Source organism: Roseovarius sp. THAF27 (assembly GCF_009363655.1).
In the GTDB taxonomy this organism is placed as follows: Bacteria; Pseudomonadota; Alphaproteobacteria; order Rhodobacterales; family Rhodobacteraceae; genus Roseovarius.
Genome location: NZ_CP045393.1, coordinates 2,972,654 through 3,423,370, shown reverse-complemented (window position 1 = coordinate 3,423,370; position 450,717 = coordinate 2,972,654). Strand labels below are relative to the sequence as shown.

At 62.8% G+C, this 450,717-nt stretch carries 429 protein-coding genes, 3 tRNA genes and 1 riboswitch (1 of these 433 running past the window's edge); of the genes, 277 read left to right on the top strand and 155 right to left on the bottom strand.

Features of this window, described 5'->3' with window-relative positions; all coding sequences use genetic code 11:
- Positions 1–126: 126 nt before the first annotated feature.
- The 3 genes from FIU89_RS16980 to FIU89_RS16970 all read right to left on the bottom strand — a co-directional run bounded on the left by FIU89_RS16980 (position 127) and on the right by FIU89_RS16970 (position 3,573).
- Positions 127–1,401 (bottom strand): O-antigen ligase, encoded by a 1,275-nt coding sequence (locus tag FIU89_RS16980; protein WP_152494569.1) that lies wholly within the window; start codon positions 1,399–1,401, stop codon positions 127–129.
- The gene (locus tag FIU89_RS16975) at positions 1,401–2,843 is read right to left on the bottom strand and encodes a hypothetical protein (RefSeq protein WP_152493681.1); all 1,443 of its coding nucleotides are present in this window, start codon (positions 2,841–2,843) and stop codon (positions 1,401–1,403) included. The genes FIU89_RS16980 and FIU89_RS16975 overlap by 1 nt, the downstream gene beginning before the upstream one ends.
- A gap of 115 nt (positions 2,844–2,958) precedes the next feature.
- Positions 2,959–3,573 (bottom strand): response regulator transcription factor, encoded by a 615-nt coding sequence (locus tag FIU89_RS16970; RefSeq protein WP_152493680.1) that lies wholly within the window; start codon positions 3,571–3,573, stop codon positions 2,959–2,961.
- Between the two features lie 285 nt (positions 3,574–3,858).
- Here FIU89_RS16970 and FIU89_RS16965 point away from each other — a divergent pair, with 285 nt between their 5' ends.
- From FIU89_RS16965 to FIU89_RS16955, 3 genes are all read left to right on the top strand, one after another.
- Positions 3,859–5,244, top strand: coding sequence for a WecB/TagA/CpsF family glycosyltransferase (locus FIU89_RS16965; protein ID WP_152493679.1), 1,386 nt, complete (start codon positions 3,859–3,861; stop codon positions 5,242–5,244).
- A 115-nt stretch (positions 5,245–5,359) separates the two neighbouring features.
- The gene (locus FIU89_RS16960; protein WP_152493678.1) at positions 5,360–5,872 is read left to right on the top strand and encodes a molybdopterin-dependent oxidoreductase; all 513 of its coding nucleotides are present in this window, start codon (positions 5,360–5,362) and stop codon (positions 5,870–5,872) included.
- Positions 5,869–8,367: a PAS domain-containing hybrid sensor histidine kinase/response regulator gene (locus FIU89_RS16955; protein ID WP_254701717.1), complete on the top strand. Its 2,499-nt coding sequence runs from the start codon at positions 5,869–5,871 to the stop codon at positions 8,365–8,367. The genes FIU89_RS16960 and FIU89_RS16955 overlap by 4 nt, the downstream gene beginning before the upstream one ends.
- Positions 8,368–8,370: 3 nt before the next feature.
- Here the strand turns inward: FIU89_RS16955 and FIU89_RS16950 are convergent, their stop codons facing one another.
- The gene (locus FIU89_RS16950) at positions 8,371–9,585 is read right to left on the bottom strand and encodes a polysaccharide biosynthesis/export family protein (RefSeq protein WP_152494567.1); all 1,215 of its coding nucleotides are present in this window, start codon (positions 9,583–9,585) and stop codon (positions 8,371–8,373) included.
- 209 nt (positions 9,586–9,794) lie between these two features.
- Here FIU89_RS16950 and FIU89_RS16945 point away from each other — a divergent pair, with 209 nt between their 5' ends.
- From FIU89_RS16945 to FIU89_RS16930, 4 genes are read left to right on the top strand one after another with little or no spacing between them, the layout of a single operon-like run.
- A complete protein-coding gene (locus FIU89_RS16945) occupies positions 9,795–11,009 on the top strand; it encodes an oligosaccharide flippase family protein (protein ID WP_152494566.1) in 1,215 nt (404 codons plus the stop codon).
- Complete coding sequence (locus FIU89_RS16940; RefSeq protein WP_152493677.1) at positions 11,006–11,929, top strand: glycosyltransferase family 2 protein; 924 nt, start codon at positions 11,006–11,008, stop codon at positions 11,927–11,929. Before FIU89_RS16945 ends, FIU89_RS16940 begins: the two co-directional genes overlap by 4 nt.
- An 11-nt stretch (positions 11,930–11,940) precedes the next feature.
- Positions 11,941–12,927: a glycosyltransferase family A protein gene (locus FIU89_RS16935; protein ID WP_152493676.1), complete on the top strand. Its 987-nt coding sequence runs from the start codon at positions 11,941–11,943 to the stop codon at positions 12,925–12,927.
- Positions 12,928–12,956: 29 nt separating this feature from the next.
- Positions 12,957–14,006: a glycosyltransferase gene (locus FIU89_RS16930; protein WP_152493675.1), complete on the top strand. Its 1,050-nt coding sequence runs from the start codon at positions 12,957–12,959 to the stop codon at positions 14,004–14,006.
- A 317-nt stretch (positions 14,007–14,323) separates the two neighbouring features.
- On the opposite strand, the gene FIU89_RS16925 is transcribed toward FIU89_RS16930, so the two are convergent.
- Positions 14,324–15,343: an IS110 family transposase gene (locus FIU89_RS16925; protein WP_152493674.1), complete on the bottom strand. Its 1,020-nt coding sequence runs from the start codon at positions 15,341–15,343 to the stop codon at positions 14,324–14,326.
- Between the two features lie 318 nt (positions 15,344–15,661).
- Between FIU89_RS16925 and FIU89_RS16920 the strand changes: the two genes are divergently transcribed.
- The 18 genes from FIU89_RS16920 to FIU89_RS16835 all read left to right on the top strand — a co-directional run bounded on the left by FIU89_RS16920 (position 15,662) and on the right by FIU89_RS16835 (position 35,015).
- Positions 15,662–16,738 (top strand): integrase family protein, encoded by a 1,077-nt coding sequence (locus tag FIU89_RS16920; protein ID WP_152493673.1) that lies wholly within the window; start codon positions 15,662–15,664, stop codon positions 16,736–16,738.
- The gene (locus FIU89_RS16915) at positions 16,735–17,268 is read left to right on the top strand and encodes a hypothetical protein (protein WP_152493672.1); all 534 of its coding nucleotides are present in this window, start codon (positions 16,735–16,737) and stop codon (positions 17,266–17,268) included. Before FIU89_RS16920 ends, FIU89_RS16915 begins: the two co-directional genes overlap by 4 nt.
- Before the next feature lie 23 nt (positions 17,269–17,291).
- Positions 17,292–17,705: a hypothetical protein gene (locus FIU89_RS16910; protein ID WP_152493671.1), complete on the top strand. Its 414-nt coding sequence runs from the start codon at positions 17,292–17,294 to the stop codon at positions 17,703–17,705.
- A gap of 97 nt (positions 17,706–17,802) precedes the next feature.
- On the top strand, positions 17,803–18,021 hold the full coding sequence (locus tag FIU89_RS16905) for an AlpA family transcriptional regulator (RefSeq protein WP_152493670.1): 219 nt from the start codon (positions 17,803–17,805) through the stop codon (positions 18,019–18,021).
- Positions 18,018–18,659, top strand: a complete 642-nt coding sequence (locus FIU89_RS16900) for a helix-turn-helix domain-containing protein (RefSeq protein ID WP_152493669.1) — start codon at positions 18,018–18,020, stop codon at positions 18,657–18,659. The genes FIU89_RS16905 and FIU89_RS16900 overlap by 4 nt, the downstream gene beginning before the upstream one ends.
- 426 nt (positions 18,660–19,085) lie before the next feature.
- Positions 19,086–19,475, top strand: a complete 390-nt coding sequence (locus FIU89_RS16895; RefSeq protein WP_172978150.1) for an ester cyclase — start codon at positions 19,086–19,088, stop codon at positions 19,473–19,475.
- Positions 19,476–20,308: 833 nt separating this feature from the next.
- Positions 20,309–21,079, top strand: a complete 771-nt coding sequence (locus FIU89_RS16890) for a DeoR/GlpR family DNA-binding transcription regulator (protein WP_152493667.1) — start codon at positions 20,309–20,311, stop codon at positions 21,077–21,079.
- Positions 21,076–22,170: an ABC transporter ATP-binding protein gene (locus tag FIU89_RS16885; protein ID WP_152493666.1), complete on the top strand. Its 1,095-nt coding sequence runs from the start codon at positions 21,076–21,078 to the stop codon at positions 22,168–22,170. Before FIU89_RS16890 ends, FIU89_RS16885 begins: the two co-directional genes overlap by 4 nt.
- A 13-nt stretch (positions 22,171–22,183) precedes the next feature.
- Entirely contained in the window at positions 22,184–23,446 is a 1,263-nt protein-coding gene (locus FIU89_RS16880; protein WP_152493665.1) for an ABC transporter substrate-binding protein, read from the top strand.
- A 69-nt stretch (positions 23,447–23,515) separates the two neighbouring features.
- Positions 23,516–24,430 carry a carbohydrate ABC transporter permease gene (locus FIU89_RS16875; RefSeq protein ID WP_172978149.1) on the top strand — a complete coding sequence of 305 codons (915 nt, stop codon included), beginning with the start codon at positions 23,516–23,518 and terminating at the stop codon, positions 24,428–24,430.
- On the top strand, positions 24,427–25,233 hold the full coding sequence (locus FIU89_RS16870) for a carbohydrate ABC transporter permease (protein ID WP_152493664.1): 807 nt from the start codon (positions 24,427–24,429) through the stop codon (positions 25,231–25,233). The genes FIU89_RS16875 and FIU89_RS16870 overlap by 4 nt, the downstream gene beginning before the upstream one ends.
- Positions 25,234–25,407: 174 nt before the next feature.
- Complete coding sequence (locus tag FIU89_RS16865; RefSeq protein WP_152493663.1) at positions 25,408–26,526, top strand: extracellular solute-binding protein; 1,119 nt, start codon at positions 25,408–25,410, stop codon at positions 26,524–26,526.
- Between the two features lie 106 nt (positions 26,527–26,632).
- Complete coding sequence (locus tag FIU89_RS16860; protein ID WP_152493662.1) at positions 26,633–30,430, top strand: choice-of-anchor I family protein; 3,798 nt, start codon at positions 26,633–26,635, stop codon at positions 30,428–30,430.
- A 135-nt stretch (positions 30,431–30,565) separates the two neighbouring features.
- Positions 30,566–31,669: an ABC transporter ATP-binding protein gene (locus FIU89_RS22960; RefSeq protein ID WP_152493661.1), complete on the top strand. Its 1,104-nt coding sequence runs from the start codon at positions 30,566–30,568 to the stop codon at positions 31,667–31,669.
- Positions 31,666–33,093 (top strand): ABC transporter permease, encoded by a 1,428-nt coding sequence (locus FIU89_RS16850; protein ID WP_152493660.1) that lies wholly within the window; start codon positions 31,666–31,668, stop codon positions 33,091–33,093. The genes FIU89_RS22960 and FIU89_RS16850 overlap by 4 nt, the downstream gene beginning before the upstream one ends.
- Entirely contained in the window at positions 33,090–33,977 is an 888-nt protein-coding gene (locus FIU89_RS16845; protein WP_152493659.1) for an ABC transporter permease, read from the top strand. The genes FIU89_RS16850 and FIU89_RS16845 overlap by 4 nt, the downstream gene beginning before the upstream one ends.
- 10 nt (positions 33,978–33,987) lie before the next feature.
- Positions 33,988–34,674, top strand: a complete 687-nt coding sequence (locus tag FIU89_RS16840) for a hypothetical protein (RefSeq protein ID WP_152493658.1) — start codon at positions 33,988–33,990, stop codon at positions 34,672–34,674.
- 71 nt (positions 34,675–34,745) lie between these two features.
- A complete protein-coding gene (locus FIU89_RS16835) occupies positions 34,746–35,015 on the top strand; it encodes a hypothetical protein (RefSeq protein WP_172978148.1) in 270 nt (89 codons plus the stop codon).
- Here the strand turns inward: FIU89_RS16835 and FIU89_RS16830 are convergent.
- Entirely contained in the window at positions 35,000–35,560 is a 561-nt protein-coding gene (locus FIU89_RS16830; RefSeq protein WP_152493656.1) for a tetratricopeptide repeat protein, read from the bottom strand. The two genes, FIU89_RS16835 and FIU89_RS16830, sit on opposite strands and share 16 nt — an antisense overlap.
- A gap of 79 nt (positions 35,561–35,639) precedes the next feature.
- Here FIU89_RS16830 and FIU89_RS16825 point away from each other — a divergent pair, with 79 nt between their 5' ends.
- Complete coding sequence (locus FIU89_RS16825) at positions 35,640–36,560, top strand: PHP domain-containing protein (protein ID WP_152493655.1); 921 nt, start codon at positions 35,640–35,642, stop codon at positions 36,558–36,560.
- A 69-nt stretch (positions 36,561–36,629) separates the two neighbouring features.
- Here the strand turns inward: FIU89_RS16825 and FIU89_RS16820 are convergent, their stop codons facing one another.
- Complete coding sequence (locus FIU89_RS16820; RefSeq protein ID WP_152493654.1) at positions 36,630–37,133, bottom strand: hypothetical protein; 504 nt, start codon at positions 37,131–37,133, stop codon at positions 36,630–36,632.
- A 247-nt stretch (positions 37,134–37,380) separates the two neighbouring features.
- On the opposite strand from FIU89_RS16820, the gene FIU89_RS16815 reads away from it, so the two are divergent.
- Positions 37,381–42,378, top strand: a complete 4,998-nt coding sequence (locus FIU89_RS16815; protein WP_172978147.1) for an ExeM/NucH family extracellular endonuclease — start codon at positions 37,381–37,383, stop codon at positions 42,376–42,378.
- Positions 42,379–42,905: 527 nt separating this feature from the next.
- Here the strand turns inward: FIU89_RS16815 and FIU89_RS16810 are convergent.
- From FIU89_RS16810 to FIU89_RS16790, 5 genes are all read right to left on the bottom strand, one after another.
- Positions 42,906–43,118 carry a hypothetical protein gene (locus FIU89_RS16810; RefSeq protein ID WP_254701716.1) on the bottom strand — a complete coding sequence of 71 codons (213 nt, stop codon included), beginning with the start codon at positions 43,116–43,118 and terminating at the stop codon, positions 42,906–42,908.
- 96 nt (positions 43,119–43,214) lie between these two features.
- Complete coding sequence (locus tag FIU89_RS16805) at positions 43,215–43,847, bottom strand: NADPH-dependent F420 reductase (RefSeq protein WP_152493652.1); 633 nt, start codon at positions 43,845–43,847, stop codon at positions 43,215–43,217.
- Between the two features lie 24 nt (positions 43,848–43,871).
- Positions 43,872–44,633, bottom strand: coding sequence for a carboxymuconolactone decarboxylase family protein (locus tag FIU89_RS16800; RefSeq protein WP_152493651.1), 762 nt, complete (start codon positions 44,631–44,633; stop codon positions 43,872–43,874).
- A 109-nt stretch (positions 44,634–44,742) separates the two neighbouring features.
- Positions 44,743–45,672, bottom strand: a complete 930-nt coding sequence (locus FIU89_RS16795; RefSeq protein WP_254701715.1) for a LysR family transcriptional regulator — start codon at positions 45,670–45,672, stop codon at positions 44,743–44,745.
- Between the two features lie 90 nt (positions 45,673–45,762).
- Entirely contained in the window at positions 45,763–46,227 is a 465-nt protein-coding gene (locus tag FIU89_RS16790; RefSeq protein ID WP_152493649.1) for a cupin domain-containing protein, read from the bottom strand.
- A 263-nt stretch (positions 46,228–46,490) separates the two neighbouring features.
- Here FIU89_RS16790 and FIU89_RS16785 point away from each other — a divergent pair, with 263 nt between their 5' ends.
- Both FIU89_RS16785 and FIU89_RS16780 read left to right on the top strand, forming a co-directional pair.
- Positions 46,491–46,946 (top strand): cyclophilin-like fold protein, encoded by a 456-nt coding sequence (locus FIU89_RS16785; RefSeq protein WP_254701714.1) that lies wholly within the window; start codon positions 46,491–46,493, stop codon positions 46,944–46,946.
- A gap of 89 nt (positions 46,947–47,035) precedes the next feature.
- Complete coding sequence (locus FIU89_RS16780) at positions 47,036–47,782, top strand: SDR family oxidoreductase (protein WP_152493648.1); 747 nt, start codon at positions 47,036–47,038, stop codon at positions 47,780–47,782.
- A 335-nt stretch (positions 47,783–48,117) separates the two neighbouring features.
- On the opposite strand, the gene FIU89_RS16775 is transcribed toward FIU89_RS16780, so the two are convergent.
- Positions 48,118–49,788, bottom strand: a complete 1,671-nt coding sequence (locus FIU89_RS16775) for a triacylglycerol lipase (protein WP_152493647.1) — start codon at positions 49,786–49,788, stop codon at positions 48,118–48,120.
- 407 nt (positions 49,789–50,195) lie between these two features.
- Here FIU89_RS16775 and FIU89_RS16770 point away from each other — a divergent pair.
- The 5 genes from FIU89_RS16770 to FIU89_RS16750 all read left to right on the top strand — a co-directional run bounded on the left by FIU89_RS16770 (position 50,196) and on the right by FIU89_RS16750 (position 54,652).
- Positions 50,196–50,269, top strand: a tRNA-Gly gene (locus FIU89_RS16770).
- Positions 50,270–50,374: 105 nt separating this feature from the next.
- Complete coding sequence (locus tag FIU89_RS16765; RefSeq protein WP_152493646.1) at positions 50,375–52,171, top strand: ABC transporter transmembrane domain-containing protein; 1,797 nt, start codon at positions 50,375–50,377, stop codon at positions 52,169–52,171.
- A gap of 120 nt (positions 52,172–52,291) precedes the next feature.
- Positions 52,292–53,278, top strand: a complete 987-nt coding sequence (locus tag FIU89_RS16760) for an NAD(P)H-binding protein (protein ID WP_254701713.1) — start codon at positions 52,292–52,294, stop codon at positions 53,276–53,278.
- A gap of 59 nt (positions 53,279–53,337) precedes the next feature.
- Positions 53,338–54,246, top strand: a complete 909-nt coding sequence (gene era, locus FIU89_RS16755) for a GTPase Era (protein ID WP_152493645.1) — start codon at positions 53,338–53,340, stop codon at positions 54,244–54,246.
- Positions 54,247–54,319: 73 nt separating this feature from the next.
- Complete coding sequence (locus FIU89_RS16750; protein WP_152493644.1) at positions 54,320–54,652, top strand: DUF1491 family protein; 333 nt, start codon at positions 54,320–54,322, stop codon at positions 54,650–54,652.
- Positions 54,653–54,900: 248 nt separating this feature from the next.
- Here the strand turns inward: FIU89_RS16750 and FIU89_RS16745 are convergent, their stop codons facing one another.
- Together FIU89_RS16745 and FIU89_RS16740 are read right to left on the bottom strand one after the other, a co-directional pair.
- A complete protein-coding gene (locus tag FIU89_RS16745) occupies positions 54,901–55,275 on the bottom strand; it encodes a glyoxalase/bleomycin resistance/extradiol dioxygenase family protein (protein WP_152493643.1) in 375 nt (124 codons plus the stop codon).
- A gap of 5 nt (positions 55,276–55,280) precedes the next feature.
- On the bottom strand, positions 55,281–58,340 hold the full coding sequence (locus FIU89_RS16740; protein WP_152493642.1) for a VWA domain-containing protein: 3,060 nt from the start codon (positions 58,338–58,340) through the stop codon (positions 55,281–55,283).
- 154 nt (positions 58,341–58,494) lie between these two features.
- Between FIU89_RS16740 and recO the strand changes: the two genes are divergently transcribed.
- A complete protein-coding gene (gene recO / locus FIU89_RS16735; RefSeq protein WP_152493641.1) occupies positions 58,495–59,229 on the top strand; it encodes a DNA repair protein RecO in 735 nt (244 codons plus the stop codon).
- 425 nt (positions 59,230–59,654) lie between these two features.
- On the opposite strand, the gene FIU89_RS16730 is transcribed toward recO, so the two are convergent.
- Positions 59,655–60,653, bottom strand: a complete 999-nt coding sequence (locus tag FIU89_RS16730; RefSeq protein WP_152493640.1) for an LLM class flavin-dependent oxidoreductase — start codon at positions 60,651–60,653, stop codon at positions 59,655–59,657.
- 132 nt (positions 60,654–60,785) lie between these two features.
- Between FIU89_RS16730 and FIU89_RS16725 the strand changes: the two genes are divergently transcribed.
- Positions 60,786–61,079, top strand: coding sequence for a DUF1330 domain-containing protein (locus FIU89_RS16725; RefSeq protein ID WP_172978146.1), 294 nt, complete (start codon positions 60,786–60,788; stop codon positions 61,077–61,079).
- 150 nt (positions 61,080–61,229) lie between these two features.
- Here the strand turns inward: FIU89_RS16725 and FIU89_RS16720 are convergent, their stop codons facing one another.
- Positions 61,230–61,622, bottom strand: coding sequence for an META domain-containing protein (locus FIU89_RS16720; RefSeq protein ID WP_152493638.1), 393 nt, complete (start codon positions 61,620–61,622; stop codon positions 61,230–61,232).
- Positions 61,622–62,158: a TetR/AcrR family transcriptional regulator gene (locus tag FIU89_RS16715; RefSeq protein ID WP_152493637.1), complete on the bottom strand. Its 537-nt coding sequence runs from the start codon at positions 62,156–62,158 to the stop codon at positions 61,622–61,624. The genes FIU89_RS16720 and FIU89_RS16715 overlap by 1 nt, the downstream gene beginning before the upstream one ends.
- Positions 62,159–62,326: 168 nt before the next feature.
- Here FIU89_RS16715 and phnC point away from each other — a divergent pair, with 168 nt between their 5' ends.
- From phnC to FIU89_RS16690, 5 genes are all read left to right on the top strand, one after another.
- Positions 62,327–63,121: a phosphonate ABC transporter ATP-binding protein gene (gene phnC / locus FIU89_RS16710; protein ID WP_152494562.1), complete on the top strand. Its 795-nt coding sequence runs from the start codon at positions 62,327–62,329 to the stop codon at positions 63,119–63,121.
- 72 nt (positions 63,122–63,193) lie between these two features.
- Positions 63,194–64,099, top strand: coding sequence for a phosphonate ABC transporter substrate-binding protein (gene phnD / locus FIU89_RS16705; RefSeq protein ID WP_152493636.1), 906 nt, complete (start codon positions 63,194–63,196; stop codon positions 64,097–64,099).
- Between the two features lie 68 nt (positions 64,100–64,167).
- Entirely contained in the window at positions 64,168–65,055 is an 888-nt protein-coding gene (gene phnE / locus FIU89_RS16700) for a phosphonate ABC transporter, permease protein PhnE (RefSeq protein WP_152493635.1), read from the top strand.
- A gap of 23 nt (positions 65,056–65,078) precedes the next feature.
- On the top strand, positions 65,079–66,386 hold the full coding sequence (phnE, locus tag FIU89_RS16695) for a phosphonate ABC transporter, permease protein PhnE (protein ID WP_254701712.1): 1,308 nt from the start codon (positions 65,079–65,081) through the stop codon (positions 66,384–66,386).
- A 6-nt stretch (positions 66,387–66,392) separates the two neighbouring features.
- Complete coding sequence (locus tag FIU89_RS16690) at positions 66,393–67,010, top strand: chloramphenicol acetyltransferase (RefSeq protein ID WP_152493634.1); 618 nt, start codon at positions 66,393–66,395, stop codon at positions 67,008–67,010.
- A gap of 238 nt (positions 67,011–67,248) precedes the next feature.
- On the opposite strand, the gene FIU89_RS16685 is transcribed toward FIU89_RS16690, so the two are convergent.
- The gene (locus FIU89_RS16685; protein ID WP_152493633.1) at positions 67,249–68,430 is read right to left on the bottom strand and encodes an alpha-D-ribose 1-methylphosphonate 5-triphosphate diphosphatase; all 1,182 of its coding nucleotides are present in this window, start codon (positions 68,428–68,430) and stop codon (positions 67,249–67,251) included.
- Positions 68,431–68,494: 64 nt separating this feature from the next.
- On the bottom strand, positions 68,495–69,268 hold the full coding sequence (phnF, locus tag FIU89_RS16680) for a phosphonate metabolism transcriptional regulator PhnF (protein WP_152493632.1): 774 nt from the start codon (positions 69,266–69,268) through the stop codon (positions 68,495–68,497).
- Positions 69,269–69,370: 102 nt separating this feature from the next.
- On the opposite strand from phnF, the gene phnG reads away from it, so the two are divergent.
- The 9 genes from phnG to phnN all read left to right on the top strand — a co-directional run bounded on the left by phnG (position 69,371) and on the right by phnN (position 75,481).
- A complete protein-coding gene (phnG, locus tag FIU89_RS16675; RefSeq protein ID WP_152493631.1) occupies positions 69,371–69,814 on the top strand; it encodes a phosphonate C-P lyase system protein PhnG in 444 nt (147 codons plus the stop codon).
- Complete coding sequence (phnH, locus tag FIU89_RS16670; RefSeq protein WP_152493630.1) at positions 69,814–70,380, top strand: phosphonate C-P lyase system protein PhnH; 567 nt, start codon at positions 69,814–69,816, stop codon at positions 70,378–70,380. Before phnG ends, phnH begins: the two co-directional genes overlap by 1 nt.
- Before the next feature lie 3 nt (positions 70,381–70,383).
- A complete protein-coding gene (locus tag FIU89_RS16665; protein ID WP_152493629.1) occupies positions 70,384–71,472 on the top strand; it encodes a carbon-phosphorus lyase complex subunit PhnI in 1,089 nt (362 codons plus the stop codon).
- The gene (fosX, locus tag FIU89_RS16660; RefSeq protein WP_152493628.1) at positions 71,469–71,888 is read left to right on the top strand and encodes a FosX/FosE/FosI family fosfomycin resistance hydrolase; all 420 of its coding nucleotides are present in this window, start codon (positions 71,469–71,471) and stop codon (positions 71,886–71,888) included. Before FIU89_RS16665 ends, fosX begins: the two co-directional genes overlap by 4 nt.
- Positions 71,885–72,475, top strand: coding sequence for an HAD family phosphatase (locus FIU89_RS16655; RefSeq protein ID WP_152493627.1), 591 nt, complete (start codon positions 71,885–71,887; stop codon positions 72,473–72,475). The genes fosX and FIU89_RS16655 overlap by 4 nt, the downstream gene beginning before the upstream one ends.
- On the top strand, positions 72,472–73,341 hold the full coding sequence (locus FIU89_RS16650) for an alpha-D-ribose 1-methylphosphonate 5-phosphate C-P-lyase PhnJ (RefSeq protein ID WP_152493626.1): 870 nt from the start codon (positions 72,472–72,474) through the stop codon (positions 73,339–73,341). Before FIU89_RS16655 ends, FIU89_RS16650 begins: the two co-directional genes overlap by 4 nt.
- A gap of 79 nt (positions 73,342–73,420) precedes the next feature.
- Complete coding sequence (gene phnK, locus FIU89_RS16645) at positions 73,421–74,191, top strand: phosphonate C-P lyase system protein PhnK (RefSeq protein ID WP_152493625.1); 771 nt, start codon at positions 73,421–73,423, stop codon at positions 74,189–74,191.
- Positions 74,192–74,234: 43 nt separating this feature from the next.
- On the top strand, positions 74,235–74,915 hold the full coding sequence (gene phnL / locus FIU89_RS16640; protein WP_152493624.1) for a phosphonate C-P lyase system protein PhnL: 681 nt from the start codon (positions 74,235–74,237) through the stop codon (positions 74,913–74,915).
- The gene (gene phnN, locus FIU89_RS16635) at positions 74,915–75,481 is read left to right on the top strand and encodes a phosphonate metabolism protein/1,5-bisphosphokinase (PRPP-forming) PhnN (RefSeq protein ID WP_152493623.1); all 567 of its coding nucleotides are present in this window, start codon (positions 74,915–74,917) and stop codon (positions 75,479–75,481) included. The genes phnL and phnN overlap by 1 nt, the downstream gene beginning before the upstream one ends.
- On the opposite strand, the gene FIU89_RS16630 is transcribed toward phnN, so the two are convergent.
- Positions 75,457–76,140 (bottom strand): DUF1045 domain-containing protein, encoded by a 684-nt coding sequence (locus FIU89_RS16630; RefSeq protein WP_152493622.1) that lies wholly within the window; start codon positions 76,138–76,140, stop codon positions 75,457–75,459. The genes phnN and FIU89_RS16630 overlap by 25 nt on opposite strands.
- Before the next feature lie 47 nt (positions 76,141–76,187).
- Between FIU89_RS16630 and FIU89_RS16625 the strand changes: the two genes are divergently transcribed.
- Entirely contained in the window at positions 76,188–77,330 is a 1,143-nt protein-coding gene (locus FIU89_RS16625; protein ID WP_152493621.1) for an alpha-D-ribose 1-methylphosphonate 5-triphosphate diphosphatase, read from the top strand.
- Between the two features lie 785 nt (positions 77,331–78,115).
- Here FIU89_RS16625 and FIU89_RS16620 read toward each other — a convergent pair.
- On the bottom strand, positions 78,116–79,804 hold the full coding sequence (locus FIU89_RS16620) for an acyl-CoA dehydrogenase family protein (RefSeq protein WP_152493620.1): 1,689 nt from the start codon (positions 79,802–79,804) through the stop codon (positions 78,116–78,118).
- A gap of 198 nt (positions 79,805–80,002) precedes the next feature.
- Between FIU89_RS16620 and FIU89_RS16615 the strand changes: the two genes are divergently transcribed.
- From FIU89_RS16615 to FIU89_RS16605, 3 genes are all read left to right on the top strand, one after another.
- Positions 80,003–80,776 (top strand): sulfite exporter TauE/SafE family protein, encoded by a 774-nt coding sequence (locus tag FIU89_RS16615; protein WP_152493619.1) that lies wholly within the window; start codon positions 80,003–80,005, stop codon positions 80,774–80,776.
- Between the two features lie 319 nt (positions 80,777–81,095).
- The gene (gene pheT, locus FIU89_RS16610) at positions 81,096–83,495 is read left to right on the top strand and encodes a phenylalanine--tRNA ligase subunit beta (protein ID WP_152493618.1); all 2,400 of its coding nucleotides are present in this window, start codon (positions 81,096–81,098) and stop codon (positions 83,493–83,495) included.
- A gap of 138 nt (positions 83,496–83,633) precedes the next feature.
- Positions 83,634–84,080, top strand: coding sequence for a YtoQ family protein (locus tag FIU89_RS16605; RefSeq protein WP_152493617.1), 447 nt, complete (start codon positions 83,634–83,636; stop codon positions 84,078–84,080).
- Between the two features lie 34 nt (positions 84,081–84,114).
- Here FIU89_RS16605 and FIU89_RS16600 read toward each other — a convergent pair whose 3' ends face one another.
- A complete protein-coding gene (locus FIU89_RS16600; protein ID WP_152493616.1) occupies positions 84,115–84,294 on the bottom strand; it encodes a hypothetical protein in 180 nt (59 codons plus the stop codon).
- Positions 84,295–84,502: 208 nt separating this feature from the next.
- Here FIU89_RS16600 and FIU89_RS16595 point away from each other — a divergent pair, with 208 nt between their 5' ends.
- Positions 84,503–85,171, top strand: a complete 669-nt coding sequence (locus FIU89_RS16595) for a MarC family protein (RefSeq protein ID WP_152493615.1) — start codon at positions 84,503–84,505, stop codon at positions 85,169–85,171.
- A 266-nt stretch (positions 85,172–85,437) separates the two neighbouring features.
- On the opposite strand, the gene FIU89_RS16590 is transcribed toward FIU89_RS16595, so the two are convergent.
- A complete protein-coding gene (locus FIU89_RS16590) occupies positions 85,438–87,036 on the bottom strand; it encodes a phosphoenolpyruvate carboxykinase (RefSeq protein ID WP_152493614.1) in 1,599 nt (532 codons plus the stop codon).
- Positions 87,037–87,434: 398 nt separating this feature from the next.
- On the opposite strand from FIU89_RS16590, the gene FIU89_RS16585 reads away from it, so the two are divergent.
- Genes FIU89_RS16585 through FIU89_RS16555 form a run of 7 tightly spaced genes read left to right on the top strand, consistent with a single transcriptional unit; the run spans position 87,435 to position 92,890 of the window.
- Positions 87,435–88,136, top strand: coding sequence for a response regulator transcription factor (locus tag FIU89_RS16585; protein ID WP_152493613.1), 702 nt, complete (start codon positions 87,435–87,437; stop codon positions 88,134–88,136).
- Between the two features lie 11 nt (positions 88,137–88,147).
- On the top strand, positions 88,148–89,866 hold the full coding sequence (locus FIU89_RS16580) for a sensor histidine kinase (RefSeq protein WP_152493612.1): 1,719 nt from the start codon (positions 88,148–88,150) through the stop codon (positions 89,864–89,866).
- 27 nt (positions 89,867–89,893) lie between these two features.
- Entirely contained in the window at positions 89,894–90,334 is a 441-nt protein-coding gene (locus FIU89_RS16575; protein WP_152493611.1) for an HPr kinase/phosphorylase, read from the top strand.
- Between the two features lie 13 nt (positions 90,335–90,347).
- Positions 90,348–91,283 (top strand): RNase adapter RapZ, encoded by a 936-nt coding sequence (gene rapZ / locus FIU89_RS16570; protein ID WP_152493610.1) that lies wholly within the window; start codon positions 90,348–90,350, stop codon positions 91,281–91,283.
- Positions 91,280–91,663, top strand: a complete 384-nt coding sequence (locus tag FIU89_RS16565; RefSeq protein ID WP_057794244.1) for a PTS sugar transporter subunit IIA — start codon at positions 91,280–91,282, stop codon at positions 91,661–91,663. The genes rapZ and FIU89_RS16565 overlap by 4 nt, the downstream gene beginning before the upstream one ends.
- 32 nt (positions 91,664–91,695) lie before the next feature.
- On the top strand, positions 91,696–91,974 hold the full coding sequence (locus FIU89_RS16560) for an HPr family phosphocarrier protein (RefSeq protein WP_103762485.1): 279 nt from the start codon (positions 91,696–91,698) through the stop codon (positions 91,972–91,974).
- A 7-nt stretch (positions 91,975–91,981) separates the two neighbouring features.
- A complete protein-coding gene (locus tag FIU89_RS16555) occupies positions 91,982–92,890 on the top strand; it encodes a lysophospholipid acyltransferase family protein (protein WP_152493609.1) in 909 nt (302 codons plus the stop codon).
- Between the two features lie 134 nt (positions 92,891–93,024).
- Here FIU89_RS16555 and FIU89_RS16550 read toward each other — a convergent pair whose 3' ends face one another.
- Complete coding sequence (locus tag FIU89_RS16550) at positions 93,025–93,900, bottom strand: 3-hydroxybutyryl-CoA dehydrogenase (protein WP_152493608.1); 876 nt, start codon at positions 93,898–93,900, stop codon at positions 93,025–93,027.
- Positions 93,901–94,030: 130 nt separating this feature from the next.
- On the opposite strand from FIU89_RS16550, the gene FIU89_RS16545 reads away from it, so the two are divergent.
- On the top strand, positions 94,031–94,894 hold the full coding sequence (locus FIU89_RS16545; protein ID WP_254701711.1) for a DUF6473 family protein: 864 nt from the start codon (positions 94,031–94,033) through the stop codon (positions 94,892–94,894).
- Between the two features lie 103 nt (positions 94,895–94,997).
- On the opposite strand, the gene FIU89_RS16540 is transcribed toward FIU89_RS16545, so the two are convergent.
- The 7 genes from FIU89_RS16540 to FIU89_RS16510 form a co-directional block, all read right to left on the bottom strand.
- Positions 94,998–95,927 carry an electron transfer flavoprotein subunit alpha/FixB family protein gene (locus tag FIU89_RS16540; RefSeq protein WP_152493607.1) on the bottom strand — a complete coding sequence of 310 codons (930 nt, stop codon included), beginning with the start codon at positions 95,925–95,927 and terminating at the stop codon, positions 94,998–95,000.
- Positions 95,927–96,685, bottom strand: coding sequence for an electron transfer flavoprotein subunit beta/FixA family protein (locus FIU89_RS16535; RefSeq protein ID WP_057794230.1), 759 nt, complete (start codon positions 96,683–96,685; stop codon positions 95,927–95,929). The genes FIU89_RS16540 and FIU89_RS16535 overlap by 1 nt, the downstream gene beginning before the upstream one ends.
- A 176-nt stretch (positions 96,686–96,861) precedes the next feature.
- Entirely contained in the window at positions 96,862–97,665 is an 804-nt protein-coding gene (locus FIU89_RS16530; protein ID WP_152493606.1) for a hypothetical protein, read from the bottom strand.
- Positions 97,666–97,765: 100 nt separating this feature from the next.
- Positions 97,766–98,338, bottom strand: a complete 573-nt coding sequence (locus FIU89_RS16525; RefSeq protein ID WP_152494559.1) for a cob(I)yrinic acid a,c-diamide adenosyltransferase — start codon at positions 98,336–98,338, stop codon at positions 97,766–97,768.
- A gap of 2 nt (positions 98,339–98,340) precedes the next feature.
- Positions 98,341–98,553 (bottom strand): twin transmembrane helix small protein, encoded by a 213-nt coding sequence (locus tag FIU89_RS16520; RefSeq protein ID WP_152493605.1) that lies wholly within the window; start codon positions 98,551–98,553, stop codon positions 98,341–98,343.
- Between the two features lie 109 nt (positions 98,554–98,662).
- Entirely contained in the window at positions 98,663–99,493 is an 831-nt protein-coding gene (locus FIU89_RS16515) for an SDR family NAD(P)-dependent oxidoreductase (protein WP_152493604.1), read from the bottom strand.
- A gap of 51 nt (positions 99,494–99,544) precedes the next feature.
- A complete protein-coding gene (locus tag FIU89_RS16510; protein ID WP_152493603.1) occupies positions 99,545–100,240 on the bottom strand; it encodes an SH3 domain-containing protein in 696 nt (231 codons plus the stop codon).
- A 145-nt stretch (positions 100,241–100,385) separates the two neighbouring features.
- On the opposite strand from FIU89_RS16510, the gene parC reads away from it, so the two are divergent.
- From parC to FIU89_RS16495, 3 genes are all read left to right on the top strand, one after another.
- Complete coding sequence (gene parC / locus FIU89_RS16505; RefSeq protein ID WP_152493602.1) at positions 100,386–102,704, top strand: DNA topoisomerase IV subunit A; 2,319 nt, start codon at positions 100,386–100,388, stop codon at positions 102,702–102,704.
- Between the two features lie 82 nt (positions 102,705–102,786).
- Positions 102,787–103,224, top strand: a complete 438-nt coding sequence (locus FIU89_RS16500) for a YHS domain-containing (seleno)protein (protein ID WP_152493601.1) — start codon at positions 102,787–102,789, stop codon at positions 103,222–103,224.
- Positions 103,225–103,328: 104 nt separating this feature from the next.
- Positions 103,329–103,787, top strand: a complete 459-nt coding sequence (locus FIU89_RS16495) for a YHS domain-containing (seleno)protein (RefSeq protein WP_152493600.1) — start codon at positions 103,329–103,331, stop codon at positions 103,785–103,787.
- Positions 103,788–103,864: 77 nt separating this feature from the next.
- Here the strand turns inward: FIU89_RS16495 and FIU89_RS16490 are convergent, their stop codons facing one another.
- Positions 103,865–105,247 carry a cytochrome P450 gene (locus FIU89_RS16490; protein ID WP_152493599.1) on the bottom strand — a complete coding sequence of 461 codons (1,383 nt, stop codon included), beginning with the start codon at positions 105,245–105,247 and terminating at the stop codon, positions 103,865–103,867.
- Positions 105,248–105,400: 153 nt separating this feature from the next.
- On the opposite strand from FIU89_RS16490, the gene FIU89_RS16485 reads away from it, so the two are divergent.
- The 13 genes from FIU89_RS16485 (at position 105,401) to rplA (ending at position 116,953) form a co-directional block, all read left to right on the top strand.
- A complete protein-coding gene (locus FIU89_RS16485; RefSeq protein ID WP_152493598.1) occupies positions 105,401–106,069 on the top strand; it encodes a hypothetical protein in 669 nt (222 codons plus the stop codon).
- Positions 106,070–106,228: 159 nt separating this feature from the next.
- Entirely contained in the window at positions 106,229–107,404 is a 1,176-nt protein-coding gene (gene tuf / locus FIU89_RS16480; RefSeq protein ID WP_152493560.1) for an elongation factor Tu, read from the top strand.
- 131 nt (positions 107,405–107,535) lie between these two features.
- Positions 107,536–108,192, top strand: coding sequence for a CatB-related O-acetyltransferase (locus FIU89_RS16475; RefSeq protein ID WP_152493597.1), 657 nt, complete (start codon positions 107,536–107,538; stop codon positions 108,190–108,192).
- Between the two features lie 244 nt (positions 108,193–108,436).
- Positions 108,437–109,291, top strand: coding sequence for a MaoC family dehydratase N-terminal domain-containing protein (locus FIU89_RS16470; RefSeq protein ID WP_254701884.1), 855 nt, complete (start codon positions 108,437–108,439; stop codon positions 109,289–109,291).
- Positions 109,288–110,526 (top strand): CoA transferase, encoded by a 1,239-nt coding sequence (locus tag FIU89_RS16465; protein ID WP_152493596.1) that lies wholly within the window; start codon positions 109,288–109,290, stop codon positions 110,524–110,526. The genes FIU89_RS16470 and FIU89_RS16465 overlap by 4 nt, the downstream gene beginning before the upstream one ends.
- A 91-nt stretch (positions 110,527–110,617) precedes the next feature.
- Positions 110,618–110,693 (top strand) — tRNA-Trp (locus tag FIU89_RS16460).
- 178 nt (positions 110,694–110,871) lie between these two features.
- On the top strand, positions 110,872–111,873 hold the full coding sequence (locus tag FIU89_RS16455; RefSeq protein WP_172978145.1) for a PleD family two-component system response regulator: 1,002 nt from the start codon (positions 110,872–110,874) through the stop codon (positions 111,871–111,873).
- Positions 111,874–112,160: 287 nt separating this feature from the next.
- Complete coding sequence (locus FIU89_RS16450) at positions 112,161–113,009, top strand: hypothetical protein (RefSeq protein WP_152493594.1); 849 nt, start codon at positions 112,161–112,163, stop codon at positions 113,007–113,009.
- Between the two features lie 129 nt (positions 113,010–113,138).
- On the top strand, positions 113,139–113,336 hold the full coding sequence (secE, locus tag FIU89_RS16445; protein ID WP_152493593.1) for a preprotein translocase subunit SecE: 198 nt from the start codon (positions 113,139–113,141) through the stop codon (positions 113,334–113,336).
- Between the two features lie 191 nt (positions 113,337–113,527).
- Complete coding sequence (gene nusG, locus FIU89_RS16440) at positions 113,528–114,061, top strand: transcription termination/antitermination protein NusG (protein ID WP_152473758.1); 534 nt, start codon at positions 113,528–113,530, stop codon at positions 114,059–114,061.
- Between the two features lie 103 nt (positions 114,062–114,164).
- Positions 114,165–115,640 carry a tetratricopeptide repeat protein gene (locus FIU89_RS16435; protein WP_152493592.1) on the top strand — a complete coding sequence of 492 codons (1,476 nt, stop codon included), beginning with the start codon at positions 114,165–114,167 and terminating at the stop codon, positions 115,638–115,640.
- A gap of 187 nt (positions 115,641–115,827) precedes the next feature.
- Positions 115,828–116,253 carry a 50S ribosomal protein L11 gene (rplK, locus tag FIU89_RS16430; RefSeq protein WP_152493591.1) on the top strand — a complete coding sequence of 142 codons (426 nt, stop codon included), beginning with the start codon at positions 115,828–115,830 and terminating at the stop codon, positions 116,251–116,253.
- Between the two features lies 1 nt (position 116,254).
- A complete protein-coding gene (gene rplA / locus FIU89_RS16425; RefSeq protein WP_152493590.1) occupies positions 116,255–116,953 on the top strand; it encodes a 50S ribosomal protein L1 in 699 nt (232 codons plus the stop codon).
- 78 nt (positions 116,954–117,031) lie between these two features.
- Here rplA and FIU89_RS16420 read toward each other — a convergent pair whose 3' ends face one another.
- Complete coding sequence (locus FIU89_RS16420; RefSeq protein ID WP_152493589.1) at positions 117,032–117,760, bottom strand: NAD(P)H-dependent oxidoreductase; 729 nt, start codon at positions 117,758–117,760, stop codon at positions 117,032–117,034.
- A gap of 439 nt (positions 117,761–118,199) precedes the next feature.
- Between FIU89_RS16420 and rplJ the strand changes: the two genes are divergently transcribed.
- From rplJ to FIU89_RS16390, 6 genes are all read left to right on the top strand, one after another.
- Positions 118,200–118,718: a 50S ribosomal protein L10 gene (rplJ, locus tag FIU89_RS16415; RefSeq protein WP_152473763.1), complete on the top strand. Its 519-nt coding sequence runs from the start codon at positions 118,200–118,202 to the stop codon at positions 118,716–118,718.
- A gap of 73 nt (positions 118,719–118,791) precedes the next feature.
- Positions 118,792–119,172, top strand: coding sequence for a 50S ribosomal protein L7/L12 (rplL, locus tag FIU89_RS16410; protein ID WP_057796840.1), 381 nt, complete (start codon positions 118,792–118,794; stop codon positions 119,170–119,172).
- Positions 119,173–119,498: 326 nt separating this feature from the next.
- Positions 119,499–123,665 (top strand): DNA-directed RNA polymerase subunit beta, encoded by a 4,167-nt coding sequence (gene rpoB / locus FIU89_RS16405; RefSeq protein ID WP_152493588.1) that lies wholly within the window; start codon positions 119,499–119,501, stop codon positions 123,663–123,665.
- Between the two features lie 92 nt (positions 123,666–123,757).
- Positions 123,758–127,999 (top strand): DNA-directed RNA polymerase subunit beta', encoded by a 4,242-nt coding sequence (gene rpoC, locus FIU89_RS16400; protein ID WP_152493587.1) that lies wholly within the window; start codon positions 123,758–123,760, stop codon positions 127,997–127,999.
- A 127-nt stretch (positions 128,000–128,126) separates the two neighbouring features.
- Complete coding sequence (locus FIU89_RS16395) at positions 128,127–129,560, top strand: amidase (protein ID WP_172978144.1); 1,434 nt, start codon at positions 128,127–128,129, stop codon at positions 129,558–129,560.
- A complete protein-coding gene (locus FIU89_RS16390; protein WP_152493585.1) occupies positions 129,557–130,054 on the top strand; it encodes a L,D-transpeptidase in 498 nt (165 codons plus the stop codon). The genes FIU89_RS16395 and FIU89_RS16390 overlap by 4 nt, the downstream gene beginning before the upstream one ends.
- A 124-nt stretch (positions 130,055–130,178) precedes the next feature.
- Here FIU89_RS16390 and FIU89_RS16385 read toward each other — a convergent pair whose 3' ends face one another.
- Both FIU89_RS16385 and FIU89_RS16380 read right to left on the bottom strand, forming a co-directional pair.
- The gene (locus tag FIU89_RS16385; protein WP_152493584.1) at positions 130,179–130,568 is read right to left on the bottom strand and encodes a phospholipid-binding protein; all 390 of its coding nucleotides are present in this window, start codon (positions 130,566–130,568) and stop codon (positions 130,179–130,181) included.
- Between the two features lie 68 nt (positions 130,569–130,636).
- Positions 130,637–131,290: a YggS family pyridoxal phosphate-dependent enzyme gene (locus tag FIU89_RS16380; RefSeq protein ID WP_152493583.1), complete on the bottom strand. Its 654-nt coding sequence runs from the start codon at positions 131,288–131,290 to the stop codon at positions 130,637–130,639.
- A 173-nt stretch (positions 131,291–131,463) separates the two neighbouring features.
- On the opposite strand from FIU89_RS16380, the gene FIU89_RS16375 reads away from it, so the two are divergent.
- Positions 131,464–131,952 carry a DUF3576 domain-containing protein gene (locus FIU89_RS16375; protein WP_152493582.1) on the top strand — a complete coding sequence of 163 codons (489 nt, stop codon included), beginning with the start codon at positions 131,464–131,466 and terminating at the stop codon, positions 131,950–131,952.
- Between the two features lie 23 nt (positions 131,953–131,975).
- On the opposite strand, the gene FIU89_RS16370 is transcribed toward FIU89_RS16375, so the two are convergent.
- Positions 131,976–133,223, bottom strand: a complete 1,248-nt coding sequence (locus tag FIU89_RS16370) for a glycosyltransferase (RefSeq protein ID WP_152493581.1) — start codon at positions 133,221–133,223, stop codon at positions 131,976–131,978.
- Between FIU89_RS16370 and FIU89_RS22345 the strand changes: the two genes are divergently transcribed.
- The 4 genes from FIU89_RS22345 (at position 133,176) to holA (ending at position 137,476) form a co-directional block, all read left to right on the top strand.
- Positions 133,176–133,340, top strand: coding sequence for a hypothetical protein (locus FIU89_RS22345; RefSeq protein WP_172977969.1), 165 nt, complete (start codon positions 133,176–133,178; stop codon positions 133,338–133,340). The two genes, FIU89_RS16370 and FIU89_RS22345, sit on opposite strands and share 48 nt — an antisense overlap.
- An 83-nt stretch (positions 133,341–133,423) precedes the next feature.
- Complete coding sequence (leuS, locus tag FIU89_RS16365; protein ID WP_152493580.1) at positions 133,424–135,976, top strand: leucine--tRNA ligase; 2,553 nt, start codon at positions 133,424–133,426, stop codon at positions 135,974–135,976.
- Entirely contained in the window at positions 135,963–136,454 is a 492-nt protein-coding gene (gene lptE / locus FIU89_RS16360; protein ID WP_152493579.1) for an LPS assembly lipoprotein LptE, read from the top strand. Before leuS ends, lptE begins: the two co-directional genes overlap by 14 nt.
- Complete coding sequence (gene holA, locus FIU89_RS16355) at positions 136,451–137,476, top strand: DNA polymerase III subunit delta (RefSeq protein ID WP_152493578.1); 1,026 nt, start codon at positions 136,451–136,453, stop codon at positions 137,474–137,476. The genes lptE and holA overlap by 4 nt, the downstream gene beginning before the upstream one ends.
- A gap of 6 nt (positions 137,477–137,482) precedes the next feature.
- Here the strand turns inward: holA and FIU89_RS16350 are convergent, their stop codons facing one another.
- Positions 137,483–137,911, bottom strand: a complete 429-nt coding sequence (locus FIU89_RS16350) for a GFA family protein (RefSeq protein WP_254701710.1) — start codon at positions 137,909–137,911, stop codon at positions 137,483–137,485.
- A 134-nt stretch (positions 137,912–138,045) separates the two neighbouring features.
- Here FIU89_RS16350 and FIU89_RS16345 point away from each other — a divergent pair, with 134 nt between their 5' ends.
- The gene (locus FIU89_RS16345) at positions 138,046–138,633 is read left to right on the top strand and encodes a glutathione S-transferase family protein (RefSeq protein WP_152493577.1); all 588 of its coding nucleotides are present in this window, start codon (positions 138,046–138,048) and stop codon (positions 138,631–138,633) included.
- A gap of 149 nt (positions 138,634–138,782) precedes the next feature.
- Positions 138,783–139,706, top strand: a complete 924-nt coding sequence (locus tag FIU89_RS16340) for a sulfite exporter TauE/SafE family protein (RefSeq protein WP_152493576.1) — start codon at positions 138,783–138,785, stop codon at positions 139,704–139,706.
- Positions 139,707–139,728: 22 nt separating this feature from the next.
- Here FIU89_RS16340 and FIU89_RS16335 read toward each other — a convergent pair whose 3' ends face one another.
- Together FIU89_RS16335 and FIU89_RS16330 are read right to left on the bottom strand one after the other, a co-directional pair.
- Complete coding sequence (locus FIU89_RS16335) at positions 139,729–140,901, bottom strand: TIGR03862 family flavoprotein (RefSeq protein WP_152493575.1); 1,173 nt, start codon at positions 140,899–140,901, stop codon at positions 139,729–139,731.
- A complete protein-coding gene (locus tag FIU89_RS16330; protein ID WP_152493574.1) occupies positions 140,898–141,314 on the bottom strand; it encodes a hypothetical protein in 417 nt (138 codons plus the stop codon). Before FIU89_RS16330 ends, FIU89_RS16335 begins: the two co-directional genes overlap by 4 nt.
- Before the next feature lie 73 nt (positions 141,315–141,387).
- Here FIU89_RS16330 and FIU89_RS16325 point away from each other — a divergent pair, with 73 nt between their 5' ends.
- From FIU89_RS16325 to FIU89_RS16315, 3 genes are read left to right on the top strand one after another with little or no spacing between them, the layout of a single operon-like run.
- Positions 141,388–141,681, top strand: a complete 294-nt coding sequence (locus FIU89_RS16325) for an HNH endonuclease (protein ID WP_152493573.1) — start codon at positions 141,388–141,390, stop codon at positions 141,679–141,681.
- A gap of 58 nt (positions 141,682–141,739) precedes the next feature.
- Positions 141,740–142,102, top strand: coding sequence for an STAS/SEC14 domain-containing protein (locus FIU89_RS16320; protein ID WP_172978143.1), 363 nt, complete (start codon positions 141,740–141,742; stop codon positions 142,100–142,102).
- A 36-nt stretch (positions 142,103–142,138) separates the two neighbouring features.
- Positions 142,139–143,542, top strand: coding sequence for a multicopper oxidase family protein (locus tag FIU89_RS16315; protein WP_254701709.1), 1,404 nt, complete (start codon positions 142,139–142,141; stop codon positions 143,540–143,542).
- Positions 143,543–143,618: 76 nt separating this feature from the next.
- Here the strand turns inward: FIU89_RS16315 and FIU89_RS16310 are convergent, their stop codons facing one another.
- On the bottom strand, positions 143,619–144,233 hold the full coding sequence (locus FIU89_RS16310) for an enoyl-CoA hydratase/isomerase family protein (protein WP_152493571.1): 615 nt from the start codon (positions 144,231–144,233) through the stop codon (positions 143,619–143,621).
- Positions 144,230–144,973 carry an SDR family oxidoreductase gene (locus tag FIU89_RS16305; RefSeq protein WP_152493570.1) on the bottom strand — a complete coding sequence of 248 codons (744 nt, stop codon included), beginning with the start codon at positions 144,971–144,973 and terminating at the stop codon, positions 144,230–144,232. Before FIU89_RS16305 ends, FIU89_RS16310 begins: the two co-directional genes overlap by 4 nt.
- Positions 144,974–145,135: 162 nt before the next feature.
- Between FIU89_RS16305 and FIU89_RS16300 the strand changes: the two genes are divergently transcribed.
- The 7 genes from FIU89_RS16300 (at position 145,136) to FIU89_RS16270 (ending at position 153,412) form a co-directional block, all read left to right on the top strand.
- Positions 145,136–146,677 (top strand): DUF2125 domain-containing protein, encoded by a 1,542-nt coding sequence (locus tag FIU89_RS16300; protein WP_254701708.1) that lies wholly within the window; start codon positions 145,136–145,138, stop codon positions 146,675–146,677.
- An 87-nt stretch (positions 146,678–146,764) separates the two neighbouring features.
- On the top strand, positions 146,765–148,288 hold the full coding sequence (locus tag FIU89_RS16295) for a DUF2125 domain-containing protein (protein ID WP_172978142.1): 1,524 nt from the start codon (positions 146,765–146,767) through the stop codon (positions 148,286–148,288).
- A 4-nt stretch (positions 148,289–148,292) separates the two neighbouring features.
- Positions 148,293–149,816, top strand: coding sequence for a hypothetical protein (locus FIU89_RS16290; protein WP_152493568.1), 1,524 nt, complete (start codon positions 148,293–148,295; stop codon positions 149,814–149,816).
- A gap of 98 nt (positions 149,817–149,914) precedes the next feature.
- Entirely contained in the window at positions 149,915–151,258 is a 1,344-nt protein-coding gene (locus FIU89_RS16285) for a TldD/PmbA family protein (RefSeq protein WP_152493567.1), read from the top strand.
- Complete coding sequence (locus FIU89_RS16280) at positions 151,245–152,036, top strand: 3'(2'),5'-bisphosphate nucleotidase CysQ (RefSeq protein ID WP_152493566.1); 792 nt, start codon at positions 151,245–151,247, stop codon at positions 152,034–152,036. Before FIU89_RS16285 ends, FIU89_RS16280 begins: the two co-directional genes overlap by 14 nt.
- Positions 152,037–152,192: 156 nt before the next feature.
- Complete coding sequence (locus tag FIU89_RS16275; RefSeq protein WP_152493565.1) at positions 152,193–152,462, top strand: hypothetical protein; 270 nt, start codon at positions 152,193–152,195, stop codon at positions 152,460–152,462.
- A 47-nt stretch (positions 152,463–152,509) separates the two neighbouring features.
- On the top strand, positions 152,510–153,412 hold the full coding sequence (locus FIU89_RS16270; protein ID WP_152493564.1) for a DMT family transporter: 903 nt from the start codon (positions 152,510–152,512) through the stop codon (positions 153,410–153,412).
- On the opposite strand, the gene FIU89_RS16265 is transcribed toward FIU89_RS16270, so the two are convergent.
- On the bottom strand, positions 153,345–154,172 hold the full coding sequence (locus FIU89_RS16265; RefSeq protein WP_152493563.1) for a glycosyltransferase: 828 nt from the start codon (positions 154,170–154,172) through the stop codon (positions 153,345–153,347). The two genes, FIU89_RS16270 and FIU89_RS16265, sit on opposite strands and share 68 nt — an antisense overlap.
- Before the next feature lie 83 nt (positions 154,173–154,255).
- Here FIU89_RS16265 and FIU89_RS16260 point away from each other — a divergent pair, with 83 nt between their 5' ends.
- The 9 genes from FIU89_RS16260 to FIU89_RS16220 all read left to right on the top strand — a co-directional run bounded on the left by FIU89_RS16260 (position 154,256) and on the right by FIU89_RS16220 (position 161,532).
- A complete protein-coding gene (locus FIU89_RS16260) occupies positions 154,256–154,705 on the top strand; it encodes a hypothetical protein (RefSeq protein ID WP_152493562.1) in 450 nt (149 codons plus the stop codon).
- Between the two features lie 307 nt (positions 154,706–155,012).
- Positions 155,013–155,384, top strand: a complete 372-nt coding sequence (gene rpsL, locus FIU89_RS16255; protein WP_103762132.1) for a 30S ribosomal protein S12 — start codon at positions 155,013–155,015, stop codon at positions 155,382–155,384.
- A gap of 12 nt (positions 155,385–155,396) precedes the next feature.
- Complete coding sequence (gene rpsG, locus FIU89_RS16250; RefSeq protein ID WP_057796812.1) at positions 155,397–155,867, top strand: 30S ribosomal protein S7; 471 nt, start codon at positions 155,397–155,399, stop codon at positions 155,865–155,867.
- A gap of 20 nt (positions 155,868–155,887) precedes the next feature.
- On the top strand, positions 155,888–158,011 hold the full coding sequence (fusA, locus tag FIU89_RS16245; RefSeq protein WP_152493561.1) for an elongation factor G: 2,124 nt from the start codon (positions 155,888–155,890) through the stop codon (positions 158,009–158,011).
- 89 nt (positions 158,012–158,100) lie between these two features.
- The gene (gene tuf, locus FIU89_RS16240; protein ID WP_152493560.1) at positions 158,101–159,276 is read left to right on the top strand and encodes an elongation factor Tu; all 1,176 of its coding nucleotides are present in this window, start codon (positions 158,101–158,103) and stop codon (positions 159,274–159,276) included.
- Positions 159,277–159,431: 155 nt separating this feature from the next.
- Positions 159,432–159,746, top strand: a complete 315-nt coding sequence (gene rpsJ, locus FIU89_RS16235) for a 30S ribosomal protein S10 (protein ID WP_103762134.1) — start codon at positions 159,432–159,434, stop codon at positions 159,744–159,746.
- A 12-nt stretch (positions 159,747–159,758) separates the two neighbouring features.
- The gene (gene rplC / locus FIU89_RS16230; protein WP_152493559.1) at positions 159,759–160,625 is read left to right on the top strand and encodes a 50S ribosomal protein L3; all 867 of its coding nucleotides are present in this window, start codon (positions 159,759–159,761) and stop codon (positions 160,623–160,625) included.
- Complete coding sequence (rplD, locus tag FIU89_RS16225) at positions 160,622–161,239, top strand: 50S ribosomal protein L4 (protein WP_103762136.1); 618 nt, start codon at positions 160,622–160,624, stop codon at positions 161,237–161,239. Before rplC ends, rplD begins: the two co-directional genes overlap by 4 nt.
- Positions 161,236–161,532 carry a 50S ribosomal protein L23 gene (locus tag FIU89_RS16220; protein ID WP_103762137.1) on the top strand — a complete coding sequence of 99 codons (297 nt, stop codon included), beginning with the start codon at positions 161,236–161,238 and terminating at the stop codon, positions 161,530–161,532. The genes rplD and FIU89_RS16220 overlap by 4 nt, the downstream gene beginning before the upstream one ends.
- 65 nt (positions 161,533–161,597) lie before the next feature.
- On the opposite strand, the gene FIU89_RS16215 is transcribed toward FIU89_RS16220, so the two are convergent.
- Positions 161,598–162,713 carry a hypothetical protein gene (locus FIU89_RS16215; protein ID WP_152493558.1) on the bottom strand — a complete coding sequence of 372 codons (1,116 nt, stop codon included), beginning with the start codon at positions 162,711–162,713 and terminating at the stop codon, positions 161,598–161,600.
- Between the two features lie 209 nt (positions 162,714–162,922).
- On the opposite strand from FIU89_RS16215, the gene FIU89_RS16210 reads away from it, so the two are divergent.
- The 6 genes from FIU89_RS16210 to rplP all read left to right on the top strand — a co-directional run bounded on the left by FIU89_RS16210 (position 162,923) and on the right by rplP (position 166,105).
- Positions 162,923–163,129 carry a cold-shock protein gene (locus FIU89_RS16210; protein ID WP_057794967.1) on the top strand — a complete coding sequence of 69 codons (207 nt, stop codon included), beginning with the start codon at positions 162,923–162,925 and terminating at the stop codon, positions 163,127–163,129.
- 330 nt (positions 163,130–163,459) lie between these two features.
- Complete coding sequence (gene rplB / locus FIU89_RS16205) at positions 163,460–164,302, top strand: 50S ribosomal protein L2 (protein WP_152493557.1); 843 nt, start codon at positions 163,460–163,462, stop codon at positions 164,300–164,302.
- A gap of 3 nt (positions 164,303–164,305) precedes the next feature.
- Positions 164,306–164,584 (top strand): 30S ribosomal protein S19, encoded by a 279-nt coding sequence (rpsS, locus tag FIU89_RS16200; protein ID WP_057794973.1) that lies wholly within the window; start codon positions 164,306–164,308, stop codon positions 164,582–164,584.
- A 3-nt stretch (positions 164,585–164,587) separates the two neighbouring features.
- Complete coding sequence (gene rplV, locus FIU89_RS16195) at positions 164,588–164,968, top strand: 50S ribosomal protein L22 (protein ID WP_152493556.1); 381 nt, start codon at positions 164,588–164,590, stop codon at positions 164,966–164,968.
- A complete protein-coding gene (rpsC, locus tag FIU89_RS16190; protein WP_103762140.1) occupies positions 164,968–165,678 on the top strand; it encodes a 30S ribosomal protein S3 in 711 nt (236 codons plus the stop codon). The genes rplV and rpsC overlap by 1 nt, the downstream gene beginning before the upstream one ends.
- A 13-nt stretch (positions 165,679–165,691) precedes the next feature.
- Positions 165,692–166,105, top strand: coding sequence for a 50S ribosomal protein L16 (gene rplP / locus FIU89_RS16185; RefSeq protein ID WP_103762141.1), 414 nt, complete (start codon positions 165,692–165,694; stop codon positions 166,103–166,105).
- Positions 166,106–166,255: 150 nt separating this feature from the next.
- Here the strand turns inward: rplP and FIU89_RS16180 are convergent, their stop codons facing one another.
- Complete coding sequence (locus FIU89_RS16180; RefSeq protein WP_152493555.1) at positions 166,256–166,963, bottom strand: hypothetical protein; 708 nt, start codon at positions 166,961–166,963, stop codon at positions 166,256–166,258.
- 88 nt (positions 166,964–167,051) lie between these two features.
- Between FIU89_RS16180 and FIU89_RS16175 the strand changes: the two genes are divergently transcribed.
- Positions 167,052–167,672, top strand: a complete 621-nt coding sequence (locus tag FIU89_RS16175) for a 2OG-Fe(II) oxygenase family protein (protein WP_152493554.1) — start codon at positions 167,052–167,054, stop codon at positions 167,670–167,672.
- Positions 167,673–167,676: 4 nt separating this feature from the next.
- Here the strand turns inward: FIU89_RS16175 and FIU89_RS16170 are convergent, their stop codons facing one another.
- Together FIU89_RS16170 and FIU89_RS16165 are read right to left on the bottom strand one after the other, a co-directional pair.
- On the bottom strand, positions 167,677–168,657 hold the full coding sequence (locus FIU89_RS16170) for a calcium-binding protein (protein ID WP_152493553.1): 981 nt from the start codon (positions 168,655–168,657) through the stop codon (positions 167,677–167,679).
- Positions 168,658–168,797: 140 nt separating this feature from the next.
- Positions 168,798–169,238, bottom strand: coding sequence for a GFA family protein (locus FIU89_RS16165; RefSeq protein ID WP_152493552.1), 441 nt, complete (start codon positions 169,236–169,238; stop codon positions 168,798–168,800).
- 233 nt (positions 169,239–169,471) lie between these two features.
- On the opposite strand from FIU89_RS16165, the gene FIU89_RS16160 reads away from it, so the two are divergent.
- From FIU89_RS16160 to rpmD, 12 genes are all read left to right on the top strand, one after another.
- Positions 169,472–170,179, top strand: a complete 708-nt coding sequence (locus tag FIU89_RS16160; protein WP_152493551.1) for a hypothetical protein — start codon at positions 169,472–169,474, stop codon at positions 170,177–170,179.
- Positions 170,180–170,365: 186 nt separating this feature from the next.
- A complete protein-coding gene (gene rpmC, locus FIU89_RS16155; RefSeq protein ID WP_152493550.1) occupies positions 170,366–170,566 on the top strand; it encodes a 50S ribosomal protein L29 in 201 nt (66 codons plus the stop codon).
- 12 nt (positions 170,567–170,578) lie between these two features.
- On the top strand, positions 170,579–170,809 hold the full coding sequence (rpsQ, locus tag FIU89_RS16150) for a 30S ribosomal protein S17 (RefSeq protein ID WP_152493549.1): 231 nt from the start codon (positions 170,579–170,581) through the stop codon (positions 170,807–170,809).
- Positions 170,810–170,889: 80 nt separating this feature from the next.
- Positions 170,890–171,258, top strand: a complete 369-nt coding sequence (gene rplN / locus FIU89_RS16145) for a 50S ribosomal protein L14 (RefSeq protein ID WP_103762146.1) — start codon at positions 170,890–170,892, stop codon at positions 171,256–171,258.
- Between the two features lies 1 nt (position 171,259).
- Complete coding sequence (gene rplX, locus FIU89_RS16140) at positions 171,260–171,571, top strand: 50S ribosomal protein L24 (protein WP_057794992.1); 312 nt, start codon at positions 171,260–171,262, stop codon at positions 171,569–171,571.
- Positions 171,564–172,127, top strand: a complete 564-nt coding sequence (gene rplE / locus FIU89_RS16135; RefSeq protein ID WP_152493548.1) for a 50S ribosomal protein L5 — start codon at positions 171,564–171,566, stop codon at positions 172,125–172,127. Before rplX ends, rplE begins: the two co-directional genes overlap by 8 nt.
- An 18-nt stretch (positions 172,128–172,145) precedes the next feature.
- Positions 172,146–172,451 (top strand): 30S ribosomal protein S14, encoded by a 306-nt coding sequence (rpsN, locus tag FIU89_RS16130; protein ID WP_152493547.1) that lies wholly within the window; start codon positions 172,146–172,148, stop codon positions 172,449–172,451.
- Between the two features lie 13 nt (positions 172,452–172,464).
- Entirely contained in the window at positions 172,465–172,857 is a 393-nt protein-coding gene (gene rpsH / locus FIU89_RS16125) for a 30S ribosomal protein S8 (protein WP_152493546.1), read from the top strand.
- A gap of 13 nt (positions 172,858–172,870) precedes the next feature.
- Positions 172,871–173,404 (top strand): 50S ribosomal protein L6, encoded by a 534-nt coding sequence (rplF, locus tag FIU89_RS16120; RefSeq protein ID WP_152493545.1) that lies wholly within the window; start codon positions 172,871–172,873, stop codon positions 173,402–173,404.
- 12 nt (positions 173,405–173,416) lie between these two features.
- Complete coding sequence (rplR, locus tag FIU89_RS16115; protein WP_057795005.1) at positions 173,417–173,776, top strand: 50S ribosomal protein L18; 360 nt, start codon at positions 173,417–173,419, stop codon at positions 173,774–173,776.
- Positions 173,777–173,933: 157 nt separating this feature from the next.
- Positions 173,934–174,509 (top strand): 30S ribosomal protein S5, encoded by a 576-nt coding sequence (rpsE, locus tag FIU89_RS16110; protein ID WP_057795007.1) that lies wholly within the window; start codon positions 173,934–173,936, stop codon positions 174,507–174,509.
- A 3-nt stretch (positions 174,510–174,512) separates the two neighbouring features.
- Positions 174,513–174,701, top strand: a complete 189-nt coding sequence (rpmD, locus tag FIU89_RS16105; protein WP_152493544.1) for a 50S ribosomal protein L30 — start codon at positions 174,513–174,515, stop codon at positions 174,699–174,701.
- A 304-nt stretch (positions 174,702–175,005) separates the two neighbouring features.
- Here rpmD and FIU89_RS16100 read toward each other — a convergent pair whose 3' ends face one another.
- Entirely contained in the window at positions 175,006–175,704 is a 699-nt protein-coding gene (locus FIU89_RS16100; protein ID WP_254701707.1) for a VWA domain-containing protein, read from the bottom strand.
- Between the two features lie 61 nt (positions 175,705–175,765).
- Here FIU89_RS16100 and FIU89_RS16095 point away from each other — a divergent pair, with 61 nt between their 5' ends.
- Positions 175,766–176,149, top strand: coding sequence for an ectoine synthase (locus tag FIU89_RS16095; RefSeq protein WP_152493543.1), 384 nt, complete (start codon positions 175,766–175,768; stop codon positions 176,147–176,149).
- Between the two features lie 9 nt (positions 176,150–176,158).
- Here FIU89_RS16095 and FIU89_RS16090 read toward each other — a convergent pair whose 3' ends face one another.
- The 8 genes from FIU89_RS16090 to FIU89_RS16055 form a co-directional block, all read right to left on the bottom strand.
- The gene (locus tag FIU89_RS16090) at positions 176,159–176,752 is read right to left on the bottom strand and encodes a hypothetical protein (protein ID WP_152493542.1); all 594 of its coding nucleotides are present in this window, start codon (positions 176,750–176,752) and stop codon (positions 176,159–176,161) included.
- A gap of 272 nt (positions 176,753–177,024) precedes the next feature.
- Positions 177,025–178,416, bottom strand: coding sequence for a M20 family metallopeptidase (locus FIU89_RS16085; RefSeq protein ID WP_152493541.1), 1,392 nt, complete (start codon positions 178,414–178,416; stop codon positions 177,025–177,027).
- Complete coding sequence (locus FIU89_RS16080; protein ID WP_152493540.1) at positions 178,413–179,978, bottom strand: gamma-glutamyltransferase; 1,566 nt, start codon at positions 179,976–179,978, stop codon at positions 178,413–178,415. Before FIU89_RS16080 ends, FIU89_RS16085 begins: the two co-directional genes overlap by 4 nt.
- A complete protein-coding gene (locus tag FIU89_RS16075) occupies positions 179,975–180,958 on the bottom strand; it encodes an ABC transporter ATP-binding protein (protein WP_152493539.1) in 984 nt (327 codons plus the stop codon). The genes FIU89_RS16080 and FIU89_RS16075 overlap by 4 nt, the downstream gene beginning before the upstream one ends.
- Positions 180,955–181,950, bottom strand: coding sequence for an ABC transporter ATP-binding protein (locus FIU89_RS16070; RefSeq protein WP_152493538.1), 996 nt, complete (start codon positions 181,948–181,950; stop codon positions 180,955–180,957). The genes FIU89_RS16075 and FIU89_RS16070 overlap by 4 nt, the downstream gene beginning before the upstream one ends.
- A 4-nt stretch (positions 181,951–181,954) precedes the next feature.
- Positions 181,955–182,851, bottom strand: coding sequence for an ABC transporter permease (locus tag FIU89_RS16065; RefSeq protein ID WP_152493537.1), 897 nt, complete (start codon positions 182,849–182,851; stop codon positions 181,955–181,957).
- A 1-nt stretch (position 182,852) separates the two neighbouring features.
- Positions 182,853–183,770 (bottom strand): ABC transporter permease, encoded by a 918-nt coding sequence (locus tag FIU89_RS16060; RefSeq protein ID WP_152493536.1) that lies wholly within the window; start codon positions 183,768–183,770, stop codon positions 182,853–182,855.
- Between the two features lie 109 nt (positions 183,771–183,879).
- Positions 183,880–185,394: an ABC transporter substrate-binding protein gene (locus FIU89_RS16055; RefSeq protein WP_152493535.1), complete on the bottom strand. Its 1,515-nt coding sequence runs from the start codon at positions 185,392–185,394 to the stop codon at positions 183,880–183,882.
- 143 nt (positions 185,395–185,537) lie between these two features.
- Here FIU89_RS16055 and FIU89_RS16050 point away from each other — a divergent pair, with 143 nt between their 5' ends.
- Together FIU89_RS16050 and FIU89_RS16045 are read left to right on the top strand one after the other, a co-directional pair.
- On the top strand, positions 185,538–186,299 hold the full coding sequence (locus tag FIU89_RS16050) for an IclR family transcriptional regulator (protein ID WP_152493534.1): 762 nt from the start codon (positions 185,538–185,540) through the stop codon (positions 186,297–186,299).
- A gap of 178 nt (positions 186,300–186,477) precedes the next feature.
- Positions 186,478–187,521 carry a Hint domain-containing protein gene (locus FIU89_RS16045; protein ID WP_152493533.1) on the top strand — a complete coding sequence of 348 codons (1,044 nt, stop codon included), beginning with the start codon at positions 186,478–186,480 and terminating at the stop codon, positions 187,519–187,521.
- Positions 187,522–187,638: 117 nt separating this feature from the next.
- On the opposite strand, the gene FIU89_RS16040 is transcribed toward FIU89_RS16045, so the two are convergent.
- Positions 187,639–187,830 (bottom strand): hypothetical protein, encoded by a 192-nt coding sequence (locus tag FIU89_RS16040; RefSeq protein ID WP_254701706.1) that lies wholly within the window; start codon positions 187,828–187,830, stop codon positions 187,639–187,641.
- 289 nt (positions 187,831–188,119) lie between these two features.
- Between FIU89_RS16040 and FIU89_RS16035 the strand changes: the two genes are divergently transcribed.
- From FIU89_RS16035 to rplQ, 8 genes are all read left to right on the top strand, one after another.
- A complete protein-coding gene (locus FIU89_RS16035) occupies positions 188,120–188,542 on the top strand; it encodes a response regulator (protein WP_172978141.1) in 423 nt (140 codons plus the stop codon).
- A 159-nt stretch (positions 188,543–188,701) separates the two neighbouring features.
- Complete coding sequence (gene rplO / locus FIU89_RS16030) at positions 188,702–189,175, top strand: 50S ribosomal protein L15 (RefSeq protein ID WP_152493530.1); 474 nt, start codon at positions 188,702–188,704, stop codon at positions 189,173–189,175.
- A 109-nt stretch (positions 189,176–189,284) separates the two neighbouring features.
- Complete coding sequence (gene secY / locus FIU89_RS16025) at positions 189,285–190,649, top strand: preprotein translocase subunit SecY (protein ID WP_152493529.1); 1,365 nt, start codon at positions 189,285–189,287, stop codon at positions 190,647–190,649.
- On the top strand, positions 190,646–191,290 hold the full coding sequence (locus FIU89_RS16020; RefSeq protein WP_152493528.1) for an adenylate kinase: 645 nt from the start codon (positions 190,646–190,648) through the stop codon (positions 191,288–191,290). The genes secY and FIU89_RS16020 overlap by 4 nt, the downstream gene beginning before the upstream one ends.
- A gap of 261 nt (positions 191,291–191,551) precedes the next feature.
- A complete protein-coding gene (rpsM, locus tag FIU89_RS16015) occupies positions 191,552–191,920 on the top strand; it encodes a 30S ribosomal protein S13 (RefSeq protein WP_057795022.1) in 369 nt (122 codons plus the stop codon).
- Positions 191,921–191,935: 15 nt separating this feature from the next.
- Entirely contained in the window at positions 191,936–192,325 is a 390-nt protein-coding gene (rpsK, locus tag FIU89_RS16010) for a 30S ribosomal protein S11 (protein ID WP_007817184.1), read from the top strand.
- A gap of 117 nt (positions 192,326–192,442) precedes the next feature.
- A complete protein-coding gene (locus FIU89_RS16005; protein ID WP_152493527.1) occupies positions 192,443–193,459 on the top strand; it encodes a DNA-directed RNA polymerase subunit alpha in 1,017 nt (338 codons plus the stop codon).
- 168 nt (positions 193,460–193,627) lie between these two features.
- Positions 193,628–194,056, top strand: coding sequence for a 50S ribosomal protein L17 (gene rplQ / locus FIU89_RS16000; protein WP_152493526.1), 429 nt, complete (start codon positions 193,628–193,630; stop codon positions 194,054–194,056).
- Between the two features lie 78 nt (positions 194,057–194,134).
- Here the strand turns inward: rplQ and FIU89_RS15995 are convergent, their stop codons facing one another.
- Positions 194,135–194,590: a host attachment family protein gene (locus tag FIU89_RS15995; protein WP_152493525.1), complete on the bottom strand. Its 456-nt coding sequence runs from the start codon at positions 194,588–194,590 to the stop codon at positions 194,135–194,137.
- Positions 194,583–194,828 (bottom strand): hypothetical protein, encoded by a 246-nt coding sequence (locus FIU89_RS15990; protein ID WP_152493524.1) that lies wholly within the window; start codon positions 194,826–194,828, stop codon positions 194,583–194,585. Before FIU89_RS15990 ends, FIU89_RS15995 begins: the two co-directional genes overlap by 8 nt.
- Positions 194,829–195,016: 188 nt before the next feature.
- Here FIU89_RS15990 and FIU89_RS15985 point away from each other — a divergent pair, with 188 nt between their 5' ends.
- The 6 genes from FIU89_RS15985 (at position 195,017) to FIU89_RS15960 (ending at position 203,767) form a co-directional block, all read left to right on the top strand.
- Positions 195,017–196,402, top strand: coding sequence for a trypsin-like peptidase domain-containing protein (locus tag FIU89_RS15985; protein ID WP_152493523.1), 1,386 nt, complete (start codon positions 195,017–195,019; stop codon positions 196,400–196,402).
- A 2-nt stretch (positions 196,403–196,404) separates the two neighbouring features.
- Positions 196,405–197,748, top strand: a complete 1,344-nt coding sequence (locus FIU89_RS15980; protein WP_152493522.1) for a replication-associated recombination protein A — start codon at positions 196,405–196,407, stop codon at positions 197,746–197,748.
- A gap of 300 nt (positions 197,749–198,048) precedes the next feature.
- Positions 198,049–199,662 (top strand): ABC transporter substrate-binding protein, encoded by a 1,614-nt coding sequence (locus tag FIU89_RS15975; RefSeq protein WP_152493521.1) that lies wholly within the window; start codon positions 198,049–198,051, stop codon positions 199,660–199,662.
- Between the two features lie 197 nt (positions 199,663–199,859).
- The gene (locus tag FIU89_RS15970; RefSeq protein WP_152493520.1) at positions 199,860–200,816 is read left to right on the top strand and encodes an ABC transporter permease; all 957 of its coding nucleotides are present in this window, start codon (positions 199,860–199,862) and stop codon (positions 200,814–200,816) included.
- A 9-nt stretch (positions 200,817–200,825) separates the two neighbouring features.
- A complete protein-coding gene (locus FIU89_RS15965) occupies positions 200,826–202,061 on the top strand; it encodes an ABC transporter permease (RefSeq protein ID WP_152493519.1) in 1,236 nt (411 codons plus the stop codon).
- A gap of 5 nt (positions 202,062–202,066) precedes the next feature.
- Positions 202,067–203,767 (top strand): ABC transporter ATP-binding protein, encoded by a 1,701-nt coding sequence (locus tag FIU89_RS15960; protein ID WP_057795038.1) that lies wholly within the window; start codon positions 202,067–202,069, stop codon positions 203,765–203,767.
- Positions 203,768–203,840: 73 nt separating this feature from the next.
- Here FIU89_RS15960 and FIU89_RS22860 read toward each other — a convergent pair whose 3' ends face one another.
- From FIU89_RS22860 to carB, 3 genes are all read right to left on the bottom strand, one after another.
- The gene (locus tag FIU89_RS22860; protein ID WP_268873930.1) at positions 203,841–203,963 is read right to left on the bottom strand and encodes a hypothetical protein; all 123 of its coding nucleotides are present in this window, start codon (positions 203,961–203,963) and stop codon (positions 203,841–203,843) included.
- A 112-nt stretch (positions 203,964–204,075) separates the two neighbouring features.
- Positions 204,076–204,198, bottom strand: coding sequence for a hypothetical protein (locus FIU89_RS22855; RefSeq protein ID WP_302848996.1), 123 nt, complete (start codon positions 204,196–204,198; stop codon positions 204,076–204,078).
- A 220-nt stretch (positions 204,199–204,418) separates the two neighbouring features.
- Positions 204,419–207,715 (bottom strand): carbamoyl-phosphate synthase large subunit, encoded by a 3,297-nt coding sequence (gene carB / locus FIU89_RS15955; protein WP_152493518.1) that lies wholly within the window; start codon positions 207,713–207,715, stop codon positions 204,419–204,421.
- A 152-nt stretch (positions 207,716–207,867) separates the two neighbouring features.
- Here carB and FIU89_RS15950 point away from each other — a divergent pair, with 152 nt between their 5' ends.
- Entirely contained in the window at positions 207,868–208,992 is a 1,125-nt protein-coding gene (locus tag FIU89_RS15950) for an aminodeoxychorismate synthase component I (RefSeq protein ID WP_152493517.1), read from the top strand.
- A complete protein-coding gene (locus FIU89_RS15945; RefSeq protein ID WP_152493516.1) occupies positions 208,947–209,585 on the top strand; it encodes an aminotransferase class IV family protein in 639 nt (212 codons plus the stop codon). The genes FIU89_RS15950 and FIU89_RS15945 overlap by 46 nt, the downstream gene beginning before the upstream one ends.
- 3 nt (positions 209,586–209,588) lie before the next feature.
- Here the strand turns inward: FIU89_RS15945 and FIU89_RS15940 are convergent, their stop codons facing one another.
- Positions 209,589–210,821, bottom strand: a complete 1,233-nt coding sequence (locus FIU89_RS15940; RefSeq protein WP_152493515.1) for a cyclopropane-fatty-acyl-phospholipid synthase family protein — start codon at positions 210,819–210,821, stop codon at positions 209,589–209,591.
- Between the two features lie 266 nt (positions 210,822–211,087).
- Between FIU89_RS15940 and aspS the strand changes: the two genes are divergently transcribed.
- Positions 211,088–212,866, top strand: a complete 1,779-nt coding sequence (aspS, locus tag FIU89_RS15935) for an aspartate--tRNA ligase (RefSeq protein ID WP_152493514.1) — start codon at positions 211,088–211,090, stop codon at positions 212,864–212,866.
- A 96-nt stretch (positions 212,867–212,962) separates the two neighbouring features.
- Here the strand turns inward: aspS and FIU89_RS15930 are convergent, their stop codons facing one another.
- Positions 212,963–213,400: a VOC family protein gene (locus tag FIU89_RS15930; protein ID WP_152493513.1), complete on the bottom strand. Its 438-nt coding sequence runs from the start codon at positions 213,398–213,400 to the stop codon at positions 212,963–212,965.
- Between the two features lie 11 nt (positions 213,401–213,411).
- Positions 213,412–213,888: a hemerythrin domain-containing protein gene (locus tag FIU89_RS15925; RefSeq protein WP_152493512.1), complete on the bottom strand. Its 477-nt coding sequence runs from the start codon at positions 213,886–213,888 to the stop codon at positions 213,412–213,414.
- A 177-nt stretch (positions 213,889–214,065) separates the two neighbouring features.
- On the opposite strand from FIU89_RS15925, the gene FIU89_RS15920 reads away from it, so the two are divergent.
- The 3 genes from FIU89_RS15920 to FIU89_RS15910 all read left to right on the top strand — a co-directional run bounded on the left by FIU89_RS15920 (position 214,066) and on the right by FIU89_RS15910 (position 217,465).
- Entirely contained in the window at positions 214,066–215,448 is a 1,383-nt protein-coding gene (locus tag FIU89_RS15920; protein ID WP_152493511.1) for a DUF1800 family protein, read from the top strand.
- Between the two features lie 12 nt (positions 215,449–215,460).
- The gene (locus FIU89_RS15915; protein WP_152493510.1) at positions 215,461–216,684 is read left to right on the top strand and encodes a DUF1501 domain-containing protein; all 1,224 of its coding nucleotides are present in this window, start codon (positions 215,461–215,463) and stop codon (positions 216,682–216,684) included.
- Positions 216,685–216,745: 61 nt separating this feature from the next.
- Positions 216,746–217,465, top strand: coding sequence for a GNAT family N-acetyltransferase (locus tag FIU89_RS15910; RefSeq protein ID WP_152493509.1), 720 nt, complete (start codon positions 216,746–216,748; stop codon positions 217,463–217,465).
- 56 nt (positions 217,466–217,521) lie between these two features.
- Here the strand turns inward: FIU89_RS15910 and FIU89_RS15905 are convergent, their stop codons facing one another.
- Entirely contained in the window at positions 217,522–218,238 is a 717-nt protein-coding gene (locus FIU89_RS15905; RefSeq protein WP_152493508.1) for a response regulator, read from the bottom strand.
- A gap of 209 nt (positions 218,239–218,447) precedes the next feature.
- Here FIU89_RS15905 and mce point away from each other — a divergent pair, with 209 nt between their 5' ends.
- Positions 218,448–218,852, top strand: a complete 405-nt coding sequence (gene mce, locus FIU89_RS15900; RefSeq protein WP_152493507.1) for a methylmalonyl-CoA epimerase — start codon at positions 218,448–218,450, stop codon at positions 218,850–218,852.
- Positions 218,852–219,130: a DUF1467 family protein gene (locus FIU89_RS15895; protein ID WP_152493506.1), complete on the top strand. Its 279-nt coding sequence runs from the start codon at positions 218,852–218,854 to the stop codon at positions 219,128–219,130. The genes mce and FIU89_RS15895 overlap by 1 nt, the downstream gene beginning before the upstream one ends.
- A gap of 30 nt (positions 219,131–219,160) precedes the next feature.
- Here the strand turns inward: FIU89_RS15895 and FIU89_RS15890 are convergent, their stop codons facing one another.
- The gene (locus tag FIU89_RS15890; protein WP_152493505.1) at positions 219,161–219,619 is read right to left on the bottom strand and encodes an Lrp/AsnC family transcriptional regulator; all 459 of its coding nucleotides are present in this window, start codon (positions 219,617–219,619) and stop codon (positions 219,161–219,163) included.
- Positions 219,620–219,733: 114 nt separating this feature from the next.
- Here FIU89_RS15890 and FIU89_RS15885 point away from each other — a divergent pair, with 114 nt between their 5' ends.
- Entirely contained in the window at positions 219,734–219,940 is a 207-nt protein-coding gene (locus tag FIU89_RS15885) for a DUF6356 family protein (RefSeq protein WP_152493504.1), read from the top strand.
- A 109-nt stretch (positions 219,941–220,049) separates the two neighbouring features.
- Here FIU89_RS15885 and FIU89_RS15880 read toward each other — a convergent pair whose 3' ends face one another.
- The 6 genes from FIU89_RS15880 to FIU89_RS15855 all read right to left on the bottom strand — a co-directional run bounded on the left by FIU89_RS15880 (position 220,050) and on the right by FIU89_RS15855 (position 227,121).
- Entirely contained in the window at positions 220,050–220,664 is a 615-nt protein-coding gene (locus FIU89_RS15880) for a YitT family protein (RefSeq protein WP_152494554.1), read from the bottom strand.
- A 175-nt stretch (positions 220,665–220,839) separates the two neighbouring features.
- Positions 220,840–223,047 (bottom strand): NADP-dependent isocitrate dehydrogenase, encoded by a 2,208-nt coding sequence (locus FIU89_RS15875; RefSeq protein WP_152493503.1) that lies wholly within the window; start codon positions 223,045–223,047, stop codon positions 220,840–220,842.
- Positions 223,048–223,160: 113 nt separating this feature from the next.
- Entirely contained in the window at positions 223,161–224,399 is a 1,239-nt protein-coding gene (locus FIU89_RS15870; RefSeq protein WP_152493502.1) for a multidrug effflux MFS transporter, read from the bottom strand.
- A 79-nt stretch (positions 224,400–224,478) separates the two neighbouring features.
- Positions 224,479–224,847 (bottom strand): potassium channel family protein, encoded by a 369-nt coding sequence (locus FIU89_RS15865; RefSeq protein WP_152493501.1) that lies wholly within the window; start codon positions 224,845–224,847, stop codon positions 224,479–224,481.
- A gap of 104 nt (positions 224,848–224,951) precedes the next feature.
- The gene (locus FIU89_RS15860) at positions 224,952–225,608 is read right to left on the bottom strand and encodes a DsbA family oxidoreductase (protein ID WP_152493500.1); all 657 of its coding nucleotides are present in this window, start codon (positions 225,606–225,608) and stop codon (positions 224,952–224,954) included.
- Complete coding sequence (locus tag FIU89_RS15855; protein WP_152494553.1) at positions 225,595–227,121, bottom strand: class I adenylate-forming enzyme family protein; 1,527 nt, start codon at positions 227,119–227,121, stop codon at positions 225,595–225,597. The genes FIU89_RS15860 and FIU89_RS15855 overlap by 14 nt, the downstream gene beginning before the upstream one ends.
- 67 nt (positions 227,122–227,188) lie before the next feature.
- On the opposite strand from FIU89_RS15855, the gene FIU89_RS15850 reads away from it, so the two are divergent.
- From FIU89_RS15850 to FIU89_RS15840, 3 genes are all read left to right on the top strand, one after another.
- On the top strand, positions 227,189–227,812 hold the full coding sequence (locus tag FIU89_RS15850; protein ID WP_152493499.1) for a helix-turn-helix domain-containing protein: 624 nt from the start codon (positions 227,189–227,191) through the stop codon (positions 227,810–227,812).
- Between the two features lie 244 nt (positions 227,813–228,056).
- The gene (locus tag FIU89_RS15845) at positions 228,057–229,154 is read left to right on the top strand and encodes an efflux RND transporter periplasmic adaptor subunit (protein WP_152493498.1); all 1,098 of its coding nucleotides are present in this window, start codon (positions 228,057–228,059) and stop codon (positions 229,152–229,154) included.
- Positions 229,151–232,261, top strand: a complete 3,111-nt coding sequence (locus FIU89_RS15840) for an efflux RND transporter permease subunit (protein WP_152493497.1) — start codon at positions 229,151–229,153, stop codon at positions 232,259–232,261. Before FIU89_RS15845 ends, FIU89_RS15840 begins: the two co-directional genes overlap by 4 nt.
- On the opposite strand, the gene FIU89_RS15835 is transcribed toward FIU89_RS15840, so the two are convergent.
- The 3 genes from FIU89_RS15835 to FIU89_RS15825 all read right to left on the bottom strand — a co-directional run bounded on the left by FIU89_RS15835 (position 232,234) and on the right by FIU89_RS15825 (position 234,066).
- Positions 232,234–232,929, bottom strand: a complete 696-nt coding sequence (locus FIU89_RS15835) for an EI24 domain-containing protein (RefSeq protein ID WP_152493496.1) — start codon at positions 232,927–232,929, stop codon at positions 232,234–232,236. The two genes, FIU89_RS15840 and FIU89_RS15835, sit on opposite strands and share 28 nt — an antisense overlap.
- Positions 232,926–233,504, bottom strand: a complete 579-nt coding sequence (locus FIU89_RS15830; protein WP_152493495.1) for a nitroreductase family protein — start codon at positions 233,502–233,504, stop codon at positions 232,926–232,928. Before FIU89_RS15830 ends, FIU89_RS15835 begins: the two co-directional genes overlap by 4 nt.
- A 322-nt stretch (positions 233,505–233,826) precedes the next feature.
- Complete coding sequence (locus tag FIU89_RS15825; RefSeq protein ID WP_152493494.1) at positions 233,827–234,066, bottom strand: hypothetical protein; 240 nt, start codon at positions 234,064–234,066, stop codon at positions 233,827–233,829.
- A gap of 128 nt (positions 234,067–234,194) precedes the next feature.
- Here FIU89_RS15825 and FIU89_RS15820 point away from each other — a divergent pair, with 128 nt between their 5' ends.
- The 3 genes from FIU89_RS15820 (at position 234,195) to FIU89_RS15810 (ending at position 235,653) form a co-directional block, all read left to right on the top strand.
- Positions 234,195–234,905 (top strand): M48 family metalloprotease, encoded by a 711-nt coding sequence (locus FIU89_RS15820; RefSeq protein WP_152493493.1) that lies wholly within the window; start codon positions 234,195–234,197, stop codon positions 234,903–234,905.
- A gap of 9 nt (positions 234,906–234,914) precedes the next feature.
- A complete protein-coding gene (locus FIU89_RS15815; protein ID WP_152493492.1) occupies positions 234,915–235,274 on the top strand; it encodes a YigZ family protein in 360 nt (119 codons plus the stop codon).
- Between the two features lie 112 nt (positions 235,275–235,386).
- A complete protein-coding gene (locus FIU89_RS15810; protein ID WP_152493491.1) occupies positions 235,387–235,653 on the top strand; it encodes a DUF6455 family protein in 267 nt (88 codons plus the stop codon).
- 23 nt (positions 235,654–235,676) lie between these two features.
- Here the strand turns inward: FIU89_RS15810 and FIU89_RS15805 are convergent, their stop codons facing one another.
- The 4 genes from FIU89_RS15805 to rimO all read right to left on the bottom strand — a co-directional run bounded on the left by FIU89_RS15805 (position 235,677) and on the right by rimO (position 239,921).
- The gene (locus FIU89_RS15805; RefSeq protein WP_152493490.1) at positions 235,677–236,375 is read right to left on the bottom strand and encodes a hemolysin III family protein; all 699 of its coding nucleotides are present in this window, start codon (positions 236,373–236,375) and stop codon (positions 235,677–235,679) included.
- Positions 236,376–236,499: 124 nt separating this feature from the next.
- On the bottom strand, positions 236,500–237,006 hold the full coding sequence (locus FIU89_RS15800; protein WP_152493489.1) for a hypothetical protein: 507 nt from the start codon (positions 237,004–237,006) through the stop codon (positions 236,500–236,502).
- Positions 237,007–237,177: 171 nt separating this feature from the next.
- Positions 237,178–238,536 carry a biosynthetic peptidoglycan transglycosylase gene (locus FIU89_RS15795; protein ID WP_152493488.1) on the bottom strand — a complete coding sequence of 453 codons (1,359 nt, stop codon included), beginning with the start codon at positions 238,534–238,536 and terminating at the stop codon, positions 237,178–237,180.
- Positions 238,533–239,921, bottom strand: a complete 1,389-nt coding sequence (gene rimO, locus FIU89_RS15790) for a 30S ribosomal protein S12 methylthiotransferase RimO (protein ID WP_152493487.1) — start codon at positions 239,919–239,921, stop codon at positions 238,533–238,535. Before rimO ends, FIU89_RS15795 begins: the two co-directional genes overlap by 4 nt.
- Before the next feature lie 101 nt (positions 239,922–240,022).
- On the opposite strand from rimO, the gene FIU89_RS15785 reads away from it, so the two are divergent.
- Together FIU89_RS15785 and FIU89_RS15780 are read left to right on the top strand one after the other, a co-directional pair.
- Positions 240,023–242,005: an AsmA family protein gene (locus tag FIU89_RS15785; protein ID WP_152493486.1), complete on the top strand. Its 1,983-nt coding sequence runs from the start codon at positions 240,023–240,025 to the stop codon at positions 242,003–242,005.
- A 31-nt stretch (positions 242,006–242,036) separates the two neighbouring features.
- The gene (locus tag FIU89_RS15780) at positions 242,037–243,467 is read left to right on the top strand and encodes an FAD-binding oxidoreductase (RefSeq protein ID WP_152493485.1); all 1,431 of its coding nucleotides are present in this window, start codon (positions 242,037–242,039) and stop codon (positions 243,465–243,467) included.
- A 102-nt stretch (positions 243,468–243,569) separates the two neighbouring features.
- On the opposite strand, the gene FIU89_RS15775 is transcribed toward FIU89_RS15780, so the two are convergent.
- Genes FIU89_RS15775 through FIU89_RS15760 form a run of 4 tightly spaced genes read right to left on the bottom strand, consistent with a single transcriptional unit; the run spans position 243,570 to position 246,014 of the window.
- Positions 243,570–244,049: a DUF6505 family protein gene (locus FIU89_RS15775; RefSeq protein WP_152493484.1), complete on the bottom strand. Its 480-nt coding sequence runs from the start codon at positions 244,047–244,049 to the stop codon at positions 243,570–243,572.
- On the bottom strand, positions 244,046–244,756 hold the full coding sequence (locus FIU89_RS15770) for a biotin/lipoate--protein ligase family protein (protein WP_152493483.1): 711 nt from the start codon (positions 244,754–244,756) through the stop codon (positions 244,046–244,048). The genes FIU89_RS15775 and FIU89_RS15770 overlap by 4 nt, the downstream gene beginning before the upstream one ends.
- Positions 244,753–245,820 (bottom strand): iron-sulfur cluster carrier protein ApbC, encoded by a 1,068-nt coding sequence (apbC, locus tag FIU89_RS15765; RefSeq protein WP_152493482.1) that lies wholly within the window; start codon positions 245,818–245,820, stop codon positions 244,753–244,755. The genes FIU89_RS15770 and apbC overlap by 4 nt, the downstream gene beginning before the upstream one ends.
- Before the next feature lie 2 nt (positions 245,821–245,822).
- Positions 245,823–246,014 (bottom strand): DUF6494 family protein, encoded by a 192-nt coding sequence (locus tag FIU89_RS15760; RefSeq protein WP_152493481.1) that lies wholly within the window; start codon positions 246,012–246,014, stop codon positions 245,823–245,825.
- Positions 246,015–246,128: 114 nt separating this feature from the next.
- On the opposite strand from FIU89_RS15760, the gene FIU89_RS15755 reads away from it, so the two are divergent.
- Positions 246,129–246,839, top strand: coding sequence for a hypothetical protein (locus FIU89_RS15755; protein ID WP_152493480.1), 711 nt, complete (start codon positions 246,129–246,131; stop codon positions 246,837–246,839).
- Here the strand turns inward: FIU89_RS15755 and FIU89_RS15750 are convergent.
- Positions 246,833–248,791, bottom strand: a complete 1,959-nt coding sequence (locus tag FIU89_RS15750) for a 4Fe-4S binding protein (protein WP_152493479.1) — start codon at positions 248,789–248,791, stop codon at positions 246,833–246,835. The two genes, FIU89_RS15755 and FIU89_RS15750, sit on opposite strands and share 7 nt — an antisense overlap.
- Positions 248,792–249,148: 357 nt before the next feature.
- On the opposite strand from FIU89_RS15750, the gene FIU89_RS15745 reads away from it, so the two are divergent.
- The 10 genes from FIU89_RS15745 to FIU89_RS15705 all read left to right on the top strand — a co-directional run bounded on the left by FIU89_RS15745 (position 249,149) and on the right by FIU89_RS15705 (position 259,316).
- Positions 249,149–249,715, top strand: coding sequence for a DUF3305 domain-containing protein (locus FIU89_RS15745; RefSeq protein ID WP_254701705.1), 567 nt, complete (start codon positions 249,149–249,151; stop codon positions 249,713–249,715).
- Positions 249,712–250,338, top strand: coding sequence for a DUF3306 domain-containing protein (locus FIU89_RS15740; protein WP_152493478.1), 627 nt, complete (start codon positions 249,712–249,714; stop codon positions 250,336–250,338). The genes FIU89_RS15745 and FIU89_RS15740 overlap by 4 nt, the downstream gene beginning before the upstream one ends.
- 20 nt (positions 250,339–250,358) lie before the next feature.
- Positions 250,359–250,973 carry a molecular chaperone gene (locus tag FIU89_RS15735; RefSeq protein WP_254701704.1) on the top strand — a complete coding sequence of 205 codons (615 nt, stop codon included), beginning with the start codon at positions 250,359–250,361 and terminating at the stop codon, positions 250,971–250,973.
- A 41-nt stretch (positions 250,974–251,014) separates the two neighbouring features.
- Positions 251,015–251,203, top strand: coding sequence for a ubiquinol-cytochrome c reductase iron-sulfur subunit N-terminal domain-containing protein (locus FIU89_RS15730; RefSeq protein WP_152493476.1), 189 nt, complete (start codon positions 251,015–251,017; stop codon positions 251,201–251,203).
- A 116-nt stretch (positions 251,204–251,319) separates the two neighbouring features.
- Positions 251,320–254,424 (top strand): formate dehydrogenase subunit alpha, encoded by a 3,105-nt coding sequence (locus tag FIU89_RS15725; RefSeq protein ID WP_152493475.1) that lies wholly within the window; start codon positions 251,320–251,322, stop codon positions 254,422–254,424.
- 12 nt (positions 254,425–254,436) lie between these two features.
- On the top strand, positions 254,437–255,030 hold the full coding sequence (fdh3B, locus tag FIU89_RS15720; protein WP_103762212.1) for a formate dehydrogenase FDH3 subunit beta: 594 nt from the start codon (positions 254,437–254,439) through the stop codon (positions 255,028–255,030).
- 211 nt (positions 255,031–255,241) lie between these two features.
- Positions 255,242–256,471 (top strand): formate dehydrogenase subunit gamma, encoded by a 1,230-nt coding sequence (locus FIU89_RS15715; RefSeq protein ID WP_152493474.1) that lies wholly within the window; start codon positions 255,242–255,244, stop codon positions 256,469–256,471.
- Entirely contained in the window at positions 256,472–257,770 is a 1,299-nt protein-coding gene (locus FIU89_RS15710; RefSeq protein WP_152493473.1) for a c-type cytochrome, read from the top strand.
- Between the two features lie 28 nt (positions 257,771–257,798).
- Positions 257,799–257,930, top strand: coding sequence for a hypothetical protein (locus FIU89_RS22850; RefSeq protein WP_261391623.1), 132 nt, complete (start codon positions 257,799–257,801; stop codon positions 257,928–257,930).
- A 3-nt stretch (positions 257,931–257,933) separates the two neighbouring features.
- Positions 257,934–259,316 (top strand): sigma-54 dependent transcriptional regulator, encoded by a 1,383-nt coding sequence (locus tag FIU89_RS15705; protein WP_152493472.1) that lies wholly within the window; start codon positions 257,934–257,936, stop codon positions 259,314–259,316.
- Between the two features lie 18 nt (positions 259,317–259,334).
- On the opposite strand, the gene FIU89_RS15700 is transcribed toward FIU89_RS15705, so the two are convergent.
- Positions 259,335–261,308: a cache domain-containing protein gene (locus FIU89_RS15700; protein ID WP_152493471.1), complete on the bottom strand. Its 1,974-nt coding sequence runs from the start codon at positions 261,306–261,308 to the stop codon at positions 259,335–259,337.
- A 178-nt stretch (positions 261,309–261,486) separates the two neighbouring features.
- Here FIU89_RS15700 and FIU89_RS15695 point away from each other — a divergent pair, with 178 nt between their 5' ends.
- Genes FIU89_RS15695 through FIU89_RS15655 form a run of 9 tightly spaced genes read left to right on the top strand, consistent with a single transcriptional unit; the run spans position 261,487 to position 268,865 of the window.
- The gene (locus FIU89_RS15695) at positions 261,487–261,702 is read left to right on the top strand and encodes a hypothetical protein (RefSeq protein WP_152493470.1); all 216 of its coding nucleotides are present in this window, start codon (positions 261,487–261,489) and stop codon (positions 261,700–261,702) included.
- A gap of 5 nt (positions 261,703–261,707) precedes the next feature.
- The gene (locus FIU89_RS15690) at positions 261,708–262,625 is read left to right on the top strand and encodes a 5-bromo-4-chloroindolyl phosphate hydrolysis family protein (RefSeq protein ID WP_152493469.1); all 918 of its coding nucleotides are present in this window, start codon (positions 261,708–261,710) and stop codon (positions 262,623–262,625) included.
- A gap of 2 nt (positions 262,626–262,627) precedes the next feature.
- Entirely contained in the window at positions 262,628–263,824 is a 1,197-nt protein-coding gene (locus FIU89_RS15685; protein ID WP_152493468.1) for a toxic anion resistance protein, read from the top strand.
- Positions 263,825–263,836: 12 nt separating this feature from the next.
- Positions 263,837–264,787, top strand: a complete 951-nt coding sequence (locus FIU89_RS15680; RefSeq protein ID WP_254701703.1) for a DUF2927 domain-containing protein — start codon at positions 263,837–263,839, stop codon at positions 264,785–264,787.
- A 22-nt stretch (positions 264,788–264,809) separates the two neighbouring features.
- Positions 264,810–265,490 carry a hypothetical protein gene (locus FIU89_RS15675; protein ID WP_152493467.1) on the top strand — a complete coding sequence of 227 codons (681 nt, stop codon included), beginning with the start codon at positions 264,810–264,812 and terminating at the stop codon, positions 265,488–265,490.
- Between the two features lie 25 nt (positions 265,491–265,515).
- Positions 265,516–266,646, top strand: a complete 1,131-nt coding sequence (locus FIU89_RS15670) for an SPFH domain-containing protein (protein ID WP_152493466.1) — start codon at positions 265,516–265,518, stop codon at positions 266,644–266,646.
- Entirely contained in the window at positions 266,643–267,086 is a 444-nt protein-coding gene (locus FIU89_RS15665; protein ID WP_152493465.1) for a hypothetical protein, read from the top strand. The genes FIU89_RS15670 and FIU89_RS15665 overlap by 4 nt, the downstream gene beginning before the upstream one ends.
- 4 nt (positions 267,087–267,090) lie before the next feature.
- Positions 267,091–268,194, top strand: coding sequence for a TFIIB-type zinc finger domain-containing protein (locus FIU89_RS15660; RefSeq protein WP_152493464.1), 1,104 nt, complete (start codon positions 267,091–267,093; stop codon positions 268,192–268,194).
- Entirely contained in the window at positions 268,191–268,865 is a 675-nt protein-coding gene (locus FIU89_RS15655) for a nitroreductase (RefSeq protein WP_152493463.1), read from the top strand. The genes FIU89_RS15660 and FIU89_RS15655 overlap by 4 nt, the downstream gene beginning before the upstream one ends.
- 10 nt (positions 268,866–268,875) lie before the next feature.
- Here the strand turns inward: FIU89_RS15655 and FIU89_RS15650 are convergent, their stop codons facing one another.
- Positions 268,876–270,768, bottom strand: coding sequence for an acyl-CoA synthetase (locus FIU89_RS15650; protein ID WP_152493462.1), 1,893 nt, complete (start codon positions 270,766–270,768; stop codon positions 268,876–268,878).
- A 195-nt stretch (positions 270,769–270,963) separates the two neighbouring features.
- Between FIU89_RS15650 and FIU89_RS15645 the strand changes: the two genes are divergently transcribed.
- Entirely contained in the window at positions 270,964–271,986 is a 1,023-nt protein-coding gene (locus FIU89_RS15645; protein ID WP_152493461.1) for a Fe(3+) ABC transporter substrate-binding protein, read from the top strand.
- 176 nt (positions 271,987–272,162) lie between these two features.
- On the top strand, positions 272,163–272,924 hold the full coding sequence (locus FIU89_RS15640; RefSeq protein WP_152493460.1) for an SDR family oxidoreductase: 762 nt from the start codon (positions 272,163–272,165) through the stop codon (positions 272,922–272,924).
- Positions 272,925–272,989: 65 nt separating this feature from the next.
- On the opposite strand, the gene FIU89_RS15635 is transcribed toward FIU89_RS15640, so the two are convergent.
- Positions 272,990–274,555 carry a 2-isopropylmalate synthase gene (locus FIU89_RS15635; protein ID WP_152493459.1) on the bottom strand — a complete coding sequence of 522 codons (1,566 nt, stop codon included), beginning with the start codon at positions 274,553–274,555 and terminating at the stop codon, positions 272,990–272,992.
- A 263-nt stretch (positions 274,556–274,818) separates the two neighbouring features.
- Between FIU89_RS15635 and FIU89_RS15630 the strand changes: the two genes are divergently transcribed.
- Positions 274,819–275,484, top strand: a complete 666-nt coding sequence (locus tag FIU89_RS15630; protein WP_152493458.1) for an SDR family NAD(P)-dependent oxidoreductase — start codon at positions 274,819–274,821, stop codon at positions 275,482–275,484.
- Positions 275,478–277,007, top strand: coding sequence for a cryptochrome/photolyase family protein (locus FIU89_RS15625; RefSeq protein ID WP_152493457.1), 1,530 nt, complete (start codon positions 275,478–275,480; stop codon positions 277,005–277,007). Before FIU89_RS15630 ends, FIU89_RS15625 begins: the two co-directional genes overlap by 7 nt.
- Positions 277,008–277,220: 213 nt before the next feature.
- On the opposite strand, the gene FIU89_RS15620 is transcribed toward FIU89_RS15625, so the two are convergent.
- Complete coding sequence (locus FIU89_RS15620) at positions 277,221–278,855, bottom strand: MORN repeat-containing protein (RefSeq protein ID WP_152493456.1); 1,635 nt, start codon at positions 278,853–278,855, stop codon at positions 277,221–277,223.
- A 163-nt stretch (positions 278,856–279,018) separates the two neighbouring features.
- Here FIU89_RS15620 and FIU89_RS15615 point away from each other — a divergent pair, with 163 nt between their 5' ends.
- Positions 279,019–280,677: an NAD+ synthase gene (locus FIU89_RS15615; protein WP_152493455.1), complete on the top strand. Its 1,659-nt coding sequence runs from the start codon at positions 279,019–279,021 to the stop codon at positions 280,675–280,677.
- 232 nt (positions 280,678–280,909) lie between these two features.
- Entirely contained in the window at positions 280,910–282,181 is a 1,272-nt protein-coding gene (locus FIU89_RS15610; RefSeq protein ID WP_216647032.1) for a sorbosone dehydrogenase family protein, read from the top strand.
- 891 nt (positions 282,182–283,072) lie between these two features.
- On the opposite strand, the gene FIU89_RS15605 is transcribed toward FIU89_RS15610, so the two are convergent.
- From FIU89_RS15605 to FIU89_RS15575, 7 genes are all read right to left on the bottom strand, one after another.
- On the bottom strand, positions 283,073–284,098 hold the full coding sequence (locus tag FIU89_RS15605) for an extracellular solute-binding protein (RefSeq protein ID WP_152493453.1): 1,026 nt from the start codon (positions 284,096–284,098) through the stop codon (positions 283,073–283,075).
- A gap of 32 nt (positions 284,099–284,130) precedes the next feature.
- On the bottom strand, positions 284,131–284,937 hold the full coding sequence (locus tag FIU89_RS15600) for an ABC transporter permease (RefSeq protein ID WP_152493452.1): 807 nt from the start codon (positions 284,935–284,937) through the stop codon (positions 284,131–284,133).
- The gene (locus tag FIU89_RS15595; protein WP_152493451.1) at positions 284,930–285,826 is read right to left on the bottom strand and encodes an ABC transporter permease; all 897 of its coding nucleotides are present in this window, start codon (positions 285,824–285,826) and stop codon (positions 284,930–284,932) included. Before FIU89_RS15595 ends, FIU89_RS15600 begins: the two co-directional genes overlap by 8 nt.
- A gap of 1 nt (position 285,827) precedes the next feature.
- Entirely contained in the window at positions 285,828–286,889 is a 1,062-nt protein-coding gene (locus FIU89_RS15590) for an ABC transporter ATP-binding protein (RefSeq protein ID WP_152493450.1), read from the bottom strand.
- 62 nt (positions 286,890–286,951) lie between these two features.
- Complete coding sequence (locus FIU89_RS15585) at positions 286,952–288,397, bottom strand: amidase (RefSeq protein WP_152493449.1); 1,446 nt, start codon at positions 288,395–288,397, stop codon at positions 286,952–286,954.
- A gap of 293 nt (positions 288,398–288,690) precedes the next feature.
- The gene (locus FIU89_RS15580; protein WP_152493448.1) at positions 288,691–289,086 is read right to left on the bottom strand and encodes a metallopeptidase family protein; all 396 of its coding nucleotides are present in this window, start codon (positions 289,084–289,086) and stop codon (positions 288,691–288,693) included.
- Between the two features lie 39 nt (positions 289,087–289,125).
- On the bottom strand, positions 289,126–290,037 hold the full coding sequence (locus tag FIU89_RS15575; RefSeq protein WP_152493447.1) for an MBL fold metallo-hydrolase: 912 nt from the start codon (positions 290,035–290,037) through the stop codon (positions 289,126–289,128).
- A 179-nt stretch (positions 290,038–290,216) separates the two neighbouring features.
- On the opposite strand from FIU89_RS15575, the gene gltX reads away from it, so the two are divergent.
- The gene (gene gltX / locus FIU89_RS15570; RefSeq protein WP_152493446.1) at positions 290,217–291,542 is read left to right on the top strand and encodes a glutamate--tRNA ligase; all 1,326 of its coding nucleotides are present in this window, start codon (positions 290,217–290,219) and stop codon (positions 291,540–291,542) included.
- A gap of 81 nt (positions 291,543–291,623) precedes the next feature.
- On the opposite strand, the gene FIU89_RS15565 is transcribed toward gltX, so the two are convergent.
- Together FIU89_RS15565 and FIU89_RS15560 are read right to left on the bottom strand one after the other, a co-directional pair.
- Complete coding sequence (locus tag FIU89_RS15565; protein ID WP_172978140.1) at positions 291,624–293,729, bottom strand: methyl-accepting chemotaxis protein; 2,106 nt, start codon at positions 293,727–293,729, stop codon at positions 291,624–291,626.
- A gap of 460 nt (positions 293,730–294,189) precedes the next feature.
- Positions 294,190–294,780 carry a gamma-glutamylcyclotransferase family protein gene (locus FIU89_RS15560; RefSeq protein WP_152493444.1) on the bottom strand — a complete coding sequence of 197 codons (591 nt, stop codon included), beginning with the start codon at positions 294,778–294,780 and terminating at the stop codon, positions 294,190–294,192.
- A gap of 211 nt (positions 294,781–294,991) precedes the next feature.
- Positions 294,992–295,074, top strand: a riboswitch (glycine riboswitch).
- A gap of 79 nt (positions 295,075–295,153) precedes the next feature.
- On the opposite strand from FIU89_RS15560, the gene gcvT reads away from it, so the two are divergent.
- The 3 genes from gcvT (at position 295,154) to gcvP (ending at position 299,661) form a co-directional block, all read left to right on the top strand.
- Positions 295,154–296,278: a glycine cleavage system aminomethyltransferase GcvT gene (gene gcvT, locus FIU89_RS15555; RefSeq protein WP_152493443.1), complete on the top strand. Its 1,125-nt coding sequence runs from the start codon at positions 295,154–295,156 to the stop codon at positions 296,276–296,278.
- 16 nt (positions 296,279–296,294) lie between these two features.
- The gene (gene gcvH / locus FIU89_RS15550; RefSeq protein WP_152493442.1) at positions 296,295–296,654 is read left to right on the top strand and encodes a glycine cleavage system protein GcvH; all 360 of its coding nucleotides are present in this window, start codon (positions 296,295–296,297) and stop codon (positions 296,652–296,654) included.
- 154 nt (positions 296,655–296,808) lie between these two features.
- Positions 296,809–299,661 (top strand): aminomethyl-transferring glycine dehydrogenase, encoded by a 2,853-nt coding sequence (gene gcvP / locus FIU89_RS15545; RefSeq protein WP_152493441.1) that lies wholly within the window; start codon positions 296,809–296,811, stop codon positions 299,659–299,661.
- A 354-nt stretch (positions 299,662–300,015) separates the two neighbouring features.
- Here the strand turns inward: gcvP and FIU89_RS15540 are convergent, their stop codons facing one another.
- The 3 genes from FIU89_RS15540 to FIU89_RS15530 form a co-directional block, all read right to left on the bottom strand.
- A complete protein-coding gene (locus tag FIU89_RS15540) occupies positions 300,016–300,927 on the bottom strand; it encodes an inositol monophosphatase (protein WP_152493440.1) in 912 nt (303 codons plus the stop codon).
- A gap of 94 nt (positions 300,928–301,021) precedes the next feature.
- Positions 301,022–303,523: an ABC transporter permease gene (locus FIU89_RS15535; protein ID WP_152493439.1), complete on the bottom strand. Its 2,502-nt coding sequence runs from the start codon at positions 303,521–303,523 to the stop codon at positions 301,022–301,024.
- Positions 303,520–304,218, bottom strand: a complete 699-nt coding sequence (locus tag FIU89_RS15530) for an ABC transporter ATP-binding protein (protein WP_152493438.1) — start codon at positions 304,216–304,218, stop codon at positions 303,520–303,522. Before FIU89_RS15530 ends, FIU89_RS15535 begins: the two co-directional genes overlap by 4 nt.
- 49 nt (positions 304,219–304,267) lie before the next feature.
- On the opposite strand from FIU89_RS15530, the gene FIU89_RS15525 reads away from it, so the two are divergent.
- On the top strand, positions 304,268–304,894 hold the full coding sequence (locus FIU89_RS15525; protein WP_254701702.1) for an arylesterase: 627 nt from the start codon (positions 304,268–304,270) through the stop codon (positions 304,892–304,894).
- 47 nt (positions 304,895–304,941) lie between these two features.
- Here FIU89_RS15525 and FIU89_RS15520 read toward each other — a convergent pair whose 3' ends face one another.
- Together FIU89_RS15520 and FIU89_RS15515 are read right to left on the bottom strand one after the other, a co-directional pair.
- A complete protein-coding gene (locus tag FIU89_RS15520; RefSeq protein WP_152493436.1) occupies positions 304,942–305,505 on the bottom strand; it encodes a L,D-transpeptidase in 564 nt (187 codons plus the stop codon).
- 118 nt (positions 305,506–305,623) lie between these two features.
- A complete protein-coding gene (locus tag FIU89_RS15515) occupies positions 305,624–306,790 on the bottom strand; it encodes a geranylgeranyl reductase family protein (protein ID WP_152493435.1) in 1,167 nt (388 codons plus the stop codon).
- A gap of 149 nt (positions 306,791–306,939) precedes the next feature.
- Between FIU89_RS15515 and FIU89_RS15510 the strand changes: the two genes are divergently transcribed.
- Entirely contained in the window at positions 306,940–307,269 is a 330-nt protein-coding gene (locus FIU89_RS15510; protein WP_152493434.1) for a BrnA antitoxin family protein, read from the top strand.
- A 43-nt stretch (positions 307,270–307,312) separates the two neighbouring features.
- Positions 307,313–307,867 (top strand): transposase, encoded by a 555-nt coding sequence (locus FIU89_RS15505; RefSeq protein WP_152493433.1) that lies wholly within the window; start codon positions 307,313–307,315, stop codon positions 307,865–307,867.
- A 175-nt stretch (positions 307,868–308,042) separates the two neighbouring features.
- Here FIU89_RS15505 and ettA read toward each other — a convergent pair whose 3' ends face one another.
- Together ettA and FIU89_RS15495 are read right to left on the bottom strand one after the other, a co-directional pair.
- Positions 308,043–309,698, bottom strand: coding sequence for an energy-dependent translational throttle protein EttA (ettA, locus tag FIU89_RS15500; protein ID WP_152493432.1), 1,656 nt, complete (start codon positions 309,696–309,698; stop codon positions 308,043–308,045).
- An 82-nt stretch (positions 309,699–309,780) separates the two neighbouring features.
- A complete protein-coding gene (locus FIU89_RS15495; protein ID WP_172978139.1) occupies positions 309,781–311,634 on the bottom strand; it encodes a bifunctional diguanylate cyclase/phosphodiesterase in 1,854 nt (617 codons plus the stop codon).
- Between the two features lie 181 nt (positions 311,635–311,815).
- On the opposite strand from FIU89_RS15495, the gene FIU89_RS15490 reads away from it, so the two are divergent.
- From FIU89_RS15490 to FIU89_RS15480, 3 genes are all read left to right on the top strand, one after another.
- On the top strand, positions 311,816–312,430 hold the full coding sequence (locus tag FIU89_RS15490) for a nicotinate-nucleotide adenylyltransferase (RefSeq protein WP_152494550.1): 615 nt from the start codon (positions 311,816–311,818) through the stop codon (positions 312,428–312,430).
- Between the two features lie 77 nt (positions 312,431–312,507).
- A complete protein-coding gene (gene dacB, locus FIU89_RS15485; RefSeq protein WP_152493430.1) occupies positions 312,508–314,010 on the top strand; it encodes a D-alanyl-D-alanine carboxypeptidase/D-alanyl-D-alanine-endopeptidase in 1,503 nt (500 codons plus the stop codon).
- Between the two features lie 181 nt (positions 314,011–314,191).
- Complete coding sequence (locus FIU89_RS15480) at positions 314,192–314,752, top strand: helix-turn-helix transcriptional regulator (RefSeq protein ID WP_152493429.1); 561 nt, start codon at positions 314,192–314,194, stop codon at positions 314,750–314,752.
- A 14-nt stretch (positions 314,753–314,766) separates the two neighbouring features.
- Here FIU89_RS15480 and FIU89_RS15475 read toward each other — a convergent pair whose 3' ends face one another.
- The 8 genes from FIU89_RS15475 to FIU89_RS15440 all read right to left on the bottom strand — a co-directional run bounded on the left by FIU89_RS15475 (position 314,767) and on the right by FIU89_RS15440 (position 322,939).
- Entirely contained in the window at positions 314,767–316,545 is a 1,779-nt protein-coding gene (locus tag FIU89_RS15475) for a TadG family pilus assembly protein (RefSeq protein WP_172978138.1), read from the bottom strand.
- Positions 316,532–316,978, bottom strand: coding sequence for a TadE/TadG family type IV pilus assembly protein (locus FIU89_RS15470; RefSeq protein WP_152493427.1), 447 nt, complete (start codon positions 316,976–316,978; stop codon positions 316,532–316,534). Before FIU89_RS15470 ends, FIU89_RS15475 begins: the two co-directional genes overlap by 14 nt.
- A 4-nt stretch (positions 316,979–316,982) precedes the next feature.
- Positions 316,983–317,954, bottom strand: a complete 972-nt coding sequence (locus FIU89_RS15465; RefSeq protein ID WP_152493426.1) for a type II secretion system F family protein — start codon at positions 317,952–317,954, stop codon at positions 316,983–316,985.
- Complete coding sequence (locus tag FIU89_RS15460) at positions 317,947–318,888, bottom strand: type II secretion system F family protein (protein ID WP_152493425.1); 942 nt, start codon at positions 318,886–318,888, stop codon at positions 317,947–317,949. The genes FIU89_RS15465 and FIU89_RS15460 overlap by 8 nt, the downstream gene beginning before the upstream one ends.
- Before the next feature lie 3 nt (positions 318,889–318,891).
- On the bottom strand, positions 318,892–320,589 hold the full coding sequence (locus tag FIU89_RS15455; RefSeq protein WP_152493424.1) for a CpaF family protein: 1,698 nt from the start codon (positions 320,587–320,589) through the stop codon (positions 318,892–318,894).
- Positions 320,586–321,800, bottom strand: coding sequence for a hypothetical protein (locus FIU89_RS15450; RefSeq protein WP_152493423.1), 1,215 nt, complete (start codon positions 321,798–321,800; stop codon positions 320,586–320,588). Before FIU89_RS15450 ends, FIU89_RS15455 begins: the two co-directional genes overlap by 4 nt.
- Positions 321,801–321,897: 97 nt before the next feature.
- The gene (locus FIU89_RS15445) at positions 321,898–322,107 is read right to left on the bottom strand and encodes a Flp family type IVb pilin (RefSeq protein WP_152493422.1); all 210 of its coding nucleotides are present in this window, start codon (positions 322,105–322,107) and stop codon (positions 321,898–321,900) included.
- A gap of 397 nt (positions 322,108–322,504) precedes the next feature.
- Complete coding sequence (locus FIU89_RS15440; protein ID WP_152493421.1) at positions 322,505–322,939, bottom strand: Lrp/AsnC family transcriptional regulator; 435 nt, start codon at positions 322,937–322,939, stop codon at positions 322,505–322,507.
- Between the two features lie 109 nt (positions 322,940–323,048).
- Here FIU89_RS15440 and FIU89_RS15435 point away from each other — a divergent pair, with 109 nt between their 5' ends.
- Together FIU89_RS15435 and FIU89_RS15430 are read left to right on the top strand one after the other, a co-directional pair.
- Positions 323,049–324,179, top strand: a complete 1,131-nt coding sequence (locus FIU89_RS15435; RefSeq protein WP_152493420.1) for a type III PLP-dependent enzyme — start codon at positions 323,049–323,051, stop codon at positions 324,177–324,179.
- Positions 324,180–324,490: 311 nt separating this feature from the next.
- Entirely contained in the window at positions 324,491–325,567 is a 1,077-nt protein-coding gene (locus tag FIU89_RS15430) for a DUF2235 domain-containing protein (RefSeq protein ID WP_152493419.1), read from the top strand.
- Positions 325,568–325,632: 65 nt separating this feature from the next.
- On the opposite strand, the gene FIU89_RS15425 is transcribed toward FIU89_RS15430, so the two are convergent.
- Positions 325,633–326,130 carry a PaaI family thioesterase gene (locus FIU89_RS15425; protein WP_152493418.1) on the bottom strand — a complete coding sequence of 166 codons (498 nt, stop codon included), beginning with the start codon at positions 326,128–326,130 and terminating at the stop codon, positions 325,633–325,635.
- Between the two features lie 765 nt (positions 326,131–326,895).
- Positions 326,896–327,762, bottom strand: a complete 867-nt coding sequence (metF, locus tag FIU89_RS15420) for a methylenetetrahydrofolate reductase [NAD(P)H] (protein WP_152493417.1) — start codon at positions 327,760–327,762, stop codon at positions 326,896–326,898.
- A gap of 101 nt (positions 327,763–327,863) precedes the next feature.
- Between metF and FIU89_RS15415 the strand changes: the two genes are divergently transcribed.
- The 7 genes from FIU89_RS15415 (at position 327,864) to FIU89_RS15385 (ending at position 332,081) form a co-directional block, all read left to right on the top strand.
- The gene (locus tag FIU89_RS15415; protein WP_152493416.1) at positions 327,864–328,787 is read left to right on the top strand and encodes a LysR family transcriptional regulator; all 924 of its coding nucleotides are present in this window, start codon (positions 327,864–327,866) and stop codon (positions 328,785–328,787) included.
- A gap of 62 nt (positions 328,788–328,849) precedes the next feature.
- The gene (locus FIU89_RS15410; RefSeq protein WP_152493415.1) at positions 328,850–329,734 is read left to right on the top strand and encodes a carbon-nitrogen hydrolase family protein; all 885 of its coding nucleotides are present in this window, start codon (positions 328,850–328,852) and stop codon (positions 329,732–329,734) included.
- A gap of 81 nt (positions 329,735–329,815) precedes the next feature.
- The gene (infA, locus tag FIU89_RS15405; protein WP_005978431.1) at positions 329,816–330,034 is read left to right on the top strand and encodes a translation initiation factor IF-1; all 219 of its coding nucleotides are present in this window, start codon (positions 329,816–329,818) and stop codon (positions 330,032–330,034) included.
- 85 nt (positions 330,035–330,119) lie between these two features.
- Positions 330,120–330,716, top strand: coding sequence for a nucleoside triphosphate pyrophosphatase (locus tag FIU89_RS15400; protein WP_152493414.1), 597 nt, complete (start codon positions 330,120–330,122; stop codon positions 330,714–330,716).
- Positions 330,713–331,735 (top strand): ribonuclease E/G, encoded by a 1,023-nt coding sequence (locus FIU89_RS15395; protein WP_152493413.1) that lies wholly within the window; start codon positions 330,713–330,715, stop codon positions 331,733–331,735. The genes FIU89_RS15400 and FIU89_RS15395 overlap by 4 nt, the downstream gene beginning before the upstream one ends.
- Positions 331,732–331,926 carry a DNA gyrase inhibitor YacG gene (locus tag FIU89_RS15390; protein WP_152493412.1) on the top strand — a complete coding sequence of 65 codons (195 nt, stop codon included), beginning with the start codon at positions 331,732–331,734 and terminating at the stop codon, positions 331,924–331,926. The genes FIU89_RS15395 and FIU89_RS15390 overlap by 4 nt, the downstream gene beginning before the upstream one ends.
- A gap of 80 nt (positions 331,927–332,006) precedes the next feature.
- Positions 332,007–332,081 (top strand) — tRNA-Phe (locus tag FIU89_RS15385).
- A 451-nt stretch (positions 332,082–332,532) separates the two neighbouring features.
- Here FIU89_RS15385 and FIU89_RS15380 read toward each other — a convergent pair.
- Positions 332,533–332,880 carry a ParD-like family protein gene (locus FIU89_RS15380; protein ID WP_254701701.1) on the bottom strand — a complete coding sequence of 116 codons (348 nt, stop codon included), beginning with the start codon at positions 332,878–332,880 and terminating at the stop codon, positions 332,533–332,535.
- Between the two features lie 218 nt (positions 332,881–333,098).
- Between FIU89_RS15380 and FIU89_RS15375 the strand changes: the two genes are divergently transcribed.
- Positions 333,099–333,323, top strand: coding sequence for a hypothetical protein (locus FIU89_RS15375; RefSeq protein ID WP_152493410.1), 225 nt, complete (start codon positions 333,099–333,101; stop codon positions 333,321–333,323).
- 3 nt (positions 333,324–333,326) lie between these two features.
- On the opposite strand, the gene FIU89_RS22955 is transcribed toward FIU89_RS15375, so the two are convergent.
- Positions 333,327–333,491: an RES domain-containing protein gene (locus FIU89_RS22955; RefSeq protein WP_368373267.1), complete on the bottom strand. Its 165-nt coding sequence runs from the start codon at positions 333,489–333,491 to the stop codon at positions 333,327–333,329.
- A 424-nt stretch (positions 333,492–333,915) separates the two neighbouring features.
- On the opposite strand from FIU89_RS22955, the gene FIU89_RS15370 reads away from it, so the two are divergent.
- Positions 333,916–336,144 (top strand): hypothetical protein, encoded by a 2,229-nt coding sequence (locus FIU89_RS15370; RefSeq protein WP_152493409.1) that lies wholly within the window; start codon positions 333,916–333,918, stop codon positions 336,142–336,144.
- A gap of 106 nt (positions 336,145–336,250) precedes the next feature.
- Here FIU89_RS15370 and FIU89_RS15365 read toward each other — a convergent pair whose 3' ends face one another.
- Positions 336,251–337,168: a hypothetical protein gene (locus FIU89_RS15365; RefSeq protein ID WP_152493408.1), complete on the bottom strand. Its 918-nt coding sequence runs from the start codon at positions 337,166–337,168 to the stop codon at positions 336,251–336,253.
- Positions 337,169–337,684: 516 nt separating this feature from the next.
- Entirely contained in the window at positions 337,685–339,700 is a 2,016-nt protein-coding gene (locus tag FIU89_RS15360) for an ATP-binding protein (protein ID WP_152493407.1), read from the bottom strand.
- Between the two features lie 474 nt (positions 339,701–340,174).
- Here FIU89_RS15360 and FIU89_RS15355 point away from each other — a divergent pair, with 474 nt between their 5' ends.
- From FIU89_RS15355 to FIU89_RS15340, 4 genes are all read left to right on the top strand, one after another.
- Positions 340,175–341,812, top strand: coding sequence for a carbamoyltransferase C-terminal domain-containing protein (locus FIU89_RS15355; protein ID WP_152493406.1), 1,638 nt, complete (start codon positions 340,175–340,177; stop codon positions 341,810–341,812).
- 75 nt (positions 341,813–341,887) lie between these two features.
- Positions 341,888–342,721 (top strand): glycosyltransferase family 32 protein, encoded by an 834-nt coding sequence (locus FIU89_RS15350; RefSeq protein WP_152493405.1) that lies wholly within the window; start codon positions 341,888–341,890, stop codon positions 342,719–342,721.
- Between the two features lie 187 nt (positions 342,722–342,908).
- Positions 342,909–344,852, top strand: coding sequence for a family 16 glycosylhydrolase (locus FIU89_RS15345; protein ID WP_216647031.1), 1,944 nt, complete (start codon positions 342,909–342,911; stop codon positions 344,850–344,852).
- 187 nt (positions 344,853–345,039) lie between these two features.
- Positions 345,040–345,333, top strand: coding sequence for a hypothetical protein (locus tag FIU89_RS15340; RefSeq protein WP_172978137.1), 294 nt, complete (start codon positions 345,040–345,042; stop codon positions 345,331–345,333).
- Between the two features lie 298 nt (positions 345,334–345,631).
- Here the strand turns inward: FIU89_RS15340 and FIU89_RS15335 are convergent, their stop codons facing one another.
- From FIU89_RS15335 to FIU89_RS15325, 3 genes are all read right to left on the bottom strand, one after another.
- The gene (locus tag FIU89_RS15335; protein WP_152493402.1) at positions 345,632–347,146 is read right to left on the bottom strand and encodes a hypothetical protein; all 1,515 of its coding nucleotides are present in this window, start codon (positions 347,144–347,146) and stop codon (positions 345,632–345,634) included.
- A gap of 21 nt (positions 347,147–347,167) precedes the next feature.
- Positions 347,168–349,069, bottom strand: coding sequence for a hypothetical protein (locus FIU89_RS15330; protein ID WP_152493401.1), 1,902 nt, complete (start codon positions 349,067–349,069; stop codon positions 347,168–347,170).
- 108 nt (positions 349,070–349,177) lie between these two features.
- Positions 349,178–349,756, bottom strand: a complete 579-nt coding sequence (locus tag FIU89_RS15325) for a hypothetical protein (protein WP_152493400.1) — start codon at positions 349,754–349,756, stop codon at positions 349,178–349,180.
- A 976-nt stretch (positions 349,757–350,732) separates the two neighbouring features.
- Between FIU89_RS15325 and FIU89_RS22340 the strand changes: the two genes are divergently transcribed.
- Positions 350,733–350,996, top strand: a complete 264-nt coding sequence (locus tag FIU89_RS22340; RefSeq protein ID WP_172978136.1) for a hypothetical protein — start codon at positions 350,733–350,735, stop codon at positions 350,994–350,996.
- On the opposite strand, the gene FIU89_RS15320 is transcribed toward FIU89_RS22340, so the two are convergent.
- From FIU89_RS15320 to FIU89_RS15280, 9 genes are all read right to left on the bottom strand, one after another.
- Positions 350,990–352,285 (bottom strand): type II toxin-antitoxin system HipA family toxin, encoded by a 1,296-nt coding sequence (locus FIU89_RS15320; protein ID WP_152493399.1) that lies wholly within the window; start codon positions 352,283–352,285, stop codon positions 350,990–350,992. The genes FIU89_RS22340 and FIU89_RS15320 overlap by 7 nt on opposite strands.
- Positions 352,275–352,613: a helix-turn-helix transcriptional regulator gene (locus FIU89_RS15315; RefSeq protein ID WP_152493398.1), complete on the bottom strand. Its 339-nt coding sequence runs from the start codon at positions 352,611–352,613 to the stop codon at positions 352,275–352,277. Before FIU89_RS15315 ends, FIU89_RS15320 begins: the two co-directional genes overlap by 11 nt.
- A 272-nt stretch (positions 352,614–352,885) precedes the next feature.
- A complete protein-coding gene (locus FIU89_RS15310) occupies positions 352,886–353,098 on the bottom strand; it encodes a type II toxin-antitoxin system CcdA family antitoxin (protein WP_254701700.1) in 213 nt (70 codons plus the stop codon).
- Positions 353,099–353,564: 466 nt separating this feature from the next.
- Positions 353,565–354,254 carry an ATP-binding cassette domain-containing protein gene (locus tag FIU89_RS15305; RefSeq protein WP_152493396.1) on the bottom strand — a complete coding sequence of 230 codons (690 nt, stop codon included), beginning with the start codon at positions 354,252–354,254 and terminating at the stop codon, positions 353,565–353,567.
- Complete coding sequence (locus tag FIU89_RS15300; RefSeq protein WP_152493395.1) at positions 354,254–355,429, bottom strand: FtsX-like permease family protein; 1,176 nt, start codon at positions 355,427–355,429, stop codon at positions 354,254–354,256. The genes FIU89_RS15305 and FIU89_RS15300 overlap by 1 nt, the downstream gene beginning before the upstream one ends.
- Positions 355,426–356,508 (bottom strand): HlyD family efflux transporter periplasmic adaptor subunit, encoded by a 1,083-nt coding sequence (locus FIU89_RS15295; protein ID WP_172978135.1) that lies wholly within the window; start codon positions 356,506–356,508, stop codon positions 355,426–355,428. The genes FIU89_RS15300 and FIU89_RS15295 overlap by 4 nt, the downstream gene beginning before the upstream one ends.
- A 190-nt stretch (positions 356,509–356,698) precedes the next feature.
- Positions 356,699–357,352 carry a CPBP family intramembrane glutamic endopeptidase gene (locus FIU89_RS15290; RefSeq protein WP_152493393.1) on the bottom strand — a complete coding sequence of 218 codons (654 nt, stop codon included), beginning with the start codon at positions 357,350–357,352 and terminating at the stop codon, positions 356,699–356,701.
- Positions 357,345–358,634 (bottom strand): ATP-binding protein, encoded by a 1,290-nt coding sequence (locus tag FIU89_RS15285; RefSeq protein ID WP_152493392.1) that lies wholly within the window; start codon positions 358,632–358,634, stop codon positions 357,345–357,347. The genes FIU89_RS15290 and FIU89_RS15285 overlap by 8 nt, the downstream gene beginning before the upstream one ends.
- A 1-nt stretch (position 358,635) precedes the next feature.
- Positions 358,636–359,313, bottom strand: coding sequence for a response regulator transcription factor (locus FIU89_RS15280; RefSeq protein ID WP_254701883.1), 678 nt, complete (start codon positions 359,311–359,313; stop codon positions 358,636–358,638).
- 164 nt (positions 359,314–359,477) lie between these two features.
- Between FIU89_RS15280 and FIU89_RS15275 the strand changes: the two genes are divergently transcribed.
- Together FIU89_RS15275 and FIU89_RS15270 are read left to right on the top strand one after the other, a co-directional pair.
- Positions 359,478–360,257 (top strand): MipA/OmpV family protein, encoded by a 780-nt coding sequence (locus FIU89_RS15275; protein ID WP_152493390.1) that lies wholly within the window; start codon positions 359,478–359,480, stop codon positions 360,255–360,257.
- A 197-nt stretch (positions 360,258–360,454) separates the two neighbouring features.
- Positions 360,455–361,051: a ferric reductase-like transmembrane domain-containing protein gene (locus FIU89_RS15270; RefSeq protein ID WP_216647030.1), complete on the top strand. Its 597-nt coding sequence runs from the start codon at positions 360,455–360,457 to the stop codon at positions 361,049–361,051.
- A 106-nt stretch (positions 361,052–361,157) separates the two neighbouring features.
- Here the strand turns inward: FIU89_RS15270 and FIU89_RS22335 are convergent, their stop codons facing one another.
- On the bottom strand, positions 361,158–361,406 hold the full coding sequence (locus FIU89_RS22335) for a hypothetical protein (protein ID WP_172978134.1): 249 nt from the start codon (positions 361,404–361,406) through the stop codon (positions 361,158–361,160).
- Between the two features lie 57 nt (positions 361,407–361,463).
- Between FIU89_RS22335 and FIU89_RS22330 the strand changes: the two genes are divergently transcribed.
- From FIU89_RS22330 to FIU89_RS22950, 5 genes are all read left to right on the top strand, one after another.
- Positions 361,464–362,096: a TetR/AcrR family transcriptional regulator gene (locus tag FIU89_RS22330; RefSeq protein ID WP_172978133.1), complete on the top strand. Its 633-nt coding sequence runs from the start codon at positions 361,464–361,466 to the stop codon at positions 362,094–362,096.
- The gene (locus tag FIU89_RS15260; RefSeq protein WP_216647029.1) at positions 362,093–363,061 is read left to right on the top strand and encodes an SDR family NAD(P)-dependent oxidoreductase; all 969 of its coding nucleotides are present in this window, start codon (positions 362,093–362,095) and stop codon (positions 363,059–363,061) included. Before FIU89_RS22330 ends, FIU89_RS15260 begins: the two co-directional genes overlap by 4 nt.
- A gap of 17 nt (positions 363,062–363,078) precedes the next feature.
- The gene (locus tag FIU89_RS15255; protein ID WP_172978132.1) at positions 363,079–364,230 is read left to right on the top strand and encodes an efflux RND transporter periplasmic adaptor subunit; all 1,152 of its coding nucleotides are present in this window, start codon (positions 363,079–363,081) and stop codon (positions 364,228–364,230) included.
- Positions 364,230–367,370, top strand: coding sequence for an efflux RND transporter permease subunit (locus tag FIU89_RS15250; RefSeq protein WP_152493386.1), 3,141 nt, complete (start codon positions 364,230–364,232; stop codon positions 367,368–367,370). Before FIU89_RS15255 ends, FIU89_RS15250 begins: the two co-directional genes overlap by 1 nt.
- A gap of 86 nt (positions 367,371–367,456) precedes the next feature.
- A complete protein-coding gene (locus tag FIU89_RS22950; protein ID WP_152493385.1) occupies positions 367,457–367,636 on the top strand; it encodes a metallophosphoesterase in 180 nt (59 codons plus the stop codon).
- 260 nt (positions 367,637–367,896) lie between these two features.
- Here FIU89_RS22950 and FIU89_RS15240 read toward each other — a convergent pair whose 3' ends face one another.
- Positions 367,897–368,622, bottom strand: a complete 726-nt coding sequence (locus FIU89_RS15240) for a transporter substrate-binding domain-containing protein (RefSeq protein ID WP_152493384.1) — start codon at positions 368,620–368,622, stop codon at positions 367,897–367,899.
- Positions 368,623–368,848: 226 nt separating this feature from the next.
- Here FIU89_RS15240 and FIU89_RS15235 point away from each other — a divergent pair, with 226 nt between their 5' ends.
- The 5 genes from FIU89_RS15235 to acnA all read left to right on the top strand — a co-directional run bounded on the left by FIU89_RS15235 (position 368,849) and on the right by acnA (position 375,680).
- On the top strand, positions 368,849–369,838 hold the full coding sequence (locus FIU89_RS15235) for a tripartite tricarboxylate transporter substrate binding protein (RefSeq protein WP_152493383.1): 990 nt from the start codon (positions 368,849–368,851) through the stop codon (positions 369,836–369,838).
- Between the two features lie 66 nt (positions 369,839–369,904).
- Positions 369,905–370,336 carry a tripartite tricarboxylate transporter TctB family protein gene (locus FIU89_RS15230; RefSeq protein WP_152493382.1) on the top strand — a complete coding sequence of 144 codons (432 nt, stop codon included), beginning with the start codon at positions 369,905–369,907 and terminating at the stop codon, positions 370,334–370,336.
- Positions 370,337–370,346: 10 nt separating this feature from the next.
- The gene (locus tag FIU89_RS15225; RefSeq protein WP_152493381.1) at positions 370,347–371,891 is read left to right on the top strand and encodes a tripartite tricarboxylate transporter permease; all 1,545 of its coding nucleotides are present in this window, start codon (positions 370,347–370,349) and stop codon (positions 371,889–371,891) included.
- Between the two features lie 169 nt (positions 371,892–372,060).
- The gene (locus FIU89_RS15220) at positions 372,061–373,104 is read left to right on the top strand and encodes an AbrB family transcriptional regulator (RefSeq protein ID WP_152493380.1); all 1,044 of its coding nucleotides are present in this window, start codon (positions 372,061–372,063) and stop codon (positions 373,102–373,104) included.
- Positions 373,101–375,680: an aconitate hydratase AcnA gene (gene acnA, locus FIU89_RS15215; protein WP_152493379.1), complete on the top strand. Its 2,580-nt coding sequence runs from the start codon at positions 373,101–373,103 to the stop codon at positions 375,678–375,680. Before FIU89_RS15220 ends, acnA begins: the two co-directional genes overlap by 4 nt.
- Before the next feature lie 30 nt (positions 375,681–375,710).
- Here acnA and FIU89_RS15210 read toward each other — a convergent pair whose 3' ends face one another.
- Positions 375,711–376,622, bottom strand: coding sequence for a GntR family transcriptional regulator (locus FIU89_RS15210; RefSeq protein WP_152493378.1), 912 nt, complete (start codon positions 376,620–376,622; stop codon positions 375,711–375,713).
- A 267-nt stretch (positions 376,623–376,889) separates the two neighbouring features.
- On the opposite strand from FIU89_RS15210, the gene FIU89_RS22945 reads away from it, so the two are divergent.
- Positions 376,890–377,177 carry a hypothetical protein gene (locus FIU89_RS22945; protein ID WP_216647028.1) on the top strand — a complete coding sequence of 96 codons (288 nt, stop codon included), beginning with the start codon at positions 376,890–376,892 and terminating at the stop codon, positions 377,175–377,177.
- Between the two features lie 94 nt (positions 377,178–377,271).
- Here FIU89_RS22945 and metG read toward each other — a convergent pair whose 3' ends face one another.
- The 3 genes from metG to FIU89_RS15200 all read right to left on the bottom strand — a co-directional run bounded on the left by metG (position 377,272) and on the right by FIU89_RS15200 (position 379,437).
- A complete protein-coding gene (metG, locus tag FIU89_RS15205; protein ID WP_368373307.1) occupies positions 377,272–378,948 on the bottom strand; it encodes a methionine--tRNA ligase in 1,677 nt (558 codons plus the stop codon).
- Positions 378,833–379,108 (bottom strand): DUF6527 family protein, encoded by a 276-nt coding sequence (locus FIU89_RS22940; RefSeq protein ID WP_368373266.1) that lies wholly within the window; start codon positions 379,106–379,108, stop codon positions 378,833–378,835. The genes metG and FIU89_RS22940 overlap by 116 nt, the downstream gene beginning before the upstream one ends.
- A 65-nt stretch (positions 379,109–379,173) precedes the next feature.
- Positions 379,174–379,437 (bottom strand): hypothetical protein, encoded by a 264-nt coding sequence (locus tag FIU89_RS15200; RefSeq protein WP_254701699.1) that lies wholly within the window; start codon positions 379,435–379,437, stop codon positions 379,174–379,176.
- A 342-nt stretch (positions 379,438–379,779) separates the two neighbouring features.
- On the opposite strand from FIU89_RS15200, the gene FIU89_RS22485 reads away from it, so the two are divergent.
- Positions 379,780–379,929 (top strand): hypothetical protein, encoded by a 150-nt coding sequence (locus FIU89_RS22485; protein WP_216647027.1) that lies wholly within the window; start codon positions 379,780–379,782, stop codon positions 379,927–379,929.
- A gap of 184 nt (positions 379,930–380,113) precedes the next feature.
- Here the strand turns inward: FIU89_RS22485 and FIU89_RS15190 are convergent, their stop codons facing one another.
- Positions 380,114–381,091, bottom strand: coding sequence for a DMT family transporter (locus tag FIU89_RS15190; protein WP_368373265.1), 978 nt, complete (start codon positions 381,089–381,091; stop codon positions 380,114–380,116).
- A 380-nt stretch (positions 381,092–381,471) separates the two neighbouring features.
- On the opposite strand from FIU89_RS15190, the gene FIU89_RS15185 reads away from it, so the two are divergent.
- From FIU89_RS15185 to FIU89_RS15175, 3 genes are all read left to right on the top strand, one after another.
- On the top strand, positions 381,472–382,056 hold the full coding sequence (locus FIU89_RS15185; RefSeq protein ID WP_254701698.1) for an SAVED domain-containing protein: 585 nt from the start codon (positions 381,472–381,474) through the stop codon (positions 382,054–382,056).
- A gap of 163 nt (positions 382,057–382,219) precedes the next feature.
- Positions 382,220–382,867 carry a hypothetical protein gene (locus FIU89_RS15180; protein WP_152493376.1) on the top strand — a complete coding sequence of 216 codons (648 nt, stop codon included), beginning with the start codon at positions 382,220–382,222 and terminating at the stop codon, positions 382,865–382,867.
- Between the two features lie 17 nt (positions 382,868–382,884).
- The gene (locus tag FIU89_RS15175; RefSeq protein ID WP_152493375.1) at positions 382,885–383,544 is read left to right on the top strand and encodes an RES domain-containing protein; all 660 of its coding nucleotides are present in this window, start codon (positions 382,885–382,887) and stop codon (positions 383,542–383,544) included.
- 309 nt (positions 383,545–383,853) lie between these two features.
- Here the strand turns inward: FIU89_RS15175 and FIU89_RS15170 are convergent, their stop codons facing one another.
- Entirely contained in the window at positions 383,854–384,747 is an 894-nt protein-coding gene (locus FIU89_RS15170; protein ID WP_152493374.1) for a LysR substrate-binding domain-containing protein, read from the bottom strand.
- Positions 384,748–384,817: 70 nt separating this feature from the next.
- On the opposite strand from FIU89_RS15170, the gene FIU89_RS15165 reads away from it, so the two are divergent.
- The 7 genes from FIU89_RS15165 to FIU89_RS15135 all read left to right on the top strand — a co-directional run bounded on the left by FIU89_RS15165 (position 384,818) and on the right by FIU89_RS15135 (position 393,329).
- Complete coding sequence (locus tag FIU89_RS15165; RefSeq protein ID WP_152493373.1) at positions 384,818–386,137, top strand: FAD-binding oxidoreductase; 1,320 nt, start codon at positions 384,818–384,820, stop codon at positions 386,135–386,137.
- A gap of 12 nt (positions 386,138–386,149) precedes the next feature.
- On the top strand, positions 386,150–387,031 hold the full coding sequence (locus FIU89_RS15160) for a dihydrodipicolinate synthase family protein (protein ID WP_152493372.1): 882 nt from the start codon (positions 386,150–386,152) through the stop codon (positions 387,029–387,031).
- Entirely contained in the window at positions 387,028–388,503 is a 1,476-nt protein-coding gene (locus tag FIU89_RS15155; RefSeq protein WP_152493371.1) for an aldehyde dehydrogenase, read from the top strand. The genes FIU89_RS15160 and FIU89_RS15155 overlap by 4 nt, the downstream gene beginning before the upstream one ends.
- A gap of 13 nt (positions 388,504–388,516) precedes the next feature.
- Entirely contained in the window at positions 388,517–389,548 is a 1,032-nt protein-coding gene (locus FIU89_RS15150) for a hypothetical protein (RefSeq protein ID WP_172978130.1), read from the top strand.
- Between the two features lie 94 nt (positions 389,549–389,642).
- Positions 389,643–391,244: an ABC transporter substrate-binding protein gene (locus FIU89_RS15145; RefSeq protein WP_152493369.1), complete on the top strand. Its 1,602-nt coding sequence runs from the start codon at positions 389,643–389,645 to the stop codon at positions 391,242–391,244.
- A gap of 118 nt (positions 391,245–391,362) precedes the next feature.
- Positions 391,363–392,178: an SDR family NAD(P)-dependent oxidoreductase gene (locus tag FIU89_RS15140; protein WP_216647026.1), complete on the top strand. Its 816-nt coding sequence runs from the start codon at positions 391,363–391,365 to the stop codon at positions 392,176–392,178.
- Positions 392,179–392,210: 32 nt separating this feature from the next.
- The gene (locus tag FIU89_RS15135; protein WP_172978129.1) at positions 392,211–393,329 is read left to right on the top strand and encodes a proline racemase family protein; all 1,119 of its coding nucleotides are present in this window, start codon (positions 392,211–392,213) and stop codon (positions 393,327–393,329) included.
- A gap of 7 nt (positions 393,330–393,336) precedes the next feature.
- Here FIU89_RS15135 and FIU89_RS15130 read toward each other — a convergent pair whose 3' ends face one another.
- Positions 393,337–393,654 (bottom strand): hypothetical protein, encoded by a 318-nt coding sequence (locus FIU89_RS15130; RefSeq protein WP_152493366.1) that lies wholly within the window; start codon positions 393,652–393,654, stop codon positions 393,337–393,339.
- Positions 393,655–393,672: 18 nt separating this feature from the next.
- Between FIU89_RS15130 and FIU89_RS15125 the strand changes: the two genes are divergently transcribed.
- The 4 genes from FIU89_RS15125 (at position 393,673) to FIU89_RS15110 (ending at position 400,210) form a co-directional block, all read left to right on the top strand.
- A complete protein-coding gene (locus FIU89_RS15125; RefSeq protein ID WP_152493365.1) occupies positions 393,673–395,070 on the top strand; it encodes a 2Fe-2S iron-sulfur cluster-binding protein in 1,398 nt (465 codons plus the stop codon).
- A 103-nt stretch (positions 395,071–395,173) separates the two neighbouring features.
- Positions 395,174–396,175: a GlxA family transcriptional regulator gene (locus tag FIU89_RS15120; protein WP_152493364.1), complete on the top strand. Its 1,002-nt coding sequence runs from the start codon at positions 395,174–395,176 to the stop codon at positions 396,173–396,175.
- Between the two features lie 67 nt (positions 396,176–396,242).
- Positions 396,243–398,693 carry an FAD-dependent oxidoreductase gene (locus FIU89_RS15115; protein ID WP_152493363.1) on the top strand — a complete coding sequence of 817 codons (2,451 nt, stop codon included), beginning with the start codon at positions 396,243–396,245 and terminating at the stop codon, positions 398,691–398,693.
- Between the two features lie 443 nt (positions 398,694–399,136).
- Complete coding sequence (locus tag FIU89_RS15110; RefSeq protein WP_172978128.1) at positions 399,137–400,210, top strand: DMT family transporter; 1,074 nt, start codon at positions 399,137–399,139, stop codon at positions 400,208–400,210.
- An 18-nt stretch (positions 400,211–400,228) separates the two neighbouring features.
- Here FIU89_RS15110 and FIU89_RS15105 read toward each other — a convergent pair whose 3' ends face one another.
- A complete protein-coding gene (locus FIU89_RS15105; protein WP_152493362.1) occupies positions 400,229–401,122 on the bottom strand; it encodes a LysR family transcriptional regulator in 894 nt (297 codons plus the stop codon).
- A gap of 93 nt (positions 401,123–401,215) precedes the next feature.
- Between FIU89_RS15105 and FIU89_RS15100 the strand changes: the two genes are divergently transcribed.
- Complete coding sequence (locus FIU89_RS15100; RefSeq protein WP_152493361.1) at positions 401,216–402,553, top strand: DHA2 family efflux MFS transporter permease subunit; 1,338 nt, start codon at positions 401,216–401,218, stop codon at positions 402,551–402,553.
- 592 nt (positions 402,554–403,145) lie between these two features.
- Here FIU89_RS15100 and FIU89_RS15095 read toward each other — a convergent pair.
- Complete coding sequence (locus FIU89_RS15095; RefSeq protein WP_152493360.1) at positions 403,146–404,963, bottom strand: hypothetical protein; 1,818 nt, start codon at positions 404,961–404,963, stop codon at positions 403,146–403,148.
- A gap of 38 nt (positions 404,964–405,001) precedes the next feature.
- The gene (locus FIU89_RS15090; RefSeq protein ID WP_152493359.1) at positions 405,002–405,343 is read right to left on the bottom strand and encodes a hypothetical protein; all 342 of its coding nucleotides are present in this window, start codon (positions 405,341–405,343) and stop codon (positions 405,002–405,004) included.
- A gap of 9 nt (positions 405,344–405,352) precedes the next feature.
- On the opposite strand from FIU89_RS15090, the gene FIU89_RS15085 reads away from it, so the two are divergent.
- Both FIU89_RS15085 and FIU89_RS15080 read left to right on the top strand, forming a co-directional pair.
- Positions 405,353–405,685, top strand: coding sequence for a hypothetical protein (locus tag FIU89_RS15085; RefSeq protein ID WP_152493358.1), 333 nt, complete (start codon positions 405,353–405,355; stop codon positions 405,683–405,685).
- A gap of 689 nt (positions 405,686–406,374) precedes the next feature.
- Positions 406,375–407,310, top strand: a complete 936-nt coding sequence (locus tag FIU89_RS15080) for a hypothetical protein (RefSeq protein ID WP_152493357.1) — start codon at positions 406,375–406,377, stop codon at positions 407,308–407,310.
- A 687-nt stretch (positions 407,311–407,997) separates the two neighbouring features.
- Here the strand turns inward: FIU89_RS15080 and FIU89_RS15075 are convergent.
- Entirely contained in the window at positions 407,998–408,393 is a 396-nt protein-coding gene (locus FIU89_RS15075) for a hypothetical protein (protein WP_172978127.1), read from the bottom strand.
- 398 nt (positions 408,394–408,791) lie between these two features.
- On the opposite strand from FIU89_RS15075, the gene FIU89_RS15070 reads away from it, so the two are divergent.
- Positions 408,792–409,193 (top strand): helix-turn-helix transcriptional regulator, encoded by a 402-nt coding sequence (locus FIU89_RS15070; protein ID WP_172978126.1) that lies wholly within the window; start codon positions 408,792–408,794, stop codon positions 409,191–409,193.
- On the opposite strand, the gene FIU89_RS15065 is transcribed toward FIU89_RS15070, so the two are convergent.
- Positions 409,165–409,743, bottom strand: a complete 579-nt coding sequence (locus FIU89_RS15065) for a TetR/AcrR family transcriptional regulator (RefSeq protein WP_152493354.1) — start codon at positions 409,741–409,743, stop codon at positions 409,165–409,167. The two genes, FIU89_RS15070 and FIU89_RS15065, sit on opposite strands and share 29 nt — an antisense overlap.
- A gap of 123 nt (positions 409,744–409,866) precedes the next feature.
- On the opposite strand from FIU89_RS15065, the gene FIU89_RS15060 reads away from it, so the two are divergent.
- From FIU89_RS15060 to FIU89_RS15050, 3 genes are all read left to right on the top strand, one after another.
- The gene (locus FIU89_RS15060) at positions 409,867–410,871 is read left to right on the top strand and encodes an NADP-dependent oxidoreductase (RefSeq protein ID WP_152493353.1); all 1,005 of its coding nucleotides are present in this window, start codon (positions 409,867–409,869) and stop codon (positions 410,869–410,871) included.
- 168 nt (positions 410,872–411,039) lie between these two features.
- Positions 411,040–412,053, top strand: coding sequence for an alpha/beta fold hydrolase (locus FIU89_RS15055; protein WP_254701697.1), 1,014 nt, complete (start codon positions 411,040–411,042; stop codon positions 412,051–412,053).
- Positions 412,054–412,143: 90 nt separating this feature from the next.
- On the top strand, positions 412,144–413,145 hold the full coding sequence (locus FIU89_RS15050; RefSeq protein WP_152493352.1) for an NAD(P)-dependent oxidoreductase: 1,002 nt from the start codon (positions 412,144–412,146) through the stop codon (positions 413,143–413,145).
- Positions 413,146–413,296: 151 nt separating this feature from the next.
- Here the strand turns inward: FIU89_RS15050 and FIU89_RS15045 are convergent, their stop codons facing one another.
- Positions 413,297–413,932: a TetR-like C-terminal domain-containing protein gene (locus FIU89_RS15045; RefSeq protein ID WP_152493351.1), complete on the bottom strand. Its 636-nt coding sequence runs from the start codon at positions 413,930–413,932 to the stop codon at positions 413,297–413,299.
- 56 nt (positions 413,933–413,988) lie between these two features.
- On the opposite strand from FIU89_RS15045, the gene FIU89_RS15040 reads away from it, so the two are divergent.
- The 8 genes from FIU89_RS15040 to FIU89_RS15005 all read left to right on the top strand — a co-directional run bounded on the left by FIU89_RS15040 (position 413,989) and on the right by FIU89_RS15005 (position 420,743).
- Positions 413,989–414,435 carry a nuclear transport factor 2 family protein gene (locus FIU89_RS15040; RefSeq protein WP_152493350.1) on the top strand — a complete coding sequence of 149 codons (447 nt, stop codon included), beginning with the start codon at positions 413,989–413,991 and terminating at the stop codon, positions 414,433–414,435.
- On the top strand, positions 414,428–415,261 hold the full coding sequence (locus tag FIU89_RS15035; protein ID WP_152493349.1) for an ergot alkaloid biosynthesis protein: 834 nt from the start codon (positions 414,428–414,430) through the stop codon (positions 415,259–415,261). Before FIU89_RS15040 ends, FIU89_RS15035 begins: the two co-directional genes overlap by 8 nt.
- A 647-nt stretch (positions 415,262–415,908) precedes the next feature.
- A complete protein-coding gene (locus FIU89_RS15030) occupies positions 415,909–416,487 on the top strand; it encodes a thermostable hemolysin (protein ID WP_152493348.1) in 579 nt (192 codons plus the stop codon).
- Positions 416,487–417,920 (top strand): AMP-binding protein, encoded by a 1,434-nt coding sequence (locus FIU89_RS15025; RefSeq protein ID WP_152493347.1) that lies wholly within the window; start codon positions 416,487–416,489, stop codon positions 417,918–417,920. Before FIU89_RS15030 ends, FIU89_RS15025 begins: the two co-directional genes overlap by 1 nt.
- Positions 417,917–418,717, top strand: coding sequence for an SDR family oxidoreductase (locus FIU89_RS15020; RefSeq protein WP_152493346.1), 801 nt, complete (start codon positions 417,917–417,919; stop codon positions 418,715–418,717). Before FIU89_RS15025 ends, FIU89_RS15020 begins: the two co-directional genes overlap by 4 nt.
- A gap of 3 nt (positions 418,718–418,720) precedes the next feature.
- Complete coding sequence (locus FIU89_RS15015; protein ID WP_152493345.1) at positions 418,721–419,581, top strand: TauD/TfdA family dioxygenase; 861 nt, start codon at positions 418,721–418,723, stop codon at positions 419,579–419,581.
- A gap of 45 nt (positions 419,582–419,626) precedes the next feature.
- Entirely contained in the window at positions 419,627–420,022 is a 396-nt protein-coding gene (locus tag FIU89_RS15010; RefSeq protein ID WP_152493344.1) for a DUF2147 domain-containing protein, read from the top strand.
- 226 nt (positions 420,023–420,248) lie between these two features.
- Positions 420,249–420,743, top strand: coding sequence for a LuxR C-terminal-related transcriptional regulator (locus FIU89_RS15005; protein WP_172978125.1), 495 nt, complete (start codon positions 420,249–420,251; stop codon positions 420,741–420,743).
- Between the two features lie 376 nt (positions 420,744–421,119).
- Here FIU89_RS15005 and FIU89_RS15000 read toward each other — a convergent pair whose 3' ends face one another.
- The 3 genes from FIU89_RS15000 to FIU89_RS14990 form a co-directional block, all read right to left on the bottom strand.
- The gene (locus FIU89_RS15000; RefSeq protein ID WP_254701696.1) at positions 421,120–422,466 is read right to left on the bottom strand and encodes a HipA domain-containing protein; all 1,347 of its coding nucleotides are present in this window, start codon (positions 422,464–422,466) and stop codon (positions 421,120–421,122) included.
- On the bottom strand, positions 422,463–422,684 hold the full coding sequence (locus FIU89_RS14995; RefSeq protein WP_152493342.1) for a helix-turn-helix domain-containing protein: 222 nt from the start codon (positions 422,682–422,684) through the stop codon (positions 422,463–422,465). The genes FIU89_RS15000 and FIU89_RS14995 overlap by 4 nt, the downstream gene beginning before the upstream one ends.
- A gap of 451 nt (positions 422,685–423,135) precedes the next feature.
- Positions 423,136–423,597, bottom strand: a complete 462-nt coding sequence (locus FIU89_RS14990) for an ImmA/IrrE family metallo-endopeptidase (protein ID WP_152493341.1) — start codon at positions 423,595–423,597, stop codon at positions 423,136–423,138.
- A 321-nt stretch (positions 423,598–423,918) separates the two neighbouring features.
- Here FIU89_RS14990 and FIU89_RS14985 point away from each other — a divergent pair, with 321 nt between their 5' ends.
- Positions 423,919–424,275 carry an isocitrate/isopropylmalate family dehydrogenase gene (locus FIU89_RS14985; protein WP_254701695.1) on the top strand — a complete coding sequence of 119 codons (357 nt, stop codon included), beginning with the start codon at positions 423,919–423,921 and terminating at the stop codon, positions 424,273–424,275.
- 347 nt (positions 424,276–424,622) lie between these two features.
- Complete coding sequence (locus tag FIU89_RS14980; protein ID WP_152494543.1) at positions 424,623–426,008, top strand: IS1182 family transposase; 1,386 nt, start codon at positions 424,623–424,625, stop codon at positions 426,006–426,008.
- A 198-nt stretch (positions 426,009–426,206) separates the two neighbouring features.
- On the opposite strand, the gene FIU89_RS14975 is transcribed toward FIU89_RS14980, so the two are convergent.
- On the bottom strand, positions 426,207–426,881 hold the full coding sequence (locus FIU89_RS14975; protein ID WP_172978124.1) for a GntR family transcriptional regulator: 675 nt from the start codon (positions 426,879–426,881) through the stop codon (positions 426,207–426,209).
- A 204-nt stretch (positions 426,882–427,085) separates the two neighbouring features.
- Here FIU89_RS14975 and torT point away from each other — a divergent pair, with 204 nt between their 5' ends.
- From torT to lhgO, 9 genes are all read left to right on the top strand, one after another.
- Positions 427,086–428,144 carry a TMAO reductase system periplasmic protein TorT gene (torT, locus tag FIU89_RS14970; protein ID WP_172978123.1) on the top strand — a complete coding sequence of 353 codons (1,059 nt, stop codon included), beginning with the start codon at positions 427,086–427,088 and terminating at the stop codon, positions 428,142–428,144.
- A gap of 123 nt (positions 428,145–428,267) precedes the next feature.
- Positions 428,268–429,782, top strand: a complete 1,515-nt coding sequence (locus tag FIU89_RS14965; protein WP_216647025.1) for a sugar ABC transporter ATP-binding protein — start codon at positions 428,268–428,270, stop codon at positions 429,780–429,782.
- On the top strand, positions 429,779–430,774 hold the full coding sequence (locus FIU89_RS14960) for an ABC transporter permease (RefSeq protein ID WP_152493337.1): 996 nt from the start codon (positions 429,779–429,781) through the stop codon (positions 430,772–430,774). Before FIU89_RS14965 ends, FIU89_RS14960 begins: the two co-directional genes overlap by 4 nt.
- Positions 430,767–431,741 carry an ABC transporter permease gene (locus FIU89_RS14955; RefSeq protein WP_216647024.1) on the top strand — a complete coding sequence of 325 codons (975 nt, stop codon included), beginning with the start codon at positions 430,767–430,769 and terminating at the stop codon, positions 431,739–431,741. The genes FIU89_RS14960 and FIU89_RS14955 overlap by 8 nt, the downstream gene beginning before the upstream one ends.
- Before the next feature lie 23 nt (positions 431,742–431,764).
- A complete protein-coding gene (locus FIU89_RS14950; RefSeq protein ID WP_152493336.1) occupies positions 431,765–433,837 on the top strand; it encodes a hydantoinase/oxoprolinase family protein in 2,073 nt (690 codons plus the stop codon).
- A gap of 3 nt (positions 433,838–433,840) precedes the next feature.
- Entirely contained in the window at positions 433,841–435,619 is a 1,779-nt protein-coding gene (locus tag FIU89_RS14945; protein ID WP_152493335.1) for a hydantoinase B/oxoprolinase family protein, read from the top strand.
- Positions 435,620–435,634: 15 nt separating this feature from the next.
- Positions 435,635–436,999: an aspartate aminotransferase family protein gene (locus tag FIU89_RS14940; RefSeq protein ID WP_172978122.1), complete on the top strand. Its 1,365-nt coding sequence runs from the start codon at positions 435,635–435,637 to the stop codon at positions 436,997–436,999.
- A 17-nt stretch (positions 437,000–437,016) separates the two neighbouring features.
- On the top strand, positions 437,017–438,453 hold the full coding sequence (locus FIU89_RS14935) for an aldehyde dehydrogenase family protein (RefSeq protein ID WP_152493334.1): 1,437 nt from the start codon (positions 437,017–437,019) through the stop codon (positions 438,451–438,453).
- 96 nt (positions 438,454–438,549) lie between these two features.
- Entirely contained in the window at positions 438,550–439,743 is a 1,194-nt protein-coding gene (gene lhgO / locus FIU89_RS14930) for an L-2-hydroxyglutarate oxidase (RefSeq protein WP_152493333.1), read from the top strand.
- A 20-nt stretch (positions 439,744–439,763) separates the two neighbouring features.
- Here lhgO and FIU89_RS14925 read toward each other — a convergent pair whose 3' ends face one another.
- On the bottom strand, positions 439,764–442,598 hold the full coding sequence (locus FIU89_RS14925) for an FAD-binding and (Fe-S)-binding domain-containing protein (RefSeq protein WP_152493332.1): 2,835 nt from the start codon (positions 442,596–442,598) through the stop codon (positions 439,764–439,766).
- Positions 442,599–442,660: 62 nt separating this feature from the next.
- On the opposite strand from FIU89_RS14925, the gene FIU89_RS14920 reads away from it, so the two are divergent.
- A complete protein-coding gene (locus FIU89_RS14920) occupies positions 442,661–443,560 on the top strand; it encodes a LysR family transcriptional regulator (RefSeq protein WP_152493331.1) in 900 nt (299 codons plus the stop codon).
- Here the strand turns inward: FIU89_RS14920 and FIU89_RS14915 are convergent.
- The gene (locus tag FIU89_RS14915) at positions 443,519–444,007 is read right to left on the bottom strand and encodes a TonB-dependent receptor plug domain-containing protein (RefSeq protein ID WP_254701694.1); all 489 of its coding nucleotides are present in this window, start codon (positions 444,005–444,007) and stop codon (positions 443,519–443,521) included. The two genes, FIU89_RS14920 and FIU89_RS14915, sit on opposite strands and share 42 nt — an antisense overlap.
- Positions 444,008–444,039: 32 nt before the next feature.
- Here FIU89_RS14915 and FIU89_RS22845 point away from each other — a divergent pair, with 32 nt between their 5' ends.
- Entirely contained in the window at positions 444,040–444,171 is a 132-nt protein-coding gene (locus FIU89_RS22845) for a hypothetical protein (protein WP_302848995.1), read from the top strand.
- A gap of 1,625 nt (positions 444,172–445,796) precedes the next feature.
- On the opposite strand, the gene FIU89_RS14910 is transcribed toward FIU89_RS22845, so the two are convergent.
- On the bottom strand, positions 445,797–447,236 hold the full coding sequence (locus FIU89_RS14910) for a hypothetical protein (protein WP_152493329.1): 1,440 nt from the start codon (positions 447,234–447,236) through the stop codon (positions 445,797–445,799).
- A 257-nt stretch (positions 447,237–447,493) separates the two neighbouring features.
- On the opposite strand from FIU89_RS14910, the gene FIU89_RS22840 reads away from it, so the two are divergent.
- On the top strand, positions 447,494–447,628 hold the full coding sequence (locus FIU89_RS22840; RefSeq protein ID WP_302848994.1) for a hypothetical protein: 135 nt from the start codon (positions 447,494–447,496) through the stop codon (positions 447,626–447,628).
- Positions 447,629–447,831: 203 nt separating this feature from the next.
- Here FIU89_RS22840 and FIU89_RS14900 read toward each other — a convergent pair whose 3' ends face one another.
- Positions 447,832–448,515, bottom strand: a complete 684-nt coding sequence (locus tag FIU89_RS14900; protein WP_152493328.1) for a fumarylacetoacetate hydrolase family protein — start codon at positions 448,513–448,515, stop codon at positions 447,832–447,834.
- A 176-nt stretch (positions 448,516–448,691) separates the two neighbouring features.
- Here FIU89_RS14900 and FIU89_RS14895 point away from each other — a divergent pair, with 176 nt between their 5' ends.
- The 4 genes from FIU89_RS14895 to FIU89_RS14880 all read left to right on the top strand — a co-directional run bounded on the left by FIU89_RS14895 (position 448,692) and on the right by FIU89_RS14880 (position 450,315).
- Positions 448,692–449,390, top strand: a complete 699-nt coding sequence (locus FIU89_RS14895) for a FadR/GntR family transcriptional regulator (protein WP_254701693.1) — start codon at positions 448,692–448,694, stop codon at positions 449,388–449,390.
- Between the two features lie 112 nt (positions 449,391–449,502).
- Positions 449,503–449,724 (top strand): hypothetical protein, encoded by a 222-nt coding sequence (locus FIU89_RS14890; RefSeq protein WP_152493327.1) that lies wholly within the window; start codon positions 449,503–449,505, stop codon positions 449,722–449,724.
- 50 nt (positions 449,725–449,774) lie between these two features.
- On the top strand, positions 449,775–450,161 hold the full coding sequence (locus FIU89_RS14885; protein WP_254701692.1) for a hypothetical protein: 387 nt from the start codon (positions 449,775–449,777) through the stop codon (positions 450,159–450,161).
- Complete coding sequence (locus FIU89_RS14880; RefSeq protein ID WP_152493326.1) at positions 450,049–450,315, top strand: helix-turn-helix transcriptional regulator; 267 nt, start codon at positions 450,049–450,051, stop codon at positions 450,313–450,315. The genes FIU89_RS14885 and FIU89_RS14880 overlap by 113 nt, the downstream gene beginning before the upstream one ends.
- Positions 450,316–450,445: 130 nt before the next feature.
- On the opposite strand, the gene FIU89_RS14875 is transcribed toward FIU89_RS14880, so the two are convergent.
- On the bottom strand, positions 450,446–450,717 hold the final stretch of the coding sequence (locus FIU89_RS14875; RefSeq protein ID WP_152493325.1) for a TRAP transporter large permease subunit. 1,084 nt of this gene lie beyond the right edge of the window; only the last 272 of its 1,356 coding nucleotides appear in the window; its start codon lies beyond the right edge, outside the window; it ends in the stop codon at positions 450,446–450,448.

The window sequence follows — 450,717 nt, the reverse complement described above, 5'->3', positions numbered from 1 at the left end:
GCTGAATTACAGAAGTCCAAGGCCTGTGCTTCTTAAACGCATCGTCCGTAATTCATTCTGCGGCAGAACGCAGACAATAGGTTATAGTTATGCTCAGTAGGCGATCCAAACTGCCACCAGACGCAATTACGGCACTCCTTGAACAAACGAATGACTGCATTCACGGGCATGTATTCCAAGGCACAACAGTGCTGGCCAAAGCAAGTATGCCTCGATTTCTATGTTCTCGCCGAAGGAGAGCAAGACGACGACCATACATAACCCGAGCGGTAAGCGCCCGCGCGGACTGAGGGCCGCGTCTTTGAATGCGAGCGAAGTTTGCCAGATCAAGGGACACGCCAAGGCTATAAACCCTACCAATCCCTTGACGAACAGGAGGCCAAACCAAGTATGATGCGTGCCGATCGGCATGTATTCCACCAAGTGTGGACCCGGTTGAACGGTGCCGTGTCCGAACCACGGTGCGTCCTCCTGCCAGCGCTCTTGTGCGATACGTTGAAGTGTCGCTCGAACACGTGTGCTATCGGCGCGGGCAGACTTGAAGCCATCGACGCCTGCGCCGATCTTTTCCAATAGCCAGGGTCCTGTGACGGCAAGGGATGCAGTGAAGACCGCAAGTCCAGCCCACGCCCAGCTACGAAGCACCAGAGGCACCAGCCGAGGGCCTACCGTACAAGCCAAAAGCCCTACGAGCCCCATACGGGATTTCGACGCGAGAATTATCAAGGTGCCCGCCGCGATGCCGGCCGCGCGCCAGCGCCCTTCCTTTTCCTCAAGGGCAAACAGCACCATGACCACGCCGAGAAGCGCGGCGAACGGCGACCATGGTGCATAGAACTGCCATCTGGGCGTCCATGACGCGGGATCGAACGTAAACAGGAAGACCGTAAAGTATTCAGGCCCCGGACCGCCAACAGCCTTCAGGGGCGAGGTCCAGATGCGCTCAGGCAAACCTACATAGGGGGCGACAAGCAGCACCGGCGCGATGCAGAGCGTCCAGAAGCCGAGGCGGCAATGCGCACGGATCAGCAATTCTCTTCGTATCGGGAGAACGGCGCCCGCCAGCGGGAACAACGCAAGAAGCGCCCATCCTTTTGCCCAGCCGATCGAGGATTTAGTGGTCTGTTTTAGCCCAAGATCCCAATTGAGGTGCCCGGCCCACAAGGCAACGAGCATCACCAGCATCCCGATGATCCATGCCCAGACAACAGGCGGGATCGGGCCCGTGGCACGCATGTCAGACCGTATCGCCTGCCCAAGGTAGAGTGACAATACGGCCAACCCCGCGATGAGCCACGCCAGCACCGGCCCGACCACATAGAGCGCCCCAAGTGCATAGAAGGGCCAGGTCCAGAGGATCGTCTTCCAAACCATGGCCTCGGCCGGGTTCTCGGGTCGCATCATGCCATGCGACCCTTCTCGGAGATCAGCTTTTCGATCAGGGTGCGTCGGATCCAGGCGAGCGACAGAGCGAAGATCAGAAGGATGCTGGCTGCGGCACCGGCGGCGATGGCCAGTTTCTTGCGCGGGGAAGACGGGGCTTCGGGCAGGGTCGGATCTTCGAGCACTTGGACAAGCGGATACGAGGCGAACACGTCGGCTTTGCTGGACTGGGTGCGGGCGATCGCCGATGCGAACACGGCTTCGGCCACGTTGAAATCGCGCTGCAGATCCTCCAGACGAGCGGCTTTCGGTGCCAACGCCCCGATTCGACCGGCCTGGGTCGACACGAGTTCGCGCAGCTCGTTTAACTCGGCCAGCAAACCGGCGCGAGAAGCGTCCTGTCTGACGAGTTCGGTCAGTAGTGCGTCCCGGGCACCATCGAGGGACCGCTCAAGCGCGCTTGCGTCACCGGTTAGGGACACGGCACGCGCAGTGGCCTCGGACCGGGCAGTCTCCATCGCCGCGAGGGCTTTGAGCACTTCGGGATGGCGTTTGCCGTATCGTGATTTGGCCCGCGCCAATTCTGTCTCGGCCTCTGCCATTGCATCGATGAGTGCAGTATAGGCGCCATCGCCATTCAGCCGCAGGATGCGTGCGGCCGTTTCCGCATCTGTTCCCAGCTGGGCTTCCAGCCCGGTAACAGCCGCCGCGCTACGCTCGTATTCCGCCGTGGCAGTGTCGATTTTTGCGCGCAACAGATCGAGTTCGTCGACCTGGCGATTGTATTGCTCGGCCGAATGAAGACCGGTCTCGGCGCGCAACTTCTCAATTTCCACGCGCGTCGCGGCCACTGAGTCCTTATACTCGGTTATCGCATCAAGGCCGCCGGTCTGGCGGCTGTTCGTTTCGTCACTGCGCAGGCGGTCAATCTCGTCGAAAAAGGCGCTGAGCAGTGCGGAATTGCGCGCCTGCGCCGTTTCGGGGGCCGGCCCGGTGATCTTGACGTGGATGAATGCCGTCTGATCGACCAGCTTGACCTGGGGCTTTCCAAATTCTCTGGCCTTGATGCCAAGACGACCGGCGGCATCCCTGATCACGCGGTCCGCGGCGAGAAGCCGCTTGTAGGTTTCCGTCGGGCTGATCGAGTTACTGGAGAAGGCGGAATTTGCATGGCTGGAGGCCTGCCCGATTTCGGCAAGGTTGACCGACGAAGCCGACCCCGAGCCAGGCAGGATAAGTGACATGTGGCTGGCGAAGCTGGGCGCGGCGGTTTTCAGATACCCCGTGATCGGCGCCCAGATCGCGGCAAGACCAAGCGCGCAGATCCATACGTAGCGCGGGATCCGCCCGCTGTCGGTCGGCGCCCCGCCGATGAGCGCACGGCGCACCAGCTTGCGCATGGCGCCCGGGGCGCGGCGCGGTTTCGGTATATCTGTCGAGGCAATGTTCCGTGTGGTCATCGGCGATCTCCTTCGCCGAAATCCCTATCCCGGATCTTGTTGCAATTCGCCTGCGCGACTGGTGGGTCACGTGGGGCTTTTGCCCTGCCTTATATCCTTCCGGACAGGAGCCCTGTCAGAAAAGGCCTGCATCGCGGGCCACGATGGCCGCTTGCGTACGGTTATTGACCTCCAGCTTGCGGAAGAGGGTCTTCATGTGAAGCTTGATCGTCGGCTCGGTCAGATCGAGGTCACGCGCGATGGCCTTGTTCGACTTGCCTTCGGTCAGTCCTTTCAGGACTTCCTGCTCGCGCTTGGTCAGCTGCTCTGCCATGGCGTGCGGTTCGTCCTCTTCCTGAGCTTTCATGAAATCGATAGGGGCGTATTGCTCACCCATGGCCATGAACTTGACCGCATTCACGAGAGACTTGGCCGGCAAGGTCTTGGGCACGAAACCGGCGGCTCCCAGGCCGAGTGCTTCTCCCGCGATTTCGCGGGTGGCCTGTCCGGAGATCAGCGCGACCCGTTGACCGCCTTCCAGTCCTATCGCCTCCGACAGGCTTTCAAGCCCTTTCATGCCCGGCATCTTGTAGTCGAGCAGAACAAGATCGTAATGCGCATCCTCGCGAATACGCCGTTTCGCCTCTTCGAAGTTCGACGCGCTTCCCAGTTCCATATCATTGTCCGCGCTGAGAAACGCGATGAGCGTATCACGCAGCAGATCATGGTCGTCGGCAATCAGAACTCTCATTTCGAACTGGTCCTCGGTGAATCGGTTAATGCAATCTAAACGCGACTTAAGACAAGATTACGGCATTGAGTAGATTAATTAACGGGGAAACCGGCTACCTGATGTATCCATCCGGGTAGCATCGGCCCCGCATGCAGCGCGTCGCACAGCCTTTCGAGCGTTAGATACGCGTCCGGATGCGCGATGTATCGAATGCGTTCCCCGGTTATACGGCCGGGAAATTGCGGTGCGACAGGTGGCGAGGGCATGAACCGGGAAAGCTCAATTTCATCCCGGAGACCCGACATGACCCGACACCACCCTTTCGCAACGTTCGAAACCGCTGCAACGCCTGTTTCGCCGTCGCTCGCCCGCAGAACCATCCTTGGCTTGCCGCTCGTCGATGCGACGACTGAACAGACCGTGGAGCACGTTCTTTCAGGTTCTGTGCGGAGCGTATTCTTTCTGAACGCGCATTGCGCGAATGTCCGAGCAGGCGACCGCGGCTATGCCGCCGCGCTTGGCCGGGCCGACCTGATCCTACCGGACGGCATTGGGGTCGAGCTGGCCGCCCGCATGAGCGGTGCGGGTTTGACCCAGAACCTTAACGGTACGGATTTCACGCCGGCGCTTCTGGCCGAGGCAGCACGGAGGGGGCTATCCGTGTTCCTGTTCGGAGCGACCCCCGGCACGGCAGACAAAGCGGCAAAGAAACTTGTGACGACCATTCCCGGTTTACGCGTCGCCGGTACGCTCGATGGCTATGATGGCGCCGCCGACGAAGACGCCGCCGTGGCTCGGATCAATGCCTCCGGCGCCGATATACTTCTTGTCGCAATGGGCGTACCTCGGCAGGAAATCTGGATAGACAGGCATCTGCCGGGCCTGTCTCCGCGCGTGGTCCTTGGCGTAGGGGCCTTGTTCGACTTTCTGGCCGGGAATGTCACCCGGGCCCCAAGACTGGTCCGGGCTGCACGGATGGAATGGATCTGGCGTCTCGCGCAAGAACCGCGGCGCCTGGCCAAGCGATATCTGCTCGGCAACGCCGCATTTCTGGGTCGCGCTGCCGTCCATGCGGTGCGGATGGCCGGCCCGGAAGCGATTGGCAAGCGATGCTTCGACATGGTCACGAGTGGTTTGGCTCTACTGGCTCTTTCGCCCGTACTGCTCTGTGTCGCGGCTCTTATCAGGCTCGAAAGCAAGGGGCCCGCCCTTTTCAAGCAGATGCGCGTCGGTCGCGACGGGGCTCCTTTCACGATCTACAAGTTCCGCACAATGCATACGGATGCCGAGGAACGACTGGCCGCAATACGGTCGCAGTCCGATCGCGAGGGTATCTGCTTCAAGTCGCGCCACGATCCGCGTGTGACCCGAGTTGGTCGATTCCTGCGTCGCTATTCGGTCGATGAACTGCCGCAGATCCTGAATGTCTTTCTGGGTCACATGTCAGTTGTCGGGCCACGCCCTGCACTTCCGCGCGAGGTTGCAGCTTACCCGGCTGCGGCGCTGGAGCGGCTGAAGGTCCGGCCCGGCATCACCGGCCTGTGGCAAGTCTCTGGTCGCGCCGATATCGGGTTCGACAAGATGATCGACATGGATGTTGCCTACGTCCGATCGAATAGCATGATCCTCGACCTGATGCTGCTTTCCCTGACGGTGCGGGCGGTCCTGTCCGGGCGGGGCGCTTATTAAACTATCCGGTCGGACGGCGAACTATCCGAACGGATACAAGGCTGATCCTTATGACCAGCATACAACATCACGCAGAAATGCGAGAAACTGATTAACCAAGATACAGGAGCATCAAATGAACTTCTTGCGCGTCGTCCCGGCCGTTGTCGTTGCAGTCAGCCTGTGGGCGCTGCCGGCACAAGCCGAAAGCCTGCCATTGCCCGAGGGTCGCGTCCTGCTGACTGTTTCCGGCGATATCGAAATGACCAATGATGGCGAAGCCGCGACTTTAGACTTGGAAATGCTGCGCGCACTCGGCGAGAGCGAAATCAAAACCGATACCATCTGGACCCCCGGAGACCATGTTTTTACAGGCGTACGGCTCAAGACTCTGCTCGATCACCTCGGCGCCGACGGCAGCACGATCGAGGCGACCGCGATCAACGATTACAGCGTGTCGATCCCGGTGTCCGACGCGACCGAGGGCGGCCCGATCGTTGCCTATGCGATGGACGGCAAGGAATTGTCGCGCCGTGACAAGGGACCGCTCTGGGTGATCTATCCCTTCTCGTCTTCCAGTGACTACCGGACCGAAGTCATCTACTCTCGCAGTATTTGGCAACTCGATCGGATCACCATAAAGGAATGATTGAAGCCATATCGCAACAGCGATCACGCGACACTGCGCTATGGCGCCGGGGCCAGCTTTTGCTGGTCCTGGTTGGTTTGTTGTGCGTGCTGTCCATCACGTTCCTGATTTCCGAGATCATCCGCGATCTGCGCTTTCTGAACTCCGCTCGGTCCGACAACGTCCACTGGGTGCTGTCACAGGCGGAGGTTGAGTTCCTTGATTTTCGAAACGCTGTACAGACCGCGCAGTCAAGCACAGATCCAGACGCATTGGAGGAGTTGATTGTCGAGTTTGACGTATTCTACAGCCGAATAGATACTCTGCACTCCGGTGCGCTCTATACGGAGTTGCGACAGATTGAGGCTTTTGGGCAATCGATCGCGACGATCCGAAACAGGCTTGATGCCGTGATCCCGATCATCGACGGACCTCGCGATGAATTGCGCGCCGCGCTCCCCGCCTTGAGCGAGGCCGCCGATGAAATGAGGTCGCTGTTGCGCGCGGCCGCAACCACGGGGCTTCAGTTTTTTGTGGAACGGTCGGACCAAAGCCGTGAAAACTTCGCCTCCACCCTGTTGCGCCTGGCCCTTATTGCTGCGGCGCTCGTACTGGCGTTGATCGTATTGCTGGGTCATACCCGGCGGGTGGGCAAGCAAACGGAAACCCGGGGCCATGAACTGGCCGATGCCTACTCCCGACTCAATACCATCCTCGAAACCTCCTTGGATGCGGTCATTGTCGCGGATCTGGACGGGCGGATTCTGAATTTCAACAAGGCCGCGGAACGCACTTTTCAGTATCCAACAGATGAAGTTCTCGGAAAGAACATCGCGGATATTGTCGTGCCGGACCACCACCGTGCAGCCCATGACGCCGGAATGCACCGCATGCGCGTCTCGGGTGAGCAGCGCGTGGTTGGCCAAGGCCGGGTTCGGCTTGAAGCCAAACGGCGCAATGGTGAGATATTCCCTGTCGAGCTGGCATTGGAAATGGCGGAGTCGGGCGAGGACGAGATGATTGTCGCATTTCTGCGTGATATTTCTCACCGTGTTGCGGCTGAAACCGAACTGGTCGAGGCCCGCGACAAGGCGCTTGCAGGAGAGAAGGCCAAAGCCGACTTCCTGGCCATGATGACACATGAAATCAGAACGCCGCTGAATGGGCTTCTTGGCAACCTCGCTCTTCTCGAGAAGACACCGCTCTCGGTGACACAGGACCGATACGTGCGCAACATGGACATATCGGGGGGCGTGTTGATGCATCATGTCGATGCCGTCCTCGATGTCGCGCGTTTCGAAGCCGGCGCCGCCGAGCCGCGCGAGGAGGTCGTGCATATCGGGCGTCTCATACAGGATATCGTGGACTCGCAGGCCAGTGCGGCCGAGGCAAACGGCAACCATATTCAATGGGGTTGGATCGGAGATCCGGCGACATGGGTGCGCATTGACGCTTCGCGTCTGCAACAGGTGCTGCTGAATCTCGTCGGCAACGCCATCAAGTTCACGCGCGACGGACGTATCGTAGTCGAAGCGGAATGCAGCGAAAGCGGATTGGATTTGCGTGTGATCGACACGGGTGTTGGTATTCCTGAAGCTGACCAAGAGCGGATATTCGGCGACTTTCAGACAATCGACAACACCGGCGAAGGCGCGTCCGCAGGGACCGGCCTGGGCCTTGGCATTGCCCGCCGGTTTGTCGAGGCGATGGACGGAGAGATCGGGGTCGAAAGCACAGAAGACGAGGGCAGTGTATTCTGGCTGCGCTTGCCATTGACCTGCGTCGATGGTCCCGAAGAAGAAGATGATCCGCAACCCTCGGATCCCGAAGCTCAAGGTCACAATATACTGTTGGTCGAGGATAACGAGATAAACCTCGAACTGGCAGGGGAAACGCTGTTTGGCCTCGGTCACCGGGTGACCGAGGCACGCAACGGCCAGGAGGCCGTAGAAGCCGCTGAAAAGGGGCGTTTCGATCTCATCTTGATGGACATACGGATGCCCGTGCTTGACGGGCTGGGTGCAACACGCGCCATCCGCGCTGGCAACGGTCCTAACCAAGATGTGCCGATCGTGGCGTTCTCGGCCAACGTTTTGCCAGAGGCCAAGGACCGTTTTATCGCGGCTGGTATGTCTGGCTTTCTTCCAAAGCCGCTTGTCGAGGAAGAACTCGTGCGCGTTATTAACCAATTCACGTCCGGCGAGCAATCGGCAGTCGAAGCATCGGTCGCTCCGCAAGAGGAACAGAATACCTTGGATCGCCTGACCGCCCGCTATGTGTCACAGACGAACGCGCTGTTCGACTGGCTTGAAACCCGACCGGACGACATGTCCGAGATTGCCGCAGAAGCGCACAAGGTGGCCGGCAGCGCCGCTGCATTCGGTCAACCGGACCTGCGAGACGCGCTTGTCGCTGTTGAAATGGCGGCAGAAAGCGGGGATCGCGACCGTATGGAGCGGGCAATCGAAACAGCCAGGCAGACACGAGCGCACCTGCCCGACCCTTCGCTTTCCTGACCATCAGTCGACGATTGCGCCTGTGGCCACAACCGCACCGACGATCTTTGCAACCTCGGTAAAATTCGTGACACTGCTGTCGTAGCAGGCGATCGCGTCACCCGGCAGCAGGTAGGGGTCGTAATCGTCCCGATCCGCGCGGCGCAGCATGTCCTCGATCTTGCGCTCGATCACCGTCGAGACGCCCGTGATTGGGTCGCGCGTGAACAGGACGGCCGAACGCTTGGCGCTGGTTGCCCGCGCGCCACCGACACAGTTGGTATTGACCACTGCCTGCATGAACCGCGTCCCGTAGGGAACTTCGCGCACCTCTCGGCCCACGGCCGATGGCGCATTGCCGGTCGCCGGCTGGGTCAGGTTCGACAGGAACAGGGATATGCCGGGCGGGCTGATCGGGCTGGGACGCATCAGGTCGTCCTGGAAACACTGGCGCGAAGGCACCCTGATCTCGTCGCCGGTCAGCAGCATAACATCGACTGCGTTGCGGCCTTCGAAGACGCCGCGCATGTCGAGGACATGCCGGGTTCCGTTACGGCGCAGTTCCACGGCGGACAGGTCGGCATCCGGGCGAACGCCGCCAACCGCGCGCAGCGCTGCCGAAAGATTTCGCGCCTCGGTGGACGCGCCGAGTGCTGCCTGCCGCGCCCGGTCGATGTCGTCGGCGACACGATTGCCGATCTCTACCGCGTGCGGCTCAAAAACCGCTCCGGAAACCGCCACGTTGACGCTTGCGAAATCGGAGACACGCGCAGAGATGCGCGGTGCCTCGTCGTAGAAACCCTCCCGTACGAGAAGGCGTGCGATCTGCGCTTCAATGTCTACGGTGGTACGCCCTTGCGCGCGTACCGGTGGGAGGAAGGGGAGTTTCAGGTCACCGTCGCGCGACACCACGTAATCACCGTTGAAGGTCTCATCGTCGGAAATTCTGATATCGACCAGGTCATTCCGCGACAGGCGTTCACCGCGCAATCCGGCGGTGGCGACGCTGCCGCCCTTGCCCCCTGCGCCCTGACCAGGTCTGCATTTGCGGGCGTTCATCTGCTCTGACCGCAGAATGGGCTGGTCCTCGGACCTGCGAAGTGGCTCGCGGTACTGCGCCTGATACGCGCCTCCGCTCTTGACGGGCGCGAGGTTCTCGGGCGCGGGGGCATCGCCGCAAGCGGCGGTGAGGGCGAAGCTCAGGCAAGAGCCGAGCAGGCGTTTGCGAACAGCAGTCATGATTCTTCCTAAGTACAACTTAGCGTTTTCTAATGCAGGGTTTTGTTCGCTCCACGCGTTCAATCGGGTGGAAGTGTGACCCGAAAGGATAGGTGACCACTCGATAGCGGCGTCTTGCTCTCCCGCCGCGCCCGCGACGGGCGTGTCATTGGCGGGTAGGAATAGCCAACCTTAATGAAAGCCAAGCGACCGTGCCCAGACCTTCCTCCATGTTCAGCCACCTGATTGCCTACGGTGCCTCCGAGATCGCGACCAAGCTGTCGCGCCTCGGTGTCGTCATTGCCGTGGCCCGCACGCTCGACGTGGCAGAGATAGGCGTAGCCGCCGCCGCGCTGGCGATCGGGGACCTGTTGAAGTCGCTGACCCAGAACGGCATCGGGCAGCGCATCATCGCCGCCCCGGCATCCGAGCTTGTACCAACCTGCAACCGGGCGCGTGACCTCTTTTGGGTCTGGTGCCTTGGTCTTTTCGCAATCCAATGCGTCATCGCCGGTGGCGTATGGGCGCTGACCGGCAACATTGCAATGGCCACACTGATCCTTGTCCTGGCTGGCGAGTACCTGTTCATGCCCGGCGGGCTGGTCCAGGCGGGGCTGGCCATGAGGGCAGGCAAGCTCAAGCAGACTGCCGCCATCGCCGGTGGGCAGACCGTGCTGGCGAACCTGATCTCGGTGGCTCTCGCAATGGTGTGGCCGTCGGCCTTGGCGCTTGTCTTGCCACGGTTTCTGACCGCGCCCTTCTGGCTCGTGGCGATGCGCCGCCTGCACCCGTGGCACAGTACTCCAGAGCAAGGCAAGGCTGCGACCCGCCCGTTCATTCGGTTCGGCTGGCCGATCCTGAGCACCGAGATGATCATGACCGCACGGTTGCATGCCGACAAGCTGATCGTCGGCGCGCTGCTCGGCCCGGAAATTCTCGGCCTCTATTTCATGGCCTTCAACGCCGGCCTCAGCCTTGCCTCCTCCTTTTCAGCCGCTTTCGCCGCGGTGCTTTTCCCGCATCTCTGCACGCACTCCGACCGTTCCGCGGCCATGCGCCAGGGGTTCGCCCTGTCCATCGGCATCGTGGCACCCGCAGTCATCCTGCAGGCCCTGCTCGCCGAGTGGTATGTGCCGCTGTTGCTTGGCGAGGGCTGGGACGCCTTGGCGAAACCGGTATCCATCCTTTGCCTTGTCGCCATCCCCACAATGCTCTGGACGGCGACCGCCGGCTGGCACCGGGCCGAGAACCGCCCGATGCTGGAACTCAAAGGTACTGTGCTGCTGACGGCGGCGGTCATGCTGAACGTCGTGATCGCTGCTCCCTTCGGCCTCGACGCCATCGCCTGGGGCTACTTGGTGACGGCCAGCATCATCATGCTGCTGCTCTCCCGTCCGGCCCTGAAATTCGCCTTTACTCCGATCCCCGAGAGCGCCCTGTCATGACCCGCATTTCCATTGTCATTCCTGTTTTCAACGCCGCCCACACGCTGCCAGCCACCATCGCAGCATTGCAGGACCAAAGCTTCATCGATTGGGAGGCGATACTTGTGGAGGATGGATCGGCCGACAGCAGCTGGAGCGTCGCCAAATCCTTGGTGCAAGCCGACCCTCGCCTGAAGTTGGTGCGCAATCCGCGCAAAGGCCCCAGTGCCGCTCGCAACCATGGTGCGATCGTGCAATCCACCGGCGATATCATAGCCTTTTGCGACGCCGATGACATCTGGAAGCGTCACAAGCTGCGTGATGTTGCGCAACATCTCGGCAGGGGTCAGGTTCAGGCCGTTTTCGGGCGGGTTGGTTTTTTCAACGAAGACCCCGGTCACGTTCGCACCCGCTCGCACGTGCCGGCAGGCGACGTGACCGTCCCATCGTTGCTCGGCGAGAACCCGGTCTGCACGCTGTCCAACCTGTCTTTGCGCCGCGACACGTTCGAAATCCTCGGCGGTTTCCGCGAAGACCTCGTTCACAACGAAGATCTCGAGTTCCTGGTCCATCTCGTGGGATCCGGCCACCGCCTTTTGGGACTCGATTCGGATCATGTGCTCTACCGGCTCAGCCCGCGTGGCCTGTCTGCGGATATCGACAGAATGCGTGCCGGACGGTGTGCTGCGCTCGAAACCGCGGCCCGGTTCGGCTTTCGCGCCGATCCGCGGGCGGAGGCCGTGCACCTGCGCTACCTCGCGCGCCGGGCCCTTCGCGTCGGTGCTCCCGCCGCCACCGTGCAGCGTCTTGTCCTCGAAGGATGCTACCAGCATGCCTCCGCCTTTCTTCTACCGGCCCACCGCGGTGGGCTGATCGCGCTCGCCGCGCTGCTGCTGCCGTGTCTGCCCGAACCCACCCGCCAATATCTTTTTGCCAATTGAGGATCTATCCCATGCCCTACGCTACGATCGTCGTTCCCGCCTACAACGCCTCCGCCACACTCCCTGCGACGCTTGCCTCGCTCAGCGCACAGACATTCCGTGATTTCGAGGTCGTCATCATCGATGACGGTTCGATCGACGATACAGCTCTGATCGCCAGTATTCACGCCGCCTCGGACAGCCGGTTTCGGGTTCTCCATCAGTTCAACCGTGGCCTTGCTGGCGCACGCAACAGCGGCATTGGAGAGGCGCGGGGGGAAGTAATCGGGTTTTGCGACGCCGATGACCTTTGGATGCCAGAAAAGCTTGCCACTCATGTAGATCACCTGCTTGGAAAGCCTGACGTGGGTATCAGCTATTCTGGCTCGGCGATGATCGATGACGCAGGCCAACGCATCGGTCATGCGCAGCGCCCCCGCCTCCACGGCGTGACGCCAGCGCATGTCTTCAAACGCAACCCCATCGGAAACGGATCCGCCCCGGTCATTCGTCGCGAGGCGCTTGCAGAGATTGCCTGGCGACCCGCTTCGGAGATGAAACGCGACTGGATCTTCGACGAAACATTTCGTCAGTCCGAGGATATCGAATGCTGGATGCGTCTGTGCCTTTGTACCGATTGGATCATGGCAGGCGTTCCCGGCCTGCTGACTGAATACCGTGTCAATTCCACCGGGCTCTCGGCCAATGTGGACGCCCAACTCGCATCCTGGGAGCGCATGGTGAGCAAGCTGCGCCCAACCGCACCAGAGTTTTTCGCCAGATACGAGGCTGCGGCCCGCGCCTATCAACTGCGCTATCTTGCCCGTCGCGCGGTTAGCAGCGGGGACGGAGAAACCGCCTGTGCTCTGCTCGCCCGCGCATACCATGAGTCCGCTCGCCCGCTCATCGAAGAGCCGCTGCGCAGCGTGTCGACCCTGCTGGCAGCCCACGCCACGGCGCAGTTCGGCGACCTGCCGATGACGCTTGCCCGTTCTGTTTTGAGCGCCGCCCGCGCGTGACCTCGTAAGAAAAAGAAAGAGAGAGATCCATGACCGACCTTCCCCACGTCCTGCACCTTGTCGATGATGCCACGCCGGGCGGCGTGAACCGTGTTCTTCAGCATATCCGGACCTGTCCCATGATGGCCCGATCTGCCCGCCACAGCCTGCGCGTCGTATCGCGCAAGGGCGCTTTGCCGATTTGCGACGCGGATATGATCGTCTCGCACCTCAGCCTCAGCTGGCGCAGACTTCCGGCACTTATCGCGTTCCGCGCCCGTCATGCCAGCAAACCGCTCGTACATGTGGAACACAGCTACACAGAGGCCTTCGCCGCTTTGAACGTTCCCTCCAAACTGAGGTTCTTCACGATGTTGCGGACGTCGCTGGCTCTGTTCGACAGTGTCGTCGCTGTCAGTCAAGCGCAGGCAGAATGGATGAAGCGCCGCCGCCTTGTTTCACCTGACGCGCTTCGCATCATCGCACCGGTGGTCGATCTGCAAGACTTTCGCTCGATCGAAGCTGCAACACGCAAGCCGCAAGTGATCGGCGCAATCGGTCGGCTGCATCGCCAAAAGGGATTCGACATTCTGATCCGTGCCTTCCAAAGATTGCCGAACAAGGATGTTTCGCTGCACATTCACGGCACCGGCCCGGAAAAAACGGAACTGCGCGCACTGGCTGCCGGTGACCCGCGCATCCGGTTCTTCGGCCACTCTGATAGTCCGGACCGCGTAATGCAGTCGGTCGATTTCGTCGCCATCCCGTCGCGCTGGGAAGCCTTCGGATTGGTGGCATTGGAAGCACGCGCTGCCGGACGTCCTATCATCTGCTCGGATATCGATGGCCTGAAAACGAGCGCAGGTGCCGAAGCCACATTCGTCGCTGGTCACAGTGAAATCGCTTGGGAGAAGGCGCTTGCTGCAGCGTTTGAGGTCAATCCGGCAACCCGGAGCGCCGAGCGGGCCTGCGATTGCGAAAGCGCTTTCGCGTCAGCTTGGTCACGACTGATCGACCACCATATCGGTTTCCATGCAACAAAATCATCGGCCGAAGGCCTCACCCGAGGAGCGAGTGTGCAGTTGGATAATGCGATTTAGCATGACAGAAGATTCCGATAAGCGCTCGCTGCGGTGCGGAATTCTTGATCCGTTGAATGTCGTCTGTGGATGGCTCCTGCATTGCAAGAGTTTTCTTGTGGCTTTTGCGGTCTTGTTCGTCAGTACTGTCGTCTGTCCGGCCTGTTTGCGTGGCGGCGTTGTCGCCACTGGCCCTGATGAATTCCGCGAGCGAGGTTCCAATCGGCTTATCGACCTCAAAATATGGCCGCTGACATTCCCGGAGTGTCCTTGCTCTTGGTTGACTTAAGTCCGCATCATCACTTCAACGTCTTGCATCGCGTAAGCAGTCGCCGCGCTCAGAACGCGGGCTGCCGATATTCCTGTTTCTTCGTGAGCATCGCCCAGATGATCCTGGCTGCCTTGTTCGCCATCGCGGTTGTGGCCAGCCGGAACGGCTTGTCCGCGATAGTCTTGGCGGTCCATAGGTCGACTTTCTCGGGTGAGCGCTTCGCCATGACGGCGCGCGATGTCATGCTGACGACCAGCAGCTTTCGAATGTAGCGATCGCCTTTCTTAGTGATCTTGCCGAGACGCTCCTTACCCCCACTCGATTTGTTGAGCGGGGTTAAGCCCAACCACGCCGCCAGGTCACGTCCTGTTCGGAACTGATGCGCGTCACCGATCGTGGCGACAATCGCCGAGGCGGTGATCGGCCCGATCCCAGGCATGCGCATCAACCTACGCGCATCCGCATTGAGTAGCGCGTGTTGTTCGATCATCTTGGAATAGCCGTCAATGCGCTCGTTCAGGCCGATGAACTGATAACACTGGATGCCGAGCATGCTGTTGGCGATCTCCGGCATGTCCGGGTGATCACCGTTAAGGTGGCGCTTTGCAAAGGCCGTTACCGCTTCGATCCCGATGGGCAAGATATGCCCAAACTCGCGCAGAAGGCTACGGATCATATTGGCCATCTGGGTGCGTTGCCGAACAGCCAGGTCTCGCGTTCGATGAATAGAGAGAATGGCTTGCTGTTCCTCCGTTTTGATCTCGACAAAGCGCATGGTCGGGCGCCGAACTGCTTCGCAGATCGCTTCCGCATCAACAGCGTCGTTCTTCCCGCGCTTCACATACGGTTTGACGTAGCCAGCGGGCATGAGCTTCACATCATGGCCAAGCTTACGCAGCTGCCGGCCCCAGTGATGCGAAGAACCACACGCTTCCATGCCGACCGTGCAAGCCGCCAGCGTCTCGGAGAACGACAACAGCTTGGCGCGCTTGATTGCCTTGTTGAAGATAACCCGGCCATTCTCTGAAATGCCGTGCACTTGAAATACGTCCTTGGCCAAATCGAGGCCCACAGTCTTTACTGTCATTGGGTGGCTCCTTTGCTCGCAGTCTATGACAACTGCACTTTGGCACGTTCGATGCCGGTGGAGCAGGAGCCATCCACCTCATCCGCTAAGGGCCGTGTACGGACGTTCTACTTGACCCCGCCGAGTGCATGAAATACTCCTCTGAACTGTTGAGCGGGCGTTGTGTAATGGTAAGACCTCAGCCTTCCAAGCAAGTGATCTGAGTATCACGGAGTTTCTTGGGGTTGCTATATATTTCATTTTGTTTGATTAATTGTCGCGTGGTGCTTCATGCTGTTGCGCTGACTTTCACGCCGTTACCGACAAAATACAGACAAAATGCCAAAGCTTACTGAAACCTTCGCGAAGAAGATCACACCTGCAAAAAGCGGCACCGAAAAGTATTGGGATGCCGAGCTAAAGGGTTTGGTGCTCTTTGTCGGCAAGAAGTCGAAGACTTGGTATTTCCAGAAGGACGTCGGTGGCCAAACACAGCGTCGATTGATCGGACGCTATCCACTGGTCTCGGCGCAAGCGGCCCGGCAGACGGCTCTGGGCTTTGCTCTGGAAATGGGGCGTGGGGCAGGGCGGCATGTACAGATCGGAGTGCCAACGTTGGAGGAGGCAATGGAAGCTTACCTCTCGAGACCTAGGCTTCGGTCGGCAACGCACAAGATCGGCATCAGGCAGCAGTTTGACCTTCACTTGCGGGACTGGATGCGACTGCCGTTGGACGAGATTTCAAAGTCCATGGTTGTTCAGCGTCACGCCTCGCTTGCGCGAACGCCGTCTGCAGCAAACCACCTGTTGAAATACTTTCGAACCGTTTGGAACCATGCCAGACGTACCAGTGATCTGGCTGAAAGTCCGACCGCTGCTATCGAGTGGTTCGAGGAGCGACCTGACGGCGACATCATCGAAGATCTGATGGCGTGGCGTCGTGTCATCGACGATCTCCAGAACCCGATCCACGCGGTATTCTTCGAACTGCTCTTGTTTACAGGTTTGCGCAAATCCGAGGCCTTCACACTGGAATGGAAAAACGTTCACGAAGACCGCATCCATCTCCCGATGACGAAGAACGGGAGAAGTTTCGACCTGCCGATTCTGCAGGTGCACCACGAAATACTCGCGCCGCTCCGCGGACTGCATCGGCGTTGGGTGTTTCCCTCGCCCAAAGGGCCGGAAGGGCGCCTCGCAGCTCCCAAGCGTCTGCAATGGAGCCCGCATGCACATCGCAGGACATTTGGCACGGTCGCCGTTGAAGCCGGACTTCTCGAGGAGATCGTGGGGCGTCTTCTGAACCACACGCCGCTGTCAGTCACTGGTCAGAGATACGCGAAGCCATCACTGGATGCGCTGAGACCTGCAATGCAAACGGTCTGCGCCGAACTATCTCGTCGCACGTCGTCATGATTTCAGTGCTTCCTTTTGACGAGCGTGGAGCAGCAACAGGGCGACCGCGCGAACTGCCTGAATTGGAAGCGCTCCAAACCATCATGGCTGGAAAAGCAACACTTCATCCGCGCCAACATGAACCGCCATGGCTGATACTGAATGAGGCGAAAAAGGCTCTTGCCTCACTGGACCGAGTTGGTCCGCCAATGACTTCTGAAGCACTGGAACGTTTTTCTCCCGAGCTGCTGCCATCGGGTGTTCGGCAGACGATTCTTGAAGGTGAGCATATCTCGTGGACGCGCAGCTCCTCCAAGGGTGAGGTCGCTTTCAGGAAGGCGCTCTTGGGTCCGGAGGGACCTGTTCCAGGCCTTTCTCGACAGATCAGCGATGCGTTGGGCGACCGTCTAGCTCGGAAGAAGCTGGTTAGCTTGGATCATGAGCCTTCCGCAGAGGAAGTGGAAACTCTTGGCCTGATCGAGTTGCCCGATCGAGAAGACGCACAATGGCTTGGCCATTGGCAATGTTATGAAATCGGGCCCGGTGGTTAGCGTTTCGGCAGGCTTGCCTTGCCTTGTCGGCAGAGCTCGACCGCGCGCTCCTGCTTGCTTTGCGCGAGGGACGCATGCTTATCGTTGAAGAGCTTTTCCCCGGTGCGCGGCTTTTGCATCCTGATCGCTGGAAGGAGGAAGAATACGATCCAGTCAATTACATAAACGATTGGGTTGTGCTGACCCGTGACCTGCCTACCGAATGGTTCCGGTCAAGACCGAGAAAGCTTGGACGCCCAGCAGGACGTGGCGGATACACGGCAAAAGATAAACCCTTTGTGGACCAGATACTCGAAGAGTTGGACCGGAATAGCGATGCGACTGTTCATGGTGCTGTCGTGGATATCTTGGACCGGTTTGGCGATGAAATTCCCGGTGCATCTTACGATGCGAAAAAGCGCCGATTGATGAGTAGAATCCAAGAAGCTCGTGAGTAGCGCGCATTTCGCTCAATAAATCTCAAATACAATCAAATGCGGACAGCATGTGAGCCTGTGTATCTCGGGGTAACAGCAAGTTACCCGGAGGTATGGGATGTCACAAAAAGAGCAGTCTGACCTGAAACTGCTGACCCGCTCAGAGGTCGAGCAGGAATACGGCATCGGAAAACGGTATCTCGAGGTTGCGGCGACACGGCGGGAAGGCCCGGCATTTATCAAGATTGGGCGATCGATCCGCTACAGGCGGGAAGACCTGGAAAGCTGGATCCTCGAGCAGCGGGTCGAGACTGCTGCAGATCGTTCCGTGCAATGAATAAGAAATCTTCATATCAAAAGCTCCTGAAAATCAACGAGGCAGCCCGCGACGAACGTCTGACTGCGCACGACAACCTCGTGTTCGGGCGACTTGTCTGGCGCGTCAATCTAACGACAGGCAAGTGCTTTCCGTCCATTGGATTGATCGCCGAAGAGCTTTCGATGACCGATCGCGGCGTGAGCAAGTGCATCGCCCGCCTTGAGAAGAATGGCCACTTAAAAAGGATTATTCATCGAGGGCGTGAGAAAGCCAATGACTATCTGATCCCGGGTCTAAATACGGAACGTGTGTTCCATAAAACCGGAACGGAGGTTCCGAAAAACAGGAACAAGGGTTCCGCCCAAATAGAAAAAGAAACAGAAAAAGAAATAGAGGCCAGCGAGGAGCAGGTGCCGATTGAGGGTGTTGCTCGAACGTCCGCATGCTGTGAGAGAAAAAGCGTGGAAGAAGGGCAGTTCCAGAACAAACTTGCCGACGCGTTCCGAGGGGGCGAGCAGGGCTGGGTCGCGGTGATGCAATTGCCTAGGGATACGTTGGAAGACTTGGAGGCCCGGTGCCTGAACGGAAAGATGAGTGTCGAAGAAGCGGTTGCCGTCGCGAGCAGCGAACTCGGTGTGGAAGTCGCGAAGCTCTGAACCAATCGATGCCATATTTTCTTCGCGTGATCGGGGGGAGGGGGAAAGACGAATTCGTTTTGCCCGGGGACCGGAGAGGGAGCCTTTCTTTGCAACAAACGGAAATTGAATAGAGAAATCCAATTTCTGGCTACGGCCTCGACGATAATGGTCGCATCTGCTGCATTGCAGACCTGCGAGTAAAGCGCGGCTAACGGCAGGATTGAGCCCAATCAAACGATTGCTGCACCGGGAACGAACGGCGGCAATTTGAAATATAGCAGACGTCCAGCAACCTTGCATCATTCATATCTCTGACCCATTGTGGTTATCTGAATTTAGCATCTGATCATTGAACGCTATCGTCTTGCTGGTCGCATACAGACAGGATGAAGAAGATTGATGAGCGCCTGTCATGCAAAGAATGACAAGAACAAGGCTTTGGTCATGCGCTATGTCAAAGAGGTGCAGGAGCAACACTCGTTGGCGACGATTGGGGAAATCTTTGCAGAGGATTTTGTCGATCATTCTCGGGTAGCTGGTGGAGTATTTGACGGTGGATTGGTGCAACTTACCGAAGGGCTGGCTTCAATCTTGTGCGCGTTCCCCGACTTGGAGGTCGCAATCAACCATCTATTGGCGGAGGGCGACAAGGTAGTCGCACATAAGTCTTTCACGGCGACTCACCTCGGGCCATGGATGGGTGTCGCGGCGACGGGTAAACGAGTGGAGTGGGAACTTGTCAGCATCTACGGGATTCGAGACGACAAGATCTCGGAGTATTGGGGAGTTTTGGATGATCGACGCCTCAATGAATCCCTTGGATTGCCCCGATAGTTCTCTGCTTTTGGCCAACGACCGAAGTCTAACACCATCAGCACCGATGTCTGAACTTTTGCACATCCGAGAAATAGTCCCCAGGTCAGCAATCGGTCTCAAACCGGACCTCCGGAGTTTTGATCGAGTGGCAGCTCCGTCCCGCACATAAGACATCGAACGCTCTTGCAGCGAAAGGCCGCCATCTGAAAAATTGCCATAGAAGGTTTTGCGATCAGCTATTGTTTGGGTCCGCTCACGGTGAACAAAAAAAGAGGCCTTGAACGACACCCGGGAGGGGTGGGTTCGATCGCTGAAACCACTGATTGCGCCGACCCGCGTGTTCTCTAATTCGCAGATTTTTTTCCCGGATTGAGCGGAATTTTCCAAGCGCGACAGTCAAACGAAATGAATAATCGATGACCACCAAACCTCCCCGAAGAAGGAAGGCGAATGTATTTTAATTAAATTAATTCAAATGCTTAGATGATTCGGATCAATAATCGTTTTGCACGGCTGTGGCATTTTCCGGTTTCGTGTGTGCCGAAGCGATTTCTGAAGTTTTTTTCCCTATCGGTTTGCAGCCGTTTTCAACTTAGCGTCGGATAGCGTCTGCAGTTTGGCGGATAATTGTCGGGTTGCTGCTTGGGTCCTTCCCGCCCCCTGTTTGCACGCGGGTAATTCGCACCCCGGTGCTAGTCTTTGTGTCGTCTTTTCAAACTGTTGAGATTTGGGTTGTTGTTGTTCTTGCCAAAGAGCTCGTTGCATTCCGAGGCAGGTCCGCGCTTGGCCACCATGTGTGTTCATAGCCTTGTCACAGACAACTGCTCATATGAGCAAGAGGGGGCGCGCGAATGGACAGACGATCTGCGATTCTTGAGATTGCACAACAACAAGGGCGGGTCATGGTTGATGCGCTGTCGCGCGAATTGGGCGTGTCCAGTCACACCGTGCGTCGGGATCTCAATGCACTTTGCGAAGAAAGCAAATTGCGGCGTCTGCACGGTGGCGCGGAATTCGTGGATGGCAGCGCCAACGTACCCTATGCCTCTCGTTCTGTCCTGAACTTTGACTCCAAGCAACGCATTGCCGCAGCAGTTGCCGACCTGGTGCCAGACGGCGCCGCGGTCTTCATATCGATCGGGACAACTCCGGCGCTCGTGGCGCAGGCCTTAGTCGAAAAAGATGCGCTGACCGTGGTGACCAACAATCTCAACGCCGCAATGGCGCTTTCGGAAAACTCCGCCAATCGGATCATCCTGCCGGGCGGCGAGATGCGCCTTCCGGACCGGGATTTTCTGGGCGAGGCATCCATCGAGCTTTTCGCAAACTACCGGGCCGACTTCGGCATATTTGGGGTGGGAGGGATTGACACCGATGGCTGCCTTCTGGACTTCCATGAGCCCGAGGTCCGGGCGCGAGAACAAATTCGCGAGAACAGCCGGGTGTCTATCCTTGTGGCCGACTGCAGCAAATTCGGACGCCGCGCGGCGGCTGTCGGTGGGCATCTGTCGGACATGGAAAGGATCGTGCTGGATCGCCGCCCAGACCCATCCTTCGACAACGTGCTCGACACTGTGAAAGACCGGATCCTGCTGGCGCAGGCCGCAGGAGCGGCGCAATGACCGGTTTCGTGTGTCTCGATGCCGTGACTCGCCAATGGGATGGTCGCGGTGGCGTCGAGAGCGTAACGCTGAATGTGCCAGAGGGTGACTTTGTGGCTGTGCTGGGCCCGTCGGGATGTGGCAAGTCTACGCTCTTGCGGCTGATCTCGGGGCTTGAACAGCCGCAGAGTGGGACCGTGAGCATTGCGGGGCGTGATGTCACGAACCTGCCGGCATCGCAGCGCGCGCTGTCGATGGTGTTCCAGTCCTACGCCCTATTTCCGCATCTGAGCGTCAGGGAAAACATCTCGTTCGGGATGAAGGTCCGCAAGGTTTCCAAGCCGGAGCGGGCCAAGAAATTCAGCCAAGCCGTCGAGATGCTCGGCCTCCAAGGCTTGGAGTCGCGAAAGCCCGCCGAACTGTCTGGCGGGCAACGCCAGCGCGTGGCACTGGCGCGTGCCGTCGTCTCGGGGCATCCGCTGTGTCTGATGGATGAACCGCTGTCGAATCTGGATGCAAAGCTGCGCCATTCGGTACGCCGGGAAATCAAGGTCTTGCAGCGCAAGCTGGGCCTCACGGTGATTTACGTCACCCATGACCAGACCGAGGCGATGTCGCTGTCCGATACGGTGGTTCTGATGCGGGATGGTCGGGTCGAGCAGGCCGACAGTCCCGCCACGCTCTACGCGCATCCGGCCAGCACCTTCGCCGCGGAGTTCATTGGTGATCCGCCGATGGCGATGATTCAAGGCGATGTGATGGGACGTACGGGCGCGACCATTGGCATTCGCCCCGAACACATAACGGCCCTTCGGCCCGAGGCGGGCGACCTGACAGCTCGCGTAAGCGATGTCGAATTTCTGGGCGCGCAGACGCATGTGGTAGTGGATCACCCGGCGGCGCGTGGCCTGATCGTATCCCTGCCAGGACATGCTGACTGGCGCCCGGGCGACGAGATCGGGCTGTGCATACCCGATGAACACAGGGTTCTCTTTGACGCCGACACTGGCCGGGCCAAAGAGAACCCGCAGCAGAATTACGGGGCGAACCATCGCCAAACGGCGCCCCGTGATAGCCGCAAGGCACCCCAACCCCAACCCGTATCAGACTGAAGAGGAAGGCCAAATGCTTCGCTACTCTACTGCTGCCGTCATGCTCACCGCGAGCACGGCCCTTGTCAATCCGGCCGCTGCCGAGACCGAATTGACCATGTACTATCCCATTGCCGTGGGTGGCCCGCTTACCGAGGTGGTGGACGGGATCGTCGCCGATTTCGAGGAGCAAAACCCCGATATCACCGTCAACGCGATCTATGCCGGCAACTACGACGACACCCGCATCAAAGCGCTGTCGGCGCTGAATTCCGGAGACCCGGCGCAACTGGCGGTCATGTTCTCGATCGACGCGTATGACCTGATCGAACAGGACCTGATCGTGCCCTTCGAGGACGTGGTCGAGACCGAAGAAGAAAAGCAGTGGCTGGACAGTTTCTATCCGGCGCTGATGGCAAATTCCAAAATTGAGGGCAAGAAATGGGGCGTGCCGTTCCAGCGCTCGACCATCGTGGCCTATTATAACAAGGACATGTTCCGCGATGCCGGTCTTGACCCGGAAAACCCGCCCGAAACGTGGGACGAACTGGTGTCGATGGGCAAGGAACTGACCACCGACGGCCGCTATGGCCTGATGATCCCGTCGACGGGCTATCCCTACTGGATGTTCCAGGCGCTGGCGATCCAGAACGGCAAGGAAGTGATGTCGGACGACGGGCTGACCACCAATTTCGATGACGAGAAGGTGGTGGAAACGCTGGAATTCTGGAAATCGCTGTCGACCGATCACGGCATCATGCCCGAGGGCACCGTCGAGTGGGGCACGCTGCGCCAGGCCTTCCTGGAAGGTCAGGCCGCGATGATGTGGCATTCCACCGGCAACCTGACCGCCGTGAAGAACGACGCCAGCTTCGATTTCGGTGTTGCGATGCTCCCGGGTAACGAACGGTTGGGTTCGCCCACTGGCGGCGGCAATTTCTATATCTTCAAGGATGCCACCGACGAAGAGCGTCAGGCCGCGCTTGAACTGATCAAGTTCATGACCGCCCCTGAACAGGCTGCCGAATGGTCGATCCAGACCGGGTATATGGGTGTCTCGCCCGCCGCCTATGAGACCGAAAAATTGAAAGCCTATACGGAGGAGTTTCCCCCGGCCCTGGTCGCTCGCAACCAGCTTGAACATGCAGTGGCCGAATTCTCGACCTTCGAGACGGCGCGGGTGCGTGAGGGGCTGAACAACGCCATCCAGTCGGCGCTGACCGGCGCGAAGGAACCGGCGGAAGCGCTGTCGGAGGCGCAGGCGAAAGCGGAAAACCTGCTGTCGGCCTATAAGTAAGACCAACCGATCGGGGCGGCGTCGACGTGTGTGGCGGCGCCCCGTTTCTTTGACCGAATGGAACACGGGATGCCCACGGACGTGACGGCAGAGATCGGGCAAGCGGCGTTCATGCGCCGCCGCAGGGCCGTGCATGGCTGGCTTTTTCTGACGCCTGCGCTTGTCATGCTGTCGACCTTTGCCTTCTATCCTTCGCTGGCAACACTTTGGACTTCCGTCTTTTCGCGTGGGACCCGCCGCAATCCGTCCGAGTTCGTCGGGTTCGAGAACTACCAGCGGCTGTTCGACGATCCGACCTTTTGGACAGTGGTGCAAAACAACATTTTCTATGCCGCCGTGACGATCCCGGTCTCGATCGTTATCGCGCTCACCATGGCGCTGTGGGCCAACGCGAAGATCCCGGCGCGCAGTTTCGTGCGCACGGCCTATTTCACGCCGACGGTTTTGCCAATGATCGCTGCCGGAAACCTGTGGCTGTTCTTCTACACGCCGGGGTTTGGCGTGTTGGACCAGATCGGCGCCCTTTTCGGGGTGTCGTCGGTCAACTGGCTGGGGCAACCCGAAACGGCACTCTGGGCGGTTTGCATCGTGACGATCTGGAAAGAGGCCGGTTTCTTCATGATCTTCTACCTCGCCGCCTTACAGACCATTCCGCCGGACCTCAAGGAAGCTGCCGAGATTGAGGGGGCAAGCCGCTGGACCTATCTGCGGCGGATCGTGCTGCCGCTTTTGATGCCGACAACGCTGTTCATCCTCGTGAACGCGCTGATCAATTCGGTGAAGCTGATCGACCACATTTTCATTCTGACCAAGGGCGGTCCCTCGGACGCTTCAATGCTGATCCTTTATTATATCTGGGAAAACGCGTTTGCCTTCTTCGATGCCCCGGCGGCGGCGGCGATGACGGTCATGGTGCTTGCCGTCCTAGGGGGCGTCGCGGCGATCCAATTCTTCGTGATCGACCGCCGGACGCATTACAGATGAGCGTGTCGCGCCGGATAGAAACCGCGGGGGCGCTGGTGCTTGCAGTGTTGTGGATTTCGCCGCTGGCCTTTGCAGTCTGGGCGGCCTTTCACACCACGAGCGATGCGGTCAACTTCAACCTGACCGCGCCGCTGACGCTGGAGAACTTCCGTACCGCTTGGGAGGGCGCGCCCTGGCTGCGGTACTTCCTGAACACGTTTCTACTGGTGACGACCGTTCTTATCGGGCAGTTCATCTTGTGCACGCTGGCTGGGTTTGCCTTTACCCAGGTCGAGTTTCGCGGCAAGGAAACGCTGTTCGTGCTGGTCCTGATGCAGCTGTTCATCCTGCCCGAAGTGTTGATCGTAGAGAATTACCTGGTGGCCGCCAACCTGGGCCTGCTGGACAGTATCCTGGGGATTGGGGCGCCTTACATGGCATCCGCCTTCGGGATTTTCCTGATGCGGCAAGCATTCAAGACAGTCCCGAAGGAACTTGATGAAATGGCCCGGGTCGAGGGGTGCAGTCTGCTTGGGGTGCTGTGGCATGTGTATATACCGGCTGCGCGCTCGACGTATATTGCCTATGCTCTGGTATCAGTTGCGACCCATTGGAATAATTTCCTATGGCCTCTGGTGGTGACTAACTCAGATACCACGCGCCCGCTGACGGTGGGGCTATCGATCTTCGGAGCACCGGAAAACGGCGTCGATATCTCGGTCATCTCGGCGGCGACGCTGATGGTGATACTGCCGCTTCTCGCGGTTTTCCTGATCTTTCAGAGGCAGTTCGTTCAGGCGTTCCTGCGGGCTGGCATCAAGTGATGGCCGCACGGTCGCGCAGTCCCTCTGAACGCAATAACAATGGTTAAGCGCACCTGAGCCAAGGGCGCTGTCACAAATCTTTTAAGGTAACGTCACGCAGTGGATTCGAAGCGCGATTAAATCCGCGGGGCGCTCTATTCCGAGCGTCAATCAAGAATCCAAGGGGGATATCCTATGAAAGTTTCGCGTCGTTCCGCGCTGCAAATGACTGCGGCGGCCGTTGCCGCACCTGCAATCCTCAAAGCGTCTGACGCGCTGGCCTCGTCCGGCACCGTCAAGGTTTTTGCTTGGCAGGACTATATTCAGCCCAATATCGCAGAGGCCTTTGAGGCCGAAACCGGGATTACGCTGGACCTGACAACGTACGGTTCGAACGACGAAGCGGAATCGACAGTGCGCGCGTCGGGCGGCAAGGGTTTCGACGTTGTCTTTCCGTCGATCACCAACGCGGCAGGCTATGTCGACGACAATGGTGACAGCTTCTTAATGGCGGTTCCCGCGGACGTCAACACCGACAACGTGATCCCGTCTTTCATGCGTGACAGCGCTTCGCTGGGCGGCGTGCACAAGGGCGAGCAGATCCTCCTGCCGTTCGACTGGGGCACCGAAGGTGTGACATATAACTCTTCCGAGATGCCGATCGACGGGCAGGTGTCCTATGGCGACTTGTGGGTCGATGCCGCGAAGGGCAAAGCAGCGTTCCGCCAGAAATCGGTTATTATGGGAACGGGTCTTTATCTTGACGCCACGGGCGAAGTCCCGTCGAACCGGATGTTGGACGTCTACAAATCCGAAGACGACGCGCGCCGCGTCTGGGGCGATATCACCAAGTGGATGTTGGAGCGGAAAGAAAATTTCGGCGCGTTCTGGAACAATGCAACCGAAGCGACCGCCGCGTTCAAGGATGCGGGCAGCATCATCGGCCAGACCTGGGACACGACCGGCTTGCTGCTGAACCGTGAGAACGGCGATTTCCTGTACCGCGCGCCCAAAGAGGGCATCATAACTTGGCTCGACAGTTTCGGCATCCTGAAGGGCGCCGAGAACAAAGACCAGGCGGTGGCCTTCATGAATTTCATGCTGAAGCCAGAAACCGGTGGCATGTTCGCCAACAATACCGGATACAACTCGGCTGTTCAGGGCGCCGCTGACTACGCCTCGGACGAGTTCAAGGCGCAGTTCAACGAGGTCTACACCGCCGACGTTCTGGGCAACATGTGGTGGTGGCAGGCGGACACGCCGTTCTTTGCGCCGGTCCGCAACGAGTTCGTGGAAATTATTACCAACGCGTAACGCCAAATAGGCGCAAAATTCAGGCGCCCCTCTCCGTTTTGCGGGGAGGGGCCATTCAGCAAAATCAGAATCTTACAATTTAGCCAATCCGAAAAAGGATAAGCCAATGAAACCGTTCACGTTTCCCGCAGAATTTTTGACCAAGGAAAAGCCCGCAGTCACGATCACCCCGAATGATGACCTGGGAGTAGAGCAAGCCACATCCTATGACAGCGGCGTCGGTGAAGGTGGGTCGGAAGTCGTTTCGCATTTTGACGGCAAGCTTTACATCACCAATGGCGAAGAGGATCGGATCGACGTCGTTGACGCCGAAACCGGCGTTCTGCTGCAGTCGATCGATCTGACCGTAATCCCGGGCTATGATGGCGTTAATTCGGTCAGTGTGTCGGAGCATGGTATTGCCGTCGCCATCGAAAGCGAGCCTGGCGAAGTTACCTCGCCGCCGATGCTGGAAGGCGAGGAGGGCTGGACCACGGAGCCGCTTTTCACTGTGGGCGGCGTTCTGGACAATGGCTACACCCCGCCGGGCATAATGGACGGCATCGGCGCGATGAAACTGGATGACCAGACCGTGCGGATCTACGTCAACCATGAGCTTGGTTCGGGCGACGGCTACGAATACGAAGTGAATGGCATCACCCTGACGGGCGCGCGTATCAGCTACTTCGACATCGACATCGCAACCCGTTCGATCGTGGACGGCGGCCAGGCCATTCAACAGATCGTTGATGCCAACGGCGACATCGCGACCGACACCTCTTTCACCTTCGAAAACAAACCGGGGTTTGAGCGCTTTTGCTCCAGCGTGCTGGTCGAGGCTGAGCAGTTCGGCGATGGGAAGGGTCTTGTCGATACGATTTATTTCACCGGCGAAGAAACGGGCGGTGATTTCTCGGGCGTCGGCGGTGCGGAATGGGCGCTCGATGTCGCCACGGGCACGATCTATGCGTTGCCCGGATTTGGCCGCGGCGCTTGGGAGAATGTCACCGAAGTTGATACCGGAACCGAGACCCACGTGGCTTTTGTTCTGGCAGACGACACGGCGCCCTTCGATGCGGATGGCGACGGGGTCGATGAAGCCGCTCCGCTTTTCATGTATGTAGGTGAAAAGAGCACTGATCCGGATGCCGATTTCCTGGCTCGGAACGGCCTGGACGGCGGCAAGCTATATGTCTGGGTGCCGTACAATCCCAACATTACCAGCCCCGAAGACCTGAACGGCGGGGCAAACAACATCCCTCAGACCGGCGCATGGGTCGAGGTGGACAACTCGCAGAACCTCGCCCTCGCTGACGAGAACGGCGCGAACGGCTATGACGAGTTCGGCTATCCGACGCAAAGCAACCTTTGGCAACAAGCCGAAGCACAGGGTGCATTCGAGTTTTCGCGCCCAGAGGACGTCGCCACCAACCCCAATGACGGCAGCGAACTGGTGCTTGCATCGACCGGACGCGACGCGCCCGACTTCAACGGGGCGGACACGGTCGGAACGATTTACAGCGTGAGGACGGACTTCACCGATATCAACGCACCGACCGCGGCGCTGGAAATTCTCTATGACGGCGACGCCGACCCAAACCAGACCCTGCGTAGCCCGGACAACCTGGATTGGGCCGATGACGGCATGATCTATATACAGGAAGACCGCGCGGCGAGCGGCCTGTTTGGCGACGGCGCTGCCAACCCGGCGGACGCGGGCGTGGTGCGCCTCGATCCGTTGACCGGCGAGGTGACTCGGATTGCAGAGATCAACCAGGATAACGTCTCGCCCGGCGCCGTGGATGAAAACGTATTCTTCACTGGTCAGCAGGACATCGGTGACTGGGAAAGCTCGGGTATCCTGGATGTTTCGACCCTCTTCGGCGAAGCGCCGGGGACACTTTTCCTGGCAGATGTTCAGGCCCACGCGCTTGACGACCAGGATCGGTTCGACGTGCCCTTCCCGGCCTCGGAACTGACCGACGACAACCTGAAGGAAGGTGGTCAGCTTTTGTTCCTCGCCGCCCCCGGTGTCGAGATCGGCGTGCAGGATCCGGTTGACCCGATCGGGAACGCGAACGGCACAGTGGCGCTATTCGATCTCGATGGCAACTTGCAGCAGACCTTCGAGGCCGGAAACCTGCCGGACATGGTGACCTTCTCGAAGGACGGCACGAAAATCTTCGTGGCCAACGAGGGTGAGCCGACCGAGTTCGGCGATCCGGCCGGATCGATTTCGGTCATCGACGTGACGACGGGCGTGACTCAAACCTTTGGGTTCGAGGAATTCGATGACCAGGTCGACGCGCTGCGCGATGCCGGCGTGCGGATTTTCCCTGGCAGCCTGCCGTCGACGGAATTCGAACCCGAATACATCGCAGAGTCCGACGGCAAGCTGATCGTGACGCTTCAGGAAGCCAACGCCGTGGCGATCTTCGACCTGGACAGCATGAGCTTTGACGGGATCGTGCCCCTTGGGACAATCGACCATTCGGTCAGCCCACTCGATGCCTCGGACCGGGATGATGCGATCAATATCCAGACCTACGACAACCTTGTCGGACTGCGGATGCCGGACGCGGTTGCGGCCACCGAAATCGACGGTGAGACCTATTTTCTGACGGCGAACGAAGGCGACGACCGCGGCGACGCCTTCGTCTATGACGATGGCGAGTACGACGGCAACGACCGTGGCGATGCCGCACGCGTGGGTGACATTCTGGACGGAATGGAGTCGGGCAATTTCGTGCAGTTCCGTGACGGCGACACTGTCATCGACATCACGCTTGACGAGGACCTGGTCACGTACCTGAACGGCCTTGAAGGAACTGGGCTAGACCGTTTGACGGTCTCGGTCATTGACGGGGACACCGATGGCGACGGCGATATCGACGTCCTGCACGCCTACGGCTCGCGGTCTTTTACGATCTTCGATCTGGCCGGCAACGTGGTCTTCGACTCGGGCGATGATTTCGAGCAGATCATCGCGGAAAACCGTGTACCCAATGCGTTCAACAACGATGATTTCCCCTCCGATGATCCTGACGTGATCGACGAGAACCGCTCGGACAACAAGGGCCCCGAGCCCGAGGCGATTGAGATCGGCGAGGTTGGCGGACGCACACTGGCTTTTGTCGGGCTGGAACGTGACAGCGGCATCATGATCTACGATATCTCCGACCCGGCGAATGCCGAGTTCGTGGATTACATCGAGAGCACTGAATTCGGCAATGTCAGCCCCGAGGTCATCGACTTTATCCCGGCGGAGGAGAGTGCGACCGGTCTAGCGCAGATCGCGGTCTCTTACGAGGTATCTGGCACGACAGCGGTCTATGACCTTGAATTCGGCGCCGAGTTCAAAGGCACCCGCCGGGCCGACAACATCGACGGCACGATTGCGGATGACGAAATCGATGGCGCATCGGGCCGTGACACGATTGAGGGGAACGGCGGCGACGACGATATCGACGCAGGCGCAGGCCGCGACAACGTGAATGGCGGCGCCGGAAACGATACCGTCGATGGCGGGCGTGGCCGCGACGACATTTCCGGCGGCAGCGGTGATGACCTGATCCTTGGCGGTCGGGGTCGTGATGACCTGAGTGGTGACACAGGTAATGACACGGTCTTCGGTGGACGCGGCCACGATACGATTGACGGCGGCGAAGGCGACGACCTTCTTGGAGGCGGCTTTGGCCGGGATGTTTTCGTCTTCGACCTGGGTGATGGTACGGATGAGATTATTGATTTCGGTAACCGTGACATGATCGACATGACCTCTACCGGCCTTACCTTTGGTGACCTGACGCTGACGGAGCTGAATCCGCGCCAGTTCGTTGTGGAATACGGCGACATGGGTGACGAAATCGAGATCACACTGGCAGGCCGCAGCTTTGATCTGACCGAGGATCACTTCTCGTTCTGACCGTTTGAGAATCACGTGGCGGCGCGCGGCACCAGTGCGCCGCCGGCTTAGCGTCCTTCGTAGCTGGGAACGGAATTATGAAAATGTTGCGCCGCGTCGACTCTCTTTGCCGCGGCGTTTCATGGAGGACATCGTATGCGCGGTAAGGATGTATTGCTGGAAAAGGTGGAGATCACATATCCCAACGGTTTCACGGCAGTTCACGAAACCGACCTGACCGTCAGGGCAGGTGAGTTCTTCTCGATCCTGGGGCCGTCGGGCTGTGGCAAGACAACGATCCTGCGGGCCGTTTCGGGTTTCGTCGAGCCGTCGGGTGGCGCGGTGCGTATCGGTGGCCAGGATCAGCGCGGGCTTGCGCCCAACGCGCGGCCCACGGCGTTGATTTTTCAGAACCTGGCACTTTTCCCGATGATGCCTGTGTGGGAGAACGTGGCCTTCGGGCTGGAAGCGCGCGGCGTGTCGAAACGGGAACGGCAGGCGCGGGCGACAGAGTTGTTGAACCTTGTGGCACTCGGCGATCAGGCCGACAAGAAGCCTGGCGAGTTGTCCGGTGGTCAGCGACAGCGCGTGGCCATTGCGCGCGCCTTGGCGGTCGATCCGGCGGTATTGCTGCTGGACGAACCGTTGTCGGCCCTGGACCTAAAGCTGCGTCAGCATATGCGCGCCGAGCTGCGGTCGATCCAGCAGAAAACCGGAGTGACTTTCATTTACATCACCCACGATCAGGGCGAGGCATTGACCATGTCGGACCGCATTGCGGTGATGAATGCCGGTCGGATCGAGCAGGTCGGTACCGGCGACGAAATCTATGCCCGTCCGAGCACCGCCTTTGCGGCGTCGTTCGTAGGGGAAACCAACCAGTTTCCTGGGCGTGTCAGCGCGCGAGAGGGGCAGATGGCTTGGATCGAGACGGCGCATGGGCGTTTTTTGGGCCGCAACACCGCGGAGTTGAACGAGGGCGACGCAGCGATTTTGTTCGTGCGCCCCGAGGTGATGCGGGTGGCCGACGGACGCAACCGCTTAAATGCACGGCTGGAGCGTCGTGACCTGGAGGGTGCGTTTGTAAATCTTTTCCTGCGCAGCCAGACGGGCGCTGAGCTGGCGATGTCTATGCCCAATACGGGCATGGTCGGGTTCGACACCAGTGACGTCGATGTCGGGTTCAGCGCTGAACAGGCGTTGGTGCTGCCTGAGGGGCCCTTGGCGAAGACCGGGCGGGAAGAGTTGGCGGCGGAATGAGAGAGCTTCTGCGAGGCTACGGCAAAGGCTTGGTCGCGGTCTTCTTCGGAGCCGTGGCGATTTGGGCTTTGGTGCTGATCGTGCTGCCGCAGCTGGCGATGCTGGAGCGGGCCTTGACCAAGCCCAAGCGGCAACTGGACAGTTCGATCGCCGCGCAGCTTGAACGAGACGCTTTTACCTGCATCAACGTTTTGCAGCAACACCAGGCGCCTTCCGAGACGGTGGGGGCGAATGGCGGTATGGCCGTGCCATCGGCCTCGGGCATGGCGGTTCCGTCCGCTTCGGGAATGTCCGTGCCATCGGCATCCGGCATGGCGGTTCCGTCCGCATCCGACATGGATGCAAGCGCGAGCGAGGCGGCTACCCGGCCTTACATCCTGCAATGTGACCGCGCCACGACCCGCAAGAAGATGGTGCGCGACGCCGGTGAAAAGGCCTGGCTGAACGAGCTTTATGACCTGCCCCTGCTGGAAGTGACGGACAGTCCGCCCATCGAAGACCAGATCGCGACGGCTGAAGAGATCACGCGCGTCGCCGGTGCGCTGTACCAGGACCTTTTGGTGATGGAAGCCAACGCGTCGCGCTTTGGGTTTGGCAATTTTGCGGCCCTGACCCAGCCGGTGCTTATCCCGCTGGCGCCGGAGACCAAGGCCGAAGAGGATGCCGCGCTATCAAACGTTCTTCTAGGCGTATTGGGCCTACGGTTCGAGCGGGACGGGCAGGTTTACGAGCGGATCGGCATGGTGACGCTCACCCGCACGCTGATCTTTGCGATACTGGCCACTACACTGGCGCTGGTGGTGTGCTATCCGATTGCCTACAAAGTTGCTTTAGCAACCCCGCCGGAACGGGCAATGTGGCTGTTTCTTGGGCTGGTCATACCATATGCCATCGTCGAGTTGATGCGTATCTATGCCTGGACCGCGATCATCGACAATGAAGGGTTGCTGAACCAGGCGCTGATGTGGGCGGGCGCGATTTCCGAGCCGATCCAGTTCAAACGGTCGGCGCTGACCGTCTTTGTGGTGATCGTGTATACCTATGTCCTTTTCATGGTCTTCCCGATCTTCAACGTGATGTCCACGCTCGACCGCAACCAGATCGAAGCGGCGCGCGACCTTGGCGCATCGACGGCGCGATTGCATTGGCGAGTGATAATGCCACACGCCAAGCCGGGTATCGCGGTGGGCTGTATCGCGACATTCATGCTGGCCGCCGGAGCGTTTTCTGTTCCACGCATCATTAGCCGGGGCCTGCAGGCAGAATGGTTCAGCCAGACCATCTATAATAAGTTCTTCGAGTCGGAGAATTCCAATGTCGGTGCGGCCTATTCCTTTGCCTACACGCTAGTCTGCTTTCTATTGGTGGCGCTGTTCATGTGGACGATGCGCACGCGCCTGAAAGACTTCGCGAGGGTGCAATGACCGAAGCGACCACCGGCATGATCGTTCGCCCCAATGCCGCAAAAGGCCACGCATGGATAACAGCGAACGCGGTATTGACCGTTTACACCTGGGCCTTCCTGGCCTTCATGTTCGCGCCGCTTCTGATGATGATCGTCTCGAGCGTCAACGACACCTCGCCGCCTTCGGTCACGGAGTGGGGCGGGCTGACGGGCAAGTGGTACGCTTTTTTCTGGATGCCTGAGGAGGAGATCCGCGCCGACCCGGTGCTGCGCGCGCTGGACCGGGACAGATTCATGGCGTGCTTTGGCAATTCGCTGATCATCTCGGCGGTCGTCGTGCCGCTGGCTTTGTTGCTGGGACTGGCAGGTGCAGTGTTGCTGACACGCTGGCGCAGCCGGATGAACGGAGTGCTCTGGTGGGTACTGCTGTCACCGATGCTGGCGCCTGGTGTTATTCTGGGGCTGTCGGCGCTGGTCTTTTGGGGCAGGCTTGGTGTTGGCGCGGGTCTTTTCACGATCATGATGGCACAAGTGACATTTATTGCCGCCTACCCGCTGCTGATCCTGATGGCGCGTCTGCAACGCCAGCCCGTTGAACTGGAGGAGGCGGCGCTGGATCTTGGCGCGTCGCCGTTCCATGTGTTCCGCCGGATCACACTGCCGTTTCTGTTGCCGGCGCTGGCCTCGGCAGCGGTGATCGCGTTCCTGAGCTCGATGGAAAATTACAACACGACGATGTTCGCCAAAGGCGGGGCCTGCAATTTCGCCACCGAAATTGGGGCGATGGGCCGCAACCCGAACGGCCACCCGCCGGTAATCAACGCGGTGGGTACGGTGATCATTTTTCTGACTGTCACGGCCGCGGTGACTCACGCTCTTCTGACCCGGCACGAAAGTCGGTAAACTTCGGTCTATGAAAATCACCGCACGCTGTCACCCGGCGCTGGAGCCGTTGCTACCGCGGCCTGTTCTGGCGGGGCGGATGCTGCCCGACTGGCTGTCGAGTATGCCGTCCGAGGTTGCGGCCGAAAGCTTGGGCAACGAGAGCATCCGGACGCTGAAACATTGCCCGCCGTTCATCGACGCAATGCGGCTTGGCGTTTTGATCCTGAACCCCGTCGACCTATTGGTGAAGGATGGGGAACTGCATTGGGAGTGGGACCCGCCGATCCTGGACGATGCCCTGATCAGCCGCGCGCCGGTGGGCGTGCATGTTCCGGAACAGGCCGACGGCACGCCGCTTGCCACGGACCGGCTGATTCTGAAATTCATCAACTACTGGACGCTTTCGACTGAGCCGGGCTGGTCGCTTCTGTTTCATCACCCGGCGGGATATCTGGACCTGCCGTTCCAGACTTTGTCAGGCGTTGTGGATAGCGACCTTTACACCGATGGCTATGTTCACTTCCCAGCGCTGCTCGATCCCGGTTTCGACGGCATCATCCCGCGTGGCGCGCCAGTGGCGCAGGTGGTGCCAGTGCGCAAGGACAGCACGCTGGAGGTCATAACCATGACCGAGAGCGAAATTGCCGATAATCGCGCCATGCAGGACGGTCTGGCGCGCGAACCCGGTCTGTATCGCAAACGATATCGACGTTAGGGATTTACGGATCAAGGTGGAAGTGTAACACTTTCATGACAAATGAGTAGGTCATGAGAGCAGTTATCGTAATGTCGGCGCTTATCGCCGTCGCAAGCCCCGCCGCAGCGCAGACGCTGGAGGACCGGCGCGCGCAATGCATGGGATGGATGATGCAGGGCTATCCGTCAGGCATCGAGGAAACAGCCTGTACCGCGCAATTCTCGTTGCCGTCCCCGTTCCTGTTCAAATGCGCACGGGCGCAGAGGGTGGGTTATGACAGCGTCCGGCAGCGCGCGGCGTGCAAGCTCTTTTTCGAGGAGGCGTCGCTCGCCGCCGATGAAGGCTACATCCGGAACTGACACAGGTTAAGCGGGATCGCACCTTTGGCGGTGCGGGTCAGCGCCTTGAGCGCCTGTGGCCGCAAGGACTGATCCAGCAGTAACGCATGGCGATCGGCTCTTGTGCTGCGCCCGGTTTCGGCTGCAATGCGATATCGCGCCAATCGGGCCTCGGCGTCTTCCGCATTGCCAAATGCCGTTTCTGCCTTGTCCCACTGTCCAAGTCGCAGGCAGAGCCGCGCGAACATGCGGCGAGCGTCGCTATCGCCGGGATCCAGCTTGTGCGCCTTGTCGAACGCCCGGTGCGCAGCCCTGAGATCAAGCGCTTCAAGCTCGGCCCGGCCCAGTTCGAACCAGGCCTTGGCGTAATCTGACCGCCGCAGCACCGCGCGCCTAAGCCACTGGACACGCTGGCCACTCTTGCCCGACTCTTCCAGAACCTTGGCAAGGTTGTAAAAGACCTCGGCCGGGGCGGATTTCGCGTTGGCGGCGCGCCGCAAAACGCGCTCGGCCGCGGCCCAGTCTTCTGCCTGCAAGAGCGCCGGAAGGCGCGAAAGATCAGCCATGTCGCACCCTTTCGGACCCGTCGTCACACCGGTTTCACATTCTTTCGCGACAAGTCTGTGACACTGCCTGGGGGACCTGATGAGCAGTATGGCTTTCGACCGACCGGGCCGCTTTTGGCGCGGCAATCTTCATACACATTCGAACCTGTCTGATGGGTGTCTGGAACCCGAGGAGGTCTGCCGCCGCTATCGTGACGAAGGATATGATTTTATCTCGCTCACCGATCACTTCATCGGGCAGTATGGCTATCCGATTGCGGACACGACACCGTTCAGAACGCGTGATTTCACTACGATCCTTGGGGCCGAGCTGCATTCGGGCGCAATGGAGAATGATGAGCTTTGGCATATTCTAGCCGTTGGCCTGCCCACTGATTTCGAGCCGCCGAACGCGCCGGGCTTTTTCCCGGTCGAGGACCAGGAAAGTGGTCCCGACCTAGCGCAGCGAGCACGCATGGCGGGGGCTTTCGTTGCGGTGGCGCATCCGGAATGGTCGGGCCTGACCACCGAAGATGCCCGCAGCTTGTCCGCGGCGCACGCAGTCGAGGTTTACAACCATGGTTGTGCCGTGGGCTGCGACCGGCCGCATGGCTTTTACACGCTTGACCAATTGCTGACCGAGGGGCGGCAAATGACGCTTTGCGCCACGGACGACGCCCATTTCACAGAACCGGACCATTTTGGTGGCTGGGTGATGGTCAAGGCCGAAGAAAACGATCCTGATGCGCTTCTGGCGGCATTGAAGGACGGCGCGTTCTATTCGAGTACCGGACCGGAAATTCGTGGCCTTCACTGGGAAGATGACGTGGTTACGGTTGAATGCAGCGCGTCGGCTTCAGTCATCGTTCAGGGGCAGGGCTCGGCGGCGGTGGCGCAGCATGGGGCATCAATGACGCGCGCCTCCGTTCCGTTGGGCCGGTTCGACAGTTCGGCCTGGATGCGGGTGACCGTGGTCGATGCCGCGGGCAGGCGCGCATGGAGCAACCCGGTCTATCGCTAGAACGCGCGCTGCTGTTTAATCGACGGACTGACCGTCCGAGGAACAATGGTCGGGCAGGATCAACTGCGATCAGTTCGGCGCAGACCCTATGCGGGAGGACAATTCATCAGACTTTGAGCATGCGGTAAGCCAGGATTGGATATCGGACGGTCGCGCGCCGCAGAAATTAGCTTTGATTTTGTGATCGAAGATGTGCTTTTGGGGATCGAAGACCCTTGGGCTTTTCTTGTCCGGAGGAATGATCCAGACGCAGCTGATACGACCATTCTCGTCAGTTTCAGCAATGAACGTATTCACAGCCATAGCGACACCCCCATGTAACGATATTGTAAAATTACTGAATTTGACCAGGATTTGGCAAGTCTTAAGGCGGGAAGGCGACGTCGTTGGGAATTTTTCTAAAGAGGTATTAAGTTCGATCGGTGTCGGCTTTTCCTGATCGAGGTTGGAGAATATCGCGGCTATTTCATTGTAGCGGTCGGTTTTTCTTAACCGTGCGGCGCGGCGTGAAGAAGCAGGCTTTTCCCATCGCGTCCAACAAAAAGAGTACGCCGGAAACGGTTGTGGAAGCACGGGAAAATCGAACGTGACCAGACGGTGAAAGCTGTTAGCAACGAGCGGGTCGATTTGTATCCGAGAAAGTTTATCAAGCCTGAATAGCGGAGTGATGCAAAGGCATCTCGCATGTGCGTCAAAGACTGTGGTTTGTCCAACGCCTGAGTTCGAGCGCAGGATATATGCGAGCCGGTCGACACAATACTGATACGTCGCCCTGCAACGTTCGCGTCAACCAAATCTGGATTTACCTGGGAGATTCGGCATGACCGCTTGGTGGCGCAATTTTGAGTTCGGCAATTCCAAATCCAACATCCTGACCGGCTCGGTCTATTCCGACTATATCTTTGGGTTCGGCGGGGACGACGAGATTTCCGCGGGGGACGGTAACGACACTATCTTTGGCGGCTGGGGCGATGACATCCTGGAAGGCGGCGCGGGCAATGACCTGATCGTTGGCGGTCTCGGTTTTGACACTGCGGTCTACGAGGGTGGGCTGGACGATTACGACATCATAGTGCGTGGTGGATGGTTGGGGCGCAACGTGACGGTTTCCAACACCTCGTCTGCGGCAGTCGGCGACGCTGGCACGGATCGGCTGAAAAGTGTTGAGGCGCTTCATTTTGCGGCCGATGACCTGACGATCTTTGTGAACGGCCGGAATAATGCGGTCATCGCCGGCGATGACAGTGTGAACGCGGCCGAAGATGGTGCGACCGAGATCGCCGTGGCCGATCTTTTGGTTAACGATCGCGATTTTGATGGTGACGCCATCATGATCACGGCGGTCTCGGCCACATCCGCGTCCGGCGCGTCGGTTAGCCTTGTGGGCAACCAGGTGGTCTATGAGCCCGGCACGGTTTTCGACGGGCTGGACGACGGCGAGACGGCTACGGATACCTTTACCTACACGGTCGATGATGGACGCGGTGGTTTGAGCGAAGCCGTAGTTACCGTGACCGTTGAAGGTGCGAATGATCGACCGATCCTTTCGGCACTTGCGGAGGTCACCATCGACGAGAACACGACCGCCGTTCCGGCCCAGATTGTGGGCAGCGACGTGGATGGTGACACGCTGGAATATTCGATCACCGGCGGCGCCGATGCAGCGTTCTTCCAGATCGATGCGCAAACGGGCGAGCTCAGCTTTGTATCCGCGCCGGATTTCGAGGCCCCTGCCGATGCCGGTGGCGACAATGTCTATGAGGTACAGGTCGGTGTCAGCGATGGCGATGTGACCGAGACGGGCGACATTGCCGTGACCGTCGCCGATGTCGCGGAAGTCGACGCGCGTATCAACGAGTTTCACTATGACAATGCCGGCACGGATGCCGGTGAGTTTGTCGAGATCCGGGTGGGCGCAGGTCAGGATGTTTCGGGTCTGCTGATCGAGTTCTACCGCGACAGCGGCACCGTTTATGACACCGAGACACTGGAGGCGTCGCCGGACAGCACGCAAGGCGGGTTCGATTATTACCTTGTCGAATTGCCGACCAACGGTATTCAAAACGGACCGGCGGACGGGATCGCCCTGTCGAACAACGGCGAGCTGATCGAGTTGATCAGCTACGAAGGAACGCTGACCGCAACCGAAGGCACCGCGGCGGGCGTCACCTCGACCGATATCGGCGTGACCGAAGGCAGTGGCACACCCATCGGTGCATCGCTTGAACGTGCCGAGGATGGTGACGGCTGGATGGTGGCCGATCAGGACACGCGCGGATTGAACAACGATTTCGTCCCGCTCGCGCAAATAGTGATTTCGGAGATCATGCAGAATCCGGCAGCGGTTTCGGATGCGGACGGTGAGTATTTCGAGGTCTACAATTCGGGCGAGCAGGCTGTCGATCTGAATGGATTCACGATTACCGACAATGACTCCGACGCGCATGTCATTGAAAATGGTGGCCCGCTGCTGATCCAGCCTGGCCAATACCTTGTTCTGGGACGCAACGCCGATACGCTCAGCAACGGGGGGGTAACGGTCGACTATCAATACAGCGGCGTGGCCCTCGCGAACGGGGCCGACGAAATTGTCCTGACCGACACTCAGGGCCGCGAAGTGGACCGCGTTGAATATGACGGTGGGCCGGATTTCCCCGATCCGAACGGCGCATCGATGGAACTGACCGACCTTTCCACAGACAACAACATCGGCAGCAACTGGGTAACCGCAACGCAGGCATTCGGAGACGGCGATCTGGGCACCCCGGGTGCCGAAAACGGCGGGGCGCCGGAGCCTTTTGCCGGACGGATCAACGAGTTCCATTACGACAATGACGGTGCGGACGCGGGTGAGTTCGTCGAAATCCGTGTCGCAGCAGGGACCAATGTGGTCAACACGACGCTTGCGCTTTACAATGGCAGCAACGGCAGCCTGTATGAAACCTACAGCTTGCCCACGACGCCGGCGTCCAGCGACGGCACCTTTGACTATTACGTCGTTGACACTCCCGGTCTTCAGAATGGCAGCCCGGATGCGATCGCGCTGGTGAATGACGGCTCGGTGGTCGAATTCCTCAGCTACGAGGGCGAATTTACCGCCCTTGGCGGTCCGGCGGCGGGCCTGGCCTCAACCGATATCGGCGCGTCGGAATCCGGCAACACGCCCGAGGGGTTTTCGCTGCAGCGCAATGAAGATGGGACATGGCGCGTACCCGAGGCCGAAACACGCGGGGCCGCCAATGACGGCATCACTCCGCCGCAGGGGATTGTGATCAACGAATTCCGCATCTCAAGCGGGGGATCGAGCGACGATACCTCGAACTTTGTCGAGCTTCTTGGCACACCTGGCCAGGGCTTTGACGGTCTGACGCTACTTGCCGTCTCGGGCGAATTCGAACCAGGGCAGGTGGACTATGCCATCTCGCTCGACGGCGCGGTTGCCGACGAGAACGGATTTCTTCTGATAGCGGAAGACAGCAACCCGGCGCTGGAGGCTGGTGATGTCGGCGTGGCAGGGCTTGATTTCTTCGGCTCGCCTCAGACTTTCTTGCTGGTCCACGGGTTTACCGGCAGTGCCGGCGACGACCTGGACACGGACAATGACGGAACCTTCGACATGGGCGTGGGCAACGTGATTACCTCTTTGTCCCTGACCAATGGTGGCGGCGCGCCTGATGTAAGCTATAGCAACGATATCTTTGGCCCCGACGGAACCTTCACACCGGCGGGCGGGGCGCGCGACCCCGATGGCAGCGGCGCGTTCACGCAGCTGGCGTTCGGCGAGACCTCGCAGGACACCCCGGGCGAGAGCAACGCCACAGGCCCGGCCACGCCCGCGCTGATCTCGGAGGTGCAGGGGGCCGGCCCGGTTGCCGCCCGCTTTGGCGAAGTGGTCACCGTGACGGCGATCGTGACGTATCTGGTGGACGATGGGTTCTTCCTGCAGGAAGAAGACACCGACAGCGATGGTGATGCCGCCACTTCGGAAGGCATTTTCATCTTCACCGGTGAGGGCGCGAGCCTGCCGAGCCTGGGTGACCAGGTCTCGGTCACGGGCACCGTGACGGAGTTCTTCGACGAAACCCAGATCGGCGACGTGACCGACATCAGCGTGGTTTCGTCCGGCAACGCGATGCCGACCATGGCCGAAATCATGCTTTCCGACACTGCATCGAATTTCGAGGCGATCGAGGGGATGCGCTTTCGCCTGTCGAGCGGCATAGCCGGTGAAGAAATTACCGTGATCGAGAATTTCAACTTCGACCGCTTCGGTGAGATCACTGTCAGCGCCGGCACCCAGACCCAGGCGACCCAACTGTTCGACGCTCAGACCGAGGCCACGGAGGTGGCCGCGGTGATCGAGGGCAATCTCAACAACCGGCTGATCATCGACGACGGGGTGTCGGGGCAGAACCCGGGCGCCTTCGAGTACGTGCCGAACCTGACCGCGGGTGACGATGGCAATGGTATCCTGAATGCGGCCGACACTTTCACCGCAGAGGGCGCCACTCTGCGGTTGGGGTCCGAGATAACGGGTGTAACCGGGGATCCGGAACAAGATGATATCACCGGGGTGATGCGGTTCGGTTTCGGCGAATACCGGATGCTGGTCGACGGCCAGTTGGTGATTGACCCGGCGACCAACGAAGATGCCCGCCCGGATACGCCAGAGGATGTCGGAGGCAATATCCAAGTGGCGTCTTTCAACGTGCTGAATTACTTTACTTCTTTCAGTGACGGCACCGCGACCAACCCGGCGGGGCAGGCGCGTGGTGCAACGTCCGCATCTGATCTTGACCGGCAGACGGCCAAGCTGGTCGAGGCGTTCTTTGGAACGGGGGCAGAAGTCTTTGCCATTCAGGAGATCGAGAATAACGGGTTCGGTCCTGGCTCGGCGATTGCCACCCTTGTCGATGCGCTGAATGCCGAGGCGGCGCTGCGCGGCTCTTCGTCGGTCTACGCCTTCGTTGATCCGACAACGGATGCCGGACCCATCGGCACCGACGCGATAACCACAGGGCTGATTTATAACACCACGGCGGTGAACCTCGTCAGTTCCGATTTCATCGTGTTCGACGAGCCGTCGGCCGCGACTACCTTCGGATTGGCTGATGTGCTGAACGCCGTAGTCGCGTCCGGAGAACAGTTGGATGATTTTCAGCGCAACCGTCCCAGCGTCGCGGCGGAGTTCGAGGATGTTGTCACGGGCGAGACGTTCACCGTGTCGTCCAGCCATTTCAAATCCAAGGGCGACAGCGGGCTTGTCGACCTGGTGGTAGCTGCGCAAACCTATCTGGACGGTGGTGGTACCGGCATCACGCAGGCCGACATCGACGCGCTGCGCGCCGACCCGAACTATGACCAGGGCGATGGTCAGGGCTTCTGGAACGCGGTGCGGACCGATGCGGCGGGTGAACTGGCGAACTGGCTGGAGAATGACTACGCCGGAACCGGCACGGAGAGCTACCTGATGCTTGGGGACTTCAACGCCTATGCCGAGGAGGACCCGGTTCAGACGATCGCAGACGACGCCGATTACACCGATCTGATCGACAGTTTCATCGGCCAGCAAAATGCCTTCAGCTTCGTTTTCGACGGACAGCAGGGAACGCTTGACCAGGCTCTGGCATCAAACGATGTCGTAAGCATGGTCACCGGCGTGACCGAGTGGCATATCAACGCGCAAGAACCCGACCTGTTGAACTACAGCAGCCGATTCAATGATCCGGGCTTCTATAGTGACGATGTCTTTGCTTCTTCCGATCACGATCCGCTGATACTCGGGCTCGACACGCAGCCTGACGATCTTGTGGTCTGACCAGAGAGCCTTGGGGCTGATGGGGTTCGGTGAGTGGCCGAACCCCAATAAGACCTAGGCTCGCGAAACGCTTGATTGTTGGGAAATAGAAGTATGGGTTTCGTGCAGATGACCGGGGGTCAGCTCGTTCCAGCGCCGCAATCTTGTCTCATGTAAACTCTTTCACGCAGACCTATGTGGAAGTTTTAGAACAGCGTAGACACTTAAAGAATTGGGCGGGGAGCGGACCTTCGCTGCATCAATGTTCAACGTCCGCTTTGGCGAAATCTTCAATCCAGTGTGTCGGTTGGAGCATTGATATTGCCGGACGTTCGTCTGATAGGGGAACCATGATAGCCGAGTAGGCAGGGTGTGAAACGCGAAACATTTTCAGACATGCCGCAACGGCTGATCTAGGTCACAGTCGGCGAGTTAATTCCAACCTCAAAGCCCAAGCGTCTTGACCACATGCGCGGGGCCCACGGGCCGGATGCGCGTCGGGTTCAGTGCCTTGATATAATAGTAGCCGCGCGTGATATGGTCCATGTTCACGGTCTCGCGCACGCCTGGGATATCCAGCATCCGCTGCAGAAGAGCCGACAGGCGTGGGTAGTCCGCGAACTGGCGAAGCCGGATTTGTAGACGCCGTTGTTCAGCTTGTCGTAGATCACGGCGTTCAGCGTGTCGATCTCTGCGGCCAGGTCCTGCGGGTAGAAGCGCAGATCGGACGGTATCATTTCGCCGAAGGCGGTGTCGAACATTCGCAGGTCCGGGACGGTGTAGTTCTCAATGGATCGTAGCGAATGTCATCCGGGCTGGATGTCCATGCGTTCCGGCCAAAGCCCGTGCCGTCGATCTCAGAGCTTGGTGAAGCGATAGGTCAACGCCGGGCCGCCCGCTTGGGCGTAAGCCAGTTCCGCCGTCACCATGGCAAAAGGCTCAGCGAACCTCGCAGTTCGCAAAGAGCCCGCCTCAAGCGGCTCAAATCCCGCGTCGCGGATCAGCTTTTGGGCGATCTTCTTGGCCGAGGCATCGTCACCATAGGTCAGGACCTGAGGTGCCGGACTTTGCCCTTTGCCGGAAAGAACCGGCCTGAAGGCCTCGGACGGCACCGTGTTGAAACACGACACCCACCGCGCAGCGGGCCGCAGGCGCGCCAGTTCCTCCGCGCCCGAGGTCGTCGTGCCAAGAACCAATTCGGAATTCGCCTCGTTCAACGGCACGCAGCAGTTCAGCACGACCTTTCCCTCCAACGCCCCCGCCTGCTCCAGGACGTCCGGGATGCGCGACCAGTGCACGGCAAGCAGGAGGACATCGGCATAGCGCACCGCCTCGTCCACCCGCCCGGCCAGCGCGCCGTATTGGCGCGCCAGCATATTCAGTTTGGACGTGTTTCGGGCATAGGAAAAAATCACGTCATGCCCGCACGCGGCCCAGACACGGCCCAGTTGCGATCCCATCAGGCCAGAGCCGAGGATACCGATTTTCATGGGTCTTTTCTCCGCTGACGGGCCTTACTCGGACCGGTTCTCGAACACGTCCTTGGCCACCGGCATGGCGGAAAAGACCTTGGGCCAGCCGGAGTAGTAGGCCAGATGCGACAGCATCGCGCCCGCCTCGTCCTGGGTCAGGCCGTTATCCATGGCGCGGTTGAGGTGAAACGTCATCTGTTCCGCCTGACCCGCTGCGATCAGCGCGGCAACGGTCACAAGGCTGCGGTCGCGCGGCTCCAGCGCAGGACGGCGCCAGAGGTCGAGGAACAGCAGCTGCTCGGTATCGTCAACGACACCTTGGCTCACGCTGCCATAGGTGCCTTGCACGAACTCCTGGCGGCTCGCCTCAGCTTCCTCGTCATAGCCCAGCAACTCGGGGTCCACTGCCGGAAGGTCCTCGGCGGTGATGCCGCGCGCCTCGAAAACCGGCGCGGCAGCCGTTGCGGCAGCGGTCGCATCGCCCCAGCCGGTGTAAAAGGCCAGATGCGTGATCGTCTCGGAAATCTCGGCCGCGGTGACGCCCGCGTCCAGCGCCAGCGCCACGTGATCGGACAAGGCGCCCGTGTCTTGCCGTGTCATCAGCGCGGCAAATGTGACAAGCGCGCGGTCGCGGTGCGACATTGCCTCGTCCGTCCAGACTTCGCTGAAAAGCGAATTGTTAGAATAAGCCTCAAGCGCCGGGGCGACCTTGCCCACGGCATCGGGCAGGGTCTGCGTGGCGTCCTGGGCCACGGCGGCGCTGGTCATGAGGCCGAGCGCGGAAACTGTCAGGAAGGTCTTCATCGGGGGATCTCCTTGGTTCGCTGTGATCTCCGCCCTCATATGGTGCGATTGACCTAGGCCTTAATGGCCGGGATGCTCAAACCATTCATGATCCCTTCTCATCAATCGCTCAGCCCTTTTCGCGGAGTGCATCCAGCACGACACCAAACGCCGAAGAGGGCCGCTGGCGGCTGGGGTAATAGAGGTGGAACCCGGGGAAATAAGGGCAATAACCCTCCAGACACAGGCGCAGTGCCCCGCTGTCCAGATGGGCCTGCGCCAGCCGCTCGGGTACAAGGGCCAGCCCATGCCCGTCCTTCGCCGCCCGCAGCACCGGGTTGATCGTGTTGAAAATCGCCTGCCCCTGCACCTTGACCCGGATTTCGGTGCCGTCCTCGTCTTCGAACTCCCACGCGTAAAGCGCACCATGATTGGTGAGACGCAGGTTTATGCACTGGTGTCCGGTCAGGTCTTGCGGCACGTCGGGCGTGCCCGCCACATGGAAATACCCCGGCGCGCCGACGCACACCATCCGTTCCTCCGGGCCGATGCGCATCGCGATCATGCCATCGCTCACTTGGTCGCCATATCGCACGCCCGCATCGCACTGGCTTTCGGCCAGATCGGTATAGCCATAGTCCATCACGAACTCGACCTTCACGTCTGGGTATTCCTTCAACACCGGAGACAGCTTGGGCCAAAGCAGGGACTCGATGGCATACTCCACCCCTACGATACGCACCGTCCCAGACGGCGCGCCCTGAGAGTCGTTTAGCGCATGAAGACGCGCCTCGATCTTTTCCAGACAAGGGTTCAGAGTGGCGAGCAGGTCCTCACCCTCCAGCGTCGGCGCGACAGAGCGCGTCGTGCGCGTCAGAAGCCGCAGACCAAGGCGCTGCTCCAGCCCCTTGATCGTATGGCTGAGCGCAGATTGCGACACGTTGAGCCGTGCTGCGGCCCGGGTAAAGCTGCGCTCTTCGGCCACGGCGGCCAGCGCGATAAGGTCCTGGATATTCTCTCGAAGCATGAGGGCGCCTTGGATCTGCGGATCGATGATCACGTCGGTTGCCCCTCAGAATATATGTCGAATTTTCATGTGTCGAAGAATTATGCCGCCCCGCCGAATGAATGGGCGGAGCGGCAAGAGTCGCTACTCGGCCCCGTATTCGGCGTCGGTCACATGCTCGCCCCAGACGACGTTCTCACCGTCGGCGAACTGCTGCACCGCGATATGCGTGACAGCCGTGCTGTCCGTCGCGCCATGCCAATGCTCGACTTCCGGCGGACACCAGACCACGTCGCCGGCCTGCATGACGTGGCGCTCCTGACCGCGTTCCTGTACCCAGCCGGTGCCCTCGGTCACGATGAGCATCTGGCCCGCCGGATGCGTGTGCCAGGCCGACCGTGCGCCGGGCAAGAAGGTCACTTTGCCCGCGTTCACGGCAAAGGGCTCGTTGGCGGGGAAAACCGGCTCGATATAGGCGGTGCCGGTGAAGAGATCGGTATCGCCGATAAAGCCCTCTTGATCGCTCGCGCGAGTGATTTCCATGGATTGCGCGAAGGCGCCGGGCGCGGCCAGCCCCAGAGCAAGTGTGGGTCCCAGAATTCGTGTCATGTCGAAAAATCTCCTTTTGGCTGCGTTTATGGGTCGGTCACCGCGACCGTCCCGACATGAACGGCTACCTAAAGCGCGTGATGGCCCGTATCATGGGCGGCATTCGGCAAGCGGACATGAGGAGGGTTCATGAATGATTGCCCTCATCACTCGGCGAACAATGTCACCCATTCATGAGGCGCCTTCATGAGAGGTAGAGATTCAGCGGGGATTATCCCGCGCCGCCATCGGCGTATATCCCCCTCAAAACCAAGGGGACGACCATGATCGGATCAACCACGAACATTGCCCGGCTGGCCATCGCGGCCCTGACGATCAGCCTTGCCCCCGCCGCAGAGGCAACCGACCAAGGAAAGGAGGCCGCCATGACCGAAATCAGAGTGATCGTCGGGGAAAAGACCCTGACAGCCACGCTCGACACGACGCCGGTGACACAGGATTTTGCGGCGCTTCTGCCTCTCGACCTGACGCTGAGCGATTACCACGGGATTGAGAAAGTCGCCGATCTGCCGCGCAAGCTGGACACCAGCGGTGTTCCGGACAGCTATGAGCCCAAGGCCGGTGACATCACGCTTTATGCGCCTTGGGGCAATCTGGCGATCTTCTACAAGCCATTCCAGCGCTCGCGTGGCCTTGTGCGGCTTGGCGCCTTTGACGGGCCGATCGACGTGCTTGTCCGCGACGGAGATTTCCCTGTCCGCATCGAGCTGGCGGACTAGGCCCCCCTGAACCTCAACCCACCCACATCTGGCAGGGCTTTCACAGCCTGTCCGCCCCAAACCTGCATCCAAAACGAAAAGGACACATCATGACCGACAACATCACAGGCAAAGTCATCGTCATCACCGGCGCCTCCTCGGGCATGGGCGAGGTCACGGCCCGCGACCTGGCCGCCAAAGGCGCGAAACTTGCCCTTGGCGCGCGCCGCAAGGACCGGCTCGACAGCATCGTCAAAGACATCACCGACGCGGGCGGCGAGGCCGTCGCGATGGAAACCGACGTGACCAAGCTCGACGACGTGCGGGCGCTCGTCACCAAGGCCAAGGACACTTTCGGCCGCGTCGACGTCATCTTCAACAACGCGGGTCTCATGCCGCTCTCGCCCCTCGAAAGCCTGCGGATCGACGAGTGGGACCAGATGATCGACGTGAACATGAAGGGCACACTTTACGGCATTGCCGCCGTGCTGCCGATCTTCAAAGAGCAGAAATCTGGCCAGGTCATCAACGTGTCCTCGGTCTATGGCCATATCACCGTGGCGTCCGGCGCGGTCTATTGCGCCACGAAGCACGCCGTGCGCTCGCTTTCCGAAGGGTTGCGGCAGGAGGTCAAGGATTACAACGTGCGCGTCACCGTGATCTCGCCGGGCGCAGTGGATACAGAGCTTACACAGCATATCACCGAGCCTGAACTTGGCGACAACGTGCGCGACTTCGTCAAGGAGATCGCCGTGCCCGCCAGCACGATGGCTGACATGGTGTCTTTTGCCGTGTCCCAACCGGAAAACGTCGACGTGAACGAGATCCTGTTCCGTCCGACCGTGCAGCCTGTGTAATTTCGAGTACTGCCGGCGCCGCTGAAATGGCGGCGCTGAAACCTCGCCCCCTATGCCGAGGCATCAATGCCAATGTCCAAGTGGTATCCGATATTCTAGAAGACTTCTTGTCGTGTATGTCGCAGATCCGAATTAGGAACACGATAGCCAACTTGTAAAAAGCACAGCACAGGCAAGGTTGCTGCCTGTCCCAACATGCCATAATTTTAGACTTCGCCGCGTCATGGACTCACTCCAGTCGTTCGCCGGGCTGACCGTTAAGGTCCGCTTCGGGCCGCGAGTTTCAGCTTTACACCCCGTAGATTGCCTAAGGATCGTGAAAGCAAGCCACTTCGTTAGTTCACGGGGAGGTCAATGCCTCCAATCCGAACAATAGTGTCATCACCACTCTCAATGAACTCGATGTCCGGTGCGGATCCTCCAGTACAGATGTTGATTTCGTCTTCAAGACCAAAAGCTCTCATAACCTCTCTCGCTGTGTTCTTCATACCGTCTAACTGCGAAAAGTACTCAAAATGTTCGCAGTCAAACTTGCGGACAGTTGGGTTGGGCGCAGCCTCCGCAGAGGAACGTGGCACGACGATGTCGTTCGGAGATCCAACTATCTGGTCTATTCCGATCCTAACAGCTTTGGTAATCAGACTACGTATTCCCCACCCGGAAATCTGTGGCGCAGCTCCGGATACAGCCCAGGTGCTAAGCGAACCATATTTGTTCTCACGGTCTTCAAGATCTTCGAGAAAAGTCGACACCAGATTTCCAACAGGCTGAAGATCGTCTATGCCTTCAATGCGCCTGACGTGTTTCAGGTAGCAGAACAGCATGTCGAGAGCGATCAACTGGTCAGACTGACCTTTGAGCAGTAAGTAGGATCCCTCATATCTCCCTGGCAACTGCGCCAGTTTCGCTCCAGTGTGTGGAGTGCCAAATGTAGCAAAAATCTTAATCCTGTCGTTCCATCCATTTCCACGGAAAAGCAGATGTTGAATGGCCCGGCGCGTTACAAGCCCACCGCGCGAATGGGCGATAAGAGCGAGTTTGGTGTCCGATGCTTCAAAGCGATCATGTAGGGCGTCGGCCAGCGCTTGTCCGCTTTTATCTATTCCGCAGAACGTATCATGCGGAAAACCGATGTGACCAACCTTGTCAAACACTGATTCCACACATCTTCGGTCTAGTGCCCCGTCGGTATAAAGATTGATACGCAACGACGACCAAGCGTCGCGGAATCCATCGAAACTCCCGGCATCTGTCGAGAAGAGTCCGTGAACATAGACTAAAGCCATGGAGTGCTTGTCTGGGTTAAATGTCTGGACTGCGTTCGGATGGTCGAGGCGATCTAGCGGCATGGCTCCATGTCCATGTTTGAAAGCGCGACTTCGCAGTTCATTTACGTACCAGTTCGCTGCTTCGTTTGCGGAGGTGAAATTTGGCCGGACCCAGCCGTAACCTGCGAGCATCCATTTGCTAGCGGTATAAAGACCTTTCAATTTCAGGAGCGCGATGGAAAGCGACCCGTGGTCTAAAATGAGCATTGGCAGTTCATCATGCGCAGCAACGCGGCACGGGCGATCATCATTCTCTGGTTGCCAGGCAAACACAATTCCAACGCTGGTGTCGCTGAAGGTTGGATATTCCATCAAAGAGGCGAGCCCCTCGCAACCGGAAACAAGGGTTTCGAGCGGTGTAAGATCGCGCTGTGGCTCGAGTGTGTCCTTCAGAAAAATCTCTATCTGATCTTGATTGATTGGCGGCGGCGGCTCGGAGGGAAACCTGCTAATGATCTCCAGGAACACTGCCTCTTGTTCCTCTATGGAAGATGATGACAATTGCGCAGTCATCGCCGCGTGTGATAACCACTTCACGTCCTGTCGAGTTTCCAGCAACAGCAACTTCGACCCACCAACCCAGATTACTGGGCCCGAGGGATCAACTTCTATCAGACCTTCAGAAGCGAACTCCATGCTTTCAGTTTGAAGCAGTTGTCCATCTTCCAGTGGCCGCATGGATTTCCCCTTCAGCTTTCAAATCGTTTTGTGGTGCGACTTTGAGAGTTTACCATTAGAAAGTTTTCTAAGTGATGCTTAGCAGTGATACGCTAGCATACCAACTTCCAGACTTTCGATTCATGAAACCCGGGCGTGGTTCCATGACAGTGAGTTCGATCAGGTAAGGTTCGTTACTCTTTTGTATTGTGCAGGGCACTTTGAGCGGCAAGCGGAAGAAGTTCGAGTGATCGCTTTGTCGGCAAGCCGGGCGTGCCAGCAACCTTGTGTTTTGCATCGGCAGCAAATGGCGGCTTTGGCGGGCCGCACAGCAGCATGAGCTGCCCACCGGCAACGGCAGGTATGGGCCGTTCTCGACGTGGCACTTGACCCTGCCGTGCGCATGAAATATCCGTCTGAATTGACGAGCGGGCGTTGTGTAATGGTAAGACCCTTGCCTTCCAAGCAAGAGATACGGGTTCGATTCCCGTCGCCCGCTCCAGCTTCTTCCTTCCAGTTCTAGGGGCGATGAAAGACTGCAACGCCCTTGACCCCGGCGTCCCGCGCGGCCATGAGGAGGTCCGGGAAAAATCGCGTTTGGGGATACATGGTACGCAAGGCCGAAAACGGCGCAGACATGATTGAGCGGGCGAAGTCGAAGCGTATGGGCGCCTTGTCGGAGCTCTGGCCGTTCCTGCGTCCGTACCGGCGGCTTTTGACGCTTGCGATACTTGCGCTGGTGATGACGGCCTGTGTTTCGCTGGTGCTGCCCTTGGCGGTCCGGCGCGTGGTCGACAATTTCGGAGCCGAGGACGGCGCGATCCTGGACCAGTATTTCCTTGCGGCTGTCGGTATCGCCGGGCTCTTGGCGATCGGTACGGGCCTGAGATACGCGTTGGTGACGCGGCTGGGCGAACGGGTCGTGGCGGACATGCGCAAGGCGGTGTTCGACAAGGTGATCGGGCTGAGCCCGGCCTTCTATGAACGCACGATGACGGGTGAAATCCTGAGCCGCGTGACGACCGATACCACGCTCATTCTGTCGGTCATCGGGTCGTCCATCTCCATCGCGTTGCGAAACCTGTTGATCTTTGTCGGCGGGCTGGTCCTGATGCTGTTCACCTCGGCCAAGCTGACCGGAATGGTGTTGCTTCTGGTGCCGCTGATCATCGTGCCTATCCTGACCCTGGGGCGAAAACTGCGCAAGCTGAGCCGCGAAAACCAGGACTGGATCGCCGCCAGTTCCGGCAATGCGTCAGAGGCGTTGTTGAACGTGCAGACGGTTCAGGCCTTTACCCATGAGACGGCCAGTCGTGCCGCGTTTTCGGACGTCACGGAGCGCAGTTTCGACGTGGCCCGGCGGCGCATCTGGGTGCGCGCCCTGATGACGGTTATCGTTATTTTCCTCGTTTTTACCGGGATCGTCTGCGTGCTGTGGATCGGTGCCCGGGATGTGCGGGCAGACCAGATGACCGGCGGCACGCTGGTGCAGTTCGTGATCTATTCGGTCATGGTGGCCGGCTCGGTGGCCGCCCTGTCGGAAATCTGGGGAGAACTTCAGCGCGCCGCTGGCGCGACGGAACGCTTGGTCGAATTGCTCCAGGCCGAGGACGAGGTCCAGGACCCGGCGCACCCCGAGGTCTTGCCGCGCCCCGTCAAAGGCCGCATTGCCTTCGAGAATGTCAGCTTCACCTATCCGACGCGCCCCGATGCGCCGGCGCTGCATGAATTGAACCTGGTGATCGAACCGGGCGAGACGGTGGCGCTGGTGGGGCCGTCCGGCGCGGGCAAGACCACGATCATCCAGATGATTCAGCGTTTCTATGATCCGCAAACCGGACGGGTGATGCTGGACGGCGTGGCGCTCGATCAGTTGGCGCGGCCCGACTTTCGGGCGGAGCTGTCACTGGTGCCGCAGGAGCCGGTCATCTTCGCCGCGTCGGCGCGGGACAATATCCGCTTTGGCCGGATTGATGCAGCGGATTCCGAAGTCGAGGCCGCGGCACGAGCGGCGGCGGCGCATGAGTTCATCATGGCGCTGCCGGACGGGTATGACACCTATCTGGGCGAGCGCGGCGTGATGCTGTCCGGTGGCCAGAAACAGCGGGTGGCCATCGCCCGCGCGATCCTGCGGGACGCGCCCGTGTTGCTGCTGGACGAGGCGACCTCGGCGCTGGATGCCGAGAGCGAGCGGGCGGTGCAGCAGGCAGTCGACGGGCTGGCCAAGGACCGCACCACGGTGATCGTGGCGCACCGGCTGGCGACGGTGAAGAAGGCCGACCGGATCATCGTGATGGAACAGGGGCGCATCGTGGCGGAAGGCACCCATGACAGCCTCGTGGCCGAGGGCGGGCTTTATGCCCGGCTGGCGCGGTTGCAGTTCACCGACGGGGCGGCGGCCTAGGGCGCGGCCAAAAGCTTTGAGAAAGCTTTTGGAAAATCCTTTCTCAAAGGATTTGCGGCGGTGCGTTGGTTTCGGATGGGACCTTGTGTAGTCTTTTCAAAACACCAGCGGGTGCCGTTGATGCGCGAGGAGTCAGCCTATCTTTTGCAGCCGTCCGGCGCGACGATGCGTGTTGTCCTGTTGGGGGCAAGCGGCACGATCGGGCGGGCGGTCTTGGAGGTGCTGCTGGCGGATGGTCATGACGTCGTGTGCCCGTTGCGCCGCACCGACCCGGCAGTGCCTGAGCGGGTGCAGTGTGTCATCGGTGACCTGTCGGCGCCCGACCTGCTGGAGGACGCGATGCGCGGGGCCGACGCCGTGGTCAGCTGCCTGGCGTCGCGATCGGGCGCGCCCGGGGATGCCTGGGCTGTCGACCATGGGCTGAACGCGGCGGCCCTGCGGGCGGCAGAGGCGCAGGGCGTCGGGCGGTTCGTCCTGCTGTCGGCGATCTGCGTGCAGAGGCCGGTGCTGGCGTTCCAGAAAGCCAAGCTGGCCTTCGAGGCGGAATTGCAGGCCTCAGACCTGTGCCACGTGATCGTGCGGCCGACGGCGTTTTTCAAATCGCTGTCCGGGCAGATGGACAGGATGCGGGCGGGCAAGCCTTACCTGGCCTTCGGCGACGGCCGCCTGACCGCCTGCAAGCCGATCAGCGACGGCGATCTGGCGCGGTTCATCGCGAACACGCTGACCAACCCGGCCTGCGACAACCGCGTCCTGCCGGTGGGCGGGCCCGGTCCGGCACTGACCCCGGAAGAGCAAGGCCGGTTGCTGGCCGAGTCGCTGGGCGTTCCGTTCCGGATGAAACGGGTGCCGGTGGGTTTGCTCGACGCCATCATTGCCACATTGAGTGTTACCGGGAGGTTAAACAGGCGTGCCCGCGCCAAGGCGGAGCTGGCGCGGATCGGGCGGTACTACGCGACCGAGTCGATGCTGGTCTGGGACGAGGCCCGGCAATGCTATGATGCGGATGCCACGCCGGAATTCGGGCAGGACCGGCTGGAGGCGTTCTATGCAAGGCTTGCGGCGGGTAAAGTCACGGTGGAGCGGGGCGATCATGCGGTGTTCTGAACTGGTCAAGCGCGGATGGATCGGGTAGGGAAAGCCCTTATGACAAAAGGCTTTGCATCATGACCCAACGCGCCGGTTTCATCGCCCTGATCGGGGAGCCCAATGCGGGCAAGTCCACGCTGCTGAACCGAATGGTGGGCGCGAAGGTCAGCATCGTGACGCACAAGGTGCAGACCACGCGGGCGCGCATTCGTGGCGTGGCCATCGAGGGTGACGCGCAGCTTGTTTTCGTGGACACGCCTGGGCTGTTCGCGCCGCGCCGCAGGCTGGACCGGGCGATGGTAGCCGCAGCCTGGAGCGGGGCGGCGGATGCGGACGTGATCGTGCTGCTGATCGAGGCGCATCGGGGCGTGACCGAAGGCGTCGAGAAGATCCTGGACGGGCTGGACGCCTTGCCCAAGGGGCGGCGCGTGGCGCTGGCGATCAACAAGATCGACCGGGTGCCATCCGAGGTTCTGCTGGGGCTGACCAAGAACCTGAACGAACGCTATGAATTTGTTGAGACTTTCATGATTTCCGCCGAGAAGGGGCATGGTGTCGAGGACCTGCGTACATGGCTGGCGGGCGAGGTGCCCGAGGGGCCGTGGCTCTATCCCGAGGACCAGATCGCGGACCTGCCGATGCGGATGATCGCGGCCGAGATGACGCGCGAAAAGCTGACCCTGCGGCTGCACCAGGAACTGCCTTACCAGTTGACCGTCGAGACCGAGAACTGGGAAGAGCGTGAGGACGGATCGGCGCGGATCGACCAGGTGATCTATGTCATGCGGGACGGTCACAAGGGGATCGTCTTGGGCAAAAAAGGCGAGACGATCAAGGCGGTTAGCCAGGCGGCGCGGGCGGAGCTGGAAGAGTTCCTGGGGCGGCGCGTGCATCTTTTCACGCAGGTGAAGGTGCGGCCCAACTGGCTGGAGGAAGCCGAGCGGTATTCCGAGATGGGCCTTGATTTCAAGGACGGGAACGGGTGACGGACCTTGGCAGAGAGGCCCCGGATCGGGGTCCGGGACAGGCCCCAAATCGAAGTCCAGGGCGGCAGGCGCGATGAGCCGGTTGACGGCGGAGTTCTGGGTGCAGGCCTACCTGGCGCGGCTGCGGCTGATGGAAATCCCGGCCTTCGTGGTGGCGCATGGCGATGACACCGGCGGCGCGGTGCTGGTCAAGCTGAACACGCTGGATGGGCAAGCGTCTGTTTTCCAACGGTCTTTCGACCTGTTGAGCGGCGCGCGGACATGGGTCACGCTGGCCGAGGGGGACGAGCGGGACGTCGATCAGGCCGTGGCGAAACAGCGGTCATTCGATCCCGATCTGTGGGTGATCGAGGTGGAGGACCGGCAGGGGCGGCATTTGCTGGACGAGCCTGGCTTGCGGGATTGAGGGCAGGTGGGTTGGCACCCACCCTAGGGGGTCGGACAAAGGTTAACGGGCTCGGATTCGGTGAAAACGGGATGTCGGTATCGCGTCGGTATCCGGGTGGTATTGCGACGGTGCGGTTTCAAAGGGTCCGGCGGGTTAACGGGGCGTGCGCGGTAAAGGGGCGGTTAATGCCCTGGGCGTTGGTCCGGGTGGCCGGCAGGTCCCGGATCAGGTCCGGGAGGGGGACGGCGATGTGACAGCCGGGGGTGCTACGCCTCTTCCTGGCGGGCGATCCACCAGGTCGTGCCGCTGGCATCGCGGACGCCGCCGCGCAGGTCGCCGTCGCCCTTGGATTGCATCGGCTGGATCACCTCGGCCCCCGCCGCCACGGCACGGTCGAAGGCGGCCTCGGCATCGGCGAGGTAGAGGTGCAGGTTTGCAGGCGGACCGTCCGGCATTTCGCCCATCATCACGACGCTGTCGCCGATCCGGCATTCGGCGTGCATGATGCCGCCGCCGCCCTCGCGTTCGATGACGCGGAGGCGGTCGGCGTGGAAGGCGGCGGCGCAGAAGTCGAGCACCGCCGACGCGTCCGGGACGATCAGGTAGGCGGAGACGTCGGGGTAGCCTTGGGGCTTGTGCATGGGTCTTACTCCACGGTGATGACCTTGCGCGCGAGCACTTCCTGACCCGCGACGTCGAGGAAACGCAGTTCGTAGACGCCGGGTTCATTCGGCAGGTCGATCTGCACGCCGGTGGCGCCGTCGGTGATCTTGACGGCCTGAAGCCAGGTGAAGATCGCCTGGTTGCCGCGCGCCAGCGTGATGCGCTGATCGGCGCTGGTGCTGTCCACCTGCCAGGAGACGTCGATGGTGCTGCCCGGCGCGGCGCTGTCGGGGGCGGTGAGGGCGGCGCCGGTGTTGAGGGCGGCGTCTGCGGCCAGCACCTCGACCGTGTGGCGGGCCAGCACGCGGGTGCCTTCGCGCAGGAGGTAGCGCACCTCGTAAAGGCCGGGGTCGGAGGGGGCTTCGAGGGTGGCGGAAGTGGCCTCGCGCACCGAGAGGTAGGTGCCGAACGTGTCATCCGCCGCGCCCATGGGGACGAGGTTGATGTAGTCGTTGGTGGCGACCGTGCCGGACCATTCGACGGCGATATCGTCGCCTGCGCGGATCTGTTCGGGCCCGGTGACCGTGACCTCGGGCGGGGTCAGTTCGATCATCGCGGTGGCCAGAACCTTGGGGCCTTCGCGCATCAGGTAGCGCAGCTCGTACATGCCGGGATCGGCGGGCATGGTCAGCGCCACCTGCGACGCGTCACGCACTACCTGGTAGTTGCCGAACTCGTTTTCGGCCGCGCCGGCGGGGACGACGACGACGTAGTCCTGGGTGTTGACGGTGCCGGTCCACTCGACCGTCACGGAAGAGCCGGTCGCGGCGCTGTCGGGGCCGGAGATCGTGACCTGCGGTTCGGTGACCTCGATCATGGCGGTGGCCATGACCTTGGGGCCTTCGCGCAGGAGGTAGCGCAATTCGTACATGCCGGGATCGGAAGGCGCGGTCAGGTTGACCTCGGACTTGTCGCGGACCTGCTGGTAGCTGCCGAAGGTCGCGGGCTCGGCCCCCACCGGGACGATGGTGACATAGTCCTGGGCGTTCACGGTTCCGGTCCAGGCGACGCTGAACTGCGCGCCGGTCAAGACGGTTTCGGGGCCGGAGACGGTGACCTGAGGCTCAGTGACCTCGATCATCGCGGTGGCCATCACCTTGGGGCCTTCGCGCAGGAGGTAACGCAATTCGTACATGCCGGGATCGGAGGGGGCGACAAGGCGCGTCTCGGTGGCGTCGCGCACGGGCTGGTAGCTGCCGTAGGTGTTGGGCTCGGCGCCCACGGGCACGATGGTCACGTAGTCCTTGGGGTTGACCGTGCCGGTCCAGGAGACGGTGAACTGTGCGCCGGTGGCGACGGTGTCGGGGCCGGAGACGGTGACCTCGGGGTTGGCGACCTCGATGGGAGCGGTGGCCAGCACGCGCGGGCCTTCGCGCAGGACGTAGCGCAACTCGTACATGCCGGGGTCGGAGGGCATGGTGAGCGTCACGGTGTCATCGTCGCGTGTGGGCTGGTAGCTGCCATAGGTGCCGGCATCGGCGCCCGCGGGGGCGATTGTGATGTAGTCCTTGGAATTGACCGTGCCGGTCCAGCTGACTGGGACCTGCGCGCCGGTGACGGCGGTGGCCGGGCCGCTGATCGTGACCTCGGGCGTCAGAAGCTCGATAGTGGCGCGGGCCAGCGTCTTGTTGCCTTCGCGCTGGATGTAGCGGATCTCGAACATCCCCGGATCGGCGGTGGCCAGAAGGAGGCCGGAGCTGTCGTCGCGCACGGGGAAGTAGTTGGTGTAAGTGCCTTCCTCGGCGCCCATGGGGACGATGGTGATGTAGTCCTTGGCGTTGACCGTGCCCGCCCAGCTGACCGGGATTTCGGCGCCGGTGAGGGCTGTTTCAGGGGTTTGGAGTGTGACCTGCGGGTCGGCCACTTCGAGCGGGCGGCTGGCGACGGTGCGGCTGTCGACGTTCAGAATGTAGCGGATCTCGTACATGCCGGGATCGGCGGGGGCGGTGAGGTCGAAGCTGTCGTGTTTGTTGATCGCGCGGTAATTGGCGAGCGTGCCGGCGTCGGCCCCGGCGGGCACGATGGCGATATAGTCGCGCGGGTTTATGGTGGGCGACCAACTGACGGTGACGGGGGCGCCGGTCTGGACGGTGTCGGCGGCTTGCAGGGTGACCTGGGCTGGGGTGATCTCGATGGGGTCGGCGCCGAGGACGGTTTTGGTCTCGGTACTGTAATAGCGGGCCTCGTAGGCGCCGGGCTCGCCGGGCATGGCGAAGGTGACGTCGGTGTTCTGGCCGATGCGGGTGTATTGGCCGAGTTCGGTTTCGGCGGCGCCGGCGGGGGCGACGGCGATATAGTCGGCCTCGGATTGGGTCGGGTTCCAGGTGATGGTGGTGGGGCTGCCGGCGACGGCCGTATCCGGCGCGTCGACGGTGACTTCGGGGGCCTGCGGTTCGGGCTCGGGTTCCGGTGCCGCGACGGCGGTGGCGACGGCGGAAAGGGCCGCGCCCAGTTCGACGGCGTTGGAGGCCTGGATGTACTGCCCGCCGGTTTCCTCGGCGATGCAGGCGAGCGACGCGGTGTCCTCGTCGGCACCCAGGCCGAAGCCCACCACGTGGGCGGTAAAGCCGACGCCGCCTTTTTCCAGCGCGCGGGCCAGTTCGCACGGGTCCCGCTCGCAGCTTTCCAGCCCGTCGGAGATAAGGACCACGGTGGCGGGGCGGTCGGTGTACGAAAGCTGTGTCGCGGCCTGTTCCACGGCGTCGGTCAGGGGGGTCTTGCCGGTGGGGGTGATGGACTTGATGCGGTCCAGGATTTCGCTGCGCTGCGCCGCGCCGGGTTCGACGATGACCTCGATATCGGTGCAATCGCCGCGGGCGCGGTGGCCATACGCCATCAGACCGACGCTGCGGTCGTCGGCCCAGTCGCCCAGCAGGTTGTCGATGACATTGCGGGCGATCTCGATCTTGGCGGTGCCGTCGATCTGGCCCCACATGGAGTTGGAGCCGTCGAAGACGACCATCACGTTGTCATTGGCCAGCGCCGCCGGGGCGGCGAGAAGCGTGGCGGTCAGCGCCACGGCGCGGGCGGTGGAAAATGTCATCGGGTCCCCCTATGCGAAAAATCTATACGGGGGGCAGATAAGCATATCCCGCGCCCCCGGTCATGTCCGGATTTCCAGACCGTGTGTCGGGGCGGGCCTTGGCAGGGTTCAGTATTTGATGTCCTATGGCCGTTCGAAGAGGCGGAGCAGTGTCATGGAATGGCGCGACCAAGGTATTGTACTGGCCAGCCGCCCGCACGGCGAGGCGGCGGCGATCCTGGAGGTGTTCACTCCTTTGAAGGGGCGGCACGCGGGCGTGGTGCGCGGCGGGGCGTCGCGCAAGATGGCGCCGGTGTTGCAGCCCGGCGGACAGGTGGATGTGACGTGGAAGGCGCGGCTGGAGGATCACCTGGGCGCGTTCACGGTGGAGCCGGTGCGCTCGCGCGTCGCCGCGTCGTTGGGGGACCGGGTGGCGCTGGCGGGGCTGAACGCGGTGACGTCCTTGTTGATCTTTTGCCTGCCGGAGCGGGAGGCGCACCGGCGGCTCTATGGCCAGACCGAGGCTTTGTTGGACCTGCTGGGACAGGGGGATGTGTGGCCGCTGGCCTATCTCAAGTGGGAGATGGCGCTGCTCGATGAGATGGGGTTCGGGCTGGACCTGGGCGAATGCGCGGTGAAGGGGCGCGAGGCGAACGACCTGAGCTTCATATCGCCGCGCACGGGGCGGGCGGTGTCGCGGGCGGGCGCGGGGGAATGGGCGGACAAGCTGCTGCCGCTGCCTGCGCCGCTCTTGGGCGAGGGGGAGTGCAGCGATGGCGAGATCCTGGAGGGGCTGGGGGTGACGGGATATTTCTTGATGCACCACTTGGCGCCGGAGATGGGGCACAAGCCGCTGCCCGAGGCGCGGGCGCGGCTGATCCGGCGGCTGGAGCAGGCGGCGGAGGGGTGAGGGGCGGTTGTTCGCGATCGGGTCGCTCATGATCGACAAGAGCGCGTTGGTCTGGTTTTAGCCCAAGTTGACGTCAATCGTAGGGTGGGGTTTCACCCCACACTCCCCGTCGTGGTGGGGTAAAACCCCACCCTACAAGGACTGTGACACGGCAGCTTTGTCCGCGCAGCCGACATTCGTGCCGCCGGCAGCGAATGTACGGTTCGAGTCCGTGAGAGACACTGGCATCGAACCCCCGGCCGGTTAACAGCCGCGCAGCGGCCCGGCCATCGTCAGCCCCTCCCTCGGGCTGGCGATTTGGGGGAGGCTGGGCGCAACGATCCTTCCGAGGATGTGTTTGGCAGGCATGAAGTGCTTCAGAATTGCCGTGGGATCGCCACCCCAGGGGCTGACGGTTGCCTCCGTTGGGAGAGGTGGCTGGGGCATCAGGCGGCGTCGGCGGTGGTCATGTCCTGCAAGATCTCGGCGGCGATGCGGAAGGATTTGACCCGTGCTGCGTGGTCGTGGATCTGGCCGGTCAGGATGATCTCGTCGGGTTGGTAGCGGTCCTTGAGGATGCCAAGCTGGGCGCGGACTGTCGTAGGCGATCCGGTGGCGGAGACGCTCAGGGCGCGGTTGACCGACTCCGTCATCTGCGGGCCGATGGCGGCCTCGATATCCTCGACCGGCTCGGGCAGCTTGCCGGGCTGGCCCGTGCGCAGGCGGGCGAAGGCCTGTTGCATGGAGGTGCGCAGGTAGGCGCCCTCGGCGTCGGTGTCGGCGGCGAAGACGTTTGCCGCCAGCATAAAATACGGACGGTCTAGCTGCGCCGAAGGCTGGAACCGCGTGCGGTAGATTTCCAGCGCCTGGTCGAGCGCGTCGGGTGCGAAATGCGAGGCGAAGGCGTAAGGCAGGCCCAGATGCGCGGCCAGTTGCGCGCCGTAAAGGCTGGAGCCGAGGATCCAGACCGGCACATGGGTGCCCTGGCCGGGATGGGCCGAGACGGGGGCGGCGGGATCGGCATCGGCGAAATAGCCCATGAGTTCGACCACGTCGTCGGGGAATCGGTCGGCCTCGAGCCCGCGCCGCAGGGCGCGCGCCACGGCCATGTCGCCGCCCGGGGCGCGCCCGAGGCCAAGGTCGATGCGGCCGGGATGGATGGTGGCGAGCGTGCCGAACTGCTCGGCGATGGAAAGCGGCGCGTGATTGGGCAGCATGACGCCGCCCGCGCCGATGCGCATGGTCGTCGTCGCCTCGGCGATGTGGCCGATCAGGACAGACGTTGCGGCGCTGGCGATGCCGGGCATGTTGTGATGCTCGGCCAGCCAGTAGCGGTGATAGCCCATCCGCTCGGCCGCGATGGCCAGATCGCGGCTGTTGGCGATGGCGGTCGCGGTGTCGTGGCCTTCGGGCACGGGGGCGAGATCGAGAACGGAACAGCGCATGGTGGGACCTTTCATCTGTTGGAAGTCATCTGGGGGCTGAGGGGCCCGAGAACAACCGTGCGGCGGGCCGGTGGCATTGCGCCGGTCGCGGTCTGCGGCCTAGGATCGGCGGATCGGATGGAGGGCAGGGCCATGGCGGCATACGTGATCGGGCAGATGGAGATCCACAGCCGGGACTGGATGGAGGCGTATTTCGCGAAGATCCCGGAGGTTGTTACCGCGCATGAAGGCCGGTTCCTGGTGCGCGGCGGCAACCCGGAGCGGATGGAGGGTGAGGGTGCGATGCCCGACGCGGCCTTCGTCCTGGAGTTTTCCGACCGGGACCATGCGCGGGCGTTCTGGCACTCGGAAGCGTTCCAGGAGTTGGCAGTGCTGCGGCGGACGGGGTCGGAGCTGAATGCGATCCTGGTCGATGGGCTGGGGTAACCCGCGCGCCCAGATGGCCGACCCTCGCGAGGGAGGGTAGCGGCGGATGCCTCCGGCGGGGATATTTGAAGCCAGAGGAAGAGGGGGATGGCGCGCGGGGGGCGGAACTGCGTGCTTTTTCCGCTATGTGTCCCCCAGCCGCGGCGCGCCTTACTCGGCGGCGCGGAAGATCATCTCGCGGCCTTCGGGGGTGCTGAGGATCAGGGTGGTTTCGGTGACCTCGGCCAGACTCATGGCGGCCAGCGCGTCGAGGAACGCGGTTTCCTGCGCCAGGTCGGGACAGGCGCGGCGGGTGGTGCCGATCTCGGCGGCCTCGAACCACGGGTAAGGTTGCAGCTGCGCGGCGAAGTAGCGGTTGCAGGGCGCTTCGCCGACGATCTTGCCTTCCTGGGGAAAGGTGATGGTGGCGGTCGCGTCGAAGGCGGCGCCGTCGAGTTCCGCGAGTTGCCATGTCCTGTCCGCCGCGCCGTGGCCCGAGAGGGTTTCATCGCCGCTGCAATTCAGCAGCGACACCACCAGGGGCATCGTCAGGAGGCCGCGCATCACCGCAGGGCCAGCACCAGGTCGACCAGTGAGCCGATGGCGCTGATATGGTCCGCGGGGCTGGCATTGCCGAGCGATGTCATGCCGATGGCCGAGGCATAGAGGATGCGCGCCATTTCCGGGTTGTCTATGCCGATGTCGGACAGAAGCGATTGCAGGGCGGCCAGGCGGGCGTCGTCGACGTCGTTGACCGCGGCGCGGGCGAGGTCGTCGGAATTGGCCCAGGCGCGCAGGGCGGGTTCGGTCGCATCCGGCGCGGCAAACGCCTGGGCGAGATTGCGCAGGCGGGCCACCTCGGTGCTGCCGTCGTTCATCAGGTCGGGCAGGCGGGCGATGCTGTCGTCGCGCCACGCGGCCAGCAGGGCCTGGTGATAGGCCGGCACGTCGCGAAAGTGCCAGTAGAACGAGCCCTTGGACACACCCAGCCGTACCGCCAGCGGTTCGGCCTTGAGCGCGGTGGGGCCCAGTTCGGACAGCGCATCGAGCCCGGCGGTAAGCCAGTCGCTGGATTTCAGACGTGTGGATGCGCGTGTCATGGTTTCGGGATACGCCCGCGCAGGGCGCAATGCAAGCGTTCCGCCGCAATGCAGCATGGGCGCGCGAAGTGTCGCGGGCCGGCCTGCGTTACAAAAGTTTTACCGCAGCGTCACAGAAGCTTCTGAAACCCTGCGTAGGTGTGCGCCGAACGACCGGGGGACATGAGCGTGCTTGAGATTACCAAGCTGACGAAGGTTTTTGGCCAGCACAAGGCCGTGGACAACATCACGTTCAGCGTGGAGAAACCCGCCATGATCGGCATTATCGGCCGGTCGGGGGCAGGCAAGTCGACCTTGCTGCGGATGCTGAACCGGCTGACCGATGCCAGCAATGGCAGCATCGTGTTTGAAGGGCGCGACGTAACCGCGCTGAAAGGTGCCCAGAAGCGCGCGTGGCAGTCGGACTGCGCGATGATTTTCCAGCAGTTCAACCTGGTGCCGCGCATGGACGTGGTTTCGAACGTGCTGCACGGCACGCTCAATCGTCGGTCGACTTTTGCCACCATGTTCAACCTCTACCCGCAGGCCGATATCTATCGCGCCATCGCCATCCTGGACCGGTTGGGTATTGCCGAGCACGCGCCGAAGCGGGCCGAGGCGCTGTCGGGCGGCCAGCAGCAGCGCGTCGCCATCGCGCGGGCGCTGATGCAGGAGCCCAAGATCGTGCTGGCCGACGAGCCGATTGCCAGCCTCGACCCGATGAACGCGCAGCTGGTGATGGACGACCTGCGCCGCATCCACGAAGAGGACGGCCGCACTGTGGTGGCCAACCTGCACACGCTGGATACGGCCCGCAAATACTGTGACCGGGTGATCGGGATGCGGGACGGGCGGATGGTGTTCGATGGCACGCCCGAGCAGCTGACCACCGGCGTGGCGCGCGACATCTACGGCGCCGACGCAGGCTTTTCCGAGGCTGCGACCTCGACCGCGATCGAGACGCCGGAGCGCGAGATCGCCTGACCCTACGACCTGAAATTCATCTGCACGCCGGTCACGGGGGCCGGTGGCAACAAACCTGACTGGAGGACCAAGATGAAGAAACTGATCGCTGCCCTTGCGGCCACCACTGCCATGACCGCACCTGTCATGGCCCAGGAAATCGAAGAGTTCCGCATCGGTATCCTGGGGGGCGAGAACGCCCAGGACCGTCTGAGCTCGCACGAGTGCCTGAAGAACTACACCGAAGAAGCGCTGGGCGTGGAAACCAAGCTGTTCGCGCCCGCCGACTATGCCGGTGTGATCCAGGGTCTGGTTGGCGGCACGCTGGACATGGCGTGGCTGGGCGCGTCGGGCTATGCCGCGACGTACCTGCAAGACCCCGAGGCGGTCGAGCCGGTGCTGGTCAAGATCAACCTCGACGGGTCGTACGGCTATCACTCGATCGGGTTTGCCCGCAAGGACAGCGGCATCACGTCGCTCGACGATATGGAAGGCAAGGTCTTCGGCTTTGGTGATCCGAACTCGACCAGTGGCTACCTGATCCCGTCGATCGAGATCCCGCAGGCGGGGGAAGAGATCACCATGGAGTCGGGTGATTACTTTGGCGAGGTGAAGTTCACCGGCGGCCACGAGCAGACCATCGTGGCGGTCAACAATGGCGACATCGACGCCGGCGTGACCTGGGCCGACGGCCAGGGCAACTGGGAAGACGGCTATAACTCGGGCGCGCTGCGCAAGGCCGTGGATGCGGGCCTGGTCGACATGAACGACCTGGTGGAAATCTGGAAGTCGAACCCGATCCCGGAAGGCCCGATCGTGCTGCGCAAGTCGCTGCCCGCGGACGTGAAAGAGACGATGGTGGCGCTGGTCGACGGCATGTACGAGACCGACAAGGACTGCACCTACTCGATCTCGGCCGGCGAAAGCCTGGGCTTCGATCCGATCACGCACGACGCGTATCTGTCGATCATCGAGGCGCGCAAGTCCGCGTCGCAATAAGCGCGTGACAGCATAGGTGGCGGGCCCCATGACCGGGCCCGCCATTTGCATATTTCCCGAGAGGCTTCATGGCAGATGTGACCCAATCCGGCGGCGCGCCGCGGCTGAGCGACATGCAGGCGACCTACATGGCGCAGGTGTCGAAGCGGCGGCTTTATTCGGGGATCACGCTGCTGGTCTTCATCCTGCTGATGGTGTCGGGATTCCGGCTGGCGGAGGAACGCAATGGCGGCTCCTTCATTGGTGGGCTGGACAATTTCTTTGACTATCCCGGCGAGGTGGTGGCCGAAGCGGTGGAGAAGGCGGGCGAGTTGCCTGCACATTTCGTGACATTCTTTCCCGCGCTTCTGGAGACGGTGAACATCGCGGCGGTCAGCACGCTGGTGGGTGCGCTGGCGGCGGTCGTGCTGTCGCTGTTGTCAACGCGGGGGCTGGCGCGGTTTCCCCGGCTGGTGCCGGTGTTCCGGCGGATCATGGACATCACTCGCGCGGTGCCCGAGATCGTGATCGCGCTCATTCTGATTTTCGTACTGGGAGGCGGGCCGGTGCCGGCGATGATCGCCATTGCGTTTCACACGTCGGGGGCGCTGGGCAAGCTGTTCTCGGAAGTGAACGAGAACGCGTCGCTGAAGCCTTTGGAGGGGTTGGAATCTGTGGGCGCCACGTGGAGCCAGCGGATGATGCTGGGGGTGGTGCCGCAGGTGGCGCCGAACTGGCTGAGCTATGCGCTGATGCGGTTCGAGATCAATATCCGCGCGTCGGCGATCCTGGGCTTTGTCGGCGCGGGCGGCCTTGGGTACGAGCTGAAGAACGCGATCAGCTGGGGGCAGGGGCGCTATGACGAGGCGGCGGCGATGTTCCTGATGCTGTTCGCCACGATCATTCTGTTCGACCAGCTGTCGAGCCACTTCCGGGACCGGCTGGTGCACGGACGCAAGGTGGAGTTGCACCGATGAGCGCGACGTCGATGAATACCAAGATGACCGATACTGACGCGCTGATGGCGCAGACGGCCACGCTGTTTCAGCGCAAGCGGATGGTGGCGTTTGGCGTGCCGGCGCTCATCCTGGCCTATTTCGTCTATGTCTTTTTCGCCTTCGACGTGCCGGGTCTGATGCAGAGGGCGAGTGCCGAGAATGCCCGGGCGCTAGTGGCGGATACCTATAGCTATAAGGTGCACGTGACGCGCGATAACAGCGACGCCAGCGTGGGCGTGGCCATCGAGGGCGAGCGCAAGGGCGAGTATCCCGAGGGCGAGGCGCCTGAGTGGGTTGAGCTGGGGCGCGACACGGTGATCGACCTTGGGGATGGGCACGTGGTGGTCTTTGGCCCTGAGACGGTCACCTATGACGTGCCGGGCTATGGCGTGATCCGGGCGACGCCGAGCCGCAGCCAGGGCGTGGTGCAGGAGTTCCCGACGGGTGATCTGCCGGAGTGGATCAACAGTTCCAAGAACCGGCTGGCGATCACGACCGAGGCGGGTCGCCTGTCGGTCACGCGCAACCGGTCTGAGGTGTTTCGCTATTTCACCGGCTGGGAGCTGTTTTTCTTCACGCTGGACAGTCCCTATCACGGGATGAGCGTGGGGCAGGTGTTGGGCCGGGCGCTGGATGGCGAGGCGGGCGAGATCTGGGAGGATTTCTGGCACAACGAGATGTGGCGGCATTCGGACGTGATGTGGGCCATTTTCGAGACGATCCTGATGGCGTTCCTGGGAACCATGGGCGCGGCCATCGTGGCGCTGCCCATCGCGTTCATGGCGGCCAAGAACTTTGCCCCGCTGAAGACGGTGCGGTTCGGGTTCCGGCGCTTGTTCGACTTCCTGCGCGGGGTCGATGCGCTGATCTGGACGATCGTTCTGACGCGGGCCTTCGGGTTGGGGCCGTTGACGGGCGCGCTGGCGATCTTGCTGACGGACACGGGGTCTTTCGGGAAGCTGTTTTCCGAGGCGCTGGAGAACGTGGACGACAAGCAGATCGAAGGCGTGCAGTCGACGGGGGCGAAGCCGGTGCAGCGGTATCGGTTCGGTGTCATTCCGCAGGTGACGCCGGTGCTGCTGAGCCAAGTGCTGTATTACCTTGAAAGCAACACCCGGTCTGCCACGATCATCGGGGCGATCACCGGGGGCGGCATCGGGCTGCTGTTGACCCAGGCGATCATCACGCAAAAGGACTGGGAAGAGGTGACCTATTACATCGTTCTGGTCGTGCTGATGGTGATCTTCATGGATTGGGTGTCGGGAATGTTGCGGCGGCGGCTGATCCAGTCGGACGATGCGGGGCATTAGGGCATAATGCCGAAGCTGAGTGCCGATGCGCCGCTGATCCATCCCGAGTGCGAGATTTCCGGGAGTTCCTTTGGCGCCTATTGCGAGGTGGGGCGGGGGAGCCGCGTGGCTCAGTCGGTGTTCGGGGATTATTCCTATTGCGACCGGATGTGCGACATCGCCAATGCCGACGTGGGCAGGTTTTCCAACATCGCGAGTTTCGTGCGGGTGGGGGCCTCGGATCATCCGCTGGACCGAACGAGTCTGCATCATTTCATGTATCGCTCGGCCAGTTACTGGGACGATGCGGAGGATGATGCCGACTGGTTCGGCAAGCGCCGGGCGCGGCGGGCGGTGATCGGGCATGACACGTGGCTGGGGCACAATGCGCAGGTGAAGCCGGAGGTTACCGTGGGCCACGGGGCCGTGGTGGCCTCGGGCGCGGTTGTGACGCGGGACGTGGCCCCCTACACCATCGTGGCGGGCGTGCCGGCAAAGCCCGTGCGCGCGCGGCTGGCGCCCGAGGTTGCGGAGCGGGTGATGGCGCTGGGCTGGTGGGATTGGGACCATGATCGGCTGCGGGCGGCGCTGGAGGATTTCCGGGGCCTGCCGGCGGAGGGATTCCTGGAGAAATACGAGGGTTGAGCGGCGTGGAGGGTTGGAACCCCACCCTACGGAGCGTGGCGCGTGTGATGCTCGGGTCGCGCCCGAGGATGACGTTCACGGGACGGCGCGGGGTGTCCCGACCCAAATTGGGCGGCCCGAAGGCCGCCCGGATTGGTCATGAAAATAAGCTTGGCATGTTCAGGGACAAGTGAACGCCGCCTGTATGGCCGAGTCGTGCAACAGGGATGTGTCGGCAGGATAAAATCTGGGTAACAGCCTATTCGGCGGCCATTGCAAGCTCGGTGCCCGCGCCGAAGAAGCGGGTGGCGGCCTCGCCCGTCAGGTGGGTGATGCGGCCGGCGCAGATCGTGGCCTCGATCTGGCGGGTGGCTTCGTTGACCACCACGAGGTCGGCGCGGCGGCCATAGTCGATCACGCCGCGGTCGGGCAGGCGCATGATGCGCGCGGGGGTGCTGCTGATCAGCGCCCAGGCGGAGGGCAGGGTGCGCAGGCCCTTGTCCACGAGCGCAAAGGCCGCGCGGGCCAGAGATGGGTAGTGGTAGTCGGAGACGAGCGCGTCGCAATGGCCGGCCTCGATCAGGTCCTCGGCGGCGGCATTGCCGGCCTGCGAGCCGCCGCGCACCACGTTGGGCGCGCCCATCAGCACCGGGTCGCCTACGGCGGTGGCCAGCCGCGCGGCGGCGCGGGTGACGGGGAATTCGCAGATCTTGGCGCCGATCATGGAATAGGTCTCGCGGGTTTCGGCGTCGGGGTCGTCATGGCTGCCGTAGAGCACACCGCGGCGGTCGAAGCCTTCGGCCAGGCGGCAGAGGAAGCGGGGCACGAAGGTGGCGTTCTTCTTGGCGGCACGCAGGGCGGCAAGGTGTTCTTGCGGCGTGCGGTGGGCCTCTTCGGCCCAGCGGGCAAGCGTGACGGGCCGGGCCCGGGCGGCGTCGAGCGCGTCGTCGAGGTGGTTGTTGAAGACGACGTAGTCGATGTCATGCGCATCGACCAGGGCCAGCAGGCGGTCGGCGGAATCGGTGAGATGCGTCTCGCAGCGGATCTGGAGGCGCAGGTCGGTCAGCAGCCGGGGGCGGGCGGTGGCGAGCGCCGTGGCCAGTGCCTCGGCCTGGTCGGGGGCGCGGCGGCCGCCTTCCCAGGACCAGCTTTGGGCCAGCCACGCGGTGGTGATGCCGTTGGAGGCGGCGTCGCGGTCGGTGGCGGCGAGGGCGTCGGCCAGCGGGAAGGGCGCGGAGGGGCGGGGCGCGATGTGGCGCTCGAACGCATCGCCGTGCAGGTCGATGATGCCGGGCAGGACGAGATAGCCGGTAAGGTCGACTGCGGGCAGGGGGCCCTTGCCGATCACGCCCTGCCGGACGACGACCGAGCGGCGTTGCAGCTCGCCGTCGCGCAGGACGCGCGCGCCCGTCAGGCGCATGTCACAGGGTTTCGGGGCCATCGTACTGCTCTCGCTCGTTTCTCGCTAAGGTAGCGTGGGTTTGTATCGTCGGAGTGACAAAGCGTTAATTCTGCGTGTCTTTTTCCGGTTCATTTTCGGGCAGCACGTCGCCCAAGGTCAGCGTGACCTGGTCGCCCGAGAACCAGGTGCGGCCGTATTCCAGCGGCTGGCCCTCCGGGTCGACGTTGAGCGAGACGGTGCGCAGGACCGGCGCGCCTTCGCGGATGTGCAGGTGGCCGGCCTGGGTGGGGCTGGCCAGACGGGCGGCCACGCGGGTCCAGGCGCGGGTGTAGTCCGGGATGCCGATGGCGCGCAGGCTGTCGGTGATGGAATTGTGCCGGCGCAGGGCGTCGGGCAGGCCGGGCAGGCGGGCGGCCGGAAAGACCGAGCGGAAGAGCGCCAGCGGCTGGTCGTCGGCCAGCGACAGCCCGTCGTAGGAGTGCACGAGGTCGCCGGGGGCGAGGGCCAGTGCCTCGGCCTCGGTCGCGTCGGCTGCGCGGGTCTCGATCAGGTGGGCGCGGCGGGATGGCAGCCGCCCGGCGGCGCGGAGGTTGGTCTGGAACCGCACGCGCGTCCCCAGGGGATAGTCGGTGGGTTTCTGCGCCACGAAGACACCCGCGCCGCGGCGGGGAAAGACGGTTCCGGCCTCGGCCATGTCCGCCAGCGCGCGACGCACGGTGTGGCGGTTGACGCCGAAGCGGCGGGCCAGTTCCGCCTCGGTCGGCAGCTTGTCGCCGGGGGCGTAGCGGCCCGCCGCGATGTCGTCGGTGAGCGTGTCACGGATGGATTTCCAGACCGGGGTGCGTGTGGCGGTACGTGGCGCGGTTCTGGGCGGCATGTCATGAAACCTTCACGGGGCGGGGGCTTGGCGACTCGGATGCGATGCGCTATAGATTTGTCTAGTTGTATAGTAACATAGACAACTTCGCAAGGTGTCTAGATGACCGAAACTATCGAGAGACAGGCGTGGATGAGCACGCTGGCCAAGGCCCCCGCCGCCGATCTGGCGCGGCTGTGGGGCGGGCTGGGGCTGGCCCCCGCGCACGAGATGCTGCGCGCGCCGGAGGTGGGCGCGGTGATGGTGCGGGGGCGCACCGGGGCCACGGGCGCGCCGTTCAACCTCGGTGAAATGACGGTGACGCGCTGTTCGTTGCGGCTGGGCTGTGGGGCCGTTGGGCATGGATACGTGCAGGGGCGCGACAAGACCCATGCCAAGACCGCCGCGCTGATCGATGCGCTGATGCAGACCGATGAGGCCGACCGGGTGCGCGCGGGCGTCGTGACGCCTTTGACCGAGGCGCTGGCGGCGGCGAAGGCGAAGCGGCGGGCCAAGGCGGCGGCAACGAGGGTGGAGTTCTTCACGATGCAGCGGGGAGAGGATTGATGCACACTGAGGCACTGACAGGCGGGTTCGGGGATGCGCCGGTGGACGCGGCGAGGGCCTTTCGCGGGGCGATGAACGCGATGGCGCGGCCCGGGCGGATCGAGGACCTGGCCGGGGCGGTGCCGCCTGCGCCGCTGTCGGTGGCGGCGGGGGTGCTGGTGTTGACGCTGTGCGATGCGGAGACGCCTGTGTACCTGGCAGGCGATCACGATGCGCCGGCCGTGCGGGAGTGGATCACGTTCCACACCGGCGCGCCGTTTGCCGGGCCGGAAGCGGCGATGTTCGCGCTTGGGTCGTGGGAGGCATTGCGGCCGCTGGAGGCCTATCCGGTGGGCACGCCGGAGTACCCGGACCGGTCGACGACTCTGATCGTCGAGGTGCCGGAACTGGTGGCCGACGGGGCGGTGTTGAGTGGGCCGGGCATCAGGGAGACGGCGCGGTTGAGCCTGCCGGAGGTGGCGGCGTTCCAGCGCAATGCGTCGGCATTTCCGCTGGGGCTGGATTTCTTTTTCACCTGTGGCGACCGCGTGGCGGCATTGCCGCGCACCACGCAAGTGGAGGGCTGAGCCATGTATGTTGCGGTGAAGGGCGGCGAGCGGGCGATTGAAAATGCCCATGCGTGGCTTGCCGAGGAGCGGCGCGGCGACACGTCCGTGGCGGAGCTGTCGGTGGCGCAGATCCGTGAGCAGTTGAGCCTGGCCGTGAACCGGGTCATGGCGGAAGGCTCGCTCTACGATCCGGACCTCGCCGCGCTGGCGATCAAGCAGGCGCGGGGGGACCTGATCGAGGCGATTTTCCTCATTCGGGCCTATCGCACGACGCTGCCACGGTTCGGCGCGTCCGCGCCGGTGGAAACGGGCGAGATGATGTGTGACCGCCGGATCTCGGCCACGTTCAAGGATGCACCGGGGGGGCAGGTTCTGGGCCCGACCTTCGATTACACGCACCGCCTGCTGGATTTCAAACTGGCCGCCGAGGGCGCGGTGCCGGAGGCGCCGGAGGGCGAGGCCGAGGACGGGCCGGTGCCGCATATCACCGGGTTTCTGAACCGCGAGGGGCTGATCCAGACCGAGGATGAGAGTCACGCCACGCCGCCCGACCTGACACGCGAGCCGATGGAGTTGCCGGCGGGCCGGGCGCTGCGGCTGCAATCGCTGACGCGCGGCGACGAGGGGTTCGTGCTGGGCATGGCCTATTCGACGCAGCGGGGATACGCGCGCAACCACGCCTTCGTGGGCGAGCTGCGCATCGGCACGGTGGAAGTCGAGATGGACATCCCCGAGCTGGGCTTTGCCATTGATATCGGCGAGATCACCCTGACGGAATGCGAGACGGTGAACCAGTTCAAGGGATCCAAGACCGAGCCGCCGCAGTTCACGCGGGGCTATGGGCTGGTCTTTGGGCAGACCGAGCGCAAGGCGATTTCCATGGCGCTGGTGGACCGGGCGCTGCGCTGGAAGGAGCTGGGCGAGGACGACCAGGGCGCGCCGGCACAGGACGAGGAATTCGTGCTGATGCATGCCGATAACATCCAGGCGACCGGGTTCCTGGAGCATATCAAGCTGCCGCATTACGTGGATTTCCAGAGCGAGCTGGAACTGGTGCGGAAACTGCGGCGCGCGGCGGACGGCCAGCCGGCGCGCGAGGCGGCGGAATGAGCGCCGGGCTGTCGCATATCACCTTCGTCTGCGCCGACCTGGACCGGATGCAGCGCGTTCTGGAAGAGGTGCTGGAGGCGCGCTGTGTCTATGCCAGCGGGTCCGAGCAGTTTTCACTATCCGAGGAGCGGTTTTTCATGGTGGGCGACGTTTGGGTGGCGATCATGAAAGGCGCGGCGCTGGCGGAGCGGACCTATAATCACGTCGCGTTCAAGGTGGACGAGGCCGGTTTCGAGGCGCGCGTGGCGCGGATCGAGGCGCTGGGGCTGGAGATGCGCCCACCCCGGTCCCGGGTCGAGGGAGAGGGGCGGTCGGTGTATTTTCATTCGCCGGATGGGCATTTGCTGGAGTTGCACACCGGCACGCTGGAGGAACGGCTGGGGCGGTATGCGCGCGGACGCGAGGGCGTGGCGTGAATATCGTCTTCGATATCGGCAACGTGTTGATCGCGTGGGATCCGCATGCGGCGTTTCGGCATGCGTTTGACAGCGATGCGGAAATCGACGCGTTCCTGATGGATGCGGATTTCTATGCCTGGAACCTGGAGCAGGATCGCGGGCGCAGCCGCAAAGAGGCCGTGGCGGCGGTGCCGGAGGCCCATGTGGCGTTGATGGACGGGTATTTCGAGCGGTTCCACCTGACCATTCAGGACAAGATCTGTGAGACGTGGTCGCTGATGGAGCGGCTGCGCAGCAAGGGGCACGGGATCTATGGCCTGACGAATTTTGCCGCCGATACCTGGCCCGTGGCCCTGAGGGTGCATCCGCAGTTGGGCGAGGCGTTTGAGGACGTGGTCGTGTCGGGGCGTGAAGGCACGGTCAAGCCGGAGCGCGAGATCTATGACCTCTTGTGCCGGCGCAACAAGCTGAGCCCGAGCGACTGCCTGTTGGTCGACGACAGTGACGCGAATGCGGACGGTGCGGGCAAGGCGGGCTGGCAGGCGCATCATTTCACCTCTCCCGACGCGCTGCGCCGGGACCTGACGGAGCGGGGGCTGCTGTGAACGAGTACAATTTCGCCTATCTGGACGAGCAGACCAAGCGGATGATCCGGCGGGCCATCCTGAAAGGGCTTGCCATTCCCGGCTACCAGGTGCCGTTCGCGTCGCGCGAGATGCCGATGCCCTATGGCTGGGGCACGGGCGGCGTGCAGGTGAGTGCGGCCACGCTGGTGCCCGAGGACCGGATGAAGGTGATCGACCAGGGCGCAGACGACACCACGAACGCGGTGTCGATCCGCAAGTTTTTCGAGCGCACGGCGGGTGTGGAGACGACCGAGGAGACCGGCCGCGCGACGCTGATCCAGACCCGGCACCGGATACCGGAAGAGCCGCTGACCGAGGACCAGATCCTGGTCTACCAGGTGCCGATCCCCGAGCCGCTTCGGTTTCTGGAGCCGCGCGAGACCGAGACGCGCAAGATGCACGCCCTGGAAGAATACGGGCTGATGCATGTGAAGCTTTATGAGGACATCAGCCAGCACGGGGCGATCGCCACCTCCTATGCCTATCCGGTGAAGGTGGAGGGGCGCTACGTGATGGACCCGTCACCGATTCCGAAGTTCGACAACCCGAAGATGGAGATGGCGGCCATTCAGTTGTTCGGTGCGGGGCGGGAACAGCGGATCTATGCGCTGCCGCCCTGGTGCGAGGTGGTGAGCCTCGATTTCGAGGATCATCCGTTCGAGCCAAGCAAGGCGGAGCATGAATGTGACCTGTGTGGGGCCGTCGAGAGTTACCTCGACGAGGTGATCGTGGACGATGCGGGCGGGCGAATGTTCGTCTGTTCGGACACGGATTACTGCCGGGGGCGCCGGGCCGCGGGGCATGTGGGGGCGCAGGGCGTGCCCTATGAGGAGGGTGCGGCGTGAGACACGAGGCGCGCAAAATTTTATGGAAAAATTTTGGAGCGGATTTTTCGAAAAATCCGCGTGCGGGAGGGCTGGTGTGATGACTCCATTGTTGCAGGTGCGCGATGTGGCGAAGTTCTATGGCCCCCGGGTGGGGTGCCGGGACGTGTCCTTCGATCTTTTTCCGGGCGAAGTGATGGGGATCGTCGGGGAGAGTGGATCGGGTAAATCCACGCTTCTTGGCTGCCTCGCCGGTCATCTGGCTCCTGATGCCGGCGAGGTGATTTTCGACACGGCCGTGGACGGGCCGCGCGATACGCTGAAAATGTCGGAGCCGGAGCGGCGGATGCTGGGGCGCACCGATTGGGCGTTCGTGCATCAGCACGCGCGGGACGGGTTGCGCATGGGGGTGAGTGCGGGCGGCAATGTGGGCGAGCGGCTGATGGCCGTGGGCGCGCGCCATTACGGGGAGATCCGCAGCAGCGCGGTGGATTGGCTGGGCCGGGTGGAGATTGCCGAGGACCGGGTGGATGACCGGCCCACGGCCTTTTCAGGCGGGATGCAGCAGCGCTTGCAGATCGCGCGGAACCTGGTGACCGGGCCGCGGCTGGTGTTCATGGACGAGCCCACGGGGGGCTTGGATGTCAGCGTGCAGGCGCGGCTGTTGGATCTTTTGCGCGGGCTGGTGCGGGAGATGGGGTTGAGTGCGATCATCGTGACGCATGACCTGGCGGTGGTGCGTCTGCTGGCGGATCGGCTGATGGTGATGAAGGACGGGCATGTCGTCGAGACCGGGCTGACCGACCAGGTGCTGGACGATCCGCAGCATGGCTATACGCAGTTGCTGGTTTCCAGCGTGTTGCAGGTTTGAGGCGGCGGGATTTGAGTATTTTTGGCAGGAAAAAGGCCGGGTCATGATCGAGATCGAGAACGTGTCGAAGAACTTCGTGCTGCACAACCAAGGCGGCGCGGTGATTCCGGTGATGGCGGCGGCGTCGCTGTCCGTCGGGGCGGGGGAATGCGTGGCGCTGACCGGGGCCTCGGGCGCGGGCAAGTCGACGCTGATGCGGATGATCTACGGCAATTACCTGGCCGCCTCGGGGCGGATCGTGGTGGCGGGCGTGGATGTGGCCCGCGCCGCCCCGCGAGAGATCCTGGCGCTCAGGCGCGAGACGCTGGGCTATGTCAGCCAGTTCTTGCGGGTGGTGCCGCGCGTGCCGACGCGCGAGGTGGTGGCCGAGCCGCTGCTTGCCGTGGGCGTGGAGAAGGGTGTTGCCGTGGCGCGGGCCGAGGAGCTGTTGCGGCGGCTGAACATCCCCGAGGGGTTGTGGGGGTTGAGCCCGACGACCTTTTCGGGGGGCGAGCAGCAGCGGGTGAATATCGCGCGGGGGTTCGCGCATGGCTATCCGGCGATGTTGCTGGACGAGCCGACGGCGAGTCTGGATGCGGATAACCGCGAGACGGTCTTGCGCCTGATCGAGGAGGCCAAGGGGCGGGGCGCGGCCATCGTGGGGATTTTCCATGACGAGGCGGCGCGGGCAAGGGTCTGCGACCGGGAAATCGACGTGTCGGTCTTTACCCCGAAGGCGGCGTAATGTGCGCGCTGGTCCATGGCGGGCGGCTCATTGGCGTTGTCGGGCCGTCGGGCGTGGGCAAGGACAGCGTGATGCAGGTGCTGGCGGAGCGGCACGCGTGCGTGCGGCTGGTGCGGCGGGTGATCACGCGCGACGCGGATGCGGGCGGTGAGGATTTCGAGGCGGTCGGCGAGGACGTGTTCGCGGCGCGGGTGCGGTCCGGGGCGTTCGCCTTGCACTGGCGGGCGCACGGGTTGAGATACGGCGTGCCGGTGGCAGTGAATGAGGACCTGGCGGCGGGGCACCTGTGCCTGGTGAACCTGTCGCGGTCGGTGTTGCGCGAGGCGCAGGCGATGTATCCCGGCTTTGCCGTGGTGCACCTGACGGCGCCGGTGCCGGTGCTGGCGGACCGGCTGGCGGCACGCGGGCGCGAAAGTGCCGAGGTGATCGCGGCGCGGCTGTCGCGGGCGGGGTTTGCCTTGCCGGAGGGGATGGGCCAAGTGATCCGGGTGGAGAATACCGGCACCTTGGAGGAGGCGGCAGAGGCGGTCTGGGCGCAGCTTCAGCCCGAAAGGGTGGCGCGATGAACGAGATGGAAACGGCCCTCGGCATCCTCGCCGCAGAGGCTGAGCGTGTCGAGAGTGAAAGGCTGTGGGACAAGCGGGGTGACCACGGGATCGAGAGCCGCGCGAAGTTGGCCTGCCTGCGCCTTGGGCAGTTTGCCCGAGAGGGTGTAGTGGCAGCGGAACTGGTCCATCACGTAAGGATAACCCCATTGCAGCAGGAGCGCGTCCTGTTCGGGCGTGAGGCCGGACGCGCGGCGGCGGGCGAGGTCGGCGTCGGTGAGGGGGGCGCGGAACGCATCGAGGTCGCGGACGGTGTCGGCGGCGAGGGCGTTCAGGGCGTGGGTGTCGCCAGTCGGCACGAGGGCCAGGAAGCGGCCGAGCTGCGCCAGTTCCAGCCCGTCGAGCGTAATCGGTGCGGCAAGATCGCAATGGGTGGTGAACGCGGTCAAAAGGTCGATTTCAGTCCAGCCGTCGGCCAGCCGGAAGGGCGGCTTGACGGTGGCGTGAAAGCCGTATTTGCGGGGGGTGCCGGTGATGTCGTCCCACGGGGCCGGAAGGCCGTCGATGTCGGGCGGGGTGGTCGGTTGGCCACTTTCCAAGTCCCAGCCGAGCCAATCGGCGCCGAACCGGCCCAGGGCGCCCTGCGGTGTGTGGTAGACAGCGTAGCGTTGGAATGCCATGTGCCCGGGTCTGCCCCTGTTTCAACTTCAAGACAAGTGATGGTTCCATGACAGAGACGTTTTGCCTTGCCAATGCGCAAGTGATCCTGCGCGACCGGGTGATGACCGGGGCCGTGCATGTGGAGGAGGGTGCGATCGCCGGGATCGAGGAGGGCGACGCGGTGCCCGCCGGGGCGGTGGACTGCGGGGCCGGTTTCGTGGCGCCGGGGCTGATCGAGCTGCATACCGACAACCTGGAGCGGCATATCCAGCCGCGGCCCAAGGTGGACTGGCCGCACAATGCCGCCATCCTGGCGCATGACGCGGAACTGGCGAGCACCGGGATCACCACGGTGTTCGACGCGATGCGGGTGGGGTCGATCCCCACGGGGCGGGGGCGGTACAAGGCTTATGCGCGGGGACTGGCGCGCGAGCTTTGGGCGCTGCGCGAGGAGGATGCGTTGAAGATCAGTCACTTCCTGCACTTGCGGGCGGAGGTGTGTTCGGAAACTCTGGAGGAGGAGATGGCGGAGTTCGGCCCGGAAGACCGTGTCGGCATCGTCAGCCTGATGGACCACACGCCGGGGCAGAGGCAGTTCCGGGATATCACCAAGCTGGCGGATTACATGAAGGGCAAGCACGCGCTGTCGGATGCGGAATTCGAAGAGCATGTCGCGCAATTGAAGGCGCTGCGCGATGCCAATGGCGACCGGCACGAGGCGGCGGCGGTGCGGGAGGCGGCGCGCTATGGCGCGGTGCTGGCGAGCCATGACGATACGACGGCGGAGCAGGTCGAAGTGTCGAAAGGGTATGGCGTGGCGATGGCGGAGTTTCCGACCACGGTGGAGGCGGCGGAGGCCAGCCACGCGCGGGATATCGCGGTGATCATGGGGGCGCCGAACCTCATCCGGGGCGGGTCGCACTCGGGCAACGTGGCGGCGGGCGAGTTGGCCCGCGCGGGGCTTCTCGATATCCTGTCGTCGGATTACGTGCCCTCGGCCCTGCTGCTGGCGGCGGTCAAGCTGGGACAGGACTGGGATGACATGGCGCGGGGGCTGGCGACGGTGACGGCGGCGCCGGCGACGGCCGTGGGGTTGCAGGACCGGGGCGAGATCGCGGTCGGCAAGCGGGCGGACCTGATCCGGTTCGACCTGCGCGGCGGCGTGCCGGCCTTGCGGGCAGTGTGGAGCCGGGGAAACCGGGTGGCGTGATCCGGGCCGTTGGCCGCGTGCCGGGTTTCGGCCATCAAAGGTGGGTTTTGTTAAGCAAAGGTGGGTCTCACCCACTCTACGCGAGCGGGCAATGCGCATGTGGCGGCAGCGTTGCCACCGTGAGATGATGTCCGCGGTGGCCCTGCGACATGGGCAAGGATTGCGGGACTGCTGCGATCCCGGGGCCTCTGACGCGGGCCGATGCCTTTGGCGGGATCGGCGATCTGGCCGGATCATGACGGGGCAAGGGGGCCGGGCGGAAGGCTGGCCGACAGGGTGTGGGGCGCGCCCCGGATCATCGCGCGATTGTCGCGGTTCTACCATCTGTAGGTGGGGGACCTGAATGTGCCCGGCACGCCTGCGGATGTGGAGCCGGGGAGGCCGGGCTTTCGTCTGCGCGGCGGGGGCGCGGGGTTGCAACAGGTGCAGGTGGCTTGCGCGGGCTGACGACGCCGCGATTTTCCGGACCGGCGGCTGGAGAAAATTCGTACGAATTTTCTTGGGGGATTTTCTTCGTACGAAGAAAATGGGGTTGAACTGGAGACGGACGATTTGATCCCGTGAGGGGCGTGAGTTGGGGGACCGGCCTGAGCGTTGCGTCGGCGGGTGTGCCAGGCATGGCAAGGGCGTTTGGGTGAAACGGGTGGGGGGCGGCGCGGCGTGGGTTTTCACCCACCCTACGCAGGCTTGCGCGGGTGTCGGTCGAGGAGCCGTCTTGCAATCACCTGTGCCTGGATCTCGCGTGCCGGCGAGGCAGACCGTCCACCGGACGGTCTGCGAAAACATCAGCCGAGCAATCTTCGTGCAATCACCTGTGCTTGAATCTCGCCGGCACCCTCGAAGATGTTGAGGATGCGGGCGTCGCAGAGCACGCGGCTGACGGGGTACTCCAGCGCGAAGCCGTTGCCGCCGTGGATCTGAAGCGCGTTGTCGGCGGCGGCCCAGGCGACGCGGGCGCCCAAGAGCTTGGCCATGCCGGCCTCGACATCGCAGCGGTGGCCCTCGTCCTTCTCAAAGGCCGAATAGTACGTCAGCTGGCGGGCGACCATGATTTCCACGGCCATCATCGCCAGCTTGTTGGCGACGCGGGGAAATTCGATCAGCTCCTTGCCGAACTGCTTGCGGTCCTGGGCGTATTGCATCCCGAGGTCGAGCGCGTTCTGCGCCACGCCGATGGCGCGCGCGGCGGTCTGGATGCGGGCGCTCTCGAAGGTCTCCATCAGTTGCTTGAAGCCCTTGCCCTCTTCGCCGCCCAGAAGGTTTTCGCCCTTCACCTTGAAGTCGTCGAAATTGACCGTGTATTCCTTCATGCCGCGATAGCCCAGCACCTCGATCTCGCCGCCCGAGATGCCGGAGTCCTTGAACGGCTCTTCATCCGTGCCGGGGGTCTTTTCGGCCAGGAACATCGACAGGCCCTTGTAATCGTCGGTGCCCTGTACGCTGCGGGCCAGTACGGTCATCACGTGGGTCCGGGCGGCGTGGGTGATCCAGGTCTTGTTGCCGTTGAGGATCCAGTCGCCGTTGTCGTCCTGTTTCGCGCGGGTCTTGAGCGATCCGAGGTCCGAGCCGGTGTTGGGTTCGGTGAAGACGGCCGTGGGCAGGATCTCGCCCGAGGCGAGGCCGGGGAGCCACTTTTCCTTCTGCTCGGGCGTGCCGCCGGCGATGATCAGTTCGGCGGCGATTTCCGAGCGGGTGCCCAGCGAGCCGACGCCGATATAGCCGCGGCTGAGTTCCTCGGAGACGACGCACATCGACGCTTTCGACAGGCCAAGGCCGCCGAAGTCCTCGGGGATGGTCAGGCCGAAGACGCCCATTTCCGCGAGTTCCTCGATGATCTCCATCGGGATCAGTTCGTCCTTGAGGTGCCATTCATGCGCCTCGGGCAGGATCTTGTCGACGGCGTAGCGGCGGAACTGCTCCCGGATCATCTCGAGCTCTTCGTCGAGGCCGGTGGCGCCGACGGTGATCTCGGCGGCGCGTTCCCGCATCAGTTCGACAAGGCGGATGCGGGCGGCCTGGGTGTTGCCGGACTGCGTGAGCGTCTGGACCTCGGGGGTCATCAGCACGCGCATGTCATCCTGGGAAAGGCCGATGTCCTGAAGGCGCAGAAATTCGCCCTGGTTCATCGGGATGCCGCCGTAGATCTGCCAAAGGTACTCGCCGAAGGCGATCTGGTGAATGAGTTGCTCGACCTCGCCAAATTTTCCCTCGTCCTGCAGGCGGGTCGCCCAGCCCTGCATCTGGCGCAGGGATTCGACGTAGGTGGCGAGCCAGGCGAGGCCGTGGCTGGCGGTCTGGTGTTGTTCCACGGCGCGGGAAGACACGCGGCCCTCGACCGTGACGAGGTCGCGCAGGGCGTCCCTGGCGTTGTCGAGGATCTGTTCGGCCGGGGCCACGGCCTTGCCGGTCAGCTCCAGCAGGTCCTTCAGGAGGATCTCGGTCGAAAGGTCAACGTCCTGTCCGTCATGCGCCATGGGGTAGCTCCTTCGGTTTTCGCCGCACCGGCATAGCCATTTCGCAGGTGCAGCGCAACTATTATGCTCATGCGGCGTGCAATTTGGTCGAATATTGCGCTGTCGTGTCGCGGGGTGCGGTGGGTCCGCATGGATTTCCGGCAGTCATGGCGGTGATTTAGGCCGTGCGCGCCCTGGGAAAAGTGGTACGAGAGGCGCATGGATGCGTTGCTCGGCCCTGACTGGTTGATGGTGATGGCGTTCGCCTGGGGCGTGGCCGTGCTGGGCGGACTGGTCAAGGGCGTGGTGGGATTCGCCATGCCGATGGTGGTGATCTCGGGGCTGAGCACGGTGATGCCGCCCGAGGTGGCGCTGGCGGGGCTGATCCTGCCGACATTGGCCTCGAACGGCTGGCAGGCGCTGCGGCAGGGAGTCCGTGCGGCCTGGGGGTCCCTGACGCGGTTCCGGGTGTTCCTGCTGGCCGGGATGACGGTAATGCTGATTTCGGCACAGCTTGTGAGGGCGATCCCGGAGGCGGTGATGCTGCTGCTGATCGGGGTGCCGATCATCATCTACGCGGGCTTTGCGCTGGCCGGGCGGCCCTTGCGGCTGCCGCCCAACCCCGGCCGCCGCGTGGAAGCGGGGATCGGTGCGGTGGCCGGGTTCTTCGGCGGGATCTCGGGCGTGTGGGGGCCGCCGACCGTGGCGATGCTGACCGCGCTGGACACCGAGAAGACCGAGCAGATGCGCGTACAGGGCGTGATCTACGGCATGGGGGCGGTGTTGCTGACCGGAGCGCATACCGTCTCGGGCGTGCTGAACCGCGCCACGCTGCCGCTGTCGCTGTCGCTGATCGTGCCGGCGCTGATTGGCCTCGGGATCGGCTTCATGCTGCAGGACCGGATCGACCAGCGCCTGTTCCGGCGGCTGACGCTGGCGGTGCTGGTCATCGCGGGCCTGAACCTTGTGCGGCGCGGGATCATGAGCTTCTAGAAAGGTGGTGCGGCTGCGCCGCGCCGGATGTCTCGTCGCCCGCCCTCCGGGCGGCTCCTCGGGCGCGGGAGCCCCGGTGCGACGGGCTGACCCGGCGATGCACCTCCTGGCAGGTGGGGGCCTCCGGCGAAGATATCTTGCGGCCAGGGGAAGGTGTGTGCAACACTCTTCTTCCTCTGGCCGGAAATATCCCGGGGGGGCGTCGAAACCGGGGTTTCGACGTGGGGGGCTGGCCCCCCGCTGCGGTGCCCTCTTTCAAGCGCGGGACATATCCGGTAAAGCGCCCGGGACAAGTTTGAACCCGCATGGATGAGAGACGATGAAATTCACCCTGTCCTGGCTGAAAGACCATCTTGAGACCACTGCCGGCGTGGCGGAGATCGCCGAGGCGCTGACCGATCTTGGTCTCGAGGTGGAAGAGATTTCCAACCCGGCGGAGACGCTTGCGGACTTTACCATCGGCAAGGTGGTGAGCGCCGAAAAGCATCCCGATGCGGACCGTCTGCGGGTGTGCCAGGTGGACACCGACGAGGGCGTGAAACAGATCATCTGCGGGGCGCCGAATGCGCGCGAAGGCATCACCGTCGTGGTGGCCAAGCCCGGCGTCTACGTGCCCGGGATCGACACCACGATAGGGGTGGGCAAGATCCGCGGGATCGAGAGCTTCGGCATGATGGCGTCGGAGCGCGAGATGGAGCTGTCGGACGAGCATGACGGGATCATCGAGCTGCCTTCGGGCGAGGTCGGTGAGCGGTTCGTCGACTGGCTGGCCGAGAACGACCCGGCCAAGGTGGACCCGGTGATCGAGATCGCGATCACGCCCAACCGGCCCGACGCGCTGGGTGTGCGGGGGATCGCGCTGGATCTAGCGGCGCGGGGGCTGGGGACCATGAAGGAGGCGCCGCGCGCGCATGTGGAGGGGCAGTTTCCGTGCCCGATCACTGTCAGCATCGACGAGGATACCAGGACGGACGGTTGTTTCGTCTTTGCCGGGCGGCTGATCCGGGGTGTGACCAACGGGCCGAGCCCGAAGTGGTTGCAGGACCGGCTGCGGGCCATCGGGCTGCGGCCGATTTCGGCGCTGGTGGATATCACCAATTTCTTCACCTATGACCGCAATCGGCCGCTGCACGTGTTCGACGCCGACAAGGTGGCGGGAAACCTGCGGGTGCATCGCGCCAGTGGGGGCGAGACGCTGGTGGGGCTGGACGAGAAGGAATACACCTTCTCGAAAGGGCAGGTGGTGATCTCGGACGAGAACGGCATCGAGAGCGTTGGCGGCATCATGGGCGGGCTGGCGACGGGCTGTACGGCCGAGACGACGAACGTGTTCCTCGAAGCGGCTGTCTGGGACCATATCCAGATCGCGCATACGGGCCGGGGGCTGAAGATCAACTCGGACGCGCGGTATCGCAACGAGCGGGGGATCGACCCGGCGTTCAACATGGAAGCGCACGACCTGGCGACGCAGATGATCCTGGACCTGTGCGGCGGCGAGGCGTCGAACCTGGTGGTGGCGGGCGAGGTGCCCGACGTGGCGCGGGCGTACCGCCTGGATGCCGCGCGGGTGCAGTCGCTGGTGGGCATGGAGATCCCGGAATCCGAGCAGCGCCAGACGCTGACGCGGCTGGGCTTTCGCATGGAGGGCAACACCGCCCACGTGCCAAGCTGGCGGCCCGATATCATGGGCGAGGCGGATCTGGTGGAGGAAGTGGCGCGGGTGGCCTCGCTGACAAAGCTGGAAGGTCGCCCGATGCCGCGGATGCAGGCGGGCGTGCCCGAGCCGATCCTGAGCACCGCGCAGCAGCGCGAGCGGGCGGCGCGGCGGATGGCGGCATCGCTGGGCTATAACGAGTGCGTCACCTACAGTTTCATCGACAAGGCGAGTGCGGAGCTGTTCGGCGGGGGCGGCGACGCGACGATGCTGGCCAACCCGATCAGCAGCGAGATGAGCCATATGCGGCCGGACCTGCTGCCCGGGTTGTTGCGGGCCGCGGCACGCAACCAGGCGCGGGGGGCGATGGACCTGGCGCTCTTTGAGCTGGGCCACGCGTTTCACGGTGGCGAACCGGGAGAGCAGCACGTGCAGGTGAGCGGTATCCTGGTGGGCCGAACCGGGCCGAAGGACGTGCACAAGGCGAGCCGTCCGGTGGATCTGTACGATGCCAAGGCGGATGCCGAGGCGGTCCTGGGGGCGCTGGACGCGCCGGCGAAAGTTCAGATTCTGCGCGGGGCGTCCGAATGGTGGCACCCGGGGCGGCACGGGATGATCTGCCTGGGGCCGAAGAAGGTGCTGGGCGTCTTTGGCGAGTTGCATCCGAAGATCCTGCGCGAGATGGATGTGAAGGGGCCGGTCGTGGGGTTCACCCTCTACCCGCAGGAAATTCCGCAGCCGCGGAACACCGACGCAAACCGGGGCGCGATGAAGATCAGCGACCTGCAGGTGGTGGAACGCGATTTCGCCTTCGTGGTGGATGCCGATGTGGAGGCGCTGACGCTGGTCAATGCCGCCGCCGGGGCCGACAAGGCGCTGATCGAGGATGTGCGGGTCTTCGACGAGTTCATCGGCGGCAGCCTGGGCGAGGGCAAGAAGAGCCTGGCGCTGACGGTGCGGCTGCAACCGACCGAGAAGACGCTGAAGGACGCGGATATCGAGGCGGTGTCGGCGAGGATCGTCGAGAAGGTGACTAAGGCCACGGGCGGCATGCTGCGCGGGTGAGACTGGATCGCGGTACGGCGCACGCGGAAGCGCGTGGGTTGTCACCCACCCTACGAGTGGATGTTGTGCCGCGTTCGCCTTGTCATCCGCGGCGCGGCATGCAGATTGTGCGGCGACACTGAACAAGGAGGACATCAGATGCTGAGCGTATATCTTTCAGGCGAGATCCATACCGACTGGCGCGAGCAGATCATCGAAGGGGCCAGGGGCCTCGACGTGGAGTTTTCCGCGCCGGTGACGGATCACGGCGCCAGCGACGATTGCGGCGTGACGATCCTGGGAGCGGAAGAGAACAAGTACTGGCACGACCACAAGGGCGCCATGGTGAACGCGATCCGGACCCGCAAGGGGATCGAGGAAGCCGACATCGTGGTCGTGCGGTTCGGCGACAAGTACAAGCAGTGGAACGCGGCCTTTGACGCAGGCTATGCCAGCGCGATGGGCAAGTCGCTGATCATTCTGCAGCCGCCGGAGCATGACCACGCCTTGAAGGAGGTGGACGCCGCGGCGCTGGCCGTGACGCGCGAGCCGGGGCAGGTGGTGGAGATCCTGCGCTATGTCCTGGAAGGGACGTTGCCGAAGTAGCGGCGGCGCGGGGTGGCGTGGGTTTTCACCCACCCTATGGTGCCTGCCCGAGGCGACGCATGTCCGGGACCACGCTGTCGAGGGAGCCGGGCAGCTCGGCTTGCAGGGCGATGACGTCGTCGGTTGCGGCGACGACCTTGCCCGGGGCCGTGTCCAGTCTGCCGATGATGGTCGGGATCCGGTCGAGAAGGAGGTTGAGGTCGCGGGCCAGCACGCCGACCCCGTTGGGGGTGAGTTGGCACGCCGTGCGCCAAAAGGGAGATCAAGAAAGCGTCAGCGAGGGGCCCGGAAGGCGCTTTGGCGGTGCTCCGGGCGTCCTGCGAGGTTCAATCCCGCTTCGGCATGGGATAAGTGTGAGACGCGGAGCGATGGTCCGCCGCGCTGCGTTCGCGCGTCACATTCAACCGGAAAGATCCGACACGATGGACTGGGCTGCCCTTGCAAGAGAACTGGTGACGCTGATCGTGGTCATCGACCCCGTGGGGTCGATCCCGGTGTTCCTGTTTGCGGTTCAGGGCGTGCCGCGGGCGCTGCACCGGCGCTTTGCGCTGCGGGCGGTGGCGATTGCGGCGCTGGTGCTGCTGGCGTTCCTGGTGGGCGGGCAGTTCCTGCTGGAATCGCTGGGGCTGCGGCTGGGATCGTTCCAGATCGCGGGCGGGATCATCCTGTTTTTGTTCGCGATGACGATGATCTTCGGCGAGTCGAAGCCCGCGCGTGAGATCGAGGAGGCCGAGCGCGACCATCTGGCGGGCGCGGTGTTTCCGCTGGCGATGCCGTCGATCGCGTCGCCGGGTGCGATGCTGGCCATCGTGATCCTGACGGACAACCACACAGAGTCCCTGGCCAACCAGGCGATCACGGCGGGGCTGCTTCTCTTGGTGCTGCTCATGACGCTGGGGCTGCTTTTGGCGGCGACATACGTGCACCGCGTGATCGGCAGCACGGGGGCCAGCGTGATCAGCCGGGTGATGGGGATCGTGCTGGCGACGATTGCCGTGGATGCGGTGCTGGGCGGGTTCGACGCGCTGGGCGTGATGGACGTGGCGCCGCCGCCGGTGGAGAGCCCGTTGAACAAGGCGGCGCCGAAGTAGCGTGGCGCCCGGGTGGGTCTTCACCCACCCTACGGGGGCGGGGCGCGTGGGTTCTTGCATTCCAGCCGGGGAGACGCGTGGGTTTTCACCCACCCTACGCTGGAGGATTGTGGGAGGAGGTCCCGAATTGGGTCCGGGACGGCGGGCCAGCCGTTCAGTATGAAGATCAGCCGCGACAGCGCCGGGCAGCCACGAACGCCCGGTTTGAAAAAGCCCCCGCGCCGGAGGCACGGGGGCAATGTCGGCCCGGGCGGGGCGTGTGAGCCTCAGCCGATGGCGGCGGCTTTCACGTCCTCGTCGATATAGGGCACGTACTGCTCGAAATTGTCGGCGAACATCTTGACCAGCTTGTCGGCCTGCGCGTCGTAGGCCGCGCCCTCGTCCCAGGTGCGGCGCGGGTCCAGGAGGACCTCGGGCACGCCGGGCACGCTGACCGGAACCTCGAAGCCGAAATTGGGGTCCTTGCGGAACTCGACCTCGTTCAGCGAACCGTCAAGCGCGGCTGTCAGCAGCGCACGGGTGGCCTTGATCGGCATCCGCTCGCCGGTGCCGTAGGCGCCGCCGGTCCAGCCGGTGTTGACCAGCCAGCAGGTCGCGCCGTGCTTGGCGATCTTTTCGCGCAGGAGGTTGCCGTAGACCTCGGGGCGGCGGGGCATGAAGGGTGCGCCGAAGCAGGTCGAGAAGGTAGGCTCGGCCTCGGTCAGGCCGCGCTCGGTTCCGGCGACCTTGGCGGTGAAGCCCGACAGGAAGTGGTACATCGCCTGCGCCGGCGACAGACGCGCGATGGGAGGCAGCACGCCGAACGCGTCGCAGGTCAGCATGATGATGTTCTTGGGGTGCCCGCCAAGCGCTGTTTCCGAGGCGTTGGAGATGTAGCTCATCGGGTAGGCGCAGCGCATGTTCGCGGTGAGGCTGTCATCGGCGAAGTCGAGTTCCAGCGTTTCCTCGTCGTAGACCATGTTCTCGATCACGGTGCCGAATTTCTCGGTCGTGGCGTAGATTTCCGGCTCTGCCTCGGGATCGAGATTGATCGTCTTGGCATAACAGCCGCCCTCGAAGTTGAAGGTGCCGCGATCCGACCAGCCGTGTTCGTCATCCCCGATGAGCGTGCGGTTGGGATCGGCGGAAAGGGTGGTCTTGCCGGTGCCGCTGAGGCCGAAGAAGATGGCGGTGTCCACGGGGTTGCCGTTGGCGTGGTTGGCCGAGCAGTGCATCGGCATGATGCCTTTTTCCGGCAGCAGGTAGTTCAGCACCGAGAAGACCGATTTCTTGTTCTCGCCGGCGTATTCGGTGTTGCCGATCAGGATCAGCTTGCGGTCGAAGTTGATGGCGATCACGGTTTCCGACACGCAGCCGTGCCGGGCCGGGTCGGCCTTGAAGGTCGGGCAGTTGATGACGGTGAAGTCGGCGGTGAAACTGTCCAGCGCCTCGCGCTCGGGGCGGCGCAGCATGTGGCGGATGAAGAGGCCGTGCCAGGCCAGTTCGGTGACCATGCGCATGTTGATCGAATGCGCCGGATCGGCGCCGCCGACGAGGTCCTGCACGAAATAGTCGCGGCCCTGCATGTGGGCGATCATGTCGGTGTAGAGCTGGTCGAACGCCTCGGGCGTCATCGGGGCGTTGTTTTCCCACCAGATGCTGTCGGCGACGCTGTCGGTCTTGACGACGTGCTTGTCCTTGGGGGACCGGCCGGTGAACTGGCCGGTCGAGACGAGGAAGGTGCCGCCCTTGCCGAGGCGCCCCTCGCCCTTGCGGAGTGCCTCTTCGATCAGGGCGGGTTCGATCAGGTTGTAATGCACTTGGCCGAGGCCCGTGATCCCCTGGTGCTCGAGGGTAAAGTTGGGATTGACCCGTCCTGCTGACATGCGTGCGCTCCTTGAGTTCCGGCCGTCCGCCATCGTGGCGGTTCTGGCCATGCAGGTCCGCCGAAATTGGCGGCGAGACTCCGGCCCGTGCCGGATGTGTCGCGGGCCTCTTAACATGACGGTTTTATGATTGAACAGGACGCAAATGCACAGTTAGCGCAATCAAATCAGGCGTTAGCGCCACCATGCCAATCGTTAGCGCCACCATCGGCGAGCCGCCGCAACGGGCCTGCAACCGCCGGCCGATAAAGTGAGTCAATTTAGCCATTCCTAAGACATTTTCGCGTCAGATGGCTGCGAAAGCGTGTCTGATTCGCAGTTTGGGATTGATTAAAAAGGCGAAAACGGATCATAGTATTGGAAAAAAGCAGGCAATCGAGCAGTACAAGGAAATCATTATGTCAAAAATCGCCCTTGTGGACGATGACAGGAATATTCTGACATCGGTGTCCATGACTCTCGAGGCGGAAGGCTTCGAGGTCGAAACATACAATGACGGTCAGCAAGCCTATGAGGCGTTCAGCAAGAAGCTGCCCGACATGGCGGTGCTGGACATCAAGATGCCGAGGATGGACGGGATGGACCTGCTGCAACGGCTGCGGCAGAAATCGGCGATGCCGGTCATTTTCCTGACCTCCAAGGATGACGAGATCGACGAGGTTCTGGGCCTGCGCATGGGCGCGGACGACTACGTCAAGAAACCGTTCAGCCAGCGCCTGCTGGTCGAGCGCATCCGCGCGCTGTTGCGCCGGCAGGACGCGGTCGACGGCAACGTGGTGGCCGACACCGAGGAAACCAAGGTGATCGAGCGTGGCGAGTTGCGCATGGACCCGCTGCGTCACGCGGTGTCGTGGAAAGGCCAGGACGTTTCGCTGACGGTGACGGAATTCCTGCTGTTGCAGGCGCTGGCGCAGCGCCCGGGTTTCGTGAAGAGCCGCGATCAGCTGATGGACGTGGCCTATGACGACCAAGTTTACGTGGACGACCGGACCATCGACAGCCATATCAAGCGTCTGCGCAAGAAACTGCGGATGGTGGACCCGGAATTTTCGGCCATCGAAACGCTTTACGGTATCGGGTATCGTTACAACGAGGAATGATGGCCTGAAACATGGCATTGGCGGAGGGCTTCCAGGTGCGCGATCACTCGCTGAATGACGATGACGGCGTCGTTCTTGGCGATGATTTCGTGGCGCCGGAGAACGTCGTCGAGGAAGAGGTCCGCAGGCGCCGCGCGCGCCGGGGCTACTTCGGCAGCGGCGGCGGGTCGCTCACGCGGAAGATCATCACGTTCAACCTGATTGCCCTGAACGTGCTGGTCGCGGGCATCCTGTACCTGAACTCGTCGCGCGACGGGCTGGCGCAGCAGCATGCCGACGGGTTGCAAAGCGACGTGGAACTGATCGCGGACGTGTTCGAGGCGCAATTGCCCGAGGGTGCGCCCGTCAGCCTTGTGGCGATGGACGGGCTGGACGTGGCGGGCACGCTGGACGGCCTGGATGTCCAGCAGGGCATCGACGTGCTGGTCTACGACCGCGCGGGTCAGTTGGTCGGACGGACCGAAGGCCGCCTGCCACGGCCGAACGCGGGCGTGCCGGAAAAGCCCACGGTGATCACCGACGCGTTGAACCACGTCTGGAACTGGGTGTCGGCGCCGTTCTCGGCGATCCTGAGCACCGAGACGGAAGTCAGCGTGGAGGCCCTGGCGCAAGGCATGGTCGATGACGCGCTGAACGAGGGCACGCAGGTGGGCCGGGGCGAAAGCGATGGCGCGACGGTGTTTACCGTCGCGACGCCGATCCTGCAGGGCGACCGGCCGGTGGGCGTGGTCGCGCTGGCCAGCGCATCGGGCGAGATCGACAAGCTGAGCCGGATGGAGCGCGAACGCGTGCTGCAGATGTTCCTGGTGGCGACGCTGGTCTCCGTCGGCCTGTCGCTGATCCTGGCCTCGACCATCGCAAATCCGCTGTCAGAGCTGGCTGCCGCCGCCGAAGTGGGGGGCGCGCGCAACCGCAACGGAAACAACAATGGCGGCGGACGCGTCCGCATTCCCGATCTGACCGCGCGTCCCGACGAGATCGGACGGCTTTCGGGCGCGTTGCGGGGCATGGTGACCGCCCTTTACCACCGGATCGACGGCAACGAGCAGTTTGCGGCGGATGTCGCGCACGAGATCAAGAACCCGCTGGCCAGCTTGCGCAGCGCGGTGGGCACGATGCGCGTGGCCAAGCGCGAGGACCAGCGCGAGAAGCTCTTGAACGTGATCGAGCATGACGTGCGCCGCCTTGACCGGCTGGTGAGCGACATCTCGAACGCGTCGCGGCTGGACAGCGAACTGGTGCGCGAGGAGCAGGAGGCCTTCGACCTGATCCAGATGCTGGAGAACCTGGCGCATTACCTGGGCGAACAGGCGCGGCAGAAGGGCGTGGAATTCATCACCGATTTTCCCGAGGACCCGATTGTCATCATGGGGCTGGAAGCGCGGCTGGCCCAGGTTTTCGTGAACCTGATCACCAACGCCACCTCGTTCTGCGAGGAAGGCGACGCGATCCGTCTCTGGGCGCGCAAGCGGGAAAACCGCGTGGTGGTCGTGGTCGAGGATACCGGCCCCGGCATTCCCGAACAGGCGCTGACCAAGATCTTCAACCGCTTCTACTCGCAGCGGGACGCGAACGATTTCGGCAACAATTCGGGCCTGGGCCTGTCGATCTCCAAGCAGATCGTCGAGGCGCATGAAGGCGTGATCTGGGCCGAGAACATCCGGCCCACCGATGCCGACGTCACCTCTGACCCGCTTGGCGCACGTTTCGTCGTGGGTCTGCCGGTCTGAGCCGGTGGGCGCGTTACCTGCACTGACATGTCCCGAGCCGCCGGAGTGACGGATACGCAGACACTCCACGCAACCGCCGTCGCCATCGACAGCCGTGCGGTTCTGATCCGCGGCGCGTCTGGCAGTGGCAAGTCGGGCCTTGCGCTGCAGCTTCTGGCGATGGGCGCAGGGCTGGTGGCGGACGACCGCACGGTGGTCTGGGCCGAGGGCGGCACGCTCTGGGCCGACGCTCCGGACACCATCCGCGGCCAAATCGAGGCGCGGGGCGTGGGCATCCTGCGCCCCGGCGCCGTGGGACCCGTGCCCGTTGCGTTGATCGTCGACATGGACACGGTCGAAACCGCGCGTCTTCCCGAAGACCGCGCGGTGGTGATGATGGGCGTTTCGCTGCCGGTTCTTAACAAATCCGAGAGCGCCCATTTTTCTGCTGCGGTTGCAGTATATCTAAGGCAGACATGCCGGGAATGAGGAGTGGCCCGCGATGCCGGCAGGTCCGGTGACGAAAAGACTGGTTCTGGTGACCGGCCCCTCGGGAGCCGGGCGGACGACTGCGATCCGCGCGCTGGAGGATATGGGGTTCGAGGCGATCGACAACCTGCCGCTGTCGCTGTTGCCGCGGCTGATCGAGGGCGAGGGCCCGGACAAGCCGCTGGTGCTGGGCGTGGACACGCGCAACCGGGATTTTTCCACCAATGCGCTGATCGAGGTGATCGACCGGCTGAGCACCGATGCGACAGTGCATCTGCAGGTGCTGTATCTGGACAGCAGTGCCGAGGTGCTGACGCGTCGCTTTTCGGAAACGCGGCGTCGCCATCCCCTTGCCCCGGCCGAGACCCCCGATATCGGCATCGCCCGCGAGTTCGACCTGCTGGGCCCGATCCGGGCGCGGGCCGATATCCTGATCGACACGTCCGAATTGTCGCCGCACGACCTGCGGGCGGATCTGTCGCGCTGGTTCGCACCGGGCGAAGGCGGGCACATGTCGGTGTCCGTGCAGTCGTTTTCCTACAAGCGGGGCCTGCCAAGGGGCCTGGACATGGTGCTGGACTGCCGGTTCCTGCGGAACCCCTATTGGGAGGCCGGGCTGCGCGGGCTGACCGGGCAGGACGCGCGGGTGCGGGCCTATGTGGGCGACGACCCGATGTTTAAGGGCTTCGCGGACCGCGTGGGCGATCTGGTGCGGCAGCTCTTGCCGGCCTACAAGGCGGAAGGCAAGGCCTATCTGGCGATCGGGTTCGGCTGTACCGGCGGGCAGCATCGCAGCGTCACGATGGCAGAAACCTTGTCCGAAACCCTTGCAGAGGCGGGCTGGCAGGTGTCTATAAGGCATCGCGAACTGGAACGGCGCGGCTTGCTCGTGCCGTCCGGCCCCGGCGCAGCGGCCGAGGCAGCGAAGGAAAGGGATATCGGGGCGTGATCGGGATCGTGATCGTGGCACATGGCGGCCTGGCACAGGGCTATCTGAAGGCGATCGAGCACGTCGTCGGCAGCCAGTCCGGTATCCGCGCCATTCCGATCGAGGGCGATTTCGACCGCGGCGAGAAACAGGACGAGATCTGCCGGGTGGCCGACGAGGTGGACACCGGCGATGGCGTGCTGATCGTGGTGGATATCTTCGGCGCGTCGCCGGCCAACCTGTCGCTCAAGGCGTGCCAGCCGGAGAACCGGCGTATCCTTTACGGGGCGAACCTGCCGATGCTGCTGAAGCTGGCCAAGAGCCGCGACCTGCCGGTGCCCGAGGCCGCGCGCGCCGCGCTGGATGCGGGGCGCAAGTATATCGACAGCCACACCCCGTGATGCGGGGCAGACCCGGAAAGACCAAGACCGACATGACAGACACCGTCACCCGCGAGATCGAGATCGTCAACGAGAAGGGCCTGCACGCGCGTGCCGCGGCCAAGTTGGTGGAGGTGGTCGAGGGATTCGACGCGCAGGCCGAGGTCAGCCATGATGGCCAGACCACCGGCGCGGACAGCATCATGGGCCTTTTGATGTTGGCAGCGTCGCGTGGAACGACTATTGACGTGCGAGCCTGGGGGCCCGACGCCGAGGCGCTGGCGGATGCCGTGAGCGCGTTGGTGGCCGACCGGTTCGGCGAGGACATGTAGGCGCGCGATGCGCGGCGGGACGGGAACAGACCACGTGGCGGACAAGGCGCAGGATCAGAGCGGTGAGGCGCAGCCCGGATCGGTCAATTTCACCAAGTATGACCGGCGCAGCCTGACCTATGCCAATTCATTCGACAGTCCGGCCACGGCCTTTACCATCCGCGCGATCGAGTGGGTCACCGGCAAGCTGACGATCATCAAGATGATCAAGGCGTTCGAGAAACGCGGCGCGCCCACGGGCCAGCCGTTCTGGCGCGCGGCGCTCGATACGATGGGCATCCCGCTGCTGACGCCGCAGGACCAGATCGACAATATCCCCGAGACCGGGCCGGTCGTGATCGTGGCAAACCATCCGCACGGGCTGGTGGACGGGATGATCCTGGCCGACCTGATCGGGCGGCGGCGCACCGATTACAAGATCCTGACCCGCGCCCTGTTGACCGGGATCGACGAGGTGGCGGCGTCCTACATGATCTCGGTGCCGTTTCCGCATGAACCCGACGCGCAGCGCAAGTCGGTGGAGATGCGCGCCAAGGCGATGGCGCACCTGAAGGAAGGCGGCGCGATCAGCGTGTTCCCGTCGGGCGTGGTGGCATCGTCGGACAGCCTGTTCGGGCCGGTCAAGGAGCGCGAATGGAATGTCTTTACCGCGCAGATGATCCGGCGGTCGGGGGCCACGGTGGTGCCGATCTACTTTCCCGGCGCCAATTCACGCGCCTACCAGATGGCCAACTGCATCTCGGCCACGCTGCGCCAGAGCTTGTTGCTGCACGAGGTGGTGCGGGGGTGCAACAATCCGCAGAAGCCGGTCGTGGGCGCGCCAATCACGCCGGAGCAGATGGAATTGTTGGACAAGGACCCGCGCGGGTTTATGGCGTGGTTGCGTGAGCATACGTTGAGCCTGGGCGATACGTGAGGGCCGCGGTGGGTTTTCACCCACCCTACGCAAGGTGTCGCGCACGGGTTTTCACCCAACCCACAGACGTGACGCGCGTGGGTTTTGACCCACCCTACGATATGGTGCCGAAGTCGCTTGGGTTTTCAGCCATGTCAGCGGGTCGGGACCGGTTCCTCGCCGCGATAGTCGTAGAAGCCGCGGCCGGTCTTGCGGCCCAGCCAGCCGGCCTCGACATATTTCGTCAGCAGCGGGCAGGGGCGGTATTTCGTATCCGCCAGCCCGTCATGCAGCACGTTCATGATGGCAAGGCAGGTGTCCAGCCCGATGAAATCCGCCAGTTCCAGCGGGCCCATCGGGTGATTGGTGCCGAGCTTCATCGAGGTGTCTATGGAGGTGACGGACCCCACGCCCTCGTAGAGCGTGTAGACCGCCTCGTTGATCATGGGCATCAGGATGCGGTTGACGATGAAGGCGGGGAAATCCTCGGAACTGGCGGCGGTCTTGCCGAGCTTTTCCACGACGGCGAGGCAGGCGTCGTAGGTGGGTTTGTCGGTGGCGATGCCGCGGATCAGTTCGACCAGTTGCATGACCGGCACCGGGTTCATGAAGTGAAAGCCCATGAATTTCTCGGGGCGGTCGGTGCGGCTGGCAAGGCGTGTGATCGAGATCGAAGAGGTGTTCGACGTGAGGATCGTGTCGGGGCCGAGATGCGGCACGAGATCCTCGAAGATGGCCTGCTTGACGGTCTCGCGCTCGGTGGCGGATTCCACGACGAGGTCGGTCTTGCCCAGTTCGGGCAGGTCGAGCGTGGTGGTGATGCGCGACAAGGCGGCATCGCGGTCCTCGGCCTTCATCTTGTCGCGGCTGACCATGCGGTCCATGTTCGACTTGATCACGCCGAGGCCCTTGTCCAGCGCCTCCTGGTTGATGTCGTTGAGCAGGACGTCATAGCCCGCGACGGCCATCACATGCGCGATTCCGTTGCCCATCTGTCCGGCGCCGACGACGCCCACCTTGCGGATGTCCATGCAGGTCCCTTTCGCTTTTGCGACACCATATGCCCCGTGCCGAGGGCGCTGCAAGGGAAAGCGGACGTTAAAATTCTGGACGAATTGCGCCTTTAACGGAATCGCAAGGCCTGCGGCCCAAAGCTGGCGATTGGGTGAGTATAATGAGGTGGGCGAGATGTCCTTTCATGGCAAGGGCCGCTGGAAAGCGGCGCCGGAGGCGTGCCGGTACGGGGTGTCGAAGCTGGCGGTTCGGGGGCCGAAGCGAAGCCTGACGAATGAGTATGTGGCGTTCCTGGGTGGGACCGAGACCTATGGCAAGTTCGTCGCCCGCCCCTTTGCGCAAGGGATCGAGGCGGCGACGGGCGTGGCCTGCGTGAACCTCGGCCAGCCCAATGCGGGGATCGACGTGATGCTGGGCGACACAGGGCTGACGCGCATCGCGTCCGGGGCGGCGGCGGCGGTGGTGCAGGTGCCGTGCGCGGCGAACCTGTCGAACCCGTTCTACAAGGTGCATTCGCGGCGCAACGATCGCTTTCTGCGGGCCGAGCCGCCGTTGCGGGCGCTGTTCCCGGAAGTGGATTTCAGCGAGTTCAGTTTTACGCGGCACATGCTGATGCATCTGAAGGCGGTTTCGCCGGAACGGTTCGGGCAGTTGCGGCTGGAACTGGCGCGCGCCTGGGAGACGGGCATGCGGATGCTGATCGCGGGAATCCGGGCGCCGGTGATCCTGTTGTGGTTTTCCGAGCGCGCGCCGGATCGGGATGAGGACGCGGTCGAGGCCCGATGCGAGCCGGTGCTGGTGGGACGCGAGATGGTCGCGGGGTTGCAGCGGCACGCGGTGGCGTTCGTGGAGGCCGGCAAGGTGGCGCAGGTCGGGGCGCGCGTGGCGAGTCCGCCATCCGACGCGGCGGGGGATGAGGCGGGCGTGCCGCGGGATCTGCCGGGGCAGGCGGCACATGACGCGGTGGCGGAGGCGTTGATCCCTGTATTGGCGGGGGTGTTGGATCCGTGAGCACTTGCAGGCGGCGGAGCGTGGGTTTTCACCCACCCTACGGGCCCAAAACGAAGAGACCCGCCACGGGGGCGGGTCAATTCAGTGCCATGTGCGGGACGGATTAGCCGAGTTTCTCGGTCAGTTCCGGCACGGCGGTGAAGAGGTCGGCCACGAGGCCGTAATCGGCGACCTGGAAGATCGGCGCCTCTTCATCCTTGTTGATGGCGACGATGACCTTGCTGTCCTTCATGCCCGCAAGGTGCTGGATCGCGCCCGAGATGCCCACGGCGATGTAGAGATCCGGTGCCACGACCTTGCCGGTCTGGCCGACCTGCCAGTCGTTGGGGGCATAGCCGGAGTCGACAGCCGCACGGGACGCGCCCACGGCGGCGCCCAGCTTGTCGGCGAGGTTCTCGATCAGCTTGAAGTTCTCTTCCGAGCCGATGCCACGGCCGCCGGAGACGACGACGCCCGCCGAGGTCAGCTCGGGGCGGTCGGATTCGGCAACCTTGTCCTCGACCCATTCCGACAGGCCGGGGTTGTCGGCGGCGGAAATGGTCTCGACCGAGGCCGAGCCGCCGTCACCGGCGGCGTCGAAGGTGGCGGTGCGGAAGGTGACGACCTTCTTGGCATCCGAGGACTTCACCGTCTGGATCGCGTTGCCGGCGTAGATCGGACGCTCGAACGTGTTGGCGTCGACCACGCCGGAGGCGTCGGAAATGACCATGACGTCCAGAAGGGCGGCCACGCGGGGCATGACGTTCTTGGCGTCGGTGGTGGCCGGGGCGACGATGTGTTCGTAGTCGCCGGCGAGCGACACGATCAGGGCAGCGGTGGATTCCGCCAGGCGGTGGCCCAGCGAGGCGTCCTCGGCCACGAGGACCTTGGAGACACCGTCGATCTTGGCGGCGGCCTCGCCCGCGGCGGCGGCGGAGCCCCCGGCGCAGAGCACGGTCACGTCGCCCAGCTTGGACGCGGCGGTGACCGCCTTGGCGGTGGCGTCGAACGCCAGTTCGCCATCGTTGACTTCGGCAAGAAGAAGTACAGACATTACACGGCCCCCGCTTCTTTGAGTTTGGCGACAAGTTCATCGACCGATCCGACCATTTCGCCGGCCTTGCGGGCCTCGGGCTCTTCGGTCTTGACGATTTCGAGGCGCGGCGCGACGTCGACGCCGTAATCGGCGGCGGTTTTCTCGTCGAGCGGCTTTTTCTTGGCCTTCATGATGTTGGGCAGCGAGGCATAGCGCGGCTCGTTCAGGCGCAGGTCCACGGTGACGATCGTGGGCATCTTGACCTTGATCGTCTGCAGACCGCCATCGACCTCGCGGGTGATGACGGCATTGTCGCCGTCGATGTCCAGCTTGGAGGCGAAGGTGCCTTGCGACCAGCCCAGCAGGGCCGACAGCATCTGGCCGGTGGCGTTCATGTCGTTGTCGATGGCCTGTTTGCCGGCGATCACGAGGCCGGGCTCTTCTTCCTTGACGACGGCGGCGAGGATCTTGGCGACGGCCAGCGGCTCGATGTCGGTGTGCACGTCGTCGGCGGCCTCGACCAGGATGGCGCGGTCGGCGCCCATGGCGAGCGCGGTGCGCAGGGTTTCCTGCGCCTGCTTGACGCCGATGGACACGGCGACGACCTCGTCGGCCTTGCCGGCCTCTTTCAGGCGGATGGCCTCTTCGACGGCGATTTCGTCGAACGGGTTCATCGACATTTTGACATTGGCAAGATCGACGCCCGATCCGTCCGCCTTGACGCGGACCTTCACGTTGTAGTCGATCACGCGTTTGACAGGCACGAGCACCTTCATCGGCATGGTCTCCCTAAAAAATTGCGCAGAGCCGCCGTGATGCGACTCCGCCCCTTGCTGTGGGGCGTTTGATACAGAACTGTTAGCCGGGGAAACAGGGTAAAATCGTCACGTTTCCGACTTGCGACGTCGCGTTTCCGGTACGGTGCGGGGAATCTGTGCGCAAAGCGCCGGTGTCAGGGGGCGACGCCGTGTTTCTGCGCCAGTTCATGCAGCACCGAATCCTCGGGCGGGGTGCCGTTGAAACGGTTCCACAGCCGTTCGCGCACGCGCCGGCCGTAGAAATGGATCGAGACGGTATCTTCCTGCACCTGTTTCCAGACCTTCCACGCCTCTCGGAAATAGATGCGCCGGTCCTCGAACAGGACGGGGTACAGAACGTGCGGATCGAGCGCGTGCTTGAACTCGTCGTTCTGATGCAGGAAATGCGACAGCGCCTTGGGCCCCCACGCGCCCCAGGGCATTTCGGACACATGCATCGGATCGCCCGCCTCGGCACGGGCGCGCATTTCCTCCTTGTGGCGGGGCATCATCCAGGGCGGGATGGCATACTCGTCCTCGCAGAACTCGATCAGGCTTTGCAGCGAGGGCGACGCGGCCGGAAGGGCCATCACGCCATTGGCCACGACCTTGTCGCTTTCGCGGCCGAAGAAGAAGCCGTCCTTGGGAAGGAAAGGCTTGAGGCAGTAGGCATCGGTGTCGGACCAGATGATACCGTCGTTCTTGGCCAGCAGGTGATAGCGGAACTTGTCGGCGTGGATCGCGGGGCTGCCGGTGCGTTCGTGGCGCACGATGGTATCGGGGTCGGGCAGGATATCGGAGGCGGGGGCCTGTTCGACGCCTTTCGGGCAATCCTCGACCCCGTGGTAGGAAAACATCACCACGGGATGGCCGGCATCGACGAAGGACGTGACGCACAGCCGTTCGATGAAGCCCAGCGGCGGGCCGTCCCAGAACATGGCGATGGTGGGCAGGGTCATGGACCTCTCCTGGCTGCTCGGACCGGGCGTTGGATCGCCCGGCATTTGGCGCTCAGAATGTCACTTTTGCCAGCCCCGCGCCAGAGATTTCAGCGCAGGTTCAGCGGTTTGCGCCCGGTGTCCAGAGCACGTCGTCGCGGCCTGAATCGTTGGCCATGCGGGCGGCGACGAAGAACCAGTCGCTGAGGCGGTTGAGGTATTTCACCGCCGCCGGGTTCACGTGTTCCATCGTGGCGAGTTCCACCGCCAGGCGTTCGGCCCGCCGCGACACGGTGCGGCAGAGATGCAGGTGCGCCGACAGGGCCGAACCGCCGGGCAGGATGAAGCTGCGCAGGGGTTCCAGGACCTTGTTCATGGTGTCGATCTCGGTTTCCAGGCGCGAGACCTGGCTGTCGACCATGCGCAGGGGCGCGAATTCCGCCTTGTCGTCGTTTTCCATGTCGGGGCGGCAGAGATCGGCGCCGAGATCGAAGAGATCGTTCTGGATGCGCGACAGGGCGGCATCGGTTTCGCCGTCGGCATGTAGGCGGGCGAGGCCGACTGTGGCGTTCACCTCGTCCACGGTGCCGTAAGCGGTGACGCGCATCGAGTGCTTGGCCACGCGAGACCCGTTGCCGAGCGCGGTTTCGCCGTGATCGCCGGTCTTGGTGTAGATTTTGTTGAGAACGACCATATTCATTCACCTCCCATTTGGCGGCGGATATAGACGAAAAGCAGGATGAGGACCACTGCAATGAACTGGGCGATGATGCGCCAGCGCATGAACTTGTTCGAGCGCTTGGCGTTGTCGATGCCTTCCTTGCCGAAGTTCGAAATGCCCAGGATGAGAATGACGCCGACGACCGCGCAGGCAAGCGCGGCGATGATGAAGAGGGGGTCGTTGAGCATGTGAGACTCTTGGTTTTTCCAGTCAATGCCGGAGGTAGCCCGTCTGTGTCAAAAGGCGAATGGGGTAAGGTGACGCGGGGCCGCTTGCCTGCCCTTTCGGGCCGTCCGGTTACAGTTTCGCCTGGATCCAGTCGAGAGCGCTGGTTGGCAGGATGCGCCGCAGCGCGTCCAGCAGATAGGTCGGCGTGGTGACGAAATAGCGGGCGCGGGGGCGTGGGGATTCCAATGCATGGATCAGCTTTTTCGTGACGGAGGGGGCAGGCAGTTCGAACGTGTCCGGCCCGCTGCTGTGGTAAAGGCGCGGGATGAGGCGTTTTTCGTAGAGCGGCCGGGCGGGGGCATTTTTCCAGTCGATCCAGCGTTCGAAATGGGGGATCGAGTTGACGCGGATCTTGGACGTCACCGGCCCGGGTTCGATCAGGACGATGTGAATGGGCGTGTCGCGCATCTCGATCCGCATGGTGCTGGTCAGACCTTCGAGCGCATGCTTGGTGGCGTTGTAGGCGCCGCGCATCCGCAGCGTGGCAAAGCCCAGAACGGAGGAGTTTTGCACGATCCGCCCGTGCCCCTGGGCCCGCATAACCGGGATGACCTGGCGCGTCAGCTCGTGCCAGCCGAAGAAGTTGGCCTCGAAGATGGCGCGCAGGGCGTCTGTGGGCAGATCCTCGACCATGCCGGGGCAGCCGAAGGCGCCGTTGTTGAAAAGCGCATCCAGCGTGCCGCCGGTGGCGTCGAGAACTTCGGCAAGGCCGGAGGTTATGGTGTCGGGCTGTTGATAGTCGATGAGGGGGCTGTCGAAGCCTTCGGCCCGCATCCGGGCACAGTCCTTTTCCTGCCGGCAGGAGGCGAACACGCGCCAGCCGCGCGCCCGTAGACCGTGCGCCGCGTCATAGCCGATGCCGGAGGAACAGCCGGTAATAAGGAGGGATTTCCGCGTCATGGCCGGACCTTGGCGCGGGCCGGCGTCATATGCAATCGCTTTGAGTGCGAATTACCGCGCCGGGTCGCTGACGAGCCAGTCGGCCATCCAGCCGGTTTCGCCGGTCGTGACGACCTCGAGTTCCAGCCAGCCGTTGTCGGCACGTCCGAGCACGGCCACCTCGGCCCCTTCGCCAAGGCTGCCGACGCGGGCAAAGTCGGTGCCCGGTCCGCCACGCATGTTGGCAGAGCTGGCGGTGATGTAGCGAATGTCGGAATAGGCCATGTCGGCGCGTGCCGACCGCGCGGCCGCTTCGGCCTGTTCGCGCAGCTCGGCCTGCGAGGCTTGCTGCTCGAACAGCTCGATCGCGCCAGGCCAGTGACGCTTGACCTGGTCCGCGGCTGCACCGCCCTCTTCCAGGGCGGCCAGGACGGCATTGTCTTCGTTGGTTTTCGGGCGGGTCAGGAACCGGGCCTTGTCCTCGACACGCTCTGTCCGGGCGGTCTGCTGGGCGGCGCCGGCCTCTGCCATCTCGCCGACGGAGGCCAGCGTGATCTGGAAGCGTTCGGGCTTGGTGGTCTCGGGCAGTTCTATGCGTTCCGGGGCGGGCGGTTCGACGGGCTGCGATTCGGCCACGGTCACCTCTGGCGCGGGGTCGTTTGCCCGGGCCTGGATCGAGTTTTCACTGGGCGCGTAATCGGCGCCGCCGCTGAGTTCCCAGAAGGCGAAACCAAGAAAAGCGAACGTTACCAAAATAAAGCGCCACATTGCGCGGATCCCCCGGGGCAGCGAAGTCAATTTCCTACAATAGAACACAACTTACACGATTCGGTTCCCGCCGGCATGGGAAAAGGCACAGAATCTTCCCAACCTGTGCTTTACCTGCGCAAATGCGGGGGGTATCACACCATCTATGACTGATTTGGTCGACGACCCCAACATAGGCCCCGAGAATGGAGGCAATTCCGTGGCGGAGCCGCTGCGCCGGGCGATCGGCGAGCGCTACCTGACCTATGCGTTGTCGACCATCATGCACCGGGCGCTGCCGGATGCGCGCGACGGGCTGAAGCCGGTGCACCGGCGGATCCTGTTCGCCATGCGCGAGCTGCGGCTGAGCGCCAGCGGCGGGTTCCGCAAGTCTGCCAAGATCAGCGGCGACGTGATGGGCAACTATCACCCGCATGGCGATGCCGCAATCTATGACGCGATGGCGCGGCTGGCGCAGGATTTCAACGTGCGCTATCCGCTCGTGGACGGGCAGGGAAACTTCGGCAATATCGACGGCGACAACCCCGCCGCCAGCCGCTACACCGAAGCGCGGCTGACCATCGTGGCCGAGGCCCTGCTGGAGGGGCTGAACGAGAATGCGGTCGATTACCGGGACAATTACGACGGCACGCTGACCGAGCCTGTCGTGCTGCCGGCGCAGTTTCCGAACCTGTTGGCCAACGGGTCGAGCGGGATCGCGGTAGGGATGGCGACCAACATTCCGCCGCACAACATCGCGGAACTGGTGGATGCCTGCCTGCATCTGATCAAGACGCCGGAAGCGCGGGACGACACGCTGCTGAACTACGTGCCCGGCCCGGATTTCCCCACGGGGGGCATCATCGTGGAGCCGCCCGAGGCAATCGCGCAGGCGTATCGCACGGGCAAGGGCGGGTTCCGGCTGCGGTGCCGCTACGAGGTTGAGGACCTGGGGCGCGGACAGTGGCAGATCGTGGTCACGGAAATCCCGTACCAGGTGCAGAAATCCAAGCTGATCGAGAAGCTGGCGGAGGTCATCCAGACCAAGAAGGTGCCGATCCTGGCCGATGTGCGGGACGAGAGCGCCGACGACATCCGCGTGATCCTGGAGCCACGCTCGAAGAACGTGGAGCCCGAGGTGCTGATGCAGTCGCTGTATCGCAACTCGGACCTGGAAGTGCGGTTCAGCCTGAACATGAACGTGCTGGTGGACGGGGTGACCCCCAAGGTCTGCAGCCTGAAGGAAGTGCTGCGCGCATTCCTCGATTTCCGGCGCGAGGTTTTGATCCGGCGCAGCGAGCACCGGATGGAAAAGATCGACCACCGGCTGGAGGTGCTGGAAGGGCTGATCGTGGCTTTCCTGAACCTCGACCGGGTGATCGACATCATTCGCTATGACGACGACCCCAAGGCGGCGCTGATGCGCGAGGATTGGGGGCGGGAGTTCGTTCGCGCGAAGGATGAGGCCGATTACGTCCCACCTGAGGCGGGCGGCGAGGACGGGCTGACTGAGGTGCAGGCCGAGGCGATCCTGAACATGCGGCTGCGCAGCTTGCGGCGGCTGGAAGAGATCGAGCTGGTCAAGGAGCGCGACGCGCTGATGGAAGAGCGCGCGGGGCTCGAGGACCTTCTGGACAGCGAAAACCTGCAGTGGGAGGCGATCTCGGACCAGCTGAAGGACGTGAAGAAGAAATTCGGCAAGGAGTATGAGGGCGGCGCGCGCCGGACGACTTTTGCCGAGGCGGGCGAGGTCGAGGAAGTGCCGCTGGAGGCGATGATCGACCGCGAGCCGATCACCGTCGTTTGTTCCAAAATGGGCTGGATCCGGGCGATGTCGGGGCATATCGACCTGGACCGCGAGCTGAAATTCAAGGATGGCGACGCAGGGCGGTTCATCTTCCATGCGGAGACGACCGACAGGCTGTTGGTCTTTGGCACGAACGGGCGGTTCTACACGCTGAGTGCGGCCAACCTGCCCGGTGGGCGGGGGATGGGCGAGCCATTGCGCCTGATGGTGGACCTGCCGAACGAGTCCGACATCGTGGCGATTTTCATCCACAAACCGGGGCGGAAATTGCTGGTGGCGTCCTCGGCGGGTGACGGGTTCATCGTGCCCGAGGACGAGGTCGTGGCGCAGACACGCTCGGGCAAGCAGGTGCTGAACGTGCGTGACGGCGTGCGGGCGCAGGTGTGCCGGGCGGTCACGGGCGATCACGTGGCCTGCGTGGGCGAGAACCGCAAGGTGCTGATCTTCCCGCTGGACGAGTTGCCCGAGATGGGCCGCGGCAAGGGCGTGCGGTTGCAGAAATACAAGGATGGCGGGTTGTCGGATGCCACGACCTTCACCTTGGCCGAGGGGCTAAGCTGGCTTGATCCCGCCGGACGGACACGCACCGAGACGGCGCTGGAGGAATGGACCGCGCGGCGTGCGGGTGCCGGACGCATGGCGCCAAGGGGCTTTCCGCGTAACAACCGCTTCACTTGACCGAGAGATAGTCTTCTTGTTTGCTTCATGAATATTTTTGGAAGCGGAGAATATTCAGGTGAAGATTACAAAACGACTTTTCATGACAGCTCTCGGAGCATTCATCGGATCGCCAGCATGGGCCGCAAGAAAGCCCTACTGGTCGACGCGCAAAACGGGGCTGGCGGCAGATGGTGCGGATGTGGTCGCGTATCACGGACTGGGCAAGAATGACCGGGCTATCGAAGGTCGCAACCAGATTGCTGTCTCGTACAAAGGCGGGACCTTTCGGTTTGCGAATGCCGATACCATGGCCGCTTTCAAGGCGAACCCGGAACGATTTGTTCCGCAGTTCGGTGGGTACTGCGCGTTGTCAGTTGCGAATAACGGCAGTTCGACGGGCGACAAAGACGCCTGGCACATTCACCAAGGACGCCTTTACCTGAACGGGTCGAAGCAGGCTCGAAGCCGGTGGCGCCGTGCCATCAACAAGAACATCAGGGCCGCGGAACGGAACTGGCCGGGTGTGCTGGGCTCCTGAGCGCAAAGGACCTTTCCGCGTAACAACCGTTTCACCTGAGATTGATTTGTCGTGTGCGGGGGGACCGCTTAGCTTTCTTGCAGATGGATGCAAGGAGGATCGAGATGCTTTTGACACGACGGGTATTGATCGCAAGCGGTGCGGCGGCGCTGCTGGCACGGCCGGGGATGGCCGGCGAGCCGCGCTGGTACCAGAACCGGGCCTATGCGGCGGATGGCGCGGACGTGGTGGCGTATTTCGGGCTGGAACCGGGGGCCAACGGGGTGGCCGGCTCGGACAAGTTCGTGACCGAATGGAACGGCGCGAAGTGGCGCTTTTCGTCGGCCGAGAACCAGGCGGCGTTCGAGGCGAACCCGCAGAAATATGCGCCGGCCTTTGGTGGGTATTGCGCCTGGGCAGTCTCGCAGGGCTACACCGCGCATGGCGACAAGGATGCGTGGACGGTGCATCAGGGCAGGCTTTACCTCAATTACAACAAATCGGTGCGCCAGCGTTGGTTGGGGGATGTCCCCGGCAACGTGTCAAAGGGCGATGCGAACTGGCCGACGGTCTTGGGTGGTTAGCGTCGGTGTGCGTGGGTTTTTACCCACCAAAGGTGGGTTTTCACCCACCCTACGCCACGTCAGCGCGCGCGGATTGGTCAGGCGACGGAGGCCGGTTGGGGCGTCGAGACCGGTTCAGCCTCAAGCCAGACCCCGCCTTCGGGGCGCAGTGTGAGGATCATCACCGGATTGGGGTCGCGGCCTGCGACCGGGGTGAAACGGAAGCGGTTGAGCAGCGTGCCGAGGATGATCACCGCCTCTTGCAGGGCGAAGCTGGCGCCGATGCAGATGCGGGGGCCGTCGCCGAAGGGCAGGTAGGCGTAGCGTTCCACAGATTTGCGGTCGGCAAAGCGGTCGGGGCGGAAGGCGTCGGGGTCCTCCCATAACATGTGATGGCGGTGCAGCGCATAGATCGGCAGGATCACCGTGTCGCCCTTGCGGATCTCGCGCCCGCAAAGCGTGTCGTTGGCCATGGCGGTGCGCGACACCATCCCGGCGGGCGGGTAGAGGCGCAGGGCCTCGTCGATGATCTGGCGCAGGTAGGGCAGCTTTTCGACATGCTCACCCGTCACCGGGCCGTCGCCGCAGACCGCGCGCAGCTCGGCGCGGGCGCGGTCCTGCACGTCCTGGTCGAAGGCGCAGAGGTAGAGCGACCAGCCCAGCGTGAGCGCCGTGGTCTCGTGGCCCGCGACGATGAAGGTCAGCAGGTTGTCGCGCAGCTCGGCAGTGTTCATCTGGCGCTTGGTCTTGGGGTCTTCGCCGTCCATCAGCAGGTCGAGCAGGTCGGGCACGCCGTCGGGGCCGCGCTGGCGGCGGGCTTCGATCGCCTCGTCGGCGATGCGGCGCATGTCGCCCACGGCGTTGCGCGAAAATATCAGGCGGCCGGGGCGTGGCACCCAGTCGGGCGCGCCCAGCACGTCCAGAAGGGAAATCTTGCCAGCCTCGGAGATATAGGCGTCGATGCCGCGATGCACCGCGTCGGCGTCGAACATGCCGTCGCCGGAAAAGGTGACGTCCGCGATCACGTCGAAGGTGGTGCGGACCATGTCGGCGGCCATGTCGATGGCGCGGGGGCCGGCCTCGGCCACGCGGTCGGCGCTGCGCTGGGCGGCGGCGGTCATGATCGGTGCGAGGTTCATCACGTTGCGGTGCGAGAACACCGGCGCCGCGGTGCGCCTTTGCCAGCGCCAGTGCGCGCCTTCGGCGATGAAGAGCGATTCACCGATGGCGGGTTTGAGCAGGTTCTTGGTGACCAGAGACTTGGGGTAGGTATCGACCCGCTCGAGCAGCATTTCGCGGATGGCGCCGGGATCCATCACCATGTGCCAGCGCTTGCCGGTGCGTCCCGACACCATGGGCTGCCGGGTGGCCAGCTCGGGGATGATGCTGAGCACGTTGCGCCGTGCCGCGCCGAGGCTGCCGAGGATGCCCATCGGCTCGGTGACGAGGGCGACTTTGACGGGGGTGTCGGCGTGGGACATGGGGCCTCCGGTGCTGGCTCTCTCTAACATAGGCACGCGTCGGGCAGGCGGCAAATCGGCGGCGGACATCTGCGGCAATATGGGCAGGGCGGGAATTGCCAGCGCCGGGCGGCCTTGGTATCGCTGAAACGGGACAGTTGCGGGGGTACGGAAATGCTGAGACTTCTGGCTTGGGGGCTGGTGGTCGCCTGGGTGTCGGCCTGCACGCAGGTGGACGACCTTGACGAGGCGCCGGTCTATCTCGGCAATTTCCATCTTGGGCATAACGTCGTCGCAGCGCCCAACCTGCAGAAGGGTCCGCTGTCGCGCGAGGCCAGCAAGGCCGACTGGATCGCGGCGATGACACAGGCGGTGAACGAACGGTTCTCGCGGCAGGAGGGCACGCGGCTCTATCACCTGGGCATCACGCTGGAAGCCTACGTTCTGGCGAAGGCGGGCATCCCGGTGGTGGCCGCGCCGAAATCGGCACTGGTGCTGAAGGTCACGGCCTGGGACGACGCAAAAAAGGCGCGGCTGAACGAGACGCCGGAGCTGATCACCGTGATCGAGGGCCTGTCGGGGGACACCGTCGTGGGGTCCGGTCTGACGCGGACGGCTGAAGAGCAGATGCAAGTGTTGACCCGGAAGGGGGCCAAGCTCATCGAGAACTGGCTGGTGCGGCAGAACAACGCCGAAGGCTGGTTCGAGGATGACGGCCGGCCCGCACGTACCAAGGCCAGGGCCCGCGCGGCAGAGGCGCGCGCGGCGGCATCGGAGGAAGAGCGGATGCAGGCCGCCGCGAAGGAAGCGCTGGAAAAGGCGCAGACGCAGACCGCGGAATAGCGCCACCGCCGCCCAACGCCGCCGGTGCGTCGCGGTTCGCGCAACCTTGCCACCACGCGGGCATGAAGCGCTTGATTTTCCCGGTTGAACCCAATAAATGCCCGGCCAGTAGCAATTCGGGCCGCGACAGGCCCCCAATAGGATAAGGCGCCCCACGAGATGGCAAAGGAAAAGTTTGACCGTTCGAAACCGCACGTGAACATCGGGACCGTTGGTCACGTTGACCACGGCAAGACGACGCTGACGGCGGCGATCACGAAGTATTTCGGTGACTTCCGCGCGTATGACCAGATCGACGGCGCACCGGAAGAGAAAGCGCGCGGGATCACGATCTCGACCGCGCACGTGGAATACGAGACCGAGAACCGTCACTACGCCCACGTCGACTGCCCCGGCCACGCCGACTACGTGAAGAACATGATCACGGGTGCGGCGCAGATGGACGGCGCGATCCTGGTGGTGAACGCGGCCGACGGCCCGATGCCGCAGACCCGCGAGCACATCCTGCTGGCGCGCCAGGTGGGCGTGCCCGCGCTGGTGGTGTTCCTCAACAAGGTCGATCAGGTCGACGACGAGGAACTGCTGGAACTGGTGGAGATGGAAGTGCGCGAGCTGCTGAGCTCGTACGAGTTCCCCGGCGACGACATTCCGATCGTCGCGGGCTCGGCGCTGGCGGCGATGGAAGGGCGTGACCCGGAGATCGGCGAGAACAAGATCCGCGAGCTGATGGCGGCGGTGGACGACTACATCCCGACGCCGGAGCGCGCTGTGGACCAGCCGTTCCTGATGCCGGTCGAGGACGTGTTCTCGATCTCGGGCCGCGGCACGGTTGCCACCGGCCGGATCGAGCGTGGCCAGATCAAGGTCGGCGAAGAGATGGAGATCGTGGGCCTGAACAAGAACAAGAAGACGACCTGCACGGGCGTCGAGATGTTCCGCAAGCTTCTGGATCAGGGCGAGGCCGGCGACAACGTGGGTCTGCTGCTGCGCGGGATCGAGCGTGACGGTGTGGAGCGCGGCCAGGTGCTGTGCAAGCCGGGGTCTGTGAACCCGCACACCAAGTTCGAGGCCGAGGCGTATATCCTGACCAAGGAAGAGGGTGGCCGTCACACGCCGTTCTTCGCCAACTACCGTCCGCAGTTCTACTTCCGCACGACGGACGTGACGGGCACGGTGACGCTTCCCTCGGGCACCGAGATGGTGATGCCGGGCGACAACCTGAAGTTCGAGGTCGAGCTGATCGCGCCGATCGCGATGGAAGACGGCCTGCGCTTTGCCATCCGCGAAGGCGGCCGCACCGTCGGCGCCGGCGTTGTGTCCAAAATCCTCGAGTGATCTGACGCGGCGCGTCATCCCGGACTTGATCCGGGATCTCCGTGAATATTGGAAAGGGCGTCCGCCACGGGCGCCCTTTCCATTTTCGTGCGCGGCCTTCCCATTTTCCGCGCGGGGTGAGATGAAGATATATGGCACATCCCTTTCCCGCCCCTGACACGCGCAATCCGCTGATCCTGCCCGATGGAACCGCCCATGCCGGCACCGTCTTTTTGAAAGCGGTGATCGACCATCCACGGTTCATCGTGGGCGATTACAGCTATGCCAGTGCGACCTATCCGCCCGAGGACTGGGCGACGCACCTGGCGCCGTATCTGTTTCCCGTGTCGGACGAAAAGCTGGTGATCGGCAAGTTCTGCCAGATCGCCGACGGGGTAGTGTTCATCACCGCCTCGGCCAATCACCGGCGCGACGGGTTCTCCACCTTTCCGTTTGCCGTCTTCGATCACGCCACGGCGGCGGGCCGGCCCAGCCTGCCGGAGTGGTCCGGGCCGGACACGGTGCTGGGGCATGACGTGTGGCTGGGCAAGGACGTGCGGGTGCTGCCGGGGGCGCGGCTGGGCAATGGCGTGATCGTCAGTGCCGGGGCCGTGGTGCGGGGCGGGATCCCCGATTACGCGGTGGTCGCGGGCAACCCGGCGCGGGTGGTCGGGATGCGGTTCGACCCCGAGACCATCGCGCGTTTGAACGACATCGCCTGGTGGGATTGGCCCATCGAGCGCATCCTGCAACACGAGGCGGCGATCTGCGGCGCGGACATGGAGGCGCTGGAGCGGGCCGCGCCCTAGGGCGGGCTGAGGCAATCTGCCGCAAACCGGGACACGCGCTGCCAGGGCCGGTCCTGGCCGGGTCGCAGGGGCGAAGCCGGGTCGGTGCGGGGCGGAAAGCGTCGTGAAATCAACAGCCAGCGCGTGTTTCTGCAGCTGCAGCATGGGCATGGCATACCGTTGTATCCCGTTAAATTATTGAAATATTGACATTTTTTGCCCTCCGTTCACATTTGTAACCGTGGAGGAGCGTGCCTTGGATCAAGTGAACCTGTCAGCATGGGAAGGCCGGACGGACATGCGCGAGGGCGTGATTGCCCCGGCGCAGGCGGCGCAGATTCATGCCACCATCGGCGACCCGGCGCAGGACGCGCCGGAGATGGGCGCCGACATGCCACCGCTCTGGCACTGGTGCGCCTTTCCGCCCGTCTGCCCGCTGGAGGAACTGGCAAGCGACGGACATCCCAAGCTGGGCGGCTTCCTGCCTCCGGTGCCCTTGGGACGGCGGATGTGGGCCGGAGGCACGCTGCGCTTCGGGGCGCCGCTGCGCGTGGGAGTGCCATTTACGAGCCGCTCTGTCATCGCGCGCGTGACCGAGAAATCGGGCAGGACCGGACGCATGGTTTTCGTTTCGGTGGATCACGAACTCAGAGCCGAAGGGGCAGTGGTGATCACGGAACGGCAGGATATCGTCTATCTGGACCTGCCGACCGAGTTTCGCCCGCCGGCGAAACAGCCGATGCCGGAGGAGGCACTGGCGACCTGGACGCAGACGGTCAACGAAGCGCTGTTGTTCCGGTTCTCGGCCATCACTTTCAATGCGCATCGCATTCATTACGACCTGCCTTATGCCAGCGAGGTCGAGCATTATCCGGGCCTCGTGGTGCATGGGCCGATGCAGGCCGCATGGCTGATGCGCCGAGCAACCGAATTGCGGGGGCGCAGGCCCGACAGCTTTGCGTTCCGGGGCGTGCATCCGATGCTGCTGATCCCCGGGGACCGCAACGAGATGACGATCGCGGCCTGTGCGCAGGAGGAGGCGCAGGGGCTGACACTTCATACCGGACAGGCCGGGCATCAATGCATGCAGGCCACCGCCACATGGGAGGAAAGCACATGAACAAGATCCTGAAAGGCATGAGGGTGGTCGAAGGGTCGGCCTTTGTCGCCGTGCCGCTGGCGGGGATGACGCTGGCGCAGATGGGGGCCGAGGTGATCCGGTTCGACAGGTTGGAGGGCGGTCTGGATTACGGGCGCTGGCCGCTGGCGCCGGACGGGCAGAGCTTGTTCTGGGCGGGGCTGAACAAGGGCAAGAAATCGGTCGCGGTGAACATGCGGTCGCGCGAGGGGCGCGAGTTGATCAGCCGGATCATCACCGCGCCGGGGCGCGATGCGGGGCTGTTCCTGACGAACCTGCGGGTGCGCGGATGGATGGATTATCCGACGCTGAGCAAGATGCGCCGCGACCTGGTGATGGTCAGCCTGCTGGGCGACCGCGAGGGGCGGCCGCAGGTGGATTACACGGTGAACCCGGCCATCGGCGTGCCGCACATGACCGGACCCGAGGGCCACGAGGACCCGGTGGCGAGCGCGCTGCCCGCGTGGGACCTGATTGCCGGAAACCTGGCCGTATCGAGTCTGCTGGCTGCCGAGCGGCATCGGTTGCGCTATCGCGAGGGGCAGGAGGTCGTCCTGACCCTGAAGGACGTCGCGGCGGCGACAATGGCCCATCTGGGGCTTGTTGGTGACGTGCATGTGAACGGTCACGAGCGGGAGAAGTCGGGCAACGCGCTGTACGGGGCTTACGGACAGGATTTCGTCTGCGCCTGCGGAGGGCGCGTGATGGTGATCGGACTGACCCAGCGACAGTGGGAAGGACTGGTCAAGGCGACGGGTACGGCCGACCAGATGAAACTGCTGGCCAGGCGCCACAAGGTGGACCTGGGCGACGAAGGCGCGCGCTGGCGGTTGCGGCATGAGATCACCGTCATCCTGGCGCCGTGGTTCGCCGAGCGTCGGATCGAGAACTTCGCGAATGACTTCAACGCGATGGGCCTGACGTGGTCGGTGTTTCGCAGCACGCAAGAGGCGGTGCGCGAGGATCCGGATTTTGGCGAGGCGAATCCGATGTTCTCGATGACCGAGCAGCCCGGCATGGGCCGGTTCCCGGTGCCCGGGCATCCGGCGGAATTCGGCAGTCATGGCCGCGTGCGCCCCGCGCCTGCGCCCGCATTGGGGGCGCATACGGAGGAAGTGCTGGGCGATGTCGCGCGGCTGAGCGACACGGAGATTTCCAGGCTTTTCGACGACGGGATCGTTGCGAGCCCCGAGTATCGCAAGAAATCGGCGGCCTGAACGCAGGAGAAAAATGTCGAAAAATCCGCGCGCGCGGAGGCAAGGGGACTTGATTCCGCCCCACATGTGCCGTACCTGAGGCGTCGGCCTTAGGGGTATAGCTCAGCTGGTAGAGCGACGGTCTCCAAAACCGTAGGTCGCGGGTTCGAGCCCTGCTGCCCCTGCCAAAACCTCCTGATTTCAAACGCATTTGCCGCGGCGCACCACCGTCCCGGCGCGCCTGCGGTTCGATGTGGCGGATTTTTGCCTTTCACGAAATTAACCTTGGGCCGTCGCAATGTTACCGCATTCTCCCTCTAATTGTATTCTGACAGGCGAACGAATGCGAATGAAGGGATGTTACCCATGAGAATCATGGTCGTGGACGATGAAGAAATCATCGTGGCGCTGCTTCTTGAACACCTCGGCGAAATGGGGTTCAACGACGTCACGACGGCGACGTCTGGAGAAGAGGCGATGGAGATCATCGCGGCACAGGCTCACCCGTTCGATTGTTTCCTTCTGGACATCAAGATGGAAGGCATGGACGGGATCCAGCTGTGCTCGAAGATCCGCGAAATGCCGCAATACCGGATCGCGCCGATCATCATGATCACGTCGGCGGCGGCCAAGCTGCACATGAACGAGGCGTTCGAGGCGGGTGCCACCGACTATATGCCCAAGCCGATCGAGCAAATCGACCTGCGCGTGCGTATCCAGGTCGCGATGCTGCTGGTCGAGACCGTCAAGAGCGACGCGGAAAGCCGGCTTGCGCTGAAGACGCTGCTGACAAGCGCCCCGGAAACACGAGGGTTCGATCCTTCGATGCGGATCACCTATTCCGACGTGCCCAACATGCGCGACTATTTCCAGCTGGAGAACCGGCTGCTGCGCCTCAACGAAGGCACCTATGCCCTGACCCTGCTGTCGGTGGAGATCGAAGGTGTCGACGCTCTGGATGGACGCCTGGATCAGGGGGAATTCCTGGAAGTCATCGAGGCTGTGGCGCACATCATCGGAAAGACCTTGCCGGCGAGCGGCGCGACGATGTCCTATGTCGGCTATGGCAAGTTCATCTGCCTGGTGGTTGTACGGAACCATATCGTGCCGAACCTGCTGCAGGCGCGCGTGCGCGACGCTTTCCGCGCGTATCTGGCCGGGCACCGGATTCTGGCGCCGGGGGACCTTGAACTGAAGGTTTCGGCCCTGTCGCAGAAGCGGATGCTGTCGTCGGACATCGCGATCAGCCTGATCCGGCGGTTCGTCGGAAACCTGGGAGGAAATACCGACACGCTCCTGCCGCCGATCGCATCGGTACAGGACAGGATTTTCAGGAACAGCAGGCCGTCCAAGGCGAAATCGGAGTGAAGCCCCGGCAAGGATGAAGGTCGTCGCAGGTGCGCGCGCTGCGCGCCGGGACGGCCGAGTATTGGCTGGCGGGCTGCGCGCCCTGGTCGGGGCACGCTCGGCGCGCGCAAGCCAGTCCGCTGCCCGGTATCGAGATCGGCAAGGGCAGGGACATGCCCTTGCCCGAGCACTGCCATGATTTGGCCACATTCCAGCCTTAGCATCACCATGAATCGCGCTTGGCGCCCTGCAAGGGGACGCCAGGCCGATCACCGCGTGGGGGCGTGGAACCGTGAATGAGTGCTGCCATGACCATGACAGATATGCGCCGTCCGGCGCTTCGGAACGATCTCTACATCCGTAGCGAAGAACTGACGGGGACGCCTGCCGACCAGATGACCGAAGGCCAGACCGTCGAAAGCGATGCCGACGAGCTTGTCCGGCAACTTCTGCTGGAGGAAAAGCGCCGGACCATCCCAGAGCGCCTGCCGCAGATCGCGCCGCAGGAAGAGGTGCTGACCTACGACCCGGTATCGCCGGAGGACCGCAAGCAGAGTGCCCAGCAATCCATTGCACAGATCCTGAAGGCGGAACGGGCGCCGACGGCCCGGCCGACCGGGGCCGGTCGGGCGAGGCCGCGCCTTCCCGCGCTGAGCCTGCCGCGGCTGCGGATGCCGCAGATGTGTCGCATGACGGCGCGATCCGCCAAGAACGCGGGCGGTGCCCCCACGGCTTCGGGTCCCATACACCGAAGGCTGCGCTTGCCCCGGTGGCTGCGTTCGTATCGCCCGACGCGCAAGCATGTCGCCTGGGCCGTCGTGGCGGGTCTGGTGCTCTATCGTCCTCTGATGGTGCCGCTGGTGGCGTTGCTGCTGGTCTGGCTGGTGCTGATTGCCTATCTGACGTTGGGGCCCGATCGGTGGGGTGAGATCCTGGGCGGGGCATGGCAGCGCCTGCACGCCCGCAAGCCGGAACTGGCCGAGAGGATCCGCCAACGCGCCGATCGGTTCGCCGAACGGTTTGATCGGGTGTTGGACCGCTTGCCGGAGGCGTGGGCCGACCGGCTGGCGTTGCCGGATTTTTCGGCCAGCGCGACCGCCGACGCGGAAAAGCCCGATCCGTTCGACCGGCTGGCCGCCGAGGCGCGCGAGACCTGACGCGCCGCTTGAGGAACCCGCGCCACATGAGGCCGACCGAAATCGCCCGTGGCTGCCTCGGCCCTTGAATTCCTTTATTTCGCGGCGTATGTGCCGCGGACAGGTTCAAACCACGAGAGTGTCGCACCCATGGCTGTTACAAACCCGCTTCAGTTCATTCAGCAGGTCCGCGCGGAAATTGCCAAGGTTGTCTGGCCGACCCGGCGCGAGGTTCTGCTGACCACGGTCATGGTGTTCATCATGGCGGCACTGACGGCGGTTTTCTTTGCGCTGGTCGACCTTGCGATCCGCAGCGGCCTGGAAGGCTTGCTTGGCCTCTTCGGCTAAGGGTTGCAAATTTTGCCCCTTGAGCCTTGAAATCAAGGGCAAAGGGCGGTAGGTGACCCGACACTTCCAGCAGCGCGCGGCGATTCGAGCCCGCGCGCTGATTTGTTTCTGGAAGGTGTTTTGGGCTGCAAAAGCCCTGCGGAACATGAATTTCACGGGCAGGGCCCGGGCAAAGAGGGATGGTGCTCAGCATGGCGAAACGGTGGTATTCGGTCAGCGTTCTTTCCAATTTCGAGAAGAAGATCGCAGAGCAGATCCGGCAATCCGTGGCCGAACAGGGCCTTGAGGAAGATATCGACGAGGTTCTGGTGCCGACCGAAGAGGTCATCGAGGTGCGCCGGGGCAAGAAGGTCACCGCCGAGCGGCGCTTCATGCCCGGTTACGTGCTGGTGCACATGGAAATGTCGGACCAGGGCTATCACCTGATCAACTCGATCAACCGCGTCACCGGGTTCCTGGGGCCGCAGGGGCGTCCGATGCCGATGCGCGATGCCGAGGTGAACCAGATCCTGAACCGCGTGCAGGAGGGCGAGGATGCGCCGAAACTGCTGGTCAGCTTCGAGGTCGGCGAAAAGGTCAAGGTCAACGACGGCCCGTTCGAGGATTTCGATGGCATGGTCGAGGAAGTGGACGACGACAACCAGCGCCTGAAGGTGACGGTGTCGATCTTCGGCCGCGAGACGCCGGTGGAGCTGGAATTCACCCAGGTGACCAAGCAGGGCTGATGCGGGCCCTGACCGGACAGACGATTTTGCGGCCGTGCATATTGCGCGGCCGTTTTCGTTGGGGGAGACTGGACGCGGTTCTGACCTGCCCGGAGACACCTGCATGACTTCGCTTCGACTGTTGTCGATACCCTTCGCGGCCCTGCTTTGGAGCCCGGACGCGGCAGAGGCGCGGATGAGCGCGACGGAGCGGCAACTGGCGGTCTTCGACTGCCAGTCGGGCGACGAGGCGGCCTGTGCCGCGCTGGTGGCCAGCTATCCGCATTACAATGATGCCGGCATGGTGTCCGGGACATACGAGCGCCACTACGCCGCCGCGCTGGCGGAGGCCTCCGCGGGATGCGACGCGGGCGGGCAGGAGGCGTGCACCGACTATGCGTCGCTGGTGCATGTGCGGGAGGGCACGGATGCGCCCGAAGTTTACGCGCTGTGGGCGGAAGGATGCGACGCGGGCGACGGGTTTGCCTGCGCCTTGCTGTCGGACCTGAACTTTTCCCTGATTGGGTTTGCCGGGACGTCCTACGAGGCGTTTTACGCCGAGCAGGCGGAGGCGTGCGCGACAGGCAACGTGACGGCCTGCATATCGCAGTCGCGCTTGAATGTGCTGGTGCCGCAGGCGGTGCCGGACCGGGCGATCTGGTTCGACCAGCTGCGCCGGCTGTGCGATGAGGAAGACGCGGCGCGGGCCTGTGCGCTGATGTCCTACATCCAGAGCCACGCCGGCGCCGAGGAGTATGCCGTGTTCGACCCCGGCTTTCCGGACGAGGTGGAAAACAAGCAGCGCTATGCGCTTTGGGATGCCGAGAAAGCCTGTGGGCTTGGCAATCCGGTGGGGTGTTACAATGCCGGGTTGGCCCATGACGAGGGACAGGCCGTCAATGAGAACTGGAAGCGCGCCCAAGAGTATTACGTGCGGGCCTGTCGCGGCGGGTTCCGCTACGGGTGCGACGAGATCAACCGCGAGACCTACTGGCGGCCAACGGATAACCTGCTGGCCATGAAGAAGGCCTGCGAGGCGGGGGATTTCAGCGCGTGTCATTATTACGCCGTACACGCGTTTGCGCCGATCACGACCGCACCGCGCACCGAAGAGGACAAGGCGCGGATGGCGGCCTTTGCGCAAGACCTCGAACGCATCTGCAAGGACGGATGGGTGCGGGCCTGCGCCGACCTTGGAACGCTGTCACGGGCGATGGGTGATCTGGTGAAAGCCGAGCGCTTTGCCACCGCCGCCTGCGCCCTGTCGGAAGGGATGGGATGCCTCGTGGTGGGCAACCTGCTCAAGCTTGATCGCGGCACGGAGGCGGCGCTGAAGCAGGCGGTCGGCTATCATCGGATGGGGTGCGAGTTACGGGTCTGGACGGCCTGCAACAATCTTGGGGACTCGTACCAGCATGGGCGCGGTGTTGCTGCGGATCCGGGGCAGGCGGCGCGGTACTTCGTGATCGCGTGCAACAACGAGGTCGCGCTTGGCTGCCGCAACATGGCGCAGTTGAAGAAGGCCACGGCGCCGGAAGAGGCGGCCGACTATCGTGAACAGTCTTGCGCTCTGGACGCGCAGTATTGCCGCCAAGAATAGGCCCGCAGGCCAGGCGGGGGCTTGCCAAACGCCAATGGAGGGTGTACGCGGCGCCCTCGTACCTTTGCCCGGACCGGGCCGGGGTGCGTTCCATGTGGGAGGCGCGGCGGTCGCGACCGCTCAGACCTGACCACATCAACATAGGCCGAGGGACGCGTCCCGAGGCTGTTTGAAAAGGAGAAGGCCAATGGCCAAGAAACTTGCCGGCACCATGAAGCTTCAGGTGCCCGCCGGACAAGCGAACCCGTCCCCGCCGGTTGGTCCGGCCCTGGGTCAGCGCGGCATCAACATCATGGAATTCTGCAAGGCGTTCAACGCCAAGACGCAGGAGATGGAGCCCGGTGCACCGTGCCCGACCGTGATCACCTACTATCAGGACAAGTCCTTTGAAATGGACATCAAGACGCCGCCGGCGTCCTATTACCTGAAAAAGGCTGCCAAGCTGAAATCGGGTTCCAAGACCCCGGGCCGCGAAAGCGTCGCCACGGTGAGCCCCAAGCAGCTGCGCGAGATCGCGGAAGCCAAGTGGAAAGACCTGAACGCAACCGACGTCGAAGCCGCGATGAAGATCATCGCCGGTTCCGCGCGGTCCATGGGCATCGAGGTGAAATAAGATGGCGAAACTTGGAAAACGTACCCGCGCCGCCCGCGAAGCATTCGCCGACAAGCACAACGTGACCGTCGAAGAGGCTGTCGCAATGGTCAAGAACCACGCCAGCGCGAAATTCGACGAGACCGTCGAGATTGCCGTGAACCTGGGCGTGAACCCGCGTCACGCCGACCAGATGGTCCGTGGCGTCGTCGGCCTGCCCAACGGCACCGGCAAGGACGTGCGCGTTGCCGTCTTCGCCCGTGGCGCGAAGGCGGACGAGGCACAGGAAGCCGGGGCCGATATCGTTGGTGCCGAAGACCTGATGGAAACCATCCAGGGCGGCGAGATCAATTTCGACCGCTGCATCGCGACCCCGGACATGATGCCCATCGTGGGCCGTCTGGGCAAGGTGCTGGGCCCGCGCAACCTGATGCCGAACCCCAAGGTCGGCACGGTGACGATGGACGTGGCCGACGCCGTCAAGGCCGCCAAGGGCGGTGAAGTGCAGTTCAAGGTCGAAAAGGCCGGCGTGGTGCACGCAGGCATCGGCAAGGCGTCCTTCGACGAGGGCAAGCTGGTAGAGAACGTCCGCGCCTTCATCGACGCCGTTCAAAAGGCGAAGCCCGCCGGGGCGAAAGGCACTTACATGAAGAAGGTGGCGCTGAGCTCGACCATGGGTCCGGGCGTCAGCATCGCGATCGAAAGCGCCGTGACCGAGTAAGCCGGTTCCGCATCAAGATTGGAAAGGCCCCCGGCATGAGCGGGGGCCTTTTTCGTTGTGCCGGTTGCGTTGCGCGTGTCACGCGCGGGCTGCGGCACCGCCCTCGTCCCAGTCGTCCCAGCCGGGAAAGTGCAGCGGTGTGTCGCTGTCGAGGTTCGACAGGCGCTTGCCCCAGGCGTCGAGATTGTCCCGGAGCCGTGCTTCCAGGCTGTCGCGACCCTCGTAGCTGTAGCCATGCCCTTGCACCCCGTAGGAAATGAAGGGCGGCAGAACGGTAAAGCCCATGTAGTGCAGCGAGTATTGCACCGGCCACAGCATCACGTCGAAATCGCCGCCCCGGCTGTCGGGGCCGAAAGCCTTTTCGGGCGCGCCGGTGGTGACCGAGACCATCGCGCGCTTGTCCCGGAAATAGCCGGCGTCGTAGCGCATCCGGCTGGTGTAAAGTCCGCCGCTCATGAAGACGCGGTCCATCCAGCCTTTCAGGACGGCCGGGGGACCATGCCACCACAGCGGAAATTGAAGGATGAGAAGGTCGGCGCTTTCGAGCCGCTTGATTTCGGTGGCGACGTCGCCGGGCACGGTGCCGGTTTTCCAGGCGTTGCGCTGCTCGTTGAGCGCGGCAAAGGCGTCGGCATCCGCGCGGTCGGTGTAATGCGCCGCGCGCTCGACCGGGTCGAAGCCTTCCGCACAGAGGTCACTGATCGACACGGTGCCGCCCGAACGCGTCAGTGCCTGCTGCGCCGTGTCGGTCAGCGCACCGTTATAGGAGGTCGGCTCGGGGTGGGCATGGACGATATGGGTGTGCATCGGAAGGTCTCCTGTTCGGGGAATGCTCCTGGGTCAGAGCTAGGCACGGGGCGCGCGCAGGTCCAGACTTGCGGAAAGACCGGCGTCGTGGCAGACTGCGCAGTATCACGCGTCGGGCCGGTCGTCGGCCCGCGCGTAATCGCTTGTTGTGGCAGGCGATGAAATTCCCCCTTGGCATTTGCCGTCATGCGGCATACACCCGGCGTTGCGCGTATGGCTCGATTCGTCGGGCCATTTGTGTTTCGTCCGAGACGGTGGGTGGCCGGGATATGCCGGTCATAAATCCTGCCCGAGACGGGAAAGACCAGAATTCTCGAGGTTCTCCTTGGTATCAAGGCGTGCCCCGACTGGCTCAGCCCCGTTAGCGGACCCTTTGCCGGGTCGTTCAGTGGCCCGGTGGTACTGAGCCGGGGGACACCCCCAAATTTGGAGTGAAACTGTGGATAGAGCCCAGAAAGAGAAAGTGGTCGACGAACTCGGCCAGATCTTCGAAAGCTCTGGCGTCGTTGTGGTTGCCCACTACGAAGGCCTTACAGTTGCGGAGATGCAAGACCTGCGCGCCCGTGCGCGCGAGGCCGAAGCATCTGTTCGCGTTGCCAAGAACAGGCTCGCAAAGATCGCCCTTGAGGGCAAGCCATGCGCAAGCATTGCGGATTACCTCTCGGGCATGACCGTGCTCACCTTTTCCGAAGACCCCGTGGCAGCAGCCAAGGTCGCGGAAGGTTTCGCCAAGGACAACAAGAAGTTTGAAATCCTTGGTGGTGCAATGGGTGAGACGGCCCTGGACCGGGCCGGTGTCGAAGCCACGTCGAAACTGCCGTCGCGCGAGGAGCTTATCTCCACCATCGCCGGCATGATTGGCGCACCCGCTTCGAACATCGCCGGTGCGATCGGCGCACCTGCAAGCAACATCGCGAGCATCCTTTCGACCATCGAAGAGAAGGCGGAAGCAGCGTAAGCAACTGCAAGTCCTGCGTATCGGGTTGCAAAACCGACGTTGGAACACATCTTAGAACGGAAAGAGCTGAAAAATGGCTGATCTGAAAAAACTTGCTGAAGAGATCGTTGGTCTGACGCTTCTCGAAGCACAAGAACTGAAAACCATCCTGAAAGACGAGTACGGCATCGAGCCCGCAGCCGGCGGCGCGGTCATGATGGCGGGCCCTGCTGGCGGCGACGCTGGCGAGGCGGCTGAAGAGCAAACCGAATTCGACGTCATCCTGAAGTCGGCCGGTGCCTCCAAGATCAACGTGATCAAGGAAGTCCGCGCGATCACCGGCCTGGGCCTGAAAGAAGCCAAGGACCTGGTCGAAGCCGGTGGCAAAGCCGTCAAGGAGCAGGTCTCCAAGGACGAAGCCGACGAGATCAAGGGCAAGCTGGAAGCAGCTGGCGCCGAAGTCGAACTCAAGTGATCCCGGCGTCGGCGGGATCATCCCGGACGTGATCCGGGATCTCTCGCCGATGTGACGATGTCCCGGATCGAATCCGGGGCGGGATCGTATGAAAACAGGCTGGACCGGGCAAAATCCCGGTCCAGCCGAACCTGTCTCAGAGAGGGCCTTGCGCCGCGTGGCGGTTTTTGCGGGCCGAGACCCTCTCTCAGGCGAGGTTCAACGATCGGGTGGTCCCTTGTGGGATTGGGACCAAGAATGGATCGTTCCCCGCCTCTCTCGGGTGGCTCTGCCGCTGTGGCCCGACAGCGTGCAGGACCGGTGAGAAATGAAAGGTGACTTGTCACATGGCGCAAAGCTTTCTTGGCCAGAAACGTCTTCGTAAATATTACGGCAAAATCCGCGAAGTCCTGGAGATGCCGAACCTGATCGAGGTGCAGAAATCCTCGTATGATCTTTTCCTGAAATCCGGCGACCAGCCCGAGCCCATGGACGGCGAGGGCATCAAAGGTGTCTTCCAGTCGGTGTTCCCGATCAAGGATTTCAACGAGACCGCCGTTCTCGAATTCGTCGATTACGAGCTGGAGAAGCCGAAATACGACGTCGAGGAATGTATGCAGCGCGACATGACGTACAGCGCACCGCTGAAGGTGACGCTGCGGCTGATCGTGTTCGACGTGGACGAAGACACCGGCGCCAAGTCCGTGAAGGACATCAAGGAGCAGGACGTATTCATGGGCGACATGCCCCTGATGACGCCCAACGGCACCTTCGTGGTGAACGGCACCGAGCGCGTGATCGTGTCCCAGATGCACCGGTCGCCCGGCGTGTTCTTCGACCATGACAAGGGCAAGACGCACTCGTCCGGCAAACTGCTGTTCGCCTGCCGCATCATTCCCTATCGCGGCAGCTGGCTGGACTTCGAGTTCGACGCCAAGGACATCGTTTTCGCCCGGATCGACCGCCGCCGCAAACTGCCTGTGACCACGCTCCTCTATGCGCTGGGTCTGGACCAGGAAGACATCATGACGGCCTATTACGATACGGTCGACTACAAGCTGAAGAAGAAAAAGGGCTGGGCCACCAAGTTCTTCCCCGAGCGCGTGCGCGGCACGCGCCCGACCTATGACCTTGTCGACGCCAAGTCCGGCGAGGTGATTGCCGAGGCGGGCAAGAAGGTCACGCCGCGCGCGGTCAAGAAGCTGATCGACGAGGGCGAAGTCACCGAACTGCTGCTGCCCTACGAGCAGATCGCGGGCAAGTTCGTGGCACGCGACATCATCAACGAGGAAACCGGCGCGATCTATGTCGAGGCCGGCGACGAGCTGACAATCGAGCGCGACAAGGATGGCGAGATCATCGGCGGCACCGTGCAGGAGCTGATCGAGGCCGGGATCACCGATATCCCGGTGCTGGACATCGACAACATCAATGTCGGTCCGTACATGCGCAACACCATGGCGAACGACAAGAACATGAACCGCGAAACCGCGCTCATGGATATCTACCGCGTCATGCGCCCGGGCGAGCCGCCCACCGAGGAGGCCGCAAGTGCGCTCTTCGACACGTTGTTCTTCGATTCCGAGCGCTACGACCTGAGCGCCGTGGGCCGGGTGAAGATGAACATGCGTCTGAACCTGGACAAGCCGGACACGCAGCGCACGCTGGACCGCGAGGATATCGTGGCCTGCGTCAAGGCGCTGGTGGAACTGCGCGACGGCAAGGGCGATATCGACGATATCGACCACCTGGGCAACCGCCGGGTGCGCTCGGTCGGTGAGCTGATGGAAAACCAGTACCGCGTCGGCCTGCTGCGGATGGAACGCGCAATCAAGGAGCGGATGTCGTCGGTCGAGATCGACACGGTGATGCCGCAGGACCTGATCAACGCGAAACCGGCCGCGGCCGCCGTGCGCGAGTTCTTCGGCTCGTCGCAGCTGAGCCAGTTCATGGACCAGACCAACCCGCTGTCGGAAGTGACGCACAAACGCCGCCTGTCGGCGCTTGGACCGGGCGGTTTGACGCGCGAGCGCGCGGGCTTCGAGGTGCGCGACGTTCACCCCACGCACTATGGCCGGATGTGCCCGATCGAGACGCCGGAAGGCCCGAACATCGGTCTGATCAACAGCCTTGCCACGTTTGCGCGCGTCAACAAGTACGGCTTTATCGAAACGCCTTACCGCAAGGTGACGGGCGGGCAGGTGACCGACGACGTGACCTACATGTCGGCGACCGAGGAAATGCGGCACACCGTGGCGCAGGCCAACGCGACGCTGGACGAGAGCGGCAAGTTCGTCAACGAGATGGTCAACACCCGGCAATCGGGTGAATACATGCTGGCCCCGGTCGAGCATGTGGACCTGATCGACGTCAGCCCGAAACAGCTGGTGTCGGTTGCGGCCTCGCTGATCCCGTTCCTGGAAAACGACGACGCCAACCGCGCGCTGATGGGCTCGAACATGCAGCGTCAGGCGGTTCCGACGCTGCGCTCCGAGGCGCCGCTGGTCGGCACCGGGATCGAGGGCGTCGTGGCCCGCGACTCGGGCGCGTCGGTTCTGGCGCGCCGGGCCGGTGTGATCGACCAGGTGGACGCAAGCCGGATCGTGATCCGGGCGACCGAAGATCTGGAGATCGGCGACCCGGGCGTGGACATCTACCGGATGCGCAAGTTCCAGCGCTCGAACCAGAACACCTGTATCAACCAGCAGCCGCTGGTGAAGGTGGGCGACACGGTGCAGAAAGGCGAAGTGATCGCCGATGGCCCGTCGACCGACCTGGGTGAACTGGCGCTGGGCAAGAACGTGCTGGTCGCGTTCATGCCCTGGAACGGCTACAACTTCGAGGACTCCATCCTGATCTCCGAGCGGATCGCACGCGACGATGTCTTCACCTCAATCCACATCGAGGAATTCGAGGTGGCCGCCCGCGACACCAAGCTGGGACCGGAAGAGATCACCCGCGATATCCCGAACGTCGGCGAGGAAGCCCTGCGCAACCTCGACGAGGCGGGCATCGTCTATATCGGCGCTGACGTGGAGCCGGGCGATATCCTGGTGGGTAAGATCACGCCGAAGGGTGAAAGCCCGATGACGCCGGAGGAAAAACTGCTTCGCGCCATCTTTGGCGAAAAAGCGTCGGACGTGCGCGATACCTCGCTGCGCGTGAAGCCGGGCGACTACGGCACGGTCGTGGAAGTGCGGGTCTTCAACCGTCACGGCGTCGAGAAGGACGAGCGTGCGCTGCAGATCGAGCGGGAAGAGGTCGAGCGCCTGGCGCGCGACCGCGACGACGAGTTGGCGATCCTGGATCGCAACATCTACGCCCGTCTGAAATCGCTGATCCTCGGCAAGACCGCCGTGAAAGGCCCCAAAGGCGTCAAGGCGAACTCGGAAATCACCGAGGAATTGCTGGACACGCTGAGCCGTGGTCAATGGTGGCAGCTGGCCCTAAAGGACGAGAAGGACGCGCAGATCGTCGAGGCCCTGAACGAGCAGTACGAGGCGCAGAAACGCACTCTCGATGCCCGCTTCGAGGACAAGGTCGAGAAGGTGCGCCGTGGCGACGACCTGCCGCCGGGCGTGATGAAGATGGTCAAAGTCTTTATTGCCGTGAAGCGCAAGCTTCAGCCGGGCGATAAGATGGCCGGGCGTCACGGCAACAAAGGTGTGATTTCCAAGGTTGTGCCGATGGAAGACATGCCGTTCCTGTCGGACGGCACGCCGGTCGACTTCTGCCTCAACCCGCTGGGCGTGCCCAGCCGGATGAACGTCGGTCAGATCCTTGAAACCCACATGGGCTGGGCCGCGCGCGGCCTTGGCATCAAGATCGACGAGGCGCTTCAGGATTATCGCCGCACCGGCGACCTGACCCCTGTGCGCGAGGCGATGCACCACGCCTATGGCGACGATGTCTACGACGAGGGCATCGCGGGCATGGACGAGGCGGCGCTGATCGAGGCGGCGGGCAACGTGACGCGCGGTGTTCCGATCGCGACGCCGGTCTTCGACGGCGCGAAGGAGCCTGACGTCAACGACGCGCTGATGCGGGCCGGGTTCGACGAAAGCGGCCAGTCGGTCCTGTTCGACGGGCGTACGGGCGAGCAGTTTGCGCGTCCTGTAACGGTGGGCGTCAAGTACCTGCTGAAGCTGCACCACCTGGTGGACGACAAGATCCACGCGCGCTCGACCGGGCCTTACTCGCTCGTGACCCAGCAACCGCTGGGCGGCAAGGCGCAGTTCGGTGGCCAGCGTTTCGGGGAAATGGAGGTCTGGGCGCTGGAAGCCTATGGCGCCGCCTACACCCTGCAGGAGATGCTGACCGTCAAGTCGGACGACGTTGCAGGCCGGACCAAGGTCTACGAGTCGATCGTCAAGGGCGAGGACAACTTCGAGGCCGGTGTGCCGGAGAGCTTCAACGTTCTCGTGAAGGAAGTCCGTGGCCTGGGCCTGAATATGGAGCTGTTGGACGCGGAGGATGACGAGGAAGACCCGTCTTCCGACATCGCGGCGGAATAACGTGGGTTGTCACCCATCCTACGGGCAATTCGTAGGGTGGGTGTACCCCACGCGTCGCCCCCTCCTACGCTCCTCTTTTTTAGGAATTCGAAATGAACCAAGAACTGACAAACAACCCGTTCAACCCCGCCGCACCGGCGAAGGTGTTCGACGAAATCAAGGTGTCGCTGGCCAGCCCGGAACGCATCCTGTCTTGGTCGTATGGCGAGATCAAGAAGCCGGAAACCATCAACTACCGCACGTTCAAGCCCGAGCGTGACGGCCTGTTCTGCGCGCGTATCTTCGGCCCGATCAAGGACTACGAGTGCCTGTGCGGCAAGTACAAGCGCATGAAGTATCGCGGCGTCGTCTGCGAGAAATGCGGCGTGGAAGTCACCCTGCAAAAGGTCCGCCGCGAGCGGATGGGCCATATCGAACTGGCCGCTCCCTGCGCGCATATCTGGTTCCTGAAGTCGCTGCCCAGCCGCATCGGCCTGATGCTGGACATGACGCTGCGCGATCTGGAACGCGTGCTCTACTTCGAGAACTACGTGGTGATCGAGCCGGGCCTGACGGACCTGACCTATGGCCAGATGCTGACGGAAGAGGAATTCATGGATGCGCAGGACGCGTATGGCATGGATGCCTTTACCGCCAATATCGGCGCCGAGGCGATCCGCGACATGCTGGCGAATATCGACCTTGAATCCGAGGCCGAGAACCTGCGCGCCGACCTGGCCGAGGCCACCGGCGAGCTGAAGCCGAAGAAGATCATCAAGCGTCTGAAAGTGGTCGAGTCCTTTATCGAATCCGGCAACCGCCCGGAATGGATGGTGATGACGGTCATTCCGGTCATTCCTCCGGAACTGCGTCCGCTGGTGCCGCTGGACGGTGGCCGGTTCGCGACGTCGGACCTCAACGACCTTTACCGTCGCGTGATCAACCGGAACAACCGTCTGAAACGCCTGATCGAGCTGCGTGCGCCGGACATCATCGTCCGCAACGAAAAGCGGATGTTGCAGGAGTCTGTTGACGCTCTGTTCGACAACGGTCGTCGTGGCCGCGTCATCACCGGCGCCAACAAGCGTCCGCTGAAATCGCTCTCCGACATGCTGAAAGGCAAACAGGGTCGTTTCCGTCAGAACCTTTTGGGCAAGCGCGTCGACTTCTCGGGCCGGTCGGTCATCGTGACCGGACCGGAGCTGAAGCTGCACCAGTGCGGTCTGCCCAAGAAGATGGCGCTGGAGCTTTTCAAGCCGTTCATCTATTCACGGCTGGAGGCCAAGGGGCTGTCCAGCACCGTGAAGCAGGCCAAGAAGCTGGTCGAGAAAGAGCGCCCCGAAGTCTGGGATATCCTGGACGAGGTGATCCGCGAGCACCCGGTCATGCTGAACCGTGCGCCGACGCTGCACCGTCTGGGCATCCAGGCATTCGAGCCCACGCTGATCGAAGGCAAGGCGATCCAGCTTCACCCGCTGGTCTGTTCGGCCTTCAACGCCGACTTCGACGGTGACCAGATGGCCGTGCACGTGCCGCTGAGCCTTGAGGCACAGCTGGAAGCGCGGGTTCTGATGATGTCGACGAACAACGTTCTGTCGCCCGCCAACGGCGCACCGATCATCGTGCCGTCGCAGGACATGGTCCTGGGTCTCTACTATACCTCGATCATGCGCGAAGGCATGAAGGGCGAAGGCATGAGCTTTGCCTCGGTCGACGAGGTGCAGCACGCGCTGGATTCCGGCGAGGTGCACCTGCACGCCAAGATCACCGCACGCCTGCCGCAGATCGACGAGACCGGGCAGGAGGTGATCCAACGCTTCGAAACCACGCCGGGCCGGGTGCGTATCGGGGGCTTGCTGCCGATGAACGCCAAGGCGCCGTTCGAACTGGTCAACAAACTGCTGCGCAAGAAGGAAGTGCAGCAGGTCATCGACACCGTCTATCGCTATTGCGGTCAGAAAGAGTCGGTCATCTTCTGTGACCAGATCATGAGCATGGGCTTCAAGGAAGCGTTCCGCGCCGGCATCTCGTTCGGCAAGGATGACATGGTGATCCCTGACAGCAAGTGGGGCATCGTCGAAGAAACCCGTGAGCAGGTCAAAGGTTTCGAGCAGCAGTACATGGACGGCCTGATCACCCAGGGCGAGAAGTACAACAAGGTGGTCGACGCCTGGTCGAAATGCAACGACCAGGTCACGGAGGCGATGATGGGCTCCATCTCGGCCGAGGTGAAGGACGAGAACGGAGCGGTCGCGGAACCCAACAGCGTCTACATGATGGCGCACTCGGGTGCGCGTGGCTCGGTCACGCAGATGAAACAGCTGGGCGGGATGCGCGGCCTGATGGCCAAGCCGAACGGCGACATCATCGAGACGCCGATCATCTCGAACTTCAAGGAAGGCCTGACCGTTCTTGAATACTTCAACTCGACCCACGGCGCCCGGAAGGGTCTGTCGGACACCGCGTTGAAGACGGCGAACTCGGGTTACCTGACCCGCCGTCTGGTGGACGTGGCGCAGGACTGCATCGTGCGCGAGCATGATTGCGGCACCGACCGTGCGATCACTGCGGAACCGGCCGTCAATGACGGCGAGGTCGTGGCGTCGCTGGCCGAGCGTGTGCTGGGCCGTGTCGCCGCCGAGGACATCGTGAACCCGGTGACGGGCGAGGTCATCGTGGCCGAAGGCCAGCTGATCGACGAACGCACCTCGGACGCGATCGATCAGGCCGCGGTGCAGACCGCACGCATCCGCAGCCCGCTGACCTGCGAAGCCGAGGACGGCGTTTGCGCGATGTGCTATGGTCGTGACCTTGCACGCGGCACGATGGTGAACACCGGCGAGGCCGTGGGCATCATCGCGGCGCAGTCGATCGGTGAGCCGGGCACGCAGCTGACGATGCGGACCTTCCACATCGGCGGCGTGGCACAGGGTGGCCAGCAGTCCTTCCTGGAGGCCAGCCAAGGCGGCAAGATCGAGTTCGAGAACGCCCAGACGCTGGAGAACTCCAGCGGCGAGACGCTTGTCATGGGCCGCAACATGAAAGTGTTGATCAAGGGCGAGAAGGATGTCGAGCTGGCCAGCCACAAGGTGGGCTACGGGACCAAGCTGTTCGTCAAGGAAGGCGACAGCGTGGCGCGCGGCGACAAGCTGTTCGAGTGGGATCCGTACACCCTGCCGATCCTGGCCGAGAAGAGCGGTACGGCGAAATTCGTCGATCTGACCGTGGGCGTGTCGGTGCGTGACGTGACCGACGATGCCACCGGCATGACGCAGAAGATCGTGTCCGACTGGCGCGCGGCCCCCAAGGGCAACGAGCTGAAGCCGGAGATCCTGATCGCCGACAAGGATGGCGAGCCGGTCCGCAATGACGCGGGCAACCCGGTGACCTATCCGATGTCCGTGGACGCGATCCTGTCCATCGAGGAAGGGCAGGATGTGCATGCGGGTGACGTGGTTGCGCGTATTCCGCGTGAAGGCGCCAAGACCAAGGACATCACCGGGGGTCTTCCGCGTGTGGCCGAACTCTTCGAGGCGCGTCGTCCGAAGGATCACGCCATCATCGCCGAGATCGACGGGTATGTTCGTTACGGTCGCGACTACAAGAACAAGCGTCGCATCAGCATCGAGCCCGCCGACGAGTCGATGGAGCCGGTCGAGTACATGGTGCCCAAGGGCAAGCACATTCCGGTTCAGGAAGGTGACTATGTCCAGAAGGGCGACTACATCATGGACGGCAACCCGGCGCCGCATGACATCCTGTCGATCATGGGTGTCGAGGCGCTTGCCGATTACATGATCGACGAGGTCCAGGACGTCTATCGCCTGCAGGGCGTGAAGATCAACGACAAGCACATCGAGGTTGTCGTGCGCCAGATGCTGCAGAAGTGGGAGATCCAGGATTCCGGTGAAACCACGCTTCTGAAGGGCGAGCATGTCGACAAGGCAGAGTTCGACGCGGCCAACGAGAAGGCGATTGCCCGTGGCAAGCGCCCGGCGCAGGGCGAGCCGATCCTTCTGGGGATCACCAAGGCGTCGCTGCAGACCCGCAGCTTCATCTCGGCGGCCTCGTTCCAGGAGACGACGCGGGTCCTGACCGAAGCCTCGGTTCAGGGCAAGCGCGACAAGCTGGTCGGCCTGAAGGAGAACGTCATCGTGGGTCGTCTGATCCCGGCCGGCACCGGCGGTGCCACGCTGAACATGCGCCAGATCGCGCAGCAGCGTGACAACGTGGTGATCGAGGCCCGCCGCGAGGAGGCCGAAGCGGCTGCCGCGCTGGCTGCTCCGGTCGACGACGTGATCGGCGGCGACGAGTTCGACACGCTGGTCGAGACGCCGGAGAGCCGCGAGGACTGATCCCGCGCAAAGGACTTAAGAAAGGCCCCGTCACCGGCGGGGCCTTTTTCATTTGGAGGATGTCTATTGCTTGGTCGGGCTTTCAACCCTCATCGGTTTTCGACATGTTGACCGCATGAGAGTCACCATGTCCGATAATGATCTTTGCTATCTTTCCGCGAGCGATGTCCTGGCCCGGTTCAAGGCGGGTGACCTGTCGCCGGTGGCGTATCTGGAGGCACTGATTGCCCGGACCGAGGCGGTGAACCCGGGCCTGAACGCCTATACGGAAGCCTTTTTCGACGACGCGCTGGACGCGGCGCGCGGAGCCGAAGCCGCTTATGAAAACGGCACGGCCCGGGTGCTTGAGGGTCTGCCGGTGGCGGTGAAGGACGCGCAGCGGGTCGCGGGGCAACGCACCACGCAAGGGTCCTGGTCGATGGGGTACGAGGTCGAAACGCGGTCCGACCCGATGGTCGAGCGTCTGCTGGCGGCCGGCGCAATCATACCGGCGCGCACCACCACGCCGGAGTTCTGCCTTTCCGGCGTCTGCCGGTCGGAGCGGTTCGGGGTGACGCGCAATCCGTTCAATCGCGATTACAGCCCAGGCGGTTCGTCGGGCGGGTCGGCGGCGGCGCTGGCGGCGGGGATGGTGCCGCTGGCCACGGGCACCGATATCGGCGGGTCGATCCGTATTCCGGCCAGTGCCTGCGGGCTGGTGGGCTACAAGCCGCCGCACGGGCGCAACCCGGACGGGCCGCCGGCGAATTTCGACCGCTACAATCATTGCGGTTTCCTGAGCCGGAGCGTGGCGGATTGCGCGCTGGGACAGAACATCGTGTCGGGGCCGCATCAGCGCGACCACGACAGTCTGCGCGAGCGTGTCGTGTTGCCGATGGGTGGCACGGGACGGCCACTGAAGATCGCGTTCTCGATGGACCTTGGATATGTGCCGATCGACGAGGATGTGCAGCGTAACACGTTGGCAGCGCTGGATGTTTTTCGAGGCGCGGGGTGCGAGGTCCTGCCGGTGGACGTCGGATGGGATGTGCGCGTGGACGAGGCGGCGATGCGCTGGTATCTGGCGATGCATTTCGGACGGGCCCCGCTGTGGGCGCTGGAAAAGTACCGCGAGCGGATGACGGACTATGCCATCGCCACGGCGGAGGCGGCGGCAAGGCTGGGCCCGGACGATGTGGCACAAAGCTGGGAGGTGCAGCACGAGATGTATCAGCGGCTGGGCGCGATCCTGGAGGAAGTGGACGTTTTCATATGCCCGACCCTGTCGGTGGGCAGCGTGCGGGCGGATCACGACCCGGTCGGGCCGGGATTCACCGTGGCGGGGCGCGAGGTGGACCCTGAATATGGCTGGGTTCTGACACACCAGTTCAACATGCTGCACAATTGTCCCGTGATGTCCGTACCCACGGGGCGCGACCGGCACGGGGTGCCCACGGGGATGCAGATCGTAGGGCCGACATTCGCGGATGAAAGGGTATTCGAGGCGGCTTTTCTCTATGAAAATCAAGCGCCTGAGATGTTCCTTCCCAATGCGGCCATGCCGGAGGGACTTGCGGGATGAGGCCTGGGGATTTGTTGCTGACGCCGATGGGGGTGCGGTTTCGGGGGCGGCGCTTTCCGTGCACGGTCGGGCGCTGCGGGCTGTCGCGCGACAAGCACGAGGGCGATGGCGCGACGCCGGTGGGCATGCATGAAATCGTCGGAATGCTGTACCGGCCTGACCGCATGGCACGGCCCGCGGACTGGGCGGTGCCGATCCGGCCGGGCGACCTGTGGTCGGACGACCCGGGCCACGAGGATTATAACCTCATGGTTTCAAAGCCCTACCCGCATTCGCACGAGGTCCTGCGGCGGGCCGATCCGCTCTATGACCTGGTGATCATTACCGACTGGAACTGGCCGAGGGCAGAGCGCGGCAAGGGGTCTTGCATCTTTCTGCACCGCTGGCGTCGTCCGGGCTATCCCACGGCGGGATGCGTGGCGTTCCGGCCGGATCACCTGCGCTGGATCGCTGGGAGGATCACCATGGGGACGCGGCTGATCGTGCCGGGGTGAACGCGTCCAAACGCATATCGGTATCGCGTCGGTATCCGGGTGGCAGCGCGTCGGTGCCGCTGGCGCGGGAATTTCCTTTGAAAGGAAATTGCCAAAAGTCTTTGAAATACTTTTGGTCCCGGCGTCATTCCGGGTATTTGCGGCGGGCCTTGGCGGTGGCCAGTGTGCTGTTGCCCGACCTGGCCGTCGCGGTCCATTCGTAGGTATGGGTGCCGCCGGGCGGGCAGGGGCTTTTGTATTTGAAGACGCCGAATGGCAGTTTGCCGTCGCGTCCCACCTTTACCGTGCCGCCGCCGTGATTGTAGCTTGGCACGTTCAGGTCCTTCAGCCGGAACTGGATCGTGGTCGTGCCCGCCGGAACCCCGCGCAGGACGAAGGCCGGGCTGCCGACCGTGTTGGGGCGTCCGGAGGTGCAGCGGGGAATGTCGCCCCAGTCGAAGCCGAGGGTGAACTCGGCCGCGGCAACGCCGGCGGACAAGACGAGCGCGACAAGCGCGGTGGATATGAGACGCATTCCGATTCTCCCGGTGCTGTGCTGCAGTCACGGCAAGGTTAGGTCAGCGCCAAGGTTTCACCTAGCGTTTAATCGTGTTCGCGCTCGCCGAAGATGGCGCTGCCGACGCGGACATGGGTGGCGCCAAGCGCGATGGCGCGTTCGAAATCGCCGCTCATGCCCATCGACAGGCCGGACAGGCCGTTGCGCTCTGCGATCTTGGCCAGGAGAGAGAAATGCAGGCTGGCTTCCTCGTCCACCGGCGGGATGCACATGAGCCCCTCGATCGTGAGGTCGAGATCACGGCAGTCGGCGACGAAGGCGTCCGCCTCGGAGGGCAGGATGCCGGCTTTCTGGTCTTCCTCGCCGGTGTTGACCTGGATGAAGAGGCCCGGGCAGTGACCTTCTTCCTGCGCGATGCGGGCGATGGTCCTGGCCAGCTTGGGACGGTCGACCGAATGGATCGTATCGAAGAGCTCGAACGCCTGGCGTGTCTTGTTGGTCTGAAGCGGGCCGATGAGATGCAACTCGACGCCGTCATAGCTCTCGCGGAAGCCGGGCCATTTGCCGGCGGCTTCCTGTACGCGGTTCTCGCCGAAGACGCGGTGGCCCTCGTCCAGGACCGCAGTCACGCGCGCGTCCGGCTGAACCTTGGACACGGCAATGAGGCTGACCGATCCGGCGGGACGGCCCGCGTCCTGTTCGGCGGCCGCGATGCGGGTTTTGATGTCGTGCAAACTCATCGTGTCGATCCGATCCTTGATGCCTGCAAAGGTAGTGCCACAGGCGCGGCGGGTGCGCAAATCCCGACGCGGTGCGACCACAGTTCGCCCGCATTCCGGCACGGGCGGGGGAAACAACCTTGCCGAGGTTCTTTTCGTTGGATAATGAGGGGAAAACTGGAACGGGTGGTGGAATGTTCAAATCCCCTTTGAAAAGCGCGGTGGTGCTGTTGGCGAGCATAGGTTTGCTGGCGTCTTGCAGCACGTTCAGAAACGGCAAGCTGAACCCTGATGCGTATAAGGTGGAAGGCGGTCGGAACCAGACACCGACGGCCGCGACCGGGGGCACGAGCCTGTTCGACGCGTTCAAGAACGACGGCTCGGCGGGGATCCGGGTGAACCGCTTTCTCTGGACCGCTTCGCTGGAGGTGCTTGATTTTCTTCCGGTGCAAAGCGCGGACCCGTTCACCGGCGTGATTTCGACCGGCTACGGCAGGCCGCCGGGCGGCGGGCGCGCCTATCGCGCGACCGTCCTGATCAGCGATCCGGCGCTGGATGCGCGGGCGCTGAACGTGGCGCTGCAATCGCAAAGCGGCCCGGTTGCGGCGGGCACGCAACGCGCCATCGAGGACGCGATCCTGAGCCGCGCGCGTCAGCTGCGCACGCAGGCGGAACGGTTCTGACCGGGCCTGCCGCCTGACCGGCGTCAGACCTTCGCACCGTCCATCACGCTGGAAATCCAGTCGAGTTGCCGTGGCAGGCAGATCGTTTGAAGATCGTAATTCTCGCGCATGAGGTCGCGCGCCGCGGCGCCGAGCCTGCGCCGGGCAGGCTCGTCTTCCAAGAGGGCGCAAACTTCGTCGACCAATGCTTCGCCGTCGAAGAAATCGACCAGCCGGCCGGTTTCGTCGTGGCGAATCACCTCGCGCACGGGCGTGGTGTCGCTGGCGACGATCGCCGCGCCGCAGGACATCGATTCCATCAACGACCAGCTGAGCACGAAGGGGTAGGTCAGGTAGACATGCACGCGGCTGACCTGCAAGAGACGCAGGAACTGGTCGTAGGGGATGCGGCCCAGGAAATGTACCCGGGCCATATCGGCATCCGGGATCTGGTCGCGCACCTCGTCGAGGAAAATCTGTTTCCAGGTCTGCCCCTTGGGCGGGGCGGCGCCATAGCTGACCTCGTCGCCGCCGACGATCAGGATGCGGGCGTTGGGCCGCTCGCGCAGAAGGCGCGGCAGGGCGCGCATGAAGATGTGGTAGCCGCGATAGGGTTCGAGGTTCCGGTTGACGAACGTGATGACCTCGTCGTCCCGGGTGACGTCGACCTGGCCTTTGATCGTCAGCCGGACATCGGGCTTGGGACAGGCGGTGAGCGTGTCGATGCCGTCATGCGAGACGGTGATCTTGTCGCGGAAGTCGGCAGGGAAGGTATCGGCCTGGAACCGCGTGGGGCTTATCCCGGCGTCGGCAAAGGGAAAATGCAGGTGATTGTTGATGTTCTTCATCCGGATGCGCAGCGCCTGAAGTCCACGGTCCGACTTGGCGAATTCGGGGTCGAAGTCGAGGTGCTGGTCATCGGCAAGGTGGTAGAGTTCGCAGTAGATGGCAAGCCGCGCATCGGGCCAGACATCGCGCAGGAACATCGATTCGCCCCAGCCGTGATGCGCCAGGATGAGGTCGGGCGCGTAGCCGTTTTCCTTCATCGTGCGGGCGGCGCGGTAGCAGGCGTCGCCGCGGGTGACCTTGGTGTCGAGATCGACGAGCCACGGGTGCAGGTTCTGGGCCGCGCGTTTGGGCAGAGTGTAGGGGACAACCTGCACGCCGTTCCAGTTGATCGGCTTGTCGACCTTGATCGTCAGGGCCACGCAGTGGTGTCCGCGCGAGGCCAGCAAGGGTGCCAGATGTTTGTATTGGCCGGGAAAATTCTGATGTATGAAGAGGATTTTCATGCAATTGCCTGTGCGTTTTTTCCGGCTTATAGCGGCGGGGCGGAATTTTGCAAAATTCCGCGTCGGAAAATTCGGATTTTCCGGCCCGATTTCTTGCAAGAAATCGGTTACGCCTGATTTTTGCCCGCTGCGCACTGGACCCTGCGGGCGCGGGGCCCTATCACCCTTTGGAGTTTGAGAAACAAGGGACCGATCGGGTCATGTCGCGTTATTCTGCCGCCGATATCGAAGCGAAATGGCAAAGCGCCTGGGACGAGGCCGGGATCTTCCGGGCCGAACGGTCGCGGGACAAGCCGAAATACTATGTGCTGGAGATGTTTCCCTATCCGTCGGGGCGCATCCACATGGGGCATGTGCGCAACTACACGATGGGCGACGTGATCGCGCGATACCGCCTGGCCACCGGCCACAGCGTGCTGCATCCGATGGGCTGGGACGCGTTCGGGATGCCCGCGGAAAATGCCGCGATGGCGTCGGGGGGGCATCCCAAGGACTGGACCTATGGCAACATCGCCGACATGCGGGGACAGATGAAGCCCTTGGGCCTGTCGATCGACTGGAGCCGGGAATTCGCCACCTGTGATCCCGAGTACTATGGCCAGCAGCAAGCGCTGTTTCTGGATTTCCTGGAAAAGGGGCTGGTTTACCGCAAGAATGCGGTGGTGAACTGGGACCCGGTGGACATGACCGTGCTGGCCAACGAGCAGGTGATCGACGGCAAGGGCTGGCGGTCCGGCGCCGAGGTGGAAAAGCGCGAGCTGACGCAGTGGTTCTTCAAGATTTCCGATTTCTCGGAAGAGCTGTTGGAGGCGCTGGACGGGCTGGAGGACTGGCCCGCCAAGGTGCGGCTGATGCAGGAGAACTGGATCGGCAAGTCGCGCGGCATCGAGATTCCGTTCGAGCGGACGGATGCGGGTGCGCCCATCGTCTGTTACTCGACCCGCCCCGACACGATGCGCGGGGCAAGTTTCATCGCGATCTCGCCGGAGCATCCGGTGAGCCGTGAACTGGCAAAGGACAATCCCGAACTGGAGGCGTTCATCGCGGAGACGCGCAAGATGGACACCACCGAGGCCGCGATGGAGAAGGCCGAGAAGAAGGGGATCGACACCGGGATCACGGTGCGTCACCCGGTCTGGCCGGAGCGGGAGCTGCCGGTCTGGGTCGGTAACTTCGTGTTGATGGATTACGGCACGGGTGCTGTCTTCGGTTGTCCGGCGCATGACCAGCGGGACCTGGACTTTGCGCGGAAATACGGCCTCGAGGTGCGAAACGCCTTCTACCTGCCCGGTCAGGAAAAAGAGGTGGAGACCGAGGCGCTGGTGCCTGCCAAGACCGAGACGGTGATATATATCGACCACTTCGCCGGCATCGGCGAGGCGACGAGCCAGGAAGGCATCGACGCCACGATCGACTGGTTCGAGGAGAAGGGGCTTGGCACCGGGCAGGTGAAGTATCGCCTGCGCGACTGGGGGTTGTCGCGGCAACGCTACTGGGGCTGTCCGATCCCGGTGGTGCATTGCGACACCTGCGGCGTGGTGCCCGAGAAAAAGGAAAACCTGCCGGTCGAACTGCCCTATGACGAGGGTGGCACGCCGATTGATTTCAGCATTCCCGGCAACCCGCTGGACCGGCATCCGACCTGGCGCGACTGCAAATGCCCGAGCTGCGGCGCGGATGCACGGCGCGAGACCGACACGATGGACACCTTCGTGGACAGCTCCTGGTATTTCGCACGGTTCACGGCCCCGGATGCGGAGACTCCGACGCGGATGGAGGACGCCCAGTACTGGATGAACGTCGACCAGTATATCGGCGGCATCGAGCACGCGATCCTGCACCTGCTCTACAGTCGGTTCTTTGCCCGGGCGATGCATATCTGCGGGCACCTGCCGGAAAAGGCGATCGAGCCGTTCGACGCGCTGTTCACCCAAGGGATGGTGACGCACGAGATCTACCAGACGCGCGACGACAAGGACCGGCCGGTCTATCACCTGCCCGAGGACGTGACCGACGGCAAGTTGGCCGATGGCACGCCCGTGCAGATCATCGCCTCGGCCAAGATGTCGAAATCAAAGAAGAACGTGGTGGACCCGGTGAATATCATCGACGCCTTCGGCGCCGACACCGCGCGCTGGTTCGTGCTGTCGGACAGCCCGCCGGAGCGGGACGTGGAATGGACCGCCGCGGGCGCCGAGGCGACCCACAAGCACCTTGCGCGGGTGCACCGCATCGTGTCGGAGATTGCCGGGGACGAGACACCGGCCAATGCCGCCGAGGATGAGGCGCTCGCGAAGGACATGCACCGGGCGATCAGGGACGTGACGGGCGGCGTGGAAAGTTTTGGATTCAACGCGGCGATTGCCAAGCTTTACGGGTTCACCAATGGGTTGGCCAAATCGGGCGCCGGAGCGGAAGCGAAAAAGGCAGCGGCGCAGGTTCTGGCTCAGTTGATGTCGCCCATGACGCCGCATCTGTCCGAAGAGCTTTGGTCGATGCTGGGCGGTGAGGGCCTTGTGGCGCAGGCGCCCTGGCCGGTGGCCGACGAGGCGATGCTGACCGACGACAGCGTGACCCTGCCGATCCAGGTCAACGGCAAGCGCCGGGCCGAAATCAGCGTGCCCAAGGACATGGACAAGGCAGAGGTTGAAAAACGCGCGCTGGCGCACGAAGCTGTGGCAAGGTCGCTGGATGGGGCCCAGCCCAAGAAGGTCATCGTCGTCCCCGGGCGGATCGTGAATGTCGTCGTTTAACCGTCGTTTCGTATTGCTGGGCCTGCCCGCGGGGCTGGCCGCCTGTGGATTCGCGCCGGCCTATGCGCCGGGCGGCGCGGCCCACAATTTGCAGGGCGCGGTGCTGGTAGAGGCGCCGAACAGCCGGCCGGGTTACCTGCTGACCCGCCATATCGAAGAGCGGCTGGGCCGCGGCGAGCGGCAGGTCTACGGGCTGGGCTATTCGATCATTCTGACGGAAGAGGCGGTCGCGATCTCGCGCGCCAACGTGAACACGCGCTACAACCTTCTGGGCAAGGTGACATACGCGCTGCGCGATCTGCGCAGCAACGCGGTCGTGCTGAGCGGACAGGCGGACAGCTTTACCTCCTACTCGGCCTCGGGCACCACCGTGGCGACGCAGGCGGCGCAGCGCGACGCCGAGGCGCGGCTGATGGTGATCCTGGGGGACCAGATCCTGAACCGGCTGACCGCCGAGGCCGGCAAGCTGCCGGCATGAAGCTGTCGCCCCGCGATGCGCCGGCCTATTTCGCGCGGCCCGATCCCGACAAGACCGGCCTGTTGATCTATGGCACCGACGCGATGCGCGTGGCGCTGAAGCGGCAGGAGGTGATTGCCGCGCTGATCGGCCCGCAGGGCGAGGAGGAGATGCGGCTGACGCGGATCCCCGCGTCGGAGTTGCGCAAGGACCCCGCGATGCTGCTGGACGCGGTCAAGGCGCAGGGCTTCTTTCCGGGGCCGCGCGTGGCGTTTGTCGAGGATGCGAACGAGACCGTGGCGCCGGTGGTGACGGCGGCGCTGGAGGATTGGCAGCCGGGCGATGCGCAGGTGGTGGTGACCGCCGGCAGCCTGAAGGCGACGTCGAAGCTGCGCAAGCTCTTCGAGGGGCACAGGAATGCCTATGCCGCGGCGATCTATGACGAGCCGCCGGGCCGGGCCGAGATCGAGGCGGTCCTGTCCAAGGCGGGGCTGCGCGATGTGCCGCGCGACGCGATGACGGACCTGAACGCGCTGGCGCGCGCGCTCGATCCGGGCGATTTCCGCCAGACGATGGACAAGCTGGCGCTGTACAAGCGGGGCGACGACACGCCCCTGAGCGCCGAGGATATCGCCGCCTGTGCGCCGGTGTCGGTGGAGGCGGACCTGGACGACGTGCTGCACCTGGTGGCCGAGGCCAAGCCGGGCGAGATCGGCCCGGTGATGAAGCGGCTGCGGGCGCAGGGGGTGCAGCCCGTGGGCCTGTGCATGGCCGCGAACCGGCATTTCCGCACGCTTTACGCGGCGGCCAGCGATCCGGGCGGGCCGGGGCAGGGCATCGCCCGCGTGCGCCCGCCGGTCTTTGGCCCCCGGCGGGACCGGATGCAGCGGCAGGCGGCGCAGTGGGGCGCGGCCAAGCTGGAAGAGGCGCTGGGCGTGCTGACCGACACCGACCTGCGCCTGCGCTCGGCGGGCCAGACCGCGCCGGACATGGCGCTGGTGGAACGCGCGCTGATCCGGCTGGCCACCCTGGCGCAGCGGTAGGGCGGCTCAGGAGATGTCGGCGAACATGGCAAGGGTCTCGGCCTCGGTCATGCGCTTGTGGTCGCCTGCCAGCGCGTAGGCGTCGGGCTTGCGGTCGACGAAGATTTCCTCGGTCAGGGTGATGCCGGAGGGATCGTCCAGCAGGCCAAGGCCTACATGCATGTCGCCCTGCATCGGACCCGGCGCGGTGACCCGGTAGAAAAGGTTGGTGCCGCAGGTGGCGCAGAAGCAGCGCTCGGCCCAGTCGGACGAGGTGTAGGCGGTGATGTTGTCCGCGCCGGTGATCGTGGCATCGCCGGCCCTGACGTGCAGTCCCAGGTAGACGCCGCCGGACCATTTGCGACACATCCCGCAATGGCAGGCCCCGGTGCTGTCGGGGGCGTTGGCGATGTCGACGGTCACGGCGCCGCACAGGCAGGTTCCGGATTTGTGCATGATGGATCTCCGCTCCAGTTCGATCAGCAGGATAGGCGACGGGTATGACAGCAAATGTCAGTATGGAAGTGGAAAATCGTTGCGCTGTCGCCCCGGGCGGGCAAGCGTGAGGCGACATATCTGGGAGTTGTGCGATGTACGAAGTGATCGGATCGAAGGCCAGCCGGGCGTTCCGGGTGTTGTGGCTGCTGGAGGAGCTGGGCGTGGATTACGACCACACCCCCGCAGGGCCGCGCAGCGCCGAGGCGGTGGCGGCGAACCCGTCGGGCAAGATACCGGCGTTGCGGGTGGACGGGGCCGTGGTGACCGAGTCGGTGGCGATCATGAGCTTCCTGGCCGACCGGCACGGCGCGCTGACCCACAAGGCAGGCACGCTGGAGCGCGCGCGGCAGGATGCGCTGGCGCACCAGATCCTAGATGACGTGGATTGTGCCCTGTGGATGGCCGCGCGGCATACCTTCGTGCTGCCCGAGGACAAGCGGGTGCCCGAGGTCAAGGAGACGCTGAAATGGGAATACGAGGCCAATATCGCCCGGCTGTCGGAGGCGCTGGAAGGCCCGTTCCTGATGGGCGAGAAGATGACGGTGCCCGATATGCTGCTGGTGCACTGCCTGCGCTGGGCGGAGATCGCGAAGTTCCCCGAGCCTGGCAAGGTGCTGGCGGAGTACCGGGCGCGGCTGGAAGCACGCGAGGCGTTCCGCAAGGTCGCGGAGATGGGGTGAGACAGCCGCCGTTCGGGAGCGGTGGGTTTCACCCACCCTACGGGGGCCAGGGCCAGGGCGTGGCGGGTGCGAGACCCTGAACCGCCGCCTTGCAGCCCGGGGGGGATGGGCGTAAGTGCGGGACATGCCCGGTCAGGGAAACCCGCGCCATGCAACTTTATCTGCCCATCGCCGAGGTCTCGGTCAACGGCCCGCTGCTGCTGTCGGTCGGCCTTGTCGTCGGGTTGCTGTCGGGCATTTTCGGCGTCGGCGGCGGGTTTCTGATCACGCCGCTCCTGTTCTTCATCGGGATTCCGCCTGCCGTCGCCGTCGCGACATCGGCCAACCAGATCGTCGCCTCGTCGTTCTCGGGGATCTTCGCGCATCTGCGACGCCGCACCGTCGATTTCCGCATGGGCAGCGCCTTGATGGCCGGGGGCCTCGCGGGGTCGACCGTGGGGGTCTATGTTTTCAGCCTGCTGCGGCAGCTGGGGCAGGTCGATCTGCTGGTCAACCTGTTCTACGTGGTCTTTCTCGGGCTGATCGGGACGCTGATGTTCGTCGAAAGCCTGAAAGCCATTCGTCGTGCCAAGATGCAGGGACCGAAGCCACGCGCCCGCCGCACGCGGCGCGACTGGGTGCATTCGATGCCGCTGCGCGTGAGGTTCCGAACGTCGGGGCTGTACATCTCGGTCTTTCCGCCGCTGATCGTGGGGTTCTTCGTCGGCGTGCTGTCGGCGATCATGGGGGTCGGGGGTGGTTTCGTGGTGGTGCCGGCGATGATCTATATCCTTGGGATGCCGACGAAGGTGGTGATCGGCACGTCGCTGTTCCAGATCATCTTCGTGTCCGCCTACACGACGATGATGCACGCCTATACGACGCATACGGTGGATACGGTCCTGGCCGCGCTGCTGATTGTCGGCGGCGTGGTCGGCGCGCAATTCGGCAGCATGATCGGGCAGGTCCTGAAAGCGGAACAGTTGCGCATCCTGCTGGCCCTGCTGGTGCTGGCCGTCGGTCTGAAGCTGGGTCTGGACCTGGTGCTGGAGCCGTCGAACGTGTTCTCGGTCGCCGGGGTGCGCGAGGGCTGAGCAATGTGCAGGCGCGGCTGGCCTAGGGGCCGGCGGCCACCGTCGCGAAGCGGGCGGCGGCACGACCGGCCCAGAGGCCGGAGGCCAGGCAGGCGGTCAACAGGTAACCGCCGGTTGGCGCCTCCCAGTCCAGCATTTCACCGGCGGCGAAGGTTCCGGGGCGGGATTTCAGCATCAGGTCGCCGGTGAGGGCATCGAAGCGCAGGCCGCCGGCGGTCGAGATCGCCTCGTCCATGGGGCGCGGCCCGGCGAGGGGGATCGGCAGCGCCTTGATGACCGGGGCGAGGTCGTTGGGCAGGGGCCGGGCGCATTCGTTCAGCAGGGCTTGTTCCACGGGTGCGAGGCGCAGGGTCTTGCGCAGGTGGTTCGACAGGCTGGCCTTGCCGCGCGGACGCCCCAGGCGCTTTCGGATCGCATCGAGCGACAGGTCCGGGCGAAGGTCGAGCGTGAGCGCCGCGCCTTCGCGCAGGGGGCGGGAGAGGGCGTAGATCCCCCCGCCTTCGATGCCCCTCGCGGACAGGACGATCTCGCCGCGTGAGATATGCGCACCGGCATGAAGCGCGATATTCTTCAGCGGCCGGCCGAAATGGCGCTGCATGTGGTCGGACCAATCGACGGTGAAGCCCATGTTGGCGGGCTGGAACGGGGCGGTCTGGCCGGGCAGATGGGCCGCCCAGCTGCCGTCGGAGCCGAGACGCGCCCAGCTGGCGCCGCCACAGGCCAGCACGGTGACTGCGGGAGTCAGCTGGCGCGAGCCACCCGGCGTGTCGAACCCCGCGGCATCGCCGTCCCAGCCGGTCCAGCGCCAGCGGCGGTGCAGCGTCACCCCCAGCCCTTCGAGGCGGGAGAGCCAGGCGCGCAGGAGCGGCGAGGCTTTCATGGCGGTGGGAAAGACGCGTCCGGTGGAGCCGGTGAAGGTGGGCTGCCCCAGCCCCTCGGCCCAGCGGATGACATCGTCCGGCCCGAAGGCGGCAAGCATCGGGCGCAGGTGCGGCGCGGTCTCGGCATAGGCGGCGAGGCAGGTTTCGAGGTCTTCGGACTTGGTGAGGTTGAGGCCGGACTTGCCCGCCATGAGGAACTTGCGGGCCGGGGACGGCTTGGCCTCGGCCACGGTGACGGGCACGCCCGCCGAGGCCAGCGCGTCGGCGGCCATGAGGCCCGCCGGCCCTGCACCGATGACCAGCGCGCCCGTCATGGGGCGGGCGATGCCGCCGCGCCCGGGCTGCTGGGACGCATGACCTGCTGCGGGACGCGAATTTCGATCTCATGCGCCTTGAGCGCGTTCCGGGTGGCAAGGAGCGCTTGCGGAGTGTCGCGGGTCCTGGCGTCGCTGGTGGCGTGGCCCCGGTATTCGACGGCGATTTCGGCGGCCATTCGGCGCGTGGCCGGGCGCAGCACGTCCTGCGACCGAATATGAGTGGCGGATCGCTGGGCCGGGGCCGGGCGCGGGCGCCGCGTGGCAAGCCCCGCCAGCGCGAACGCTGCCACGTGGATCGCGTGTTGCGACCAGGCTGCCGGGCTGAGCGCCCATGTCTGCGCGATATCCGGGCCCTGGTGCGCTTGGCCCATGCCTTGCGCGACGATCTCGGGCGGGTTGTCCCAATCCATGGCAGCCCCCTTGCCATTCTTCGTGGTGCGTCCATCCTCTTGCCTGTCGTGGACGAAAGATCAAGGGAAAGCCATGGACGACCCGGTGTGTCCGCTGTGCGGGCGGCCCATTCCGCCCGAGGCCAGGCAGAGCCTGCATCACCTTGTGCCCAAGCTGAAAGGCGGCAAGGGCGGGCCGGTCGTGCTGTTGCATCAGATCTGTCACAACGAGATCCACGCCACGCTGACCGAGGCCGAGCTGGCGCGAAGCTATGCCACGGTCGAGGCGCTGCGGGCGCATCCGCGGCTGGAGAAGTTCATCCGCTGGGTGGCCAGGCGTCCGCCGGGATTTCATTCGAAAACGCCCGGACGGCGTCGGTTGCGTTGATCCTGCGCAATGCGAGGCGTGCCGGAATACGGTATGCTTGGCGCAGGAGGATCGCATCATGACCGTTGAGTATGAAGAAGACGCGGAAACGAAAACTGTCGAGCTGACCGTGGCGGGAAAGGTCACGCGGGAGGATTACGACAGGATCGTGGACCGGATGCAGGGCTTTATCGACACCCAGGGCACGGTGAAGCTGATCGAGGTGATCGAGAGCCTCGACGGGTTCGCGCCATCGGTGATCTGGCCGGGGATCAAGTTCGATTTCAAAAACCTGCGCCATATCAGCCATGTGGCGGTGGTGTCGGATATCGGCTGGATCGGGCCGGTGGCCAAGGCGGCGGGCGCGCTGGTGTCGACCAAGCTGCGGACGTATGACCTGGACGACCTGGATGCGGCGCGGGAGTGGATCGCGTCAGAGTGACTTGACCATGTGCCGGGATGGGCCACTCTTGCGGGCGTGGCAAGATGCGAGGGCAAGATGGATCCGACGCGGCGGGACGTGATGGCGCTGGCCGGCGGGCTGGCCGGGGCGCAGGTGGTACCGGGGTTGGCATGGGCCGGTGCGCCGGGGCACCGCCTGACCGCCGCGCCCGCCGAGGTGCAGCTGGCGCCCGGGGAATACCCGAAGACGCGGGTCTGGGCCTATGACGGGCGGGTGCCGGGTTCGATGCTGCGCTGGCGGCAGGGCGAGATGTTCGAGGCGCGGCTGGTCAACGGGCTGGACCAGCCGACGACGGTGCATTGGCACGGCCTGCGCCTGCCCAACGCCATGGACGGCGTGCCGGGCATGACGCAGGCGGCGGTGCGCCCCGGCGAGAGTTTCGACTATCGCTTTGTGCTGCGCGATGCGGGCACGTTCTGGTATCACCCGCATGCCAATTCGCTGGAGCAGATCTCGCGCGGGCTGGCGGGGGTGCTGGTGGTGGACGAGGCCGAGCCGCCCGAGGTGGATGCCGAGGAGATCCTGGTGCTGGACGACTGGCGGTTGACCGAGGACGCGCAGCTGCATCCCGAGTTCGGCAACCGGCACGACATGTCCCATGCCGGGCGGCTGGGCAATTACATCACGGTCAATGGCGCGGGCGAGCTGCGGCGAAGCTATCCGCGGGGTACGCGGCTGCGGGTGCGGCTGGTGAACGCGGCGACGGCGCGTATCTTCCGGCTGGTGTTCCGGGGGATGGATGCGTGGGTGGTGGCGCTGGACGCGATGCCACTTGAGGCGCCGGAGCGGATCGAGCAGGTCGAGATCGGACCGGCGCAGCGCGTCGATCTGATCGTAAACGTCAGCGCCGGGACCGGCGAGGAGGCGATCATCGGATCGGTGGAGCGGGACGGCACCTATGCGACGGTGTCCGTGTCGGTCGCGGGCCAGGAACAGGCGATGCGGGCCGCGCCGCACGCCCTGCCGCCCAACGACCTGCCGGTGCTGGCGCTGAAGGATGCGCGACAGGTGCCGCTGGTCATGGAAGGCGGCGCGATGCGGGGCCTGTCGGAGCGCGTCCGGTGGCAGGGCAGCAAGCGCGAGGCGCGGGCGCTCTACGAGGCGGGGCAGTTCTGGGCCTTCAACGGGCAGGCGGGGATGGACGGGGCGCCGCTGATCGAGGCCGTATTGGGTGAAACTGTGCGCGTGACGATGGAGAACCGAACAGCGTTTTCCCACTCGATGCACCTGCATGGACAGCATTTCCGTGAAGTGTTCCCTGATGGCAAGCTGGGGCCGTGGCGAGACACGCTGGTGATCCATCCCGACGAGACGCGCGAGATCGCCTTTTTCGCCGAGAACCCGGGCGACTGGATGTTCCATTGCCACATGGCTGCGCACCAGATGTCAGGCATGATGAACTGGATACGGATCACGTAGGCGCCGTTTTCCGCGCGGAAAACGGGATAGAAAATGCGTATTTTCTATCCCGGAATTTACGTAAATTCCGGCGCGCTCAGGGGCGGCAGAGGTGCTTGATGCCTGCTGCGTGGTCGGGCGCAGCTCCGAGCGCGTCGGTGGCCAGCGTGCGCGCGGTGTCGAGCAGGGCATCGGGCTCGATCACCTGGTCAATCAGGCTCCAGTGATGCGTGGTTTCGGTGTCGATTTTCTGGCCCGCCATCAGGATCATCTTCGCCCGTGACGGGCCGATCAGCCGCGTCAGCCGCCCCGGATCAGACGGTTGCGGCAGGAAGCCCAGTTTCATCACAGGATAGAACATCTTGGTGCCGGGCACGGCGATGCGCAGGTCGCAGGCCAGCACCATGCCCATGGCCCCGCCCGCGACGGTGCCATTGAGCGCCGCGATTGTGAGGCAGGGCAGAACCGAAAGCGCGCCCGACAAGCGCTCCCACACCGGGTCGGTCGGCAGGCCGGACCTGGCGGCCTCGAGGTCCATGCCCGCCGAGAACGCCTTGCCGCGGCCGGTCAGAACCAGCGCGCGGGCCTCGGTGGCGGCCTCGGCGATGTCGGCCAGCTCGGTCAGCATCGCGTGCGTGAGGGAATTGGCCTTGTCGGGCCGGTTGAGGGTGACGGTCCAGAGGCCGTCATCGGATTTGTCCAGCTCGATCATTCGAGGCCCACCGCGAGGCGGATGTCCTCGTTGCGCAGGCTGATGTCCTGACCGAGCCAGCCATCGGCGTCCGCCGTGCACATCCACGCCAGCGCCCGCGCGGGCCAGTCCGGCGGGATATGGTCGGACCAGTCGAGCTTGGCCACGGGGTTCATGCCGCTGGCCTTGATCTGGTGCTGCATGTCGGTGGCCACGGTGCCGGGCGAGAGGCCCAGAACGCGGATGCCGTGATCGCGGTTTTCCTTGTCGGCGGCGCGGGTCAGCATCAGCGCGGCGGCCTTGGAGGCGCAATAGTGGCTCCAGCCTTCGAGCGCGCTGGTGGCGGCGCCGGAACTGATGGTGATGATGGTGCCGGAGCCGGCCTGTTTCATCACCGGCAAGGCCGCGCGCATTCCGTGAAAGACGCCCTTGAGGTTGATGTCGATGACCTTGTCCCATTCGTCCGGGTCGACGTCGGAGAGATGCGCGATGGGCTCGATCACGCCGGCGTTGCCGATCAGAACGTCCAGCCCGCCGAAGCGTTCCGTGGCGGCGGTGACGGCGGTCTTGACGTCATCGTAGCGGCTGACGTCGCAGGACACCGCGAGGGCGCGGTCGCCGATATCCGATGCGATCTCCTCGATTGCGTCGGTACTGCGGGCGGCGAGCACCACGTTGGCGCCGAGCGCGGCGAAATGACGGGCGGTGGCCGCACCGATGCCGCGACTGGCGCCGGTGATGAGAACGGTCGTGTCTTTCATGGATTGAACCTTTCGCGCCGATATGGGTACAGATGCTCAAACGAGAGCTATCGCGCGGTGCGACCGAGGTCCAGCGCAAGACGGGAATAACCCCCCTTGACCACGCATTCGCGAGGGCGGAAGCTGCGTGGGATCAAGGATTTCAACACGAAAGGATTCTTCATGAAACTGCTCGATATGACGGACCGGGCCAGGTTCGGAATGACGACGGCGATCGGCCTTGTCTTATCGGCGGGCGCGGCACAGGCGGATGTGACCGCGGCGGATGTCTGGGCGGACTGGAAAGGGTATCTTTCGTCGTCCGGCTACGAGGTGGCGGGCGACGAGAGCCAGTCGGGCGACACGCTGACCGTATCCGACGTGACGATGACGATGGCGATCCCCGAAGAGGACACGACCGTGTCGGTCAACCTGGGTGAGATGACCTTTACCGAGAACGGCGACGGCACGGTGTCGGTGGGCATGCCGGCGGAAATGCCGATGCAGGTGCAGGTTGAGTCGCCTGACGCCGAGGAGGTCTCGGTCGGCCTGCAATACAACACGTCCGATTTCGAGATGACCGCGTCGGGCGAGCCGAACGACCTGCTTTACAACTACAGCGCCAGCGAGATCGCGGTGATCGTAGATGACGTGACCGTCGAAGGCAAAAGCGTCGACCTGGGGACCGTGGAATTCCGCATCGCGGACGTCACCGGGACGACCACGATGCAAGTGGGCGAGTTGCGGAAATCGGACCAGAAGATGAGCACCGGCCCGGTGAACTACACGATCGACGTGGCCGACCCCGAGGGCGGCACCGGCCAGTTCATGATGAAGGGCCAGTTCGCCGGCATGACGGTCGCGGCCGAGGGCGCCATGCCGCTGGAGATGGACCCCGCCGATTTCGCGGCGTCGATCAATGACGGTTTTTCCGCGGATCTGACGATGACCTATTCCGAGGGCTCGTCGGAGTTCAAGGTCGTCGATCCGCCGCAGACCACGGAAGGCACGACCAAATCGGACGGGGGCGAGTTCACCGTCGCGATGGGCGCCGAGGGCCTGACCTATGACGTGTCGTCGAAGAACATGCAGCTCAACATGGCCGGCGGTGATATCCCGCTGCCGATCGAAGTGGCATTCGGCACGGCCGCGTTCAACCTGACCACCCCCATCGCCAAGAGCGAGGAGGCGCAGGATTTCGCCATGGGCGTGACGCTGGGCGATTTCACGATGTCGGACATCATCTGGGGCATTTTCGACCCGGCGGGCGAACTGCCGCATGATCCTGCGACGATCGACGTGGACCTGACGGGGACGGCCAAGCTGTTCTTCGATCTTTTCGACCCCGAACAGATGGAAGCGGCGGAAACCGGCGAGCTTGGTGTGCCGGGCGAGTTGAACACGCTGGACATCAACACCCTGACGGTCAGTGCCGCCGGAGCCGAGCTGACCGGAGACGGCGCGTTCACCTTCGACAATACCGATCTGGAAACCTTCAACGGGATGCCCGCGCCGGACGGTTCGGTCGACCTCAAGCTGACGGGCGCCAACGGTCTGCTGGATGCGCTGATCGCGATGGGGCTGGTGCCCGAAGAACAGGCCATGGGCGTGCGCATGATGATGGGCATGTTCGCGGTTCCCGGCGAGGGCGAGGATGCGCTGACCTCGAAGATCGAGGTCAAGAGCGACGGCCAGGTCCTGGCCAACGGACAGCGTCTGCGCTGATCCGGGCGACGCCTGAATACCATGCGGGGGGCCGGGCGATCCGGCCCTTTCGCGTTCGATCCTTACCGTTTGATGAAAGGTGATGCGATGCATGCCATCCGTATAGTTCCCGTTTTCCTTGGTGCCGCCGCGTGGCTGCCCGCCGCGGCGCAGGCCGATGTGACCGCCGACGACGTGGTGACCAACATGCTGGCCCCGGCCCGTGCATTCGGTTTCGAGGTGACCGCAGAGCCGGTGCGCGACGGCGACACGGTGCGCATCGACAGCATGGTGATGACCTATGCCCTGCCGCTGGATCTTGGCGAGGCACGGTTGACGACCAACGGCATGACCCTGACCGAGCAGGGCGACGGCAGCGTGGCGTTGCGGTATGCCGACGCGATGGAGATGCAGGTCGCGTTCTCGACGCCCGAAGAGGGCGAGGTGTTTTCCGCAACCGTGGTCTACGAGGGGTTCGACACGCCGACCATCGCCACGGGCACGCCGGGGCAGGTGGTCTACGAGGGCGCTTTTGACGGGGCGCGGTTCTCTTTGAGCGATTTTTCGGTAGAGGACGAAGACGAGGAATTCGACATCGCGGTCAGCGGCAGTGTCAGCGGGACGAGCCGCTACGAGATCACCGAGGGCGATATCGTGACAGTGGCGCTGTCGACCACCTCGGACAGCATGCAGTTCGACACATCGTTTTCGGATGCCACCGGAGCGGGATCCGAAGGGCGGCAGACGATGACGGGCGGCACTTCGGAACTGGAGCTGGCCATTCCGGCGGGCCAGGTGGACCTTCTGAACCTCGACGATGCGCTGCGGGCGGGTTTGAAGATGGTGGCGAAGACCGGTGGCATGCAGGTCGAGGGCACGACGGTCACGACCGCCGAGGAGGTCGAGATGCGCCAGACCACCAGCTACATGATGGAAAGCAACGACCTGACGCTCGGGGCTGACGGCGTGTCCCTGGCCGGTGCCTACACCGATTTTGCGTTCGAGTTGCAGATGCCGTCCGAGCTGCCGTTTCCCATCTCCGGCCAGATCGCGCGCAGCGAGGGTCACTTGAATTTTCCGCTCACCGAAACGGACGGCGCGGTGCCGGTCGCGCTGCGGATGACGCTCGAGGACCTGACGATGGCCGAGGAGATCTGGGCGCTCTTCGATCCGGAGACACAACTGCCGCGGGATCCGATGACGCTGGTGGTGGACATGTCGGGCGATGCGGCGCTGACGCGCGAGCCGCTGGATATCATGCGGATGATGGAGGTCGGCCCGGACGAGGAGACCTTGGGTCGCTTCGAGAGCGTGACGCTGAATGACTTCCAGCTGAACGCCGTGGGCGCGCAGGTCACGGGCGAGGGCGCGTTCGAGATCGACAACGAGGATCGCGAGACTTTCCCGGGCATGCCGGCCCCGTCGGGCAGCATCGACCTGCAGGTGACCGGCGCCAACGGATTGCTGGACACGCTGGTGGCGATGGGCCTTTTGCCCGAGGAACAGGCGATGGGAACCCGGATGATGATGGGCATGTTCGGCACGCCGGGCGAGGGTGAGGACGTGATCAACTCGACCATCGAGGTGACCGAGGACGGGCAGGTGCTGGCCAACGGCCAGCGGATCCGCTGAGCGGATGGCCCTGCGCCCGATACTGCTGGCTGCGGCGCTTTCGGCGCCGCAGGTTGCGCTGGCGGACCTGACCGTCGAGGCCGCCTGGGATGTCTGGACCACGCAGTTCGAGGCGCTGGGCCTTGAGTGGCAGGCCGAGACGAAGCGGGACGGCGCGGCGCTGGCGGTCGGGCCGATCTTCCTGACGCTGCGGTTTCCGGGCACGGCGCTGGATGTGAACCTGCAACTGCCCGGCCCGCGTTTCGTGCCGGACGGTCCGGAGATCGACGTTCGGTTACCCGTGTCCGAGGCGATGCCGTTCAGCATGTCCACCGTCGAGGACGGCGCGCCAGGGTTCACCTCCTCCGGCGCGTTCGCGTGGCGGATGGAGGATGTCACCGTGCGGATGCGCGAGACGGAGGCCGGCATCGAAACGCGCTGGCGGGGACAAAGCTTCGAGATCGCCCTGACCGAGTTCGGTCTGTTCGGAACGCCCTATCCCGCCGCGTACCGCTATCTGCAATCGGGATTCGACATCACGCAGACGAGCGATGTCGGCGATGGTTGGCTGGACTTCACGCGCCGGGGCGAGGCCGAGCAGGTTCTGGTCGAATACGGCTATGGAGACGAGACCACCGCCGAGGGCCTGGAGGGCGTGCTGGACCGGCACGCGGTGGAGACCGTGACCGAACTGCGCCTGCCGCCGGAAGGTCCGGTGTTGCAGAGCCTGTCCGAGCAGGCGGCGGACGGCATGGCGTTTCGGCATACCATGGCTGCCGAGCGCGGGATCGACCGCGACAAGGATTGGCTGAACGGCGCGCTGATTGCCACCAGCCAGACCGACTGGAGCGAGATCAAGGGCGACTTCGCGCTGGACCGGGAGGGGCTGCGCATCGTCTCCGGTGCGCAGCAGACGGCGATGCAGCTGACCGACGAAATGCTTGGTGTGCATTTCGATGTCGAGGCGTCGCGGGTTCTGCTGGACCTGGCCCTGCCGGTATTGCGGGATGTCGCTCCGCAGGACTTCGCGCTGCGGTTCGAACTGGACGGGTTGACCATGTCCGAAGAGAGCTGGGCGCAGTTCTTCATGGCCGAGGATTTTCCGCGCCAGGCCGCGGATGTGGAGCTCGACCTGGGCGGTGAGGTGATCCTGGTGGAAACCCTGTTCGACCTGGACGCGATGAGTGCCACGTTCGGCGGCGCCCTGCCGTTTTTTGTCGAAACGCTCGATCTTCGGTCGCTGGGGCTGCGCTTGCCGGAGGCCGAGGTGACGGGCAGCGGCGCGGTCCGGTTCGATCACATGGATTACGAGACGCTGGTCGGGTTTCCGGCGACAGAGGGCCGTGCCGTTTTCGACGTGACCGGGGCGCAGGCGCTGCTTGACAGGCTGGTGTCGGCAAAGGTTCTGACGACCGAGGATGCGATGTCGGCGCGGATGATGCTGGGAATGTTCACGCGCCCCGTCGAAGGGCAGGATGAAACCGCCCGTTCGGAGGTCGAGATCACCGCCGAAGGCCAGGTTCTGGTGAACGGGCAGCGGATGCGCTGAGCGGGGGCTTGCCTTGCGCCTTTTCCGGCGTCGCAGTACATCGAACCCGAGCCGATCCCCCGACGCCGCGCCTTGCGATGCCTGACCAGGAGAACTTCATGCCTCTCGACCCCCAGACCCTGACCGAAGCGCTGCTTTCTGCCGCCCGCAAGGCCGGGGCCGAGGCGGCGGATGCCGTGGCGGTGGAAACGCGCGCCCAGAGCATCAATGTCCGGGCGGGCACGCTGGAACAGGCGGAGCGGTCTGAAAGTGTCGAGGTTGGGCTGCGGGTTTTCATCGGCCAGCGGCAGGCCTGTGTGGGCGCGTCGGACACGCGCGAGGAGACGCTGGCGATGCTGGCGGAACGCGCGGTGGCGATGGCCCGGGAAGCGCCCGAAGACGCCTATGCCGGGCTTGCCGCGCCCGAGCAACTGGCGCGGGACTGGGATGTGGCGGCGCTGGAGCTGCACGATCCCGGGCCCGAACCCGCGGCGCCCGACATGCAGGAGGCGGCGCTTGCGCTGGAGGCGGCGGCGATGGGCGTCAATGGTGTGAGCCAAGTGCAGGCGGCGGCCGATCACGAGGTCGAGCGGATGCACATGGCGGCCACCAACGGGTTTTCCGGCGGGTTCACCAGCAGCGCCCGAAGCCTGAGCGCCGTGGCGATTGCCGGGCAGGGCACGGGGATGCAGCGCGATTACGATGCGGATACGCGTGTCTTTGCCGCCGATCTGCGCACGCCCGAGGAGATCGGGACGCGGGCGGGGGAACGCGCCGCGTCGATGCTGGACGCGAAGAAGCCCTATACCGGCTCCTATCCGGTGCTGTTCGACGAGCGCGTGGCGTCGACGCTGATCGGGCACCTTCTGTCTGCGATCAACGGCGGGTCGGTGTCGCGGGGGGCGTCGTGGCTGATGAACCGGATGGGCGAGCCCGTGCTGCCCGAGTCGCTGTCGCTGATCGACGATCCGCTGCGCCCCCGCGCGCTGGGGTCCCAGCCTTTCGATGCCGAGGGCCTGCCGGTGGCAAAGCGTGCCCTGGTCGAGAACGGCGTGTTGAAATCGTGGATCCTGGACCTTTCCACGGGGCGCAAGCTGGGCCTGCCGTCCACGGGTCATGCGCGGCGGGCGCCGTCCTCGGTGCCGTCGCCTTTGTCGACGAACGTGGCGCTGACGCAGGGCGACAAGAGCCGCGAGGACCTGATGGCCGAGATGGGCACGGGCCTCTTGGTGACCTCGATGATCGGCTCGACGATCAACCCCAACACCGGCGACTATTCGCGGGGCGCGTCGGGGTTCTGGATCGAGAAGGGCGAGATTGCCTTTCCGGTGAACGAATGCACCATCGCGGGCAGCCTGCCGGAGATGCTGCGGGGGATCGTCCCGGCCAATGACGCGCGTCCCTGGAAGTCGCGCGTCGTGCCGTCGCTGCTGGTGGTGGGGCTGACCCTTGCCGGCAACTGAGCTGGATCTTCTGATCGCGGCGGCGCGGGCGGCGGGCGAGGTGGCCTGCCGCTATACCGGGCCCGAGGCGCGGGTCTGGGACAAGCCCGGCGGCGCCGGGCCGGTGACCGAGGCCGACCTGGCGGTGAACGAGGTTCTGTTCGAGCATCTGCGCGGCGCGCGGCCCGACTATGGCTGGCTGTCGGAGGAAAGTGCCGACACGCCCGAGCGGCTGTCGCGCGAGCGGGTGTTCATTGTCGACCCCATCGACGGCACGCGCAGTTTCATCGACGGCACGCGGACCTGGGCGCACGCGCTGGCGGTGGTCGAGCGGGGCGAGGTGGTGGCGGGCGTGGTCTACCTGCCGATGCGCGACATGATGTATGCCGCCGCCGCCGGGCAGGGGGCGACGCTGAACGGCGACCGCCTGGGTGTAAGCGATGCGGCGGTACTGGACGGCAGCAGCATGTTGGCGGCGAAACCGAATTTCGACGCGCGGCACTGGCGGGCCGGGCGGCCGCCCGCGATGGACCGGGGGTTTCGCCCGTCGCTGGCCTATCGGCTGGCGCTGGTGGCCGAGGGGCGGTTCGACGCGATGATGACCCTGCGCGGCGCGTGGGAGTGGGACATCGCGGCGGGGGATTTGATCCTGCGGGAGGCCGGCGCGGTGACGTCGGACCGCGAAGGGCGGCCGCTGCGGTTCAACAACCCGATGCCGAAGCTGGACGGTGTTCTGGCCGCGAATCCGGCAGTGCATAGCGCGCTTCTGGAGGCGCTGGCGCCCGGGGCTGCGATCTGATCCGGTTGTGCGGCTGCGCCGCGCAGGTTTGGTTTGTTCGAGTATTTACCGAACGATGAAACTCGGGTTCGAGCGACAGATTGGCGCGTCTTGTCCGGGGCGGTAGAAGCGCGCGCAGCACCGCCTAGATAACCGTTTCCAGAAGGGAGACGGGATATGGACGGACAGACGATAGAACAGGATGCGCGCAGTGCGGAATACCTGCGTCAGAGGGAGATCTTCGAGCGCAGCATGGCAGAGTTGCAGACGGAGCGGCGCAGGCGGGAGGCCAGCGGATACGCGGTGATGGCAATGGCCTACAGCCTTGAAGGGGCCACGCGGAAAGAGACCCGGTTGGGCAAGGTCGTGACCTTCGCGACATACGCGCTTGTCACCTTTGTGGCGGTTCTGCCGAACCTGGCGATGATACTGATGCTGGCGGGCTGACGCGCTTGCCGCTTGTACCGGCTGCGGCGCCGGTCTAGAGCCGGGGCATGACCCGTTCTGACAACCTGACCGGCGCCCTGCTGATGATGGCGTCGATGGCGTGCTTCACGTTCAACGACACCGCGATGAAGGCGATGGCGGGGGACGTGCCGCTGTTCCAGTTGCTGCTGTTGCGGGGGTTGATCACAACCGTTCTAGTGGCCTGTATCGCGTGGCGCATGGGCGCGTTGCGCGCGCGCCTGCCGCGGCGGGATTGGGGGCTGATGACGCTGCGCACGGCAGCCGAGGTGGGCGCGGCCTATTTCTTTCTGACGGCGCTCTTCAACATGCCGTTGGCCAACGTGACGGCGATCTTGCAAGCCTTGCCGCTGACCATCACGCTGGCCGCAGCGCTGTTCCTGCGCGAGCCGGTGGGCTGGCGGCGGATGGTGGCGATCCTTGTGGGCTTTGCCGGCGTGCTGCTGATCGTGCGGCCCGGGACGGATGACTTCAACTTCTACGCGGTCTATGCGCTGTTGGCGGTGGGCTGCGTCACGGTGCGGGACCTGTCGACGCGGCGGTTGTCGAAGGACACGCCGTCGATGTTCGTCACGCTGCTGACATCCATCGCGACGATGACGATTTTCGGGCTCCTGAGCCTCGGCGTGGACTGGGCGCCGATGGGCGTACGAGAGGCCGGACTGGTGGGGACCGCCTCGCTGCTCATCATCGGCGGGTATCTGTTTTCCATCATGGTGATGCGGGTGGGCGAGATCAGTTTCATCGCGCCGTTCCGCTATACCGGCCTGCTGTGGGCGATGCTGCTGGGCTTCGTGGTGTTTGGCGAGTGGCCCGCGACGCTGACATTGCTGGGCGCTGCGATCGTGGTCGGCAGCGGTCTGTTCACGCTTTACCGGGAGTCGCAATTGGGGCGGAAAAGGCCGCTTGCACAGCCGCCTCGTCGACATTGAAACGCTCCTTGAAAAAGGCGCGCTGATCGTCGGTCAGGGGGGCGAGGCCCTTGGTGCTGGTGCGCGCGTGGCTGTCGTTGTCGTCGTGCAGGGCGCGCAGGTACATGTGGGTCTCGGGCTCGATCAGGGTCGGCATGGAATGGTGCAGCTTGTGATGGCCGTAGTTCATCACCGTCCTGGGGTCGCCGGGGCGGAAGAGCACGGCAAGGCCGCAGGCCAGGAACTGTCCTTGGATTTCCCGCGCCAGGATGCCGTCGGGCATCAGCTTGACGGAGTAGCCACGGGAATATTCGATCACCATGTTGCGCCATCCGGCGCTGAGTTTGCCGGCCAGCCGCGCGGTGCGGCGGATGCCGCGGATGAAGTTGATGCCCACGGCGTCGTCATCGTCGAGCCGGAACTGGAGGGACATATCGTCGTCGCCCTGGGCAAGCTCGTGCTGGATGGCCAGTTGCATCGCCGTGCGGTGTTTCATCGGTTCGGCGGTGACGATCTTGATGGCCTCGACGGGGGCGCAGATGTCGTTGAGCCGGTCCCAGAAAGGCCTGGGCATCCGCTCTCCGGTGAGGACGATGAAGGTGAAACGCTTGTCCTTCTGTGCGGCGATGGAGGGCAGGGTGAGCGTTTCGAAATGCCGGAAGCGCAATTCCATGCGCTCGCGGGCATAGAGATAGGCCTCGCGTTCCTCGACCGTGTCGTGCATTCGCTTGAAGCCGCCAAGCGCGGGGTAGGAAAAGCGGCATATACCGATTGCGCGCATGGGGCGGGTACCTTTGGACCAAAATCAGCGCGAGAATTACAAATGAGCATGGCGCGAACAAGGCCAAAGAAAGAGAGGTGCTGATGGGACCGGACGCGAGAGGAAACATGGTGCGCTATCATTTCGTAGACCCGACCGCGCCTGTCGCGCTGCCCCGGATTGCGCCGCCCTACAAATGCGTGGTGCTGATCGAGCGGCAGGTTTCTGCGGAGGCGCGGTGGCAGGTCAGCAAGGACCTGGTGGCGACGGGGTGTCAGTACATGCTTGCCTGGGGGCTGGATTGCAGCCTTTGGGACGACAGCGTGGACATGGCCAGCCTGGAGCAATTCGGGTACGACGACGTCCTTCCCGAGCATTTCGTGATGACGACATGGCACAGCGACGAGACATTGCGCGAGGTGTTGCACTTTGCCAGGTGGCATGCCACGCAGTCCTACGACGATGTCGCACTGGACCGCTGCCTGATCCTCGATTTCTGCGCCGCCCCGCGCGAGCCGGAAATTCGCGCTCTCTATGCCGCGGACGAGCCCTGAGGAAACCCGGCGCTTGGCGGTGCTCAACGTATATCCGCGGGGCTGTTGACAGCCGTCCCGACTCCCCCTATACGCCGCTCATCTCGACGTCGGGGGTCGCCCCGTGTGTCGAACTCAAAATTCTAGTGGACAAGATCCGGGCCGTTTGAGTGCCCCGATCCTCTGGGAACCCGCCGCGTCGTTTACCTCGGAATGGAAACGATTGCGGTATTTGCGCATTGCGGACGCGTGATGTGCGGAAAGAACTGAAACCGCGCGGGGGTGACCCGGTGCAAACACATGTGTTGAAAGACGGGAAAGAGACCCTATGCCAACGATCCAACAGCTGATCCGCAAGCCGCGGCAGCCGAAAACAAGAAGCCAGAAGTCGATGCACCTGCAAGGGTGCCCGCAGAAGCGCGGCGTTTGCACGCGCGTCTACACCACCACGCCCAAGAAGCCGAACTCGGCCATGCGGAAGGTTGCCAAGGTGCGCCTGACCAATGGCTTCGAGGTCATCAGCTATATCCCCGGCGAAAGCCACAACCTGCAGGAACACTCGGTGGTCCTGATCCGTGGCGGCCGTGTGAAAGACCTTCCCGGTGTGCGTTACCACATCCTGCGCGGTGTCCTGGATACCCAAGGCGTCAAGGACCGCAAGCAGCGTCGTTCGAAATACGGCGCCAAGCGTCCCAAGTAAGAGGAATTTCAGATGTCTCGTCGTCACGCCGCTGAAAAACGTGAAATCCTGCCCGACGCCAAGTATGGCGACCGGGTTCTGACCAAGTTCATGAACAACCTGATGATCGACGGCAAGAAGTCGGTCGCGGAGAAAATCGTCTACAACGCGCTGGATCGCGTCGAAGACAAGGTCAAGCGCGCCCCCGTGGAGATCTTCCACGAAGCGCTGGACAACATCAAACCGTCGGTCGAGGTCCGCTCGCGCCGTGTCGGTGGTGCCACTTACCAGGTTCCGGTCGAGGTTCGCCCCGAGCGCCGCGAGGCGCTGGCGATCCGCTGGCTGATCACCGCCTGCCGTGGCCGCAACGAGAACACCATGGAAGAGCGCTTGGCCGGCGAGCTTCTGGACGCCGTGAACTCGCGCGGGACCGCCGTCAAGAAACGTGAAGACACCCACAAGATGGCCGAGGCGAACAAAGCCTTCAGCCATTACCGTTGGTAAACCTCTAGAGGCATTACATCATGGCACGCGATTATCCGCTCGAACGCTACCGCAACTTCGGCATCATGGCCCATATCGACGCAGGCAAGACCACCTGCTCGGAACGGATCCTGTTTTACACCGGCAAGTCCCACAACATCGGCGAGGTGCACGATGGTGCGGCCACGATGGACTGGATGGAGCAGGAGCAGGAACGCGGCATCACCATCACGTCGGCGGCCACCACCACCTTCTGGCAGTGGCAGGAAGACCCGACGAAAGAGGGCACCGACGACACCAAGTTCCGCATGAACATCATCGACACGCCCGGCCACGTCGACTTCACGATCGAAGTCGAGCGCTCACTGGCCGTGCTTGACGGTGCCATCTGCGTGCTGGATGCAAACGCCGGCGTCGAACCTCAGACCGAGACCGTCTGGCGCCAGGCCGACCGCTACAAGGTGCCGCGCATCGTGTTCGTCAACAAGATGGACAAGATCGGTGCCGACTTCTTCAACTGTGTCGAGATGATCGAGGCCCGGACCGGCGCGAAGGCCGTTCCGATCGCCATGCCGATCGGTGCCGAGAACGAGCTGGAAGGCATCATCGACCTGGTCACCATGGAAGAGTGGACCTGGAAAGGTGAAGACCTGGGCGCGTCCTGGACCCGTCAGCCCATTCGCGACGATCTCAAGCAACTGGCCGACGACTGGCGCGCCAAGCTGATCGAGAACGCCGTCGAAATGGACGACGACGCGATGATGGAATACCTGGAAGGCAATGAGCCCGACATCCCGACCCTGCGGAGCCTGATCCGCAAGGGCACGCTGTCGCTGAGCTTTGTGCCGGTTCTGGGCGGTTCCGCGTTCAAGAACAAGGGTGTGCAGCCGCTGCTGAACGCGGTGGTCGACTATCTGCCGAGCCCGCTCGACGTGGTGGACTACATGGGCTTTGCCCCCGATGACGAGACCGAGACCCGGAACATCGCCCGCCGCGCGGACGATTCCATGCCGTTCTCGGGCCTGGCGTTCAAGATCATGAACGACCCGTTCGTCGGCTCGCTCACGTTCACGCGCATCTACTCGGGCGTGCTGAACAAGGGCGACACCGTCCAGAACTCGACCAAGGGAAAGAAAGAGCGCATCGGCCGCATGATGATGATGCACTCGAACAACCGCGAAGAGATCGAAGAGGCATTCGCCGGCGACATCATCGCGCTGGCCGGTCTGAAGGACACCACCACGGGCGACACGCTGTGCGACCCGAAAGAGCAGGTGGTTCTGGAAACCATGACCTTCCCCGATCCGGTGATCGAGATCGCGGTCGAGCCGAAGACCAAGAACGACCAGGAGAAGATGAGCCAGGGTCTGGCCCGTCTGGCCGCCGAAGATCCGTCCTTCCGCGTCGAGACCGACATGGAGAGCGGTCAGACCATCATGAAGGGCATGGGCGAGTTGCACCTCGACATCCTGGTTGATCGTCTGAAGCGCGAGTTCAAGGTCGAAGCCAACATCGGTGCGCCGCAGGTGGCCTATCGCGAGACCATCAGCCACGAGATCGAACACACCTACACCCACAAGAAACAATCGGGTGGTTCGGGTCAGTTCGCCGAAGTGAAGCTGATCATCTCGCCGACCGAGCCGGGCGAAGGCTATTCGTTTGAGTCCCGCATCGTCGGTGGTGCCGTGCCGAAGGAATACATCCCCGGCGTCGAGAAGGGCATCGAGAGCGTGATGGACAGCGGCCCGCTGGCCGGCTTCCCGGTGATCGACTTCAAGGTCGCGCTGATCGACGGCAAGTTCCACGACGTGGACTCGTCCGTGATGGCGTTTGAAATCGCGGCACGGATGGGCATGCGCGAAGGTCTGCGCAAGGCCGGCGCGAAACTGCTGGAGCCGGTCATGAAGGTCGAAGTGATCTCGCCGGAGGAATACACCGGCAACGTGATCGGCGACCTGACCTCGCGTCGTGGGCAGGTGTCGGGCCAGGAGCCGCGCGGCAACGCCATCGCGATCGCCGCGAACGTGCCGCTGGCCAACATGTTCGGCTACATCAACACGCTGCGTTCGATGTCGTCGGGCCGCGCCCAGTTCACGATGCAGTTCTCGCATTACGAGCCCGTCCCGTCGAACATCTCGGAAGAGATCCAGGCGAAATACGCATAACCCGGGTGGCGGGGTGAACCCCGCCCTACCCACCACCGTAGGGTGGGGTTTCACCCCACCATCCGACAAGAAAAAGAGGAGCCAAACCCATGGCAAAGGAAAAGTTTGACCGTTCGAAACCGCACGTGAACATCGGGACCGTTGGTCACGTTGACCACGGCAAGACGACGCTGACGGCGGCGATCACGAAGTATTTCGGTGACTTCCGCGCGTATGACCAGATCGACGGCGCACCGGAAGAGAAAGCGCGCGGGATCACGATCTCGACCGCGCACGTGGAATACGAGACCGAGAACCGTCACTACGCCCACGTCGACTGCCCCGGCCACGCCGACTACGTGAAGAACATGATCACGGGTGCGGCGCAGATGGACGGCGCGATCCTGGTGGTGAACGCGGCCGACGGCCCGATGCCGCAGACCCGCGAGCACATCCTGCTGGCGCGCCAGGTGGGCGTGCCCGCGCTGGTGGTGTTCCTCAACAAGGTCGATCAGGTCGACGACGAGGAACTGCTGGAACTGGTGGAGATGGAAGTGCGCGAGCTGCTGAGCTCGTACGAGTTCCCCGGCGACGACATTCCGATCGTCGCGGGCTCGGCGCTGGCGGCGATGGAAGGGCGTGACCCGGAGATCGGCGAGAACAAGATCCGCGAGCTGATGGCGGCGGTGGACGACTACATCCCGACGCCGGAGCGCGCTGTGGACCAGCCGTTCCTGATGCCGGTCGAGGACGTGTTCTCGATCTCGGGCCGCGGCACGGTTGCCACCGGCCGGATCGAGCGTGGCCAGATCAAGGTCGGCGAAGAGATGGAGATCGTGGGCCTGAACAAGAACAAGAAGACGACCTGCACGGGCGTCGAGATGTTCCGCAAGCTTCTGGATCAGGGCGAGGCCGGCGACAACGTGGGTCTGCTGCTGCGCGGGATCGAGCGTGACGGTGTGGAGCGCGGCCAGGTGCTGTGCAAGCCGGGGTCTGTGAACCCGCACACCAAGTTCGAGGCCGAGGCGTATATCCTGACCAAGGAAGAGGGTGGCCGTCACACGCCGTTCTTCGCCAACTACCGTCCGCAGTTCTACTTCCGCACGACGGACGTGACGGGCACGGTGACGCTTCCCTCGGGCACCGAGATGGTGATGCCGGGCGACAACCTGAAGTTCGAGGTCGAGCTGATCGCGCCGATCGCGATGGAAGACGGCCTGCGCTTTGCCATCCGCGAAGGCGGCCGCACCGTCGGCGCCGGCGTTGTGTCCAAAATCCTCGAGTGATCTGACGCGGCGCGTCATCCCGGGCCGCGGTCCGGGGTGATCCAGAATTTCCGGGTGCTGACTGCGGTCGGCACCCGGCCCCACTTTGGGCGCGATGAAGGGCGGCAATTCCGCTTCTCTTCCTCTCCGCTGGAACCCTGTTAGGGATAATAAAAATGGCCGTAGCTAGCCAAAACATCCGTATCCGCCTGAAGGCGTTCGACTACCGCGTGCTGGACGCCAGCACGCAGGAGATCGTGAACACCGCCAAGCGGACCGGCGCAGACGTGCGCGGGCCCATCCCGCTGCCGAACAAGATCGAGAAGTTCACCGTTCTGCGTGGCCCCCACGTGAACAAGAAATCGCGCGATCAGTTCGAGATCCGGACGCACAAGCGTCTCTTGGACATCGTTGATCCCACGCCCCAGACCGTCGACGCGCTGATGAAGCTCGACCTGGCTGCCGGCGTGGACGTGCAGATCTCGGTTTAAGGAGGGCAGGATATGTTGCGCTCTGGTGTAATCGCAAAGAAAGTCGGCATGACCCGGCTTTTCATGGAAGACGGCAAGCAGATCCCTGTGACCGTTCTTCAACTGGACAAACTGCAGGTCGTCGCCCAACGCACGCCCGAAGAGCACGGCTATGCCGCTGTTCAGCTGGGCGCAGGGACCGCCAAGGCGAAACGCACGTCGAAAGCCATGCGTGGCCATTTCGCCGTCGCCAAGGTGGAACCCAAGCGCAAGGTCGCGGAATTCCGCGTGGCGCCCGAGAACATGATCGACGTGGGCGAGGAAATCACCGCGAACCACTATTTCGAAGGTCAGTTCGTGGACGTTTCCGGCACCTCGATCGGTAAGGGCTTTGCCGGTGCGATGAAGCGGCACAACTTCGGCGGTCTGCGAGCCAGCCACGGTGTGTCGATCAGCCACCGCTCGCACGGCTCCACCGGCCAGTGTCAGGACCCCGGCAAGGTGTTCAAGGGCAAGAAGATGGCCGGTCACATGGGCGCCGCCCGCGTGACGACGCAGAACCTGCAAGTGGTGAAGACCGACGCCGACCGTGGCCTGATCATGGTCAAGGGCGCGGTTCCCGGCTCCAAGGGTGGCTGGGTGACGATCAAGGACGCGGTGAAGAAACCGTTCCCCGAGAGCGCCATCCTGCCCGCCGCTCTGAAGTCGGCCGCCGCCGAAGCGGAGAAAGCCGCGGAAGAAGCCGCAGCCGCCGCAGCCGCCGAGGCCGAGGCCGAGGCACAGCGTCTGGCCGAAGAGCAGGCCGCCCAGGAAGCCGCCGCGCTGAAAGAGGCCGAAGCCGATATCGAGGCTGACAAGTCCGATGATGCCGGCGAAGAGAAGAAGGACGGTGAGGAATGAAACTCGACGTGATCAAACTCGACGGCGGCAAGGCCGGTTCGGTCGAGCTCTCGGGCGAGATCTTCGATCTCGATCCGCGTGCCGACATCCTGCACCGTGTCGTCCGCTGGCAGCGCAACAAGGCGCAGCAGGGCACCCACAAGGTCAAGACCCGGTCCGAGACCAGCTACTCGACCAAGAAGATCTATCGCCAGAAGGGCACCGGCGGCGCACGCCACGGTGACCGCAACGCGCCGATCTTCCGCAAGGGTGGTATCTACAAGGGTCCGGTTCCGCGCAGCCACGCGCATGACCTGCCCAAGAAGGTGCGCCAGCTGGGCCTGAAGCACGCGCTGTCGGCCAAGGCCAAGGCGGGTGAGCTGGTGGTCATCGAGGCCGCGGAAGGTGCCGCCAAGACCAAGGAACTGGCCAAGCAGGTCAAGGACCTGGGCTGGAAGCGCGCGCTGATCATCGACGGCGCCGAGGTGAACGAGGGCTTTGCCCGCGCCGCGGCCAACATCGACGGTCTGGACGTGCTGCCCAGCATGGGCGCGAACGTATACGACATCCTCAAGCGCGACACGCTCGTGCTGACCAAGGCGGGTGTCGAAGCACTGGAGGCTCGGTTGAAATGAGCGCGAAAGCAGAACATTACGATGTGATCCGCAAGCCGGTGATCACCGAGAAGGCCACGATGGCGTCAGAAGCGAACGCCGTTGTCTTCGAGGTGGCCATGGACGCCGCGAAACCCCAGATCAAGGAGGCCGTCGAGGCGCTCTTTGGTGTGAAGGTGAAAGCGGTCAACACGTCCATCACCAAGGGCAAGCAAAAGCGGTTCCGTGGCATCATGGGCCGCCGCAAGGACGTCAAGAAAGCCTACGTGACGCTCGAAGAGGGCAACACGATTGACGTGACGACCGGCCTTTGAGCCATGGTGGGGTGAAACCCCACCCTACGAGATGAACGCCCCCGTCGAGAGATCGGCGGGGGCTTTTACCTAGGCCAAAAGCTACTTGGTCCCGCACCATGCAGTTTTCGACCATTTTTCGCATACAGCGCAGCGATGTCGCTTAAAGAGCCGACATCTAGAAAAAATGCCTCACCATTTCCCAAGACTTCTCGCCCGCTTGGGTCGACTGTTAGCCTCCACTCTCGCTGATAGGCGAAGCGCATTTCTTTAGTTGCTCGGACCGACAGATTTTTTTGCTCCGAGTATGTTGGATAATATGGATCCTGGTATTCAATTTGTTCCAGCGATTTATCACTAAGCGGAGCAATTTCGTTCAATTTTGGAACGCATCTGCGAACGAACTCGAGAACGTCAAAAATAACTAAAAATCCATCGTCGCCATGTGGACTTGGAAAATCACTCAACAGCCTAGGGTCAAGATCTGTGCTGAAAGACAGCAGCCAGTAATCAAAATCAAGATTTGTTTGAAGACATCTTCTGGTACGAGATTTAATGAAATCACCCAGTACATCAATCTTCTTTCCATTCTCCGCAGTTATCGAAACATATTCGCCCGGCACTTTTGAGCTGCGGCGCATTTCGTCGTCAGTTCTAGAAAGATCGTTTTGTATCAGTTGATACGAAGATGCCGGCGCAAGTCGTAGTCTTCCAAAATCGAGTGTGTCCTTTAGCCAAGGTAGCCGACTGATCCTTACCAGCCTTTTTTCACCACCTCTCAAAATACCATCGAATGCTTGGTCTGTGTCACAAACCTCGGGGAAATGATATGCTTCAGGCAGTTCTAAACTACGATGTCGAAATTCAGATATCGTCCAGTGTCTCAACCTGCACCAGTACGATGGGCTAAGCCAACCACGATCTGGATTGAGCATTAGTCTAGACTGTGGGGTGGGCTCCAAAAAGCAAATGTTTTTGTCTATGTCGCGGAGACGTTGACGAAGCTCGGAGTCTGTTAGGTTAACGAGCCGTCTGTATTGTACTTCTTCGACAAAGTCCCATAGTTCAATATCAAAATTTTTATGCTGGCTTAACCTATCGATGACCTGTTCGGCCTGCATTTGAAAGTCCGCTAAACGGAAAGTGCTACCAGCAAAAATGTTATTGATCAGATAGCTAACCTTTTGACTGATAGTTTTCAACTCTTGGCGATCTTATCGCCCGGATTGAGTGGCCGGGTGAGCGTGGAATGTGATTTTCATTGACGTGAATCACCTGAGCGCCCATATGGACGGTGCTACGTTACTACCTATCGACCCTTTCTCCTTTACGGCGACTGGCTTTCGATCTTGTCATGACGCCGCCAAGCTGCCGCATACTGCGGGCAGCAACATCTAAAGGAGACACGGAAATGGCCAACGGCACCGTGAAATGGTTCAACACCACCAAAGGCTACGGCTTTATCGCACCGGAATCGGGCGGCAAGGACGTCTTCGTTCACATCTCGGCCGTCGAGCGTTCGGGCCTGACTGGCCTGGCCGACGATCAGAAGGTCACCTATGACCTGGAATCTGGCCGTGACGGACGCGAAAGCGCCGTCAACATCGCGCTGGCATAAGGCGCTTGGCGGCAGCACCGCCGCCCTTTGAAAACCGTGAACCCCGGGCGCAGGCGTGGCCGGGGTTTTTCTTTGGGAGAAAGGCTTGACCCCAAGGGTGGTCTTTCGTAAACGACCCCATCCGCAAGGCCCCGGATTCGTCCGGGGCTTTGCCGTTGCGGCGCGGGCGCCGTCCCGGACCTGATCCGGGATCTCGTGGAAACGAGGCCCAGACCGTACCTGAACCGGGCACCCAAGGGGGCCTATAACCATGGTGGGTTCGAAACCCACCCTACATAGGTGGAGCTGGACATTCCGGTTTCGCCGTTTGCTAAACGGAAGACAGAAAGCATGGCACTCAAGTCGTACAAGCCGACGACGCCGGGCCAGCGCGGGCTGGTGCTGATCGACCGTTCGGAGCTGTGGAAAGGACGTCCCGTCAAAGCCCTCACCGAGGGTCTGACGAAATCGGGCGGCCGGAACAACACCGGGCGGATTACCTCGCGTCGTCGCGGGGGTGGCGCCAAACGCCTTTACCGGATCGTTGATTTCAAACGCAACAAGGTCGACGTGGCCGCAACCGTCGAGCGGATCGAATACGACCCGAACCGGACGGCCTTTATCGCGCTGATCAAATACGAAGATGGCGAGCAAGCCTACATCCTGGCGCCGCAGCGCCTGGCCGTGGGCGACAGCGTCATCGCCTCGCCCAAGGCCGACATCAAGCCCGGCAACGCGATGCCGTTCCAGGGCATGCCGATCGGCACGATCGTTCACAACATCGAGCTGAAGCCCGGCAAGGGCGGCCAGATCGCACGTGCCGCCGGCACCTATGCCCAGTTCGTGGGCCGCGATGGTGGCTATGCCCAGATCCGCCTGTCCTCGGGCGAGCTGCGCATGGTGCGTCAGGAGTGCATGGCGACCGTCGGTGCCGTCAGCAACCCCGACAACAGCAACCAGAACTACGGCAAGGCCGGCCGGATGCGTCACAAGGGCATTCGCCCGTCCGTCCGCGGCGTGGTCATGAACCCGATCGACCACCCCCACGGTGGTGGTGAAGGCCGGACCTCGGGTGGTCGTCACCCGGTGACGCCCTGGGGCAAGCCGACGAAGGGTGCGCGCACCCGTAACAAGAACAAGGCGTCGCAGAAGCTGATCATCCGCTCGCGTCACGCTAGGAAGAAGGGCCGTTAACACATGAGCCGCTCTGTATGGAAAGGCCCCTTCGTCGATGCCTACGTGCTGAAAAAAGCCGAAGCATCGCGCGAGTCGGGGCGCAACGAAGTCATCAAGATCTGGTCGCGCCGTTCGACGATCCTGCCCCAGTTCGTGGGCCTGACGTTTGGCGTGTACAATGGTCACAAGCATATCCCCGTCAACGTGTCGGAAGATATGATCGGTCAGAAATTCGGTGAATACGCGCCGACCCGTACCTATTACGGGCACGCCGCCGACAAAAAAGCGAAGCGGAAGTAAGTCATGGGCAAGGAAAAGAACCCCCGCCGCGTGGCTGACAACGAAGCGATGGCAAAACTGCGCATGCTTCGCACCAGCCCGCAGAAACTCAACCTGGTGGCCGCGTTGATCCGTGGCAAGAAGGTGGACAAGGCGCTGAACGATCTGACCTTCTCGAAGAAGCGGATCGCGCAGGACGTGAAGAAATGCCTTCAGTCCGCCGTGGCCAACGCCGAGAACAACCACAACCTCGATGTCGACGACCTGATCGTGGCCGAGGCCTATGTGGGCAAGAACCTCGTGATGAAACGCGGCCGTCCGCGCGCCCGTGGCCGGTTTGGCCGGATCATGAAGCCGTTCTCAGAAATCACCATCAAGGTGCGTGAAGTCGAGGAGCAAGCCTAATGGGTAACAAAGTCAATCCGATCGGCATGCGCCTGCAGGTGAACCGCACCTGGGACAGCCGCTGGTACGCCGACACCAAGGATTACGGTGATCTTCTGCTGGAAGACATCGCGATCCGTGATTTCATCAAGAAAGAGTGCAAGCAGGCCGGCATCAGCCGCGTGATCATCGAACGTCCGCACAAGAAGTGCCGCGTCACGGTGCACACCGCGCGCCCCGGCGTGATCATCGGCAAGAAAGGCGCCGATATCGAGACCCTGCGCAAGAAGCTGGCGGCGATGACCGACAGCGAACTGCACCTCAACATCGTCGAGGTCCGCAAGCCGGAACTGGACGCGGCCCTGGTGGGGGAAAGCATCGCCCAGCAGCTGGAGCGTCGTGTGTCGTTCCGCCGCGCGATGAAACGTGCCGTGCAGAACGCCATGCGCATGGGGGCCCTGGGTATCCGGGTCAACGTCGCGGGCCGCCTGGGCGGTGCCGAGATCGCACGGACCGAATGGTACCGCGAGGGCCGGGTTCCGCTGCACACGCTGCGTGCCGACATCGATTACGCCAATATCGAGGCCAGCACGCCCTACGGGATCATCGGCATCAAGGTCTGGATCTTCAAGGGCGAGATCATGGAACATGATCCGGCAGCCCGGGATCGCAAGGCGCAGGAACTTCAGGACGGCCCGGCACCTCGTGGTGCTGGTGGCGGCCGCCGCTGAGGAGGGATGAGAAATGCTTCAACCAAAGCGCACTAAATTCCGCAAGATGTTCAAAGGCCGGATCAAGGGCGAGGCCAAGGGCGGCTCTGATCTGAACTTTGGCACTTACGGCCTGAAAGCGACCACGCCCGAGCGCGTGACCGCCCGTCAGATCGAAGCGGCACGTCGTGCCATGACGCGTCACATGAAGCGTCAGGGCCGCGTCTGGATCCGGATTTTCCCGGACACGCCCGTAACCTCTAAGCCCGTCGAAGTTCGGATGGGTAAAGGTAAGGGCTCGGTCGATTTCTGGGCCTGCAAGGTCAAGCCCGGCCGCGTGATGTTCGAGATCGACGGCGTCGGCGAGGCGGTTGCCATGGAGGCCCTGCGCCTCGCGGCGATGAAACTGCCGGTCAAGACCCGCGTCGTCGTACGTGAGGATTGGTAACGTCATTCGCTCGCGAATGACGCCGGTGAAGAAAAAAGAACCCCCGTCGAGAATTCGGCGGGGGTTTTTCTTTGCTCCGGTGCGCGTGGGTTTTCACACACCCTACGGGAGGTCCCGGGGCAAGCCCGGGACGGGTGGAGCGATGCGATGTCAGCCGCCCAGGATGCCCCGCACCTGCCGCGCGTAGGCCTCATACGTCATCGTTGCCTTGTTGCCGGCGACCCCGTGGTAATAGCTGCGGCCCGAGGGGATCGGCAGGCCGGCCCAGATCCTGGCGAGGTTCAGCATGAATGTGTCCACGCTCATTTCGCCCGCCTTGACCTTCATCAGGCCTGCGTCGCCCAGCAACAGGTCGGCAAGTCGGTCCTGCACCGCGGGGCTGAACCGGGTGTTGGCGGGCAGGTCGAGGCGCGCGGCGGAGTGGCGCAGCGTGGGCGGGATGAACTGGTAGCGCCCGATGGCGTGGGGCTGGCCGGGGGTGGCCTCGATCCAATCGTAGATGTCCTGAAGGGTCATATCGGTGGGGCGGCGGGGTGGTTTCACCCGCGCGCCATGCTGGACGGCGTCATAGCCCGCGCGTCCGGCCTCGGCCCGGGCGATCAGGTCGCGCAGTCGGGCGGCCTTGGTGCCGCCGTGGCGCAGGGGCGCATCGAGGCGGCCGGGCAGGGCGGCGAATAGTCCGCCCTCGGCCCTGCCCACGAAGAGGCTGGCGGAGGATACGGCGTCACGGGGTCTCGACTGCATCGAGAAAAGCGGCTGACGCGCGGCGAAGAGGCTGCCGGTGGCCGGGTCCGCCGTAACGGGGCCGGCAAGGGCCAGGCCGACGCAGAGGCCGGACGCCGCGATGGTTCGGATCATGCTTGCCCCCTTCTGGTGCAGGGGCGTTATGCGGCACAGGCATGAAGAAATCCTTGCCTTCGGCCCATCGCGCGGTAAGACGCGGGGCATGGCTGATATCAAATCCCTCTTCGTGACCCGCCTTTACCGTGCTGCCCTGTCGGAGCATGGCCCCAAGATCGACTCTGACGAGATGGAGGCGTCCTGTTACGCCATCGCCGAGGATGACGAGGCGGGGCAGGAGTGGTGCGAGGAAAACGGGTATCCGGGCTATACCTCCTATGCCTCGCTGACCGACCTGCCGTGGCGGTTTCCGATATTCGCGGACCTCGTCAAATCGCTGGATGCGCATGTGGCGGCTTTTGCCGAAGACCTGGAGTTCGACCTGGACGGGCGGGAGCTGAAGCTGGAGGATATCTGGATCAACATCCTGCCCGAAGGCGGCACGCATTCATCGCATCTGCATCCGCATTCGGTGATTTCCGGCACGACCTACGTGGCGATGCCGGATGGCGCCAGCGCGCTGAAGCTGGAGGACCCGCGCTCGGCCCGGATGATGGCGGCGCCGGGGCGCAAGAAGGACGCGCGGGAAGAATTGCGGACCTTCATCTATGCCACGCCCGCGGTGGGCGACGTGCTGCTGTGGGAAAGCTGGCTGCGGCACGAGGTGCCGATGAACATGTCCGAGGACGAACGGATCAGCGTAAGCTTCAACTACGCCTGGGGCTGAGCGGTCAGACCACCGGTTCGGGGGGCAGCAGCACCGTTACGTATGACAAAACGTCGGTGCCGACGGCGGCGGGTCCGAGGGCGATGCTGCGCTCGAAATCCTCTCCGTCCTTGTTCAGCAGGATCTTGAGTTGCGTTTCGCTGCTGTCGGGGGCGTCTTCGGTCTCGACGCCGCGGATGACCGTGCCGGGGTCGATATCCGTCAGGTCCAGGACCAGTTCGTCCTCGGCGGGATCGAAGTCGTCCATGCGGACGACTTCGTCCGTATCCTCGAAGGGAGCGCCGCCGAAGCCCGGCGACTCGCCGGTCGGCCCGTTGAAGTCGAGCGTGAAGGAATCCGCGCCGTCGCCGCCTCTCAGGAACGCGCCGCCGCCTTCGCTGTAATACTCGATGTCGCTGATGTGGGTGATCGTATCGTTGCCATCTCCGCCCTCAACGATACTGGTATTGTCCACCGGGCTGCGCTGCACCGTGATGTCGTCATCGCCAGCGCCACCGATGAGGTTATAGCTGTTCACGCCGCTCAACACGTCGTCACCGGCGCCGCCCAGAATGTAGCCGTATTCGCCTTCGTGGTTGATGGTGTCGTTACCGTCCTCGCCCTGGATCAGCAGGCCATCCTGATCCAGCTGGGCAAGGTCGTCGCCGTCACCGGCCATAACCTGCAGCACGCCCGTGCCGGTTTCCGCGGCCGCATCGACATGCACATCTTTGATCGTGTCGTCGCCTTCGGTGCCGATCAGGTTTATGAAGGGCCGCAAGTCACCGCGTGGTTCTTCCTCGACGGTGAAGCCGGCTTCGGTCAGGATATCCTCGGGCTGGTCGCCCGGATCCGGCGTGCCCGGGTCTTCTTCTTCCGGGTCGGCGATGTCGGGCGTGTCCTCTTCGGTCGCTGTGCCGGAGTCACTGTCGTCGTCGACGAATTCATCGATCAGGAAGGCGGTCGCGCCAATACCCAGGAGTGAAAGAAGTGCTATGGTCAACATTGAAGCGCGCCCCCCGGCAACTCAACTATACGCCTATTGGATAGCAGGTTCTTCCCTGCGGGCAAAAGAAATGCGGGAAATTGACTGTTTCATCATGACCCATGCTGTGCCCCGCCGGTTTTTCCGACGGGGCCAGAGTGTCAGGCGGCAGGCTGGGGCCAGCTGAAGTCGGGGCGCAGGCCCTCATACACCGGGCGACCGTCATCGGGCTTGGCGTAACCTTTGCTTTCGTCCCAGAACGCGTGATACGTCGCATCGGGGAACGCGGCGTCGTCATAGCCCATGACGTTGGGCACGGCCACGCGGATACGTTTCTGCTTGTCGTCCAGCATCAGCGCGGCGCCGCAATCGGCGCAGGTGCAGAGCTCGAGCGGGCCGTCGGGATTGTCGGCATTGAAGGGCTGGCGGTTCATCGATCCGCCCTCGGCCTTGAGGTCGTCATGGTTGAAGAAGGCCACGTGGGTCGTGTGCTGGCCGGTGACGTTCTTGCAGACGTTGCAGTGGCACTCGTGATTGTCGATGGGTTCGGCGCTGGCGGTCACCTTGACGTGATCGCAGCCTCCGGAATACGGGCTGGACATGGGGTTCTCCTCCTCTTTCGTCGGGTGCTGATTGAGCGCACCCGATGCTTATCTGACGCGGGCGGAGCGGGGTCTGGCAAGATAGACCTTGGTGTTGCGGTGCCTTGTGTAGGGGGTGTTATGGTGTCACTTTCATGCCGGTCGGAAACGCTTGGTAAAGGGACACGTGCAATGCTGGATGATCATTACGTCGGCCCGGCGCGGGCGGGGTCGACCGCGCGGTGGCGGCGCCCATGAGCTGGGAAGAAAACAAGGACGTTCTTGCCGCGCAAAACGACTGGATCAATGCACAACTGAAGGCATGGCAGGTCGCATGGCATGACGCTTTCGATCGGGACGCCGCGCTGCTGGCGACCAGGGAGTTCGACCGGGACGATGTGTTGCCCGAAGACCTGTGTGCGGACGTTCGCCTGACCTTCGGTTTCTCGCAAGCGTCGGTCGAAACGCGAGCGCGCTGTTTTGCCCTGCTGCCCGAGGGGGCCGAGATGCACCGCCGGTTCGAGCATTACATGAGCGGCGCGCGTGAAACATTGGACGAGCCGGCCGCGCGGGACCTTCTGGTCGAGCTTGGCCGTGCCGCCGAGGCCTGCGAGCCGAACGAGGTGGTGAACTGGGGCGAGGTCGTGGTTATGGATCTCTCGGAGTTTCAGGCGAGCGATACATGGCGCAAGACGTCCAATATTGGGTGGCTCTTTGAGCGGTCGCTGTTCGATCCGCTTTCCGATGAGATGCTGCCGCGCGTGGCCGCGGAACTGTTCCTGGGCGAGCCGCTTTACGCTAGCTGTGGGAACCAGTTCGAGCTGCGTGACTGGGTGACCGGCGCGATGTTCCGGCCCGAACTGGACCGGGTGCGGACATTGTGCTTTCGCCTGTGGGACGGCGGCTGGCAGCCGCTTTTGTTCGGGGACGGCGTCATGTTGGTGCGCGATGACAGGCGTTGAGATCGGCTAACGCAATTTCCCCAAACTTTCCCTTGCCCTGAACCCGCACCTCCCTTATACGGCCCCAATCCAAGGGGTCCCCGCGTTTCGCGGGGATTCGTTTTTGAAATTCATCCACCGGGGAAACCGTGTGACCCTGAGCCATCGAGCAGGGGCCGGCCGGTGTTTTGAGAAGGGACGATGGCCATGAACGCCACCGAATTGCGTGACAAGACGCCGGACCAGCTTCGCGAGGAGCTGTCCAACCTGAAGAAAGAGCAGTTCAACCTGCGCTTTCAGGCAGCGACCGGGTCGCTGGAAAACCCTGCGCGGATCCGTTCGGTCCGTCGCGATGTGGCGCGGATCAAGACCGTGCTGAACGAAAAAGCCGCCTCGGCTGCTGAATAAGGAGAGCCTCGAATGCCCAAGCGTATCCTGCAAGGCGTCGTGACCTCCGACGCAAACGCCCAGACCGTCACCGTTTCGGTCGAGCGTCGCTTCAAGCACCCGGTGCTGCAGAAGACCATTCGTAAGTCCAAGAAGTACCGGGCTCACGATGAAAAGAACGCTTTCAAGGTCGGCGACCAAGTTCGCATCATCGAATGCGCGCCGAAATCGAAAACGAAACGCTGGGAGGTTCTTGAGGCCTAGGCCAAAGAACCTTTCGGTTTGATCGAAACCATGGGGCCAACACGCCGGAAAGGCTGACCCCTTAGGTCGGGAGAAACCTAATGATCCAGATGCAGACCAATCTGGATGTTGCTGACAACTCCGGCGCACGCCGGGTGCAGTGCATCAAGGTCCTGGGTGGTTCCAAGCGCAAATATGCGTCCGTGGGCGACATCATCGTCGTCTCGGTCAAGGAAGCCATCCCGCGCGGCCGCGTGAAGAAAGGTGACGTCCGCAAGGCCGTCGTCGTGCGCACCGCCAAAGAGATCCGCCGTGAAGACGGCACCGCCATCCGCTTTGACCGCAACGCTGCCGTGATCCTGAACAACGCAGGTGAGCCGGTGGGCACGCGTATCTTCGGGCCGGTGGTTCGTGAACTTCGCGCGAAGAACTTCATGAAGATCATCTCGCTCGCCCCGGAGGTGCTGTGACATGGCTGCCAAACTGAAAAAAGGCGACAAGGTCGTCGTCCTGTCCGGCAAGGACAAGGGCAAGGAAGGCACGATCACGTCTGTCGATCCCAAGGCCGGCAAGGCCGTGGTCGACGGTGTGAACATGGCCATCCGCCACACCCGCCAAAGCCAGCAAAGCCAGGGCGGACGTCTGCCCAAGGCGCTGCCGATCGACATCAGCAACCTGGCCTTTGTCGACGCCAACGGCAAACCCACCCGCGTCGGCTTCAAGATGGAAGGCGACAAGAAGGTGCGTTACGCCAAGACCACGGGGGACGTGATCGATGCTTGATACTGAAAATTACACCCCGCGTCTGCGCCAACAGTTCCGCGACACGATCAAGGCGGCGCTGAAGGAAGAGTTCGGCTATACCAACGACATGCAGATCCCGCGCCTGGACAAGATCGTACTGAACATCGGCTGCGGTGCCGAGGCGGTGAAGGATTCCAAGAAGGCCAAGTCGGCCCAGGAAGACCTGTCCACCATCGCCGGCCAGCATGCCGTGATCACGTCGGCCAAGAACTCGATCGCCGGCTTCCGTGTTCGTGAAGGCATGCCGCTGGGCGCCAAGGTGACCCTGCGTGGCAACCGCATGTACGAATTCCTCGACCGTCTGATCACCGTGGCCATGCCGCGGATCCGCGACTTCCGCGGTGTGTCGGGCAAGTCGTTCGATGGCCGCGGCAACTATGCCATGGGCATCAAGGAGCACATCGTTTTCCCAGAAATCAACTTCGACAAGGTCGACGAAGTCTGGGGGATCGACGTCATCATCGCAACCACGGCGCCGACCGACGCTGAAGCCAAGGCGCTGTTGAAGCATTTCAACATGCCTTTCACCAGCTAATCGCGAGGAATTTGAAACATGGCTAAGAAAGCAATGATCGAACGCGAGAAGAAGCGTCAGCGCCTGGTGAAGCAATACGCTGCCAAGCGGGCGTCTTTGAAAGCGATCATCAACGACCAGGAAAAGCCGATGGAAGAACGCTTCCGGGCCTCCCTGAAACTGGCGCAACTGCCGCGCAACAGCTCGGCCACCCGCCTTCATAACCGCTGCCAGCTGACCGGCCGGCCGCATGCCTATTACCGCAAGCTGAAGATCAGCCGGATCGCCCTGCGCGACCTTGGTTCGAGCGGTCAGCTGCCCGGTATGGTCAAGTCGAGCTGGTAAGGAGGGATATGAGATGAACGATCCTATCGGCGATATGCTCACCCGCCTGCGCAACGCGGGCATGCGTGGCAAGTCCACCGTCATGGTCCCCGCCTCCAAGATGCGCGTGCGCGTTCTGGAAGTGCTGGCCGACGAAGGCTACATCCGCGGGTTTGAGGACACCAAGGACGAGCGTGGCCATCCGGCCATCGAAGTGAGCCTGAAGTATTTCGAAGGCGCCCCCGTGATCCGCGAGATGAAGCGGGTCTCCAAGCCCGGCCGCCGGGTTTACATGGGCGTCGATGACATCCCCAGCGTCCGTCAGGGCTTGGGCGTGTCGATTGTCTCCACCTCCAAGGGTGTGATGTCGGACGCGAACGCGCGCAGCCAGAACGTTGGCGGCGAAGTGCTTTGCACGGTATTCTAAGGAGGCCCCTGTAATGTCTCGTATCGGTAAACAACCCGTGGCCCTGCCCGATGGCGTCACCGCCAGCGTGTCGGGCCAGACCATCGAGGTCAAAGGCCCCAAGGCGACCAAGAGCTTCACCGCGACCGACGATGTGTCGATCGAAGTGGGCGACGGCGCCATCACCGTGACGCCGCGCGGCAAGTCCAAGCGCGCGCGTCAGCAGTGGGGCATGACCCGCACCATCGTCGCGAACCTCGTGCACGGCTCGCGCGAGCCCTTCAAGCAAGAGCTCGAGATCCGCGGCGTGGGCTATCGTGCCCAGGTGCAGGGCAACATCCTGAAGCTGAACCTGGGCCTGAGCCACGACGTGGATTTTCAGGTTCCGGAAGGTGTGACTGTCACGGCGCCCAAGCCCACGGAACTGATCGTGGAAGGCCATGACAAGCAGCTCGTCGGACAGGTCGCGGCCAATATCCGCGACTGGCGGCGCCCTGAGCCCTACAAGGGCAAGGGCATCCGTTACAAGGACGAGTACATCTTCCAGAAGGAAGGCAAGAAGAAGTAAGGACGCGAGAAAATGGCAAACAGCAAGAGACAACTGTTCCAGAAACGCCGTATGCGCGTCCGGAGCAAACTTCGCAAGGTCAATGCCGGCCGTCCCCGTCTTTCGGTGCACCGTTCGTCCAAGAACATGAGCGTGCAGCTGATCGACGACGTGAACGGCACGACACTGGCCTCGGCCTCGACCCTGGAAAAGGATCTGGGCTTTGTCGGCAAGAACACGTTGGAAGCGGCGGCCAAGATCGGCGCGACCATCGCGGAACGCGCCAAGAAGGCAGGCGTGACCGAGGCGCAGTTCGACCGTGGTGGCTTCCTCTACCACGGCCGGATCAAGGCGCTGGCCGATGCCGCCCGCGAGGGTGGCCTGAAGATCTAGGTGGGATGAAATCCCACCCTGCGCGTCCTGCGTAGGGTGGGGCTTCGACCCACCCTGACGTTGCAGGCGGGTGATCCGCCTCGATGATCCGGACGCCGGTTGGCGGACTTGGATTGGGAAAATCAAAGGGCAGATGCCCGCAGAAAGGACGCCGCGTATGGCAAGAGATGACAACCGCCGTGGGGGTCGCGACCGCGACGAAACCCCGGAATTCGCCGATCGCCTGGTTGCGATCAACCGTGTTTCGAAAACCGTGAAGGGTGGTAAGCGCTTCGGCTTTGCCGCGCTGGTCGTCGTGGGCGACCAGAAGGGCCGTGTCGGGTTCGGCAAGGGCAAGGCCAAGGAGGTCCCCGAGGCCATCCGCAAGGCCACTGAGCAGGCCAAGCGCCAGATGATCCGCGTGCCGCTGCGCGAAGGCCGCACGCTGCACCACGACATGGAAGGCCGCTGGGGCGCCGGCAAGGTCGTCATGCGTACCGCGCCCACCGGTACCGGTATCATCGCCGGTGGTCCGATGCGGGCCGTGTTCGAGATGCTGGGCGTGCAGGACGTTGTTGCGAAGTCCACGGGCTCGCAGAACCCCTACAACATGATCCGCGCCACCCTGAACGGCCTGCAAAAGGAAAGCAGCCCGCGCATGGTCGCGCAGCGTCGCGGCAAGAAGGTCGCCGACATCCTGCCCAAGCGTGACGAGGCCCCGGCCGAGTCGTCCCACGTCGCAGAGGAGGCGTAAACCATGGCAAAGACCATCGTCGTCAAGCAGGTGGGAAGCCCCATCCGCCGCCCAGAGATCCAGCGCAAGACGCTGATCGGGCTGGGCCTGAACAAGATGCACAAGACCCGCGAGCTGGAAGACACGCCGTCGGTCCGTGGCATGATCAACAAGATCCCGCACCTCGTGGAGATCGTTGAAGAGAAGGGGTGAGGCCCTGGGTGGGTTTTCACCCACCCTACGAGCCCGGTGGGGTGAAACCCCACCCTACGGAATTGGCACCCCGGTCAGAGATGGCCGGGGTGTTTTCGTTTTGGCGCTGTTAACCTTTGTTGAGCAAAGGTTAACGGGTGTCGTTTTTTGCGCCTTGCTGCGCGGAACCGTTTTCTTGAAAAGAAAACGGAGCGGAAACTTTTGAAGTTTCCGAAAGCGCGGTCAGGGGGGCGGACCCGACTACGCTTTTCCGGGAGATGGAAACACCAGCGGGTTTGCGGAACTGTTAACGCTGCGGTCCGTGCTAGCCGATCAGCGCACAGCCCAGCGTCTGGCGCAGCGCCTCGGTCAACTCGTCCACCGTGTCGGTCGCCACGTACATGCCGCCTGTCTGGTCCGAGATGCAACGGGCGATGGAGGAGCCGTCGGTATAGATCCCGGCCTCGGGGCTGTCCCAAGCGAAAGGGTCGGCCACCACGCGGAAGCCGATCACATGGACCGTGAGATTGGCGGAGGTGGCGGCGAGGTCGGCCCCCAAAGCACAGGGACGGCCGCCGCAGGTCTCGTTGCCGTCGGTGACCAGCACGATGATGCCCGGTGTGGTGGTGTGGTTCAGCACGCGGGCGGCCTCGGCCACGGCCTCTGTCAGGGGGGTGAGGCCGATCGGGTCCATCAGGTCGATGGCTTCGATGATGGGTTGGGCGGCGTCCGCGACGGGGGGAAACTTGAGGTTGATGCCGTCGCAGGAGCCTTCGGGGCCGGGGCCGTAGGTCAAGAGGCCCACGCGACGCACCGGCGCGATATCCGGCAGGGCGCGGCGCAGGGCGGTGCGGGCGTCCTCGATCCGGGTGGGGGCGGTCTGGTCGAAGCCGAGCTCGGCCATGGAGGCCGAGCCGTCGAAAACCAGCATCGCGTCGCGGCTGCACTCCTGCGCCACGGCACGCGGCGCCACCGGCAGCGCAGAGGCCAGTACGGTTAACGTTGTCAGCAGGGCGCGTTTCATATTCAGATGAGATATCGCGGCGGGTTCGAAATCAAGCCTGACCCTTTTGAGGAGACAAAGGATGTTCGTTAAAACGTTGGAAGACGTGATTGGTACAGAGGACCACGCCAAGGGCGAGACCTTTGAAAGCAGGCGGCTTTTGCTGGCCCGCGACGACCTGGGTTATTCGTTTCACGACACGATCGTGAAGGCCGGGACGGTGCAACTCCTGGAATACAAGGAGCACATCGAGGTCAATTACTGCATCGAGGGCAAAGGCGAGGTGGAGAACGAGACCACGGGCGAGATCTGGCCGCTGGAGCCTGGCGTGATGTACGTGCTGGACCAGAACGATCCGCATATCGTGCGGGCGGAGACGAATCTGCGGTTCATCTGCATCTTCACGCCTGCGCTGACGGGGCGCGAGGATCAGAACAAGGCCGAGACGGCGCCCGACCCGGAGTGACCGATGACGTCAGTCACAGAGGCGCGTATAGCTTTCGCGGGCGTAGTCGTAGCGCGGAGCGATGTCGTAGGGCGAGGTGTAACCGTCTGATTTGTCACGCGGTTCGCAGGTGTCGTCGCCCAGGGGGCAATTCGGTGTGATCTCGGTGCGGGACACCTGGCAGTAGACCTGTTCGCGCACCTGTGGCGCAAGGGCGGTGTCCTGGCCCAGGTTCATGTCCGTCAGGTCGACGAGGTGCCCCGCCTTACGCCCGATACCACGGGTCTCGAAGGTGAGCGGCTTCGTCAGGCGCAAGCTCCGCTGGTCGGCGAACCGCTCTTCTTCGCTGTCCCAGGCGGTGCCGTAATCGAAGCGGAGCCGGAAGGTACCGGGGGGCACGAGCACGCGAAAGAACGTGCCGCCGCGGATGTAGGCGGCAAGGGCCGGTTCATCGGTCTCCGTGTTTGTGAGGGTGACGACAAAATCCGCGCCGGACGCGGTTTTCACTTGCAGGGGAAAGACCAGGGGCAGGCCCGTGCGGTTCCACATCAGGCCCGGGTCGGGACGGTCGGAGGCCAGTGCGGCCAGGGGCAACAGGGCCAGAAGGGCGAGAACGAGACGCATGGGGGTAATGTAGTCCCGGCCGGCGCGCAGGGCAAAGGCAAGCCGCGCGCCAAGGGTTAAAGAGGCCGCGACTCGCCAAAACGGCACGTCGGTCTCGCGTCGGTATCCGGGCGGTATCGCGACGGTGCGACTTTCGCGGAATGCGGGCGTTAAGGCATCGTGCGCCGGCGCGCCCGAGGGGTGAACGCGGCGTTAGGGCATCGTGCGCTGGTCCGCCGGAGGGGTGAACGCGGCGTTGACGCATCGTGCGCGCAACACCGCCCGCGCCCGCGTCACCGGCCCGGTGTCTGCTTTTCGCCGATGTCCCAGAACACGCCCGCCATCACCCGCAGCGCATCCTGGCAGACGGATTTCAGGACGTGTTCGTTGGGCGCGTGTTGCGAGCAGCCGCGATAGGAGTGCGGGACCCAGATCGTGGGCACCTCGAGGATATCGGTGAAGCTGTCGTTGGGCAGGGAACCGGCGAGGTTGGGCAGGACGTGCAGCTCGCCCGACGTCTCGCGGATCGACTGGCCGACGAATTGCGCCCAGGGGTGCGTGGGGTCCAGCCGGGTGGCGGCGAAAAAGCCACGGTCGTGAGGGCGGATCTGGACGCGGTCGAAGCCGTGCGCGTCGAGGTGGCGGCGCAGGGCGGGGACCACATCCTGAGGATCGGTGCCGACGACGAAACGCAGCTGGCAGGTGGCCCGCGCCCAGCCGGAGATCGCGTTGACCGGCGCGTCGGGCACGCCCGAGACCATGGCGAGGACGGCAAAGCTGTTCCAGCCGAAGACACGCTCGGCGGGGGTCAGGCTTTCCTCGCCCCAGTCGGGATCGACGTTGGGACCTTCGCCGCCTTGCACGGGCAGGTCGCGCAGGGCGTCTCGGACAGTATCTGTCAGGCTGTCAGGGCGCCATTCGGGCACCTTGATCTGGCCGCGCGCGTCGGTGATGCAGGCCAGCGCGTGGGCGAGGATCATTGCCGGGTCCGCCAGCAGGCCGCCCCAGTTGCCGGAATGGTGCGCGCCCTCGTGGGTTTCGACCACGAGGTCGAAGGTGGTGCCGCCGCGCGAGCCCATGAACATGGTGGGCACCTCGGGTTGCAGGCGCGGGCCGTCCGAAGCGATCAGAACGTCCGCCGTCAGCCGGTCCTTGTAGGTGCGGAAGATCTCGGGCAGGCCGACCGAGCCGACCTCCTCGCTCATCTCGATGACGATGCGGGTGTTGAAACCGAGGCGGCCGCGCGCCGCGAGGACGGATTCAAGCGCGGCGATGTTGATCAGGTGCTGGCTCTTGTTGTCGGCGGTGCCGCGCCCGTAAAGGCGGTCGCCTTTTTCGGTGATCTCCCAGGGCTGTAGGCCTTCGCGCCACATGCCCTCCTGGCCCAGCACGGTGTCGCCGTGGCCATAGGTCAGGACCGTGGGCAGGTCGTCACCCTCGACCCGTTCGCCCAGCAAAAGAGGCCCACCCTTGGGGTTGGGGTTGTCGACGATCTCGCAGTCAAAGCCCATCGCCTCCAGCCGGGGCAGCATCGCCTCGACAAGGTAGCGCTGCGCCTCGGCGCGGGCCTCGGGGGCGGGGTTCTGGCTTTCGCTGCGGAAGGCCACGAGGGTCGCCAGGTCGGACTGGAACGTGCCGGCGTCGAAATACTCGGTGGCGTTGGTGATGGCGGTGTCGCGGGTCATTCAGTGTCTTCCAGTACTGCGTCACCCCAGGGTGACATGATTTCGGTACATCCCGTGTTCACGGCATCATGGCGCATGACGCCGGCGGGACAGGCAAAGGCATAGGGCAGAACGGTGCGCCGGGTGGTCTGCACCGGCATCACCTGTTCGATGGCCGACAGAACCGAGGCGGGCAGCGTGTCGTCGGCGATGGCGGTGCCGCCGCCCGAGACGTCGATGCGGGGGGCGTGAAATGCGCCCTCGATATCCATGCCGCGGTCGGCGATGAACGAGGCCATCTGAGAAACCGCCGAGACGATCTTGCGCCCGCCCGAGGCGCCGAGCGCGAAATGGCGCGGGCCCTGGTGGCCGAGGATCGGGCAGACATTCATCAGGCAGGCCTTGTCCGGGGCCAGCGAGTTGGGTTTGCCCTGTTCGGGGTCGAACCACATGATGCCGTTGTTCATCAGAAGGCCGGTCGAGGGCGAGACCACGCGGCTGCCGAAGATCGACAGCAGGGTCTGGGTGTTGGCGACCATGTTGCCGGCGCGGTCGACGACCGAGAAATGCGTGGTGCAGCCGGGCGCCTCGGGCACTTCGCCGGTGTCGCCCATCTTGCCCAGACGCTCGGCATAGGCGCGGTCAAGGGCGCTTGCATAGGCCGGGAAGGCGCGCTCGGGGGTCGAAAGGTCCTGATCCGTGAGTTGCTCCATCACGCGGGCGAAAGTGGGACCGGCCGTTAGGCCGGGCATGACGTAAAAGAGCGCGTCGCGGTAGGGCACGCGTTGCGCCTCCCCCATCCAGGCGCGGTAGCCCGCAAGGTCGCCCGTGGCGAGGCTGCCGCCCTTGGCCTGAACGTCGCCCGCAAGGGCCCGGGCGATATCGCCGTCGTAGAAGCTGCGCGGGCCGCCGCGGGCCAGCGCCTCCAGCATGTCGGCCATGGCGGTCTGGTCGAGCCGGTTGTCGGGGATCGCGGTCCAGCCCGAGCCCTTGGGCCAGGTGCCGTCATCGAGAAAGAGCGCGGCGGCGTCGGGGTCGGCGGCGAGGTTGCGCGCGACGGACGCAATCACGAGCGCGGCGTACCAGTCGACCAGCATCCCCTCGCGGGCGTGGGCGATGGCGGGGGCCAGGAGATCGGCCCAGGGCAAGCGGCCCCATCTTTCATGGGCCTGGCCGATGCCGTCCACGACGCCGGGCACGGCGATGGCTTTGGGGCCTTCGACATTGCGGTCCTCGACGACCCGTTCCCAGGGGAAAAGGTCGCCGGCCTTGCCTTCGCCGGACAGGGGATAGTCGGCCACATCGAGCGCCTTTGGAGAGCGCATCCCGAAATTGATCGCCACGGCCTCGCCGGTGTCGGCGCGCCAGTGGAGCGCCGCGCCGCCGCCGGCGGGGCCGCTCATCCACGGTTCCAGTACGCCGATGGCGAACGAAGTGGCCACGGCGGCATCGACCGCATCGCCGCCCGCGCGCAGGGCTTCGGCGCCCGCCTCGGCGGCAAGGCGGTGCTGGGCGGCGACCACGCCGCCGGGGGTTTCGATGACGTGCTTGGCGACCGTTTGCGTTCGGGACAATGCGCTCATGCGGCGCCCTTTTCATACATCGGGCTTTCGGGGTCGTGCAGGTGGCATTCGACCAGCCCCGACTCGGTTTGCAGGGGCCGGGGTGCCTGCGCCGCGCAATGCGGCGTGGCGTGCGGGCAGCGCGGGTGGAAGGCGCAGCCCGAGGGCGGATCGATGGGGTTGGGATAGGCGGTGCCGAGCGAGGTTTCGGGCACGCCCTGCGTCGGGTCGGGCGTCAGGACCGAGCTGAGCAGCGCCTGGGTGTAGGGGTGGCGGGGGCGCTCGAAGAGGTCGGCCACCGGAGCCTCTTCGACGATGCGGCCGAGATACATCACCGCAACGCGGGTGGCGAGGTGTTCGACCACCGCGAGATCATGCGAGATGAAGAGATAGGTCAGCCCGAAGTCACGGCGCAGATCGGCCAGCAGGTTGAGGATCTGGCTTTGCACCGACACGTCCAGCGCCGAAGTGGGCTCGTCACAGATGACGATCTCGGGCTTCATCACCAGCGCGCGGGCGATGGCCACGCGCTGACGCTGGCCGCCCGACATCTGGCTGGGATAGGTGTTGATGACGCGGGCGGGCAGGCCCACGATGTCGAGGATCTCCTCGACCGCCTTGCGCTGGCTGGCGGCGTCGCCGATGCGGTGCACCCGCAAGGGCAGCGAGATCAGGTCGTAGATCGACTTGCGCGGGTTGAGCGAGGAATAGGGATCCTGGAAGATCGGCTGAAGCCGTCCGGCCAACGCGCGCCGGTCAAGATCCTGCATGTTCTCGCCTTCGACCAGTACCTCGCCATCGGTCGGTTTTTCGAGACCGAGCAGCAGCTTGGCGAGGGTGGACTTGCCGCAGCCGGATTCGCCGACAAGGCCCAGCACCTCGCCCTTGCGGATCGAAAGCGTGACGTCGTTGACCGCCGAGAGCGGCTTGCGCTTGCCGAAAAGGCCCTGCTTGACGCTGTAGGTCTTCTTGACGTGATCGAGGGTGAGGATGTCGCTCATGCGGCGTCTCCTTCCTTGGAGAGAGCGCCATCGGCGTGGACGCAGCGAAAGTCGTGGTTGTCGGTGCCGCGCAGGGGGATGGCCTCGCGGCAGGCGGGCACGGCATGGGGACAGCGGGTGCGGAAGGCGCAGCCGGTGACGTCGCCCACCAGCGAGGGCACGATGCCGGGAATTGTGCCGAGCGCCGCGCCGCGTTCGGTCTTGCCCGGTTGCGGGATGCAGCGCAGCAGGCCGCGGGTATAGGGGTGGCTGGGCGTGGCGAAGACGGCCTCGGCCGGGCCGGTTTCGACCAGTTCGCCGGCATACATCACCGCCACCTTGTCGGCCACGCGCGCCACGACGCCAAGATCGTGGGTGATCAGGATCATCGCCATGTTCATCTCGCGCGTGAGATCCACCAGAAGGCGCAGTATCTGGGCCTGGATGGTCACGTCGAGCGCGGTGGTGGGTTCGTCCGCGATCAGCAGGTCGGGCTCGCACATCAGGGCCATCGCGATCATCACGCGTTGCCGCAACCCGCCCGACAACTGGTGCGGATATTGCGACAGGCGGCTTTCGGCGGCGGTGATGCCGACCTTTTCCAAAAGCTCCACGGCACGGGCGCGGGCCTTGGCCTTGCTGACATCGCGGTGCAGCAGCAGGGTTTCCATAAGCTGGTCACCGATGGTGTAGGCCGGGTTGAGCGAGGTCATCGGCTCCTGGAAGATCATGGCGATGCGGTTTCCGCGCAGGTCGCGCATGACCCGATTGCCGGCCTTCAGGAGGTCGATGTCGTCATAGCGGATCTCGTCCGCCGAGCGTTTGATCGACTTGCCCAGAAGGCCCATCACCGCGAGCGAGGTCAGCGACTTGCCCGAGCCGCTTTCGCCGACGATCGACAGCGTCTCGCCGCGCTTCATCTCGAAGTCGATGCCGCGCACCGCGTGCAGCGTGCCGCTGCCGGTGGGGATGTCGAGCGTGAGGTTCTTTACGGAAAGGAGTGTGTCGGTCATGTCGTCAGCTCCGTCCTTCGGGGGCGGTGACGTCGCGCAGGCCGTCGCCCATCAGGTTGATCGCCAGCACGAGCGCAAAGAGCACGGCGCCGGGGATCAGCACCAGCCACGGCTCGAACAGCATCATGTTCTTGCCCTCGGACACCATCAGGCCCCAGGACGGGATCGGCGGCTGGACGCCCAGGCCGAGGAAGCTGAGCGCGGCTTCCAGCAGGATGGCGTGGGCCATTTCCAGCGTCACGATGACGATAAGGTTGTTGAACACGTTGGGCATGATCTCGGTCAGGACGATGCGCGGGGTCGAGGCGCCGATCACCTGTGCGGCGGCCACGTAATCGCGCCGGCTGATCTGCAGCGTCGAGGCGCGCATGACCACCGCGAAACGGTCCCACAGCAGGAGGCCCAGCACGCAGATCACCACGGTGAGCGAGCCGCCCAGGATGGCCACCACCGCCAGCGCCACCAGCACGACCGGCATGGCGAGGCGCACGTTGATGAGGAAGGTCACGACGGTGTCGACCTTGCCGCCGAAATAGCCGGCGGCGACGCCCATCGCGGTGCCGATGAAGCCCGAGATAAGCGCCGCGACCGCGCCGATCAGCAGCGACACGCGGGCGCCGTAGATCAGCCGCGACAGGTAGTCCCGGCCCAGGTGGTCGGTGCCCAGGGGATGTTCCCACGTGCCGCCCATGAAGACCGGGGGGACCATGCGTTTCATCAGGCTTTGGGCGTAGGGATCGTGCGGGGCCAGCAGCGGCGCGAAGATCGCCACCAGTACCAGCAGGCCCACGACGACCATGCCGAAGATCAGCCCCCGGTGGGACAGGGCGCGGGCCTTGAGCATCTGGCGGGGGGAGGGCCCCTGGATTTCGCGCGAGAGTGGATCGGTCGTATCGGTCACGTCAGGCACTCCGCATTCTGGGGTCCAGCCAGGCGTTCAGGACGTCGGCGAGGAAGGTGAAGACGATGTAGAACATCGAGAAGACGAGGATCAGCGCCTGCACGGTGGGCAGGTCGTTTCGGGCGATGCTTTCCCACGCGAGATAGCCCGCGCCGTGCAGCGCGAAGACGCTTTCGACCACGATGGAGCCGCCCAGCATGAAGCCCATCTGCACGGCGGCGAGGCTGACCACGGGGATGATGGCGTTGCGCAGCGCGTGCTTGAAGAGCACGCGGGATTCGCCCGCGCCCTTGGCCCGCGCGGTGCGGATATAGTCGGAGTTCAGCACGTCGAGCATCCCGGCGCGCGTCAGGCGCATGATGGCGGGCATGGCGTAATAGCCCAGCACGATGGTGGGCATGATGAAGTGCCGCCAGCTGTCGGCGCCCGAGGGCGGCAGCATACCCAGCTGGATCGCGAAGATCACGATCAGGATCAGGCCGAACCAGAAGGACGGCATCGCCTGGCCCGCGACCGACAGGAAGAGCGCCACGCGGTCGATGATCGAGTTGGGGCGGATCGCCGCGACCACGCCCAGCGGCACGGCGGTGATTAGGGCAAAGAGGATGCCGCAGACGCCCAGGGTCATGGTGACCTGGAGGCGCTCGGCAATCAGGCTGGCGACGGGCAGCTTGAAGTAATAGCTTTCGCCGAAATCCCCCTGAAGCGCCGAGAACAGCCAGTCGCCGTATTGCACCAGCATCGGGCGGTCGAAGCCGTAGAGGCGGCGCAGCGCCTCGACGTCCTCGCCGCTGGCGGTTTCCCCGGCCAGCGCCGCGGCGGGATCGCCGGACAGAAACAGCAGCGAGAAGCTGATGAAGCTGACCGTGACAGCGACCAGCACCGCCAGTCCGAGACGTTTCAGTATGAATGTGAGCATGGCGGACCTTTTGCGTGACGCGCCGGATGCGCGTTGCGGGGAAAGGGAAAGCTTGGCTTGAAGGTCGGGCGGGCGAGGGGCCGGGGCCGGCCCCTCGCCTTGGGCTGTATCAGTTCCAGCTCATGTCGACGAAGCGCAGCACCTCGTCGGGCGTGGGCGTGTAGGCGACTTCATTTTTAAACACGTAGTTGGTGTTGTAGGTGAACATCGGCGCCCAGTAGGCCTCTTCGGTGATGCGCTGCAGGGCCTTCGTGTAGTACTCCACCCGCTCGTCCGGGTCGGTCGAGCTGTCGGCGATGTCCAGCCATTCGAGTACCTGGTCGTCGCGCGTGCTGTCGAGCGAGCCGTGCTTGAAGAACTGGCTGACCATGGCCGAGGCGTCGTTGATCGAGTAGCTGCCCCAGGTCTGGAACGAGATCGGCACCTCGCCCTTCATGTTGAGTTCGCGCAGGGCGGAATATTGCAGCATGTTGAAGTTGGTCTGGATGCCAACGGCGTTCAGGTACGAGGTGATCGCCTCGGCGTACTGACGGTCGCGATAGGCGTAGAAATCGACGGTGAAGCCATCGGGATATCCCGCCTCTGCCAGCAGTTCCTCGGCCTTTTCGGGGTCGTACTCGTACTCGGTCACGTCTTGGTTGCAGCCGAACTGGCTGGGGAAGCAGGGGGTGTAGACCACCTTGGACGCGCCTTGCAGCAACGCATCGACCAGTTCCTGGCGGTTGATGGCGTAGTTGACGGCCTCGCGCACCAGCTTGTTGGTGAACGGGTTTTCGCCCGAGCGGCCGGCGGCATCCATCTGCAGGTAGCCCACGCGCATGGTGGATTCATTGGCGACGGTGAACTGGTCCATCGTGGCCAGCTTGTTGGCCTGGTCGGCGGGCACCTGCCAGATCAGGTCGAGCGAACCGGAGAAAAGCTCGGCCATCTGGGTGTTCACGTCCGGAATGGTGCGGATGTCGATCTTTTCGATCTCGGGCTGACCCTTGGGGCTGTCGTGGTAGTTCTCGTTGGCCTCGAGCACGAAATGCTGGCCAGGCGTGACCTCGACCGCCTTGTAGGGGCCGGTGCCGACGGGCTTGAGCCCCATGCCGGAGGGGCCGGCCTCGGCGTAATATTCATCGGGGTACATCGAGACCGGGCCGGACAGAAACTCGATCGCCGCCGGGAACTTGTCCTTGAGGTTGATGCGGACGGTGTACTCGTCGATCTTCTCGGCCGATTCCATCCAGTTGACGTTGCGCTGGGTCTTCACGCCGCTTTCTTCCTTGGCGACGAAGTTGACCGTGTAGACCACGTCATCGGCGTTGAACGCCTCGCCGTTGTGGAAGGTGACGCCCTCGCGCAGCTTGAATTCCAGCGTGGTGTCGTCGATCCACTCCCAGTCGGTGGCGAGGTTGCCGACATATTCGTTGGTTTCGGGGTCGCGGTAGATCAGCCCGTCCCAGATGGCGCGTTGCAGCACGACACCCTCGCGCGACGAGTTGAAGTAGCTGTCGACGTTCTCCAGCTCCTTGGTGAAGGCGACGTTGAGCGTGCCCGAGGCCTTGTCGGCGAGGGCAGGCATGGCCACGCCGGCCGCCAGGACCGAGGCGAGGAGGGTGGTTGTGGTTTTTCCGAGCATGGGGACTCCCTGTTGCGTTATGGCAGTTATCATTATTTGATATTGCCGATTGTTATTTGATGAGTATAGCAATGGTGTGCGGGTTGACGTCAAGAGCCGGGTGTATCCGGCCAGGCAGGTACAGCCGCAGCGGGAGGAAAAGCATGGAAAAGAAGCGGGATAGCCTTTACGCCAGCACGCTGGCACGGGGGCTGCAGATCCTGCGGGCGTTCGACGAATCACACGTCGCGCTGTCGCTCACGGACCTGGTGGTGCGCACCGGCCTGGAGAAGAGCGCGGTGCAGCGGATGGCGCACACGCTGCACGTGGAGGGGATGCTGGAGCGCGACCCGAAATCGCGCCTGTACCGCCCGAGCCACGCGTGGCTGGAGCTGGCCTATGCCTATTACTGGTCCGACCCGGTGATCGCCCGTGCCCTGCCCAAGCTGATCGAGTTCAGCCGCGCGAGGGGCGAGACGGTGAACCTGGCGCAGATCTCGGGGGATCACATCATCTATTCGCTGCGGCTGCCCAACCAGCGGACGCATTTCGCCGCCAGTATCGTGGGGCGGCGGCTGCCGGCGCTGAACACCGCCTCGGGGCGGGTGATGCTGGCCACGAGGAGCGACGCCGAGATCGAGGCGGCCTGTGCCACCTGGCCGCTGGCGCAGGGCACGGAAAAGACCGTAATGGACCGTGCCGAGATCGCCCGCAGCATCAAGGCGGCGCGGACGGACGGGTACTGCATCACGCGCGACCAGATGCTGTTGAACGAAATCAGCCTGGCCGCCCCGGTGCGGGGCAACGAGGGCCATGCCCATGCGGCGGTGCAGGTGTCGATCTCTGGCATCACGTTCGACGAAAGGCAGGTGCTGGAGCAGTTCCTGCCGCATGTCCTGGACACGGCGGCGGGCATACTGGGCTGAGCCTGGCGCGGACGCGCCCGGCGCCCTGCGCCCGCCGCTCTTCGCCCTGTGCGGCCGGACCGGGCCGGATTAAGCCTTCCTTCACCGCAGCACGTTAAGACGTGGACGGTGCAGCACCGGGCCGGCCAGCGATGCGCCGCTTGCCCGCGCGCGTTGCGAACGCGGAGAAATTCGGGCGATGGCGACGATCCATGACCTGATCGAGGTCACCAGTATCAGTGCGAACACGACCTATTCGACCGCGGATGGGACGCTTCTTGGCGTGGTGGACGGCGCCAGCGGGACGGACCTGAACGACGGGGAGTTCGATGAGGGCGACCTGATCGCCATCGGTGGGACGACCTATACCATCGACTTGATCCAGGAGCCGTCGTCCTCGGGCAGTTTCCTGTGCGGCGACGGCAGCACGAGCGCCTTCGGCCCGCAGCACGAAGACAACCTCGACGTGATGTTCCTGACCGTGTCGAGCGGGGGCATGACGCGGTATTTCCTCCTGCCCAACGACAGTTATGGCGATCTGAATGTCCAGTCGGTGACGACCGGCGGGATCACCGATGTGGGCGGCAGCGACGCGGCGGTGATCGGCACCACAAACGACGCCGTGAACGTCGTCTGCTTTGCAGCGGGCACGCGGATCGCGGCGGTGTCGCCGGAGGCGGAGATTGCCGTGGAGGCGCTGGCGGCGGGAGACCTGGTGCTGACCGCCGACCACGGACCGCAGCCGGTGCGGGCCATCGAGCGTCACGCGCTGAGCGCCGCGACGCTGGCGCGCAACCCGCATGTGCGCCCGATCCGCATCGCGACGGGGGCGCTGGGGCCGGGGCTGCCGGTGGAGGACCTGCTGGTGTCGCCGCAGCATCGCATCCTCGTCCGCTCGAAAATCGCGCACCGCATGTTCGGCCAGACCGAGGTGCTGTTGCCGGCCAAGCTCCTGCTGGGCGTCGCGGGGGTCACCGTGGACATGCGCGAGGGAGGAGTCGAGTATTACCATGTGGTGATGGACCGGCACGAGGTGCTGCGGGCCAACGGGATCGGCGCCGAGAGCCTGTATCGCGGGCAGGAAGCGATGAAGGCGCTGAAGACTGCGCAAAGCGCCGGTCTGGCCATGCCCGGTGCCGGTCCGATCGCCGGGCAGGACGTTCCGGCGCGGCTGTTCGTGAAGGGCGGGCGCGGGCGGCGGCTGGTGGATCGGCATGTGAAGAACCACCGCGCGTTCGGCTGAAGGAGGCGGTGGCGTGCTTGTCACCCGGCGCACGGTGGGGTTTCACCCGACGGGCGGTGGGGCTTAACGCGACGGGCGGTGGGTTTTCACCCGACGGGCGGTGGGTTTTCACCCACCCTACGGGGACTTGTCGGGTTTCGAGGCAATGACGCCAAAATCGCGCGACGAGGAGCCGTCGCCGGCGATGGAAAAGTAGCCTTCGGCCGCAAGTCCGCGCTTCAGCAGTTCGCGCACGGTGGCGGCGCGGCTGGGCATGTGGGACTTGAAACGCCAGTCGTCCAGCGCCTTTAGCTCCTCTTCGGAGATCATGACTTGCAGTCTTTCCAGTCGTTTAGAGCCGGAATCGGGCATGAGGTGCTCCACCACGGGATGTCAGGCCGAAGACCATTCGGAAGATGCACTGATACCAGATTGCGCACCTTGGATTCAACAGCTTACTCATAATGAGTGTGTTGAGTGGCGTGAGCATTATAGGGCAGTGAAATCGTTATGATATATTGAGCTGGTCCTTATATGATGACGTATGACAACGCGATCCTACACACAGACCTTTCGACCTGATCCCGACCTTTCGAACGCGGCCGGCGAGTTGGGGGGTATGACCGACCCCGCACCGGCCAGCGCGCGCGACCTCGCGAAAGCGCCCGGATCGGCGTGGCGCGTCCTGGTGGTCGAGGACGACGTTCTGATCCGCACCGATATCGAGGGGACGCTCGATGATGGCGGCTTTGCCGTGGTGGGCGCGCCCACCGATCTGAAATCGGCCATGACCTTTGTCGAGACGCGGTCGCGGCTGATCGACTGCGCGTTGATCGACGTCGATCTGGGCGGGCACAGCTGTCGCCCGCTGGTGGCGGCGATGGAGAAGCTGCGCATTCCCTACCTGCTGGTGACCGCGCATAGCGAGGATACGGTGCGCGACATGGGCTATACCGGGCCGGTCGTGGAAAAACCGTTCACCGCGCGCGAGCTTTCGGCCTGCCTGTCGAACCTCGTGTCGCGCAAGCCGCAAGAGGCCTGACAGGCGCGGGGCGGGCAGGACGACCAAGCCCCCTTGATCGACCGGCGCAACGGGTCTATACGCCCCCGGTGGTCAGACATGACCCGATTCACATGAACCAAGACATGCCGTGGTTGGCCCCATCGCTTCGGGGGTCACATCCGGCTTAGGAGAAGCGATATGAAACTGCATGAACTGCGCGACAACGAAGGCGCGACCAAACGCAAGAAACGCGTGGGCCGTGGCCCCGGTTCCGGCATGGGCAAGACCGCCGGCCGTGGTATCAAGGGTCAGAAATCCCGTTCGGGCGTGGCGATCAACGGCTATGAAGGCGGCCAGATGCCGCTGTATCAACGGCTGCCCAAGCGCGGCTTCAACAAGCCCAACCGCAAGAAATTCGCCGTCGTGAACCTGGGGATGATCCAGAAGTTCATCGACGCCAAGAAGATCGACGCCGGCCAGACCATCACCGAGGACACGCTGGTGGAAAGCGGGCTGGTGCGCCGCAAGCTGGATGGCATCCGCGTTCTGGCCAAGGGCGAAGTCACCGCGAAGCTGACGCTGGACGTCACCGGTGCCTCGAAATCGGCGGTCGACGCGGTCGAGAAAGCCGGTGGTTCGCTGACCGTGGCGAGCGCAAAGGCGGCTGAATAAGAGGTTGTGAGCGGGCGTCCCGCCCCTTACATACACCCCTAGTTTTCCTTATAAACGCCGCCTGGCCGGAAAACGGCTTGGGCGGCGTTTGCATAAAAAAGAGATCCGCATGGTATCTGCAGCAGAACAAATGGCGGCGAACACGAGCTGGTCCGCCCTGGGCAAGGCCACCGAGCTTCGCAAGCGCATCTTCTTCACCATCGGCCTGCTTATCGTCTACCGGATCGGGACGTATATCCCGGTGCCGGGCATCGACGGGGCAGAGCTGCGCAACTTCATGGAAGGCGCGGCGTCGTCGATCGGCGGGATGCTGTCGATGTTCACCGGCGGGGCGCTGGGTCGGATGGGTGTCTTCGCGCTGGGGATCATGCCCTATATCTCGGCCTCGATCATCGTGCAGCTGATGACGGCGATGGTGCCGGCGCTGGAACAGCTGAAGAAAGAGGGCGAGCAGGGCCGCAAGAAGATCAACCAGTACACGCGCTATGGCACGGTGTTCCTGGCCACGCTGCAATCCTATGGCCTGGCCGCGTCGTTGCAGGCCGGCGACCTGGCGTCGAACCCCGGGTTCTTCTTTATCGCAAGCTGCATGATCACGCTGGTCGGGGGCACGATGTTCCTGATGTGGCTGGGCGAGCAGATCACCGCGCGGGGCGTGGGCAACGGTATTTCGCTGATCATCTTCGTGGGCATCATCGCCGAAGTGCCCGCCGCGCTGGCGCAGTTCTTTGCCAGCGGGCGGTCGGGCGCGATCAGCCCGGCGGTGATCATCGGGGTGATCGTGATGGTCGTGGCGACGATCGCCTTCGTGGTGTTCATGGAGCGCAGCCTGCGCAAGATCCACATCCAGTATCCGCGCCGCCAGGTGGGGATGAAGGTCTATGACGGTGGCTCCAGCCACCTGCCCGTGAAGGTGAACCCGGCGGGCGTGATCCCGGCGATCTTTGCCTCGTCGCTGCTGCTGTTGCCGGCCACGGTCAGCACGTTCTCGGGCAGCGACACGGGGCCGTTCATGTCGACCCTGCTGGCCTATTTCGGACCCGGGCAGCCGCTGTACCTGGTGTTCTTCACGGCGATGATCGTGTTCTTCGCCTATTTCTACACATACAACGTGGCGTTCAAGCCCGATGACGTGGCCGACAACCTGAAGAACCAGAACGGGTTCGTGCCCGGCATCCGGCCCGGCAAGAAGACGGCGGAATACCTGGAATACGTGGTGACGCGAGTCCTGGTGCTGGGGTCGGCTTACCTTGCGGCAGTTTGTCTCCTTCCGGAGATCCTGCGTGGACAGTTCGCCATACCTTTCTATTTTGGCGGCACTTCGGTCCTGATCGTGGTATCGGTGACCATGGACACGATCCAGCAGGTCCAGTCGCATCTTCTGGCGCACCAGTACGAGGGCCTGATCGAGAAGTCGCAGCTAAGCGGCAAGGGCCGTAAACGGTCACGCAGAAAAGGGACAGGACGTCGATGAATATCATACTTCTCGGACCGCCGGGGGCCGGTAAAGGCACGCAAGCACATATCCTGGTCGAAGAGCGGGGCATGACCCAGCTCAGCACCGGCGACATGCTGCGCGAGGCCAAGGACAGCGGCACCGAGATGGGCAAGGTCGTGGCCGACGTGATGGCCCGTGGCGACCTTGTGACGGACGAGATCGTGATCGGCCTGATCCGCGAGAAGATCAACGGCGAGAATGGCGGCGGCTTCATCTTCGACGGCTTTCCGCGCACGCTGGCCCAGGCTGATGCGCTGGCAGAACTGCTGTCGGAGACTGGCCAGACTCTGGACGCGGTGGTCGAGATGCGGGTGGATGACGAGGCGCTGGTGCAGCGTATCACCGCGCGGTCGACCTGCGGCAATTGCGGCGCGGTCTATAACGACATCACGAAGCCCTGGCCCGCGGATGGCAAGTGCGCCAATTGCGGCTCGACCGAGGTCAAGCGGCGGTCGGACGACAACGAGGACAGCCTCAAACAGCGGCTGATGGAATACTACAAGAAAACCTCGCCGCTGATCGGGTATTACTACGCCAAGGGCGACCTGGAGACGATCGACGGGCTGGGCGAAATCGACGAGGTCAAGGCCCGCATCGCGGGGGCGCTCAAGGGCTGAACGCCATCTGCGCGGCCCTGCTGAAGAGCCTTTATTCCTTGGGTTTTCGCCGACAGGCACAATTCTCTTGACAGAGGGTTGACGCCTCGGGCGTTTGCTTCTAGACGACACCATCTCTGACGAGAACATGATTCCCGCGCGGGTCGCGCCCGCCCGAGAATCGATCACCTGAATTCAGCTGCGGCCCGAAGCAATCGCCTCGGGCCTACGTTGTGAAAAAAGGGTCTGGCGTTACGGACCCGCAACGAAAGGACATGACACGTGGCACGTATCGCCGGCGTTAACATCCCGACCCACAAACGGGTCCCGATCGCCCTGACCTACATCACCGGAATCGGCCAATCCTCGGCCAAGGCCATCTGCGAGGCCGTCAATATCGACCTGACCCGCCGGGTCAACGAGCTGAGCGACACCGAAGTGGTCGCCATGCGCGAGCATATCGACGCCAACTACATGGTCGAAGGCGACCTGCGCCGCGAAGTGCAGATGAACATCAAGCGCCTGATGGACCTTGGCTGCTACCGCGGCCTGCGCCATCGCCGCAACCTTCCCGTCCGCGGTCAGCGCACGCATACCAATGCGCGCACCCGCAAAGGCCCGGCGAAACCCATCGCCGGCAAGAAGAAGTAAGGGAGGGCAGAACCAATGGCACGAGATACCCGCCGGACCAAGAAAAAGGTCTCGAAGAACATCGCCACGGGCGTGGCGCATGTGAACAGCTCGTTCAACAACACCAAGATCCTGATCTCGGACGTGCAGGGCAACGCGATTGCGTGGTCCTCGGCCGGCACGATGGGCTTCAAGGGGTCGCGCAAGTCGACGCCCTATGCCGCCCAGATGGCCGCCGAAGATGCCGGCCGCAAGGCGCAGGAACATGGCATGAAGACGCTGGAAGTCGAAGTGCAGGGGCCCGGTTCGGGCCGCGAGAGCGCCCTGCGCGCCCTGGCTGCCGTCGGCTTCAACATCACGTCCATTCGCGACGTGACGCCGATTGCCCACAATGGTTGCCGCCCGCCGAAGCGTCGCCGGGTCTAAGACCGATTTTTTGGGTGGGGCCGCGTGAATTTTCACGGCCCCATTCCGTTATTTTGAAACCTCGAGCGTCTCGGAGGCCTGTGGACATGGGGCCGGGGACAAGGATGGAGGGACCGCATGATCCATAAGAACTGGGCAGAATTGATCAAGCCGACGCAGCTTGAGGTGAAGCCGGGCAACGACCCGCTGCGCCAGGCGACCGTCGTGGCGGAACCGCTGGAGCGCGGCTTTGGCCTGACCATGGGCAACGCGCTGCGCCGCGTGCTGTTGTCGAGCCTTCAGGGCGCGGCGATTACATCCGTGCAGATCGACAACGTGCTGCACGAGTTTTCCAGCATCGCCGGTGTCCGTGAAGACGTGACAGATGTCGTGCTGAACCTCAAGGGTGTCGCGATCCGCATGGATGTCGAGGGGCCCAAGCGCCTGTCGATCTCGGCCAAGGGGCCGGGCGTGGTGACCGCCGGCGATATCGCCGACAGCGCGGGCATCGAGATCCTGAACAAGGAACACGTGATCTGCCACCTCGATGAAGGCGCGGACCTGTTCATGGAACTGACCGTGAACCAGGGCAAGGGTTATGTCGCCGCCGACAAGAACAAGCCGGAAGACGCGCCCATCGGCCTGATTGCCATCGACGCGATCTATTCGCCGGTCGTGAAGGTCAGCTATGACGTGCAGCCCACCCGCGAGGGCCAGGTGCTGGATTATGACAAGCTGACCATGAAGCTGACCACGGACGGGTCGATCACGCCCGAGGACGCCGTGGCCTTTGCCGCGCGCATCCTGCAGGACCAGCTGTCGATCTTCGTGAACTTCGAAGAGCCGGAGAGCGCGCAGCGCCAGGACGACGACGACGGGCTGGAGTTCAACCCGCTTCTGCTGAAGAAGGTGGACGAGCTGGAACTGTCGGTGCGGTCGGCCAACTGCCTGAAGAACGACAACATCGTCTATATCGGCGATCTGATCCAGAAGACCGAAGCCGAGATGCTGCGCACGCCGAACTTCGGCCGCAAGTCGTTGAACGAGATCAAGGAAGTGCTGTCGGGCATGGGCCTGCACCTTGGCATGGATGTCGAGGACTGGCCGCCGGACAACATCGAGGATCTGGCGAAGAAGTTCGAGGATCAATTTTAAGAAGGTGGGGTGAAACCCCACCCTACGGATTGCCCGCCCCGGGGCGGGTAATTTTCGGGTGACGCGCCGCTTTTCAAGCGGTGCTTGCCCCAAGGAGAGCCGGTGACACGCATCGCCGGTCGGACAAAGCAAAACCGCCCGTAGAGGGCACCAATTGGAGTAAGACACATGCGTCACGCACGAGGCTATCGCCGCCTGAACCGCACCCACGAGCACCGCAAGGCGCTGTGGGCGAACATGGCCGGCTCGCTGATTGAACACGAACAGATCAAGACCACCCTGCCGAAAGCCAAGGAGCTGAAGCGCGTGGTGGAAAAGCTGGTCACGCTGGGCAAGCGCGGGGACGTTCACGCCCGCCGCCAGGCCGCCGCGCAACTGAAGCAGGACATGCATGTCGCCAAGCTGTTTGACGTGCTGGGCCCGCGCTACAAGGAGCGCCAGGGCGGGTATGTCCGCGTGCTGAAGGCCGGCTTCCGCTATGGTGACATGGCGCCGATGGCGATCATCGAATTCGTCGAGCGCGACCGCGACGCCAAGGGTGCGGCCGACAAGGCCCGCGTCGCCGCCGAGGACATGGACGGGGACGACGAGGCATAAGCCCCGTTTCCCTTGACTGAAACAGAAACGCCGCCGGGAATGCCCGGCGGCGTTTTTTCGTTCCCGAAGGGGCCCCGGTCAGGCGCTTTCGAGCTCTTTCTTGACCAGCTTCTCGATCTCGTCGACGGGATGGCCCGCGAGGTTCTTGGGGATCTCACTGACCACCTTGGACGTGACCTCCTTGTGCATGTCGTCGCGCAGGTGGCCCAGCACCTTGGGCGCGGCGACGAGGATCAGGCGGTCGAATTCCCCCTTGTGCGCCGCGGCGTAGAGGATGTCCGACAGGTCCGACGCGAAGCGCTCCTTCTGCAGTTCGTGCCAGTCGGTGTCGTCCAGGGCCGACATCTGCTGCACCCCGGTGTCCTGCATCCGGCCGGGGCGGTTGGCCGATTGCTCGATATCCGAGGGGTTTTCCTGTTCCTCGGTGTCCATGACCTCGAAGTTGGGGTCCTGGTGGTCGGTGAGGTTACGCAGGAAGAGCGCTTTTTCGCTGTCGGTCACCACGACCCAGGTGCCTCGCTTGAGTTCAGTCATCGCGTTTCTCCTTGCCGGTGCCGTGATGGCCGCCGAGATTGCCTTCGCCCTTTTCGTCTTCCTTGGTGACGCGGGTCGCGCCGGCATCCTCGCTTTTTGTCCGCTTCAGCGAGTCGCGGGTGCCGACCTTGCGTTCCAGGTTGCCCTGGGCGCGGCCTTGCTGGTCGGGGGTGGGGACGTCGTCGACGAATTCTTCGGTTTCGCTTTTGCCGTCCTTCGATCTGTATCTCTCTGCCATGGTGGTACCTCCTGTCAGGAAAACGCCGGGTGGGGCGGGGGGTTCCATCGGGTGGTGCGGGCTGTGAGGACGGCAGCGAGGGGCCAGCCCCTCGCGCTCCCCGGGATATTTCTGGCCAGAGGAAAAGCAGGGGGGCGCCTGTCTTGTCGTGCTTGCATCAAGGGCGCGGCGGGCGCATATCGTGGAGCATGGTGAGATGGATCTTTGGCCTTATCCTCTGCGCGACGCTGGCGGTGCCGGCGGGGGCGGAAGTGCGCGTGCCCGAGAGCCGGGGCGAGATCAGCATGGGCTTCGTGCCTGTTGTCAAGACGGCCGCCCCCGCGGTGGTGAACATCTATGCGCGGCGGGTGGTGAACACGCGGGCGAGCCCGTTCCGGGGCGATCCGTTCTTCGACGAGTTCTTTCGCGATTTCGGCGGGCCGAGGCAGCGGGTGGAGAACTCGCTGGGGTCGGGTGTGATCCTGAGCGCGGACGGGATCGTGGTGTCGAACTACCACGTGGTGGGGATGGCCACGGACATCCGCGTGGTTCTGAACGACCGGCGGGAATTCGAGGCGCGGGTGCTATTGGCCGACGAGGAGAGCGACCTTGCGGTGCTGAAGCTGGACGGCGCGGAAGGGATGCCGGCGCTGGAGCTGCGCGACAGCGATACGGTCGAGGTGGGCGAGCTGGTGCTGGCGATCGGCAACCCCTTTGGCGTGGGCCAGACGGTGACCAGCGGGATCGTGTCGGGGCTGGCGCGGTCGGGCGCGGCCACGGGCAACGCGCGGGGCTATTTCATCCAGACCGACGCGCCGATCAACCCGGGCAATTCGGGCGGGGCGCTGGTGGACATAGAGGGCCGGCTGGTGGGGATCAACACGCGGATCCTGAGCCGGTCGGGCGGGTCGAACGGGATCGGCTTTGCGATTCCAGCGGCGCTGGTGGCGCAGTTCGTGGCGCAGGCAGAGGCCGGCAACACCGCGTTCGAACGGCCCTGGGCGGGGATCAGCGGCCAGCCGGTGACGGCGGACATGGCCGAAGGGATGGGCCTGAACGTGCCCGGCGGGATCATCATTTCGCAGCTGCATCCCGCGAGCCCCTTTGCCGAGGCCGGATTCGAGGCGGGCGACGTGATCACGGCGGTGGACGGGCAGGCGGTGAATGCCGCGCCGGAGATGATTTACCGGATGTCGGTGGCCGGGATTGGCGGCGAGACGCGGGTGACGCGGGTGCGCGACGGGGAAGCCGAGGACGTGGTCCTGCGGCTGGGACGCGCGCCGGAGGTGCCGCCGCGGGAGGTGACCGAGACGGGCGCGCGGAGCGTCATCCCCGGGATGACGGTCGGCAACATCAACCCGGCCGTCATTGCCGAACTGGGCCTGCCGCTGATGGCGGAGGGCGTCGTGGTGCTGACGCCGGGGCGCGCGGGGCTGCGGGCCGGGTTGCGGCAGGGGGACATATTGCGCGGGATCAACGGCGTGACCGTCGAGGAGCCCGGCATGGTGGAGCCTCTTCTGGAGGCGAGCGGGCGCTGGCTGAGCCTGGACGTGCAGCGGGGCACGCAGCGCAGCACGCTGCGGTTCAGGCTGTAGCCATGGGCGATCTGTTCGATACCGGCCCCGAAGCCAAACCGGACGCAAGGGACGACAAGACGCATGACAGCGCGCCGCGCCCGCTGGCGGACCGGCTGCGGCCCCGCGCGCTGTCCGAGGTGATCGGGCAGGACAAGGTGATCGGACCGGATGGGCCGCTGGGCGTGATGCTGGCCTCGGGGAGCTTGACGTCGCTGGTGTTCTGGGGGCCGCCGGGGGTGGGCAAGACCACCATCGCGCGGCTGCTGGCCGACGAGACGGACCTGCATTTCGTGCAGATCAGCGCGATCTTTTCCGGTGTGCCGGAACTGCGCAAGGTGTTCGAGGCGGCCAAGCACCGGCGGGCCAACGGGCAGGGGACGCTGCTGTTCGTCGACGAGATCCACCGCTTCAACAAGGCGCAGCAGGACGGGTTCCTGCCGCATATGGAGGACGGGACGATTCTGCTGGTGGGGGCCACTACGGAGAACCCGAGTTTCGAGTTGAACGCCGCGCTTCTGAGCCGGTCGCAGGTCCTGGTGCTGGAGCGGCTGACCCTGGCGGAGCTGGAGCGGCTGGCGCAACGGGCGGAGAAGGAACTGGACCGGGCGCTGCCGCTGGACGGCGCGGCGCGCGAGGGGTTGCTGGAGATGGCGGACGGGGACGGGCGGGCGCTGCTTAACCTGATCGAGCAGGTGGCGGCGTGGAAGACCGACAAGAAGCTGGACACGAACGCGCTGACCGCGCGGCTGATGAAGCGGGCGGCGCAGTACGACAAGTCGGGGGACGCGCATTACAACCTGATATCGGCGCTGCACAAGTCGGTGCGCGGGTCGGACCCGGATGCGGCCCTCTACTGGCTGGCGCGGATGCTGGACGGGGGCGAGGACCCGCGGTACCTGGCGCGGCGGATCACCCGGATGGCGGTGGAGGATATCGGCCTGGCCGATCCGCAGGCGCAGGCGGTCTGCCTGCAATCGTGGGAAACCTACGAGCGGCTGGGCAGCCCGGAAGGCGAATTGGCGCTGGCGCAGGCGGTGACGTACCTGGCGCTGGCGCCCAAGTCGAACGCGGCCTACGTGGCTTACAAGGCCGCCATGAAGGCCGCGAAGAAAACCGGCAGCGAGCCTCCGCCCAAGCATATCCTGAACGCCCCCACCGGGCTGATGAAAGAGCAGGGATACGGCGCGGGCTATGCCTATGACCACGATGCCGAGGACGCGTTTTCGGGGCAGAACTATTTTCCCGACACGATGGAGCGGCCCGAGCTGTATAAGCCCGTCGAACGCGGGTTCGAGCGGGAGCTGGGCAAGCGGGTGGGCTATTTCGCGAAGCTGCGGGCGCGCAAGGACGAGGCGGGGTCATAGGCGAATCCCGGCCCGTCCGTGGCCCGGGTGCGCGGAAATGTCGTTTTCTGAACAGTCGGTCGCAGATCGGGCCTGTGCGCGAAAACGCCTTGATTGCAAGAGGTTCAACAGCGTTGGCTAGTGATTTGAACGTGCGAAAAAAAATCGTGATGCGGCATATGAAGGCTGGAAGCGACATTTTTTTCGTGTTTTGGTAACATCATGTCGTAATTGAGCCGCCCGTTCAGGGGAAACGACGCAAAGCTGCTTTGAAGGGCCGCGAAAGATGGCCTGGGAACAGACTAGTCATAGGGAGACATCATGACTGATATCAAAGATCAAATGCTGCTGGATCGACTGGCAGCCGCGGCCCGCGAAGGCAAGATCTCGCGCCGGTCGTTCATGCATTACGCCGCCGCGGCGGGCCTGACGACCACGGCCGCGACCGGCTTGTGGACCGGGGCCGCGAAGGCGCAGCCCGCCAAGGGCGGGACGTTCCGCCTGGGGATGCACGACGGCAACACGTCTGATTCGCATGATCCCGGCACCTACGTCACCTTCTCGATGATCCAGGTGGCGCATACCTATCGGTCCTACCTGACGCTGATCGAGCCCGATGGCTCTCTCGGGCCGGACGTGGCCAGCGAGTGGAGCGCGAGCCCGGACGCCAAGGAATGGACCTTCAAGATCAACGAGAACGCGACGTTCCACAGCGGCCCGAAGGTGACCGCGAAGGACGTCATCGCGTCGATGAACCACCACCGGGGCGACGACACGACATCGGCCGCGAAGGCGCTGTTGTCGGACGTGCAGGACATCACGGACAACGGCGACAACTCGGTGACGTTCGTGCTGGGCACCGGCAACGCCGACCTGCCGTGGCTGATGACGGACTATCACCTGGCAATCGTTCCGGCCAACGAGGACGGCACGGCAAACTGGCAGTCGGGTGACGGCTGTGGCCCCTACAAGATGGAAGAAGCCGAGTTCGGCGTGCGCTACAGCCTGACCCGCCACGAGGGCTGGCACCTGGAAGGCGCGTATTTCGACGACCTGCAGCTGATCGTCCTGAACGACCCGAACGCGCGCCAGACGGCGCTGGTGACGGGCGACGTGGACGCGGTGACGCAGCTGGAGCTGAAGACGCTGGCGCTGTTGCAGCGCGACCCCAACATCGAGATCGACGACGTGCCGTCCGCGGCGGCCATCACCATGCCGATGCTGTGCGACACCGCGCCGTTCGACAACGTGGATGTGCGCAACGCGCTGAAGCTGTCGATGAACCGGGACGAGCTGATCGAGAAGATCACCTTCGGCGCGGCCACCAAGGCGAACGATTTCCACCATTCGCCTGCGATGCCCTACTATCCCGAAGGCATCGAGCAGCGCGAATACGATCCGGACCAGGCGAAATCGCTGCTGAAGAAAGCCGGCGCCGAGGGGCTGACGGTGAACCTGAGCGTGGCCGATTCGGTCTTTTCCGGGGCGGTGGACATGTGCGTCCTTTACGCCGAGCACGCCAAGGCGGCGGGCATCACGATCAACGTCAACCGCGAGCCCAATGACGGGTACTATTCCGACGTGTGGCTGAAAAAGCCGTGGTGCGCGGTGCAGTGGGGCGCGCGTCCGACGCCGGACGTGATGTATTCGCTGGCCTACAAGGATGACGCGGCCTGGAACGAGAGCCGGTGGCAGAACGAGCGGTTCAACGAACTGCTGCTGCAGGCCAAGGCCGAGCTGGACGATGAAAAGCGCGCGGAAATGTACCGCGAGATGGCGATCCTGGCCAAGGACGATGGCGGGACGGTCATCCCGTTTTTCCCGAACTTCGTATACGCGCGGCGCAAGAACGTGCAGCACGGGCCCGACCTGGCGCCAAGCTGGCAGATGGACGGCGCGCGCGCCTGCAGCCGGTGGTGGTTCGCAGACGCATAAGCAAGAGGTTCTGCCCCGGTGCCAAGGCGCCGGGGCAACCATTTGGAGGGGGCGGATCATCGCCCCGTCCGGGCCGACGGGACGGCCAAGAGAGCGCAGCAAAAGCGCCCGGGGCACGTCACAACGTCATAACAATATAAGCTGTGCGGATGCGGCCCGGGACGGGCAAGGCGGACGCCCAACAGCAGGAGGGACATATGGGAGACATCTTAACGCTTGTCGGCAAGCGTCTGGGTCTCGGGTTGATCATCCTTTTGGTGATCTCCGTCATCATCTTCTTCATGGTCGAACTTCTTCCCGGGGACATCGCGCAGGCGGTGCTGGGACAGTCGGCGACCCCGGAGAACCTTGCGGCCCTGCGCCGTGAAATGGGACTCGACCAGCCCGCGCTGGTGCGGTATTTCGCGTGGCTGAGCGACGCCGTCACACTTGATTTCGGCAGTTCCATCGTGACCGACGCGCGGGTGACCGAGATCATCGGCGAGCGGTTCATGAACACGCTGTTCCTGGCCGCCTACGCGGCCGTGATCGCGGTTCCGGTGTCGATCATCCTCGGCGTGATCGTGGCGCTGTTGCGTAACTCGATCTTCGACCGGGTGGCGAACGTGATTTCCCTGTCCTTCATCTCGTCGCCGGAATTCTTCCTGGGCTATATCCTGATCCTGTATTTCGCGGTGAAATGGGGCATGTTCCCGGCCATCGCGAGCCTGAGCGAAGGGATGACCTTCTTCGGGCTTCTGGAGCGGACCTTTCTGCCGGCGCTGACGCTGGTGCTGGTGGTCATGGCGCACATGATGCGGATGACCCGCGCGGCGATCATCAACCTGCTGGCCAGCCCCTATATCGAGATGGCCCGGCTGAAGGGCGCGCCGCCCTGGAAGGTGATCGTGAAACACGCGCTGCCCAATGCCTGGGCGCCGATCATCAACGTGGTCGCGCTGAACCTGGCCTACCTGATTACCGGCGTGGTGCTGGTGGAGGTGGTGTTCGTCTATCCGGGGATCGGACAGGCGCTGGTGGACGCGGTGTCCAAGCGCGACTTCCCGGTGGTGCAGGCCTGCTGCCTGATCTTCGCGGCGACCTTCATCCTTCTCAACCTTGCAGCCGACGTGGGGGCCATTCTGACCAACCCGCGCCTGCGGCACCCGAAATAAGGAGGGCGGATCATGATATTTGTAATCCTCTACTTCGCCCTGCTGCTTCTGCTGTCGTGCGGGGCGGCCTATTACAACCAACGATCGGCGTTCCTGCTGCTGTTCTCGCTGACGCTGGTGTCGCTGGTGCTGGCGATCATCGGCGGCATTCCGGCGCTGCGCTTCGTGGCGATTGCCGCGGGGATGCTGCTGGCGGCGGGCATGATGTCCTACGCGTTCCGCGAGTTCCTGACGGCGCTGGCGAGCGACGAGATGGCCAAGGAGCTGCGCACCGCGCCGCTGACCGCGGCCTTCGGGATGTTCGTGATCTTCGTCGTGGCGATCATGGGCATCTTCGCCCCGGCCATCGCGCCCTATGGCGAGGCCGAGATCGTCAGCCAGGCCTTCGCGCCGCCGGACAACAACATGCTGCTGGGCGCGGACCAGCTGGGCCGGGACATGTTCAGCCGGATCATCTATGGCGCGCGGAACACCGTGGCGCTGGCGCTGTGCGGCACGGTCCTGGCGTTCATCCTGGGCGCCATGGCGGGCCTGCTGGCGGCGACCAAGGGCGGATACTTCGACGGGTTCATGGGCCGGATGGCAGACGTGATCATGTCGATCCCGTCGCTGATCTTCGCGCTGCTGATGCTGTCGATCTTCGGCGGCTCGCTGGCGTCGCCTCAGACCAGTTCCTGGCTGCTGTTCGGCTTTGCGGTCATCGTGGGGCTGCTGTTCCTGGCGGCGGCGGCCTATTCGCTTGTCAGCTGGCTGATCGGCGCGGCGATCGTAGCCGGGGTGGCCTTTGCCTTTGCGCTGGCCGGCACGACGATCTTCAACGCGTCGGAGATCATCCTGATCCTGGTGGTCGCGGTGATCTACAGCCCCCGCGTGTTCCGCCTGACACGGGCGGTCGCGGGCAACGTGGTTGTGATGGACTATATCGAGGCCGCCAAGCTGCGCGGTGAAAAGAACTGGTACCTGATCCGGCGCGAGATCCTGCCGAACTCGACAGCACCCCTGGTGGCGGAGTTCGGGCTGGAATTCTGCTTCGTGTTCCTGCTGATCGCGGGCCTCAGCTTCCTCGGTCTCGGCATCCAGCCGCCCACGGCGGACTGGGGGTCGATGGTGCGGGAGAACGCGACGCTGATTTCGTTCGGTGAGATCACGCCGCTCATTCCGGCCGCGGCCATCGCGCTTTTGACCGTGGCGGTCAACTTCGTGGTGGACTGGATGCTGCATCGGTCCTCGGGCTTGAAGGAGTAAACGACATGGGCTTGAAAAAAACAGATGTCCTTCTGAAGATCCGGGACCTGAAGATCCAGGGGTATTCGGACGAAACCTGGGTCGACATCATCAAGGGTGTCGACCTGACCCTGCACCGCGGCGAGGTGATGGGCCTGATCGGGGAATCCGGGGCGGGCAAGTCGACCATCGGCGCGGCCGCCATGGGCTATGCCCGCGACGGCACGCGGATCGTGGAGGGCTCTTCGATCGAGTTCGACGGGATCGAGCTGACCACGTCGTCGGAGGCCGAAAAGCGCGCGCTGCGCGGGTCGCGAATCGCGTATGTCGCGCAGTCGGCGGCGGCGTCGTTCAACCCGGCGCACAAGCTGATCGACCAGCACACGGAAGCGCCGGTGCAGTACCGCATCAAGAAGCGGCTGGAGGCGCAGGAGGACGCGATCGAGCTTTATGAGCGGTTGCGCCTGCCCAATCCGGGCGAGATCGGGTTTCGCTATCCGCACCAGGTGTCGGGCGGTCAGTTGCAGCGGGCGATGACGGCGATGGCCATGTCGTGCCGGCCCGACCTGATCATCTTTGACGAGCCGACGACGGCGCTGGACGTGACCACGCAGATCGAGGTGCTGGCGGCCATTCGCGATATCGTGGACCAGTTCAACACCGCGGCGATCTATATCACCCACGACCTGGCGGTGGTGGCGCAGATGGCCGACACGATCAAGGTGCTGTTGCGCGGCGAAGAGGTGGAGGAAGCGCCGACCGACCAGATGCTGGAGAATCCGCAGGAGGATTACACCAAGTCGCTTTGGGCCGTGCGCAGCTTTACCAGCGAGCAGAAGCACCGCCCGACGGATGGCACGCCGCCGCTGATTTCGGTCAAGAACGTGGATGCGTCCTATTCCAACGGGCCGAAGATCCTGGATGACGTGTCGTTCGACATCTACCAAGGGATGACGGTGGCCGTGGTGGGCGAATCCGGGTCGGGCAAGTCCACGACCGCGCGGGTGATCACCGGGCTGTTGCCGCCCAGCAAAGGCGAGGTGCTGTTCAAGGGTGAGCCGTTCCCGGCCAGTTACAAGGACCGCTCGAAGGACCAGCTGCGGCAGTGCCAGATGATCTATCAGATGGCCGATACGGCGCTGAACCCCAAGGTGCAGATCTCGGAGATCATCGGGCGGCCGGCGCAGTTCTATTCGGGTCTGAAGGGCACGGCGCTGAAGACGCGGGTAGATGAACTGTTGGACCTGATCGAGCTGGAGCCGTCGAAATACTACAACCGGTATCCGCCCGAGTTGTCGGGCGGGCAGAAACAGCGGATCGGGATTGCCCGGGCGCTGGCGGCGGAGCCCAGTTTCATCGTCTGCGACGAGGTGACCTCGGCGCTGGATCAGCTGGTGGCCGAAGGCATCCTGCGGCTGCTGGACCGGCTGCAGAACGAGCTGAACCTGGCCTACATGTTCATCACCCATGACCTGGCGACGGTGCGGTCGATCGCCGACGAGGTGGTGGTGATGCAGAACGGGCAGGTGGTGGAACAGGGGCCGAAGGACGACATGTTCACGCCGCCGCACCATCCCTATACAGACCTGCTGCTGAGCTCGGTGCCGGAGATGGATCCGAACTGGCTGACCACGCTGCTGGAGGAACGCGGCGTCGACAATATCGGCGACGCGGCCTCGGCCAAGATCGACCCGGACGACGACAAGGTCGAGGGTACGCAGGTCTGATACTGACGGTCAGGAACAAAAAACGGCGCCCCGGACAGGGCGCCGTTTTCTTTTAATGAATTCGTGCAGTGCCTTAGCCGGTGATGGCCATGCCCGACAGGACCATCGCGGCGACGATCAGGGCATAGACGATCACGACGGCCTGCCACGTGGCGCTGTGGGCCTGCAATTCGCGGATCAGTTGGTCACGGTTCATGGCGGGTATCCTTTTCAGAGACGCCAATGGCGCTAAACGACTCGCACGTTCAACGCCTAAAGGGGGTAGGTTCGGTTTTGGGCTGTGGCGCCGGGCGCCGGGGTGGTTCGGGTTAGCCGATGATGGCCGAGGCCGAGAAAATCAGCGTACCGACGAGGATACCGTAGACCAGGACCACCGATTGCCAGGTGGCACTATGCATACGAAGTTCCCGGTTCAATTCATCGCGGGTCATGATGGCCTCCTTTGGCTGGCGGTCGTCCAATATCGAGCGCGTCAGTGCGCTCGTACCATCCACCTAGTCAAAAATTATGACGGCGCAATCCTTATTCGTTTCGAATTCTATGAAAATTGTGCATAGCCGCTCTGGCCGCAGAGCATGGCTGCGGCGATTCTGAAAAATTCCAGTATTTTCAGAACCTTGCGCGGGGCGGCCCCGCGCGAGGCATTTGCGGTCAGGCGACGCCCTGTAGCGGCAATACCACAAGGTCGCCCTCTTGCCGGGCCTTCATGGCCAGTGCGGCGGCATGAGCGGCGGCTGCGGTCGTGTAATAGGGGATCTTGTCGTAGAGCGCAACCGAGCGAATCTCTCGGCTGTCCTCGACCGCCTGGATACCCTCGGTGGTGTTCATCACGAGGCTGATCTGCCCGTCCTTGAGCATGTCCACGATGTCGGGGCGGCCCTCGTAGACCTTGTTGACGACCTCGCAGGCGATGCCGTGGCCTTCGAGAAAGGCGGCGGTGCCGCGGGTGGCGACGATGGCGAAGCCCAAATCGACGAGGATCTGCGCGGTCTCGACCAGTTGGGGCGTCTTGTCGTCGTCCTTGATCGAGAAGAACACCTTGCCGCCGTCGGGCAGCACGACGCCCGCGCCCATCTGCGCCTTGAGGAAGGCGCGGGGGAAGCTGACGTCCCAGCCCATGACCTCGCCCGTCGAGCGCATTTCGGGGCCCAGGATGGTGTCGACGCCCGGGAAGCGGGCGAAGGGCATGACCGCCTCCTTGACCGAGAACCAGGGCATCGCGGGATCGGCGAGCGTCATCTGGTCGGCCATGGGCAATGTGCCCGGCTTGGTGTCCGACGGGTAGGCGCCGCGATGCGGGAAGGCCGAGAGCGGCTCGCCGGCCATGAGGCGCGCGGCGATGGAGGCGATGGCGCTGTCCGTGGCCTTGGCGACGAAGGGCACGGTGCGGCTGGCGCGGGGGTTCACCTCGATCAGGTAGATATCGTCGCCCTGGACGGCGAATTGCACGTTCATCAGGCCCACGACGTTCAGCGCCTTGGCGAGCGCGCGGGTCTGGGCGTCGATCTCGTCGATGATGTGCTGGGGCAGGGTGTGGGGCGGCAGGCAGCAGGCGCTGTCGCCGGAATGCACGCCGGCCTCTTCGATATGTTGCAGGATGCCGGCGACGTGGACGTCGGTGCCGTCCGACAGCGCGTCGACATCGCATTCGATGGCGCCGGAGAGGTAGCCGTCCAGGAGAACGGGGCTGTCGCCCGAGACGATCACGGCCTCGTTGATGTAGCGTTCCAGCTGGCCCATGTCGCGGACGATTTCCATGGCGCGGCCGCCCAGCACGTAGGAGGGGCGGATGACCAGCGGGAAGCCGATCTCGTCGGCGATGGCCAGCGCCTCGGCATCCGAATGGGCGATGCCGTTCTTGGGCTGCTTGAGGTTCAGCTGGTTCACGAGGGCCTGGAACCGCTCGCGGTCCTCGGCCAGGTCGATGGCGTCGGGCGTGGTGCCGAGGATCGGGATGCCCTCGGCCTCGAGATCGTTGGCGAGTTTCAGAGGCGTCTGGCCGCCGAATTGGACGATCACACCGTGCAGCGTGCCGTTCTCCTGCTCGACGCGCAGGATTTCCATGACATGCTCGAACGTGAGCGGCTCGAAGTAAAGCCGGTCGGATGTGTCGTAGTCGGTCGAGACGGTCTCGGGGTTGCAGTTGACCATGATGGTCTCGTAGCCCGCGTCGGTCAGCGCGAAACAGGCGTGACAGCAGCAATAGTCGAACTCGATCCCCTGGCCGATGCGGTTGGGGCCGCCGCCGAGGATAACGACCTTCTTGCGGTCGGAGGGGCGGGCTTCGCATTCCACCTCGCCCATCATCGGGGCCTCGTAGGTGGAGTACATATAGGGCGTCTGGGCCTCGAATTCGGCGGCGCAGGTGTCGATGCGCTTGAACACGGCGACGACGCCTTGCGCGTGGCGGGCGCGGCGCACGTCGGCCTCGGTAAAGCCGGTGAGCTTGGCGAGGCGGGCGTCGGTGAAGCCCATCATCTTGAGGCGGCGCAGGCCCTGTTCCTCGGTGGGCAGGCCCTCCTGCCTCACGGCATCTTCGGCCTCGACGATTTCGCGGATGCGGGCGAGGAACCACGGGTCGAACTTGGTGGCGGCGAAGATTTCATCATCGGTCAGACCGTGGCGCATGGCCTGGGCGATGGTGCGCATCCGGTCCGGGGTCTGCTGGCTGATCGCCTTGATGACGGCGGTCTTTTCCGGTGCGCCGTCGATCTCGATCTCGTCGAAACCCGTCAGGCCGGATTCCATCGACGCGAGCGCCTTTTGCAGCGATTCGTGGATGGTGCGGCCGATGGCCATCGCCTCACCCACGGATTTCATCGCGGTGGTGAGATAAGGCTGAGAGCCGGGGAATTTCTCGAAGGCGAATTTGGGAATCTTTGTCACGACATAGTCGATGGTCGGCTCGAAGCTGGCGGGCGTGACTTTGGTGATGTCGTTGTCGAGCTCGTCGAGGGTGTAGCCGACGGCCAGCTTGGCGGCGATTTTCGCGATCGGAAAGCCGGTGGCCTTGGAGGCCAGCGCGGAGGAGCGGGAGACGCGCGGGTTCATCTCGATCACGACCATGCGGCCGTCGTCGGGGTTGATGGCCCATTGCACGTTGGAGCCGCCGGTTTCCACACCGATCTCGCGCAGGACGGCGATGGAGCCGTTGCGCATGATCTGGTATTCCTTGTCGGTCAGGGTGAGGGCCGGGGCCACGGTGATCGAATCGCCGGTATGCACGCCCATCGGGTCGACGTTTTCGATGGAGCAGACGATGATGGCGTTGTCGGCGCGGTCGCGGACGACCTCCATCTCGTATTCCTTCCAGCCCAGAAGCGACTCGTCGATCAGGATCTGGCTGACCGGGGAGGCGTCGAGGCCGGATTTGCAGTAATGCTCGTAATCGGCGCGATTGTAAGCGACACCGCCGCCGGTGCCGCCAAGGGTGTAGGCGGGGCGGATGATGGCGGGCAGTCCCACATGTTCGAGGGCGGCCATGCATTCTTCCATCGTCTCGGCGATGGTGGCCTTGGGGTTTTCGATGCCCAGACGATCCATCGCCTCGCGGAACAATTTGCGGTCCTCGGCCATCTCGATGGCTTCGCGGTTGGCACCGATCAGCTCGACGCCGAATTTTTCCAGCACGCCCATATCTGCCACGGCGAGTGCGGTGTTGAGGCCGGTCTGGCCGCCCATCGTGGGCAGAAGCGCGTCGGGGCGTTCCTTTTCGATGATCTTGGCCACGACTTCGGGGGTGATGGGTTCGATATAGGTGGCGTCGGCGAGGCCCGGATCGGTCATGATCGTGGCGGGGTTGGAGTTGACGAGGATGACGCGGTAGCCTTCCTCGCGAAGGGCCTTGCAGGCCTGGGCGCCGGAGTAGTCGAACTCGCAGGCCTGCCCGATGATGATGGGGCCGGCACCGATGATCATGATGGACTTGATATCGGTTCTTTTCGGCATGTGATCCCCCGGTGCGGCGCAAATTGTTGGCCTTATATTCATTACGCCGGACAGCGCAAGGGGCATCGGTCTTTGCACGGGATGCGACGTATTTCGCAGTGCACTCGGGGCCGCGATTGCATAGATATCCAGCCAAAGCGAAGGGAAGCCGCGTGCGAATCCGTTTTGATCATGGCCCCGAGGGGAGCGAATGCGCGTTCGAGCGCCCGGTCGAGGTGATCTCGGCGCGGGAGGCGGAGGACGTGCCTGCTGCGCTGGAGGCGATGGACGCGGCGCGGGCGGACGGGTTGTGGCTGGCGGGATTCGCGAGCTACGAGCTGGGCTATGCGCTGGAGCCGAAGCTGGCGCCGCTTATGCCGGGGCGGCGGCGGGTGCCGCTGTTGCAATTTGGCGTGTATGAGCGGCCGGGGGCGGCGGCGGCGTTGCCCGAGCCTGTCGGGCGGCTGGATCATTTCGTGCCGCTGTGGTCGGAAGCGCGGTACAAGCAGGCGTTTGAGGCAGTTCATGCGCATATCTGCGCGGGCGATTTTTACCAGGCGAACCTGACATTCGCCTGCATGATGGAGGCGGTGGGGACGCCGGGTGAGATTTACGCCGCGCTGGCCGCGGTGCAGCCGGTGCGGTTCGGCGCGATGATCGAGGCCGAAGGGTTGCCCGCGATCCTGTCCCGGTCGCCGGAGCTGTTTTTCCGCACCGATGGGGCGGGCGGGATCGAGACCAAGCCGATGAAGGGCACCCAGCCGCGCAGCGATGATGCGGCAGAGGATGCGCGGCGCTGCCGGTTCCTGATGGAAGATGAAAAGAACCAGGCCGAGAATCTGATGATCGTGGACCTTTTGCGCAACGATTTGGGCCGGATCTGCGAGATCGGTAGCGTGAATGTGCCGGAGCTGTTCACGGTGGAGAGCCTGACGACGGTGCACCAGATGACTTCGCTCATTCGGGGGCGGATGCTGGGGGGCACGACACTGTCCGGGATTTTCCGGGCGCTGTTTCCCTGCGGGTCCATCACCGGGGCACCCAAGATGCGGGCGATGCAGATATTGGCGGGGCTGGAGGACGGCGCGCGGGATGTCTATTGTGGCACCATCGGCTGGGCCGCGCCGGACGGGCGTTCGGAATTCAACGTGGCGATCCGCAGTTTGCTTGTGGAAGAGGGACGTGCGACGCTGAACGTGGGCGGCGGCGTGGTCTATGACAGCACCGCCGCGTCGGAATACGAGGAAGCCCTATGGAAAGCCCGCTTTGCCCGCCGGCTGATCGCGGATTTCGTCTGATCGAGACCGGGCTGTGGACGCCCGATGAAGGTCTGCATCGCAAGGCGCTGCACCTGGAGCGATTGCGGGCGAGTGCGGCGCGGCTGGGGATCGGGATCGACGGGCTGGACGCGGCGCTTGAGGGCGTTGAGGCCAGCGGGCCAAGACGGTTGCGGCTGACGGTGGATGTGGAGGGCAAGGTGGAGGTTACCTTGCACGAGTTCACGCCCGAGCCGGAGGGGCGGGCGTGGCGGCTGGCGGTGTCCGAGACGCGGCTGATCGCCACCGACCCCTGGTTGACGGTCAAGAGCACCGAGCGCGAATTGTATGACCGGACGCGCGCGGAGTTGCCCGAGGGGGTGGAGGAAGTGATCTTTCTCAACTCCGATGGCGCGGTCTGCGAGGGGACGATCACCAATATCTTTGTCGACCGGGGCGAGGGGTTGGAGACACCGTCGCTGAGTTGCGGCGTGTTGCCCGGTGTGCTGCGCGCGAGCCTGATCGCGGAGGGCCGGGCGCGCGAGGCGGTGCTGACGCCGGCCGACCTGGCCGGGGCGCGGGCGCTTTACGTCGGCAACGCGCTGCGCGGCTTGATCCCGGCGCGGCTGGTTTAGCTGTTATTCTGCCGCGTGGCGCAGCTCTTCGGCGGCGGCGTCGCTGTAGAGATAGTCGCGGGTGAGCGGCACGGCGTCCTGCTGACGCGACAACTGGAACTGGAACACGACCTGGCTGTTGTAGCGGAACGTCGCCTCGCAGGCGAGAAGGTAGTAGCGCCACATCCGGCAGAACCGCTCGTCGTAAAGGTCGCGGGCGCGGTCTATGTTGGCCATGAAACGGTCGTACCAGTGGCGCAGGGTTTCGGCGTAGTGCAGGCGCCAGACCTCGATATCGCAGGAATGCAGCTGGTTGACCTCGATCGCGCGGGTCGCCTCCGACAGGGCGGGGCAATAGCCGCCGGGGAAGATGTATTTCAGGATCCACGGGTTGGTGGTGCCGGGCGGGTCGGTGTGGCCGATGGTATGGATGAGGGCGACACCGTCTTCGGCCAAGAGGTCGTGCACGGTGCGGAAATATTCGCGGTAATGCGGCACGCCCACATGTTCGAACATGCCCACCGAGACGACGCGGTCGAAGGTGCCGGTGACGGCGCGGTAATCCATCAGGTGGAATTGGACCTTGTCGGACAGTCCCGCCTCGGCGGCGCGGCGCGTGGCCAAGGCGTGCTGTTCCTCGGAGAGTGTGACCCCGACCACATGCGCGCCGTAATCGCGCGCCAGCGTCAGCGCCATGCCGCCCCAGCCGCAGCCGATATCGAGCACGCGCATTCCGGGCTTGAGCAGGAGCTTGCGGGCGATGTGGTGTTTCTTGGCTTCCTGCGCCTCTTCCAGCGTCATGTCGGGGCGGGCGAAATAGGCGCAGGAATATTGCCGGTCCTTGTCGAGGAAGAGGTCGTAAAGCTCGCCCGAGAGGTCGTAGTGATGGGCCACGTTCGCGCGTGCCCGCTTGGCCGGGTTGAACTGTTTCAACCAGCGGCTGGCGTGGCGCATCAGGTCGAGCGGGCGGTGGAACCACGGGCTGCCCTGGCGGGCGATGTTGTCGACCGCGAGGGTGAGAAAGCCGCGCAGGTCATCGTTTTCGAGGGTGAGCGTGCCGTCCATGTAGCCTTCGCCCACCGCCAGTTCGGGCGACAGGATGATGCGGCGGGGCAGGGCCGGGTCATGCAGCGTCATGGCCACGGAGGGCGTGCCGCCGTCACCGTAGCGGCGCGTCGTGCCGTCGGGATAGGTCAGGCTGAAATCGCCTTTGCGAAAGAGATGTGTGACGAACACATCGAGCATCTTGGTCCACATGGCTCACCCCATATCTGCGTGCGCCCGCAGAGGCGCCTACGTTGGTGTGAAACCTGCCAGTGTTGCGGTTTTCCCGCATGTTTTCCGCCCGATAGCCGGAATCTTTGCCCAAAATTAGCTTTCTGTAAATGTTTTAAGACGGGCCCGGGTTCCGCTCAGGCGGGAAATAGCCTTGCAGGCCTTGACTTTGCCGTCCCGCCAAGGTGTATCGGCGCGAACCGAATTGCACGTGAAATGGGCAGTTTCAGCCGCCCGGAGAGGACCTCATGCACGCATATCGCAGCCATACCTGCGCCGAGCTGACGAAATCGAATGTCGGGGACACCGTTCGCCTGTCGGGCTGGGTGCACCGGATCCGGGACCATGGCGGGGTTCTGTTCATCGATTTGCGCGACCATTACGGCATGACACAGGTGCTGTGCGATCCCGACAGTGCGGTGTTTTCCGAGGTCGAAAAGCTGCGCAGCGAGTGGTGCATCCGCATCGACGGCGAGGTGAAGGCGCGCGATGAGAGCCTGGTGAACCCCAAGATCCCAACCGGCGAGATCGAGGTGTTCATTCGCGATGTCGAGGTGCTGGGCAGCGCCAAGGAGCTGCCGCTGATCGTGTTCGGGGATCAGGAATACCCCGAAGAGACGCGGCTGCGCTATCGCTACCTGGACCTTCGGCGCGAGGCGATGCAGGAGAACATGAAGCTGCGGTCGGACGTGGTGGCCAGCATCCGGCGGCGGATGTGGGATATCGGGTTTCGCGAGTACCAGACGCCGATCATCACGGCATCGAGCCCCGAGGGCGCGCGCGACTTCCTGGTGCCCTCGCGCCTGCATCCGGGCAAGTTCTATGCGCTGCCGCAGGCGCCGCAGCAGTTCAAGCAGTTGATCATGGTCAGCGGCTTCGACAAGTATTTTCAGATCGCGCCGTGTTTCCGCGACGAGGACCCGCGCGCGGACCGCTCTCCCACGGATTTCTATCAGCTGGACATGGAGATGTCCTTCGTCGAGCAGCAGGACGTGTTCGACACGATCCAGCCGGTGATCAAGGGCCTGTTCGAGGAGTTCGGCGGCGGCAAGGCGGTGGATCAGGAGTGGGAGCAGATCTCTTACCGTGACGCGGCGCTGTGGTATGGCACCGACAAGCCGGACCTGCGCAACCCGATCAAGATGCAGGATGTGAGCGAGCATTTCCGCGGCTCGGGCTTTGCCATTTTCGCCAAGCTGCTGGAGCAGGACGGCACGGAAATTCGCGCCATTCCGGCACCTACAGGGGGCAGCCGGAAATTCTGCGACCGGATGAATGCGTTCGCGCAGAAAGAGGGGCTGCCGGGGATGGGGTATATCTTCTGGCGCGATCAGGGCGACGGGATGGAAGCCGCCGGGCCGCTGGCCAAGAATATCGGGCCGGAGCGCACCGAGGCCATTCGCGAGCAGCTTGGGCTGGGCGTGGGCGATGCGGCGTTCTTCCTTGGCGGCAAGCCGGCCGCGTTCGAGCGGGTGGCGGGCAAGGCGCGGGTGACGATCGGCGAGGAGCTGGGGCTGACCGACGAGAACCGGTTCGCCTTTGCCTGGATCGTGGATTTCCCGATGTACGAGGCGGATGAAGAGTCGGGCGAGATCGACTTTTCGCACAACCCGTTCTCGATGCCGCAAGGCGGGATCGAGGCGCTGGAGGGCGACCCGCTGAAGGTGCTGGGGTACCAGTACGACCTGAGCTGCAACGGCTATGAGCTGGTCAGTGGCGCGATCCGGAACCACAAGCTGGAGGCGATGATCAAGGCGTTCGAACTGGCGGGCTATGACGAGGCGGAAGTGCGCAAGCGGTTCGGCGGCATGGTCGGTGCGTTCCAGTACGGCGCGCCGCCGCACGGGGGCTGTGCCGCGGGGATCGACCGGATCGTGATGCTGCTGGCGGATGAACAGAATATCCGCGAGGTCATCATGTTCCCGATGAACCAGCGGGCCGAGGACCTGATGATGAACGCGCCGAGCGAGCCGGCCAGTGATCAGTTGATGGAATTGGGCTTGCGGGTTTTGCCGCGCGAGGAGTGAGGTCGGGGCGCGTGGGTTTTCACCCACCCTACGGGATGGGAGAGGTCCCGGGTCAAGCCCGGGACGGCGACAGATAGGCGCGGCCGGTGGCGGTTTTCACCCCATTCCCTTGTCTTCCAGTTCCTGTTTGGCGCTTTGCGATTTCTTCAGGTCTAGGCCCATGCCGCGCAGTACCGCATCGGTCTTGGAAAACTGAAGGTCGGCATAGTCCACCACCTGGATGCGGTTGCCCCACGGGTCGCGCAGGTCGAGAAAGTCGGTCTCCATCACCTCGGCCCCGGCGGCGCGCGCAAGGTCGCGCACGCGGGACCTATCATCCACCACGAGGCCGAAGTGACGGTGTTCGTCGCGGGGCTGGGTCTTGCCCTCGAAAAGGCCGATGAACTGGTCGCCCATGTCGAGGAATACGTGGCCGTCGCCTTGTCCACGCAACTCGAAATCGAAGATCGCGCGCCAGAAATCCAGCGCGGCGTCGAGATCGCCGACCTCGAGAACGATGTGGTTGACGCCGACAAGGCGGGGTTTGTCCGGCATGGCGGGTGTCCTCAGTCTTCCAGGCTGTCTTCGCGCTTTTCGTCGATCAGGCCGCGTTCCTTGGATTTGCGTTTCTCGAAGCGTTCGCCGTAGCCTTCGATCTCGTCCTCGGGGATGACTTCCTGCGCGCGGGCGAAGACCTCGTCCTCTTCCTCGTCCATGTGGTGCTCGTAATCGTGCTTCAGCGTCTTGAAGCGGTTGAGCCAGCCCGGTGAGGCCATGTCGCCCTCGTTCAGCTCTTCCATGATGTCGTCAAGCTGCTGGTGTTCGTGGACCGAGTGGCGGGCGGCGTCCTGGCCCCAGGTCTTGGAGATCAGTTTGGAATAGAAGGTCTCTTCCTCGGCCGCGGCATGCGATTTGACATCCTCGTAGAACTCCTTCCACGCGGACTTGCGGTCGTCGCTGTCGCCGGAGGTGTCTTCGATCCGGTCGAGGAGGGCGCGGTGGTTGTCGTGGTCGGCGCGGATCGCGTCGTATATGCTGGGCATGGCTGGGCCTTTCGGTTGGCTGTCACACGGCAACGCGCCAGTGTCGGGCCGGTTCCCACCCGGTGGGTGGCAAACCGCCGATCGCCTCGGGTCGCGGCGCGCCGCCCGCGTGACATCTGGCGGGATCGCTCCCATATTCGATGCCGTACCGACCGTTCCAACCCGAAAGGGAGTCGTATGCCCTTCGACCCGGCCCGCGCCGCCATTCGTTTCGGATGCGGCCTGTCACCTTCGGTCGCGGCGCCCGAGACGCCGGACGCCATGCTGGCGCTGCTGGCCGGGCCCGACAAGGCTGCCGCGGCGTTTCCCACGCCGGGGTTCGAGGCCGTGCGGAAGGTTCACGTGGCGGTGGTCGATGCCAGGCGTCGCATCCGCGATGCCGAGACGCAGGAGGCGCGCGACGCTGCCGCCCAGGAACGCGCGGCGCTGGTCCGTGACCTGCGCAGCGAGGCAGCGGGTTGGTTTCGCCAGACGGTATTGCGCCGTGTGACCACGGAGGACGGCCTGCGCGAGCGCCTGGTGGCATTCTGGGCCGATCACTTTACCGCGCGCGGCAAGGGCGGGCCGCCGCGATTTGGCCAGGCAGGCTATGTCGAGGATGCGATCCGGCCGCATGTGGCCGGGCGGTTCGCGGACATGTTGAAGGCGGCGGCGACGCATCCGCTGATGCTGCTCTATCTCGACCAGACGCGATCGGTCGGTCCGAACAGCGCCGTCGTGACGACGCGCGGCCGGGAGCTTGGCCTGAACGAGAACCTGGCGCGGGAAATGCTGGAACTGCATACGCTGGGCGTGGATGGCCCCTATGGCCAGGTCGACGTGCGACAGCTTGCGCAGGTGTTGACCGGGCTTGGCTATCGGCGAGAAAAGGGGTTTGTCTTTCGTGCGAGATATGCCGAGCCGGGGCCGCTGGCATTCATGGGCCGGGACTATGGCAGCGAGGAGCCCAGCCTGAATCGCGTGATGGACGCGCTGGAGGACCTGGCGGCGCATCCGGCGACCGCGACGCACCTGGCGCGGAAACTGGCGGTGCATTTCTGCGGCGACACGCCGGATGCCGGGATGATTGCGGCGATGGCCGAGGCGTACCGCGCGCAGAACGGGCAGCTGATGCCGGTCTACGCGGCCATGCTGGAGCATCCCGCGGCCTGGTCCGAGGGCGCGGGCAACGTGAAGCAGCCGATGGATTTCGTCACGTCGGGCCTGCGGGCGCTGGATATCACGCCCCGGCATCTTCCGGCCAAACCCCGTGCGATCATGCGTCATATCATGAACCCGATGACGTTGATGGGCCAGACCTGGGGCGCGCCGCCCGGACCGGACGGCTGGCCCGAGGCGGATGCCGCCTGGATCACGCCGCAGCGCATGGCGGCGCGGCTGCAATGGGGCATGAGCGTGCCGTTCCGGATGATGCGCCTGCTGCCGGACCCGCGAGAGTTCGTCGAAACGGCCCTGGGGCCGGAGGTGCCGGAGGCGGTCCGCTTTGCCGCCCGGGCCGCCGAGACGCGGGCCGAGGGGATCGGGCTGATCCTTGCTTCGCCCGCGTTCCAGAGATTCTAGGGAGAACTGCAGATGACAGTCACTTCACGCCGTGCCTTCATGAGCCGGAGCCTGGCGCTGGGCTGTTCGCTGGCGGCCAGCCCCCTGGTAACGCCGGTGACGATGGCCAGCGGGCCGTGGGATGCACGGCTGGTGGTGATCATCCTGCGCGGCGCGATGGACGGGCTGGATGCGGTGCGCCCGCTGGGCGATCCCGGCTTTGCGGGACTGCGCGACGGCATCCCGGAGGCGGGCCCCGACCTGGACGGGTTTTTCGGCCTGCACCCGGCGCTGTCGGGCCTGATGCCGCTCTGGGAGAAAGGGGAACTGGGCTTTGCCCATGCGGTGTCGACCCCGTACCGCGACAAGCGGAGCCATTTCGACGGGCAGGACATCCTGGAAGCCGGGACCGGACCGGATGCGGCGGGCCACGCCCGGGACGGGTGGTTGAACCGGATGCTGCAGGCCATGCCCGGCATCACCCGCGAGACGGCCTATGCGGTGGGACGCGAGGACATGCTGTTGCTGACGGGCAATGCGCCCGTGGCGAACTGGTCGCCCGAGGCGGCGCTGGCGCTGAGCCCGCAGGCGCAGCGCCTGCTGGAGCGGGTGATGCATGACGATCCGCTCTTTCGCGACTCGATCGACGAGGCGATCGCGCTGTCGCGGGCCGAGGTGATGGAGATGACCGGCGGCGAGGACCTGGACGCCGGCGCGATGATGAATGCGATGCAGGACAACATGCAGCCGACGCGGGAGGCCGACCGCGTCGGCAGCATCGTGCGCTTTGCCGCCGAGCGGTTGCGGCAGGAGAGCCGCATCGCCGCTTTTTCGCTCAACGGGTTCGACACGCATGCCAGGCAGGACCGGACGCTGCCGCGCGCGCTGGACCCGTTGCAGGAGGCGGTTCTGACCCTGCGGCAGGAACTGGGCGACGTCTGGGACAAGACGGCGGTGCTGGCGCTGACCGAGTTCGGGCGGACCGCGCGCTGGAACGGCAGCGGCGGCACCGATCACGGCACCGCGGGGGCGATGCTGCTGGCCGGGGGCGCGGTGCGCGGCGGGCGCGTTCTGGCCGACTGGCCGGGGCTGTCCGAGGCGGACCTGTACCAGCGCCGCGACCTGATGCCCACGCGCGACGTGCGCGCGTTCGCGGGCTGGGCGATGCGGGACCTCTTCGGCATGGACCGCAGCGTGATCGAGCGCACGATCTTTCCGGGACTGGAGCTGGGGAGCGATCCGAAACTGACCTTGTAAGCTTTCGCTTTTCTCTTCGGTCCGGGTCTGCATAGTGTCCGCACGAAAGGACGATATGCCGATGACCGAAAAGCGCCCGGTTGGGCCCGAAATCCCGAATTGGACGGTGCCGCCCGCGCCGGACATGACGCCACTGGAAGGACGTTACGTGCGGCTGGAGGCGCTGGACGCCGACCGGCACGCGGCGATCCTGTTCAAGGCGTTCGACGGGCATGACTGGGTGTGGGATTACATGCCCGTGGGGCCGTTCGCCTCGGCGGCGCAGTTTCATCGGTGGATACGCGACGAGACGGCCAAGGACACGATCCTTTTCTATGCGATCTACGACAAGGATGCCGGCGCCTATGGCGGATTTGCCTCCTACCTGCGGATCAAGCCCGAAGCGGGGTCGATCGAGGTGGGGTTCATCGCGATGGCGCCGCGGATGCAGCGGACGCGGGCGGCGACCGAGGCGATGTTCCTGATGATGCAATGGGCGTTCGACGCGGGCTATCGCCGGTACGAATGGAAATGCGACGCGCTGAACGCGCCCTCAAGACGGGCGGCGCAGCGGTTCGGTTTCAGCTTTGAAGGGGTGTTCGTGCAGGCGACCGTCGTGAAGGGGCGCAACCGGGACACGGCCTGGTTCGCGGTGATCGACAAGGATTGGCCGGCGCTGCACGAAGCCTTCCAATTCTGGCTGTCGCCGGAGAATTTCGATGCGGAAGGCCGCCAGAAGGAGCGGCTGGCCGACCTGACCCGCCTGGTGCGCCGGGCGTCGGACCCGGCGCAGAAAGTGTAGGCCAGGCCTGAAGCGTTTCGCGATAAACCTGATGTGCAGCCTGCACGCGAAACGCTTCAGATGGCGAAGCTGCGGGTCAGCCGTGCCTTGACCATCTCGATGAGCGCCGGAACGGTCTCGGGCGTCACGCGCCCCCGCGCCCGGGCCGCCGCAAGATCGCTGGCGGCCTCGGCAAGGGCCGTGTCGTCGGCGCAGCGTGCGACACCGTCGAGGAATTGCGCCACGTAATCCAGCATCGAGCCGTCGCGGCGCTCTTCCAGCAGGTCGGCGACGCGTGTCATGTCGTCGCGATAGGCCATCGGGTCGGGGGCGATGGTGACCTGCGGTATCTCGCGCGGTCCGGTCGGGCCGAAGCTGTCGGGCAGCGCGCCGAGGACCGCCTGCTGAAACGCGCCGAGGCTGTCCAGCGGTTTTCCGAGAAAGCCATCGGCCCCGGCATTGATCGCCGCCTGGTGCAGCGGGGTATTGCCGCTGAGGGCGAGCAGGCCGCTGACCCGCGGGATGGCGGACGAAAGCTCTGCGATCAGGTCGAGGCCCGAGCCGTCGGGCAGGCCAAGGTCGACGATCACGACCGAGGGGCGATAGACCGACAGGTGGCGTCGCGCCGAGCGCAGGCAATCGGCCCGCCGGATCCGCGCGCCGCTGCGCAGGCACATCAGGCGCATCGCCTCGCAGGCATAGCGGCTGTCCTCGACCACGAGAATCGTCAAGCCGAGAAGCGGGCGTTGCGCGGTTGGTGTCTTGGTCAGGGTCAGGCTGTCAGTGTCGTCCATGGGGCTGCTCCTGGTGAGTGGCACATGCGGGAATGGGTCCCGAACAGGCTCGACGCTAAGCAGCCATGGCTAACGAAGGGTTAAGCATGCGGCAAAAATTTCGCCGAAACGGGTGCGAGGGCCGCGGGGTTGCGTCGGCGTGTCGCTTGCCCCTGCGGCGCGAGAGGCCCATAACATGCGCAGAACCTGACAGACGAAGGGAGTGCGCCATGATCGGACGCCTGAACCACGTGGCCATCGCCGTGCCCGACCTCGAGGCGGCGGCGGACCAGTATCGCACCGCATTGGGCGCCAATGTGGGCGCGCCGCAGGACGAGCCTGATCACGGCGTGACGGTGATTTTCATCGAACTGCCGAACACCAAGATCGAATTGCTGTATCCGTTGGGCGAGGACAGCCCGATCAACGGGTTCCTGGAAAAGAACCCGGCGGGCGGTATTCACCACGTCTGTTACGAGGTCGAGGACATCCTCGCCGCCCGCGACCGCCTGAAGGAAAGCGGCGCGCGGGTGCTGGGCAGCGGCGAGCCCAAGATCGGGGCGCATGGCAAGCCGGTGCTGTTCTTGCATCCCAAGGATTTCAACGGCTGCCTTGTGGAACTGGAGCAGGTCTGATGGGAATCGCGTCGGGCATCGTTCTGTTTCTGGTGATCTGGTTCATGACCTTCCTGATCGCCCTGCCGATCCGCATCCAGACGCAGGGCGAGGCGGGCACGACCGTGGACGGTACGCACAAGGGATCGCCCGAGAAGCATCACCTGCGCAAGAAATTCATCATCGTGACCGGCGTGGCGTTCGTGCTGTGGGCGATTGCGGCCTATGTCATACTGGGCGGGGTGATCACGGTGGAGGACATCGATTTCTTCGGCACCATGTCGGGGGCGCGGAACTAGCGGGTCCGGGCGCCCTTGGCGCCAAGAGGGTCATAGCGGCAGGGCCGTGGTGTCCTTGATTTCCTCCATCACGAAGCTGGCGGAGACGTCGCGCATCGGCACGCGGGCGACGAGCGTCTGGTAGAGCCGGTCGTAGTCGGCCATGTCCGCCACGCGGGCGCGGATCAGGTAATCGAGATCGCCGGTCATGCGGTAGACGCCCTGGATTTCCGGCAGGGCGCGGGTGGCGCGGGCGAAGGTTTCGAGCCATTGAGCGTCATGCTTGGCGGCGCGGACCTGGATGAAGACGGTGAGGCCGAGGTTCAGCTTGGCGGCATCCAGAAGCGTGACGCGGGCGCGGATGATGCCGGCCTCCTCCATCGTCTTGATGCGGCGCCAGCAGGCGTTGCGCGAGAGGCCGACGCGGGTGCCGATCTCCTCCAGCCCAAGGGATGCGTCGCGTTGCAGTTGGTGCAGTATTTTCCGGTCGAGATCGTCGATTTTCCACATGATGAGACAATAGTGGGAAATTTTCTCAATATACAATCAATTTGCTCAAAGATTGAGAAAACGCCTCGGGATGGCGCTGGTAGTTTGAGGCAAACCGATCAAAAGGAGTTTCCCATGCTGGCCCGTCTTTTCCTTTCCCATCCGCAGAGCGTTGATGAAACTTATGTCGAACATGCCCGGTTCGCGGGATCGTTCAGTGTTAAACTATTTGCGGCAGGGTTCTGCGCGCTGGTCCACGCCGTGTTGCCGTTTGCCTTCGAGAAGACGGCCAGCCGGATGATCGCGGAGATGTACGCCAAGACGCATGGGCGTGGGTCGTAGACCGTTTCTTGTCCCGGCCGTGTGGTGTCGCGGGGTGAAACCCCGCCCTACGGAACGTCGGGGTGCGCGCGTGTAGGTCGGGATCACATCCCGGCGTGTGTCGTGCGTGTCAGTTCGCGATGTAGCGTTTGCGGTTGTGGTTGAAGGTGATCACGAGGTTGAGCACTAAGGCGCCCAGAAGCGACCAGCCCACCACGCTGAGCGGGAAGAGGAGGGCAGCGACGGTAAAGATCACCGCGTCGGTCATCAACTGCACATAGCCCGCGCGAAAGCCGGTTTTCTCCTGCACCCAGAAGGCGACGACGCCGAGACCACCAAGCGAGCTTTTGTGTCGGAACATCGCCAGAAGGCCCATGCCCACCGTCGCGCCGAAGATCACGGCGCCGAGTGCTGGGTGCAGATGCTCGATTGTGAAGCCGAGCGGCAGGAAATCCGTCACCAGTGACAACAACCCCACGGAAACGAGCGATTTTATAGTGAATTCCAGCCCAAGCTTGCCATAGGCCAGCGCATAGAAGGGCAGGTTGATGAGAAAGAACACCACACCGAAGGACCAGCCCGAGAGGTAGCTGAGAATCACCGCCACGCCGGCGGTCTGGCCGGTGATGAGGCCCACGGTGGTCAGAATGTGGATGCCCACCCCGCAGAGCAACACGCCGAGGGCGATGCCCTGGGCGTCTTCGATCGGGGAATGGGGTACTGTGGGCGGGTCGGTGCTGTCCATCCGGGTGAGATAGGGCAGGCACCCCGTCACTTCCATTTCAGCCCGTCGTCATGCCCCTCTTGGACGGGCCGCTGCCCGATTTAGTGGCGTATCGGCAAAGGATGAACAGGTCTTGCATGAAAAAGCCGCCCCGGTGTGGCGCCGGGGCGGCCTGGATTTTCTGCTGTGGTGCCGGTTACTTGCCGATGATGCCGTTCAGCGTCGGGCTGGGGCGCATCACGGCGGCAAGACGGCCTTCGTCGGGGTGGTAGTAGCCGCCGGTATCCGCCGGGCTGCCCTGTGCCGCGGCGAGTTCCGACACGATCTGGTCTTCGTTCTCGGCGAGCGCCTTGGCCATGGGCGCGAATTCCTCGGCCAGCTTGGGGTCGTCGGATTGGGCGGCCAGCGCCTCGGCCCAATAACGGGCGAACCAGTAGTGGCTGTCGCGGTTGTCGGGCTCGCCGACCTTGCGCGAGGGCGAACGGTTGTGGTCGAGGATGCCTTGCGTAGCTTCCTCGATGGTCTCGCCGAGGATGCGGGCGCGGGCGTTGTCCTTGGTCTCGCCCAGGAACTTGAAGCTTTCGCCCAGGGCGCAGAATTCGCCCAAGGAATCCCAGCGCAGATGGTTTTCCGACTGCAACTGCTGCACGTGCTTGGGGGCGGAACCGCCGGCGCCGGTCTCGAACAGGCCGCCGCCATTCATCAGCTTCACGATCGACAGCATCTTGGCCGAGGTGGCCAGTTCCAGGATCGGGAAGAGGTCCGTGAGGTAGTCGCGCAGGACGTTGCCGGTGATCGCGATGGTGTTCTCGCCCTTGGTGATGGTTTCCAAGCTGGCGCGGGTGGCCTCGCGCGGGGCCATGATCTCGAACTTGTCGGCGACGCCTTTCGCCTCAAGCATCGGCTTCACGAAGGAAATCAGTTCGGCGTCGTGGGCGCGGCTTTCATCGAGCCAGAAGATCGCGCGGTAGCCGGTGGCATTCTGCCTTTCTATGGCGAGGTTGACCCAGTCCTCGATGGGCGCCTTGCGGGCGGAGGCGGAGCGCCAGATGTCGCCTTTCTTGACCTCGTGCGAATGCAGCACGGTGCCGTCGTCGAGGATCATCTTGACGGTGCCGTCCTCGGGGATCTCGAAGGTGGTGGGGTGGCTGCCGTATTCCTCGGCTTTTTGCGCCATGAGGCCCAGGTTCTGCACGGTGCCGGCGGTGGCCGGGTCGAGTTTTCCGTTTTCCTTGAAGAACTTGATGCTCTCGTCATAGACGGGCGCGTAGGAGCTGTCGGGGATGACGCAGACCGCATCGTGTTCCTTGTTGTCCGGGCCCCAGCCCTTGCCGCCCGAGCGGATGAGCGCGGGCATGGAGGCGTCGATGATGACGTCCGAGGGCACGTGCAGGTTAGTGATGCCGCGGTCGCTGTCGACCATGTACATGGGCGGGCGTGCCGCGCGGCAATCCTCGATGGCGGCCATGATCTCGGCGTCGTCCTTGACGCGCTCCAGCAGGTCGCCCATGCCGGAGGCGGGGTTCACGCCCAGTTCCTTCATCCGGTCGCCGTATTTCTCGAATACCGGCTTCAGCCATTCCTTGACCGCGTGGCCGAAGATGATGGGGTCGGAGACCTTCATCATGGTGGCCTTCAGGTGGATCGAGAAGAGGACACCCTCGTCCTTGGTCTTCTTGATTTCCTCGGCGAGGAAGGCATCTAGCGCGGCGGCGCTCATGTAGGTGGCGTCGACCACGGTGCCGGCGGGATAGCTGACACCGTCCTTGAGGACGGTTTCGCCGTTGGCGCCTTCCAGCACGATCTTAACGGTTGCGGCGCCGTCGAGCGTGGCGGATGTCTCGTTCGAGAAGAAGTCGCCCGACTCCATCGAGGCGACGCGCGTCTTGCTGTCAGAGGACCATTCGCCCATGCGGTGGGGGTTGTTCTGGGCGTATTTCTTGACCGGCGCGGCGGCGCGGCGGTCGGAGTTGCCTTCGCGCAGGACGGGGTTCACGGCCGAGCCCTTGATCGCGTCGTAGCGGGCGCGGACCTCTTTTTCTGCGTCGGTTTCCGGCGTCTCGGGGTAGTCGGGAATGTTATAGCCCTGACCCTGAAGTTCGCGCACGGCGGCGACGAGCTGCGGCACGGAGGCCGAGATGTTGGGCAGCTTGATGACGTTGGCGCCGGGTTGCTTGACCAGTTCGCCCAGGGCGGCGAGGTCGTCGGAGACGCGCTGCTCGTCGGTCAGGTGATCGGGGAAGGTGGCGAGGATGCGGCCTGCCAGCGAGATGTCACGGGTGCCCACGGTGATGTCGGCGGCGGTGGCGAAGCTTTGAATGATGGGCAGGAGGGACGCGCTGGCCAGTTCGGGGGCCTCGTCGACCTTGGTGTAGACGATATCGGGGTTGGAGGTGTCGGCCATCGGAAATACCTTTCGATCAGGACATGACAAAGCGTGAGTCTTGCGCGCGTCATAGACCATGATTGCGGTTTTGACCAGACGGTATGCGACAGTATACCGATTAAATTCCGGGCTCAGTGCGGCGGGCTCTGCTCTCGGTCGAGCTTGCGCATGAACTGCGTCAGCAGGAGGGCGAGGCTGGCGAAGATCGCGACGCCGATCAAGAGGGGCAAAGGCGTGCCGTTGAAGGCAAGGCCCACCGGGACGGCCAGCAGGATGGAGCCCACCGTGGCCAGGCCCGCCGTGATCGACGCGGCCATGCCGGCGATGTGGCCCAGGGGTTCGAGCGCCAGGGCGTTGAGATTGCCTAGCGTCAGGCCGATCTGGAAGAATACCGTGACCTGCCAGACGAAGTAGAGCGGGAAGCTGCCGAACCCTGCGAGGAAGGCGGCGAGCACGACGAGGGTCAGCCCGGCCTCGATCATCAGGGCCATCTGGATCAGGCGGCGCATTCCCAGACGCATCACCAGCGCGGCGTTCACCACGCTGCCCAGTGCCGCGACGGCGGCAATGGCGGCGAACCAGAAGGGAAACTCCTCGGCCCGGCCATACGTCACATCCATGATCTGCTGAATGGAGCTGATGGATGAAAAGAGCATGGCGAAACAGAGCGTCTGCACCGCCATCGAGAGACGCACCATGGGATAGCGGAAGACCTCGGCGGCGGCGCCCAGCAGCTTTTGCGGGCGGAAGGCGACGCGGCGGTCGTGGGGCAGCGGCTCGGCCAGGCGGGTGGCCATCCAGAGCACGCTGATGCCGGAAAAGACGAGGAAAGAGACGAAGATGCCGCGCCATTCGTAGAGCGCGATGATGCCGGCCCCGGCCATGGGGGCGATGGCCGGGACGAGGGTGAAGACCAGCATGATGAAGCTCATCAGCCGGGCCATTTCGCGGCCCTTGTAGAGGTCGCGGATGATGGCCATGGCCACGACCCGCGCCGCGGCGGCGCCCAGCCCCTGAAGCACGCGGGCGGCCAACAGGGTTTCCAGTGTGGGTGCCAGAAGCGCCAGAACGGCACCCGCGCAATAGACGCCCGCGCCCCAGATAATGACCCGCTTGCGGCCATAGGCATCCGACAGCGCGCCGACGAAGAAGGTGCCGACGCCCAGGCCCAGCACGAAGCTGCCGATCACCAGCTGCGCCTGGTTGGGCGCGTCGGGCGACAGCTCGGTCCCGATGGCGGGCAGGGCGGGCAGCATCGCGTCGATGGTGTAGGCGACCGTGGCCACCAGCATCGCCATCATCGCCACGAATTCGGCCCGCCCCATGACGGGCGTGGTGGCAGTGGCGGGATGGTCGGTGGGGGCGGTCATGCACGGGCGCTATCACGGCGCCGGGATGTGCGCCAGAGCGGGATTTGCACAGAAGTCCCGCCGTTTTCGCACAGGTGCCTCAGTCGCCGGGACGGCGGTCGATATTGGCTTGCGCGCCTTCTTCGTCCGAGGGCCGGGGCGGGCCGTGATGCAGCTTGCCCACCAGCCATTCGGTGTGTTCCTCGCGCTTGCGCATGGCGAATGCGCCGATCTGTTGCACGGCGATGGCGAAGACGCCTAGGCCCACGAAGATGAAGATCGTCGTGCCGATCTTGCCCGCGGCCGTGGCCGGAACCAGGCTGCCGTAGCCGACGGTGGACAGGGTAATGACGGTGAAGAAATAGCTGTCGAGCCAGCTCCAGCCTTCGACCAGATGGAAAAAGACGGTGCCGCCGAGGATGATGGCGGGCAGGGTCGAGAGAAGCAGGAGAAGTCGCAATCCGCGCATGTCAGCCCTCGTGTCGGTGTCGCCGGTCCCAAAGGAACAGGGATGCGGCGTCGATGGCAAGGGGGCAGGCGGGTGCCGGGCGTCATGCCACAGGCGGGGTGTGCTCAGATGGCGGTGTCTTCGCCGCTTTCAAGATTCTCGACGATCTCGTCGATGACCTTGATCCAGAGGTCGGGAGGCTGACAGCCCGGCACGGCGTGCTTGCCCGCGACGATGAAGCAGGGCACGCCGGTTATGCCCATTTCGCGGAAGGCCTTGTCGCGGCCCGCGATGCCCTCGATATCGGCGTCGGAGGCCAGCAGTTTCTGCACCACGGCGGCGTCCATCTCGGTGCTGTCGGCGATATCGCCCAGAACTTCGGGATCGCTGATGTCGCGCCCGTCCTCGAAATAGGCGCGGAAGAGCGACATGGCGACTGCCATCTGGCGGCCCTCGATGCCCGCCCAGTGGATCAGGCGGTGGGCGTCCATGGTATTGGGCGTGCGGGTGATCTTGTCGAAATTGATCGTCAGCCCTTCGGCCTCGGCCCGTTCGGCAATGGGGGCGTAGGCCTGGACGGCACCCTCCTTGCCGCCGAATTTACGTTCCAGGTACTCTCGCCGGTCCATGCCTTCGGGAGGCATGTCGGGATTGAGCTGGAACGGGTGCCATTCGATCTCGAACGGGTGGCCGGGGCGTTCGGCCAGCGCCTTGTCGAGGCAGGCCTTGCCGATATAGCACCACGGGCAGATCGGGTCGGAGACGATATCAAGCTTGACCATGCAGGTCCTTGTAGATCGGCCGCAGGGCGCGGCGCAGGAGTTTTCCGTTGGCGCCCGTGGGCAGCGCGTCGAGGTGAAAGAACGCACGGGGGCGTTTGTAGGCAGCCAGGTTGTCGTTGACATAGGCCTTGAGCGCGTCCTCGGCAACCGGGGCGGGGGCGGTGTAGAAGGCCATGATGAGGCGGGCGTCCTGCTTGACCTCGATCTCGGTCACGGCGGATTGGGTGATGTCGGGATGGGCGTTCAGGACCGCCTCGACCTCCATCGGCGACACGCGGAAGCCGCCGGCGTTCATCATGTCGTCGGAGCGCCCCAAGTAGGTGATATCGCCGTCGGGAGACATGACGCCCTGGTCGCCGGTGAGGAACCAGTCGCCCTGGAAGCGGTCGGCGGTTTCCTCGGGCTCGTTCAGGTAGCCCAGCATCAGGCCGGGGTCGGAGCGGTGGATGGCGATGGTGCCTTCCTCGCCCACGGGCACGGGGCCGTCCGCGCCGATCAGCGCCACCTTGCGGCCCGGTTGCGGGCGGCCCAGCGTGCCGGGCGCTGCGGGGTGATCGGGGCAGCCCGAGATAAAGGTGGAGCATTCGGACATGCCGTAGGCTTCGAAAAGCGGCGTGCCGGTCGCCTCGCGCCAGTGGGCGTCAATGGTGGCCGAGAGCTTTTCGCCCGCTGTCAGGCCGTGGCGGAGTTTCGGCAGGTCGAGCGTCTTGCCGGGCGTGACGAATTTGCGGAAGACGCCGGGGGCGGCGGCGAAGATGGTGGCGTCGTGGCGCTTCATCAACAGGGGCAGCTGGTCGGGCGTGACGGAGGTGGCGGGGATGAGGGCGGTGGCGCCTGCCGTCCATGGATCCATCAGGCCGGTGCCGAGCGTGTAGGTCCAGTTGAAGGCGCCTGCGTGCATCAGGCGGTCCTGTTCGGTGAGGCCGTACCAGCCGTCGACCATCATCTGCCGCGCCCAGATGGCGCGGTGGGCGTGCATCACCGCGCGCGGTGTGCCGGAGGTGCCGGAGGTGTAGATGATGTAGGCCAGCCGGTCGGGGTCGCCCATGTCGAACGCGGCCGGGGCGTTGTCATGCATGGCGCGCAGGGCATCGGTGCCGATGACGGGGATATCCGTGTCGGGGCAGGGAATGGCGTCGCCCCGCAGGATGGCTTTCGGTTCCGTGGTCTTGAGGATGCCCGCGACCTCGCGCTCGGTCAGTTGCGAGGAGGTGGGGATCGGCACGAGGCCCACGGCGATGGCGCCGAGATAGGCGATGGGGAAGTCGACGGTGTTGCCGAGGCGCATGAGCACACGGTCGCCGGGTTGAAGGCCGTGCTCCAGCAGGCCCGCGCCGGTGCCGAGGACGGCGGATTTCAGGCGCGCGAAGCTGTAGCGTTCCGACCCCGAGAGCCCGAGGATGGCCAGGGCCACCTTGTCCGGCAGGTCGTCCGCGCGGCGCAGCACATGGGCCGCGAGGTTGAACGGCGCGGGGCAGGGCGGAAACGCGGTGGTGTCGGTCTGGGAGCGCATGGAGCGGAGGATTAGGACCGCCACGGCGAAGTTGCAAGCCATGGCGGCGCTGCGTATAGCGTAGGACATGGAAGACAGATCGCCCGTGAGCTTGATCAGGCTGGCCCGCGAAAGCGGGGAAGAGGAAGCGGCCCAGCCGCTGAACCTTGCCGAACGGGTGCGCGATTTGCGCAAGTCGCGGGGCTGGACGCTGGAACAGGCGGCCCGGCAGGCGGGGCTGGCGCGGTCCACCCTGTCGAAGATCGAGAACGGGGTGATGTCGCCCACTTACGATGCCTTGAAAAAGCTGGCGGTGGGGTTGGAGATTTCCATTCCGCAGCTCTTCACGCCGCCGCAGCGCGAACAGGTGAGCGGCCGGATGGCGGTGACGCGGGCCGGGCAGGGCACGGCGCAGGCCACCACGACCTATGAGCATGAGCTGTTGGGCGAGGCTTTGCTGAAGAAGCGGATGCTGCCCTATCGCGCCCGCATCCGGGCCCGGTCGGTCGAGGAGTTCGACGGCTGGGTGCGCCATGACGGCGAGGAGTTCATGTATGTCCTGACCGGGGTTGTCCGGCTCTACACCGAGTTCTACGAGCCGATCGAGATGCGCCGGGGCGATAGCGCCTATTACGACGCCACGATGGGCCATAACGTGGTGTCGGTAAGCGACGAGGATGCGACGATCCTGTGGGTGACATCGCTGGGGTGATGCCGATGTGCATAGGGTCGGCGCGTGGGCTTTCGCCCACCCTACGCAGGCGGCACCTCGCGGTTTTGTGATGCCATGGCGGCCGCATTCCACCGTGACCGAGTGACCCGTGGCCTGTTCCTTGGGGCGGGCTGCCCTATTTCGGCAAACTAACCCGATCAGACGGTCTCGTGCTTTGGCACGGTGCCCTGTATCGGCGTGTGACCGCTTGGAGGTAGTTGATTTGGGTAAGGTTTTCAGGGTCTTGATCGGTCTTTGCGTCGTGGCCGCCTGTGCGGCTGCGGGGCTTTGGGGCACGCAGCAGATCCTGTCGCAAGGCGGATCGGGCGAGGCCGCGTCGGCGCCGCCCGCCATGCGCGTGGAACTGACCCGGGCTGAGACGCGGCAGATCGAGGACCGGGTGAGCGGGGTCGGCACGCTTATTCCGGTGCGCTCGGTCGAACTGGTCCCTGCGGCGGCGGGGCGAGTGACGGGCGTGCCGGTCTCCTCCGGGGAGGAAGTCGCCAAAGGCGAGATTATCGTGCAGCTGGACGACCGCGCGGCCCGCGCGGCGCTGGCCGAGGCCGAAGCGACCTTTGCCGAGGCGGAAGACGAATTTCGCCGGGTCGAGGAACTGACCGACAGCAACGCCGCCGCCGAGGCGCGGCTGGAAGAGGCGCGGGCGGCCTATCGCCGGGCCGAGGCCGCGCTGATGATGGCGCGCGCCGACCTGGAAGACCGGACGCTGGTGGCGCCCTTCGACGGGATCCTGGGGCTGATCGACATCGAGACGGGCACGTTCCTGGGCGAGGGCATGGCCGTGACGCGGTTGTCGGACATCTCGACGATGGAGCTGACGGTGTCGCTGCCCGAGCGGTATTTCGACCAGATCGGGGTGGGGCAGGCGGTCAACGTGCATACTCCGGCCTATCCGGATGCGGAATTCGACGGCGAAGTGACGGTGCGCGCGCCGGAAGTGAACCTGGAGACGCGCAGCTTCAACATCCGGGCCGAGATCGACAATGCCGACGGACGCCTGGTGGGCGGCATGTTCGCCGATGCCGAGATCGTACTGGACACCTATGAGGGGCTTGCGATTGCCGATGACGCGATCATCAGCGAGGGGTTGGCGAGTTATGTCTACACTGTCGCGGACGGGGCCGCCGTGCGCACCGAGATCGAGCCGGGGCAGTCGCTGGGCGCGATGACGGAGGTGCGCGAGGGGCTGGAACTGGACGACCGCGTTGTCGTTGCGGGCTGGGACAACCTGACGGACGGGGCCTCGGTCGAGGTGGTCGAGGATGTGGACCAGCAGGAAGACGAGGCGGCGCAGGGCGACGGCGCGGAGGGCGCCACCCAATGACGCTGCCTGACCTGTGCATCAAGCGGCCCGTGCTGGCCACGGTCATGTCGATCCTGATCATCGTGGTGGGCATTGCCGGGCTGACCCGGATGCCAGTGCGGGAATTGCCCGACACCACCACGGCCGAGGTCACGGTCAGCGTGCCCTATATCGGGGCCGGTCCCGGCGTGGTGGACAGCGAATTGGCCACAGTCATCGAAGGCGCGCTGTCGACCGTGTCGGGCATCGACAGCATGAACACCGAATCCGAGCTGGGCGGGTTGCGCACGGTCATCACGTTCCGGCAAGGGCGGGATATCGACCAGGCGGCTGCGGATGTTCGCGCGGCGGTCGAAGGCGTGGCGGGAGACCTGCCGGAAGAGGCCGAAGAGCCGCAGGTGGAAAAGAACGACAGCCAGGGTGACCCGATCCTGTGGATGACGCTGACGTCCGAGACCCTGTCGGCCTCGGAGCTGACGGATTACGCCGACCGTTTTATCACCGACCGGCTGGAAACACTGAGCGGCGTGGCGGCGGTGCAGATCTACGGCGACCGGGCCTATGCGATGCGCGTCTGGCTGGACCCCGAGGCGATGGCGGCCCGGGGCGTGACCGCGAACGAGATTGCCGATGCGCTGCGGGCCAACAACCTGGAACTGCCGGCGGGCACGATCGAGAACGAGGCGCGGACGTACCTGTTGCGCACCGAGACGCGGCTGTCGAGCGTGGAGGAATTCGAGGATCTGATCGTGCGGTCGGACGAGAATGGCCGGGTCCTGTTGGGCGACGTGACGCGGATCGAGCTGGGGGTCGAAAGCGACGACAGCGAATTCCGGGCCAATGGCGAGACGGCGCTGGGGCTGGGCGTGTTGCGGCAATCCTCGGCCAATACGCTGTCGATCTCGGCCGCGGTCAGCGAGGAAGTGGAGCGGATCGCGGCGGACCTGCCGGGTGGGACGAAATTGCAGATCACGTCGGACGACGCTGATTTCATCGAGAATTCGATCCGGCAGGTTCTGACAACGCTGGCCATCGCCGTGGGGATCGTGGTGGCGGTGATCTACGTGTTCCTGACCTCTATCCGCACGACAGTGATACCCGCCGTGACCATCCCCATCGCGCTGTTGGGCGCCTGTGCGGGGATCGCTCTGGCCGGGTTTTCGATCAACATCCTGACGCTCTTCGCGCTGATCCTGGCCATCGGGCTGGTGGTCGATGACGCCATCGTGGTGCTGGAGAATATCGAGCGCAAGGTCGAGGAGGGCGAGGACCCCAGGCAAGCGGCACGCACGGGCGCGAACCAGGTGTTCTTTGCCGTGGTGTCGACCTCGGCGGTGCTGATCTCGGTCTTCGTGCCGCTGTCGCTGCTGGAAGGCGAGCTGGGCAAGCTGTTCCGCGAGTTCGGCGTGACGCTGGCCATCGCCGTTGCGCTGTCGACCTTCGTGGCGCTGACGCTGTGCCCGGTGATTGCCAGCAAATTGCTGAAGAAGGGTATGAACGACAGCTGGTTCGCGCGGGCCGTGAAGCGGGTGACGAAAAGCACATCGGAGGGCTATCGCAAGCTGTTGACGCGGGCGATCCGGGCGCCGCTGGTGGTGCTGGCGATTGCGGCGGTGCTGACGGGGATGTCCTGGACGCTCTACCAGCAATTGCCGTCGCAGCTGACGCCGGCATCGGACCGGGGCATATTCTTTGTCTCGATCCAGGCACCGCCGGGATCGGCCCTGCCGCTGACCGACAATGCGGTGAGCCAGGTCGAGGACCTGATCGCGCCTTACCGCGAAGACGGCGTGGTGGAGGACACCATTGCCATCGTCGGGCAGTACGGCGAGGCGGGGCGGGCGTTCGTGGTGGCGGTGATGTCGCCGTGGGGCGACCGAGAGATGGGGCCGCGCGACGTGCTGAACGAGCTGCGGCCCGAGTTCGCCAAGATCACCCGCGCCAGCGTGCGTGCCTTCGCGCCCTCGGGGCTTGATGCGGGCAGTGGCTCGGGGTTGGAGGTAATCGTCACAGGGCCGAGTTTCGAGGATGCCGCCGAGTTTTCGCGCCAGATGGAAGAAGCGATGCGCGCCAGCCCCGACTTGACCGGGGTGCGGCGGGATTACGAGATCAACACGCCGGGCTTCGACATCAGCGTGAACCGGGCCATGGCGCGGCAGATCGGGGTCGAGGCGCGGGATATCTCGGACGCGGTGCGCACATTCTTTGCCTCGGCGGAGGTGACGGAATTCATCTCGCGCGACCGGCAGTACCCGGTGATCTTGCAGGCGCCGGACGATCGGCGGACCAACACCGCGGATCTGACGGGTGTGAACGTGCGGACCGAGACTGGCGCACTGGTGCCACTGGATGGTCTGGTGACGCTGGAACGGCGCGCGTCGGTGCGGGCTTACAATCGGTATAATCGGCAGCCCTCGGTCGAGATCAGCGCGTCGCTGGTGGAGGGCGTGGACCTCGGCTCGGCCATCGCGACGGTCGAGCAGATTGCCGAGGACATGCCCTCGGCCATGCAGATCAGCTATTCCGGGCAGGCCGAAAGCTATCAGGAGACGTCGGGAGGTATCGCGCTGACATTCGCGCTGGCGCTCTTGATCGTGTTCCTGGTTCTGGCGGCGCAGTTCGAAAGCTTTATTCAGCCGGTGGTGATCCTGCTGTCGGTGCCGCTGGCCGTGGCAGGGGCGCTGATAACGCTGTTCGCGCTGGGCGAGGCGATCAACATCTACACGCAGGTGGGGATGGTGATGCTGATCGGGCTGATGGCCAAGAACGGCATCCTGATCGTGGAGTTTGCCAATCAGTTGCGGGAAGAGGGCCGCAACGTGCGCGATGCGGTGATCGAGGCGTCTGCGGTGCGGTTGCGCCCGATCCTGATGACGGTAATGTCGACCGTACTGGGCGCGGTGCCGCTGGTGCTGTCCACCGGCGCGGGGGCGGCGAGCCGGTTCTCCATCGGGATCGTGATCATCGGCGGGTTCATGTCGGCCTCGGTGCTGACGCTGTTCCTGACGCCGGTGCTGTATGACCTGTTGCAGAAGGACCGGGAAAGGAAGATGCGCCGGAGGGTGCGGGCGCGCAGCCGGCGGAGTAGCGGCGGGGCGACTCAGATCTCTGATTTGGCGATACGGTGATAGATATGGGTGAAAGTTGCCGCCCCAAGGATCGGGATCACGAGGTTCACCAGCGGGATCGACAGGGGCAGCGCCATCAGGGTGCCGGCCATCCAGATCGTGCCGCGATGTTCCTTGCGCAGCACCTTGGCGTTGGCGCGGCCGACGCGGCGCATGGCGGCCAGCTGAAAATACTCCATTCCCAGCAGGTAGCCGTTCACGCCCCAGAAGATGAAGGGCGTGGCGGGCGGGAACAGGGCGTAGAGAATGAAGGCCAGGAGGTTGGCCGCGATGATGACGCCGAGGAAGTTGACGCTGTCCTTCAGCCCATCGAAGAAGGGCACTGGCGGGACGGCGGGCAGGTTGGGATAGTGCCGGTCCTCGACCGCCTGGGCGACCGTGTCGAGAAAGAGCGAGGTGATGGCCGACGCCACCGGCACCATCAGGAAGACCGACATCAACAGCATCAGGAAGAAGCCGGACCAGCCGAGCAGGTCGTCGATCCAGTTGACCTCGCCGATGATGGGCAGGGTCGTGGTGTCGCCGGTGGCCCACTGGATGAACATCAGAAAGGCGGCGGTGACGGCGACGAGCAGCAGGAACGACAGCGCCACGCCCAGCCAGAAGACCTTGCGGAAGCGCGGATCGCCCAACTGCCCCAAGGCCTTGAAGAAGGCGGTGAAGATCATTCGGTGACCCAGGTGGTGATGGCGTCGATATCCGGGCGCGGACGGTCCGGCGGGGCCGAGGTTTCGGTGCCGAGGAAGACCAGGCCGGCGATGCTTTCATTGTCGGCAAGGCCGAGGCCCTGGGCGACGAAGTCCCGGTCATGGCTGGCCCAGCCGGTGAGCCAGTTCGCGCCCCATCCCGAGGCCAGAGCGGCGTTCAGGAGCGCGAGGCACACCGCGCCGGCCGAATAGGTCTGTTCGATGGCGGGAATCTTGTCGGAGGGTTTGCGCACCTCGACCACGGCGACGGCAAGCTGGCCGTCCTCGTATTGCTTGGCGGCGTTGGCGATGTCCTCTTCCGACTTGCCCAGGGCGGCGCCGCGGTCGCGGGCGAGGGCGGCAAGGCGAGGCATGGCGGCACGATCCAGCACGATGAAGCGCCACGGCTCGAGCTTGCCGTGATCGGGCGAGCGGGCGGCGGCCTGCAGGATCGGCAGCAGCTCATCGCGCGAGGGCGCCGGGCCGGTCAGCGTCTTGGCGGGGCGCGAGCGGCGCGTCAGCAGGAACTCCATCGCGGCGGGATTGGGATCGGGCATGGGGGGCTTTCGTCGTGTCTGATCTGTTGGGGCATATGTCGGGCGGCGCGGTGCGGGCGTCAACCCTTTTGGCGGGGACGGTCAGGCCAATGCGATAGCGAGGCTTTGGTGATTGCACCGCGCGGGATCAAGGCCGTAGGCCGCCGCGCGATCGCCCGCTGACCGAAAGGCGATTGCACGCAATCGCCGAAAGGGGGACCGCCCGGACGGGCTGGCGATTGAGAGAAGTTGGCGATTCGATGGAAGGTCGTGCGGATATGGCTGGGATAAAGTGCGCAGAAAAACCGTCGCATCGCCATCCCGCGGTCTGGCGATCACGCGGCTATTTCTTCCCGCGCGACAGGCTGTAGACCCCTTCGGGCAGGTTCAATGCGGCGCCGAGATCCTGCAGCTGGGTCATGGACAGCGTCACTTTCTGTACCCGGTCGGTGCGTGGATCGAGCTGTTCGATGGTCACGCATTCCTCGAACGCGTTGATGGTGATGTCTTCCTGCAGGGGCACGCTGCCCTCGTCGACGAGGGTGACAACGGTGGAGTCGAATTCGTGCTCTATCGAAAACATGGCGCCACAGTAACGCATGGTTGCCCGAGCGCAATCGGCTTTGCATCGCGCGTGCGCACGAGGGGGACTGGCCCTCGCCGCAAAGCCTGCTAAAACTAGGGCAACGAGAGCAATTGCAGGTGAGACAGATGCGTTGGAAGGTTCTGATTTGTGCGGTTTTCCTGGCCGGTTGCGAGGTAACCACCACGGGCGGCGAGGCGCCGCAGCCCCGGCCGACCGGCCAGCAGCAACAATCGGTAAAAGCGCCCTCGGGGGCGCAACTGTCGCGGTTCCGGCAGGTTGTGGCACGGGTCGAGCCGGTGGCCGAGCGCGAATGCCGGGCGCGTGGCGGCAACGTGAACTGCGATTTCAACGTGGTGCTGGATGATCGCCCCGGTCGTCCGCCCAACGCGTTCCAGACGCTGGACCGCAGCGGGCGCCCGATCCTGGCCTTTACGGCGTCGCTGATCGCGGATGTGCGCAACGAGGACGAACTGGCCTTCATCTTTGCGCATGAGGCGTCGCATCATATCCGACGGCACATCCCGCGCCAGCAGCAGAGCGCCGCGGCGGGCGCGATTCTGCTGGGGGGTCTGGCGACGATTGCCGGTGCCGGCACGGGTGCGGTGGACGCAGCCACCAATGTGGGCGCGTCCGTGGGCGCGCGCAGCTATTCCAAGGAGTTCGAGCTGGAGGCCGATGCGCTGGGCACGATCATCGCCAAGAAATCGGGCTATAATCCGGTGCGCGGTGCGGAGTATTTCACCCGCATTCCCGATCCGGGCAACCGTTTCCTGGGCTCGCACCCGCCCAACGCGCAGCGGATCGAGACCGTGCGCCGCGTGAACTCGCAACTCTGACGGGGTGTCATGCTGCAACTGACCGGCGTGATTTCCGACCGGGGGTCGAAATACGCCGTGTCGGGCGGCGTGGCGCGGGACCGTGCGGCGGTGGACGCGTTTCTCAAGGAACTGAAGCGCGACAAGAAATTCGCCAAGGCCACGCACAACACCTGGGCGATGCTGGATGGCGAGGGCACCGCGCTGAAATCCGACGACGGCGAGGCCGGGGCCGGCATGGTGATCGTGCGGATGCTGGAACGGGCCGACCTGCGCGAGCACGTGATCGTGGTCACGCGCTGGTTCGGCGGAAAGCACCTGGGCGGTGACAGGTTTCGGCACGTGCAGGACTGTGTCAGCACCTACATGGAGGCGCTCGAACAGTCTTGATGCAGATCAAGGCGCGTTCAGGCGGGCTGGGTCAGTGTTGGCGGCAAGGGTGTCCCGACACCCGGCAATGACGCCGGCAGGGAAGGTGGCACCCACGCGACAGGAGGGCGCCATGCCGCAGACGAAAACGATCAGACGTCATACCGAGCTTGTGGACCGCATGGCCGGTACGCTGGGACTGGACCTGGAAGAAGAGGTCTATGCCGGTCAGCTGGATCCCGAAACGCTGTGCGACGCGGTTCTGCGGTGCACGGGCTGTTCCGATCCGGATGGCTGCGAGGCCTGGATGGCGGCGCAGACGGCCCCGGTGGACGCGACCCCGATCATGTGCCGCAACGGCGAGGTTTTCGCCGCACTGAAGGCGGGACTGCGGGTCTGAGCCGTCGCGGCTGTGGCGCTGCGTTAGAGCGGTGCGATGCTCTTTGCCATGGCGCCGGAGATCCCGAGAAAGCAGCAGGCGGTGGCGATCAGTACGCAGGCGTGCCAGATGGCGTTGCTGAATTTCAGCGTGTCCCAGCAATAGAAGACGACGGCGCCGGAATAGATGATGCCGCCCGCGAAGATCAGTGTCAGGCTGTCGGCCGGCAGTGACGGCCACAGCGGGACGATGATGATCAGGCCCAGCCAGCCGAGCGCCACCTGCGGCAGCCAGTGCGTGCTCATCTTTCCGCGCGCGGCCAGAAGTTTCCTCACCGCACCCGACAGCGCCAGAAACCACACCAGCGTCAGCACGGTATAGGCAAAGGGCGTGTTCAGCAGTACGGCAAGCGGCGTGATCGTGCCCGCGATCTTGACGTAGATGGCGGCATGGTCGATCCGGCGCAGAACCGGGCGCAGGGATGTGTGGGCCGCCAGATGATAGGCCGCCGAGGCCGAAAGCATCAGGATCATGGCGAGCCCGTAGACGACGGCCGCAGTCATGGGCCCGGCGGGCAGGTTCCCGGCATTGGCGGTAATCAGGATCGCGAATGCGACAAGCGCGCTGCAGACGCCGAGCACGTGGACGGTGCCATCGGCGATCCGTTCGGCGCGTGTATAGCGTGGGTAGGACATGTCGCGGTCCTTTGGCCTGTGGGTGTCCTGCGGTTTCGTGTCGATCATGACACTGAGATGTCTCGATTATGTTTCAGTTTCAGGGGTTTTCGTTCAAAAATTATGTGACAACATCGTAATCAAAATGGAAACAAAGGCCCGGCCGGGCCTTTGTTTGCTTTTTTGCAAAGGGTTAGCGGGCTTGAAGCCGCGCGAGATAGGCCGCGGTTGACGCTGCGGCAATGCCGTAGATCACGTGGCCCACCAGCGCCACCCAGGTGATGCCGGTGAAGTTCAGGAAGAATGGCAGGCCGGCGATGCTGGTGATGCCGCCGATGGCGAAAACCCAGAGCGCCGCGCCGTAGAGCGCCGAGGCCGGAAGCCAGTGAAGACCGGGAAGGATGCGGGCCAGCGCCGGGCGCGCGATGAAGAGCCAGCCGATGGGATAGGCCAGGAGGCCCACGAAGAAGAGATGCATCAGGTGGCCGTAAGGCGCGGCGTTGGGCAGGCCCAGCGAGCCCAGCAGGCTGCGGGCAAGGCCCACGGGGGCGAGGTTGGCAAAGCCGAGGATCGGCGAGAGCGCCTGGCCGAAGAGGTCGAAGGCCACGGTGCCGGCGGCGCCGGAGAGCAGGATGAGCAGCGCCGTATCGAGGGAAATGTCAGGAAGGGTGCGGGCGGGATCGGTGGTCAGGGAAGTCATGGTCGGGGGTCCTTGTCAGGTGTGGGTTGCGTTGGTGCGGCCAAGCTGCGGCGGACCGATGTGACAATCAACTGACAGGCCCGTGAGCGCACGGATTGGTGTAAATATCTGTGAATGTTGAAATATTTCAGAATTTCACGGGGGCGTTAGAACTAGGATAATACCGAAGCCTTACCCAGCAAAACGCGAACTCAAGTTTGATCGAACCTCGTCGGGCTCAAGTTCACCTTCTCTTAGAATAAAATGATGCTCGATAAACCCTTCATAGTAACCTAAAGCCGATCGCGCATCGTCCAAAGATAAGATGTTTTCGTCAATCAGCTGTATCAAAAGGGCTTGGATACGATGACCAAGAAAGTATCTTCGCGTGTTCGCGAGTCTTTCTACAAGAATGAAAGCTTCCCAGTTGGATATCGCGTTCGCTTTGTCGTTAAAGAAGTGCCTGTATGCGTTATGCACGCCGTAGACCCCAGTTTCAAAGCGAACGCTGGCTAAATAAGCATCCAATATTTCGTTCTTGTCCCATACGGACTCTATCCACTTAGCCAATGCCATTTCGACAAGCTTTCTTCGGATAGTTGGCTGCAATCTGGTAATAAAGTTGGAACGGCAGAACTGTTGAGTAATCGAACTGCCTCCAGACCGTTTTCCTCGCCAAAGAAACTGCCAAAAAGCTCTCATCAGACCTCGCCAGCTTATTCCGCTATGTTCAAAGAAGCCTTTATCTTCAACGGCAATAGCGATCCGCCGCGTTGTAGATAAATCGGTCTTGAGCCGCTCGATTTCCGCCTTTGCCAGTTTGATATGATAAATTGTCTGCTCAAAATTCTTGACCAACGGCACTCGCGAAACAGCTGCCAGAAACTTGGCGAACCAAAGCCGCCAATTCTCGTTAGCTTCATTCAGCTGATGATAATACGTTAAAAGACATACTAATATCCAAGTCGTGAACGTGACCCAAAGGAAACTAATAGACGAGTGCAGCAGGTTGATCGCCACTCGTGTCATGTCCATGACCGACGGTCCAAGCAGGAATATACTTACTAGCGATGCCAAAATAATAAAAAGCACCGGCATCGATCTGTAAGAAGAAAGAGCTGGTCTTAGATGTATCGAGAAAGGATCATCTGCTCCCTCTATGCGCCAGTTCGGTAGAACTAAGGTGTTTGTGCCATAGCTCACGCCAAGCATTCTTCGGAGCACTATAATTTTTCTCTCAGAAAATGTTTGTGACTTTCTAAGGTTCGCCAAATGGATGATTGCGAACCAAGAGAAAAGAAGAATTACTATTAAGAAAAAAGCTCTTATATCATCGGCTTCGACGCCACTGTCCGTTATTTCGCCTGCCAATTCGCTTATTTTGAAAGATCCGAACCCTAGAAGAGTCGCTATTGTTGTGAGAACACTTGTTGTCCACGTCACTGCTCTGTCTACCGAGGCAAGCATCTGAACTGCAAAGTTATACTCGGCTAGACCAATTTCAGTTGTAAGCTTGTGTTGAGGGAAGTAGCGCTCAATCTGCTCGCTCATTTAATCTGACCCCACAGGTCATACTCCCCGGCTTCGTCCACCTCGACGGTGACGATGTCGCCGACGCTCAGGCCCTCGGTGTGCTCGTCGATGAAGAGACAGCCGTCGATTTCCGGTGCATCCGCCTTGGTGCGGCAGGTGGCGATGCCCTCCTCGTCGATATCGTCGACGATCACCTCTTGCACAGATTTGACCTTGGCGGCCAGTTTATCCACAGAAATGGTCTGTGCCTTTTCCATGAAGCGATCCCAGCGGTCCTGCTTGACCTCTTCGGGCACGTGGCCGGGGAGGTCGTTCGAGCGGGCGCCCTCGACATTTTCGTATTTGAAGCAGCCGACGCGGTCGAGCTGTGCCTCGTCGAGCCAGTCGAGCAGGGTCTGGAATTCCGCCTCGGTTTCGCCGGGATAGCCGACGATGAAGGTTGATCGCAGCGTCAGGTCGGGGCAGATCGCGCGCCAGGCGGCGATTTCATCCAGGGTTTTGGCCCCGGGGGCGGGGCGGGCCATGCGTTTCAGAACGTCCGGGTGGGCGTGCTGGAACGGGATGTCGAGATAGGGCAGGACGCCGTTTTTCGGGTCGGCCATGAGAGGGATGAGCTCGCGTACATGCGGGTAGGGATAGACGTAGTGCAGCCGGACCCACGCGCCGAGCTCTCCGAGTGCGCGGGACAGATCGACGATGTGGCTGCGCAGGTCGCCATCCTTCCACGGGTTCACGTCATACTTGCGGTCCAGCCCGTAAGCGCTTGTATCCTGGGAAATAACCAGAAGTTCGCGCACGCCGTTCCCGACCAGTTTCTCGGCCTCGCGCAGAATGGCGTGGCCGGGGCGCGAGGAAAGACGCCCGCGCATGTCGGGGATAATGCAGAACTTGCACTTGTGGTTACAGCCCTCTGAAATCTTGAGGTAACTGTAGTGGCGAGGGGTCAGCTTGACCCCCGCCTCGGGCAGAAGGTCGATGAAGGGGTCGGGGCTGGGCGGCACGGCGGTGTGCACCGCGTCGAGCACCTGCTCATACTGGTGCGGGCCAGTCACCGCGAGGACGCGGGGATGGGTGCCAGTGATGTATTCGGGTTCGGCCCCCAGACAGCCCGTGACGATGACGCGGCCGTTCTCCGCAAGCGCCTCGCCGATGGCGTCGAGGCTTTCGGCCTTGGCGCTGTCAAGAAAGCCGCAAGTGTTCACGATCACCGCATCGGCACCGGAATAGTCGGGCGAGATCCCATAGCCCTCGGCCCGCAGGCGCGTCAGGATGCGTTCGCTGTCGACCAGCGCCTTGGGACAGCCCAGGGACACCATGCCGATCACCGGCTGGCCCTTTCGGGGCGTCTCGGTGACGCGTGCGCGCGCGAGGTCGGGGCGCAGATCGGGTGGGTTGGTGCTCATCCGGCGCGATATAGTCCGCAAAGGCCAACCGATAAAGCGGAAAAGCTGTTGTTGGGCGCGAGGCCTGCGCCTAGTCTGCAGGGAAAAGAACGGAGAGCAGGATGCGGTGGCTCATTCGCCTTTTCATGATCGTGCTGGCGGCGGCGGTTCTGGTCGTCGCGGCGGTGTTTTTCCTGCCCGGCGAGCGGATCGCGGGCATCGCGGCGGACCAGCTGAGCCGCATGACGGGCCGCCAGGTGACGATGAGCGGCGAAACCACGATCAGTTTCTGGCCGATCCTCGGGGTCAGCACCGGCGCGGTGACGGTCGCCAACGCGGACTGGGCCGGCGAGACGCCGATGTTTCAAGCCCAAAGCCTGAAGATCGGGGTCGAGCCGCAGGCGCTGTTCGGCGGCGATATCCGCATCACGGGGCTGGAGGCGGTGGGCCCGCAGATCAACCTGCGCCGCGCCAGCGATGGCCGGGTCAACTGGGAGCTGAACGTCGAAGGCGTGGCGCCGTCGGGCCAGGGCCAGAGCGAAGGCGGCGGGGCACCGGCGCGGTCGAACCGGCTGTCGCTTACACTGGACCGGGCGCTGATCGAGAATGCCTCTTTGGTTTATGTCGATGAAGTGGACGGGACCACCGTGCGCCAGTCGGGCGTGGATTTCGATTTGCGGTGGCCGGATTACGACGGCGCGGCGGATTTCGACCTGACACTGCGCCCCGGCGGCGAGGTGGTCGAGATATCCGGCACGCTGGACCGCGTGGGGCATTTCATAGATGGCGGCGTGTCCGACGTGCAGGCGCAGATTACGACCAAGGCGGGCACGGCCAGCTTTGCCGGGCGTGCGGGATCGGCGCCGGAGGTGGCGGGCAAGCTGACCGCGGATCTGGAGAGCACGTCGGAGTTCATGGCGCTGATCGGTCAGGGACCGATGGACATCCCCGAAGGCCTGGGCCGGGCCGCGACGCTGGAGACGGACCTGACGTTCAAGGACGACCGGCTGTCGCTGCGCAACACGGCGCTGGGGCTGGATGGCAACCGCTTGACCGGGGCTGCGGACGTGGACCTGAGCGAGGACAGGCCGCGCCTGAATGTGCAACTGAACGCCGGGGCGCTGGACCTGACCGGATTGAGCGCCGACGACGCCGGGGGCGGAAGTGGCAGTGGCACCACTGGCAACGGCGGCAGCGGTGGCACGGCGGATGACGGATGGTCCAAGTCACCGATCAACGCCTCGGGCCTGGGGGCTGTGAACGGAGAGTTCGCGCTGGTCGCCGAAAGCATCGACCTGGGCGATTTCAAGCTGGGCAAGGTGCGCACGCTGGCCACGCTGGACCGTTCGCGACTGGTCTTCGGCCTGCGCGAGGTGCGGGCGTATGACGGGCTGATCACCGGGCAATTCGTGATGAACAACCGTTCCGGCCTGTCGGTGGGCGGCGAGATGATCGCCACCGGGATCAACCTGAAGACTTTCCTGAGCGACGCGATGGATGTCTCGCGTTTCGAGGCGAAAGCGGATGGCGAGGTGGATTTCCTCGGCGTCGGTGAAAGCGTGCATGCGATCATGCATTCGCTGAGCGGCGGCGGCGCGTTCAAGACCGGGCGGGGCGTGATCTCGGGCTTTGACCTTGACCGGCTGATGCGGTCGGGCAGCGGCACCGGGGGCACGACGGTGTTTGATACGTTGAGCGCTACGTTCACGATGGACGAAGGCAACCTGTTCAACGACGACCTGACGCTGAAGCTGCCGCAGGCGAGTGCCGCGGGCGACGGGCGCGTGGGGCTGGGGGCGCGGGATATCGATTACCTCTTCACGCCGCGCCTGCTGGATGGGGGCAGCCGCGATGGGCTGGCGATTCCGGTGAAAATCCGGGGGCCGTGGGCCAATCCGAAGATCACGCCGGACCTCGAAGCGGCGATCGACCTGAACTTTAAGGAAGAGAAGAAGGAACTGGAGCGGCAGGCGCGGGACGAGATCGAGCGCGAGGTCGAGAAGCAGCTGGGTATCGAGCGGCAGGAAGGCCAGTCGCTGGAGGATGCGGCGAAGGATGCGCTGGAGGACGAGCTGGAGCGCGGCCTGCTGAAGCTGTTCGATTGACGCTGACGGAACCGCAGCCTAGGAGCCGGGCATGACACTCAATCCCGTGACCGAAGACTTCATCGCGCAGCTGCGCGCCACGTTGCCCGAGGCGGCGTTCCGCGAGGTGATGCCGTCCTACCTGGAAGAGCCGCGCGGGCGCTGGAAGGGGCAGGCGGGCGTGCTGGTCGCACCCGGCAGCACCGAGGAGGTCGCAACCCTGGTGCGTGCCTGCGCCGAGGCGTGTGTGCCGGTGGTGCCATATGGCGGCGGCACGGGGCTGGTGGGCGGGCAGTTGTCGCCCGAGGGGCCGGTCCCAGTACTGCTGAGCCTGGAGCGGATGCGGGCCGTGCGCGGGGTCTGGCCCGAGGAAAACGTGATGGTGGTCGAGGCGGGCGCGATCCTGCAGGACATCCATGCCGAGGCGGACGCGGTGGACCGGCTGTTTCCCTTGTCGCTGGCCGCCAAGGGCAGTGCGCGGATCGGTGGCAATCTGGCCACCAATGCGGGCGGCGTGAACGTGCTGCGCTACGGCAATGCGCGGGACCTTTGCCTGGGGTTGGAAGCGGTGCTGCCGGACGGCACGATCTGGCACGGGCTGAAGCGGCTGAGGAAGGACAATACCGGCTATGACCTGCGCAACCTGCTGATCGGGTCCGAAGGCACGCTGGGGGTGATCACCGCCGCGGCGCTGAAGCTTTTCCCCAAGCCCGCCGGGGAAGGCACGGCGCTGATGGTGGTGGACGGCCCCGAAGCGGCGCTGCGACTGCTGTCGATGGCGCGCGATCACATGGGCGAGGGCGTGTCGGCATTCGAATTGATGCATCGCGCGGGGCTGGATTTTTTGGCAGAGACCATGCCGGACATGCGTCTGCCTTTCGCCGAGCCACCCGAGTGGTTCGTGTTGATCGATATCGGGCTGGCCAAGGGCCTTGATCCGGCAGAGGCGCTTGAGGCGCTCTTTGTTGAGGCGGCTGAGGCCGGGTTGGTGAGCGACGGCATGATCGCGCAGTCCGAGGCGCAGCGGCAGGAATTCTGGGAGGTGCGCGAGACGATCCCCGAGGCCAACCGGCGGATCGGCGCGATCAGCAGCCATGACATTTCCCTGCCGCTGAGCGCGGTGCCGGGTTTCATCGATCAGGGCAACGCGGCGCTGAAGGAACTGGGGCCGTTCCGCATCAATTGCTTCGGGCACCTGGGCGACGGGAACCTGCATTACAACGTGTTTCCGCCCAAGGGCGAGACGCGCGACGGCTATACGGGCCAGCGCGACGCCATCAAGCGGCTGGTGCATGACCTGGTGCACGAGATGGACGGATCGGTGTCGGCCGAGCACGGGATCGGGCGGTTGAAGGTCGATGACCTGGAACGCTATGGCGATCCGGCGAAACTGGCGGCGATGCGGGCGATCAAGGCGGCGCTGGATCCGAAGGGCATCCTGAATCCCGGCGCGATCCTCAGGCTGCCGCCGGATGGGAATTGAGTATTTTCAGCAAGAAAAAGTAGTGACGTCGCCCTGCGTCCTCTTCGGTTGGATGCGCGATGGAGACGGTGGCCCCGGGTGCACCCCAGGTGCCTGGCCGCATCACTCGTCGAGGCTGCCGTGGATGGCGAACTGTTCCAGCCCGGCATCCTGCGCGGCGATGGCGCGGTAGGTTTCGCGCACGCCGGCCTCGGTCAACTCACGCGCGACGGTCAGGAGCGTGTTGGGGTCGTGGTCGTCGCACATCTCGATCATCTGGGCGATCTCGTCGGCGGCCACCGGGCGGGCGGCGTCGATGTCGGGCGCGCCGTAGACCGAGACGAAGTGCTGCGCCAGGGCGTCGGTCAGCGTGGCGCGTTCGGGCTCTTCGATCTTTGTGACGGCCACGAAGGTCACGCGACCGAAGGTTTCCAGCCCCAGCCAGCCGTTCGAGAACGCCTGCCGTTGCTTGCCGCTGAGGTCAGCCTCGGACCAGTTGGAAAACTCGAACCCGCCCGAGATGCACCATTCGCCGGTGCGGGCAGGCGAGGGATAAACGCGGGTGTCGCTCTCGTCAAAGTGGATGGCGCGGGCGAGTTTCATGACGCTTCCTCCAGCACGGTGCTGAGCGGAATGAGGCGGGTCTCGCCCCCGGTCCGCAATAGCAGTCCGAAATTTTCGTCGACGCCCATGAAGGTGCCGGTCTGGCCGTCGATGGTGATGTCCTCGCCGATGCCGTGCGCGAGGCCGCGCCATTCGGAGTGCAGGGCCCGGGGGCCGTCGTCTTCCCAACGGGTGATCCAGACCAGCGTGTGGCGCGCCCAGCCCTCGAGCAGGGCGACAGGGTCCACGTCGGCGCAGCCTTCCTCGTAAAGCGCGGTGCGGTCGGGGGCGTCGCCCGGCGTGGCGTCGGTCAGCATCAGCGGCAATTCCAGCCCCACCACCAGCCAGCCCGGCATGGCGGCAGGATCGGTCGTACCGGCCATCGTGCGCAGGCGGCCGCAGCTGGCCCCGTTGACGCGCAGGCCGCCGGCCCATTCCAGGTGCACCGCCACCTCGGGCGGGGCGATCGCGCCGAGCGCGTTCTGAAAGCCGACGCCGCAGGTGGGCAGCATGGCCATGGCCTGTTCCAGCGCCACCTCGGGCGCCATGATCAGCGCCGCGGCGAGCCGGTTGGCGCCCACGTTATGCACGATGGTCCCGGCGTCGCAGCCAAGGGCCGCCATGGCGCAAGCCTTCTCGAACGGGTCTATCCCTGCGTCCACGGCGTGACCCTGCATCAGGGGCGGAAAGGCCGGCTCGCGCGTCATGCCACGCCCTGTGCCACCAGCGCGCGCGCGATGTCGCGGAAGGCCTGCGACTGCGGCGCGTCGGGCTTGGACACCACGATCGGCGCACCGCCGTCAGAGGCCGTGCGGATGTCGATATGCAACGGCACCTCGGCCAAGAGCGGCACGCCCATTTTCTGCGCCTCGGTCGCGACGCCGCCATGGCCGAAGACATGTTCCTCGTGCCCGCAGTTGGAGCAGATATGCGTCGACATGTTCTCGATCATGCCGAGCACCGGCACCTTGAGCTGGTTGAACATGTCGATCCCCTTGCGGGCATCGAGGAGGGCGACGTCCTGCGGCGTGGAGACGATAATGGCACCGTCCACGCGCGCCTTTTGCGCCAGCGTCATTTGCACGTCGCCGGTGCCGGGCGGCAGGTCGACGATCAGCACGTCGAGCGCGCCCCATTGCACCTGCATCAGCATCTGTTGCAGCGCTCCCATCAGCATCGGGCCGCGCCACACGACAGCTTGGTCCTCGTTGGTCATCAGGCCCAGCGACATCATGGTGACGCCATGGTTGCGCATCGGCAGGATCGTCTTGCCGTCGGGCGAGGCGGGCCGGCCCGAGACGCCCAGCATCCGGGGCTGCGAGGGGCCATAGACATCGGCATCCAGCAGGCCGACGCGGCGGCCCTCCGCGGCCAGCGCGCAGGCGAGGTTGGCCGACACGGTCGACTTGCCGACGCCGCCCTTGCCGGAGGCGATGGCGATGATGTGGTCGACGCCGGGCACGCGTTGCGGGCCCTGCGGTTCGGCGGGCTTGCGTTTCGTCTGGAGGTCGGGCGGCGCCTTGGCGGAATGGGCGGTCAGCACGGCGGAGACCTCGGTCACGCCCGCAACGCCGCGCACGGCCTCCTGCGCCTCGGCCAGAACCGGCTCGTAGGCTTTCGACTTGGCGGGGTCGATTTCGAGCACGAAGCGGACGGTGCCGCCCTCGACATTCAGGCCACGGGTCACGCCCGCCGACACGATGTCGTCGCCCGTGCCTGGGTCTTTTACTTTTTTCAGCGCGGCGAGCACGCTTTCCCTTGTTGCCGTCACGTTCACCCGCCCTTGATCGTGCCGGTGACCACGTGTTCGACATCGAGGCCGTCCACGGTGAGTACAACCTTGGCCTCGAATGTCTTGCCCTCGGTGCCGTCGGTGTTGCGCATGGCGTCCTCGATGGCCTGCTGCGAGGTCACGCCGACCTGCTTGAGGAACTTGCGCATGGACATGTTGAAATCGTCGCTCATTTTACTCTCCTTTTTCCAAGAGTGTTGACGCGCGGCCCGCGTGCTTTCTAGGCTTGGGCCATGCGCGCGCAAATGTTAACCCTTATTGGCGTGATTGTGGTGGTCTGTCTCGGGATGTCCACCGCAGAAGGCCGCGCGGCGGAGGATTTTCGCCTTGGGGCGCCACCGGCGCTGACCGAAAGCGGGATTCTGGACTATGTGGTGCCGCGTTTTTCCCTGAAAACCGGGATCAGGGTCGACATCGTGGAGCTGGACGAGGGCGCCGATATCCTGCTGGCGCCCGATGCCGAGGGACCGCGCGTCTTCGACGGGCCGCACGCCAAGTGGCGGATGCAGATCAACACGCCCAGCCATGAAGGCGCGGTGAGCTTTGCCGATTGGCTGACCTCCGAGATCGGCCAGCGCACGGTGACCAGCTACGAGGTCGGGGGCGCGGCGCCGTTCGGCCTGCCGAAGGAGAACGCGCAGGAAGTGGCCGAGGTCAGTTTCGACGGGGATGCGGGGCTTGGGCATGACCTGTCGGTGGCGCATTGCGCCCGGTGCCACGCGGTGAGCGAGGCGACGCGGATGAATGCCATGGCCTCGACCCCCAGTTTCGCCGTGCTGCGGGCGATGGCGGACTGGGACCGGCGGTTTCAGACCTTCTATATCCTGAACCCGCATCCGGCCTTCACCCAGGTCAAGGACGTGACCGAGCCGTTTCCGATCAATCGCCCGTCGCCGATTGCGCCCATGGAGATCACCATAGACGACTTGCAGGCGATCCTGGCCTACGTGGCCGGCGTGAAGCCGGCCGACCTCGGGGCGCCGATCGAGCATCAGTGATCCCGGCGTTTCGAGAAATAGTCGTCGGTGGTGCGGACCTGCGGCCGCTCGCCGCCAGCGAAGGGGTTGTCCTTTGAGTGCAACTGCGCCTTCACACGGCAATCGTCGCACATCTGGATAAGCCGCGCCGCCGAGTCGGAGCCGAACATGGAATGCTTGCCCGCCAGTTTCTCGGTGATCCGGTCGATGGTGGATTTCACGCCGAAGGGTACGCCGCATTCGATGCACTGGGCCGGTTCCTCCTCGTTCAGAACGACCTGGCCCATCGCCTCGTCGCGCAGGTTGAGGCGCGGCTCATAGCCGATGGCGTCCTCGGGGCAGATGTTGGCGCAGAGGCCGCATTGCAGGCAGGCGTCTTCCTGAAAGCGCAGCTCGGGGCGGTCGGGGTTTTCCACGAGCGCGCCGGAGGGGCAGAGCGAGACGCAGGAAAGGCAGAGCGTGCAGGCGTCGGTGTCGACCAGAACGGCGCCATAGGGGGCGTCGTCGGGCAGGGGCAGGATGGTGTCGTCGCCATGCAGGGCCTTGGCGGCAAGGCGCGCGACCTGGCGGCGGCTGCCCATGGGCAGGACCGGCTCGGCCACCGGATCGGGGCGGGCTGCGTCGGTGTAGAGAGCTTCGCAAAGCGCATCGGGCTCGGCCACGTCGAGGAGCGTCACGCGGGCCTCGCCCGCGATGGCGCGGGCGAGCGGGATCTCGCGGTCGAGCGCGTCGCGTTCGGTGGTGGGCGAGAGCAGGATCGTCACGTCTGTGAATCCAGATGCCAGCGCGGCCAGCATCTCGGCATGGCCGAACCCCGACAGCGCGGGCACTTCCAGCGGGATCACGTTGGCGGGCAGGCCGCGCGAATAGCGGGCGGCGAGGCTGATCATCTGCTGGCCGTGGCTGTCGTCGCAGACCAGCAGGCGCGGGGCGGTGCCGCCGGCCTTGCGGAAGGTCGAGGCCAGCGTCTGGATGCGGCGGAAGAGCGTGGCCGGCGAGGGCGCGTCGTAGGAGATGGCGCCCGAGGGGCAGAGCGCCGAGCAGGCGCCGCAGCCGGCGCAGATCATCGGGTCGACGGTGACGTGCTCGCCCGCCGGGGAAATCGCGCCGGTGGGGCAGACGTCGAGGCAGTTGGTGCAGCCGGTCTGCTGCGCGCGGGAATGGGCGCAGGTCAGCGGCTCGACCGCGACGTAGAGCGGTTTTTCGAAGGTGCCGATCAGCTGGCTGGCCTCGAGTATCGCGTCGGCCACCGCCGTCATGCTGCCGGGATCGGGGCGCAGGTAGCCCTCGCGCTTTTGCGGGGCGGGAAAGAGCGGGGTGCCTCCGGTCAGATCGAGGATGACGTCGCATTCGGTGCGCGCACCGTCCCGCGGGGCGGTCCATGTCAGCGCGCCGCGACCCGACGGGTCGACCTGTTGAAGAGCGTCGATCTGGACCGAGAAGCCCCCAAGGGCGCCGGTGGCGCGTTTCAGGTGCCCGCGAATGACGTCATGGCCCGCAGGGTCGGGCGCGTCCGCGTCGTCGGTCAGCAGGGCGGTCACGCCGAGGATGTCCTTGAGCTTGTCGGCGGCGGGCAGAACGGTGCCGGAGGGGCCGATGATCAGGCACAGGCCTTCGGACATGACGTCGACGGATTTGCCCGAAGGCACGTCCAAGGTGGCCTCGGCCAGAAGGGCGGCCATTTTGGGTAGTTTGCTGGCGGGGTCGTCGGACCATCCGGCCCGGTCGCGCAGGTCGGTGACAGGGGGCGCGGGCATCTCCATTTCGGCGGCGAGCTCGGTAAACAGGCGCTGTTCCTGGCGGCAGCAGAGGATGGCGTCACCCGACGCGATGGCCTGTGCCGTGGCGTCGGTCTGGGTGGTGCAGAGGCCGGAATGCACCGCGCTGCAGGTGAGGCCGGTGGCCGCTTCGAGCGCGTCCTTGTCGAGCTGCTGAGAGCCCGCACAATTGCACAGAATCAATTGCTTAGTCATTGTATGCCCCGGCTTTCACTGGCGGGTCGCGGGACGATGCCGCACGACGAGCTTATGGATTGCAATGCGGGTCCCTCCTCGTGAACCTGCACGGGCCTCGCGCCGCTTTTCCCGACAAGCATGGTCAGGAATAGGGGGCGTCTGGCCTTCGATTCTTCTGCCCTTCGCGACGCCGTTGCAAGCGGGAAACCCGACCATTTTTCTTGTCCGGACATTCTGTCCGTCGCCCTTTCGAATCCCGTCCATGGCTGCCCAAATTGTCCAGATTTGCGTTCCGTCCACAATTGCATGCTTTTTTTCTTTGAGACGCCGGTGCAGTTGGCTCAGGATAAGTTATCGGGAGGATACCAGCCACACATGATCCACAATCCGGACATGTACGCCACTATGCCTTTGGGGATCGTCATGCGCCGCACGCCGGGCGTGACGCGCTGGGCTGCGTGGGCGTGGAGGGCGGTTGCCGTCCTGCCCGGGGCCGGCCCCGCCGCGTGGCGCGTGCTGCGCGAGGAAGGCGATATCACCGAATACCACGCGGCGACCGTGACGCTTGAGCTGCACGGTGCGGAGACCGAAAGCTATCTGCACGGCCTGTCGGCGCAGGTCCCGTCGGTTTACGCGGTCTTTCGCAAGACGGGCGGTGATTGTCCGATGGAGGCAGTGCTGGTGACGGCCTCGCCCTATGAAGCGCAGGATTACGAGGACAATGGCGAGGATATCGTGGAGAAGATCCCGATGCCCGAAGGCCTGATCGCCTGGGTCCGGGATTTCGTCGAGACCTACCATATCGAGGAAGAATTCAAGAAACGCCGCCGCGACAAGGTCAAGGTGGACGCGCATGTGGACGGGATCGGCGACCCGCGTATCGTGCAGCAGCGCGACATCTACCGCTCGCCCACGCTGCGGCGGAAAGGGCGGATGCAATGAGCGCACGCGAGGATTTCTGGTCGCGCCGGAAGGCGCGGGTGGCGGCGGAGGATGCCGCCGAGGCCGAGGCGCGCGAAGAGGCGCAGCGGGCCGAGGCGCGCGCATCGCTCGAAGAGAAAAGCGATGCCGAGGTGTTGGAGATGCTGGGCCTGCCCGATCCCGACACGATGAACCGTGGCGACGATTTCAGCGCCTTCATGGCCGAGGCGGTACCGGACCGCATTCGCCGCTGGGCGCTGCGGCGGCTGTGGGGCACGAACCCGGCCTTGGCCAACCTGGACGGGCTTCTGGATTACGGCGAGGACTTTACCGACAAGGCGATGGTGATCGAGAACATGCAGACCGCCTATCAGGTGGGCAAGGGTATGCTGACCCATGTGCAGAAGCTGGCCCGCGAGGCGGAGGCCCTGACGGCCATGGCCGAGAGCGACGCCGAGGGTGAGGCCGAAGACGACACCGGCGCGCCGGAGACGGAGGTCGAGGAGTCGGTCGAGATTACGGAGGCCGAGCCGGTCTACAGCTACACTTACGAGCCTGCCGCGGCAGAGGCGGACACGTACGCGCCGCCGCCGCGCCGGCGGATGCACTTCACCTTTGACGATGCAAGCGAGAGCACGACATGAGCAACCAGGAGGCGGTCATAATGACAGACATCCGGTCCCAGATTGCCGAGGAAGACCGGCTGCGTGCCGATCTTTACGATTTTCTGGGCGTGCTTCTGGCCGGGCCGCCATCCGAGGCGCTTCTGGCGCAGACCTCCGGGTTGTCGGGCGACAACGAGACCGACCTTGGCGTTGCCGTCGCGGCGCTGTCGCGTATCGCCAAGCATACCAAGCCGCAGGCGGTGGAGCGCGAGTTCAACGCGCTGTTCATCGGGCTGGGGCGGGGCGAGCTTTTGCCCTATGCGAGCTATTACCTGACCGGGTTTCTGAACGAGAAGCCGCTGGCCAGCCTGCGGCGGGACATGGCGGCGCGCGGCATGACCCGGGCGCAGAACGTATACGAGCCCGAGGACAACATCGCGTCGTTGATGGAGATGATGGGCGGGCTGATTACCGGGCGGTTCGGCAAACCGGCCAGCCTGAGCGATCAGAAGACGTTCTTTAACACGCATATCGGCCCGTGGGCCGGGCATTTTTTCACGGATTTGGAGGCTGCGAAGAACTCGGTTCTCTTTGCCTCGGTCGGCGCTGTCGGCCGGGTGTTCATGGAGATCGAGACCGAAGGTTTCCGGATGAGCGCGGAGGGATCCGCATGAACCGGCAGGGTGACCTGTCACCACCAGAGAGGAGGACTCTCATGAGCGAGAAAACGCAAGGCAACAGCCGGCGCGATTTTCTGAAGATGGCCGCCGCGGGCGCGCCCGCGGTCGCGGTCGCAACGGCAGCGTCCACCGGCTCTGCCGAGGCGGCGGAACCGGACCTGTCATCGGACAAGATGCAGGACACCGCGCATACGCGCGCATACTTCGATAGCGCCCGGTTCTGACGGACCGGACGTGATCACTTGACCTGCCGGCGACTGGTTGCGGGACGCCCGACTGTCGGTGGATAACCTTAGTACCCAGCAATCCCAATGGGGAAAGCTCGGGAGGAGAAAGAAACATGCTTAGGAAAAAGACCAACGGGGTTGCGCGACGCCCCCAGCGGACAAGTATCCTGTCTGAGGTCGGGGGAAAGACCATCGACCGCCGCGCCTTCCTGCGCGGCTCTGGCTTGGCCATCGGTGGCCTGGCCGCGATTGGCGCAACGGGGGGCAGTGTCACCCGGGCCAGCGCGCAATCGTCCGCAGCAGCGGCGGTTGAGACAGTCAAATCGGTTTGTACGCATTGCTCGGTCGGCTGCACGGTCGTGGCCGAGGTGAGCGACGGCGTCTGGGTGGGCCAGGAGCCCGGCTGGGACAGCCCGTTCAACCTGGGCGCCCACTGTGCCAAGGGCGCATCGGTGCGCGAGCACGCCCATGGCGAGCGCCGCCTGAAATACCCGATGAAGAAAGAGGGTGGCGAGTGGAAGCGCATCAGCTGGGAACAGGCGATCAACGAGATCGGCGACGGCATGATGTCGATCCGGGAGGAAAGCGGCCCGGACAGCGTCTATTGGCTGGGCTCTGCCAAGCATAACAACGAACAGGCCTACCTGTTCCGCAAGTTCGCGGCCTACTGGGGCACGAACAACGTGGATCACCAGGCCCGTATCTGTCACTCGACCACGGTTGCAGGTGTTGCCAACACCTGGGGCTATGGCGCGATGACCAACAGCTACAACGACATCCACAATTCCCAGGCGATCTTCATCATCGGCGGCAACCCGGCGGAAGCACACCCCGTCAGCCTGCTGCACGTGCTGAAGGCCAAGGAACAGAACAACGCACCGCTGATCGTGTGCGACCCGCGCTTCACGCGCACGGCCGCCCACGCGGACGAGTATGTCCGGTTCCGTCCGGGCACGGACGTGGCGCTGGTCTGGGGCATCCTGTGGCACATCTTCGAGAACGGGTGGGAGGACAAGGAATTCATCCGCACCCGTGTCTGGGGAATGGACCAGATCAAGGACGAAGTGTCCAAGTGGACGCCCGAGGAAGTCGAGCGTGTGACCGGTACGCCGGGAAGCCAGCTGGAGCGCGTTGCGCGCACGCTGGCCAACAACCGTCCGGGCACCGTGATCTGGTGCATGGGTGGCACGCAGCACACCAACGGCAACAACAACACCCGCGCCTACTGCATCCTGCAGCTGGCCCTTGGCAACATGGGCACGTCGGGTGGCGGCACAAACATCTTCCGCGGCCACGACAACGTACAGGGCGCGACGGACCTTGGTGTTCTGAGCCACACTCTGCCGGGCTATTACGGTCTGTCGGCGGGGGCATGGGGCCACTGGTCACGCGTGTGGGGTGAAGATCCCGAGTGGCTGGCCGGGCGGTTCGTCACGACGAAGACCAAGGACGGCAAGGACCAGAGCCTGCAGAACCTGTCGGGCATCCCCGTCAGCCGCTGGATCGACGGCGTGCTGGAAGACCCCGAGAACATGGACAACCCCAACAAGGTGCGTGCCATGGTTCTGTGGGGCCACGCGCCCAACTCTCAGACCCGTATGACGGAAATGAAAACGGCGATGGAGCAGCTGGACATGCTGGTCGTGGTCGACCCGTATCCGACCGTGTCCGCGGTGCTGCATGACCGGACCGACGGCGTCTACCTGCTGCCGGCCTGTACGCAGTTCGAGACCTATGGCTCGGTCACCGCGTCGAACCGGTCGATCCAGTGGCGCGAGAAAGTCGTCGATCCGCTGTTCGAATCGAAGTCGGACCACGAGATCATCGGTCTCTTCGCGCAGAAGTTCGGCTTCCACGACCGGATGTTCCGCAACATCGGCATCGAGGATGACGGCGTGACGCCGAACATCGAGGACACGCTGCGCGAGATCAACCGCGGCATGTGGACGATCGGTTACACGGGTCAATCGCCCGAACGGCTGAAGATGCACATGGAGAACCAGCACACGTTCGACCGCACCACGCTGAAGGCGGTGGGCGGTCCGGCGGATGGCGACTATTACGGTCTGCCGTGGCCAAGCTGGGGCACACCGGAGATGAAGCATCCCGGGACGCCGAACCTCTATGACATGTCGAAGTCGGTGGCCGAGGGTGGCCTGACCTTCCGCGCCCGTTTCGGTGTGGAGTACGAGGGCGACAACCTGCTGGCCGAGGGCGTCTATAGCGTCGGCTCGGAAATCCAGGACGGGTATCCCGAGTTCACCTACCAGATGCTTGTCGACCTGGGTTGGGACAGTGACCTGACCGAGGAAGAAAAGCGTGTCATGGGCCGTGTCGCGGGCGTCGAGGGTATCGACGAGGACGCCTCGGTCGGCAACCAGGACGACGGCGAGGAAGCACAGAACGCGACCGAAGGCGGCCAGACCGAGGAGGTGCAGGACACCGCCGAGGCCCAGAACCTGGCGCAGCCGAATGGCGAGCAGGGATCTTCCGAGGAAGTCGGGGAACAGGCGATGTCGCCCTTCCCGTCGGATTTCAACGACAAGGTTTCGGCCGTCAACTGGAAGACCGACCTTTCGGGCGGTATCCAGCGGGTCGCGATCAAGCACGGCTGTGCACCCTTCGGCAACGCCAAGGCCCGTGCCGTGGTGTGGACCTTCCCCGACCCGGTGCCGCTGCACCGCGAGCCGCTCTACACGTCGCGGCGCGACCTGGTCGCGGACTATCCGACCTACGAGGACCGGCACGCGTACCGCCTGCCGACGCTTTACGCTTCGATCCAGAAGAACGACTTTTCGAAGGATTTCCCGATAATCCTGACATCCGGTCGTCTGGTCGAGTACGAAGGCGGCGGCGACGAGACGCGGTCGAACCCTTGGCTGGCCGAACTGCAGCAGGACATGTTCGTTGAAATCAACCCGCGTGACGCCAACAACCTTGGTGTGCGGGATGGCGAGCAGGTCTGGGTCGAAGGACCCGAAGGCGGCAAGGTCAAGGTCATGGCCATGGTGACCAACCGGGTGGGCGAAGGCGTGGCCTTCATGCCGTTCCACTTCGGCGGTCACTTCCAGGGGGAGGACCAGCGGAGCAAGTATCCTGATGGCGCCGACCCCTATGTCTTGGGTGAATCCACCAACACCGCCCAGACATATGGCTACGACTCGGTAACCCAGATGCAGGAGACGAAGGCGACTCTCTGCAAAATCTCAGCAGCATAAGGAGAAGATGGAATGGCTAGAGCTAAATTCCTGTGTGACGCCGAACGCTGCATCGAGTGCAACGCCTGCGTGACCGCCTGCAAGAACGAGCACGAGGTGCCGTGGGGCATCAACCGCCGCCGCGTGGTGACCATCGAGGATGGCAACCCCGGCGAACGCTCGATCTCGGTGGCCTGTATGCATTGTTCCGATGCGCCGTGCATGGCGGTCTGTCCGGTGGATTGTTTCTACCAGAGCGAGGAAGGCGTTGTGCTGCACTCGAAGGACCTGTGCATCGGCTGCGGCTATTGCTTTTACGCGTGCCCGTTCGGCGCGCCGCAATTCCCGCAGGCGGGCAACTTCGGATCGCGCGGCAAGATGGACAAGTGTACCTTCTGCGCCGGCGGCCCCGAAGAGAACAACAGCCAGGCCGAGTTCAACAAGTACGGGCGCAACCGGATCGCGGAAGGCAAGCTGCCGATCTGCGCCGAGATGTGTTCCACCAAGGCGCTGCTGGCCGGCGACGGGGACGTGGTCGCGAATATCTATCGCGAGCGTGTCGTTTCCCGTGGCTTCGGCTCGGGCGCTTGGGGCTGGGGCACGGCCTATGACCAGAAGGGCGGCTGACCGCTTTTCGACGTCAGTCTGAGACCAGGCGAAAGAGGCGGGTGCGTCCCGCCTCTTTCATCCCGTCCCCGCGCAGGGGGGCAAGAGTATCTTGAGAAACGCACTTTGGATCACGTGAGCGCACGCCGCAAAGTCCGTTTCCCAGAATATTCGCAATGCACCGACGCGAAGGTGAGGCCCGCGACACAGGGTAGGGTAGAAAGGAAAAGACATGCACAGGCTGATTCTGATTTGTCTTCTGAGCTTGACGATGCTGGCCGCGCCGGGCGTGCAGGCACAGGAAGCGACCGACGGCGCGACCGAGACCCCGCAGGCGGACCGTTCGGCCACGGGCGGCGCGCAGACGCTGGAGGACATCCTGGCCCGGCAGCGCGGCGAGGAGGTGCCGGACCGTGCGCGTGCGGGCGAAGACCCCGATAGCGCAGGCGCCATGGTGGGACAGCTTGGAGCACTGGGTGGGTCATCGGATGCCGACGTCTGGAGCGCGTTGCGCTATGGCACCGCCGACGTGACCGTGTCTTCGGGCGGTGCGCCGGCGCGGGTCCTGATCCAGGACAACGGCATGTGGTGGCTGAATTTCCGGCAGGGGCCGCTGATCAAGTATGGCGGCTGGCTGCTCCTGGGCACGATGGCGTTTCTGGCGCTGTTTTTCCTGATCCGGGGCCGCATCCGCATCGACGGTGAAAAGACGGGCCGCACCGTGACCCGCTTCAAGTTCATCGAGCGGTTCGCGCATTGGCTGATGGCCGGGTCTTTCGTTCTGCTGGGCCTCACCGGGCTGCTGGTCCTGATGGGGCGCAAGTTCATCATCCCGACCTTCGGGCATGAAGCGTTCGCGACGGCGGCCGTGGCCTCGAAATGGATCCACAACAACGTCAGCTGGGCCTTTATGCTGGGCCTGATTCTGGCGTTCATCTTCTGGGTGGCGCACAACATTCCGAACAAGACCGACCTGAAATGGATCGCCGTGGGCGGTGGCCTGTTCAAGAAAGGCGTGCACCCGCCGGCCAAGAAGTTCAACGCGGGCCAGAAGATGATCTTCTGGTCGGTGATGATCCTGGGCGCGTCGATCTCGGCCTCTGGCCTGTCGCTTCTGTTCCCGTTCGAGTTGCCGATGTTCGCCAAGACATTTGTCATCCTGAACGACATGGGGGTGCCGCAGCTGCTGGGCTTCGGCGCGCTGCCGGAACAGTTGGCGCCGCATGAAGAGATGCAATACGCGCAACTGTGGCACGCCATTGTCAGCTTCGTTCTGATGGCCATCGTGATCGCGCATATCTACATCGGCTCGGTCGGGATGGAAGGCGCCTATGACGCGATGGGGTCGGGCCAGGTCGAGGAACAGTGGGCGCGCGAGCACCACAGCCTGTGGCTGGACGAGGTGAAAAAGCGCGAGGGCGAGCCGAAGCCGGCCAACACCGCGACGACGCCCGCCGAATAGATGCGCGCCCTGCTGCTGGTATGCGCGGGTCTGCTGGCCGCCGGTGCGCCGGTGGCGGCGCAGGAATTCACCACGCTGAAAGGTCATGGCGGGCCGGTCATGGGGATCGACGTGAACCCCGAGACAGGCCAGGTCGCCACGGCCAGCTTCGACAATTCCGTCGGGCTGTGGGAGGGCCGCGCGCCGCGCTGGCTGGAAGGGCATGACGCGGCAGTCATCACCGTGAGGTTCCTGGACGGGCAGACGGCGGCGTCGGGCAGCGACGATTTCGACGTGATCCTGTGGTCCCTGCCGGACGGCTCCCCGACACGTTTGGAAGGGCACCAAGGCAAGGTCGCCGAGATCGCGCTATCGCCGGATGGCGCGACGCTGGCGACGGCAAGCTGGGACGGCTCGATTGGCCTTTGGCCGCGCGACGGCGGTGCGGCACGGTTTCTGAAAGGGCACAACGCGTCGGTCAGCGATGTGGCGTTCAGTGCGGACGGCACACGGCTGTACTCGGCCTCTGCCGACGGGACGATCCGGTTGTGGCAGATGGCGGAGCCGGACGGCGCGCCGCGCGTTGTGGTGAACGCGGGTTTCGGCGTGAACCGCCTGATCCTCGACCCCGACGACAAGTGGCTGGCCTATGGCGCGGTGGATGGCGTGACGCGGGTGGTGGACCCGATGTCGGGCGAGACGCTCCGGGATTTCTCGCTCGACCGGCGACCGATCCTGTCGATGGCCTATCACGCGGCCAGCGGGCAGTTGGCGGTGGGCGACGGGCACGGGTTCATCATGATGATCGACACCGAAACTTGGCAGATCGTCAAGGATTTCCGCGCCATGCGGCAGGGGCCGGTCTGGGCGCTTGAATTCTCGCCCGATGGCACGATGATCTATGCCGGCGGGATCGAGGACGTGGCCTTCGGATGGCCCGTGGCGGACCTTGACGCGTTCGACCCGGCGGGCAGCGATCAGCGCAGCTTTCTGCGCGACCCCGAGGCGATGCCCAATGGCGAGCGGCAGTTCATGCGCAAGTGCAGCATCTGTCATGCGCTGACCCCGCCGCCCTCGCGCAAGGCGGGGCCATCGTTGCACGGGCTTTTCGGGCGCAAGGCGGGGGGGGTGCCGGGCTATCCCTATTCGGAAATCCTGGACGGGTCCGATATCGTCTGGACAGAAGAGACCATAGATGCGCTTTTCGATATCGGCCCGGACCACTATATTCCAGGTTCGAAGATGCCGATGCAGCGCATCACCGCCGGGCAGGACCGGCAGGACCTGATCGACTACCTTCGCGAGGCCACGGAGCCTTGAGGCGCGCTTTGAAAGGGAGAACCGAGACATGAAAGCCATGCTTTCCGCGTTTGCCGCCACGGCCATCATCGCCGTTGTCGCGTGGTACGGGCTGCACGAGGCGGGCTTTTCCGCCGGCGAGCGCAATTCCGGGGAGTCGGTGCGGCTGGAGGACAGCTGAGGCATGACAAGACCCGCCGCCGCGCCCCTGCCCGGGACTTCGGCCGAAAAGGGCCGGGACGACTATGGCGAACACCTGCAATTCGCCTCGGTGCTGGTCATCGACGACGAGCCGGGGATGCGGAATTTCCTGATCAAGATCCTTGAGCCGCGCGTGAAGCGGGTCGAGCAGGCGCGCTCGGCCGAGCAGGCGGCCGAGATACTCGATCTCGCGCATTTCGACCTGGTGATCCTGGACAACGTGATGCCGGGCAAGACCGGGCTGGACTGGCTGGCCGATCAGCGGCGCGTCGGGCTTTTCGCCGACACGATCATGATTACGGCCTATGCCGACCTGGACACCGCCATCCGTGCGCTGCGCACGGGGGTGGCGGATTTTGTGCTGAAGCCGTTTCGCGCCAACCAGATCCTGAACGCGGTGGCCCGCGCGCTGGACCGCAAGTATCTGCGGCGCGAGAATTTCCTGCTGAAACATGAACTGAGCGAGGGCGGGCAGGCGGCGCGGGGGCGTTTGCTGGGAAACTCGCCGGCCATCCAGAAGGTGCGTGACGTGCTGGCGAAACTGGCGACGACGCCGACCTCGGTGTTGTTCACCGGCGCCAGCGGCACCGGCAAGGAGATCGCCGCGCGCACCTTGCACGGCATGTCCGACCGCGCCGAGAAACCTTTCGTCGCGGTGAACTGTGCCGCCGTCTCGCCCGATCATATCGCCGAAGAACTGTTCGGCCTTGTGGAAGGGGGCGACCGTACGCGGGACGGCCTGTTCCTGCACGCGGACGGCGGCACGCTGTTCCTCGACGAGGTGGCGCAATTGCCCGAACAGGTGCAGGCGGGCCTGTTGCGCGTGCTGGAAGACCGCAAGATCCGGCCCCTGGGAGCAGAGCGCGAGATCCCGCTGAACCTGCGGTTCTTCTTTGCCACCAATGCCGATCTTCAGGCCGAGGTGGCGGCGGGCCGCTTTCGCGCCGACCTGTATCACCGGATCAACGTGGTGAACGTGGAAATGCCGCCCCTGGCCGACCGAAGCGAGGATATCGTCGAGCTTGCGGCGCTGTTCATGAGCGAATTTTCCCGTGCGCTGGCCTTGCCCGCGCTTGACCTCAACGAGGAAGTGCTGCTGAAACTGAGCCGCTATGACTGGCCCGGCAACGTGCGCGAGTTGCGCAACCTGATCGAACGCTCGGTGATCCTGGGCCAGTTGCCGGACGAATTCGAAGGGCAGGGCGCCGTGACCGGCCAGGAGGCGATCGAAACCCTGGAGCTGGTGGAGCAGCGTCACATCATGAGCGTGCTGGACGCCTGCGACGGCAACCGCGCCGAGGCCGCGCGGCGCCTTGGCGTCAGTCGAAAGACGGTCGACCGCAAATGCGCGGCCTGGGGCCTCTGAACGACCCCGGTGCCGTGTTCAGGCGGCGGAGAGTTGGTCATTGTGTTCGGGTAGCCAGACCGTGAACTCCGCACCGCCTTCTGCCCGGTTGCGCACGGTGATGATGCCGCCGGCCTGCCGGATCAGGGTCTGGCTGACCGAAAGACCCAGCCCGGTGCCTTCGCCGGGCTTGGTCGTGTAGAACGGGTCGAACACCGTATTGAGCCTTTCGCGGGCGATGCCGGGGCCGGTGTCGGCGACAACCAGCGCGGTGCCGTTCTGCCCGTCGCGCTCTGCGGGGTGCACAGAGATCGAGAGTTCGCCCGCGCTGTTCATCGCCTGGACCGCGTTCACGACAAGATTGATGATCACCTGCTGCAACTCTCCGGGATTGATTTGGACTGCCGGAGTTTCCGGCGCGCGTTCGGTCTTCACCGTAACCTCGGCGCGGGTGATCACGTGGTCCACCAGTACCAGGCAGTCGTCCAGGACGGTGGCAACGTCCACATGCTCTGAAAAGGCGTTGAACTCGCTGGGGCGCGCGAATTGCAGCAGCTTGCCGACGATGGCGTTAATGCGGCCGATCTGCCGGTCGATCAGGTTAAGTTCGGTCATCAGCGGGGTGGCGGCCTCGCCCAGGGTTTCGCGGATCACGTCGAGATTGCCCTGGATGACCGCGACGGGGTTGTTGATTTCATGGGCCACCCCGGCGGTGATTTCACCGATCGAGGCCAGTTTCTCGCTCATCACCAGCTGTTGGTAGGTGCTTTCCAGCTTAGCGTTGGCCTGGCGCAGTTCCGAGGTGCGATCTTCGACGCGGGTGTTCAACTCGTCCGCCCATGAGCGCAGGGCACGGTCGCGGGCCTGGACCTGATCCAGCAACTCGTCCAGATGCGCCGCCACCTGGCCGATTTCGTCGCGGTTGTCGACGGCGCCGATGCGGGCGTCCAACTGGCCGTTCTCGACCTGCTTGATCGTGTCGTTCATGCGTTCCAACGGAGAGAAGATTCCGCCCGCCATCCGAAGAAAAAGCGGTATGGTCAGCAACAGAATGCCGCCGAACGCCGTGAAGACGAGGATGTAGGCGCTGCGCTTGGCGGCCACGAAGGGCGCTTCGAGGAAACCGACATAGAGCATTCCGACGCGATTGCCGAAACTGTCGGTCAGCGGCAGGTAGCCCGAGATGTACCAGTCGTTGACGACAAAGGCCCGGTCGAGCCAGGTGCGCCCTTCGCCCAGCACGCGATTGCGTACGACGGCCGAGACGCGTGTGCCCAGCGCGCGCTCGCCCTCGAACAGCCGGACGTTGGTGGAAACGCGCACGTCTTCGAGAAACAGCGTCGCGGTGCCTTGCCTGTCGGCCTTGGCGCCGCTTTCGGCCTGGTAGACCAGCGCATTGATCGTGTCGATGAAATCGAGGTTGCGGTTGAGCAGGATGCCCCCGACCAGGACCCCCGCGCGCCCGGGGGCGGGGACGTCTGTGGCCGTATGCACGACCATGCCGCGATCTTCGATCATCCGGTCGGTCGGGACTGCTGCCTCGGTTTCGATCAGCGGCAGGCGGGCGCGGTCCTCGAGCGTGGGGTCTATGGCGAAAAGATCGGTGCTGGAAAAGATGTCGATCTCGGTTGCGCTGTCGCCGCGCGTGGCCGCGGCGATGACCGGCCAGTCCCGCGCAGCCTCGTCCGCCTCGGACATCGGCAGGAAATAGAGGAAATCCAGGCCAAGCGCCTTACGTTCGGTGTCGAGAAAGCTTTGCATCTGGTCCTCGGAGCGGCTGGTGGCGTCGCGAAACCTTGTGGAGCGCGCCAGCGCGGCGACGCCGCCGCCGGTGGTGGTGAGGATCTGGTCCAGGTATTGTTCGGCGATCCGCAGGTCGCTTTCGACGTTGGCGATCAACAGGTTGTCGTAGTTCGCGGCCCAGCGGCTGACCGCCAGCCACAGCAGAAGCGGCAGCAGAACCACCAGCGGCAGCAATGCCAGGATCAGCAGGCGTAGACGAACCGATATCATCGCGAGGCAGGGCCTTTCCCTTTGCGAAAGAAGCTTAGGCGATGGCGCGCAAGGCGTCCATTCCGGCGGCACCGCCGCGCCGGGGGGAGGTTGCGTGATGTTTCCCCTAGCAACCCCAGTACCGTTAACCTAAGTTTCCCGGGAGTGTTGGTAGGCCAAACGCGGGAGATGGTACGGCATGGCGCGCCTTTTCATGCTGTTGTTGGTAACGCTTGCGATTGTCGCGTTGGCCGCGGTGGCGATGGCGGCGATGGCACGTGCGGCGCGGGACGCAGGATCCGTCGGGCGGGATATCGCCATAACGACAAGGGGAACGAACGTGCAGAAAATCGCCTATGCGGCCTTGTTCATATTGATGATGGGCGTCACCAGCGGCCTGATCGGGGGATTGTGACCGGCATGGCACGCAAGTTCGGCGGAAAATACAGCCCGGATGGCGGCGGCGAGAGGGTAACCGGCTCTGGCGATACCTCCTCCTACCGCGGCGCCACGGTGGAGCCCGCGGGCGCGCGCGCCAACCTGATGTTTCTACCCGCGGTCCTGGTGCTGTTCACGTCGATCACCTCGGGTGCGACCGGCCTGGCGCTGGGAGTGGCATCTGCCGGGATCCTTGCGCTGTCCGCCTGGTTGCTGCGCGACGGGCTGAAGGCGGAGGCCGCGTATAACACGCGCAAGGTGGCGCGCAGTCCGGGCATTCCGCGCAAGCTCTTTTCGTCGGTTCTGGCGGGGCTGGGGATCGCCGTGGCGGCCTACAAGGTCGAGCCGGGGCTCGTGGCGCCGGTGATCTTCGGTGCGGTGACCACGGGGCTTCACGTCTTTTCCTTCGGGCTGGACCCGATGCGCGACAAGGGCATCGAAGGTATCGACAAGATGCAGACTGATCGCGTGGCCCGTGTGGTCGACCAGGCCGAAACCTATCTGCGGGCCATGTCGGATGCGATCACGCGGGCGGGCGACCGCAAGGCCGAAGCCAGGCTGGAGCGGTTCCAGGCAAGCGTGCGCAACATGCTGCGTACGGTGGAGAACGACCCGCGCGACCTGACGGCGACGCGGAAATACCTTGGCGTCTACCTGATGGGAGCGAGAGACGCGACGGTGAAGTTCGCCGATATCTACGCGCGGTCGCGGGATGAGAAGGCGCGGGCGGATTACCTGGATCTGCTGGGCGACCTGGAGACGAATTTTGAGGCGAAGACCAAGACCCTGCTGGCCGACGACAATAGCGACCTGGAAATCGAGATCGAAGTCCTGCGCGATCGCCTGGCGCGCGAGGGCATCCGTTTAGGCAACACCCGAGAATTTGAGGAAGGACATTGACGATGTCAGAAGACGTACGCACGAAGGCCGAAGCCGCTCTGGCCGAGGTGGAAGAGGTGAACCGCGTGGTCCTGCCCGAGCCGAAAGAGGCCGGAGCGGTGGTGCCGCTGGCAGACGCCGAGCCGGCCCTCGGCAACGAGATCCGGCAGCGGATGGACGAGATCGACATGAGCGATACGAATTCGATCGTCTCGTTCGGCTCGGCCGCGCAGTCGGAACTGCAGGAGATTTCTCAATCCATGCTGCAGGGCGTGCGCAACAAGGATGTGGGCCCCGCCGGCGACAGCCTGCGCGGTATCGTGACGACCATTCGCGGCTTTTCGGTCAGCGAACTGGACGTGCGGCGCGAACGGTCGTGGTGGGAAAAACTGATCGGTCGGGCCGCGCCTTTTGCCAAGTTCACCGCGCGGTTCGAAGACGTGCAAGGCCAGATCGACAAGATCACCGATGACCTTTTGAAGCATGAACATGTGCTGCTGAAGGACATCAAGTCACTGGATCTGTTGTATGAAAAGACGTTGCAGTTCTACGACGAGCTGGCGCTTTATATCGCGGCGGGCGAGGAAAAGCTGAAAGAGTTGGACGAAAACGACATCCCCGCCAAGGAGGCCGAGGTCAATGCCGCGCCCGAGGATGATCAGGTGATGAAGGCGCAGGAATTGCGCGATCTGCGCGCCGCGCGCGACGACCTAGAGCGCCGGGTGCATGACCTGAAGCTGACGCGGCAGGTGACGATGCAGTCGCTGCCGTCTATCCGGCTGGTGCAGGAGAACGACAAGAGCCTGGTGACCAAGATCAACTCGACCCTGGTGAACACCGTGCCGCTGTGGGAGACGCAGTTGGCGCAGGCGGTCACCATCCAGCGCAGCGCCGAGGCCGCTGCGGCGGTGCACGAGGCCAACGACCTGACCAACGAGCTGTTGACCGCGAATGCCAAGAACCTGCGGGACGCCAACAAGACGATCCGCCAAGAGATGGAGCGCGGCGTCTTCGACATCGAGGCGGTCAAGCAGGCCAACGCGGACCTGATCGGCACGATCGAGGAAAGCCTGCAGATTGCCGACGAGGGCAAGGCGCGCCGCGCCAAGGCCGAGGAAGACCTGCAAAGCATGGAAAAGGAACTGCGCGATACGCTGGCCGCCGCCAAGTCGCGCCGTGACAGTGTCGGCGAGAATGCCGGCGGTTCCGTTCCGGGGTAAGTGAGTAGAAACGTGCGTTACCTCCGACCGTTCAAATTCGGCGCGGCGATGCTGGCCGGTGCGTTCGCGCTGGTCGGCTGCGACGCGGTCGAGCCCGAGACGCCGCCCACCAAGCCGCAGGCGCGCCCGAACGCGATGGTGCGTGCGCCGCTGCCGGACGGCCCTTCCGAAGCCAGCCAGAACCTGGCTCGGTACTACACGCGGGTGGAAAACGACCTTGTGGCCCAGGGCCTGATGCGGCGCGACGGCGGTGGCGTGGACACGCCTTTCACCGATACCGACCTTCTGCGTAATTTCATCCGGATCGGGTTTTTCGAGGAGTATCAGCGCGACAAGGGCCTGCTGCCATCTGAAAGCGGCCCCGTGGCGATCAAGAAATGGACCGGGCCCGTGCGCATCGGCGTCGAGTTCGGGCGCAATGTGCCGGACGCGATCAAGTCGACCGAGCGCGCGCGGGTGGCGGCCTATGCCAACCGCCTGGCGCGGGTCACCGGACACCCGATTTCGGTCAGCGACGCCTCGCCCAATTTCGTCGTGATGTTCATGAGCAACGACGATGCCGCACAATCGCGTGCGCGGGCGCTGGAAGTGATCCCGGCGATTGCCAAGTCCAACCTGGCGATCGTCACGAACCTGCCGCGCTCGACCCAGTGCTTCGTGATCTCGGCAGGCACCCGGAGCGAAAACGATCTGGGCGTGGCCCTGGCCTATATCCGGACGGAATTGACCGACCTGCAACGGTTGGCCTGCATCCACGAGGAAATCGCGCAAGGCCTGGGCCTGACCAATGACAGCCCGCGGGCGCGGCCGTCGATCTTCAACGATGACGAGGAGTTCGCCCTGTTGACTACCCATGACGAGATGTTGCTGGAGGCGCTCTACGATCCCGCGCTGAAGCCGGGCATGGGTCTGGACGAGGCGCGCCCGATCCTGCGGCGGCTGTTCGAGAGGGGTGCGTCGTGAAGCGCGTTCGGGAGGACAGCGCATGAAGCTTCTGCCGCGTCTTTTGTTGATTCTCGGCCTCTTTCAGGCCGCCGGAGCAGCGGGCGCGGAGGAAGGTGCGTTGTCCTATCTCGCCGACCTCAGCGAAAGGCAGGGCCAATGGGCTGATCATGGCGTCATCGAGTTTCCATCAGGCAAGGTCTTCTTCGGTGATCCGACCTATGGTGACGGCGCGCATATCAAGGACCCGCGCGCTGCACCGGCCTCGACCGCGCGGCTGTGGACCTACAGCTATGATTTCATCTGGCAGGGCGACGGGTCCACGGGGACTCAGAATGGCATTCTGTGGCTTGAATTTTCGGGCAAAACGCCGGTGCGCAAGGGCGAGCGGGTCGGCTTTGGCGCGGATGCTGCGGTGATCGGATTTGGGGATCTGAACGGCGGCAAGGCGCTGGTGGCGCTTGGCGAGCGCTGGCAGAAGGCGGGCAAGGGCGACAGTTTCGAGTTCTTGCAGCCGTTCCTTCTGGATGGGCCGTACATGTTCACAAGGAAGGTAGAGATACCTCAAAGCGATGCGGCAATCTATCTTGTAACCACCGGAACCGATGGTGGCTTTGACGCTGTCTGGCTTTATGATGCCAGCGGAGACGTCAGCGGTATCCTTGTCGATATCGCGGGTCGCGAGAGCGACCGCAAGTTCATCGACACCCTGATCCCGGGGTGACACGTGCAACACACAGGACAAAGACATGGGCATTTTCGATTTTCTTTCAGGTGAATTCATCGACGTCATCCACTGGGTGGACGACACGCGCGACACGATGGTCTGGCGGTTCGAACGGCACGGGCACGAGATCAAGTACGGCGCCAAGCTGACAGTGCGCGAGGGGCAGGCGGCGGTCTTCGTGCATGAGGGGCAGTTGGCGGATGTGTTCACGCCGGGTCTCTACATGCTCGAGACCAACAACATGCCGATCATGACGACGCTTCAGCACTGGGATCACGGGTTTCAGAGCCCGTTCAAGTCCGAGATCTATTTCATCAACACGACCCGGTTCACCGATCTCAAGTGGGGCACGAAGAACCCGATCATGCTTCGCGATCCCGAGTTCGGGCCGACGCGCATCCGGGCCTTCGGCACCTACAGCACGCGGGTGACGGACCCTGCCAAGTTCCTGACTGAGATCGTCGGCACCGACGGCGAGTTCACGATGGACGAGATCAGCTATCAGATCCGCAACATCATCGTGCAGAGCTTCAGCCGGATCATCGCGGGCAGTGGCATTCCGGTGCTGGACATGGCGGCCAACACCGCCGATCTGGGCAAGCTGGTGGCGGCCGAGATTTCCGCCGTGGTGGCGGAGTACGGTCTGACGATCCCGGAATTCTATATCGAGAACATCTCGCTGCCGCCCGCCGTCGAGGAGGCGCTGGACAAGCGCACGTCGATGGGGCTGGCCGGCGATCTGGGCAAGTTCACGCAATACTCGGCCGCCGAGGCGATGACTGCGGCGGCCAAGAACCCCGGCGGCGCCGGGGGTGGCATGGGCGCCGGGATCGGGGCTGGTCTGGGCATGGCGATGGCGGGTCAAATGGCCGGGCAGGGCGGTCCTTGGGGGGCAAGCGCTCATCAGTCGTCACCGGCTGCCTCGCCCGCGCCGCCCCCACCGCCGGTCGAGCATGTCTGGCACATCGCGGAAAACGGCCAAACCCATGGCCCCTACTCCAAGGCGGCCTTGGGTCGGATGGCAAGCGAGGGCAAGCTGACGCGGGACAGCCATGTCTGGACCGCCGGGCAGGATGGCTGGCTGAAAGCCGGTGACGTGCAGGAACTGGCGCAGCTCTTCACCATCCTGCCGCCGCCGCCGCCCGGGGCGTGAGGGCGTTCAAGGCACGACGGCTGGCGACGCAGGTCCTGCACTGGACGACCGGCGTCCTGCTCTACCTGCTCTTGTCGGTCGACGACCGGATCTTCGGCGTATTGGGCTGGGCCTTTGTGGTGTCGGGCGGGACGCTGTGCGTTCTTTGGCTGTGCTTCGGCCTTCTGAACAAGGGGCCGGGTCCGGCGCTGGAGGGTGTGTTGCGCACGGCGCATCCGTGGCTGAGCCGCGGCATGTACGTTCTGCTGGCATGGGCCGTGGTGGCGCTGGCTGCCGGAGCGTTGGACCGGCCCCTGCCTGGGCCGGAAGCGCGGACGGCCTTGCTGGTGCTGGGCGCGGCGGCGCTCTTTCACGCGATATTTCATCTTTGGCGTCACACGGCCTTGCGGGACGGCGCGCTGCGCCGCATCATCCCGGTCAAATTGCACAAGTACCTGTAGGCATATGCTCGATTCCCCGACCGTAGACCAAGAACACCGTTTCCCCTGCGACCAGTGCGGCGCCGACTTCCGGTTCGATCCGCAGGCGGGCAAGCTGATCTGTGATCATTGCGGCAACGAGGCCGAGATGGAGCAGGCGGGCCCCTGGGCCGCGCCGTTGAAGGAACTGGATTTCGGCGCGGCGGTGAAAGGCGAACTGGCGGCGTCGGAGATCGAGGAAACCCGCGTCGCGACCTGCCCCAACTGCGCCGCGCAGGTGGAATTCGACGCGACGGTGCACGCCAGAGAGTGCCCGTTCTGCGCCACGCCGGTGGTCACCGATACCGGCACCCACCGGCATATCAAGCCGCGCGGGGTCTTGCCGTTCAAGGTGGACGAACCCGCCGCGCGGGGTGCGATGACCGAGTGGCTGGGCCGGTTGTGGTTCGCCCCGAACGGGTTGCAGGACTATGCCCGCAAGGGGCGCAGGATGCAGGGCATTTACGTGCCTTACTGGACCTATGACGCCGACACCAAATCCAGCTACACCGGCGAGCGAGGGACGGTCTATTACGAGACCAGGACGGTCATGCGCGACGGCAAGCGAAAGCAGGTGCAGGTGGCCAAGGTGCGCTGGACGCCGGTGCGAGGCCGGGTGGCGCGGTTTTTCGACGATGTGCTGGTGCTGGCCTCGAAAACCCTTCCCAAACGCTATACCGACGCGCTGGAGCCGTGGGAGCTGGGCGAGTTGCAGCCCTACAGTCCGGAGTTCCTGGCCGGGTTCCGCGCCGAGGGGTATCAGGTGGAACTGGAGGACGGGTTCGTGCAGGCGCGCCAGATCATGGATGCGCGGATCGCGCGGGACGTTCGGTTCGACATCGGTGGTGACCGGCAGCGCATTCATTCCATCGACACGGCGGTCAGCGATGTGACCTTCAAGCATGTGCTGCTGCCGGTGTGGCTCGCGGCCTACAAGTACCGCGGCGAAACCTATCGCTTTGTGGTCAACGGTCGCAACGGCAAGGTGCAGGGCGAGCGGCCCTATTCAGCCATCAAGATCGCGATTGCCGTGGTGATCGGGGTCATATTGGCGGCAGCGGTGGGGTACGGCGTGGCGATGAGCCAATGAGCGCGGATGGCGACGCCCTGAAGCTGCTGATGCAGGCGCGGTATTCGTGCCGCGCGTTCCGGCCCGAGCCGGTGGAGAACGCGGTGATCGAGCGGATCGTCGATACCGCGCGGCATACCGCCAGCTGGAACAATACGCAGCCCTGGGAACTCCTGGTGACGCGGGGCACGGAGACGGAGGCGTTCCGGCAGGCTTTGCTGAGGGAGGTGCAGACGGGAAAGCCGGGGCCGGACATGGACTGGCCCGAAAGCTATCCCGGCGAACTGGGCGAGCGGCGGCGGACCTGTGGTTATGCGCTTTACAACGCGGTCGGCATCGCGCGAGAGGATCGCGAGGCGCGGGCGCGGCAGTCGATGCGGAATTTCGAGCTGTTCGACGCGCCGCATGTGGCCATCCTGCATATCCCGCAGGTTCTGGGGTCCTATGGCGCGCTGGACGCGGGCGGGTTCCTGACGGCCTTCATGCTGGCGGCGACGGCCGAAGGGCTGGGCACGATCGCGCAGGCGGCGGTCGCGGCCTATCCGCACGTGATACGGCGACAGTTCGGGCTGCCCGAGCACCACGCGATCCTCTGTGCGATTTCATTCGGCTATGCCGATGAGACGCACCCGGTGAACCAGTATCGCACCGAGCGCGAAGACGTCGGTGCGATCCTGTCCTTCAAGGGCTGAGGCCGGAGCTTCAGTCGGCCTTGGGCTTGGCGTCGGCCCATTCCCACGGACGGGTGAATTCGCCCAGGCATTGCGAGATCGCCGCCTCGTCCGCGTCGCCGGTCTTTGACAGCCGCGCCACGAGGCCGCGCTTCTTGTCGTCGATCACCTCGGTCACCTCGGCGTTGATGCCCGCATCGGCCAGAGCCGCGTTATAGACCCGGGTGATCGCCCGCTTTCGCAGGTCGGGCTTGAAGACCTTGCCGACGGCGGTCTTGGGCAGTTCGTCCAGCACCTCGATATATTTCGGGATGGCGGCGCGTTCGTGGACATGCACCTTGCAATGTTCCAGCAGCGCGGCGCTATCGACCGAGCCGCCGTCGACCAGTTCGACATAGGCGCACGGCAGCTCGCCCGAATGCGCATCGGGCTGGCCGATGGCACCGGCGCCCGCCACTTCGGCATGGGCCATCAGCGCTTCCTCGATATCGGCGGGGTCGATGTTGTGGCCGCCGCGGATGATCAGGTCCTTGGCGCGGCCGGTGATCCAGAGGTAACCGTCGTCGTCGATCCGGCCCAGGTCGCCGGTGCGCAGATAGACCTCGTGATGGTAAAGGTCCTTGTTCTTGGCGACCTCGGTATAGGTGTTGCCGGCAAAGACGCCGGGGTTGGCGATGCAGATCTCGCCCACTTCGTCGGGGCCGCATTCGGTGCCGTCGGTCTTGTAGATCTTGACGTCGGTATAGGGCAGGGGCACGCCGACGCTGCCGACTTTCTTCTCGCCGGTGGGCGGGTTGCAGGAGACAAGGCAGGTGGCCTCGGTCAAACCGTAACCTTCGATCACGGTCATGCCGGTGGCGGATTCGAACCGTTTGAACAGTTCCAGCGGCATGGGCGCGGAGCCGGAGAAGGCGTTCTTCACCTTGGAGATGTCGGCATTCACCTTGCGCTGCATCAGCGCGGCGGTGGCTGTGGGGACGGTGATAACAAAGGTTGTGCCCCAGCGTTCCAGCAGCTTCCAGAAATTGTCGAATACGCCGTCGCCGCGATACCCGGCGGGGGTGGGGAAGACCACATGCGCGCCGGACTTGATCATCGCCATCAGGATCACGTGGCAGGCGAAAACGTGAAACAGCGGAAGCGGGCACATGATGCTGTCATGTTCGTCAAAGAGCAGGCGATGGCCCAGCCAGCCGTTATAGACCATGCCGGAATACTTGTGCTGCGCGACCTTGGGCATCCCCGTGGTGCCGCCGGTGTGGAAATAGGCGGCGACGCGATCGGTGGCGCTGTCCTTGAAGACCAAGGTGTTGGGGTGCTTGCGCGCCTCGGCGTTGAAATTCTTGACGTCGGCGTGGTGGTTGTCGGGGTTCTTGGGCCGAATGAGCGGGACAATCCAGCTTTTGGGCGGCGTCAGGTAGCGGACAAGATCGACCTCCAGCACCGTGTGCACGCGTGGCGCGTTGCGCACGGCCTCGGCCATTTTCTGGGCCACGTCGGTCTTCGGGAAGGACCGCAGGGTCACCACCACGCGGGCGTCGGTTTCGCGCAGGATGGCGCCGATCTGTTCGGGCTCCAGCAAAGGATTGATCGGGTTGGCGATGCCCGCGACCATGGCGCCGATCGTGGCGATGGCGGTTTCCAGGCAGTTGGGCATGACCAGCGCGATCACGTCGGTCTCGGAGATCTTCAGGCTGCGGAAGAGGTTGGCGGCCTGGCAGACACGCCCGTGAAACTCGGACCAGGTGAGCGTCTGCGACTTGTCCATGGGGCCCGACAGAAGCTGATAGCTGACGGCCGGACGGTCCGGGAAGGCCGTGGCGGTGTCGGCCAGCATTTGGTAAACCGTTTTCGGTACGTCGCGTGCCTCCCACGGCATTTCTTGCTGGATAGCGATCACGTCCTGGCGTGTGGAAAATGTCATGGTGTCTCCTCCCGCGGCGCGTCTCGATGCGCCCTTTTCTCCCGTCCCGGCAGCATGATCACGAATTGCGGGCCGCGCAAGTTTTACGCTGCGTTTTGTCGGAGGTCGCCTGCCGAATACGTCTCTTGACTCTTTCAGTCAGAAAATTCATCAATAGCCTACAAATTCACTCGGAAAAAGAAAGGCTGTTTCTTGATGGCTCATCTGACCTCTCGTTCTCTTGTTGCCGCTCTGGCCTTGAGCGGCGTTGCCATGCCCGCGGTCGCGCAGAAGGTGAACGTGTATTCCTCGCGTCACTACGACACCGACGACTCGCTTTACGAAGCATTCACCGAGGAAACCGGCATCACCGTGAACCGGATCGAGGCCGATGCCGACGAGCTGATCGCGCGGCTGGAAGCGGAAGGCGAGAACAGCCCCGCCGACGTGCTGATCACCGTGGACGCGGGCCGCATGGCGCGCGCCGAGGAACTGGATTTGCTGGCGGCCTACGACTCACAGACCATCGAGGACCGCATCCCCGACCACCTCGAGCATCCCGAAAACCTGTGGTACGGCATCGCGCAGCGCGCGCGGATCATCTACTACGACAAGGAAAAGGTGGAAAACCCGCCGCAGACCTATGAAGAGCTGGCCGATCCCGCGTGGGAAGGCAAGATCTGCATCCGGTCGTCCTCGAACATCTACAACCAGTCGCTGATGGCGTCGATCATCGAAACACATGGCGAGGAAGCGGCCAAGGAATGGGCGCAGGGCATCGTCAACAACATGGCGCGCGACCCGCAGGGCGGCGACACCGACCAGCTGCGCGGCATCGTGTCGGGCGAGTGCGAAGTGGCGGTAGGCAACCACTATTACTTCGTGCGCGGGTTTGAATCCGACGTCGAGGGCCTGAGCGACGGCATCGAGAAAATCGGCTGGGTCTGGCCGAACCAGGACGACCGTGGCACCCACGTGAACCTGTCGACGGCGGCGATGCTGAAGACCGCGCCGAACCCGGAAAATGCAATGAAGCTGATGGAGTTCTTCACCAGCGACACGGCGCAGACCAATCTGGCCACCGGCAACCACGAATACCCCGCCGTCGAGGACGCGCCGGGCACGGCAACCACCGAGCGGCTGGGTGAGTTCAAGCCCGACGAGACCACGCCCACCGCGGCGTTCAGCCGGAATGCTGCCAAGGCACAAGAGTTGTTCAACGCGGTCGGCTGGGACTGACACAACTTTCGAGCAGGCATGGAACGCGGCGTCCCCATAGGGGGCGCCGTTTTTCGTTGTGACGTCGCGGCGGTGCCGGACGCGCAAGATCCGGGTCGTGAACCGCATGATCCGGGTCGCTCCTCCCTGACAGTGCGGCAAGGATGCCCGCACGACACAGCTGAAGGAGCGTTGAAATGCTGTTGCAAGACAGGTCCATCATCATCACCGGCGCCTCGAGCGGGATCGGCGCCGCCGCCGCGCTGATCTTCGCCGCACAGGGGGCACGGCTGGTTCTGGGCGCGCGCCGGGCCGACATGCTGAGCCGGATCGCGGGGCAGATCAATCAGTCGAACGGGCACGCCGTCGCGGTGGCGGGCGACGTGTGCGATCCGGAGTATGCACAGCGACTGGTCGATGCCGCGCGCGAGGCGTATGGCGGGCTGGACGGGGCGTTCAACAACGCCGGGACTGTCGGCAGCGGCGCCATGGTGGCTGACACCGAAAACGCGGACTGGGCCGAGGTGCTGGCAACCAACCTCACGGCCGGTTTCCATGCAGTGCGCGCGCAGGTTCCGGCGCTGCGCGAGCGGGGCGGCGGATCGCTGGTCTTCACCGGAACCTTCGTCGGTCATACCGCGACCTTGCCGGGGATGGGAGCCTACGCCGCGTCGAAAGCGGGGCTGGTGGGCTTGGTGCAGGCGATTGCCGTCGAGACCGGCAGCGAGGGCATTCGGGCCAACGTACTGATGCCGGGGGGCACGATGACGGAAATGGCCAAGGATGCGGCAACCAATCCGGAGACAGCAGCGTTCATTGCCGGGCTGCACGCCCTGAAGCGCATGGCGCAGCCGCAGGAGATCGCCAACGCGGCTCTGTTCCTGCTGTCGGATCTGTCGAGCTTCGTCACCGGATCGGCCATGCTGGCGGACGGGGGAAATTCCATTGCAAAGGTCTGAAGAGGCGGCCTTTCAGCCTCTGGCACGACGGCCTCGCCCGGTCGGAACCGGGCGAGGCGCTGCGGTCAGCTGACGTCCTTGTAGCTGACTTCCTTTTCGTTCTCACCGAGCTTCGCACGGCGGGTCAACAGGCGGTTGAGCGCGTTGATATAGGCCTTGGCACTCGCCACGACGGTGTCGGTATCGGCCGACTGGCCCGTGGCGATGTTGCCGCCTTCCTCCAGCCGAACGGAGACGGTGGCCTGCGCGTCGGTGCCTTCGGTCACGGCGTGTACCTGGTAAAGCGACAGATGCGCGTCGTTGGGGTGCAACTGGCGCACGGCCTTGAACGTCGCGTCGACGGGCCCGTCGCCTTGCTCGGTCGCGGAGGTCTCGACCCCGTCGATGGACATGACCATCTCGGCCTCGGCCTGGCCCCCGGTGCCGCAGACCACGCGCAGGGATTTCAGCACGAGGCGGTCGTTTTCGGCATCCTCGCCGGCGGTGACGAGCGCGATCAGGTCCTCGTCGAACACTTCCTTCTTGCGGTCGGCCAGTTCCTTGAACCGCACGAAGACATCGCTCAGCTGGTTCTCCGCCAGGTCGATCCCGAGGTTCTTGAGCTTCGAGCGCAACGCGGCACGGCCGGAATGCTTGCCCATGACAATGTTGGTTTCCGTCAGGCCCACATCCTCGGGGCGCATGATCTCGAACGTCTCGGCGTTCTTGAGCATGCCGTCCTGGTGAATGCCGCTCTCGTGGGCGAAAGCGTTCTTGCCGACGATGGCCTTGTTCGGCTGCACCTGGAAGCCCGACACGGTGGCGACCCGGCGCGACAGGTGCATGATCTTCGTCGAGTCGATGCGCGTGTGGTAGGGGATGATGTCGTTGCGGACCTTCATCGCCATCACGACCTCTTCCAGCGCGGTGTTGCCGGCGCGTTCGCCCAAGCCGTTGATCGTGCACTCGATTTGTCGCGCGCCGCCTTCGACGGCGGCCAGCGAGTTGGCCGTGGCCATGCCCAGATCGTTGTGGCAATGGGTGGCGAAGACAACCTCGTCGGCGCCCGGCACCTCGGCGATCAGTCGGCGGATGAGATCGGCGCTCTCGACCGGCGCGGTGTAACCCACGGTATCGGGAATGTTGATCGTGGTGGCCCCGGCCTTGATGGCGATCTCGACCACGCGGGCGAGGTAATCCCACTCCGTCCGCGTCGCATCCATCGGGGACCATTGCACATTGTCGCAAAGGTTGCGGGCGTGGGTGACCGTCTCGTGGATGCGCTCGGCCATTTCATCCTTGTTGAGGTTCGGGATGGCGCGGTGCAGGGGGGAGGTGCCGATGAAGGTGTGGATACGGGGCTGGCTGGCGTGCTTCACCGCGTCCCAGCAGCGGTCGATATCCTTGAGGTTGGCGCGCGCTAACCCGCAGATCACGCTGTTCTTCGCATTCTTGGCGATCTCGGAGACGGCCCTGAAGTCGCCCTCGGACGCGATGGGAAACCCCGCCTCGATGATGTCGACGCCCATCTCGTCCAGCAGGCCGGCGATCTCCAGCTTTTCGGCGTGTGTCATAGTGGCGCCGGGGGATTGTTCTCCGTCGCGCAGGGTGGTGTCGAAGATCACCACGCGGTTTTGTTCGGAATTGGTCATGTCATGTCTCGTGTTTTGGTCCTAAGCCTGTGGCGCGAAAGGCTACTCCTCTGAGCGGTCGCGCCGGATCAGGGCACGCTCAGAGGCGGCTTAGGAGCACACGCGCGGAAAGGCAAGCCGCCGGGTCAGGGCTTGCGGGGCCGGAGATATGGCAGCGCGTAGACATGAGCAAAGCATAAGGACGATGGGCGGCTTTGAAAACCCCCGATCTGGCGGCGATTTGCGTCTTGAAGCAGGGGGACCGCCCGCTAGCTCTTGGCGTCATGAAAGATGCATTGATCATAGGCGCCTCGGGTGGGATCGGATCGGCCCTAGTGGCCGAGCTGGAACGGCGCGACGTGCGGGTGACCGGGCTGTCACGGTCCGTCGATGGACTGGACGTGACGGACGAGGCGTCGGTCGAGGCGCATCTGGGCGCGCTGGAGGGCGAATACGACCTTGTTTTCGTGGCCACGGGCGCGCTGGAGCTGGAGGGGAGCGGGCCAGAGAAGTCATTGAAAGAATTGAGATCTGAGGCGATGGAGGCGCAATTCCGGGTGAATTGCATCGGGCCGTCCCTGGTGCTGAAGCATAGCGTTCGGCTGTTACCGCGCGACCGGGAATGCCGGTTTGCCGCCCTGTCGGCGCGGGTGGGGTCGATCGGGGACAACGGGCTTGGCGGCTGGTACAGCTATCGCACGGCCAAGGCTGCGGTGAACCAGATGATCCATGGCGGGGCGATCGAACTGGCCCGGACGCACGGGCAGTCGATCTGCGTGGCGCTGCATCCCGGCACGGTGGAGACGTCGCTGACGCAAAAGTTCGCGGGCGGTCATAAGACGGTGACGCCCGAGGCGGCAGCGACGAACCTCTTGGATGTGCTATCGGCGCTAACGCCCGAGAATACGGGGCAATTCTTTGATTGGGCCGGGGAGCCGGTGCCGTGGTGAAGCGTCTGATTCTGGTACTGGGGGACCAGCTGAGCAATAACCTGTCGGCGCTGCGCGACGCGGACAAGGAGCGTGACATAGTGGTGATGGCCGAAGTCGCGGACGAGGCCAGTTACGTGGGGCATCATCCGAAGAAAATCGCGCTGATCTTCGCGGCCATGCGCCATTTTGCTGAAGAATTACAGGATGATGGCTGGCAGGTCGCGTATTCGCGACTGGACGACGATGACACGTCGAAATCCATCGTCGGCGAATTGATGCGACGTGGGCAGGAGCATGACACGACCGAGGTAGTCGCGACCCGACCCGGCGAGTGGCGGCTGGTCGAAGCGCTGGACAATGCCCCGTTGACGGTGACGATGCTGCCCGATGACCGCTTCGTGGCCTCGCTGGATGAGTTCAACACATGGGCCGAGGGACGCAAGTCCTTGAGAATGGAGTATTTCTATCGCGACATGCGGCGGAAAACGGGCCTGATGATGGAGGGGGATGAGCCGGCGGGCAAGAAGTGGAATTACGACCACGAGAACCGCAAGCCCGCGTCGGGCGACATGCTGCGCTCGAAGCCCATGGAGTTCACGCCGGACCAGATGACCGAGGAGGTCCTGGATCTGGTCGAGAAGAAATTCGACAAGAATTTCGGTGTGTTGCGTCCCTTTACTCATGCTGTGACCCGGGGGCAGGCGCTGCGGGCTCTGGATCATTTCGCCAAGAACTTGCTGGACTGTTTCGGCGATTACCAGGACGCGATGCTGCAGGATGACCGGTTCCTGCACCATTCGCTGTTATCGCAGTATTTGAACATCGGATTTCTGGATCCTGTGGAAATCTGCACCCGTGTGGAAGAAGAATGGAAAGCCGGGAACGTGCCGATCAATGCGGCGGAGGGCTTTATCCGGCAGATCATCGGCTGGCGGGAATATGTGCGGGGGATCTATTTCCGGGAAGGTCCGGACTATGTGACGCGCAATGCGCTGGGGCATGAGAGGGATTTGCCCTGGATGTATTGGGGCGGTGAAACGCAGATGAATTGCGTCGCCCATGCCGTTGATCAGACACGGGAATTGGCCTATGCGCACCACATCCAGAGGTTGATGGTGACGGGCAATTTCGCGCTTCTGGCGGGGGTCGATCCGCACCAGGTGCACGAGTGGTACCTGGCGGTTTACCACGACGCGTTCGAATGGGTGGAAGCGCCGAACACAATCGGGATGAGCCAGTTCGCGGATGACGGGATCATTGCGTCGAAGCCCTATGTCAGCTCGGGCAACTATATCGACAAGATGTCGGATTACTGCGGTTCCTGCGCCTATTCCGTCAAGGACAAGACCGGCGAAAAAGCGTGTCCTTTCAATCTTCTGTACTGGGACTTTCTTGTAAGGCACCGGGAGAAATTCTCGAACAATCCGCGCATGGGGCAGATGTATGCCACGTGGGACCGGATGAAGGAGGATCGCAAGGACGCGGTTCTGAAAGGCGCGAAACGCATCCTCGACCGGCTGGATGCGGGCGAAATCGTGTGAGGGTGCGACTCGAGGGTTAACGGAGCGGATGCCGGCGGAATCGGCACGTCGGTATCGCGTCGGTATCCGGGTGGTATCGCGGCGGTGCGGTTTTCAGCCATCTGCCGGGTGAACGCAGCGTGCGGAGTTCATGTTTGATTAACCGGAGCGCGCGTGGGTTTTCACCCACCCTACGAGGTCCCGGATCAGGTCCGGGACGGGCGGAGCGAGGGGTCAGTTGCTCTCTTCGGTGGCCGCGTCTTCGGTGGTCTCGGCTTCGGGCTCGGCGTCCGTCTCGCCGCCCTCGGTCGCGGTTCCGGTTTCGGCCTCCGTCTCGGCCTCGGTCGCGGTTTCCGCCTCGGGCGAGGTTCCCGTGTCGGCGGTGTCGGATGTCTCTGCGCCGGCCTCGGTGCCGGAGGCGCCGGATGTGTCCTCGGGGACGGCGGGGGTCTCTTCCTCGGTGACGGTGGTGGTCTGCTCGGCCAGGGCGCCGTCGGACCATTCGCCGGTCGCCTCTTCGCCGGTGGCATAGCGCATGGTGCCGGTGCCCTGCCGCTTGCCGTTCTCGAACGTGCCTTCGTAGACGTCGCCGTTGGTGTAGGTGGCGACGCCCCGGCCCGAGATCTCGCCGTTTTGCCACTCGCCTTCGTAGACGAAGCCGTCCGGCATGGTGATCTTGCCGGTGCCGTGGCGCTGGCCATCGACGAATTCGCCTTCGTAGACCGTGCCGTCGGCATAGGTGGCGGTGCCCTGGCCGTGGCGTTGGCCGTCGCGCCACGCGCCTTCGTAGCGGTAGCCGTCGGGATAGGTCATCACGCCCTGGCCGTGGTTCTTGGCGTTCTGGAATTCGCCTTCGTAGACCAGACCGTTGGGATAGGTCGCCTTGCCTTGCCCGTCGATCACGCCGCCCGACCATTCGCCCTCGTAGGTGGCGCCGTCGGGATAGGTGACCTTGCCCTGGCCGTTGGCCAGATCGTCGCGGAACTGGCCCACATAGACCGAGCCGTCTGGGTAGGTCACGGTGCCTTCGCCGGAGATCTTGCCCGCGACCCAGGAGCCTTCGTAGCGGTAGCCGTCGGAGCCGGTGAAGGTGCCTTGCCCGTGGCGGCTGTCATCGGCGAACTCGCCTTCGTAGACATCGCCGTTGTTGTAGACCACGCGGCCCGTGCCCTCGCGCCGGCCCGCCACAAGCTCGCCTTCGTAGACGTCGCCGTTGGGCTGCGTGAGCTTGCCGGTGCCGTTGATCTGGCCCTCGGCCCAGGTGCCTTCGTAGATCAGGCCGTCCTGCATGGTCAGCGTGCCTTCGCCGTCGCGGGCGCCGCGCTTGACCTGGCCTTCATAGACCGCGCCGTCGGGATAGGTGATCGTCGCCATGCCTTCCTTGACGCCGTTCACCCAGTCGCCGTCGTAGACATAGCCGCCGGGGCTTTCCATTTTGCCGCGGCCGTGGTGCTGGGCGTTGCGGAAGCCGCCCTCGTAGCGGACGCCGTTGGCATAGACCGCGACGCCTTCGCCGGTGATCTTGCCTTCCTCCCACGTGCCCTCGTAGGTGCCGCCGTCGGAGAAGGTGATGCGGCCCACGCCCTCGGGCTTGCCCTTGGCGAACTCGCCCTCGTAGACCGAGCCGTTGGGAAAGCGGGCGGTGCCGGTGCCGCGGATCTCGCCATCGACCCATTCGCCGGAATATTCATAGCCGTTGGGCAGCGTATAGGTGCCGGTGCCATGCTGAAGGCCGTTGCGGAACGTGCCCTCGTAGATGCCGCCATCGTCATACTGCTTGGTCTGGACCTCGCCGTCCTGCGCCAGCACCGGGCCGGTCAGCCCCAGCACGGCGGCCAGGACGATAGATGTGACGGTTCTGCTCTGCATGTCTGCCCACTCACCCAGGTTCTGCGACAACCCCCCAACGGGTCTGCAAGAGCGTAATTGACCGGCGCAGGGGTGACAACGGCTTTTCCCGGTTTCGGCTTTCCCTCGCGCGTTCATCTGTTAAATCGAAGGGGAGCGATGAATGGCAGGGGTTTGAGGGCGCATGGCGGATCGGTTTCGCGTGACATTGGCACAGCTGAACGCCACGGTGGGCGACCTCGAGGGCAATGCCGCGCTGGCGCGTGAGGCATGGGAGGCCGGGAAAGCCGCCGGGGCCGACCTGGTGGCGCTGCCCGAGATGTTCATCACCGGGTACAACACCCAGGACCTGATCAGGAAGCCGGTGTTTCACCAGGCGGCGATTGCGAAGATCGAGGACCTGGCCAAGGAGTGCGCCGTCGGCCCCGCGCTGGCCATCGGCGGGCCGGCCCTGGAAGGGGCGGAGCTGTATAACGCCTATTATATCCTGAAGGGCGGCAGCATCACCGCCTGCGTGCTGAAGCATCACCTGCCCAACGAGACGGTGTTCGACGAGGTGCGGCTCTATGCGTCGGGCGACGTGATGGGGCCTTACGCGGTGGACGGTGTGCGCATCGGGTCGCCGATCTGCGAGGACAGCTGGCACGAGGACGTGCCCGAGACGCTGGCCGAGACCGGGGCGGAGTTCCTGCTGGTGCCCAACGGCTCGCCCTATTATCGCGGAAAGCTGGCGCATCGGCACCAGTTGATGGTGAACCGGGTGGTCGAGACGGGGCTGCCGCTGATCTACCTGAACCTGGTGGGGGCGCAGGACGACCAGGTGTTCGACGGCGGCACCTTTGCGCTGAACCCCGGCGGCGGGCTGGCGGTGCAGATGCCGCTGTTCGAGGAGGACATCGCGCATGTGGACCTGGTGCGCGGCGAGGATGGCTGGCGGATCGAGACGAAGGCGCTGGCGCACATCCCCGACACGCTGGAGAGCGATTACCACGCGATGGTGCTGGCCTTGCGCGATTACATGCGCAAGACCGGGTTTGGGAAAGTGCTGCTGGGCCTGTCGGGCGGCGTGGACAGTGCGATTGTCGCGACCATCGCGGTGGATGCGCTGGGGTCCGAGAACGTGCGCTGCGTGATGCTGCCCTCGGAATATACCTCGCAAGGGTCGCTGGACGATGCCAAGGCCTGCGCCAAGGCGCTGGGCGCGCGGTATGATTTCGTGCCCATCGCCGAGGGGCGGGCGGCGATCACCAATACGCTGGCGCCCTTGTTCGAGGGCACCGAGCCGGGGATCACCGAGGAGAATATCCAGTCGCGGCTGCGCGGGCTGTTGTTGATGGCGCTTTCCAACAAGTTCGGGGAGATGCTGTTGACCACCGGCAACAAGTCGGAGGTGGCGGTGGGCTATGCCACGATCTATGGCGACATGGCGGGCGGGTATAACCCGATCAAGGATCTGTACAAGACGCGGGTGTTCGATGTGTGCCGGTGGCGCAACGCCAACCACCGGGACTGGATGATGGGGCCCGGGGGCGAGGTGATCCCCGAGACCATCATCGAGAAGCCGCCCAGTGCGGAGCTGCGCGCGGACCAGAAGGACAGTGACAGCCTGCCGGATTATCCTGTGCTGGACGGGATCTTGCAGATCCTGGTGGACGAGGACGGGTCGATCGAGGATTGCGTCAAGGCGGGGTATTCGCGCGAGGATGCGGCGCGGGTGGAGCACCTGATTTACATCAGCGAATACAAGCGGTTCCAGTCGGCGCCGGGCACGCGGCTGTCGAAGCGGGCGTTCTGGCTGGACCGGCGTTATCCCATCGTGAACCGCTGGCGCGACGGCGGCTAGAGCCGGCAGTTCCGCGGGGCTGCCAGGCCGGTGAATACGCTTGCGGGGCGGTCTTGGATCGCGGCTGCCGGTCGCCCGTGTCTCTCGGCAGGTGTGCCGGCCCGGTCACGATTTTCCTTGACGCTTGAGTTGCAATCGTCCGAGCATCAGTAACCTTTAACGGGAAATTGCCAGGATTGGGAGGACTACTATGAGCACACGGCTTTTATCGGCTGTCGCTTCATTGAGTGTGATGACCGCGGCCCCCGCCGCATGGTCGGACGAGCACGACGGGGCGATGGATGTTCCCAAGATCACGTCGTCGGTGGTGCTGGAGGAGCTGGACACACCCTGGGACATGGCCTTTCTGCCGGACGGCACGATGTTCTTCACGGAGAAATGCGACGGTCTGTCTGTAAGGATGCCGGATGGCACCGTGAACGCGCTCTATGGTATCGACGGGTCCGAAGGCTATGCGGATGTCGGCAGCGATCTGATCTGCGAAGGTCAGGCCGGAATGCTGGGCGTGGCCGTGGATCGGCATTTCGAGGACAACCGGACGCTGTTCGTCTACTCGACATCCAACAAGTATCACGGCGATGGCTGCACGACCAATTTCGAAAGATGCGACGGCAACATCGTGATGAAGTTCAAGGTCGGCGAGGACCTGGCGAGCGTGTCCGACAGAACCGATATCGTGACCGACATCCAGTTCAAGCCGTTCGATTCCGATCAGCCCTTTGGCGGACCCGGCGCGCATAACGGCGGCAGGATCCGCATCGGACCCGGCGGCTATCTGTGGGTTACGGGCGGCGACCGTCACCGCGGGGTTTGCCCGCAGGACGGAACACTGCTTTGCGGCAAGGTGCTGAGAATCGACGGGGACGGCAATGCCCACCCGGATAACAATCCGCCCGAAGGCTTTGACCCGCGAATCTACACCTATGGGCACAGAAACGTCCAGGGCATCGATTTCCGCCCGAGCGACGGGAAGGCGTTCACCGCCGAGCATGGCCCCTGGCACAACGACGAGATCACGGCCCTTGTGAATGGCGGCAACGGCGGCTGGGATCCGGCCCAGAACACGGGTGGCCGGGGCGAGTGCCCGGACGAGTACTGTGGCTACGAGCCGAACCAGACCGAAGCCGTGGACCCCGCGATACGCGCGGCCTACACCCCCATGAGCGACACGCGTTTCGACGACCTGATGCCGCCGACATGGAACAATAACGGGTTTTCCCAGGGCACCAGTTCCGCCGCCTTCCTGACGGGCGAAAACTGGGGCATCTACGAGGGGCGCCTGGCCGTTGGCATCATGGGTATCGGCTTTGGTGACACGCCGATCGGGTCGAGGATCGACCTGATCAGCATCACGCCCGACGGCCTGGGGATCAACGGGATCACACGGATGCCGCTTGGCTTTTCGGCCAGGTTCCGCGGGCTTGCCATGGGGCCGGACAACGCGCTGTATATCGCGACGGAAGAAGGCGAGATCCACAAGGTGACCGCGGAAAGCATGAACTGAAGCGGTCCGCGAAAACCCGGATCACGGGTTTTCGCGGAACCTGAAACGCCTTGAGTTTCAACGTAGGACGCCCGCGCGAGTTGATCGTCGCGGGCGTTTTTTTGGGGGGGTGTCCGCAAAGCGTGTTGGTCCGTTTTGCGGACTTTGCTGCCGGTCACGACGGAGGCGAGCGTCAGCCCCTGGGGTGGTGATCCGACGGCAACTACGAAGCCTTTTGTGCCTGCCAAACACATCCTCGGAAGGATCGTTGCGCCCAGCCTCACCAAATCGCCAGCCCAAGGGAGCGGCTGACGATGGCCGGGCCGCTTCGCGGCTGTTAACCGGCTGGGTGCTCGAACCCGGTGTTTCACAAGGGCTCGAACCGTACATAAAAGACGTTTGATCTACAGCCCCGGCGCGGAAACGGGCCGCAGGCCCCGCGCCATCGCCGGGCCGCCCCCACGGCCCGGCGATTGGGTGACGTTCGGTCCATCGCTCAATCCTATTTCGGGTTTGGCCTGGATAAAGCGCTGCCGAACCACCGTCGGATCGCCGCTCCGCGGCCCGTCGATGGCGCCCGGGGATATAGATCACACGTGTCCGCAAAGGGCTCAAAGCAGACCTCTGCGCCACACTTCGTGTATTATGCGCGGGCAACCTCCGCTGGACGCATACCCGCCGGCCCCACCTCTAGTCAGCGGATGTAGCCGCTGAGGTTCTTCGTGGCCGGTCCAGAGAAGGGCTTGATGAACCTTTTGTAGAGGTCGTGGGGGGAGTTCACGTATTGGATGTGATAGTAGCCTGAAGCCCCCCTTTTTCTGCATGTCGGGGAGGTCATGGCGCGTTGCGCAGGCGCCCAAAAGAAAACGGAGGCCCCGGAAGGCCCCCGTTTCCCGTCCCTCGACGACTGGCTTATTTTTGCAGTTCGGTCCAGATCGCGGTGTAGAATTCCTGCGCCTCGGCGGGGCAGGCGGTGGTGAACTGACCGGCGGCCTTCAGGTCTTCGGGCACGACGATCTCGGGGGCCGAGCGCATGTCCTCGGGCATGAATTCCTCGGAGCCGTCGATGCCGTTGGCGTAGCGGGCGAAGTCCGACAGCATGGCCGCGTTCTCCGGGTCCATGATGAAGTTCAGGAAGAGCTTGGCGTTTTCCACGTTCTGCGCGTCGGCCAGGATCGCGGCGCTGTCCATCCAGACCGGGTAGCCCTCTTTCGGGTAGCCGTAGGACACGTCCTCGTTGTTGTTGCGGGCGCGGAAGGTCGAGCCGTTCCAGTTCACCGAGGCCATGACGTCGCCGTTCGACAGCTTCTCGGTCATGCCGTAATCCATGCTCATCCACTTGGGCTTGGCCTCGATAAGCACGTCGCGGGCCTTTTTCAGCATTTCCTTGTCGGTGGTGCAGGGCTCGCCGCCGACGTAGAACAGCGTGAGGTTCATCACGTCCTGCATTTCCGGCACGACGTTGACCTTGCCCACCAGTTCCTCGGGCGGGTCGAGGAAGATGGCCGAGGTGTTGATGTCGCCGTCATAGGCCGACTTGTTCACGGCGATGCCGGTCGTGCCCCATTGCCACGGCACGGAATATTCGCGGTTCGGGTCCCATTCCACGTTCTTCCACTGGTCCGAGATGTTGCCGTAGTTTTCCATCTCGGGGATGCCCGGTTTCATCAAAAGGCCCTTGTCGATATAGACGCCCATGTAGCTGTGCGTCGGCACGACGATGTCGAAGCCGTGGCCGCCCGCCTCGATCTTGGCCAGCGCGGTGGTGTTGCTGTCATAGTCGGTGATGGTGACGTCGACGTCGAATTTCTGTTCGAACTTCTCGATCATCTCGGGGCTGGTGTAGTTGCCCCAGTTGTAGATGTTGAGCGACCCTTCGGCATGGGCCGCCCCGGCCAGTGCGATGGCGGCCACTGTGGTGGTCAGGTATGTCTTCATCGTCATTCTCCCTTGGTGTGGTTGTGCGCGGGTTAGTCCCGCTTGCGGTTCAGTATAAAGAAGGCCGTCAGCAATAGCACGGTCAGCGCGAGGAGCGCGGTGGAGATCGCGTTGACCTCGGGCGTGACGACGCGGCGCAGCTGGCCCAGCATGTAGGTGGGCAGGGTATCCTGCCCGGCGGATTTGACGAACTCGGTGATGATGACGTCGTCGAGCGAGATGACGAAGGCCAGCATCGCGCCGGCGGCGATGCCGGGCATCATCAGCGGCAGCGTCACGTGACGGAAGGTCTGCCAGGGCCGGGCGTAGAGGTCCGACGCGGCGGTTTCCAGCGCGAGGTCCATGCCTTCCAGCCGGGCGCGGATGGGCAGGTAGGCGAAGGGCACGCAGAAGGCCGAGTGCGCGAGGATCAGGTAGGCCAGCCCGGTGTAGCCGGTGGCGACCTTGATCGAGGCGAAGAAGATCAGGAGGGCCACGGCGGTGACGATCTCGGGCACCATCAGGGGCTGGTTGATCATCACGTAGATCAGCGTCTGGCCCTTGAAGCGACCGCGCCGCGTGGTGCCGAGCGCGGCCATGGTGGCGACGGTGGTCGAGATGAACGCCGCCGAGACGGCGATGACCAGCGAGCGCACGGTGGCTTCCTGGACTTGGGTGTTGTCCCATGCCTCGACGTACCAGCGGGTCGAAAAGCCGCCCCAGAGCGCCACGGACTGGGAGTCGTTGAACGAGTAGATCACCATCGTGACGATCGGCGCGTAGAGCAGCACGAAGGTCGTGAGCGCGATGGCGGTGAAGCCGGGCAGCGTGGTGACGGAGAAGCTCTTGCCCTTAGCCATTGGTTTCGTCCCTCGACGTGACGCGGACATAGGCGAGCAGGGCCACCAGCACGATCATCAGCAAGAGCAGAGACAGCGCCGCGCCAAGGGGCCAGTTGCGGCCCTGTCCGAACTGAAGCTCGATGAAGTTGCCGATCATCATGTTCTTGCCGCCGCCCAGGATGCGGGGCGTCACGTAGGCGCCCAGCGACGGGACGAAGACGAGGATGGACCCCGCGACGATGCCCGGTTTCACGATCGGCAGGATGACGCGGCGCAGCACCTTCATGCGGGTGGCGTAGAGGTCGTACCCGGCCTCGACCAGCCGGAAATCGAAGCGGTCGATGGCGGCGAAGAGCGGCAGCACCATGAGCGGCAGATAGACATAGGCCATGCCGATCAGCACGGCGGTGTCGGTGTAGAGGATCTGCAAGGGCTGGTCGATGATGCCGAGGTTCATCAGGAAGGAATTCAGAAGGCCCTGGTTGCGGACCACTTCCATGATGGCGAAGGTGCGGATCAGCAGGTTGGTCCAGAACGGAATTGTGATCAAAAACAGCCAGAAGCCGCGCTTGTTGGGCGGGCGCGTGGCGATGAACCACGCCGTCGGAAAGCCGATGGCGAAGGCGATCAGAGTGGTCAGCACCGACAGTTTCACCGAGCGCCAGAAGATCGTCAGGTGCGCGTCGGCAAAGGTGACGGTGTCGTCGAAGATGTCGCGCTCGAAGAAGACGCGGAACCACGCCTCGGTGGTGAAGTCCCATACCACGCCGGAATATTCGCCTGGCTCCAGAAAGGCATAGACCACCACGATCAGCAGCGGGCCGGCGGCCCCGAGCGCCAGCAGGATCAGCGCCGGGATCGACAGGATCCAGCCGGTGCGTCCGCTGCCGTGGGTGGTGCCTGCCATGCTAGTCCTCCAGCACCCGGACGGCGCCGGGGACGAAATCGAAGGCGACGGTCTGGCCTTCCTGCAGGCCGGTGTCGCCCGAGGGCGGGCTTTGCATCCGGGCGACGACCTCGGTGTCGTCGGACATGCGCAGGTGACAATGGGTGTCGGTGCCGAAATAGACGGTTTCGGCCACCCGGCCCTGCAGCGCGCCGTCGCCGATGCGGACCTGTTCGGGACGCACGGCGAGGCTGACCTTAGTGCCTTGGGTGGCGGCGTCGAGGTTGTCCACGGCGATGACGTCGCCGGTGGGCAGGCGCACGCCGCCCTGTTCAACGGTACCGATCAAGACGTTGGTTTCGCCGATGAAATCCGCGACGAAGCGGTTGACCGGCTTGTTGTAGATCTCGCGCGGGCCGCCGATTTGCAGGATCGATCCGTCGCGCATCACGCCGATGCGGTCGGACATTGTCAGAGCCTCTTCCTGGTCGTGGGTGACGAAGACGAAGGTGATGCCGGTTTCGGTTTGCAGGCGTTTGAGTTCCAACTGCATTTCCTTGCGCAGCTTGAGGTCGAGCGCCGAGAGCGGCTCGTCCAACAAGAGCACCTCGGGCGCGGGGGCCAGCGCGCGGGCCAGCGCCACGCGCTGTTGCTGGCCGCCCGAGAGCTGCTGAGGTTTGCGGGCGGCGAAGGCCTCTAGCTTCACCAGGGCAAGCATCTCGGCCACGCGGGCCTGGACCTGCGCCTTGGGCGTGCCCTGCATGGTCAGGCCAAACCCGATATTGTCGGCCACGCTGAGATGCGGGAAGAGCGCGTAGCTTTGAAACACCGTGTTCACGGGGCGGTCGTAGGGCGCCATCGTGCTGATGTCGCGCGCGCCAAGCAGGATCATGCCCGCGGTGGGCGATTCGAACCCTGCAATCAGGCGCAGCAGGGTGGTCTTGCCACAGCCCGAAGGCCCGAGCAGGGTGAAGAACTCGCCCTTGTTGATGACGACGGACACGTCGTTCAGGGCGCGCACCTTCTTTTCGCCGGCGCCGTACTCTTTTCGGGCCGATCGGGCCTCGACCGCGGCTTCGGTCATGCGTTGTCCCCCATGTTCATGGCCTTGATGTTTCCCGACAAGGCCGCGACATTCAAGTGTTTTCAGGTGTCGATGCCGGGCAATGCCGGAATTTGATCAAACCATGGGCGGGCGCGTTCGATCTCGGCGCAGAGCGACATCAGGGCGGTGTCGGCCCCGAAGCGCGCGGCGAGGTGGACGCCGATGGGCAGGCCGTCGGCGCCGCGGCAAAGCGGCAGCGAGACGGCGGGCTGGCCGGTGGCGTTGAAGGCCGCTGTGTAGGGCGAGTAGGCGAAAATGCCGTTCTCGCCTATGCGGTAGGCGACGTAATCCTCGGTGTCGTGGGCGAAGCGGCCGATGGCGGCGGGCGGCTCGGCCATGGTGGGGGTCAGCAGGATGTCGTGATCCTCAAAGAAGGCGGCCATCTGGCGGCCATAGGCGTGGACGGTTTCCACGGCGTCGAGGTAATCCGCGCCGCTGATGGTCTTGGCGTACTCCACCGCACCGCGGGCGACGCCTTCGATGTCGCCCTGGCGCAGCTCGCGGCCCTGTTTCGCCAGCGCCGCGCGCACCCAGGAGGCGGTGCCGCAGGCGACAATCTTGGTCCAGGCGTGCATCATTCCCGTGGTGTCGGCGGCGGGGCGGGCTTGCGTTACGTGGTGGCCCATGTCGTGCAAGAGCGCGGCGGCGTCCTGCACGGCGACCTGGCATTCGGGGTGGATGGCCTCGCCGGTGAGGGTGGTGTCGCAAAGGGCGATGCGCAGGGGGCCATTGGGGCGGTCGAGCGATTCCATGAAGGTGCAGGGCATGGGGGGCGCCACGTAGGGCGCACCGAGGTCGGGGCCGCAGACGATATCCAGCAGGAGCGCAGTGTCGCGGACCGAACGGGTGAGAAAGCCCTCGATCGCCATGCCGGCCCAGCCTTCGCCCGCGTAGGGCCCGTCGGGGACCATGGCGCGGGTGGGCTTGAACCCGACCAGGCCGCAATTGGAGGCCGGGATGCGGATCGAGCCGCCGCCGTCGCTGCCATGCGCGCCGGGGACGATGCCCGCCGCCACCGCAGAACCCGAGCCGCCGGACGAGCCGCCGGGGGTGCGGGACGTGTCCCACGGATTGCGGGTGGGGCCGCCATAGACCGCCGCCTCGGTCGCGGCCCCGACGCCGCCCTCGGGCGCGGCGGTGCGGCCGAAGGTGACGAGGCCGGACGCCTCGAGCCGGTCGTAGATGGTGGCATTCATCCTGTAGCGGGTATTGGCCAGAAGGCGCGAGCCGAGCGAGGCGGGGTGCCGGGTGGATTCGGCGCCCATGTCCTTGAGCAGGAAGGGCACGCCGGTGAGCGGACCCTTGGGCAGGCCGTCGGCGATCATTCGGCGGGCGGTATCGGAATAGTCGTGCACCACGGCGTTGAGTGCGGGGTTCACGGCGTGCATCCGGGCCAAGGCGGTGTCGAGCAGGTCGTCGGGCGTGGCCTCGCCCTTGGCCACGAGACCGGCGAGGGATGTCATGTCGTGGGCGCGGTAATCATCCATGGGGCCAGAATGCACGCGGGGCGCGGGGGTGCAACGGGAATGTTGGTGAGAGAGGAGGAGGTCCCGGATCGGGCCCGGGACGGCACGTAGCTTTGTTCTTCGCGCGGAATCAAGGCGCGCTTTGCGCGCCGCCGCGCGATCGCCAGACCGCCCCCCGGGCTGGCGATTGGGTTCCGTGAGCGCTTCGATTGGAGGTTTTGCGGATGTGGCGGAGATAAAGCGATCTGAATATCTGTTGGTCGCCATCCCGCGGTCTGGCGCTCGCGCGGCAGTCCAGCGCTACTCGGGTTCTCTTATTCCCACCAGCGGTCGATGCTGGCGATGTCGTCGTCGGACCAGCCGAAATGGTGGGCGAATTCATGCACCGTCACATGGGCCACGAGATCGGCCAGGTCGACATCGCCCCGGTCGCGCCATTCGGCCAGGATCGGTTCGCGGAAGAGCCAAACGATATCGGGGCCGGTGGGCTGATCGAAGACCGACTTTTCCGTCATCGGGATACCGTCGTAAAGCCCGGTCAGTTCGACCGGATCGGTCATGTCGAGGCTGTCCAGCATCTCCCGGTCGGGCCAGTCAGCGACGTGGATCGCGACGGCCCGCGCGGCCTCGGCAAAAACATCGGGAAAGCCCGCCACGGTGCGGCGGGCCACGTCTTCCATCCAGTCGAGAGAGGTGTCGGGCGCGGGCATGGAGGTGATCTAGGCCGCGCGCCCGGGCGGTGCAAGCGGTCAGAGGCGCAGCTGGTAGGAACTGGGCACGTAGGCGTAGCCGCTGTCCGTTTTCTCGACGAAGCCGGTGGCGGGCCAGGGCATGTGGTAGCCGATGAAGGGCAATTTCTCGGCGGCCAGCATGTCGAGCAGTGTCTTTCGGGTCTGCGCGGCCGCCGCCTTGTCCATGTCGAACTTCACCTCCCAATCGGGATGGGCCAGCGACCAGACGTAGTGGTTGGCGAAATCGGCGGCGATCATCAGGCTTTCGCCCTCGCTTTCGATCAGGTGGACCATGTGGCCGGGCGTGTGGCCGAAGGCGGCCATGGCCGTATGCCCGGAAAAGCCGGCGTCGCCATCGCCGATCATGGTGAATTGCTCGGCCAGCGGGCGGACTTTCGCTTCGAAATTGTCGTCGCCGGCGGCGGCCCAATGGTCGAACTCGGCCGATCCGGTGACATAGCCCGCGTTGGCGAAGGTGGGCGTGTCGCCCTCCATCAGCCCGCCGATATGGTCGCCGTGCATGTGGGTGATGACGACCGTGTCGATCATGTCGGTGCTGTAGCCCGCGGCCTCGAGCGCCGCGGTGGTGCCCTCGGCGTTCAGGCCGGTGTCGAAGAGCACCAGCTCGGACCCGGTGTTTACCACGGTGGGGGTGAAGAAGAACTGCGCCTGGTCGGTGGGGATCATCGCGGCCTCGGAGACGGCGTTGAATTCGTCTTCCTCGACATTCAGGCCGAAGATGGTGTGGGGATCGGGGCGCGTGGCCTCGCCCGCCAGAAGCGTCGTGACCTCGAACCCGCCCAGCTTGAAGCGGCGGAAGGGGGGCGTGGCGGCGCCCAGCATCGGCGCGGTGGCCCAAGCGGGCAGGGCGGGAGCGGCGGAGAGGGCGGTGGCCGAGGCGAGGAAGGTGCGGCGGGAAAGGGTCGACATGTGAAGCCTCCTGTTGTTGTCGAGCGGATAGATAAAGCGCATTCGTGAAAAGTCGCGCATGTGTCGCGCGCCTTTCACAAGGATTTGAGGCGTCGTGCCACTGCGGCACGCCGGACCGCCCGTGATGCTGGACAAGCGCCCCCCCTTGTGACATTTGGCGCGGCAACAGGAGACACCCCATGACAACCACCCGTTTCGCGCCGTCCCCCACCGGGTATATCCATATCGGCAACCTGCGCACCGCGCTGATGAACTTTCTCATTGCCCGCAAGAACGGCGGGACGTTCATCCTGCGGATCGACGACACCGACCCGGAGCGGTCGAAGCAGGAATACGTGGACGCGATCAAGCAAGACCTGGAATGGCTGGGCCTGACCTGGGACCGGGTCGAGCGGCAGTCGGAGCGGCTGGACCGCTATGCCGAGGCCGCCGACAAGCTGCGCGGGATGGGACGGTTCTACGAGGCGTTCGAGACGCCGACCGAGCTGGACCTGAAGCGGAAGAAACAGCTGAACATGGGCAAGCCGCCGGTCTATGACCGGGCGGCGCTGGCGTTGAGCGACGAAAAGAAGGACGCGCTGCGCGCCGAGCGGGGGAACGGCGTCTGGAGGTTCAAGCTGGATCATGAGCGGATCGAGTGGGATGACGGGATCCTTGGGGATATCTCGATTGATGCGGCGAGTGTCAGCGACCCGGTGCTGATCCGGGGCGACGGGCAGGTTCTCTATACGCTGGCCTCGGTCGTGGACGACACGGAAATGGGCGTGACCCACGTGGTGCGCGGGTCGGACCACGTGACCAACACCGCGACGCAGATCCAGATCATCGAGGCGCTGGGCGGCACCGTGCCAAGCTTTGCGCATCATTCGCTGCTGACCGGGCCGCAGGGGGAATCGCTGTCGAAACGGCTGGGGACGCTGAGCTTGCGCGATCTGCGGGCGCAGGGCGTGGAGCCGATGGCGCTGTTGTCGCTGATGGCGCGCCTGGGTTCGGCCGATCCGGTGGAGTTGCGCAGCGAGATGGCGGAATTGATCGAGGGGTTCGACATCTCGCGTTTCGGCTCTGCGCCGACGAAGTTCGATGCGAATGACCTCTTTCCGCTGACGGCACGGGTGTTGCAGGGGCGCGATTTCGCGGATGTGAAAGCGCATATCTTGGGGCTGGGCGTGCCCGAGGACCAGGCCGAGCGGTTCTGGAGCGTGACGCGCGAGAACATCACCACGCTGCACGACCTGGAGCCGTGGTGGGTGATGTTCCGCGACGGGGCGGAGCCGGTCATCAACGACGAGGACCGCGAGTTCGTGGCCCAGGCGCTGGCGCTGTTGCCCGAGGGACCGCATGACGGCGACACCTGGGGTCAGTGGACGAACGCGGTGAAGGAGGAGACCGGCCGCAAGGGCAAGGGCCTGTTCATGCCGCTGCGCAAGGCGCTGACCGGGCAGAACCACGGGCCGGACATGAGCCAGGTCTTGCCGCTTTTGCAGGTGATCAGGGCCAAGGGCTGAGCCGCGCGTCGGCCCTGGCGGGCGGTCAGGCGGGGTCCGGAGCCTGAGCCTGGCGCGCCCGTTCGGTGCTTTGCGGCAAGGTCAGGCGGCGCTGGGTAGGCCGTTACGTTCGGCGCGCGTCAGTCTGAACTGACCGACGAGCTGTTCCAGGTGGCCGGCATAGGTGTTGAGGTCCTCGCACGTGGTGCGCGCCTCGGCCGCCATGGTGGCGGTTTCCTGGGTCACGCTGTCGACCCGCGTGACGGTGGTGTTGATGTTTTCCAGTTCCGAGGCCTGTTCCTCGGTCGCCTTCGCCATGTCGGCGACGAGCTTGTCGATCTGCGCGACCCTTTCGAGGATCGACTTCAGTGCGGTGCCGGCCTCGTTGACCAGCTCGACGCCGTTCTTCACCTGAAGCGAGCTGTTGCCGATCAGGGTCTTGATCTGCATCGCGGCCTCGGTCGAACGCTGGGCGAGGGCGCGGACCTCCGAGGCGACCACCGCGAAGCCGCGGCCCGCGTCGCCGGCGCGCGCCGCCTCGACACCCGCGTTCAGGGCCAGAAGATTCGTCTGGAACGCGATGTCCTCGATCAGGACGATGATCTGGGCTATCTGCTCGGACGAGCCGGAAATCTCTTCCATGGCGTCGACGGCCTGCCTGACGACCGGATCGCTTTCCAGTGCCGCATTCTTCGCGGCCTGGGTCGTCTGCTGGACCTCGCCCGCGCCGAGCGAGGCGGCCCGGACGCTGGAGGTGACCTCCTTGACCGCGTCGGCGGTGTTGCGGACATTCTGTGCCTGCTCTTCGGCCTTGAAGGACAGGTCGCCCGAGGACCGCTCGAGCGCGCCGCTGCCCGAGCGAATGCTCCGGGTTGCGTCGACGACCTTGCAAAGAGCGTCGTTCAACCTGGAGACGGTGGTGTTGAAATCGTGCCTGAGGCTTTCGTATTCCTGCGGGAACGTATTGTCGAACCGCTGCGCCAGGTCGCCGTCCGACAGGCGTTTGAGCCCGTCGCGGAGGGCCGTGACAACCTGATCCTGTTCGGCCTTGATCCGCTCCTGATCGGCCTTGAGCGCCTCGGCGCCCTTTCGCATCTCGATCGTTTCCTGCTTGAAGTGGAAGATCGCCGAGGCCATCTGGCCAAGCTCGTCCTTGCTGTCGATCCCGTCGATATAGACCGAGAAGTCACCGCCGGTGAACTTGTTGATCACCGAGATCAGGTACTTGATCCGCGCGATCATCCGCTCGAAGGCGAAGACGGCGAAGGCCAGGACCGAGACCGCCAGGACCGATCCGAAGATCGCAAACCGCTTGAGCGTGGTATCGGCCGTCGCTTCGATCTCGGCCGATTTGACGCGTACGGCCTCGAAAAGCTTCAGTTCCTCGGCGCGCAGCAGGTCGATCCAGGCTGTTGAAATCGCGAACCATTCTGGCGCCGTCAGACCATCGAAATTGCGGGTTCGAGTCCCGGCGAGGATACGGTCGCGCGCGGATCGGATGGTTGCGGATGCGTCGGACGCCCTGATCCGGGCCAGCCATTCCGGGTCTTCGAGCGTGCCGGCGGCTTCGGTCAGAAGCGCCTCCTGTGCGCCGTTCAGGCGCAGGTACCGATTGAAGACAGCCGGTCTGAAGCCGCTGCCAAGGCCGGTCGCGCCCATCGCGCGTTCGAGCCCCGCGGCCTCTTTCGCCGCGCTGAGAAGGGTGCGCGCCTCCAGCAGGGCGTTGGTTTCGCCCCGGGTCGTCCTGGCGGCCACAGGGCGTTCGAGCTCGAGCAGGTGGGTGATCGTCTCGGTGTAGAACGCGGCCATGTCGGGCACGGCAAGACCGAAGGCATCCACCTGCTTGCGCATGTCTTCGAGTTGGTCCAGCCGCGTGTTGACACTGGCGATTTCGGGGGGGCGTGCGCGGCGCAAGGCAGACACCTCTGCCGCGAAGGCGGCGATGGCCGCGTCGGAGTCGGTGCGCTGTCGCGCCAGGTCGGACCTGAAATTCGCGCCGCGGGAGGCGATGAGGCCGGCGGAAAAGCCGCGTTCCTTTTGCAATTCGTGCACGAGCGCGCCCACGATCGCGCTTTCATGCGCCAGGATGCGGGAGGTTTCGGCCTGACCGGCATCGGCACGTTTCTGGGCCACCTCGACCGATGTCAGGTATCCGACCGCTGCAAAGAGCGGCGCAATCACGAGAAACATCACGACACGCAGGCGCACTGATCGAACTCCAGTCCTTTTCCGACAGGCTCTGGTCTTACACAGCGTTCCTTTCCACCCCGTTAATCGGTTGGAATGTTCAATCAGCCCGGCGCCGGACCCGGCCCGGACCCGCATTCTGGCTAAAAAACGAGGCACCCTGGCGCCCGATCGGTGCTTCTTTGCCGATGGGCCGCGTATTTGAGCAACACACCGACGTGGCTATGCGAGCGCGGGCTTGTCGACTTGCCTGATTCCACCTCATGAGAGAGTTCTGCCACTACCGCTTGCCTGGGATCGAGACATGTCTAGCGCCATCGTACTGATCGGACTTCTGATCGTTACCGTTCTGTTATTTGCACTTCTGGCGAGGTCGGCGCGGGATCGCGTCTGACGGTATCGCCCTTTGCGTCGGCGGCGGTTCTCGGACGGGCGCCGTCGTGCCCGGCGAGGCAATGCCGGCGTGCGCGCGAGGTGCGGATCAGTCCCGCAACGGGCTGAAGGTCGAGACAGGCTGAACCTTTGCGCCGACACGGTCGAGCATGTCGTTCACCAGCGCGGTTTCCTTTCGCTTGAGCTTTTGGTGGCGCGGGTAGAGCGGGCGGCGGCGGTCGTCGAGGATGGGGGCGTCCCAGCCGGTTGTCGTGTCGAAGAAGCGCTCTACGCCGTCTTCGCCGAAGACATGCAGGTAGCCCTGGACCACCACATCGATATAGCTGAGCAGCACCGGGCTGACCGCGTCGGGGTTCTGGTGTTGGCCGTCCTCGATGGCGAAGACCACCAGGTCGGCGTCTTCGGGCAAGTGGGTGCGGACCTGGTGGCGGGCCGGCACGCGCATGTAGGCGCGTTCGCGCGCGTCGAGCGCGGCCCAGTCGGCGCCGGGCACGCCGGCGACGAGGCCGTCGATCTGGGCGGTGGTGTCGGGCACGGCCGTGAGATACGCCACCTCGCGCAGGGTCGTCTTGCGCCAGGCGCGACGCCAGCCCGAAAGCTGGGCCGGGTGGGCATCTTCGTAAGCATGGGTGCCGCGATTCACCAGGCTGCCATAGCCGAAGAAGAATCCGGGTTGCACGTGGAAACCGCCTTTCTGTTCGCGCCTTGATGTCAACAGGTGCGGGGGCAAAGGTCAAGGCGGACGACCGAACTGTGATCCTGGTCCGTCATTCTGCTTGCAGAGGTCCGGAGCGGTCACTACGCTCGTTGAGTATCGGAACGGGAGAACCGGCGTTGCCGGTGCCGAAGGAGCAACCGCCCCGGAAACTCTCAGGCGCAAGGACCGGCCGATGGACGACTCTGGAGAGACCGCGGGAAAATCCTGCGGCGCCGAAGGGATAGCGATCTCAGGCGAAAGGACAGAGGGGGCATCGGACGCGACACGAGGGTGCGCGGAACGGATGCCGGTTGCCTAGCCAGATGCGCCCGGTGCGAGATGCGAAGGAGAGCCGATGAGTGATCTGCGCGAGACGCCGCTGACGGGCCTGCACAAGGCGCTGGGCGCGAAGATGACCGGGTTCGCGGGCTACGAGATGCCGCTGCAATACGGGCTGGGCGTGATGGGCGAGCACCTGCATACGCGGGACAAGGCGGGGCTCTTTGACGTGAGCCACATGGGTCAGGTTCTGGTCCGCCACGAGGCGGGCTATGGCGGCGCGGCGCAGGCGATGGAGCGGCTGGTGCCGGTGAGCCTGATGGGGCTGGGCGAGAAGCGGCAGCGCTACGGTTTCTTTACCAATGAGGCGGGCGGCATTCGCGACGACCTGATGCTGACCAACCGGGGCGATCACCTGTTGGTGGTGGTGAACGCGGCCTGCAAGGCGGATGACATCGCGTGGATGCGCGAGGGTTTGCCCGATTGCGAGGTGGTCGAGGTGACGGACCGTGCGCTGATTGCGTTGCAGGGGCCGAAGGCCGTCGATGCGCTGGCGCCCATCGCCGCGGGCTGCGAGATCATGAAATTCCTGGATACCGGCATTTTCACCTCGGATTACGGGGAGTTGTGGGTGTCGCGCTCTGGTTATACCGGCGAGGACGGCTTTGAGATTTCGGTGCCCGAGGCGCAGGCCGAACCGCTGGCGCGGGCGCTTTTGCTGCACGAGGCGGTGGAGCCTGTGGGCCTGGGCGCGCGCGACAGTCTGCGGCTGGAGGCGGGGCTGTGCCTTTACGGTCAGGATATCGACGCGGAGACGACGCCGGTGGAGGCGGGGCTGAGCTGGGCCATCCAGAAGGCGCGCCGCCGGGGCGGAGAGCGCGAAGGCGGATTTCCCGGCGAGGAGGTGATCCTGGACCAGCTGGAGAACGGCGTGGCGCGGTGCCGCGTGGGGCTGCGCCCCGAGGGGCGCGCGCCGATGCGGGCCGGCACGCAGGTTTTCGGCAGCGAGACCGGGGGCGAGGCGGTGGGGCAGGTGACCTCGGGCGCCTACGGACCCAGCATAGAGGCGCCGATGTCGATGGGATATGTCGCGGCGAGCCACGCCTCGGCCGGAACGACGCTTTATGGCGAGGTGCGCGGCAAGCGCCTGCCCGTCCGGGTGGCGGAGATGCCGTTCACGCCCGCAAATTTCAAACGCTGAACATCAGGAGACTTGCATGAAATACACCGAAGAACACGAGTGGCTGGACCAGGACGGGGACATCGTCACGGTCGGCATCACCAGCCACGCCGCCGAGCAACTGGGCGATATCGTTTTCGTGGAACTGCCCGAGGTGGGTGCGGAGGTGACCAAGGACGACGAGATCGTGGTGATCGAGAGCGTCAAGGCGGCCTCGGACATCCTGGCGCCGCTGGATGGCGAGATCGTGGAGGTCAACGAGGTGCTGGCCGACAGCCCCAGCAAGGTCAACGAGGACCCCGAGGGCGACGGCTGGTTCTTCAAGATCAAGCCGTCGGACACCTCGCCGATGGACGACTACATGGATGAAGCCGCCTACAAGGATTTCATCGACTGATCCACGCCGCCGGGCGCAAAATTTTGGGAAAATTTTGGCAAAAATCTTGTGAAGATTTTTGTGCCTCCGGCGGGGATATTTTTGGCCAGAGGAAGCAGGGGCGGCGCGCGTCGCCCCGGTCCCGTCTCTTGTCTGACACCAAGGAGCGATTGTCATGCCGTTCGAACCCACAGACTACCTGCCCTACGATTTCGCCAACCGGCGCCATATCGGGCCGTCGCCCGAGGAGATGGCCGAGATGTATGCCGCGCTGGGAGTCGAGGACCTCGACCAGCTGATCGACGAGACCGTGCCCAAGTCGATCCGGCAGGCCGGGAAACTGGATTTCGGCAAGCCCAAGTCCGAGCGCGAGCTGATGCACGAGATGCGCATGGTGGCGGGGCAGAACAAGGTACTGGTGAGCCTGATCGGGCAGGGCTATCACGGCACGGTCACGCCGCCGGCGATCCAGCGCAATATTCTGGAGAACCCGGCGTGGTATACCGCCTATACGCCGTACCAGCCCGAGATCAGCCAGGGGCGGCTGGAGGCGCTGTTGAACTTCCAGACCATGATCTGCGACCTGACGGGGCTGGAGGTGGCGAATGCGTCCCTGCTGGACGAGGCGACGGCCTGTGCCGAGGCGATGACCACGGCGCAGCGGGTGGCCAAGTCGAAGGCCAGGGCGTTCTTCGTCGACCGCGATTGTCACCCGCAGAATATCGCGGTGGTGCAGACCCGTGCCAAACCGCTGGGGATCGAGGTGATCGTGGGCGACCCGGAGAAGCTGGAGGCGGACAAGGTTTTCGGCGCGCTCTTCCAGTATCCCGGGACCTATGGGCATGTGCGGGACTTCACGGCCCAGATGGAGGCGTTGCATGCCGAGAACGCGGTCGGGATCGTGTCGGCGGACCCGCTGGCGCTGACGCTGTTGAAAGAGCCCGGCGCGATGGGGGCGGATATCGCCGTGGGCTCGGTCCAGCGGTTCGGGGTTCCGATGGGCTATGGCGGGCCGCACGCGGCCTACATGGCATGCCGGGATGCCTATAAGCGCGCGATGCCGGGGCGGATCGTGGGCGTGTCGGTGGATGCCCATGGCAACCGGGCCTACCGTCTGTCGTTGCAGACGCGCGAGCAGCATATCCGGCGCGAGAAGGCCACCTCGAATGTCTGTACCGCGCAGGCGCTTTTGGCCGTCATGGCGTCGATGTATGCGGTGTTTCACGGCCCCAAGGGCTTGCAGGCCATCGCGCAGCGCATCCATCGCAAGACCGTGCGGCTGGCCAAGGGGCTGGAGGCGGCGGGGTTCAAGGTGGATCCGAAGGCCTATTTCGACACGATCACGGTCGATGTGGGTCCGTTGCAGGCGGCGGTGATGAAATCGGCCGTCGACGAGGGGATCAACCTGCGCCGGGTGGGCGACACCCGTGTCGGCATCACGCTGGACGAGGCGACCCGGCCCAAGAATATCGAGGCGGTCTGGCGCGCCTTCGGGATCGCGAAGGCGGACGAGGATTTCACGCCCGAGTACCGTGTGCCGGAAAAGATGCACCGGCAGAGCGGCTACCTGGAGCATCCGATCTTTCACATGAACCGGGCCGAGACCGAGATGATGCGCTACATGCGGCGGCTGGCGGACCGGGACCTGGCGCTGGACCGGGCGATGATTCCGCTGGGGTCGTGCACGATGAAGCTGAACGCGGCGGCCGAGATGATGCCGATCAGCTGGCGCGAGTTCGCCCGGCTGCACCCGTTCTGCCCCAAGAACCAGGCCGAAGGCTATGGAAAGCTGATCGACGACCTGAGTGCAAGGCTGTGCGAGATCACCGGCTATGACGCGATGTCGATGCAGCCCAATTCGGGCGCGCAGGGGGAGTATGCGGGGCTGTTGACGATCGCGGCCTATCACGCGGCCAATGGCGAGGGGCACCGCAATGTCTGCCTGATTCCCACGAGCGCGCATGGCACCAACCCCGCGAGCGCGCAGATGGTGGGCTGGAAGGTGGTGCCGGTGAAATCCGACAGCAACGGCGATATCGACCTGGACGATTTCCGCGCCAAGGCGGAGGCCAATGCCGACAGCCTGGCGGCCTGCATGATCACCTATCCCAGCACGCATGGCGTGTTCGAGGAGACCGTGCTCGACGTGTGCAAGATCACCCACGCGCATGGGGGGCAGGTCTATATCGACGGGGCCAACCTGAACGCCATGGTGGGGCTGTCGCGGCCCGGGGACCTGGGCGGGGATGTCAGCCACCTGAACCTGCACAAGACCTTCTGCATTCCGCATGGCGGGGGCGGGCCGGGCATGGGGCCGATTGGCGTGAAGGCGCACCTTGCGCCGCACCTGCCGGGCGATCCGCGCGGGCAGGACGACGGGCCGGGGCCGGTGTCGGCGGCGCCTTACGGCTCGGCCTCGATCCTGCCGATCAGCTGGGCCTATACGCTTCTGATGGGCGGCGAGGGGCTGACGCAGGCGACCCGGGTGGCGATATTGAACGCCAACTACATCGCCAAGCGGCTGGAGGGGGCGTATGACGTGCTCTATCGCGGGCGCAACGACCGGGTGGCGCATGAGTGCATCCTGGACACGCGCCCCTTTGCCGAGAGTGCGGGCGTGACGGTGGACGACATCGCCAAGCGGCTGATGGATTGCGGGTTTCACGCGCCCACGATGAGTTGGCCGGTGGCGGGCACGCTGATGATCGAGCCGACGGAGAGCGAGACCAAGGCGGAGCTGGACCGGTTCTGCGATGCGATGCTGGCGATCCGCGAGGAGATCCGCGCCATCGAGGATGGCGACATGGACCGCGAGAACAATCCGCTGAAACACGCGCCGCACACGATGGAGGACCTGGTGCGGGACTGGGACCGGCCCTATAGCCGCGAACAGGCTTGTTTCCCGCCGGGCGCGTTCCGGGTGGACAAGTACTGGCCGCCGGTCAACCGGGTGGACAATGCCTATGGCGACCGCAACCTGATATGTACCTGTCCGCCGATGGAGGCCTATGCCGAGGCGGCGGAGTGAGCACGTAAATCAGGCGGCCTCCCGAGGGAGACCGCCCTTACTTGGCTACTGAAATCACTCGCTAAAATGATCGGGCCTTGCCCGGGACAGGGGCAGGGCCCTCGTTCGGTCGGGCGGGATGACCCTTGGAACGAATACCTGTGGGTCGCGGCCATCGGTCAGACGGTTCAAACTGACCTCGGGACATTCGGTACATTTGCAGGGCGCCGGCCGTTTCGCGGCGGCGTCTTGCCTGTTCCGAAGGCTTGCTGATGCGATCGATATGCAGTGTGGACATAACGCCGAGCGCGGGGCCGGGTTCCGGGAAAATGGCCCGATTGTGACGTTTCAATTCATGGGTGAAAAGGACGCCGATCAGTCGCCTTTTTCGGCTTTCGGCGGCTCGGCTGCCGGGTCGAGCCGCGGGTTGAGCACCGCGTGGAGCTTCTGCCAGCTGGCCTCGTCGGGGGCGGCAAGCAGGTAGCCGGTGGCGATGCCGGCGTTGTAGTCGCGCCCGTCGAGCATGCGCACCACGCCGCCTGCGCACTGAACGATCAGCACGCCGGCCGCGTGGTCCCATGGGTTGAGCGTGGCCGAGAGCAGGAAATCAGCGTGGCCCTGGGCTAGCATCCGGTATTCGTGGCAGGAGCAGCGCAGCGAGCCGGTGCGGCCGAATTTTGGGAGAAGCGGGGCCAGCTGCGCCTGAACGGCACGGTCCATGAGGTAGTAGTGCATGTAGCCCGAGAGCGCGTCCACCTCGCCGCCCTGCGAGACCGACACGGGGCGGGCGCGGCCGGTGGCGCGGGTCATTTCGGCCGGGCCGTCCTCTTCGGCGGCGATGAAATCATCCATCACGGGATCGTAGAGCAGGCCGTAGACGGGCTTGCCGAAGCGGGTGACCGAGACGATGACGCCGAACATGGCCAGGCCGTTGACGAAGTTCCATGTACCGTCGACCGGATCAAGGATGAAGGCCAGGTCCGCCTCGGCCAGTTTGCCGCGCAGCGACGGGTCGGCGCTGGCGGCTTCCTCGCCCACGATCAGGGCGTGGGGGAACATCTGTTGCAGGCCGCGCGACAGCATCGCCTCGGCGGCGTGGTCGGCCTCGGTCACCAGGTCCTCGGGGCCGGATTTGGTGGTGACCTGGGCGCTGGCGAGATTGCGGAAACGGGGCATGATCTCGGCCTTGGCCGCGCGGCGGACGAGGTTGATGAGCGCGGCCTTCTGGGCGTTGGTCAGCGGCGAGGAGACAGGGATGGGAAGGGTTTCCGACTGTGTTGCGGACATGGGCACGCTCCTTCGACTCGGGGGTGGTTCGGGTTGGTCGTGACGTGCCACCCCGGGCGCCGGATCGCAACCGGGTCAGGGGCGGCGCGGGCGGTTATTCGCGGCTGCGCAGAACCTGTGCGGGGCGGGCCGAGATGGGGCCGAGGGCAAAGGCGAGCCCAGCCAGAAGGCTGATCAGCGCGCCGCCCGCGACGATGCCAAGGGCGGGGGGCCATGCGACGGCGAAGGAGGTTTCCATGACGTAATGGCTGACCGCCCAGGCCCCTGCGATGCCCGCGCCAAGCGCGACGCTGCCGGCTGCCGCGCCCAGGAGGGCGGCGCGCAGCGACAGGCCCCAGAGGATGCGCGCGCGACTGGCGCCGAGCACCTTGAGGATCGCCGCCTCGTAGCTGCGGGCGCGGGCGTCAGCGGCGGCGGCGCCGATGAGGACCATGAAGCCGGTCAGAAGCGTGGCGGCGGCCCCCCAGGCGGTGGCCGAGGCGAGGCTGCCCAGCAGATCGCTGACCCGCGAGACGGCGTCGCGGACGGAAATGGCGGTGATGTTGGGGAACTGGCGGGAGAGGTCGCGGAGGATGGCGATCTCGGACTCGGCGTCGGAGTAGACCGTGGCGATATAGCTGTGCGGCGCGTTCACCAGGGCGGCCTCGTTCAGGATCATGATGAAGCCCATGCCGGCGGTGGAAAAATCGACCTCGCGGAAGGAGGTGATTTCCGCCGTCAGGTCGCGGCCGAGGATGTTGAGGGTGATCTCGTCGCCGAGTTGCAGGCCCATTTCCTGTGCCTCTTCGGCGGCGAAGCTGACCTGGGGCTGGCCGTCGTAATCCTCGCCCCACCAGTCGCCGGCGGTGAGGGTGCTGCGCTCGGGCAGGGCGGCGGCATAGCTGACGCCGCGGTCGCCTTGGAGGACCCAGTGCTGGCCTGCGACCTCGGCGGCGGGCTGGCCGTTGATCTCGGAGATGATGCCGCGCAGCATGGGGGCGGCGTCGACGCGGGTGACGCCGTCGTCGCTGTCGAGCCGGGCGGAGAAGTCGGACATCTGGTCGCGCTGGATGTCGACGAAGAAGAAGCTTGGCGCGCGGGTGGGCAGGTCGCGGGTGATGGCGTCGCGCAGGTTGCGGTCGACCTGGCCGACGGCGGCCAGGACCGACAGGCCGAGGCCGAGCGACAGGACCACGGCGCTGGCGGTGCTGCGCGGCCCGCCGATGGCGCCAAGCGCCCAGCCAAGCGCGGTGCGGCCCCGGGCGAGCGGGCGCAGGCGGCGGGCGGCGGCGCGCAGGGCGAGACCGGCGAGGGCCAGCACCACGAGGGCGGCGGCGATGGAGCCGGCGGTCCAGTAGGTGAGGGTTGAATTGCCCGAGAACCAGGAGGCGACCCAGACGAGGGAGGCGACGAGGGCGGCGGTGGTCAGGATGAAGGGGGCGCCGGGGATCGTGCCGGAGGTGTCGGCATCGCGGTAGAGGGCTGCGGGACGGATATCGCGGGCCTGGGCCAGCGGCCAGAGGGTGAAGATGAGGATGCTGAGGGCGCTGTAGATCGCGGCCTCGGCCATCGGTCCCGGATATGGCGCAAAGACCGCCGGAACGGGCAGTTGCGCGGTGATGATGGGCGACAGCAGCACGGGCAGGCCCACGCCCAGAGCAAGGCCAAGGGTGATGCCAAGAACGCCCAGCACGGCGACCTGCATCAGGTAGGTAAGGAAGATCGTGGGTTGGTCCGCGCCGAGGCTGCGCAGGATCGCTATGGTCTGCGTCTTGCCCGAGAGGTAAGCGCGGAGCGCGGCGGAGATGCCGACGCCGCCGACCGCGAGACCGGACAGGCCCACGAGGATCAGGAACGCGCCGAGACGCTCGACGAATTCGGCCACGCCCGGCGCGCCGTTGCGGGCGTCGGACCAGCGCATACCGCTGCCTTCGAGGGCCGCTTCGGCGTCCGCCCGCGTGGCGTCGAGATCGGTACCGGGGGGCAGGTCGAGGCGGTAATGCGAGGAAAAGAGCGTGCCGGGTTCCAACAACCCCGCGCCGTCCAGCGCGCTGCGCAGGACGATGGTGCGGGGGCCGAGGCCGAAGCCGCCGGTGCGGCTGTCGGGTTCGCGTTCTATGAGGGCGCGGAGGGTGAAGGATTTGGAGCCCAGCGTGACGGTGTCGCCGGGGGCGGCACCCAGGCGGTCGGCGAGGGTGGGGTGCATGACGAGGCCGTCATCGGCCAGCGCCTGGTCCAGAGGGATGTCGGGGGAGAGTTCTACCGTGCCGACAAGGGGATAGGCGCTGCCGACAGCCTTGACCTGCGTTAGGCTGCGTTCCTCGCCCATGACGGCCATGGAGCGGAAATCGGCGATTTCGGAGACCTGCGTGGCGGTGGTGTCCATCCAGGCGCGTTCTTCGGGGGTGGCGAAGCGATAGGTCAGTTCGATCTCGGCGTCGCCGCCGAGGAGCGTGGCGCCTTCCTGTGCCAAGCCTTCGGCGATGCTTTCACGCACGGTGCCGACGGCGGCGATGGCCGCGACGCCGAGGATCACGCAGGCCAGGAAAATGCGGAAGCCGTGCAGGCCGCCGCGCAATTCGCGGCCCGCAAGGCGTGCGGCGAGACGGAATTTCATGCGGTCCGGGCCTTGGGGGGCTGGCGTTCGGACAGATGGCCGTCGCTCAACTCGGCCACGCGGGCGCAGCGGTCGGCGAGGCTGGGATCGTGCGTGACGAGGACCAGCGTGGCGCCGTGGCGCTCCTGTAGCCCGAACAGAAGGTCGATGATGGCGGTGCCTGTGGTGCTGTCGAGGTTGCCGGTAGGCTCGTCCGCCAGGAGGATATCGGGGCGCGGTGCGGCGGCGCGGGCGAGTGCGACGCGCTGTTGTTCCCCGCCTGAAAGCTGCGAGGGATAGTGGTTCAGGCGTTTGCCGAGGCCCACGGCGGTCAGTTCCTCCTCGGCGCGGGCGAAGGCGTCAGGCGCACCGGCGAGTTCCAGCGGGGTGGCGACGTTTTCCAGCGCGGTCATGGTGGGGATGAGGTGGAAGGACTGGAACACGACGCCGATATGGTCGCGGCGCAGGCGGGCCAGCGCATCCTCGGACATGGTCGTCAGGTCGTGCCCCAAGGCCGTGACCGTGCCGCCGGTGGCGCGTTCCAGCCCGCCCATCAGCATCAGCAGCGAGGATTTGCCGGAGCCCGACGGCCCCACCAGCCCCAGCGTGTCGCCGCGGTGGACATCGAGGCTGATCGCCTCAAGTATGTCGACGGGGCCGGCATTGCCTTGCAGCGATAGAGCCGCCTCGCGCAGCGATAACACGGGGTCTGTCATGGGGTTTTGCCTGTCTGTTTTTAGTCGTTTCACATATGGGGTCCGTGCCTTGGCGGGCAAGGTCGCGGTGCTTGTTTTCCTTGGTTTACCGGCATTTGGTGAAGAGCCGGTGACGATCCTGGCGCTGGGTGACAGCCTGACGCAAGGCTACGGTCTGGCGCAGGCGGACGGGTTCGTGCCGCAGCTTCAGGACTGGTTGCAGGAGAACGACGTCGCAGCGGAGGTGATCAACGCGGGCGTATCGGGGGACACCACGGCGGGCGGTGCGTCACGTGTGGAATGGAGCCTGACGCCCGAGGTGGACGCGATGATCGTGGCGCTGGGCGGCAACGACATGCTGCGCGGGCTGGACCCCGGCGCGGCACGGGCGAACCTGAGGACGATCCTGGAGGCGGCGAAGGCGCGCGACTTGCCCGTGCTGCTGGTGGGGATGCAGGCGCCGACGAATTTCGGGCCGGATTACAAGGCGGCGTTCGACGCGATGTATCCCGAGCTGGCGCAAGAGTTCGGCGCGCTTTATTTCGAGAGCTTCTTCAAGGGGTTGGGCGAGGGCGATCCGTCCGGGTTGCAGGGCTATTTCCAGTCGGACGGGATTCATCCCAATGCCGAGGGCGTCAATCGGATCGTCGAGGCGATGGGACCCGCGGTGGCGGAACTGGCCGAGCGGGTCGAGTGAGGGGGCGCGGCGGCGCGGCAAGCCGCGCCTTGGTTCCGCGCAGGTTCTCAAAGAACCGTGACCACCGTGCCCAGCGGCACGCGCTCGTAAAGGTCGATCACGTGCTCGTTGATCATGCGGATGCATCCGTTCGAGACCGAGCGGCCGATTGACCGGGGCGCGGTTGTGCCGTGGATGCGGAAATACGTGTCGCGCCCGTTCTGGAAGAGATAGAGCGCGCGCGCGCCCAGCGGGTTGCCCTTGCCACCCGGCTGAACATAGTCATTGCCCTTGAACTTGGCGTAGGTCTTGGGCTCGCGCTCGATCATCTCTTGCGTCGGGCGCCAGGTGGGCCACTTTTTCTTGACGTCGATGGTGGCGCGGCCGGTGAATTCCAGCCCGGCCTTGCCGACGCCCACGCCGTAGCGGCGGGCCCGGCCCTGTTCGGTGATCAGGTAGAGGAAATGCGCCTTGGGCAGGATTAGCATCTGGCCGGGCGCGTAGCTGGCCGAAATGTTCACGTCCTGCGGCATGTATTTCGGAGCGATCTGGAACGATTGCGCGACGGCAGGCAGGGCGGGCGCAGTGGCGGCCGCGGCGGCGGTGGCCACGAATTGGCGGCGATTTATCATGTTTTCTTCCCCTCGAAACGGCGGCAGATTGAATATGGCGATATTCCGCCACATGAGCATTTAGAAATCAAAAACAAGTGAATGGCGGCAGGGCAAGCGATTCTGTGACCCCCGGGTCTCAGTTTCGCGACGCTGCGGCAGAGAGGTAACGGATTGCCGCGCGGGGCAGGCGCAGGGCGGTGCGGCGCAGCAGGGCGGGATATTCCATGTCGCCCGAAAGCAGGTGCATGTAGTCGCGTTTCAGCGTCTGCGAGGCGGCGAAGGTGCGGGCGAAGAAGGGCTGGAGACGGGCCGAGAAGATCAGCGGCCGCAGGATGCGGGCCTGCGCGATGGCGCGGCGAATGGGCTGTGTGGCCTTCGTGTAGAGGGCCAGGGCGCGCCCGGCATCCGCTTGATCCAGCGCGGTTTTCGCCGCACGCGCGGCCAGCGCGCCGGAGTGGATGGCGTGGCCTATCCCCTCGCCGGTGATCGGGTCGACAAGGCCCGCCGCGTCGCCCACGAGCAGGACATTTCCCTTGCCGGGGGTGGGTTTCGGCGCGCCGAAGGGCAGAAAGTGGCCTTTGACCGTTGCGCTCTGGCCGGTGCCCAGCCTGGCGAGATAGGCGGAAAGGTGGGCCTTCATCTGCGGGTTCCGGGCGTGCAGGCCGCCCAAGCCTATGGTGGTGCTGTGTTTTTTCGGGAAGGACCAGCCGTAGCCCCAGTTGGCGGCGGCGAAGTCGATGCGGATGGGGGTGGCCTCGGTCGGGGCCTGCGACGGGGCCTCGACCTCGAGCGCGAAACCGATGGTGTCGCGGGAAAAAGGCTGTCCGAACAGGGCCTTGGCGGTGGGGCTTTGCACGCCGTCGGCGGCGATGAGCAGGCGGTAGGCGAGGGTTTCGCCACTGGCCAGCGTGAGGCGGTCCGCCGTGAGGTCATGGGTCTCGACGCGGTGGCCGGTATAGTCGGCGGCCCCGGCGGCAAAGGCCTCTTGCAGGAGGCGGTGATCGAAATCCCACCGCATGGTCAGGTGCAGGGGCGGGACGTCTTCGAGCGTGCCAAGTGGTTGATCGCGAAGGTGGAATTCGAAGTTGCGGCGGGTCTCGAAGAGGTCGGGGGTGATCTCGATCCCGAAGATCTCGGCCAGGTGCGCGGCGCAGCGGCCTGTGACCAGCCCGCCGCAGAGCTTGGGGCGCGGAAAGACGGCCTTGTCCACCAGCGCGGCGGTGAGGCCGAGGCGGCGGGCCTGCATGGCGGCGGCTGTACCGGCGGGGCCGGCGCCGAGGATGACAAGGTCGAAATCGGGCATCGTGGGATTTCAGATAGAGCATCCCGGGGGGAGCGAAAAGACGTGTCGGTTTCGCGTCGGTATCCGGGTGGTAACGCGGCGGTGCGGTGGCGTTAAGTGTTGGTAAGGGGGTTGGGCGAGGATGCGGGCTCGCCACAGAGGAGCCCGACATGCCCACCAAGACCGAACGCGCCGCCCGCGCCAGCCTGATGCAGAGCCTGATTTACCTGCAGCAGGAAAGCTGGATCCCCGACACCATCGCCGAGGAGATCCCGGAGGCGTGGCACACGCTGGAGATGGACGTGCCGGTGGAGGAGCCGAAGGAGAAGGTGACGCTATATCTGGACCGGTCGGTGGCGCGGTTCTACCGGGCGATGGGGAAGGGGTACCAGGGGCGGATCAACCGGCTGCTGGCGACGTATATGCAGATGCATCTGGCGAAGGAGGTTCGGTTGGACGAGGTGTTAAGGGAGCGGGTTGGGATGGGGTGTGAATCCTAGAAACCCAACCATTCGTTAAACAAACTTGCGGCATGGTTTTGCCATGTCGAACTATCTTCGCCCCCGCGTTTCCGGTGCGACCGTGTTCTTTACCGTCAATCTGGCGGAACGCGGTAGCCACCTTCTCGTGGATGATATCGAACGGTTGCGCGCCGCCGTGCGACAGACACGGGCCGAGCGGCCGTTTCAAATCGACGCCTGGGTCGTGCTGCCGGATCACCTGCATGCAATCTGGACCTTGCCGAAAGGTGATGCGGATTATTCGACACGGTGGGGGGCGATCAAAGCACGGTTTTCGATGGATGTGCGTAGGGCGGGGTTCACCCCGCCGCGCCGCCTGCCGGTGGTTCGATCTGGCCGGTATGCCGGGGTGAACCCCGGCCTACGCAAGGAAAAGGGCGAGGTGGCCATCTGGCAGCGGCGGTTCTGGGAGCATCATGTGAGAGACGACGCGGAATATGCCGCGCTGATGCGGTATTGCTGGATGAACCCGGTGAAGCACGGGTTCGTGGCGGAACCGGAGGATTGGGCGTATTCGTCAGTGCATCGGGACAGGGCGGACGGGCGTTATGCGCGGGGATGTGTGGGGGTGGGGTGAAACCCCACCCTACGTCATCCTCGGGCTTGATCCGAGGATCTTGGGGTCCGGAGGTCCCGGATCACGTCCGGGACGGCGGCGTGGAGGGTGGCACCCGGATTTGCTACCGGGGTGCGCACGCATTTCCTGCGGAAACGCTTTCGCGCACGGGTGACATCTGGCTGCAAGCCAGATGTCACCGCGCAAATTTCTTGTGCTTGATCCGCTTGGGTTCCAGCGCGTCCGGGCCGAGCCGCCGCTTCTTGTCTTCCTCGTAATCCTCGAAGTTGCCTTCGAACCATTCCACGTGGGCCTCGCCCTCAAAGGCCAGGATATGCGTGCAGATGCGGTCGAGGAAGAAGCGGTCGTGGGAGATAACCACGGCGCAGCCGGCGAAATCGACCAGGGCGTCTTCCAAAGCGCGGAGGGTTTCGACGTCGAGGTCGTTGGTGGGCTCGTCGAGCAGAAGGACGTTGCCGCCTTCTTTCAGCAGGCGGGCCATGTGGACGCGGTTGCGTTCGCCGCCTGACAGGAGCGAGACCTTTTTCTGCTGGTCGCCGCCCTTGAAGTTGAAGGACGAGCAATAGGCGCGGGAGTTCACTTGCGCGTCGCCCAGCTGGATGATCTCGGCGCCGCCGGTGATGGCTTCCCACACGGTTTCCCCATCCTTGAGGTCGTCGCGGGACTGGTCGACATAGGAAAGCTCGACCGTGTCGCCATAGGTGATCTCGCCCTTGTCGGGCTGTTCCTGCCCGGTGAACATCTTGAAGAGCGTGGATTTGCCGGCGCCGTTGGGGCCGATCACGCCGACGATGCCGCCGGGGGGCAGGGAGAAAGTCAGATCCTCGATCAGAAGCTTGTCGCCCATGGCCTTTTGCAGGCCCTCGACCTCGATCACCTTGCCGCCAAGGCGCGGGCCGTTGGGGATGACGATCTGGGCGCGCGAGACCTTTTCACGTTCGGACTGGTTGGCGAGCTCATTGTAGCGTTCGATCCGGGCCTTTTGCTTGGACTGCCGTGCCTTCTGGCCCTGTCGCATCCATTCCAACTCGCGTTCGAGGGTCTTCTGCTTGGACTTGTCCTCGCGCTTTTCCTGTTCCAGCCGCTTGGCCTTTTGTTCCAGCCAGGCGGAATAATTGCCCTCGTAGGGGATGCCGCGGCCGCGGTCGAGCTCGAGGATCCAGCCGGTGATGTCGTCGAGGAAATAGCGGTCATGGGTGACGATCAGGATCGTGCCCTTGTAGTCGATGAGGTGCTGTTGCAGCCAGGCGATGGTTTCCGCATCCAGGTGGTTTGTGGGCTCGTCGAGAAGCAGCATGTCGGGCGCTTCGAGCAGGAGTTTGCACAGCGCCACGCGGCGCTTTTCACCGCCCGAGAGGGTGGTGACGTCGGCGTCGTCGGGGGGGCAGCGGAGCGCCTCCATCGAGACGTCGACCTGGCTGTCGAGATCCCAGAGGTTGTTGCTGTCGATCTCGTCCTGGAGGGCGGCCATCTCGTCGGCGGTCTCGTCCGAGTAGTTCATCGCCAGTTCGTTGAAGCGTTCCAGCTTGGCCTTGTGGGCGGCGACGCCGAGCATGACGTTTTCGCGCACCGAGAGGTTGGGGTCGAGCTCGGGCTCCTGCGGCAGGTAGCCGACCTTGGCGCCCTCGGCCGACCACGCCTCGCCGGTGTAATCGGTGTCGAGGCCGGCCATGATCTTCATCAGGGTGGATTTACCGGCGCCGTTCACGCCGACGACGCCGATCTTCACGCCGGGCAGAAAGCTGAGATGGATGTTCTCGAAGCATTTCTTGCCGCCGGGGTAGGTCTTGGAGACGCCCTGCATGTGGTAGACGTATTGGTAGGCTGCCATTTTCCGTGCTCTTTTTCCTGAAGGGAATGCGTTGCAGCCCATGTAACCGCGCCGGGCGGCGAATTCAAACGGTCAAAACGCGTCAGTCGCCGGGATGCAGGCGGGTGACGCGCGGCTCGGGCGGGTCGCGTCCGAAATCCGTCGGAAGGGGCAGGTTGGCCGAAAGCCAGGCGATCATGTCGGCGCAGGGCTGGGGATGGGCCAGCACGAAGCCCTGGATGGCGGGGCAGCGGGCGACGCGCAGAAGGCGCAGTTGCTCGGCGGTCTCCACCCCTTCGGCGGTGACATGGGTGCCGAGCTTGCGGCACAGCTCGATGATGGACCGCACGATGGCGCGGTTGCGCGGGTCGGTGGCGAGGTTGGCGGTGAGCGAGCAGTCGAGCTTGATCTCGTCCACCTCGATTTCCGAGATATGGGCGAGGCCCGCGTAGCCGGTGCCGAAATCGTCGAGCGCCACGCGGGCGCCCATGCGTTTCAGCCGGTCAACGGCCGCGGCGATGGTGCGCCCGCCGCCCTGGAGAATGGTGGTCTCGGTGATCTCGACGCAGATCTGCGAGGGCTTGAGCCCGCGCGATTGCAGCGCCCAGTCCAGCAGGCCGGGATAGTTGACGTCGGTCAGCGCCTCGGCCGAGACGTTGAGCGCGATGGTCAGATCGTCGAAGCCCGCCGCGTGCAGGCGTGTGAGCGCGTCGAGCGACAGGTGCATCGACTGGTAGTCGAGATCGGCCAGAACGCCGGCGCGGCGGGCGGTCTCGAAGAACGCGCCGGGGGGCAATTGGCCCAGGCGGGGATGGTTCCAGCGCAGCAGCGTCTCGCAGCCGGTTACGCGGCCGCGGGCGAGGTCGAGCTGGGGTTGCAGGTGCACGGTGAGCTGCTTTTCCGCGGTGGCGAGGCGCAATTCGCGGGTCATCCGGTTCTGCGCGATCTGAACCTGGCCCAGGGCGGGGGTATACAGCATGACGCGACCGCGACCGCGGGTCTTGGCTTCGTAGAGGGCCTGATCGGCGTGGTGGATGAGCGCCTCGCCGCGCTCGGTGCTGTCCTGGGTGAGGCAGGCGCCGATGGAGAGGCCCACGCGGATCGCCTGGTTGTTCCACATCAGCGGGTCGTGGGTGGCCCCGAGCAGCAGTTCGGCCCGGGTCAGCAGGGCGTCTTCGGTGGCCGTGCCGAGGCATACCAGCAGGAATTCGTCGCCGCCGATCCGGCAGGCGAGGTCCTGCGGGCCGCAGAAGCGGCGCAGGAGGTCGGCCACGTGCCGGAGCGCGGCGTCGCCCGCCGCATGGCCGAGCGTGTCGTTTATTTCCTTGAACTTGTCGAGGTCGAGATGCAGCACGCCCACGCGCCGTTCGGCCAGAGCGCGGCGCAGGATGTCGGAGGCGAGGTATTGCGTGAGCCGCTTGCGGTTGGCGAGCCCTGTCAGGTCGTCGTGATGGGCGGCGTGCTGCAGCCGGGCCTTGGCATGGCGCAGGGTCTGTTCGGCCTCGACCGTTTCGGTCACATCGCGGCAGGTGACGGCGACCTTGGGACCCATGGGCGTGGCCAGGAGCGTGAAGCTGTGCAGGTTCCAGAAGACCTGCCCGCCCACGCGCTTGTGCCGGGCGAGGTGGGTGCGGTCGAAGAGGCTGCTGCCGATGTCATAGCGGAAGGCGGCGATCTTGGCCGGATCGACCCGGGCGCCGTCGGGCAGGACGTGGCCCATCACCTTGATCCCGCGCACGGCGTCGAGGCTGACGTTGAACATCGCCTCGGCGGCGGGGTTCATCCATTCCAGATGCCCCTCGATGTCCTGGAGGATAATGGCGTCGCGGGTGCGGTGGAGGAATTGCGGGCAGAAGGGCAGGTCGGCGCCGGGCCGCGACGGGCCGGGCCCGTCCGCAGCCGGATCCTGCGCCGCATCGGCAGGATGCGGGTGCGCTGTGTCGCTTGGCTCTGCCACGCCCAACCTCGTGCCGTCTCTCACCGGGTATCGTCATGCCACGCGACGCTTAACAATCGGTGCGCCTGCAAAGGCTAAATCCCTAAAATTGCGCCGAATCCCGGGGACGCGGGCGGTGGTGAAAAGGCTGGACATCCCGCCGCATCCCGGCGATTTCAGGGGCGACGCGAAGGGAGAGGACATGCGTGTGCGCTTGCCGATGACGCGGCCCGGCATGGTGATCGGGCTTTTGGGGGGATCGTTCGACCCGCCCCATGCGGGCCATGTGCATATCAGCCGCGAGGCGCTGCGGCGCTTCGGTCTCGACCGGGTGTGGTGGCTGGTGAGCCCCGGCAACCCGCTGAAGGCGCGCGGACCGCAGCCCCTGGAGCGGCGGATGGCGGCGTGCCGGGCGCTGGTGGATCATCCGCGCATCCACGTCAGCGATTTCGAGGCGCAGGTCGGCACGCGCTATACCGCCGAGACGCTGGCCGTGCTGCAAAGGATGCGGCCGCATGTGAAATTCGTCTGGCTGATGGGGGCCGACAACCTGGCGCAGTTCGAGCACTGGCAGGACTGGCAACGGATCATGCAGACGGTGCCGATCGGCGTGCTGGCCCGGCCCGGGCAGCGGATCTCGGCGCGGATGTCGAAACCGGCGCGGATCTATCGCGCCGCGCGCATCCCGGCGAGGCAGTCGCGGGCGCTGCGCTTTGCCGTCGCGCCGGCGTGGTGTTTCGTCAACGTGCCGATGAGCGCGCTGTCGTCGACCGCCCTCAGGGCCCGGGGCGACTGGGGCGATCTTTCGGAAAGTTGATCGCAACGTCGCGACCTGGGGCCGGGATGGCGGAATTGCCGATTGTGTGACCCGCCGCGCTTGGGTTATTTGGGCCCATGCGACGCGATATTTCCAGACGTTTCCTGTTGACGACCGCGCTGGCCAGCCTGGCCGGTGGCGCGCTGGCCAATGCGCCCAAGGTGTCCTTGCGCCCGCAGCTGCGCCCCGAGGGCGGCGCGGAGGCGGCCCGCCTGCGGTCGGTGCCGAGTGCCGACGCGCTGATCGAGCGGGCCAAGCTGGGCGGCGATGTCGGCTTTTCGGTGGTCGACGTGAAAACCGGCAAGGTGCTGGAAGGCCACGCGGCGGATATTCCGTTGCCGCCGGCCAGCGTGATGAAGGCGATCACCGCGTTATATGCGCTGGAGACGCTGGGCGAGGATTATCGTTTCGAGACGCGGCTGATCGCGACCGGGCCGGTGACCGACGGCGTGCTGGACGGCGACGTGGTGCTGGCCGGTGGCGGCGATCCGGTGCTGGACACCAACGGGCTGGCCGACATGGCGGCGCGGCTGAAGAAGGCGGGGGTTACCCGCGTGACCGGCCATGTGCGGGCCTGGGCCGGGGAGCTGGCCTTTACCCGGTTCATCGACGACGAACAGCCCCTGCATGTGGGCTATAACCCGTCGCTGTCGGGGCTGAACCTGAATTTCAACCGGGTGCATTTCGAGTGGAAGCGCTCGGGCGGGGATTACACCGTGGAGATGGACGCGCGGTCGGACCGCTATCGCCCGTCGGTGCGGGTGGCGCGGATGCGCGTCGCGCAGCGCAAGGGGCCGGTTTATACCTACGAGGATGGGGGCGATCACGATGCCTGGACCGTGGCGTCGGGCGCGCTGGGCAATGGCGGGTCACGCTGGCTGCCGGTGCGGCGGCCCGGCGAATACGCGGTCGAGGTGTTCACCGCGCTGGCGCAGGCGCAGGGCGTGACGGTCACGGCGGGCGAGCCGGTCGAGGCCGCGCCCGAGGGCGAGGTCCTGGTGCGCCACCAGAGCGAGCCGCTGGTGCCGATCCTGCAGGACATGCTGAAATATTCCAACAACCTGACCGCCGAGCTGGTCGGGCTGACGGCGACGCGGGCGCGGCTGGGCCAAAGCGTGGACCTGGCGGCGTCGGGGGCCGAGATGACGGCCTGGGCGCAGCAGAGCCTGGGCATCACCGGCGCGACGCTGGTTGATCACTCGGGCCTGGGCGAGACGTCGCGGGTGACGCCCGAGGCCATGGCGCGGGCGCTGGCGCGGGTGCATGGCGACGGTCTGTTGAAGCCGATCCTGAAGCCGTTCGGGATGCGCGACGGCCAGGGCGCGCCGATGCCCGACCATCCCGTCAAGGTGGCCGCCAAGACGGGCACGCTCTATTTCGTCAGCACGCTTGCGGGCTATGCCACGGCGCCCGACGACACCGAGCTGGCCTTTGCGATCATGACGGCCAACCAGGAGCTGCGCGAGCCCATCGACAGCACGTCGGAGTCGCGCCCGCCGGGAGCGGCAAGCTGGAACGGCCGGTCCAAGCGGCTTCAGCAGGCGCTGATCGAGCGCTGGAGCGCTCTTTACGCCGGGTGAGGCGGGTTTCGGGGCCGGTCAGAGGCGTGTGTGGACCACTTTTGCCTGTACGAGAGTGGGGAAATTCTGCCAATGCGTGCATGGAGCCTGAAATCGTCGACAATTTAGAAACAGTTACCTCAAAATTGCCTCAATTTGCGGTAAGGTTGCCCGCGGAATAACGCGAACAGGAGGTGACGCGATGTCACGGATTTGGGTATTTGGGTGTGTCTTGGTTTCGGTCATCGCGGCCCTGAAGACGCTATTGGTTCTTCACTTTGCCTTTGCGGAAGCCGAGGCCGCGCCGAGCATGGCGGTCGTCTCGGGGCTTTTCGCGCTGTTTTTCGCGCTGACGGCGGTGGTGGCCTATGTCGCCTGCACGCAGTTGGCGCGCCACGTGGTGCAGAAGCGGAAGGAAAAGCTGGCCCCGGGCATGAGCGAACCCATCGCCAAGGAAACGGTGATCCTGCGCCATGCGCCGGACTGGGGCCTGTCGCAGGCCGAGGCGGACGTGGCGATTTTCGTGGCGAAGGGGTTTTCCAACAGCGAGATCGCCGAGATGCGGGGCAGCGCCATCACCACGGTGAAATCGCAGCTGGGCCGGATCTATCAGAAATCGGGACTCGAATCGCGGTATCAGCTGATCGCCTTCGTCACCGACGAGGTCGTGTCGATGGCGCGCGAGGTCGAGGAACCGGCGACGAAGATCAGCACGCAGGATGCGCTGCCGCTGGTCGGGCGCCGCAAGCAGCACGTCGCCTGACACCGCGGCCGGGCTTACTGCACCAGCCGGATGAGTTCGCAGTGATGGCCGGTCAGGGTCAGCTCGCCCGCGCCAAGCTCCAGCCCCACATCTGCCAGCACGCCGTCGACCACGCCGTCGACAGGCGTGGTGAGCGCGGCCAGAAGCTGGCCGGGAAGGTTGGCGAGCAGGGTGTTGACGACGGGCGCCGCAAGGCCGGTGACAAGGCCCTGCTGGTCGGGTTTCACACGGATCTCCGTGGTTTCGGATGACAAAAGCGTGCTGACGGCGTTCGTAACCAGCTGTTCCGAGCCGAAGCTGCGGACGGTGTCGCCTGCGGCCACGTCGCCGCGGGTGAAGGTGATGGTTTCGGTGTTCGAGCGGCCCAGTGCGACGTGGCTGCGGGCCTGGACCACGAGATCGGCCAGCACCAGGTCGGGCAGGAGCGGCACGGGGATCGCGATGCGCACGGTCAGAAGGTCGGCAAAGCCGAGGCTGGCCGGGTCGATCGCGGCGGTGGCGCTGGTGCCCGCGGGCAGGGTGCCGAGGTAGAGCGCGGCGACCGAGGTGCCGTTCGCGGGGTGCAGGGGCGTGTGCGAGACCGAGAAGGACGCCGCGAGATCCGAGGCGCGCGCGGCAGTGCAGCTGATCTCTTCCAGCGAGGCGGTGGCGCCGGCGAGTTCCACGTAGAGCGGCACGCGCAGGCGGGTGGCCGTGACCTCGGGGGCGAGCCCGGTCAGCAGGCCGGGATCGGCGTCGATGTCGAGCGCCAGGCGCGCGGCGGCGCGGTGCAGTTGCACGCCGTCCTCGCCCAGGGCGACCCAGCCCGAGCGGGCGGGCGGTTCGCCGGCCGAGAGCCGCGCGTCGACGCCGACGACGCCGGTGACGTCCAGCCCGAGGCCCAGGGATGCGGTCTCGATGGCCTCGGCGGCGACCACGGCCTTGACGATATCGAGGGCCGTGACGTCGATTTCGGTCAGGAAACCCGTGGCGGTGAGGCCCAGGCGGGTGTCGATGCCGCCGACGACGGCGGCGACGTCGATGTCTTGCCCGGCAGCGGCGCTGGCAAGCCCGGCGAGGCTGCCGGCGAGGGCGGGCGGAAGGTCGGAGGCAAGTGCGTCAAGCAGGGTGTCGGCGGTGGTGACGGCATCGAGCACGTCGGCGGGGTTGCGCGACGTGCCGCCGGAGAGGGCGTCGAGCGTCTCCATCAGGGTGCCCAGATTGACCTGCGCCTCGGCCAGAAGGCCAAGATCGCCCGCGTCGATCTGCGCCCCGGCGCCGTATTCCGCTGTGAGCACGGCGTTGAGCGCGGCGGGGTCGAGGTCGGCCAGGTGGCTGTTCAGTGAAAAGCTGGCCGCGCCGGTGCGGGTGGCCAGGGCGCTGCGATTGAGCGCGACGGTGGAGGCGCCGCTGAAGATCTGGCCGAAATAGAGCGGCGCGTCGTCGGTGAGCGTGACGAAGGCGGCATTGACCGGCGCGGAGTCGTCCTCGGAGGCCACGAACCGCTCGGTTCGGGGGATGGCGGGGTTGCGGAAGTAGCGCCCGGTTTGCAGGTCGGTCAGCGTGGAGGCGGCCCGGCCATTGTTGGTGATGGCGTCGATGGCGCGGTCCCGGACGGCGGAGGTGTCGGCCATGGCGGTGAGTGCGCCGAGGTCACTGGTGGCCTGAAGCCGGGCGCGGTCGCGGTAGAGCGAGGCGACGTCGACGCCCAGGGCCACGAAGCCGAAAAGCACCGTCAGCATCAGCGACACGATGATGGCCACGGCGCCGGACTCGTCGTGGCGGAAGCGGGCGATGCGGTCAGTAAGCGACATAGGCCTGCCCCTCGATGGTGTCGATCCCGAGGCCGAGAAAGCCGTTGGCCACGTCCAGCAACGTGCCTTCGGCCGCATAGGTGACGTTGACGGTGATGCTGCCCATCGCCGCCCCGGAATAGGCGAGCGAGGTGGAGAGCGCGTCGTCCGTCAGCAGTGGATAGCGGGTGGCGCCCTCGGCCAGGTAGGTGGTGGCGATGTCGCGCCGCTCGGTCTCGTCGAGGCCCGCGACGGAGGCGCGGGCGGCCCCGGCGGCCAGCTGGTGCACCGAATGGCTGACGCCCATGTAGAAGCCCAGGGTGATGATACCGAGGATCAGCGCCAGCAGGATCGGCGCGATCAGCATGAACTCGATGGCGACGGCGCCGGAGGTGTCACGGGCGAATTGACGGGCGAAGCGGCGGGCGGCAGTGGTGAGATGGCGCAGGGTCATGGTCTCAGCGTCCCGCGAGGATGTTGTCGAAGACCGAGAGCCCGGCGGGGCCGACCAGCACCACGAACACCGCCGGCATGATGCAGAAGATCAGCGGCACGGTCATCAGGACGGGCAGGCGGGCGGCCTTTTCCTCGAGCGCGATCAGGCGGTTGGCGCGTTGTTCGGCCACCAGGTTGCGCATGGCGCGGGCAAAGGGCGTGCCGTAGGTGTCGGACTGGTCCAACGCTTGGGTGAAGATCGCGATTTCGGGCAGGGGCACGCGGGCCGAGAGCTTGGCATAGGCGGTGCGGCGGTCGTTGGTCATGGAGATCTCGGCGACCATCTGCTGCATCTCGGCGGCAAGTTCGGGCGTGCTGTAATGCAGTTCGCGCGCGACGCGGTGCAGGGCCTGCTGCGGGCCCTGGCCGGCCTCGGAGGCGATCACCAGGAGTTCCAGCAGGTCGGGAAAGCCGCGGCGGATGCGGGCGAGGCGGGCGCGGCGTTTGCTGTCGACCACCATGTCGATGCCCATCGACATGCCGAGCGCCACGGCCAGTACGATGGCCGAGGGAATGAGCGCTTGCATGCCGATGGGGTAGACGGTCAGGACCCAGACGCCACCGGACAGGAAGGCGCAGACGGGCAGGACCGTTTTCAGGAAAGCGTAGACGAGGAGGGCGTCGCGGCTGCGATAGCCCGCCGAGCGCAGGTCGGCGGCGGTGTCGCGGGCCTCGCCGCCGAGGATCACGGAGAGGCGTTCGCCCAGGCGCAGGACGATCCGGCGCAGCCCGCTGCGCAGCCAGGCGAAGCTGCCCGAGCCCGCGGTGCCGGGCGCGGCGCGGGGGCCGAGCGTCAAGCCGCCGGCGCGGCGCAGGCGCAGCATGAGGCCGGCGCGCCGGCGTTCGATGTCGACCAGCGCGCCGAGGCCGAGCGTGGCCAGGATCACGCCCGCGAAGGCCATCCAGGACAGGATATTCACCGTCGCCTCAGACATCGGGACGCCCCATGCGGGCCATCAGGTAGACCCCGAGCGTGACGCTGGTCAGCGCGCCCGCGGCCATCACCTGGCCGCGCGGATCGGTGAAGAGCGGTTTGAGATACGCACCGTTCAGCACGAAGAGCGCCAGCGCGATGCAAAAGGGCAGGGCCGCGAGGATCATGGCGCTGGCACGGGCCTCGGACGAGAGCGCCCGCGCCTTCTTGCGCAGCTTGCGGCGTTCGCGCAGCTGTTCAGCCAGGTTTTCCAGCGTCTCGACGAGGTTGCCGCCCGAGTCGGCCTGCAGCGCGGTGGCGACGGCGAAAAAGCCGATCTCGGCGGTGCGCATCCGCATGTAGAGGCCCGCGAGGCTGTCGGGCAGGGGCGTGCCGAGGCAGATCTCGCCGTGGCAGCGGGCGAATTCGGTCTGCACGGGGCCGGTGGTGGTTTCCACCACGATGCGCAGCGAATCCGCGATGGGCCGTCCGGCGCGCAGGCCGCGGGCGAAGATGTCGAGCGCCTCGGGCAGGCGTTCGGTGAAGGCGGCCTGATAGCGGGTGCGGGCGTGGCGCAGCACCGCGACGGCGAGGCCCACGGGCAGGGCCACGGCCAGCCCCAGCGCCAGGACAGGGTTCATCCCGGCATAAAGCACCGCCAGGCCATAGATCGCCACGGCGACGATGGTGACCTGGATGCAGATGTCGCTGGGCGCGACGTTGAGGCCGGTCTGGGCCAGCAGCGCCTCGATCCGGGCGGTGAGGCCGCCCCTGTCGCCCTCCATGCGGATCACGCGGCGGGGCGGTTCGAGCGCCGCGGCGCGGGTCTGGGCGAGGCCGCGCCGGAGCCGCGCGTGTTGGCGGCGGCGGGTGCGGTCGACATGCACCAGCACCCACAGCACGAGGGCAGTGAAGGTGGCGATGCTGGCCGTCAGGGCGATGAGAAAAAGGCTCATGGGTTATCCTCTCAGCACGGCGTCGAGATCGGCGCCGACGCCGTAGTCGGCGGCTCGGCTGGCGAATTTGGGGCGATAGCCGGAATAGCGGAACTGGCCGCGCACCTCGGCGCGGCTGCTGTCGGGGTCGGTCTCGAAGGTGAAGAGATCCTGGAGGGTGACGACATCGCCTTCGAGCCCGGCGACCTCGGAAATCGAGGTGATGCGGCGGGTGCCGTCGCGCATCCGGGAAATCTGGATCACCAGCTGCACCGCGTCCGCCAGCTGGCGGCGCACCACGCCCGAGGCCATGTCGAAGCCGGCGAGCGCAGCCATGCTCTCGATCCGGGTCATCGCCTCGCGCGGGGAATTGGCGTGCAGGGTGCTCATCGAGCCGTCATGGCCGGTGTTCATGGCCTGCAGGAGGTCTAACACCTCGTCGCCGCGGATCTCGCCGATGATGATGCGGTCGGGGCGCATCCGCAGGGCGTTGCGCACCAGCGTACGCATGGTGACCTCGCCCTTGCCCTCGACATTGGGGGGGCGGGTCTCGAACCGGACCACGTGAGGCTGCTGGAAGCGCAGTTCGGCGGCGTCCTCGATGGTCACCAGCCGTTCGGTGGCGGGGATGAAGGCGGAAAGCGCGTTCATCAGCGTGGTCTTGCCCGAGCCGGTGCCGCCCGAGACCAGCACGTTGAGGCGCAGGTGGGCGGCAAGCCCCAGAAAGCCGGCCATCTGTTCGGATAGGCTGCCGTTTGCCACGAGGCTTTCCAGCTTCATCGGTGCGGCGGGAAACTTGCGGATGGTGATGGTGGGGCCGTCGATGGCCAAGGGCGGGATGGCGACATTGACGCGGCTGCCGTCCTTGAGGCGGGCATCGACCATCGGCTGCGCCTCGTCGATGCGGCGGCCGACGGCGGCGACCATGCGGGAGGCCACGGCATGGACATGGGCGTTGTCGCGAAAGCGCGTGCCGGTCAGTTCCAGCTTGCCGCGCCGCTCGGCATAGACCTGCGCGGCGCCGTTGACCATGATGTCGGTCACCTCCTCGTCGGCCAGCAGGCGTTCGAGCGGGCCTAGGCCCAGCATGTCGGCCAGCACGGCCTGCACCAGGTCGGCCACTTCGCGCCCGTTGAGGTGCATCTTGCGCTGCTCGGAGATGCCGTGGATGGCGTCGTGGATGCGGCTTTCCTGGTCGGCGCGGGGCAGCGCGGCCATCTCGGTGAAGTCGAGCAGTTCCGAGAGGGCCTGGATCATCTCGCCGACCATGGTCGAGACGTCGGAGCCGGCGGTGGTGGCGGCGTTGACGGATTGGATGAGGGCAGGCAGCTTCGGCTCGGGCGCGGACCTGGGCGTGCCATTCGCGGGCCTTTGGGCCGGGGCGGGGGGTCGCGCGGCGGGACGGGCCGGGGCATCAAGAGGCGCGTGCGGGCACGGCTGCTGCGGCGACGCGGCCCCGGCCCGGGCCGGTGTCGGCACGCGTATCTGCGCCTGGGCATCGGACAGGCCGGGGGCTGTACCGCCCAGGGCCGCCACGGCCTGCGCCAGGAGGGCACGCTGCTGGCCGAGCGAGATCGGGGTCTTCGCGGCCTCGACCACGAAGGTGAGGGCGGTGTTGACCTTTTCCTCGACCGACAGGCCGTCGGCGTCGATCCGGCGTGCGATGTGCAGCACGCGGTCGAGCGCGGGACGGTTGTCGTGCTCGACGACCTCGTGTTTCATCCGAACAGCCTCTTGCGGGGCGTGGCCTTGCGCGGGGCGGCCTTGGCCGCGGCGGGGTCCGTGGCCGCGTCGAAAACGGTGCGCACGGCGCGGGCCCAGGGCGACCGGGGCTGCAGCGTGACGAGCGGCCGCGCGGCCTTGTGCGCCTTTGCCAGCGCCGACGTGCAGCAGGGCAGGATCGCGGTGAGGGGCATGTCGAGCGCCTTGGCGATGTCCTTGTGGCGGATGCCCGCATCCTTGAGGGTTTCCGACAGCACGGCAAGGATCGGCATGTCGGGATGATCCGCCCGGACCTGGCCGATCAGGCGGCTGGCGGCGTTGACCCCGGCAAAGCCCGCGGGCAGGACCAGCACGAGGCGGTCGAGCGTGCCGATCACGTCGGGCTGGCGCAGGACGAGGCCGCGGGGCAGGTCGGCGATGACAGTGTCGAACGCATCGCGCAGGCGCGGCAGGAGCGCCGCGAGGCCGGGTTCGTAGTCGGCGGCGGTCTGGTCGCGGCGCACCTGGCCGGAATAGAGCGAGAGCGTGTCGCTGATCTGGTCCATGGTGGCGGTGATGAATGTACCGTCGACCCGGGCAGGCGCGCGGAGCGCGTCGAAGAGGCCGCGCGTCTCGTCGCGGTCGAGGTCGATCGCCTGGCTGCCGAACTCGAGATCGGCATCCAGGAGGGCGGTGTTTCGCGCGGCGCCTTTGGAGGCGGAGGCGTGCGCGGCGAGGTTCTGGGCCAGCAGGCTGGCGCCGGTGCCGCCCTTGCAGCCGATGACGCCGATGGCAGGCCCGCGCTGGGCCTGCGGTTCGGCGACGGCTGCAGCGAGACCGACCGCCGGCGGCGTCGCCGTGGTGGCGGCAAGAATGTCGGAGGCCTTGGCCGGCAAGGCGAAGTAGTCGCGCGCGCCGGCTCGCCGCAACGCGCGGTAAGTGGCGATGTCGTCGACGCGGCCCAGCACGATCACCTCGATGCCGGCGCGGGTCAGTTCCGCGACGCATTCTGTCGCCATGTCGAGGGAAAGCTGGCCCATCTCGGCCAGGATGCACTTGACCCTCGACGCGTTGGGCAGAAGCCGCGCTGCCCCGCTGAGGCCGCCGCCGTGGATCGCCTTGGCCGCCTGTTTGCTTTCCGCCAGAACGGCGCGGGCCGTGGCGGCGCCGGTATCGGAACAGACATAGGCCTGGAGCGACGGGGCGACGCCGTCTTGGGTGTCGAAGGGCATGGGCGGTCTCCGGGGGTAAAGAGTGTCGACGTTCGATGATTGCGGAGCGGCCCAACAGGGTGTGGGGGGCCGCTCCGGTGGCGACCGGCAAGGCCGGTTATGGCGAGCCGGTGCCGTTGGCCTTCTGAAGTTCGGTTTTCATCGTGGTGAAGCCGGTATGGGTTTCCGTGCCGACCTCCGAAACGGTGACGATGATCACGGCGCCGATGAGCGCGGCGAAGAGGCCGTACTCGATGGCGGTGGCACCGTCCTCGTCGCGGGCGAAGGTGCGGGCGAGGGTCTGGATGGATTTGCGTGCGATGGTCATGGTCGTTTTCTTCCGTGGTTGTCGTGGTTGTCGTGGTTGTCGTGGTTGTCGTGGTTGTTGAGTGCGGGTCGTGGCGACCCTCGTGTGGCTTGAGAGTGGCGCGGCGCGGCGAAGTACGAAATCCTTCCTCGGTCGGTGCGGTGCTTTACGACCCGATCGTCGGAAGGTCGTCCGACCAAGGTCGTACGGAATCTTGCCCCGAAATTGGCGGAAGCGGGCGCGGATGTGGCGATACCGTGGCGGGGCTCGAGGGGGTCGGACGCGGAATGATTTTCCGGGCCAGGGACGGGCGGGAACCGGCGCGGAAAAAGGCGGGAAAACCGGCCCGAACGGGCTGGCTCGGACGAATCGGTCGTGCGGCGGGGAGGTCCCGGATCAGGTCCGGGACGTGGCGCGCCTAGTGCCCGCGGTCGAGCTTGGTGGCGAGGTGGATGAGCGATTCCGATCCGCGCACGCCCTTGGCGTCGCCGATCCGGTCGAGCGTGTCGTCAAGCTCTTCGGTGGTTTCGGCCTCGAGCGTGACGATCAGGTCGAAACGCCCGGAGGTGGTGTGCACGCGGCGCACATTGGGCAGCGATTGCAGACGCGAGAGCACGGTGGGCTGGCTGCGGGCCTCGATCTGGACAAGGGCGGTGGCGCGCAGGGGCGCGCGGCGCGCGGCGTTGAGGCGCAGGGTGTAGCCCAGGATCACGCCGGAGGTTTCCAGCCGGTCGAGCCGGGCCTGGACGGTGGTGCGCGCAAGGCCCAGCCGCCGGGCGAGCGTGGCGACGGGCATGCGCGCGTTTTCCTGCAGGAGCGCGATCAGCGCTTCGTCAAGTTCGTCTGTTTGCATGATTCCCTCGGCGTTTTGCCGACATGTTACGACATTTCGTACAATTTGACCCGACAAATCCACGCGGTTTCGCTTCACACTAAAGAAAAGACCATCAACGAGGCGACACATGCAGCATCAGACATCCACGTGGCAGAGCCCGCTGGCTCATCTTGTACGGCACCGCCCTGACGTGCCGGTTCTTTATTTCAGTCCCGAGGTTCTTCAGGCGACGGCGCGCCGGTTCCTGGACGGGTTCGACGGGCTGGTGACCTATGCGGTCAAGGCCAATCCGGGCGACGAGGTGCTGGCCAACCTGGCCGCGGCGGGCCTCACGGCGTTCGACGTGGCGAGCCCGGCGGAAATGCGGGCGGTGCGGGCCGCCGCGCCCGGGGCGGTGCTGCATTACAACAACCCCGTGCGCTCGGTCGCGGAGGTCGACACCGCCGCGGCGATGGGCGTCGCCTCGTGCTCGGTCGATTGCATGTCGGAGCTGGAAAAGCTGGCCGGCCTGCCGCGCGACCTGGAGGTGACGGTGCGGCTGGCGCTGCCGGTGCGCGGCGCGGCCTATGATTTCGGGGCCAAGTTCGGGGCCGCGCCGGAGGCGGCGGCGGCGCTGTTGCGCCGGGTCGCCGGGATGGGATTTCGTCCCGGCATCTGCTTTCATCCCGGCACGCAATGCGCCGACCCGGCGGCCTGGGGGGCGTATGTGAGGGCCAGTGCCGAGGTGGCGCGGATGGCGGGGGTGACCCTGGAGCGGCTGAACGTGGGCGGCGGGTTCGCGGCGCACCGCTCGGGGGCGGCGCCGGACCTGGAGGCGATTTTCGACCACGTGGCGGAGGTGGCGCGCGCGGCGTTCGACGTGCCGCCCGCGCTGGTCTGCGAGCCGGGGCGGGCGATGGTGGCCGAGGCGTTCACGCTGGCCGCGCGCGTCAAGGCGGTGCGCCCGGACGGAAGCCTTTTCCTCAACGACGGGATCTACGGCGCGCTGGCCGAGGCGCGGGATATCGACGCGCTGACGCGGGTGCGGCTGGTCCGGCCCGACGGGCAGCCGCGCGGCGGTGCGCCGGTGGCGCGCGTGGTCTTCGGGCCGACCTGCGACAGCCTGGACCGGCTGCCCGATCCGGTGGCGCTGCCCGAGGATGTGGCCGAGGGAGATTACGTGCTGTTCGAGGGGATGGGCGCCTATTCGCGGGCGCTGGCGACGCGGTTCAACGGCTATGGACCGGACGGGCCGATCATGGTGACGCGGCTGTCCTGACCGGGGCGGGTGCGGAAAGCCGAGGGCCGCGCGCACATTTGTCGGGCTGAAACGCGGCGGCGGAGCGTCGGGCCCGCGCATCGGCGCCGGGCCTCTTTGCGGTCCGCGAGAGGGCGGGGCGGTGCCGGGGCAGGTTTCACCGCGACGACCGGCGTCGTCGCGGAGCGGGCGCGGGCTGGCCCAGGCCACAAGATCCCCACGGCGCGTCGCGTGACGGCGGTGCCAGGGAGAAAACAGGGTGCCGGCAAAAGCGCGGGAGCGGTGTGCAGGGTCCTTTACCCCGGGCCGGGTTTGGGGGATGCTGGTCTGCGATGAGCTGGACGAAACGCATTGGCCGGGCTGTCCGGCGGCTGGTTGGCCTGACCCGTGGCGAACGGGTGCGGACCAGGCATGTCGCGCGGGGCGCGGTGAGCCATGTCATCATCCTGGACGGCACGATGTCGTCGCTCGATCCGGGCTATGAGAGCAATGCGGGCCTGACCTTCAAGCTGCTGAACGAGACGGTGGGCGTGGGCATGTCCCTCTACTACGAGCCCGGGGTGCAGTGGCCGGACTGGCGGCGCACCGGCGACGTGATGCTGGGGCGCGGGATCAACCGGCAGATCCGGCGGGCCTATGGCTATCTCGCGTCCCGCTATCGGCCCGGCGACAGGATCTTCCTGTTCGGGTTCTCGCGCGGGGCCTATGCCGTGCGGTCGCTGGCCGGGGTGATCGACCGGGTCGGGCTGTTGCAAGCGGAAAATGCGACCGAGCGGCAGGTGAAGACCGCCTATCGCCATTATCGCGACGAGGCGGCGGGGTCCGCCGCGGCGGAATTCACCCGCGCGCTGTGCCACGAAAGCTCTCCGATCGAGATGGTGGGCGTCTGGGACACGGTGAAGGCACTGGACTGGTCCGGCCCGCTGATCTGGCGATTGCTGACGCCGAAGAACGCGTTTCACAGTCACGCGCTGGGGCCGCATATCCGGCATGGTTATCACGCGCTGGCGCTGGATGAGACGCGGCGGGTCTATACCCCGGTGATGTGGGAAACCGAGCCGGGCAGTACTGCGGGCGAGGGCCGGGTGGAGCAGGTGTGGTTCCGGGGCACCCATGGCGACGTGGGCGGGCAGCTGGACGGGTTCGAAGCGGCGCGGCCCCTGTCCAACATCCCGCTGGTCTGGATGCTGGAGCGGGCCGAGGCGCATGGGCTGACCCTGCCCGAGGGATGGCGCGCGCGGTATCCGACGGACCCCGACGCGCCGTCGATCGGCAAGTGGCGCGGCTGGGGCAAGATCTTCTTGTTCCGCAAGGCAAGGGTGGTGGGGCGGGACCCGTCCGAGCGGCTGCACGAGAGCGTGCAGGGCCGCGGCGCGCCGGATGCGACCGATGCGCAGGCGGTGATGTAGGCGCGGGCAAAACTTTCGCGAAAAGTTTTGCCAAATCTTTTGTCGAAAAGATTTGGCGCGGGGGGTCAGGCGGCGTCCATGATCAGGCAGGTGGTGCTGCCGGTGGCGTAGAGCTTGCCGTCGTCGCGGCCGCGCAGTTCGCCCACCGCGGTGGCGGTGCGGCGGCCGCCATGTTGGGTGGTGCCGGTGGCCACCGCCGCCATGCCCAGGGGAAGGGCGCGGGTGATGTTCACCTTGTATTCGAGCGTCGTGTAGACTTGGCCCTTGTCCAGCAGGGTCATCACCGCGCAGGCCATGCAGGAGTCGAGGATCGCCCCGTACCAGCCGCCATGGACCCCGCGCATCGGGTTGAGCGCGCCGAAGCCGGGCGTGCCTTCGAACACCACCCGGCCGGGATCGGCGGAGAGCGGGGTGAAGCCGAGCGTGGCGCCGATGGGCGGGGCGGTCAGGCGGCCCGCGATCATGTCGCGCATGAAGTCGAGGCCGGAGCGCGACAAAAGCGCGTCCTTGTCGGGCATCTGGTCGAGCGATGTGGCGATGAAGGGGCGGGCCGTGTCGGTCATGGCGGCACGCTAGTCCGGGCCGGGGAGGGTGGCAAGCCCGCCCCGGCGGCGGGGCATGAAAGCATCACGGATTTCGCGGGTCGTGGCGGTGATGGAGGGGCTGCTTTTTGAGGCGCAGAAGGTTTGCGATGCTTGGCAAAAGCTGGCTGTGCGGACATTGCCGCCGTTCACGACGGAGGCGAGCGTCAGCCCCTGGGGTGGCGATCCGACGGCAATTCTGAAGCACTTTATGCCTGCCAGATACATCCTCGGAAAGATCGGTGCGCCCAGCCTCGCCAAATCGCCAGCCCAAGGGAGCGGCCGACGATGGCCGGGCCGCTTCGCGGCTGTTAACCGGCCGGGGGCTCGATGCCAGTGTCTCTCACGGGCTCGATCCCGGCATGTGTTGCGGGCGGCACGAATGTCGGCTTTGTGGTCGAGACGGACGGTGGGTTTGTAGGGGCCGCGCATCGACGGGCCGCCCCCACGGCCCGGCGATTGGATGACGTTCGGTGGATCGCTCAACATTGTTTCGGATCTGGCCTGGATAAAGTGCTGCCGAACTACCGTCGGATCGCCGCGCCGCGGCCCGTCGATGGCGCTTGAGGATATAGATCACGCGTCTCCGCAAAGAATTCAACCCAGACGGTCGAGCACGGGTCAAGCACGCACCGCATTACCTGCGCGCCTGACAGGTGTGCACGAAAAAGCCCCGCCTTCGGGGAAGGCAGGGCCAGGCGCTGCGACAGCCCCGGGGAGGGGAGTGTCACAGGGATCAAAGGTGCGTCAGGCGACGTCGCGCAGTTCGACCTTGGGCGTGACGCCCAGGGCGTGGCAGACATCGCGCGTCAGCTCGGGGCGGTTGAGCGTGTAGAAATGCAGGTGCTCGGCGCCGCCCTCGATCAGTTCGCTGCAAAGCTCGGTGGCCAGGGCCGTGGCCAGCAGCGTCTCGCGGTCGTCGCGGGCGGCCTTGGTGAAGGCCTCGTCCAGCCAGGCGGGAATTTTCGTGCCGCAGGCGGCGGCGAAGCGCTTGGTGCCGCCCCAGTTCTCGATCGGCAGGATGCCGGGGATGATGGGGGCGTCGATGCCCGCATCGGCACAGGCGTCGCGGAAGCGGAAGAACGCCTCGGTGTCGAAGAAGAACTGGGTGATCGCCTCGGCCGCGCCGGCGTCGATCTTGCGCTTCAGGTAGTCGATATTGGCCTGGGCATCCGCCGCTTCGGGGTGCACTTCCGGGTAGGCGCCGACGCGGATCTTGAAGCGGTTCATGTCGGCCAGCGCCGAGATCAGCTCGCAGCTGTCGGCAAAGCCCTCGGGGTGGGGCGTGAAGCCGTCCGCACCCTTGGGCGGGTCGCCGCGCAGGGCGACGATCTCGTTCACGCCAGCATCGGCGAAGTCCTGGGCGATGGCCAGCGTTTCCTCGCGGGTGGCCTCGACGCAGGTGAGGTGGGCAGCGACGTTGAGGCCGCTGGACTTGTGCAGCGTGGCGACGGCATCGCGGGTGAGTTCACGGGTGGTGCCGCCGGCGCCGTAGGTGACCGACACGAAGCTGGGGTCCAGCGGCGCGAGCGTCTGGACGGTGTCCCAGAGGCGGAACGACGCCTCCAGCGATTTCGGCGGGAAGAACTCGAAGGAAACGGTAGGGGTGCTCATGACGGGTATCCTGCAATGGGGTGTTGGGTCTCTTGTCGCAGGCGCGCGTATGTGAGACAACTTCATAAAATTCATGGTTTGAATGAGGCGGGCTAATATTCATGCATATCGACTTTCGCCATCTGAGGACGATCCGGGCCATTCACCAGGCCGGGGGGCTGGCCCGTGCGGCGGATCTTCTGCACATCACGCAGTCTGCTTTGTCCCACCAGATCAAGGGGTTGGAGGATCAGGCGGGGGTGGAGCTGTTCGTGCGGCGCTCGAAGCCGCTGAAGCTGTCGGCGGCGGGTCTGCGGCTGCTGCGCGTGGCCGAGAAGGTGCTGCCCGAGGTCGAGGCGCTGGAGGCGGAATTCAGCGGATTGCGGCAGGGAAGCGCCGGGCGGATGCATATCGCCATCGAGTGCCACGCCTGTTTCGAGTGGCTGTTCCCGGTGCTGGAGCGATTCCGCCAGACCTGGGCGGAGGTGGATATCGACATAAGGCCGGGCCTGGCCTTCGACGCGCTGCCGGCGTTGCAGAAGGAGGAGGTGGACCTGGTGGTGTCGTCGGATCCCGAGGACCTCGATGGCGTGATCTTTCAGCCGCTCTTTGATTACGAGCCGTTGTTCGTGGCCTCCAGCCAGCATGTGCTGGCGGGCAAGGATTTCGTCGAGGCGGATGACTTTCGCGACGAGACGCTGATCACCTACCCGGTGGACCGCTCGCGGCTGGATATCTTCACCGAGTTGCTGACCCCTGCCAAGGTCGAGCCACGGGCGGTGCGGCAGATCGAGCTGACGGCGGTGATCCTGCTGCTGGTGGCGTCGAATCGCGGCGTTGCGGTGCTGCCCGATTGGGTGTTGCGCGAGCAGCGGACCAGCACGGAATACATCACCCGGCCAGTCACGAAGGGCGGGCTGACAAAGCGGCTGTACGCGGCGATCCGTGAGGACGAGGCGGACAAACCCTACATGGCGCATCTTCTTCGGCTGGCGCGGGAAATTCCGCTGCGGATGCAACGGCCGGTGGAGCGAGAAGCGGTCTGAGTGGCGCCTGGCCGGTCGGGCCGTTAGGGTGCCGGTGAAACCTGTCATGGAAAGCGAAAACGATGAAGATTGCGACTGCGGCCTACCCGCTGGACGAGTTCGACAGCTGGGACGCCTATGCCGAGAAGATCGAGGCCTGGGTGGCAGAGGCGGCCGGGCAGGGGGCAGACCTGCTGGTCTTTCCCGAGTATGCGGCGATGGAACTGGCGCCCCTGGCGAGGCGGGCGGTATCGGCGGAGCTGGAGTCGTCCTTGCGGGCGGTGTCGGAGCGGATGCCCGAGGCGGACGCGCTGCATGAGACACTGGCCGGGCAGTATGGCGTGCATATTCTTGGCGGCTCCGCCCCGGTCTTTGACGACGCGCTGGGTCCGCGCCCGGTGAACCGGGCAGCGTTCTTTGCCCCCGGCGGGGGCAAGGGCGTGGTGGACAAGCAGATCATGACCCGCTGGGAGCGGGAGCCTATGGCGTGCGTGGGCGGCGGGCCGCTGAAGGTGTTCGATACCGCGCTGGGGCGGGTTGGCGTACTGATCTGTTATGACAGTGAATTTCCGCTTCTGGGACGCGCGATGCAGGATGTGGACATCCTGCTGGTGCCGTCCTGCACCGAGACGCTGGCCGGGTACTGGCGGGTGCGGATTGGGTCCATGGCCCGCGCGCTGGAGCAGCAATGCGTCAGTGCCATGTCGTCGCTGGTGGGCGAGGCCGCATGGTCGGAGGTCTGCGACGTGACGACGGGTGCGGGCGGCGTGTTCGGACCGCCCGACATCGGCTTTCCGCCGACGGGCGTGCTGGCCGAGGGGGTGTTGGACGCGCCGGGATGGACGTTTGCCGAGGTCGACCTGGAGAAAATCGCGCAGGTGCGGGCGGATGGCGGGGTGCTGAACCGAACCCACTGGGCCGAGCAGGCGGGACGCGACGGCACCCCCAAAGTTGAACAGCTGCAATGATATTTGACTTGAAAACCTTGGGGAATGGGGCCATTTAAACGCCTGTCCTGCGACCGGCAGGGCGGAAATCAAGGAGAGACCATGGCCAAGGAAGATACGCTCGAATTTCCAGGTGTCGTGAAGGAACTCCTGCCGAATGCGACATTTCGGGTCGAGCTAGAGAACGGCCATGAGATCATCGCCCACACGGCAGGCAAGATGCGCAAGAACCGCATCCGTGTTCTGGCAGGCGACAAGGTTCAGGTGGAAATGACACCTTACGATCTGACCAAGGGTCGGATTAACTATCGATTTAAGTGAGGCGAAACAGGGTTTTGCCTGGTGCGCGGAAGCGTTTCACCTGAGGTGAAATGCGTGCGCACCCCGTCGATCATCTGGGGGCAACATGACGACAGCGCAGAGCCCCAAGTTGATCCTGGGCTCCGGCAGCCCGCGACGCCGGGATCTGCTTGCGCAGATCGGCGTCGTGGCCGATGACGTGCGCCCGCCGGATATCGACGAGACCCCCGAAAAGGCCGAGCTGCCGCGCCCCTATTGCGTGCGCATGGCGCGGGAAAAGGCGCTGGCCGTCGAGGCCGGGGGGGACGATATCGTGCTCTCTGCCGATACGACCGTGGCGCTGGGCCGGCGCATCCTGGGCAAGCCCGCCGATGCGGGCGAGGCCGAGGATTTCCTGCGCAAGATGTCGGGGCGGCGGCACAAGGTGATCACCGCTGTGGCTGTGCGCCGCGGTGACCGCCTTTGGGAGCGCGACGTGGTCAGTGCCGTGAAGATGAAGCGGCTGGATGATGACGAGATCGCGTTCTACCTGGGATCCGGCGATTGGCAGGGCAAGGCCGGGGGATACGGCATCCAGGGGCCGGCGGGCGCGTTTATTCCGTGGATTCAAGGCTCGTTCACGGCCATCGTGGGCTTGCCGCTGAAGGAAACCGCGGGGCTGCTTCTGGCCGCGGGATATCCGCTCTGGAAGGAAAAGACATGAAGGGACGCGTGGTGGCGCTGGGCCAGCTGGGCGATTTCGAAGCGGCGGCGCTGATGGAAGATGGCGTGCTGTCCGACCTGCTGGTGGACACTGACCTGCCGCGCCCGGGCACGATCTATCGCGCCGTGATCGAGCGGCCGGTGAAAGGTCAGGGTGGCCTGTTCGTGAAGACGCCTGACGGCAATGGGTTCCTGCGTCAGGTCAAGGGAATGAGCGCCGGTGGCACCGTTCTGGTTCAGGTGACGGGCTATGCCGAGCCGGGCAAGGCAATCCCGGTGACGGCCAAGGTTCTGTTCAAGAGCCGCTATGCGATCGTCACGCCCGGCGCGCCGGGGATCAACGTGTCGCGGGCAATTCACGATGACGACTTGCAGGACCGATTGATGCTGATCGGCAAGGATGGGATGGCGGGGGACGACAATGGCCTGATCCTGCGCTCGGCCTGCGCGGGCGCGGACGAAGAGGCCGTGGCCGAGGACGTGGCCCGCATGGCCGAGCTGGCCCGCGCGGTCATGGCCGATGCGAGCGGCAAGCCCGAAAAGCTGGTCGAGGGGCCGGGGCCGCACGAACTCGCGTGGCGCGACTGGCCGGAGCCCGAGATCTGGGACGAGGACGCGCAGGCGTTCGAGCACCACGGCGTGCTGGATGCGGTCGAAGCGCTGGCCAGTCCCCGCGAGGATCTGCCGGGCGGGGCGAGCATCTATGTCGAGCCGACGCGGGCGCTGGTGGCGGTGGATGTGAACGCGGGCGGCGACACCTCTCCGGCGGCTGCGGTGAAGGCCAACATGGCCGCCGCGCGCATCTTGCCGCGGGCCTTGCGGCTGCGGGGGCTGGGCGGGCAGGTGGTGCTGGACCTCGCACCCATGCCCAAGAAGGACCGCAAGACCTTCGAGGCCGCGCTGCGCGCCTCGTTTCGCCGCGACACGGTAGAGACGGCCCTTGTCGGCTGGACCCCGCTTGGGCACTATGAGTTGCAGAGAAAGCGAGACAGGCTGCCGCTGCCCAAAGGTGTGATATGAGTTGCCCGATTTGCGGCGAAGACACGGTGAAGAAATACCGTCCCTTCTGTTCCGAACGCTGTGCCAACCGCGACCTTGGCGCGTGGCTGCGCGGGGATTATGCCATTCCATCCAGCCGGTTGGACGATGCCGAGGAGGTCGCCGAGGCACTGGAAGCGGCGCAGAACGCGGCCCCGGGAAAACCCCACTGAAAAGTGGCAAAAACCCACTGGACAGTGGCGTGGCCCTCGCCTAGAAAGCCGGAACCCGAACGGCGCGCCCGTTCACCCGTGCCCGGGTAGCTCAGGGGTAGAGCAGTGGATTGAAAATCCTCGTGTCGGTGGTTCGATTCCGCCCCCGGGCACCATTTAAATCACGCATGCCTTGTTTAAGTGTATGAAATTGTTCCGTAAAATTAAAATTGCGCCAGCGTGCGAGGCAATTTTGTATCACAAATTGTATCACATTTTACGTTTGATGGCAGATAAAATGCGGCTTCACGCGTAGCTCTCGGACTTCATGTTTGGTCGTCCTTTCATCGAGATGGGTAAGGCAACCAACCATATCTTTCTTGCTTTTTGGACCGCCCGTATCTGACGATAGATATCCTACCAGTCGCGATTGCGGATTGGGCACAGAGCGGTGGTGCGCTGAGCGCACTTCACACACGAGCTGCGTAAGTAATCGAAACTAACAAATATCGGCGTATTCATGTCGACCTCATTGTGCAGTTAACTTAGATGGGGGTGATCCCAGCCATTCCTCTCAAAAAATTCGGTTTGCGCCGAGCGGGAGAGCAATCAGGATCATTGTCGGGCTCATTCGTCGGCCTGTACGCCCGCGCGGACGATTTTCCCGGAAGCATCAAGACCCACAGCTTTGCCGCTCTTGTGAAGATCAGCGAAGAAAGACACCTCGTCCGGGCTGGGGTTCGACATCTTGTCCAGGAACACGTCTGAACATACGGCCTTTTCCTCGGCAGTCAGTGCCCCTGTTTCAAGCTCTCCAGTGAACACCCGCGAGATTTTGGCATAATCGAAACTGCCAGATCGCTCGATTGCGCGACCGATCCGCGCCCAGTGCATAATCTGACCTGCAAGCGAACGGTTCTGAAACCCGGAAACGACGCGCGCATCATCAATAAATGCATCATCGGCGAATTTCACAGACTTTGCCATTTGCCAACTCTTACGGCAAAAGCTGGCGTTTCGCCACCCCAATGTCAGGTAATCGCCGTCACGACGCACCAACGCGCCGCGTCGGGCTTCAGAGTCAGCCTTGATGAGTGCCGCCTCTTCTATCTGCGCCTCTGTCAGCGAGCCGCGTTCTGCGCTATCCTCTCAATATGACACAGCGAGACACATCGACTCCCAGCCACGATGAGTTGGAAGAGGAGATCCGAATTCTGCGCGCGGCCCTTGCCCGCCTTGGTGGCGATGTTCTCGCCGAGGACATCCTGCGCGCCGACCGTGACGATTGTGAATCGGAAACCCTGTCCCGGCTGCTCCGGCAACGGCAGAAGGGCCCTTTCGTCTCGGACGAAGTGGGCAGGGCGCAAACCGAGGCGATGATTGCGCGCAAGCGCATGGAGCGCGCGATTGGCGACTGACGTTTAGAGGGCGAGACGGCTGGGCGGGTTGTATCGCCCGCCATAGATTGCTGCGCCGGCACCAGAGGCCGGGTCAAACGCCCATTTCGGATCATGGGCGCGATAGACCAAGCGTCTCAAATCTCCCCTTGTAAGCCTTTCCACGAGAATTCTGACTTTCCGACGCATATAGGTCGTCCCCAAAAGTGACCAAGAACCAGCTTGATACGTTTGTCGATAGGCCCGTAAGGTGTGAGTTTGAGGCTACCTCGACCTCGCAACCGCAGCGAACGACCGACTCAACGGGTGGCAATGCGGCATTCAGAGAAGCGATGAACGGCAACTCCGGGCCGTTCGCCACGCTCGAAAGGGAGGGGCGGTTAGCGGGCATTCGCTGCGGGTGCGAACCCATCATAGACGCATTGCGGAAGCAGACATTCAATCTGGATCGCACAGCCGAGCTTAGGACGACCTACAAGGGCGGTTTCCTGACATTCGCTGCAACGAAGATGAATGGCGGGTGCGCCGATGGCAACAGACTGGACACAGTTTTTTTTGAATTGGATAATACAGCTTCGGACCTACGCCAAAACAACACCGGATTAGCTGACAGTTGCCCACGGATGAGTTCTACGTTCACGGCTATGAGTTTCCGGGAGATGCCAAAGCTGTCGGGACAAACAGTCTCACGGCGGATGAAGCTGATGACGGCCTTGCGCCGCGCGAAGCCTTTGATCTGAACACTCAGAAGCTTTTGAGCTTTCTTGATAGTCGGGATGCACGCCTGGCGCTTTCGAAGACTGCGCACCAGTGCATTCTTGAAACGATTGTCATGGGCAAACCTGATCCATCGATAGAGCTCGGCAGCCTTGAAATATTGCAGGCGCTCTATCTGACACGCCCACCGCGTCTGTCCCGCATTCCCACAGCACCGGGCAGTTTCTCGCGCCACTGGCGTGTACTCGGACGCATGATGAGTGCCTTCATGGCGGAGCAGGGCGAGGCACTGGACACGGAGAACAAGACGGACGTGCTTATTTGGAGGGTTCGCCTTCAGACCATGTTCTACCGTTTTCCCTTTGATCAGGACGTGTGCGCCGGGATCATCGGCAATATCCTCTCTCGCGTTGATGTCAAAGTCCCGCAAGTTGAGCCGTTTGCCGCGCAGTATGCCCGGCTCTTGGATGTGTCTCGGCTTGTCAGCGACCGGATCACGGAATTTTACGCGAACTGTGGCGAAATGCTGCGGGCAAAGACGCACGAAGAAGTCATTGCGCGGATCGAATACTTCTGCGCCCGTAGCGCGGTTGCAGCGCGCCTGTGGGCGAGGTGCCGACACCAGGAGCGCTCCGTCAGGGACCTCAGCCATCTCGGCTATCAACTATCGGAACTCGCAACGCCGTGGCTGTTCACGCTTGAGAAGGAAGAACTTGTCTCCAAATTCGGCGATGAAATCCTGCCTCTGATTGCACGGTTCTCACACACGAGTGGAGAGCTTTCCGGCGCGGACCCCCGACGCTTCCTCATGGACAACCCGGTGTGGCAGAAGCCCTTTATTGCCATGCCGGATGAGACGTATCTGCTGCCGATCCAGTATTTTCCCTACAGCCATCCTTTCCGTATTGCCGAGCACTTGATCGGCAATGAACCGAAGGTGCGTAAGGCATATAGTGACGCCCGTGCTGAATATCTGGAAGACTCGCTGGCCGAATTACTGGAACTGGCTATGCCCAGTGCGTCTGTTTATCGGAGCGTGATCTGGGATGATCCGGCAAATGGCGTGCGCTATGAGAATGACGTTGTTGTCGTTCTCGACAACTTCCTGTTCATGTTCGAGGCCAAGTCCGGAAAGATTAGTCCGGCGGCACGTCGCGGCGCTGGGAAAAGTCTTGAGACCAATGTGTCTGACCTATTTATTGAGCCCGCGAAACAGGCGCGCCGACTTCAGGACTATTTGAATGATCGTACTGTCTCGGTAAGCCTACGGGAAAAGAAGACCGGCAAACCGGTTCCACTTAATTTAGACCGGTTGAAGGTTGCCTTCAGCTACAGCATCTGCATTGAACACTTCGCCTCGCTTTCCGCAACCCGGGAATTCTTCGCAGAGAGCGGCATTCTCGGTGCGAACGAGCCGTGGGCACCAGTGCTCTCGCTCGGGGAACTCGACATGGTGGCGCGGTTTCTCGATTCCGAAGTTTCGTTTGCGCACTACCTGACGCGACGTCCACTGATCGGTACGCAACTGGACTATGAGGGGGATGAGCAAGACCTGCTTTCAATGTATCACACAAACGGATTCTGCTTTCTGGGACGCGGTCCAGAGGGCAAGCGGATACTGTTCCACAACTCCGACGCGCAAGTCAGGAAGAAGACCGTTCCGGCAATCAACCGCGCGACGCCGACGGTTGTGGGGATTACCATGCCGCCGTTGTGGCAACGCACCGTCGCGGAAATCTATACGTCAACCATCGGCACAGTGCGGCACCGCTTTGACATCATCTTTACAATCCTCAACCAGGCGCCCCCGGCATTATCAGAACTTCAGAACTACGTGCGAAAATGGCGACGCGGCGGCGGCGGAGCAGGCAAAGGCCCGCAATACAGTAAGTACACAGTCGCGAACCGTCAGTTCGTCGTGGCGACTTGGCTTCTGGCAAAGGGCTTTGAGAGCGAGGAGGCCCTAACGGCCGAGGCGCGCCTTCTCGCGCACGGCGTCGCCAGCGAGTTCGACGGCACATCAGATGTTGTGGTCTTCGTCTATCTGAAGAAGTCGCGCGAGATCACGCATAACGGCGTCTTTTTCTTCCGGCTTGGCCAGGAGGGCATTGGCAGAGTTATCTGAGAGTGGGCGTAAGCGCGGGAAAGCCTTGGCTTCGGATGCTCAACTCGCCGACACGACACGGCGCACGTATCGGATTGGTTGTCTGTCCGAATGATGCCTGAATTCCTTACTCGTACCAAGAAGACGTATCGACCTTAATCGGCTGAGTGGTCTCGAATTTGTCAAGATCCGTGACAGGAGACCGCAAGCTCACCTCGAAGGGAAATGAATCATCCAGCGTTGCGCCTTCACCCCGGCGGAAATCGGACCCTGACCCGTATACGAGTTCGACATTCACGTCACCCGTGACGCCCACATACACATGCGACTGGTCGATCTTTTCGACCGTGATTTCATCCACAAAAGGGTATTCGACACGGGTGTGCGTTGACAATATGTCGAGTTCATCGAGCACGGCTCCCAAAAATTCTTGAAGAGTATGTTCGGAGATTGCCTGCCGAAGATGCTCTTTTACGTCGTCGCAAAGAAGATCAATTTCTTCTCTTAGACCATCCAGCGCGGATACGCCATCAACAACAAAGTCGCCGACCTCATCGTCTGGGTGTTTGATACGATCAGGCCGGACGTGGGTGTATTTGCTGGCCTCGTTATAGAGAGTGATAAGGTCAGCGATCGAGCCAGGCTCATCAACGCCGAGAGTAGTCAGCACTGCATCTGGAAGACCGCCGGAAATTGCGTAGCGGAGACGCTGACGTCTCGTGGCAGCTTTCGCGGTCGGGTCCTGCACGTACCAAGGACACTGCTGAACTACGGCGTGAGGCGCGAGAGTATCAAGTTGATATGTCAACAACTCCCGAAAGCATGACGCGATGAGGTTGAGCCGCACAGGATTTTGACGATCAGGCAGCAATCTCTCGATGGCGACACACAGGGCTTTCACAAAGTCATCGTTCGAAGCATCAGCGTATTCACGAAGCTTCTGAAATGCGCGCTCGTTGATCATCGCAGGAGTTGAGAACTGATGCCTCAGACTTCTGAATAGCCCTGAAGGTATCGCCGAAATCATCGCGCTGATGCGTTTCATCTGTATCGCTGCCTTCTGGAAAAAATACGGCCAAGTCGCCACGCGCGCGGGTGAGGATCAAGCAGCGGCTAAGGGCCGTGACCTACTGCTTAAACGGGACGACGTTTGAACCACCATTGGCGAAAGCGACTGCGCCTTCACTGCAAATGGTGCTGATTGCCTCCTCGAAGGCGGCTCGGTCGTCTTCAAAGAGATAGTCCCAGACAATGGATGTCCCGTCTTCGGTGTCCACCTCAATGGTACCCCATCCTCTACGATGCGCTGCGAGGCGCTGGAAATGACAAGGTTGGGTTCGCGTTCCATCTGAATACCTCTTTGATCTGAGGTAGATGATAGAAGCACTGATCATGAAAGCCAATGTCCGCAAAGCGGGATGCTGTGGCAGCATAATGAGCAATCGACGAAAGGCCGCTCTGGGCCCGCTCAGCCGGGCAAACTGCCTCACCTGACAGCACCGCGAAGTATAACCGCGCAGTCGTCTCCTAATTCCGAGAGCACTGCCATCTGTTCACTCGGTTATTTGGCTGGAGACGCCTCGTCGGCTGCCTCCGCTTCATCGGTGTCATTCTCGCTTAGAACTCCGACCAAATATCTGTTGTACGTTTTCTTGAGATACTGGAGCGCCGAGTCCTGATCGACGTTGGCCTGGAGGTGATCCTGCACAAACTGGAGCCGAGACTTGCAGCCGGTGAGAACCTCGGCCCAACTCTTAACCCAGACCTCGACGTTCGAATCTTCTGATAGGAAGACCCGACCGGGCGGCGCATCCTTCTGACGAGTCTCGTGGCGCGCGAACCCGTCGAGGTCGTTCGAAATAACCCAGAAGCTCCATCGAGTCTTCACATGCCGAAACCGCTCATCCTCGGCGATCGAAAAAGCATACTTCTTCGCCTGGGTAATCTCGTCGGCGCCAACCTTCACGGATGGCCGTTTCAGCTCGACTACCAAGTGCTCGCGCTCATTCGCTCGACTTTGCGGTACGGCTCGCGATAGCATGAGATCGATGATGCCGACCTTTTCGTCGATCCTCCTGACCGGCTTGTCGATGACAGTGTCGGAGCCGATTTCCTTTTGGTGCTTGCGTAGAACTTCGGTGAGCGACTTGTCGTCCACAGTAAGGCTGAACTCTTCACCGAAGAGCCACGTGTTGTTCTCGGCGATCATCCGATGGAGCTGGCTGCGCTCTTTCAGGTGCTTCTTGGTGTCTGGGTCAAAAAGTAGCGCTTCGAGGCCGTGGACGAACTTTAGCCGATCCGCCACCAGCCGCGAGGCGCTGATCACGTTCGCCAAGTCGGCCTCTTCGAGAAGCTTCGACATCTCGCGCTGCGTGCGTTCGGGCAGGTCGAGGACTTCGGTAAGAATGTGCTGAAGCTCGTCCGGGCCACGCTCGATCGCCTGCCGTAACATTCTCATTTGGAATGCGCGGCTCTTGGCGCTTTGACTTCGGAAGTCAGGCAGATGCTTGTTTACGTTCAAAGCTACGATGTCGAAGACCTGCCGCTCCGCTTTGGCTACAGAGGTCTGAGGCTCTGTCCGATAGGGATAAATCTCTTCTTCCTTCCACTGCTCGATCTCGGACTTAGCGGCCTCCACTTCTTTTTCTTTGAAGTGGGCCTTGATGAGTTCGGCTGCGGCGTCGCAGGCCTTCCGGAGGGGCGGATCCATGTCGGCAAGGTCCAGCGCCCCGCGTTGCTGGAGGACATCCACATAGGAAGACCGCAGATAAGCCGAGAACTGGTAGCCGGGTGTGTGGATACGCGGAGCCGTTCGTTGGAATGGAAACCCCTCCGGCCCACAGAGGAAGAACCACCGTTCAGAGGCAGCCTTCCACTCAATCAGATCGACCACGACCGGGTGCTTTCGGTCATCAACGACAATGGGGGCGAGATCGATAGCCTTGCGTTCGGCGATGAGCGCAGAGGGATCGAGCCGTTCATCCTCAACGAAAACACTCACATCACTGTAGTCCGTCAGGTAGAGCGCGAAGACCTCTGAAAGCGCTTGAACGGACCGACCTGGCTGTAGCGAACGATAAGTGCGGTCGAGCTCGGTGATCGTCACTTCGACGCCTGTTCCGAGCACTGACTCGGCCTCAATGGGCTCTGTGACCCTCACGTCGACCAAGTCGTCCCGCAGCAGCGAGATCGTGTAGCTCATCAACTTATCGTCTTGGCGATAACGCACAGACCAGACGGCAGAGCGACCGAGCGCCAAAGCTTTCAACCGCCCCTTTCCCTCTTTACCATGAAGTAGGCGGCCCTTGGACTTGGAACGGCTTCCGTGACGTTTCCACGACCCACCAAGTTTTCCGAAAAGCGCTTCAACGTCGCCGTGGGGAAAGCCGTGACCATTGTCGCGGACGGTTACAGCGCGCATAGCCATGTCGTCGGCATCGATCTCGACATCAACACGAGTGGCGTCCGCATCGACGGCATTCCAAACGAGCTCTGACAACGCTTGTATGGGCTTGGCGCTGGCCAGTTTGTTGAGGTGGTCGCGCTCGACCTGAACCCTGTAGCGTGCGTCAGGCATCGAGCCCCCTTCGACGAATAGTCCCTCCAACCTTATCCTCACTCCTGCCGACCTGCGAGTGATATCTGGCTATTCGCTTCGCGGGCGTGGATTGGTCAACCGTAAAGGAACTTGATGCACAGTGTAGCGAACGCCAGCTCCGTCCCGAACTGCCGACCTCGGAGTCCCTGGCTCCGCTGTGTTCCTCCATGGATGTCCGCTTAGGGGAAGCTGCACCGCGGCGACGGGCCGCACATCGAATGGCAGGTCTGGGCCATTTGCGGCGACCCGATAAGTCGGGGCGGGAAGCGGTCGTTCGCTGCGACGAAATGATACCGAACGCTGCCGTCCGAGGCAGACATTGACCTGCCAAGAGACATCTTTAGCATGTCCACCGTTGCAGCGGAGGCGTTGAACAGAAAGCTTTGTTTTAGCCCAATACAATCGACTTGATGGGCTTAGTTTCGCATATTGGCTTACCAGGGGTCCTAATAGTTGAAAATCCTATCCTACAATCCGGGCCATGATGGCGCGATCGCCTATCTCTCGGACGGCCGGTTGGAGACATCAATCGAGACGGAGAAAGACTCCAAATACCGATACTCGCCATTGTCTGGGCCTGACGTTTTCAATGCGATCGGTGAATTGGAAGGAATCCCGGATGTAATATGCAAGGGAGGCTGGTGGCCAAGCGATCATCACGAATTCATGCACGGATCACCGAGCAACGCTGGCTACCGGGGTATTACGCAAGATGCCATTCTCGTTGCTGAGCAGCGTTTTCTGAAGAAGAATATCCGATACTTTTCGTCTTCTCACGAACGGTCTCATATCCTGTGCGCATATGGTATGTCGCCGCTCCCAACCGGCGCGCCATGCTATGCGCTTGTTTGGGAGGGTGCGATCGGAGCTTTCTACGAAATCGATGCCGACCTCAACATCACTCATCTCGCGGACGTCATGAACCAACCGGGCAACCGCTATGGCCAGATTTATGGCTTTGCCGACCCAAATTTCCCTAAAGACGGTCGCCTTCCTGGCTTTTCAGACGCGGGGAAGCTGATGGCTCTCGCATCGTTTTCTACTCGCAGTGTCCCGACGGCCGAGGAGCGCAAGTTACTTGAATTCCTCCTCGATGGCCCGTTCAGGGAGTTAAGTTCTAACGAGGATGTCACAGGCGCAGTACACTATAACGCCGGGCTCGACGATCCGGAGTTTCGCAACTTCGCCGGCATCTACAGTGACGCGATCTTCGAAACCTTCTATCGCTTTGCGAGGGAAAATCTGAAGCCTAACTTACCCCTCTTGATCGCCGGTGGCTGTGGCTTGAACTGCGACTGGAACACCAAGTGGAAGGAGACCGGCTTCTTCTCCGATGTTTTCGTGCCACCTGTTGCAAACGATTCCGGTTCCGCCATCGGCACTGCAATTGATGCTCAGTTCTACTTCACCGGAAATCCGAAGATCGAGTGGGACGTTTACTCTGGGCTTTCATTTCAGTCCGAGGGCGATATCGATTACGGACGATACGATATCCGCTCGATAGGCCATGACGAAATAGCGGAACTGCTGACCAACGACCTCGTGCTTGGATGGGTGAGCGGTCGTTATGAAATTGGTCCGCGCGCACTCGGCAACAGGTCGATCATTGCCGCTCCGTTTCACGACGGCACCAGGGAGCGCCTGAATACCATAAAGCAACGCGAGCAGTTCCGTCCAATTGCGCCTGTCTGTCTAAGCGAGGACGCTGATCGGTGCTTCGGCTGCCAGAATGAGAGCCCCTACATGCTCTACACATACAAGGTCACTACGGACGCGCTGGCTGCGGTTACCCACGTGAACCACACCGCTCGACTTCAGACGGTCACGCCCGCCTCAAATAAGAACCTTCATAGTCTGCTCGTCGCCTTCAAGGCTCGCACAGGCTATGGAGTATTGTGCAATACCTCACTGAACTTCAGTGGGAAGGGCTTCATCAACAATATTCGGGACCTCGACGCCTACACCGTCCAGCATGGTCTTGACGGATTTGTGGTCGACGGGCGGGCACATCTCTTGAAAAGCTCGCAGCGCTATCAGGACTATCTCGCGAAGTTTACCCATCAGGCCGCAAGCGGGGCCAAAGCAGGGTGACACGTCAGTTCGGACCTCGAAAACGCAGTCGACACCGCCTTACTCAAACACTGGACCCAAAAGGACGCACGCACAATGCGCACTTATCCGCCAGGATTTGAAGAGGACGATACACTTCGTTCTGAATTTATCCGAGACCTTACCCTGCATGTTCTACAGAGCCCCGACACTCACGATGCCGGAGAGCCGCCATTCTCGAGAGAGGTGCCTCGGACACTGATTCAATACTGGCACGACCCGAGCGACCTGCCGAGCGATGTTCGCGACTGCATCGCGAGTTGGGACAGTCTCGCCGATGAAGGTTTCCAGATGCGTATGTTCGGCGATACGAGCGCCGCAGCCTACATCGCCGAACGGTTCGGTACTCGTGAGCGGTCGGCATTCGAGTGCTGCCGACACCCCGCTATGCGCAGCGATTATCTGCGAATGTGTGTCGTCCTCTGGGAGGGCGGACTCTACGTGGATACAGACGATGTGTTGGTCGGTGACGGGTGGACGGAGTTGTTCGGCGATGGTCGATTGAAAGTTCAGCCGCTGTGTTACGATATTCCGAAAGCCGGGATGGTGCCGACCGCCGAGATCTGGCGCGCGGATCTCCCCACCGCCGAACGCATTTTCTATGTCAATAACAATCCAATTGCGGCGCCCGCGGGTCATCCAGTCATTCGAAGCGCACTTGCCCGTGCAACTGATCGGCTACTCGGGGACGAGCCATACCCCGCGATCCAAGCGACGACAGGTCCCGGAAACCTAACGGCCGCGTTGGCTGCCCATGCGCACGACCTAATCGCCGCCGGATCACCTCTCGACTTCGAGATTCTCCGCGACTGGGAGGCCATCGCAGAGACCCGCTGGCACCTTTCTTATCGTAACGATGCGCGCAATTGGCGCTACATGGAAGCTAACTGAGGCCCGGGAGCGACCTATGAACCTCCAAAGAGCTTCAGGAATGTTTCGCCTCTGGACCTTCCGCGCCGCTCGCGCCGCAGCAACCAGACTGCCGGGCGGCCGGATCCCTGCGTTCGGACCGTGTCCACACAGGATTGAGTCCATCCTGATCTTGAATCTTGATCGACAGCCGGCAAGGTGGCGCGGAATGCTCCGCGAACTCGGTCGCCTCCAAACCTTTGACGGAGCCCCTCTCACTTCCATTGCGACACGGCTCGCGTCGGTGGATGCCCGCGACGGTCGCGCCGTTGCCGCCACGGCTGATGTCGACCCGAATTACCGTCTGGGTGACCAGTTCCACGTCCAACCGGATACGCGACTGGAAGCTTGCTTCAGCGCGGACGAGCCTGTCCGCATGACGCGCCAGGAGGTCGCGGTCGCAAGGTCGCATATCGAAGCGTGGAAGGTCATCGCGACGGGCCAGCACGATTACGTCTTGGTTCTCGAGGACGATGTCTGGTTCACGCCACGCGCAGCCGAGACCATCGAGCGCGGCTGGCGCGCGGCCCTCGAACGGTGCCGCGAAGAAGGTGGACCGCGCTTACTCTATCTCTCATACGAGGATGCCGGAGACACAGCCGAGCGCGCTGACCCGTGTGACGCACTCTTCCGGCCCGTTCGCGGGCTCTGGTTTCTCTCTGGCTACGTGCTGTCTCGCGAAGGCGCCGCGGCGCTGCTTCGCGCAATGCCGGTCACTGGCCCCGTCGACATGTGGATGAACTATAGGTTTCAAGAGCTGGGCGCGCTTGCTCTCTCATCGCCTGCGATACTCCAGAGACGGGATTGCGCCTCAGACAACTGCTATTCCGTTCTGCCCTACCTTGCCCGCGCCGGGATCGTCGATGCCGGCGCGGGTCCGATGCCGCCCGAGCGGACTTCTGCGGGGCCGGTGCTGGCTTGGACCGCCGGTGGCGACCGGGAAGGATTGGCGATGGCGCTTTCGATGCTTGGCCTAAGAGTCCGCGTCTTTGACGGCGACGAAAAGAGCCTTTCGTCGGATGAACTCGCCGATCTCACTCTGCAATTCGACGCCCTGGTTGACGTGCCACTTATGTCGACCGCATTTGCGGCAACGATAGGCAGGCCCAACGTGAAGTTCATTATGGAGGCAGGCACAGCCCACCGAGACGGATTGGACACCGGTAGCCTACCCGTATCGAAATTTGTAGTTCTTGACGGTTGCGGGCCCGAGGGTAAGACATGGAAACCGCTCTGTACCCTGCTCGATCTGCCAATTCCGCCAGAGGTCTTCCCAGAAGGAGCCGCGCGGAGCGCCAGGCTATTTCGCGACGATCGCAAAGGCGGCGATTGGTCAGATGACGAGCCAAGCCCGGTGAAGCGAACCCACCTCGACGGCTCTCCGTGGGTGCTTCCACTGGATAGCGGCTGGCAACCGCGGATTCCTGTTGAACGCTCCCTGAATTTCACAGGCGACCTTCTCATTCGCGCATCAATGAAGACAGCGACGACCTCGTTCACCGGCTTGGTGGAAACCTTTCCTGGCAACCTGGCCTCCTTCGCAAAGGAAGGGATCACCTCCAACGAAGAAGGAACACACCTGTTGATCGAGAAGGACAAGAAAGGAGAAAAGTCATACCGCTCTGGAGCATTCGCGTCCGCACGCTCATTCGAATATGGACGATTCGAGGCAGAAATCAGAGCTGCTCGCGGAGCCGGCCTCGTGACCGGATTTTTCTTGCATCGAAGTGCGCCGCGGCAGGAGATCGACGTCGAATTTCCAGGAAACGACCCAGGTGTCATGATCGTCAACGTCTACTTCAACCCCGGTGACGAAGGGATGGCGATGGCCTACGGCTACCGTGGTGCACCTTGCCGGATAGATCTCGGCTTTGACGCCACCGCGGAGTTCCACCACTATGTTATCGACTGGCGTCCGGGCATGATAGCATGGTCGGTCGACGGCAAGGTTCTTCATGAGCGTGTCAGCTGGGATCCTACTCCGATCCCCCATCTACCAATGCGCCTCCATGCAAATCTCTGGGCTTCCAGCTCAACAGACCTCGCGGGGCGGGTCAACGAAAGATCGCTTCCTGCGCGGGCGGTTTTCAGAAACGTCTCAGTTTGGGAATAGATTCTCACAAAAATCAACGAAGCGCGCAGTTGGGCAAACGCAGAAGTTGGCCGAAAATTTTTTTTCGCGGTCGCGCCAAATGACCGGTTTGACGTTCCGCACGGCAGCATGTCTTTGCTAAGTTGAATGCCGGGTATGGGCCGCAAGTGAACGTGTGATTGCCCAGGCCAGGTCACTGAGGCGTTGCATGTTCGTTGTGGCACAGTATCTTGCGGTCATGGAACTCACATACCCAATCAATCTCGTTGGTTTTGAAAGCGACGTCGAGCGCGGTGACGTTGTGACGCGCGATGGCGAGTATCTCGGCGTCTGGACATTTATCAAGGACGAAGACAACGAAACTGGTGTGATTCACTTTGTTGCGGACGGCGAAAGTGAGCCGATTTTCACTGAAAATATTCCGTTTCTGAGTAGTGGAATGAGGACCGGGATGGCTATGAGCGATCTCTGCCGCGCCATCAGAGACTGGCACGAAACTTAGACCGGGAAAACACCACTGGCAACGACTGCGGTGATGCAGGTTCGGCGAAGGACCGGTTCAGGGAAGCTGTGATTCAGCTATGGCCAATCTTGTGAATGACCGCAGAGGGCCGTTCAAGAAAACGAGCGTCTGGCTGAGCGTGAAAAATTACTCCGGCGCGGCACAGTAGGAAGGGCTCGGAGCGGTAACTGCGCTTCGGGCTTCATGAGCGTTCGTTTGTACCACGGTATGCGAAGGGCTGCGTTGGCAAGCGACCCGCTTCCATTGCCGAGCTATTCTGAACCAGTAGAAGCTGATCCTAATTCCGCTTTTTGCCTTCTTCTTCAAGTGGTCCGTATTGGACTCTTTCACGCCGCCTGCGCGCGCGCAACTGGCATCGCAAACTGGCCGCAATTCCAACAGAATCCATTTTGTACTTTTCTGCGGTTTTTGCACTGTTTTGATGGGTTGCGATCATTGCCATAAGTGTTCCGTGCTCGCCGTGCTCCACGCCCAGATCAGTATGAAGCATCGTCCGCAATGTGGTGAAGCTATTGTCCGTGACTTCTTTGAACTTTCTGGAGATATAGCTGTCAGCTTTTGGCCGGCCTCCATGGTGAACAAAGAGAGGCCGCTGGTTCGACAAAGCTTTCTGGCGTTCGAATGGCAAGCGGCGCTGCGGTTGATCTCCGAGCAATAGTGCATCAATGAATTTTCCGTATTCGGGTTCCAGTGGGAACACGAACCTTTCAGGGCGTCGGGCTCGTGTCTTGGAAATCATCGTATCAATGACCCAGAGATCATGATCCCAGTAGAGTGACTTTCCGAACACGAGTTTAGCGGATGCGTTGCGAAGTGGCGCTACACTGTAAATTCCGAGTATGGCGGCTTGATTGCGTCCTTCGTGGCGTCGCCTTGGCGTATTTAGGTGTTTCGACGCAGTCAGAAGATCGTCTGCAAGATCGAGTATCTTTAGCGTTGTATTTCCAGTGCGTGCCAACTCGAAAAACTTAAGAGCTTTCTGACCACTTTCAAAATGCTCCACCATGCGTAGGCGCGTGGCCAGGTATTCGATAGCGTCCTCAGTTGTGGATCGGTAACGGGCAAATCGGTGAAGTTCTTCATATGATGCGCGTATCGTGGCCCATCGCAAACCGTTTTTGCCTTGGCGGCATCGCTCAGTAAGTTCCTGGTCGAAGATGTCTACGGTTTGCTGAGTTATTTCGATGTTTAGGCCGTGTTTTTGTGCCGCCCAAGAGAATTGACACAGCTTCTCGCGCATCCTTTTGATCACTTCGTGAGATGGTGCACGCACACCACCTTTGGATAACCCGCGCGCCATTCTTCTCAGTGTTTCCTTCCAGGCCTCTGGAAGTTCCGAGGGCTCCAACGACACGGACCTTGCACGTGGAGCTCTTCGAGACGGGGGGGCAATTGGATCCCAGGATGTTGCGGTTTGGCGGCTGAAGTCGGATTGAGATCTCGTGTTAGCGGATGCTTCCGGTTCGCTCGCAGTACCACTCGACTGCGCCTCTTCCGGCTGCGCTCTATCCAGCAAGGTTGCAGCATCATGAATGTGACCGACCAAATTGGGCGCGATGATGTTCATAGCGTCTGCCAGTTTTTCAAGTTCGACCATTCTCGATTTCTCAGGCGCGCGTATTGCCCAGTTAGCGAAATGCTCTGGAGTTGGGCTGACGATCCTTTTCTCCGTCGCGAAGTCGAAGAAATCGTCCGCGGCGAACAAGACTGACGTAGAGAGATCAATTAAGCCTGGTTTGTCGAGCAATGGTTGCCAGCGTGTCTTGGACAAAATGCTTGTTCGGGTGGACATGAGTAGCGGACTCCGATGATATCAAACAGGTTGCATCTCTGGGACGCGACGTGCGGCGCGCCGTTTGGAAATATCTCTTTGAAGCGTTTGGACGGTTCGACGCTTGTCGAGGAATGCGTAGTATTTGCGCAGGGTATCGACCTTGTCTCCAAGGATGATTGCAACGTCCGACAAGCAGTTCGGATCGTCATTGTATTGAATCGAGACGTAGCCGTGACGAAAGTTGTGTGATGTCATCGGAATTCCGAGTTCCGTCGATCCCTCCATGAGCCAGAGGTCAAACGTCTTTGTGGAGAGGGCATTTGTCTTTCGGTGGTTTGCTGGAAAAAGCTTATTGCCGCGATTAGCCCCGAGAAAGAGTGGTCGGATCTCACGCAGAAAAAACGACAATATATCGACACCAAGATCTTGCGCCACGTGGCTTCGGATTTGGATAGGCGGGAGTTCTTCGCCCCGCTGTGTGAGGTACTCGCCATTCTTAAGGAACTTGTTCGGGATCTGGATCTCGAAGAAAGGATCGGTCGAGGTGGAATGATCAAAAAGTGTTCGGTCCTTGCCGCGGATTTCGAGATTCAGTGTGTTTGTTTTCCGAAAAGGCGCCCCCTCAAGTTCGATCGCTGCGTAAGCGGCCAGGGTGCCGAATAGTTTCGCCCGGCGCAGTATCTTGCGCGCCCTTCGCCTTTTTGTGTCTGGCAACTTTCTCATGGCCTCCGGCTGGATTAACTCTTGAAGTCTGAACCCTTCGCGCTTGGCTTCGCGTAGGGCAGCTTTGGCTTTCTTGAAGTAGACATGGTGCTGGGTCTCAAAGGTCTCAATCTTGTTGTCATCAACCACGAGGCTGGTGCACCATTTCTCGACTTTGGGGGACATCCGTTCGCCGGCGTTGCGGCCTTCCTCCAGCGCCGAGTTAACTTTCTCAACTCCCAGTATGTACTCTGGCAGCGCGGAACGGCCGGTTCGCGTCAATGTAAGTCGGATCTTGGAGACGTAGCTTGAAATTGACCTGAACGAGAGAGAGCCAGGCTGCCCAGATAGTGCGATCCAATACTCCAGAACATCGTCGAAGATCTCCTTCGTAAACAATTCTTCTGCCGTATCTAAGTAGCTGAGGTCGCCCTCTCCCAGTTCTTGAGCCGTTGACACATAGTTTCTTAGTGCCGCTCGGTACGCGTCACGACTCTTTTTGCTCAAAGGCCGACTGTGCTTCTCGTAACCCTTGGGAACCTGTGTTCTCGCCGCGATATCAACCCAATTATTAATCTCGCCTGAGATTTGATCTGGAATAGCGAAATGGCGCCGCCACCTCTGGTCAATTGCGCCAAAGGCTTTTGGGGGAAGAAAGTCCAATAGTATGCGGTGCTGGCGCAATCGATCAAGAAACCCGATTGCTTTCTTGACGCTCGACCACTCGTTCTGAGTATAGCAGACCTCCTTCAACTGTTCCGTATAGTCGGGATGCAGGTCTCGGACGTCTATCTCGAGTTTGCGACAGTTGTCCTTCAGCCGTGTAAATGATGCAAAGCTTTGGTGAGGCTCGAGACCTGCGTCGACGAGGGCCGTGAGCCGCTCTTCCAGATCAAACCAACCATCAGAACGGGAGGCGCGCTCCTTTCGCTTATCAGCTTCGCCGGTGAACGCTTCGATAAGGCGCTTTCCACCCCTCTGGTATTGTTTGTAACTGTCGTGCGAAAGCGCGGCTGTTTCGAGGTCGCGCAGCAAGTTTCGATCAGTCTTCCGGTACCTTGGACCAACAGACGTGAGGTAATCTTTTACCGAAGCCGGTAGCGTTTCCAGATCACTCTCGTTAAGGCCCCGGAATGCGATGATGTGCCGACAAAGTTTGGCGTCGTTGCGGATTTTTGGGTTCATGTGGGCCTCTCCCCAGTCGAGGCATTCGGCGATGGTGCCAGGTCTTTGATCCATAGTTTTGTCCTTGTTTTGGTTCAGCGCTATTGAAGAAATTAAGCGTTATGGGCGTTTGCCTAACGGAAATCCGCTCGTTTACCTGTGCCGAAAAAGTATGAGTGTTCGTTATCGAGGCCCGTTTTCAGGTGGTCCCGCGTTATCAGTGAACAGCCATGCCAACTCGCCTTTGTCCTCGGGATGTTTTTCATGAGCCTCGTTAATCGACGGAAACTGGTTCAAAATTGACTGGGATCGCTCGTTGATGCGGTAAGGCCGCACGTGGTGAAATACCTCCACCTGTGTGCCGTCTTGTTCGGCAAGGATCTCCGCGGGCCACCAACGCCGTGTTCGAGGCGGTCGGGCAGCGGAAGTGTCACCAAGCTGAACGCCCAGAGCGAAGCCCCAACTTCCATTTTGGATGTCGTTGCGAATGGTAGACGGGGCAGGGCCCAGCGTTTGCGAAACCCAGTTGATGTCCTGCAGCTGTGTCCTGAGGAGTTGCTCGCCTTGCGTCGTTCTCGGAAGCCAACCCAGCAAATTGCGCCAAACAAGTCGCTCTGGATAATGGGCGTCGACTTCGCCAAGTTTGAAACGCCGCGCGATGTTAGGAACCGCGCCGTAGCCAACTTGTAGGTATTGTGCGAGTTCCTGACGTGTCAGTAACCCTTGCTTCCTGGGAATAATAATGGGGAGTTTTTGGAACACGGCTGGCACCTCCTTTGGTGGGAAGTGGTTCCTTTTCGATAAATTTTGGAACGCTTATGGATCCAAAGAGGCTTCACGACGAAATTGGCTCTTTGGTAGAAATGGTGCGGTTAGACCAACGGGCATGCGGTGAATACTGGAGCTATTGCCAAGGGGCTTCTGCACTTTTGCCGAGTATCATCTCTTACAATTCCGCGGCATTGCTCTAAAGCTTCGGCATGGACTCGAGGGCTAAGCTGCTCGGTGGCGGACACGCGGATACAGCGGTCGGTAAAGGTCTATCGTGGCCCTCCGTTGGCCATTCACCGATAGTCTCAGGCCGCAATTCGTCTGACAACTTTCGAAGCACGAAGCTTGATGGACGCGCTGCCACCGAACGAGCTTGCCGAGCGGACTGCCGCAAGACAAACCTCGCGAACAGAAGCGTCTTCATATCGTCGAAGATCATTCGGTCAAGTAAATGATCAAGCCTGGTAAGAACTTCTACCGTATCAAGCGGGTCAACTATGCTCATACGACAGGTTTCTTCACCACGATAAACTGCGACGTGACCCGACGTGATCTCGGTCGTCAGTTCCAAGACCGCGTTGTCGTCTCGATAGACATCAGTCAAGTATATGTCTTCCGGCCCCAAAAACACCGTTGCCTTTAATTCCATTCGTGCATCCTCTTTTTGTGCGCTTGCGGGTTTCACATCACTAAGCGACAAGTGGATGCATTGCCGGCTGGGACAAAAATGCAGTACGAAGTTCTTTCAGATGAAATCTTTTTGGGACAATCGATGGATGAACCCAGCAGACATATGGAAAACTACAGGAGGCGGAGTAATACCGAATCTCGGTCGTGTTCTGATGACTGCAGGTCGCCCGGTCTCTGCTAAGGCAATTGATCGGTTGTTTGGTACTCTGCACGAGGATCTTTACGGAGGCTCGTCCCGGGTTTGGCCCATCGCTGGCGATGAGCGGCCCGGGTTTGGATGCGACCAGATGATGGTCGATGGATCATTCTCGACAGGGGAAAACAGCTCGCAACCGGAGCTCGCGGCACAGATGGCAAGGCAGATGCTCAGGAAGCATTAGAGCGCTACCTCGCAAGCAAGCACTTTAACATCCCGGCGGAACCCCAGCCACTGTCGCTCATGTCGGTGGACGGGGTCCTTCAACATTACCTAAAAAATCTTCGCGATGATATCGCGGCACCTGAAATGCCGGTGGTCGGCTCACCCTCAAGATCTTACTGAAGTGAAGGTTCCATCCCAGCCAGACGTCCTGTGAGTCCTTCGAACGCGTAGGGCTGAAGAAGAGCGCCCTGGCGAAGGATCCTGTCATCAGTCGCACTGAGATCGATCTCGCGTGCGAGGGTCGGGTAGATATCTCGAATGACCTCAACCTGTCGCAGGATGATCTCTTCGGCTTCGACTTGGCGGACGTGAAAAGCCGGGGCCGCATCAATTGCCAGCGCGAGCAAGCTCTGACGGGCAGCCCCGGCAATCGCCATGGCCTGGTTGGCTTCGTGCGAGCGGCGTGGACGGGGGTCGAGGTCGTAGGCTGGCGTCAGTTGTAGCTGGCGTCCGTCCCAGAATGCAGCATGGTTGCGTGCATGGTCATCGGTATTTCCGATGAGAATGTTGAAGCACATGCGCGAGAAGAGCTCCCGGAGATCCCTGTCAGGTGATTTGCCGTTGTGGCGAAACCGGGTAGCAAGGTCTTGGTAGCTTGCATAGCGAGCCTCGTGTTCGGGCAGACCCAGAAGGGTCAATCCGGAAACCATGGCGCGGCGTGTCCACCCTTCCGGGATCGCATGGCGGTCGAAACGCGTAACGAGGAGAATGTCGCGTCCTGCAACTTCCGTGAGATCGACCTGGGCCACATCGAGACCGGCCTCGAGGCCGAGCCGCATGGCGAGGTATTCGCCCTTGATCACGTTGTGCTGGTCACCGGATGCACTGAACTTTGCGATCATTTTCCGGTCCTGGTCCTCGATCTGAGCCTTTGGGCGTGCGCCGCCGATCGACGTTCCGTGTCGAATGGCCTCGTCCAGTTCCAATGGCAGTGGGTCGCCCTTATCGACAAGGTCGGCCGCACTCACGAGCTGCTCAAGAGTGGCTTCACCGGTCAAGCGAGGGACGTATTCGGTCGCGGACTCCTGGTAGTCCAGCGCACCGATGCGGTCTGAGCCGGATTGCAGCATGTAATTGAGTTCGTCGAGCGCATCGACATTGACCGCTTCGCCTCTTGCGCCGGTCAGCCGGTTCATGATGACCCGCCGCCCCCAGAAATCCGGAGCGCCATCGCGGAGAACCGGTGCGATCACATGGGGCGCTTTCGGGGCCTGGATGCCTCGTTGGAGGGGTAGGTCTGGCAGGAAGAGCGGGATCGCGTCTCGCCGTTCGAGATAGCTGCGCCCATAGGTGAATTGGTAGATGCCGTCGACGAGGTCGATCCTGCCGGCGACCACTGGCTCTGTCGAGTCTGGCAACCAGGTCCATACGAAGGCCGTCCGGGCCGGCGCGAGTAAATCAGAAGTCATCGTCGACGTGCTTCTGGCTTGTCACGTAAGCGCGCTTGCGCAGCAATGCGCCCGCTCGCCGCTCCGCGTCGAGGCGCATGGTCAGCTTTTCGGGGTCCGGCTCGAAGAGTGGTATTCCCAGGATGCTGGCAAGTTCGAACATCGTTCCAAGGGCCACTCCCATGTCTCCCTTTTCGGCTCGATTGAGCAGTGGGCGGGACACGCCGGCGCGCTCCGCCAGTTCTCCGGCGGTCATGTTGCGCTCGAGGCGCGCGGTGCGGATCATGCGGCCAAGCAGCTCTGCCGCCTCGCGGGCATAAGGGGACTTGCTATGGATTTTTTGCGGCATCTGTTTTTCAAGTCGACTATTCGAAGCTCTTGAGAGATATATGTGGAACATGAGAAGAAACAAGAATTTTGTAATATAGGCATTACTTAACCTACGTTATGTAATAAATTTGTTTCATTATACGGTGTGAATTGCTGTGTGAAGCCGCACAAAAAATCCGCGGATTCACGAGAAGAACAGTCAGTATGGAACTATGGAACGGCAGAAGGGCGCGTTCGATAGCGGCCATGAGAACACAATTTGCTCCGCGACAAAGAAACGGGTCAGAAAGTCTATGAAGATTTGAAGGGCGCTAAAATGACGGCCGCGAGAGGGTGTCCATGATGCTCGTGCCAATCCGATTGTGCCGCAAATACGACTGCATTCTCTTCAAGCCACTTTTTGCGACGGGCTTCCACTACGGCCTCGACGAGCGCGGCCTCGGCGACGGCAGAGACATTGACCTCAAATTCCTTCGCGCCCTTGAGAGTCTCAACATCGAGCATCACAGAAACCGTACATTTCGGTGCGACCATACAACCACGTTCCTTTGTGATACCGTCAAAGTATACCGTATTGTCACGCGGTGCACATGTTGAAAAGTATGCCCCGGGCGTAAACGACGTGGTCAGCGCCGTCTGAAGGGGCTTTGACGAAATTCGCGTCCAGGAGAAAGGTCGTCTCGCGCTCACGATAAGCGCATGCTCCACTGCGATTGCCGCTTGGGTTCAATATGTCAGGCCACCTGGACACTGGTCGGTTGCGACCATAGTGACGAAGTCGCTTACGACCTGACTCCCGCTGGAAGAGATGAATGATAGATCGGAGCCGACCCGACCTGGCCTTCCTGCGGCCTCTGCTTCGGAACCAATTCAACACCCTGTTGTAGCGGGTGCGCGCCCCGGGGAGGGCGCATTGTACACATTTCGCAAGGGGGGCTTACGTGCCGGAGTTCCCGAAATTCACTTCACTTCACCGACCCTGTACCCGGTCATCGACGATCCTGCCGTCCTCCAGAGTGATTATTCGGTCCGCCAGGTTCAGAATGCGATTGTCGTGGGTCACCATGACCGTGGTCGTCCCGCGTTCTTTTCCCATATCTTTCAGCATCCGGACGATTGGAATAGCTGTGTCATGGTCCAGGGCGGCAGTGGGCTCGTCTGCGAAAACCAATTCCGGATTCGACACAAGGGCACGTGCAATCGCCACGCGCTGCTTTTGCCCACCTGAGAGGTTGCCGGGAAGATAATCGATCCTGTCGCCAAGGCCGACCAGCTTCAATAGATGTTCGACGGCGGCATTCTGGCGGATTGGATCTCCGCGCCCGTGGACCTGCAAGGCGGCAATCACGTTTTGTCTCGCGGTCAGGCTTTCGTGAAGATTGTGTGCTTGAAAGATAAAGCCGAGCCGCCGTCGCATAGCCTCAAGGGTCGCTATGCCGGCCCCGTGGAGTTCCGTACCGAGAAGCAGGACGGAGCCGTGTTGTATCTCGCGCAGGCACCCCAGCAGCGTCAGAAGCGTTGTCTTGCCCGAACCGGAGGGACCCATGAGTACGGTAAGACTGCCTGCCTCGACCTTAATTGACACGTCGTATATAGCCTGCTTCCTGGCTTCTCCTTCACCGAACCAATGGTTGAGGCTTGAGGCTTGGATCGGTGCCATCAAAATAACTCCGCGGGATCCGCTGTTTGCAACCTTCGGGCCGCAAGTGCGCCCGAAGCCGCGCATGCGACGATCGTTCCGACAAAGACCATCAGCGCGCGTGTGCCGGTCATTGTTATCGGCAGCCCCGTCAAAGAGGTCACGACTTGGTAAAGGCCTGTGGCAGTAGCCAGCCCGGGCAGGAAGCCGAGCGCACCAAGAATTACCGATTCCTCGAGCACGATCCCGAGAAAGAAACTATGCGGGAAGCCCATGGCCTTGAAGGTCGCGTATTCCGCCAGGTGGTCGGCCACGTCGGTCGACAACACCTGGTATACGATCACCAGGCCAATCACGACGGCCATGGCGACGCTGAATCCGAAAATCACGCCGGTCGGCCGCTGCGTCGTTTGGTAATTCAGATCCTCGGCCATCGCGGTCACGATGGATCGAACATGAATGGGTTCAGCCGCCAGCCTCTCTCTCAAGTTTTCGACAACCTGGGCGATATCGGCCCCCGGTATGACGTCGACAAGGATGTGTGACGGCGTTCCGGCGATGCGGGATGGAAACATCCTCAGGAAAGTTTGATCGGATACAATGAGCGATCCATCCGCAGTGAAACTGCCTCCAAGTTCAAAGCTTTCGGTAGCGCTCATGGTGCGTCCATTGACTTCGAACCTTAAAGGGGTGGCCGGCGAAACGAGAGCCAAAGCCTCCGTATCCGCGCCCCGCGTCGAACGATCGATGAGAACTGTATCAGGCACGGAGAGTGTTGGCAGATCGTTCCTGACCAGGTCACCTGCGAAGCGCTGTGCTTCTACTGGCAGGCCGTAGACGATCATCGTAGCGATGGAGCCGTCGTGCCGTGTCCAGTCGACGTTGCCGAGGTAGAGCGGCGCCGCAGCGGATATGTCTCGATCTGCCAGGGCCTGATACATGACACGTCGGGACAAGGCCGACCCGTCTGTAAGAGTGTTTGCATCGGAGGACGAAATGAAGATGTCGGATCGGAAGGGCGCATACCCGACGGCTACCGTTCCATTCAATGCCCCAAGAATCCCGAGCTGAACCAAGACAAGAACATTGGCAAACGCCACGCCTGCCAGGGCGGCTGTCATGCGCCCACGATTGTGGGTCAGCTGTAGCCAGCCGATCGGCAATCGCCCAAGGAGAAGGGCAAGCAGCCGTGTCACTGAGAGCGTCCTGTCTCGATGCGTCCGGTGACCTCCAGGCCCGTGAGCCCGGACGCACGCGCGGAGGAGTCCGGGTCCAGCGCGACTGTCACTCGGATTATGCGAGCATCCGTGTTTGCGGCCGGATTTGCTGACAATATCGATTGACGCTCAACCTCAAGGCCAATCTTTGTAACCTTGCCCGTAAGTGGTTCCGCCAGGGCGGCGCTGGAAAGAGTGACGTCTTGTTCGGGCGCCACACGCTCGATATCGGTCTGATAGACCTCGAGTTCCGCCTCCATCCGCTCGGTCGTTCCAAGAGAGGCGATGCCGTCCGTTCCGGGGCGTTCTCCCACGCCGACATGAAGGGCCAGAATCCGGCCCGCCTGCGGAGCAAAAACCTGTCCGCGCGAGAGATCACCTTCGGCAGAAGCCAGTTCAGCCCGAGCCACATCAAGCTGCCGCGCGGCAAGTGCCACGTCCGGCTGGGATTCACCACCTTCTTGGCGCGCCAGATGAGCCTCGGCACGATCCAGTTCGCGCGCGGCTTGCACGGCTGCGGCTTCTGCCCGATCGAGTGTCGCTTGGGTCGCCACACCTCGCGAGAACAGGTCGCCTATACGGTTTGCTTCGTTCCTCGCAAGATTGGCTGCCGATGCCGCCCTGTCACGGTCCGCTTTTGCCTCCGCCAGTGCGGCCGAGACCGCAGAGCGCGCCTGATCAAGGGCAGCTTCCTTGGCAGCAACGTTGGCCGTCGCGGCGGCGACAGCCGTCCGGTAATGCTGGAGACTGTCGAGCTCCGCGATGGGCTGGCCTTCGAGAATCTTATCGCCCACACGCACGAGTAAGCGCGAAATGCGCGCATCGCCTGCGCCGTACGGCGCCGCCAATCGGACCACGTCGCCTTCAGGTATTAGCCGCCCCAGTGCGGTAACCGAGGGCGGTGGCGGCGCCGGCGCGGCATCCGGGGGCAATGGGGGTACTGCAATTGGTTTTCCTGTGCCTGCGCCAGGCTCGAGGCCGGTCATGCCAAAGAATGTGCGCAGAAGTGGCGGTTGAAAATACATCCCCACAACCGCACCCGTAAACAGAAAAACCATCAGGAGAGGGACGCGCCATAACTTGAGACGGTGATACAGATCGGTTGGGCGTGACCTCGAGGCAGTCGGGTGCTTTGGGGTCGCCTTGCCGCAATCTGCAAGTGGGAGGGAGGGGTCATCCTGCATGTTTTCGGACACTCTTGGTGTTTGATACTATGCGAAAATTTAGTGTTGCAAGCCGTTGCTTCGTTCAGAATGGCCTTTCGATTGATCCGGTGTAAAACAAGAAGCCTGTTCCGAGCGTGAACAGAATATTACCTGCGACAGCGTGTAAGACGACAGCCATCGGAAACGAGTTTCGAACCTTGTAAGCCCATGCGAAAACCAGTCCGCCGATAAAGGTCATAACCATTACGACTACGTTCCAATACAGCAAATGCGCCATGGAAAAGACCGCGGCGTTGGCGATCAGCGCGGTATCGGATGCCGGAAGTATCGGCGCATAGCGCCGAAAGAACAACGGCCGGAAAACGACTTCCTGGGGCAGGGCCGATACGATGGGGTAGAGCGCCATCACGAGCAGCCAGGCCCATCCATTCATTTGGTAGAGTGCAAACCAACGATCCGGTAGAAACAGCGTTTGAACCAAGACGCACGCCAGTGTCGTGGCGACGGCAAAGCCAGCCACCACGCGCCAGTCTATTTTTCCCCAGCCTTGGGTGAGGTCGCGCCAGTGAAACCCTGGTGTGCGATGAAGAAGGAACATGCCAAGGACGGTTACGCATAGCAACACTGGTAGCATGGCGGATGAAGGCAGAAACACCGCGAGTATGACCGGTGCCAGAATGAAGAGCGAAAGCAATTCAATACATAACCTTCTTTTGGACACGTCTTCTTCAGGCACGAGCCTTTCCTTTCTTCGTCTTAAGCGGTGTGCGGGGAATGTTCAGTGTGACTTTTAGCCCGCCGTGCGGCACTGTTTCTGCCCAGATTTGACCGCCATGTTGTTCGACGGCTTTTCGGGCGATCGCGAGTCCGAGACCATAGCCGCCGCGCGCCGCGACAGCAGTGCCACGTGAGAAAGGGCGAAAAATCCGGTCCAGATCTTCTTTGCGTACGCCGGGCCCCTGGTCCGTAACTTCGATTGTAAGACTCTCGGCGCCGGGGAGGCTGCTTATCTGAACCTCGGATGCATCTGCGGAGTATTTTGTGGCATTCCTGATCACGTTCTCCAAGGCCCTGTAAATCAACTCACCGTCCACATCGGCAAGGAATGCCCCATCAACCTCTGTCGTGACCGAAACCTCGCGAGCCTGAGCTTCGAAAGCTGCATCCGAGAGGATTTCATTCAGTATCTCGATGACATCCAATCTTTGCGTGACCATCGGTATCTCCGATCGGTCTGACAACCTCGCAAGTGTAAGTACTTCGCCGATTAAGGTATCAAGGCGTCCCACTTCGCGGTCGATCCGCTCCAGCATATCATTCAGCTTCGCCGGGTTCTTGCGCAGAATTCCCGTGGCCGCCTGCAATCGAGAAAGCGGGGAGCGTAACTCATGCGAAATGTCGTGAAAAAGTCTTCGTTGCGCGTTTCGATGTTCGTGAAGCCTTTCCGCCGTGCAATCGAAGTTGCTGGCAAGCAAGGCCATCTCGTCTTTCCTGTGCGCCAGTTTTTTGGCGATGCGGACGTTGAACCTACCCTGCGCCAGGGCGCTGAGGCCATCCCGAAGCAGGGCAATAGGACCAACAAGGTTCCGAGCAAGCAGCGCGGCCGCAGCTATGCTGGAAACGAGTATCGCGAGGCCGAGCATCATCGGTGCGAGGTGATATGGCACCAACCATTCAGGAGGATCAACGACGACCCGGTAGCAGATTTCCTGGAAAAGCACGGTGCGGGTCCAGGTCGTGTCCGGGGCATCACAGATTTTCGGGGTCGGTGCTGGGCCAATAAACAGTCCGAGAGGTCGAACATCTTCACTGGCTGCGACAAACTGGTTCGCTGCCTCGGCGCCATTCTTTGAAAGAATGGTCGCAGCGAGATCAAGCGCGATTTCTCGCTTCTGCAGTTCCAATTTGGAGGTCGCCGGCGACGTCTGATAGGCATGCAAAATAAGTGCCATCGCGATAACTGAGCCGACGACAGTAACGATAATGATCGTCAGTGCTTTAAGGAACATACCGCGCATTTTAATCTACCAAAAGTTGATACCCCTGGCCGCGTACGGCCAGGATTGCGGATTGACCGTTGTCGAGAGGCCCAAGCTTTTGTCGAACACTGCTGATATGCACGTCGATACGCCGGTCGAAGGGGGTCAGGGGTTGCCCGAATGCGCGCTTCGATATCTCCTGTTTCGATACAAGTTGGCCTGCGTTGCGAGCCAGCACCTCCAAAAGGCTGAATTCGGTACCAGTCAGATGTAAGGGTTTGTCATCCCATTCCGCGGTCCGATTTTTTGAATGCAACACCAGCCGCCCAGCTCGGATTACTCCCGACGACTTATTACCCGGGTCATGGCGCACTCGACGCAAAATAGCCCTCACCCTGGCAGAAAGCTCACCCGGCGAGCAAGGCTTCGGGACATAGTCATCTGCCCCAAGATTCAGACCCGTGATGCGGTCGACATCGTCTCCGCGTGCAGTCAGCATCAAGATCGGAATCTGACTCTGCATCCGGATTTTTCTCAGTACGTCGAGCCCATTCATCCGCGGCATCATTATGTCGAGCACGATTAGGTCGACCATGTTGCCCACGGCCGCCGCGATGGCGTCACGGCCATCTGCGGTGGTCTTCACGTCATACCCTTCCTCCGTCAGGTATTCGTGAAGCAACCCCGTCAACTCGAGATCATCGTCTGCCAAAAGCACCTTATCCAAGGGGCCACTCCTATTTCGTCCGAGCGTTCAATATCGCATCTGACGACTTATGAATCTGAATTTACCCAACTTTACACTGGCTTGACCGCACTTAACCCAGCACCCGGTAGCGTTCTCGAAATGAGTTCGACGTCGCAAAGAGAAAAGGAATTACGATGCGCAATGAACCGGGAAAGATCGGATCCAACTATCAGGGCGTAACCCTGACGGTTATTGCCATCCTGGCATTCGGGATGGAAGCCGCGCAGGCCCAGGAGGGACAGAGCGGATTCAGCATTGGCGCCGCCGTCGTCGGCGGCAACAGCATTTACAGGGGTGAGGATGATTTCGCGTTGCCGTTGCCACTGCTTCGCTATGACAGCGAGGCATTCTCGATCGGGCTGCCGGATGGCTTGCGTGTCAATCTTTACAGGAACTCCGGCTTTGAGTTGGGGGCGATTGCAACGCCACGGATCTTTGCTCTCGTGGATCCTGACGGGCCTTACCTTCAGGGGATCGACCGCGAGGTCACGGTCGACGTCGGGTTCCAGGCGAGCTACGAGTTCGCACCGGGGACCGAGGTGTTCGCAAGAGCTGTTACGGAGGCCACGGACGAGCATGATGGCAGCGAGATTGAGCTTGCGTTGCGTCGCTCGATCCCCAAGGGGAAAATCATCTTCAACATGGAAGCAGGGGCAACCTGGCAGAGCTCGCAGTTGTCCACCTACATGTATGGTGTTCGCGCGTCCGAGGCAGTAGCTGGTCGTCCGGGCTATGATCCGGGTGACGTGGTCATTCCCCATCTGTCCATCGGCGCGGTCTATCCATTGAGTGCCAGCACGCGGCTCATCGCCGATATCCGTGCAGAATTCCTGCCGGACGAGGTCTCGTCGAGTCCCATCATCTCTGACGATGTCGCGATTGGAGCGGTGCTTGGACTGTCTTACACCTTTTAGGCGATCAGTCAGAGCCCGCTGGAGGGCTTTGGCGCTCGAAGGGTTGCAGTAGGGGGCGTCGCGCCCGGTTCTCCGAATTTTACTCATCTTTACCATGCCTTTACGGAAGTTGAGGCTTGGTGGAGTAAGTTCGGAGGACCATCCTCGTTCTCACATTTGGCCTGAACATGCGGCGTTTTTTCCAATCACCCTATACCTTGTGGCTTATCCTCGCCTTCCCGGCCGGGGCATTCCTTGTCCAGTTGATCCTTGCGAATGGTCGGATTGTGGAGGGGGCGGAGGTCATTCATGTCACGGGAGAACTGTCGGCATGGCTGTTGATCGCGGCGCTCCTTGCCAGCCCCCTGGCACTCATACTGCGTGGTTGGCGAGGGCCAAGATGGATGCTGAAGAACCGCAGGTACCTTGGGGTGGCCTCCTTCGGTTATGGCGCTCTGCACGCTCTGACATATCTTCTTGATCGCCGCGCCTTCACGGATGTTGTCTCCGAGCTTGATCGTTTGGAAATCTGGTCCGGCTGGGTGTCGTTCGCCATATTGCTGCCACTGGCCGTAACCTCGTCGGATTACGTCGTCCGGCGGCTCGGGGCGGTTTGGAAAACGCTTCAGCGTAGCGTCTATGTGGCAGCAGGCTTTACGGCGTTGCATTGGGCATCCTTCGAAGAATGGGGCGGGATTGCCCCTACGGTTTTGTTCTTTGGGCCACTCCTCGCGTTCGAGGGCTACCGCCTGTGGCTCTTGAATTCGCGACCTGTTGGCCGTTTGCACTCTCATGATCGATCCGGGGGGCGATGACGTGCTTCAAATCACCTCGGGTCAATACGGGCTCCACTCGCGGAGACGGCCCCTGCCATATTCGGAGATACTCCAGGGCAGGGGCCACATCGCAAACCATGTGAGGTTAGTTCAACTCCGCAACGGCTGCCTCCGATCGGGAGACCGGGACGGCGAAAGGCGCACTGCTGCCTGCGCCTGGTTCAAGGCCGGTTGCCTCGAAGAAAAGCTTCAGGGGCAAGGGTTGGAAATACATTCCGATCACGGCGCCGGTGAGAACGGCAACAATGAAAGGCGGACGCGGCAGACGGAATGCACGCAGACGCCGGAGCACTCGTTTTGGGGTGGTTTGAACTTCTTCGTTTTCGGTTTTCATTTGGTCGTCTCTTGTTTAATGACCCGTGAGTCATTAAGTGCGCCTGATGGAGGCAACATGCAAGATCAAAGTCAAAAAAACAGAAAGCGACGGCAGCGTCGCAAGGACGCACGGCCGACGGAAATCATCCAGGCGGCCATGGACCTTTGGAAGGAAAGAGGGTTTTCAGCCACGCGACTGGAAGATGTGGCGGCGGGCGCCGGCATCGCCAAGGGTACGATCTACCTCTACTTCCCATCCAAGGAAGCGCTCTTCGAGGCCGCAGTCGAGGAGCGGCTGGTCGCGAACATGCAAAGCGCCGAGCAGGTGGTCGCCTCTTTTGATGGCACGACCGAGGAACTCCTCCTGGGTTTCTTCGACAAGATACGTGGTGAGATGGTGGAGGGAGGTGCCTTCATCTTTCTCAAGGTGCTTTTGTCAGAGGGACATCGTTTCCCTGATCTTGTTTCCAGATACGAGAACACGGTCATGAAGCGGGGTATCGAGACTGTCCGGTGCATACTCAGACGAGGGATCGATCGGGGCGAATTGCGGTCAGAGGCCGCGGAATACGACCCTCTCCTGATCATGGCGCCGGCGATGATGCTCTCGTTGTGGGGCACTGTCTTTCCCGGGATCACCGCACCGGATGCCCACCAAGTCCTTCGTCAGCACGTCGGAATGCTGCTTGCCAGTTTTGGAAAGGAATGAAGATGTTGTTCAATCATCTGGAGCAACCGAAAAAGATCGTAGTCATGACCGGTGCCACCAGTGGCTTCGGGACACACACATTGCGGCTATTGGTAGATGACCCGGATACGACGGTCCTGGTCGGTGCGCGTGGAAAAGACCGAAGCGTGCCGGCTGGTGCGGAAATATTGCCTCTTGACCTGGAATCGCTCGCCAGCGTTCGGGCTTTTGCGCAAGAGGTAAAGAAGCGCATCAGGGAAAGGCGAATTGACATCTGCCTTCTCAACGCAGGTGTTCATGGGTCCAGTGCCGATCAATTCAGTGAAGATGGCTATGGCCGGACTTTCGCGGTTAATCATCTGGCGCACTACTTGCTTGCCCGGCTTCTTTTGCCGCTCATGGCAGATCGTGGGCGTTTGGTCATAACCTCGAGCAACATGCACAACCCGCCATTCAAGTCGATGGCCCCAAAGGGATTGGAAATCCAGGAATGGGCGCATCCAACGCCTGATGGCTCTGGCGTCGGGACCAAGGGTTACTGTGCGTCGAAGCTCTGTAACTTGATGACGGCCTTGACGCTCTCGCGCAGGCCGGAAGTCAAATCGCGGAATATCGACATTATCGCGTTCAATCCGGGTTTGACGGGCGGCGCAGGTGGGAACGACGCCGGCGTTCTCCAGAAGGTCGCAGTAAGGTCTTTGATGTATACGATTTTTCCGCTGATCGGCCTGTTCCGGCCAGAGTTCAACATGAACACTGCCGAGCATTCTGGACGAATGCTTGCAAGAGTCGCGCTTGGATCAATCTCACTGCCTGAAAACAGCGTCTACGTATCGCTGGTCAAAGGCGTACCCACTTTCCCGGCACCTTCCGAGCTTGCGCAGGATGTGGCGGCACAGGAAAGACTCTGGAGTGAGAGCGCAGAGATGGTGGGGCTTGCCCGGAGTAGCACCGTGGCGAAAGAGAACCTGGAGGATACTCGATGAGTTCAGGGAGTAACGAGTTGAAACCCACCAGGTTGGAGTTCAAGGATGAGCCCGGGGCTTCGCGATCCAGGTGGGTGGCTGGTAGTTTGGCGCTGGCGTTGGTCGGTTGGCTGGGTAGCGGATTTATCTTCCCGTCAGAAGACGTCGGCGAGGCGGAAAGTTCTGATGCGATTGAGGCCGTCGCGGTCAAGGTGCGCGATAGCGTGGCCGAGCCGGTAACGAAGACATTTTCAGCCGAGGGGCAGGCCCAGCCGGACAGGCGTGCCACACTTCGCCCCGAGATCGGGGGCGAAGTGGTCAGCCTGTCTGCTTCAAAAGGTGATGTGGTGCAGCCAGGGGACGAAGTCGCACGACTCAGCACGCGTGAGTTGGAGGCGCGCTTGCTTGAAGCGCAGGAGGCGCTCACCAGAACGCGCGAGTCGTTCCAGAGCACCGAGGCCCTGGTAGAGCGGGGTGTCGCAACTGCCAACAGCCTGCGCGATGCGCGGGCGGATCTTGCCGCCGCGGAAGCACAACTGACCCAAGCAGAAGAAGCCTTGGATTCGGCTGTAATCCGAGCACCTTTCCATGGCCGGCTCGACAATCTGGATCTCGAGATCGGGTCGTTTACTTCGGCGGGTGAAGAGGTTGGCGTGGTTCTCGACACCGATCCGCTACGGATCATCATCCAGGTGCCGCAGCAGGCACTTGCTCAGGTTCGGGAAGGACAAGAGGCCGTCGTGACTTTCATCACGGGGGAGAAGCGTGAGGGTCGGATCGAGTATATCAGCCGAGACGCGGCCACCGACACTCGAACCTTTCGGGCTGAGATCGTTGTAGCCAATCCTGAAGGGAAAATCGCGTCAGGCCTGTCGGTTCAGGTGCGCATTCCGACCGATCAGGTAACCGCTCACTTCGTATCGCCGGCCATCTTGTCTCTATCCGAAGATGGACGACTCGGTATCAAGACGGTGGATGGCTCCGATAAGGTCAAGTTCAGTGAGGTCGTCGTCGAGCGTGCGCAACGTGACGGAATCTGGATAAGCGGTTTGCCTGAAGAGGCCCGGATTATCACCATCGGCCAAGGCTTTGTTTCGGAAGGCGAGGTTGTGGATCCAAGGTTGGATGAAGATACCGTCGCGTCCGCTGAAGTGGACGCGCCTGAGGCGCGCCAAACGGAGATCGATTGATGGACAGGCTCATTGATGCAGCTTTCAGCCGGACACGTGTTGTCGTCTTGCTCTTGCTTGGGCTGCTCGCCTTGGGAGCAATCAACTATTCAACGATCCCCAAGGAGAGTTTTCCCGAGGTTCAGATACCGACAGTCTACGTTTCGACATCTCTTGAAGGCATCTCTCCGGAAGATGCAGAGCGGCTTCTGGTAAAGCCGCTGGAAACGGAGCTTGCCGCGCTGATCGGCCTCGATAGCATGACGGGCACCGCATCTGAAGGGCATGCCAGCGTGCAACTGGAGTTTGAGCCGGGATTCGACCCGGACACGGCGCTCGACAAGGTCCGCGAGGCCGTGGATCGGGCATCGGACGAGTTGCCGGAGGACGCAACCGATCCGACGGTGGACGAGGTCAACACGGCCCTGTTTCCGATCCTGACGGCGATCCTGTCAGGCCCTGTGCCTGAGAGGACGCTGAACTCTCTTGCCAATGGCCTGAAAGACAGGCTTGAGGGCCTCGGTGGAGTGCTCGAGGTCGATGTTGCCGGCGAGCGGGTCGAGATGCTTGAGGTGTTGATCGATCCCACGGTATTCGAGACCTACAATCTCTCATTCGATGAACTGACAAATCAGATCAACAGGAACAACCTGCTAATTGCTGCCGGCGCCATTGAAAACGGTGCGGGACGGATGGTCCTGAAAGTACCTGGCCTGGTCGAGGATGTCAGTGACATCATGGAAATGCCTGTGAAGGTCTCGGGCGATACCGTCGTGACATTTTCCGACGTCGCCTCCGTGCGCAATACGTTCGAGGATCCGTCGAGTTTCGCCAGGATAAATGGTCAGCCCGCCTTGGCGCTCGAAGTCACCAAAAGAAGCGGCGCAAACATCATCGAAACCGTCGAGCAGGTCAAAAAATCCGTCGCGGCCGCGCAGGCGGAATGGCCCGACAGCGTTCAGATCAACTACATGCAGGATGAGAGCAAGCAGGTTGAGACCATGCTGGCTGATCTCGAGTCCAATGTTATCGCCGCCGTTCTTCTGGTCATGATCGTCATCGTCTGGGCCCTGGGCATCCGATCTTCGATTCTTGTGGGGCTTGCGATTCCGGGCGCCTTCCTCGCGGGCGTGTCGGGACTTTATTTCATGGGATACACGATGAACATGGTGGTTCTCTTCAGCCTCATCCTCGTGGTGGGGATGCTGGTCGACGGTGCCATTGTTACGGTCGAGTTGGCCGATCGTCTCCTGAATGAAGGCAAGACGGCGAAAGAGGCCTACGCCCGTGCGGCAAAACGTATGGCGTGGCCGATCATCGCCTCAACCGCCACCACGCTCAGCGTTTTCTTTCCCCTGTTGTTCTGGGATTCGACTGTCGGGCAATTCATGATCTTCTTGCCGATCACGGTTATTTTCACACTCTCGGCATCTTTGTTCATGGCACTCGTGTTCATCCCTGTGCTGGGTGGCATCATTGGCAAACGGCAACCGCAGAGCGCCGCACAACAAATGCAGATCGCGGCTGCTGAATACGACGACCCAAGGCAGATGAAAGGCGCCGCCGGCCTGTACGTGCGCGTACTTCAATGGGCTATCCTTCGACCAGGCATGACGGTCATTTTCGCTGTGCTGGCGCTGGTAGCTTCATTTGCGGCCTACGCCCAATTTGGCACCGGCATCTCCTTTTTCCCGGAATCCGAACCCGATTTTGTTCAAGTCGAGGTGCGCGCTCGTGACAATTTCTCGATTTACGAGAAGGATGATCTCGTTGAACAGGTCGAAGAGCGGTTGTTGCAATATGGTGAACTGGCCAGCGTGTATGCCAGAACGGGAGCGGACCGGCAGTCGGACGAAGAAGTAATCGGGACGGTGCAACTTGAGCTCACCGAATGGGATACTCGGCGTCCTGCAGCTGAAATCGTAGAGGAAATCCGATCGGAAATGCAGTCGGTACCCGGTATCGACGTCCAGGTTCAGGTGCAAGCCGGAGGGCCATCACAAGGCAAGCCGATCAACCTGGAGGTTATTTCCACAAGCAGCGAGGCGCGCATAGCCACAATTCAATCTGTTCGGAGCGCCATGGAGCGGATAGGCGGCTTTACAGATATCACGGACACGAGCCCGTTGCCCGGGGTCGAGTGGGAAATTCGGTTGAACCGGTCCGAGGCCGCCCGTTTCGGTGCGGATGTGGCGCTCCTGGGACAGGCCGTTCAGCTTCTGACGCAAGGCATCACAATCGCGGATTATCGTCCTGATTCAGCCGAGGAAGCGGTTGATATCCGAGTTCGTTTCCCGGCTGGTGAAAGGTCCTTGGCCGAGTTAGAGAATCTTCGCGTGCCAACAAATGCCGGTTTGATCCCGATAACGAACTTTGTCAGCTTCGCTCCGGCCCCTCGGAGCGGGACGATTAAGCGAATTGATCAGCGGCGCGTTACGAACCTTTCTGCAGATGTGTCGCCGGGACTTTTGGTCAACGACCAGATTGTAGCCCTTCGCACAGCCATCGCGGGTATGGATTTGCCGGACAACGTCTCGTGGTCCTTTACTGGCGAAGCGGAGGACCAAGCGGATGCAATGGTTTTTCTTGGCAGTGCTTTCGTTGCGTCTATCGGCCTGATGCTGGTCGTGCTCCTGGTCCAGTTCAACAGCTTTTATCAGGCGTTCACGATCATGGCCGCCATTGTCTTTTCCATCGCCGGTGTTCTGATCGGGTTGATATTGACCGGGCGTCCATTCGGCGTTGTCATGGGGGGCATCGGGGTCATTGCCCTGGCAGGGATCGTGGTGAACAACAACATCGTCCTCATTGATACGTATAACGAGCTGAAGAAATCAGGGATGTCCCCGCTGGAGGCCGCCATGCGCACAGGGGCGCAAAGGTTGCGTCCCGTGATCCTTACCTCCGGAACGACGGCGCTTGGATTGGCACCGATGGTCATCGGCGTTAGCGTAGATTTCTTCCGGCGCGAGATTGTCTACGGCGCACCTTCCGGCCAGATGTGGATCGAGTTGAGTTCCACGATCGCCGGAGGGCTGATGTTCGCTACCATCCTGACACTTGTCGTGACACCGGCAATGCTGATGTTGGGCGAAAAGCGTGCGGACAGAGGGAAAGCGGCGCCCGAGTGGAATGCTGACCCTGCATTAATGCCTGGGTAGGAAGCGAATGAGACAGTCTGACCAACTGCTTGCCGGGATCCGCACCGCCATGCCAACGTAAGTTCATGATCACAACGGACTGAAAGTTGAATCTTGGCCCGGACTTTTCCACGCAAACACTCGCATTGGGGGATGTTCATGTACAAGCCGATACACTGTCCGAACTACTTGAATACATCGAATCTTTGCCGCGGACTCGGCGCACTCGCGAGAAAATTTTTCTCGGCGACCTCGTGGACCGCGGACCGGACTCTGGACTTGCGTAGGACCGGGAGCGTACGTGATCACTGTGATCCATGAGCCTGGGCGGTTTCGATCTTGAAAGCGGGCATATAGCTATAGGCAACAAAACGAAATTAGAAATGCGACATTTTTTTAGTGGCAGAAGCCATCAAGGGGCAGGGGCCAGCCCTTTGCTTTCCATGGTGTAAACAAACGCACATGAAGCCCGAAGCGTAGTGTCCGCTCCGAGCCTTTCCCAACCGCGTCGCGCCGGAGCAATTTTGCATACCCAAGCGGTTCCTCCTTATGTGATCACTGCACTATCCCTCGAAACGCCGTGTTTCACCAGGATGTCCCCGACACGTCCGGAGCGAGCCGCGGACCTGACGAAGCCTCGCAACAGTTCGGAAGCTTGTGGGCGACCGACGGGTACGCCCATCCCTTGCCGAATGGTCATGAATGGGGGGGATAATACACGGCTGCCCGGTCGCTTTGCCGCTTCGTCCGCCATGACCGACCCAATGCCAGCCACTGCCGAAACTTCATTTCGATCAAGGGCGGCGAGCATCGCGTGAATGTCCTCGTAGTATTGTACGCAGTCGGCTCCAGCCTGGCGGGCGAGGGTAAGGCTATATGCGCTGCCGGTCACGGAACCAACCGGAACTCGCGAGGCAACCAACTCGTCCGAGGATTCGGCCACGCAGTGAGGTCCGGCCAGATAGCAGCCTTCAATCTGAACGTATGGATCAGAAAAATCTATCGTTTCTGATCTTTTCGGGTCGACGGCAAGAAAGCAGACATCCCAAAGCCCGTCCGCAGCGGTGGAGGACACATCCACGGCGCGCTCCATCTCGACGAAGGTCAAGTCGACGCCCAATTCGGCTGCCAGCGAGCGAGCGAGATCCACGGTGATCCCGCAAGGTTGGCCGGCTTCGCTCCGCCCAACTAAAACCCTGTTTCCGAAGTTCAGAGCCGCCCTCAAATTTCCCCTGGGGCAAAACTCTTTGATGCTGCCGATCGATGCACTCATTGCAATTAAATCCTTCGGTTGAACCCACTGAAAATCTCAAGGGCGATTGTTCCTCGTGCCTAACTCACCGTCTTTGGTCACGTTTGCGTGTAGGTTGAAGAGTTTTTTCAACCACCAAAGACGACATGCCCTCATTACTATGCACATTGCACTTTTGCGCTAAAAGATGCAATGTGCGATCAGGACGTGATTCTGCACGCTCTAAGCATTCAAGGGAGGAAGCTCAATGTTCATCAAGCCGATGCGCGTCGCCGCGGTGACCGCTCTCGCAATCGTCGCGACAACACCGTTCGCGTTTGCCCAGGATTTTCAGCCAGAGAGTCCGGAGTGTATCGCTCCGGCCAACCCCGGTGGTGGCTGGGACTTCATCTGCAGGACAACTGCGAAGTATCTCTTCGATCTCGGGCTGATCGAAGACTCGATGCAAGTCACCAACATGACCGGCGGTGGCGGTGGCGTTGCGTTCGCTCATACCGTCAAGGAGCGGAATGACGACGACAATCTGATCGTTGCGGCCTCCATGTCGACGAGCGCGCGGATTGCCCAGGGCGTCTTTGAAGGCGCAACCAAGGAAGACGTCCACTGGCTTGCGACCTTTGGAGCGGAGTACGGTGCCATTGCAGTGGCTGAGGATTCGGAAATCGAGTCGCTCACTCAGCTCATGGAGATGATCAAAGAGGAGCCAAGGTCCATCGCCATCGCTGGCGGCTCGTCGGTGGGCAGCTACGACCATATCAAGCCGATGCTTGTCGCGCAGGAAGCTGGCATGGAAGACGTTACCCAGATGAAGTATGTTTCCTTTTCGGGTGGCGGAGAAGCAGTGACGGGTCTTCTCTCTGGTTCGGTGCAGGCGCTTTCGGGCGATCTGTCAGAGATGCTGGGTTTCATTGAATCCGGTGACATTCGTCTTCTCGCCATCTTGGCGCCTGAGCGTCTTGAAGCCTTCCCGGACGTTCCCACCGCCAGGGAAGAAGGTTACGACGTCGTGGGCGCCAACTGGCGCGGTTTCTACATGCCGGCCGGTGCGTCCGATGAGGCGAAGGAATTTTGGTCGAATGCGCTGCAGACAATGGTCGAGGACGAAGGCTTCCAGGCCGACTTGAAGGAAGCTTCGATCGAACGGTTCAACAACTTCGGCGCCGATATGGACGCGTTTGCTGCCCAGAAGATCGAGGAAGTTCGGACGTTGTCTGAGGAAATCGGCATCATTCAGTGACGTAGGTCACCTGGGCCGCCCCAGTCAGCTGGGGCGGTCGATTCTCTTGTCATTTGGGAGGAAACCATGAGCGACCGTCTCTTCGGCGTTTTCGGGTTGGCGCTTGGCGCATTCTACATCTGGGCTGCGTCTATCATTCCAGACAGCTTCATGACTGATGTCGTGGGTCCGCGCGCTTTTCCGTACATTGTCGGCGCCGTCATCTTAATCTGTTCTTTCGTGTTCGTCATTAAGCCGGACAGCGAACCAGATTGGCCAAGTCTGCACGGCTTTGCCGAGATTGTATTCGCTGGCGCGGTGATGCTGCTCTACGGCTGGGCCTTGCCCGAACTCGGCTTTCTCATTTCGACCATATTCGCCACGGCATACCTCACCTGGCGACTCGGAACCCATCCGCTTTGGTCGCTCGTTGTAGGCGTGCTCACGTCCGTAGGAATCTACATCGTTTTCAAACTGATCCTCGGCCTGTCGCTGGCCAGCGGTCTCTTGGGGCTCTGAGGGGGTTACAATGGAAACTCTATCCAATCTGGCCGACGGCTTCGCTATCGCGTTGACCTGGCAGAACCTGCTTCTCGCACTGATCGGCTGCTTCCTTGGCACGCTGATGGGCGCGCTTCCCGGTCTCGGACCCGCGAACGGCGTCGCGATCTTGATCCCCATCGCCTTCTCGATGGGGCTCGGACCGACGCCTGCGCTGATCCTTCTCACATCGGTATATTACGGAGCGATGTATGGCGGGAGGATCTCCTCGATCCTGCTCAACATTCCTGGCGACGAACCGGCTATGATGACGTGTCTTGACGGTTACCCGATGGCGCAAAAAGGCCAGGCGGGCGAAGCACTGACCTTGTCCGGGGTAGCTTCGTTTGTTGGCGCGTTCTTTGCGACTTGGGGGCTGGTTCTGTTGGCGCCGCAGCTTGTCAAGATTGCTTTGCTGTTCGGACCGGCAGAATACTTCGTGCTCTTCACGTTGGCTTTCGCAACGCTGGGGGGCATTTCGTCGACGAACCAGGCAAAGTCGGCTTTCGCCGCCGCCCTCGGCCTCGGCATCGCGATGATCGGCGCCGACAGCCAGACCGGATCTCAGCGGTTCACGTTCGGCGAGATCCACCTCTATGACGGAATCGACTTCCTGATCGCCATCGTTGGGCTCTTCGCCTTGTCGGAAGTTTTTATTTTCCTCGAACATCACCGCGGCGGCGCGGTTGGTAAGAGCGGAGCCATGAAGATTGGCAAGCTGTTGCCTGACCTTTCGATGCTGAAACGCTGCATCCCGACAATGGGTCGTGGTACGATCATCGGTTTCATCTCTGGGGTCCTGCCAGGGGCCGGAGCTTCGCTTGGCTCGTTTCTCGCCTACTCGGTCGAGCGATCCACGGTCGACAACAAGAACGAGACCTTCGGAAAGGGTGACCCGCGCGGTGTGGCTGCACCTGAAGCGGGTAACAACGCAGCATCAGGTGGAGCGCTCGTGCCAATGCTGGCGCTCGGAGTTCCCGGCTCCGGAACCACTGCGGTGCTACTCGCAGTGCTGCTTCAGCTCAACATCACTCCGGGACCTCTGCTGTTTCAGCAGAATCCTGATGTAGTGTGGGGTCTGATCGCAGCGCTCTTCATCGGAAACTTCATGCTGCTTGCATTGAACATTCCGATGGTAGGATTATTCACCCGTGTGTTGATGGTGCCGACGCGCATTCTGATGCCGGTGGTCGCAATGATCTCATTCGTTGGCATCTACTCGATCACGAACTCGACATTCGACGTCATGCTCATGGTGGGCTTCGGTATCGTCGGTTGGGTGCTGCGCAAGCTCGATGTGCCGATGGTGCCGATCATCCTTGGCATCCTTCTTGGAAACGAGATGGAGGTGAATATGCGCCGCGCGATGACGATCTCCGACGGTGATTGGAGCATTTTCTTCGGGAGCCCGCTGGCCATCATCCTCTGGATCATCGCCATCACCGGTTTCGTCCTGCCGATATTCCTCGGGCGCCGCATGAGGAAGCGCATGGAAGCGAACCGGCCCGAAGAAGAGGCCAAAATCGGCGACTGAACCTCTTAAAATTCCGTGGCCCCGACCTTGTGGGTTGGGGCCACGCTTGTAACGGACCGAGCCGACTGCCCATCGACGCCAAGAAATCGGTGTAACGCTTGGCAGCCCGTTTCGACCCCGGCGGCCCGATCCACACGTCCTAAACAGTTACTGAGACCCCGCAGACAAGATGACCAACACCAAGACTCAAATTTTTAGGGGTTTGACATTCCTCGGTGCCGTATGCGGGGGAGCCATACTTGCGCGGATCGGCGTCCCGCTTGGCTGGCTGGTGGGCGCCATGCTGGTCATTGTGGCAGCGAGCTTGACGCACGTACCGGTATTCCAGCCGAAGCCTGTCATGCCTTACGTGCGCGGGGCAGTTGGAGCCATGCTCGGCGCCTCCATTCCTGCTGGGCTCTTCGGCTCGCTGTCGGCTTGGTGGCCTTCGCTCTTGATCATGTTCGCGCTGATGCTGACCGGGCTCGTAATAAATTTCTTGATCCTACGCCGCATGTTCTCGGTTCGGCCGGTAGATGCAGCACTCTGCGCGATGCCCGGTGGCATCACGGAAATGATCGTATTCGGCGAAAGCGCGGGCGGGGACGCGCGCCGGGTGGCCATTACACATGCACTTCGCATCGCGTTGTCGATCCTGGCGATACCGATCCTCGCCGCCGGTCTTTTTCATGTCAGCGTCAGCAAAGGCACCGGTGACGTGGCGGTTTCCATGAGCGCAGCCGACTGGTTTTGGTTTGGTGCCTGCATGATGTCGGGCGTGCTCGCCGATCGCTACAGCCGCATACCTGCCGGGTTTGTTATTGTGCCGATGGCATTGAGCGCAGGGCTGCATCTCGGCGGCGTGTCAGACTTTGGCATCCCGCCATCGGTCTCGATCGCCGTACAGGTGCTGATCGGCATCAACGTCGGATCCCGGTTCCTCGGGTTCACGCTGCGCGAACTCACCCAGGTCGCGCTCTCGGCATTAACGATCGTCAGCGTTCAGTTGGTGCTCGCCATCATCGCGGCCACCACGATGGCAACCACGGGGCGGTGGGACCCGCTGGCATTGCTGCTTGCCTATGCGCCGGGTGGCCTCGCCGAGATGTCGCTGATCGCCATCGGCATGGGCCGTGAAGTCGCGTTCGTGGCCTGCCATCACATCATGCGTGTGCTGACGTCTCTTTTCCTTGCACCGCCTGCGCTGAAAAGACTTACCAGGATGTCCCCATGAACCAGACGAAATCCCTCAATTTCAACGGCCAGACCTGGCATGTGACCGACTTACCCGCCCTTTTCGGGGCGCGGCTCGAACGCCTCCCCCATGTGATACGCCTGCTTGCCGAGAACCATATACGCGCCACGGGAGAAAGTACGGAGCTGATCGAAGCGCTGGACAGCTGGATGGATGGCCGGTCCACAGAGTTCGAATTCGTTTTCCATCCTAATCGTCTCCTGATGCACGACACGACCTGCACACCGGCTCTGGCGGATATTGCGGGGCTGCGCGACGTTTTGGCCGATGCAGGATGTGATCCGTCGGTCCTGACGCCAGATCTGCCAGTGGAAGTGTCGGTGGATCATTCAGTTGCCGTCGATCTCTACGCGCACCCCGATGCCCTCGCGCGGAATACAAGCGCTGAAATTGCCCGAAACGCGGAGCGCTACAGTTTCATGAAGTGGGCCGCCGGCGTGATGAAGACCCTGAACGTCAATCCTCCCGGCACGGGAATCATGCACACGATCAACCTCGAGCAACTTGCCACACTGATCGTCACCGAGGACGATCGCGCGCATCCAGACATGATGATCGGTACCGACAGCCACACCCCCATGGTCAACGGCATCGGCGTTCTCGCTTGGGGGGTCGGCGGCCTCGAGGCGGAAAGCGCCATGTTCGGGCAACCCTTGTCGCTCGCCTTTCCAGAAGTGGTGGGGGTGCGTCTCACAGGAGCTTTGCGGCCCGGCACCCTGGCCACCGATCTTGCTTTGGAAGTCACGCACCGGCTCCGCGAGATCGGAGTGACCGGCAGCTTTGTCGAGTTCTATGGTCCAGGGGTCACGACGCTTTCGGCCGATGACAGGGCAGTTGTGGCCAACATGGCACCGGAATATGGCGCATCTACGGGCTTCTTCCCGGCAGATGCCGAATGCGTTTCCTATCTGCGACGCACTGGACGCCCCGAAGCCTTACTCGCGAAAATCGCCCCCGTTCTGCGGGCGCAGCGGCTGTGGTTCGAGCCGGGAGACACTCCGCATTTCGACCGCGAGATCGTGATCGCTCTGGACCGGTTGACGCCCCTGATCGCGGGACCTCGGCGTCCGCAGGATCGGCAATCAGCGACGGAGGCCGAGGCAGCTATCGTTGGCGCCGTCGGTCGTAACCTTGTGCCCGGCGAGGGTGTCCCAGACGGGGCAATCGGGATCGCCGCGATCACGAGCTGCACAAACACGTCCTCGCCGAGACTGCTTATCGCGGCTGGGCTGCTGGCTCAGAAAGCGCAGATGCGCGGACTGACACCACCCGATTGGGTCAAGACCTCGCTCGCACCGGGATCTCCCTCCGCAGCGGACATGCTGACCCGCGCCGGACTTATGGATGCGCTGGACGCGATCGGGTTTGGCATCGTCGGATACGGCTGCACCACCTGCATAGGCAATTCCGGCCCCCTTCCCGAACGGATCGAGGCCGCGCTCGCGGAGGATAAGGCGATTACTGCCGTTCTCTCCGGGAACCGGAATTTCCCGGGACGCGTCCACCCTAAGCTCGACCTCGGCTTTCTCGCATCGCCGCCGCTGGTTATCGCGTTTGCGCTCAAGGGACGCGTCCAGGGCGATATTCTGACCGATCCAATCGGCATAGATCCTTCAGGGGCGCCAGTCCACCTATCCGACCTTTGGCCGTCGGAGGCTGAAATCGACGCGGCGCTCGAACGCGCGATCGCACCGGCAGACGTGACATCCGCCTTCGTCGAGGCTCGAAGCAATCCCGATTGGGCCGCGCTGCCGACGCCCGACTGCGAGTGCTTCCCCTGGGATCCGGATTCACGCAATTTGCGACGTCCCGCTTTCGTTTCCCGCGATGCGGTCTCGCGGCTCGGTCACTACCAGGCGACCCCGCTGATGGTTCTTGGCGACGACATGACGACCGATCACATATCGCCTGCGGGGGCGATTGCTCCGGACAGCCCGGCTGGCGAATGGCTGATCGAGCGTGGCGGCGATCCCTGCAATCTCAACGTTTATGCCTCCTACAGGGGGAATTGGGAGGTGATGCTTCGCGGACTGTTCACCAACAAGAGCGCCGTGAACCACTTGGCGCCAGACCTTCCACCAGCCATGACCGTTTTGCCGGGCGGGACTCGAATGAAGGTTTTCGAAGCGGCCGACGCTTTGCATCGCGAGGGTCGTTCGACAATCCTCCTGGCAGGCCACCGATACGGCATGGGATCGAGTCGCGACTGGGCGGCGAAAGGGGCAGCCCTCCTGGGGTTGCGGGCGGTCGTTGCACGTAGTTTCGAACGCATCCATCGTTCCAACCTGATTGGGATGGGTATTCTTCCCATCGAGTTGACTGGCGGCTTCATCCCCGCCGAAGCGGAGATCACCGCAGACGACTTGTTCGAAATCGAGGTGACGGGCCCGAACCTTCGGCCGCGCCAGGAAGTCGTGATCGCATGGTATCGCGCCACCGGTGAGAGCCAGAAAGTTCTGGCTCGTGTGGCGGTCGATACGCTTCAGGAAGTTGAGTTGCTCAAAACCGGCGGAGTTTTGAAGGCCATTCTCGACCGCCTGCTTCCAGAAGACTGAGACTGTATAACATCCTCCAGGGAGTTCACCTCAAGCCGTCCATCTACCAGCTTCATCGGAAACGCGGATCAATTGCATCTTGCTGCTCATCGCACCGGAAAGGTGTTTCTTCATCGCGAATGAGGCCTCCAGAATCTCTCCTCGCGCCAAGAGGTCGAGGATCGCAAGATGCTGTGTCGACTGCTCAATGAACCGCTCAGGCGTCGATGCCGCGCTGTACTCCAGCAGCCTTCTCATCTGGTTCACGCGCACCAGAGCCATATGGAAATATGGATTGTTAGCAAACTTAATCAGCTCTTCATGGAATTGCGCGCCATTGCTGAGCAGTCGCTCCACCGGCAGATGTTCGATGTCGTGGTCGAGCATGCGTTTCTGGGTCGCACGCAGCTCCTCCAACTTGTCGCGCGAGACCTCGTATTCTGGAAGTAGCATTGCCGCCGGCTCGATCGACATGCGAAACTGATAGATCTGTTGAAAGGCCCGTGGCGACTTGGCGACGTTCAGAAAACGCCAACCATAGCCCGCCTTCCTCTCCGCCCAACCTTCCCGCACGGCGCGGGTCAGGATCTCCTGGACCTGCGCCTTCGTGGCCTTGTAAGTTTCCCTCAAAAACTGTTCCGTCACTTCTTCTGGTAGCACATCGTTACGCCAATCGTTGGCAATGCGATGATAGGGGCTGCGCTGTTCCGAAAGGAGTGCTGGGGGGACGGATGTCTTCTCCTGGTCCGCCGACTGCGACACGTAAAAGCCCCGGTTCGGCATCTTTTGAACCAAGCCAGCCTCGTTGAGGATCAGCAATGCCTCGCGGATTGGCGACCGTGAAACGCCGAAGGTATCGGCCAGAGCTTGCGCGCGCAGATGATCTCCGGGAGCGAAATCCTTCGAGGCAATCTTGACCGAGATGTCGTGCGCGATCCGCTCTGCCAACTGGCTCTTTTTCATGATTTGATCCACCGGCTACTCCGTGCAATATTCTGACCTTTATTGCGACAAAGTGCAATCCACGTTTGATTGCTTACGATCTGGCATAGTGATGCCGACTGCGATATTATTCGGGACACACGGAGGATCAATGAGTTGATCAAAATCATACAGACGTTTCCGATACCTTCAAACTGGAAGCCCTCGAGCGGTAAAGACGGCGGAAAGAAAAAATAGAAGTTACCCGACCAAGTTTTGGGCCTCCACGCAGACTATCCTGGCCCGAAAATGGTTGCCCCGAAGCTTTCCATCTCCAACGAAATCAGCGCTGCGGATGTAACGCAGGCTCTGGGATCGGAAGCATCGATCTGGGAATTCAGAAACAGCTCGCTCGGCGCCGGAACCGTCCGGCACGACGACGATATTCGGCGGTTCAGGGAGTTTGCCTGGCGCACCTTCGACAAAATCCAGAACGAGTATGGCAGAGATGTAGATCTGTCTCTCTGTCCAATCAAGCTGGTGTCATGCTCCGGGGAAATTGTTCGGGTAAGTCTACGCACATCACGATTGCATTAACGAACTGAAAAAACATCATTTCCAAATGGCGCGACCCACTCTCGGGGGAGGCGTGAGTGGCTTGAAAACCTTGTCGCAGGTTCAAAAACGTAACTCACCCGTTTTGCCCCATGAAACGGACCTGCCACTCCATGCGTTCGTCATCGGTGATCTTTCGGAATATCACATCCGGAACCTCGAACACATGGTCTTGAGGCAAGGCGTACAATGCTGCCGCAACATCGTCGGGCCAGCTGTCATCTTCTGTCTTCAGAACTTTGAACAGACGACCAGAGGCTTCGGGTATGAAGGGTGACGAGATCACTGCGTAAAGCCGGATGAGATTGAGTGCGACACTGATCTGTGTAGCTGCTTTCTCCGGATCAATCTTGAAGGTCGACCATGGCGCGGCCGCCTGGAGATATTCATTACCCAGCATCCAAGCCGCCCGTAATGCGCCGGCTGCCTTGCGTATCTCATATTCCTCCATACGAGTCTCGTATTCTCGAATTCTTTGCGTGAGGTCGGAGATCAGCTTAACTTCCTGTTCGCCCATGTCACTGCGCTTGGGCACAACTTCACCGAATTTCGACCGGCAGAACTTGGTCACGCGGGAAACAAAATTACCAAGAACATCAGCGAGATCCTTGTTCACGGAAACCTGGAAGTTTTCCCAGGTAAACTCGGCGTCAGAGTTTTCGGGTGCGTGAGAGAGCAGCCACCAGCGCCAGTAGTCAGCGGGAAGAATCTCCAACGCCTGGTCCATGAAGACACCACGCCCGCGGGAAGTGCTGAACTGACCGCCATCGTAGTTCAGGTAGTTGAACGACTTGATGTAATCGACAAGCTTCCAAGGCTCGCCGGATCCTTGAATTGTGGAGGGGAAAGTAAGGGTGTGGAAGGGGACGTTGTCCTTGCCCATGAACTGGGTGTAGGTGACGTCATCTGCGCCCCTGTCAGTACGCCACCAGCGCGCCCAGTCATCGCCCTTTCCAGCATCGACCCACTCCTGCGCGCAAGCGATGTATTCGATCGGTGCATCGAACCAGACGTAGAAGACCTTATCTTCCATGCCCGGCCAGTCTTCGTCACCGCGCCGGATAGGAATGCCCCAGTCAAGGTCACGGCTGATGCCACGGTCCTGCAACCCGTCACCGTCATGTAGCCATTTCTTTGCAATTGACGTAGTAAGAACCGGCCAGTCGACCTTGCTGTCGATCCAAGACTCGATTTCGTCCTTAATCTGACTCTGGCAAAGATAGAGGTGTTTGGTTTCTCGCATCTCAAGATCGGTGGAGCCCGATATCACGGATCGGGGACTGATCAGGTCCACAGGGTCGAGTTGCTTGGTGCAATTGTCGCACTGATCGCCACGGGCATCCTGGAAACCGCATTCAGGGCATGTACCCTCGATGTATCGGTCTGGGAGGTAGCGGCCATCGACGGCGGAATACATCTGTTTTTCCGAGACTTCTCGGATCAGTCCGCGTTCCGCCAGCACACCGGCAAAATGCTGGGTGAGCTTGTGGTTTTGCGGATTGGAGGACCGACCGAAGTGATCGAAGCTGAGATGGAATCCCCTGGCAAGTCGTGCCTGCGTTTCGTGCATCTCTGCGCAATAATCAGCCACAGGCATGCCGGCCTTTGCTGCGGCCAGTTCGGCGGGAGTGCCGTGCTCATCCGTGGCGCAGAGAAAGAGCACTTCGTGTCCTCGCGCTCGCTGGTAGCGGGCAAAAAGATCGGCTGGTAACTGGCTGCCCACGAGGTTCCCAAGATGCTTGACGCCGTTGATATAGGGAATAGCCGAAGTGATCAGATGCCGTGCCATCATTGTCATTCGCACGATTGTCGCTGCACATGCAAGATGGCTTCCGGTTCTTGTTGAGGGACAGCTTGATGGTCTCGCCGCACCCACCGGGACAGTGGAAACTGGCCCATTTTGTCAACGCCATCGCGCACGATTGTCATGTCTCCAGTCACGATCTGATCCGGCCTCGGGGGTGTGGGTGTTACCCTGTCAACCGGGGCGCGTCGCGGAATGATACGGAAGAGCTCGAGGCTCTTCCGCAGAATGTCGATCATCAGCCACTAATCCGATAGGATCCGGGAACGGGTCGACGTCGCCGAGCGCCCAGGTTTCCTCGCTGCCACAGATTGGGCAGTCCGACCGGGGCTGCGCCGCCTGCGAACGCTCGAAGCCCTTGTCGAGCTTGCGATAGCGTTGCCATGCCCATCCACCGCCGCCGCGGAAGTCGACGAGACCGGCAAGAAGTTCGTTCACTACCATGGTGTCTTATCGCCGCTACCGTGCCGAGGTTGTTTCGTGGACAATTCCAGAAGATCGCGATCACGACTATCAAAGCTTTCTGTTCTAAAGCGGTATCATGCTGCGTCGCGATAATGGTGACTCGACATTTAATTGGCGAAACGCCACCTTTCGGCTCAGGAGATGCGAAATGGCCAAGTTTGTGAAATTACCTGATGATGCCCGCGCTGTTTCCAGAGACGGTCGCTTGCCGAACAGATGATGCATTGAGCGCGGATCGGTCGTGCCATCGAGAGATCCGGCAGTTTCGATCATACCAAAGTCTCGCGTGCACTTGCGGGCGATCTTGAAATGGGCATGCTGACCGCTGAAGAAAAAGCAGTTTGGTCGGAGGCATTCCTGGAGAAGATGTCGAACCCCGGCCTTGAGGAAGAGGCGTTCTTCACCGATCTGCGTACGAACGGAGCTGCGGTAGGCCTTGAGGTTCCGGGAACATTGTCCAAGTAAAATAAAAATTTCCGATACCTTCAAACTGGAAGCCCTCTGGCGATAAGGATGGCAAGAAGAAACAGAGATTTCCCGATCAAGCAATTAAGCTTCTATGAAGACTGTGGAGGCCCGTGCGGTATCGTCAAATCTTACCGCATCGCGCCGAGGCGCATGCCAAGCAAATGCCACCCGGCGCTTGAGATCAGCGAGATCTAATTCGGCGTGTCCGGCGTCTTCTCGGACGAATGCTGGCGCGATTGTTCGGTATTTGCTCCCGCCAGAACACATAAAGGCCAGAACTCAGGATGATTCCGATCCCGAGCCAGGTCAGCCCGTTCGGGAAGTCCGCAAACACAACGTAGCCCATGGCCGTTGCACCGATGATTTCGAGATACTGGAACGGGGCCAGCATACCCGCTTCGGCCTGACGGAAGGCTTCGGCAATCAGGATGAAGCTGGCGGCGGCGAGACCGCCCGACGCCAGGATTGCACCCCATGCCCAGCCTGGCAGGTTGGCAAAGGACGGCTCGAGGTGCCCCGCCGCCCCGAGGCCCAGAGAGATCCCGACGAGGCCCAGGCACGCATAGAAGGTAGCGCCGCACTGGACTGTCAGGCTCGACCGGATCCCAGAGGCTTTGCGCAGAACGATCATGTTCAGCGCATAGCACAGAGCTGCCAGCAACGGCAGGAAGGCCGCTGGGCCAAAACTTCCGCCGGGCCGGATGATGATCAGCACTCCGAACAATCCAACAAGGACGGCAATCATGCGGCGCGGTCCGACCCGTTCGCCAAGCAACGGCCCGACAAGCGCCGTCAGGATCAGCGGCTCGACGAAGAAGATCGCGATGGCCGTGGCGATCGGCATGAGTGAGAACGCCCAGATCAGACTGGTCAGGGTGACCATGACCAGAGCACCCGAAAGAGCGACGATCGGTGAGAACATCGGCCCACGCAGACGATGACGCAGCACAATCGCGATAGGGGCCAGGCACAGGGCCTGGGCCAGCAAGCGGGCGGTGGTCACCTCGATTGCGGAGAGATGGCCAGTCAGGATCTTGGCGAATGTATCCCCAATAGGAAGAAGCAGCATTGCCGCCGCCATGCATATCATTCCGGTCACCGCGCTTTTCTCAAAGAGCGCCGGACGACGGGGCGTGGTCACATCAAAGGTCATGGTCATCACTCCAATAGCAAAGCGCCCGAAGGTTTCGGGCGAGTGATGTCCGGGCGTTCAGGACAAGATTTCAGTCTCAGGATAGATGCGTATCGGAAAGCGACGCCATCGCAGCACGCACACCGATGCAATAAGGGATGGACCGTCCACTGGTCAAGGATGTCAACGAAGACATCCCTCGTGGTTCAAGGAGATGAGATAAGTCACGTTTCCTGGCTCTTTGATCATCTGCGAGGTTGGGACTGCTCTCGGGCTTACCGGTGCATCGCCTGGAGCTCGCGAACGCCAAGATCGGGATCCATCATGTCAGCCTCCGTCAGTGTCAGGATCGACAAGGATTTATTGGTTTCGATCCGCCGCGTTCCTATTAGCAGGTGCAACCGGACGTGCTTCGCGCCGATTTTGCCAGCAAGGTGCTTGGCCGGTTCGCGGCCGGTGATTTCCGGCATCTCTCTGTGTTCGGCCTCGCCCCGATCCCCCTTCTGATGGAGCTGGGGCGGCTGCTATCCGATATCTCGGTGGCCGATGTCTACGAGTTGCAAAGGGAACCCGTTCAGTGGTCCTGGCCGGAGGATCGGCAAGAGATCCATTTTACACGACACAAGGGAGTTCCTGGCCCGAAAAAGGTTGCCTTGAAGCTTTCCATTACCAACGAGGTTAGCGATGCGGATGTGACGCAGGCTCTTGGCGCGGATGTATCGATCTGGGAGATAAGCAGCAATATACATTGCGCGGGCATCATTCGGCACAAGGACGATCTTCGGCGGTTCAGAGAGATTGCCAGGCGCACCTTCGACGAAATCCAGAACGAGTATGGGAGAGATGTCGATCTGTCTGTCTTTCCGGGTACACCGTTGTCATGCTCCGTGGAATTTGGGCGGGTGTGGCAACCAAAGGCGCAGCCGTGCTTTGATGTCTACGACAAGGCCAGCGGGGAGGGTTTCGTGCAACGACTTCGTATCGGTCCATAGAAGCGTTGGCAGCTGCCAACGGGCCAAGTCGAGACGCGCGTCATATTCTCGCCAACCATTCATTTGGGGATGGTGCTACAACACAACAACGTCCTCTCTAACGAAGGCTTACGATACTTTACTTGCGGAAGCTAACGGTTATATCTCTCATTTGGAGGTGGCCATGCAGTTTATGACTCTGATCTCGCATCCGAAAAAGGATGGCGAGACCGCCCTCACCAGCGGAACCAAGAAAGATCTAAGCCTGATCGACGAGGCCTTGGCGAGCGAAGGCAAGAGAGCGCTGGCCGAGGCCGCGCTTCACGTTGCGGCGCGCATGATTGAACAGGCCGACGAGCTCGGGAGTGAAGAAAGTCCGCTGAGTAAGCGTGAAAGAATGGCGCTCGGACGCGCGGGGGTCGACATGGTAGACACCATGTCTGATGCGGAGTTTTACAGGTCGGATCCTGTGCTGCAGGGGATGGGTGGCAAGGCTATTTTAACGATAAATGCCATCCCGCTTGCCGAAGCGGCCCGGCGCATGAAGGTCAGTGATGCCCGCCTGCGGCAGCGTATTTCGGCCGGCTCGCTGATGGCCATTCCTCGGCCCCATGGACGAGGTTGGCTCATTCCGGTATTTCAATTCACGGATACCGGAGAAATACCGCATCTCGGTCGCACTCTTCTGGCCGCTGGTCGCCAGGTCTCCGCGCAGGCCATGCATAGGTTTTTCAGAACTCCGCGTGAAGATCTCGATGGGTTTTCGCCTCGGGATTGGCTCATCGAAGGCCATGATCCAGCTATCATTGAGAGCATCCTCAGCAGCCTCTGACCGAGAGCACTCTGTTCATGGACCATTTGCCACGTTCTCCTGGTACGTCTTCGCTTGCGGCGATACCGCCAGCCGTGCACACCCTTCTCGCCGGCTCAGAGATCGTGCGCATCTGGTTTTCTGGGAGCAAATACGCGTCCGGATTTGCGCATTTTCGGAATTTTGGACCGACCAACTCCCAGTTCGACCATCATCTGCCGGATCCCTCAGGACGACCGACCAATGGAGCCCGGGCGATACTTTACGGTATAGAAAGGGCACTGGATCCCCATGCATTCACATCGGCGCTGGCCGAAGTCTTCCAAGATACCAGAACGATCGACCTGAGGGCAGGAGGTCCCCGTTTGACGGTCTTCCAGATCACCCGCGAAATCTCACTTTTCGATTTGACCGGGCATTGGACAACGCGGGTGGGAGCGTCGGCCAGCCTGTCCAGCGGGCCAAGGGCAATCACGAAAGAATGGAGCCCGGATTTTGACGACGCCTATCCGAACTTGGATGGGTTGTTCTATCGATCCGCAATGTCCGGCGGCAGTAGTCTGTCGCTGGCGCTTTATGAGCGCAGCAGGTCTGGGATGCCAGCAACGCCTGTTGTGGACACGCCCTTGAGTCACACTGTGCTGCGGTCAGGCCTGATACAAGCCGCAAGTACACTTGGGTATAGTATCCAGACCTGACCGGCCTGCGGGAGTGTCTCCATACCGCAGCTCAAGCAGTTGAGCGACCGCCAAGCAGTCATCCCGAGCTCGCCAAGTATCGCCGCAAACGAAGGATTTCACTTGCATCTACAAATCTTCTGTTCTTCGATCTACGGCTCTTCCCGCGCTCACAAAGGTGATCCACTCAATTAAGATCAAACCGCTTTTGGTCAGAAAACCAGATACTTGGTTGGCGGGTTTTGTCGCCCGTCTTTTCTAAGAAAATGGCAGATCGGGACGCTGGGCATAGATCGAATGACGTAATCCGTTTTCTTCCAATCGTCTCACCTAAGCGGCGTGGTTGCTTATCCAATTGATATAGCGCATCTTATTGCGGGATAGCTCTGCGTATTTCGGTCCGAGGACATAGAAGGCATGATCGGTGACAACTTCGTTGTCCAGCGGCTTCAACAGTATTCCCTGGTCGACGAGTCTCTGCGTCGTAAACGACCAACCCAAGGCTATACCTTCTCCGGCAATGCACGCCTGGATGACCAACTGATAATCATTCAACGTCAATGTTTCGGGCAGCGTCAAATTATGCCCCTGAAGGCTTAGCCATTCCTTCCACTGCATGCGGTTGCGATACGGTTCGGCATTGTGGATGATGGAGTGGTTCATTAGATCTTCGAGGCCGCGTACTGGACCTGACTTCTCAAGATAACTGGCGCTGCAGATCGTGTAGAGTATCTCTTCGGAAATCCGCCAACAGTTCGCTCTGTCCCAGTCCGCCGGGCCCCGCCTGATAGTCAGGTCGACACCGTCCCCTGGTTCGACGTTCCGGTCTGTCGTCAATATCCGGACACTTACACCGGGGTGAGCTCTCTGAAACTGGGCCGTTGTGGGCAAAAGCCATTGCGCCGACGCTGACGTCGATGCGGCGACGGTAATCGTGTGACCCTCACGATCCGCTATTGCACGCAATCTGGATTCGATCTGGCGTAGGGCTGGGCTTAGATCGGCCATCAATTCCGATCCCGCCCTGGTTAGACGAACCCCGCGATTCCCTCGTTCAAAGAGTTGCGTTCCCAAGCGCGCCTCAATCGACTTGATGGTGTGGCTGACGCTTGGTTGGGTCACGTTCAATTCCTCTGCAGCCCCTTTGAAGCTGTGCAGCCGTGCAGCAGCCTCAAAGACAAGAAGTGCATTGGCCGAAGGGAGGAGTTTTCTGAGTCCAGACATAAATTGAGTTTATAGGTGTATGAAGATTTAAAGTCTACAGAGAGGAACCTGCAAAAGATAAACAGTGGGCATGGAAATCATGCCTGTTCATATGGAGCCGACGCGCTCTGGGTGGTATGCGGCCTTGGGTGACCGCTCTGACGCGCTCAGCCTCGCCTCCGATATCACCTGCGATTACCTGGTGGTCGGAGGAGGCTGGATGGGCGTTCACGCAGCTCGCCGTTTGGGTGAGCTGGCGCCCGAAGCTCGCGTGGTCCTGGTCGATGCCGGGCGCATTGGTGATGGAGCGGCCGGCCGCTGTGCAGGGTTTGCCATCGATCTGGCACACAATCCGCGCAACAAGCATTTTGCCGAAGATCGCCAAGGCAACGAGGAAGAATACCACGTCAACACCGAGGGCATTGCCTACATGCGTGCCTCTGTGGAAGAGCTTGGTGTCTCCTGTGAATGGGATCCGTCTGGCAAGTATCATGCCGCGGCGACGGATAGAGGGCGTCGCTGCCTTGAGGATATGTCCAACGCATTGACTCAGATTGGTAAATCGCACCGCTGGGTTGCGCGGGATGAAATCCAATCAATTACCGGATCGGGTCACTATCATTCGGCGATACACACGCCGGGCACGGTTCTATTGCAACCGGCGCAATATCTTACCGGTTTGGCTGCGCTGCTTCCCGAAAATGTCGAGATCTACGAGAAGACACCGGTCACAGGCATAGAACAGCTGCCGCAACACCACGTGTGTCAGACACCGAGTGGCCAGATCAGGACACGCAACATCCTCTTATGCAATGCGGCGTATCTGACCAAGTGCGGCTTTTTCCCACACACGGCCATCCCGGTCTACACCTACGCGTCGATGACGCGAGTGTTGAGCCAGGAAGAGTTGAAAGTCGTCGGGGCGCGCGGACCTTTCGGTGTCATTCCGGCCGAAAGCTTCGGAACGACGATGCGGCTGACGGCGGACAGACGTCTCTTTTTGCGCAACGTCTATTCGTATGGTCGCGGCTTCCAGTCGCGTCAAAGCGATGTTGATCATGCGAGGAAGCACCATCAGGTGGCCTTCGACAGACGTTACCCGGAGCTTTCCTCTATAGGCTACGAGCATACCTGGGGTGGGCTTCTAACTCTCTCGCACAATGGCGGCATGGTGTTCGGCGAACTGGCTGACAGGGTCTACGGCGCTGCCTTCTGCAATGGCACCGGGGTTGCCCGTGGCGCCGCTTTTGGCAAGGCATTGGCGGAGCTGGCACTCGGTCAGACCAGCCGCACGATCGACATTCTCAACAACCGCCCAAAGCCCACTTACGGCATGCCCGAATGGCTGACCGAGATCGGGGTTAGGGCAACCACAGCATACCGGTTCTTCAGGGCTGGAAAAGAAACATAACAGGAGCAAGACATGGCAGATCTCGCCGGAATCAACCTGGCAATGCAAACTCCGTTCGGCGCGGACGGCAAAATCGACTTCTCGGAATGGGACGGTCTGGTCGACGCCTATGTCGACGCGGGTGTGCACGGGCTCGTCCTGGGGTCGGGCACTGGCCAACATCCATATCTGACCGAGGAAGAATGCAAAGCGCTCTACGAGGCGGCGATCAAACGGATTGACGGGCGCTGCAATGCAATTTGCCAGACCTCGGCGCTCAATATGGACGAAGTCATCCGTCGCTCGAAACATGCCGAGGCCGCTGGCGCCGATGCACTGATGATCCTACCACCCTACCTCGAGGGACCGGCGGACGACGACGGGCTTTTTGAGTTCTACAGAGCGATCGATGCGGAGGTGGGCATCGACATCGTTGGCTACAACATTCCACAGGCTACGGGGCTGGCTGTCTCGCCTGAGCTTTTTACGCGTTTGAGCGAGTTGAAGAATTTCAACTACATCAAGGACAGCGGCGGCGATTTGACGACCCATCAGCAATACCTGCAAGACGGCTGCCGGGTTCTCAATGGCTGCGACACAACGGCGGTTTACGCGATGATGGCCGGCGCGCATGGGTGCATCTGGGGCGGCGCGAATTACATGCCCCACGAAACCGTTGCGCTTTACAAACACGTCGCGGCCAAGGAATACGACCAGGCGCTGGCGCTATGGCAGAAGATGTTGCCCTCGCTCCTGCATATCTGGACCAACGATTATCTTCAGTGCGTTCTCGTCGCGGCGCGTCACCGAGGCTACGGCCTTGGCAACGTGCGGCGTCCGCTGCGACCGATAAGTGACGAAGCCGAAGCAGTCATGATCGCCACCCTCGCGCCTTTGATGGACGGCGAGACATGACCGACTACCGCGCAATTGCAAAGCAGATCTCCCTGCCTTCGAAGGCGTTTGTCGATGGCGAGTGGTGTGATGCACGGTCTGGCAAGACTTTCGAAACGGCAAATCCGGCGACAGGGGAGGTTCTGGCAGAGCTGCCCCTCTGCGACGATGCCGATGTCGATATCGCGGTCGCCGCCGCGCGCGCCGCTTTCCGGTCGGGAGTCTGGTCCTGCCTGCATCCATCGGAGCGCAAGGACGTCTTGATCCGATTTGCAGGATTGATCGAGGACAACCTGACCGAACTGGCCGTGATCGAAGCGCTCGATGCCGGCAAGCCGATCACCGACTGCCTTGAAATCGACGTACCGGAAACCGCGCGCTGTATCCGCTGGCACGCCGAGGCCCAGGATAAGATATACGATCAGGTTGCACCGTCTTCACCAGACGCCGTGGGGTTGATCGTCCGTGAACCTGTTGGAGTAGTTGCGGCTGTTCTGCCTTGGAACTTCCCACTCATGATGATGGCGTGGAAGATCGGTCCGGCGCTGGCCACGGGCAACTCCGTGATCGTGAAGCCTGCCGAGCAGACCAGTCTGACCGCGCTCAGGATTGCCGAGCTGGCCATCGAGGCGGGCGTTCCGGCGGGTGTGCTGAATGTGCTTACTGGGATGGGGCCAGACGTGGGAGAACCCCTCGGGCGCCACGTGGGCGTTGACGCGCTGACCTTTACTGGTTCCACGGAGGTCGGTCGGAAGTTTCTTGAGTATGCAGCCCAGTCGAACATGAAAGAAGTCTGCCTGGAAATGGGCGGCAAAAGTGCGGCGGTCGTGCTGGAAGATGCCCGCGACATTGGCCGCATCGCCGAACTTCAGGCGAACGCAATCTTCTGGAACATGGGAGAAAATTGCACGGCCAACAGCCGCATCATCGTGCACGAGTCCGTGCATGACGATTTGGTCGAGGCCTTGCGTCATCAGGCGGCGGCCTGGTCCGTGGGAGATCCATTGAATCCTGAAACCCGGAATGGCCCCTTGGTGAGCCAGGACCACTTTACCAAGGTGTCAAGCCTCGTGCGCGCGGGCTTGGACGAAGGAGCCCGCATCGTTTGCGGCGGTCAGGCGGGTGAAGGACTGGAATTTCAACCGACGATTTTCGCGGACGTCACGCGAGAAATGACGATCTTCCAGGAAGAGATTTTTGGCCCCGTCTTGGCGGTCACCAGGGCATCGACCGATGAAGAGGCGATCGAGCTCGCCAATGCCACTCCGTACGGGCTGGCGGCGACGCTCTATACTACAGATGTGGCGAAGGCGCATCGGTGCGCGCGTCAGCTCGAGGCCGGTACTGTTTCCGTCAACAGCTACAGTGAAGGCGAAATCTCCACGCCTTTCGGCGGCTTCAAGGCGTCCGGCTTCGGTGGGCGCGACAACGGTCTGCACGCTCACGAGCAATACACCGAGTTGAAGACCATTTGGATCGACCTCACGGGATAGATCGGAGATGTCCATGCAAGCTGTTCGTATCATCGAAAACAACAACGATTTCATCACTCAAGACATCGATGCGCCCGACTTGCGAGAAGGTGGGGCCATCGTGAGGATGCAGGCCGCGTTCGTGGCTTCCTATATGGCGGCGTTGCCGTCCGGCGCTTGGATGACCCCGCCGCGTCCCTTTATTCCCGGCCAATGCGCAATCGGCGTTGTGGAGCGAGCATCAGGCGGGTTGATGCCCGGGCAACGTGTCTACTTTGATGCCTACACGGGCAGCAATGACCCGGACGTGCCGCGGGAGGACCACGGTTTCCTCGGGTGTTTCGCGGTGGCGCCGGGCGCTCAAGAGGCGATGTCTGCTTGGCCTGACGGGAGTTTCGCGAACCTGATCCACGCGCCGGAAGACAATTTTGTCTCGATCCCGGATGAAATCGGTGCTCCACCCGAGATCCTTTGTCGCCTTGGCTGGTTCGGCACCGCGCTGGCGGGTCTGGAGCGGGGTGGGTTTCGCCCTGGCACAGTGCTGGCGATCAACGGCGCCACCGGGCAGGTCGGTGCGGGTGCCGCCGCTGTGGCCCTGGCGCTTGGTGCCGCCGAGGTGCAGGTTTTTGGCCGACGTGAAGGCGTTTTGCAGAACCTGGTGGCCCTTGATCCCGAACGCGTTCGCATTGGGGATCCCACGGATGGCGCGAAGATCGACATGTTGCTGGATTGCGCATCCGGAGAGACCACTCAAGTGACTGAAAGTCTGATCAGTCGGCTGCGTCGGTATGGCGTGGCCAGTTTCGTCGGTGCCTTGACGGCGCCATTGCCGGTCGATGCATCGCTTCTGATGCGGAATGGAAATGCGCTCGTCGGGTCGTTCTGGTTCACCCGCGACACGCTCCATCGCCTTTTTGGTCTGATCGTGGATGGGCGGTTGGATCTCTCGCCATTTACGGCGTCGTGTTTCGCGCTGCCCGAAATACACGCTGCCATTTCACACGCCCAAGCAGATGCCGGAGGGCTCAACCACACAGCCCTCTTGCCAGAGAAAGTCGGTGAGTAACCCGCCTGGAAAATCCAGGCCCACGGCGGCGCGCCTGACGGCCGCACAGAAACCAAGACAGAAGCTCGGACAAAGTCCATCAAAGGAGGAAGACATGGAGACGAAACTAAAGCATCATCTGAACGGTCTGGAGACCCGCCTGAAGGCCGGATCGATCGACCGCAGACAATTCATTCGGTCGGTCTTGGCGACAGGGATCGCAAGTTCCACGGCGCTGACAATGGCTGAACGCGCTCTGGCCCAGACACCCCAGACCGGGGGGCATTTCAAGGTCGGTATTTCCCAGGGTGGCACATCTGACACGCTTAATCCGGCTCAGACCACCAACCAGTTCCAGATTCACGTCGCACATACGCTCAGGAACTTCCTGACAGAGATTAGCCCGGAAAATGAAATCGCGGGCGACTTGGCTGAAACCTGGGAGCCCAACGCGGACGCCACGGAATGGCGTTTCAAGCTGCGTGATGGCGTCGAATTCCACAACGGCAAAACAGTGGACGCGGAAGATGTGGTTGCTTCAATCAACCTTCACCGTGGCGAGAACAGCGTATCGGCTGCAAAGGCGCTTCTCGAGCCAATCGAGGATGTAAGCGCGGACGGGAAAAATGCGGTCGTCTTCAAGCTCGCGTCCGCGAATGCCGACTTTCCATTCGTTCTGACGGACTACCACCTCAACATCCTGCCGAAAGATGGCGACGGCGTAGACTGGCGCTCCGGTGTCGGCACTGGCGCGTACATCCTGGAAAACTTCGAGCCCGGAATTCGGGCCGTATACCGGCGCAATCCGAACTACTTCAAGGAGGGCAGAGGTAACTTTGACTCTGCCGAAATCATTGTCCTCAATGATCCGAACGCACGTCAGACGGCAGTACTCACCGGAGATGTCCACGCCGTCGATGGTGCCGAGTTGAAGACGCTCCAGTTGCTTTCGCGCAACCAAGACATCGAAATCGACAACGTCACCAGCTGGGCGCATGTCTCGATGCCGATGCATATGGACGTTGAACCGTTCACCAGCAACGATGCCCGTTTGGCATTCAAATATGGCATTGACCGCCAGGAGCTTCTGGACAAAATCCTCTTCGGATACGGCTCGCTTGGTAACGATCACCCGATTTCGTCCGTGCTGCCCTATTACCATGAGATGGAGCAACGGGAATACGACATCGACAAAGCCAAGTTCCACCTGAAGAAGGCGGGACTTGAAAACGTCTCGGTCAAACTCAGCTCTGCTGACGTTGTTGGTTCAGGCGCAGTCGATGCGGCTGTGCTCTATCGAGAGCAACTCGCCAAGATCGGGATCAACCTCGAGGTGGTGCGCGAACCTAACGATGGATACTATTCGGATGTCTGGCTCAAGAAGCCGTTCTGCATGGTCCAGTGGGGCGGGCGGCCAACAGCGGACGTCATGTTCTCGACCGCATATGCTCAGGGCGCTCCTTGGAACGAGTCGCATTTCCAACATGACCGGTTCAATGAGCTTCTGATCGCGGCGCGTGGTGAGTTGGATCAGGCGAAGCGGGGCCAGATGTACGCCGAAATGCAGATGATCGTGCGCGACGACGGGTCGACCGTCATCCCTTACTTCAATAACCATGTGTACCTGCGTCGCAAGAACGTCGCGCATGGCCCGAACCTCTCGGCCAACTGGCAACTCGATGGCAACCGCGCAACTGAGCGCTGGTGGTTCGCGTAGCTCCCTGCCGCAGGTGGACACCCGCGTAGCGGTGTGTCCGCCCGGCCAGCTTGCCCGGCGCTTTCGGCGCCGGGCAAGTCATTGAACCTTATAACGGCCCCTTGACCGATAGACAAAGGTGACCGCGCGTGCGGTTCGGCTGGACCCTGGTAACCAAAATGGGAATAATCAGATGCTCGTAAAAGCGCCACTTGAAGGCAAGACCGTCCTCGTGACGGGAGCCACACGTGGTATCGGTGCCGCGATCGTGGACGCATTACATACCGAGGGCGCATTCGTTATCGGCCACTATGGGCGGGATACCTCTTCTGCGAATGCCATGGCGGACAGGTTTCGCGATCGACTATCGGTCGAGCAAGCAGACTTGGCATTAGGTTCAGGGGCAGGTGATCTCTGGAACGCCGCGACTTCGAAACACGGACGGATTGATGTCTTGGTGAACAATGTTGGCGCGTATATCGGATCGCCAATCGCAGATGCCGCAACCTGGCAAAAAGGATGGGACGACAATCTTCAGATCAACCTTCAGGCTTCGGCGGACTTGTGTCGTCTTGCGATCCTGCACTTCCAAGCAAACGACGGTGGTATCATCATCAACATGGCCAGCAGGTCGTCTCATCGAGGCGACAATCCAGACCACCTTGCGTACGGAGCGGCGAAGGGAGGCCTATTGGCGCTGACCAAGGGGATCGCCCGCGGGTATGCGCATGAAAACATCCTGGCATATGCGCTTGCGCCGGGCTGGGTAAGAACAGCGATGGCCGAAGACCACATTTCGGTCCATGGCGAAGAAGCCGTCACATCGTCATTGCCGATGCGAGAGATCACGCCCCCAAGTGACGTGGCCGCAATGGTCGCTTTCCTCGCCAGTGGCCGTTGCCGACACGCGACCGGATCAACGGTCGATATCACCGGGGCCGACTACGTTCGGTGAACAGGAACACCAAAGAGCGCACGGAGTTTCATGTGAATACGTCGGTGAATTTGATTGGTCAGTATCCCGCCACACTCGACGTGGTTGATGTCCACGTGGGAGGGGACCTCCACAGAATTGTATTGGGTGGAGTAGCGGCATTACCGGGCAGTACGGTGCTCGACCAAATGAAGTATCTCAGGACCAACGCCGATGGCTTGCGCCAGTTGCTGTTGCATGAACCGCGTGGCGGACATCCTTCTATTTTCGCTGACTTGGTCGTGCCGGCTGTTCATCCAAGTGCTGCCGCCGGCTTCATAATTATGGAGCGCATGGGATATCCACTGATATCCGGAACAAATACGATGAGCACGGTGATAGCGCTTATTGAAATGGGCCGAATTCCGGTTCAGGACGGACCCAACCGTATCATACTTGAAGCACCCGGTGGACTCATAGAAGTAGCGGTGACCACCAGAGCAGGTCGCGTCCGGGAGGTTACATATGAAGCTCAAACGCCTTCGTATGTCGCCGAACGTGATCTCAAAATCGAATTGCCGGAGTGGGGGACGGTTTCGTTCGACCTGGCCTGGACAGGGGCGTTTTACCCTATCGTGAACGCCGATGCCTTGGGTTTCAGTCTAAATCGCGAAGATGAGGACGAGCTTGTCAGGTTCGCCAAAGCATTCATCGCGGAAGCTCGAAAAACATGTCGCCCTGTGCATCCTGAGTTCGGAGACGAAGAACCGCTTTCATTCCTGATTTTTGCAGGGCAAGTCGAGACAGGTTCTGACGGCTGCCATGAACGGAAGTTGTGCTGTTACGAATATCCTCTTTCAAGTGTTTGCCGATGTCCCGCCGGCGTGCCGTCGACCGCGGCTATTGCGCAGTCTGTAGACAGAGGCGAGCTGTCTGCCGGTGATACATTGCGAACGATTTCAATTTTCGGAACAGAACTTCGCGTCGCGGTTACGGAGTTCACTGAGTATCATGGGCACCAGGGAGTAAAGGCGGCAGTTACGGGTTCCGGCTGGATTACCATGCACTCTCGGCTTTTGATCGACTTCGATGATCCTTTGACACCGGGCGACGGATTGCGGGAGCTGGTTCTGATGTCCGGTGTGAGTTTGTCCAACGCACAAGGAGAAGCTTGGGTGCGAGAAAGTGACTGAAATTGTTTCACTCCACTATTACCCGATTAAGGGATTCGCGGGACGCGTTCTCGATGAAGTCACCCTGCGCGTCGACCATGGGATCATAGGAGATCGTGGCATCGGGATAAAAAATGGATTGGCCGGGGGTGACGACGCGGCATTCCACCAACTCGCGACGAGGCCAGGGCTCACGAGCTATAAGCCAGGGGATGGCACTGACGGGATAAAGTTGTTCGGGCCGGAAGGTGGCTTTGAGAGAGATATCCTTGGCGATCCAGGGAGGGTAAGAAATGAATTTGGCGAGGATGCCGAAGTCGTTTCGAGGCACGATGGACTCGGACATTGGGATTATCCGGACGCCATGCTGTCCATTGTCAACGTCGAAACAATCAAGGTGTTGTCTGGATTGGTTGGCACAGACCTCGACCCGCTTCGGTTTAGGGCGAATATCTACATCAATGCCGAACCTTTCACCGAGTTTACTTGGCTTGGCCGAGGGATTTGGACTGGTGATGCCCTGTTGTCGATCATCCGCCCCATGCGACGCTGCAGTGCCACATCCGTCAATCCGAATTCCGGTGCGCGCGACGTCAACGTCCCGGCACAACTTATGAAGCATTTCGGCTCCATGTTTTGCGGGATCTATGCGAATGTCGAACGACAGGGCACAGTACGCCGCGGAACGGGCGTCAGCCTGTCTGAACATAAGTTCCCTGAAAGGCTTCCGGCGGCCGCGCAAGTGAAAAAGGCGCCGCCACCTGCGGAGTGGCCCAGGAGCGCGACCGTCTGCGCGGTTGAACGGGAAGCGGAGGATGTGATCTCGATATGGTTGGAGGATCCGCTCGTCCGTTCTGGTTCTCTGGATGACTTGGTGCCGGGGCAACACCTTGCTCTACACGGGTTGTCGCAAAAGGGGGACTGGAGGCGCTACACGATTTCAGGACGACGTGAAGGGCATCTGCGTATCACCGTCAAACGCGACACAGGGGTAGGCTCGAATTTTCTGCACAAGCTCAAGGTTGGACAATTGGTCACAATATCTGGACCTTTCGGGCCCACCACGCTGAATCCCGAAAGCCGTGCGGTGATGCTCATCAGTGCTGGTATAGGGCTCACTCCAACTATCACCAAACTTGCGGCCCTGGAGCGGTCTGGATACGAACGATCTGTCCATGTGATTCATGTAGCACGAAGTGCCGCGCAACTTGCCCTTTGGGATGAAGTCCTTTCCATGGCGGAAAGACAGCCCAGCTGGACGACGCGTTTATATCTGACGCGAGATACGATGGGCAGGCCTGCAGCCATTGAAGGCAAGCCAGATATGACCGACCTGATCCAAGCAGCCATCAGACTCGAGGCGGATGTGCACATGTGCGGTCCGACCGGATTTCAACGCGTTGTCGAGACGGTCGCGGCCGAGACCGGGTTGCCGAGCGACAGACTTTTCTTCGATACCTTTGCTTCGCCAAACGCGTCGACCGAGTTCTTGCCTATTCCGGAATCCGGGCCATTCACGGTGCATTTCAGCAAGTCTGGCTTCAGCGCCAAATGGTCAGCTGAAGACGGACCACTTCTTGATTTCGCGGAACGTAACGGGCTGGCCTTGCCGGCGCATTGTCGTGCCGGACTATGCAGCACTTGTAGATGCTCCGTTATAGAAGGCAGCGCGCGGAATCTTGTGAGCGGAGCCGGCAACGCTGACCAGGGCGTCTTGCTGTGCTGCTCTGTACCTGTGAGTGATATTGTGTTGGACGTTTGAGCCTTCCAGTAACCAAAATTCGATCGCGACGACTCCATACAGCCATTTGGCAGTCGGACTTGGGTGCAACCGATTGTCAAACCTGAAAAAGGATTCACGACAGATGTCCTCCCTTTATCAAGCTCGAAACAAGTCAGCCGGAATCGTGCATATCGACATTGTCGTCGAGGAAGGTTTCGTGTTGTCGGAATTAGCAGCGATCACCGACACGATACGCATCGCCAACCGGGTGGCTGCAAAGACGCTTTTTTCCTGGTCTTTCCATTCGGCTGTGGGTGGATCGGTTGCGTCGCCAAGTGGCTTGTCTGTCGAAACGAGCACGGTACCAAAGAGACCATGCTCGGACTTGGCGTTCTTCATCGGCAACGCCGATCCTCACTACGGAGGTCGAGCTTTGCACGAGATTGTTTCAAGATACCGACATGCAGGCACCGAGGTCTATCTCCTCGCCGAAGCCGCGACGCAATACATCGGCGAACACAGGGATAGTGGTTTGCATACGACCCACTGGGAGAACATGCAGGTTATCAGGGAAACAAGGTTTGTCGATGAGATGACGTTGTCGCTGGCAGTCGAAGGCCAGGGCGTTGTGACCTGTGCCGGAATGGGGGCAACGATCGATATAATGCTCAACTTGGTCGGGCAACTGGCAACCCCAGGGATCCGAACCAGCGTCGCGGACATCTTTCTTCACGAGAAGGTCCGGGATCCGGAGACCGCACAACCATTTTCAGGAACAAATGCAAGCGGCTCTGGTGACAAAATCGTTGATAAAGCCATCCATCTTATGCAGACGAAAATTGAAGATCCCGTCAGCATAGGAGAAATTGCGGCCAGGATTGGCGTGTCATGTCGCTTGCTTGAGCGGCGTTTCGGGTTGGCCTTGAACACAACGCCTTATAATCATTATCGGCGGCTTCGGCTTAGTGCCGCGAAAAACCTGTTGCTCAATACAGACTTGAAAGTCTTGGAAATCGGCATCGCGTGCGGATTTCAAAGCGGTTTTGCATCGGTGTTCAAGGAGCAGTATGGCGTCACGCCCGTGAGGATGCGCAGACGCAGACGAGAAATCCATTCTCCGGGTAGGTTTCTTGAGATTCTATGACGTTTTTTCCCGATTTTCTCCGTCGGTGCCATGAGAGAATTCGACGTCCGCAAAACTGGAGGCGAAAATGTCGAATCTTCCCAAACAAGCCCGAGTGGTCATCATTGGCGGTGGCGTGGTGGGCTGTTCGGTGGCCTACCACCTGGCGAAGCTGGGCTGGAAAGACGTCGTGCTGCTGGAACGCAAGCAGCTGACCAGCGGCACCACTTGGCACGCCGCGGGCCTGATCGGTCAGTTACGCGCAACAGACAATATGACCAAGCTCGCCCGTTATTCGTCCGAGCTTTATCGCGGGCTGGAAGAGGAAACCGGCGTGGCCACGGGCCTGCGGCAGGGCGGATCGATTTCTGTCGCGCTGACGCCCGAGCGCCGCGAGGAGCTGAACCGGCAGGCGGCCATGGCGCGGGCCTTTGGCGTGCCCGTCGAGGAACTGTCGCCGGATGAGATCAAGCAGAGATACGAGCATATCAATCTCGATGGCGTCACCGGGGGTGTCTGGCTGCCGACGGATGCTCAGGCCGACCCGGCGAATATCGCGCTGGCGCTGGCCAAGGGCGCGCGGCAGAACGGGGCGCTGGTGAAGGAGCGGGTGAAGGTCACCGGCATCGCCAAAAAGGGCCGCCGGGTGACCGGGGTGGACTGGGTCGCCGATGATGGCGGCGAGACGGGGCATATCGCCTGCGACATGATCGTGAACTGCGCGGGGATGTGGGGCCACGAGGTTGGCCGGATGGCGGGCGTGAACGTGCCGCTGCATGCCTGCGAGCATTTCTATATCGTCACGGAAGGCATTGATGGGCTGGGGCAATTGCCGGTTCTGCGGGTGCCGGACGAATGCGCCTATTACAAGGAGGATGCGGGCAAGATCCTGCTGGGGGCGTTCGAGCCCAATGCCAAGCCCTGGGGGATGCAGGGCATTACAGACAGTTTCGAGTTCGACCAGCTGCCCGAGGATTTCGACCATTTCGAGCCGATCCTGGAGGCGGCGGTCAACCGGATGCCGATGCTGGCCGAGGCGGGCGTGCACACGTTTTTCAACGGGCCGGAGAGTTTCACGCCGGATGACGCGTACCATCTGGGCCTTGCGCCCGAGATGGACAATGTATGGGTCGCTGCGGGCTTCAACTCGATTGGCATCCAGTCGGCCGGTGGGGCGGGGCATGCGCTGAGCCAATGGATGGACAGCGGCGAGAAGCCGTTTGACCTGGGCGACGTGGATATCGCCCGGATGCAGCCGTTTCAGGGGAACCGGCATTACCTCTTTGAGCGGTCGAAGGAAACGCTGGGACTGCTCTACGCCGATCACTTCCCCTATCTGCAAAAGCGCACGGCACGGGGCGTGCGGCGGACGCCGTTTCATCACCACCTGCTGGAGCACGGCGCGGTGATGGGAGAGATCGCCGGCTGGGAGCGGGCGAACTGGTTCGCGATGGACGGCCAGGAGCGCGAATATCGCTATAGCTGGGGGCGTCAGAACTGGTTCGAGAACGCTGCTGCCGAGCATCACGCGATCCGCACCGGGGCGGGCATGTACGACATGTCGAGTTTCGGCAAGATCCGGGTCGAGGGGCCGGACGCGGAGGCGTTTCTGAACCATGTGGGCGGCGGCGACTATTCGGTGCCGAATGGAAAGATCGTCTACACCCAGTTCCTGAATGACCGTGGCGGGATCGAGGCGGACGTGACGGTGACACGGCTGAGCGAAACGGCGTATCTTGTGGTGACCCCCGCCGCGACGCGGCTGGCCGATCAGACATGGATGGAACGGCACCGGGGCGATTTCAACGTGGTGATCACCGACGTGACGGCGGGCGAGGGCGTTCTGGCGGTGATGGGGCCGGATGCCCGCAAGCTGATGCAGGCGGTCAGCCCGAACGATTTTTCCAACGAGACAAACCCGTTCGGGACCGCGCAGGAGATCGAGCTGGGTATGGGTCTGGCACGGGTGCACCGTGTGACCTATGTAGGCGAGCTTGGCTGGGAGATCTACATCGGCGCGGACATGGCTGGGCATGCGTTCGAGACGCTATACGAGGCCGGGCAGGAGCACGGGCTGCGCTTGTGCGGGATGCACATGATGGACAGCTGCCGGATCGAGAAGGGATTTCGGCATTTCGGACATGACATCACCTGCGAGGATCACGTGTTGGAGGCGGGCCTCGGCTTTGCCGTCAAGACCAGGAAGCCGGACTTCATCGGGCGTGATGCGGTGCTGCGCAAGAAGGACGTGGGACTGGCCAAGCGGTTGGTGCAGTTCCGGCTGACCGATCCAGAGCCGATAGTCTATCACAACGAGCCGATCTTGCGGGATGGCGAGCTCGTGGGGTATCTCAGTTCCGGCGCGTATGGTCACCACCTGGGCGGTGCAATCGGGATGGGATATGTGCCCTGTCCGGGCGAGAGTGTGGAGCAGGTCCTGGCCTCGACCTACGAGATCGACGTAGCGGGAGCTCGTGTGAAGGCGGAGGCGTCGATGAGGCCCTTGTATGACCCGAAATCGGAGCGGGTGAAGGTGTAATCGCCTTATCAGAGTGAAAAGCGTGTCTACATGTTTAAAAGCAAGACCGGGCAGTCCTGTTTTCGAACGTGCTGGCATTCTCGATGAAGTGCGAAACGAAGGATTTGATTGAACCAGCTTCCGTGATCGTCACCGACAATTCAGCGATGTCGGGTCGATATCATCCGTCATTTTAACCACATTGTCTCAGGAACCGAAGGGCAAGAGTGAGTGTGTTTAATCTGGACTGCCATCGGCTGATACCACGGCCGCGTGAAAGTCGGTCCTGACGGTGGTCCAGTCGCCGGGTGTGCTTTGCGAGTCCTTCAGCCATATGGTGCGACGCACATCCTCTTGGGTGTTTTGGTGACCATGGATTTTTGGTGGCGAAGGGGCGCGTGGGGCCCGACGTGATCCAGAAATCGATCGCTTGACAGGTGGTCGTGCGCGTCCTATCGCAGGCATTGGATAAGGACATCCGTCCGCGCCACCCCAGCGCCAGAGAAGATATCGGGGGTGAACGCGGGTCCTTTTGCGCACAGCATACTCTGGCCATCATATCTTTGATGGTGGTCATTATGACAAAAGCGCGAGTTTACTTTCTGCTTCTAATTCTCGGAACGGCATTCTGGGGCGTATCTTTCTCGCTTGTGAAAGCGGGCGTGAGCAATGGTTCGCCCTTTGTTTTTCTCGCCTACAAGTTCGGACTGGCCGCGATGGTCCTGGCGGTTGTCTTTTTTCGACGCTTGCACCGGCTGAGCCCTCGCGCGCTTGTTGCTGGCGTGCTGATCGGTTTGCCGCTGTTACTTGCCAACGCGTTTCAGACTATAGGCCTCCAACACACCAGCGTCACCAACTCGGCATTCATTACCGGGATCGACGTGCTCTTGATTCCGCTGTTCAAGTGGGTGTTGTTTCGTCGATCTGTACCGAGACAAGTCTGGATTTCCTGCGGCTTGGCCATCCTGGGGCTATACATCATTGTGGTGCAAAACGGCCTGAGATTGAACGTGGGCGATCTCTGGACACTGTCATGCGCAGTGTTCTTCGCGGGTTATGTTCTAACCGTGGGCTATTTTGCCAACCGGTACGATCCTCTCCCTACTGTGATCATCGCGCTTGGCTTTTGCGGGGTGGGCTGCGGCCTTGCGGGGATCTTCGACACCAGGGCGAATTGGGTGCCAGGGGATACAACCTTCTGGATTGGAATCGTCTTTGCTGCTCTCTTGGCCACGGCTTTCATGTATGGAGTTCAGAGCACCGCTCAGCGTCACATCCCAGAAGAGAAGGTTGCGTTAACCTATCTTTGCGAACCGGTATTCGCAACGCTGTCCGGCGCGATACTGCTTGGCGAGACGTTAACTCTCCGCACCGTCGCCGGCGCCGGGTTGATCCTGTCGGCAATGCTCTTGGCTGAGATCAACTTTCGTGTGATACGCCGGAGAGCGGTGCGCTCAAGATCGCAGAAAACGATCTCCAATCTCAAACATCCAACCCAAAAATCTCTGTTCAAATTCAGACGAGGCGCGCGGACGTGATCTCTTCGCACAGAAAGGTTAGGCCGCTTCGGAGCCTCGGTCGATAACGGCATCTCTTGCCAGGTTCAGGAAGGCCGGAACGGCGGGGTTTGCCGATGATGCCTCGCTGAACCGGAGCCCGAAATACCGGTGCAACCCCTCTTTCAGCGGCATGACCCGCAGCCCGCGGCGGTCGGCCGGAAGCGTCGGTTCCGGGACGACGGTCACGCCCAGGCCCTCGCGGACCAAAGCAAAGGCGCTGACCCAGTCCCGCACCTCGATCCGGACCTGCTCCAAAGGCGCCCCCAGCCGTTCGGCGAGAGACCCGGCATGGATGGTGCAGCCCCCGGTCGCCAGGACGAAAGGCTCCTTTGCCAAGCGCGTGAGCGATACGGCCCGCGCGGGCGAGAGAGCAATGGGATGGCTCGAGGGTAGCACCGCGACCCAGTCATCCTGCCCGAGGGGCCAGTCCGTGGCATCAAAGCTCTCGGCGGTGGTCACCCCCAGATCGACGGTTCCGTTCGCAAGCCATGTCTCGATCTCCGCATCGCTCGCCTCCAGGGCCACGACCTCTATGCCGGGATGAAGTTCCTGAAAGCGCCGTAAGAGTGGCGGCAGGAGCGTGGAGAAGACGGAAGGAAAGGCCGCGAGCCGGAGCTTTCCATGTTCGACACCGGCCGCCGTATCCGCAGTCCGGCGGATCGCAGCGAGACCTACGAGGATCGTCCGCGCCTCGTGAACGATTTTCTCTCCCACCGCTGTGGCAACAGCGCCGCGGCGCCCCCGGGTGAAGAGCTGAACACCGAGGTCTTCCTCCAGCGCGGCCATGGCCTGGCTGACGCCGGACTGGGACAAGCTCAGCCGCTCGGCGGCACCGGTGAGGCTGCCGGTATCGGCGATGGCTACCAGCACATTGATCTGGGAAAAGTTCATAGCATCAGCTCCACTTATACCAGGTTTCTGTCTCCCTAAGTAGCACTTCACCCCAAATCATGAAAGAAGAAGCTGCAATCGTAGGAACAGAAGATGACGGACCTCACCATGACACGGACACCCAGCCTGCCGCCCGCCGTCGCCGTGGCGGCGCTCGGCGCGAGCTCCTTCATGATCACGCTCGATGCGACCGCCCTGCATGTCGCCCTGCCGACCATCGCCGAGGATCTCGGAGCGAGCCTGACGGCACTCCAGTGGATCGCCAGCGCCTACACGCTGGTCTTCGCCGGGCTCCTATTGTCCTCCGGAGCCCTGTCGGATCGGATGGGCGCGCGGACGGTGTTTCTCTGGGCCCTGATGTTTTTCGTCGGTGCCTCCGCGCTCTGCGGCCTGGCGCCGAGCACGGAGATCCTGATCGCGGCCCGCGCCATCCAGGGAATCGGGGCGGCGGCAATCCTGCCGAGCTCGATGGCACTCCTCGTCGATGCGTTTCCCGACCCAAGGGCACGTGCCCGCGCGCTCGGGAGCTGGAGTGCGATCTCGGCCATTGCCCTGGTCGCCGGCCCGCTGCTGGGAGGATTCCTGGCCGGCACGCTGGGCTGGCGGGCCATCTTTCTTTTGAACCTGCCGGTGGGCCTGCTGGCTTTCGCCGCCGCGGCGGCCTCCGTGGGAAATCCCGAGCGCCAAGACCGCGCGCTTGATCCGGTCGGTCAGGTGCTCGGGATCATCGCGCTCGCGGCACTGGTGTTTGCGGCCACGGAAGGCCGTGAGCTTGGATGGGGGTCCGGCTTCGTCGTCGCGGCCCTTGCGGTCGGCACCTTCGCGGCTTGCGGGTTCGTCATCGCCGAGAGACACCACGGCGACCCGATGCTGCCGCCTGCGCTCTTTCGGTCGCGCGCTTTCACCGGCGCGATCCTTGGCGCCTTCCTCTACAACTTTGCATATTACGGGGCGCTTTTCGCCCTCTCGATAACCTTGCAGACGGACGGTGCGGTGCCGATCGAGGTCGGCCTGAAATTCGCGCCCATGACCGCGACCACGGCTATCGTCGCTTTCGCGCTCGGTCGGATCGTCGCCCGTTTCGGGGCAGAACGGCCGGCGATGGTCACGCTGACCGCCGGGGCCGTTGGCGCCGCGATCCTCATGATCGGCGGACTGGAGGCGCTGCCGTTCTTTGCGGGATCTCTGCTTATCGGTATCGGCGGGGCTACCTTGCCGGCGATCGTATCGGCGACCCTCGAGAACGTGGCAACGGGACGCACCGGCGTCGGTTCGGCCGTGCTGAACACTTCCCGCCAAGCCGGTGGCGCCTTCGGCGTGGCCATCCTTGGCGCGCTCATCGGGGCCTCTTCGATCACGGCGGCGCTCATCATGATTGCGGGAAGCTTCCTGCTGGGGGCCGCTGCACTCTGGTGGTGTCGGAGACAATAGGAAGCCCGAAGAGGCGGGGCCGAGGCATTCTACGCCCATCGGAGCCCCAATTCGGGTATCCGAGCTTTGATGGGTTGTTGTATCGATCCGCAATGTCTGTCGGGAGCAGACTGTCGCTGGCGCTCTATGAGCGACGTGGGTCGTGGACGACAACGTGTGGGTCATGTCTTCCCACCGATCGGTCCGGTCAGGCGGGATTTGTGTTCGTAGATGTCTTTCTGCACGACCCGGCAAGATCCCGAGTAGGGACAGCTTGCGCATCCCGGTTCACCGTCGCAGTAGCTCAGGGCGTGGCGTGGATCTTCGCCGGGGTAGGGTGCTCCCACCGGTTCGCCGGCCTCCGCCTTGTATTGGAGGAAGCTGCAACGAAAGACGGGTTGAGATCGTACCAGCGATTGTAGCCGCCCGGCAGGCGCAAGCGCTTGTTTTCGTTAGTGCGCCGTTTCTCCTGGGCGAGTAACACTTTTCCAATCCAGTGCGTATCCTCCATGGCGTTGAGGTCGTCGGGTTAGCAGAAGGTCCAGTTTGCGGCTTGGGCATGAAGGCGAGCTCAAGCCGGACCTGCACGGCGATGACGTGTGAAAGGCATAAGTTATCTCTTATCTCGAAACGTACCGATAAATTCAGGCAACAAGCCAAGGTCGCGCAAGCTGCTAACCCGATGCAAAGCGTTAAGCCGCTCAATATTTCTGGCAAATGTTAAAGCAAGGTCGGCTCGACCGTAGGGAGGGTTCTCGATCGAGCTGCGTAGTTGACGATCTATCCGTCGTGCCCAGGGAGCGTCGAGTTCATACGGGTTTAGTTCTCCGGCGTACATTAACAAAAATCCAACAGGATTCTCCCTTGTCGGCACTTCAGCTTTGACGATCGCTCGCTGTAGTGCTCTCCATTTATCATTCCATGGAAGGTTATAAAGAGCTGAAAGCCTTCGGATGAGCTTTGCGTACTCAGCGGAACGATCACTATGCTCCCGCCAATCAACTGTTTCAAAATTTACTGACAGAACCTCTTGGAGTTTGGGCGCGATTTTTGAGACTTCAAACAATGTGGAAACCGCAACACGAGCTTGCCGTCGTGAGCTTTCTTTCAATCCTTGAAAACTCAGGAACTCCTCCAATTCATATAAGAGTGGTTTCGGGAGCCTTTCTGATCGTCTGCGGCGATCCTTCAGCGGTTCTAACTTGAAATCCGAAGGAAGGAGAGCGCGCGTCTCATCCAGGCTCATCATGTATTCTATGACACTGGTGGAGCGGGAAAGGAATGTTCGATCCTGCTGGCGGGCAGTACTCCTGGCGCCAGAAATCCACTCAATAGTGATATCCGTTGGAGACAACCCCTCCGCTTTCGCATAAGTCGCGAGCGTTCGAAGAGGGCGTACGTCGATTTGTCTGAGGCCCCGCTGTCTTGCAGCGCCCAAAAGTTTCTTCCAATCATCTTTTTCTTTGGGTTTGCCGCACGACCGGTTCTTCGAGACTGTAGTTTGGCGATCACGATCCAATGGACTTTTTTTCCGTTGAATTGTGTCGCCAGTACTCTGAGGAGACTCAACAGTCTCGCGCTTAACATAAGGTGTGACCACAGCACCGTTCGCCACCAAAAGTTTGCGTAAAATTCTAATGTAGTTCTTCTTTGTACTTTCGTTGCCACGCATCCCATAACTCGCTGGATCAGTTGTTTCCAACGTGGGTAATTTGTCTACGAGTCCCTGAAGTCCCGGATCTTGACCGATTTCGAATTGCTCGCTCTCCACCGCAAGGCGCCAGACGAACGCCGCGGCGTTTGCAACCGTTCTTGTCTGTAGTTTTACCACATCAGCGAGGCTACGGGGCAATGGAGCGAAGTGTTCGTGGTCAAACTCAGTCGGTAGATTTCCGATACTTTGATCTGGTAGAAGACCAGTCGCGTTGCAAAGTTCACAAGAACGCAACCTGTCGAGCAAGCGAATACCACTACGGAAGCTAATTCGCTGATCGCCCTTGAGGTTTAGATTGATCTCTGTAGCGAGTGTCCGCGTAATCGAGTTTGGCTTGCAGCCATTTGGCAACCGGCAGGCAACGTTATAGAGTTTGCTGGCGGCTGTTGCACCGGCAGAGAGTCTTGCTGCTCTGCGAAGGCTCGTCCAAGGGTTTAGATCAGTATCTCCTGGCGCAGCCAGCATATAACAGTCCAAAATGATACGGCGCCAGCTGTTGTATCGAACAGGATCGTTATGCAAGGCGGCGGACGCCGCGTCCGGCATGTGGCCCGCTGGAAATTGGGTGGAGAACTCTTGCGCCGACATTTCAAGCGCAAATAGTGGCAGACCGATCATATCTGACAGAAGGTCGAACGCTGCGATCTCAGCAAATGGCCGGTAAGGCACGAGTTTACCGGTTTCAAGCTCAGCAAGTATGGCGACAACAGACGGCATATACACTACATTGGCCCGCCGAAACTTTTTCAAAACAATTAGTGCTTCAACTTGGCCACGAAAAATGCCTCAAAAATACCGACAAGCAACCGCGAGGGCCGACCTGCCGAGTTTTTAGGTGCTTGAAGCGCCAACACAAAATTACCCAAATTCGTGCAAACAACTGCTGCGTTATACTGTTTTGGCGGATCGGCCATTAGTTGAATTTGAGGTGGGGAATGTTGGATCTGCCAGTAGGTGTGTGTGCTCGTTGCAAGAAAAGATTTCCCAAGACACGGCGAGATCGCCGGTTCTGCGAAGAAAAATGCAGGAAACTGGATAGTCAGGAAAAACGGCGCGCGATCCAACCAGAAAACTCTGTGCACAGTCGAACCAAGCATCGAGTAAATATGGTGATTTTTGACAGAGTTTTACGTTTGACGCTCATATATGAGCGCCTCGAAAATGCGGAGAGACTTGGATTTTTGAAGGATCTGATTGACCAAGCGAGGGCAGGTCATGCCGACCTGCGTCAGATACTGGCAAGCCCACAGTTAGTCTTTCCCGATCGTCATAGCGACCTTGGAGCGCTAATGCGGCGACACAGCCTAAGGGTTACAATCGGTGCTTACGCTCAGCTCTACTGCAAGCACTTTTGGGCTGTTGGAGAGAACGCAACTTATGCACAACTGCGTGATATCTTTTATGGCCGCATGAGCGAACCACCAACAGGAGAAGTCTGAGTTTGTGTGGTTCTACTTACCTTTCCTGAAATCGCTCAAAACGTCTTCACCATATTTTCTTATCTGTGTTTTCTGCTGCTCTCTGGAGTTCTGAGCAGGTCCGTCAGTCCCCGTTCCAGACGCTTGTTTTGCATTTGCAACAAGCGTCTGGAATGCGGACCTCCGTTGGCTCCAGATTTCGGTAAGTAGTGAAAATTCTTACCAGTATAACGTTCTGTTCCTGCGTGACGAAAGAATATCTTCCAGCGCAACTGCCAACGCGGTTCGTTCGACTTAGACGAACCGGGTTGGCGAGTGCGCTCCCACCACACGGCTTGTATCGGGATTTATGATCATCACGCCGGTTTAGTAACCCGAATTGGAGATGAAGCATTGGCTCAACCAAATGCTCCTGTCGCCAAGACGGGTAGCCAAAAACAAACAGCGCGAGAAGCTAACCGAAAGCCGGAAGAAATGCTCGCGGAAATCGAAAATCTTAAGCGATATCTCGCAACCGCTATCAACAACAGACCGGATGGCCTTCGTTACCTTCGCCTTTTTGAGCGCCTTGAGGAGGAAGAGCGATCTCTCGCATACCAGGTAAACACGATGGCACGTGTCCAAGAGCTTGCAGGCACCGGATAAACACGGATGCGCCGGGTATCCTCCGTTAAGCAATCTACAACTTGTCACACAATGAAAGGACTAAAATGACCATCGTTTCCAAGGTTTCACTTGAGCGCGCAGGCGCATCCTTAAACACGGATGAGGAAATGAATTGTAGGCACTTCTTCGAACTCACTGCAAATTCAATGCAGCGGTCATGGTTCGAAATCTGTCGAAATGCCGGGCTATCTGAGGTGCCCGAACTTTGGGGCCAAATGTTGGTGCCGAAACCAACCGGAGTGATGCGCATGCATGTTGGGATCGCGAGTTGGAACAGTAAAGTTTATAGTTCCAATGTTTACCTTGGCGTCGACACGAATTTCGAAGTTTCGGTGTCGATACTGACGAGAAGGCCACCCCAATCTCGTGTAGCGCGGCCGAAATTGACGCCGAATGAGTCTCGAGAAATGGCTCGGCTTGTTGGCGCTATGGCACATACGGTGTCTCCAGAACTGGAGAACCGTCACGCCGCCTTTGCGCAACTCACAGATGAAGATAAAGAAAAGGCAATTTCAGTGTTCCCTTGGGCTCAAGGTTTTGAATGTCTTGCGTGGGGGTATTTCGGCAATGTGTTACTGAATTTGTGTGAAGATATCGAAGAATGGGACGCTTGGCGTGAAATGGAATTGCAGCAACGGCGACAAGACCGTCAGCTTGCCAAGCTGTACAATTTACTGCCATCGGGCGCACCGCTTTATGATGCAGCAAGATACGATAGGACCGGACAAGTCGTTTTGGTACGTCTATCGCAGGAACCTTTGTCGAATGCCAAGAAAAGCTTCGTCATTCAGGACTTGGGTGATGACTACGGTAAGGTCGAACCCTTTGGAACGGCGGAGCGCCGTCAGTTCCGGCTTCTGACGATGAAAGCGGTGCCGAAGCTGTCGTCGTCTGTTGTGTCGAGACATCAGTTGCTGGATCTGGCTAAAGAGGGGCAAGAGATCCTCAATCGTGAGCCGAACTTAAAGGGCATCTTATAAGGTGCATGGCGAAGTTTGTGTCAATCGTTATCCACGCTTTGCAGTCGGCGCGGGTCAGCTTTTCGGCACAGCCGTCATCTTACCAAAACGGTTTGGCTCGATCCCTGTCGGTTGAAAGATAATAATTCTTTTGATCCCAGCAAAAGCGCCCAATCTGTTTCTCAATCGCTGTCAATCACGGAGTACCCAGTCATGGTTTGTAAACTATTTTCGCACACTTCAATAATCCGCGTAATAGAAGAAGGAGAAATGCTCATAACGTATAAGGGCAGGCTCCCCCGCTTTTCATTGCGAGATAGCTTATATGAAATTTCGGGTCTTTTGTTGATCCGTCCAGACTGGGCAGAGGCCGCATGGGATCCTCCTGGTCTAATGCCCGTCATAGAAGTGGTGAAACGGCGAAGCGACAATATAACGGCATCGAACCTTGAAGATGCCGTAGAACGAGTGGAGGATGTGTATCATACTTTGCGCGAACGAATGGAGCCCTCAAAGCTGTTCGTGCGTGGCAAAACTGAGTGGATTTTGCCTGCCATTCGACTTCCTTAACCTTTGTTGGAAAAGCTACGTGAGAGGTTCCTCTGTCCCAAGCGGGGCAGGGGAAAGCCATGTTGACTGCCCCTCATTCTGTTTTAGCAAGCCAGGATTACGGCCCGATTTTCCGAAAATCAGAATATTTGAGAAACTTCATACGCGTGGTGAATGATAATCGTAAGCGTCACCTGCTGCGGCTGTTGCGGTGAGGCCCTTTTCATAGAGGTCACAACCTAATTCATGTGCCTCATGATCGTCATCTGGATCGTCGAAGGAAAGATGGGAATCTACATCTGCCTCAGCAGTCCCGATATAGCAGTAATAAGTTTCGGCATTATTCTTTCGACCAATCAGGTAAAGCACGTCAACGCCGTCCTCGGCAATAAGCAGGGCATCGATGCCATCTGAATTGAGCATCATGACAATGCGATCTAATGCCGGTTCCGCCGATATGACGCAATCTGTCATCAGAGTTGCTACAGAATCCTTGAATAGACTCAACTGCGCCCAAGACAGTTTGGTATACGTGTGGAGTGATATTTTGAGCATGCGTCAACCTTTGCGCTTAGAGAATATGATAGACCGCCGGTCAATGCCGTGGCTCTCTACCGAGAAGTGAGCCAGGGAATTGATCGCGGCCAAGCCAAATTGATTTGTGACAAGGATGGATAGACCTTGTTCACTTTTCTTTGGGGCCAAGCAAAGCCGCCGTCGTGATCTCGGCTAAGAACGCGATGGCGCGCAACTTCGTTGTCCAAATGCACCGCATTTGATGCCACGACGCAGCGTTAAATCGGGTATCCGTTGTATCATCTGATCCCGATACCGTGGCAGAAATTCTCCGCGACCTTTGGGGCTTACACGAAACGCACTCCTTCGCTCTCGTCTCGTTAAGCGTGTCGCCGGGGTCAGGCCAGTACCAGCAGGATCTCGTTACGAACGACGAGATGCTGCGTGCCTATGCGTCGGGCGAGGAGGCAAGCGGAGCGCCAGCACGTCGAAGCGACTGGATCGGCGCCCTGACCGATCCAAGACCGGGCGCCGCGCTCGACGCCATTCATGCCGCACCGGACCATAACTGGACGCTGCATGAGCTTGCGGGCATCGCAGGCATGTCGCGCAGCGCCTTCGCGGAGGCGTTCAAGCGCGCGCTCGGCCGCGCGCCCATAGACTATGTCGCGCATTGGCGGATGCAGGTGGCCGAAGATCTTCTGGCTCGCGGCCATAGCGTGACCGAGGTCGCAACCCGCGTGGGCTATTCAGCGCCGAGTGCCTTCGCAGCGGCCTACAAGCGGATACGGGAGCTGTCTCCAGGAACTATCACTCGGAAGGCCGAAGCCAAGTCGTGATCAGCGAGGCAAGATCCGACACGGCCTCCGCCTTGGTCATCCGCTCCCGGATCATCGCGTCCGAGAGCGCATCCGCCGCGCCGATGATGGCGATGCAGCGGCGCCCGATCTCTGCTTCGGATATTCCAGCCAGGGGCCCGAGCGCGTCGGCATAGAGCGCGATATGACCGTCCACCATCTCGCGTTGATAGGCCTCCATCCGGGCATCCCCTTTCAGGGCGCCGTCGATGGCATGGAATTCCGGCCCGACGGCTTCGTGACAGTCCATGTAGGCCTGAGCCAGTAGTTGGGCGATCCGGTCGAGCTCCGGTGGCGCTTCTGCCAGCGCGTCCTCGGTAGCGCGGACCTGCTTTTCGTTGATCTGCCGGTACAGCTCGATCATCAGGCCGGAGCGGGTCTCGAAATGATTGTAGGTGATCGGCTTGCTGACCCCGGCGCGGTCGGCAAGCGCGCCAAGCGACAAAGCGTCAGTCCCGTTTTCGCGCACCATGATCCGCGCGGTCTCGAGCAGCTGGGCGCGCCGTGCGGCCTTGGGCATCTTCTTCGACAAGTTTTCCTCCCACGGTTGACAGGGCAGTTCCGACCCACATATTACCAATAGTAACTTACTTTTAGTACGTTACTAATTGTAATACATGAAACCGCGGGGAGCCACCCCTGAAAGGAGCAACCCATGAGTGCCACGTCGCGCCAGTATCACCTCGTCAGCCGTCCGGACGGCATGCCCGAAGCGGGCAATTTCAGCCTTGAGTACGTCCCGCTCGATCCGCCTGAGCCGGGGCAGATCGCGGTTCGCAACACATGGCTGTCGGTCGATCCCTACATGCGCGGCCGGATGAACGACCGGCCATCCTACATACCGCCGTTCGAGCTGAACCGGCCCATGGACGGCGCCGCCATCGGCGTGGTCGAGGACAGCGCCGATGACCGCTTCAAGCCCGGCGACACGGTCAGCCATTTCGCCGGCTGGCGCGACCGTGCCGTGATCGATGCCGACAGCGCCAGCCCGGTCGAACGCACGATCCCGCCGCAGGCCTATCTCGGCCCGCTGGGCGTGCCCGGTCTTGCCGCCTATGCCGGACTTCTGCGGATCGGGGAGCCAAAGGCGGGCGAGACCGTCTTCGTCTCGGCCGCCGCCGGCACGGTCGGATCGCTCGTCGCGCAGATCGCGAAGCTGAAGGGATGCCGCGTGATCGGGTCGGCCGGGTCGGAGGACAAGATCCGCTGGCTGCGCGAGGTCGCCGGTGTCGACGCCGTGATCAACTACAGGACCGCGCCCGACATGACCGCCGCGCTGGCCGAGGCTGCGCCGGAGGGGATCGACATCTACTTCGACAATGTCGGCGGCGACCACCTGGAGGCGGCGATCGCAAACGCCAAGGATTTCGCGCGATTTCCCATCTGCGGGATGATCTCGCAGTACAACAAGAGCCCCGAAGGCCCACGCAACATCTTCGGTGTCGTGGAAAGGCGGATCCTGATGCAGGGTCTGATCGTCATGGACGAGTTCGGCATGATGCCGGACCTGCAGCGCGACATGACCGGATGGATCGCGGACGGCAGGATCACTTGGCAGGAGACCGTCCGCGAGGGGCTCGACAGCGCCCCGGACGCCTTCCTCGACCTCTTCTCGGGCGTCAATTCCGGCAAGATGCTCGTGCGGCTGCCAGAGGGTTGACCGGACGCGCGGGCAGCGGAGGCGCCGCCGCGCTGCCCGCGGCACATTTCCCTCATTCAAAAGGAGACAACCATGTCCTCCAGTTCGCTTCGTGGCGAGGCCGTATCCAAAGCCGACGCCCCCTCTGATCGCACCTGGTCAAGGCGTCGTCTGCTCCGGGCGTCAGGCATGATCGGGGTCGGCCTCTGGCTTGCGCCGTCCTTCACCAGCGCGTCTGCCGGCAAGGCCGATCTGCCCGTGCGGCGCAAGATGGTCGACGCCATCGACGGCCGTTTCCACGTGATCGAGCAGGGTGAAGGTCCGGCCGTGGTGTTCTGTCACGGCTTTCCCGACACGGCAGAGACCTGGCGCAGCCAGATGCAGGCCGTTGCCGAGGCGGGTTACAGGGCCATTGCGCTGGATATGCGGGGGTACGGTCAAAGCCACGCGCCGACCGACCCCGATCTCTACACCTCGCTCCATATCGTCGGTGACCTCGTCGGCGTGCTGGACGCACTGTCGATCGACACAGCGGTGATCGTCGGCCACGATTGGGGGGCCGACCACGCACAGCGCGCGGCCCTGATGCGACCCGATCGGTTCCGGGCCGTCGTCAGCCTCAGCATTCCCTTCGCCCCGCGCGGGGAGATCGACCAGTGGCAGGCTTTGCGCGATCAGGGTCTGGGCGACACCTACTACGCCTTCGACCTGATGAAGCCGGGCGCGGAGGCCAGCTTTGCCGACGCGGCGCGGTCGATCCCGAGCATTCTCTACTGGCTGTCGGCGAGCCCGGAGCCTGCGAAGAGATGGGATCCGGCCGACCCCGACCTTCACATGCTGCGGCCTGCGCCGACAGCCGTGCCGGACTGGGCCGCACCCGCCTATGTGCGCCACACCATCGAGACCTTCTGGCGCACCGGCTTCCGCGGCGGGCTCAACTATTACCGCGCGCTGCCCCGGACCTTCGATCTGATGCCGGCCTACAAGGACGCCGTCATCCGCCAGCCAGCCCTCTACATCTGGGGCGCGGCCGACGGGCTGTGCCGGATGTTCCATCCGGAAACGCCGAGCCTTGTGGAGTTACGCGAGGCGCAGCCCAACCTCGTGCGTCAGGTTCGGCTCGAGAATGTCGGCCACTGGGTGCATCACGAGGCCGCCGGGCGGGTGAACACGGCCCTCACGGACTTCCTCTCGGACCTCTGAGTCTTCCATCTCGCGGGGCCAATGGCCGTCCCGTGTCAGACAGCGCCGCGTCATCAACATTCCGACGCGCCATCATCGAAAGGACATGCAATGACACACGACCCCATTCTCTTCGTCGGCGGCTCCGGCATCGTCGGCCGCCAGGCCGCGCGATACCTGCGTGACGCGCATCCCGAGGCGCCGCTTCTGATCGGCGGCCGCGACCTCGGGCGTGCCAGTGCGGTTGCCGCGGAACTCCGCAACGCGGAAGGCGTCGCAGTCGACCTCTCGGCCCCCGACCTGGGCCTCGGAGACCGGCCGGTCTCGGCGCTCGCCCTCTTCTTCAAGGACGACGCCATCGCGTGTCTGCGGTTCGCACAGGCGCGTGGCATTCCGTATCTGAGCATATCGTCGGGCGTCCATGAAATCGGCCCCGAGGTCGCGGCCTACATGCATGCGCCGAACGCGTCTGCGGTCGTTCTCGGCGCCGAATGGCTTGTCGGAGCGACGACCGTGCCCGCCATGCTGGCCGCGCGGGAATTCTCGACCATCGACAGCGTGCGCATCAGCGCAATCATCGACGACGAAGACGTGGGCGGAGCCGCCACCGATGCGGACATGGAGCGCCTGACACGGACCATGCCCGCGGCGCTGACGGTAGAAGACGGCGACTATCTCTGGCGGACGGGCGACGGTGCGCAGACCAGCGTGATCGCGCTCGACGGCACCCGGATGCCGGCCGACGTCTTCTCTCCCTACGACGTGCTGGTCCTTGCGAACGAGACCCGGGCACGCGATGTCGAGTTCCGCCTCGCGGTTGGCGAGAGCTCCTCCCGCCGGCGTGGAGAGCCGCTTTCCACCGAGATCATCGTGGACCTGTCCGGGACCGACCTCGCAGGCCAGCCGCTCCAGGTGCGCCAGGCGGTCGTACATCCCGGGGGCCAGATGCCACTGACCGGCCTCGGGGTGGCCATGGTCATGGAAAGGCTGGCGGGTCTGCAAAACCAAGCGGTCGGCGTGGGGCTCTACTTTCCCTTCCAGCTCGTCGACCCGGAAACCTACCAGAGAAGGCTTGAGGCTATCGGAGGATCGATACTCCCCCTGCAGGGGTAAAAGTAGACGGGTGCGTTTCCACGCGATCGAACCACCTGGTGATTTGCTGGCAGGCGCTTGCGGCAACCCGCTGGTCGCGGCGCCGCTGCGGTCGGCTCCAAGTGGTTCGTTGCAGCCCTCCATGGGCCCTTCGATAGTTGAAGGCGACCGGTCATGGGCGGGCGACGTCCCGGCTCGACATCTTCAGGCCGGCCGTGATGGCCTTGCTCTGGATGATCAGGTCGGCTCGGGTGGGCGTTATCCCGCGCACGACCATCCGCCAATAGAGCGGCGCGACGAGCATATCGAGCGCGAGTTCGCGGTCAATCTCCTCTGGCAGCTCCCCGCGGTGGATTGCGCGGTCCAACAGGTTTTGCGCCTGCTCGCGTCTCGCTTCGGCCAGGCGGTCGTTGATCCTGCGCATCTCGGACGAACGGGCCGCTTCGGCGTGAAGGTCCGGCAGGATCCGGCGGGCAAGCGGATGCCGCAGCACGGCTCGCACCCGCAGCAGGAGAACAAGCACGTCCGCCTCGAGCGTCGGGCCCGCCGGCTTCGGCAGGGCGATACCCAGACCGAGGGCGGTGAGCGCAGCCTCGGCGAAGGCCAGACGCGAAGAAAAGCGACGATAGATCGCCGCCTTGCCCGCACCGGCGCGGGCCGCGACCCGTTCGAGACTGAGCGCGGAGAAGCCGCGCTCGGCCCATTCCTCGAAAAAGGCGCGATAGAGGGCTTCAGTCAGTTCCGCGCGCGGGACCGCCGCTCCGGATGGCTTGCGCGGAGATTTATCGTCGGAACGGTTGCGTTCCATCCATTGGCTTCCTATTTGGTCGATACGCTACCGTTCCATCCATAGGAGCCTTTCTCATGGACGACAAGTTCGACTGTTTCTCGGGCCTCTTGCGCGGCGCCCTCGGCTCCCGTTTGAAGGCGGGACCGGAAATCGTGGACCTCTTCACCGAAGACGTGGTCTTCGAGTTTCCCTATGCGCCCGATGGCCTGCCCACGCGGCTTAAGGGCATCCCGGCCCTCGTCGATCATCTGGCGCGTCTCGGCCCGATGCTGGAGCTGGGGAAATTCACGCTGCACCGAGTTCACCCCTCCGGGGAAACCGTGGTCTTCGAGTTTTCCTGCCGGGGTCGGGGCGTCGCAACGGGCCTGCCCTACGATCAGGATTACATTTCCGTCGTTACGCTCCGCGAGGGGCGCATCGCCCGCTACCGCGACTACTGGAACCCGCTTGTCGCACTCTCCGCGCTTGGCGGGGCGAAAGCGGCTGCAGAGGCCTACGCGGGGGAGACGACTCATGGCTGATCGCATTCTGGTCATCGGCGGCAAGGGAACCACCGGCAGCCGGGTGGTAAATCGCCTCGGTGCCGCCGGTGCCGAGGTCGTCATCGGCACCCGCAGACCCATCGACCCCCAAGACCGTTTCTTCGACTGGGCAGACCCGGCCTCCGTCGCGGCCTTCGACGGCTGCGCGGCGGTCTATGTGGTCGCGCCCACGGACCGCACCGACCACCTCGACGTCATGCGTCCTTTTCTGGAAGGGGCCATGGCGCGTCAGGTGCGCCGCTTCGTCCTGCTCAGTTCTTCCCTGCTCGAGCGAGGCGGGCCGATGATGGGCAGCGTTCATGCTTGGCTGGCCGACAACGCACCCGAATGGGCCGTTCTGCGCCCTTCTTGGTTCATGCAGAATTTCTCGGATGGTCCCCACGCCCGAACCATCCGTGACGAAGATGCGATCTACAGTGCAACAGGCAGCGCCCGCATTGGCTTCATCGATGCCGACGACATCGCAGCCTTAGCCGTCGCCAGCCTGACGTCCCGCGAGCCCCTGAACGACGACATGATCCTGACCGGCCCCGAGGCGCTCAGCTACGAGGACACCGCTGGCATCCTATCCAATGTGACAGGTCGGACGATCCGCCATGTCGCCCTCTCCGGCAGTGAGTTGGCCGAGCGCTTCGAAGCGCAGGGCCTGCCACCCGAATACGCACGCATTCTCGCTGGCCTGGACGAGGCGATCCGCACCGGGGTCGAGGATCGCACGAGCGATGGCGTCGCGCGACTTACGGGTAAAACACCGGGGTCGTTCAGGGAGTTTGCTCAACGGCATTTGGAGCGCTGGCGATCTTGACATCCACGGACCTAAGATGTTCCACAGATCAGGTCGGCATCGTCTCGCTTTCGGATAGGGCGTTTTGGTAATGCGAGCTTGGCCTCCTCCTGCGCCCCGCTGATCCGGCTAAGAGGAACGCGGCGCCATGGGCGAACGACCGCAATTGGGAGATAACAGCGTGGTATTGGTTCGACAGTTGAACGGCGGAAAAGGGCCGGTCACGACGGATTCCTCCGCGCTGCAAGTGCAAAGCCCTCCGCGATAATCGCGACCGCATTGGGCTCGAAGCGGACCTACGGCGGCGCGGCGGGAACGCTCGTTCGGGTTGGACTTTGGCCGTCGCTCCCGGCCCTTAGCTGCCGTTAGGACATTGCGGAACGAAGGACGGCTACAAGCCGCTTCAGCGCGCGATCCAACTTAGACGAAAAAGGCGCTCAGCAAGCATTCTGTGATAAGGTTGACGAGAAGCTATTGCTTTCTCCACGGTAGCTTTCGGACCCGGCAAAGGATAGGCCAAAATCCACCTCTCGGGATCATAAACTTTAGTCATATTTGGCCAAGTCACTCAGTTGTTGCGACTTCAGTGCAATGGATTTTGCCGCCTCCGTGAAGGACATCTCCGGAAAGCGAGGCATGATCAGCCTCCTTATTAGGAGAGCAATCACATGAGAACCACCATTGCCGTGGACGATGATCCATCAACTCAGCTCCTGTTCGAGCAGGCCTTGGAGCATATTGCGCGTAGCTATCGCAGGACCTTTTCCGCGGACACGCGTATCCGTCCCTCGCGCCTCGTGATCACAACGGATCCCACCGGCGCGGTGGCTTGCGCCGCAAGCATCCGGTGCAATGACGAAGCCTTTTTCTCACAACAGTACCTTGACGCACCGGTCAGCGAGCTTCTGTCGCGTCGGACCGGGTTGGCGGTGGGGCCCGTGGAGATCCTCGAAGTTGGAGGGCTTGCCTGCAGTTCGCCGTTTTCAGCCTATCCGACCCTGCGCGCCCTCTTCGAATGGGGACGGGAGCGCGGGATCAGCTGGGGGCTTTTTACGGCCACCACCGAGGTACGGCGGCTGATCCAGAGGGCGCGGATCACGCCGCTCATGCTGGCGCCAGCGGACGCCAGCCGGGTCCTGGATCCGGATCAATGGGGCGAATACTACGACCATGATCCGTGGGTCTGCGCCTTTCGCGATCCGGTTCAGATGGTTGATGCCGCGATTCCGCGAGCGGAGACCGCCTGATGACTCATCGTGTTTTTCGTGCGCTGGCCCTGCATGGTCTGCGAACCCCTTACAAGGCCGCTCTGCGCTCGAATGCGCGGCGCATCAATTACGGCTCCCTGGCGAATTTCCTCGCCCAAAGCGCCAACATACTTGCAGGCAGCCCGCGGGTTGTCGGGATTACCACCAGCGATCCGCTGGAGGCCGCCCTTGCCGATCTGGCGTTAACCTTTCACGGTCATGTTGCGGTGCATGTGCCGCCGTTCTTCTCGACCGTCCAAAGGGCGCATATCTTCGAGGCTGCCGGCATCGAGACATTCATCGGCGAGTGTGACGCGGCGGCGGTGACCGAAGGTTTGCCGCGCCCGGAAGAGTGCCCGCCTCTGGACGGTCCGCTAAGCCTGCCTGTCATCGGTGCACGGCGAATCATCTTTACATCGGGATCATCCGGGACGCCGAAGGGTGTGCTTATCGGTGAAAAACAGATGGCGGCGGCGATTGCCGGGCTCGACAAAGCGATATTACCCAATTCGGAAGATACACATCTTTCGCTTCTCCCCATGGCGCAACTTCTGGAACAGGTGGCTGGTCTCTACCTGCCACTTCTGGCTGGCGCCGAGGTCTGTTTCTGTCCGGAGGCTCTGCATGCGCTCTTCGGCGGGCCGATGGCGCCGGTCATGGCGGCTATGAGTGAAGCACGTCCGACCACGACGGTCCTTGTTCCCGCGCTGCTCTCGAGGATGGTGTCCGAGCTCAAGTCAACCGAGCGTATCGCCCCCGAGAGCCTGCGCCTTGTTGCCGTGGGCGGCGCGATGACCTCGCCGGCTCTGCTCACCAGTGCCAAGAGCCAAGGCCTGCCCGTCTGCGAGGGCTACGGTCTTTCGGAATGCTGCTCGGTCGTGGCATTGAACATGCCGGAAAGAGCACGGCCGGGGACGGTAGGCAAGGTTCTGGACGGGGTCCAGGTGCGCATCGACGATGGCGAGATCGTCGTGTCGGGTCCGACCGTGATGGAAGGTTATGTCGGGCAGTCGCCGGTCACGGGCGAGTGGCGCACCGGAGACCTTGGGCGTATCGAGGATGGTCACCTGATCGTGGAGGGCCGCAAGGACTGGCTGATCGTCACGCCGCAGGGCCGCAACATCAATCCCGAGTGGGTCGAGGCCTGCCTTTGCGCCGATCCATGCATTCCCGCCGCCGGGCTTCATCTGGCGCAGGACGGACAGCTTGAGATCATCGCCGTTGTCACCGGGCCAGTCGATCCTGCAAGAATCGAACGCCTGTTGGCAGGCCTGCCGCACTATGCCCGCCCAGTGCGCGTACGCTTCGTACCTGCGTCGCATGAAGGGCTTCTGAAACCCGGCGGCGGCATTGACCGGAGTCAGCTTCCACAGCTCTCGGCGATGCTGCCGTACCATTCCCTTTCCCATGACCAGAAGGAGTGTGTCGCATGACACCCAAGACCCCCGTTGCCCTGATCACCGGGGCCGGCTCCGGCATAGGCCGTGCGATTGCCCTCGAGGCGGCGCGGTCGGGCCATGATCTGATCCTCGTGGGGCGTCGGCTGGAGCCGCTCGAAGATACGGCGGCGCAACTCGGCGCCAACGTACGGCTTGTCCCCGCGGACATCACCACGCCCGCGGGCCGCGCCGCTGTCGTCGCGGCCGCCGGGGACCGTCTGGATATCCTGGTGAACAATGCCGGGCGGCTGGCGGTGGGGCGCCTCACGGACCTGAACGACAAGGAAATCGCACAGACCGTGGGCACCAACCTGACAGCCGCGGTGCAACTGACCCGCGACCTTGTCCCCGCCCTGTCAGCGACGCAGGGGCAGATCGTCAATATCGGCTCGATGTTCGGAATGATCGCCTTTCCCTATTTCTCGGCCTATTCGGCCACGAAATTCGCCCTGCGAGGCCTGTCCGACGCGCTGCGCCGCGAGTTGTCGGAGTTCGGCATCACCGTGACCTACGTGGCGCCCCGCGCCACACGCACCCCGGCACAAAGCACATTTGCCCATCTGGTCGAGCCTTTCGGAATGGTACTGGATTCGCCAGAGCGCGTCGCCAGTCGCGCCTGGGCGGGCATCATGGCGGGCCGCAAGACGATCTATCCCGGTTTTGGCGAACGCATCTTTGCGCTGCTTCAGGCGATGGCGCCGTCGCTGATCGACGCCGCGCTGACCCACAAGGCCGGCACAGCCCGCGCGCAGGCCGCGCTCAATTCCTACACCAGACAGAAAGAGGCTTGATCCATGAGCTACAACATCATCCGCCCCACCGCAGAGGGGCAGCCCGTGATCGACGCTCCCGTGGTGGAGCAGATCCGGTCGCACCTGCAAGAGGACGGCTGGACGCTTTTGCGCGGCTTTCGGCCCGATATGGCGGCATTCAGTGCGCTAACCACCGCGCTCTGTCGCAAGATCACGTTCGACCCGGCGCGCGAATACGGCGACGCCAACACGCAGAAGGTCGACGCCGGCACCGGCCCCATCGGCCTGCATACCGAGAACGGCAATACGCCCGTCTGTCCCGATATCGTTGCCTTCTACAGCCCGGTCGCGGCCTTTGAGGGCTCGCAGACGACCGTGTGCGACGGACGCGAGGTCTACGGCGCGATGAGTGATACTCAAAAGGCCCGGTGGCAGCGCGACATGATCGTGGAACGCTACCTGCCCGAGGAACTCTGGAAGCGCTACCTGGCCAACGAACATCCGGCCATTTCCCGTCCCGACGAGGTCACGCCTGAACATGTTGAACAGTTCCGCGCCGCGATCCCGAACCAGGATTTCGACATGCTGGACGATGGCGGCATCAACTACCGTCTGACCGTGGCGCCGGTGCGCGGCTCCGCCCTGTCCGGCGGTCAGGGGTTTGCCAACGCGGTGCTTGGCCCGTCGCACAACTACGCGCCGCCGCGCTATCGCTTTGGCGACACGGACCTCGTCAGCGAGGACGAGATCGAGGAGATGCGCGCGCTGGCCGAGGCCTGCACACACGAGATCAACTGGCAGGATGGCGATATCGCCGTTCTGGACAACACCCGCGTCATGCATGGCCGCCGCGCCATCATCGACACCAACCGCCAGCTGTTCATCGGCATGGGCAACGTCTGACACGGCCCATCCTGAAACCCCATCCCATCAAAGGAGACCAAGACCATGAAACGTATCGCGACCCTCATCCTGTTTTCCCTTTTTGCCGCCAGCCCGGCGCTGGCCGACCCGATTGAAGGCCTCTGGAGAACCGCGCCCGATGACCACGGCGATGTCGGCTATATCCGCGTCGGCACCTGCGGCGCGAGTTATTGCGGTGTGCTGGAGCGTGCGGAAAACGCAAAAGGTGAAGCGATCCAGCCCGATACGCTTGGCCGCAAGATCGTCTGGAACCTGACCCACAGCAGCGCAACCGAATACAAGGGCCGGATCTATGCCCCCGACCGCGACAAGGAATACATGTCGAAGCTGGAGCTCTCGGACAATCGCATCTCGGTCAATGGTTGCGTGCTTGGCGGGTTGATCTGCCGCAACGGCGGCCAGTGGACTCGGGTGCAGTAAGCACGACGCCCGTAACGCGTCGGGAGCCGCTTCACCGCAGCTAACGGCAGGCCCTTTCCGGAGGGCCTGTTTCACGTTTCCAGGGGCGCGGAATGACGCAGGCCGCCACGGCATGTCGCCATTGCCCTTGCGCCGTTCTTACCGTTTCATACCCGCCAGGATCTTCGAGGATAGTTCCATGCAGCATGTAGGGTCCATGCAGGCCAGCACCCTGAAATACGTCACCTTGTTCCTGATCGGCAGCGTCGTCTTTTTCGTCTTCGACGTGGCGAGCGACATCTACGAGCGCGTGATCGCCAGCAATGCGCCGAGTTTTCTGGACCTGACGCACCTGTTCTTCGAGGTGTTTTCGGCCGGAGCGCTGATCTTGGCGATCCGGATCCTCGTTCGCCAATTGCGTTGGCTTCAGGCACGCAACACCAAGCAATCAGAGTCGCTCAGTTTCCTGCGCGGCGAAATGGACAGCTTCGTGCACGGAAAGTTCGATGAGTGGAACCTAACGTCAGCGGAGCGTGACATCGCGATGTATATGCTCAAGGGCCTGAGCATTGCCGAGATCGCTGCGGCCAGGTCCACCGCGGAAGGCACGGTCAAGGCGCAGACCTCAAACATTTTCCGCAAGACGGGCGTTGCCTCGCGCATGGAACTGATGAGCCTGTTCATGGACGAGTTCCTGGACGTCGGCGCGGGAATTGACGGCAGACTAAGGCAGGCCGGATAGCGCCTGACCTGTTGGCGCAAGTGGCGCTTCGATGACTGCCGTGGGTTCGAAGCAGCCGTTCTTGGACGCTGCAGCAAAGGTCTGCTATCCGCCCTTTCTAACCACAACTGGAACGGAAATAATCTATCGTGTCTCGTTCCCAGAGCGGGTTCACTTACGGATCCGAATAATCTTTGCTAAGCCGACGAAATGTTACCGCGCAAACTGGCTTCGAACGCTTTGGTTTTTCGTGGACATCAGCCGAAAGAATTATCTGCGCTGCTACAGCGGACGCGTCATCAACCCCGGAAGCCGTGCGCGCCTCGCACTCTGGGCCTGACCGACCGGTGTTAGCAGACCGTCCGCTTACAGAATGGGCAACTTGGTTATTCGTCAATTAGCTGAGACCTCGCCATCCTCCAGGGTTCATTTTCTCGTCGCGCTCGTTGCGCGGGAAGAAATCTCGAGCCTGAATATTGAGATCAATTCCCAACGAATCCCGAAGTACGCCTAACTGGGCAGCTGTGGCATCGGCCAGCAACTTGTCGCCGGTCTCCGCAAGAGTTTCCGTCTTCGCCGCGACATCTGACAATATCCCCAACCATTCACCCGAAAACTTTGGACGGCGGAAGCCGATATCGCGCATCAGTATCTCAATATCTTCAATGTTAAGATCCTCGGCAAACTCCGCGCGGCCCAACAGGAAGGAGAATCGGTGCGTGGGCCTGCTATCCATGAAGACCGGCACGACATCATAGAGCGGCGCCAGTTCTCCATTTCGTCCAAGATACAAGATTGAGGCGTTCTTGCCGTGATTGTCGGTATTGCCGACTGCCAAGTTGAATATCGTATGGCGTAGGAACTCCATCTGGAAATGCGCCGGAACCACGGCTTCCGCAGCCAGTTTTCCAACCATTTCGGCCGAAAATCGCGCGCCACCCGGCGCGGCATTGCGTTCGTATTTTAACTCGCGCGGCAAGCTCAGCGCCTGGCAGAAGTCCTCTGAGTGTAGTCGCCGGATCTCCCCGCCATCCTGTATTCGATCAAACCGCCGTGACAGGATTGCGCCGATATCAGCACATGTCTCGTCGTCGTAGAACTCCAGGTATTCATGCTCGATCACGTCGAGGCCGATGTCGCGGGCAAGTCCCAGCAGCGCGGCTTCGCGCCGTGTCAGGCTTATGTCGTCCCGCGGTGAAACTTTCAGGATATGCGTGGTGGGGGCACGGCTGTCCGGCTTGGGTTGAAAATAGCGACCTTCATGAACCACCAGCGCCAGCTTCGGCTGTACCCCCGCCAGGGGCGATGGATCCCGCTCGTCTTCAGGGAGTCTCCCATTGAAATGGAGCGCTGCAACGATCTGGGTCATCCGCTCCTCGGGGATCTCTTGGTAATCATCTGGGAAGATGCCCGGGCGCTTGCCCGGACCGGTTCCCTCCGGCGTCACGGATATCGCACCAGGACAATCCGCCCCGAGGTGGTAGAGAAGTTCCGCGACATCGTTCCTATCGATCGTGTAAACTGCCTTCACCCGGTCGAGCTCACGCCCTTCGAAAAGGAGATTGGTGAAAAAAGCCGTGGTCGCGGCATCGCCATATGGGTCCTTCCGGATCGGCATCGACAGGGAAATCCGGCCCTCCGTGGGCAAATCCTGCGCATAGGTGAAGCCGAGGCTTCCATCGTCGGCGCGCACAAGTTTGCCCACCGGCGCGTCGAGCGCCTCCATCCAGACATCGAGCTTCACGACCGGGCCTCCGCCATGAGATCCACACCCAGCGCGCTCAAGAGCCGCAGGTAGGTATCAAGTTCGGCAATCACCTCACCGCGCTCAATGCGCGACAGGTTGGACTGCGCGACGCCCGTAATCGACGACAGAGTTTCCTGCCTCATTTGCAGTCTTTGACGCCTTTTGCGTATTATGACGGCCAGGTCTTCCGGTTTTCGGATCTTGTCGCCCTTCATCAGTACGACTCCTAAAATATTGCTACTCGGCAATATACTGGGTGACCGAGATCCTGCAAATCGGAAATATTGCTCTCGCGCAATATTTTCAATTTTTTGCAGTGTTTAAAATCTTAATATTGCTTTTAGGCAATATTATTGACTTGCTGCACGATCTCTTTATTTAAATCGCCCAAAATGCGATCCTGTAGGACCGCGCATATTCATGCGCAATTCACCCATAATCTTGCGCGGGTCGAAAATGGAGATCCCGAGATCGACACAAAAATAGCTTAGAGTTTTGAGGCCTTCGCCGTGGAAGGAAGTAGCCAGGAGTTGGAAGTTGCGAGCGCCGGGCTGATGCGGCGACCGGAGCGAGACGGACCTTAAGAGGTTGAGCGGGATGGTAAAAGGTATAGGCGCACTGTGCATCCTTGGCAGCGATACCCGTGGAAATAGACGGGAAGCCCCGCTACCTCCGAGGCAATTGGTAATCCACCCCAGTCATTCGAGCCCGCCAAGTCAGCATTTCCCGGCTGACCAGATACTGGTCGCACGCCACTTCGTCCGGAATCCTTTGGGATCGGATCGAGAGTAGCGCACGCCGAGGCAACAATAAGGTGCCGGCGAGCCAGTCAGCCTCATATTCCTGGTCCTGATCGAAGTTTCCCGGCACCAACGAGCCATCTTCCATAAGGAAAGCCTGAGCGAGTTCGGGCCCCAGGATGATGTGCGACAGTTCGTGCATAATCACGTTGTTCCTGCGGCCCGGCGAGGAGACCGGCTTATAGACAACGAGGTTCGAAGGTCCCATGCGCATCGTCAATGCAGCCCAAGAGTCATCCGCCTCGTTGGTCAGAACCGAGAGGTTCTCTGCGTCAAGATCTTCGATCTCTTTGACCGACCACACGGTGATGCCCAGATGGTCCGCCAAGCGATCGGCTGACAGCGGCCCGGTAGCATGTACTCCAAGCTGTTTGCGATACTCGACTGATCGCCGCTCGCACTGCGATTTGAACCCTCGCCGAAACGCCAGCTAATGCCCCCTCGCGTTGACCTTCGCGAACTGGTCGGCTGCTTTCTCAATCAAAGCCGCGCCCGCCTCGCCGCCGCTAACAAATGAACCTCACAGAATTGGCCTGACGGCCAATGCGCCTTGGACCGGGCTTGCTATATGAGGGCCGCACGCTCCAAGGCGCTCGCACCAAACTGGCCGACTTTTGCTCCGCCACAATGGCCGAATTTTACTCCGCCGTTGACAAATCTTCATGCCGACATCCTGTCGGACCTCGCCGGCGCCCTTGCCGGCAGTCTCGGGGTCGCACCTACTGGCAATATAGACCCTGAACGGCGCTTTCCCTCGATGTTCGAGCCGATCCACGGGTCGGCCTTCGACACCACGGGCAAGGGCATCGCAAACCCCGTAGCTACATTCTGGACCGCAAGTCAGATGCTCGATCATCTTGGCGAGGCGGATGCCTCCACTCGGCTCATGCGCGCTGTGGAAAAAGTCTGTGCCGACGGCGTACTGACACCCGATGTGGGCGGTAAGGCCACCACGCAGGAGGTAACCGACGCGGTCTGCGAGGCGATACGCGGCGACAATATCTGAAATCTTCCCGCCGATGGCCGACATGCGCGCTCACTTGCGCATGATCGGCATGCACCCGGCAATCCATTTCGTCTGGAGACGCTCTGCTCTGGACCGCACTTCGAGCGCGTGCATGGCGTTCGAAGAAAACAGACTACTGTTCGCTTCTTCACGGATCTGAAGAGTATCCAGTTTATTGGACGCCGCCCATCTTGGGCCGCTATCGACCTCTTTGCAAAAGTTCAACGAGCTGCCTTTCACAGAGGCAGGTCCGAATGCCCGCTTTGGGCCTATTCTGTTGAAAAACTCGCGCTTGATCGAAGGGCGCCGTGCTGATTCAATTCTGCCAATGGGTGGGAGGATTGGCGATGATGGGACCACGGCAGGAGGCGCAACCGGCGCTGTTCTACGAGTTCTCGCTTGAGGATCAGGTCCCACAAGACCACCTGCTTCGATCCATCGACCGGTTCGTGGATCTGTCCGCGATCCGTGCTTACCTCGCTGATTTCTACAGCCACACTGGTCGTCCTTCTGTCGATCCTGAGCTCCTCATCCGGATGCTACTGGTTGGCTATTGCTTCGGCATCCGGTCTGAACGGCGGCTCTGTGAAGAGGTACACTTGAACCTGGCCTATCGCTGGTTTTGCCGCCTCGATCTGAATGACCGGGTCCCGGACCACTCCACCTTCTCCAAGAACCGCCATGGCCGGTTCCGTGATAGCGAACTGCTGCGTCACTTGTTCGAGACTACGGTGGCGCGATGCATTGAAGAGGGCCTGGTCAGCGGGCAGCGCATGGCGGTAGATGCCAGTCTCATTGAAGCAGACGCGAACAAGCAGAACTCGACGCCGAAGGAGGACTGGGACGCGGCGCGGGTCAACCCGGTCGATGCGCCCCGCGCGGTTCGCGAGTATCTCGACACGCTGGATGAGGCCGCCTTCGGCGCGGCCAGCGAGGTCACGCCCAAGTTCACGTCGCATTCCGACCCGGCCAGCCAGTGGACGGCGGCGCGCAAAGGGCCGGCTTTCTTCAGCTATTCGGACAACTACCTGATCGACACGGATCATGGCGTGATCGTCGATGTCGAGGCGACGCGGTCGATCCGACAGGCCGAGGTTGGGTCAACCAAGACCATGCTGGAGCGGGTGAAGGCAAAATTCGACCTGCATCCCGAACGCCTTATCGCGGACACCGCCTATGGTTCAGGACCGATGCTGGGCTGGCTCGTGGATCATAAGATCGCACCCCATATCCCGGTTATAGACAAGGCCGGTCGGAACGATGGGACATGGACGCGGGCGGACTTCGAGTGGGATGCCGAGAACGATCAATACATTTGTCCCGAGGGTCACGCTCTGAAGCAGTTCCGCCGCAACTACTCCGACCCGAACCGAGGGCCGACCGGCAAGGGCACGGCGCGCTACCGTGCCTTGAAAGAGGCCTGTCAGGCGTGCCCATCCAAATCCAAATGCTGCCCCAACGCCGAGGCCCGTAAGATCACCCGCGAAGAACACGAAGACGCCAGAGACGTGGCCCGCGGCATTGCCAAGACCCGTCAATACGACGTCTCAGTGAAGCTTCGGAAGAAGGTTGAGATGCTCTTCGCGCACCTCAAACGTATCCTCGGCCTGGGCCGACTCCGATTACGTGGTCCATGCGGCGCAAACGACGAATTCCTCCTCGCCGCCACCGCCCAAAACCTCCGCAAACTGGCCAAGACCTTTCCCGCACCGCAGCAAACGCGAAAAGCCTGATCAGGAAAGCGCGCGCGCCTCGTTCAGAGCACCACTTACTGCGCCAGCAACACGTTGTTTTTCCACAGAATCGGCCGGAAGCTGACCGTGGCTGGATTCGAAGAAAGTTCGGCACTTTGATACCTGAGTTAAGCTCGCTGGTCCGATGATGAAACAAGAAAAAAAGTTCGGAGTACTTAGCGGCAATTCGGCACGAAACTACGAAATCGCCGCTTGTTCGATATGTGCGATGATGTGGTCCACGGAACTGGCGATATCGCGCACGATGTGCTTGCGTGCATCGGCCGGCTTCTGCTCTTTGATCGCTTCGAAGACATCGTAATGATGATCAATCATGTCACGCCCGCCATGTGCGTAGAAGGATGAAATTGGCGGGCCGATTTGTAGCCAGAGCCCGTCGAGATGGCTGGAAAGGATCGGCATGTTCGCGGTTTCGGCCAGCGAAAAGTGGAATTGCTTGTTCAAGACGATACAGCGTTCCCAGTCCTCGGCCTTCATGGCGGCTTCATTGTCGGTGATATTATTCTTCAGTGCAACGATATCGGCGTCTGTCCGACGTTCGGCTGCGCGAGCGGCGGCAAGACCTTCAAGTTCCAGGCGGATATCGGCGATCTCGCGGTACCGATCAGAGGTGATTATGGGAACGCGAATGTCGCGGGCCGCGCGCTGTTCAAGGGCACCTTCCAGAAGCAGGCGTTTCACCGCGTCTCTGACTGGTGTGGAGCTGGTTTCAAGTCGATCGGCGAGGTTTCGAATGGTCAGCTTTTCACCGGGCTTAAACGCCCCGCTGATAATCGCGTTTGCGATCTTTTCGTAGGCGACGTCTCCCAGAGATGCCTGGCTAATGGCTGAAAGCCCGTGATGGTCCTCCACTTTTCGCTCCTTAAGATAGTCACGGTTCGACAATAGCGTTTGGGGCGATCCGTAAAACCCGGTTGCTTAATAGCACGGCATATTTATTTTGTCATGCGTCAAATATGATGCATCATACTTGACGCATGAAATCCATAGGGTATGGTCGCCCGAGTTGCGCTTGGGTTTCCTTTGGGGAACCGGGCCCAGACAGGGAGTATTAAAATGTCCACTAATCACACACTTCTCAGCACCACGGCTCTCGCCTGCGCGGTCGCCTTTGCGCCCGTCGCCTTCGCGCAAGAGGCCGAATGGGAAAGCTTTGATGTCTATAATTTCGACAGCGGAGACGCCGTCGAGGAAACGATCGCGCCAACCGCGAGCGCTACCGAGAAATGGTCGCTTTGCGCCGTTGTCCCCCACATGAAGGACGGCTATTGGATTTCCGTCGATTACGGCCTGGTGGCCGAGGCCAAGCGACTGGGCGTCGAACTGACGATCCTGCAGGCGGGTGGTTACGACCAGTTGTCGCGTCAGGTCAGTCAATTTGACGATTGTATCGCTTCCGGCGCGGATGCCGTGCTGATCGCCCCGATCTCTGAGGCCGGACTGGCCGACAAGATCGCGGCGACTGCCGAAACCGACGTGGTGCAAATCGGTTTCGTGAACCCGATCCAATCCGCCCCCGTCAATTCAAAGATCTTCGTCGATTACGCGACCAAGGGTCTTCAGACGGGCAAGTTCCTCGTCGACCATCTGGGCGAAGAGGGGGGCGGTGCCGTCGCGCTTCCTGGTCCGCAAGGCTCCGGCTGGGCCGAGTCGTACATGAGCGGTTTCGAAGAGGGCGTTGCCGACAGCCCGGTTGAGATCCTCGAGCGCAAGTTCGGCCCCGCCGGCGTGGCCGAGTCGCTGGGTTTGGTCGAGGACGCGCTGCAGACGCACCCGGACCTGAAGGCGATCTGGGGCGGTGCGCCTGCCGCCGAGGCCGCCGTGGGCGCTGTAGAGGAAGCCGGTTACGACGACGTAACCATCGTGGCCTCCTACGAGAACCAGACCATGGTCGATAGTCTGAAGAACGGCCAAGTGTCCGCTTTTGCCACCGAGTTTCCTGTGATGCAGGGCCGGATCGCGGTGAGCTTGGCCGTCGCCGTGCTTCAGGGCGAGGAAGTGCCCCAGCACCTGGGCGTCATCCCGCAGATGGTTACCACCGAAAATGTGGAAGATATCGACCTCACCACAGTGCTGGCGCCGGTCGGTTTCCGCCCGGAATTCTCGGTGGACTGATCCATTCCTTTGCCCGGCCGCGCCTTGGCGCGTGGCCGGCCGCAATACTCATCTTGCAGCCAATGGTTGGCCAAACCCCGTAAGCGAAGACCGGCCAATGGCCGTATGCGGAAGGCGGAGTTCATGCTTGAACTGAACGGAATAACAAAACGGTTTCCCGGAGTTGTGGCGCTCGACGACGTGAAGTTCCAGCTCATGCCGGGCGAGATCCACGTCCTTTTCGGCGAGAACGGCGCCGGCAAGTCGACGCTCGTGAACGTGATGGTGGGCAACCACCGGCCCGAAGAGGGCAGCTACACAATTGACGGGAAAAACATGCTGGGCCTCAGCCCGGCAATTGCGCGAGAGAACGGCGTTTCGGCGGTGTTCCAGGAATTCAGCCTCGCGCCGTCGCTGACCGTGCTGGACAATATCTGGCTTGGCCGCGAGCTGACGAAATTCGGTCGGATCGACCGAAAGCGAATGCGTGACTTGGCCGAGGCGAAGCTGGCAGAAATGCGCACGAACCTGCCACTGGACGCGATCACTTCGACTTTGAGCCGGGCGCAAAAACAGCAGGCCGAAATTGTCAAAGCGCTGTTGCAGGGCACGCGGTACATCATTTTCGACGAACCGACCGCATCACTGGCCGACGTGGAAGCACAGAACGTTCTTCGGATCATTAAGGAGCTCCGCGACAAGGGTGTCGGCATCGTCTACATTTCTCACCGGATGCGCGAGATCCGCGAACTGGCCGAACGCGTCACGGTTCTTCGCAACGGAAAGTATGTCGGCACAATCGAACAGGACGAGATCGAGGAAGATCGGCTGGTGTCGATGATGACCGGTCGCAGCATGGTCGACCTGTTTCCCGATGTGCCGCACAATCCGGGAGAAGAGGTTCTATCCATCTCGCATCTGGCCACAGTATCGGGTGGGGTGAGAGACGTGAGTCTCGAAGTGCGCGCGGGCGAGATCGTCGGACTGGCGGGGCTTGTCGGCTGCGGCAAGGGTCGCGTGGGGCGCGCCTGCTTTGGGCTGGAGCCTGTTGCCCGGGGTGACATCTTTCTGAAGGGGGTGCCCGTCTCGCCGCGCAGCCCGGCGCAAATGCTCCAGAGCGGCGTCTGCTATTTCCCGTCTGACCGGGGGGCCGAAGGGCTTTGCCTGAACCGGCCGATTTCCGAGAATGTCACGATGAGCGATCTTGGTACGCCCGAAATCGGCAAGCGGGGATTGATCAACCTGAACGGAGAACGCGACCGTGCCCGGACCGCCGCGGAGCGGCTGAAGCTATCGACCGACAACATGAGCACGCGAGTCGAAATGCTTTCAGGTGGCAACAAGCAGAAAATCCTGCTGGCGCGAGGGCTCTCCCGGGAGTTCGACCTCTTTATCTTCGACGAACCAACGGTGGGGGTCGATATCGGCGCCAAAGCCGAGATCTATCAGCTGATGCGCGACCTGACTGAGGGTGGTGCCGCGATCCTCGTGATATCTTCAGACCTCGAAGAGGTCGTGCATATCAGCCACCGCATCTATTCCATCCATGAGGGCCAGGTCGTTGCCGACCTTCGCGAGGGTGCCAAGACCGAAGAGCGCGTGCTCGCCAGCTTTTTCGGCAAGCAGCGGGACACCGAGACAGAGGATATCGCGCAATGACTGTCCATACCGATACCACCAGGAAGCCGAGGTTCACCGCGCAGACGCTCGCGACATGGATTTTGCCGGTCATCATCGTCGGAATCTTGGCGGTGATGGCGCTGGTCGAGCCGCGCTTCTACAGCCGTCTGAACATCTTCAACATCCTCCGCAATTTCACTCTGACGTCTCTGCTGGCGCTGGCGCAGGCGCTGGTGATGATCGTGGGTGGGTTCGATCTTTCGATCGGCGCGATCATGGCGGCGGGTTCTGTCGTGGCTGCGGTCTCGATGCTTGCCCTTACCGAACCGTTCTATTCACAGCCTATGCTGATCATCTCGCTTGGCTTTGGGGGGGCGCTGCTGGTCGGCTGCTTCGCGGGTGCGGTGAACGGGATCCTGGCGGCCAAGTTGAAGGCGTCGCCCTTCATCATCACGCTGGGCACGATGACCGTCATATCGGGCCTGACTTTCTGGTACACGAAAGGGGCGCCGATCTATGGCACGCCCAGTGAACTGGTCTCGGAGATCGGGCGCGGGCGGCTGTTCGGCGTGCCGGTGATCTTCTGGTTCGGCGTGGTGGTGATGGGGTTGCTGTTGTGGCTCTGCACGCAAACGAAGTTTGGCCGGCATATCTATGCCGTGGGCTCGAACCCTTCGGCGGCGCGCGAAAGCGGCATCAACCCGACGCGGGTACTGGTCGTGGTTTACGGTCTCTCAGGCTTGCTGGCTGCCGCAGCGGGGCTTATCCTGACCGCGCGGCTGGGCTCGGGGCAGTCCGGTATCGGCGGCGACGCGGCGATCCAGTCGATCGCGGCGGCGGTTATTGGCGGGGTCTCGCTGAGGGGTGGTATCGGCTCGGTTCCCCGGGTCGTCATGGCCGCCCTGTTTCTTGCGCTCATGTCCAACGCGCTAAACCTCGCCCAGATCGACAGCAAGTTCCAGACGCTGGTTCTGGGTTTCTTCCTGATCGGCTTTGTCGCCATCGAGAGAAAGTTCGACCGCAATGACTGATGTTTCCTCCTTCATCCGGTCCGATCGGATCCGGAGCCAGATGTTCGAATTGGCTATGGTCGCGGCCATCCTGATGATGATCGTCATCTTCGCCGTCGCCGAGCCGCAGTTCCTGTCGCTTGCCAACGTGTCCAACGTTCTAACTCAATCGAGCTACCTCGTGCTTCTGGCCTGCGCGCAAGCGGTGGTGATCCTCGTGCGCGGCTTCGACCTGTCGCTCGGCGGTACCGTTTCCCTGGTCAGCCTGACCGCGGCGATGGGTATGACGATGACAGGCGCATTGCCGATCCCGGCGGGGATCGCGGCGGGGGTTGTGACGGGTCTGATCGTAGGGCTGTTCAACGGGTTCTGCGTTGCCTGGCTCAAAATTAACCCGTTCATCGTGACGCTTGCGACGATGAATATCCTCCTTGCCATCTCGTCGACCATCACCGGCGGCTTCCCGGTGACTGACCTGCCCGATGGGTTCAGCGACATGCTTTCAACGGCGGCACCGTTGGGCGTGCCGGTGCCGGTCATCGTCACCGCGGTTGTGGTCTTTCTGCTACATCTCATGCTGCGCCGCACCCGGTTCGGGCGGTCGATGTTCCTTGTCGGCTCGAACCCCGAGGCGGCCTATGTCGCCGGAATCTCGTCGCGCCGGATCCTGTTGTGGAGCTATGCGCTGTGCTCTTTCTTGATCGCGTTGGGCGCCATCCTGATGACTGCCCGTACAGGATCGGGTGAGCCCAATCTTGGTGGTGCGCTGACCCTTCAGACCATTGCCGCCGCGGTGATCGGGGGTATGAGCCTTCGCGGTGGCGAGGGCAGTATGGCCGCACCGGTTCTGGGCGGTTTCTTCGTCACAATCCTGTCGAACGGGATGAACCTCACACGCGTGGACGGCTACCTGCAGGAGGTGACGCTGGGCGTCCTGATCGTCGCTGTTCTCGTTCTCGACCGTTTGCGCCACCGGCGCACTTCATGACCCTAACAAGGAATGATCGCTTCATGAGCTACCAAGTTTGCATCGACATCGGTGGGACTTTCACGGACTGCCTGGTCGTCGCACCCGATGGCGAGGTGCGTATCTTCAAATCACCCACCACGCCGGGCGAATTCGAAAACGGTTTCGTCAACGTGCTGCACGTCGCGGCGGAAGGTTATGGGCTGGAACCTGCGGAGTTCATCGCCCAGATCGACCAGATTGTGCATGGGTCGACCGTATCCACAAATGCGCTTGTCGAGCGCAAGGTGGCCCGCACGGGCGTGATCCTGAACGAAGGACACAAGGATATCCTGACACTGCGCGAAGGCCCGCGGAAAGGCGCCTTCGAGTGGAAAATTGACTATCCAGAGCCTTACATCCCCGCGTCGTTCACGAAAACGGTCAGGGGCCGGATTGATGCGCGCGGCCACGAACATGTGGCCCTGGACGAGGCGCAGGTACGCGAGGCCGTGCAGGCCCTGATCGATCGCGGTGTCGAGGCTATTGCCGTGGGGTTGCTCTGGTCGGTCGTGAACCCGGCGCATGAACTGCGCGTTTCAGAGATCATCCGCGAGATGAAGCCGGACCTCGCCGTATCGCTGAGCCACAAGACCAACCCGCTGCCGCGCGAGTACAAACGCATCATCGCAACGGCGATCGACGCGTCGATTAGCCCGGTCATATCCTCTTACATCTCCAAGCTGGTCAAAAAACTGGACGAGGCGGATTTCAGCGGCGAGCTTCTGCTGGCCAACTGCGTGGGCGGGATGATGCCCACCGAGACCATGATAGAACAACCGATCTATTCGGTTATGTCGGGCCCAACGCTCGCCCCGATGGCCGCGCTGGCGCTCACCGACGAGAAAGACGTTATCGTCGGCGATATGGGCGGGACCACCTTTGACGTCTCGGCGCTGCGCGACCACAAACTGATCATCACGCCGGATTCGATGATCCACGACGACGCGCTTGGAATTCCGAAGGTCGATGTGCGCTCGGTCGGGGCAGGGGGCGGTTCCATCGCTCAGGTCGATGTGGGTGGCATGTTGCAGGTTGGTCCGCATTCGGCCGGGGCGCGTCCGGGGCCGGCCTGTTTCGACAAGGGCGGAGACAAGCCCACCGTGACAGATGCCAACCTGCTGCTCGGTCTCATAGATCCGGACTACTTCCTTGGCGGCGCCTTCCCATTGCGCCGCGACTTGGCCGAGCAGGCTGTGAAGCCGCTGGCGGACGAGCTGGGCGTGAGCGTGGAAAAGGCGGCCTATGCCATCTACACAACTGCCAACCACAACATGGTCGGCGCAATCGAAGACATTACCATCCGCGAGGGGCTGAACCCCCGCGACAGCTATTTCGTCGCTGGGGGTGGCGGCACCGCTTTGCATATCGCCGAGATGGCCGACGTGATGGGACTTTCGAGCTACATGATCCCGCGCTTCATGGCTGGCCTTTCTGCCTTTGGCGGACTGATTTCCGACCTGCGCAACGATTTCTCCGGCGCGCTGCATACCGACGCGCGGCGCTTCCGGCTGGATGACGTGAACCGGCTGATCGACGACCTGCGCAAGGAGGCGAAGGCGTTTCTCGAGACCGCCCGTGTACCGGAGGATCAGCATGCGTTCGAACTTAGCTTTCAGGGACGCTACGAATACCAATCGTGGGAGATCGAGGTGCCGTTCACCCTTGAGAATGGCAAGCTGAGCGAGGCAGATATCGAAGATCTGTCGAAACGGTTCCACGAGATGCACGAACGCATCTACTCGATCCGCAACGAGGACGACACGGTAGAGTTCACCCGCTGGAACGTCCGGGCCATCGGCAAGCGTGACACAATCGATACGTGGCGGGCCGGCCAGATCGCCCCGCAGAACGGGGCGCCCGCGCCCAAGGCGCATCGGTCGGTCTGGATTCAGGAGGGCGTCGATGGCGGCTTCCGCGACTTGCCGGTCTACAACCTGAACGACCTCGGCGCCGGCGCCGAGGTGTCCGGCCCCTCCGTCGTCGAGGCAGAGACCTACACGGCGATCTTCCGTCCCGGTCACGACTTCAACGTCGATGATCTCGGCAACCTTCTCGTCACTATCAATCGGAGCTGAGCCATGAGCACGACCCAGCAGACCCGACTCGACCCGTTTCTCGTTTCCGTGCTGAAAAGCCGGTTCGAATCCATCGTCCGCGAGATGACGCTCGTCGTAACCAAGGCGAGCCGATCGGCCGTCATCAAGAACGCCAAGGACCTGAGCTGCGCGCTTCTGACCTATGATCACCGCCTGGTGACGACAGAGGATGCGCTGCCGATCCACGTCACTTCGATGGATGTGGCCACGCGCCCGATCACCGAATTCTTCGATGACGTGAAACAGGGCGACATCTTCCTGAACAATTCGCCTTTCACTGGCGGCACCCACCACGCCGACCTGATCATGGCGCTGCCGGTCTACTTCGACGGCGAGCCGCTGTTCTGGGCGGTGGCGCTGTCGCACCATGCCGATACCGGTGCGCCGGAGCCATCGACGTACCTGCCATATGCCAAATCGATCTTCGAGGAGGGCATGCACTGGCCCTGTGTGCGGGTGGCGGAGAACTACGAGGAAAAAAAGGACATCCTGAGGATGGGCGCGCTGCGCAACCGGGTGCCCGACCTGTGGCTCGGTGACGTGCGGGCGCAGAAGGGGGCCGTGCTGACCGCAGAGAAGCGCATCGTCGAGCTCTGCGAGAAATACGGGAAGGACTCGATCAAGGACTTCGTGGAAGACTGGTTCGACTATGCCGACCGTCGTGCCAAGGCCGAGATATCGAAGCTTCCCAAAGGCACCTATGATTACCAGATCTCGCATGACCCGGTGCCGGGCGTGGCCGATGAGGGCATTCCAATCAACCTCAAGATCGAGGTCGACCCGGAGGCCGGCGAGATCACCGTCGATGTGCGCGACAATATCGACTGCGTTCCCGGCGGGCTGAACCTGACAGAAAACACCTGCCTTGGCGCCTGCCGGATCGGGGTATTCAACAACCTCGATGCCAGCCTTCCGCATTGCTATGGCTCTGCGCGGCGGATAAACGTGCTGATGCGCGAGGGGTCGGCCATCGGCAAGCCGGTCTACCCGGCAGGCACGTCCGTAGCGACGACCAACGTGAACGACAGGCTCACCACAGCGGGCAACGCGATCTTTTCAAAGATGGGCAAACCATTCGGCCAGGCCGAGGGTGGGCCGCACCTGCCTGTGGGCATGGCGGTCATCTCGGGACAGGACCCGTTCAAGGACGGACAGACCTACGTCAACCAGATCTTTGTCGGCTATGCCGGGGGCGGGGCAAACCATGGCCATGACGGTTGGCTGACATATTGCGGGCCGGCGAATGGCGGTTTGATCACGCTTGATAGCGTCGAGGTGGATGAATCCATGTACCCCTTCATTATCGAATCCCGCGAAGTCGAGGCCGATAGCCAAGGCTATGGCGAGTTCGAGGGCGCGCCGGGCGTGCGGGGGGCCTATTACCCTCTCGATCACGACATGACCGTTATGTACGCGGCCGATGCCTCGACCTTCGCACCGCGCGGCGTGCTGGGTGGACTCGACGCAAACCCGACGAAGTCGCGCAAGAAAACCCGGGCGGGCGAGGTTGTAGATCTACCCGCCTTCAACCAGGAACTCTGCGGCGACGGAGAGAAGATGATCTTCAACTCCTGCGGCGGAGGAGGTTACGGCGATCCGTTGGATCGCGAGCCGGCCCGTGTCGCCAAGTCTGTCAACCTCGGCTTCATCTGCGCCGACACGGCCCGCGACGTCTACAAGGTCGCGCTCTCCGGCCCGGACGCCTCCGGGCGGTACGATGTTGATTCCGAAACCACCGCAACCCTGCGCAAAACTGCCTGATCATTAGGTGATATCATGAATAAAATGCTTCCCAACTCCGCCGAGGCGCGCGACGTCGCCTATCACTTCCACGCTTACACGAACGCCCGCGCCCACGAGAAAAATGGCCCCGTGATCATGGAGACGGGCAAGGGTGTCCGCGTCTTCGACAACAACGGCAAGTCCTATATCGAGGCGATGGCCGGACTGTGGAGCGCCGCCGTTGGCTTCGACGAGGAACGCCTTGCGGACGCGGCTTATCAGCAGATGCGCAAACTGCCATTCTACCACAACTTTTCGCACAAATCGCACGGCCCGGTGGTGGACCTTGCCGAGAAGCTGATCTCTATGGCGCCGGTGCCGATGTCGAAGGCGTTCTTCACCAATTCCGGCTCGGAGGCCAACGACACGATCATCAAGCTGGTCTGGTATCGCTCGAACGCGTTGGGCAAACCGGAGAAGAAGAAGATCATCTCTCGACTGAGGGGGTATCACGGGGTGACCGCACTATCGGCCTCGCTGACCGGGCTGCCCAACAATCACAGGTCCTTCGATCTGCCCTTCGACGGAATCAAGCACACCACTTGCCCTCATTACTGGAAGGACGGTCAGGAGGGCGAGACCGAGGAAGAGTTTGCCACCCGCTGCGCCGAGGATCTGGACGCGATGATCCAGGCAGAGGGGCCCGACACCGTTGCCGCTTTCATCGCCGAGCCGATCATGGGCGCCGGCGGGGTCGTCGTGCCGCCGGCTACCTACTGGGAGAAAATCCAGGCGGTGCTGGCCAAGTACGACATTCTGCTGATCGCCGACGAGGTGATCTGCGGCTTTGGCCGCACCGGCAAGATGTTCGGCTGCGAAACTTATGGGATCAAACCGGACATCATGACCATGTCCAAACAGATCACGTCCTCCTACATTCCGTTCTCATCCTTCATGATCAACGAACGGGTCTATGAACCCGTCGCCGACGAAAGCAACAAGATCGGCGTGCTCGGCCATGGTTACACAGGCGGCGGACATCCGGTTGGCGCGGCCGTGGCGCTTGAGAACATCAAGATCATCGAAGAGCGCAACCTTGTGCAGAACGCGGCGGAGACCGGAGCCTACATGCAGGAGCAACTCGGTGCGCTGCTGGGGCACCCTCTTGTCGGAGAGGTGCGGGGCAAGGCCCTGATCGCTGCGGTCGAGGTGGTGCCGCCAAAGGGCCGCGAGGCCGACTTCAAACCGGGCGCACTGGGTGGACGGCTCAACGCGCTGATGGCAGAGAACGGTGTCATCTCGCGCAACATGATCGACGCGCTGGCCTTCTGCCCGCCGCTGATCATCACGCGCGAGGAGGTGGACGAAGTTGTCAGCACCCTCGGCCGCAGCCTCAACCAGCTTGAAGCCGAACTCTGAACAGAGGCCTAACAGATATGACAAGACAGAACTTCATAAACGGCGCATGGGTTTCAGGCGCCGGAGAGACAGAGAACGTCAACCCTTCGGACCTTTCGGACATCATCGACGTCTATGCACAGGCTGACGCAGGGCAGGCCGGGGATGCCATCGCGGCGGCCCGTGCGGCGCTGCCCGGGTGGCGTTCGGCGTCGCCGCAGGCAAGGGCTGACGCGCTGGATTTCGTTGGCACGGAGCTACTGGCCCGCAAAGAAGAACTGGGACGGCTGCTGTCGCGCGAAGAAGGCAAAATCCTCGCCGAGGGGATCGGCGAGGTGACGCGCGCTGGCCAAGTGTTCAAGTTCTACGCGCAGGAAGCGCTTCGTGTTGCCGGCGAGTTTGTCCCCTCGATCCGCGCTGGCGTCACGGCTGACGTGCGCTACGAGCCGGTGGGTGTCGTGGGGCTGATCACGCCGTGGAATTTCCCTGTGGCAATTCCAGCCTGGAAGGCTGCGCCGGCGTTGGCCTATGGCAATACGGTCGTGCTGAAGCCCGCAGAGCTCACCCCCGCGATGGCATGGGCGTTGACGGAAATCCTGTCGCGGTCGGGCATTCCCGACGGTGTTTTCAATCTCGTGATGGGGCCGGGTCGGGTCGTCGGCAACACGCTGTGTGTCTCCGAAGATGTTGACGCGGTATCCTTTACCGGCTCCGTGTCGACTGGGCAGACGGTGCGCGAGACGGTGGCGACACGCGGCGGGAAGGTCCAAGAGGAGATGGGGGGCAAAAGCCCCTTGATCGTTCTCGACGATGCCGATCTCGAAAACGCCGTTGGCTGTGCGATCGGCGGGTCGGTCATCTCGACCGGTCAGCGCTGCACGTCCAACACGCGGATCATCGCGACGCCCGGTATCCACGACCAGCTGCTCGACGCGATGGTCCAACGGACAGAGGCGCTTCGGGCCGGCCACGCGCTTGCGGATGGCAGTGATCTGGGGCCAGTTGTCGACGCGCGGCAGCTGAAGGTCAACGAGAGCTATCTGCAGATCGCGCGCGACGAGGGCGCCGAGATCATGTGCGGGGGCGAGCGTGTCGAGCGCGACACCGAGGGTTTCTTTATGTCGCCGTCGGTAATCGGTCAGGCTACCAACCAAATGCGGCATGTCCGCGAAGAGATCTTTGGCCCTGTCGTGAGCCTGCTGAAGGCCGATGATTATGACCATGCTCTGGCCATCGCGAATGACAGCGACCTCGCGCTTTCGTCGGGAATCTGCACCCGGTCTCTGAAACATGCCGAACATTTCAAGGCGCATTCAGATTCTGGCATGGTGATGGTCAATCTGCCGACGGCAGGGGTGGATTACCATGTGCCGTTTGGCGGGCGAAAGAAATCGAGCTATGGCTCTCGTGAGCAGGGCCGCGCGGCCCGCGAGTTCTTCACGTCGAGCAAGACATCCTACACCCTGCCGGTGTGACCGCGGTCCTCATCCCGCGGATCTGGCGCGCGCGCTGTTCTCCCGGCGCGGGCGCCTCTTACCTTTCTTTCTTGCGTCTTCGGAAAGGCCGTTCGCATGACAAACCATGATGTCGTAATCGTCGGCGGTGGTATCGTCGGCCTCGCTACTGCACGCGATGTGCAGCGGCGCCAGCCGGGTGCAAAAGTGCTGTTGCTGGAAAAGGAACCGGCCGTCGCGCTGCATCAGTCGGGTCGAAACTCCGGTGTGATTCATGCGGGTGTCTATTATGCGCCGGGAAGCCTGAAGGCGCGGTTCTGCGCCGAGGGGAAGGCGCAGATGCGCGCGTATTGCGATGCGCGGAGGATTCCCTACGAGATGTGCGGCAAATTGATTGTTGCCGTTGACGAAGACGAGGTGGCGCGGCTGAAGGCGCTCGGCGAACGGTCGCGGGCCAATGGGATCGAGATCGAGGCGCTGGACGGGGAACAGTCGCGTGCGCTGGAACCCGATATCCGCGCGGAGGCGGCGTTGCTGTCGCCCTCGACCGGAATCGTCGATTTCGGCGAGGTCGCCCGAAGCATGGCACGCGACGTGACCGAGGCAGGCGGCGAGATCCGGTTTGGCACCCGGGTCACGGGTGGCGCGGAAACGGTCGCGGGGGTTCGGGTCGAAACCAACCAGGGGCCGGTGTCTGCCGGAAAGGCGGTTTTCTGTGCGGGACTGTGGGCGGACCGCTTGGCGCGAGACTTCGGCGCCGAGGTGGATTTTCGGATCATACCCTTCCGGGGAGAATATTACCGCATCCGGAATCAGCGCTCGGACTTGGTCCACCACCTTATCTACCCGGTACCCGACCCGGCGCGCCCGTTCCTTGGTGTCCACCTGACGCGCAAGATGGACGGGGGGTTCACGGTGGGTCCGAACGCCGTTTTAGCCCTGTCGCGCGAAGGCTACAAGCGAAGCGATCTCGATGTTCGGGACACACTTTCAGTGCTGGGGTATCCGGGGTTCTGGAAGCTGATTGCGGCGAACTTCGGATCGGCCTCGCAGGAACTGTCAGCATCTCTCTTCAAGCGGTTGTATCTCAAGCGGGTGCAGCAATATTGCGCGCGGATCAAAGGCACGGACCTCGAGCCGTACCGCTCCGGCATCCGGGCGCAGGCGGTGTGGAAGGATGGCCGCATGGTCGAGGATTTCTTGTTCCGCGAGACAGAGCACACGCTGCATGTTTGCAACGCCCCGTCCCCGGCGGCTACCTCAGCGATTCCGATCGGTCAGCATATCGGCGCGCGGTTGCTGGGCGGTTGAGGCAGGGCGCACCAGTCAGTTTACTGGCGCAGGGCTTCGGCAATCAGGCCCATCGGGTGACGCAAATCGTGATCGGAGAGGCGGCTGGCCTGACAGCGGCAAGAGAACCCAGTTGCCGCTACGGGCTGGTCCGTCTCGACCTGCGTGCGCCATGACAGATCGAAAAGCGCTCTGGAAACGCCCTGGTGCCGCGACTGGTGGCCGAAAAGACCCGCCATGCCGCAACAACCCGTGGCCGGTGTTTCTGCCTCGATCCCGATGGTCTGGCAAATGCGGGTCCACATTGCGCCGCTCTTCTGTACGCTTGTGGCTTCCGTGCAGTGAGACAAAAGGCGCATAGATGTACCGCCACGGACGCTCGGAAACGTTTTACCAGTCTCAAGTTCTTTCACGAGGAATTCCTGCACCAGTAGGACCTCGGGAACAGCAAAGCGGGCCTTGGGGTAATCCTGCCGTAGCATCATGACGAATGCCGGATCGAGGCCCACCAGTGGCGCGCCGGTTTCGGCGGCACCGCTGAGCTGTTGGGAAAGGGCCTGGGCCATCTTCTCGAACCCCCTACGATCCCCCATCGTCAGCGCCGCCTTGCCCGCCGGTCTCATCTCAAGCAGCCGCGGACGAAAGCCGAGGGCACGCAGCCCCTCCGCGATATCCTCGATCACCTGCGCGTCAAAAAGCGCCGTGAACCAATCCTGCACAAGCAGCACAGTGCCGTCGGGAAGGGAGGTGGTCGCCAGATCCTTGTCGGACAGGCGAAGAGACGGGGCCGCTTGGCCGGCAAGACGGCGAGGCAGGTCCTGCGTGCCGGTGAGGCGCTGACCGATGCCTGCAAGAAGGGGCCACACGGGCGACAGGAACGGGGATACCGCTTTGAATTGCCGGCTCATTCGCTCCGCGAGAAGTGTCAGGCGGTCCGCGAAGGGGCGGATGTGACGGCTGTAATAGTCCTCGTAGAAGATCGTGCGCATCGTGGGGATGTCAACCTGAACCGGGCAGGAGGATTCACATGCCTTGCAGCCGAGGCAGCCGTCGAGGGTATCCAGCAGGTCCGTCTCAAGTTGATCGTCAGTGTGTCCCGCGGCATGGAGGCTATGCCATTCACGCAACGCGTCTGCGCGCCCCTTCGGACTTTGGCGCAGATCGCTGGTCGCTTTGAACGAGGGACACATCGGCGTGCTGTGCGCGTAGCTGAGACATTGAGCATTGCCATTGCAGCGAAAGACTCGTTCCAGCGGATCACCCTCCGGCGCATTGAACTGGCGGAACGGGGTGGTCGCGATGCCCATGATCGCCTCGCCATTCCCGGTAAGTTTACCGGGATTAAAGCGCCCTTCCGGATCAAACGCCTGTTTTACTCCCTGAAGCGCAGCATAGGCCTCTTCGCCGATCCACGGCCGAAGATAGACCCCGCGCACCCCTTTGCCATGCTCTCCCCAAAAGATGCCGCCGTACTTCCGGGTCAGGTCGAATACGGCATCTGATATGGCAACAAGCCTGTCCCTGTCGTCTTCACTGTCAATGTTCAAGGTCGGACGAAAGTGCAGACAACCGACATCGGCATGCCCGTAGATGCCGAAAGACAAGCCGTGGCTGGTGAGCAAGGCGCGGAAATCGTCCACGAAGGCCGGCAGGTTTTCCGGGGGCACGACGCAGTCTTCGACAAAGGCGACGGGCCGGGCAGGGCCGTCTACCTTGCCCAGAAGGCCGACGCTGCCCGAGCGGATGGCCCACAATCGCTGGATTTCGGATCGGTCGCGCGCTTGGTAGATTTCGTCTACGCCGGGCAGCTCGGCCAGAATCTCGCGGCAGTGTGCGATCCGCGCGGCGACGGCCGCCGGGTCGTTGCTGTTGAATTCAATGAAGGTATAGGCGATCTCACGCCCCGGCACCGCGCGCAGCGCGGCTGGCAAACCGTCGAGCAACCCCGAATCCGATGCGATTTTCTGGACCGTTTCGTTCATCACCTCGATAGCCGTCGGCTCCGCGGCAAGAAGCGGGTTGGTGGAGGACAGGGCATTGCGGAACCCGTCGAAGCCGACGACCAGCAGTTGCTTTTCGCTTTCGATGCGGCGCAGTTTCACCCGGATACGCGTGATCAGGCCAAGCGTGCCTTCGGCCCCGAGGAAAAGACGCCACCATTCGAACCCACCGTCAGGCGGGCAGGCCCGTTCGAGATCGTAGCCGGTGAACCGCCGGTTCAGGCGTGGGGTATTCGCCATGAAGGCATCGCGCCCTCCGCGTGCGGCCTGCTCGGCGCGGTGCAGCATTGGGATGGCCCATTCGGGCAGCCTCTCGTTGCTTGACAGAAGGCCCTCGGGGCGCGCGATCTGCAGCGCAAGGATATTGTCGCTGGTCTTACCGTAAACCCGAGACCCCTTGCCGGAGGCGTCGGTGCTGACCATCCCGCCGATCGTGCAACGGGTCGAGGTGGAGGTTTCCGGCGCGAAGAAAAGCCCGCTGGGCCGTAGTTGCTCGTTCAGGTCGTCAAGCACGAGGCCCGGCTCAACCTCGGCCCAACCTTCTTCAACGTTCACGTCAAGCAAACGGTGCATGTGACGCCGGGTGTCGATGATAAGGCCACGGTTCAGGCTTTGCCCATTGGTGCCTGTCCCACCGCCACGCGGCGTGACCGCGACCGAGGCAAATTGAGGCTGAGACAGCACGGAGGCGATGACAGCGCAATCGGCGCTGTCGTGCGGTGCGACAACTATGTCGGGTCGGATTTGGTAAATCGAGTTATCGGTCGACATTGCCGAGAGCAAAGCGGTGTCGTTTTCTATCTCTCCCTCGAACCCTGCGCGGCGAAGCGCTTGGGGCAGGGTGTCCTGGCTGAGGCTCTTGTCGTGCTCGGTCATGTAAGCTTCCTATTCAGAAGCCCCTTGAACCACATCTCAACGCTTCGTAAAATCAGTAATTAATGAAGTTAAATTCGGCAAATACGAACTTCAACATTCGGCACCTACGGGCCGTGATGGCCGTGCAGGCGCATGGATCTTTTTCGCGGGCGGCCTCTGCCCTTGGCGTCGTGCCTTCGGCCTTGTCCGAGACGATCCAGCAGCTTGAGACAGCCGTGGGCGCCCCATTGTTTGATCGAAGCCAACGCCCCCCGGCGCCGACAGCTGCCGCAATGACCTTTATGCAGGAAGCCGCCCCTTTGTTGGATGGTCTCGACCGTGCGATAGCCCGGCTGCAGACGCGTGGCGTTCAAGGGATCGGGACGCTTTCTATCGGGTGCAGTCCTTCGGCGATCAATGAACTGGTTGCCCCGGCGATATCGCGGTTCCGTAGCAGTTATCCAGATATCCGGCTGCGGATTCACGACGATATCGCGGAGACACTGGCGCGGATGGTCGTGGAGGGAGAGCTTGACCTCGCGGTGGCCGGCCGGGCGCTGCATTCGCCGGACCTCAAGCAGGAAGAAATCTTGCGCGATCCCGTCGGCCTGGCCTGCGCGAGCGGACATGCCCTGGCCGGGCGCACAGATCTGACCCTGAAGGACATCGATCCGGGCGAGGTGATCTCACTCAGTCCGGGGACCGGAACGCATCAGTTGCTTGCTTCAAGCACCCTTGTTCCCCAAGCCTTGCGGGTGGGCGCGATCGAGGCGCATTCCACGATCGCGCAACTGGCGATGATCCGAGTTGGGCTTGGCGTCGGTCTCCTGCCTCGGAACGCGCTGATGCTGTTCGGGGACCCTTGCCTTGCATTCGTTCCGATTGCCGATCTTAAATTGTCCCGGACCTTGTTCATGCTTTTGCCGGCGCAAAGACCGCTTTCAAAATGGTCCCGCGCTTTCGCCGAAGGTCTTCGGCGATAGACTTGTGTACGGTGATAGGGTAGCCCAGCATGACACTGCCCCCCATTTGTCGGGCACGTTCTTGGTGATGACCTTGATCACCCCGCCCGAGGCTGCCGAGCCATAGAGCGACGACATCGGGCCACGGATGACCTCGATCCGTTCGATGGCCGAGGCGGGCGGCAGGTAACCGCTGCGCTGGCCCGTGCCCCACCCGTTGTAGAAAGCATCCTGCGAGGCCCCGATGGGCTTGCCGTCGATCAGCATGAGGACGTAATCCTCGCCAAGGCCGCGAATGGTGATGTTGTCCCCACCGAGTTTGCCGCCCTTTTCGACCGAGACACCGGCGGTGTCGCGCAGAAGATCGGCGATGGTTTCGACCGAGCGACCCTCGAAATCTTCGGCGTCGATCACGGTGATCGAGGCGGGCGCGTCGTTCAGCAACTGCTCGAACCCGGCGGCGGTCAAGACCAGCGTGCCAAGGTCAGGATTATCGCTTTATGTCCAAGATCGAAGCAGACACATACTTCGACGTCGAATGGGCGGATCAAATCGACGTGGGAGAGCAATCCTTTAAGACCCAGGACGATAAAGTGATGACGCTCCTTGTCGCCAAGAGCGGCAGTGTCTAACGTCAGCACCTACCGGACAGATTTAGGTGTTTGAGGAACGGAGGATTTCTGAACCATTTCGATTTCGCGGAGATACAATGGTATCTCCATGGTCTTCGCCGAAAGCAACCTTCCGCCGTCAGATGTTGCCATAGTCGTCATTCCACTTCTCTCTGGTAACCCAGCGGTGCAGGATGAGCCTTGAACTCAGGCACGACGGAAGACGTCTGAGCTTGCGCTACGACTAACTTAACTTGCTTGGCGATCGAGTTCGTATCGGTCTGGGAGCGTTGTTTTCCAGAGCGACTTGGTCACCCGAACGATGGAGGTTCTGACCACAGGCATATAGTTGGAAAAACCGACACGATCTGGGAGCATCGCCATCTTCAATTGTGATCAGAAGCGGGGCAGAGCAGGGAATCCCACGCTAAAGTGAATGTTGGCTCCGAACAGATATGGCTAATTCAGGCAGATTTCCCCGGTGAGCGGGGCGAAAAAATTACCGATCTGGCGGATCAAAGCTGATTACGGTATTATCGCCAGTACACGAAGGACGAAAGAGTTGACCAAGATCATTCAGACATTCCCAATACCTTCCAACTGGAAGCCCTCGAGTGATAAAGACGGCGGCAAGAAGAAATAGGGGTTTCCCGACCAAGTCTTTGTGCTTCGAGGAATAATGTTGAACAAGAGTTATGTTGGCGTAGGCCAACCACAAGGCTTCCAAGAAGTTCTCAGTTGTTCTGTTCAGGTCCAGATCAATAGATCTTGCTGTCCGTTATCGCCAATCTACCGAAATGTTCGTTAAGAAGTTGCAGCGATCATCAGAAGCCGAAGATGAGTTCTACTTGTACCTGAAGCGCCTACGACGCGGTGTTTGTCTTGACGCGTCCGGGAACTTCGTTGCTGCGAGAAAGGCCATTTCCCTTTGAGCTCAAACAACCAACCTGGATTTGGCCCGGCTTTTCAACGTGGGTCGCTGCAAATCTTCTGCAATTTATTATTCCTCCGATGAATGCGTTCAGACAATCGAACATTTTCCCTGCGAAAATGTCCGGACCCTGGGCTCTCCGCTATCTGTGAAAGAGCGCTCGTTGCGCGCGTGTGATACGTGTTGCCTGTGCAATCCATAATCCGATGAGCTTGCGGTCTGAGCAGTAGCTTTAGCGATCAAGTGTGTTTGGCGCAGCATGTTGCCTAAAAGTGCGCGAGTGGACATTTTCCCTGCGAAAATGTCCGGACCCTGGGCTCTCCGCTATCTGTGAAAGAGCGCTCGTTGCGCGCGTGTGATACGTGTTGCCTATGCAATCCATAATCCGATGAGCTTGCAGTCTGAGCAGTAGCTTTAGCGATCAAGTGTATTTGGCGCAGCACGTTGCCTAAAAGTGCGCGAGTGGACATTTTCCCTGGGAAGATGTCCGGAATATAGACATTCTCAGGCCAGTGCTATCAGGCATCGCACTCATGCATCAAAGAAATCTCGAGCTACTGTGCCGGTCAATACTTCAGAGGTTTTGCGCGGAAAGCATGCTCGAATGAGCTTCGCCAGATCATTTGCCGAAGTTCATGCCGGAAGGTGATACACGAGGTGATCTTGTGACTTGAAATGAACTGCAGTACTGGATTTTGTTTCTTCATGACTGCGGTCATGATTTGAGTTTGAAACCTTCGGCCTCCAAGATTTCATCAATTCGACTACTAAGTTTGTCGTAGCTTCGTGGCTGCCAGCTCGAAGTTGGGAAAGCAATCATCTCTGCGTACAGAGCGCGCAGTCTGAGATCGGTCTGATCACCGTAGATTTCTCTGCCCCGAACCTTTCTTAGAGAGTGCCCCATGAGTTGCGCGCGTTCCTCGTTATCAATCCCAAGGCGCCGCATGCGGCTCTCATATGAATGTCGCAATCCACCGATCGTGTGCTGCGCAGACGGAAAAAGACCGTTGTCTCGGAAATATTTGTTGACGGTGTTGTAGTAGTTCGCGTTCCCACGGAACCTTGGGAAGCCTTCTGGATGTCGTCGCATAGCATCCAAGGCCGCTCCCAGAAGCGGAACACGACGGATCGAAGCACCGGTCTTAATGTCGCGTGACACGTGATTCGCCTGAGGGTCGGACTCGTGATCAGGCATTTCAACACGGATCCAGATATGCGGCACGTCAGCATCAAGGAGAATTGAGTTTTCCGGTAAGTCGAAGATCTCCGCTTCTCGGCAGCCAGTCTCCGCGCATATGATAACAATATCTCGCGCCTCTTCGTTCAACCCGGACATCGCATCGCTACCAATGATGGTCTCCTTGATCCAGAGGGGGCTAAACTCCGGCTTTCGACTTTCGCTTTGCTTTGACTCCCAAGGCTGCTTCCGAGCAATCCGAACGCCGTCGAACGGATTTTCGAACTCGTCGATTTCGAGGTCCGCGTAGAATGCGTCAATCATTCTCTTTAGATACCCAAGGTGCTTATTGGCGTACCCGGTTTCCACGCGCCCGGTTTCGACGATCTTCTGCCAGTAGCGGCGCACGGAATATGCATCATTCTTTGTGACTTCCACGATCGGTTTGTCTCCGACGCTTTCATTAAAAACTTTAGATGAGCGTAACCATTTGGCGCTCCAGACTCGACGTTGGCGATTGTTCTTGGCGCGAACCTCAGGTTCAAGTATCCGGTCCATCTTGCCTGCCAGCGTTGAAACGCTTGTGTCGGGCAATTCAATCCCACCCATGAACGATGCGAACTCATTTGACGTACCGGATGGGTCGAGGCGTTCGGCTTGGTTCAGGCGATCCAAAATGTCATGGATCGAGGCTTGCGCCAGATGCTCTGCGGGAAGCGGACGCAAGTTATGAGTTTTGAGAAGGGCCAAAGTCGCATCATATGCTTCTTTGGATGAAGTAGATGCAGAGCCGGCGAGCCGAGCTTCGAGCTCGGCGAGCCATTGCTGTTTGATTGCTGGGATGAGTGTCAGCGCCTGTGATTTGCTGTCAGTGCCGAGTGGTTGTGTGAGGTATGCTGGCGGGTGTACCTTTTCGAACCGTTTGGGACGACGCATCCTGAACCAGTAGGTTCCGCCGCGCTTCCAGAGATGCTTCATGTATGTCACCTAAACTGTATCACATTTATGGAATCCCGAGGTCAATTGAATTTCGCCAAAATTAACTTAAATAATTGATAGTATGCGTAAATGTTGGTTTGTTTGGGTGGTTCTTTCTGTGCTTGTGGTGCCGCCCCCGGCACCACTTCAACATCAGAGATAGCCCAGAGAAGCCCTGGTGGCCGCTTGAATCAATCGTTTCTGCCATTTCTTGTCCGGCGTGGTCCGCGCGCGCCATCCGAGTTCAGCTTGCACTCATGGCGTGCGAGACCGAGACCGACGAGGATATCTGGGACATCGCGGGCGTGACGGCGTTCTTCGGCCTGTCGAACCGGATGGCGAATTTTACGTCGATGCGACCGAATACGGAATTCTACACGATGGGACGATAGGCGCGCGAGCCCGCGCCGTGTGAGGTGGTGCGGGCTTTACGCCGCGGTCCCAGGCGCGTCTTTGGTGCACCGGGCCGGCGCCGATCCTTCGGCGCCGGGTTTTCGACCGGGGTGGCGTTTCGGGAACGGGACCCGGCGCGTGCATCGCTGCACGCGTGCAGAAAGGCCGCAGCGCGGGCTCGATTGAGCCCGCTCGGGTCAGGTCAGACCACTTTGACCTCGAAGTCCTGCAGGCCCTCGACCTTGGCAAGCATGGTGTCGCCTTTCTGGATTGCCCCGACGCCTGCTGGCGTTCCCGAAAGGATGACGTCGCCGGCGGCGAGTTCGAAATATTCCGACAGGTAGCTGATCATTTCCGGGACCTTCCAGATCATCTGGTTCAGGTCGCCGTCCTGCCTGGGCTCGCCGTTGACGTGCAATTCGATCCGGCCTTCGTCGAGCGGGCCGCTTTCCTCGATCGGCACCAGCGGAGAAATCGGCGCGGAACGCTCGAACGCCTTGCCGATCTCCCAGGGGCGGCCCATTTTCTTCATTTCGCCCTGCAGGTCGCGGCGCGTCATGTCGAGGCTGATCGCGTAGCCCCACACATGCGACATCGCATCGCCAAGCGGAATGTTCGCGCCGCCGGATTTCAGCGCAACGGCAAGCTCGACCTCGTAGTGAACGTCGGAGCTGTGGGCCGGGTAGGGAAACTCGCCCGACGCATCGAGATTGTCGGGGTTCTTCTGGAAGAAGAACGGCGGTTCGCGGTCCGGGTCATGGCCCATCTCGATGGCGTGGGCGGCATAATTGCGACCGATGCAATAGACGCGGCGCACGGGGAATCGCGCGCCGGAGGCGGTGGGAACACTGATAACTTCGGGCGGGGAGATAGCAAAGTCAGCCATGACAACCTTTCAGATTAATTTGACATAGAGCCATAGAAATAACTTCTGAAAAGATCAATTTTAAAATGATCTGGGCAATAATTTTATAAACCAGTTGATTTTAGGAATCCACGGTGGCAACCATTGCGACCAATTGAGGGATTGATCTGATAGATCAGAAATTGATCGGGATAGGCGTGGACGAGACTACTCAAATCCGGACGGCTGACAACGAGGCGGCGGCAACCCGGCTGCGCGCCTTCATCGAGGAGCGCAATTTCGGTCCGGGCGACCGTCTTCCGTCCGAGCGGGCGCTGCTGCACGAGCTGGGCCTGAACCGCGCGGCGCTGCGCAATGCGCTTCAGGACCTGGAAGACGAGGGAAAGATCTGGCGGCACGTCGGCAAGGGCACGTTCATGTCCGACCCCGACGGCGCGGAAGAGCAGGCGGACACCACGCTGGCCCTGTCGCGGCGCACCACGCCGGTCAAGATGATGGCCGCACGGCTGGCAATCGAGCCGTCCATCGCGCGGGAGGCGGCGATGAATGCCTCGGCCGAGGCCCTGGACCGGATCGCCGCAGCGGAGCGCGCGACCCACGCGGCGGGCGACTGGGACGCCTACGAGGCCGCCGACGATGATTTTCACCGTGCGATTTCGGAGGCCACCGACAACATCCCGCTGGTCGCCATCTTCGACAGGCTCAATTCGATACGCCGCTCGGTCACGTGGGGCGCGGTGCAGCGGCAGACGCCGAAGCCGTCGCGCGATCATGGCAGCTTCGACGAGCACAGACGCATCGCGGAGGCCATCGCCAATCACGACCCCGACGCCGCCCAGGCGCTCATGCGCGCGCATCTCAAGGCGGTATCCGTCCGGTTGTTCGGAGATTTCTGAGTTTCCTGCCGGGCCTGTAGCGATGCCGGGCGGGACGCTGAATACGATCGGTCGTTCGGGCCGATCGGTCAGGCGGCTCGAAGGGGCCGCACAATGGGAGGAGTGAAACACCATGAAGAAACTGCTGGGAGCCGCGCTTGCGGCGATGATTGCGACCGGCGCGGCGGCGCAGGAGGATTATCCGAACCGCGCCATCACCATTCTCGTGGCCTTTGCCCCGGGCGGCGTGGTCGACCTGGCGTCGCGCACGATCGGCGAGGGGCTTTCGCGGCGCCTGGGCCAGGAGGTTATCGTCCATTTTCGGCGCATGTCGGGCAAATTGCCCGAGACATGACGGCCGGTTTGCCCGATCCTTGGAGGCAGCCCGTTCAGGGAGGAAGCGACATGAGCCTGCGATTTCGACTGGTCTTCACGCTTTGGCTGGTGACGGCGCTGGCGGCCGCGATCACGCTTGGCCTGGCGGCGGCGGATGCGTACCGGACCGCGCGGAGCGACACCCAGACGACGCTGACGCGGGCCAGTTATGTGCTGGAGCGGAACTATCACATGGAGCCGCGCGTGGGCGACCCGCTTTATGCCGAGATGACGTCGATCAAGCTTCTGGGCGTGATGGCGCCGGGCACCTGCATCCGGTTCGACCAGCGGATGATCACCGGATGTGATCGAGGCAATCGCGCAGGACCGGATTGCCGGCACCGGCACGGGCCTGGACGAGCTGAGCACGCGCCAGACGGAAATCCTGCGCCTGCTGGCAAGCGGCTGGCCGGCTGAAGAGATTGCCGACGCGTTGTCGATCAGCGTCGAGACGGTGCGAAACAATCACTACCAGATCAAGGGCGTGCTGGGCCTTGAGACAGACGCGCAGATGGTCTGGTTCGCGCTTGGGGCCGGGCTGGTGGAAACGTCGAGGGCCAGCGACGTGTGACTGTGTGCAAATTGCCGCTCGGTGACGCTGGAGCAACGGTTCCCGAACCCGCTGGTGGCGGAGGTGCTGGGCTAGCCGTGGGGGGCAGGTTGGAGGTCGGCCCCCGCGCGGGGCGGGGACCGTTTGGCGATCAGCCGTAGATCAGCCTGGGCAGCCAGGTGATGATCTGTGGGAAGACCATGCAAAGCACCAGTCCGACGATCTGCAAGAACAGGAAGGGCAGGGCCGATTTGAAGATGTCCGACATCGGGATCTCCGGCGGCGCCACCCCGCGCAGGTAAAAGAGCGCGTAGCCGAAGGGCGGCGACAGGAAGCTCATCTGCATGTTCACCAGGTAGAGCACGCCGAACCACAGCACCAGGTCCTCGGGGCTGGAAAGGCCGAAGGCGGCCGCGCCCAGCG

Bases quoted from the DNA above. Each gene is read 5' to 3' on its own strand.
- FIU89_RS16980 (WP_152494569.1), bottom strand. From the start codon at position 1,401: ATGCGACCCGAGAACCCGGCCGAGGCCATGGTTTGGAAGACGATCCTC.
- FIU89_RS16975 (WP_152493681.1), bottom strand. From the start codon at position 2,843: ATGACCACACGGAACATTGCCTCGACAGATATACCGAAACCGCGCCGC.
- FIU89_RS16970 (WP_152493680.1), bottom strand. From the start codon at position 3,573: ATGAGAGTTCTGATTGCCGACGACCATGATCTGCTGCGTGATACGCTC.
- FIU89_RS16965 (WP_152493679.1), top strand. From the start codon at position 3,859: ATGACCCGACACCACCCTTTCGCAACGTTCGAAACCGCTGCAACGCCT.
- FIU89_RS16960 (WP_152493678.1), top strand. From the start codon at position 5,360: ATGAACTTCTTGCGCGTCGTCCCGGCCGTTGTCGTTGCAGTCAGCCTG.
- FIU89_RS16955 (WP_254701717.1), top strand. From the start codon at position 5,869: ATGATTGAAGCCATATCGCAACAGCGATCACGCGACACTGCGCTATGG.
- FIU89_RS16950 (WP_152494567.1), bottom strand. From the start codon at position 9,585: ATGACTGCTGTTCGCAAACGCCTGCTCGGCTCTTGCCTGAGCTTCGCC.
- FIU89_RS16945 (WP_152494566.1), top strand. From the start codon at position 9,795: ATGTTCAGCCACCTGATTGCCTACGGTGCCTCCGAGATCGCGACCAAG.
- FIU89_RS16940 (WP_152493677.1), top strand. From the start codon at position 11,006: ATGACCCGCATTTCCATTGTCATTCCTGTTTTCAACGCCGCCCACACG.
- FIU89_RS16935 (WP_152493676.1), top strand. From the start codon at position 11,941: ATGCCCTACGCTACGATCGTCGTTCCCGCCTACAACGCCTCCGCCACA.
- FIU89_RS16930 (WP_152493675.1), top strand. From the start codon at position 12,957: ATGACCGACCTTCCCCACGTCCTGCACCTTGTCGATGATGCCACGCCG.
- FIU89_RS16925 (WP_152493674.1), bottom strand. From the start codon at position 15,343: ATGACAGTAAAGACTGTGGGCCTCGATTTGGCCAAGGACGTATTTCAA.
- FIU89_RS16920 (WP_152493673.1), top strand. From the start codon at position 15,662: ATGCCAAAGCTTACTGAAACCTTCGCGAAGAAGATCACACCTGCAAAA.
- FIU89_RS16915 (WP_152493672.1), top strand. From the start codon at position 16,735: ATGATTTCAGTGCTTCCTTTTGACGAGCGTGGAGCAGCAACAGGGCGA.
- FIU89_RS16905 (WP_152493670.1), top strand. From the start codon at position 17,803: ATGTCACAAAAAGAGCAGTCTGACCTGAAACTGCTGACCCGCTCAGAG.
- FIU89_RS16900 (WP_152493669.1), top strand. From the start codon at position 18,018: ATGAATAAGAAATCTTCATATCAAAAGCTCCTGAAAATCAACGAGGCA.
- FIU89_RS16895 (WP_172978150.1), top strand. From the start codon at position 19,086: ATGCGCTATGTCAAAGAGGTGCAGGAGCAACACTCGTTGGCGACGATT.
- FIU89_RS16890 (WP_152493667.1), top strand. From the start codon at position 20,309: ATGGACAGACGATCTGCGATTCTTGAGATTGCACAACAACAAGGGCGG.
- FIU89_RS16885 (WP_152493666.1), top strand. From the start codon at position 21,076: ATGACCGGTTTCGTGTGTCTCGATGCCGTGACTCGCCAATGGGATGGT.
- FIU89_RS16880 (WP_152493665.1), top strand. From the start codon at position 22,184: ATGCTTCGCTACTCTACTGCTGCCGTCATGCTCACCGCGAGCACGGCC.
- FIU89_RS16875 (WP_172978149.1), top strand. From the start codon at position 23,516: ATGCCCACGGACGTGACGGCAGAGATCGGGCAAGCGGCGTTCATGCGC.
- FIU89_RS16870 (WP_152493664.1), top strand. From the start codon at position 24,427: ATGAGCGTGTCGCGCCGGATAGAAACCGCGGGGGCGCTGGTGCTTGCA.
- FIU89_RS16865 (WP_152493663.1), top strand. From the start codon at position 25,408: ATGAAAGTTTCGCGTCGTTCCGCGCTGCAAATGACTGCGGCGGCCGTT.
- FIU89_RS16860 (WP_152493662.1), top strand. From the start codon at position 26,633: ATGAAACCGTTCACGTTTCCCGCAGAATTTTTGACCAAGGAAAAGCCC.
- FIU89_RS22960 (WP_152493661.1), top strand. From the start codon at position 30,566: ATGCGCGGTAAGGATGTATTGCTGGAAAAGGTGGAGATCACATATCCC.
- FIU89_RS16850 (WP_152493660.1), top strand. From the start codon at position 31,666: ATGAGAGAGCTTCTGCGAGGCTACGGCAAAGGCTTGGTCGCGGTCTTC.
- FIU89_RS16845 (WP_152493659.1), top strand. From the start codon at position 33,090: ATGACCGAAGCGACCACCGGCATGATCGTTCGCCCCAATGCCGCAAAA.
- FIU89_RS16840 (WP_152493658.1), top strand. From the start codon at position 33,988: ATGAAAATCACCGCACGCTGTCACCCGGCGCTGGAGCCGTTGCTACCG.
- FIU89_RS16835 (WP_172978148.1), top strand. From the start codon at position 34,746: ATGTCGGCGCTTATCGCCGTCGCAAGCCCCGCCGCAGCGCAGACGCTG.
- FIU89_RS16830 (WP_152493656.1), bottom strand. From the start codon at position 35,560: ATGGCTGATCTTTCGCGCCTTCCGGCGCTCTTGCAGGCAGAAGACTGG.
- FIU89_RS16825 (WP_152493655.1), top strand. From the start codon at position 35,640: ATGAGCAGTATGGCTTTCGACCGACCGGGCCGCTTTTGGCGCGGCAAT.
- FIU89_RS16815 (WP_172978147.1), top strand. From the start codon at position 37,381: ATGACCGCTTGGTGGCGCAATTTTGAGTTCGGCAATTCCAAATCCAAC.
- FIU89_RS16810 (WP_254701716.1), bottom strand. From the start codon at position 43,118: ATGTTCGACACCGCCTTCGGCGAAATGATACCGTCCGATCTGCGCTTC.
- FIU89_RS16805 (WP_152493652.1), bottom strand. From the start codon at position 43,847: ATGAAAATCGGTATCCTCGGCTCTGGCCTGATGGGATCGCAACTGGGC.
- FIU89_RS16800 (WP_152493651.1), bottom strand. From the start codon at position 44,633: ATGAAGACCTTCCTGACAGTTTCCGCGCTCGGCCTCATGACCAGCGCC.
- FIU89_RS16790 (WP_152493649.1), bottom strand. From the start codon at position 46,227: ATGACACGAATTCTGGGACCCACACTTGCTCTGGGGCTGGCCGCGCCC.
- FIU89_RS16785 (WP_254701714.1), top strand. From the start codon at position 46,491: ATGATCGGATCAACCACGAACATTGCCCGGCTGGCCATCGCGGCCCTG.
- FIU89_RS16780 (WP_152493648.1), top strand. From the start codon at position 47,036: ATGACCGACAACATCACAGGCAAAGTCATCGTCATCACCGGCGCCTCC.
- FIU89_RS16775 (WP_152493647.1), bottom strand. From the start codon at position 49,788: ATGCGGCCACTGGAAGATGGACAACTGCTTCAAACTGAAAGCATGGAG.
- FIU89_RS16765 (WP_152493646.1), top strand. From the start codon at position 50,375: ATGGTACGCAAGGCCGAAAACGGCGCAGACATGATTGAGCGGGCGAAG.
- FIU89_RS16760 (WP_254701713.1), top strand. From the start codon at position 52,292: ATGCGCGAGGAGTCAGCCTATCTTTTGCAGCCGTCCGGCGCGACGATG.
- era (WP_152493645.1), top strand. From the start codon at position 53,338: ATGACCCAACGCGCCGGTTTCATCGCCCTGATCGGGGAGCCCAATGCG.
- FIU89_RS16750 (WP_152493644.1), top strand. From the start codon at position 54,320: ATGAGCCGGTTGACGGCGGAGTTCTGGGTGCAGGCCTACCTGGCGCGG.
- FIU89_RS16745 (WP_152493643.1), bottom strand. From the start codon at position 55,275: ATGCACAAGCCCCAAGGCTACCCCGACGTCTCCGCCTACCTGATCGTC.
- FIU89_RS16740 (WP_152493642.1), bottom strand. From the start codon at position 58,340: ATGACATTTTCCACCGCCCGCGCCGTGGCGCTGACCGCCACGCTTCTC.
- recO (WP_152493641.1), top strand. From the start codon at position 58,495: ATGGAATGGCGCGACCAAGGTATTGTACTGGCCAGCCGCCCGCACGGC.
- FIU89_RS16730 (WP_152493640.1), bottom strand. From the start codon at position 60,653: ATGCGCTGTTCCGTTCTCGATCTCGCCCCCGTGCCCGAAGGCCACGAC.
- FIU89_RS16725 (WP_172978146.1), top strand. From the start codon at position 60,786: ATGGCGGCATACGTGATCGGGCAGATGGAGATCCACAGCCGGGACTGG.
- FIU89_RS16720 (WP_152493638.1), bottom strand. From the start codon at position 61,622: ATGCGCGGCCTCCTGACGATGCCCCTGGTGGTGTCGCTGCTGAATTGC.
- FIU89_RS16715 (WP_152493637.1), bottom strand. From the start codon at position 62,158: ATGACACGCGCATCCACACGTCTGAAATCCAGCGACTGGCTTACCGCC.
- phnD (WP_152493636.1), top strand. From the start codon at position 63,194: ATGAAGAAACTGATCGCTGCCCTTGCGGCCACCACTGCCATGACCGCA.
- phnE (WP_152493635.1), top strand. From the start codon at position 64,168: ATGGCAGATGTGACCCAATCCGGCGGCGCGCCGCGGCTGAGCGACATG.
- phnE (WP_254701712.1), top strand. From the start codon at position 65,079: ATGACCGATACTGACGCGCTGATGGCGCAGACGGCCACGCTGTTTCAG.
- FIU89_RS16690 (WP_152493634.1), top strand. From the start codon at position 66,393: ATGCCGAAGCTGAGTGCCGATGCGCCGCTGATCCATCCCGAGTGCGAG.
- FIU89_RS16685 (WP_152493633.1), bottom strand. From the start codon at position 68,430: ATGGCCCCGAAACCCTGTGACATGCGCCTGACGGGCGCGCGCGTCCTG.
- phnF (WP_152493632.1), bottom strand. From the start codon at position 69,268: ATGCCGCCCAGAACCGCGCCACGTACCGCCACACGCACCCCGGTCTGG.
- phnG (WP_152493631.1), top strand. From the start codon at position 69,371: ATGACCGAAACTATCGAGAGACAGGCGTGGATGAGCACGCTGGCCAAG.
- phnH (WP_152493630.1), top strand. From the start codon at position 69,814: ATGCACACTGAGGCACTGACAGGCGGGTTCGGGGATGCGCCGGTGGAC.
- FIU89_RS16665 (WP_152493629.1), top strand. From the start codon at position 70,384: ATGTATGTTGCGGTGAAGGGCGGCGAGCGGGCGATTGAAAATGCCCAT.
- fosX (WP_152493628.1), top strand. From the start codon at position 71,469: ATGAGCGCCGGGCTGTCGCATATCACCTTCGTCTGCGCCGACCTGGAC.
- phnK (WP_152493625.1), top strand. From the start codon at position 73,421: ATGACTCCATTGTTGCAGGTGCGCGATGTGGCGAAGTTCTATGGCCCC.
- phnL (WP_152493624.1), top strand. From the start codon at position 74,235: ATGATCGAGATCGAGAACGTGTCGAAGAACTTCGTGCTGCACAACCAA.
- phnN (WP_152493623.1), top strand. From the start codon at position 74,915: ATGTGCGCGCTGGTCCATGGCGGGCGGCTCATTGGCGTTGTCGGGCCG.
- FIU89_RS16630 (WP_152493622.1), bottom strand. From the start codon at position 76,140: ATGGCATTCCAACGCTACGCTGTCTACCACACACCGCAGGGCGCCCTG.
- FIU89_RS16625 (WP_152493621.1), top strand. From the start codon at position 76,188: ATGACAGAGACGTTTTGCCTTGCCAATGCGCAAGTGATCCTGCGCGAC.
- FIU89_RS16620 (WP_152493620.1), bottom strand. From the start codon at position 79,804: ATGGCGCATGACGGACAGGACGTTGACCTTTCGACCGAGATCCTCCTG.
- FIU89_RS16615 (WP_152493619.1), top strand. From the start codon at position 80,003: ATGGATGCGTTGCTCGGCCCTGACTGGTTGATGGTGATGGCGTTCGCC.
- pheT (WP_152493618.1), top strand. From the start codon at position 81,096: ATGAAATTCACCCTGTCCTGGCTGAAAGACCATCTTGAGACCACTGCC.
- FIU89_RS16605 (WP_152493617.1), top strand. From the start codon at position 83,634: ATGCTGAGCGTATATCTTTCAGGCGAGATCCATACCGACTGGCGCGAG.
- FIU89_RS16595 (WP_152493615.1), top strand. From the start codon at position 84,503: ATGGACTGGGCTGCCCTTGCAAGAGAACTGGTGACGCTGATCGTGGTC.
- FIU89_RS16590 (WP_152493614.1), bottom strand. From the start codon at position 87,036: ATGTCAGCAGGACGGGTCAATCCCAACTTTACCCTCGAGCACCAGGGG.
- FIU89_RS16585 (WP_152493613.1), top strand. From the start codon at position 87,435: ATGTCAAAAATCGCCCTTGTGGACGATGACAGGAATATTCTGACATCG.
- FIU89_RS16580 (WP_152493612.1), top strand. From the start codon at position 88,148: ATGGCATTGGCGGAGGGCTTCCAGGTGCGCGATCACTCGCTGAATGAC.
- FIU89_RS16575 (WP_152493611.1), top strand. From the start codon at position 89,894: ATGTCCCGAGCCGCCGGAGTGACGGATACGCAGACACTCCACGCAACC.
- rapZ (WP_152493610.1), top strand. From the start codon at position 90,348: ATGCCGGCAGGTCCGGTGACGAAAAGACTGGTTCTGGTGACCGGCCCC.
- FIU89_RS16560 (WP_103762485.1), top strand. From the start codon at position 91,696: ATGACAGACACCGTCACCCGCGAGATCGAGATCGTCAACGAGAAGGGC.
- FIU89_RS16555 (WP_152493609.1), top strand. From the start codon at position 91,982: ATGCGCGGCGGGACGGGAACAGACCACGTGGCGGACAAGGCGCAGGAT.
- FIU89_RS16550 (WP_152493608.1), bottom strand. From the start codon at position 93,900: ATGGACATCCGCAAGGTGGGCGTCGTCGGCGCCGGACAGATGGGCAAC.
- FIU89_RS16540 (WP_152493607.1), bottom strand. From the start codon at position 95,927: ATGTCTGTACTTCTTCTTGCCGAAGTCAACGATGGCGAACTGGCGTTC.
- FIU89_RS16535 (WP_057794230.1), bottom strand. From the start codon at position 96,685: ATGAAGGTGCTCGTGCCTGTCAAACGCGTGATCGACTACAACGTGAAG.
- FIU89_RS16530 (WP_152493606.1), bottom strand. From the start codon at position 97,665: ATGACCCTGCCCACCATCGCCATGTTCTGGGACGGCCCGCCGCTGGGC.
- FIU89_RS16525 (WP_152494559.1), bottom strand. From the start codon at position 98,338: ATGGTCGTTCTCAACAAAATCTACACCAAGACCGGCGATCACGGCGAA.
- FIU89_RS16520 (WP_152493605.1), bottom strand. From the start codon at position 98,553: ATGCTCAACGACCCCCTCTTCATCATCGCCGCGCTTGCCTGCGCGGTC.
- FIU89_RS16515 (WP_152493604.1), bottom strand. From the start codon at position 99,493: ATGACGCGGAAATCCCTCCTTATTACCGGCTGTTCCTCCGGCATCGGC.
- FIU89_RS16510 (WP_152493603.1), bottom strand. From the start codon at position 100,240: ATGTGGCGCTTTATTTTGGTAACGTTCGCTTTTCTTGGTTTCGCCTTC.
- parC (WP_152493602.1), top strand. From the start codon at position 100,386: ATGACTGATTTGGTCGACGACCCCAACATAGGCCCCGAGAATGGAGGC.
- FIU89_RS16500 (WP_152493601.1), top strand. From the start codon at position 102,787: ATGACAGCTCTCGGAGCATTCATCGGATCGCCAGCATGGGCCGCAAGA.
- FIU89_RS16495 (WP_152493600.1), top strand. From the start codon at position 103,329: ATGCTTTTGACACGACGGGTATTGATCGCAAGCGGTGCGGCGGCGCTG.
- FIU89_RS16490 (WP_152493599.1), bottom strand. From the start codon at position 105,247: ATGTCCCACGCCGACACCCCCGTCAAAGTCGCCCTCGTCACCGAGCCG.
- FIU89_RS16485 (WP_152493598.1), top strand. From the start codon at position 105,401: ATGCTGAGACTTCTGGCTTGGGGGCTGGTGGTCGCCTGGGTGTCGGCC.
- tuf (WP_152493560.1), top strand. From the start codon at position 106,229: ATGGCAAAGGAAAAGTTTGACCGTTCGAAACCGCACGTGAACATCGGG.
- FIU89_RS16475 (WP_152493597.1), top strand. From the start codon at position 107,536: ATGGCACATCCCTTTCCCGCCCCTGACACGCGCAATCCGCTGATCCTG.
- FIU89_RS16465 (WP_152493596.1), top strand. From the start codon at position 109,288: ATGAACAAGATCCTGAAAGGCATGAGGGTGGTCGAAGGGTCGGCCTTT.
- FIU89_RS16455 (WP_172978145.1), top strand. From the start codon at position 110,872: ATGAGAATCATGGTCGTGGACGATGAAGAAATCATCGTGGCGCTGCTT.
- FIU89_RS16450 (WP_152493594.1), top strand. From the start codon at position 112,161: ATGACCATGACAGATATGCGCCGTCCGGCGCTTCGGAACGATCTCTAC.
- secE (WP_152493593.1), top strand. From the start codon at position 113,139: ATGGCTGTTACAAACCCGCTTCAGTTCATTCAGCAGGTCCGCGCGGAA.
- nusG (WP_152473758.1), top strand. From the start codon at position 113,528: ATGGCGAAACGGTGGTATTCGGTCAGCGTTCTTTCCAATTTCGAGAAG.
- FIU89_RS16435 (WP_152493592.1), top strand. From the start codon at position 114,165: ATGACTTCGCTTCGACTGTTGTCGATACCCTTCGCGGCCCTGCTTTGG.
- rplK (WP_152493591.1), top strand. From the start codon at position 115,828: ATGGCCAAGAAACTTGCCGGCACCATGAAGCTTCAGGTGCCCGCCGGA.
- rplA (WP_152493590.1), top strand. From the start codon at position 116,255: ATGGCGAAACTTGGAAAACGTACCCGCGCCGCCCGCGAAGCATTCGCC.
- FIU89_RS16420 (WP_152493589.1), bottom strand. From the start codon at position 117,760: ATGCACACCCATATCGTCCATGCCCACCCCGAGCCGACCTCCTATAAC.
- rplL (WP_057796840.1), top strand. From the start codon at position 118,792: ATGGCTGATCTGAAAAAACTTGCTGAAGAGATCGTTGGTCTGACGCTT.
- rpoB (WP_152493588.1), top strand. From the start codon at position 119,499: ATGGCGCAAAGCTTTCTTGGCCAGAAACGTCTTCGTAAATATTACGGC.
- rpoC (WP_152493587.1), top strand. From the start codon at position 123,758: ATGAACCAAGAACTGACAAACAACCCGTTCAACCCCGCCGCACCGGCG.
- FIU89_RS16395 (WP_172978144.1), top strand. From the start codon at position 128,127: ATGTCCGATAATGATCTTTGCTATCTTTCCGCGAGCGATGTCCTGGCC.
- FIU89_RS16390 (WP_152493585.1), top strand. From the start codon at position 129,557: ATGAGGCCTGGGGATTTGTTGCTGACGCCGATGGGGGTGCGGTTTCGG.
- FIU89_RS16385 (WP_152493584.1), bottom strand. From the start codon at position 130,568: ATGCGTCTCATATCCACCGCGCTTGTCGCGCTCGTCTTGTCCGCCGGC.
- FIU89_RS16380 (WP_152493583.1), bottom strand. From the start codon at position 131,290: ATGAGTTTGCACGACATCAAAACCCGCATCGCGGCCGCCGAACAGGAC.
- FIU89_RS16375 (WP_152493582.1), top strand. From the start codon at position 131,464: ATGTTCAAATCCCCTTTGAAAAGCGCGGTGGTGCTGTTGGCGAGCATA.
- FIU89_RS22345 (WP_172977969.1), top strand. From the start codon at position 133,176: ATGTTTGTATTGGCCGGGAAAATTCTGATGTATGAAGAGGATTTTCAT.
- FIU89_RS16370 (WP_152493581.1), bottom strand. From the start codon at position 133,223: ATGAAAATCCTCTTCATACATCAGAATTTTCCCGGCCAATACAAACAT.
- leuS (WP_152493580.1), top strand. From the start codon at position 133,424: ATGTCGCGTTATTCTGCCGCCGATATCGAAGCGAAATGGCAAAGCGCC.
- lptE (WP_152493579.1), top strand. From the start codon at position 135,963: ATGTCGTCGTTTAACCGTCGTTTCGTATTGCTGGGCCTGCCCGCGGGG.
- holA (WP_152493578.1), top strand. From the start codon at position 136,451: ATGAAGCTGTCGCCCCGCGATGCGCCGGCCTATTTCGCGCGGCCCGAT.
- FIU89_RS16350 (WP_254701710.1), bottom strand. From the start codon at position 137,911: ATGCACAAATCCGGAACCTGCCTGTGCGGCGCCGTGACCGTCGACATC.
- FIU89_RS16345 (WP_152493577.1), top strand. From the start codon at position 138,046: ATGTACGAAGTGATCGGATCGAAGGCCAGCCGGGCGTTCCGGGTGTTG.
- FIU89_RS16340 (WP_152493576.1), top strand. From the start codon at position 138,783: ATGCAACTTTATCTGCCCATCGCCGAGGTCTCGGTCAACGGCCCGCTG.
- FIU89_RS16335 (WP_152493575.1), bottom strand. From the start codon at position 140,901: ATGACGGGCGCGCTGGTCATCGGTGCAGGGCCGGCGGGCCTCATGGCC.
- FIU89_RS16330 (WP_152493574.1), bottom strand. From the start codon at position 141,314: ATGGATTGGGACAACCCGCCCGAGATCGTCGCGCAAGGCATGGGCCAA.
- FIU89_RS16325 (WP_152493573.1), top strand. From the start codon at position 141,388: ATGGACGACCCGGTGTGTCCGCTGTGCGGGCGGCCCATTCCGCCCGAG.
- FIU89_RS16320 (WP_172978143.1), top strand. From the start codon at position 141,740: ATGACCGTTGAGTATGAAGAAGACGCGGAAACGAAAACTGTCGAGCTG.
- FIU89_RS16310 (WP_152493571.1), bottom strand. From the start codon at position 144,233: ATGATCGAGCTGGACAAATCCGATGACGGCCTCTGGACCGTCACCCTC.
- FIU89_RS16305 (WP_152493570.1), bottom strand. From the start codon at position 144,973: ATGAAAGACACGACCGTTCTCATCACCGGCGCCAGTCGCGGCATCGGT.
- FIU89_RS16300 (WP_254701708.1), top strand. From the start codon at position 145,136: ATGAAACTGCTCGATATGACGGACCGGGCCAGGTTCGGAATGACGACG.
- FIU89_RS16295 (WP_172978142.1), top strand. From the start codon at position 146,765: ATGCATGCCATCCGTATAGTTCCCGTTTTCCTTGGTGCCGCCGCGTGG.
- FIU89_RS16290 (WP_152493568.1), top strand. From the start codon at position 148,293: ATGGCCCTGCGCCCGATACTGCTGGCTGCGGCGCTTTCGGCGCCGCAG.
- FIU89_RS16285 (WP_152493567.1), top strand. From the start codon at position 149,915: ATGCCTCTCGACCCCCAGACCCTGACCGAAGCGCTGCTTTCTGCCGCC.
- FIU89_RS16275 (WP_152493565.1), top strand. From the start codon at position 152,193: ATGGACGGACAGACGATAGAACAGGATGCGCGCAGTGCGGAATACCTG.
- FIU89_RS16270 (WP_152493564.1), top strand. From the start codon at position 152,510: ATGACCCGTTCTGACAACCTGACCGGCGCCCTGCTGATGATGGCGTCG.
- FIU89_RS16265 (WP_152493563.1), bottom strand. From the start codon at position 154,172: ATGCGCGCAATCGGTATATGCCGCTTTTCCTACCCCGCGCTTGGCGGC.
- FIU89_RS16260 (WP_152493562.1), top strand. From the start codon at position 154,256: ATGGGACCGGACGCGAGAGGAAACATGGTGCGCTATCATTTCGTAGAC.
- rpsL (WP_103762132.1), top strand. From the start codon at position 155,013: ATGCCAACGATCCAACAGCTGATCCGCAAGCCGCGGCAGCCGAAAACA.
- rpsG (WP_057796812.1), top strand. From the start codon at position 155,397: ATGTCTCGTCGTCACGCCGCTGAAAAACGTGAAATCCTGCCCGACGCC.
- fusA (WP_152493561.1), top strand. From the start codon at position 155,888: ATGGCACGCGATTATCCGCTCGAACGCTACCGCAACTTCGGCATCATG.
- tuf (WP_152493560.1), top strand. From the start codon at position 158,101: ATGGCAAAGGAAAAGTTTGACCGTTCGAAACCGCACGTGAACATCGGG.
- rpsJ (WP_103762134.1), top strand. From the start codon at position 159,432: ATGGCCGTAGCTAGCCAAAACATCCGTATCCGCCTGAAGGCGTTCGAC.
- rplC (WP_152493559.1), top strand. From the start codon at position 159,759: ATGTTGCGCTCTGGTGTAATCGCAAAGAAAGTCGGCATGACCCGGCTT.
- rplD (WP_103762136.1), top strand. From the start codon at position 160,622: ATGAAACTCGACGTGATCAAACTCGACGGCGGCAAGGCCGGTTCGGTC.
- FIU89_RS16220 (WP_103762137.1), top strand. From the start codon at position 161,236: ATGAGCGCGAAAGCAGAACATTACGATGTGATCCGCAAGCCGGTGATC.
- FIU89_RS16210 (WP_057794967.1), top strand. From the start codon at position 162,923: ATGGCCAACGGCACCGTGAAATGGTTCAACACCACCAAAGGCTACGGC.
- rplB (WP_152493557.1), top strand. From the start codon at position 163,460: ATGGCACTCAAGTCGTACAAGCCGACGACGCCGGGCCAGCGCGGGCTG.
- rpsS (WP_057794973.1), top strand. From the start codon at position 164,306: ATGAGCCGCTCTGTATGGAAAGGCCCCTTCGTCGATGCCTACGTGCTG.
- rplV (WP_152493556.1), top strand. From the start codon at position 164,588: ATGGGCAAGGAAAAGAACCCCCGCCGCGTGGCTGACAACGAAGCGATG.
- rpsC (WP_103762140.1), top strand. From the start codon at position 164,968: ATGGGTAACAAAGTCAATCCGATCGGCATGCGCCTGCAGGTGAACCGC.
- rplP (WP_103762141.1), top strand. From the start codon at position 165,692: ATGCTTCAACCAAAGCGCACTAAATTCCGCAAGATGTTCAAAGGCCGG.
- FIU89_RS16180 (WP_152493555.1), bottom strand. From the start codon at position 166,963: ATGATCCGAACCATCGCGGCGTCCGGCCTCTGCGTCGGCCTGGCCCTT.
- FIU89_RS16175 (WP_152493554.1), top strand. From the start codon at position 167,052: ATGGCTGATATCAAATCCCTCTTCGTGACCCGCCTTTACCGTGCTGCC.
- FIU89_RS16170 (WP_152493553.1), bottom strand. From the start codon at position 168,657: ATGTTGACCATAGCACTTCTTTCACTCCTGGGTATTGGCGCGACCGCC.
- FIU89_RS16165 (WP_152493552.1), bottom strand. From the start codon at position 169,238: ATGTCCAGCCCGTATTCCGGAGGCTGCGATCACGTCAAGGTGACCGCC.
- FIU89_RS16160 (WP_152493551.1), top strand. From the start codon at position 169,472: ATGAGCTGGGAAGAAAACAAGGACGTTCTTGCCGCGCAAAACGACTGG.
- rpmC (WP_152493550.1), top strand. From the start codon at position 170,366: ATGAACGCCACCGAATTGCGTGACAAGACGCCGGACCAGCTTCGCGAG.
- rpsQ (WP_152493549.1), top strand. From the start codon at position 170,579: ATGCCCAAGCGTATCCTGCAAGGCGTCGTGACCTCCGACGCAAACGCC.
- rplN (WP_103762146.1), top strand. From the start codon at position 170,890: ATGATCCAGATGCAGACCAATCTGGATGTTGCTGACAACTCCGGCGCA.
- rplX (WP_057794992.1), top strand. From the start codon at position 171,260: ATGGCTGCCAAACTGAAAAAAGGCGACAAGGTCGTCGTCCTGTCCGGC.
- rplE (WP_152493548.1), top strand. From the start codon at position 171,564: ATGCTTGATACTGAAAATTACACCCCGCGTCTGCGCCAACAGTTCCGC.
- rpsN (WP_152493547.1), top strand. From the start codon at position 172,146: ATGGCTAAGAAAGCAATGATCGAACGCGAGAAGAAGCGTCAGCGCCTG.
- rpsH (WP_152493546.1), top strand. From the start codon at position 172,465: ATGAACGATCCTATCGGCGATATGCTCACCCGCCTGCGCAACGCGGGC.
- rplF (WP_152493545.1), top strand. From the start codon at position 172,871: ATGTCTCGTATCGGTAAACAACCCGTGGCCCTGCCCGATGGCGTCACC.
- rplR (WP_057795005.1), top strand. From the start codon at position 173,417: ATGGCAAACAGCAAGAGACAACTGTTCCAGAAACGCCGTATGCGCGTC.
- rpsE (WP_057795007.1), top strand. From the start codon at position 173,934: ATGGCAAGAGATGACAACCGCCGTGGGGGTCGCGACCGCGACGAAACC.
- rpmD (WP_152493544.1), top strand. From the start codon at position 174,513: ATGGCAAAGACCATCGTCGTCAAGCAGGTGGGAAGCCCCATCCGCCGC.
- FIU89_RS16100 (WP_254701707.1), bottom strand. From the start codon at position 175,704: ATGAAACGCGCCCTGCTGACAACGTTAACCGTACTGGCCTCTGCGCTG.
- FIU89_RS16095 (WP_152493543.1), top strand. From the start codon at position 175,766: ATGTTCGTTAAAACGTTGGAAGACGTGATTGGTACAGAGGACCACGCC.
- FIU89_RS16090 (WP_152493542.1), bottom strand. From the start codon at position 176,752: ATGCGTCTCGTTCTCGCCCTTCTGGCCCTGTTGCCCCTGGCCGCACTG.
- FIU89_RS16085 (WP_152493541.1), bottom strand. From the start codon at position 178,416: ATGACCCGCGACACCGCCATCACCAACGCCACCGAGTATTTCGACGCC.
- FIU89_RS16080 (WP_152493540.1), bottom strand. From the start codon at position 179,978: ATGAGCGCATTGTCCCGAACGCAAACGGTCGCCAAGCACGTCATCGAA.
- FIU89_RS16075 (WP_152493539.1), bottom strand. From the start codon at position 180,958: ATGAGCGACATCCTCACCCTCGATCACGTCAAGAAGACCTACAGCGTC.
- FIU89_RS16070 (WP_152493538.1), bottom strand. From the start codon at position 181,950: ATGACCGACACACTCCTTTCCGTAAAGAACCTCACGCTCGACATCCCC.
- FIU89_RS16060 (WP_152493536.1), bottom strand. From the start codon at position 183,770: ATGCTCACATTCATACTGAAACGTCTCGGACTGGCGGTGCTGGTCGCT.
- FIU89_RS16055 (WP_152493535.1), bottom strand. From the start codon at position 185,394: ATGCTCGGAAAAACCACAACCACCCTCCTCGCCTCGGTCCTGGCGGCC.
- FIU89_RS16050 (WP_152493534.1), top strand. From the start codon at position 185,538: ATGGAAAAGAAGCGGGATAGCCTTTACGCCAGCACGCTGGCACGGGGG.
- FIU89_RS16045 (WP_152493533.1), top strand. From the start codon at position 186,478: ATGGCGACGATCCATGACCTGATCGAGGTCACCAGTATCAGTGCGAAC.
- FIU89_RS16040 (WP_254701706.1), bottom strand. From the start codon at position 187,830: ATGATCTCCGAAGAGGAGCTAAAGGCGCTGGACGACTGGCGTTTCAAG.
- FIU89_RS16035 (WP_172978141.1), top strand. From the start codon at position 188,120: ATGACCGACCCCGCACCGGCCAGCGCGCGCGACCTCGCGAAAGCGCCC.
- rplO (WP_152493530.1), top strand. From the start codon at position 188,702: ATGAAACTGCATGAACTGCGCGACAACGAAGGCGCGACCAAACGCAAG.
- secY (WP_152493529.1), top strand. From the start codon at position 189,285: ATGGTATCTGCAGCAGAACAAATGGCGGCGAACACGAGCTGGTCCGCC.
- FIU89_RS16020 (WP_152493528.1), top strand. From the start codon at position 190,646: ATGAATATCATACTTCTCGGACCGCCGGGGGCCGGTAAAGGCACGCAA.
- rpsK (WP_007817184.1), top strand. From the start codon at position 191,936: ATGGCACGAGATACCCGCCGGACCAAGAAAAAGGTCTCGAAGAACATC.
- FIU89_RS16005 (WP_152493527.1), top strand. From the start codon at position 192,443: ATGATCCATAAGAACTGGGCAGAATTGATCAAGCCGACGCAGCTTGAG.
- rplQ (WP_152493526.1), top strand. From the start codon at position 193,628: ATGCGTCACGCACGAGGCTATCGCCGCCTGAACCGCACCCACGAGCAC.
- FIU89_RS15995 (WP_152493525.1), bottom strand. From the start codon at position 194,590: ATGACTGAACTCAAGCGAGGCACCTGGGTCGTGGTGACCGACAGCGAA.
- FIU89_RS15990 (WP_152493524.1), bottom strand. From the start codon at position 194,828: ATGGCAGAGAGATACAGATCGAAGGACGGCAAAAGCGAAACCGAAGAA.
- FIU89_RS15985 (WP_152493523.1), top strand. From the start codon at position 195,017: ATGGTGAGATGGATCTTTGGCCTTATCCTCTGCGCGACGCTGGCGGTG.
- FIU89_RS15980 (WP_152493522.1), top strand. From the start codon at position 196,405: ATGGGCGATCTGTTCGATACCGGCCCCGAAGCCAAACCGGACGCAAGG.
- FIU89_RS15975 (WP_152493521.1), top strand. From the start codon at position 198,049: ATGACTGATATCAAAGATCAAATGCTGCTGGATCGACTGGCAGCCGCG.
- FIU89_RS15970 (WP_152493520.1), top strand. From the start codon at position 199,860: ATGGGAGACATCTTAACGCTTGTCGGCAAGCGTCTGGGTCTCGGGTTG.
- FIU89_RS15960 (WP_057795038.1), top strand. From the start codon at position 202,067: ATGGGCTTGAAAAAAACAGATGTCCTTCTGAAGATCCGGGACCTGAAG.
- FIU89_RS22860 (WP_268873930.1), bottom strand. From the start codon at position 203,963: ATGAACCGTGACCAACTGATCCGCGAATTGCAGGCCCACAGCGCCACG.
- FIU89_RS22855 (WP_302848996.1), bottom strand. From the start codon at position 204,198: ATGACCCGCGATGAATTGAACCGGGAACTTCGTATGCATAGTGCCACC.
- carB (WP_152493518.1), bottom strand. From the start codon at position 207,715: ATGCCGAAAAGAACCGATATCAAGTCCATCATGATCATCGGTGCCGGC.
- FIU89_RS15945 (WP_152493516.1), top strand. From the start codon at position 208,947: ATGGAAAGCCCGCTTTGCCCGCCGGCTGATCGCGGATTTCGTCTGATC.
- FIU89_RS15940 (WP_152493515.1), bottom strand. From the start codon at position 210,821: ATGTGGACCAAGATGCTCGATGTGTTCGTCACACATCTCTTTCGCAAA.
- aspS (WP_152493514.1), top strand. From the start codon at position 211,088: ATGCACGCATATCGCAGCCATACCTGCGCCGAGCTGACGAAATCGAAT.
- FIU89_RS15930 (WP_152493513.1), bottom strand. From the start codon at position 213,400: ATGCCGGACAAACCCCGCCTTGTCGGCGTCAACCACATCGTTCTCGAG.
- FIU89_RS15925 (WP_152493512.1), bottom strand. From the start codon at position 213,888: ATGCCCAGCATATACGACGCGATCCGCGCCGACCACGACAACCACCGC.
- FIU89_RS15920 (WP_152493511.1), top strand. From the start codon at position 214,066: ATGCCCTTCGACCCGGCCCGCGCCGCCATTCGTTTCGGATGCGGCCTG.
- FIU89_RS15915 (WP_152493510.1), top strand. From the start codon at position 215,461: ATGACAGTCACTTCACGCCGTGCCTTCATGAGCCGGAGCCTGGCGCTG.
- FIU89_RS15910 (WP_152493509.1), top strand. From the start codon at position 216,746: ATGACCGAAAAGCGCCCGGTTGGGCCCGAAATCCCGAATTGGACGGTG.
- FIU89_RS15905 (WP_152493508.1), bottom strand. From the start codon at position 218,238: ATGGACGACACTGACAGCCTGACCCTGACCAAGACACCAACCGCGCAA.
- mce (WP_152493507.1), top strand. From the start codon at position 218,448: ATGATCGGACGCCTGAACCACGTGGCCATCGCCGTGCCCGACCTCGAG.
- FIU89_RS15895 (WP_152493506.1), top strand. From the start codon at position 218,852: ATGGGAATCGCGTCGGGCATCGTTCTGTTTCTGGTGATCTGGTTCATG.
- FIU89_RS15890 (WP_152493505.1), bottom strand. From the start codon at position 219,619: ATGTGGAAAATCGACGATCTCGACCGGAAAATACTGCACCAACTGCAA.
- FIU89_RS15885 (WP_152493504.1), top strand. From the start codon at position 219,734: ATGCTGGCCCGTCTTTTCCTTTCCCATCCGCAGAGCGTTGATGAAACT.
- FIU89_RS15880 (WP_152494554.1), bottom strand. From the start codon at position 220,664: ATGGACAGCACCGACCCGCCCACAGTACCCCATTCCCCGATCGAAGAC.
- FIU89_RS15875 (WP_152493503.1), bottom strand. From the start codon at position 223,047: ATGGCCGACACCTCCAACCCCGATATCGTCTACACCAAGGTCGACGAG.
- FIU89_RS15870 (WP_152493502.1), bottom strand. From the start codon at position 224,399: ATGACCGCCCCCACCGACCATCCCGCCACTGCCACCACGCCCGTCATG.
- FIU89_RS15865 (WP_152493501.1), bottom strand. From the start codon at position 224,847: ATGCGCGGATTGCGACTTCTCCTGCTTCTCTCGACCCTGCCCGCCATC.
- FIU89_RS15860 (WP_152493500.1), bottom strand. From the start codon at position 225,608: ATGGTCAAGCTTGATATCGTCTCCGACCCGATCTGCCCGTGGTGCTAT.
- FIU89_RS15855 (WP_152494553.1), bottom strand. From the start codon at position 227,121: ATGCGCTCCCAGACCGACACCACCGCGTTTCCGCCCTGCCCCGCGCCG.
- FIU89_RS15850 (WP_152493499.1), top strand. From the start codon at position 227,189: ATGGAAGACAGATCGCCCGTGAGCTTGATCAGGCTGGCCCGCGAAAGC.
- FIU89_RS15840 (WP_152493497.1), top strand. From the start codon at position 229,151: ATGACGCTGCCTGACCTGTGCATCAAGCGGCCCGTGCTGGCCACGGTC.
- FIU89_RS15835 (WP_152493496.1), bottom strand. From the start codon at position 232,929: ATGATCTTCACCGCCTTCTTCAAGGCCTTGGGGCAGTTGGGCGATCCG.
- FIU89_RS15830 (WP_152493495.1), bottom strand. From the start codon at position 233,504: ATGCCCGATCCCAATCCCGCCGCGATGGAGTTCCTGCTGACGCGCCGC.
- FIU89_RS15825 (WP_152493494.1), bottom strand. From the start codon at position 234,066: ATGTTTTCGATAGAGCACGAATTCGACTCCACCGTTGTCACCCTCGTC.
- FIU89_RS15820 (WP_152493493.1), top strand. From the start codon at position 234,195: ATGCGTTGGAAGGTTCTGATTTGTGCGGTTTTCCTGGCCGGTTGCGAG.
- FIU89_RS15815 (WP_152493492.1), top strand. From the start codon at position 234,915: ATGCTGCAACTGACCGGCGTGATTTCCGACCGGGGGTCGAAATACGCC.
- FIU89_RS15810 (WP_152493491.1), top strand. From the start codon at position 235,387: ATGCCGCAGACGAAAACGATCAGACGTCATACCGAGCTTGTGGACCGC.
- FIU89_RS15805 (WP_152493490.1), bottom strand. From the start codon at position 236,375: ATGATCGACACGAAACCGCAGGACACCCACAGGCCAAAGGACCGCGAC.
- FIU89_RS15800 (WP_152493489.1), bottom strand. From the start codon at position 237,006: ATGACTTCCCTGACCACCGATCCCGCCCGCACCCTTCCTGACATTTCC.
- FIU89_RS15795 (WP_152493488.1), bottom strand. From the start codon at position 238,536: ATGAGCGAGCAGATTGAGCGCTACTTCCCTCAACACAAGCTTACAACT.
- rimO (WP_152493487.1), bottom strand. From the start codon at position 239,921: ATGAGCACCAACCCACCCGATCTGCGCCCCGACCTCGCGCGCGCACGC.
- FIU89_RS15785 (WP_152493486.1), top strand. From the start codon at position 240,023: ATGCGGTGGCTCATTCGCCTTTTCATGATCGTGCTGGCGGCGGCGGTT.
- FIU89_RS15780 (WP_152493485.1), top strand. From the start codon at position 242,037: ATGACACTCAATCCCGTGACCGAAGACTTCATCGCGCAGCTGCGCGCC.
- FIU89_RS15775 (WP_152493484.1), bottom strand. From the start codon at position 244,049: ATGAAACTCGCCCGCGCCATCCACTTTGACGAGAGCGACACCCGCGTT.
- FIU89_RS15770 (WP_152493483.1), bottom strand. From the start codon at position 244,756: ATGACGCGCGAGCCGGCCTTTCCGCCCCTGATGCAGGGTCACGCCGTG.
- FIU89_RS15760 (WP_152493481.1), bottom strand. From the start codon at position 246,014: ATGAGCGACGATTTCAACATGTCCATGCGCAAGTTCCTCAAGCAGGTC.
- FIU89_RS15755 (WP_152493480.1), top strand. From the start codon at position 246,129: ATGTCCACCGCAGAAGGCCGCGCGGCGGAGGATTTTCGCCTTGGGGCG.
- FIU89_RS15750 (WP_152493479.1), bottom strand. From the start codon at position 248,791: ATGACTAAGCAATTGATTCTGTGCAATTGTGCGGGCTCTCAGCAGCTC.
- FIU89_RS15745 (WP_254701705.1), top strand. From the start codon at position 249,149: ATGATCCACAATCCGGACATGTACGCCACTATGCCTTTGGGGATCGTC.
- FIU89_RS15740 (WP_152493478.1), top strand. From the start codon at position 249,712: ATGAGCGCACGCGAGGATTTCTGGTCGCGCCGGAAGGCGCGGGTGGCG.
- FIU89_RS15735 (WP_254701704.1), top strand. From the start codon at position 250,359: ATGACAGACATCCGGTCCCAGATTGCCGAGGAAGACCGGCTGCGTGCC.
- FIU89_RS15730 (WP_152493476.1), top strand. From the start codon at position 251,015: ATGAGCGAGAAAACGCAAGGCAACAGCCGGCGCGATTTTCTGAAGATG.
- FIU89_RS15725 (WP_152493475.1), top strand. From the start codon at position 251,320: ATGCTTAGGAAAAAGACCAACGGGGTTGCGCGACGCCCCCAGCGGACA.
- fdh3B (WP_103762212.1), top strand. From the start codon at position 254,437: ATGGCTAGAGCTAAATTCCTGTGTGACGCCGAACGCTGCATCGAGTGC.
- FIU89_RS15715 (WP_152493474.1), top strand. From the start codon at position 255,242: ATGCACAGGCTGATTCTGATTTGTCTTCTGAGCTTGACGATGCTGGCC.
- FIU89_RS15710 (WP_152493473.1), top strand. From the start codon at position 256,472: ATGCGCGCCCTGCTGCTGGTATGCGCGGGTCTGCTGGCCGCCGGTGCG.
- FIU89_RS22850 (WP_261391623.1), top strand. From the start codon at position 257,799: ATGAAAGCCATGCTTTCCGCGTTTGCCGCCACGGCCATCATCGCCGTT.
- FIU89_RS15705 (WP_152493472.1), top strand. From the start codon at position 257,934: ATGACAAGACCCGCCGCCGCGCCCCTGCCCGGGACTTCGGCCGAAAAG.
- FIU89_RS15700 (WP_152493471.1), bottom strand. From the start codon at position 261,308: ATGATATCGGTTCGTCTACGCCTGCTGATCCTGGCATTGCTGCCGCTG.
- FIU89_RS15695 (WP_152493470.1), top strand. From the start codon at position 261,487: ATGGCGCGCCTTTTCATGCTGTTGTTGGTAACGCTTGCGATTGTCGCG.
- FIU89_RS15690 (WP_152493469.1), top strand. From the start codon at position 261,708: ATGGCACGCAAGTTCGGCGGAAAATACAGCCCGGATGGCGGCGGCGAG.
- FIU89_RS15685 (WP_152493468.1), top strand. From the start codon at position 262,628: ATGTCAGAAGACGTACGCACGAAGGCCGAAGCCGCTCTGGCCGAGGTG.
- FIU89_RS15675 (WP_152493467.1), top strand. From the start codon at position 264,810: ATGAAGCTTCTGCCGCGTCTTTTGTTGATTCTCGGCCTCTTTCAGGCC.
- FIU89_RS15670 (WP_152493466.1), top strand. From the start codon at position 265,516: ATGGGCATTTTCGATTTTCTTTCAGGTGAATTCATCGACGTCATCCAC.
- FIU89_RS15660 (WP_152493464.1), top strand. From the start codon at position 267,091: ATGCTCGATTCCCCGACCGTAGACCAAGAACACCGTTTCCCCTGCGAC.
- FIU89_RS15655 (WP_152493463.1), top strand. From the start codon at position 268,191: ATGAGCGCGGATGGCGACGCCCTGAAGCTGCTGATGCAGGCGCGGTAT.
- FIU89_RS15650 (WP_152493462.1), bottom strand. From the start codon at position 270,768: ATGACATTTTCCACACGCCAGGACGTGATCGCTATCCAGCAAGAAATG.
- FIU89_RS15645 (WP_152493461.1), top strand. From the start codon at position 270,964: ATGGCTCATCTGACCTCTCGTTCTCTTGTTGCCGCTCTGGCCTTGAGC.
- FIU89_RS15640 (WP_152493460.1), top strand. From the start codon at position 272,163: ATGCTGTTGCAAGACAGGTCCATCATCATCACCGGCGCCTCGAGCGGG.
- FIU89_RS15635 (WP_152493459.1), bottom strand. From the start codon at position 274,555: ATGACCAATTCCGAACAAAACCGCGTGGTGATCTTCGACACCACCCTG.
- FIU89_RS15630 (WP_152493458.1), top strand. From the start codon at position 274,819: ATGAAAGATGCATTGATCATAGGCGCCTCGGGTGGGATCGGATCGGCC.
- FIU89_RS15620 (WP_152493456.1), bottom strand. From the start codon at position 278,855: ATGCAGAGCAGAACCGTCACATCTATCGTCCTGGCCGCCGTGCTGGGG.
- FIU89_RS15615 (WP_152493455.1), top strand. From the start codon at position 279,019: ATGGCGGATCGGTTTCGCGTGACATTGGCACAGCTGAACGCCACGGTG.
- FIU89_RS15610 (WP_216647032.1), top strand. From the start codon at position 280,910: ATGACCGCGGCCCCCGCCGCATGGTCGGACGAGCACGACGGGGCGATG.
- FIU89_RS15605 (WP_152493453.1), bottom strand. From the start codon at position 284,098: ATGAAGACATACCTGACCACCACAGTGGCCGCCATCGCACTGGCCGGG.
- FIU89_RS15600 (WP_152493452.1), bottom strand. From the start codon at position 284,937: ATGGCTAAGGGCAAGAGCTTCTCCGTCACCACGCTGCCCGGCTTCACC.
- FIU89_RS15595 (WP_152493451.1), bottom strand. From the start codon at position 285,826: ATGGCAGGCACCACCCACGGCAGCGGACGCACCGGCTGGATCCTGTCG.
- FIU89_RS15590 (WP_152493450.1), bottom strand. From the start codon at position 286,889: ATGACCGAAGCCGCGGTCGAGGCCCGATCGGCCCGAAAAGAGTACGGC.
- FIU89_RS15585 (WP_152493449.1), bottom strand. From the start codon at position 288,397: ATGGATGATTACCGCGCCCACGACATGACATCCCTCGCCGGTCTCGTG.
- FIU89_RS15580 (WP_152493448.1), bottom strand. From the start codon at position 289,086: ATGCCCGCGCCCGACACCTCTCTCGACTGGATGGAAGACGTGGCCCGC.
- FIU89_RS15575 (WP_152493447.1), bottom strand. From the start codon at position 290,037: ATGTCGACCCTTTCCCGCCGCACCTTCCTCGCCTCGGCCACCGCCCTC.
- gltX (WP_152493446.1), top strand. From the start codon at position 290,217: ATGACAACCACCCGTTTCGCGCCGTCCCCCACCGGGTATATCCATATC.
- gcvT (WP_152493443.1), top strand. From the start codon at position 295,154: ATGAGTGATCTGCGCGAGACGCCGCTGACGGGCCTGCACAAGGCGCTG.
- gcvH (WP_152493442.1), top strand. From the start codon at position 296,295: ATGAAATACACCGAAGAACACGAGTGGCTGGACCAGGACGGGGACATC.
- gcvP (WP_152493441.1), top strand. From the start codon at position 296,809: ATGCCGTTCGAACCCACAGACTACCTGCCCTACGATTTCGCCAACCGG.
- FIU89_RS15540 (WP_152493440.1), bottom strand. From the start codon at position 300,927: ATGTCCGCAACACAGTCGGAAACCCTTCCCATCCCTGTCTCCTCGCCG.
- FIU89_RS15535 (WP_152493439.1), bottom strand. From the start codon at position 303,523: ATGAAATTCCGTCTCGCCGCACGCCTTGCGGGCCGCGAATTGCGCGGC.
- FIU89_RS15530 (WP_152493438.1), bottom strand. From the start codon at position 304,218: ATGACAGACCCCGTGTTATCGCTGCGCGAGGCGGCTCTATCGCTGCAA.
- FIU89_RS15520 (WP_152493436.1), bottom strand. From the start codon at position 305,505: ATGATAAATCGCCGCCAATTCGTGGCCACCGCCGCCGCGGCCGCCACT.
- FIU89_RS15515 (WP_152493435.1), bottom strand. From the start codon at position 306,790: ATGCCCGATTTCGACCTTGTCATCCTCGGCGCCGGCCCCGCCGGTACA.
- FIU89_RS15510 (WP_152493434.1), top strand. From the start codon at position 306,940: ATGCCCACCAAGACCGAACGCGCCGCCCGCGCCAGCCTGATGCAGAGC.
- FIU89_RS15505 (WP_152493433.1), top strand. From the start codon at position 307,313: ATGTCGAACTATCTTCGCCCCCGCGTTTCCGGTGCGACCGTGTTCTTT.
- ettA (WP_152493432.1), bottom strand. From the start codon at position 309,698: ATGGCAGCCTACCAATACGTCTACCACATGCAGGGCGTCTCCAAGACC.
- FIU89_RS15490 (WP_152494550.1), top strand. From the start codon at position 311,816: ATGCGTGTGCGCTTGCCGATGACGCGGCCCGGCATGGTGATCGGGCTT.
- dacB (WP_152493430.1), top strand. From the start codon at position 312,508: ATGCGACGCGATATTTCCAGACGTTTCCTGTTGACGACCGCGCTGGCC.
- FIU89_RS15480 (WP_152493429.1), top strand. From the start codon at position 314,192: ATGTCACGGATTTGGGTATTTGGGTGTGTCTTGGTTTCGGTCATCGCG.
- FIU89_RS15475 (WP_172978138.1), bottom strand. From the start codon at position 316,545: ATGTCGCTTACTGACCGCATCGCCCGCTTCCGCCACGACGAGTCCGGC.
- FIU89_RS15470 (WP_152493427.1), bottom strand. From the start codon at position 316,978: ATGACCCTGCGCCATCTCACCACTGCCGCCCGCCGCTTCGCCCGTCAA.
- FIU89_RS15465 (WP_152493426.1), bottom strand. From the start codon at position 317,954: ATGTCTGAGGCGACGGTGAATATCCTGTCCTGGATGGCCTTCGCGGGC.
- FIU89_RS15460 (WP_152493425.1), bottom strand. From the start codon at position 318,888: ATGAGCCTTTTTCTCATCGCCCTGACGGCCAGCATCGCCACCTTCACT.
- FIU89_RS15455 (WP_152493424.1), bottom strand. From the start codon at position 320,589: ATGAAACACGAGGTCGTCGAGCACGACAACCGTCCCGCGCTCGACCGC.
- FIU89_RS15450 (WP_152493423.1), bottom strand. From the start codon at position 321,800: ATGCCCTTCGACACCCAAGACGGCGTCGCCCCGTCGCTCCAGGCCTAT.
- FIU89_RS15445 (WP_152493422.1), bottom strand. From the start codon at position 322,107: ATGACCATCGCACGCAAATCCATCCAGACCCTCGCCCGCACCTTCGCC.
- FIU89_RS15440 (WP_152493421.1), bottom strand. From the start codon at position 322,939: ATGCAAACAGACGAACTTGACGAAGCGCTGATCGCGCTCCTGCAGGAA.
- FIU89_RS15435 (WP_152493420.1), top strand. From the start codon at position 323,049: ATGCAGCATCAGACATCCACGTGGCAGAGCCCGCTGGCTCATCTTGTA.
- FIU89_RS15430 (WP_152493419.1), top strand. From the start codon at position 324,491: ATGAGCTGGACGAAACGCATTGGCCGGGCTGTCCGGCGGCTGGTTGGC.
- FIU89_RS15425 (WP_152493418.1), bottom strand. From the start codon at position 326,130: ATGACCGACACGGCCCGCCCCTTCATCGCCACATCGCTCGACCAGATG.
- metF (WP_152493417.1), bottom strand. From the start codon at position 327,762: ATGAGCACCCCTACCGTTTCCTTCGAGTTCTTCCCGCCGAAATCGCTG.
- FIU89_RS15415 (WP_152493416.1), top strand. From the start codon at position 327,864: ATGCATATCGACTTTCGCCATCTGAGGACGATCCGGGCCATTCACCAG.
- FIU89_RS15410 (WP_152493415.1), top strand. From the start codon at position 328,850: ATGAAGATTGCGACTGCGGCCTACCCGCTGGACGAGTTCGACAGCTGG.
- infA (WP_005978431.1), top strand. From the start codon at position 329,816: ATGGCCAAGGAAGATACGCTCGAATTTCCAGGTGTCGTGAAGGAACTC.
- FIU89_RS15400 (WP_152493414.1), top strand. From the start codon at position 330,120: ATGACGACAGCGCAGAGCCCCAAGTTGATCCTGGGCTCCGGCAGCCCG.
- FIU89_RS15395 (WP_152493413.1), top strand. From the start codon at position 330,713: ATGAAGGGACGCGTGGTGGCGCTGGGCCAGCTGGGCGATTTCGAAGCG.
- FIU89_RS15390 (WP_152493412.1), top strand. From the start codon at position 331,732: ATGAGTTGCCCGATTTGCGGCGAAGACACGGTGAAGAAATACCGTCCC.
- FIU89_RS22955 (WP_368373267.1), bottom strand. From the start codon at position 333,491: ATGCGTCGGAAAGTCAGAATTCTCGTGGAAAGGCTTACAAGGGGAGAT.
- FIU89_RS15365 (WP_152493408.1), bottom strand. From the start codon at position 337,168: ATGAAACGCATCAGCGCGATGATTTCGGCGATACCTTCAGGGCTATTC.
- FIU89_RS15360 (WP_152493407.1), bottom strand. From the start codon at position 339,700: ATGCCTGACGCACGCTACAGGGTTCAGGTCGAGCGCGACCACCTCAAC.
- FIU89_RS15350 (WP_152493405.1), top strand. From the start codon at position 341,888: ATGCGCACTTATCCGCCAGGATTTGAAGAGGACGATACACTTCGTTCT.
- FIU89_RS15345 (WP_216647031.1), top strand. From the start codon at position 342,909: ATGCTCCGCGAACTCGGTCGCCTCCAAACCTTTGACGGAGCCCCTCTC.
- FIU89_RS15340 (WP_172978137.1), top strand. From the start codon at position 345,040: ATGTTCGTTGTGGCACAGTATCTTGCGGTCATGGAACTCACATACCCA.
- FIU89_RS15335 (WP_152493402.1), bottom strand. From the start codon at position 347,146: ATGTCCACCCGAACAAGCATTTTGTCCAAGACACGCTGGCAACCATTG.
- FIU89_RS15330 (WP_152493401.1), bottom strand. From the start codon at position 349,069: ATGGATCAAAGACCTGGCACCATCGCCGAATGCCTCGACTGGGGAGAG.
- FIU89_RS22340 (WP_172978136.1), top strand. From the start codon at position 350,733: ATGCGACCAGATGATGGTCGATGGATCATTCTCGACAGGGGAAAACAG.
- FIU89_RS15320 (WP_152493399.1), bottom strand. From the start codon at position 352,285: ATGACTTCTGATTTACTCGCGCCGGCCCGGACGGCCTTCGTATGGACC.
- FIU89_RS15315 (WP_152493398.1), bottom strand. From the start codon at position 352,613: ATGCCGCAAAAAATCCATAGCAAGTCCCCTTATGCCCGCGAGGCGGCA.
- FIU89_RS15310 (WP_254701700.1), bottom strand. From the start codon at position 353,098: ATGCTCGATGTTGAGACTCTCAAGGGCGCGAAGGAATTTGAGGTCAAT.
- FIU89_RS15305 (WP_152493396.1), bottom strand. From the start codon at position 354,254: ATGGCACCGATCCAAGCCTCAAGCCTCAACCATTGGTTCGGTGAAGGA.
- FIU89_RS15295 (WP_172978135.1), bottom strand. From the start codon at position 356,508: ATGGTTTTTCTGTTTACGGGTGCGGTTGTGGGGATGTATTTTCAACCG.
- FIU89_RS15285 (WP_152493392.1), bottom strand. From the start codon at position 358,634: ATGCGCGGTATGTTCCTTAAAGCACTGACGATCATTATCGTTACTGTC.
- FIU89_RS15275 (WP_152493390.1), top strand. From the start codon at position 359,478: ATGCGCAATGAACCGGGAAAGATCGGATCCAACTATCAGGGCGTAACC.
- FIU89_RS22335 (WP_172978134.1), bottom strand. From the start codon at position 361,406: ATGAAAACCGAAAACGAAGAAGTTCAAACCACCCCAAAACGAGTGCTC.
- FIU89_RS22330 (WP_172978133.1), top strand. From the start codon at position 361,464: ATGCAAGATCAAAGTCAAAAAAACAGAAAGCGACGGCAGCGTCGCAAG.
- FIU89_RS15260 (WP_216647029.1), top strand. From the start codon at position 362,093: ATGAAGATGTTGTTCAATCATCTGGAGCAACCGAAAAAGATCGTAGTC.
- FIU89_RS15250 (WP_152493386.1), top strand. From the start codon at position 364,230: ATGGACAGGCTCATTGATGCAGCTTTCAGCCGGACACGTGTTGTCGTC.
- FIU89_RS15240 (WP_152493384.1), bottom strand. From the start codon at position 368,622: ATGAGTGCATCGATCGGCAGCATCAAAGAGTTTTGCCCCAGGGGAAAT.
- FIU89_RS15235 (WP_152493383.1), top strand. From the start codon at position 368,849: ATGTTCATCAAGCCGATGCGCGTCGCCGCGGTGACCGCTCTCGCAATC.
- FIU89_RS15230 (WP_152493382.1), top strand. From the start codon at position 369,905: ATGAGCGACCGTCTCTTCGGCGTTTTCGGGTTGGCGCTTGGCGCATTC.
- FIU89_RS15225 (WP_152493381.1), top strand. From the start codon at position 370,347: ATGGAAACTCTATCCAATCTGGCCGACGGCTTCGCTATCGCGTTGACC.
- FIU89_RS15220 (WP_152493380.1), top strand. From the start codon at position 372,061: ATGACCAACACCAAGACTCAAATTTTTAGGGGTTTGACATTCCTCGGT.
- acnA (WP_152493379.1), top strand. From the start codon at position 373,101: ATGAACCAGACGAAATCCCTCAATTTCAACGGCCAGACCTGGCATGTG.
- FIU89_RS15210 (WP_152493378.1), bottom strand. From the start codon at position 376,622: ATGAAAAAGAGCCAGTTGGCAGAGCGGATCGCGCACGACATCTCGGTC.
- FIU89_RS22945 (WP_216647028.1), top strand. From the start codon at position 376,890: ATGGTTGCCCCGAAGCTTTCCATCTCCAACGAAATCAGCGCTGCGGAT.
- FIU89_RS22940 (WP_368373266.1), bottom strand. From the start codon at position 379,108: ATGGCGTTGACAAAATGGGCCAGTTTCCACTGTCCCGGTGGGTGCGGC.
- FIU89_RS22485 (WP_216647027.1), top strand. From the start codon at position 379,780: ATGCTGACCGCTGAAGAAAAAGCAGTTTGGTCGGAGGCATTCCTGGAG.
- FIU89_RS15190 (WP_368373265.1), bottom strand. From the start codon at position 381,091: ATGACCATGACCTTTGATGTGACCACGCCCCGTCGTCCGGCGCTCTTT.
- FIU89_RS15180 (WP_152493376.1), top strand. From the start codon at position 382,220: ATGCAGTTTATGACTCTGATCTCGCATCCGAAAAAGGATGGCGAGACC.
- FIU89_RS15175 (WP_152493375.1), top strand. From the start codon at position 382,885: ATGGACCATTTGCCACGTTCTCCTGGTACGTCTTCGCTTGCGGCGATA.
- FIU89_RS15170 (WP_152493374.1), bottom strand. From the start codon at position 384,747: ATGTCTGGACTCAGAAAACTCCTCCCTTCGGCCAATGCACTTCTTGTC.
- FIU89_RS15165 (WP_152493373.1), top strand. From the start codon at position 384,818: ATGGAAATCATGCCTGTTCATATGGAGCCGACGCGCTCTGGGTGGTAT.
- FIU89_RS15160 (WP_152493372.1), top strand. From the start codon at position 386,150: ATGGCAGATCTCGCCGGAATCAACCTGGCAATGCAAACTCCGTTCGGC.
- FIU89_RS15155 (WP_152493371.1), top strand. From the start codon at position 387,028: ATGACCGACTACCGCGCAATTGCAAAGCAGATCTCCCTGCCTTCGAAG.
- FIU89_RS15150 (WP_172978130.1), top strand. From the start codon at position 388,517: ATGCAAGCTGTTCGTATCATCGAAAACAACAACGATTTCATCACTCAA.
- FIU89_RS15145 (WP_152493369.1), top strand. From the start codon at position 389,643: ATGGAGACGAAACTAAAGCATCATCTGAACGGTCTGGAGACCCGCCTG.
- FIU89_RS15130 (WP_152493366.1), bottom strand. From the start codon at position 393,654: ATGTCCGAGTCCATCGTGCCTCGAAACGACTTCGGCATCCTCGCCAAA.
- FIU89_RS15125 (WP_152493365.1), top strand. From the start codon at position 393,673: ATGCTGTCCATTGTCAACGTCGAAACAATCAAGGTGTTGTCTGGATTG.
- FIU89_RS15120 (WP_152493364.1), top strand. From the start codon at position 395,174: ATGTCCTCCCTTTATCAAGCTCGAAACAAGTCAGCCGGAATCGTGCAT.
- FIU89_RS15115 (WP_152493363.1), top strand. From the start codon at position 396,243: ATGTCGAATCTTCCCAAACAAGCCCGAGTGGTCATCATTGGCGGTGGC.
- FIU89_RS15105 (WP_152493362.1), bottom strand. From the start codon at position 401,122: ATGAACTTTTCCCAGATCAATGTGCTGGTAGCCATCGCCGATACCGGC.
- FIU89_RS15100 (WP_152493361.1), top strand. From the start codon at position 401,216: ATGACGGACCTCACCATGACACGGACACCCAGCCTGCCGCCCGCCGTC.
- FIU89_RS15095 (WP_152493360.1), bottom strand. From the start codon at position 404,963: ATGCCGTCTGTTGTCGCCATACTTGCTGAGCTTGAAACCGGTAAACTC.
- FIU89_RS15090 (WP_152493359.1), bottom strand. From the start codon at position 405,343: ATGCTTGGTTCGACTGTGCACAGAGTTTTCTGGTTGGATCGCGCGCCG.
- FIU89_RS15085 (WP_152493358.1), top strand. From the start codon at position 405,353: ATGGTGATTTTTGACAGAGTTTTACGTTTGACGCTCATATATGAGCGC.
- FIU89_RS15080 (WP_152493357.1), top strand. From the start codon at position 406,375: ATGACCATCGTTTCCAAGGTTTCACTTGAGCGCGCAGGCGCATCCTTA.
- FIU89_RS15075 (WP_172978127.1), bottom strand. From the start codon at position 408,393: ATGCTCAAAATATCACTCCACACGTATACCAAACTGTCTTGGGCGCAG.
- FIU89_RS15070 (WP_172978126.1), top strand. From the start codon at position 408,792: ATGCTGCGTGCCTATGCGTCGGGCGAGGAGGCAAGCGGAGCGCCAGCA.
- FIU89_RS15060 (WP_152493353.1), top strand. From the start codon at position 409,867: ATGAGTGCCACGTCGCGCCAGTATCACCTCGTCAGCCGTCCGGACGGC.
- FIU89_RS15055 (WP_254701697.1), top strand. From the start codon at position 411,040: ATGATCGGGGTCGGCCTCTGGCTTGCGCCGTCCTTCACCAGCGCGTCT.
- FIU89_RS15050 (WP_152493352.1), top strand. From the start codon at position 412,144: ATGACACACGACCCCATTCTCTTCGTCGGCGGCTCCGGCATCGTCGGC.
- FIU89_RS15045 (WP_152493351.1), bottom strand. From the start codon at position 413,932: ATGGAACGCAACCGTTCCGACGATAAATCTCCGCGCAAGCCATCCGGA.
- FIU89_RS15040 (WP_152493350.1), top strand. From the start codon at position 413,989: ATGGACGACAAGTTCGACTGTTTCTCGGGCCTCTTGCGCGGCGCCCTC.
- FIU89_RS15035 (WP_152493349.1), top strand. From the start codon at position 414,428: ATGGCTGATCGCATTCTGGTCATCGGCGGCAAGGGAACCACCGGCAGC.
- FIU89_RS15030 (WP_152493348.1), top strand. From the start codon at position 415,909: ATGAGAACCACCATTGCCGTGGACGATGATCCATCAACTCAGCTCCTG.
- FIU89_RS15025 (WP_152493347.1), top strand. From the start codon at position 416,487: ATGACTCATCGTGTTTTTCGTGCGCTGGCCCTGCATGGTCTGCGAACC.
- FIU89_RS15020 (WP_152493346.1), top strand. From the start codon at position 417,917: ATGACACCCAAGACCCCCGTTGCCCTGATCACCGGGGCCGGCTCCGGC.
- FIU89_RS15015 (WP_152493345.1), top strand. From the start codon at position 418,721: ATGAGCTACAACATCATCCGCCCCACCGCAGAGGGGCAGCCCGTGATC.
- FIU89_RS15010 (WP_152493344.1), top strand. From the start codon at position 419,627: ATGAAACGTATCGCGACCCTCATCCTGTTTTCCCTTTTTGCCGCCAGC.
- FIU89_RS14995 (WP_152493342.1), bottom strand. From the start codon at position 422,684: ATGAAGGGCGACAAGATCCGAAAACCGGAAGACCTGGCCGTCATAATA.
- FIU89_RS14980 (WP_152494543.1), top strand. From the start codon at position 424,623: ATGATGGGACCACGGCAGGAGGCGCAACCGGCGCTGTTCTACGAGTTC.
- torT (WP_172978123.1), top strand. From the start codon at position 427,086: ATGTCCACTAATCACACACTTCTCAGCACCACGGCTCTCGCCTGCGCG.
- FIU89_RS14965 (WP_216647025.1), top strand. From the start codon at position 428,268: ATGCTTGAACTGAACGGAATAACAAAACGGTTTCCCGGAGTTGTGGCG.
- FIU89_RS14960 (WP_152493337.1), top strand. From the start codon at position 429,779: ATGACTGTCCATACCGATACCACCAGGAAGCCGAGGTTCACCGCGCAG.
- FIU89_RS14955 (WP_216647024.1), top strand. From the start codon at position 430,767: ATGACTGATGTTTCCTCCTTCATCCGGTCCGATCGGATCCGGAGCCAG.
- FIU89_RS14950 (WP_152493336.1), top strand. From the start codon at position 431,765: ATGAGCTACCAAGTTTGCATCGACATCGGTGGGACTTTCACGGACTGC.
- FIU89_RS14945 (WP_152493335.1), top strand. From the start codon at position 433,841: ATGAGCACGACCCAGCAGACCCGACTCGACCCGTTTCTCGTTTCCGTG.
- FIU89_RS14940 (WP_172978122.1), top strand. From the start codon at position 435,635: ATGAATAAAATGCTTCCCAACTCCGCCGAGGCGCGCGACGTCGCCTAT.
- FIU89_RS14935 (WP_152493334.1), top strand. From the start codon at position 437,017: ATGACAAGACAGAACTTCATAAACGGCGCATGGGTTTCAGGCGCCGGA.
- lhgO (WP_152493333.1), top strand. From the start codon at position 438,550: ATGACAAACCATGATGTCGTAATCGTCGGCGGTGGTATCGTCGGCCTC.
- FIU89_RS14925 (WP_152493332.1), bottom strand. From the start codon at position 442,598: ATGACCGAGCACGACAAGAGCCTCAGCCAGGACACCCTGCCCCAAGCG.
- FIU89_RS14920 (WP_152493331.1), top strand. From the start codon at position 442,661: ATGAAGTTAAATTCGGCAAATACGAACTTCAACATTCGGCACCTACGG.
- FIU89_RS22845 (WP_302848995.1), top strand. From the start codon at position 444,040: ATGTCCAAGATCGAAGCAGACACATACTTCGACGTCGAATGGGCGGAT.
- FIU89_RS14910 (WP_152493329.1), bottom strand. From the start codon at position 447,236: ATGAAGCATCTCTGGAAGCGCGGCGGAACCTACTGGTTCAGGATGCGT.
- FIU89_RS22840 (WP_302848994.1), top strand. From the start codon at position 447,494: ATGGCGTGCGAGACCGAGACCGACGAGGATATCTGGGACATCGCGGGC.
- FIU89_RS14900 (WP_152493328.1), bottom strand. From the start codon at position 448,515: ATGGCTGACTTTGCTATCTCCCCGCCCGAAGTTATCAGTGTTCCCACC.
- FIU89_RS14890 (WP_152493327.1), top strand. From the start codon at position 449,503: ATGAAGAAACTGCTGGGAGCCGCGCTTGCGGCGATGATTGCGACCGGC.
- FIU89_RS14885 (WP_254701692.1), top strand. From the start codon at position 449,775: ATGAGCCTGCGATTTCGACTGGTCTTCACGCTTTGGCTGGTGACGGCG.